Origin of the sequence: Enterococcus gallinarum (assembly GCF_021496385.1) — a bacterium.
In the GTDB taxonomy this organism is placed as follows: domain Bacteria; phylum Bacillota; class Bacilli; order Lactobacillales; family Enterococcaceae; genus Enterococcus_D; species Enterococcus_D gallinarum.
The window spans coordinates 1,067,390-1,528,762 of the sequence record NZ_CP050816.1 but is presented as its reverse complement, the minus strand read 5'-3'; the positions used below and the strand labels follow the sequence as shown (position 1 = coordinate 1,528,762).

Here is a 461,373-nt window from a genome sequence, read left to right as displayed (position 1 = left end):
CGGTCCGTAATTGCGCAAAACCTTGTGCATAGCTCATGATTTTGCTGAAATACAATGCTTCCCGAATTTTCTCAACAAATTCTTGTTTGTCTCCTGTAAATTCGAATCCTTTAGGTTTTGGTAAGACTTGGCTAGCATTCACTCGTTCTTCTTTATAAGCAGAAATATAACGCGCAAAAACAGACTCTGTGATCAACGGCAGTGGAACACCAAGATCTAATGCACTTTGACTCGTCCATTTCCCCGTTCCTTTGTTGCCGGCAGCATCTAAAATCACATCAACGATTGGTTTCCCAGTACCTAAATCGTCTTTGCGTGTTAAGATGTCTGCTGTGATTTCGATCAAGTAGCTATCTAATTCGCCTTTATTCCATTCAGAGAAGATCTCCGCCATTTCAGAAACAGATAGCCCTAGAATTTTTTGCATCAAATCATAGGATTCAGCAATTAGCTGCATATCTCCATACTCGATACCATTGTGAACCATTTTTACATAGTGTCCTGCACCATTTGGTCCAATGTAGGTAACACAAGGAGTGCCATCTTCTGCTTTTGCTGAGATTTGTTCCAAAATAGGAGCCACTAACTCATACGCTTCTTTTTGTCCGCCAGGCATGATTGACGGGCCTTTCAATGCGCCTTCTTCTCCACCAGAAACTCCGGTACCGATAAAGTTGATACCAGAATTTGCTAATTCTTCATTACGACGGATCGTATCTTTGAAGAATGTGTTTCCTCCATCGATCAAGATGTCCCCTTTTTCAAGATGAGGCAATAATTCTTGGATGGTTGCGTCTGTCGCAAAACCCGCTTTGACCATCAAAAGAATGCGTCGTGGTGTTTCGATCGATTGTACGAACTCTTCAATCGTATAGGTTGCTTTAAAGTTTTTATCTGGATGTTCTTTTACTACTTCTTCTGTTTTAGATCCTGTACGGTTGAATAGGGCAACTGAATAACCGCGGCTTTCAATGTTCAACGCTAAGTTTTTTCCCATGACTGCCATACCGACAACGCCGATTTGTTGTTTTGTCATCACTCATCCTCCTAAGATTCAGTTATCTGTTTCATTATAGCGCAAAAGATAGTTGTTTTGAACTATTCTCTTTCAAAGAGTAAGAATTATTTCAGAAAAGTTCTAGTTTTCATGAAACTAATCTGAAACAAAAAGAAAAATCCTAAGGCTCCATGGTTAGCCTTAGGATTTTGAAATCCATTTTTCTGTAAAAAAGGATTATGCTTCTTTTGTTGCTACATCTTTTCCATCGTAATGACCACAGTTTGAGCATACATGGTGGCTTTTTTTCATTTCACCACAGTTTGCACATTCGTTCAAACCGTTGATTGTCAATTTGTAATGAGTACGACGTTTTGCTTTTTTCGCTTTAGAAGTTCTTCTTGCTGGTACTGCCATTTTGCTACACCTCCTTGTAAATGAAAGCAACCTTGAGGCTGCAATTTATTCCAATCCTACGCGTTATCATCTTCTGAATCATTGAACAGTTCCGATAATTTTGCAAGACGAGGATCAATTTGTTGGGCTTGCGCTTCTTTTTGGTTTGCATAGTCTTCTTCTGATAAAACAGCCCAGTCATTTCCTGACGGCATTTCTGTGCTATTTTTCTCTTCCTCAGTAAGGACTTGCATGGGAATCGCAAGTAATAGGTTATCAGCAACTGAATCATCCAAACTGATCGTCTGACCTTCAATGATCAAGACATCTTCTTCTGGAATCATTTCATCTCGCCGCTGAAATTGCTCTGGTGTCATGAAGAGTTCATCCACTGTAAAATCCATTGGCAAAGCAACTGGAGTCAATGAGCGTGTTGAAGGTAACGTGATGGTTGTCTCCACTCGATAATGTAGGAGATATTCATGTTTTCCAACAGACATCATGCCAGTGATTTTCACAGGAGACAAATCAATGATCTGTCCATCGCGTTTTATCAATTGATTTTTTAAGTTCAACGTTTCGTCGAACATTAGCGGTGTCTCTTGGTATTTTTTTAATTCCAATAAAGACCATTTCATTTTTATCACCCCTAAGCAACAAAAGCAATTATACAGGGGTTATTTCCCTTTGTCAATGAAATTTTCTTGACACCTTTTTCATTTCTACAGCTGTAATTTTACGCACAAAAAAGTGATTGCTTTTAGAGAAAAAAACAACAGACTCGCTACTTATGCACGAGCCTGTTGCCTCCATTAATCAATCTTTCGAAAGAAGATTAGATAGCTGTTGTTTCTCCACGGTAGACGATTCCACGACGAGAATCCACAGTAATCAATTCACCATCTTTGATCGTTGTTGTGGCATCTTTTGCCCCAACGATCACTGGAAGGTCTTTCGCAATGCCGACAACTGCTGCATGAGAAGTCAAACCGCCGTCTTCAACAACAAGTGCTGCTGCTTTCTCGATTGCAGGCATATATTCTTTATCTGTTGTTGGAACAACTAAGATCATGCCATCTTTTGCTTTAGCAATTGCTTCTTCTGCACTGTTGGCTACAACGGCATTAGAAACGATTGATTTTTCACCGATTCCTTGTGCTTCAAGCAATTTAGAACCGATCATTTGAATTTTCATCACGTTCGTTGTTCCACGTTCTCCAACTGGCACACCAGCAGTGATCAAAATCAAATCGCCTTCTTTGGCAAAACCAAGATCCACAGCTTGTTTAGCTGCTAATTCGAACATTTCGTCAGTTGTTGAAGGTTTTTCAGCAACTGTTGGATAAACACCCCAGTTTAACATCAAACCACGTTTTGTACGTTCGTCGAAAGTTACTGCCAAGATATCTGCATCTGGACGATATTTTGAAATCATTTTCGCAGTATAGCCAGATTCAGTTGCAGCAACGATTGTTTTTACACCAAGATTTTTAGCTGCACGTGCCACAGAAAGACCAATTGTTTCTGTTACATCAGTTTTATCAAATTGGTTGATTTGGAAAGTACTCATTTCTGCTAAAGCATTTTCTGCTTCGATATCGATACGAGCCATCGTTGCAACAGCTTGTACAGGATAGTCTCCGTTTGCTGATTCTCCAGATAACATGGTTGCATCTGTTCCGTCAAAGACTGCATTGGCAACGTCAGAAGCTTCTGCGCGTGTTGGACGAGGATTTTGTTGCATTGATTCTAACATTTGAGTTGCAGTGATAACTGATTTACCTACCGCATTACATTTTTTGATGATTCGTTTTTGAACCATTGGTACTTCTTCTGCTGGAATCTCAACACCCATGTCTCCACGAGCAACCATGATACCGTCAGAAACTTTGATGATTTCATCAATGTTGTCGATACCTTCTTGAGATTCGATTTTAGAGAAGATTTGTACATGAGTCATGTTCTTTTCTTCAAGAATTTCACGAATTTCTAAAACGTCTTGAGCTTTACGTACGAATGAAGCTGCGATGAAGTCGATATCATTGTCTAATCCAAAACGAATATCGTCAGCATCTTTTTCAGTAATACCAGGCAAGCTGATTGATACGCCAGGTGCATTGACCCCTTTACGAGAACCTAACATTCCTGCATTTTTAACAACAACAACTAATTCACGTGCTGCTTCGTCTTTTTCGATGATCTCCATATCGATCAAACCATCATCAAATAAGATATGGCCGCCTACATATACATCATCAAATAATCCAGGATAGGTCACTGCAATCTTTTCTTTTGTTCCTTTGTGTTCTGGGTCCATTGAGATACGTGTTTGGTCACCAACGTTGAATTGGATATAGCCGGCACGACCATAATCTGCTTCAGTTGTGTCTTGAACGGTTGTACGGATTTCTGCTCCTTTAGTATCTAAAAGAATCCCTACATCTTTACCAGTTTTCTTGACCGCTTCACGCACCATTGTCATACGTCCTAATTGTTCTTCATGATCTCCATGAGAAAAATTGAAACGGAAGACATTTGCACCGGCTTCGATCAGTTCAGAAATAATTTCTACACTATTACTTGCTGGTCCTAATGTGCTGACGATTTTTGTTTTTTTCATTACTAAACGCTCCTATTCATTTATTTAAAATAGCTTAATAAGCTTTTTTTACAAAATTACTGTTGCGTTTCATACTTCCTAAACTTAAAAGGAAATTTCCTTGTTCAAGTCGTATAAAGAAATATCTGGTTTGTGACGATTGTTTTCAAGCGTTTCGATGATATCTGCAGCAACCATCTGGTTGTTTTCGATACCGATGCACAATCCGCCTTTGCCTTGTTGAAGCAACTCAACTGCGTAAGCACCAAATTTACTTGCTAGAACGCGGTCTCTTGCGCTTGGTGATCCGCCACGAACAACGTGTCCTAAAATCGATACCCGCGTGTGGAAATCGCCATATTCAGATAATTTATCAGCAAATTCGTTTCCGCCCATCACGCCTTCTGCTAAGACGATCAAGCAGTGTTTCTTACCGCGGTCCCGTCCTTCACGAATTCGGTTCGCAACAACGGCCATATCAAAGTCATGTTCTGGGATGATGATCTCATCTGCCCCACCGGCAACTCCTGACCAAAGCGCAATGTCACCTGCACCACGACCCATTACTTCGATTACGAATGTCCGGACGTGAGAAGTTGCAGTGTCACGAATTCGGTCGATTGATTCCAATACTGTATTGATTGCTGTATCAAAACCGATAGTAAAGTCCGTCCCAGGAATATCATTGTCAATCGTTCCTGGAATACCGATCGCCGGAAAACCATGGCGTGTTAGAGCCATCGCACCATGATAAGAGCCGTCGCCACCAATAACGACCAACCCTTCAATACCGAATTTTTTCAGTTGTTCAATCCCTTTCAACTGACCTTCCTGTGTCGCAAATTCAGGATAGCGCGCAGAGTACAAGAATGTACCGCCTCGTTGGATCTTGTCACCTACATCTGCCACATCAAGACGGCGAATATCTCCAGCTACCAAACCAGCATAGCCGTAATTGATTCCATATACTTCCAGCCCATCAAAGATAGCCTTTCTTACAACTGCCCGAACCGCTGCGTTCATCCCCGGCGCATCGCCGCCACTGGTTAGAATTCCAATGCGTTTCATTATCCATTCACCTCATTAGTAGATTTGTTTAGGGAATTGGAACTCCCTTATTTGATACTTTTCAAGTAATAACCACGAGTAGTATTTTACCATTATTCCAGAGAAATGTCTTGAAATAGTGGGAAAAAGTTGAAAAAAGTGTAAGTAAAATTTAACGTTTTCGGAAAATTACTTGAAAACAACATTTTCCTCTCCCAACAAGTGCCCAAGCTTTCTTTCCATTTCTTCGTCTTTTTTTAGCCAGTTCTCTTCCGTCAGCAACACTTTTTTCCCGTTGCTTTCATAGAACAACACCACAGGAACCCGTCCTCGATGCTTTCTCAGCAACTGCGACAATTCTTGCAAATGGTTCGTCTCAACATCACGTGTGATCTTCAGATAACACGTTTGATCTGTTAGCTGTGCTTGCGCTTTTTCAGCTAGCTCTATTTTATCAGCAATCAGTTGTATTTCACCATTGTAACGACTTACTTCCACTTTTCCTTCAACATACAAGACGGCGTTTTCTGCAACGTCAGATCGTATGTGACGATACAATGTGGGAAAAACAGTGATTGAGACTTCTTTACTAGCATCTGTTCCTTCAAGAAACGCCATTTGCTCTCCTTTTTTTGTACGGATTTCTCGAATTTGACGCACATAAAATAGTATCCGGACACGTTCGTTGGGAACTAAGTCAGCGATTGCTATCGTCTGCTTCAACTGTTGCAGCTTCTGATATTGTTGGACAGGATGACCTGATAAATAAACCCCTAGATATTCTTCTTCCAACGCTAACTTTTGCTCTAAGTCATAATCAGCGACTTCGGCTTCTTTGAGAGCCATTGTCTCTAACAAATCGAGACTGCCGCCACTATAGGTGATATTTTGGATTTTCCCTTCTAATTGGATAAGTGCTTGCTTCCGATTAGTGACCAATTCATCAAACGCACCAATACTTAACAACGGACGGATATAATCTTCTTTCAGCCATTTGTTATTCTTTTGATGCAGGCGCAACAGGAATTGATCTAAGGAGGAGAATGTTCCATTCTCCTTTCGTTCATCTAAAATATCTTGAATCAGGTCTCTACGTATTCCTTTAACACTGCTAAAGCCAAAACGAATCTGTTTTTCCGATTGAAGATAGAAACTATAGCCACTCTTGTTGATGGACGGCGGTAAGATTGTTACACCATACCGAGTCGCTTCATTCAAATATTCTTTTAATTTACCTGGATTATTCCTAACCGAGTGCAATAATGCAGCAAAAAATGGTCCTGGATAATGTACCTTTAAATACGCCATTTGGAAGCCGATAAATGAGTAGGCAAACGCATGAGAACGATTGAACCCGTAATTGGCAAAACGCTCAATATAATCGTAAACTTCTTCTGCTTTCTCCGCGGAAAAATGGTTGGCTACGGCTCCTTCAACAAAATGGCGCCGTTCTTCATCTAGGACGTCTTTTTTCTTTTTGCTGATGGCTCGCCGCAAGATATCTGCTTGACCAAGAGAAAAGCCTGCCATTTTAGAAGCAACTTGCATGATTTGTTCTTGATAAACAATGATTCCATAGGTATTTTGTAAAATCGGCACTAAAGCAGCATCCGGATAAACGACTTTTTCTTGTCCTTTTTTCCGTCGAATAAACGTATCGATATTTTGCATAGGCCCTGGCCGATACAACGCATTGACGGCTGCGATATCTTCGATACTTTCAGGTCCAAGTTTTCGCAAAACATTTCTGATCCCCGCTGACTCAAACTGAAAGATTCCGGCAGTATCGCCTTGCTGAAATAGTCGCAGCACAGCTGGGTCATTTAAAGGAATAGCTTTCTGGGTAACTGTTTCATTTGTAACTCGCTTGATCCCTCTTAAAGTATTGTCAATGATTGAAAGATTCCGTAATCCTAAAAAATCCATTTTTAACAATCCCACTGTTTCCACATCATTCATTGTGAACTGAGTCAAGAGGATCTCATCACTTCCTTGTTGAAGGGGGACTAGGTCCAAGAGATTCTTGTCGCTGATCACCACACCAGCTGCATGGGTGGAAACATGTCGAGGCAATCCTTCCAGTACCTTAGCCACTGCAAACATCGTTTCATTTCGTTCATTGAAGGTAGCCAGTTCTCGTAATTGATTGGATTGTTCATAAGCTAAAGCCAATGTCATTTTTAATGCGTTAGGAATGGCTTTTGACCAGCGATTGGCTTCGCTTTGTGACAAACCAAACACTCGTGAAACATCCCGCAGCACCATTTTGGCCGCCATCGTTCCAAAAGTAGCAATTTGCGCCATGTACTCCTGACCATATTTTTGACGGACATAATGCAAAATCTCATCACGTCTGTTATCAGGAATATCTAAATCGATATCGGGCATAGTATAGCGTTCGGGATTCAAGAAACGCTCAAACAGCAAGTCATATTCAATTGGATCGACATCGGTGATGGCTAATACGAAAGCTACTAATGAACCTGCTGCTGAGCCCCGCCCTGCGCCGGTAACAATTTCGTTCTTGTGAGCAAAATCCATCACATCCCAAATGATCAAAAAGTAATCGTCAAATCCCATTGTATGAATAACGGATAGTTCATAATCCAAACGCTGACGGTAAATATCTGTGACCTGCGTAATACGTTCAGACAACTTTTCAAAACACAGTTTTCTAAGAAAATCAGCCGCATTTTCCCCTTCTTCTAAAGGGAAATGCGGGAGCAAACGTTGATGGAGAGGAATCGTCAGAGTACATTCTTCTGCAATTCGCTGATTATTTACCAATGCTTCTGAATTCTCTCCAAATGCCTGAATCAGTTCCGCAGGCTGTTCTAAATAATACGTTTCGGAAGATTGTTCCTTCGCTTTACGAAAATCTTCGATCTGAGTACCGTTCTTAATATGTTCCATGACTTGAACAGCAAATAGTTCTGCTTGTTCCAATGCTGCTACGGGTTGATAAGCGCACAGCTCAAGACCGTGCTGTTGAAACCACTCTCTTTCTGGCGTTGCCGCTGCTTTTTGAACACCCAGGAAAAGACTCTTTTGATCAAAACGAGCGACAAAGTCTGTCAATGCTCGAGAAAGCTGTGCCAAGTCTTCCGATTGATCTGGAGAGAAACCTTGCCCTTGCGGCAAAATACCAAACAGATCTGGTAACGTTAAGTATTCAGATAGATCCAAATGACCGTTGATCATTTTCTCACTGGAAAGGCGCATCAATAATCGGTAGCCTGATAGATTCTTTGCAAAAAGATACAATGGAAAACGCATAGTGGACGTGCCAAACGTGCAATCGAATAATACACCAATCACAGGTTTGATTCCGGCATTTTGGCATTGCTGATAAAATTCTAAGGCTCCATATAACACATTGTGATCTGCCAGCCCCAAAACTTTATAACCAGCTTTTTTGGCAGCAGCAATATAACGAGGAATTTTGATCGTACTTTGAAGTAAGGAATACGCGCTTAAGGTTGTCAATTGATGATACATAGAAAATCCCTCCGAAAATGATAATTCCGTTTGTTTCTGCTTTATTTCTAATTTGAAAAGAATAAATGAAAATGTGAAAATCTTTACATTGAAATTTTTTGTGATAAACTAAAGTCGAAAAGCAAGATACGCAGAAAAGAGGTGTCGTCATGCGCTACTTAGCAACATTATTTTGGACATTTATCTTAGGCCAAGTTGTCGGCTATCTAGGCAGCTCACTAGCGGGAGCTACTTATGATTTCCAATTGACCTCAATCATCTCTTTGGTAGCAGGTGTACTAATTATCCTTCTTGGTTTGATTGCACCTTCGCCAAAAAAGACAAGTCATTAATAGAAGAAAAACCAGTTACCTTCATTGTAACTGGTTTTTTTTTCTTTTCAACTGAGATCGTGCTTATGAAAATTTTTACGGAAATTAAATGTAGAAAGACAAATATTCAAAAAGACAAACGCACTGGTTACCCAAAACACGGCTGGGTAGCCAAAACTATGGGCAACGGTTGAACCGACCATTGGACCAAGCACTTGTCCAAAGTTAGAAAACATTTGGTTGTAACTATAAATTCGACTAACACCTTCCATTGGGGTGATTTTACTGATCAACGTATTGATCGATGGCATTAACGCACCAGTAGAGAAGCCCAAAAGAAAGCGTAGAACGCCCAATTGGAATGGTGACGTAACAAAGCCCATTGGAATAAAGCAAAGGAATGAAAGCAGTAGTCCTCCTAATAACACTTTATGATTTCCGTAGCGGTCCCCTACTTTACCTAATATTGGCGAAGAAATAATAGCTGAAACACCGGCAATCGATACGATCAATCCGCTGACAAATAAAAGGTTACCTGTATTGCCGCTTAGATCACGGATATATAAAGTCAAAATTGGACTGATACTTGTTACACCAAGTTGCAGGATCAATGAAGTAATAAATAAGCCAATCAATAGTTGTAGGTTTTTGATTTGTCCAAAAATTTCTTTGACAGATAGAAGGTCCCCTTTTTCAACAGGTGCGAAATCTTCTTGAACCAAAAAGATCGTTAGCAGCAATGTGATCAAAAGAACGACCCCTGTGATGATAAATACATTCTTCATACCAAACCACTGTGCTAAAGCACCACCCATAGAAGGCCCGATCAAGTTTCCGGCGATAGCTCCGGTTGCTAAGGTTCCTAGTGCCCAGCCGCTCTTTTCTTTCGGGGCTTGAGAAGCAATCAATGCTGTCGCATTTGGAATATAACCCGAAAGGATCCCCGTAAAGAAGCGCATAATCAATAGCCAGTAGACATTCGGTACAAAGGCTAATGAGCCCATGGTGACTGTCATACCAGCAGCCGCCCGAATCATCATCAATCTGCGACCTTTCTGATCTGCTAAATTTCCCCAAACCGGCGCAATGATTGCAGCTGCAAACGCAGTCACTGAAATTGCCAGACCTGAAAACAGCTCGATTTGGCTTTTTGGCGCCCCCAACTCTTCAATATATAGCGGAATAAACGGCATAACTAAACTAAAACTTGCACCAGTAAAAAAACAGCCAATCCAAGAAATTAGGAGATTTCGTTTCCAATCAATTTTCATGTCAAAACCCTCTTTCTCTTAAACTATACCGCATTTTTTAAAATAGTAAAATTAAAAAAGACAGAAGATTGTGTGATCTGTCTACAAAATAAAACTATCCCCACTACAACCGATTTCGCCTTCTTTGTTCTTTACAGCCCACATAAAGCAGCTCATCGACCAAAGAAAGAATCCGTTATAGTTTGGATAGTTCATTGTCAAAAGCACGACCAGAAATCAGTGCTCTTTATTGATTGGTACTAGCTGATCACAGCTAAAATAATGAAGTTCAAAATAAAGAGAATATTTACGACCCACAAAATTGGAGATACTTCGCGGAATTTTCCTTTTACGACTTTAACGATTGCGTAAAAGATAAAACCAGCTGCGATTCCATAAGAAATGCTGTAACAAAGTCCCATAAAGATCGAAGCAAAGAATGCTGGAACTGCTTCTTCAAGATCCGACCAATTGATATCCGCAAATGAAGCGAGCATCATCACACCGACTAAAATCAATGCCGGCGCTGTTGCTTGAGCAGGGACCACGGAAATCAATGGTGAAAAGAAACTACTAATGGCAAACAAAGCTGCTACTACCACTGAAGTCAATCCTGTTCGTCCCCCAGCACCGATCCCGGCAGCTGATTCAACATAAGTAGTGGTATTAGATGTTCCAAAGATCGCACCGATCGAAGTTGCAATTGCATCGGCAAAAAGGGCTTTGTCCATCTTTGTATTGAACCCTTTACTATCTTCCAACGCTTCTTCGTCTTTTTGAGAAAAGATTCCAGTACGGCGCCCTGTTCCAATAAATGTGCCGATAGTATCAAATGTATCTGAAAGACTAAAGGCAATAATCGTCATGATCACTTGAGGAATTTTAGCAGAATCACTAAACAATGAACCCATTCCCTCTGGGCCAAGCGCAGCGCCAAAAGTTGTTCCAAGTTCATTAATTGAACTTCCCAAAGAGTTTCCTTGCCAATCAATCGTGCTTAAATCGACCACACCCATCAAAATACCAATGATCGTTGTCCCTAAGATACCGATAATAATTGCTCCTCGGACGTTTTTAACCACTAATAACGTTGTTAAAACCAAGCCAATGATTGCCAAGATAACTGGTGCATTATTAAAGTTAGCGAGTGCCGGCACGATGCCTCCATTAAATGAAGCACTAACAATCGTATCACCATCAACAGTTGATCCAGTAACTGCTGCAGTATCCGCGCTGAAACTTAATAGATTGGCATTTTTCAACCCAACGTAAGCAACGAAGATCCCAATCCCACCACCGATGGCATGTTGCATGCTCTCTGGAATGGCATGAATAATCAATTTACGAATTTTAGTGATCGTGATCAAAATATTGATCACACCACAGATAAAGACCATAGCTAATGCTTGTTGCCAAGAATAGCCTAACCCAAAGACAACTGTAAAGGTAAAGAAGGCATTCAATCCCATTCCTGGTGCTTGCGCATACGGTACGTTTGCAAAGAGACCCATGACCAGCGTTCCAATGACAGAGGCAATGATGGTTGCCAGAAAGACTGCTTGAAAAGGCATACCAGATGCGGAAAGAATCGAAGGATTAACAAAAAGAATGTAGCTCATTGCAAAGAAGGTGGTTACCCCAGCCATCACTTCTGTTGAAACAGTTGTTTTATTTTCTTTTAATTTGAAAAACTTTTCCATGTAAATCGTTCACTCCTACAAGATTAGTTAGTGTTTCTGAAAAGAAAAGAATAATTGCACTTTCCATCGAACAATTACAAATTATAGGCGAATCCCCCCTATTCCACAATAAAAAAATTAACAAAAACCAAATATTTTATCCGAACGTTCGTGTTTTATCAAGAAGCTGATTTTTTCCAGAAACTTACCATCCCCCTTTCATCTCTTGTGAAATCAGTAAAATGTGTTACACTTAAACAACTAGAAAAAGAGAATGGAGCGAGTCGAGTGAACAAAAAATTAATTGCCATCGATCTAGACGGCACTACTTTAAATACAGAGTCCCAAATTTCAAAGCGGACATTTGATGTTTTGACACGAGCAACGAAAGCTGGACATTATGTGACCATCGCAACCGGTCGTCCTTTTCGAATGAGTGATCAGTTTTATCGTCAATTAGCCCTAAAAACACCTATGATCAATTTTAATGGAGGTTTGGTACACAAACCTCGTCAAGTATGGGCAAATGAAACAGAATTCTCTGTGTCAAAAGAAATCGCTTTTGAACTAATGGCTCAAAAAGAGAACCTGAACTTAGATTTTGTTGCTGCAGAAAATCGGGAAACCTTTTTTATCGATCAACTTGAAGGCTTTGATCAGCGTTTCTTTTCTTCCGATAGTATCACTGAAGAAAACTTATTGAAGAACATGAAATCTGATCCGACTTCTTTATTGGTCAAAACACAAAATGAATTCGCTGAGTCTGTTGCTCTACGAATCAACGATCAATTCAATGACACGGTTGATGTCCGTACATGGGGCGGTCCTCATGCAATTTTGGAGATTGTTCCAAAAGGGGTCCATAAAGCATTAGGTCTATCAGTGATTTCCGATTATCTGAAGATTGATCCCAAAAATATTATTGCCTTTGGCGATGAACACAATGATCTAGAAATGTTGGAATATGCCGGCTGGGGTGTGGCTATGGCAAATGGAACCGCACAATTAAAATCTATTGCCAATGATGTAACGGATAAAACCAATGCCGAGGACGGCTTAGCTGACTACTTGGAAAATTTATTAGCCCTATAAAAAGACAAAAAGAAACACGAGGATTCGATGTCTCTCCTCTCCAAAGTCTGTATGAAAATGGACTTTAGAGGGACTACATCTGTCCTCGTGTTTTTAAATTGTTTCGTAAATGATTGTTTCTGCCTTAGGAATTTTTTCATCAATGAAGAATACTTTATACCAGGTCAAGAAAGTGTAGATCGTCCAGATTTTCCGTTGAAGTCCTTGTTTACCGGCGCGATGATCAGCCAATAATTGCAAAATCTTTTCTTGGTCAAAGAATTTTGCAGCAAAATCCGCTGTAAATAGTTCTTTGACGGTTTTGTAACCAGTCCCTTCTTTCAGCCATGCCCGAATAGGGACCGGAAAACCTAATTTTTCCCGATTGGCCCATTCTGTTGGGAGGTGACGATTTGCTGCTTGACGAAAGACATCTTTTGTATTGTACTGATTGATCAAATATTTTGTCGGAATCGTCTGTGCTACTTTCATGACTTCAATATCAAGTAATGGCACCCGTAATTCCAAAGAACTAGCCATTGACATCTTATCTGCTTTTAATAAGATGTCTTTGGGCATCCATTGATGAACATCCAAATACTGCATTTTGTTGACTTCTTCATCAAGATCTTTGACTTTTTCATAGTATGGGGCGACGATTTCCGCCACTGATGGACCACTAGTATAGTCTGGATGCAATATCTCAGTGGCTTCTTGCTCTTCAAAGACCAGTGCTTGCCCGATAAAGAAATCTTTTGCAGGTGCGGTGGCTTCATAGAGATGAATTCGTCCATGGAAGTTTCTCATATTACCAATTGTCCGGCCTAATTTGAATCGAATATTCTTAGGTAATTTTTTCAATCCTTGAGCAAATACACGAATCATCTTGGAGTTCGTATGCCAACCATAAGCAGCATAGCCGGCAAATAATTCATCTGCGCCTTCACCAGATTGTACAACACGAACATGTTGCGAGGCGAGATTAGCTAAAAAGTAGAGCGGGACACAACTCGGATTGGAGTCGGGCTCATCCAAATGATACTGGATCAGTGGAAAAGCGTTGAAGGACATCTCGCCATCAATCACCGCTGCTGTATTGTTCAATCCCAGCATCTTGGTCAATTTTCTAGCTTCAATTGCTTCATTATAGGTCTTGTCATCGAATCCAATTGAGAAAGAATGATCTGGACGCAGAACAGCGGCAACATAACTTGAGTCGACACCGCTTGATAAAAATGACCCTACTTCTACATCACTGATTTTGTGTGCAGCAATCGATTCTTGAACGGTATCATCGATTTTTTGGACCCAATCTTCTTTGCTATAGTTTTCTTTATGACTGTAGTCTGCATCCCAATATTCATGAATGTCCATGACGCCATTTTTATAAGTAAAATAGTGACCTTCTTGTAAGCGATAAACGCCTTTAAAGAAAGTCTCGCCATTTAGTGGCGAATATTGAAAAGTCAAATAGGGTTTTAAGGCATCCTTATTCAATTCTTTTTCAAAATCTGGATGTGGTAAAAAACTCTTGATTTCTGAACCAAACATGAATGTACCATTCATTTCCGCGTAATAATAAGGTTTGATTCCGAAATGATCTCTTGCCCCAAAGAGTTCTTGCTTTTCGCGATCCCAAATGGCAAAAGCAAACATGCCGCGAACTCTTTGCAATAAATCAGTTCCCCATTCTTCATACCCATGAAGAAGAACCTCAGTATCTGCATGAGTCGTAAAGACATGTCCAGCTTGGATCAATTCTTCTCTTAAAGATTGAAAGTTATATATTTCACCATTAAAAATGATTACTTTCGTTCCATCTTCATTATAAATAGGCTGCGTACCGCCTTCTAAGTCAATAATCGATAAACGCCGAAAGCCAAGAGCAACTTGGTCATCAATGAATTTTCCAGAACTATTAGGACCGCGATGAATGATTCGATCCATCATCTGTTCAATGATTTCGGCTTTTTGGTCTTTAGTATTAACGAAACCTACAATTCCGCACATATTTTCACATCCATTTTCATTTTCCTTTTTCATTTTCCCTGAAACAAATCTTATCTTACCATAAATTGAGTAAAATTAAATTTAAAAAAAATATAATAAATTAAATATTTAACCCAACAAAAAGAGTTTTTCAAGCAAAACCGCTTCATACCGCTTTTTACTCAGACACTAGAGGAGCTTCCTTACAAATTTGTTATTTGATTTTTTTAGATAACTTCTGTTCTCCTTAATAAATTTTTAGTAAACTTCCTCTACCATTCAGTTATTATTGGACAGACGCCAAGCAACGTGTTATTCTGATCATGGAATTTCGTTATCAACTTAACCGTTGCCTTTCGTTACGAATAACACTGAAAGGAGAATGACTATGACATTCTATAACACAGAACTACAATATCGAGTTACTCTAGATACAAAACTGAACCTTTTTATCGTTTTTGATAAAAAAGATGCTAACCGTTTTGCAACTGGTGTGACGATCGAACAAGCTGTACAAGAATTGACTAAAACTGCATAAGGAGTTCATCCAAATGAAGGATACCGATTCGTACTGAAAGCACCTCGCTAGGACTAATAGCAGGTGCTTTCTTGTTTTGTTATGAAATTAAACAGCTACTCCAACTGCTTTTCCTCTTCTGGCTCTTTCTTTTGTCCACTCTGCTGTTCATCCAACTGCATGATCTCATCTACTGATTCATCCTTCAAAAAAACGGATAGTCCCTTAACAGCTAATTTCGTTTGGCGCATGACATAATCTTTTTCAAACTCAGCCATTTTATCACCTTCTGCTTTCTTGTTCTCTTTCTTCTAGTTTAATCGATTTCGTTCAAAAAAAGAAGCAATGGCATGACATTATCAAAACTCGTTTCCTAAGCTCTCACTGCTTGCCTGAATCAACTAATCAACTCATTAATTAAATTTTATGAGTCGTGTACGATGCTTTTCTCATACCTCGGGCCCCTCCTCCCCATGTCTTTACTTACAAAACAAAAAAAGCCTATCACCAAGGATAGGCCAAACGCTTCAAAGCGTTACTGTAAGGAGAGTACAGGATTTGAACCTGCGCGCCGGGATGAACCGGGTCGGCGGATTTCGAGTCCGCTGCATTACCACTCTGCCAACTCTCCATAACGTTTATTTTCTACTTTTTTCAGAAAAAGTCAAGAAAAAATCTGCAATCCATCCGAAAAAATGGTTGCAGATTCGTTATTATTGAAAAATAAAAATGTCTGTTCTATCTAAAATCCCAGTGATCGTTTCCTCGATCACCTTAATGATTTGTTCCTCCGTTGGCGTAATGATTCCAGCTGACATCAATGAAGCAATGCCGGTAACAACGATCCAAGCACCATTGTGCAAGGCTGTAATCGCTTCTTCCGATAGATCCGCATACTTTGGTTCGGACTTGATCAATTTTTTGAAATAATCAGACGAAAAATCGTGCATCAATTTCCCTCCGCCATAGTCATCTACGAAAAGAGCAATATACAAGTTGTGTTTTTCTTGTGCGAAGTGAATGTAGTTTAATCCTTAATCAATGACTTTATCACCAGTCCGTTCAACAGGAAACACGTTTTCTGAAAGATCTTTGAAGACCGCTTCAACTAAAGTGTTTTTCAAATCCTGCATGTTTTCAAATTCCAAATAAATCGGTTGTGTTGAAATCCCCATTTGCTTTGCTATATTTCGGGCGGTAAAGTTGCCAAATCCTTCTTTATTGATCAACTCATACGCGGCCTTCAAAATATGTTCTCTTGTATAGACCTTTCTTCGCATCAATAAATCCCCCTTTTCCTTTATCTAATTGTAACCGAGATTTTCCAAATTGAAAAACAATATACTCATTTCGTTATCTTATAACTGTCTGAATTGTTCTACAATTATATCCACACCGCTATTTGTGAAGTTTTTTACCAATTTAAATAAAATGGTTGCTTTCAAAAAATAAGATATTTTCTTTATTATTAGTTATTTAACTCACCGGATACTTCTCTTGTTGAATTGGAATGAAAAAGGTAAACTAATAGGAGGATTACTTTTCAAGATAGAGAGGCGTTAAAATGCAAGAAACAAATGAGTTATTGTTAGAAACTTGCCTCTTGGCAGGAAAAATCATGATGGAGAATGGTTCCGAAGTTTATCGAGTCGAAGATACCATGAATCGTATCGCTGCTAACGCTGGCGAAGCCAATAGTATCAGTTATGTGACCGCTACAGGCATCTTTATGGGATTACGAAGCAGTCACTACGCTCAAGTTGAAAATGTTCATGATCGTGTGATCAATTTGGAGAAAATAGTGGCCGTCAATCGGCTTTCCCGGTCGTTCGCAGAAAAACAGATCACATTACCGCAGTTGTATGCATCTCTTAAAGAGATCAATCAAGTCACACCAAGCTTTCCTCTCTGGTTACAAGTATTGAGTGCTGGAGTGGTCAGCAGTACATTAATGATTATTTTTGGCGGCAATTGGTCTGATTTCATTGTTACTTTTTTCATTGGCAGCATCGGGTTCATTACAGGTCTCTGGGTGAAAAAAGCGATTGATATCCGCTTTTTGGATATGTTCGTCGCCTCTTTAGTGATTGGCTGCTTAGCGATCCTATCTGTTCGCGGGGGCTTGGCGGGAAATGTTGACAACCTGATCATTGGTGCCGTGATGCCGTTAGTTCCTGGAGTGGCCATCACAAATTCATTTCGTGATATTCTAGCTGGCCATCTGATCAGTGGAACTGCGCGAGGAACTGAAGCTATCTTTACTGCAGCCGCAATCGGCGTAGGAATCGCTACAGTCTTCACCTTGTTTTGGGGGTTATCATGACCATTTTGATTCATGTCTGTTTTAGTTTTTTAAGTACCGTCACCTTTGGCATATTAACAAATATACCGAAACGTGCATTGATTGCAACCGGGATCGCTGGAACTGTTGGATGGATGATTTATTGGCAGCTGCATGAAATGGGTCATGGCATTGGTAGTGCCAATTTTTATGCTGCCTTTGCAGTTGGCTGTGTCAGCATCTTTTTTTCACGACGCAAGAAAATGCCCATGATCATCTTCAATATTCCTAGTTTAGTTCCCTTGGTCCCCGGTGGTCCGGCTTATAAAGCTGTTCGTGAATTTGCCTTGGGAGATAACCTTTTGGGATTAGAGAACCTCATGATTGTTTTGATCACTGCAGGAGCAATCGCGGGCGGGTTTATGATGACGAGTGTCGTTGAAAAGACCATCGCAAGTTGGCAAAACAAACGAAGAGCACGACTTGATAAAGAGGAGACAACTAGGAAATAAATATAAAAAATGAAAGCAATAACTAGAGATGAAAACAACTTGCCTATCGATCACTCGTGATAATTTGTACATGAATTGCTAAATTTTTCTTATTTCAGACTTTAGTACAATGCCTTCTTGCTATTCTTCTTTTATAATAAGGGTATCAAATCTTACAAATTTGTTTGACGAATGTCATTTATTTTGCTGGATTTTTCTAATTACACCACGTATAGTGGAATTAGAAACGAATAAAGGAGATGAAAGTCTGTGAGTATCGCCACTTCTCGTCGTATCATTAATACGATATCAATTATAGGATTAGGGCTATCTATTGCCTTAACGATTTACTTCATTAATCTAGGTGTCTTTAAAGATATTAATGCACTGCGTGGTTTGGTAGGCAACTCTGTTATTTTGGGACCAATCATCTTCATGTTGCTACAAATTTTACAAGTTGTAATTCCGATCATTCCTGGTGGGATATCCAGTGCGGCTGGCGTCTTGATTTTTGGACCATATCTTGGATTTGTCTACAATTATGTTGGCATTAGTATTGGTTCAGTGATCATCTTCTTGCTTGGCAGAAGATATGGTAAACCATTTATCCTCAGTATGATAAGTGATAAAACATATGATAAATATATTGGCTGGTTGGATAACCAAAGTCGATTTGAAAAACTCTTTGCACTTGCTATCTTTTTACCGGTAGCACCGGATGATGCCTTGTGTTTGATGGCTGGACTAACGAATATTTCAGTCAAGAAATTCACTTTGATCATTTTATTGGCAAAACCATTATCGATTTTCTTATATAGTATGGCATTGATTTATGGCGGTACGTTTTTAACAGGGCTATTAGGCGGCTAAGTGCCGGGCTTAATAGCAAAAATAAATACAGGAAATTCCCGAACTATAGATGGTGGTCATTCCTTTCATTACAGGAATCAAACACGATAGTTCGGTTTTTTATAGTCTAGAGTTAGGATGAACAACATGAAATATCTAAAAAATAGTTTGATCAACACTTGGGATTTTCTAAAGGCAAGCGATGCTTATTTTCGAGATGTTCTGCTAATGCATGGTTTCTTGCTTTTTTTGGTTATCCCACTGCTTTCTTCTTCAACAAAATTTATCCTGCGTCGTGGGGGATTAGCCTATTTATCTTTCGACAATATAGGTAGTATTTTTACAGAGCATCCAATGGTTCTATTCTCGCTCTCTCTAATCTTGTTGTTGATTTTATTAGCAGTTTTTTTTTGAGTTTACATTCCTGCTGCTGAGCGTCTATTTCATCAAGAAAAAGCAGCCGGTCCGATTGCGACAGCTGTTGCGAATGACATTTTTACAAATTCGCAAATTACGCCCCATGACCTTTTTGTTTTTCTTGTTTTATTTCTTTTTGATTTTGCCAATTGGCGGGCTAAGTTTTAACTCAGATTTGCTCTCTAAAGTGAAAATCCCTGCTTTTATCATGGATTTCATCTTTACGAATCGTGTATTGATTATCGGAGCCGTGGTTCTTGGCTACTTACTTTTGATTTATCTAGGGATTCGTGTGATTTTTGCTTTACCAGAAATGATCTTACGTGACCTTCCTTTTCGACAGGCCATTCGAGAAAGTTTGCAGACAACGAAACGCCGTTTCTTTGCGATTGTTGGTCAATTTGTCTTTATTGGCGGCGCGATCTTATTCATTTCAACAGTAGGATTTACTTTTTTGATTATCCTGCAAGCGATCATTGAAGAACTTTTCGCTGACTATGCGCTGTATTCAGCAGTCTTCATTATGACGCTCCTTCAACTCGTTTTGTTGTTGAATATCATTTTGTCTACCGTTGCCATCTTCTATATCATTGTTGATTTTATGGACGATGAAGGTTTCTTACCTGAGATACCACAATGGTTCAGTGAAGAACCATTGCCAGCAAGAAATTTTCAACGACTAAAAGCCTCTTTGATTACTGTAGTAGCCGTCTTCTTCGGGGTAGGAGTAAGTTTATACAACATGAATTATCTGACCTCTGCCGCTAATACTCGACCATTGACGATCTCGCATCGCGGCGTCAGCAATGGTCAAGGCGTTCAAAATTCATTAGAAGCACTGCGCTTCACTAGTGAGAACTACCATCCTGATTACGTTGAAATGGATGTTCAACAAACTAGCGATGGTCATTTCATTGTTTATCACGATTTTTCATTTAAAGCGTTGACTGGCTTCAATCAGAAACCGGAGCAATCAACTTTGGCACAAGCACAAAAATTAACCGTCTCTGAAAATGGACAAACGGCTCCGATTGCTACATTTGATGACTATTTATCCTTAGCGAATTCGTTGAATCAGAAATTGCTAGTAGAAATCAAGACACAACAAAAAGATACGACAGCATTAGTCCATTCATTTCTTGAACGCTACCGTGAAAATCTAGCCGAACATGAACATATTCTACAAAGCTTGACCTATAATGTAGTGGAAGAATTGAAACAAGAGGCTCCGGAACTAACTGCTGGGTATATCATGCCCTTCAACATCGTTGGCCCTCCATTAACAAGTGCTGATTTTTTAACGATGGAATATAGTACGATCAACCGCAACTTTGTTTCATCTGCTAAAACGGATCATAAAGATGTCTTTGTCTGGACTCCAAATGATGATGCCGAGATCAGTCGGATGCAGTTCTACGGTGTGGACGGCATCATTACCGATCGGATGGATATTTTGAACCAAACCCTCAGTGAGTCCACCGATGAAATGACTTACTCAGATAAGCTACTGAACTTTGTGATCGGCGTCGGCTAATTCACGCCAGCTAAAAAGAAAGACTGGACTCTAGTCAATAAAGATGAATCAGTGCCTACAAGCTGACTTTTCAGCATGCTGACATAATACATTTTTATTAGCGAGTTCCAGTCTTGTTTTTATTAAGCCACAGCCACTGCGGTAATCTTATCAAATTTTACCAACATCCGCTGATTGCACTCCAATACAATGGATTGATCCTCCATCTCATAATCGGTCACTTTCACAAGAGCCGTATGCTCATACAGCTTCTCAATTACACCGACTAGCGATTTTTTTGCCCCAACAGGTTGACACACATAGGCATTTCCAATTTCAATATCTAGCATCTTACCACCTCAGAACTTCTTTTCTAAAAATATAATAACAAAAATACCGATTTATGCAAGCGCTTTTATGATAAATTTGGCACCTACTTATTTCCGCAGACAAGATGACAAAATCGTTCGCTTCTTATGACTGATGTGTTCGTGCATCTTCCAGAAAGTCCTAGTAACATAAAGGAAAGGAGATGAACAGAATGCCAGTAATCCAAACATGTATTTTTGGTCTCTTGACAGTCGCATTATTGATTGGTTTAAAGGAAAATCGTTGATGACTCCTTGATTGGTTAACTGTTCCTAAAGACCACAAATCAATGTCCTATTGTGACGGTCATTTTATGGTTAAATGAATAAGCGTCCTTATTCTGAACCATCCGCTTATATAAATGAAAAACCAGCCCTCAGAAGAATGATCGGAGGACTGGTTCTTTTTAGTTAGAACGATAAATTATAGACGTTCGTTCAATTCTTTTGCAAGCTCTTCAAAACCTGGCTTGCCAAGTAAGGCGAACATGTTTTTCTTATACATTCTACCCTTTTTCTAGTATTTCTCTATTTTAAAAATACCATTATATCAACGTTTCCCCTCTAATTTTTCTTTTCTATCATTTCGATATTTTCTTTTCGCTATCACCGAAACTATCACCAAAAATTCTCATCTTTTCTACTGGTTCTCACGTTACAATTTAAAGAGTTGTTCGCTTTACAAAACGAACAAACGTTCGTATAATTTCCGTGAGGAGTGATAATTATGGGAATGATTAAACCTTACGAGGACCGGAAAAAATTAAAATGGATAGGATTCTTTTTATCGGAACATACAACAAGTGTAAATAAAGTTGAAGAGGAACGAGCTTACACTTATCCGCCTAAACCAGAAATGGAAATTGAAGAGATTGGAGAATTTCTACAAGAGGCTATTTTGAAAAATAAAAAGATTGCTGTTCAGCTTAACTACACCCAGAATGACAAATTCATGCCGGACATTGTAGGCCGCCTTTCCGGGCATAATGAAATAGGAATTTACGTTGATTCTACTCTCGTTGAATATGAGGAAATTCGAAATGTAGAATTTTTCCAAGGAGAACTGAAATGGTTTGATCTCTCATGAATGTAATTAGTCAATATGAGCAAGGGTACATCTCCTACTCCGAGTTTCTAGGAGAGTTTCCAGACAGCATTTCTGAGTCGCAAGAATGTTTATTTGGTACCAGATGCGTAGAGTTTTATGTAGGCATGACTTTAGGAAAAACAAATACTAGATATTTTATACAACCATATGGAGGCGATCACCATGAAATCATTGAAAGGTGTGGTTTCGAAGATACGAGTGTTGAAGATGAGCAAGATCCCTTTGGTGCGTTTCTCGCTGGATAATGTAAACTGCTTGATTGCTGCACATAGTTTGAACTTTTTAGCAGATGTGGACGAAGGGATGCAGATAGTAGTTGCTGGCGAGTATAATGATCGGAAGCAGTTTGTTGTGAAGAAGTATTCGGTGATTGGTAAGACGAAGATTATGATTGAATATGAGTCTTTAAATAGGACGTTAAATGTGCTATAATGATTACGATGTAGAAACATAGTTTCACTTGCGCAGTGTGTGTAAATACGCTGTGCTTTTTTGTACAAAAATAAAAATTATTAAGTATAAAAAGACCTTAGCTTCCGCTAGGGTCTTTTTAAGCCATTTTAGAAAGTAATGGATTGAGAGAGATTAGAGTTGTTCCATCAATTGGTTTCTGACAAAAAGACTGATGAGAAATTTTTGATTGCACTTCAGAAAAGGTTTCATCACATATATCTCTTCTTCTAGTAGTAAGCAAGGCTTTATCTACGTGAATATCATTCAAGTAAAAGCAATAATCACAAGCAATTAAGGTATCCTTAGAAAATGGATTTTTAGTGATATCTGCTTTACAATCAACATAACTAAAAGGTGGTTTATTTTTGTGTAGTAGCGATGGCTTTTTAGTTTGGCATGACAAAAGCTTTTTATTCTTACCATCCTGAATGCACAAATACATATGTGATTGAGTTGCCAGCTTTGCTGCTATATTTGGAAAAGGCATTTTAACTCTAATTACATCTTTTATCTTAGTCAATAATTAACTCTCCTTCTGAACCAATTTCCACATAAACAGGATTAATAAGGCTCTCTTCAAGCGCAATTAATTCTAACGTGTTTTTTTGTTCTTCGCTGAGTTTTCTGAAATCATTTTTAGAAAGAAGAAAATGCCTATTCCCGATAACCAAAACTTCCGAGTTTTCAATAATACTATCGTCATACATCTCATAAAGTTCACTAGCCAATTGACAATCTGACTCGCTAAAATCCGAATCCTTCATTTCAATATGCATTACATTTTTTTGGATTTCATCCTCATGAACTTTCCAAATATCAAATTGATGTGTTAAGTCAGAAAGTTCAACATTATCCATTATTCTAGTTAGAAAGTGTGCCTTTTTAGCAAGATTTTCATCAATAGAATTTGGAGTGATTTCTGATACAACATCTACTAATTCATCAAAACGATATTTATAATCACCATATACTTCGCTAAATACTGGACCATTCTTGTAAGCTTTTAATCTAGAAAAATCCGAATCCTTACCTTTAACTTTAGAAAAAGACTCAAAGAAAAATAAAAATTTCTGCGTTTTCAAAGCAGAATAAAACTCTTTCTTACCATTATCCATTAACCAAGAAATGAGTTCTTTTCTTCTATCATTAGACCATATCATTTTTATCACTCCTTTAAAAATCATTGGCTAATAATCTACAATGTATACTAATTTTTATCAATATCACTTAGATAATAGCATTTATGATTCACAATCGTCAATTGAATTAGCTAATTTTGTTAGCTAATTATTGGTTTATTAGTAATTCATATCAACTTAAAAAATCACAAGTAAAAAACACCCACTCTCGGGGGAGAGTGGGTTCACAGAAATAAAAATGAAAGGTTCTAGGTAAATAAAGTGTAATCGATTTCGATTGATAATTCAATAGCCTATCTTGAATATATATATATTGACGAAATTTCGTCGTAAGCATCTATTCAAGCACAACTATGTTACAATAGAAAACGAAGAGTGTTAGGCATACGTTAAGATAGTCTTCCCCAATCTTCTTAATCACCTAGCACTCTTCTTAGAGTAAATGCATGTTGTAATATAAACATATTAAAAAAGATTATTTTTTGCAAATGATTTGAATTTGAATTCTTTAAAGCCTGATATAGCGGTCTCTTTATATTATTTACAGACATATGCATTAACTACTAATGATAGAATAAAAATAAATCATTTGGAGGTTATCTATGAGAAACATAACTATTCAAGACATGCAAGACTATCTATACCAAAAATATAAAGGAGTAGTTACTTCAGAAGGATTGTTTATGAAACTTGTCGAAGAAATCGGTGAAGTAGCAGAGGCCTTTAATCAATTAAACGGAAGAAAAAGCGGTTCAAGCACTTCTCTCGAAAAAGAACTTGCAGATGTCATTCACTATGTACTTGCTATTGCTAGCGTTAATAATATAGATATGACATCCATTATTTTAGAAAAAGACAAAGAAGCTGCTATAAAATATGGACATAAAAAAAACTTAGAAGAATTCATAAGTAAAAAATAAAATACCCACTCTCTTAAGAGAGTGGGAACCTGTAAAGAAGGTTTTGAAAATGAAAAAGATTGTTTGCGGACACAAGTTCATTATATGCTTAATTTTCAGATAATTCAATTATAAAGGTTCCGTTCAATTCACCTTCATAAAATATAAAATCTCATATATATTTCAGTAAAAAATAATGATCATTAATAAAGAATGATGATAAGATATAGAAATAAGAGTATTAGGCCCACTTCCCCAAGTTTTACCCCGCCTAATACTCTTCATTGACGATTTAATATCGCCTTACAAAGTCTACAATAAAATAATTTTTAATTCAAATGAAAAGAATAACGTTCAATATTTCGTTTATAAGCCCGCCGAAGCGGGCTATTTGTTTACCACGGAAGTTTATTGTTGTTCAATGCTCGCTGCAATGCCCTAACCATATCGGATTTCGGACTGATAATACCGTCCACCGTCGTTCCTAATGCTTTTTGCATCCCTTTGATCGTTGCTTCACCACATAGACCATCAATTACACCAGAATAATATCCTCTTGCTTTGAGGCCCATCTGGATTGCACGGATCACGTCGGATCCGATCAAAGTAATATCAAATTCTGCGGAATAGATATTTTGATTGTACTTTTGTTTATATTGATGACTAATCACTTTATCTCTAGTTGTGTTGTAGTATTCTTGCAAACGTAGAGTGACGAGTGGTCCCCATTGGCCATCGATTGCTAATTTAATCATTTGAGCGCTGTTGTCAGTATTTACATCAGCACTACCACTTGCAACAATTCGATAGAAATGATGTGTAAGTCGGGTGCTCATGTATGAATCATGGCTGTCTGTGTGAATTCCATTCCAATAATACGAACAGTGAATGAAACTCTTATTACTTAGGAAAATACCTGTATGCCCTTCTGATCCATGAGAAGCCCCAGGAGTTCCAGCGATAAAGATATCCCCTCTTCTCACTTCTGCACGACTAATTTTCTTGAGCACTGTTCCATTCATGGCAAATAGCGTTTCTGTATTTCCCATTGTTCCGGCCGGTAAGAATCCGCCTGCTATCATCGCAAAAAACACCGCAGATGAACAATCGTAGCTATTTGGGCCCAACCGATAGATCATAGAGTAATCGACTCGCCCTTCTTTACTTGTCATCCAAGCAATCATATTTTCGATACTCATTTTATTTTCTCCTTTTATTGCTAATTTTTGATATACTCTCCTTATCAGCAAGTGGTTTGCTGAAATAATTGATAAGGAGGTGTATAAGATGCTGTATAAAGACAATCAATATACTGAAATGTTAAGCTCGCTTCTTTCCAAGGTTGCAGTTTCACCAGAAACAACTTTTCGTCCAATGTTTCTTGTAGATGGCAACTTAATCCTTGGTACTGTAATTTCTCCAGATGATGATCGTCTGAATGAAACAGAATTGTCCAAAGATTCCTCGATTTTTTTGACATCTGCTGCTAATATCGTTGCTATTAGAGGAAAATATTTCGATTCGAATATTCCTGAAAATGAGCTAACGAGCTATGAGCCAGTATATCTTTATTTAGAAGATGTCATAATTTATTCAACTTCTGGGAATAAAACTATTCACATTCCAGAGTTTGCATTACGAATTTCTAGCATTGATGGAATATCTTTAGGAGATATTGAAAAATTTAAATCAGAATAACTTAGACTATCCAATTTTAGTTGTTGCTCCTTGTTGTTTCCTTCAACTTGGAGCAATTCTTTAACCTCAATCTCAAATTCCGTATTAGCCAATTCTTCTGCTAATGTTTTGGCTTCTTTTACTAACTTCATATACTTTTCAACTTTTTCAGTAGCTTCTTCGATACCTATTATTTTCGCTTCTAAACTGATCGTCTTTTTCATGTTTATCATCCTTTCAAATTAAAAAGAGCAGCCTTTTGGGCTACTCCTTCTTTTCTGTGAACTCCTGTCCATCGCCATAATCTTTCTCTGAATTAGTATTCTTAACACTTGGATTAGTATTTGTATCTTGTAACTTCGACAATCTTTCTTTGACCCAATTTGGAATCGGTACACCTAATTGACCTAAGTTCTCAGTAATTGAAATCCCATAGACTGCGATATAAAAAAAGACGAATGCAGTCGCAAACGTCTCAAGACTCATAATCTTTAAATACGGGTAAGCAATAATTACTAAGCAGACAACTAACATGTGTTTAACAATTCCTAACAACCCTTTTGTGCTATTTGCCTCTTTCACAAAAATCCCTTTACACAGACCTGTAACAATATCACCTACTACAACCCACAAAAAAAGTTGAATATATCCATTTGTTAACAATCCACGAAATTCGTTCAGTAACATTCCATTATTAATAATCACCATATTAACCACCTTTTCTTTTATTAAAAAAGCAACCGGCTAGAAAGCCGATCGCTCCTGTTAATTCCGATCCGATTATTTTGTTTCTTCTTCCTGTTTTGCATTGGCCACAATTTCTGCGACATTTTTACGAATGGAAGCTGGTACGCTATCAATGGTGCGTTTCCCCTCAATGACATGTGTTGCGTATAACATTTCTAATGCTGAATAATTCATTTTTATCCTCCTTATCTACTAAAATACATATCTGACAGAGTCAGCAGCGCTTCCTCTGCCATTTCCTGCCGTTGTTTCAACTCTTCGTTTTCTTGTCTCAATAAATCTAACTCTGAGGGTTGGCTCTCGGTGTTTTCAGCTACAATAGACTGAATAAATTCGCTCATTTTTTCTGAATCATCATCGAATTCTTCTAAAACAATAGAAAAGAGCTCATCCATTTCCTCTGTGGTTGAACTCTTTTCTTTAATAACATGCTTGATATACAATTCTTTATATTTTTCTTTAGCTGTCATCGTCTGCCTCCTACACGTCTGCCGCTGAAAAGACTCCAGCTATATTGAAAATATCATTTGCATTATTTGTTAAATATCCGAAGCTACTTCCCGTCCAGCCTAATCGATAGCTAATTGATATTTCACCATTCGTATCAATAGTGACCATGAATATTGTCGTTCCGGCTCCTTTTCCTAAATACTTTACTTGCACTTGAGGTCTAAATCCTACCGGAAGTACACCTACAACATAAGTATTGTTTGTATTTGGTAGTGTACTATTATTTTTAAAGGCTCCACTCACTTGGACCATACGTCCTAATCTGGTTGCGCTAGGAAAATTGCCGCTCGATGGACTTGTTGAATATTGGGACCAACCGCTTGCTGCAGGAATTCCTGTTTTTCCTATACTATATAAATCTTGAAAAGTTAGGTTCCCACCTCGACCCTGGCTATCTATCATGTTTATCCTAAATGGTGTTATCTGCAAATATCTATCAGCTGTAGTAGTTTGCGTCCCATTAAAGCTTGCCATGGTGAGTGCCTCATGAATAAACTCTGAAAATCCGTTACGTGATACGGCTCCGCTTGACTTCGTGTATTCCTTGAAATCGTTTCTAAATTTACCGTCAGACATCGATAGTGTGCCTTTGGTCCAAACAGTTGCACCACTAACATTTGCTCTATCGTAATCCGAATAAATTCCCGACCCTTTGATCGATACACCAGCAATTGAACCCGCTGTTATATCACCTAGATTTGCACTAATTGCCTCTAAAGATTCAACTGATAATGTTGCACTAGCATACTTTTTTTGTTGCCATCCGCTTTTATACGTATATACACCAATAATTTTATCACTTGTTGACGATTCAGTTTGAAACCATGTGGCTCCTTCTGTGGTATCGCTAGGCTGAGTAGGTTGCATATAGGCAACGCCCATAATGCCACGATCGCCTTTCGGTCCTGTTGGTCCCTGCGGTCCTTGAGGTCCAGTTGGCCCTGTATCACCTTTATCTCCTTTAATCAAAGACCAGGAGTAATCAGCAGCGTTGGTGCTTTCATTAGCAGTTGTTTTGTTGTAGGCTAATCCAATGTAAGTCTTGCCTGTTGGACTATCCGACATTCCTGCGCCGGTAGCTGATGTAGCATACTTAATCCACGTATAAAGCGTTTGTCCATTATCCCCTTTTGGGCCTTGCGCTCCATCTGATCCTTTTATCAATGACCAGGTATAATCAGCATAGTTTGTCGATTCGGTAGCTGTTGCTTTGTTGTATGCAAGTCCGATATAGGTCTTTCCAGTTGGGCTGTCAGACATTCCACTTGTTGGCGTATCTGCATACTTCAACCAAGTGTAATAAGTTTGACCGTTGTCCCCTTTTGGTCCTGGTACACCTTGTGGACCTTGTTCCCCATCCTTCCCATCTTCGCCTGATAAACCTAGCATTCGTTGCCAGGTATAATCAGCAGGATTTGTTGATTGGACATCGTCAAATGTTGTGTAAGTTCCTACATAGGAAGGATATGCATTGATGAAATCTTCACTAGGTGCTGGTGTCCATATAGTTCGATTGCTACCCTCTTCAATTTTTGGATAATGCCAGTAAACGTTTGGATTTGTAGGAGAATTAGTTAGTAAGTATAGATTAGTATTGCTCGTATCTTGTGGCACTGTAATTTGTAACTTTACTATACCTATTTGACCAGGCTGCAAATCTAAAGTACCTATTTGATTGGGCGTAGTTGAGTATCCTATTCTTGCGGTTGTCATAGTAGTATTAGGATTGTAAACCTCACAAGATACCGTATATTTTGTATTTGCTTTAAATGACGGTACATAATTAAATCCCCAACCATAGCCATAAGGGGCATATACCTTGCCGTCCTTAGTTATTTTACCATCTTGCTTATCAACAAATTCTGTACTTTTTATCCATAAATTTTCGTTGGGGTATTGAAGTGTAAATCGATCGGTACCTTCTTGACTCCATGAGTATGCTTGATAAATATGTGCATCTTGTCCATCTTCACCTTTGACAAGTTGCCATTTATAATCTTTAGGATCGTTCGATTCAGTTGCGGTCAGCTTATTTGTAGCTAGTCCAATATAATATTTTCCGGTTGGATCATCGGTCATATTAGTGCCTTGATAATCATCTGCATACTTTAGCCATGTGTATGTTGGCTGACCATTCTCACCCGGCGGACCAGGAACACCTTCCCCCACAAATTTTACCCAGAGCCCCCGATAATCTGCCGGATCGTCACTGGCTGTTGGGACACCTAGTACTTGCTTAATCGCAATATAGGTTTTTCCAGCTGGTAAAGCACTGATTCCATTCCCTTCCTCATCATCGGCATAACGGATCCAAACATAAGTAGTTGCTTGCTTTAATTGATCTGCTAACTCTTTGAGCGATTGACTAACTCCGCCATCTTGAATAAGGTAGTCTCCTAATGTAGCTTTGTATTCATTAGTAGAATAACATCTCGTAAGTTCAAGAACTCGAGCACTCAAGAACAGTTTTTCATTCTCGTCTACTAAATAAATCGTATCGCCCATCTTTACGTTGTCAGGTAAATTTGCGATGTCAGTTTCATAATTGATCGCTGGTTGACTCGCTTTTTCTAGTTCACGTATGACATTATCACAAAGTGTTTTTTGATCAGTCGTTTCGTAGGTTTTGGCACGTTGGATATGTCCGGCATTTGGATTTGGATTATTGTTTGATAGTAATCGACTCCAAATCTTCACTGACTCCATGTCCTGCATAACACCAGTTGTCTTGTTTAACACGAATCTTCCATTTGGATCTTTGTAGTTATACCCTTTTAGATTAATTGGTTCATTCTTACCTTCTGGCGTACCACCAGTTGCCACAATAGCTGTACATAGATCATAAATATTGGCTTTGGTCACAATATTATTGATATCTTTATCCATATACAAAGTAATTCGTTTATCTGCTCCTCTTTTTTTATGAACATCCACGAATCGCTTAACAACTTGTGTCCCTGTAATTTCAAATGAAAAACTCAGTTCTGCATTATCAAACTGTGTAGCTAACGAGAGTAAACGAGCGAGAATCGTTTGACTCTCACTCTCCCATTTCAACGTGCGACTGAGATTACTGATTTCATTGATACCAATTTCAAAACCAGTATCTCCGGCAAACAGTTTGAAATATTCTGCAAATGTCATCGCTTTGGTTGCACTATATGCATCGACCAATCCATTGATCAGATCCATTCCTGCATCTTCTGCTCGAATGAAATGTTCGCCCACTTTCGGATCATGTTCAATTTCCATGATTGTCATAAAAATTGATTGACCATTTTCATCTTTATACAAAATATAGTTCCCATAGTTGGCCATTGATTTGACTTGATCTCGTTCTTTAGCCGAAAAAATAAGCGTCCCCTCAAACGTTCGAGAGGCAGCGCTTATACTAAGAATATCTTGATCATTGAAAATTGAAATTGGTGCATCAGAACTGGTAGAGGCGATTCCCAATAAATTAAATTTTCGATCTGTAAAGTAAAAATCCATTAGATATATGCCCCCCTTAGTTCTACTTCAAAATCAAAAATGTTTGCCCAACTACTAGCAACGGGTAAAAATGTTGTTGTCCCTGGCTCCACCGCAAATCGTTCCCAGGTATTGCCCAATGCATGAAGTTTAAAGTTTTCAAATCCGTTCAAAAATACCTTGCGATTTAAAACATCAATTTCCAAAACATCCCCATCATCAAATAGATTGGGTATATTAGTAAACGTTGTTTCGTTATCCCAATAAAATTTACAATCAGTCCATGTCATATATAGGGCATGCTCATTAGTCGGATCATCGCCCCATTTCTGAAACCAAGTGCAAAGTCCATCAATACCCACACCAGAAATTTCAGGTAAAGTTGCTGAAAAAACCTCCGCTTTTGAGGCAATAATTCCTTCACCGCTAAAAGCCTTCCACTTGGAAAATTTCCATTCCACGGTTGTATCACTCGTTCTTTGAATCTGAATCTCCCAGAAGCGACCAGTCCATTCTTTTCGGTCAAGTGTCAAACGTTTCTGAACTTTATCAAAACAACTGAATTCTACGATAAGCTCTTCTCTGACTCTTGAACTATCACGTATAACACAAGAAACAATACTTCCCAATGAACTATTCTGCAGAGTAAATGTCAAACGTCCGGAAGTAGTCTTAGTAGGTTCGAAGTCAAATCGACTTCTATATGTGAAGTTCCCGGTATCTAGATTGCTTGTATTTTTGGGAATGTCAGTATATAAGGTTGGTCCTGCCCAAACACCATCATGATTCTCTGGCCAGATTGGCATCACAACATCGGCTCTTGTTGTCCAATCAACGTCCCCACCGATTTTGTTTGGCGTATCTGGATTTCCTCCATAGTTTGGGTAATCCGGTTTTGCCTTAGGACTGTTCAACTCAAATTTACTAGCATTATTCCTCATTGGAATACTGATGACTTTATCTGTTCGTTGCCCTTCAATCACATCAAGCTCTTCTGCATTACCAAATTGCAGAATACCGTCGTCTGGATTGACAACACTCACAAGACCATTTTCACCGTTCATAGTTGCCCTGAGAATTGGCCAAGCTTTATATGTTCCGTGATTTGTCACAGCAACATAATCTGCCAATTGAGCGGTTGGTTCGGCAAAATCTGCGAGCTTTTCCCCTAAGTTAAACTGCGGCTTTGAATAAGAAACTGCACTTCCTAATGCTAAACAGGTGATCAGATTTAGTGCCTTGGTATTTGGATTTGAAATAGTAAAATGAATATCTAGATTTTGGAAATTGCCCAAATTTAAAGCGGCAGGTTTCGCTTCATGAGAAGCAAGAACCTTACCGCCTGCATAATCTAATTCTTGAATCACCGCAACCGCACTTTTTGATCCGTTTGTATCTCCTTGCAATGCCTTATCTATTCTTAGTGCTACACGTCCCCAAACCTTGTCTCCTTGTTTCAGCTCAGATAAATTCCGCGCTGTACTGTTGCTATTTTGCATGATATAAAAGCCGTTGTACTTTACTTCACCTTTATCAGCAATAGTGTTTGTATCACTTAGATCAGCACCCAAGATATTATGAGCACCGTTCGTTTCATTTAATAGAGCGGTCCATTGTTTGTAATACTTATCTTTCTTTCGAAATTCCGGATCTAAAACTTGATTCTCTGCACTATCAATCGAGATATTAGAAAATATCCGAGGATTAACATCATAAGAAACGCCATCTGGTACAATCCAATTAATCTCTCCGGATCCCAGAAAATTATTCTCTGCAACACTAATATCTCCTGTAGATATTGCATACCAACATTTATCTGGCTCATCGCTAAAAATCAATGGCTTTGGATCTTTTTGAGCTAGTATCTCGGCAAGCGCTCTCCGCTTTTTTATAAGGTCATAACGTAACTTGAATCCCATTGGTATCGTTTTACGACCAATTGAGCGATCTACGTATTTCTCACCATCTGACCGCCCAACTTTTTTTGTGTTGTATTCGATTCCTGGTAGCAATCCCCGATCAAGAGAGGTTACTATCATATACTTTGTAATATCATATCCTGCATAAGTTACTGTAATCAAGTTATCCCCTCCTGACTTCTTTTTTGTCTACGCTGTATTCGCAAAATTTCTTGGTTTACTGGTTGAGCAATGGCTTTTACTATTTCTCTTTCGCCTATTTTAAAGCTTGCTTCAACGGGCCTGTTAGCAAGCTTATCAATTGCATCGGTCAAGCTAGTTAGAAAGCTAGTGCTATCAGCGAAATTACGAGCAACTTTCGCTTGATTAACTGGTTTATTTAGATTTGCTATTATAGCTGAGTTTTGCTCCGGCTTTAAACTACCACTCATTAACGCCTTCATCGCTGGTATCTCTGTTGGAATATTGCCAATTAAATCATTGAAATAATTGGAATCAAATTCAGACTCAATACCTCTTTGAAGTTCATTTGCCCATGTAGAAACATCCGACTTAACATCAGAGAACCCGTCTGTAAGACCTGTTTTCAAGCCGGCTACTAATGCCAGTCCGTTTTCAATCAAAACTTTCTTGTCATAAGGGATTGGCCCTTTCAAACTTGCGATAGTATCAGCCCAGCCAGAAACAGTTCTCTTAACCGATTCAAATCCTGATGTCAATCCACTCAGTAAACCGTTTACCAAAGCAATACCGTTATTAATCAATGCACCACCTGGCAGAGCACCAACTAACGCACTTAACAGATTTGCTCCAGCCTCTTTCATAGCTGCCTGATTATTACGAATATTATTCGCAAGTCCATTAACAAGAGTTATCCCTGCTTTGAAAAGACGATCTTGCGCTCTCAAAACACCTCTTACTGCAGCATCAACAATATCCATGCCTGCTTCAACAATGCGATTTATATTATTCGCAATTCCACGTAAGATTTGAACAATTAAATTAACACCAGCTGTCACCACTGCACTAGCTTTTGACGCCATTCCATTAATAAACTGAACAACAAGATTTAAAGCTGCCGAAACTAAAGCAGGCATTTTTGAAGCTAGTCCATTCAGTAGTTTGACAATAAGGTTTGCTCCTGCAACAACAACTTTAGGCAGTTGCGAGGAGAGCGCATTTAAAAATGTCACTATCAAAGTTCCTACAGCCGTTACTAAATCTGGAAGCTTTCGAGTTATTCCGTTAATAACAGCAATTAGTAATGACATACCTGCAACAATGATATCTGGTATATACGCTGTTAATGCAGTAATCCATGTCAGAATTAATGAAGCAGCAGATTCTATCAAAGCTGGAATCTGTTGTGTGATTCCGTCTAATAAAGCCAAAATCAATGCTCCACCTGCAACAATAATCTGAGGTAGTCCAGCGGTTAGTGATGCAAGTAACGAAACAATAATCGCTGTTGCTGATAAAGCTATTTGCGGAATCAAAAGCATCATTGAGCCAGTAAATGCAAGAATTAGTTGACTAGCTGATAAAGCGATTGAAGGTAGACCTTGAGCAATTCCAGAGACTATCGCAGCTACTATTCTTAAACCGCCTGCAATAACGCCTGGAAGTGCACTCGCTATTGCTGTTAGAATCCCCTCAATCGCTTTCCCGGCTGAACTTCCAATTCTCGGCGCATTATCTGCTAGCCCAGTAGCTAAAGAGTCAAAGCCACTAATTATTTGATCTATTCCTTTTGAAACATCCCCACCGCCAAGAGCTTTTGCTATCAATTCAAATGCCTTTATAAATAGTCCAATAGGACCTAACAATCCAAGAAATACTGCTTTCAAGACTTTAAGAGCAACTCCAAAAGGATCGATTGATTTTTTACCACTCTTAAATCCGGTTATTAAGGAACGGATTCCTGAAGCTATTTTGGTCATGCCGTTCCACAGACTCTCAGGAAAGACTTCTAAAAAATCTGCTTTTAAATCTGCTATACTTACAGATAAGTCATTAAAAGATATGGCTTTAAAAGCTTTTGCCAAAGTTAAAATGCCTTGTACTATTCCTTTAGTATTTTGAGCAAAAGTAGTCATTCCTTTCCATAATGATTCGGGAAATAGCTTCACAAATTGATTATGAAGATCTGACACACTCACACTAAAGTCGTTGAATACAATCGCTTTAAATGCTTGAGCAAGTAATTTAATACCTTTAACGACATCCCCAATAGGTGCCATAAAGGTTTTTAAAGTCTTTACAACACCGTCTACTTTAGATCTAAACGTATCGCTCGTTTTATAAAAGTACACAAAGGCAGTAACTAAAGCTCCAATTGCAGCTACAACTAGAAATGCTGGATTTGTTAAAATAGCTAATCCAGCTTTAACACCTTCGAATATTTTTCTCAAATTTTGGAATTTATTTGCTGCCAGATAAGCTGTTCCGAAAGCTGCAGCCAATGTTGTTACTGCTCCAACCACTACATAAACAAGTGCCGGGTTCTCTCGAAATACTTGAGCAAGTTTGGACATGGCTCCACTAACTTTTTGAACAATATCCAAAAATGGTTGAAGTAGAGGAGCACCAAAAGCAGCGCCTAAATCTGTAATAGCTTGCTTCATGTTTCCCATAACGTTTTCGAGTCCGCCACCTTCACGTGCTGCTTGACCTAGTGCTCCGGACAACTTATTCCCATCTTCGACCATCTTCAAAAGCGTTAACTGCTTCTGGGCTTCGGATAAATCATTAAATGACTTGCCATACAGCTTGTTGGCAGCTGCATTTCGTGTTGTTTCCGTTGAAGAAATACCTAGCGCCGCATCATTTTCATAATTACCTTTTAAGTATGACTGCAAGCTTTCGGAGACTTCATCGATTGATTTATCGTAAAAAGCTGCACTATCAGCCGCTGCTTTTGTTGCTCGACTAGTTAAATCCAATGCATCGGCTGTGTCCATTCCTGTTGTTTTGGCAAATGCAGCCATCGAAGTAAATGCCGGTTTTAAACGATTAGGTAATATATTCGTCTCTTTTGAAATTGAATCAATGCTACCTTGAGCATTTTTTTCTAAATTTCCAAAAACTTGAGAAAACTGCGCATCCATCGCTTGCATATCGGCCGCTGACTTAATCGAAAAACCAGCTACAGCTGATCCAACAGCAAGAATGCTTAAACTAGCTTTTTTCGCAAATTCTACTGATTGTTCCGAAAGTGAGTTGAAGGCTTTGGATTTCCCGATAGTATTATCTAGTTGCTGTGCCGCTTCATTACCAAACTCTTGATACTGTTTTCGAGCTTTGGCAGTATTAAATTCGACATCAATAATTACCGAACCATCATTCATCCTCCACCTCACCTCTCTCTTCTTGTTGGTTCAACATATATTCACGTTTTTGCTTGAGATCCATCATTTCAAATTCAATGTTTGAGCGATCTTCCTTTAAAGCCACCGCAAGCTTTGCTTTTCTAATTTCTTCAATCTCGCTTGGTGTAGCTTTTTCCGGATAGTCCATCATTCGAATCTTGATGACATTTTTAAATTTGGTGTTCTCTGATAGCCCAGCTAATAAATGGTTGAACTTATCCCAATGAAGTGATCCCTTTTCTCTTTCTTCCATCAGATCCATGCCATAGTCCATCAAAAAAGAGGAATAGATGTAGCCTGAATCCTGCTCGAATTCGTACCACTTCTTTTCCTCGTCTTCTAAAATATTTCCTTTTAAATCACGTTTTACTGTTGTGCTTTCCACTTGCTCGCCTGCAATCCGTTTAATAATTGCGTTAGTTAACGGTACCAAGTCATCTTGCGGAATTATTGAGACCAGTTTCTCAATACTTGCTGGCGGATCATTTGGCCAAGGTATCGATACAATTAAGATGATAGAATAAAGAACCTTATCCATTTCTGATAATTCCGGATCTTTCCACATCTCATACCATCGAAGAACACGAGAAAACTCGAGATTTAGTTCATATTTGTTGTTATTGATGATAATCGAATCATCAATTCCCCAAGCAAGAGATAATGCCATAAAGCATCACCTCTATTTCTTTTTACCGTCGATATAGGATTGTGCTTTTTGTTTCGTTTGAAGCTTTTTGTATTGATCGGCAACTTCAAGGAATGCCCCGACAACTAAATCAATTTCATCATCTGCAGCATCCATCAGCTTATCGAAAGCCCCCTCACCTAACACTAGATCAATAACGTCTTTGACAACGGACTCAACCTTCTTATTAGCTTCAACGATTGCTTCGTAATCACCTGATTCAGAAGCTGTTTTAATAACCTTTTCTTGCTCTTGAATAACTTCAAGCATTTTGGGTAATTCTGACAAATACTGATCACGATATTTCTTACCTGTTTTTATACCGAAATCTAAACCCGCAATTCTTACTGGTTGAACCTGCTTCTTAAAACCTACCTCGATTAAATTGTTTTTTGACATTTGTAATTCCTCCTATTTTTTTATGTAAAAGAAAAAGGCTAGTACAATGACTAGCCTTCTGGGGTTGTATCTGGTTTGGTATCTTCTGGAACACCATTGAAAGATACTTGCATTTCAAAGTTACCACGGTTGTTTGGTCCCCCGCCGGTATGAACGATACCTGACAAGGTAGCATTACCTTGAATTACACGACCATCTGGCTCAGTATGACGGAAGAAAACAATTCGATCTTGTCCAGCTTTGTTTAAGCGATCGCGTACAAATTCTTGCGCTGCATCAGTGGCATATTTTCGATGACCTGTAAAAGCATAAACACCAGTAACACGTGTGATATCGGTGTTTGATCCACCTTTATCACCGTAATATTCATATGTTTCAGATGATTCATCTTGGGAAGGTGTTGCTTCCTGAATACCATCTGCTAGCTCGTGAACGGTCGTAGGTGGCACAAGTTTTCCGTTTTCACCAACCGTTGCAGCTACACCGATTTCATATTTGTTCATCCAGTTAGGTGAATAGCCTTCACCAGCTGCAAAATACTGTAAATTCATTTTCATGAAATTTCCTCCTATTTACTTATATTTAATCGAACAGTTAGTACATAAAGATATGCATCATGTTCTTGAATTCCTAAATTTCTAGGTTGTGTGTAAACTTCGCTCGAATCAAACAAAAATGAGCCATCATTCGAGCGAAGTGTGACCCATTCACCATTTTCTTTTCTTGGCAATTTATCAAAGCTATCTGCAATCTTCCAAGCATCGTTAAAAGCTTGTGATTGGTTTGTGTTTTTGATAATGATTTGAACCATGAACAGAATTTGCCTGTTTCTAGCCAAGTCCTGCTGTCCTTGTCCGGATGCGATCCCTTGTATAGATAAATCTCGTTCATTGTCCTGAGGAGGTTTGTCTTCTTGAATGATTTGCTTCCCAGTGCTTGTTAATCTTGGTGTTTCAAGTTCTAATAATCGTAAGTGATCAGCAATTCGTGCAAATAAATCCATCACAGAGCCTCCTTAATTGCTTTTTCTGCCACATCCAGCACTTCATCCATATCCTGAGCTTTAGCAACCTCAGCCCATCGTATGGATGCTTGAGGATTGTGGTTTTTAGATGGAGTTCCCCTATAATATGCGTACCCAGCATACTCTGTACCCCATACCAGTTTTCCTTTTGGGAAATTACTATCAACCCAAACACTAGCTTCGGTTGCCCCAGTGTCTTTCTTAACATACTGATTAGCCGCTTTAGCAAATGCGATTGCGGTCGGATTCAGAGCGGATTCGATAGCTCTCTCAATACGATCGAAATTACCTTCAAATCTTCCGCTCATTGCAACATCACCTCAATATGATGTGGATTTAATTGGTCAGTGAACACCTCGTAGCATTCAACGATTTTTAGTTTGCGGTTTTGAAATGTGATTGTTCCGTCTTCGCTTGGATTAACAAAAGGTTTTGAATTAACAGCATCTATATATAAAACACCGTTAGTCAAAACCTCTGTATTATCCATTTTTACAATTCTTTTTCGCTTAGGAGTAAACCTTACATGTTCAATCTTTTGTGGTTTAGGCAGTTCACCACTTCCCATTGAGCCATCATCATCAGGCTTTGGATCTTGATAGATAACCTCATGGATCAACAAGTGTTTAGGTATTGGCTTAAATGACACCGATCCTCACACTCCTTTTTCTCAAAAGACCGGTTCCCTCTAAATATGAAAGACAACTCGGAGCGACCCGATTAGCTTGCTTACTCGTTGACGTTGTTGCGCCAGAATAGCTAAACCCGCCAATAGAAGCGCTCTGACCGCTCAAAGTATTTCCTGTAACATCAAGATCTATACCTTCAACTTGATAGTATTCTATTTGAGCACAACACGCTTTTTTAATCAGCAGCTGTACATGTTCGGAAAATTTATCCAAGCCGATTTTAGGCACTTGATAATCTGTCAAAGTGTCAATAATGTCCGAAGCCCTTTTGGAAAGACGAGAGAAGTTCCCAGCTTCAACAGGCGTTCCCTCGTAATCATCCTTATAAAAGACTTCATCAACATAAGGTTCAGACATGATCTTCACCTACTTTTCTTTTTTGTCTTCCTTCTGATCGTCTTTGCCGGCTTTCTTGTCATCTTTCTTTTCTTCAACACGTTCTAAGAAAGAGTCATCTAGATTTACAGCAACTTCTTCAGCACGTTTAACGGTCATATCAATGACCGTCCCTGCTTCATAAACTTCTTTAGTTTCTTTATCACGGAATTTTTTTAAAACGTTGTATTTTGCCATGTTTTTCACCGTTCCCTTTCTTATCCTTCTGGAGTAGCGTCAATACCGAAGTAAGCTAGTGCTTTAGGTTCACGAATAATGAAGTCAATATCATCAAGCATGAAGTGATATGTTGCCTGTTTTGCAACGGCACGGCTGTCTTGAGCAGCGGTTGTCAATGTAACAGTCAAACCAGAAACAACAGCGAGGTTTTCATAAGGAGTGAACAGAATTACATTGTTTTCCATAGACTCAACAACTTCGACTCCAAATCCACCAATATTGCGGAGAGCACCATCCACGAGTACTGCATCACCCAAAGCAGTATTTCGATTTTGTAATTCAACAACATAGTTTGTTGCTGTCGCTTGAGACATAAAGAACTTAAATGTTCCTTGACGCAAATATTTTGGTTCAATTCTAGCAGTTGCAGCTGTTAGCTCTTGAATCGTTGGCAATTTAGCACCTTCTACTTTTACTTCAGCAGATGCTTTGGCCATTTTGATGTAACCATCATTTAATTTCACGAATGCATCAGATGAAGATTCATCCCCATTAAATGCTAGATCTTGCAAATCCGCTGCATACTGAGCTTGCATTAGGGAAAGTAACGCTTGACGGACATCTTGCCCACGAGTACGAGCGGTATAAAATGTATTGCTGTTCTCGATCCATGTATCCAAGTAAACCGGAACAAGAGAGAATGGTACTGTGTCTTCTTCTTTGATATCCGTGCCAGTATCTTCAGTGTTAATACCTAGGTGTTTTTTCAATGTACGCTTTTTAACACCTAATTTATCCAAAGATCCTGTACCTGATTTGGCAAAATGGACAAATAATTTCCCGATAGTTCCTGCAGTTGCAACTGCATCTAAGAAGAACGCTCGAGCATTGTCTTCACGTAAGGTAACATTGTTACCAGCTTTCAAGATTGCGTTCATTTGTTTGATCAATGTCTCGTTCGATAAAACGTTTGTCATTTGTGTTTCCCCCTTTATTCAGAAATTGGGAAAGCAGCGTCCACATAAGATGGTACAACCGATTTCTCAACTGTTTCTGTGTAATTTTGTTCTGCATTGTTGCTGATTCGAGATTTTTCAAGATTCTCAATCTTCGCATTCAAAGGTGCCACGGCATCTGATACAGCCTTAGCAATAGCATCAGCATCTAATTCAACGCTAGCTTCTGAATACGCTGTTTCTGGTTTTTCATCTGATTTATCATCTTTTTCCAAAGCTGATAAACGATCGTTTACTGGTTTCAGCGCTTCGCCGAGCGCTTTTTTTAACTGTTCTTCTGTCATTTCCTCATCCTCCTCGGATTTATTTGTACTAAAAAAGGACTTAACCGTTTCGATTAGTCCTTGTTTGGTAATTGATTTAGTTGTTTTTATTGTGCCGATAAGTGTGGATAACTCGCCGATTTCTGACTGAATGCTGGCGACTTTATCCGCATCGCTGTCTGTGTAGTTGTCCAATATTGACCAAGTGGCTGATCTGAAAGCATCGATCGCCGCATTAACATCCCGGTAAGTTTTACCTCTCTCAAAGTTATCGGCAGTCTGCTTCTGAACTTCTTCGACCTGAGCTGTACCGGCCAATGAATATCCTGTAAAATCACCTTTCTGGATCGAGTCCCACATTTCATCAGTAGCTTTAGTGACAAGTACCCACGTTCCCTTTGTGATTGTGGTTTCGCCGATAGTCATATCAACAGGAGCAACATAACTCTCTACTACTTTACCGGCATACGTGGTGAAATCGTGCTGTTTATCAATTTGTTGATAATCCGCCATGAATCCATGTGCAGCCTTCTCGATTGTTTCAGCATCCATGAAATCTCCATGAACATCTTCTACATCAGGCTCATAAACAATACCATATACAAGCTTTTGTGGATCATCCGATTTAGTGACCAGCTTAACTTCGGTTTCAAAATTAGGTTTCAAATCTTCAGAGGACTTAGTAAGAAAGAATGATTTCTTATTGGCTGCCTTATCCACATATGAAACATGTGTTACAAGAACGTTCTCTAGTTTTCGCATTTTCTCACCACCTTTCAAATTATTTTTTTATTTCTGGCACCACGAAACAGTGACAATGAATCGACTCTTTAGCAGATAGCATCGGATCACGAGGATAGCGGCAACTTTCGCCATTAACGATGAAGTACTCGCCTTTAGCGATTGTCTGACCGTCCATTGCCTCGTGGCCTTTTCTCGGTTCTTTTATGCCATGAGTATGGTGCCAAGTCATACCAATAACAGCATCGTTTTGCAAGAACGCTTCATACTGGCTGCCAGAGTACATCCTTAATCCCTCAGTGATTGCAGTTGTCCTGGCACGATTGCGAGAAAATTCAGGGAGTGAAGACAGTTTACTTTCTAACCATCGGATTCCTTTGCCTTCATCGAAGGATTCTTGAATCACTCCTACAAGAGCGTTCTCTGTAGTGACATTCATTAACTTTGGCAGTTTCCTAAGCCACTTTTCGATGTCTCTGTAATGTTTGGTCTGATAATCAAAGCCTTCAGATCCATCATACTTGGCATTAAATTCATCAAACAACCCAAAGAAAGCTTTTCTCAGTTCTGGGATAACACTTTCTTCCATGTTTGATTTGAATGATCGTCCACGGAGCATAACTTTTATAGATAATTTGGTCGGTTTCTTTTTTCGATTCTCTACGAATTTCTTTACCTTTCCCCATACTTCCTCGTAATCAATCTGCAAGGTGTCATCCATCTTATCCTCTGAATTTAAGATGAACGTAAGCAATATTGGGACAAATAAAAAGCCTGCTTTATCTAAAAGCTTAGCCAGTTCATCATCTTCTTCTTTTTTTAACTGTAAAGCGGCTTTAATTAACTCTTCATCATTCATCAGACTTCACACTCCGGATCATACGCCGAATACTTGCTGCAATTTCACTTACTTCTCCTTCACCATATGCCTTAGCCACGTCCAATTTACCAAGATTAAACGCTGATGACGATGATTGTTTATTCAACGGATAATTGTACTCTTCTCCATCAAAAGCTTCTAGCGGCTCATTGAGGGCTTTTGAAAGAATATCCCTCAAATCATTTGGAGCGACTGCATTTGCTTGGATAGCTGGTGTGAGAATCGCTTTCACATCCTCCATATTTACAAGATTGGATGATTTCAGAAACACTTCTACATACTTGAATTCATATTCCCTAAAAAGCGAATTAATACGCCAAACGTAAGATTCTCGCATAGGTTGGAACACTTGCTCTTCCGTCAGTTCTTTAGCAGTCTCAGCAGTAGCTCTTGTATAGTCGTTTGATCTTGCTACATAAATTGGGGGCAAACGGAATGCTCCAAGAACTGATTCAATAACGTTCTCATCGTACTCAAGAAATAGAGCGTCTTTTTGTAAGATGTCTGCTAACTTCTCAATGTTAATTGCTGGCTTGAATTTATCTTCCCCATATCCTAGCCCTTCTTCTGCAGGACTTACTTTTTCAGCTTCTAGCAATAAAAACTTATGCTGATTTTCTTCCCCGCCAATTGCATTAGCATATGCCTGTAACGTGGCTTCGGATTGTTCAGTCAGCTGCGCATTCTCTAGCGTGATGGCAAGAGGAATATGTCTTCCCTGAGTAAAATATCGATAGTTCAATTCGTCGGCTTTGCGATTTCCAAGTATTTTAATCAATGGACCTACCCAGCGAGGCTTGCCATAAGGATCTTGAAAATCACCATTTTTAAGGTGAATGATTTCAGTAGCTGTGCCTTGTCCCTCAGAACCCACGCTTCCATTTGAATTCAACGGAGTAGGGTCCCCATAGGTTTTATACCATGTTCCAGATTCTTTAACAGAATCATCCATAGAATCACGAAAAACAAAATAGCGGACCTTAATCTCTGATCCGTCCGCATTTATAACTCTATTAAGTTTGGTCACAGTCATGTACTCAGGTTTGACAGAATCAATCCCTACAACATCACCTTTAAGATTACGAATAACTTCAATATAGCCATTTCCGCATTCTTCAACATGTCGAATGACTTCCTCAATCACTTCTTTCGGCGGTCGTTCAAAGGATAATTCTTTGAGAAGGGTATCCAATTGATTCCATTCTGCCTTCATTTCTGCTGTTTCTTCGGTGTCGTCAACCTTGTAACGTATACCAAAACCAAATCCAGCTACGTTCGTTACATAAGCTTCAATTGATTGATTCAGAATGTCAGAGATATCGGTGATCGATCGTAAAGTACCAATGTCATATGGCGGAGATAATTGGGTCAAATCTCTTCTTTGATCAAAACCACCTGCAGACTTAAACTTTAGAGTTCTTTTCTTCTCAATGCTCACGTTCTTTTTGATATATTCTTTAGGAACAGATCCCGACGATCCGCCACTAATAATTTTTGATGTCAAGAAACCACCTCCTAAAATGCTGTTTTTCTTTCTGTTCTTCTTGTTCGTATTGGTTTATGGTCCATCCGTACTAACGCTTGGGACATGCTGTCGACATCATCATCATGGTCTGCGTTAGGGAACGCCGTAAGTTCATCAAGTATTTCATCTGTATATGACTTCCAAAGAGGATGTGGAAGATACACATTCCCTGCTTCCCACAAAGGCGCTACAGCTTGAGCTCTTACTTCTTTACCACCTTGCGGATTAATTGCAACGATGCCTTTTATTTTCTTTTGCAGCATCTCAATAACCGCCGATCCATTTGCCTTGTCTTCAATCAGTTTTGCAATAGCATTTGGCCATTTAGATGTCATAACCTGAATGGCTTTCATTGTGTCAACAATCCCCATTCTCTCGTGATGACGATCTAGCAAATAGTTATCCAAACCTGACCGCCCCCAAACCTGTCCAGAAACGTAATCTGATGTGTCTTTATCTTTAAAAGTACAGTCCCATGATTGCAATTGAATGTCGAATGAACTAGGCAATATTGCAACGTCATCACCCAATCCAAGCTTAACTTTCATGTCTATTGTAGGTACATAAAATTTAGCCCATGACCTTTTAAAAATGTCCCCTCCCGCAGGTGTTGGTCTTTGTTGATATAGTGCAGCCCAACCACGAGAACCGGTTACAGCTTTTGTTTGCTCAGCCCACTCTTCATCTTTACCAATTTCAGGTGCCAATGCCTGTCCTGGCTTTCTTCCTAAAAGATCATTTTCTTCAGCAATAGCAGGAATTTTTATTTCAATCCAAGGAAGCTTCATTTCTTTAAGCAATCTACCTGCAAGGTCGTCTTCATGCCACCTAGTCATTATTACAATAACTGATCCATCAGCAGATAAACGAGAATAGAAAGTATCTTGCCATTCAGCGTAAATTTTATCTCTTATAGTTTTCGATTCCGCTTCTGCTCTGTTTTTGATTGGGTCATCTATTATGATTAAATTAGCACCACGACCTGTAGCACCACCAAGAATTGATGTGCTATATAGTTGACCTAAATGATCTTGTATCCCCCATTCTGAAACACTGGCAGTCTCCGAACTGATATTAAGATTAAATAATTCATCACTGTACAAACGGAATTTTTCTCGATTCTTTCTACCAAACTTTTTAAACAACTCTTCCGAATAAGAAACAACCATTGCTAACTTATCAGGATTTTTCATCAAATAATAAGCTGGAAATGTTTCTGTAATAAAAGTTGATTTACCATGTTGTGGTGGTAATTCAACAATAATAAATAGTCGTTCTCCCTCGGCAATTCGTTGTAAATAAGGAGCTACGTAATTTTGATGTGGCAATGGCCTGAATGTAGATCCGTGAGAATAATAAAAAAACTCGCCGTAATCTCTCCTTGCAAGTTCCTTTTGCGCTTCTTTTCTTACTGTCTCAGAATCAAGTTGTGTCTTTGCCATGAGCTAATCGCCTCAATTCCTCGGTGGTTAGCCCTGCATAAGGATTGGAAACTTTAACTTCTCCATCATGCTGCACAACTTGCTTGTCACGCCATTCATCAGGTTTTCTATTTTTCAACCAGAAAATTTGTGCAGTAGTATCAGGAATAACTTCCTTTGTTTTTTGCTTAACTAAAACTCTTTTTGTACGTGGAAAGTTCTCACGCGCTATATCGATGTCTTCGTCAGTAGCTTCTGGATTAGATTGTTTGAAAAATACGAGATAGTTTTGAAGCGCATTAAAATATTCATCTTCATCCATTTCATAAACAGCGTATTCATCTTCTGTATACGCATAACCTAAGGCCCTTTTAAGCAGTGCATTTTCAACTTGCCTATCAATAACCTCTTTCCCCTTTTTTAGGGCGTCAGAAATGTCAGAATACTTCTTTTTCCAATCGTAAAGCGTTGGACGTTGGATACCAATATTTTCCGCAATTTGTTCATCGGTAAGACCATCTCTGGCCCATCCTTCAATTTTCAGAAGGCCTTCTTTAGTCAGCCATTCCAAGTATTTTCCTTTTGCCATGATCTCACCTCGCAATCTGTGTTTGTTTTGTAATTCTATGTATAAAAAAAGACCTCAAGTGAGATCTTTAGACAATTACTTATTTAAAAAGATTAGTATTCTTAAAATTTTCAATTTTAAATGACTTTTGATTCAAGCTACTCTCAATTACAGATAATTTATCGTACACAAGTTTTAAACGTTGGATATTACCTTCGTCTGATAAATTGATATCCGAATTATTAACTAGTTTTTCTATTTTGGAAACGAAATAGTTTAAATTACCTATATCCCTTCTCAAATAAGGCGTGTAAACATCTATAACAACCATTAAATCAGCTATGGGATACGGACTTCTATTCAAATTTAAAAAGATTAAATCTAACGAAAGATGCTCGTAATCTAAAAATCCATTAGCCGATTGAGTTGCTGTTTCAATACTATTTATCAAAGGCTTCCTTATATCGTCTTTTAATGTATGTAAATCAGATAAATTAAGTATTTTCTCAATATCAGCAATTGTCTCCGCCCTTGTTTCTTCTTTGATTTGTTGAATTTGTTTATTACTTAATCTCCATTGTAATATTCCAGCAAATGTAAGTACAATCGCTAAAATAGCAAGAAATATTGCAAAAAAGTTATTTTGTTGGGACATCATCTGCTTAACAGATTCTACGTATTGTTCACTATTCACTTATGAATCACTCCTTTTCTATATAATATCAAGAAATCGAGTAATACCCAATAAAAATAAACAGCCCTAAAGGACTGCCTAGTAGGAAGTAGCAAAGATCATGTGAGTAATCTAACCGACAACTCCCAAATCCACTGGTGAGGACTTGAACCTCACTTACGAGTCGTACACATTATATGCATAGCCTCTGCATTTCCCCGGTCTGCCACAGTGACATAATAAAAAGACGGCTAGCGAATGAAGAAAAGGAGTGAATTCAACTCCATTCTATTTATAATTTTTTTGTCGCCGTCTTAGTTTAAATACAGGGCGCTGAAAATGAAATTCAGAAAGGAGAAATCTGCCAACAATCATAAAGGAGTGCGCCCTGTTATTTACAATAGTTGATACTACAATAATACTACGCAAATTCATGTAAAAACCGCAGTATTTCCACATAAAAACCACATCGATTCAGCAATATTCTATTAATTTTCCTTTTCGATAGGCTTCAGCGAATTCAATCAAGGCGGTTGCTTTGTAATCTTCGATTGTCCTAACCGAATAACCCATTTGCTGAGCAATTCCAACATTTGAGTATCGATCAACAGTGCAATACGAATAATACAAAACTTGGCGGCTATCTATTCCCAACGCCAAAAGAGCTACTACAATAGCATCCCTTTCTGCCTCCGCATCCATCATCTGGATGATCGCATCTTCTGACTTGTTGCCGTTACTTGGTGTTTTAGGCATATCAGTGATGATCGGTGAGCGGACATCAATCTTAGATCGACCAGCAATCCGCTCCAACCGACGATAATTTCTCAAAATGCTTTTTGCATTCTGCCTAGTCCTACGAAAATCTATCTCTCTTAATAGCATCATTGCTCAATCGCCCCTTTATTTGGTATAATGAAATTACCTTGGCGGGTACAAAATCATTATTTTGTAGGGCATTGGGCGGCTGCTTAATGCTTTTTTATTTTTCTTCGAAAACAGTTTTAATTAATTCAGCATACTTCGTATCTTTCAGTAAAGCTTTTAATCTATTATTTTCGCTTTTTAATCGATTCAAGTCGTTGTTCATTCCTATACAGCCTAAGAGAAGAAATAATATCACTACTCCCACAAAAATTCTCACTATCATTTTCGATCATCTCCATTGCAATTATTTCCACTATCAAAGCCATCTTGTTCCATAAAATAGCTTCCTCCATAATCTTGCTCCTTTTTATCTATAGACTTACCGAAAACTACACAGATAGCTACTAAAAAGACAAATCCTGTGAACCCTAACACTGAAACTGTCATTTTCACCCTCCACTTTCGATCGCATTTTTTACCATTGGATCACGATATAACATTTTGTATTTGAATTGCTCGTGCTGCAGCTGTTCTTGAAGTTGTTCAATCTGCTTCTGTTTATCCACAATTGTATAGGATAACCAACTTAGACCGAGTATGGTTAGCAGTATTATGATGACAGAATGGCTAGTTTTCATCGGCTTGCTCCTGTTCTACCCAACCCCAGTCAACATAATTAAAAATTGCTTGCTTTGCTTCTTTCTCAATAACTTCATTTGTAGCATCATCTTCCACTTCAATTGTTGCATAGATGTCGTTACCTCCATCTGCGTTTAACCAAACATCTATTCTTCTGCTCACTATAAGGCCTCCATTCATTAATCGCTGACGATTGCTGACTTGCACGTTTATATAAAACTACTATTCTTCTTCCTTTAATATGGTAATATAAAAGTATTATTTAGATGAGGTGATCCTGATGAACTTTTTTTACTCTGATACGTATCAAATCTTTCTTAACTCAATTACGGCTATAGGTACGATAGGATCTGTTTTTTTCGCACTCTATTTTTCATTAAAGGAGCTAAGAGAAAGAAAATTACTCTTATTAAGAGATCAAGCATCTAAAATATATGCTTCAAGTAGATCTGCTGAAGATGGTCTTCTTGTGACATTGCATAATGAATCTAACCTACCTATACACAATGTTTTTATCATTTCAGTTTTAAACCAATCAGGTCCTTCTCTTGAAGAACAACTTGGAACTTATAATGATATAAAGTTTTTGGAATTATGTTACCCGACGGAATCCAAGATTCTGATGAAAGACCGCGGTCATTCAATGGGTGGTAAACATGACGTCGTTTTAATATTTTTTACAGACGCTCGGGGTATTGAATGGTCATTAGACAACAAATTTAAACTCAGAGAAGTAAAAAACTATGAAAAAGAAATCATCAATTCTAATCTCGAATTTTATCCACCCTATTAAGGACCTACATAAACGTGGGTTCTTTTTCCATTATTTCGTCGGATAGCTGAATTACATATCATACTCACTAAGTACTCGTTCCCAGTTGATCCAATCAATTAAGCCCCAGGCTTTCGCCTGCACTTCATAACGATATTTTTTGTCATATAAATATTCCAATCTACTTTGAGCTATCTTTGTCAGCTCTGGAATGTCCAATCCCAACTCTTTTGCCTTAATTAGCTCACTAGAAATTTCGTTAATCTCGGCTTTATGTGACTGGATAATGTCCATAATGTTTTCTTTGTTAAGCACTGCTATACCCTCCTTCAGTTGGTTATTTTGGTGGATAACATATTTAGTACCGTTAATAGTTAGTGCTTTTTTTGTTTAATTTGATATAATTTTTGTGAACATAATATAATTTGTATCTAATTAATTTTATCAAGGAGACAACTATGAATTTAAAAGATATTTGGAATTCAATCATTTTCTTCTCACAACAAGTAGACTCCTTAGTTTCCTTATTCTCTTTAATAGTTTCCGTATTGACTTTGATTATGTCTTTTAGAATAAAGTCAAAAATTGAATCTGCTAAAGATGAAGAATACTTGCGCTCCAGGCGAAATCAAATTATTGGTGAAATGGATGGATTTGAAAAGTTCATCAATTCTACTTCATTTGACAAGAACATTGGTTCACAGTTACGAGAATTTTTGATTACCATAGAAGAAACTTACCCTTTTTTAAAAAAGAGAAAGCGGAAGACACTCAAAAATTTGTCTCAAGGGATTAAAGAAAATAACTGGGAACTGACAAGACGACATTTTATTAACTTAAAAACTTATATTGAGAGGTTATAAAAATGAAAAATTCACAAATCATTCAAAAACTTATTGAAGGAACACTTGACCACATCTATGTTTGGCAACCATATAAAAACAATACCTTTAAATTCAAAGCTAAAAGTCTAGAATTAACACAACATTTTAATGCAAAAACTTCATTCATATTAAGTACAAAACAAGGGGTTTTCTTGTTGGCTTCATACAGGGCCATGTCATTCCCAGATGAAATAATTGAAGAAATAGCACTTTATTTTTATCCTAATCAGAAACTAGATCAAAACGAACATATCTCATCTAACTCCTCGAGTTTATTTTCACTCAGAAAAATAATTGAATTAACTTTAGAAAATGTTACGCCAATTATCCTTAACGATGAATCCTTTCCAAACGAAGACAAAAAACATAGTGAACAACTAAATGACTTTTTTAAAGAATAGTTTAATGGCTATTCTTTTTTTTGCTATTCAACTTAATCGTTCTATTTATTTTAAATAAGTTAATTATCAATCCTATCAAGCAAAAAAATGTAATCAAATTTATATACACTTCCATCCCCCAATTCTGTCATCAATTGCGTGAATTACTGACTCCCAAATCTGACTTTTTCAAAGTGATCTAAATAATAAGAATCTCCATCTATGTCAACATAATCGGATAGTATATCCTCATCATCCACATCAACTTTACCTTCATAGCCACCGTTATTCCATTTCTCGTAAGCTTCTTCAATAGTTTCCGCTTCGATATCTATAGATACTTGCTACTTTCTCTCCCAGCTGATATTAAATGTTTTCATCTAATCCTCCATTTCCGCTATTTCTGTCACTTACCTCTTTCTCGAGCTATACCCATATCGATTATTTTTTTGAACGTATTCCATTCTTCGAAAGTCATTTCGATGTCGTGCTGCTTTATAGCATTGCTATCCCAAACTGTGAATAATATGGTTTCTGATCCCACTGTCGCATCTAGTTCATGCGTGTCATTAACATATTCACAAGTAACTTTTAACTCTTTGATTTCTGCTGATAATGACATCCTTCCACCTCATTCCGTTATCTCTTCCGATTACAAAGTCCTTATCTAGCCAAAACCATATTTTTCAGCTTAACAACAGTTTGATCACCAAGAACTTTCTGCCGCCATTCATCTCTTTCTTTATGACAGACAATAATTCTCACATGTGCGGATTTCTCATAGATTTTCAAACACTCAGCTCTCACGAGGCCCGAAAAGCCTTCGATGGCACAGTTGTAAATTTTGCCGACTTTTACTTTCGTTTTTGCTGTTTTAAACTTTGGTTGAATCTCGAAGCGTCTTCCCTCGGCGTTAATCGGGAACGAGTCTTTTAATTTCATGCTTGCACCTCCTAGAATATCCTCTCAGAAAATAGTCCTGTTTTTCGATCGTACTCAGCTAATATCAACGGAATCTGATACTTGAAACAGAATAATTTCGCCTTTATTTGAAAGCTTCTGTTTGCATGCCTTTAACATCAACCACTTTGACTAACTTGTCGTCACTCCAAAATGTGTAGTCTGGTGTGTATGTGATTGCTCGGACTGTCTTTTTGCCTAGACAGTATTTTGGTTGAAGTTCAAATTTTTCTTGCAGTCTCAGCTCTAAGTCATTCGCTTTGGCGTATTCAATAGCAAAAGAAAGGTACTTTGCCTCTGCTACACTATCGAATTTGATTCCACCAATAACTATCTTGTGGTTACTGTATTTTGGCTTTTTAGGGCGTTTGAACGGTCTCATACCGCCACGCCCTCTCTAGCCATCAAACTCTTGTACAAGCCTTTTGCTTCTTGCCACATTGATTCGGTTGTTCCAGCGGTTAAAAACTCGCCGTAATGCGTTTTTGATACTTTGCCAAGATTGATTCTGGTGTGTCGATACATCACCATAAAGATTCTTAATCGAACTTCTTCTGGCTGGTCACTATCAAGGATTCGTTTGACAGGTTTCATCAATTCCTTGTGGCTATTTGGCAGTTCAGCGAAGATTTTTTTAATCATGTCAATCGGGTTTTCGTTATGCAAATGGATCGTCCTCCTCTTCAGCCATCTTTCGAAGCTCTTCTAGCGATTTCCCTTCGGTGTGTTCAGCGTTGTAGGTTTCTGGGTCTTCCATCCATGCTGGCGTTGGTTCTGTGCGGATTGGCTTTTTGTTGTAAGGTTGTTTAAAAGATTGTTTGAAATTTTCAACCGCTATTTTCGCGTCTTCAACCGTTTTTACACCTGACCTTTTCCAACCGTTTAGAAGCTGAACAATGTAATTTGCCGATCTTTTTCTTTCACTCGACGCATATTCAATAGCGAATAATACAACATCCAGTTCGAATTCTTCCTCCACAAAACTCTCGACTCGATCAACTTGTTCTGGTCGGTCCATTGGAATAATCTTTTGTGAATATGCATCTCGAATTTTTTGTTTATCAATATCAATATTATTATTTTGTTTAGTTTCTTTTAGTTTAGTTTTGTTTATATAAGCTGAAGTATCTACTGAAGAAACTACTGAAGGTTTTACTGAAGTATCTACTGAACAATCTACTGAAGTATTTACAGGAATATTTCCAGTAGCTACTTTACTTACTGGAGTTATTCCAGTAGTTAAATCAGCAAGAATGTAAATACCTGCTTTTGTACGTCCTCTTTTTTTGTATTGAAGGAGACCGTTTTGGATTAACTGATTACGATTGTTAATCAGTGTTTTCTCAGATGACTTAGTCATTGATTGTAGCCTTGTATTGGAAATAGATAATTCATTCTGCCAACCGCTCAGGTTTGCTACTCGCATTAATTTGTACCAAAGCAACTGCGCCCCAGGCCCGAGTTCGTTATACTCATTCCAATTTTCAAAAGCATTAATCTGTCTGATGTAATCCAAGTCTGTTCCTCCTTTCTACCTGTCTAATAAATCGCCAACTTCTAGGAAGCCTGTCAAAGTCTTGTGTTGACGACAGTATTCGCATTTCCCGCACATTTTTGGTGCTTCCTCGCCGTTTTTAACTCTTAAGATATGGGGTAACTCTTGTTCCAATAAACGAAGTTCAAAATCAAACCGCCCTGGATAGATGCTGATTCCAGCAATATCAGGAGGCGCCTCTTTCGTTACAGCAAAGATATATGGTGTAATTTCTTTACTGTACTCTTGCTCAAGCAAATGCTTATAGACAGCCATTTGTAAAATGTAGCCATACTGCTCTACGAACGATACATAGCCACTATATTTATTGGACCAATATTTCTGAGAAAGACTACGAGTAGTTTTCAAATCTACAAGGTACCCTTTTTCTAAATTGAAACAATCAATTCTCGCTTTCCATTCGGTACCGAAAAGCGTTCCTGTTAAAATCAATTCTTTCTCACCTTGATACACAAAACGGAAGAAATCATCGTATTCCAAAGCTTCAATCATATTGATTGCTTGAACAAACTCTGCACGTTCTGACCCGTTCTTTTTATAAATGGCGCTCGCATTTTCCTGTATGAATTCTTGATGTGCCTCAGTAGATTCAAAATAGGAATGTACATAGTTTCCAACTAACAAAGCCGTAGGATCACTCTCTGGTGACCATTCTTCTTTTAATTTTGCCAAAGTAGCTGCTTCACACTCTTGGAACGATTTGAATTGACTGACTGACATATACTGCCAGTCAGCTTCATTGCTATAATAGTTCTTCTTGTTGAGGTCCATCTGTATCCGTCACCTTCGCTTCTTTCAAAGGATCTTTCTTTGTTTGGGAAAATTCTTTTTCTAGTTTGGAGGATTCTTTCTTTTCAGCAGTTGGAACCTCAAACCAATCCTCTACTTTACTCATGCCATCTTTGATTGAATTATAGATATTTGCTAAATCCACACCATTTTTTTCAGTAAAAGCAGTAGCCTTATAACCAAATCTTGCTTCAATCATTTCTTGTGTAACATCAAGTTTTTCCTTAAACACCCTAAACATTTGATCTAAACGTTCTTTCAAAGGCTTATCGTTTGCTCCAGCCATTGTCTTGTTACATTCGTTGACTGCCGATTCTACGATATCTCCTGGAACTATACCTAAAATACAAGCTCGTACACGCCGCGCACCATAATTGGCTACTAACTCATAAATGTCTCTTGGGTCCTTCAGGAGAGTAACGCCTTGTCTCGTATGTCGTTCGTGTTTAATAGTAAAAACTTTTTCTTGTCGCGTATTGGTCTCAAGGTCCCATGCGTAAGCCATGGCAACAGATTCTCCTGGTAATTGTTGTAATTCTTTGATGCCAAATGATAGATTACCCCAATTTTGAGCAATCACTTCTGCTAATCGAATTGATGGACCGCTAACCATTTGTTTTCCTCGGGGGAAATTATAAACCGCGCCTTGAGCCAATGAATGACGTTTACACGCATCTAAAATCCGTCGTTCCGCGTCAAATGGATTTCTAGGAAACTGTTTTGCCATGAAAATCTGCCCTTTTACCTCTTCTATCTCTCTGCTAGAACTTGATTGAGCAATAACACTATTATTTTGTTGAGAACTAAATTCGTTCGCTAAATCGTATTTCATTTTGATTTCTCCATTTCTTTGTATTGTTTTCCAAATCCAACAAACTCAATATGCTTTAAGCTTTTCGACTCATTTTCTTCGATACAGTCAGCAATATTTAATTGAGTAACGATTCGTGTGACTTCTTGAGATACAATTTCCCCTAGTTCAAAATCTGGTTCATATAATGTAAAAGTAAGTTCGAATACTGCATCCTCATCTTCTATCTGATCTCCGAAAGAGTCAGTAATTTCCGTTTCTTCAATGAAGGGAGATTCATACTCGTCGGGAATTCGAACTAAAAAGCTATCCAACTCTAATATTTCTCTTGGGTTAAGCATTGTCATTTCTCCTTTTCTGTTTTAAAATGGAGACAAAGATATTTATCAAAATATTTGGTGGACTTGCTATTGCTTTGGACGGCTAGCAAGTCTTTTTTCTTTGTCTTGGTAATCTTTAGCAGCTAAATCATATACAAGAGTTGCGTAAGACCATAAAAAAACTAATGCTAATCCTGCTGCAATGTGGATTGCTGTGAAAGCCACTACAAATAATAAAAGTACAGTAACGGTCAAAGTATCTTTAATTGATCGTTTCAAGTTTTATGCCTCCTTATAATTGTATGTTCGATTACGTTCTTCCCATTCCTTCACTTTTTGCAGATCATATTGAAGCATCCCACTAAGTTTTGAAAAAGGAATCGGATCTACTTTCCGATGTGTTAGTTTCGATAATGTTGGTCTTGAGATGCCTAGATAATCGGCGATTTCTTTGGCTTTTTTCCACTCAACTTCGGTAACTTCTTTTTTTCTCTCAAGCGGTACAACATTCTTCATTTGAGAAATTTTCACTTTAGGTCATCCCCTCATATATCTTTTTTTAATCCAGTGAGGCATACGCTCCTTAATTGCCTCTTGAATAGTGATGTTCAGAATCTTTAGGATGGAGAATACAATCGCCATTTCAACAATGATTTCATCAAGAAACTCGTCTGTGTAACTCCTAAGCTCTGTTTTTTCAACATCAGTTAGCATCCTGACTTGAGATTCAGCTACGATTCTTTGAACTATTTTCTTCCGTTCTTTTCTTTCATCTGACTCGATTTCTTGAAATATCTCAAGATCATTCGTTGATTTGACATCTGCCAGCTGGCCATCCATTGATTTGAAAAATCCTAAGTATTGATAACTGATGTCTCCTGTTAATTCATCAGTAGCTTGATACCCATTTTCTTTCATGGCTTCTAGATACTCGATAGCCTTGTCAATATTGACGTTAGCTCCATTAAAATGATCACTTACTGTTGCATTTGGTGTACTAGCATCGATCGCTAATTCTTTCTGTCTCTTTCCCGAAAGAAATAATGATAGTTTTAAGGTCCGACCGATTTTTGCTGCTTTCGGCATGCTTTCACTCCTTTTATCCGTTATTGTTTTTGACACAAACGGTCAATTGTTGTCTAAAATGAACTTAAGCAACAAGTTCTGGTGTTGAGGCGAACTGCCATTTTTCGTCTATATAGGAATAAATGTCCTGTGCTACTTCATCGGTAGCTAAAAAACGAATGATGATTTCTTCAACACCGCCAGGGTTCATGAACAGTTCGCCTTCAATACCGATTGAAATGCTAAACTTGCGTTTAATTGCAGGAATAATCATTTCTATATATTGTGGTAGAAATCCCGAATCGACATTCGCTTTAATCATTTGCGGTTTGTCTTTCATTTCGGCACCTCCTTACGTGTCATTTCGCGTAGTTTAGGTTCAAAAAAAAGAGTCCATTCAAAATCTAAAGCTTTTGCTATTTTCATAGCTTTTTCGACAGATGGTCTCCGTCTCCCTTGCTCTATAGATGAATAAGTTGTTCTCGGAATATTTGATAGCTGAGCAACTTCATCTTGTGTTAGATCTTTTTCTAAACGCAATTTAGTTAACCAGTTTTCCATAAAAATGATTCTCCTTTCAATGTGTCGTATTGCGTACTTTTATATTACTACGCATTTTGACACATGTCAACAATTAATTATTCTTTTTGACACATTTCATTTTTTTATTTTTACATACGCGCATTGCGTAGTATCATTATTACATATTGAAGCATTGGAGGTGCTCAGATGTTCGGACACAGACTCATGGATTTAAGGAAGCAAAAAAAACTAACTCAAGCTGAAATGGCAGATGTTTTAGGTGTCGCACGTACTACATATTCATCATACGAGCAAGGTAGACGTACCCCTGATGTTGATATTCAAAATAAAATAGCAGATTATTTTAAGGTTAGTCTTGATTATTTGCACGGTAGAACCGATTCTACGAATATTGAAAAAGATCCTAATCTTCTCGTTGCAACTCACGTTGATGACGATTTGACTGATAAGCAAAAACAAGAAGTGCTAGACTTCATCCAATTTATTAAGATGAGAGACCACGACAAAGAGTAGGTGATGTATTTGAATATTTCTGAACGTTTGATGGCTGAATATGATGAACTCACATATAAATTTGAGGAAAAAATGCCAGATCATCAAAACGGTTTAATCATTGGAAAAACAATCTACCTGAGACCTGGACAATCTGCAACTGAATTAGCTGCCACAATTTCAGAAGAAATTGCTCACTACCTTACCTCAGTTGGTGATATCACAGATTCAAATAATCCTGATCACCGTAAACAGGAAAGACGAGCACGTGATATTGGTGCTGTGATGCTAGTGTCACCTTATGACATCATAGATTGTTTTGAGGCGGGATGTATTTCTATTTGGGAATGTGCTGAACATTTGCAGGTGTCTGAAGTAACGTTTAAGGATGCAGTGAAGTGGTATGCAAGAAAATGGAATGGCATCAAAACAGAAAACAACTACACTCTCCTGTTTCAACCGAATGGGACTGTAGCAGTTTTAAAATCATTCAATAATTTTTAGGAGATGTATTAATGAAAAAATTTGCAAGTTTAGGGTTAGTTCTTTTTGCCACAGTATCTTTGGCAGCGTGTGGAGACACGAAAGATCATTCAAGCAGTAGTTCTTCATCAACAAAGGTTGCAGAGACAACTGTTTCGAGTTCACTAGTTGAAAGTTCTTCTGCTACTGAAAAATCTGATAGTAATTTTGTTGACACTGCAGATCAGGCATCATTTGATGGTTCTATCTTAAAAGGAAATGCATATTCAATAAAGATTACCGATCATAAAGTTATCCAACCTGGAGAAAAAGGAAATGAATATGGAGATTCCCCTGTCATTGCATTTTGGTATGATACTATGGTTGCAGAAGACTATGATAATTCAACAGCAATTGATCCGACAAGCGCATGGATCATGAATTTTAAAGCAATCCAAGATAACGATCCTAATTTGGTTAATGAACTGAACATTGCGTCATTACCTGATGAACAATATCTGGATAGCCAAACAGCAACAATAAAACCTGGTGGTACAGTTTCGAACGCAGTTGCCTATACTCTAACTGATAGTGAAACTCCTGTTACTTTGAAAGCAAGTAGTATGATGGGAGCCGATTTTGGTTCTAAAGAGTTTTCAATTAAATAAACGAGATTAGCCTTCGGGCTTTTCTTTTCAGGCTAAAAAGAACATACGTTCGGATGAATAATAATAAACTTCGAATACTTCATTAATTCAAGTGGTTATTCGATTGATATCACTCGAATAACCGAATTTATTATGCAAAATTACGAAAGGAGAATTCTAATGGCTTCTATAAAGAAATACTATTTGAAGAAAACAAAACAATATAGATATGAAGTTTTCGTTTCTAATGGAATTAATCCCGGAACAGGAAAACAAAATAAGATACACAAAAAAGGATTTAAGTCATTTGACGAAGCAAATAGTTATGCCAAAATTATTGAAGGAAAAATAGCATCCGAGGAATATTTCAAAGAAAATCCTCGGAACTTAACAATAGAAGAATTTCTTGAGGATTGGGTAACTAACTATAAGCAGGCTGTAAAAGAAGGTACTCGTGTGGTCCACAGAGCGAATATACGAATGTATATTAAACCCTATATAGGTAAATATTCTTTAAACAAATACACACGAGCCAACCATCAAAAGTTCATTAATATGCTGCTAAATAAGAAAGGACTAGGTCGAAGTGGTCAAGGGTTGTCCATCACTACTGCCAAGAGCGTAAATGCGACGCTGAGCAATGCTTTTAAAAAAGCAATTCAATTAGGATATATAAAAGAAAACCCTACTCAGTTTGTTGAGTTTCCAAGAATGATTGAGAAAAAGGAATCTGTCAGATACTACGATTTGCATCAAGCAGATAGATTTCTGAATTTCGCAAAAAAGGAATCTGAGGTCTTATGGTACCCTTTCTTCCTATTAATATTCGATCAAGGATTGAGAAAATCAGAAGTAATGGGACTACAGTGGCAAGATATTGACTTTGGCGGAAACACGATAAGCATTGAAAGAGAACGTTTGGGTGCAGTTGAAAAAGGCGAAAACGTTAATGCAATTATTACAGACGATCCGAAAACACCGGCAGGAGTCAGAAGTATGCCAATGACCAAAAGAAGTAAACAAGCCCTGCTTGCCTTTAGAAATCATATCTTAAACATCTTTGGTACCTTCCCTTCCACTGAAGATGGAGAACAATTTATCTTCTTGCAAACCAGCAAGAGATACAAAGGGAAAATTGTCCGTGATCGATCAGTGAATGGCGCATTTAATCGGATTGCTAAAAAAGCTGAATTGCCGAAAATTAGAGTCCACGATGGCCGCCATACTTTTGCTGTCCGATCTCGTCAAGCTGGATTGTCCTTAGAAGACATAAAAGACTTTCTTGGTCACAAGGATATTTCAACAACTCAAATCTATGCCCATATTTCTCCAGAGGTCAAAAAGAGGTCCATGGAACAGTTCGAAAACTACATCGAAAGCGAAAGAAAAAAGCACTCACAATGAGTGCTTTTACTCTGTCACTATCACCAAAACTATCACCAGTTACAAACTAAAGCGAACATGTTTCGTTCACCACAAATTTATAAAAGTGGTAGAAGTATTGATTTATAGACGTTCGTTCAATTCTTTTGCAAGCTCTTCGAAGCCTGGTTTGCCAAGCAATGCGAACATGTTTTTCTTATAAGCTTCCACGCCAGGTTGGTCAAATGGATTCACACCATTCAAGTAACCAGAAATACCTACAGCGATTTCGAAGAAATACATTGTATAACCTAATGTGTAGGCATCCATCGTTGGGATCTTAACCAATAAGTTTGGTACATCGCCATCTGTGTGAGCCAATAACGTTCCTTCGAAGGCTTTGGTATTTACAAAATCAACTTCTTTTCCTTGTAAGTAGCCAAGTCCATCAAGGTCAGCTTCTTGCGTAGGAATTGTGATTGATTTACGTGGTTTTTCAACTTTAACAACAGTTTCAAAGATGTTGCGGCGGCCTTCTTGGATATATTGACCCAATGAATGCAAATCAGTTGAGAAGTTAGCACTTGAAGGGTAAATTCCCTTTTGGTCTTTTCCTTCTGATTCTCCAAATAATTGTTTCCACCATTCAGAGAAGTATTGCATTCCTGGTTCATAATTGATCAGCAATTCGGTTACTTTTCCTTTGCGGTAAAGGATGTTACGCATTGCTGCATATTGATACGCTTCATTTTTTTCAAGGTCATCACTGGCATATGCTTCACTAGCGTCTGCTGCACCTTGCATCAAAGCATCGATATCCGCACCGCTAGCAGCGATTGGCAATAGACCTACAGCTGTCAAGACAGAGAAACGTCCGCCAACATCATCAGGAATTACGAATGTTTCCCAATTTTCAGCATCTGCTTCAACTTTAACGGCACCTTTTGCTTTATCTGTCGTTGCATAGATACGTTTGTTTGCTTCTTCTTTGCCATATTTTTCGATCAAGCGTTCTTTGAAGACACGGAATGCGATCGCAGGTTCTGTCGTCGTTCCTGACTTAGAAATGACATTGACAGAGAAATCACGATCACCGATGATTTCGATCAAATCAGCTAAATAAGTCGAAGAAATTGAGTTTCCGGCAAAAAAGATTTGTGGTGCTTTCCGTTCATCTGATGAAAGCAAGTTATAGAATGAATGGTTTAAGAAATCAATCGCAGCTTTTGCCCCTAAATAAGAACCACCGATACCGATAACAACTAATACTTCTGAGTCCGATTGGATTTTTTCTGCTGCTTTTTTGATTCGTGCAAATTCTTCTTTATCATAATTTTTAGGCAAGTCGATCCAGCCTAAAAAGTCGTTACCTGCACCAGTACCTTCGCGTAAGAGTTTATCTGCTGCTGTAACTTGACTTTGCATGTAGCTTAATTCGTATTCATTCACGAATGGTGCTACTTTTGAATAGTCAAATTTGATGTGTGACATGATTTGTCCTCCTTGAAAAAAATTAGTTTTTCATACAAGTACTACTTTACGTTTTTTTTGAACTTTTTTCAAGTAATTCCTTATTATATCGCCTATCTGGCAGAGTTAGACAAGTCCTTGAGAAAACATTGCTTTAGCAACTTTTTCAAATCCAGCCACATTTGCTCCTAGCATGAAATTATTTTTTTGATCAAATTCTTCTGCAGTGTCACGGCAAGCATCATAAATATTCTTCATGATCTCATCCAATTTTTGATCGACTTCTGCCTGCTCCCACTGCAAACGTTGTGAGTTTTGACTCATTTCTAAAGCAGAAACCGCTACGCCACCCGCATTAGCCGCTTTCCCAGGACAATAGTAGATTCCTTGCGCAATAAAATATTCTGCCGCTTCAAGAGAGCTTGGCATATTGGCACCTTCAGAAACAATCCGGACACCATTCGCTTTTGCCCGTTTGGCTTGTTCTAGATTGATTTCATTTTGAGTCGCACAAGGGAAGGCTAATTCCGCTTGAACATCGAAGTCCCAGACAGAAGCGCCTTCATGGTACTCTGCTGAGGGGCGTGCGTTGGCATATGCTGTCAAACGTTCCCGTTTCACTTCTTTGATTTCTTTCAATAATGCCAGATCGATACCTTCTTTGTCATAAATGAAGCCAGAAGAATCAGAGCAAGTGATGGCTTTTGCGCCCAACTCATGCAATTTTTCAATCGCATAAATGGCTACATTGCCGCTTCCAGATACAATTGCCTGTTTCCCTTGGAAGTTTTCCTTTAAATCTTTCAACAGATGCTTAACAAAATAGACTGCCCCGTAACCGGTAGCTTCCGTCCGATTTTTACTTCCCCAAAAGTCCAATGGTTTTCCTGTAAGGACACCAGCATCATATTGTTTCAGACGTTTGTAAGCCCCAAAGAGATAGCCAATTTCACGGCCACCAACACCAATGTCCCCCGCAGGCACATCTAAGTCAGGGCCGATATGTTTTGCTAATTCCGTCATGAAACTTTGACAAAAACGCATGACTTCTCCATCTGATTTCCCTTTTGGATCAAAGTCACTTCCGCCTTTGCCGCCACCAATCGGTAATCCAGTCAAACTGTTCTTGAAAATCTGCTCAAAAGCCAAAAATTTCAAGATACTTAAGTTGACGCTGGGATGAAAACGCAGGCCGCCTTTGTAAGGCCCTAATGCAGAATTAAATTGGATCCGATAACCGCGGTTGACTTGCCAATTGCCTTGGTCATCTTGCCATGGCACACGAAATTGAATAAATCGCTCTGGTTCTGTTAATAAATCAACCAAATTCGATTCAATGTATTCTGGATGTTTTTCTAAGAAAGGAATGATTGTTGGTAAAAATTCATCTATCGCTTGTAAAAATTCCGTTTGGTTCTGATCTTTTTCGTGCAGTTTCTCTTGGATCGCTTTTACATACTCTGAAGCATTTGTCATCAGGCATTACCTCCTTTAGTTAAATTCTATTTTATAGAAAATTTCAGAAATTGCATCTATTTTTTACGAAATTGTCAGAATTTTTTTTCGATTCATTGAACAAACAGCTTTCTCCCCGCTTGTTCCTGCAATATGGTACAATCCACAAAGAGGTGAAGGAAGATGAAGAAATCCTATGATGTGATCGTGATTGGTGCTGGGACCAGTGGCATGATGGCCGCTATTTCAGCAGCCGAAAACGGTGCAGACGTATTACTTATAGAAAAAAATAAAAAAGTTGGCAAAAAATTGCTTATGACCGGCGGCGGTCGTTGTAACGTGACCAATCATCGCTCTGTCGATGATTTGATCGCCCATATTCCCGGCAACGGAAAATTTTTATATAGTACATTCTCGCAATTCAATAATTTCGATGTGATGACCTTTTTTGAATCCCATGGTGTCCCTCTGAAAGAAGAAGATCACGGACGGATGTTTCCTGTCACAGACAAATCGAAAACGATCGTTGAAGGCTTATTACAGGCGCTCCATGAGAAACAAGTCACTTTATTGACCAATACAGTCGTCACTAAATTACTTCATGATGGGACTCAGATCCAAGGCGTTCGAACAGAATTCGAAGAATTTACTGCGCCCTGTGTGATCCTGACGACTGGTGGTCGAACTTACCCTTCGACTGGAGCAACTGGAGACGGCTACAAAATGGCCAAAAAAGTAGGGCATACCATCACACCGCTTTATCCTACCGAGTCTCCCCTCATATCAGAGGAGACATTTATCAAAGAACGCACACTGCAAGGCATCTCTTTACAAGATATTGCTTTATCTGTTTTGGATTCTACAGGAAAAACCATTGTCTCTCATACCATGGATCTCTTGTTCACGCATTTCGGGCTTTCGGGTCCAGCTGCACTGCGCTGCTCTTCTTTTGTCAATCAAGAATTGAAGAGTCATACACCTGTCACAGTGATGCTGGATTGTTTTCCAGAAAAAACAGCGAGTGAATTGGTGAATGAGCTAACAGTGGCAGCCCATTCGAAGAAAAAATTAGTCAATGCACTGAGCGGCATCTTGCCGGAACGTCTGCTAGAGTTCTTTATCCATCGACTGGCACTTTCTGATCTGGTGGCTGAGCAAACAACTGAAGACCAGCTACAGGCTTTAGCAGCTATCATGAAAGGCTTTTCTGTCACAATTTCTAAAACATTTCCGCTGGAAAAATCTTTTGTGACGGGTGGAGGGATTCATTTAAAAGAAGTGAATCCCAAGACAATGGAAAGTAAGTGCATCAATGGCCTTTATTTCGGCGGCGAATTACTCGATATCAACGGTTATACCGGTGGATTCAATATCACTGCTGCCTTTTGTACTGGTCATGTCGCCGGCAAGCATGCGGCAGAAATGGCGAGCTATTTCCACTATTAACAAGGATAGTCTTTATTCTCTTAACGATCTGACACAATGAAATACAAGAAATTTCGAATCTTTCGCAGACTTGCATTTGAGTATAGTTGCTGTCACATCCCATTGCTAGCGGGGTAGTGACAAAGCTTCGTTTTTTTGTTTGCATTTCTAGAAATTGCTTATTAGTTGGCGATTTTTGTGAGAAGGCGTAGACTGAAAGAGAACTTAAAGGAGGCTGGACAAATGAAACGTATTTCAAGAGGCAAATTTGAAAAAATGCAGAAACTTTCAAATGAAGATGGGGTGATTGCGGCATTGGCCATTGATCAGCGAGGATCAATGAAAAAAATGATGAAAGCTGCCACAGGGCCCGATAATTTTAAAATGGAACAAATTTATGACTTCAAACGGTTGGTTTCACAAGAATTGACAAAGTATGTCAGCAGCATTTTATTGGATGAAGAATATGGATTTCAAGGCATCGAAGCGAAAAATCCTAATGCTGGTTTGATTCTGTCTTATGAAAAAACCGGTTATGATGTCAATACTCCAGGACGATTGCCGGAGCTGTTGCCAAATGAATCTCTGCAACGTCTAGTCCAAAAAGGAGCTGACGCAGCTAAAGTGCTGGTTTATTACAATCCTGATGAACCGCAAGAGATTCTTGATACGAAACATGCTTTTCTAGAACGTTTAGGTACGGAAGCACAAGCAGCCGATATCCCAATTTTTGTCGAACCAATCGTCTACGACGATGAAATCACCGACGATAAATCACCGGCTTTCGCTAAAATCAAACCTGGCAAAGTCATTCGTACGATTCAAGAATTGACCAAAGACAAATACCATATCGATATTTTAAAAGTTGAAGTACCCGTACAATTTGATTTGGTTGAAGGGTTTCAAAAAGAAGGCTTAGAAGCTGTGTATACCCAAGAAGAAGCTGCCAACTACTTTAGAGAAGCTAGCGATGCCGCTACTCGTCCTTTCATTTACTTAAGTGCAGGGGTTCCCGCAAACATCTTCCGAGAAGAGTTACGCTTTGCCGGCGAACATGGGGCAAAGTTCTCTGGTATTCTTGGCGGACGTGCAACTTGGCGAGACAGCGTGGAAATCTATGGAAAACAAGGGGAAAAAGCATTGCTTGATTGGTTAGATACGCAAGGCCGGGAAAATGTCGAAGAACTGAATGCTATTCTAAAAGAATATGCTACCCCTTGGTATGAATTTTATGGTGGATTAGATAATATTGAAGTCTTTGATATTTCCGTTATGGAATAATTGTCTATAGAACAAACAACAGAGCCGCTGCATTGAAGTATCCTACTTCAATGCAGCGGCTCTGTTGTTTTGTCTGTTCCTGTTTAGCCAACTTCAGAAATAGCAGTCAGCGAGACAAACTGTCCGCGGACTAATTTGCTCAAATCTGTTGGAGACAGTCCGATTTGTAAACCACGCTTTCCTGCTGAGATGATGATTTCTTCCAAATGTTGCGCACTTTCATCAATATAGGTTGGAAAGAGCTTCTTCATGCCGATCGGTGAACATCCACCGCGAATATACCCTGTGGTCTCTTCTAGGTCTCTTAAGTGCAACATTTCTACTTTTTTGTTGCCGCTGGCTTTAGCAATTTTCTTCAAATCTAATTCGTGATCTCCAGGGATGACTGCGACGATGGGACCCGTTTTATTGCCAACTGCTACTAGCGTTTTATAAATAGCTTCTGGATGAGCGATTTGCTGAGCAACAGACCCTGCATCCAAATGATCTTCCGACCATTCGTACGTATATTCCTGATAGGAGAGTTTCTTTTGTTCTACCATCCGAATCGCATTTGTTTTTTTTACTTTTGCCATGACGCATTCCTCATTTATCCAAACTTCTGGTTCTTTCTTTACGACTTCAATTTTAAGAGTCTCATTTAAGACTGCTCGAAACTATAGGACTAGTCTGCCCCATTTTTTTCTGTTTATGTTCCCGATTGTTTAATTTTTCATTGTCTCGATTGAAAACTCAGCTAAATAATCTTTCATCCGCTCCACTGGAATCTGACCAGGGGCAGAAACTTGATCCAGCGCAGCAAAAGTCATGACTGAATCGATCAGACTACCACTGATGCGGCTGATTTTGCCTAGATTTCCCATTGACATGACTGCTAAAGGTAATTGATTGAATCCCCGCGCTTTATTGATAATGCCCATCAAACGCAAAACGTCCTGCACATTGTGAGGCATCATTGCTAGTTTTCCGATATCAGCGCCAAATTGATTCATAATCCCGATTTTTAAGATCAACACAGCATCTTCTGGTGTTTTGTCGAAATCGTGACTACTTAACACCAATTTCACTTGATGTTCTTTGATTTTCTGAATAAAGTTTCTGCCTAAAAACTCAGCTTTTTCCAGTTCTACATCAATCATATCGATCAATCCAGATTCTGCAACGCCTAGACATAAATGTTTATATTGTGTCAAAGTGAAAGGGATTTGTCCCCCTTCTTCGATGGTTCGAAACGTAAACAGAAAAACTTTTGATTTTAGAGTGGTCCGAACATGAGAAAGTACATCCAGAACGTCGGATAAACTATCGACTTTTTTATAATAATCAGCCCGCCACTCAATGACCTCTGCATCCGAAGTTTCTGCGGCTAGGGCTTGCTTGATAATCTCCTCATTAGTTGTTCCGGTCAGCGGCACACAAATGCGCGGGTGCTTGCCATCCAACTCGATTGACTTTACTTGAACCATCCGTCTCACTCCTTTTTGATTTGGTAAAAGAATACTTTTAAGTAATTCCCTTCTAAAAAGTTAGGATCAACTGCAAAATCACTTGGTAGTCGATATTCTTGTATACATTGATATGTGACTTGTGCCTGATCCATTGCTTCTTCGATCATTTGTTGAAACTTCTTTTGGGAAAGGTTGGCAGCATTCGTTGAAGCAATCAACAAGCCTTCCTCGTTCATAATCGCCAAACTATCCGTAACCAGTTCACCATAATTTTTTGCAACAGAAAAGACTTTTTTCTTGTTGCGGGCAAAACTAGGCGGATCTAAAATGATCATATCAAAGGTCAGCTCTTTTTTCTTAGCATACTTAAAATAGCCAAAAACATCCATCACATGAATCTTCTGTTTTTCTGGATCAAAGCCATTGATTGCAAACTGCTCTTTGGTCTTCTCCAAACTGCGCTTGGCAAGATCAACACTCGTTGTCTTTGTCGCACCGCCCATCGCAGCCGCAACAGAAAAAGCACCGGTATAACTAAACATATTGAGCACTGTCATGCCTGCTGACAGCCCTTCGGCGAGTTGTCCGCGTACTTCCTTTTGATCAAGGAAAATCCCGGTCATCAGTCCCTCATTAAGATAGGTAGCATAGTGAACGCCATTTTCTTTCACAATCAGCGGTTCGGGCGCCTCCTCTCCATAGACGGCTGCTGATTCTGGCAGATCAGAGTCAAAGCGGATTTTTTCAACCGCTCCTTTGACTTCTGGAAAAACTTGTTGGAACGCTTGGATCAATAGAGATTTATTTTGGTACAATGTTTCGTTATACCAAGAAAATACGGCAAATTCTCGATAGAGATCAATCGTTAATCCACCTAAGTGGTCACCTTCTCCATTAACGATACGAAAAGCATCTGTTTCTTCGCTGGCATAGTAAGCACTTCTTTTGGCTTTGGCTTTTGCAAAAGCTGCTTCAAAAAAGTCCTTGTTGATCGGACAATCTTCAAAAGCCAATACCCAGCCGATGCCTTTATTCTGTTTCCCTAAATAGCCGGTTCCGACAATTTTCCCTTGCGAATCGACAAAAGAGACCCAATCCTGTGTGTCTTTGACTTGCAGGAGATCATCTTCTTGGATCAATGGGTTTTTTTTATGGAATTTTTTGATTCCTTTTTTGCTTAAATTCATTTTCATCGTTTATCTGCTCCATTCATTCTATTGATAAGTATAGCAAAAACCTGTTTCTTTGTCTGTATTCTTGAAAGTAAAGAAATACTTAATTCCGCACCACGACAGGGAATTCGATTGACACTGTTTCGATGGACTAGTAGAATATAGGATGATGTAAATTCGAATCTTATTCGTTTAAGCTGGAAAGAGAGAGGAAGATTCCTTTGAAAAAAAATAGAGTATCCACTTTTGTGAATACAAGAATGGGCTTTTTTTTCATATTGGCCCTATTATTTTGGTTAAAAAATATCTTTGCTTATTTGGTGGACTTCCACCTTGGGATTGAAAGCACTGTGCAATACTTCATCTTATTTATCAATCCAATCGCAACAACTTTATTTTTACTTTCGATCGCACTGTATGTGAGACGAACAAAAGCAGCCTATATCACCATGATCGCCATCTATTTCTTGATGACACTGCTACTGTTCTCAAATGTCAGTTATTATCGAGAGTTCACGGATTTCATTACCATCAATACGATGCTTGGTGCCGGAAAAGTTGCTAGTGGTCTGGGAGAAAGTGCGATTCGTCTTTTCAGACCTTACGATTTATTGTACTTCGTGGACTTCGTCATTTTGATTGCCGCTCTCGTTATGAAGAAAATCAAAATGGATCAGCGTCCCGTTAAAGCTCGGATGGCTTTTGCCATTTCAACATTAGCAGTAATGATCTTCTCAGGAAATTTGTTCTTAGCCGAAGCAGATCGTCCAGAATTATTGACTAGAACTTTTTCTCGTGATTACTTGGTCAAATATTTAGGGATCAATGCATTTACTGTTTATGATGGTGTGCAGACGTATCAAGCTTCTCAAGTTCGAGCAGAAGCTAGTCCCAATGATATGAACGAAGTCGAAAGTTATGTCAAGCAGCATTATGCAGAACCTAATGACGACATGTTCGGGATCGCTAAAGGAAAAAATGTCATTTATGTCCATTTAGAAAGTACACAACAATTTCTGATCGATTATAAATTAAAAGATGAGAATGGCGTAGAACATGAAGTGATGCCATTCATTAATAGTTTGTATCACAGTAAAAGCACATTTAGCTTTGATAATTTCTTCCATCAAGTCAAAGCTGGAAAAACCAGTGACGCGGAAACACTTTTTGAGAATTCACTCTTTGGTTTGAATCAAGGGGCTCTCTTCACGCAACTTGGCGGGAAGAATACCTTTGAAGCAGCACCAGATATTTTAGGACAAACACAAGGCTACACATCAGCCGTTTTTCATGGAAACACTGGTACCTTCTGGAACCGAAACGAGACTTACAAACGCTTTGGCTATGATTACTTCTTCGACGCTTCTTACTATGATGTCAACGAAGATAACTCATTCCAATATGGGTTGCATGACAAACCGTTTTTTGAACAATCAGCGCAATACTTGGAACGGTTGCAACAACCATTTTACGCCAAATTTATTGCTGTCTCTAATCACTACCCATACTCTGAATTTACCAATGATGAAGGTGGCTTCCCGTTAGCAACAACTTCTGATGAAACGATCAACGGGTACTTTGCTACTGCCAACTACTTGGATCGAGCAGTTGAAGAATTCTTCAACTATTTGAAAGAATCTGGTCTGTATGATAATTCTGTGATCGTCTTATACGGTGACCACTACGGTATTTCAAATTCGCGAAACAAAAACTTAGCAGAATTGCTTGGTAAAGACAGCGCTAGCTGGTCTAATTTTGATAATGCAGCCTTACAGCGTGTCCCTTACATGATCCATATTCCTGGACAATCGAAGGGCGGAATCAATCATACGTACGGTGGTCAAGTGGATGCTTTACCAACCTTACTTCATCTGTTAGGTGTAGATACTTCGAAATATATCCAATTAGGACAAGATTTGTTCTCAAAACAAAACGAACAGCTCGTTGCATTTAGAGACGGTGACTTTATTACACCAGAGTATACTTATTACGGAGGCGTCCTTTACAGTAACAGTACTGGCATGGCGATCCCAAGTCCTTCAGCAAGCTTACAAAAGCAAGTGGATGAATGGAAAGCCAAAGTCGATAAGCAACTGTCGGTCTCTGATCAAATCAATAATGGAGATCTGTTGCGCTTCTATGCGAAAAGCGGATTGAAAGAAGTCGATCCAGATAACTATGATTACAAAAATGCCTTACAAAAACTGAGTGCCAAAGAAAAAGAACTCGGTGCCGATTCAACGAGTGTCTTCTCAAAAAATGGTGAGAAATCGACCGTCGATTTGTATCATACGAAGACCTATAAAGAATACGAAGAAATGGTCAAAGAGACCGATAAATAAGCTTCAATCAAAAGTACCGCTAGCGTTTGATCGCTCGCGGTACTTTTTTGCACAAAAAATCAAGAAGTCTCCGCTGACTTTCTTTTTTTTGTACAAGAACTTCATACTTTATTCAAACTCCCCTTTTATACTAGATAGTAGAATGAGGTGAATTGAATGAAAACTTTTCGTTTTGCTGTAGCCAGCATTCATTATCATAAAAAAGCATTGATCCTCTATGGATTGTTGACCTTTTTTGCCGTGATTGGTTTAATCATTAGTGATACTCTTCTCCACTCATTGAACCAATTATTTACACAAGCCAAAGATTATTTGATTGGCGAAGAAATGCCGGCAAAAATCGCACAAGAGATCCAACCGATTGCATCTATTTATCAGAATCTTTTTCTGTTGATCTTCATCAGTTTCCTATTGGTTTTCACAGGTTTCATTATTTTTTACCAACGAATGAAAAGAAAGGAATTTCAGGCATGGCTGATGAGCGGAGCTTCCTCGCGGCAATGGGTAGGAATGCAGCTCTTGGAAGTCCTCCTGCCACTGCTTGCAATCATCGTCCTCGTCTTTGCATTGCTGATTCTATTTCAGCCTTTCTTTCAACGAGAAATGATTACCAGTCATATCACAACTTTCGACAGAGAAGATGCCTCCTTGCAGATTTGGCAGTCGGTCAATAGCCAAACAACAGCGGATTTCGGCATTACGATTCCACAAACAAGCCAAGCATTCATTCAGAATGTTGAATTGAACAGCAATGAATGGTTGTCAATGATTCTAAAAAGTTTACGCCAAACCTTTGTCCTACTCGTTGGTTCAGTCTCAATCATTACGTTAGTCGTCGTCACCAGCCACTGTTTTTATTGGAGGAATCAGCAATGGAAAAACCAAAAAATCAACTAAACATCCCAGGTCTTTTCTATCTTGCAGCCAATGACCTTGCTGCGAAAGAGACGTTGGCACACTTTCTGCAAACTAACCAAGCGGTTACCATCGAGCCAAAATGGCAGTATGTCCCCTTTCTATCATTGAAAGATAATCTTTCCTTAGCCAATAAAAAAGAAAAACCTTTGGAAGAGCTGTTAACTGCCGTTCATTTAGAACCGACTTTTTTGAAAAGATCCTTAGATGAACTCACTTCTTTAGAAGAAGTTAAAGTACAATTGTTACTGGCACTTTTATTGGAAAAACCGGTCATAGTTTTAGAGACTCTTTCAAAAAATTTACATACCGCCGACATCCAAGCCCTTCTGCCTTTATGCAGTCAACTAGCAAAACAATTTCAGCTATCGATCTATTTAATGAATGAAGATGAACGCTTGGCTCATACCCCCTATATCACAAAACAATGAGACTTTTCTATTTTATAGGTACACAAAAAGGAAACCATCGATGACGATGGTTTCCTTTTTGTCTATCACTGCAAAAAAGCATACTGTATGTTTCTAGCTTATTCTTCTATTTCGATATCGGGAAAAGTCACTTTGAAGGTCGTTCCTTGCCCCAATTCGCTATCGACTTCGATTTTACCTTTGTGGAGGCGAACCAACTGTTCCACTATCGATAACCCTAATCCCGATTCACCAAATTGTCGATTTTTTCGAGAAGGATCAACTTTATAGTAGCGATCCCAAATATTTTTGACTTGTTCTTCGGACATACCGATTCCTGTATCAGAAATCTCAATGATCGTTTCTAGATAGCCTTTTTCGATTCGCACGCGGATCTCACCATCTTGTGTGAATTGAATCGCATTTTGGAGTATGTTAACCATAATTTGAACAAACCGGTCATAGTCGGCATAGACGTCGATCGACTCCTCTGTTTCCAGAATCAAACGATCGTTTGCGACTTCTGCTTTGCTTTCCAATTGCGTCAACAAATTGGTCATTGTCTTGGTCGCATCAAACTTCTTAATGACCATAGAAATCTGATTGGTTCTGATTTTTTCATAATCCAGATTTTCATTCACTAAACGAATCAAACGATTGGTCTCATTTTTCATCAAGCGGATCGCATTGTCTCGCTGATTCTCTGGAATTGCATGGTATTCTAATCCTTCTAGCAACCCATTGATAGTGGTTAAAGGCGTACGCATTTCATGGGAAGCATCAGCCATAAATTGCCGTCGTCGTTCTTCCTGACGCTCAATTTCTTCATGCGACTCTTTCAATGACTGGGACATTTGGTTAAAGTCTTCTGCCAATTCATCAAATTCATCGCGATTATGAACAGGTAATGAGATGTCAAAATTCCCATTCGTAATTTCTTTGGTTGCCCGCTTCATCCGATTGATCCGCCGAACTTGGAAAGTCGCGAATAGATAACTGATCAATAGCGAAACAATGATCGAAATCAAGAAGACTTTGAATAAGTTCTGATTAAAAGCACTGACTAGATTCAAAATATTGCTGGCAGATTGTGAAACCACCATCACGCCATAAAAATCCGTCCGATTAACAGAAAAAGGAATCAACACATAGGAAGTCAACTCTCGTTCGCCGAATAAATTGGTATTCGAAGTCATTTGTAATCGACCACCATTTTGCAATGACTGCCAATCTGATTCTGAAATGCTAAAGTCGACCGCTCGTCCCGCCGTATCTAATGGATAGATTTGTTCTTTCGGACTTTTAAAAAAAGCAAAAGAAATATCTTGATTGCTCAGAATATTTTCAGCAAGATGTAGTGAATACTGCAAATATTCATCTCGCGTCATGTTCTGCTGAAAAAATTCTGAGTCACTGATCTGGGAAATTTTTGCTACGGAAGAGGCATACCCCATCAATTGCTCGTAATTGCGCTCTTGCAACGTCTGTCTGGTCATTTGGGTAAACACTACTCCAATCGTCATCAAAATGACTAGAATCACAGCAAAAAACGCAATCAATTGTTGATAAAGATACCGCATTAGGCAGCACCTGCATCATCAAATTTGTAGCCAACTCCCCAAACAGTCTGAATCACTTGCGGTCCCACTTTTTCAATTTTTTGCCGCAACTTTTTGATATGCGCATCGACGGTACGCTCGTCACCAAAATATTGATAATCCCAAACCAACTCTAGTAATTGTTCCCGGGAAAAGACTTGTCGCGGTTTTTTCGCTAATGTATAAAGCAAATCAAATTCTTTGGGCGTCAGACCATCGATCAATTTGCCATTCAAATAAGCCTCCCGAGTCTTGGTATTCATTTTAAAGTGATCGGTAACGATATCAAATGTCGTGTCTGAAGTCTCAGAACTTGCCTTCTCAGCAATTTCACTCCGTCGATGCAGGGCTTTGATACGAGCAATCAATGTTAATGGACTAAATGGTTTCGTCACATAATCATCCGCGCCCATTTCCAGCCCAATCACTTGATCACTTTCTGAATCACGGGCAGTCAGCATAATAATGGGCACTGTATTAGAAATCTTGCGAATCTCTCTGGCAACGATCATTCCATCCATGGTAGGCAAATTTAAATCCAGCGTGATCATATCCCATTTTTCTGGAGTTTCGGCAAAAGCTTCCAGTCCCTCTTTGCCATCATATTTGAAAGTCGCATCCCAACCTTCATTCAAAAAAAACATTTGCATCATTTCTGAAACAGATTCATTGTCTTCAATCATTAGAATATTCATTGTCTTCACCCCTATGTTGTTCATCAAATTGTTGCAGCTTTTCTTCGATCAAACCAAAAATCGGTACAATAAACCAAGGAATTGCAATCATTTCTAAGAGAAAGAAATTGGTCCATCCCTGCCACTTCAGTAGGATTCCTATCAATGTCATGACTCCCCCAAACAGCAGAAAATACCGCGTACAGATCTTTTGTGCATACTGCCAATTTCGTTCATTCTGTTTTGCTAAATAAGAACGATAGCCGTAGATAAAATTGATTTTCTTTGAAGGGAGAATCAAAAAAACAAAACCGATCAAAAAGAAAATCGCTCCAATCACTAAAAAAATCATATTCCCACTCCATTCTTTCTCTAGTATACTCGAAAACCTCCTATCTACCAACAACTTCACGGTTTCTTCATAAAGGTTTGCGTTTTTAGCAATCTTTGTTAAGATTGATTTTGTAACTGTCAATAAGAGTAGGAGAAAACTGTATGAATTATAAAGCTTTAGCATTTTTTGATTTAGATGGCACACTACTAGATGAACACTCCCAGATCACCCCCGAAATTTCTGAGGCCATGCATCGCTTACGCCAAAATGATGTTTTACCAATCATTGCAACCGGCAGAACGGAAACAGAAGTTCTTGCTATTCGCGAGGCTGCTGGGATCACCTCAAATATTGTCATGAATGGGGCATTCATTCGTATCGATGGCAAAGAAGTGTTTTCAGACACATTAGATAAAAATCTCTGCGCACGGATGTTGGAAGCCGTGAGAGATCATGGCGACGAACTTTCATATTATAACGAGAACGGTTACTGGGCAACTGGACACAATGATGAGATGATCGAGGCTTACAATTATGTCCGCAGCCCCCTTCCAGAAATCGATCCATTCCGTTATGAAAAAGACCGGATCAATATGATGCTCGTATTAGGTATCGCCAATGAAACATTCTATAAAGAACAGTTCCCTGAATTGACTTTCTACCGCAATACACCTTTTTCAATTGATGTCGTGAAAAGCGGCACCTCTAAAGGAACGGGAATTAAGACATTGGTGAACTTACTAAATCTCAAAGATGTGCCAACATTTGGCTTTGGTGACGGTAGCAATGACTTCGCTCTTTTAGAAGCTTGCGACTATAAAATTGCCATGGGTAATGGCTTGCCAGAACTAAAAGAGATTGCTGATTTTGTTACTCTTAAAAATACTGAAGGCGGCATCGTGCATGCCTTGAATCATTTTGAATTGATCTAAATCTTTGCATATAGCGCAAATTATGTTATACTAATGGTTGGTAGCGATACCCCTTTTATCAGGGGGATGTTACGGATTCGACAGGCATAGTTGAGCCTGAATTGCGCTTCGTAGGTTACGTCTACGTTAAAACGTTACAGTTAAATATAACTGCTAAAAACGAAAACTCTTACGCTTTAGCTGCCTAAAAACAGTTAGCGTAGATCCTCTCGGCATCGCCCATGTGCTCGAGTAAGGGTCCTATTCTAAGTGGGATACGTTTTAACTTTCCGTCTGCAAGTTAAAAAAGAGAACATCAGACTAGCAATACAGACTGCCTGTCACTCGGCAAGCTGTAAAGCGAATCCTTAAATGAGCTGACTATGAGCGTAGATTTTTAGGTAGCAATATGTTTGGACGCGGGTTCGACTCCCGCCATCTCCATAGACTAAAATCGAGAAGATTTTCGTAGTTTTTCCTGAGAGGTAGAAACCCTATTACACAGAGGTTTCTACCTCTTTTTTGGTGTTCAAGCTATAGAAAAGCTTTTCGTAGTTTTTCCTTTTTAGTAGTCAAATGGTAGTCAAAATGGTAGTCAATTATCATCATCAAACCAATTTATTTTCCTCGCTTATCCTAGATTGATTTTTTTATTTCCTGTTCGCTTTACAAACAGAACAAACGTTCGTATACTTTCCTTAAGGAGTGAGCTATTATGGGGCGTTTTAGATACGAACTTGAACCCAAACGTGACATTCTTTTTGTTGATGTAAAATCATTTTATGCATCTGTCGAGTGTGTACAACGTGGATTTCATCCAATGAAAACCATGCTTGTAGTCATGTCTCAATCTGATAATACAGGAAACGGACTGGTCCTTGCTGCTTCTCCCTTGGCAAAAAAGAAATTGGGAATCTCAAATGTTACTCGTGCAGATAATTTACCGAACCATCCGCTCCTATTCAAGGTCCCTCCACGGATGAATTTATATATAAAAGAAAATCTGAAAGTAAACAATGTATTTAGAAAATATGTATCCGATGAAGATCTACTCCTCTACTCTATTGATGAATCAATGATGGACGTAACCAAATCGCTAAATTTGTTTGTACCGGACAAAAGTCTCAGTCGCAGTGAAAGACGATGGCGACTAGCTAAGATGATTCAGCGTGATGTATACGATACGACAAAACTTTATGTGACTGTTGGTATTGGAGATAATCCTCTTTTGGCAAAGCTAGCATTAGACAATGAATCAAAGCATAATAAATCTTTAATCGCTGAATGGACCTATCAAGACGTGGAAAGCAAGGTTTGGAACATCTCTCCTATCACAGAATTTTGGGGCATTGGATCACGCACACAAAAACGACTTGAGCGAATGGGTATAGAAACGATTGAGCAACTTGCGAAGGCTAATCCTGATTTGTTGCGAAGTCGAATGGGAATTATTGGTGAGCAGTTATATCATCACGCTAATGGAATTGATCGAACAATAATCTCTGAGCCAGCTCCTCAGACGAGAGACAAGAGTTATGGTAATAGCCAAGTACTAAACAGAAATTATTATCTCCAAGATGAAATCGAGATTGTTGTTAAAGAGATGGCTGAACAGGTTGCTGCACGTATTCGCAGACATCACTGCCAAACTTCTTGTGTTTCCATTTACATTGGTGTTGCTTTTGGAGAAACACAAAAAGGGTTCTCACGACAGATGACGGTCCCACCTACTGATAACACAAAGAAGCTAGTTGAACATTGCCTTTTTTTATTTCGTAAATATTATACTGGTCAAGTCGTCCGTCATGTAGGTATCACCTATTCAAAGTTAATTTACACATCAAGTATTCAGCTTGATTTATTTGCTGATGCTGAGGATCAGATAAAGCAAATGAAGCTAGACAAGATCATTGATAAGATAAGAGAAAAGTATGGATTTACTTCTATTGTTCATGCTAATAGCAAACTTGAAGGCGCTCGTGCGATTGCTCGGAGCAAATTGGTGGGCGGTCATGCCGGCGGCATAGATGGAATTTCGAATGAAGGGACTGATAAAAATAAACATCATAAGTCAGTATGAGCAGGGCTATATTTCTTATTCAGAGTTTCTAGAAGAGTTTCCGGATTCTATATCCGAATCTCAAGAGTGTGTTTTTGGAACTCGTTGCGTTGAGCATTATGTCAATCTAACGTTAGGCAAAACTGATTATAGTTACTATATACAACGATACGGAGGCGATCACTATGAAATCATTGAAAGGTGTAGTTTCGAAGATACGAGTGCTGAAAATGTCGAGGACCCCTTTGGTTCGGTTCTCGATTGATGGTGTGAATTGTCTGATTGCAGCACATAGTTTGAACTTCTTGGCAGATGTAGACGAAGGAATGCAGATCGTGGTTGCTGGTGAGTTTAATGATCGTAATCAATTTGTTGTGAGGAAGTATTCGGTGATTGGAGAAACTAAAATTATGATTGAATTCGAGTCTTTAAATAGAACGTTAAATACGCTATAATGATTACGATGTAGAAACATAGTTTCACTTGCGCAGTGTATGTAAATACGCTGTGCTTTTTTGTGCAAAAAAATAACCCACTCTCGGGGGAGAGTGGGTTCACAGAAATAAAAATGAAAGGTTCTAGGTAAATAAAGTGTAATCGATTTTGATTGATAATTCAATAGCCTATCTTGAATATATATTGACGAAATTTCGTCGCAAGCATCTATTCAATCATAACTATGTTACAATAGAAAACGAAGAGTGTTAGGCATACGTTAAGATAGTCTTCCCCAATCTTCTTAATCACCTAGCACTCTTCTTAGAGTAAATGCATGTTGTAATATAAACATATTAAAAAAGATTATTTTTTGCAAATGATTTGAATTTGAAGCAATGAAAAAAGGGCTCCCTACTCTAATTGAGTAAGGAGCTATTTTCGTTCTCTTTCTGTTCGTATGCGTAAAATATTATACTCTTATTATCAGTGTTACAGCACTGATAGAGAGGAGAAAGAAACCATGAATCCAGATGATTTGATGCAAATGGCTGAGTTTGGCAAACAAGTATATGATACCCTAACTGATGATCAAAAACAAAACCTATTAGGTCCACCAACAAAGTCTTTAGGTAGAGGGCTTGCTAGCTTGTTTGATATAGCTTTTTACAAACCAAATAGTTGGGCTATGAAGTTTAATCATAAACTCGAAGAGCAAGCAAAATTGTTAGAAAAAGAAACATCTCCAATGATTGAACAACTGATAGAAAACGATGAGTATAGCGAAGATACCTTACCGCTAGCTGTAAAAGCCCTCGAAAGCTCAAAATATCAATTAAACTCTGAAATACTCAGAAACTACTATTCCAAATTAATAACAAGCTCCCTTACAAAGGACGGCAATACTAAAGTCTCCCCTAACTTTTCAACCATATTAAGCAATTTTTCTGAGAAGGATGCTGTTTTCTTAAAGCGCATGGTTACAGAGAAGGATTTCATCAATGGTATAGGCTTTTCAGATATCAGAGTTGCAGACAGTAATGGATACGGTTATGAACCATTTACTTATCTTATTGTTTGGGAAAACAATGAAATAGAAAATTGTTCAGAGCAAATTGCTAGTCTTTTATCCTTTGGTTTGATCCGAGAATGGAATATGTTTACTTCGCAAGTCGAAACAGAAAGGTATGCCAAAGTAGAGAAATCGCCGTATTTTGTAGGATTAAAGAATACCATAGACTCCGGCAATTTCGGCAATTATACGACTATTAGTGTACTAAAGAAATCCATTTTATTAACAGAACTAGGTAGGTCATTTGTTTCCTCGGCGGTTCCAATATGATATTCTTTTGTCTATTAACTTTTCGATGTTTTTAATTGTTGGATCGATAAATTTTTCTAAATTCTTGAAAAGAATGTAAATCATAAAAATATTTACAATTATTGATACGCTTATCATGAGTAATATACTCAATAGCATTCTATTCACCTTCCAATACTTAATAATCTTTTCATGAATCCATATATAAGCCCGCCTAAGCGGGCTATTTGTTTACCACGGAAGTTTATTATTATTCAATGCTCGCTGCAATGCTCTAACCATATCAGAAACTGGACTGATAATACCATCAACCGTAGTCTTTAACGCACGTTGCATGGCTTTAATCATCTCTGTTCCGCAAAGTCCATCAATTGCCCCCTTATAAAATCCTTTAGCTTTCAATCGTTTTTGCCATGTACGAATCAAATTCGATCCAATCAACGTTTTATCAAACTTCGCCGCATACAAATTCTTGTTACACGCTTGCCGATATTGATGGCTGATCTCGTCATCCGGTGTCATTCCTTCGTATTCCATCGCCCGATTAGCTGTTCCTGGACCAAACATCCCATCTTCTGCGATTCTTGTGTAGCTTGGCTTAACCGAAGGCTTACTTGGTTTTTCTGCTGGTTTAGAACTGTTTGTTTTCCCAAACACTGCATCTTTGAATCGTTCAAGTTCACTAGGCTTCGCTACCCAAGGCGCCGGACAATTCTTGCTAGTAACATCATAATGGCGCCAAATCTTATCTCGAGTAATATTCGGATACTTAGTGATCAACTCTTTTACTGCTTTTACCGTATTTTGGAATGTCTTTTCAGTGATCTTTCCGTTTCTATCCAAACACATTTCTATTCCGATTGTTGAATAATTGGCATTGCCAATAATACTTCTTAATGGATAATACGGTTGCCCGTTAACATATTTTTGAATGTCATTTGCATGGTAAGCCACTTCATTCAATGGAATGATACAAATAGCTTCCTCATCATCCACAAACAAATGAGCAGAAGCATAAACACCGTTAAGGTTGTTGAAGTAGCTTTTATGATTTCGCGCGGTTCCTCCATTATTGGCAGTATAATGCATGATCAGTCCTTCGATCCTAGAATTTTTAATTCCTGGACGAGAAAATTTATTGATTCTGATATACTCGTATTTGATAAAACTCATATTTACCATCCTTTCAAATTAAAAAGAGCAGTCAATCGACTACTCTTTGTGATCAGTAAATTCTTGGCCATTGCCATAATCTTGTGTATTGTAGTTATTACTAGAAACTCCAAGCACCACACCTGCAAATGCAGTAACTAAGGAAATCACTCCAACAATTTTAGTTGCATCGAAATCATATAACGTTGCAATTCCAGCAATTAAAACACCCAAAGCTGGAGACCATTGTGTAATGATTTTTTTCGCTAAATCATATTGTTCGTTTGTCATTTTCATACTATTTACCTCTTTCTTTCCATAAAGATTTTATTTGTTCACCATGTTCAATTAGTCGTTCATTGTGCCTGTCAAGTCGTTCATCATGCTGCTTGAGTTCGTTATGAATCTCAACACGATCAGATTTGCTAGCTTCCAAATCTCTATTCAATAAATCCAAGCTGTGACTAAGTTTGGTTAAGTTTTCTGCTATTTTCGTAAAATTACTCATTACTGGCCGGACAACAAATGCAACTAATCCAATAATTGTCATTACCCATCCAGCCCACGTCGCTAATTCTCCCACATTTAACATGCTTCACCTTCTCACTTAAAATAAAAAGCAACCGGCTAGAAAGCCGATCGCTCCTGATACTACATAGCCGATTATTTTGTTCCTTCTGGCTTTTTTGCTTCGTCTACAATTTTTGCAACGTCTTCGCGCAAAACCTCTGGCACACTTTCGATTGTGCGTTTCCCTTCGATTACGTGTGTTGCGTACAACATTTTCAACGCTGAAAACTCCATTTGTCACTCCTCCTTTACTTCGAGAAAACATAATCTGATATTTCCATGAAAGCAGTTTGGACCACTTCAGATTCATCTTGCATGGATTTGATTACTGCCTGTAACCTTGTGTTTTCCTGTTTCAATATTTCAACATCAGATAACTCATGTTCAATGTTTTCATCTACAATTGATTGGATAAAATCACCCATATTTTCCGGATCATTATTGAACTCATTCACTAAAAGAAATTCAAACAGCTCATTAAGTTCATCATCCATTGAACCTTGTTCTATTAAGATTTTCTGGATATACTTCTGTTTAAATAGTTCTATTTTATTCATGGCAACCTCCTAAATATCCGCAGCAACAAAAGATCCAGCAATATTAAAAATTGATCCTGCGTTGCTACTTACAAACCCGTATGCTGATCCTGCCCAGCCTAATCTATAGTCAATTGCTATTTCGCCATTTGTATTTATTGTAACCATAAAGATTACGTTACCATTGCTTTTCTGAATATACTTCGTGGCTGCAGCCGGTCTAAGTCCTACGGGCAGAATACCAATAACATAGGTAGTGTTCGCATCAGTCAATGCAGTATTATTTTTGAAAGCCCCTGTTAATTGTACGTTTCTTCCATTCCTGGTAGCTGCTGGATAATTTGCATTGCTAGGACTTGTTGAGTACGCAGCCCATCCAGATGCCGGCGGAATAGCTGTAGCGGGATAAATCAACAAATCATTGTACGTTAAGAAAGAACCCGATACATTGCTAGGAACACGAGAATCCCTCAAAAGAATCCCTGAGGACCTATACGAAGCTGTTTGATTGAAATTAGATGGATCATTAATGTATACAGATGTTCCATCAGAATCATGTATAACGCCGCCTTCTTTGACTTTTACCCCCGTACTTTTATTGTAGTCTTCCCAAAGGGTAGTGACTTCCGCATTTTTTATAGTGGTTTTTCCTCTTCGCCACATCTGAGCACTAGTATTCGGTACTAAGCTCCCATCCCAAAAATCAAAAGAATTGGTAATCGTACCACTTTCTAATTCAGCCCCTACAAGTTTTTCAAACCTACCATCTTTAACCACCAGATTATCCGCTACAATATTTTCTGGAGCGATTCCCCAATTCTCCCATTTCGTACCGTTCCATTTTTGTACGTTTGGATCGCTAGGCTTTTGCCACAGCGTGCCGATTAATGGATTGGCAGGTGCGGTTTCTGAAACAACGATTGCATCTCTGCCAATCATAGTCGGAAATGTTGCCCACGAACCAAATGTACCATCAGAAAATTTATTTCGTGTTCTTGTCCATAAATATTGACCAGGTATAGGTGTAGGACGTGTATAAGACCAGCCCGAAGTGGGTTCAGTAGATGTTGTAGTTTGAGCATACTGCACCTCAACGCCTACAATGCTTATCCCATCCTCGCCATCTTTTCCCTGATTCCCCATGAATCGTTGCCACGTATAGTCAGCAGGATTTGTGGATTGGATATCATCAAATGTTGTGTAAGTTCCTACATAGGAAGGATATGCATTGATGAAATCTTCACTAGGAGATGGCGTGTAGATTGTTGCATGACCGTTTTCTTCAAGTTTAGCTTTTCGAAACTCGACAATTGTACCAACTTCTGGTGCCTGCGCTGACGAGCTATAGGCCTGATAAGAGAAATATAAAGTAACCGCGTCGCTAGGTATATCCAGCACTTTTTCAAATCTCTTAAAGTCGCCAGATACGCCCTCAATTCTATCACCCCAACCTGTTACATTTACCCAGTTTCCTGTCGCTTTTCTATACTGCGCACGCCATACTACGTAGCCACCAGAAACTAAGTTCGCTTTAAGTTCCAGACTTAATGTGTAAGACTTGCCCGGCTTTAAGTCTGTAAGTGCTAAGTTACCTTCCGTTGTATTCATAAATCGATAATAAAATTCCGTCGTACTAGTTGCTTTCTTTTCCTGTTTCAAAATTCCGTCGTACACTGTAATAGTTTCATTTGCAACTGCTGTTATGCCTTTGACTGATGGTCCGCTAGTTGAGGTAGGGGTTTGCGTGTTAATCATTAAGTTTTCATTCGGATAAACAGTCGTAAATCTATCCTCTCCGTCCGCACTCCATGAATACGCTTGATAGATATGTGCATCTTGCCCATCTTCGCCTTCTTTTCCATCCTTTACTTTTACAATACTTAACGTATCGCTTAGATTATCTAAAGTGGCAGTGATGGCAATTAAGGTCCAGTTTTTGTTCGTCCATTGTGCACTTGTTAAGGTTCTTGTATTTCCACTTCCGCCTAACGTAATAGCAGCTTGTGCTGTATTGCCGATATAGGGAATAGCAGCGAACGTCGCTGTTCCAGTAACGTTTTGGAGCTTTGCTGTTATATTGATCGTCTGTGTTGTTTTTGGTGTATCGTCAGCATTAAATACCATATTCTCCGCTGATGCAGTTATATAAAGAAGTTTGGCATCTGCGCCATTAGCCCCCATCTTCCCAACTGAATAGGCCTCTGTTTTTGAGTCATCAGTATAAACAAGAGTCGTTTTTGTCCAAAGATATTGATTTGCTGAAACAGATGGGATAGTCTCCTGCCAACCGCTAGTTGGTGGTACCGTGCCGCTTGTTCCTACAGCATACTTGACTGATTTTTCTTTTATACCTAATCCCGATTCGCCATCAGATCCCATCAACGTAGGAGTCTGAGTTTCGGAAGTAGTATAATCAGTGTAAGTAGTGACTACTCTCGTCCAGAGATATTGACCCGGAGGAACATCTGGACGAATTTCTGACCATGAAGTAGGTGGAACAGTACCACTTGTTGAATATGCATAAGTAGAAACAGGTGAGCCAAGTATTCCTCGCCCATCATCCCCGTTAGCAACTTTCACTAAACTAATTTCATCTTGTACAACTGGCATTTTCCCACCTCCTAATAATCGAATGCTCGGTCAGATCCTTGGCCAAACCGAATTAAGTCAACATGTCTAGTTTTAGTATTAAGTACAATAACATCCCATAAGTCTTCTTCCAAAACTCCAAGTGGTCTATCACCTTGATCTTTTTTGGGGCGACTCACTGAACAACCGATTGAATAATTGACTATCCCAATAGTATCTTTACTAATTTTATCAACGTGTGTATGTCCATGTGCTAAAAAAGCAAGCGTCCCTTTACGACCCTCAAAGTCGCAAGAAATGCTTGCCTTGAAATCAGCATTTTCTGTATAGCTTCGGCTATAAGCTCCACCTGTAACAAAACAGTTGATAATTCCGTCTATCATTTCATAGTTGTAAGGATAGTAACTGATCTCTCCGAAACGTTTTCCAAAGGGAAAATGTTGAAAGAAGCAGACAGTCGTATCGACAGGAGTACTTTTCAAAATCTCATATAACCATGTGATTTGTGCTTGCCGATAACCGGCAACATTGATACCAACATATCTAGCATATCCATCATCATCTAAAATATTTGGAATATCTTGCGGATTAAGAACTATAATTCTTGTGTTTTTGGATGGAACATCGTAATAAAAATATCCCATTTTATCATCTTTATTTTCAACTATATTGAAAATTGTACTTGGTCTTGTTGCGATTTCATACATCTCATCATTTTTAATCACTTGTTTCATTTTTCCATGATAGGTCTCAAGAATTTGTTTAGGCTGATAATTTTTTACTGGTTTTATAATTGAGGTTGTTACATTGTCTCCCCAAGAATTATTGCAGTGGTTTCCCCATGTCACGAAGTATGGTGCATTTGATAGCCCCAAAGTACTAACTGCTTCTTTGAAGTTTGCCATAGCTATATTCTTATTAGCGGTTGATCCATCATGAGTGTCACCATTCAGCACTACATAGTCGATATCTATAAAATTTGTTAATTCAGCAACATTTTTGATGTGGTTATTGCTTCTTCCATAATTCTCTAAGTCATCACGCCCAATTGAATCTGTTGCATAATGCGTATCTGAAATATGAATTCCAGTGATTGTATCTTTGTTTTGCAAACGAATCACTTTTCTCGCTACTTCTCGCAACCCATTCAAAAAATAGATAGCTTGGACAAAATGATTATCAAATATTGTGAGTACACATTTTATGCTTGAAACTTCGGTAAAATCAGTTGCGGAAACTTGTACGGATGTACCACCTTGGGCATAGACATTTTCCCATGCATTATCATGGTTACCATTCTTATCAACCTTGAACCAGTGTATATCCTCTGGTGAAACTGTAGAAGTAATGTCAACGCCATCTTTATAAATTGTAGCGTTTATAATTGTTGTTTTGTCTTCTCCTTCAATAAAGTTCACTCCATTGTCGGGTATTAACTTAACTAGATAAATACTATTAGGCTTGTTCATTTGTTCTTGTTGTGCAAGGAGGTCGCTACTAATCAAACTTTGTAAGAGTTGATAATTACCAATAGTCACTCTGTTCTCTGCTTGATTGCTTCGATGTATTTCTTTGTTTAGTACCCTAGCTTTAACCCTCAAAGCAGGGTTGTATTCTTCATCTACAAATGTTAACCAATCACCAATGTCAAAGTCCCCATCATTAAAAAGCATATCTACTTCCGCAGAAAAAGTAGGCTGACTACGCTCTTCTAGTATAGCTTTTAGCTCATTATAGTTATCGATTTGAGAAGTCCCTGAACTTGCATATCGTCCTACAATAAATCCATTGAAGCGTTCAACTGAAGTATTTCCTCTTCCATAAAGTGCATTTGCTTCACGGTCATAAATAACCGATTCACCCACGCGAGTAAAAAATCGACCATCTCCGATAGACAAATTGTTAAAGCCGTGATTTGTGTCTTCAATTGCTGTAATAACGTTGTCAATGTCGACAGATTTTTGCATAGAGATTACATCAACACCAGAATATAGAAATTTGTCGCTTTTATCTGTTCCTATCTTGTAATGAATATTTACTAATTTCCGAACCACTTGCATATTTTGAAAATCGACTGTGAATGTCATTTCACAATCAAACGCGTCGCAAACACGTTGTAAACGGGCTAACGGTGTTTCATCAGTACTTGTGTCAACAAGTCTTTTGATGTCATTTCCAAGTTCATTCAAACCAATAGTCCATCCTGTATCAAATAATTCACGATTTACATAATAATCAATATACTGTGGATTTTTACTAGTAAAGATAGTTGCCGACCCATTACGAAGTTCAGTACCAATATCAACACATGAAATCGGTCTCGTGGCTTCATTTTCTGTCTCTAACGCTCGGACATACAGGCAAACAGCTCTTCCTTGGTCATCTTGAAAAACTACATAATTAGCCTCTTTAATAAGGGAAGTTTCGTAAGGACTATCAGAATCATAGTCATTAATCTTTGGACCGGTGTTTTTCTTTATATCCATCGTCAAAGTATTAAGTAAAGTCCCATTAATTAAACTGATTGTGTGAACATCGTCTTCAACGACTATGCCTTCCGATGCCTCGGTGTCAATCAATGTTAGAGGATTAAACTGTCTGTCCAAAAAATGATAAATCATAAATAACGCTCCCTTATTTCAAGATTTCCGGTAAAGGTTCCATCAGAAATAGCTATAACTTCTGTTGAGCCTTTTTCGGAATTAAAAACTTGGCTACTTCCTATAACCCGATAACTGTCATCACGCATACCATTTATATAAACGCGATTGCTAGTACCGTCTACAAGCAAGTTGTCACCTTCGTAAAAAACTTTAGGGATTGGTCGGTCGCTTAAATCGCTCAACTTAGTAACAGTCGTATGCGTTAAAGCCATGTCCATAGCTCGATCATTTTTCCACTGAGAGAAAAAAGCTTGAATGGAGTTTGCCGATAACATTGCTACTGTTGCATTGGACCAGCTCTTAGTAACAGACCAAGACTCTTTCCACACTCCATTAACATCTAGTAATCTCGCTAAATGAAAAGTAAACTTATTGTTTTCTTTTGTCATTTTCAGACTGCCAAAAAAACCTCCATTTTTAGTTAATACTGTTGATGGTAATTTTCCTTCAAAGAGTCTGTAATCACCTACAAAGAAACTGTATTTGACTTCATCAGCTTTCATATTATTATCTTTTATCTCAAAACCCATGACAAAATTTCCATCAGCGTCCATATAGTTGATTTCCATCAACCCTTGACAAGATGCCCTTTGAGTACCAGATCCGGTAGGTTTAAACTGTAATCTATGAAGCACATCAAAATTATTTAGATCTTTGGTTAATAATCTAGTAAGTGTAGGGCCATGCCAATATCCTGGTTTAGAAGCATCGATATTCCCAAAACTAGAAGGGTAAACAGATGATTGACTAACGTCGAATTTCAAAGCTCCCATAATTTTGGATGTATTATCTCCACTATCAGGAAATCTCCATCTTGGTCTACCAACATTAATTGACCAACCTGAGCTACTTCCCATACCATCATTCAATATTTTTTCAGATGTTATGGGATTATCGTCATCTTCGGAAAAAGAAGTTCCCAACTGAATTACATTATCAGGCGAAACAAAACCGATAGAATTAGCATCACTGGTAAAAGTAATGTTAATGTCTATCGGTGTCTTATATGTTCCATTATTTTGAAGAGTTGCAATCGTCCCTTCACTTGTTGTAATAAAAGGGAATGACTTCGTTGTCATCGCGTGTGACAGTCCATCTTCACAAATAAACTTTAATTCGCCATATGCTTCTCCTCTATTTTCAAGTGATCGCTTCCAGCTTGATTCCCCCGTTAATTCAACTAGCCAGTATCTATCTGGTTCATCTGAAAACCAAAGTCGTAGTCGTTCTTCAGCGAATAGAACATTGGCTAAATCATCTTTTGTCTGTCTAAAGTTTCCACTCAAAGCATACAGCGGCAAAGTGATTATTCTATGAGTGATCCTTTTATTAACTGTACGAGATCCATTCACATGTGCCATCTGAACAAGCTCGTGTTGAACTTCAGGAAAGAGACCACGATCTGGCTCTTCAGTTAAATCAAAGTAGTCTGATAGACTGACATCATTCAACTTAATCTCTAAATCGCTAATCATATCGTTCTCCTTCCTGCTTTAATATCATTTAATTTTTGTTGATTCGATTGTCTTGTTTCAATTGATTTTGTAACATTTCTTCCATCGAGAATTACTTTCATATTTCTCAGATCTTCTCTAAAGTTAGACATTATATCGATTAACATCTCAAAATGTTTAGAATAATCTTGTGTGCGTATATTAATAGAGCTAGTTTCCTTAGGAGAAGCCATACTTCTTAAATTTCTTACCATCGATGAGTTTTCCGGAACACCGACGCCATCAGCATATTTCGGTATTTTCATACGACTTAGAATCGTTTTTGTAACACTAGCTTTAGCAACCTTAGTTCCTACCGGTGCATTTGGAATATAGACGTTTCTACCTTGAGGAATAAATGGTGCTTGACCAGGGAATTGAACTAACTCTTTATATAGCGGACCGACTTGGTCGTTTACGATCATATCACCGCCTGGATGGTAATTTGTTCCTTTAGCATTTGGAATTGCTTGTTGTCCAGTTCTTCTACCACGGTATTCAACATCAATTACAACATTTTTGCTGTATACTTGTGCAATTTCATTCTTTGCTTGTGTTACCTGAGAATAGTCGGCAGTTGCATGAAGATGTTTAGCTCCAACTCTAGTTTCATTGTATTGGTTTAATTTCTCACGAGCTTGATCGAAATTATTCACTGCATTGGTGTTGTTTCCCAATAATTTTTTTAGTGCAGGTGGAAGTTTATTGTATTCTTCCAGTGCCGCTTGTGTTTGCTCGATTGTCACTTTTGCCGGATCGTCTGCAATTAGTGTTTTCAATTGAGGTGAAAGGTCATTCCATTCTTTGAGCTGACCTTTTGATTCCATCAGCTTGTAAACAGCATCCGCATTTGTTACACCTAGGAGCTTCCTATCAGCATTGTATTGATTCCATATTCCTAATTCTTCTATTGTGTCATATAAGTTGATCATTGCTTCATCATTGCCCACAAGAAGCTTTTTATCAGTAAGATAAAGATTGTTCCATTTACCAGATTCTCCCATGGCAATAGCAATTTCTTCTTTTGCATTTGTGCTAATATCAGCATTTTTAGCAATAAATTTTAGCTGTTGCCATCCTTCATCTGTTGAAGCCATATCTTTCAATACATCAGCCATGTTTGTTCTGACTTCGCCGGTTTTGGGATCGAGAGCCATCTGATTCCACTGGATATCGGCTTCTTCGGTGCCTTTAGCTAACATATCAAGATTTTTAGTTGTATCATCGACACTTGAATTAACTAAATCAGCGACTTCATCAACGGTCCATCCATACTGTTGCCAAACAGATGACATTTGTTCCAAACTGTAGCCTTGTTCCAACCGTAGTTTTGCTAAACCTAATATCATAGATTCAGAACTATTTTTATGTTCCTTATCCAATTCTTCAAGCAAAGCTTTTTGTCTTTGTACATTATCCTTAGTGCCTTCGATAATCGCTTTTCTATTCTGTTCATACTTCTCTTGTTCTGTATTTAAAGCTTTTCCAACACTATTTGCTCGATCCTCAAGTTGTCTGTCAGTAAGCTTGCTTAATTTGTCTTGATACGCAGATTCAATTGCAATTCGTTGTTCAGATGTAAAGCCAGCAAGTTTTAGCTGCTTATCTGATAACTGATTATAGTTTGCTTCTATATATGCTCGTTCCTGATCAGATAGTTCTCGGCTATTTTTACTTGCATCAGATAAAATTTTGTTGATACGGTCAACTCTTTTTTTTGCTTGATCCGCTAACTGCTCACCATATTTTTTATCATTTTCAGCTTGTTGCTTTAAACTATCTTGAATGCCTTGGTTATCAACATCCTCAGCATTTTTCATTTTTCGTTCATACTCTTTGTCAATAGTTGCTTGTATAGAGTCAATAATTGCGTTATTTGCTTTAATGGCTTTATCAGCCGATCCTTTAACTCCATCTGCATATTCATCAATGTACTTGACTGCCTTTTCCCGTAATTCATAAGACTTAGTAATCACTTTATCTTGTTCTTCGGTTACTTTAGTTCCCCACTTAGCTCCAGCAAGTTGGTGTTCGTCATATGCTTTTTTACCAAGATAAACTGCTCCAGCAACTGCACCTAACGCAGCAATACCTATGGCGACTGGTCCAGCCAAGCCTGCAATTGCTGTGCCCATACCGGCAATTCCTCCAGTTGTTGCTCCAGCTGTTCCAGCCCCAACTGCAGTTGTTGCGGCTGTTCCAACACCCGAAATTGAAGTTGCTAGGCCACCCAACGCTTTCTTTTCAGCTGCATCAGCTGCAAGTTTGACAATACCCTTTGAAAGTTTTCCAACACCTTTAGTGACAGATCCAACTATAGAAATACCACTCCCAAGTAGTTTGAGAGTTGGACCAGCTGCGGCAGCTATTAGTCCCCATTTGATAATATTTCTTTGTTGTTCTTTATCTAAAGAGCTGAAAGACTTTGCTAGATTACCCAGACTTTTAATCAAAGGCTTAGAAGCTTCAAGACCATCTCTTAATGCATCAACAAGTGGCCCCCCAAATTCAATAGCTGCATCTACTACTTCATTTTTCAACATCTTCAATTTGGATTCTGTTGTTTCATACCTTTTACCTGCTTCTTCAGCAAGAGCCGTATTTTCGCCAAATGCTTTATTACCCATCTCAACTGCACCAGAGAAAACACCGCTAGCATTAGCAGCTCTTAGCAAGCTATCTCGCAATCGAACTTCTTTGATATCCATGTCATCTAAGACTTTAATAGCAGATGTTCCGTTTTCTTCAGCTTTACCAAGACCTTCAACAAATTTCATGATTGCCGTGCTTGGATCATCTTTGAACATTTTTGAAAATTGCTCGCCAGTTAGTCCAGCTACATCAGCAAACTGCTCCAATGAGGTTTTTGATTTATCAGCTTCTTTGTACATCTTCTTCAATTCAGACGAAGTGAAGCCCATTTCTTTAGAAACACCAGTTAGTTCCTTGCCACCGTTTCGAACAGCAGAAACCAATCGTTCCCATGACACACCTTGATCCTCAGCATGTCCCTTTAACTCTTCAAAGGCTCCGGTCCCTTTTTCAACAGCCAGTTGCATTTGAACCATGACTTTAGAAAAGGCAGATCCACCAGCTTCTGCTTCAACACCAACCGAACTTAACGCAGCAGCAAAACCTAAAATGTCCCCTTCACTCATTCCTACTTGGTGTCCTGCTCCAGCTAAACGTAATGCCATTTCGGATATTTCTGATTCGGTCGTTGCAAAGTTATTTCCCAAATCTACAATAGCTGAACCAAGATTGCTAAATTTATCTTGAGACATTTGTGTTATGTTAGCAAAACGAGCCAACTCAGTAGCAGCTGTTTCAGCGCTCATGTTTGTTGACTCACCTAAATCGATCATTACTTTAGTAAATGCCGAAACATTTTGTGTTTGAATGCCTAATTGTCCTGCAGCCTCTGCTACAGAGGCAATTTCTGAGTGCGTTGAAGGTAGTTGCTTAGCTAAATCTCTCAAACTGCTCTCTAAATCATCGTATGAATACACTACATTTCCGTTACTGTCCACAACTTCGTCAGAAGTTTTCTTGACACCAGCGAAAGCAGACTCCCAATCAATAGCTGCTTTTGTAACTGCTGTTGCTCCTGCAACTAATGGAAGAGTAATTCCTGTTGTTAATGTTGATCCTACACTAGATACCACACTGCCAAACTTTTGGATTTTCTCGCCTTGTTTGATGAAAGCATCGCCCTGTTTGTTAAGCCATCCAGTAACTCCATTCGTTTCAATATCAAGACGAGCTAATTGGCCAACAGTAGATTTTAATTGCTGCTCGTAGCCAGCTAGTTTAGCTTGAGCATCGTTATATTTTTGAGCTGCTTTAGCAGTTGTCGAAGTAGCATTTCCTTGAGAATCCAGAGTCTTATCATAAGCCTGTTTTAAGTATCCCAACTCATTTTTTTGTGCTTCAATAACCTTGTTTAACGCTTGCTGTTTGAAAGCTAATGTATCGATTTTCTTTCCGCCAGAATCGACTATTTTTAGCCCTGCTTGCATCTCTTTTGCTGCAGTTTTTGTTGCTCGAGTTGCTCCTGTTAGACTGCTTGAAAATGCTGTAGTATCTAACCCTAGTGTTATCAGCATTTGACCTAAAGGCTTGCCGTTTTGTACCACTTATTTACCTCCTTTCTTCACTTATTTATTTCTTTGAACCAATCTTCCATCGAAACAACTTCTCTTTGTAAATCCACTGCTTCGGGACTTTCAACATCCGAGAACATAATTTCGTCTAAGTAGCGAACGTCAGTTTCTAGAATCGTATTAATATTCCAGCCTGGGAAAGCTATGATTGTTTGCTTCATAAAATTAATAAGAGAAGAATAAAGCTCGCTTCCCTTTAGACTTCCTTTTTTTCGTCGTTCTCCTCAGAGATTTCTTCTTTTCGCAAACCTAGAACACGATATAAAATGATATCCATGATTACAGGGTCTTCCACGTCAATGCCATTTAAAATTGCATTACCAGTTACTTGTTTATCGTCAAAAAGACCTGCTACAAAATTTGCTCTAAATTCTGTCAATTCTTCAGATGTAGCAGGTAATGGCTTTCCATCTTTATCAGTTCTCTCCACCAATTCCGTTTCTTCTCGAACGTAATCAAGCCTTTTTTTGAATGGTACGAAGTCTTGAGTAAAAGTCTTGGTTTTGCCATCTTTCATACGAAGAGATAACTTAATTTCTGTCATGTTCTTTCCTCCTAAAATAAATCAAAAAAGGCTAGTCAAATGACTAACCTTCAATAACAGTAATTGTGCATGTAGCTGTTTTTGCACCATCTTTTGTAGTAAAAGTAACATCAGTAGTCGCACCCACTGTTGCATCAGCTTTAACTGTGACTGTTCCACCACTCACTGTTGCTACGGCAGTATCAGAACTGGACCATGATCCAGATTTATCACTTGCGTTCTCGGGTAATACAGTCGGTGTCAACTTAACTGACCCTCCAACAGCAACATCTGCTGTCGATTTATCTAAGCTTACACTCGAAACTGGAATAGGCAGCGTTTTAAAGGAAGGAATATCCACTTTCGCAGATTCGCTATCTCCTACAACACGTGTTGCTTTGTACTCCCCGGCAACTACACTTTTATTTGCTTCTTCTCCAGTAATTGTTAAAGGCGAAGGACCTTCTTTTACAATTGAATCACCTTTATATATTCTAAATGTCTCTACCATATTAATTTCCTTTCTTATGATAAATTGATAACTGCCCCGTCAGTTGTCGGCGATATTTCTCCAATTACAGGGACTGCTACTCCCCCGAAGTTTCTCCGAACAATTCAGTGACTAAAGCAGCAAACGACTCGTCTCCAACTGCAAAGCCTACAGTCTCATTTGTGTCATCAATTTTTTTCGGAACCGGCGCAAACGTAAACTGATCCGCTTCAGGTGTCGGAGTTGTCCCTTCTTTTGTATTCGCAGTGATAGATTCACGTCCAAATTTTCCAGCATATAATCCTGTTCCCATCTTTTCACCACGTAACGTTGATGATTCAAACAGAACTGCACAATAAGGCGGTTTTGTTTTCTCTCCAGCATGATAAACGCCATTCGTTGCTTTTGTGCGCCCTAATACTTCGTTTTCAACCTCAAAGGGCAAGTCTAGAGCGCTAAAAGTAGCGGCAACCTCACCAGTTCCCTCTTGAATGATAAAATAAGGGATATCTGATCCATATGCTTTGACTGCTTCTGGGGAGAGGCCTGTAATTTCGAAAGCACTGGTCGCACCTTCATTTGTTTTTCCTTCAATTACGTATTTTTTTGTAGGAACTGGATTTAAACTTTCATCCAAGATTTGAATTGTCGCTCTTTTAAAACCTACTAATGTCATGTTATTTCCTCCTTGTATGAGTGTACTGTCTAATCAGTACATGAATATTTTCATTTTCCGAATGCGGTCTATCTTCCCCATATATTTGAAAGAAATCCGCTTCTTCCATCCCTCGATCTAATTTGTCGTTCAGTTCTTCAATATCTGTTTTCCCTAGATCAATAAAAGCCATTACCTGAATGCGATAGCTTCTTGAATGGTATTTGTCTGATCCGTGAGATCCGTTTGTTTCTCCTACATTTTCAATCTTGAAATATGGTACTTGATCTAAGCTTTGGTATTTTTCAGGTACTGTATAGGGAAAGAAAAGATTCGAATCAATCTCCGGAAATATTCTCGGCAATATATTTACCGCTACTTCCGCAACTGGCGTCATAATCCTAATCCTCCTTTTAATTGTTCCATATACTCTTGCATTACAGCTTCTGCTTCGGTATCAGCAGTTTTTTCTATAAAATGCTGTCCACTTTGGAATTCAGAACCCATATTTACAACGTGAGCACGGAAGTAAGCACCTCGACCATATCCAACATCAACATCACCATTATCTTGAACCGCGCCTACTGTTACTGTCTCTTCAAGTAAGATCTTACCAGTTGATGCATCAATCGGAGTATTCGCTTCTAAAGCTTCTCCAAGTTTGAAGCCTGCCGATTTTCCTGCCTTGCGACGGATCTTGCCTTCAACATCGGCAATGGTTTGTGCGACGTTTCTTTCTAAGTCGCCAAGATCGATTGTTACACTCATCATTCCACCGCCTTTAGTATCAAAAGCATAAAATCCTCGTTTTCAACATCTGGATTGATGTCAACAATGTTATATTGAACTCCCTTTATACTGACTATCATATCGGGAGTGACTGTTTGTTTTTGCTTTTGCCGAATCACAATGTTAACAGTGTTTTTATATGAAGTATCTTCACTTTTAACTTCGGTTAGATATTTCTGTTTGTATCCAAACCAAGGCCTCATCACCTCAACGTAATTCGGTATTTTTGTCCCATTAGGTCCTGTTTTAAAACCATCTTGTTTTAAAAACTGCGCGCGTTTAGTGAGTTTTCCTGTACGACTAACCGCCAATAGGATCACCTTCCCTAAACACCTTATATTCCGCTTTTAATAATGAAATCAAGCTTGTATATCCCAAATCGAATTCTCGCAAGGTGCCATTCATATTACTTGATTCAATCGTTGCCGATCTAGCTTTATAATAATGGTCAGCAAGCATTATGGCAGCGGTGTTAAGCAATTCCACAATCTCGTTTTCTTGAACATAGAAAGAGGGCTTGTCTCTTCCGAGTGCCCCCTTAATCGTTCCGATTGCTGTTGTAAACGCTCTAATCACTTCTTTATCGTCATCATCCGTGTCAATTTTCATTGCAGCTTTGATTTCTTCTAAATCTTTTTTGGGATCTAACATACTATGAGCCCCCTTATTGAAGCTCTATAACAGCTCCATCAGTGGTAGGATCGACCGATAGAACTTCAGGGGCTGTTATTTTGACACTGCAGCCAGACGGAACGCAGATGCTAGTTTGATACGATGGTCAAACCATGCCGTTACAACAAACAAATTGATACCAGTCTTAACGTCTTTGTCCTGTTCGTATAACGCATTGATATCATAGTTGAAATGAGAATATGAGAAGTCACCAATGACTGGCGTCACTGCTGCATCACTGAATACAACCGGTTTACCTAAAATTTGCTCTGGTTGTGCAGTGTATAATGTAGCATTTCCATTCGCTAACGTTTCAATAATTTCAAGATAGTCAGCATAACGCATAACAATTTTTGCATTTTCTCGGTAATCTTCATGCAGATCCGCAATCGCCGATTTAATCGCTTTGTACATGTCAGCTGCTTCGATTTTTTTAATATTAACAACAGTCGTATCGTAAAAGCTCATATGTTCTTCACCAGTTTTTGGTGTTGTAGCGAATGCTACTTTTCGTTCTTTAGCTGCCACTCCAGATTGCAAATTAGCTTCTACAGTAGTAACAAGATTAGTATTTGTTCCCAAAAGAATAGTTTCAGAAATACCTGTAAATACTTTGAATTTATTGCGTGTAAACGAAACTGTGTCCCCTGTTGCTTTAAGTTCTTTAGCTGTTTCTTTGTCCGCAATAAAGTCATCGTCATCGAGCGTGAAAGTTACTTTTGGAATCTCTAAATTTGGAATGCTTGTAATAGTTGACAAACCGCGTAGCTGATTTTTAACCACAGGATCAGAGATAACATCATTTGCAACAGTTTTAGGCAAGAACTTACCTCCACCTGTACTGTCGTCACCTAATACCTGGTATACATCTGTTGGCACTGCTTCTTTTGCCATAGTTTTGCGGATTAATTCAGCTTTAGCATCAATTACTTTTTGTTTAGGATCGCTTGAGTCTGAAAAGTTGCCTTTTGCTAAGCTAGCTTTCTGCTCGGCTTCCAATTGGTCATGCTGATTTTTGATAATTTCAAATCGTTGCTGTAAATCTCCCTTTGTTTGATTCAATTGATTCAATTCATCCATAGATGTTTTCGGATCAGCAGCTTTTTGAGTAATATCGTCATTTGTTTTTTGAATTTGGTTACCAATTGTAGCCATATCTTGTTTTAATTCGAAAATTGTTTTCATTTATTAAAGTCCTCCTATAATTGCGCCAATCAAGGCGTTGTTTTGATTTGCTTCTTCGATCATTTTTTGTCTAGCTTTTTCTTCATTTAGCGATTGAGTCGTTGACTCAAACTCTTTAGGAACGTTGTTATACTTTTGAAACAATTCCTTGCTGACACAAGCAGCAATTTGCACTGTCTCTGAAACTTCGTCGCACAACCCAATTTCTAACGCTTCAACTGCTGATAGCCATGTTTCTTCATCCATGATTCGCTTGATCTTTGCTTCGCTTAGCTTGTCTCCGCCTTTAGATAAGTAAGTGATTACTGAAGACTCTGCGATTTTGTCTAAGTCATCTGCTTGTTTGCGTAACGCTTTAGCATTGCCTACGCTGTAGGTCCAAGGGTTATGAATCATTAACATGCTGTTCTCAGGCATTACTACCTTGTCAGCACTAGCGACAATCACACTTGCAATTGAGGCAGCCAAAGCATCTACATGCGCTACGACCGTCGCTTTGTGTTGTTTCAGCATGTTTCCAATTGCAATTCCTTCGAAAACAGACCCGCCAGGGGAATTCACATGTAAATTAATCTGCTCAATATCACCTAACGCCTTTAAATCTTTTTGGAAACTAGCCGCTGTCGTGTCGGTGTCATCCCATTTATATGAGACAATTTCTCCATAAATTGAGATGTCAGCCTCTTTTATATTGGCTGACTGCTTCACTTCCCAAAACTTTTTCACTTTTCCACCTCCCTTCAAGGCAAAATAAAAAGACCTAACTTTTTTCAGTTACGTCTTGAGTGCTTTTATTTGATTTTCGTAATGTAGGATCCATTTCCAATGGATACATATCGCCGGATATCCATAATTCAGAGGCTTTGCCGCCCTTCGGTGGTAACTCTTCAAGCATTCTGACCTCGTCTTGGGCCATCCAGCCGTCTCTAATTGCTCCATGATAGAATGCCTGTCGTGCAGCTGAATCACCTCTTAAAAGAGCATTGAGATTGAATTTAAAATAAATACCATTAATACGCTCTTTAGAAGTTAAAATCTTCTTGTTGAATTCTCGTTCATACTGTTTAACAATTGGAGAGAGAGTCATATTAACAAACAGTTGCATTAGTTGCTCGTTCGAAGAAAAGCTATCGCTCGATTTATTCAGAAATACCCCAGGTACGTTATAAACATTTGCTATTCTATCTCTTGTGATATTCTCAGATATCTCCATATCTCCAGCCACAAAACTTCTTGCCATTTCCTTGATTTCAACACCAGGTTCTTGAAATAGCACTCCACCATTTTCTTCATAGAACCGCTTAAAGTCATCAACTACCGCTGCCCTTTTATCAGCATCTACATTCGCCGAATAGGTCAATATGAAAGAATCTCTCAAAGACTGCATTTCTTTTAAAGAAAACTGCCTAACTGCTTTATCGAACTCATTTGAGTTCTTCAAAACTGCAATCGGGCTTATCCCCTTCCAATTTCCATTTCCAGCAATATGTCTTACATGAATAACGTCAGAATTATGCAAATAGAAGGTTTTACCATCACTATTTACTTGGTACCACAGTTCCTTTGATTGTTGTTCAATTACTGGCTCCACATAATTTGGATTGAAAGGAACTAATTTATCAAATTGTCCCCGAATATCTCTGAAAATCAATGCATACCCATTTCCGTTAGTGTTCCTGCTAACTTCTAAAACATTTATTACCATATCTAAAGTTTGATTAGGGTTTGGATAATAAACAAGTTTATCCATTTGTTCATCAAATTGCTGATCATAGTTTTTGTACTTTTTAAATGGTAGACTTGATAATGTATTAGATAGCCTTGAAACAATAGAGAAGATATTTTCATTTGTTTCAAGTGTTCCATTTTCAATTCCAAAAAAGGTTCGCCCGAACCATTTAGTAAAATCGCTCTTAGTTGAATAATCATTGATAATCGATTGTCTTACAAATCCAGGAGTCAATTTATTGACTACCTTTTGAAATATGTTCACCGTTCCACCTCCCTTCATCGCTTCAACATGTCTCTAACAGATATGAACCCAACATTCCCATTTCCTTGAGGCTTAGCAAACATCTCAACCACAGAACAATGACTGTTTAACAAAGCCGCAAATCCATCGATTTTACGAGATTTAGATTGTTTTGTCGGCATCCAATTTCCATTCCTATCTTTGATTAGTTTCACATTACTCAAATACCATCGAAACATCTTTTTTCGGTTATAAATTACTTTTCCAGATAAAAACATTTCTTTGAGGTGTTTCATTGGTCCACCCAATGTTAAGTAACCTTGTATTGCTTCTTCCATAACAAAACCGTAGTCAATTAGCATCTGATTCAAAATCAGGCTATTTCTACGGTCGTATCGTATTTTTGATATTTTATATTTCTTGGATTGCTCGACAAACCAATCGAAAACATATTGATAATCCACATATGATCCAGGAGTTATTGTAAGTGAACCTTCTTTAATCCATGCATCTAGCCTCTGTTGATTATTATCTTTATCATATCTCGCTTGACTTATCCAACTATGTTCCAAGACCGCAATTTCACCAGTTTCCAATAATGGGAATTCCAAATCCGCTGAGGTAAAATCTTCCGTTTCAGCTAAGTCATATCCGGCTACCGCTTCTCTACCAACTAAGGCTTCAAAATCTATCACCTTTTCGTTTTGATTTATTGTCTGCATATCTAAGAAGGATAATTCATCAATATCAGAGAAAAGGTTAAACTGTTTCGTTATCCAATCAGCAAGCTCTTGTGGATTTTTTTTATCTTGTTTGTAGTCAGTTATTAAATTAACAACATCCATTAAACACAGGTTAGGATTTGCTTTTATCCACATCTTAGGATTATCAGCTTCTGAAGCATTATCAAGTTGTGATAAATAGTAAAAGAACCGTTCATCTAGATCATCTTCTAAATGTTCCAAACAATCCTTTCCGTTTTCATAGAAATCCATCAAAGGTCCATCTAAAACCGTACCTGCTGTAGTAATATACATTATCAGTGGTTGCCGTCGCATTCCGCGAGATCTTTTCATGACATTTATTAAAATATAATTGACGAAATCATGAACTTCGTCAAAACATCCGAAATGTAAGTTTTCTCCGTCTTTTTTCTTCTCTGCTGACATCGCAACCATAACGCAGTTTTTAGCTGGAAACTTAATTTCTCTTGCCATTGCCTTGAACCTTTTAGTTAAATATGGAGAAGCTTCAATCATTGCTTTCGCTTCTTCAAACAAAATATTAGATTGCTTCTGAGAGTTTGCTAGGATGTATACATTAGCCCCATTCTCTCCGTCCTCCCCCAACATATAGTTGGAAAGTCCTGATACAATCGTTGTTTTACCGTTTTTACGACCTACAAATTCTAATGCTTCACGATATTTCCTAATACCTGTATCTCTATGAACCCATCCATAAGTTCCACCTATAATAAAATGTTGCCAAGGTTGTGCAACAATCTGGTTAAAATCTCCTTTAGATGGCTTACACTTCTTTTCGAGAAAACGAATTGGCCTGTGCGCTTTTTCTTCGTCGAACACCCAAGGAAAACCATCAGTCCCCTGTCTTTTCAGATCTCTAAGGTGCCTTTTTGCTGCCAAAATAACCAATTCACTTGCAGGCATTTGAGGATCCCAAGGAGACCATTCTTGTTGGTTTGGCAAATTACCGAAGTCAATAACTCTTTCCGCATACCATGTTGTAAGAAGCTCGGGATAAGGCTCTAGCAAATAGCCTCCCCAACTTGCCATCCCATTTTTAAAGTCCTCCCACCAAGCTTCTAGCTCGGTATAATTCATATCAATAATTGGTTTAGTAGTCATCGTCATCATCTTCATCTTGAGCCATTTTTATAGCCAGTTTTGCTCTTGCAGAAGGTGATAGTCCTAAGTCACTACCAAAAGAACGCATATTTTTTGAACAAGTATCAAGTTGCTTTATCAAAGGATTACCGATAGACTCAGGATTCTCAGCCTGAACTAAACTTGCTTGTGCTTGGAGTTTCATATGTTCTGAGTACCAATAGCAATACATCGCTAAGGGATAAACATCTCCATTGGTGATCAATTCAATATGAAGCAATTCTTCTGACAAAAATTTAAAGGCCCTAACTGCTGTATTATCTAACCAGTTAGGAGCCTTTATTTTGTCAGTGCGCATTTGAAGCTTCTCTTCCGCTTCAGCGCGCTTTTTTAAATCCTTGGTATTCTTTTTGTTTGGATTACCGTTTAACAATTGTAATTTTGCGCTTTTTGCTGGTTGCGGCATCTTATCACCTTCTTTATAAAAAAATATTGAAAACGATATCAATAGTATTATAATAATGATATCGACTGAGATACGTCGAAATATAACTAGGAGGCATACAAATGGGAGAATTATACAAACCTGGCGAAGACAACAAACCCAAAGGAACTTATAAAGAAGTTGGTCCTCGCGGCGGTAAAGTACCAGGCGGAAGAGAAGTAAATATCGATCCAGGCGATAGATTACCACCAACTTCTGAAAAAGGGAATAAATGGGAAAAACAATAAAACCGTCTGCAGCTGATCAATAAGCTTGGTCAGCTCTTTCTTTAAAAAAGTTGAAAAGCGGTAATTTTGTGAAGGAAAGACTGCACCGTTCTTCCCTGGCCCTCCTAAAAACTTTCGGCAGTAGGGGGGCTATTGTTGATTTATCATGATTTCTAGTCATCTTTCATTATTTGCAAAGAATTTAACCACATTGCTCTTAGTCTTTACTTTTGCCTTTCCTCCACTTCGTTCTGGGTGTTCTCGGTTATGGCAAGCATCGCACACTAACTCTAAGTTGTTCTCACACCAGAAGAGTGTAATATCTTCCCTTGCTTCTACAATGTGATGGACCACTGTACCTTTTGTGTATCTCTTACGTCTCTTACACTCTTGGCATAAACCAAAGTCACGTTGGATGATCGTCTTTCTTAGCTTCCTCCACCTAGTAGTTTTATAAAGCTTATCAATGTCGTCTCTTGGTCTTGCATAGCGATTCATTTAATATCATCACAATTTAAGATGCAGTTTAATTTCACATTCCATACCTCCTTAACCTCTCTGCAATATGCGGATCACTCTTCCAACCACGCCCAATGTATATCAACCTATGCCGATTGATATATTCATCACTAAACTGCTTATAGCATTCAAGCAACGTGCGTTTTGGCTTCAACTCCGCTTGTCGGATGTTCTTATGCCTTAGTATTCCTACTGATAGTTGGATGTAATAGTAATGCATATCAGTCACCTGAATCATAAAACGTAATAGGTTTTCTACAAGGAACTGGATTTTCCGTCCATAACGATGGTTTTAACTCTATTTTTGCATTTACACCTTCTGATAAACTTTTGACCCTTGCGGTAAAATCTTCTGCCGTAATGATTTCTTTCTCGTGTAGATATGATAATTCCTTTACGATTAAATGAAATTCGTGTTCGCTCATTCCGTTACCTCCTTTAGATGTCATACGTCACCCTCAACCTTTCACTATCATATTCAAACAACTGCAGTACTTTTTTGCCCATCGTCCAACCGTTGTCGATCTCGTAGCTGTCATTCGGCTTAATGGTCCCTAACTGACGATGGATTACACCTTGATAGTCGTTCGTCTGTTGCGTGTGGAAATGACCAGTGATTATCTCCCTTGTTGTTGCCTTACTCCATATATCGCTATACTCAGTAGCGAACAGCATCGGCAAATCCTTCCGCTTGCCATACTGCCCATGAGTAATCATAATCGCCACATTATCCAACATGAACGCTTGTCGGTATTTATTGTGTGCATGTACCTGAATATCTGGATATCTTGCTTCTAGATATAGAAGAAACATGTACTCCAAATTTCCCGAATGGTTCCCCTCTGCATGTTCAATTGTCACTTGATTCGAATGTCTAACGCACTCAGTAATCAGCACATCAAAAAAGGAGCGAGCGTCTTTAATCGCTTGCTCCATATCCACATCATCTAGTTGTGTGCCAGCCATCGTGATCGACTTTTTAATTTGGCTGCTATGGAATAAATCTCCTAGCTGACCAATAACAATCTGCTTATATCCCTTTGATATAACTTCAATCATTCTAGCTAGCTTGTCCTGTAAATCCTCTAGCTTAGTAATGCCGAAATGCCAATCAGCCAAGCCGATGAATAAGTTTCTGTCACCCGTCTTGATTGCGGTTAGCTTTACTGGCTCGATTGATTCAGTAAAAGCTGCTAAGTTAAATCCTTTAGGTTTCGGTCTAACGACAATCTTTGATTGATAAAGCTGTATAAGTCCATCCACTTGGTTGTTCTGTTCCCAAATGTTGTTAGTCGCTTGGACCAGTTCCCAATTTTCGGGATCATACCCATGTGCTTGTAATACATAATCAGGATTCTTTGACTGCTCTTCAGTCATACGCAGCTTGATAAAATTAGTCTGTGTGCCATCTGATTTTATTTCCGTAGACACAACTTTCTTCTTTGCCTTATCGGATTGCTTAACACGCATATTCTTTTCGCTCGGTGGCAACTTCAACCTGGCACGTTTACTTCTAACGCTTGGCCATGAGAACTCTTCACCGAACTCCTCTGACAGCATAGGCGCTATCTCTATATTTGTTAGTCCTTCATTTGCCCATTCCGACAATCGTTTGACCTGCTGTTCCGTCCATTTAGTAATGTCTGCCACCTCGCTTCGTTCTATGTATTTCACTATTCTATAAATTCAAAATTTTATTCCGAAAAAATATTTACATAATATCACTTTAGTTATTGATTAGAAAATTAATAGAGGTATAATCAAGTCAACGGAGGTGATAAAATGGCTTACAAAACTGGAGAAAAACCAGGGAAAGGTGTTTATTCCTGTACAAATTGCGGTCAAAAAGTGCATTTAGATGACCATACAGACACGCTACCACCGTGTCCTAGCTGCGAAAAAACTACGTACAGAAAATAACCTTTTCCAAAGCAGCCTTTATCAGGCTGCTTTTTTATGCTTAACAAACAAACATTTACCTAGGATCATTAACCAAGAGCATGTGAATCGTCCTTCAGCTGTGCGATACTTAGTTTTGAAAATTCCAGTTTTCATAAATTTCACCTCCTCAAAAATAAAAAGCCACTCGACTGAGTGACCTACAAAACTGCGACTAGGCAGTTAACATCTATTTAAGCAACCTACTCCATTCTGGAACCCACTGTTTATCCATGCCTGGCAGATAGGAATGCTCGGTTGCTTTATGTGGGCGCTTATGTCCCAATGTATCTTTGGGCACCTACGTCCCTGATTTAGTTTTCGCTGACTAGCAACGGGATAACTATAAACCCTATCGGTGACACAGGATTCGAACCTGTGACGTTGCCAGTTCTTCCGGTCCTCCGTACAACCATATCCACCAACTTGAGGGAGCGACCCTCTGCATGCATTTTAGGCTACTTGCACTTACCCCTTGCAATCAGGAGGCTTTTGCCTACGTCACTGGAGTGGTACTGCCCCACTCACGATTATCTAACATAACCAGAATTGCATAGCTCCTTAATAGGTTTCTGCTTATCCTTCACGTCTTCTACTTCCGCCACAGTGACTATCGCCCACAGAATAATTTTTACGTATCAAAAGGAGGTTGAATGCCGTTGTGCTTGTGGGCGATATCTGATAATACTATTATATCACCATTTATGTGGTATATGTGTGCAAGTTTTGTGCATGACTACCAGTCATTAATCATATCAATTCCAAAGAGCACAACAGACAAATCCTCCAACGCTTCTTTGCAATTTCTGTTCACTGTTGATCTATCAACATTCAATTGTTCTGCCAGTTTTTCTTCATTAAGCAAAGGGCGTTCAATGTACTTTTTGTTGATGATGCGCCACTTCCGCTTATCTTCTGGCTTGCCAGTGGATAAACATATTTCTTTATAAGCTTCTAAACATATGTCAACATGTTTCATCAATTTCACTGACTTGGCTTTATTTTGCATTAGTAAATCGAGGTTTAACCACTTGTGTTCCCAGAAAGTCCCTTGTATTTCTTCTACATGTTCCTCCACCGCTTCACTATGAGCTTTGATTTTGTGGTAGTTACTCATGAGCAATCTCGCGTTGTGAAATGCTCTTTTCTTAAATTGCTTTTTTTCATACTCTCTATCTTTTTGAATTCCTTTGCGGATTTTTAAAGCCAATTCATCTAACTGCTTGTCTGAAAGTTCATGTACATTAATTTCCAATCACTTGTCCTCCCACTTGTCAATAGATTTACCTAATATCACGCCGACAAATATCAGCGCCACGAATCCTATGAAAGTCCACAATGTAACGTTCATTCGCTTGCCTTCTCAATCTCTTGCTCTAACCACTGGTCTTTGACAGCTAGTAAAGCGCCATCTTTGGAATAGTATTCGTCTATTAATCTTGCTGGATTTTCTTTGGTTCCCACACCTTCGAACGAAACAACATGAATAACTTCCATCATTTTAACTTCACGAACATTATTTGATTTCTTAGGTAGTACCATTTTCATCCTCCAACTTTTTCATAATCATTGACTATTTCTTTTATTTGTTTAGCAGCATCGTGGTTCCCTTTAACATAATAAAATCGATGACTTTCAGGTTCTTGCTTTTCGAGCAGCTGTTCTGTATAACCCTCAATGTCATTTAACGTGTCACTCATGATTTCGAATCCATCTGACAATCCCTTTTTATAGGCACATAATCCGAATCGATAAACAAGATACCCGCAAACTGCTAGCAATGATAAAGTGGCTACTTCATTCATCTTCATCCCCCTGCTTCCATCGCATCCCTGACTAACGGATCATTGATAATAATCTTGTACTTCATCTGCTCATGCTGCAGTTGTTCTTGTAACTGCTCAATTTGTTTCTGTTGGTCCACTATTGTATAGGATAGCCAACTTGTTGCTGAGATCGTCAGCAGTATTATGATGATTGCTTGGCTAGTTTTCATAGGTTTGCTCCAATAGTTCAGGATTAGAATGAATATTGCCAATGACTTCATGATTAGTTGTTACATCGTAACTCTCACCTGTATTCCTATGACCCAATCTATAATCACTTTTCTTTAGTACAACTACAAAGCCAGCTTCTTGTTGAAGATACGCAACATATCCAACATTACCATATTGATTTACTACAATATCTCCCTCGAAAATCTCCACGCCGTTCTTGTCTTTCAAGCCAGTGGACTGCATGAGCTCAATTTCATCAAATTGACGTTCAATTAGTCCACTGTCCAAATCCACCAAGTCATTAAGCCAATCAACAACCAGAACATACCTTAATGATTGTGTTTCTTTATCCCACGCTCTAAATTTTGGTACCATCTTATCCCTCCTGCACTTCTTCTACGTCACAGTGCATATAAGCAAAAACAAATCTTCTATAAGCATCCTCTTCATTACTAGCTTCAATGATTACCCACTTGTCTACTCCCTTGTAGTTATATGAAAATTTAAATTTATTCATCTTATCCCTCCTGTTCGCTATCGCTGACGATTGCGTAATTAATCAACTCTCTTAATATTTCCACCTGATAAATTGGCAACCGCTTGTGCTAAATTTTTGTCTTGAAATTTTACCGCTGATTTACAAAACATCCGATGCTCAAATTCAACTTGTGGCTTCGCACACGCTTCGAATTTGTAATAAGTCAAAAATAGATCATTATTTTTCGAATCGATCACAATCCATGCCATCACTCTTCCTCCTGTCCCAAAGCCCATTGAGCGAATGCTGATAGGACTTCTGCTGCTTGCTTCCTAGTCAATCTTGCAAGAGCGTTTTTAGACTTCAATAACCCCTCCGTACAATCTTTTTCTAGCTGATTAGAAGAAATAGTTAGCAAATTAAAAAGAGAATGAATTGCTTTGATTAGTGATCCATTTGAGCCTGCGTTGATTTTCAGTTGCCCTAGAACGACCTGCTGATTCTCGTTGAGTTGCGGTTGGGCAAAGATTACAGACTTTGCCTTTTCATAGCCTGATTGGCTCAGGATAGAAGCAGTCATTCCGCCTTTAGTCATTGATCCAAATTTCAAACTTAGATAAGCTTCCAGTTCATCCTTTGTGTATCCATTAAATTCCATTAAGACTGCTAATTTATCTCTCACGTTCATTCCTCGCTTTCTGCTATTTCGTCGGATAGCTGACTAATCGTAATAGCTCTCCAAAATCTTCCCTACATCTTCTCCGTTAACAAAAACGGATAAAACACTGAAATAATAATCCCCATTTCCGTTGTCTGCTCTCAGTTGAGCTTGGGCGATAGGATTTTGATCATGAATTATTACTAACTTCGCGACCATTTGGGTTTCGCCCCAGCCTTCCTCTTCTTTTTTCACGTCAACTAACTGCACATCAGTTATAAGCCCATCGGCTTTAGCTGATTCCCAAGTACCGTCAGCAGAAGCACAACAATCTGAATCAGTACATTCAAAATTGATGGTTGTACCATCTACTAAGACTAGACTATTGTTTGACAGTTCATTGATTCTTTTCATCAAAACTTTCTCTTTTAGTTTTTCAATTGTATCTTTGTGATATTCCATTGATATCATTCCTCTCTAGTTGGTTATTTTGGTGGATTACAAACTCATTATCTCGACCGTGGCACCTGCAAAATTGCCTTTCTTCAAAGGTATCTGCAATCTGCATGCTCGATCCAAAGTCCATTTGTTCAACCCTGACATCTCTGCGGCTTCACGCTGTGTGCTGAATTCTTTGACTTCACCATCTGGAAAAGTAAATCTGACAGGCGTTGAGTTGTATCTATTCTGCTTCGGTCGATCGTAACTCTTTCCCCACAAAGCCTTTCTCAAAACTCTGATTTCGTCTTCATCAGCACCTGGCGTATTAACTAGCTTTTCCAACCGATACAAATCTTCTTTGTTAGCCATCATTCCACCCTCTTCATATTTCGCAATTTAACTACTGTCCGATCGCTACCAAACGTCACAATAGCTGAGTTCTCAAGCACTTTGATGCACACTGCTTTGAAAGGTTTTGTAAAACGTTCGGTCACGCACCAATACTCGATGCCTGCTTTTACTCTCCGTTGCTTTCTGACCACTCGTGGCGGTGGGCTATACTTACCGTCTTGAACGCCTGTTACTGTGTCTGCTAGTTTCACGCTTTACTCCTCCGTTCCATTTCCTCGGCTAGCATTCTTGCTGCTTGAGCAATCTCTCGACATGGCTGTCGATTACTTTCTTTCTCCATACTAGGTCCTTATCCGACATGTTTCTGATTTGGATTTGAGTTGGTGTCATCTGCTCACCTCTCAAAATGGAAGGTCTTGACTATCGATATCAATTGACGAGTTGCCAAACGGGTCTGAATCATCGTTGTTGCGGTTTTGTTGGTTGCGAGTGTAATTATTCTTTTGACTATTTGAAACGCCGCTACCTTGTGTATTTTGGCTAGAATCGGCATTCTTGCTTTCTAACAACTGGAAGTTGTCCGCAATCACTTCGGTGACATAGACTTTTTGTCCTTGTTGGTTATCGTAAGAACGAGTTTGAATCCGCCCTGTTACTCCGATCAATACGCCTTTTTTCGCATAGTTCGTTAATGTTTCAGCTGGCTTTCTCCAAATAACACAATTGATGAAATCCGCTTCCCGCTCTCCGCTCTGATTTGTGAAGTTGCGATTCACAGCTAATGTGAAGGTGGCTACCGCTGTTCCGTTGCCTGTGTATTTCAAATCCGGATCTTTCGTTAGTCTTCCGACCAAAGTTAAATTGTTTATCATTTTTCTTCCTCCTTACGATTTTGAGAAACTTCGATCAAAAGAATAGGTGAAGCTTCTGGACCGTCATAGCTTAATGCGGCTTCAAGAGTAGTTACATCGTATTCAGCAATATGCGGATATTTCTGTAATACCTCTTTAACTGCCAGTGTAGCTGTGTACGTTTCGCCTAGAACCTCAATATCAACCCAATCCTCTTTACTTAACACGCTTAATAATTGGTGTAGTTTCATTTTTCTTCCTCCTGTCCCAAAGTCCATTTGCTGAATGCTTGGAAAACACCATTTTGCTGCGGATTAGATAGGTTGTTTAGTGCATCGATTACATCAAGATTCATAAACCGATTTTCTGATTCATCAAACAAAACCGAAAGTGTGCCAAAATTGTTAATTCTGGATTCTTAGTCTGCTCTTCTTTCAACCACTCCAACACAATCTGCTGATTCTCGTTGAGTTGCGGTTGATCGTGATCTTCAACGATGTCAACAATATCGTCCCAATTTACCCAATAATCAAAGTTCGAGTAATTGAGTACAGCGCTACTTCCTTGAATTCGTTCTTCTTTCAAACGTTTTAATAATCTGTTCACATTGCTTCCTCCAATTCAATTTCAATCCTCGGACAATCCTTATCCACTTCAAACCGATGCTCAAAGTTGGCAATCTCGCCCCAACCATCATTTGCGATCACTCTTGCTTCAATCATTCCGTCCAAGATAAACTTGATCCCAAACGCAATGTTGTCTTTATCCTTGCGCTTATTTTTGCAGTACCAAGTGATTTTCAAGTTGATCGGCGTTGTCACTCTCAGCCCTTCCGCTTTCGCCATCAGAAAAGCATAACAACATTTTTCTGTGTTCTCCTTTTTCAACTTAGCACCTGCATAGCGGTTCGTCCGCTGGCTATTGATGAATTTATTCAGGTCCGTCAGCTCTCCTGGTATCGTAATAATCAGAACATTCCCCTCGCTTTCAAGTATCGTTGTGCGATTTGTTCTTTCGTTTCATTGCCCTGCATGATAGGATGTCCTTTTTTCTTTTCTTCTTCTGCAACTTCGATTGCTACCCATTTTGCTTCCTCGGCCTTATCTAGCATTCCGCATTGCTCAAAAGTCTTGACTTGCGATTCAATCGTTCTAACCAATTCCGATCGCACAAGGCCGTTTTCTTTGAAGATAGCCAGATATGTTTGTCCGTCCATCAACCTCTCCATTCGTCAAAGTCTACTGAGAAATCCATATATTTCTTGTCGAAGATAAACGGTGCTACACCTGTCATCCCTTCTCGATTTTTAGCCACATCACACCGTATCTTGCGTTCTTCTTTTTCATCAGCTGATAGCAGTAACACAACATTGGCATCTTGTTCAAGTGAGCCTGATTCTTTTAGGTCGCTAAGAATCGGACGTTTATTTTCTCTGTTCATTACCGCCCTACTTAACTGAGCTAGCAGTACAATTGTGATTCCATAATCAGTTGTCAGTTTCTTCAACTCTCGTGTAACCTCGTTCATTACTTGCCGTTCATTTTTGCGTGTATCATTGACAGTTATCAGCCCTGCATAGTCTACAAACACTACATACCGTTTGTCGCTTAATCGCTGTTTGATGGCATACTTGATATCGTTTAAATTGGAATATTCCGAAGTGTACACTCGCATATCAAATCTGTTCTTCATATCCTCGTATGATTTTGTGGCTCTCACTTTATTTTCATCAGATAATTTATTGTTGTCTACGAACAACATAGAGTTGATTCTTGTTTCTTTCGAGATAAGCCGCTTGATCAATTCGTTTTGACTCATTTCAAAAGTGAAGAAATCACACTGCACATTGTCATTGTCTGAAAATAGTCTATGCATAATGTTCAATGCGAAAGCTGTTTTGCCTGCACCTGGTCTACCAGCCAAGACAATTAGCTTTCCTCCTGTAATACCTCCTCCAAGAAATGCATCTAAAGGTTTGTAAGTTGTCATAACTTCACTTGGTTTATCCAAGCTATCTGTAAATTCTGCGAAAGCTTTGTCCAACTTGCCATCAGACTTAATATGGTTCACGTCACGCTTTTCTTCTAGCAATCTGGATAACTTATCCCCATCTGTCTTAGAAAGCGTCTCAGCGTATTTTATGGACGCTGAGTGCAACTTGCGATCAAGATAATCATTGTGTATGATCCTTGCTAGTTCTCTTTCGATTCCAAGCTGATTCGCAGAATTTTTTAGGATGTCTAATTCATCTGCTGTTCCTGTTTTGAAGTAGTCGATGGTTCGCATTTCCCGATGGACCTGTTCAGTGGTGTATTTCATTCCTCGTAGTCTTGTCATAGCTTCGACAATCAGTTTGCACTGAGGACTTTCAAACCATTCTGAATCGATATCAATATTGGTAATGATTGATGGATTGTTAAGCATCTCAGCAACTAATCTAAGTTCATTGTTCATATGCTTCTAACAACCTCCTTTGTGATTCAGCAATTTCATCGGAGATTGAAGAATTAACTTGTGGACGATACTCATTCAAATAATCATCAAACTTATTTCCAAAGAGTGTTGCTGGTCTTAGGTACTTATTCATTTCTTGGTTGTTCAACCATTGGTTTGTTTTCACATCAATTACTTTTTTGAAATCATCTAATCGTTGGCCTTCATTCCATCTTGCTTTGATCAGGTCTTTCCATTTTTGAGTAACTTTGAATGATTTACTTGTTGCTTCGTTCAAGTATTTGATGATGTCGCTATATGGTATTTTCTCTTTATCTATATCTCTTTCTTTATCTAATTCTTTATCTATATCTGTTGCGTTACTCTCCGTTACTTCCGCGTTACCACTAACGTTAGCGGTAACGTTACCTAACGTTAGTTGTCTTTGTTTCTCTTTGTACCTAGCCTGACGTATTCTATTCTGTTCCCTTACCTTCTCCAAACCCTCAATAGACTGGTATTCTTCCCAATTTTTGATAAACAAAATATCTTGATATCTTGTTATCATTGAGTATTTTTCAAGAGTAATTAAGGCAAATTGAACAAATTCAATATTGAAATCAAAGTCTGCAGCTAAGTCTTCCTCTTGATAAGGCATAGTATCCGTTAGGAATATCCCTCCGCTTTGGTTGCTCTCCCCTGCTCTAGCTAAGAGGAATACCCAAAACAAGATAACCTTGTCGCCTTCTGGAAGCTTTCTGATACGCTTAATCTTTTTGTTGTCTGGTAAACCAGTGCTAAGCTTAATCCAACTTATTTCAGCCAAGTTCTTAACCTCCGATCCTCAACTTTTTAATCTCGTCTTGATTCAATTTGATGCCTATAACGTGATACTTCTTCTTAAACTCCGTAATTCCCATTTGGTGCTTCTCGGTATGGTGAGTTCTACAAAGCGCTGCAAAAGTAAATTCTGTGTGATCTACTTCTTTCCGCTTTCGTCTTCCCAAAGCTTTGTCAAAGTGATCGATGTCAGCGTTCTTTTTACCACAAATGCAGCAGGTCCTGTTCGTCACACATTTATAGAAAAAGTACTGTTCATTTTGTGGCGGAACCTCGTATCCATCTTTGAAAGGGATATCTCCATCGAAGATAAAGTCGAGTACCAAATCAGCCAGCAAAGATACATCATCCACTGTATTCGTGGAAATATTTTTCAAACTAATATTTTTGCCTGTTAAAAACCGAAATTGCCAGTAAAATATATTTTTTAAGTCGTCAAATGGTTGTCCAGTGTATCTGTAAATATCATTCATGAGAGAAAACACAAACGCTCTCTGCTCGACTGTGAACCCTCGTGGATCTTTGATGAATAGTTCCGCTTGTCGCTCGCCGTCATATCCATCAAATATTGTTTTGAGACGTGCGATATTTAGTTCATCTTTGAGTTCTAGCGTCAGGCGATTGCCTTCAACTTTTATTATTTTTGCTAGATACGAAAGGTTGTTCATTCAAATCACTTCTTACTTTTTTTCTTTTCATATCCATTAACCCATCCGGTTAAGGTGTTCATCACTAACCCAAAATCATATCCGGTGAACTCTTCAGGAGCTTTCTTCGCATTTACACCGTTTGTCATTTTTGCTTGTTCTAAGAACGCAAGTTTCGGTTGCTCTGTTAATTCTTCTAGCTTTCCTAACTGAATGTGTATGGCTTCGATTTGTTCAGGGCTTGCTGGAATACGTTTTAGAATTTCTTTTTGAAACACATCAGGATCCACGTCATCCGCAGGAATATTAAACTCTTTCATAAAGAACGTTTTTTCTGCATATGTTAAAGCTTGTCCGTATGCATACGAAGAATTTTCATCATCAGCAATTGCCGAGAATGTTACCTCTTCTCTTTCAGATGGATTGTCACCATTGATCCACGTATACTTCATATCGAGCGTTACAAGATAGCTAAATATATCTTTCTTAGTTTTCTCGTTTACACCTATCTTTTGTCTTTCAATAGTTTTATTTACTACTTCTGTTTTGAGATAAATATTCAGTTCGTTCATATGAGTATTGAACTCTGTCAATACTGTTTCAGAACTTACCACTGAAAATTTGATATATTGCTTTTGTTCTTTCTTGATATAAGGAACTTTTTTTCGTAGTTGGATCAACTTCTCAACTAAGGTAGTTTCGCTCACTTAAACTCCTCCTGTCTTTGCTTCAGCCAATCTTTACCACTGATAATTTTCATCGTGTCCATCCTCAGTGATTTTGGTCCATATTCATCAACTATAAGTAAGAAATTCTCTTGCTGTACGACATATTTAGCAAGCGTGCCATTTTTGTTTTCTCGATAACCTATAAACATCCAATCCGATTCATGAACAATCGTTCCGTTATCGTCCTCATTCCAATGTGCTGACAGGTCTACTTCTTCCTCGTTGTCGTCTAAAGAATGGATATTAGGCATCACATGACTGCTTTCGTCTTGCATCAGGCTGTCGTAATTTGTTGCGATATAATCTGACATCTTCCCACTCCTCTCGATTTGTGGTAAACTTAGGTAAATATTTTTCGTAAGACTCTATGCTTGGCGGCCGGAGTCTTTTTTTGTATGCATAAGGTATTTAGTTAGATGTTGGATGAGTCTAAATATTTGTCTGTCGTCAAGATAGATAGCCACGGTTTCTTTGTCCTGTTTATTTTGTGCTATCAACACTAACTCTCCGTGTATGTCATGAAGTGAAAGCTGCGATTCGTTTCTTTGCACTTTGTCCGATACACGTAAGATTTCACTCATGCAATCCCCCTCCGTTTCTTCATCCGTTCAATATTCTGCCTTGACTGAATCAACGGCTTGTTATACTTTTACCGGCGGTCAGCAATGATTTTTCCGATACGGAGTGCTTCAGCTCTGGTCATACTATTTAACCCCCATGATCCAAATCAGAGTTAACAAAAGTACAATGTTTAACCAAATGCTCAAATATGAAATTGCTTGGAGTTGGCGTGCTTTGTAAAAGTAGTTTCTATTTAGACTGGCTAACCATTTTTTATTCATGCTGACTCCTCCTTAAAGTATCGATCGATCAAAGCGAGTGCTTCTTCTTTTGTTGAGACGGTATGCTGCATTGTTGACCCACTATCTTCCTCAACTGATATAGTGATTCTTTTAATCATTTCCCCAACTCCCCTACTTTTTGATCCGTATACTGCCGTAACTCGCTCACACGCTGTTCTAACTGCTCCTTGTCGTTTTGCACTGTGTTCAGTTGTTGGCGCAAGCTATCGGCTTCCTGTTGCTTTGTAGCGATCTCCTGTTGCTTTTGTTCGATCTCTCGCTGCTTGGCTTCAATTTCCTTCTGCTTGTCCGATTTGATTTGCTCAATTTCTGCCTTCAGCTGCTCCTGTGTGCGAGTGTTGTTGGATAGCTGTGATTCGAGTTCTGACACACGTTGTGATTTGGTTTGGCCGTATTGCAGCACTGTGTTGAAGTTTGCCTTGATTGTGTCCAAGTCCTGAAATGCGTTGCTTGCTGCGTAGCCGATAACTCCGCTGCCTAGTGCTAGTCCGATGATTGCTGTTGTTTTTGCTAGTTTATTTTTCAATGTGTTTGCTCCTTTGGTATAATTGTTTAAAAACTGGTGGTGTTATTAATGCAATTGGATTCAACTGTTACCTTCGCGCTTATTGTTGCCGTTATTTCACTGATATCTCCGATGATTACGACTTATCTAAGTAACAAACACGATCTAAAAGTCAATGAAATAAAGTTTAAACAAAAGAAATACGAGCAAAACGATCTATATGTTAAAAGAATGTTTGATAACTTTGTTCAATCTTTTGGAGAAGTTATGGAATATCCTCAAGCGAACAATCAGAAAAGATTCGGCAAGTATTATTTCAGTTGCCTGAACTATGTTCCTAAGAAAGATTATGAAACCTTTGTTGAATTCTATGATATTTATAAAAGTTCAAACGATGAAGTTACGGTTGAATTCTTCACGTTAAGAATCCTTCCTATCACGCGTTCAATTATAAAAAGCTATGAAAATAGTGAAACCAATGCAAATCCGAGAGCGTACCACTTATAAAAAGAATTTTCGGGAAATAGTTTTTTCATTAGCGCATTACAAATGAAAGCTACAGAATAGACTATCAAGCATAGTATTTGTTCCACCCTAGCCCCTCCTTCCGCGTGGGGTTATTTTTCATCCAATACTCCAGTTGCGATCGGCCACTTCATCAATACCCGACAAATCTGCAATAGCATAGATATGCTCTTTCATCAGCTCTTGAAAGTCCTCGTAAGTTGCTGGCTTTCCGTCTACTTGTAAATTCGATGATTCGGCATACTCCATTGCACTTTTTAGCGCATCTTTGACGTTCTCAAATTCCATTATTTCTCCTCCAATTCCAAAACGTTCAATACTGCAGGCGTTGCTTGCAAATCTGCCAGACTAAAGTGTTCGTAGGTTAGTACATTTAAATAAGCTAAAGCTTCGTCGTAATCAACTCGTTTAATTGATGTGTAACGGACAACGTTCATGCGTTTCTTAAGCTTAGAGTGGATGCGGCTCATGAACATCCCTTTCCAAGCTTTAAATAGATTGCCGCTGTATGTTTTACCTTGGCGCTTTTGATGTTCTTCGGTTAAGCTAATGGCAAGTTTGCTGACAATTGAACGCAATTCCTTTTGCTCTTCATAGGTGATAGTGACTTGCTCAGACATTTTTTCATATAATGAGCGGCTTTCACTGACGTGCTCTTTTACTTCGTCTTTCAGCTCAATCATTTCTTCTTTGACATTTCCCATTTCACGCAACAAACTTACCAGCGCTTCACTTTGTTTGCCTTGTGTTTCCAATGTGTGGATCAATGCGATCGTGTTGTTTTTAGTTAATTGATTACCCATGCTACTTCTCCTCCGATTTCTTGTTTGATTTGTTTTAATAGTTTTTCAACTCTGGAAATTGAATCCGTGAGTTTTTGCTTTGTCTCATCGTTCGCACCAGCGATTGCTTGCGAATCGTATACCGTTACCGCTTGTTCTTTAACAAATTGATTCATATTGATAATGAGTTTATGAACGCTGATATCAGCATCTCGTTTCAAACGTTTTAATTGCGCTTGTTCTAGTTCATCATTTTCAACCTTCGCTTTTTCTTGCAATGCTTTTTCGGAATCTGCTATACGTTGTTTCAAAGCTTCCTGTTCAGCCTTAAGCGCTTGATTTTCTCTGGTGATTTCATCAACAATCTTCGTAGATTGCTTAAGCTGCTGATAGTCGTCTGGAACCTTTTCGACAATGACTTCTTTTTCAACTACTTCCGTTTCTTGCTCATTCAGATCATCAATCATCTGTGCTTGTAGTTTAATTTGCTCATCCTTTGATTTTAGCTGTTTCTCAAGCTCTCGATATTCTTTGGTGGTTTTTATATCACCTGATAGCACCATTTCTACCGCTTCTGGTTTAGCTGACGGTTTGGATATTTCTGTTTTGAGTGTGGTTGGTAGCTCTTGGAACATTTCGATTTGTTCGACTTTTTCCATTTGATGGAAAAACTTACATTGATTGATATAGTTGTATACACTTTGCCTTTTCAAACCGATTGATTCGAACCACTTTACGAAAGTTCCTTCTCCATACTTGGCAAGCTTATCCTGCGCTTCGATAAGGGTTTCTCCTAACTGGATGGAACTGTTTAGAACGATTGACTGTAGCTCTTGTTCTTTTACTTTTAAAAATTGAGCAGTGGTATCATCTACTATTGAATAGTCAAAATTTGTTGAAACTTCATTCAATGTCATTCTCCTTTCTTTGGTATAATTTCCTTATCAGTCAGTGGTGCTTCCCGATCCCAATTTTGTGTTCTTCCATGAAAGCATCGATATCTCGAACATCATATTTGGGGTTACTCTCATCATCAAATACGATTTGTTTCAATCCTCGCTTAATCCATGCATTCATAGTCTTTGGACTTGTCCCAGCGTAGATACAAGCCTCACGCTGATTCAGGTATCGCTTAGGAACGTACTTTTTCAAAATAAGTTGAATGGTTTTTTCATCAATATCCGGCATGGTCTCCCTCCTATCTGATTCGATAATCAGCAATAATCCTAAGAATCAACTGGTTGCCTTTTACATTCTCTAATTTCCCAGTCAAGTAAGAGTGCATATCCTGTCTTTTCACTCCATATGCGACAGCTAGATCAGCCATAGAAATATTATTTTCTTCAATGTATTCCAATACTTTTTGCCTCCCGGTTGCTATACTCGGCATATCATTACCTCCTTTTCATATATTCTGTAAGATAATCGGCAAGAAATTTACATTAACCTATTGACTTTTCTATAGAAAACTATAGAATGAAAGCATAGTTAAATAAGCTTACAAAAACCTTTTTATTTCGATTACGTCGCCAAACGTTGGAATTATTAGGTTAGATTTCTGTATCTTTTTTTCTTGCCATTTATCTTACGAGGTTTATATTATAGCAAACTATAGAATATGTCAACAAATTTCTATAGAAAACTATAATTTTATTCCTCGAACAAAGGGGAACCATTGATATGACTGTATTTGACAGAATTAAATTTCTTGCTGATAAAAGAGGCGTAAGTGTTTCAAAGGTTGCTACTGACCTTGGTTTCAGTGAAAATCTTTTTTACCAGTGGAAAAAGTCTAGTCCTAAATCGGATAGACTAGAAGCGGTAGCTGATTACTTCAATGTAAGTGTAGATTACCTTCTGGGTCGTGAAGAGCAAAGTTCTCTTGCGGAAAAATATGGGGTCTTCGCATTTGATGGAGAACCAGTAACAGATGAAGAAGTGGAGTTCTTGAAATCAGTTCTAGCTGCCAAAAGAGCTGCAGAGAAAAAGTAAAGCGATGTGATGTGTATATGTGCGAGGTTAATCATCATTTGCTAAAAATAGTAAATGATATGGGTTTGGATCTGATCTTTACGGATATGGATCGAAGCGGTATTTATTTTGCGGATGAAAAAGTGATTTTTTTAAGTGATAAATTACTTGAGAATAATTCAGATTTTGAAATATCCCACGAACTAGGTCATTGCATTAAAAAGCATGAAGAACTTTCTGCTTATTACAACGCAACAGATTACAGCAGGCGTAAATTAGAATTTGAAGCAAATCGGATTGCTATAGAAATACTTTTATTTATTTGGTCAAATGAATACGACTTTGACAAAGAGCAATTGAATGCTGTTAAATTTATGGAGTATTACAACATACCATGGAATCTTGAAAGTTGCGTTCGAGAAAGCATGCTAAACTATGGATAAAAAAATTCCCCTACCGAAGTTACAGCTTCGATAAGGGAAACTCATTTCTGAGTGATTACAAAATTATTATATCAAAGAAATGAGGAAAAGAAATGAAAAAAGTAGTTTACGGGTTGCTGTTTAGTGTATTATTTCTTTCTGGGTGCAGTGGTCAAGGTGGTGACGGTGGCGGAGAGACAGATGCTAATAACAATGATTTACAAACAACCATTGATAGTTTGCGCTCTGAAAATGAAATTTTAAAAGAACAGTTGCTTACCGATTCTTCTTCATCAAGTAACCAGTCTTCAAATGAATCTAAATCATCTGTTTCTTCATATGAGGTTTACAGATTAGGCGAAGAACTTTCTTTAGGAGATGGATCTCAAGAAAACGCAAAAATAAAAATAATCGAAGCCACGACAAATCAATCCGCTTTTCCAGAGCATATGATAAATTTAGATGATTACGACACATCAAAGATGGTGGCAGTTAAAATAGAGTACACAAATGTAGCTATTGAAGAACCGTTCTTGCCGTATTCAAATTACTTCCAAGCTTATGATAAGGACGGAAAAGCATTAATTCAGGTTAACCAACAAAACGGTCAGGATGCCGTTCCAATAGGAAGAACTTCAACCACACAACTATTTTGGGAATTACCAGTTAGTGGAAATGATTTTAATAAGTTTGAAATTGATTTCGTGCCAAGTTCCCAAGTCGCTACTTTTGATTTAGAAGTAACCCATTAATATGCAAAACAGTAACCGGAGGGTGAATTCATGGATATCAAAAACAAAAGACTAAAAATAAAGTGTGAAAATTGTTCTAAAAATTTCTACCTTACGTTTAATACAACACAATGTCCTAACTGTGCTATCAATTTCAATCCAGATGATGTGCATAAAATTTTTTATGACTACGAATCACATTTGGCTAACTCTAAGTTGCACAGATTTGGTGAAAGAATGGAAAAGTCTGGAGAAAGTATCGAAAAAACAGGTAATGTCATTCAGCAAATAGGGTGTTTTATTTTTTTGATACCATTGGGTTTGTTTTGTATTTGGTTGATATTTTCAATGCTATAAAAAAACACGCTCCTCAATCTTGGCGGACAGAGAGCGTGATAACAAAATAAACAATAGGCTTATTAGGTCACGCCTATTGTAACAAATTCTAGGAGTTGAAGCAATTGGCTAGGAAAGAGCAAGATATCCGAATAAAAGAGTACATCAAAAAAAATGGCGAAAAAGCTTATATGTTTAAACTGTACCTAGGGACAGACCCAGATACAGGAAAGCCAATTCGCACAACAAGGCGTGGTTTTAAGACAACAAGAGAAGCTCGTTTAGCAATAGCTGATTTAGAAGTAAATGGTATGCAAAAACAAGAGGTTGCTGAGGAACCCGAGATTCAAACGTATGAAGAAATATATGACTTATGGTATGAGGAGTATAGATCGACAGTTAAAGCCTCAACTCTATTAAAGACCGAAAGAGTTTTTAAGAATCATATACTTCCAGCATTTGGTGAAAAAAATATTCTAGAAATAAAGCCTATGGATGTACAAACCCAAATGAATATTTGGCATAAAAAATTGGTTCGAGCAAGCATGGTCATGAATTATGCTGGTCTAGTTTTCGACTACGCCATTCGTATGCAGCTGATCAACATGAATCCAACTAAGGTAATAAAGAAACCTGTTAGAAAAAAAGAAGTAACCGAGGATAAGGATTTAAACTTCTATGATAAAGAAGAGTTAAAACAATTTATGTCTGCTTTAGAAAGTGATAGCAATTTTAGAGCATATGTTTACTTTCGTCTCTTGGCTTTCACCGGAATACGCAAAGGTGAATCACTAGCGCTAAAATGGACTGACATTGATTTCAAAAATCAAACACTCAACATTAATAAAGCTGTATCAAGGAGTGCTAGCGGCCTTTATATCCAGACTCCAAAAACTCCTTCTTCTATTCGTAGGATTTCATTAGATGACAAAACGATCGCTATATTTAAAGAGTTCAAAAAGGAATCTCCGGATGGTTTAATCTTTCAAAGTGAAGACGGCGGAATTCTTTCGCCAGCCAAACCCAGAAAATGGTACTTGGTCACAATGAAAAAATTACCCGAAGATTTCAAACAGATCTCAATACATGGTTTTCGTCACACCCACGCTTCTCTCCTATTTGAAGCCGGGGCATCTATCAAAGATGTTCAATCGAGGTTAGGTCATTCAGATATTCAAACCACGATGGATGTGTATACTCACGTTTCAAAAACTGCAAAAGAACAGTTGGCAAATAGATTCAATACTTATGTGGATTTTTAATTTTGGTAGTCAATTTGGTAGTCAAAAAGCTGAAGGCATTATAATATCAGCATTTTACCGACTCCCGCCATCTCCATAGACTAAAATCGAGAAGATTTTTGTAGTTTTTCCAAAGTGAGATGAACCTTGTTTCTATGAGGTTTATCTTGCTTCTTTTTTATTTTTAACCTGCCTTCTCTGAGATTATCAGTTAACAGTCAAGCCGACCAGCATCGCGACAGATGCATTCTTTTAGTCGCTTGTATAAGCAAAGAAGCCTCCTTACTCACAAAACAAGCAAGCGGGCTTCCCTTTGATCAAGCAAATTTATCCTTAGTGTGCTGGAAATTTATTTTAACTAAAATAAGAGAAAAAAACGAAAAGAAAACGTCTCTTCCTTACATATATTTTTCTACTTCGTCCAACTCTTTTTGTAATTCTTTCTCATCATACGTTTCGTATTTACCTGCTTCGTGTGCGATCTTCTTGATTTCATGAATCGCTTTTTTCTCAACAATCCACTTCTTCATACTATGTTTTTTAGCATCTGCTTCTAGAGAATCCAATTCTGCTAAATTAGAATCTAACTTGTCCAAAACTTCTCCGATTTTTAACAATGCTTTTGATTCTTTTTCTTCATAGTTTGCCATAGATAACACTCCTTATATATTTGATAAAACTATCTTACGATCATCCTTAAATATTTTCAAGTTAAATGATTCACTAAAGGTTAATAGTACAGATAGCGATAAAACAAACTTTTCAGAGCAAGCATTTGCTCTTACTCATCAGATTGTGAGGGAGTGATCGTATCTTTTATTAGGGGAACCCTTTTCTTATTACTATTTGCTTTTTTACTTAAAATTACTAACGGACTATTTTGGGCTCGATTTCTAACCGAGTTTTAACTGATAGAAATGATCGAAGATATGAGATCGAGCGTAAAGCAGGCAAGTTTTTCTCCATTTTATTTTTAACTATATCCCACCGATTTTTAGTGATTTCACTATTATTTTAAGGCTGACATCCCTCGTTAAATAAAATTATTTGGCTTATTTAGTGATAATTTTTTAGATTTCCCTTAGTCCGCTATTGTGGCGAATAATTGGCTTTAGCTCAGAATGATACTTGCATCGCTATAAAGGAAGAGTAATCGTGAAACAAAATATTGCTCTTGTCATAAATGATTACGATGAAGCAATTGAATTTAGACTGAAAAGCTTGACCACACACTGATCGAAGATACGTATCAGCCTGAACAAAACAACCATTGAGTTGTACGATCACGCCAGAATTCACCATGGGAGGATCCTATCAAAACATGGTGGACGAAATTTCGTCCATTTAATACAAACTAGCTGATATCATGATAAAATACAAAAACGAAGAGTATTAGGTGTCTACAAAAAGTCTTCCCCAAGCCTTTTGTCCTAATACTCTTCTATGATTAATGCATGTTGCTCCTTAAAGATATTTGAAATAAACCATTTTTGCAACTATTTCGAACAATAGATACGAGTTGCTCATTCAATTGTTTTTTGTTTTGTCCTGTCTACTTACATAGAACTTCGTTTTTATCCTACAGATCGGCACGTATGCTTTGTAAAAAACATCTTTTCTTCCAAACGTATATTAATTAACTAAAGGGTCTTTTTAAAAAAAGGCATCCCTATAAATAAAAGGAACACCTGATGTAGCGTATCAACTTAAGAAAATATATAGTGTCTTATTTTCAACAAATTTATTGATTCTGCCAATCTGCCGGGAAAGTGACATAAACAAAGCGGGCTTCTTCTGCGACTGAAAACTGTATTTTGCTATTTTTAGGAATTAAAATGAGCTCACCTGCACTGGCAGAGACTTTCCGTCCATCAATAATAATATCTAATTTGCCAGAAATAACATAGTCGATTTCATCATAATCGAGCGTCCAGTCAAATGTTGTTTCTTTCATTACCATCAATCCACAACCTAGACGAGGACTCTCTTCGAGTGAGAACAAATCCTTTGTATAAACAATATCATTGGGGTTCCCCGTATCCAGACGATCTTCTTCAGAAACAGTGATCTCTGGTAGCTTGATCGATGCAACACCGCTAGGATCCACTTGTTTTGTTGGCATCAATTGTTCAGTTACGATTTGACGAACCAAAGTTTCGATCATTTTACGATTAAACTCTGTCATATTTTCACCTCATTATTTTGTTTCTATTTCTGGTTTCCCTAACATACGATTAGCCATAAAAATCGCTACAAAAATAGCAGTTATCCCACCGACTAATTTACCGATGATCATAGGAAAAATCATTTCTTTTGCTACCCCAGCCGTAAAGCCTAGGTGATCGCCTAAAACAAAAGATGCAGAAACAGCGAAAGCAATGTTGATGATTTTTCCTCTGTTATCCATATCTTTCAACATTTGGAACATTGGGATATTATTTGCTAATGTTGCCACCATACCGGCAGCAGCCACTTCATTCATCCCTAAAACTTTCCCTAATTTCATTAATGGTTTGTTAAACACTTTCGTAATCACAGCAACCAAACAAAATGCCCCAGCTAAAGTCAATGCGATGCTCCCTACGACTTCGATTCCTTCTGTAACAGGTGCAATGTCAGGAATGACTGTAATTCCCACAAGTAACTGAATCGCTCCGACAATCAAACCGATAATCGCAACGATGACAACACCTTGACCAAAAATCTGGAATCCTTTGATCATACCGTTTGGTGCCAACCATAATCCCACGATGATCAATGCAGCAACGATAATAATAGGTAGCAAGTTAGGAAGGATCATAGACATTGGCATTCCTGCGGTTAAACCACCGGCCAATAACCCGAAAGGAATGGTAATAATTCCACTTAACACCCCTGTGGCTAAAAACTGTTGATCTTCTTTTTGAATAATCCCCAACGCAACAGGAATGGTGAAAACAATTGTTGGTCCCATCATAGCCCCAAGGATTGCTCCAGCAAATAACCCTGCTTGAGGATCATTTGCTAATTGCTGTGCCAGAGCAAATCCCCCCATATCATTTGCTAGTAGTGTTGTCGCGAACATTGCCGGATCAGCACCCAGCAATTCATAGACGGGAACAACGATAGGACTTAAAAGATTCGCCAAGACCGGGGCTAACGTGATGATCCCCACCATTGATAACGCTAAAGACCCCATCGCCATGATACCTTCTTCAAATTGTTTTCCGAGTCCTAATTTATTCCCGATGCATTTATCAATGCCTCCAATGATCATAAAAAGAACCATAATATACATAATAATTTCATTAATGCTCATAGATTCAACCTCCTTATTCTTCCTCTGCAGCATCGATGACGCCAACGATCATTGCGTCAATAGGTACTTCTGGATTTTCAGCAGAAATTCGAGCAGCATTGCCTTGACTGATCAATACTTTATCGCCAATTCCTGCGCCAGCATTATCCGCTGCAATAATAAAGCCTTGTTTTTGTTCTTCTTGATTCAAAATGTCTACCATCATAAATTTCCACCCGTTTAATTTCTCGTCTTTTCTTGTAGACCACAAACTGCCGGTAACTTTTCCTAAAAGCATGCTTTTTCCCCCTTTATAAGCAACTTTTGAGTGCGCGCATAATCTTGTGCTAATGGTGTCAATTGCGCATTCTTTATTGGAGGAATGCGGTATTCTAGCATTTTTTTCAATTGTTTTTCGGTGATGAAGGTCCGCTTAGGCAATGCCTTAGGCACTGATTTTTTCTGACAGGATTTCCAAAAATCAGCATAGTCTTGCGGGGAGCGATAGAATGTCAGACCAAACTGCTGACATTTGTCTCGATATTCTTGAATTGTCTTTTTCACTTGATATTTAAGCGGTGTTTCTTTCGGAATTGCTGGCAAAGTTTCTAAAACAAGAATCGGTTTTCCTTGTAACAAAAATGAAAGTATTCTTCGGGTCAATAGATCGTTTTCTTGCAGTAAAGCAATACTGGACATTTGAGAAATCGTTAGTTGTTTCACAATCATTCCAGCCGACTCTTGATCTTCACCGGTTCTCCACTGAACAGTGGGAAACTGGGTATATAATTCGGCAGGAATCTCTTTTTTCTCTTGCGAAAAAGCAAGAGCAAGGGTAGGCTTTGGGAGTTGCTGACAGATACGATCAGTAATTTGTTGAACCAGTTCTTCTATTTCAGAAACTTTCATTGTCCAACCTCCTCTTACTTAATGATGTAACCATGAACACCTTTTGATAAACCACAAGCGTTTGCTTCATCATAATCAATATGCATATACGTCGCGAAATGAGGACTGACACGTATCACTACATCATCAAAAATCAATGGTCGCGTGCCCAGTACTTTTACTTGGACGATTTGTCCGTTAGTCACATTGTTTGCTAGGGCATCTTCTGGTGTCATATGGATGTGTCGTTTTGCCACGATCAATCCGCGATCTAATGAAACAGTCGTTGCGCCATTCATCAATGTCACCCCTGGTGTTCCTTCAATCTTTCCACTTTCTCTAACTGGCGCGTTAATACCTAAAATTCGGGTATCTGTCATTGACACTTCGACTTGTGCTTCCTTACGTTCAGGACCTAAAATCACGACATTTTGGAACAGTCCTTTTGGTCCTGCAACAGTGATTCGTTCTTTACATACATATTGACCAGGTTGTGACAAATCTTTTACTTTCGTTAACTGATACCCTGATCCAAATAAATGATCGATTTCTCGACGAGACAAATGGACGTGACGTCCAGAAGCTTCTACTTCAAATGTGTGATTTTGCAGTTGAATTCGTTTGATAACTTCTTCAACAATTTCATTGATTGAATCCAATGTGTTCATCTCCTAGTTCAGTTTTACTACAGTCATTGTTTGGATCAACGCATCCGCCCATTCTTGGAAATACTGATAGCGCCTATCAGGCTTTTCTTCGAACAAGAATAGGATTTTGTTCAATTGAAGTTGGATTTCCTTTGAAGAATAATCCCATTGTCTTCGCTGACTGCTCTCTATCACTACTTGCTCTTGATCAATCGCTTGTTCAATCACCGAGAATTTTCCTTGAATGATATTCTCCAACCAAGCTTGTTGTTTCTCAAAGTACAGCCATAGTTCTGCAGGAAACGTGTCATCTCTCAACATAGGAAAATAAAGAAGATGCTTCAAGTGCTGGATTTCATATTCTATCTTTCGTGATAGTGACTTTGTTTTGATCGAGGAGGTCCGAATAGGACAACTATCGGCTCTTTTCTGAGTACTTGTCGTTACGCTAGTGATATGATGCTCGCGCAAATAACTTTTTGCAGCTGGTGTCAGCAAACTTCCTGAAGGAATAATGAGATCCATTCCCTCATATAACTCTTTACTAAGTACCTTTTTGCGAAGTTCATCTTCGGTAATGACTGTCATAACACCCCTCCTCACTTAATGTTTAGGACAGAAGCCATACTCACTTCTGTCCCAAACATTTAAGATGATCATTCAGTTACAGCATGTGGTAAAATAGCATCTACTTCCGTATGTGGACGAGGGATCACGTGAACAGATAACAATTCTCCTACTCGTTCAGCAGCGGCAGCGCCAGCATCTGTTGCTGCTTTGACAGCACCGACATCTCCACGAACCATGACAGTAACTAATCCGCCACCAACTTGTTCTTTCCCAATCAATGTGACGTTTGCCGCTTTAACCATTGCATCTGCTGCTTCTACCGCACCTACTAAACCACGAGTTTCGATCATTCCTAAAGCGTTTGTACTTGACATTATATTTTCCTCCTAAAATGTTTGTTTTTATTTTTAAAAATTCAAGACGATCCTCAAATGGATTTCAGTCTTAAACTTTAAATCCTAAAGTTATTTTGTTTGCAGTTTCTTTTGTAATTTCTTTTGTAGCTTCTTTGTGCTTGTTGAGATGGCTTATTTAAGCCGATCCATTACTTGAGCGATGATCGTATTGATCAGCTCCTCTTTGTTATCCGTGATAGCTGTGTTTGGTGTGATCGTTGTCTGACTAAATTCTCGACGAATATCCTCTAGATCACGAACGCCATAAGCAACTCTACGTAAGTTGAATAAATTTTCAACACCAATATTGTCTGAAGTTGAACTTCCTCCAACAGCGCCGCAGCCGAGAGTCAGTGCTGGAACTAAATTCGTTGATGCGCCAATACCACCAAGTGTTCCAGATGTATTGACAAGCAATCGCGATACTGGCTTTTTGGCACCAAATGCTCGAATGACTTCCTTATTTTCAGTGTGGATGCCCATTGTGTGGCCTGCACCTTCACCTTTGAGGATCTCAATCGATAAAGTACAAGCAGCTTCCCAATTCTCCACTGTATAAAAAGCGATGATTGGTGCCAATTTTTCTCTTGAAAATGGATACTTCAATCCAACATGGGTTTCTTCAGCCACAATCAAGCGACGATCTTGCGGTATAGCCAGACCAACTAGGGATGCGATATGTTGAACCGAGCGACCGACGATTTGCGGATTCATTGTTCCATTTGGTCGTAAGATAAATTTAGCTAACTTATCCGCTTCGTCTGTACTCAAGAAATAAGCCCCTTGCTTGATCAATTCTTCTTTGACCGCTTCACGATTGACATTTTCTACAATAATGGATTGTTCAGAAGCACAAATGGTTCCATTATCAAATGTCTTAGAGTCCATGATTTGCTTAACTGCATGAGGAATATTAGCACTCCGTTCAATATAGGCTGGACCATTCCCAGGCCCCACTCCGATTGCGGGTGTTCCAGAGGAATACGCAGCTTTGACCATTGCATTGCCGCCAGTTGCCAAGATTAAGTTCGTATCGCTATTTTTCATCAATTCACTTGTTGCTTGCATTGTAGGTGTTTGAATGACCGAGACACAGCCTTCAGGGGCACCTGCCGCTGTTGCTGCTTGTTGAATGATCTCAACAGTGGCAACAATCGATTTTAGTGCATTGGGATGGGGGGAAAACACAATGCTATTTGCTGCTTTTAAGGAAATCAGCGCTTTATAAATGACTGTTGACGTAGGATTGGTCGAAGGAATAAGTCCAGCAATCACACCTACTGGTACAGCGATTTCTGTGACCTTTTTAGCCGCATCATCATGAATCACGCCCACAGTCGCTTTATCTTTCAGCTCGTCATAAACAACCTTTGAAGCAAAGGCATTTTTGATGATCTTGTCCTCATAAATACCAAAACCAGTTTCCTCATGGGCCATTTTTGCTAGTTTTTCTCGTTGGGCAAAGGTGGCCTCAGACACAGCTTTTACGATTGCGTCGATTTGTGTTTGTGAGAATGTTGCTAGCTCTTGCTGCGCTTCCTTGGCTTTTCTGATCAAATTTCTTGTTTCTTGGATGGAACGTAAATCTTTATCTACTAATTCCACTCGTCTTCACTTCTTTCTATTTCTGCCATAATTGCTTGGATCAACGATTCTTTATTTGCTAATTTGATTTCACTTTTCTTTAATGTGCTCAAATTCATTTTGTATGCTTGCTTGCGTAAATCCACTACTCGTTTACGTTGTAGTTCTTTTAATTGAGCGGCATCGACAACAGGTACTTTGTCTGATGCTTTGGTTTCTAGCACTGATGGCACTGCGTCAGAATTATCTTTAGGCTCTGGCATCACTCTTGATTCTGATTCAGTGTTTGGCAGTGTCACTTTAGATTCTGTTTGTGTTTGTAGATCTGATATTGGGTCTGTTTGTGATTCTGTCTTTGGTTCTGTCTTTGGTTCTGTCTTTGGTTCTGTCTTTGGTTCTGTCTTTGGTTCTGTCTTTGGTTCTGTCTTTGGTTCTGTCTTTACTTCTGATTGCGATTCTTTTTTTGGCTCTAAATCAGACAAAATGATCTCTGTTTGGGCATCCACTCGAGAAATGACGTGGTGTGCTATCAAGCAATTCAGCTCCTTAGCTACTTCAACACCCACTTCTACTGCTGCATTGACGGCTGCCACATCACCAATAACTTCGACGGTTGTTAATCCACCATGAATAATTTCCGCTTTTAATAATGTGACATCAGCTGCTTTAACGGCTGCATCTGCCACACTGATGGCACCTAAGAAGCCCCGTACCTCGACCATACCTAATGCTTTCATCTGCTACACATCCTTAATAACCCAATGGATTATCGGCAATATTCTGTACTGCCTGTTCAAATGCACTACAAGCAGCTTTACAGGCAGATTGACTTCCTGTCAACAATGCCCCACCAAAATTTGTTTCAGAAGGTGGGCCATAAAAGACGCCCATTTGCACATCTGCAGCCTTCATGGCAGCATCTAAAGCAACCATCGCTTCTAATGGTGGTGCAATAAGGTAAGCAATTGCTTCGCCTTCTGGGATATTAGCTTGTTCAGAAAGAAAACTACCAGTTCTAGAAACAACGTGTGCAAAATATACGATACTATCGTCGTCATTGGCACTATAAAAGCTTGCCTCTTCTTCAATGACTTGGTTTATCACACTTAATCCACTATTGATTTCTGCTGGACTGGGTCCCGCAATGATGCCTATCACTTCACCGGCAAGCTTCGTTGATGCATTTCCGGCTCCAGCATACATACTTTTTCCGTAAACGACTTCGACATCCGCCGCTTTTGTTGCTTCATCCAGTGCAACGTATGTCACATCATCACAATCAGAAGTCACAATTCCTAGGGATCGATGTTCTGGCTTTAACGATAACTCTTTGGCCAAAGCTGGATCCACGTTGGGAATGACTTTCATGCTTAATACGTTGGCACCTAAACGATCATTTTTCATGTCCTTCCTCCTTTACTCTGCTTCTTTCAAATCAATACCCGATTTTTTCTTATCGAGCATTTTTTTGATAACTTCAGCAATATAAGCGCCTGCTTCAACCGCTGGAGTACCACCACGATGAATGTTTGAGATCACTGTTCGTCGGGCTTCCGGCATACCGACAGTTGGCTTATATGCAATATACGCACTCATCGACTCTGCCGTTACCAATCCTGGACGTTCTCCTACTAATAGACAAACAACATCTGCATCTGTGATTTCACCAATTTTATCCATTGCTGGAACGCGACAATATTTTACAAAGAGAACTTGATCAAAATCTAATCCATACATTTTCAATCCTTGTTTGATGGCAGGCAAAACTTCTTTGACATTGGCCTCGATTGCAGCTGAACTCAAGCCATCGCCAACAACCATTTGCACTTTTGCTTTCGGTGTTGTATTTTTGCGAATGATCTCACAGTTTTCTTCATCGAATTGTCGTCCGTAGTCTGGTCGCGTAAGGTATTCATCTTTGCTCGTACAAATCGTTTTTGTAGCAATAAAGCCCATTTCTTTCACTAACTCTTCACTGACATCTGAAAAGACAGCATCTTGTGCTGCTGCATGATCCGCACGAAAACGCAGTGTAGAAGGTGTCAAGTAGCGGGTGCCTGTACGCCCAACCCCTAATCTCGCTGGTGTGTAAGCTTTCATTTTCAATAATCCTTCTGGATCTTTTGCTCCTTTTAGCAATAATTGTTTCCGTAAATCAACTTCTGTGATATCAGGTATCATCCCTGTTTCTATTTCAGCAGTTTCTGTCACTTGAGTTGCTGGTTTTTCTTCTGTAAGAACAGTTGCAGGCGCTACATGGTCGTCCACCATTTCGGACAAAATGCCAACGATCATTTCTTTTAATTCTTTTTCATTCATTCGTGTACTCACCTCGTTTATTTAATAAAAACAGATGCATCTCCAGCGCAACTGGTCAGCTTGCCATTCTCCATAAAGCCCATCTTTTCCATCCACTCTTCAAATTCCTTAATTGGTCGTAGCCCTAACGTCTCACGGATCGTAGCAGTTTCATGGAAGCCTGTTGTTTGATAATTCAACATGACATCATCGCCATGAGGGATCCCCATAATATAGGTACATCCTGCTGTTGCCAGCAACATAGCCAGATTTTCCATGTCATTTTGATCCGCTTTCATGTGGTTGGTGTAACATACATCACATCCCATTGATATTCCAGTCAATTTCCCCATAAAGTGATCTTCTAACCCAGCGCGAATTACTTGTTTTGAATCATATAAATATTCAGGTCCGATGAAACCAACTACTGTATTAACGATGTAAGGGTCAAATTTTTTCGCTAGTCCATAACAACGTGCTTCCATCGTTACTTGATCAGCACCAAAGTTGGCTTCAGAAGAAAGTTCAGAACCTTGTCCAGTTTCAAAATACATTACATTCGGTCCAGCCGCTTGCCCACTGTGTAATGCCAAATCTTGTGCTTCTTCCAAGATAGCGGCATTTAAGCCAAATGCGGTATTCCCTTTTTCAGAACCAGCAATGGACTGGAAGACTAGCCCTGTAGGTGCCCCTTGCCGAATGGCTTCCATTTGTGTGGTCACATGAGCTAAAACACAGGTTTGTGTTGGGATTTCCCATTCACTCCGAAATTCTTCAAATTTATTTAGAATTCGTTTGACACTTTCTGTGGAATCATCTACCGGATTCAAGCCAATCAAAGCATCACCTGCTCCATAAGAAAGTCCTTCCATGACAGAAGCCATAATGCCATCTACATTATCTGTTGGATGATTCGGCTGTAACCGATTGGAGAATGTTCCCGGGCGGCCAATGGTCGTGTTCGCAGTTTTTTCGATGTGAATTTTTTTGGCACCGACGATTAAATCCATATTCGACATTAGCTTACATACAGCAGCAACCATTTCTGAAGTCAAGCCGCGAGAAATACGTTTGATATCGAAATCAGTCGTTTCTGAAGACAAGATAAACTCCCTTAGTTCAGCTACTGTCCAATGTTTGATACTCTCAAAAATTCGCATATTGACTTGATCGATAATAATCCGTGTCACTTCATCTTCGTCATAATCGACAACAGGATGATTGAACAAATCATTTAATGTCAGCTCAGCTAGAACAACTTTTGCCGCCACCCGCTCTTCTGCAGAATTTGCTGCAACGCCAGCTAGTTTGTCACCTGACTTTTCTTCATTTGCTTTGGCTAATACTTCTTTCACTGACGTAAATTGGTATACGTTGCCAAATAATTTGGTTTTTAAAATCATATCCGTGTCGCTCCTTTTTAATTAAATACTAATGTCTTAACAATCACAGGCAGGACTGCACCTTCTGCAACTGGTAGGCCGATATCCGCATAGTCGCCATTTTCCACCTTGACAGAATCGATACAGATGAAAGGATATTCTGGAGGTAAATTGGCACTTAGCGCATGGCCCAAAGCTTTAGCCATATCTTCGTCCACCATAACAATGATAGGAATGGCTTCTTTCACTAGACTGTCCAAACCTGCCACGATTCCTTTTCCATATCGCTGAATGTCGTCAAAAGTCGGATTTTTATCCCCTCTGATGGCCAAAGCCACTTGGGGTGTCCCTTCTGTTGTATGCCAATTGAGCTTTTCTCGAATCCGCTCACTCAATTCGGAAGCCGCCAATTCTTCATCTTCTTTGGCTAATTTCAAAATGGGGATATTTTTTATAGGTAAAATCTGTTCGCGATAAGCAATCGTACTGCCACTGATTTCAGCCGTATGGGAGCCTGCGCCAACCACAGTTGCACGAATCGTTTCATTGCTTTGAAGCACTTCTTTTTCCGAAAAAATCAGCGACTGGCGGAGATATTTTCCTAATAGCAAGCCGATGTCCCCGAATTTGAATGGCTCCTTTTCTTCGGCAACAAAGCAGTCCGCCACCCCACCGGAAAATGTGACAAGCGGGATTTCTTCATTCCTTTTGAGGGGATGGTTGGTCACTAATAAATCAAAGAAAGGACTTTTTTCTCCTAAACCCACACTGTTTTCCAAGACATGAATAAGTTCTAAAAGAATCGGCTTGAGAGTTGCTTCCGTCACCTGATCCCCAATGGTAAGAGAAAGCTCTTTTTTCCTAATTATTTCTTGGATTTTTGGTGCGAGATAAGTGACTCGCTGCTGTTTATCGACTTTGATCAACCGACCACCAATATCAAAGCAAGCCGTGTCTATGACCTCGCCATCTTTAAAAACAGCTAAATTGGTCGTTCCACCACCGATATCCAAATTAACGACTGGTTTTCGTTTGCTCTCCGAAAACGTTTGGGCTCCTGCTCCTTTTCCAGCAATAATGCTTTCTAGGTCTGGGCCTGCCGTTGCGACGACAAAATCCCCAGCATACCCGCTTAATGCGTCTAAAACTTTATTCGCATTGGCCTTTCTGGCTGTTTCACCGGTGATGATGACGGCACCCATCTGGATATCTTGCTTTTTAATCCCAGCTTTACGATACTGTTCCGCGACAAATTCATTGATCGGTTCTGCATCAATCTCTGTCTGATTCAATAAAGGTGTAAAGATGATATCACTCCGATAAATGACTTTTTTATTGGAGATGGAGATTCGGGGAACTGTAAAAGCCGAAGCAAAGTTTTCAACCGTCAATTCCGACAATACGAGTTGCGTTGTGGATGTCCCTAAATCGATCCCAACCGTCAAGAGTGTCTCCTTAGACATGTTTTCCCTCCTTTTGCATACAAAAAAGCGCCTAAAGAATTCGTAGAAAATTTCTTTCTACTTTTCTTTAAGCGCCTTTGCTTAATCACTGAACAACATCACTGGTGTTCTGTTCGAAATAAAAACAGGTTTTGGTCCCCTGATCATTTGATTCTATCATAATTTTTCCCTTTAGTTTGTCCTTAACATAGCTTTTTACAATCATTAAGCCCAAACTATTCTCATTCTTTTGATGAACATCATAGCCTTTACCGTTATCCATCACTGTGATAGTAATCATTTTGTTATCTAATGTTCCAATTACTTTCACAACGCCGCTAGCTGGTGAATCAAACGCATGATCGAAAATATTTTGCAGCAGTTCGTTGACGATCAAAGAGATCGTCACCATTTGCTCACTGGAAACCATAATTGCTGGATCCACATCCATGGTCATTTCTAACGATTGTGCCCCTTGAAAAAGATGCCGAAAATTATACATCACTGCTTCCAATGTTTGCCGTAATGCCACGTCGTCCTTGACCTGTTTGGACAGCAATTCATGGGTGGCCGCAATGGCCATGATTCGGTTCACACTTTCATGAAGGACCTTTTTTGCTTCTAAGCTCTGTGTTCTTCGTTCTTGAATACGCAATAAAGAGACAACAGATTGCAAATTATTTTTGACACGATGATGAATTTCACGAATCGCAACTGATTTGGAAATGATTTCGGCTTCTTTTTCTTTGAATTCCGTGTTATCTTGAATGATCATCACTAATTGCGCTTCGGATTCCAGCCAAACTTTGCGGATTTTAAAATAATAATTCAAGTAAGTTGTGTTGCTTTCAATTGGTTGATTGCTGACTTTATACCTCATTTGGTAAAGAACATACTCAAATGTCGTGTAGTCAATGGACAAATTATCATAGCTCATACCAATAATATTATCGCGATAGCCCAATTTTCGATACAATTCCTGTGCATTATTATTGGTAATCAATAGATGACCCGCTGCATCAAAAATCAAAACAGCTTCAGCTAATTGATCAATAAACAACGCATCTACTTGACTCGTTGATTTCGCCACTTTAGCTAATTGGCAATGATTCAGCTCTTCCTTATGCAGATCTGCTTGAATCTCTCCATCTGCTGCCATCTCAATAATAATGACACCAATTGTTCGATGCTCATTTCGAATCGGATAAATATTTTGCTTGATCAACCGATTTTCTTGCGTCACAGCTAGCAGGCCGATACTGTTCAAGCTTGTTTGCATGGTTCGCAACACACCTGGTTCATTTTCTAACAATGCTTCCATACCAACAACATCACCACTGTATAAAGAGTCTGCTTTTGTAGGTGGTTTGTGATAAACGACTAATGCTTGTTGCGACATTTCTTTATACACATCAATGAATACATCCGCACTTTGGTAGAGTGTTGTTGAAGAAAGATAGTTTGCTGTTCGTTGTAACTCTTTGATATCTGACTCAGATAGATTGGTATATTGTCTACATAATTGCGCTAATCGTTTCATCTACTCATCATCCATTACAATTAGTTCAGCAATTTCACCCATCCGCGCTCGTTTATTCATACTTAATGTCCTTAACATTTGATAGGCTTCCTCTTCAGTAATATGATTCTCCTTAACAAGGATCCCCTTGGCTTTTTCGATAATTTTTCGTTCTTCCAACTTCAAACTTAATTTATCGATTTGACTTAGTAAAGATTGCGTCTGTTTTCCTCGTTCAATGCTCATTTCAATTGTAGGTATCAACGACTTTTCATCTAATGGCTTGACTAAATAACCTAGTGCACCGAGTTTCTTTGCCTTTTCTGTATTCTGGACATCACTATAGGCGGACAAAAAGACAATACTACTGGCTAGCTGGTCTTGAACGATCTTCTTACCAGCTTTTAAACCATCTAAAATTGGCATTTGGATGTCCATAATCACTAAATCAGGACGTGTCTTTTTACAAACTTCAATCGCTTCAAATCCATCTGCCGCTTCACCGACCACTTCATATCCTGCCTCTGCCACAATATCACGAATATCCAATCTCGTAATAGGTTCATCATCGACTATTACAATTCGTCCATCCATTCTCTTCACGCCCTTGTCCGTTCGAGACTATGTTCTAGTGATTTTACAAGTTACGGAGAAATTTAAAATCTGTTGCAATCCTTCGATTACTGCTTGTAAAGCCGCCTCAACCGAACTAACATCTCCTGAAATAACGACCGAACCAGAAAACCGATCGATGAAACCGATTTGGATATCCCCGCTTTTCGTTGCAATATCCACTGCGATGATTGCTGCTTCACTCGGGGTGATCGTTAAAATTCCTAGCGCATTGCTTGTTCCTTCAGGTAACCCCAACTTTGTATAAATCTCTTTATTGGGACTTGCAATGATATGCGCCAATGTGACTTGTTTCCCAGGAACATATTCTTGAATCATTCGTTGTTTTTCTTCCAACAAGACTCGCTCCCTTAATTTAGCAAATAAAAAATCCTCAATAAAAAACGTAAAGATTCCACTTTCGCTTTCTACTAAGGAGCTTCTTTGCTCTTAAATTTTGAAGCACGCCGTTGTGCTACCCACATTATATTTTATTGGCTACATCCTGTCAATCGCTTATAAGACAGAGTTCAAAATTTCTATGACTTCTTCTTTTGTTGGCTGAATGGGATTCGTTCTCGTGCAGCCATCTATCAGAGCAGCACTCGCGATTTTCTCACTATTCTCACGTACTTCCGCTTTTGTTAACCCATATTCAGTAAAAGAAGCTGGCATTTGTAGTTTTCTCCGCAATTGCTTGATTTGTCGAATGAGTTGCTGAACGCCGATTCGAGCATTCGTTGTTTTCGTAGAGTAGATACAATCAACTAGCTGTGCGTAACGTTTTGCTGTTGCTTCATTTGTTACTTTTCCACTTGCCAAACCACTATTGAATGCAATCACATCAGGTAGCAAAATCGCATTCATACGCCCATGGGGTACATGCAATCGTGCTCCTGCCGCATGGGCGATCCCATGGTTGAGCCCTAATGAGGTTACATTGAAGGCCATGCCGGCCATACAAGAAGCTAGGTGCATATTTTCTCGAGCTTGTTTATTGTTGCCATCATGATAGGCGATTTCTAAGTTTTCAAAAACCAATCGAACCACTTTTTCACATAGAGCATCTGCAATCGGATTTGCTTCTGTCGACACGTATGCTTCTATGACGTGAGTCAACACGTCCATTCCAGTATCAGCGGTAATCTTCGGGGGAACACTCATGACTAAAGCTGTATCTAAAATGGCCACATTCGGTTGGATTTCATCCGTAACCAAAGGTATTTTTGTTCCAGTTTCAGCAATTGTGATCACAGAAAAATTGGTGACTTCTGAACCGGTCCCACTCGTTGTTGGTACAGCAATGAATTGATCCACTTTGATGTTCATCGTCTGTTCTCCAAAAAACTTCATTGCTTTTGCTGCATCAATCGCCGAACCTCCGCCTAAAGCGACAATCGTATCTCCTTTAAAATCAACCAATTGCTTGATACCTGAAACAATCTTGTCAATCGGCGGATCTGGTACGATGTCACTAAAAATAAGGTATTTGTTGTGTGACAAATGCTTCGTTAAATGATCCACAAAACCTGATTCAACCATGAATGGATCGGTAACCACAAAAACTCTTTTTTCTCGAAGCTTTTCAAGATTGGTTAATGCCCCTTCTCCTGCCCATATTTGGGTAGGAAAATGAATAGTTTCCATATGGATTCCTCCTAATCAAAAAATAGCAAAAAAACGCCTCAAACAAACGAAAAACGTCTGTTTGAAGCGTCTTTGCTTCATTATGTATACGCCATTGTACACCAAACCTTACAAATAGAGTACAACGTCATTAAATGATTGTCAATAAGAAAAGGGAATCTAGCAGTACACCGTTGTACCTGAAATCTCCTTCATCGTTGAAAGACCAGCCCAAAATTCCCTAGACGCACGCCTTCGTGCGAACATATGGATTAACACAAATATCTTGGGCTGGATTTTCAACACAAGCGTTGGAAAGAAACATCCTGTTTTGCCTCGAAACAGTATGCCCAATAATGAAAAATTGAAAAGACCTGACTTAAAAGCAACCCTGCTTTATCACAGTGGCGGGACCGTGCCAGATTTTCACTGACTTCCATTCATATTCTTCATAAAATATTCGTTTAATCTACTTGGAATTTACCACATCTTACTTAGAAAAGCAACTGTCTACAATCCCTCCTCTTTTATTTTATGGAAAACCTTTTCTCCTCTTTCATAAAAAATATCCGGTTCATTGGCTTGAACATTGAGATAGCGTGCCAATGCATAAAAGTAATCTGACAATCGATTCGTAAAAATCAGCACTTGCTCATTGATCTTGGCTGTCCAGTTTAGACGAACAATCGCGCGTTCCCCACGACGAGCGATCGTTCGCGCCACATGGACCATACTAGCTTCTGGTGTGCCACCGGGTAAAATAAACCGATCTATATCCGGAGATTCGGCAGTAAAATAGTCGATTCTTTCTTCTAACCAAGTGACACTTTCTGGTTGTAGTTTAAACGGACGCTTTGCTTCTATTGGTGTTGATAAATCCGTGCCTACATCAAAAAGAAAATTTTGCAAAAGTTTCAATTCATTTTTGACGGCTTGATTTTCTGAAGGTAGTTGACTGATGATATACCCTACCCACGAATTCAATTCATCGATCGTCCCATAACTTTCTACCCGATCGGAATCTTTAGCGACCGTAGTACTGCCCACGAGTTTGGTCATACCTTTGTCCCCTGTTTTTGTATAAATTTTCATCATACCTCATCCTCTTCTAAATAATTGATCAATTCTTGTAAACCCGTTTTTTCTACAGAAGATACTTCAAAAATCTCCTTTGCCCCCGCATTTTTCAGTTGCTGATGAATATGTGCTAATTGATCGGGGTCATTCACTAAATCCACTTTCGTTAAAATGCCAATCACTTTTTTAGGGAATATGCTACCAAATCCTGGGGAAAAAATCTGTTCTGTCTCGAGAGCACTCTGTACTAAGCCAATGACATCAGCTTCAGCTGCTGTGACGTTTAAGGCATTGTAGTACTGACGATGCAATATAAACTCTCCTGGTGTATCAATCATCGTTGTATGGAATTCGACTGCTTGTGTCTTGGCATAACGCAATTCTTTCCCTTGCAGCGCTTGGCATAAAGTTGTTTTTCCGCAACCTATCGCTCCCATAAGAATCATTCGTTTCATACTTTCCTCCATAAAAAAAGCCTAAAGCACGTGTAGTCATACACGAAAACTTTAGGCTCCGTTGCCATTTATTGAAACACGTCATTGTGTTTTCTTTTATATTACCTGTTAAAAAAATACTTGTCAAAAGTTACTGGATATTTTTCCAAGCTTCATGTTGGTGTTGAAAATAAGAGACGATATCTACATCAAAAATATGCTCAAGAAACGCTTTCGAAGCGATGTCTTGAAAATCTCCTTTCGCAGCAATAGTCCCCTCTTTCATAAAAACGATTTCTTCACTCAATGTCAGTGCTAAACGAATGTCATGAAACACACCAATAATGGTTTTTTTAGAGTGAGTGCCCCATTCATTCAACTGATGAATCAATTCTTGCTGATAGCGAATATCCAGATGATTATTAGGCTCATCTAATAAAATGATCTCGGGATCCTGCAGGAATAGTTTGGCTAAAAAAACACGTTGTTGCTGTCCTCCAGAGAGTTGATTGACAACTTTATCTTTGATATCGATCAGATGAGCAGTCTCTAGGTAATGAAGAACCCGTTCTTTTTCTTGTTTAGAGACGATAGGCAAAAAACGATGTGACTGTTGGCGATAAGCCCCCATCAAGACGGTTTCATAGACCGTGTAATCGAAGGCCACCGTTGTAAACTGACTCATCATAGCAACTTTATCAGCTAAGAATTTTCTTTTTAATCCGCCTACTTCTTGTCCATCAATCATGACAGACCCTTTATAAGGAATCAAGCCAGCAATCGTTTTTAGCAAGGTCGTTTTCCCACAGCCATTAGGTCCCAAGATACAGGTCTTGCTTCCTTGCTGAAAGGTTAAAGAAATGTCTGTTAAGATACGAGATTGCTGCAGAGTCACTGCCGCTTTTTCTAATTGAATCATGCTACAGCTCCCCTTTTTTGGAAATAAATATACAAAAAGAATGGGGCGCCAATAAGCGCCGTCACCGCACCAATTGGTATTTCTCTTGGCGATAAGATCGTCCGTGCTATCGTATCTCCTAGCACCATCAATGTCCCTCCTAATAGAGCCGATCCGGGGATTAGCCACCGGTGGGTAGCACCTAAATAACGGCGAACAATATGCGGTGCGATCAAGTCTACAAAACCAATCACACCAACAAACGACACGGCACTTCCTGCCAGTAAACTTGCAAAAAGTATGATTCTTAACTTCACAGTTTTCACTTCAACTCCTGAAAGCATGGCTTGCTCCTCACCTAAACCCAGAACATCCAAATTATTTGCGTCACCCCATAAAAATAATGTACTTAGGATAGCGATAGGGCAATAAATGACGATTTTTGTCCAATTACTGCCGGAAAAGCTCCCCATTTGCCAAAAGACGAGTTCTTTTAAATAATCTTGAAAGAGCGCCGTAATCAACGTTAAAATTGCACCAACAAATAAAGTCATGACCATTCCCACTAAAACGACTGTTTGATTGGACATCTGGCGATCCATCGTACGAGTAAATAGTAAAACAAGAAAAACAGTCGTTAACCCGAAGAGAAAGCCCGTAAAAGGTAATAATAGACTGCCAATGATCGTGGCTGATATACCTGCGACCATGATCAATGCTGCTCCGAGGGAAGCCCCCGCTGAAACGCCTAATGTATAGGAAGAAGCCAATGGGTTTCCCAAAAGAGATTGCATCACTGTTCCACTAACAGCCAACCCAGCACCTACTAAGTATGCCAGCACGACTCGCGGTAAACGAACATTCCAAATAATCCCTTCCAAAATACCATCTTCAGAAATCTTCTTTCCTGCTAGAATGTTGAACAGATCACTGCTGGAGATCGGCACACTGCCAATCTTGATGCCAAGTAAGAGCATTCCCAAACTAATGACGATCAATAGTAAGAGAAAACGTTTTTTATTCATCTTTCAAATCCTTGTACGCTTCTGGATAAATGGCTTTTGCCATTTGCTTTAAAGCTTTTGTCATGTGGTGATTTGGCAAAGAGCTCGATCGATTATCAATGGCAAATACTTCTTTGTTTTGAACCGCAGGTACTTTTTCCCAATTTTTCCGTTCCAAGATTTCTTTTGCCGGATCGTCAATATAGTCAACATTCGTTAGGATAACATCGGGTTTTGCAGCAATTGCTGCTTCTTCTCCGACAGGAAGCCAGCCTTTCTCGTTTGCTAGAACATTTTTGGCACCAATCGTTTCGATCATTTCATTTAAAAATGTCCCACTTCCAAAACTATAAATATCTGGTAATGCAGCTACTTCAAATAAAACACTCTTTTGATTCTTGATAGTTTTGCCGATTTTTGCAACATCATCAATTTCTTGAGTCATCTTATCGACTAGTTTTTGTCCTTTCTCATGCTCTGACAAACTATCAGCAATGAATTGGACGTCTTCTTTAATGGCTTGAATACTGGTACTTGTCGGTATATTGACAATCGTGATCCCGGCATCTTCTACTTGCTGCCAGACACTTTCAGAACTTGCTAAATTAATGTCATTCACATAGACGATTTGCGGTTTCAATGCAATCAATTTTTCTGCATCAATCGCCATCATATCCATTTGAGGTAATGCCTGAAGCGCTTCATTCAGTGACCCGCTTTGCATGTCAACAGCAACCAATTCATTCGTTTTTCCTATATCATCAATAACTTCTGTTACTGATGGAACCAGTGAAACGATTTTAGTTGCCTCTTTAGGCAATGAGATCTCTTTCCCACTACGGTCTTTCGTCGGCAAATTTTGTTCTGTTTTCTCAGTTGAAGCCGTAGCTTCGTTTTCTTGTTTGCCGCAACCCGCTAATCCAATCCCAGCAACTAGTCCGATGGTCATGATCGTCATTAGAATTTTTTTCATCTTTTTTTCCTCGCATTCAACTTTTTTTGAATTTTTTCTTCCAACCCTTACGGATAAATCGATTATTCTTCTTTCCTACGGTTTGTCTATCCCTCCTTTTACTTTGTATCAAAAAACAAAAAAAACCACTTTTCCTTTAATAGAAAAAGTGGTTCATTAACAGTACTAACAGTAGATCAAGCCAGTTATCGTCGAAGCCCCTTCTTTTTCCTACAAAAGAATGAATAGACTTATCAAGCCGGTATCCTGACTTAGCTTCTTCTTACTCCCAATCCTTCCAGAATAGAATCATTCTGTGGTTCTCTTGGTTTCATCCACCATACAGTAGGTAGGTCTGTAGAGGATTCACACCTCTTTCCCTGACACTTCATAAGTATACGTTTATTGTATCTTCTTTGATAGCTAGTTTTCAAAAGGATCAGCAGACGTCCTTGTCCACTAATACACCCTCATTATAGCGTTTACGAATATTTTGTCAATCCTCTTAACGTCTTACGGCAGGTTCGATAGCATAAGAGATACAAAGGTTGTGCTGGCTAGCAAATAAATCAGCTTTCTTTATGCCCTGTAAATCAAAAAAATTTTTTATTAAAAACAGGGTTTCTTTGATCAGCCAACTCATTTTATCTGCTAGATACTGGAGGGTTCCCAGTTTTTTTCTTTCGCCGCTTATACCACCAAATACAAAAAACGAGGAAGCCGCAGGCAGTAAAAATGAGGATCCACAGAAACTGCTGTTGTTGCTGTTTGACTTTCTTTATGTCATCAGTGACTTTCGGATGATAAGGAATCCGGTGTCCTCTTACCAATAATCGATGACTATTGATCATGTAGGGAGTGCAGGTCAACAATGTGACAAGATCTTTACCAGATTCAATCTGAAGGTCTTGTGTATCGGTGGGGACAACAGTTTTGATTTGATCGACTTGATAAACGAGTGTTTCGCCGTAGACTTCTAAATAAAACTCATCGCCTTCCTGCAATTCTGGCAAATCAGTAAATAGTTTTGCTTGCGGCAATCCACGATGACCCGAAATGACGGCGTGGGTATTTTTGCCTCCTGTAGGAAAAGAAGTCCCTTCCAGTAATGAGCTGCCTTTTTCCAACAATGCTGAATTAGTCTTGTCAAAAATAGGGACTCGTACATTGATTTTGGGGATCGTTAACACACCGATCGTATGGCTTTCAAAATACGATTTATCTGGTTTTTTACTGATTTTCTCTGCTTCAGAGAATGGATCCAGTCCGGGGGAGCCGCCTTCTTTGGCTAACTGTTGATTTTTACCGATCTGCGCTTGCAACTTCGCCATTGCGGCGGCATTTTCTTGATTTGCTTCTGCTTGGTAATGCGCAATGATCTGTTGGTCCAAATAATTATTCAGTGCATCGCTAATGAATGGATAGGAAAAAATCCCTACACCAATCAACAACAAAAGGATCATCAATCGATCGACTATCTGGTGTCCTCTTTTTTGTTTCATCGTTTCCTCCTCAAAAAAATTAAAGGAGCTGTGACAAAAGACTTGTCACAGCTCCGTTTTCCGAACAAGTGGTTCAACAAGCGGTTAGAATCAGCTTCTTCAAAAATAGCTTTTCAAAAAAATGGGAAAAGCTATTTTAGAAAATCCTTTCTTATTTCTTGAAGCGGACCACGTCTGTTGCAACCTCCCGTTTTTATCTGACTAGGTCGAAATAGCTGAGATCTGCTTTTGAGGCTGCCAATTTTTCTAGAAGTGAAAATCTAGCAAAACAGAAACTCAACGAGTTTCTTTTCGTTTCATGAAATACAAACCCACAATGATCAAGATCAGCGTACCGCTGCCTAAATAAAGATAGATGCCTTTTCCGCCTGTAGAAGGCAATGTTCCTTTGTGTTTGTTAGGCACTTTTTCAGGAGCAACTAATTCTTCTGTGGTTCCGTAAGAATGCTCATCCACTGTAAATTGGATTCGATTTGTTAGTAATACATAATTTTCTGGCGCTGCAGTTTCTTCCAAATAATAGGAACCATATTTTAGTCCAGTAATGACGACTAGACCATCAGCTTGCGTCGTGAATGTTGTTGCATCTGCTTTGTTTGCCACCCAAGTCACTGTTTTCGCTGCTTCATCGACCTTCAAATAGTTTGCACCCTCACTATTTTGATCACGTACAACGAAAGAGGCACCTGCTAGAGCTTGCGTGGATGAAACATCCCCATCGACTTTGATAAATCGTTTCCCACCGGTGACGACTTCTACTGTTGGTGGCGTTTGGTCATTGGTATGACCATTATCAACATTGGCTTCGTTTTTAAAGCCTTTCGTTGGATCTGCTTTTTCATTTAGATGCATGAAGTAAACAAATTTTAATGTACCTCCTGGTGTTAAAGAAGGGATGAACGCTGGATCGACAGCGACGGTGAAGCCGTTTGTCTGTTCAGTTACTTGATAGTTTTCAGATGCGATCAGTGTATCACCATCATAAAGAGCATAAGCTGTATCTCCTGAAGGTGTATTGTCAAAGGTCAATGCATCATCATGGGTATCTACTAAGTTAAATTTGTTGTATTTATTGGCATTTCCTTCTTTATCAGCAATACCTAATGGAATATTGACCGCAATCTCGTACTTGATCTTTTCACCAATCGCTACATCTTTGCCGTTTAAATTAGGCGTTGTTTTTTCAACGTTTGATGTATCATTTTTAACGGTTTTTTCTACTGGGGTTTGATTATCCGCTTCAATAGTGAAGGGTGTCTTTGTTTGATCATCAATCAATTCAGCATTGTTCGGTGCTTTGACCTCTTCAAGCGTATAGGAACCCACTTCAAGATTCTTCACCGTTAGTTCACCAGTTTTCTCTTCAGATTCTGTAAAATCATCTTCGCCGATTCCATAGCTTTTACCAGTAACAAAATGCTTTGCTTGTCCTTTGTCGGTTGTCCAAGTGTGGAGACCATCTTTTACCCCTTGAATATACTTGGTCGTACTTGGGGAACCTTCATTTTTTGAGAGTACGAATTCTGCACCATTCAACGATTCATTTTCAGCAGTACCTCTTTTTTTCACATGTAATGCCCCATCATTTGAAACGATATTTTTGGGGTAAATATGAACCGTAGATAATTCTTCTGTCCCATAGTTATACGAGCCGTCTGATTGCTTGATCATCTCATAAACCGGGAAGGCAATGACCATATTGGCAGCAGCCGCTACCCCAGATTTTGGTTCTTCTTTGATGACGTAGACAGCATCTTTGTCGTTTTGTTTTTTCGGTACATTTACGGTAACATTGCCATCTGCATCTGTTATACCTTCAGCTATTGGCGAACCTGGGGTTAGACCTTGAACTGCTTGTTTTGCAGCTTCGACAGTTGCCCCGGCTGCTCGTTGCGCATAAAATTCTGACGTCACATTATAAATGCGGAAAGTGACATCTGCAAGACCTTGATATTGATCAAAATCACTCATCTCTTTCCCACTATTTTGAATGAGCGGATCCGGAAGATCGGTCATTTTCTTTTTATGAATGACGATTTGAGCATTGCTTGCATTTTCCTCAGCATAAGCTGCTGTACCCAACCCATTGATAAAAACAGGTAATGTTAGTAATAGCGTACTTAGTAAGTACCATACTTTTTTTGCTTGTTTCATTTTCTTTCTCCTCGTTTTTGTTTTTGGTCAATCAGCCCAGCAATGACAAAACCTATCAATGCTACACCGGCTAAGATCAATCCTGTTGCTTGTTGCTCATTAGTCTTTGGTAAAAAACCAGTATGTTTCTTGTTGATGATTGCCAGTGGGGTAGCTGCTTTTCCATTTGTTGTATAGGAATTTTTTTCAACCACAAACGGAATGGCTTTTTGATTAAGCAAGTAATTTTTGGGGGCTTGAATTTCTTCCAAGAAATAGTGGCCATCTTTTAACCCTTTGACGGAAAATTCTCCGGCTTGATCAGAAGTGAATCGTTTAGCTCCCGCTTTTTCTCTTTGCCATTGATAACCATTGGCTGATTCATGCAAATAGGCTCCCATTTGATTTTTTACGACGAATACGGCATTTGCCAATGTTCGCTGCGGATCTTGACTATCTCTTTTGACGAACCGTTTCCCACCAGTCCGTATGTCAACTTTTTTGTTGATGATATGTTTATCTGTCAGCAATTGCCCTTCATTTACGATCTCTGTGTCAGGCTCTGCATTCATTACTTTCATTTGGTAAGAGACTTGCAATTTTTGATTGGCAAATTTTTCTAGCTGCTGAATAGAGAAATCCAGGACAAAGCCATGATCCGTTGTTTGAAGTGTATATCCTGTCATAACGGATGTTCCTACTTTTACTGTGATCGTTTCTGGTAAGAGAAATAAGGCAGAATCTGCTGTATCCGATAGTTGGAATTGATGGTAATCCAAGATATTTTCTGGGATATGTGTTGACAGCTGATAACCCACTCTCTCGCCATAGGTAAAATCAGAGGTTTTGGACTGCACTTCTTTTTCAAGAGGCGGCAAATCGTATGCCTTCTCTTCATTTTTTGGGTACAAATGAATCGTGGTCATTTGATTCCCTTTCTGATCAAGAACTGGCAAAACAACGACCATGTTTCCGGCTTTCTCTTTCACGACATTAGGTGCCTCAGCTTCCACGAATAAATAGACCTTATCCCGCTGCTGGCTGTCCTTGGCTGCTAATGTGAAGCTAAGTAAACCATCTTCTCCTTGGATCTTCTCGGTCTTTCCTTCGGCAATCAGGGATCCGGCTGCAGGACCTTGCTCAGCCAACTTTCTTTGCGCAGCTTCCACCGATTCACCATCTTCCCGTAATTGATAGAAAGAATCGGTGACATCGTATACGTGATAGGTGACATCATTTAAACCGCGGTAAGTTTGAAGCAATGTACCTTCTCCGGAATTGATTTGTTCCTGGGGTAACTGCCCTTCAGGAAATAGTAACTTGTGTAACGTGATGCGAACATTCGCTTGCATTTCTCCTGCTGAAACTTGTTGGGAGAAACCTAGTAACACAACTAGAAAAATGCATACACTAAACCAACGCATGCTTTTCATCCGCTACCCCCTCCTTTCTAATCGCTGGAGGTATAAGTAGATACCAGCGATGGCGATCGAACTAAAGGCGAGTAGATAAATCCCTAATCGACCACTTCCACCTGTTTCCGGCAGTGGAACTTTCGCCTGATTGGTCACATCTAGTGTAATCTGGTTGTTTTTTTCTCCAGCAACTAACACATCAGCGACTTCTTCGCCAGCAATCTGTACTGAGCCATCTTCATTGATCACAATTTCAATTGGCTCTTTCAATCCTTGATATCCTTCTGGCGTATATGTTTCCGTCAAGACATATTTTCCCGGCTGTAACTGATCAAAGACAAACGTATCCGTCTCTTCTCCTGATCGTTCAATGTCTGTATTTGGACCCGTCAAACGGAATTCCGCCCCTTTTAATGGCGTCTGATCGTCGGCCTTTTTGTGGACGGTCAAGTCAAAGGCTTTTAACTGGTTTTGATGATTCAACGTCCATTCTTTACTTTGTTTATCCACATTTTTGCCGTCGTAGTGAATCTTTCCATATTTATCCACCGTAAATTTATAGTTGCCGGCGATCGTGTCATACCCCAATGGACCTGAATCCTCGACCATTCGGTATTGACCTGGCTGATCCAATATAAAATGGGCTACCCCTGAATCCGTTGTTTTTTCCGTAGCGATCGTTTGATAACGGTCTGAAGAATTTTTCTTTTGCAACGAAAATGTTGCCCCAGATAAATTTACTTCATTCCCGTCTTGCAGCGTATACTTGCGAATGCCGATTGGCAATTCTGAAAATTGATTAACCACGGTCAGTGTGATCACTTGTTCTTCTGTAGAAACCTCATCCCCATCGATTGTCACAATTCCCTCTGAAGTGACTTCGATTTGCCAAGTTGTTTTCCCACGTTCATGTCCAGCAGGAGCTTGCACTTCTGTGAGAGTATAGGTTTCACCTTTTTGCAGTCGGACATTTTGCGGCAAGGAGTAGCTGCCATCTTGATTATCGATCAATGTCGTACGGCCATTTTTGCCAGTTAATTCAAACACAGCACCTACCAGATTTTTTTCGCCAGCAGAAGAGTTTTTGATCACTTTAAGTGCTAATGGCTGAAACTGTTTCGTGTTTTTCCACGTTGTTTCATCTACTTTTTCTTGCTCATAACCGGGGACAGTTAGCTCTCGAGTCGTTTGATAGCTGAAATCTTGTCCCCGATTATTGTATTTGGGTAGACCTAAGGTTTCGGCATAGGCATCATCTGCTGACTTTGAAAGCTGTGTTACACTAGTGCGTTCCCATAAGCTTCCGGTATCATTTGACGGTTGCGAAATCTTGATGTAGCCTGTTTGCCAATTTGTCGTATCTGAAACTTGTTTTCTGGTCACTTCATAGATAACATTTTCTGGGCGGCTGCTCGGATCATGATCATATTCTTCCCAGATTTTTTTGAAATCAAGCTTGACTCCTGGTGCTTTCCCCGATGGTACTCCAAAATCTACCACTTCATCTGCTGTTGCTACTGGTTGGAAGGTTGTTCTGCCATTCATCGGGTACCAGAAATCAGGTTTGAACGTTGCTGATTCTGTCTGGATCCTGACTTGATAATGGATCTGAATTTCTTGATCTTTCCCTAAATAAATTTCATCACTACGAACGGTGTTCCCTTCAAATGAGAGTGTGGGCATGGCTTGTACTTGAAGGGACCCGACACTTTTGACTGTTAATGTATTTGGTTCGTAACTAAACGGTTCAGCAATCGGATCGGTTACTTTGCCGTTTGCCACAGTTCCAGATATCTGAACCGCTTTTCTCGCGAGATAATCAGAAATATCCGGTGCATGATCGGCTGATTCATAGTAAAGATCACCATTCTCATCCGCAGACACCATTTGCCGCATCTTGTTTTCTACTTCTTGTTTGGATAATCCCGCATTAGTATCACTTTGCAGTTGAATGCCTAATCCATGAATTTCAATCCCTCGCTGCTTTAATGCCATTGCTTCACCAATGGTTGCGATAAACGTACTGTTGATCAATTTATTGGTATTTCTTTGGTCTGGAGCATAGTAGCTGTTAGAAATACGAGAAGTACTGCCCGGCTGGTCTTGTCTATTGGTAAATTGGGTGCCGTAATAGCTGCCATTCGTTTCTGTTTGAACTTTGCTGACTTGGTAGGAAAAAGTGGGAACACCATCTGTCAGTAGAACAATCACTTTTTTGTGTCCATTTGGTGTTGCCAACATGTTTCCGGCATCTCGCAGGGCTTTTTGCGTGAATGTTCCCCCAGTAGTACTGCTTGGAGTAATCGTCTTAATGGCATTTTTGACCGAATCAAAGGGGCCCATCGCGACCGAATCATTCTTGTATCCATCACTTGAATACCCAACATAGCCCATATGAATGTTGTCTGTGATTCCACTTTCTGCTAGCGTATCTACAAATCGATCCACCCCTTTTTGGACCTCGCCAATTCGATTGTTGTCATTCATACTACCTGACCAGTCAACTACTAAAACCAAATCTAACGGTGCGATCTCCTTTTGGACATTTCCGCGAATATTTAGGTATACATCAAATAATCCAGGTGTCGTGGTCTCTTTGGCATACTTGCGAATGGCATAGTCTGCTTGGGAACCAGTCCCACCATATTCAATATAGGAATTGGTTTTGTTCGTTGGTTCCCCGTTCCATTCCGTTTGCCCATCCCATTGTGCAGCTCCGTCTTTGTTTCCTTGATGGTTGCGCACATTCTGATTCCCAGTCGGTTGCCAGCTTGCTGTCGGATAGGTTCCTGACGCATCTGTCGTATACTGAGGCAGGATTGCTTTATGACTGCGATCGAACACTGGATCAGAAGCAACGCTAGGGAGTGAAAAAGGTTTTATCACTTCATCTGCAGCTGTTGATCTTTCAGATGCTTCAGGTCCTTCTGTTTCTCTGTTTTCTGTCAGCGTTTCGTTGGTATTTGATGGATTTATTGATTTTGACTCTTCGGATTCTGCTGAATGTGTATCTGTAGCAGCTGTTTCCTTTACAGCATCCGTTTCTGCTCTAGAAGTATTGTCCTGGGTGTCAGTCGGTTTTTCCTTTGTTGCCTGCGGTATGACAACAGAGACCTTTTGGATCTGACCTTCGTAAATTAATTCTGGTGCTTGCTCGGTCAAAAAAGAATTTTTCTCAACGGGCAGCGTCAGTTGAATGGTCTGATTTAGTTGAGGCTCTATTGTCAGATAGAGGGTATTGTGTTTAATTTGATAACCGTATCCCTCTTGTTTTTCTTCTACTTCTTTTAGCTTGGCATGATCCATTCTTATTTCTTTTTTTATGGGCTCATTTGTTTGATTCGTGAGTGCGACATCTAGTAATAGCTGTGGCTGCTCAGAATCATCTGTTATGATTTTGGCAGATAGAATAGCTGCCCCATTAATAGTTTCTGCTCTAACGATTATGGATGTGAAATAGGAGCTAACCAGCATAAATACTGCTCCTAAAACCCACAACTTCCTCAGTATATTAATTTTCATTCTCCCCTTTCATTTGCGAACCAATAGCAAATCCCAATAGCCTGCATGCTGGAAATTTGTTATTCTAATCAGATACCTAAGTATACATAGAAGGGAAGAATCAAATCACACCAGCTTTCATACCAAGCGGTTTCATTATTGAGATTGCGTTATTGTTTCGTTGATTGTTTTATTAAAGTAAAGGACTTGGGAGGAAATGAAATGATTAGGTTTTTGGAGAAAAATTATCGGAAGATGGAAGAAATCATTCGTGTGTTATCCATTTCTGATAAGTGGATGACTAAAAAAGAACTTGCAAGACACATTGGTAGTAGCGAATCAACGTTTATCCGATATATTGAAGAGATCAAGCAACGCTGGGGAAATGTTTTAACCATCAAAACATCGCATAAATTAGGGTATCGTCTAGAGAATTTCAATGCTACATTGTATCTTCAAATACTCACAGATATGGCGAGAACTTCAACAACGACACAACTCCTTCATGAATTTATTCAACAGCCAGGCAAAACGATCGATTATTATTGTGAGGCAATCAATATCAGTCGATCATCTTTTGCACGAAAACTAAAACATTGCAATAAAGTGTTGGCTGCCTATTCACTTCGGGTCATTGTGGATCGCGGGTATCAGTTAACGAGTCAGGACGATGAGCTGTCTCTGCGGATATTTACGACCTACTTTTTTTTGATGTATTATGGCCATTGTGATTTGCCTTATCACTTTGATAAACAAGAACTAAAACAAGTGATGCGGCGCAATCACTGCATTTTGAATAGTATCAGCTTGGACAACAGCTATGAACATGACTTTTTCATTATGTATTTTATCGTTGATTTGTTAAGAGAGAGTCAAGGATTCCGGCAACGCCCTATCACCAAGATAGCCGTGAAAGCAAAAATCAGTAATGAAGACTATTCATTGATTAAACGCCATTTGAGTGGTATTAGTTTAGAGTCTTGCCAAACAGTCATTGACTACTTTCAAAAAGGGGCTTTCCAGCAATTTTATTCAGAGAATAGATCTGTGATCAGTGAGAAGATACGTGACAATTTGACCTTCAATACTTTTCTGCAGTTGGAACAAATCACAGACGAGGTCGGCGACTTCGTTGTACACTTGCTGACTTGTCTTTATTCCTATGCGCAATTACTGCCTTTTGATACGACAGAGCTGACACAGCGTGCCACTTTTTTTACAAGACATATCAAATTTACACAGCGCCAATTGTATGCACGACTCAAAGCAGAACTGCATTTTTTTTCTGAATTGTTGGAAACGAATCTGATCAGTTATTTGTCTTCTTATGTATTCTGGTTATTGACTTCTTTTCCGGAGATCAATCAGACTTTGGTGTCAAAAAAGATCTTAGTGATCAGCGATATGGGGATCAATCACAGTCAATACATCAGTTACTATGTTCAAGATATTCTTGATCTGCATAAAATTCGTTCAGATATCCTGCCCATCAATGGTGAGCAATTAGGTAACTATGACTTGGAATCCTTTGATTTGATCATCACGAATCAGCCGATTTCTGAAACAAAAGTTCCCAGTGTTGTTATCAATGACGCCTTACTATTTTCAAATAAAAAAAAATTACTGGACTTATTGTATTTCAAAGATTTTTTTTAATATATGAAAGTAAAAAAATTATTTCTTGTTTTCTTCTCGTAGTTTCAATGAACGATTATCATAAGAATACGCTTTTCCTTTGAACCGTTTTTTTCAGCATCAGAATAGATAAACTCCCCAGCTACCTACTACAAAAATTTCGACGGCAAATCACACGAAAAAAAGATCTGCGGTAATGACACACCGCGGATCTTTTAATTGGAGAGATGACTCTTCGTTAAACTAAGTTATTTTCTACTTATCTATCTTTGCATCGACCGTTGCGTGGCCGATTATTACACCATCGTTTTTGTTGTGAAACTCTTGGCAACCGCAAAAATCCGGGGCTGTTTCAATTGTAACCACTCTTTCTTCAATTCCAATGAAAAAACTTCTTGGGTTTCATAAGGATTGAAATAGTAAGTACCATTTGTCACATTATAGACCACTCGATACTGAGTATACTCAGATTGACCATTATCTTCGACCATCAGTCCTTTGGGGATCGTGGCATTATTTAAGAGATGGAACATGGCATTGACTGTTTCTTCGGCAGTCTCTCCTACATTCACAAACTGTTTGTTATAAACGGTTCGAACAAATCGTTCAGGGGAAGTCAATCCGCCCGGTAAAATAGATGTTCCATTTCCAAGACCAAAGGGGAGCACCTCTACTCCATTGACTGTTGCGGGAGGAAAATTAGCAGGTCTCGCAGCTAAATAGTTGCCAATATTTTTTACATGCCACTCCAATTCTGGACTGTTAGTCATCACGCCGATTGGATTTTCTTTTATTTCGATAAAACCACGATTGGTTTCAATGACAACACATCTTCCGGTAGTATCCGTTACAATAAAATGCAATGGGACTGTGATACCTAGTAGCGCCGTTTCTATCTGTACTAGATTGATCCTGCTGATTTTTTGGTACAAATCAGGGATGTCTGCTACGTTTCCTAATACCCAATGTAACAATTCATGGGGTGCAAGGTTTATTTTCTCCGCTGTGTATTCGCAATAAACAGCTTCATTCGAAAAGTAGAGTTCAGCAATCGTTAGTCCCTTCTCATTGACCCCATCAATAAAAAGAAATTCTTCTAACTGTTTGCCCGTTCCAACAAAGCCATAGGTATTGGTGACCTGTCCCCCTAGTTGTAAAGACCATTGATACTCCCGTGGCATGACGATTGGTTCGCCGTCTAGCAAAAATGCAAAGTCCATCGTCCGAGCAAAAAAAGTCTGTCCATGAGCAGTCAGCGTGAAACTTGTACACATATGTGTGATCTCCTTTTTGTTCATCATAGCTTGGGTTGCGCAGAAGTTCAACTATTTCAGCGTGCTCCCACCAAGAAATTTGACTCCTTTTCAGATCGGAATCACTTGGTTAAAGGTCGCTGGAAAAACAGGATTATTACAATAATAGAAAGAGATTGACAACTCAAGCCACAAATGAAAACGCTTGAATTCTTACCACGTGGATGTTAAGATAATAATGCACACGTTAACATTATTGGAAAAGGAGGAATTTTATGTCCACGATCACAGAAATCCAAACTTCCTACTATCGGATTCCCTTACCAGAATTAATGGAAGATGCCAAACACGGATTACACACTCACTTTGAGGTGCCAATCGTCAAAGTGCGCACGGATGATGGTAGAGAAGGTATCGGTTATACGTATACGGGTGGTTTCGGAGGAGAGTCGATCGCTAAATTGATCGACAAAGAACTGAAACATATCCTGCTAGGAAAAGATCCTGCTTGTGTGGAAGCTCTTTGGGAACAGATGAATTGGGGCATCCATTACATTGCCCGAGGTGGTCTAGCAAGCTTTGCCATTGCCGCCTGTGATATTGCCCTTTGGGATCTGCGCGCAAAAAAAGCACGAGAACCATTATATAAACTTTTGGGAGGACACAGCAATAAAGTAAACTGCTATGGCGGTGCCATTGACTTGAATTTTCCATTAGAAAAATTATTAGCCAACAATCAAAAATATTTGGATATGGGATTACGGGCTGTCAAAATCAAGTTAGGGCAAGCAACACTGGCGGAAGATATCGCCCGCATCAAAGCCGTTCGTAAATTGATCGGTCCCGATATTACCTTTATGGTGGATGCCAATATGAGCTGGTCCGTTGAACAAGCCGTCAAAGCCGCTAAATTGATGGCGCCTTTTGATATTCTCTTTTTGGAAGAGCCAACGATTCCCGAAGACTACGAAGGATATGCTCGAATCGCTAAAGAAGGTCAAATAGCAGTTGCTGGCGGAGAAAATTTACGAACACCAATTGAATTTGCTCATATGCTATCTTATGGTCAAGTCGATTTTCCTCAACCGGATGCCTCGAATTGTGGAGGGATCACTGGCTGGCTGAAAATTGCGGCATTGACACAGTTGCATAATGTCAGTATCTCGACTCACGGCATGCAAGAGCTTCATGTCAGTCTGCTGGCTGCCATGCCTAATGCCGGATACCTAGAGATGCATAGTTTCCCGATCGATCAATACACCACTCGCCCTCTGATGATTGATCCAGAGGATGGAATGGCTATCGCGCCAGAAGAACCGGGAATTGGTGTGACCTTTGACTGGGACAAATTAGCCCCTCATCAATTGGATTTTTAAGCAATATACACAAGGAGCTGTGACAAAAGATTTGTCACAGCTTCTCTAATCTTAATGTACTTAGTTTAAAGAATAAGCGGCAATTCCTCATAGGACAAGCGACGTTCATCAATTAATTCTCGATACCAATAGGCTGATTTTTTCAAAGAACGGGTACGGGCAGCATTTCTTTCGATCCGCACCAGCCCATAGCGGTTTTTAAAGGCATTCATCGGTGAGATACAGTCGGTAAAAGCCCAGAGCATATAACCCTCGCAATTCGCCCCTTCTTCCACTGCTTTTAAAAGCCAATAAAGATGTTGGGAAATGAATTGGATCCGATAGTCATCTACTACCTGACCATTCTCATCCATGAACGCCTCTTCATTCTCCCGACCCATGCCATTTTCTGTGATCAGCCAAGGAATGTTGCCGTAATTTTCTTTGAGGTAGTTTGCCATGTCATACATGACTTTCGGATAGATTTCCCACCCTCTAGAACGATTCATTTGTTTGCCAGGAAGATCAAAGTTCTCATAGAATCGCTCCGGATGAAACGGTGTTTCAGCATTCCACTGATAATAAGGTGCCCGCACACGCTTTGGATAGTATTGATTGATTCCTAAAAAATCAACCGTATGTTGTTGGATCACTTCTAAGTCTTCTTTTGCAGGATCAAAATAAATATTATGCTCTTTACATAATGCAATCAGTTCTTCGGGATAAATGCCTTTAATCATCGGATCAAAAAAGACTCGGTTGAAGAAAAGATCGTACATTTTTTTCGCTTGCTGATCTTCTTTCGAAGAAGAACGAGCATACACCATTTCAGGATTCAATACGCAGCCGATTCTGCCTTGATAGCCTTTTTCATGATATGTTTTTATCGCTAATGCAGAAGCTAATGTTTTATGATAATTCCATTGCATCCATTTCTTCGTATTTTGTTCATGGGGCCAGCGAATCGCATCAAGATAGCAACGGGTCTGGATCACGATAGGTTCATTGAAAGTGAACCAGTGCTTGACCCGATCACCATAACGTTCAAAGGCGATTGCTGCATACTTGCTATACAATTCGACAACATACCGAGAACTCCAGCCATCATACGTGTCTAATAAGTAAGCAGGCAATTCATAGTGTTCCAGACACAACATGGGTTCTACTCCTGCAGCAATCAATGCATTGATCACCGCATCGATATGGGCTGCATATTCTTCATCGACGATCAACTTCTCATAGTCGGTAAAAAAGCGTGCCCAATTGATGGATGTGCGATAATGTGTCAGATGTATCTCTTTCATCAGCTCAATGTCTTCACCATACTGTTCCATGAAGTTCGTTGCAACGGCCGGTCCATAGCCTTCATGCCAGACAAAACGCTCTTGTTGATACCATTGATCCAAGAAAGAATCCTGACCCGCTTTTTTTCCTTGCCAGCCTTCTGTCTGCCAAGCAGAAGAAGCGGCCCCTAAGATAAATGTTTCTGGTATTTCAATTAACATAAGCCTCTCCTTTTTATGCCACTTCGTTCGTTGAACGATTCATTACGATAACGAATGGCAAATAAATAATGATCGATAATAAAATACAGATGATTTGTGTGACCACTGCACCGATGTCTCCTGCTGTAGCTAAGTAGGCATTGACGATTGGCGGCATTGGCCACGGTACCATCACAACCGCTTTTGCTGCAAAACCGATGGATGTAGCAATATAACCCACCGTGCCGGTAATAATCGGGGTCAGAATAAATGGAATCGCCAAGATCGGGTTCAGCATGATCGGCATACCGAAAATAACAGGTTCATTGATATTGAAAATGCCTGGTGCTAAGGACAGCTTCGTGATTTGACGCATATCTTCACGCTTGCCTGCAATCAAGATAGCAATCAGCAAGCCAATGGTGACACCTGATCCTCCCATACTCATATACATATCCCAGAATGGCATCGTAATGATGTTAGGCACTTCTTTTCCTGCCTCAAAGGCTTCTGTATTCACGGCGATAGCCGCTAGCAGTAATGGTTCACGAATTGGTTTGACCATCTGATTGCCGTGGATACCAATGACCCAGAAAACTTGTGCAATAAACATCAACAACAAGATACCAGGCAGACCTTGTACTATCCCTTCTAATGGTTTTTGCACAATATTATAAATGATATCGTAAGCATACATTCCTGTGATGGCTTTGATAGCAAAGCCAACTGTCGCAATGATCGTTACTGTTAATATTGTAGGGAAAAGCGCCGAGAAACTTGCTGAGACATTGGCAGGAACACTTTCCGGCATCTTGATTTGCAATCTTTTTTGGCGGCAAAGCCAGGCATAAAGTTCAATTGATAGGATTGCCACGAACATGCCCAAGAATAAACCTTTCGTATCTGTATATTGTTTCGCTAAAACATTCTCGGCAATAACAGTAGCATCTTCATGTAAGAATTCAAAAACCATCGGATTGACCGATAAGTAAGACATCACTGCAATGATCCCAGGGAAAACACCATCGATTTTGTTCAGTTTTGCCAGTTCGATCCCAATTAAAAAAACAGCATAAATCGTTAGAAAACTAAGTGTTACATAACTGACTGCCGAAGAGATCGGCTTTAGATTTTCTAAAAAGCTGAGCGCATCAATTTTTGCTAAGCCGTTCTCCGAATCAAAAACCATTGCTGAAAATAAGGTCCCAAAGGCACCTGTGATAATGACTGGTATCAAAGCGGCAAAAGCGTTCTTAATTACCATGATGTACCGCCAACTATTGATTCTCGTAGCAACTTTACCTAAGCCATTTGCCAATCGATCCATAAACCCTTCCATTTTTACTCCTCCTAGCTCCTCTATGATTAACCAAAATAAACAAACCAAATGCAACCGATTACAATCTCAATTTACTGGATTTTTTTCATTCTGTAAATCGTCGAAAGAAGCAAAAAGCTGAGTATGTAAACGTCGAGGTTTACATACTCAGCAAAATCGATTATGCTTCAAAAAAGGAGGAAATGATTTGGCTTACTATCATGATATTGCAGCAGATATTCGTACACAAATCAGTCATGGAAAGTATGAGAAGAATCAGAAGCTGCCTAAACAAACTGAATTAGCCATTACGTATAAAACTAGCCGAGTAACCATTCAAAAGGCGTTGAATTTGTTGCAAGTAGAGGGAATCATCTATGCCAAAAAAGGCACTGGCACTTTTGTCAGTGAAGCCTATTCTACCTTCGATTATAACGCCCGAGTGAACCGCGGATTAACCAAGCGCTTAGGAAAGACTGGCAAACTCACAAGCAGAATCATTTCCTTTGATACGCTTTTGGCTGATGAGCAAGAACAATCAAAATTGAGACTTGGTAAAGAAGATCGAATCTATGATATTGTTCGTTTGCGATTATTGGATGACGTCCCGGTCGCGCTGGAATATACCATTATGCCAATCGCAGTGATTCCCGGCATCACCGAAGAGGTTCTCAAAGCTTCCGTTTATGAATACATTTCCAATACATTGCACTTACCGATTGGCACATCGATTCGAAGGATCAAAGCCGACCGTCCAGATATCTATGACCAGCAGCATTTGATTTGTTCCCCCAATGACCCCATTTTAGAAGTCGAGCAAACGGTTTACTTAGAAAATGGGATACCTTTTGAATTTTCACAATCCCGGCATCGATACGATATGGGTGACTTTATTGTCGCTAATAACTGATCTCTTTTTTTGATCGGTCAAAAAGCCCGCCATTTCTTGCTGCATTCTGCAAAAATGGTGGGCTTTCCTCGGTTACTGCTATTTTTTTGTTTCTATCACTTGCGATTTCTACCTCATTCTTTCTTATTGCGGCTGTTTCTAGTCGATATACCGAGTGACAACTGCCAATTCCGGCTCATAAGCAGAACCAGTGATCTTTGTTTTCATGACTTTGGAGCCTGGGGTCTGTGAGTGGATCATCTCGTCTGCACCTAAATAAAGACCGACGTGATGGACTTTTCCTTTTCCCTCTTCATATGCGAACAACAATAGATCACCTGGCTGCGCCTGTTCATAGGATCGCTGCACACCCGCTTGCGCTTGTTCAATGGTATCCCGAGGAATCAAAATACCATTGACCCGATGCAAACTATACATAAACCCTGAGCAGTCAAAGCCACTGCTGCTGATCCCTGCCCATACATAAGGCAAATCCAGAAATTGTTCTGCCATCTCGATCAATTGTCGGGGAGTTGTTGAGTTTCCTTGATCGATTCGTTGGGCTTGTGTTTTAGAAATTTCAGCTGGTCCTTCAGGTGTCATCACATGATACCACTCAGCGTCCTCAAAAAGCCAATCCAGCAGTGTCCCGAAAGAAAGGATTCTTTGATGATCTTTGAATTGCAGGACAGCAGTTGGTTTGATTACCGCTACCTTCTGATTTTTCCCCAATCCATATTTCTCGTCTATGACAGTCAATACGTTGCTAGGAACATACCCTGGGTAGCCTCGGGGATTTTTATTACTTGCTTGGTCTAAGACAATGATTTCTGCCCATTCTTCTTTTTCTTGAACGACTTCGACAACGGTCCCATAAAGAATCTCTGAATCAACCAAGTCCTCTTCATAGAGAGTCATTGCATCTGCTGCTGATAAAAACGAATGGACTGCTTCTAAAGGTTGCGCATTGATTTTTGTTAAAACTGCATTTTGCTGCGGCTGTTTCCATAAAAAAGTCATAACTGCTTGGACTGCTTTTTTCACTAGGTTCTCCTTTGCTGATTTATTGATCATTTTTGCTTGTGCAATCTGGGGAAAGATGAAAGATCCATCTCTTCTAACTTACTGCTTGTTTCTTTACTCTAGGGAAACATTCTTGTAGTCATAGGCTGCACCGACACTATGGACCACTAAGCCTTTGATTTTTGGGGAACGTAAATGAGCCTCTGCGCTTTGAAATAATGGAATCACACCCAATTTTTCATTCAAAATCTGCTCAGCTTCCACCATATTTTGCCAACGTGCTTGAGGATCGTTGGCATATGCATCGGATGCTTCTGAAATCAAGTTATCATAGGTATCATCCAACCATTTTCCGCGATTGTATGAACTATCTTTTTTGAAAAGTTCCAAGAAATTGATCGGATCTGCATAATCACCGATCCAATTGTTCATGACCATTTCGAAATCTCCGCTGTTGGAACGATCTAATCGCACAGAAAAAGGAACATTGGTCACTTCTACAGTCAATCCTTCAAGGGTCTGTTGAAGCGTTCCTTGAATGTATTCGGCTAATTTCTTTGATTGATCGGTATCTGAGGTGAGTAATTCAAAGGTGAGGGTATCTTTTCCTAGTTCGGATTTTGCTTGCTCCCACAATTTCTTGGCTTGTTCTTCATCATAAGGCAGCGAAGTCCCTGCATCTTTAACAAAATCTGTTTTCGTTTCAGGATTAAAGGCTAGATCAGAAGGAACAAATCCAACAGCTGGAAGTGACCCATTACCTAAAATCTGATCAACGATTTGCTGACGATTAAGGCTATAGGAAATCGCTTGCCGCAACTTTTCATTCCGAAACGGTGAGTCCTCCGCTGCTTGATTCATTTCTAAATACTGGGTCGTCGCGCTCGGTTGAACAACATAATCCTTGTGATTTACATTTTGCATCGCCAGTTCCCCACTCAATGTGATGTCATCTGCTTGCCCGCTTTCATACAAATTATAGCTAGTTGAAGATTCTTTGACGACATCAAACTGAACTCCGGATAACTTCACTGACTCTGCATCCCAATACTCAGGATTTTTCTTGAGTGTCCATTGAATATCTGTACCTGGACCATCATAATCCTCCAATGTGAAAGGACCATTGTAGACTGCATTCGCACTTGTTAAGGCATATTGATCCCCATGTTCTTGAACAACCGCTTCACTCTGCGGGAAAAAAGTAGGAAAAGCGAGTAAAGATTTAAAATAAGGCGTTGCTTTTTCCAATGTAATCTTCAATTCATGACTCGTGACAGCTTCGATCCCTAGTTCACTTTTATCCTTCGTTCCATCGGAAATAGCTGCAGCATTTTTGACTGGTGCTAGCATGTAGGCATAGTTGGAGGCGGTAGCAGGATCAACCGTTCGTTGCCAGCTAAAGACATAATCCTCTGCTGTGACAGGTTCCCCATTGGACCATTTGGCATCTTCTCGTAATTTGATCGTGTACACCACCCCATCTTCACTGACCATTGCGTCTTCACTCGCACCGGCAATCACGGGTTCATTGTTTTCATCGAGGCGATAAAGTCCTTCATAGGCATTGTTCAAGGTAATAAAACTGTAAGAATCGGTTGCTAACGACAAATCGGCGCTCCCCATTTCAGCAGAAAACTGAACATTCAGCATTGGCTGATTGGCATTTGCTGACTTGCTTGAATCTGTGGTTTTCGATGACGGCTGTTGACAGGCTGCTAGAAAAAAACTACAAACGATGAGTGATCCGATAACTCTTGCTTTGGTTGTCATTCTTGACGCCTCCTATTTTTCAGATAATTCTAAAAATTCTGTTTTGTTAAGTGAAGTTTACCGTGATTCGAATCTTTCTGTCAAATTCCCTTACTTGAAAGAATCTTCAAAGATACCTAGAGAAAGGTCCTATGGAGAGTTCTTTCCTAGCTGTTCTTAGGTAGGAAAGAAACATCTTTTTTCACTAGGCAAGTATTTTCCAAGAAAAAAACCGACCTAATTGACAATCATTCTCAATTACAGCTATACTAATTGAAAAATGATGATGCAAAGTCAAATCGTGCATTTACCACAAAAAGGAGTGTTGGTCATGTATATCAAAACTGTGACATTTGAAGTTTTAGCAGAAGCAAAAGAAACATTTTCAGAAAAGATCCGCAAAGATATCGCCTCGATGAAAACGTTTGAAGGCTGTCTCCAATCTGAATGTTGGATCAACGAAAAAAAAGCATCAGTCGATTTTCAACTCGTCTCAAAATGGCAAGAAAAGAAACATTTCCAAGCCTGGCTAAAGCGGCCCGAACACTTGCAAAAACACCGTGAAGCTTATCGTGCAGAAAAAGAAGGAAACGGAAAACCTTCCGTAGTAATAAACAAGAGTGGACAAGATTATTCCTTATTCGACGACTCAATTGTATCTTCCAGCAAGAACTGAGTTGAAACTTATTTCAAGAAAGTTCAGCTAAAAAAGAAGGGCAGCGCTTGCCGATGAGAATCCATTTCATCTGACAAGCGTTGTCCTTCGACTGCGTATCGCGTATTTGTCGTGTCAGCCCACCACGGTTAGTTCGTGGAGTGTCTGCCCGGATGGGTCTTTTAACTGCAACCAACCATTGGTCCCTCCGTAGTAAAGAAACAGACCAACCTCATTGACACTTTTTAAAATAACTTCTTCTATCGTGCAATAATCCTTAATCGCTGCTTGATGATCTTGGCGGATTTTTTCTCCTAAGCGAGCAGAAAATCCCAAGGAACCGTCTTTATTATATGGAATTTCTTCGGCTAATTTTGCCCCTTTTTCGATTCGCATTTCATTGCGCTTTTGCCAATAAACAGTTGCCTGACTTCCTTGATAGTCAATATAGAAAGGTCGATCCTGCAATTCTTTTTTCCATTGATGCCTTGCTTTTGTTTTTTTCACTGGATCAAGGGAAGTGGTATTTTGGTAATAGCCAAGTTTATCTAACAATAAGTCAAAATTTTTTGCGCAAGTTGCAATGATCTCACTTTGCTCACCTGGGACCGCTTCACTTTTTTTCTTCAACAAACCATACTTCTCCTGATAATAATGTGCAAGGTAAGGTGCCTGGATTTCCCAGCTAGGAGTAATACTAATGATTCGATCATGGGGCTGAGTCAAGTCCAGCAATGTATCCGTTGTAATAGCTGTTACCGCATGATTCTTAACAAGAAAAAACACAGTATTATCAAGCTGTGTCACACGATCATGATCTGCAATTTGTAATAAACCTTGTTCATTGGGAAGCTTAAACAGTAACTCCTCTTCTTCTAAGATCACTAATTCAGCTCTCATAACATTCTCCTCCAGGCGTACGATTTTAATTTATTGTACCATCATTAAGTCTTTATTGAAATTTATTGGCCGCCTGGCAGTCTATCGCAGCATACAAAAAACGATGATAGCAGAAAATAGGAGCCGTAACTATTAGGCAAGTATTCTGCCCTTGAAAGTTACTGTCCCAGACAGCAAAGGATACTCTTTGCTGAAAAAATTTGGCTAACATCGTAAATATTATTGATTAAATTGTTATTTTTAATTGTTTAGCTCATTATTTTCCTGTTTTTAAACAATAAGCTTCTGTCTTTTTTTAACTAAAAAAACATTCGACTAAAGCTGGTCCATAGATTTCATTATACCGAGCAACGACTCTTCCACATCGTTCCTCGATTTCGTCATGATCAATGCCATCATATCTTACGACACTCATCACCACACAATTTTCCATTTTGCGGATTACCTCACCGATGATCCTCCTTTGCATACCTACCGGTTTACATTCATACGCTTTTCCTAAAACAATGTTATCACAATTCATAATTTCCACCTTCAAATTTAATTTTTCTAATTATGTTATCATAATATCATCGTTTTTTAATAATTAAAAGCAATACGCATTGATTCGCACAAAAAAACAGTACAGACAAAAAAACCAAACGAATAGAAGTTGCCTCAGAAACAAGCCGGCAATTCAGCAACTTCAGGAACTAAAGTTGCGCTTTCTATCGTTTGGGTATTTCTTTTGTACCAGCGAACACGATTCGCTGCTCGTTTTATCAATTACGCCGTGCAGCTACTAGCGAAGCGGCAAATTTTTCTAAGAAAAGTTGATCGATCTCGTCATAACTACTTGTTTTCGAACTATCGATATCTAATACTCCGATCAGTTGGTCATTGTCCAGCATTGGCACAACGATTTCTGACATTGCTGCCGAGTCACAAGATATGTAGTTCTCATGTTCTTTGACATTATCGACGATCATAGTCTTTTTCTCAGCAGCGGACTCCCCGCAGACCCCTTTTCCTAACTGGATGCGGGTACAAGACACGCGGCCTTGGAAAGGACCTAGAATCAATTCGCCTTCTTGAAACAGATAATAGCCGGCAAAGACCGTATCTGGTAACGTTTCATTCAGCAATGCGGAAGAATTAGCCAGATTCGCTAACCAGTTACTCTCCGCTTCTAACAATCCTTTTAACTGAAGGAGCATCAGCTCGTATGCTTCTTTTTTCTCCATATCCATCACCTCTGCTATTGATTATAAGCAAATCGCAGAGTTTTGTCTTGGTAGAATTCTTGAATTTCGAAAACTCTTTCTTCTAAAATGGTTTCTTTCCTGTTTTCTTGGAAGAAACATTATGAAAACATTACTGTTCTTTCCGCTCCTTTGCTCCTCAAGACCATCCCGATCGTCAAAAAAATCAGGCATCAATAACTGTAAATCTTGTTTGTTGATATTGAGGGACTTCTAACTCATCCAAAATAGCTTTTGCCAATGTTCCGCTAGATGTGACAGATTGTCCGGCATCATTTTGAAGCAAGTGATCTTTTCCTAAAATAGCCGGTTTAGCTTCCCCAGCTTGGAAAAGGTTCCCTGGAGAAATTCCTACCCAATCAACATTTTTAACAGTTAATAAGAAATTGTACTCGTCTAATTGATTTTCTGGAATCGCGATCCAGCTTTCACTATCAGGTGCTTTTTTCAAGTCATTAACATTCAAGTCGCCAGCATCATTCAGTAAACTACCCGCCCCTAAAATGAAGAACAATCTAGTTTTCTTTCCACGGAAAAGATGGATCAAACGGGCTGCTAAGTCGACATGTAGATAGGCTTGATCAGGGCTAGTAGCAAACGCATCAATGATAGCATCAAAACCTTCCAACTCGCCTCTTTTCAATTCAAACGCGTCTTTGGTTATTGTTTTGACAGAATTCCCAAACATTTCCTTTGCTTTTTCTTCATTGCGTACGATAGCTACGACTTCATGTCCTCGTGCGCTTGCTTCCCGATAAATCGCTGAACCAGCATTTCCTGTTGCACCAATAATTCCAATTTTCATTGTTCTCTTCCTTTCATCTTTAAACTTATACATGTAGAAAAACACATGTAACTTTTAAGGTTACATGTTGATTATAAAAAGAAAGCTCCTTTTCGTCAAGCATTTGCTTTTGAAACGGAGCTGTCTCTCTTCATTTTTCAGCAGCCACATTGAGTTTATCTATGATATCTGCTAGTGTGATCTGTTGCATCTCTAACTCAATTTTTTTTTGCAGACGCTCATAGGTCTCATCTAGAACTTCCTGAATGCTACCGCCAATCAAACAATTAGGATTGGTTTTTTTGTCAATATGCAACAATCGTTGGTCCTTTTCAACACTTGAATAAATGTCTAGCAAAGTGATCTCTTCGGGTTTTTTTAGTAATTTAGGTTCAGCTTTTCCCCGTTGACTCTCAATCAAGCCAGCTGTTCGCAAATCACTCATGATTCGGCGGACATAGGCTGGATTGGTCTCGACACTTTGAGCAATTCGATCACTGGATAGATCGGTTCCCTTCAACATTTCAATATAGGCCAGAATATGAATGGCATCGCTGTATTTCGTTGAGTACTTCATCCCTTTGATGTCCCTTCAAAAATATACTTTTAGTTATCATACCTTTTTTTAGGGAATTGTTCAAAGAGTTGGGGCTTTTCAGCGCTTTTTGTCGTTTGGTTAAGGCAAATAGGTGATAGCTAAGAAGTACAGCTAATGCCGGTTTTTCTTTGCTGATCAACTTCTAATGTCTTTGCCTCTGCTTAATCTTCTTCAAAATCTGCTACTGCAGTGAGAAGCGTGTTGACATGTTGGATATTCTCTTTACCAAATTGTTCATAATCCAATGGATCTCCTGTCAATGTGCGGTTGAGGAAGCCAATCACCATCGGCATATTCATTCCTGCATACAGCTCAAATGTCGCACCTTCCATGATTAACCGAGAAGCCGCATTGCATGGGGTTCCTCCTAGCAGATCAGCAAAGACCACAGGGTTTTGACTGTCAGCGATGACAGCTGCTAGTTTTTGGCGAAAATCATCGGCACCTTCTTCTGGTAATAATGGGACTGTCTGGATCTCTGACTGAGGCCCCATGATCATTTCTGTACTTTTTTTCAATTCTTCACAAAACCGGCCATGACTAATCAAGACTAATTGCTTTTCCATCAACTTCCTACCTACTTTCCATCTACTTCGAAATAACTCCTAACGCCGACAGTGCCACACTGACGATCAATACGACGAAAATTGCTTTGGTTGATGTCATGTTTTTCTTTCCTAACATCCAATAGACAATCCCGACAATAGCTGCTGGTAAGAGCCGCGGCAAAATCATATCAATATTGTTTTGCATATTCAATGTGACCTCCCCAATACTTGGTGCCCAAGCAAATTTTACATTGACCATTGTTGCCACTAATGCTCCTACCATAAAAACACCCAGTAATGTCGCTGCATCTGTTAATGCTGTTAAGCGGCTTTGCATGGTTGTCACAAGGGAAATACCTTCTTTATAAGCAAATTCCAGTTGTTTCCAACGAAAGATCATGACTACGATTTGTGCAGCGATCCAGATAAAGATGCCGATCGGATTTCCATTGATGGCCATATTCGCAGCCAATGCACCAAAAATCGTTGGCACTAGGGCTGCGAAAATCGAATCACCGATCGCTGCGAAAGGTCCCATCAACCCGGCTTTCAACCCTGAAATGGTATCTTTTGCCTGAAATCCCTCTTTTTCTTCGATCGCTAGATCAATCCCCGTGATAATGGTATTGAAGAAATTTGATGTATTAAAAAACTGTGTATGCGTTTTCATCATTTCTTTTAATTCAGGGGTGTTGTCCCCATAGATTTTACGTAGTTGCGGCAAAATGGTGTACAAGTAACCTGAGCCTTGCATCCGTTCATAGTTCCATCCTAGTTGGAAACCAAATAGGCTGCGCCGATTGATTTGTTGGAAGTCTTTTTTCGTTAATTTAACATTAGATTTCATCGTCTTCAATCTCTCCTTCCGAATGCTGCTCGTTTTGTGCGGTATTAGTTGCTGGACGTGCTTGTCCATTTTTGTAGCTGATAGCGGCAAGTGCGAAACCAATTAGTGCGATTGCCAACATTGGTAATGCGTTGAAGGTACCGCTGAAATCTTTTACAACACTTGCTACACTGCTGCCCAATAGTTGGATATTGCTAAATACCGTTGTTAATAATGCTGTCAAAACAAAGCCTAAAATAAGATAAGGAAAATGTTTTTTTACTGGTAAATAACGAAGTAAAATTGCAAAACCTACAGCTGGTAAGACTGCTCCGGCAACGGATAATCCATCGCCTAACCACTTTAAATCACCATTCAAATAACCAACAACGTTTTCGACTAATCCGCCACCGAAAGCCAACGCGAGAAATACAGGAACAAGTCGTGATAGCGCCCACGGTGCTGCGCCCAACAAAAAGTTTCGTTCGATGGCTTTGAAATTCATATTTTCCACGTGGGTATCGATTCTATGAGCAAAATACGTATTCGCAAAACGAGCTAAAATATCTAATTGAATCATCAAACTAGCTACCGGTACAGCAATTGCAGCAATTGCCTGTTCTGGATCCATTCCTAATGCAACAGAGAATGCCGTGGCCAAAACCGTTCCCGAATTGGCGTCGATCCGCGAAGCACCGCCAAAAGTCCCTACACCAAGGACTGTCAGTTGCATACTACCACCAATCAATAAACCGGTTGTGATATCTCCCATCACTACCCCTGAAAAAAGACCAGCAAAAACGGGCGCACTCATTGAAGAATAGATCTGTAATTCATCTAGAATCTGATAACCTGCATATAATGATAATAATAAAATTTGCCACCAATGAATTTCCATATTGATTCTCCTATCTTTCTAAAAGGCTCATAAAGTTTTCAGCTTTATCGCTAGGGACCATTTGTGCAAAAAGTTTCACATCTTTGCTAGCAAGTTCTTTGAAATCAGCAATATCTGCGGGAACAACATTGATTGACTTGGTAATAGACTTTGTTTCAGCTGTTTGGGACATGTTTCCAACATTTATTTCAGTGATCGGCACACCTAATTCCACTAGTTTGAGCAAACGGTCAGGTTTTTTAGCAACAATCAACAACCGTTGAGAATCATATCTTCCAGCCAAAATATTGGCAGCTGCTTTCTCAATCGGCAAGATACTTAACTTGACCCCTGCAGGCGTTGCTAATTTCAGGCCACTCTTTTCGATTGGATTTTCTGCTACATCGTCGTCCACAACCATAATTCGGCTAATATTCAGCTTGGTCGTCCATAAGTTTGCCACTTGTCCATGAATCAATCGTCCATCAATACGTACACCAATAATACTCATACTTTTTTCGCCTCCATCGTTTTATAAACCGGTTCTTTTCTCAAATGTACTTTTTTTGCAAAGCAGCCCTCCGTTTCAAAAATAATGATTGTATTTTCCCCATGATTCAAAAATCCGCTTGGTACGTACAATGATAAAATGGGGCCAACTTCCCAAAAGCGTCCAACAGTGACATTGTTGACCAGAACAACTCCTTTGCCGAATCCTGTCAAATCAATAAAAGTATCTCTTTTTTCCTCTAGCACAAAGGAATAACGATAAAACCCGGGTTGTTCTGGATGCCAGTCCCGCGTAAAATCAATTGCTGGTGACTTACTGAAGTCTAGCCAGTAATGAGTCCAGTTGGTCACAAAGTGCAGATCAGCCATCACACCTCTACGAATCCCTTTTCGCTGGGTCTCTGCTGTCAGCTTATGTCCATAGTTGACTCGTCCCATATTTTCTACTAGAATATCCAATTGATTTTCTTCTGCCGCTTGCTTAATCAATAAGTCTTCACCAATTTCTCCTTGATATTGCGTTGCAAGGAATGTTTCATTCAAGAAAATCTGGGCACGATCATTTCCATCAATGATCCGGAGCTTTTCTGTTTCGGCGTCCCGCCGTTTCTTCGTGCGGTACAACAAATAGCCATAAGGATGGTCCAATTGTTCCATCGTTTGCGGATAAACCGTCTTGACCGGCTGACTGATTTGATCGATAACAGAAAACAAACTGACTTTATCTTGTAGTTGAAGTTCCATTGATAGAGATGTTTTGCTGCGCGGTTCGTGCTGTTCATATTCTGGAAAATGTTCTTTTAGCATTTTCTGCAATGCGTAATACTTTGTTGTCGGATTCCCTTGCTCATCCAATGGTGCATCGTAGTCATAGGAAGTGACCTGCGGTAAATCGACTGCGCCTCTAGCCGAACAACCATTCATAAATCCAAAATTGGTTCCCCCGTGAAACATATATAAATTGACACTACCGATTTCCAAAGCTTCTTTGACTGATTCAGCGAGATCATCTGGGTCTCTCCGAATAATTGGTTCATTCCAGCGATTGAACCAGCCATCCCAGAATTCCATACACATCAAAGGCCATTTTTTGTTGTGCTGATCAAAAAAATCCTGCATCGCTGCAAAGTTTTCTTTTGCCCGGGAACCAAAATTCCCTGTGACCAATACATCGTCTTCAATCAAGCTGCCAGCTCGTAAAGCGGCTTGCCAAGGACCATCCGAAGTAAATAAAGGCATATCAATGCCACGGTTTGTCAGCATTTCTTTGATAGCTCTCAAATAAGCTTTTTCTTCACCATATGACCCATATTCGTTTTCCACTTGGATCATTAGAATGTTCCCTCCATGACTCAACTGGTAGGGGATGATTTTTGGAAGTAATACATCGTAGTATTCCGCCACATGCGCTAAATAGCTCGGATCACATGCTCTTAATCGTCCAGACTCCTTTAGTAGCCAAGCAGGTAACCCGCCGAATTCCCATTCGGCGCATATATATGGAGAAGGTCGCAGGATGACATACAGACCAAGCTCTTGTGCCAAGGACAAAAAACGCTCTAAATCAAGAATGCCTTCAAACTGAAATAACCCTTTATGCGGTTCGTGCAAATTCCAAGGCACATAGGTTTCGACGGTATTAAATCCAAGCGCTTTCAAATTATAAAGAGAGTGCTCCCAATCATCCGGATGGACCCGAAAATAATGAATCGCACCAGATAGTAGTTTAAAAGGAGAACCATTCATTAAAAACTCTTCTTTTATTTCAAACGTAGCCATGTTCTGCTCCCATTCATTAGTAGTCAGCTTTGCAAGGTGAATTGCTCTATTGGACTGGCTGTACTACTTTCTCATGCCACGAAACGGCAGTTTCTCTTATCACTTCATTCAATTGACGAATGTTTTGTGTCCCTTGTTCTGTCAGCCATTCTAAAGTTGCCGCTTCTCCTTTTTCAACAAAAGGAGCGACTGCATCTTTCCAAGTTGCTCTGCCACAGAGTACACCGTTGAATCGTGCCCCAGCATCTTTGGCAAAACGCAATGTTTCCATGAATAATGCCGCTGAGACCCCAGCACTTAAGAAGATATATGGCAAATCTGTTGCGTCGCTTTGTTCTTTAAAATAAGCGGCAGCTTCTTGACGTGTATAGGCGATCTCCCCTGTTGCACCCCCTTCAACAAATGACATGTTTACTGGTACTTCAACCTTTAAGACATCTACTTTATACTGGGTTTTCGAGAATTCTTTCATCATTTCGATCACTTTGCGCGGCTTTGCTTTGGCATAGGAAAGCGATTTCGTATCTACATTTTTAGCATCATATGACAATAACTCTAAATAAAATGGCAGTCCTTCAGCCATGCATTCGCTTCCAATTCGTTCAACAAAAACTTGCTTGTGAAAATTGATTTCCTCTTCTTCATCGCAATCGTAATACAGCAAAAATTTCACCGCATCAGCACCTGATTCTTTAAACCGAATAACTGAACAATCCGGAAGCAAATCAGGAAAGCGACCAGGAACGGTTTGATCGTAACCGGTTTTCTCATATGCTAGCAAAAGACCGCTCTCTGCTGCACGTTTTTGTGCAGCAGGCAACCCATATTCTGGATCCAATAAAATGGCTGAGGCATAGGGCGTCAATTCTTGTGAAATCAGGGTTTTAAACCGCTCAATCGTTTCTTTCGTCGCTTCCATCCCTAAAGCTGACATCATTTTCTTCAGTGCACCACGCTGATCAATCGCCAGGGCGGTAATAATGCCTTCCGGCGTCGATAAACGTTCCATTGCTTGTCTTTTATTTTCGGACCATTCTAACATGCTTCACACTCTTTCCTAATTTTCATATGGATAAATCGTTACACCTTTGACCACACGATTGACTGTTCCACTTGGCGATGGTGTATCTGGTGTATTACCAACCTTCACCGAACAAAGTAATGCGATCGTTTGGGCTACCATGATATCTGCTAAAGCAAGATAGCCATCCGGCAGTAACGAATCTGCAGCTAACTCAAAGGAATCACCACTAAACAATGAACCCTTTTGACCAATTCCAACAACGCGTTGGGCAATACCGTCATTTTTGATTTCGTCCAGCATATCTACATCGTATTTCTGCGTATATGAGTCATTGCTGACAAACAGGAAAACCAATGTTTGCTCATTGACAAAAGATTTGGGACCATGTCTGAATCCTAAAGATGTATCAAAAACGGTTGCGATTTTTCCAGCAGTTAACTCGAGAACTTTTAATTGCGCTTCTCTAGTCAATCCGCCTAAGCTTCCCGAACCTAAGTAAATGATGCGATGAAAGTCTGATGCCAGATACCCTTGGATCTCTGATTCTCGTTGGATGACTTCTTCTCCTAGTCGACTTAATTGATGAACATATCTTTCTTTTTGCTGATTGCTTGCTTGATCAAAAATAAGTAGCGCAGTCAGCGTCATACAGCTGAAACTGCTTGTCATAGCAAAACCAGCGTCATTGGCTTTGTTTGGCATTAGTAAAACTAGATTTTCTTTTTTTGTAGGCATTTGTGTAGCCAATAATCCGTCTGGTGCACAGGTGATCACGATATGATAGATCTTGTTGACCAGCTGATTGGCCATCTTAACTGCGGCTAGACTTTCTGGACTATTTCCACTGCGGGCAAATGAGACCAAGATCGTTGTCTCATCAGGAATCAGGTATTCTTTTGGCGTAGCAACGATATCGGTCGAACCAATACTTTGAAAAATGAACTGGTTCGTATTTCCTTGACTAGTAAGAAACGGAATTAGTGTATCCCCCACATATTGAGAGGTTCCGGCCCCTGTAAAAATGACGCGGATCGGTCGCTCTCCAGCATGTTGTTTCGCATCCGTAAACAAACGATCTAGATCTGCGACTATTTCTTGATAACGGTCAAACGTCTCATGCCACAGTTCCGGTTGTTGTCGAATTTCTCGGGTAGTATTTTCTGCTCCTAGCTTTTGCAGTTCTTCTTTTGACAACATAAACATTTTCTTTCCTCCAATTCAGTTAGTGGAACGCAGATGCCTGATCTTATAATGAAACTTATCGGCCCGTGCCACACTTAATGTAAATTCAATCACTTCGTTCTCGAGATTATAGGTTGAGCGAACTAAATGGAGCACTGGTGATCCTTCTGGAATATTTAGCAGCTCACTATCTTCTTTCTGGGCAATACTGGCATAAAATTCTTCGTCAGCCGATCGTACCATTTGATTGAAATCTTCAGAAAACAAATCGTATAACGGTTTTATCGATAGCAGTTCCCGAGATAGTGTCATAAATAGCTTCACTGGCAAATAGGATTTCTCGATCATCATTGGCAGATCGTCGGCTAAACGCAAACGGTCTAACTGAAACAAAGGTTCACCTAATTGAACATTCATATGCCCCGCTAAATACTTGGTTGCTTCAATCTTCTTGAAGGCCAATATCTTGGTTTCAGGATGTTTGCCCATTGCCCGCATTTGTTCGGTAAAACTATATGCGCCAGCTAGATCAGTCGCATTTGTCCTTAATTCCGAAACAAAGGTTCCTTTTCCATGTTGTCGATAAATGTAGCCCATTTTTTCCAGTTCTTGCAATGCTAGTCGCACCGTCGTGCGACTAACGCCATAAAAACTGGTCAACTCTCTTTCTGATGGCAGCTTATCATGAGCGACCATACTGTTTTCGATTCGTTGTTTCAATATTTCTACCAGCTGATAATAAAGTGATTTTGATTGAAATGTATTTTGCATCGATGTCTCTCCTAACTGGTTATAACCACAATACAAGTATAGTAGTGGTATTTTTTATGAGTCAATACTAAGAACAGTTTTTTTTGTATTTTCATTTTTGGTCTTGTTAATATGATTGGTATCATTGACTTTAACAGGCATAAAAGAAAATGAAAAATGATTTTCCAACTATTTTCATTCAAGAACAACTTCTATTTTTTTATTTTTCGCACTTCAACTGGTATCTTTTTTTTATTAGCTACACTCCTTCATCAGCAAGCGGTTTATCTCAGACTATCAAAAAAAGCGAATCGAGGAGATCAAATATAGGTCCTCAACTCGCTTATTAAACTGACGATAGCGTTATACGTGCTAGACGATTTCCAAGTGGCTCAAAGATAGCTCTCCACCCCTGTCATATGCGGTAATAATCATTTCTGAAGCTGATAGATCCGTTATTTGCTGATAAGTTCACCCATTGTGAGAAGTAATTGGCAACAGAGATCCCTTTTTCAGTCAATCACTTGAGATCCATCCATTCTTGCTTCATTCGACTATTGTGATATGATTGGCCATTGAATCAGCATGTTTCTGCCCCCTGCAATCCATTGAGCCGCAAGTAAAACAACCTGATTCATTTCTAAAAGATGATTATTCTTCCACAATAGCATCTTTATCCTTCCCAGTTAATCGAATATAAGCTATTTAGAAATTCTTCCCATACTTCTTTTTTTATATCACTCTCTAAGACAAACTCAAAAACTTTTTCAATCTTTAAATTATCGTCATCTAGTCCTGCATACCATTTGTAATCAGGGGCCTCATTTTTCATACGATCCTCAAATAACTTTTCTATACATTTGTCAGTAAGAAAGTTATCTGTTTCTTGACTTGTTCGTTTGTAGAATTTCCATATATTGCCATTTGTATACAAAACTTTTTTAAACCATAGTATTTGTCCTAAGAGTTGGCCTAAATCTTGATTCAGTTCATTTCCTGGTTTTTTTGCTTTCTCAAATTCTGATATTAGATCGATTGATTCTAGATCTAATAGCTTCTCATCGACATTTTTTACTTCAACGCAGCCATAAATCAAATTTTTATTCGCTATATTTACACTTCCCCCGGCAAGATTATCTGAATTATCAAACCGTTCATCCAAGATGACAAAATCAGGAAATGAAGATAAGCCATAGAATATCTGACCTTTTGGACTCCTACTTCGCAAGCTTACATCTCTTAAAGATAGCCTAGACATATTTTTGCCAGCCTTAATCATTTCCGCAACTAGATGATATAGGTCATTTTCAATCCAGTTTTGTCTTTTAATCAGGTTTAATTCTCGCATATAGTATTCAAATTTCTGATTTCTCATGAAAAATCATTCCTCTTTATTTACTCATTTCTCTAGCACCTAAATCTCGCTGGACATCGTTTCCCACTTAACACGCTATTTTCATGATCTATTTTTATTGTTTGCCTCCCTTATGAGTTGTTGACATTCAGTATTCAGGAATTAATCGTCAGACGGATTAAAGATGGATCTCCAACCCGTCATATGCGGTAATGATCATTTCTGAATCTGAGAGATCTGCCATCTCTTGATAGGTTCTCCCTCCATTGTGAGAGAAATGATTGGCGACAAAGATCGTCTTTTCAGTCGCTAACTTGCGATCCATCAGCTCCTGTTTCATTTGAATATTTTGCGACCAATTCATATGATTGGCCATCTGGTCAGCATTGGTCTGCCCCGTGCAATCCATTGATACACAATCAAAAATAAACTTATTTGCTTCTAAAAAAGCAAACATCTCTTCCGTCAAGTAGCCTGTATCGTGTCCATAGAGAAGTGTTTTGCCTGTTGGATCTTTGATGACATAGATAAAACAATCTTCGGCAAAATGACCATGTTGTGCCGGTAAAGAATACACTTCATAGCCATTGATCCATGTTTTTTGATACGCTTCCAAAAGATGATACGTCAGGCGTTGTTCATCGTAACGTCCTTCCAATTGGAACGCTCGGTCATAAAAACCTTTCACATAGGCATTGCCATAGACAGCCAATTGAGTCGTGATCCCATTGGCATATCCGGACATTCGATAAGCTAAATCTTCTCCGTAAAAATGATCTGAGTGCCAGTGGGTCAGCAATAATGCTTCGACGCGATTATAATCCACTCGACCACTCAATCGGTGCAGGTAACTGTCCCCAGGAAAATCGATCAAAAGCTTGCCATCATCCAACAACGCTTGCGTTTGGGTCCGAATCTCCCGGCCTTTTTTCTCCATCGCATGACGGCAGATCCTACAATTACAAAATATGGCTGGAACACGTTCTGCCGCAGCAGTACCCAAATAAGTGACTTTCATCCTCATCCCTCATTTCAATTTTTATCTTTGTTTAGGTATAGCATAATTTTTATCGACTTTCATGACTTTTTCGAGATTCTAATCAAACTTTTCTTCGGATTCAATCGAATCCTCAGTCAGAACAAAAGACAATTTTCGGGATACTGTTAAAAAATATGCAGCTACATGATCAGCCTTATTTACTTGCGCATAAGGTATTAAAGCAAATGATAGACCCCTCCTGACCAAAAGAAAAAAGCCCTTGAAAACAAGGGCTTTTGCTTCATCTGATAATAAATGATTAACGACGAATTTCTTTGATACGAGCTGCTTTTCCGTGTAATGCACGCAAGTAGTACAATTTTGCACGACGTACTTTACCGTAACGAACAACTTCGATTTGTGCAACACGTGGTGTGTGCAATGGGAAGGTACGTTCAACACCTACACCATTTGATACTTTACGAACGGTATAAGTTTCGCTAATACCAGCTCCGCGGCGTTTGATAACAACACCTTCAAATAACTGGATACGTTCGCGCGTTCCTTCAACAACTTTCGCATGAACGCGAACAGTGTCCCCAGGACGGAAAGCTGGGATGTCAGTACGTAATTGTTCTTGAGTTAATTCTTGAATCAATGGATTCATCTTTATCATTCTCCTTATTCCCAAACATTCTTAAAGCAATTTGCTCCAGCGGAATATCGTAATAGTTGAGTTTACACTCACTGAAATATCTTACCATAACTTTCCAGCTCATGTAAAGACAAATTTCTTGTCACCAGCTTTTTTTCCCGACATTTATTTTGTCTCTATAAAAAAGACAACGGACTAGACTGGTGCTTCTAGTATCCGTTGTGGTGGTTTCATTTGATTGCAGGTGCGATTCTAGATACTGAGATTTCTTACTTTGATTCATCCTCTGCCGAAGCTTCTTCGTCGATCTCTTGTAGCATTTTTTTCATTTCTGCTGTTAGGGGATAATCCGCCAACATATCAGGTCGCCGATGATAAGTTCGTCTCAAGGATTCTTTTAAGCGCCATTCTTCGATCAGTTTGTGGTTGCCGTTCATCAAGACTGGTGGGACCGTCATCCCTTGAAATTCTGCTGGTCGCGTGTACTGCGGGTGTTCAAGCAACCCTGTGGAGTGGGAATCAGTCTGCGCAGACGTCTCGTTTCCTAGCACTTCAGGCAGCAAACGAACGGTCGCATCGATCATCACCATCGCGCCTAATTCGCCACCAGTCAAAACATAATCCCCGAGAGAAACTTCATCCGTCACTAGCGAACGAATTCGTTCATCATACCCTTCATAATGTCCGCAGATAAATACCAGATGCTCTTCTTGCGAAAAAGATTCGGCCATTTTTTGATCGAATTTCTTACCGGCAGGGTCTAACAAGATAATACGTTTTTTGGTTTGCGGGGTGGCAGTTTCGATCGCTTTTAAATTATCATAGATCGGCTGAACTTTCAGCAGCATCCCTGCCCCTCCGCCATAAGGGTAGTCATCTACTGTTTGGTGTTTGTTGTCCGAAAATTCGCGAAAGTTTGAGACATTGATTTCTAGAAGCTCTTTTTCCCGAGCTTTTCCAATGATCGATTCCCCCATTGGGCCGTCAAACATTCTTGGGAATAAGGTTAAAACATCAATCCTCATCATCCAACAACCCTTCTGGGATCTCAATATGCACTTCGCCTTTATCCAAATCAATTTGCTTTACCACTGATTCGATGTAGGGAATCAACGCATCTTTTTTGCCTTTGCGTTGGACTACCCAAACATCATTGGCACCGGGAGATAGGATTTCTTTGATTTTTCCTAGTTCTCTGGCTTGCTCATCAATGACGGTCAAGCCGATGATTTCATGATAGTAATATTCATTTTCTGTTAGTTCGCTTAATTCGTCTTTTGAAACTTTTAAGATACCGTCTCGCAAAGGTTCCACATCATTGATCGTGGGGTATCCCTCGAATGTCAATAAATCAAAATTCTTGTGTTTACGATGACCAGCGACGGTTAATTCCAGCGGTGCTTTATTTTCTCGAAACAGTGTTAATCGTTGCCCTTTACGGTAGCGTTCTTCTGGGAAATCGGTTTGCGAGATTACTCGTACTTCTCCCCGGATTCCGTGGGTATTGACAATTTTTCCTACATTTAAAAATTCAGTCACGATTGGTCCTCATTTCCTTTATAATCCTTCTCATTTTAGCATGGGCAGTTAAGGAATTCTAGTGTTTTCCCGAGGAGGAACTGCTTGGATCATCAACAAGCATGGATTTTCCGCTCCCCAAAGGGTGGGAAAAGTTTCCACTGGCAAGAATCCCATAGATCGATAAAAGTTTCGTGTACGCTGATAATATTGGTCTGGATGCGTCTCTGCCAATGTCTTAACCTGTAAAAAGGCCATACTTTCTCGTTGGCACCAACGGATGGCTTCTTGGATCAATTGGCTGCCGATTCCTTGATGGTGATCGGCTTTCAATACGCCCATAACATAGATCTCAGCAGTCGCTGGACTTGTTTTTACAAGGGTCAAAAAACCTTTGTTTTCTACTACGATCATTTCTTGATAGGCACTTTTTTCAATATAATCGGCAGTGCTTTCAGGCAGACCGAACCATTCCGGCAAATCAGCCAGAATGGTTTGTGCGATCTGTTTCTTTTCTTGAGGATCAGATAAATACGTAATTTGCATGACTTCCTCCTACACGTTAGATTGGCTCTTTTATTGATTCATTGAGACAGCCATTTTCAATGCGGATAAAGGATCTTGATGTTGCAAGGTATAAGTGATCTTACCGTCTTGCCAAGAAACGCTGTTAGCCGTGTAATCTGATTTTCCCATATCAATGGTGATTTGACCAATTCCTGGAGCGGGCAGCATAGCTTCTTCTAAATAGGCCACGATTTTTTTTGCTACTGGCACGGGATCTTGATTTTCTTGATTGACTGCTCGTACCGTCAAGTTCCAATTGCCTTCTTGCCAACTTAGATAACTGGAACCAGCTGCACCTTGCATATGACCAGTGATGTTATGTCCTAGATCGACCGCCTGTCCGCCTTCATCAAGGTTCGCATGTACAGCCTCCGCCGCTTGGTCTTCATTTTCGTAAGCAGCATTTTTGTAGCTAGCGATTGGTGTCTCATTGTTCAATGATGGATCATTCAATTCTCGTTGATCATTTAACTGATAATAGAGGATAGAGAGTTGATCTGCCCCTTCGTCGGTTGCAGCATTCAAGGTCTTTTGCTCCGTCAGCGCCACCTCTGATGGCAAGCGATCCTGCGGAAAAGCAGCTGACAACTGATCCAGTGTTCCTGCTTGGGTAACTGTCTTACTTGAAGTTTGCGCGGCACTGCTGGAGGCTGCCTCACTACTACTGCTACTGCTTTCAGAAGAAATGGTTGTACTAGTATGAGTGCTTGAATGGGTTGACTCAGACTTATCCGTATTATTTTTCGTGTCGCATCCTGCTAATGCCCCAATGGCCAATACTGTCACTAGGAGACCTATTTCTTTTTTCATGATGATTTCCCCCTTTTTATAGAGCATACCTTTTCCAAAATAAAAAGACAAACAACTTTGCTTGTCTCCTGTTCCTAGCTAATCCTATTCGAAATCCAGCTTTGCAAGGCTTGCCAGCCGTCTTTTACCCATTGAATTCCTTGGTCCAAATAAGTTGGTAGTTGGTCCCAGCGGAAATCTCGTGTCCATTGACTAACTTGTGTAAAGATGACATCCCGATAGATCCATAGTAAAAATAGCAAAAACAATACGCCTAATGTGCGCCAGATAAATGACCCCACTTTATAAATAAAGATCAAAACAAAAATAAATAGGATCCATGCAATCACTTGTGACATACTCCCGCCTCCTTTTTTTTATTATCTCAAAAATCAGCCGATCTGTCATAGGTCTTGAGCATGAACTAACAGGATAGAAAAAAAGCATCACTCAATGAGTGATGCGATCAATTACTTTCCATCAATGATATTTAAACGGACCTTTTTGGGGCCGTTGGTGCGAACCCCGTAAACGATCGTCCGGATTGCTTTAGCCACCCGACCTTGTTTACCAATGATTCGTCCGATATCTTCCGGAGCAACTGTAAGATTATATTCAAAGAAATCTTCTGATTCAACCACATCAAGCTGGATCTCCTCAGGTTTGGTCACTAATGGTGAAACGATCGTTAAGACTAATTCTTGCAAATCATTCATCCGTCGTCACCTTATTTCTTAGTGAATTTAGCTTCGTGGTGTTTTTTCATTACGCCTTCTTTTGAAAGAATATTGCGTACTGTATCAGAAGGTTGCGCACCTTTTGATAACCAATCAAGAATCAAATCTTCTTTGATTGTCACTTCAGCTGGGTCTTGCAAAGGATTGTAAGTACCTACTGTTTCGATGAAACGTCCGTCACGAGGAGAACGTGAATCTGCTACGACAATACGGTAAAAAGGTTTCTTTTTAGAACCCATGCGTTTTAAACGAATTTTTACTGCCATTATTTACACCTCCATTGTTTTAATCACAAGAGCTAGTTTAACAGGTTTTACTGACGGTGTAAAGAGTTTTTTCTTTACAGTCTCTTTTTTTCTGTTTCTTTCTTCTATAGGTTATCTTTTGCCAGATTTTCCTGCAACGCGTATCATTAGAGAGAGACAGTCATTATAGCTGAGAGATCGCTTTATGACTGGATTTTTTAGGCAAATGCTTTTTATTTGTCAGTTTTACTTACTTTTGGTAAGATAAAACATGTAAAAGATATGAGGAGGAATTCAACATGACAAAAAAAATTGGTTTTATCGTTGGTAGTTTACGCGAAGGCTCTTATAACAAGCTGGTAGCGAAGAAATTTGCAGAATTATTGCCAGAAGGTTTCGAAGCTGTCTTTTTAGAAATCGGCAATCTCCCATTTTATAATGAAGACTTGGAAGTAGAAGGCGAAGTGCCTACTGAATGGACAACATTCCGTAATGAATTGCAAAGTGTGGACGGTGTATTCTTCTTTACACCAGAGTACAATCGTTCTGTACCAGCAGCATTGAAAAATGCCTTGGATGTCGGTTCACGTCCTTATGGAGCAAGCAGCTGGAGCGGGAAACCTGCTTTAGTCGTAAGTGTTTCACCAGGTGCGATCGCTGGTTTTGGTGCGAACCATCACCTGCGTCAATCATTGGTATTCTTAGATATGCCGACTTTGCAACAACCAGAAGCTTATATCGGTGGAATCATGAACTTGATCGATGAAAACAATACGATCAAAGAAGATACCGTCAACTTCTTCCAAACAATCGTTGACAACTACATCGACTTGTTTAACCGTTACAACTAAAAACCGGTCACGATTTTGTGACAGTCAGATAAGAAACGCACACTCACTGATCTATCCCATAAGGGAAACCAGTGAGTGTGCGTTTTTTTGCTGGATGGTTCAATGTAAACTCTGAGTGAATCATAAGGAAGTATCTGCAACACAGAAAAAGAGAAACTCAGAAAGCAAGCCATCTATTTCCGTTGATAGTGGATCTCTACGAGTTCACCCATTTGCGTCATATCCACGAATTGTAAACGAGTAGTATACTCTCCTGGCTCAAACAAGCGCTTGCCTGTTCCTAATAACACAGGAGCGATCTGTACATACCATTCATCAATCAGATCTGCTTCCAATAAAGGGTGCAATAACTTTCCACCGCCAACCAACCAAACCGTTTTCTCTTTTTTCAATTGTGATAAAAAAGCAACCGGGTCTTGATCCACAACTACTGCGTCCGTTAAATCGGTCTGCATCTGACGGGAAAACACATAATTTTCTTTTTCTGGATAGAGCTTCTCCGTCGCCAACATTTTTTTGGCTTCTTCGTACGTCTTACGGCCCATCACTGTTGCATCAATCGTTTCAAAAAATTTCTCATACGTAGTACTTGTCCCCGTATCGGTCTCCAACAACCAGTCCAATTGATCCTTTGCTCCAGCTAAATAGCCATCTAAACTGATAGCGCCATAAAAAACCAGTTTTCCCATATATGACTCCTCCTCGATTTTTCTCGTCTTCTTTCTAACGTTCCTCGTAACAGATACAGCTTGTCAGGTGATCGTTAACCATTCCTACAGCTTCCATGAATGCATAGATTGTCGTCGTTCCTACAAACTTAAAGCCACGGGCTTTCAAATCTTTCGCCAAGCGATCAGAAATTGGTGAATGGGTGGGTACTTCTGATTGTGTTTGAAAATGATTGATGACGGGTCGATGGTCGACATAACGCCATAAAAAATCAGAAAAACTGCCGATTTCTTGCTGAATCGCTAATACGAGTTGTGCATTATGAACTGCCGCTTCTATTTTTCTGCGATTACGAATAATACCGGGATCATCCATCAGTGCTAGAATTTTCTCCTCCGAGTAATTGGCTACTGTCTCAATATCAAAGTGATCATATGCTTGATCAAAATTTGCCATCTTGTTCAAAATCGTTTGCCAACTCAGCCCTGCTTGATTCATATCTAAAACCAACTTACGAAACAACTGCTGATCATCATACTCCGGTTTCCCCCAGACATGATCATGGTACTCTTGCATTGCGGGACTACTTGTTGCCCAACCACAACGAGTCATAGTCACTCCTCCTTTTTGTCTTATTTTAGCAAAAGTTCTTTACTTTTGATAGTGTACTACGTATACTAGTACACATAAATGAAAGGGGCTGAGTACATGGTCATGATCAACAAGACAAGCAGCAAACCTTATTACGAGCAGCTGATATTGAGCATCAAAGAAGACATCTTGCATGGTGTTTTGAGACCGGGTGATCAAATTCCTTCGGTTCGTGAGATGGCCAAACGCTTGTTGATGAATCCAAATACCGTCAGCAAGGCCTACAAAATATTAGAAAATGAGCAGGTCTTGATCACCATCAAAGGCAAAGGAACGTTTGTCAAAGCACTGGATAGTGTTCCACGCGACGAGCGGCGCATCCAACAATTAAAAGAACGATTGAAAGAATTAGTGATCGAGGCAGGACATTTGCAGATCAGCATCCAAGAAATCACTGCTTGGGTCACTGTTTTTGAAGAAGAACTGGGAGGGATCAATAAATGAACCTAGAAGGCGTTACAAAGAAAATTGAAGGGACTACTATTCTAGAAGATGTTACATTTTCATTGCGCAAAAATGAAATCGTTGGCTTGATTGGGCGCAACGGCTCTGGAAAAACCACGCTTTTCCGTACACTCTCAGGACAGTACGCTTTAGACGGCGGCGAAATCATGATTGATGGTCAATCATTGGCTCAGAAGCCACAACTAAAGGAAAACTTATTTTATATCGATGAAAAAGAGAACTTTTTAGCGGCGTATTCATTGAAAAAAATCAATGCCTTTTATCGTCTCGCTTATTCCCACTTTAATCAAAACCTTTATCTTGAGCTGATGCAGAGCAATGGATTGCCGCTTGGCCATTCGTATCGCCGAATGTCTAAAGGCATGCAAGGATTGTATAAAATGATCTTAGCCATTGCTTCAAATGCCGATTACTTGCTATTGGACGAACCTTTTGACGGTTTAGATATTATTGTACGCAAAAAGGTCATTGGCCTTTTGTTAGAAAACTTGAGTGAATCTAATCGCACAGCCATCATCGCTTCTCATAATCTAAATGAGCTTGAGAACATTATCGACCGAGCCCTTTTAATCAAAGGAAGAACAATCGCTAAAGATTATCGGTTAGAAACGATGCGGGAAAATGCCCGTAAAATTCAATTCGTCTTTCGTGGGAAACAGGTACCGCCAATGATCAAACAGCATTCGAAATTGATCAATCGTCAAGGGCGGGTGATTGTTGCTTTGTTCGAAGAATACGACGCGGCATTAGAAGAACAGATCCGGCAACTAGAGCCGTTGCTCTTTGAAGAACTCCCATTGACCTTGGAAGATTTATTTGAAGCCAATTTGAGTCAAGAATCCTTGTTGAAAGGTTAGAGGTGAAAGAAAATGTTAAAACAAATTTATTGCCAGCGATATGGCAAACTGTTGCTTGGCTTTTGTCTGATCTTGGTTTTGATTTATGCAGGAATGGGCTGGGATACCCAACGTTCTTGGCACAATCAAAAGAACTATTTTGATTCAGAAGAATTCAAGAAAGATTTCCAAGAGCATCCTGATTACTATATTAAGGACTATAACGGAGAAAAACCAGTCTATTACTCATCGATCGATGAATACAAGGATGAAAACTTGCTCATTTATAATAGGCCGGTACCAGAAAGTGATGGACAGGATACGTATATTGCTAATTTCAATACCTCAGGCGCTTATTTTATTCTTCCATTATTGTTTGTTTTTGGTTTTCTTAGTTTTTTCATTGATCAAAAGACAAATTTCAATCGTTTTTTATTCTCATTGCCGTTTAAAAAACGACAGATTTTCCGTCAAAAAGCGGTTTTCTTATTTGCACCGGTCAGTTTCGCTTTAATCATTGGTATTTTGAGCAATATTTGCATTCGCTACTTGATGATTCCCTCCGAATATTTCCAAATTCCGCTATCAGATCTATTCGCATCTGGTGTTGGTACGTTTGTAGGAAATTTGGCAGTGACAGCCATCGGATCCTTATTAGGGGTGCTTTTGGGCAATCTCTTTTTCGGTCCATTAACGATCGTTTTGATTTTTTTCTTGATGAGCGGTTTTTACAGTTTTTACTATAATCTGCAAGAATTTCTGAGCTTTTTCTTCTATGGAAAAGGGGGGCACTTAGTATTGAACAATCTTTGGAATGACTGGCCCAATGGCTTACCAGTCAATTGGTGGGCAGTCTTCGCCACACTACTCCTATCCTTGTTGTTGATTGCTGCTGCTCAAGAAGTGTTTGCCCGCATCTCCTTAGAAAATGACGGCGACTATCTGACGGTTCCCGCCTTTCGATTGCCCGTCTTTTTAGTGATGGCCATTGGTACTTGGTTCTACTTGATCAATATGAATTGGTTGCTGGTCCAACTCTATTATGACGACTTCTCTCAAACGAGAACTATCGTTTCGATTTGTATTTACTTAGTGGTCTGTCTTGTAGTCAGCTTCCTATTGGTTTATCCGAAAGCAATCAAAAAATGGTGGCATGCTCGTCGCTTTATGAATAACCGGACTGTCAGCTAGCACTTCTTTGACAGTCTTCCTTTTTAAAAGAAAAAAACAACCGTTAACGAAATCGTTAACGGTTGTTTCAGTTAAATTAGCGGTTAGGCTTATCTTTATCGTCATGTTTATCAAAGAAATGATTCACTTTGCGAGAAACGTCATCTGCAAAGTCTTCTACTTTATCTTTCACTTTACCGTATTCGTTTTGGGTTTTCCCTTTTAATTCTTCGGAGTCATCGCCCGTAACTTTCCCTTTTGTTTCAGTAATTTTACCTTCAACTCGATCTTTGTTTGTCATCGTCACTTGCTCCTTTCAATTACTATAAATAAATAGTAGCATCTATCCGTCTAAAGCACGAATATTTTGCCTTGCAACGCGTTCAAGTACTTAATGAATCTACTTGGATCAGCTAGTTAAACAATCTATCCTTGCTCAGCCGATACATGTTCAAAGGTCGCTATATTACGTTTCAGCTATCGATCCAACTGATAGGTATTCCCTTTTCCAAACAAGCAACTGACGAACAGAAGACCGCAAACGAAAAAAGCAACCGTTGTCGACCAAACCATCTTCTGGTATCAGAAATGATCCTGGAATCTTTTCGATACTTTTCATGGTGATCAGCATAACGGCTGCTTGCTTATTTCAGTTAATTATTTACGTTTTTTCTTTTTCTTCTTTTGTTTTTTGACCATTCGGTTCATGGCCATTTTACCTAATTTTCCTTTAACACCGCCGCCAAACATTTGATCCATACCCGGGATATTCATATTTCCTTTGGTCATTTGTTGCATCATTTTTCGGGATTCTTTGAATTGTTTGATCATCCGATTGACTTCGACCACGCTATTTCCAGACCCCGCTGCGATCCGACGACGACGACTTGGATTCAGCAAATCAGGATTCTCCCGTTCTGCAGGCGTCATTGAATAGACCATCGCTTTTTGACGCGCGATTTGTTTCGGATCGACTTTGACGTTTTCGATACCTGGCATTTGACTCATTCCTGGAATCATCTTCAAAAGATCTTCGATAGGTCCCATGCCCATCACTTGGTCGATCTGCTCAACAAAGTCATTGAAGTCGAAGGAATTTTCTTTCATTTTTTGCGCTAATTCTTCTGCTTTTTTCTCGTCGTAATCTTGTTGGGCTTTTTCGATCAGCGTCAACATGTCTCCCATACCTAAAATACGGCTGGACATCCGATCAGGGTGAAAGACTTCTAAGTCTGTCAGTTTTTCCCCAGTACCGGTAAATTTGATTGGCGCACCAGTCACTTGTCGAATGGAAAGCGCAGCACCCCCACGAGTATCCCCATCTAGTTTCGTAATAACGACCCCAGTAATACCTAATTGTTGATTGAAGCTGTCGGCGACATTCACGGCATCTTGTCCAGTCATCGCATCAACGACTAAGAGGATTTCATTCGGCTGTGCTAACTCTTTGATCTGCTTCAATTCATCCATCAATGTTTCATCGATGTGTAAACGACCGGCAGTATCGATTAGGACATAATCATTTTTCTTTTCTCTTGCCAATGCCATCCCTTGACGAACGATCTCAACAGGACTGACATCGGTTCCCATATCAAAAACTGGTACATCTAATTGTTGGCCTAAAACTTTCAGCTGATCGATCGCTGCTGGACGGTACACGTCTCCTGCGATCATCAACGGCCGCGCATTTTCTGTCTTGATCAAATGGTTGGCTAATTTCCCAGCAAATGTCGTTTTACCGGCCCCTTGCAGACCAGCCATCATAATAACAGTCGGGATTTTTGGTGATTTCTCAATACCAACTGTTTCAGAACCTAATGTTTTGGTCAGTTCCTCATCAACGATCTTGACGATTTGTTGCGCGGGAGATAAGCTGTCTAAGACTTCTGCTCCAACTGCACGTTCACGAACATTTTTGGTAAATTCCTTGACTACTTGTAAATTAACGTCGGCTTCTAATAAAGCCAAACGAATCTCCCGCATCATTTCTTTTACATCTGCTTCAGAAACTTTCCCTTTCTTACGCAGTTTGCTCATCGCCTGCTGTAGGCGTTCTGTTAAACTTTCAAATGCCATCTTTTTTTCATTCCTTTATTCTTCGATTTCTTGGATCTCTTCGATCAACGAGCGCAATGTCTCATCTTTGGGATAGTGCGTCTTGGTGTACTCAGATAATTGCTCCAACAAGTCTTCCCGCATCATATAATCCGAAAACATGTGTAGTTTTTTTTCATAATCTTCAAGAATTTTTTCCGTTCGTTTGATATTATCATACACTGCTTGCCGACTTACATGGTATTCTTCTGCAATCTCACCTAATGAGAAGTCATCTGCATAATACAATTCCATATAATTCATCTGCTTCTCAGTTAACAGTGTAGAATAAAATTCAAACAACGCGTTCATTCGATTGGTTTTTTCAATCTCCATTATTTTCCTCCTGCTCAGCAAGCCAGTCGACATCCGACAGCACGGTCATTCCTTGTTGTTGAAAATAAGCACTGGCGACACCAACACCTTCTTTTTTGACTCCTGAAAAATTGCCGTCGTAAACAATCCGACTGCCGCAAGAAGGACTTTTTTCTTTTAAGATCAGTTGCGTGATCCCAAGATCGCGTAATTTTTGATAGGCAAGCTTTGCGCCGATCATAAATTGTTCTGAGACATCTTCTCCAGTGACAGTAATGACTTTGGCTTTTTGTGACCAAACATCTCTACCGTCCCCACCAACAATTTCTGCTGGCTCACGAGGAATTGGCAACCCGCCAAGGACTTCTGGACAGACCATCACTGCTTGACCAGTTTGAACGAGTTCAACCAGTTGAGCAACCGCTTGATGCTGCCCGTCATAGCGGCACATGACCCCACCTAAACATGCACTGATTCCAATCATCGAACACCCTCAGCTTTCTTCTCAAATCGTCCTTTATTATAGCATTTATTTGTGGTAGACAATAGTACCAATTCTTTATTCATGCTAAAATATAGCTAGAACAACGTAAAATGATTGTTCCTTTGTTAAGAAAGGAGTTCATGATGAAAAAAATTCTCGTGGTAGATGATGAACCATCTATCGTTACTTTACTTACATTCAATTTAGAAAAAGAAGGATACCAAGTCGTTTCGGCTGTCGACGGTAAAATGGGGGTTGATCTGGCACTATCTGAAGATTTTGACTTCATTATCTTAGATGTGATGTTGCCGCAAATGGACGGTATCGAAATCACCAAGAAACTACGACAAGAAAAAATCGAGACCCCTATTTTAGTTTTAACCGCTAAAGATGATCCGATTGATCGGATTCTTGGGCTTGAAATCGGAGCAGATGATTATTTGACCAAGCCCTTTAGCCCTAGAGAAGTGCTTGCTCGGATGAAAGCAATCTTTAGACGGTTGGAACCGCGAGGCACTGCAGATCTTTCGGATCAGCCAGCAGAAATGTTGCAAATTGGTGACATTTTAGCAGACTTGACCAATTACCAAGTAAGCGTCAAGGGAGAAAAGATTTTTCTGACTCCAAAAGAGTTTGAACTGCTAATATACTTCATGAAACGGAAAGGCCGTGTGATCGACCGCGATACGCTGCTGAATCGCATTTGGAATTTTGACTTTGATGGCCAAAGCCGAATCGTTGATGTGCATATCAGTCATTTACGCGAAAAGCTGGAACGTGACCCGAAACATCCCGAGTATTTAGTAACAGTTCGCGGATTTGGCTATAAATTTCAGGAGCCTCATTCATGAAACGCTTTGGCTATGGCCTATGGAGTCTGCTATTAGCCGTACTGTTTATCATCTGCTGGCAGTTTCTTAGCAGCTTCTATCGCCAGCAAGTGATTGCCCAACAAGTAGACTTCTTGGAAGAAAAAGCGGCGATTTTCTTGAACCTTTCTGATAATCAACCAGCGACATTGCAACAATTTGCTGATGCCTATGTACAGGATAGTTCCAGCCGGATCACTTTATTGGACAAGGATGGGCGGATCATCTACGATACTTACGATTCGTCTTTAAAAGAAAGCAGAGCCAACCGGCCTGAAGTGCAGGCAGTCTTAAAAGGTAGTAATCTGGGCCAGTCTTTGCGAAAAAGTGATACATTGAATGAAGAATTGCTGTATGTTGCGATCCCTGTCAAAGAAGATGGCAACTTGCAGCAAATTTTGCGGATCGCTGAACCAACGGCACCTTTTTTTGCTAAAAGCCAAACCATTCAGCGTTCGATCTTTTTCGTTTATCTCCTATTTTGTTTATTTGTCAGCTTTTTGACGTTTCATGCGTTACGTCAAAGAAATCGTCCTGTGCAGACTATTTTGCCTGTTCTAAAAAAAATGATTTCTTCTCCTGATCAACAGGCGATCATTATGCAAGAAACACCTGAGCATGATGACTTATACCAGACGATTAATCAATTGAGTGAACAAATGAGTCGAACCTATCAAGCTTATGCCGCTTCTGAGCAACAATTGTATGGCCTGTTGAATGAACTGATGATCGGGGTTTTTATCATTGATCAGGATGACCGATTGTTATTGCTGAACCCTACCATGCAAGAGCAGCTAGGGATCGAAGCATTGCCTCAATTGCCACAACCATTCACTGAAGTGATTCATGATACACAGTTGATTCAATTAATTTATCACATGAACGAGCAGACCCCTTCTTTACAAGAAGAAATTGCTTTGAGTGATGATCATCCGCGAGTTCTTGATGTAACATTGCGTCTCTTTAATGAAAATGAGTTGTTAGGGATCTCTTATGATCTGACTCGGGTGCGTCAATTAGAAAAAATGCAAAAAGATTTCGTCGGTAATGTTTCTCATGAATTGAAAACGCCAGTCACTTCTTTGATTGGTTTTACGGAAACATTATTGGATGGTGCCTTAGAAGATCGAGAAACATTGGTTTCGTTCCTTAAAATCATCCAAAAAGATGCCTATCGTCTAGAAAATTTGATTCAAGAGATTATTCTCCTATCCAAAGATAGTCATTCATTTGATTACACCGCACAAGAAATCAACCTTCGAGCATTGATTGAGCAAATCATCCGCTCCTATGAACCAATTGCACGAGAAAAACAGTTGTCCTTTATCATCAATGGTCCCGAAGAGTTGATTTTCATCTCAAAAAGAGAGCTACTGCAACCAATCTTAAAAAATTTGATTGAAAATGCAGTCAATTATTCCAAATCACAAGGGACCATCCAAGTTGACTATTCGTATCGAGCAAAACAATTACAGCTTTCAGTTCGTGACCAAGGGATCGGTATAGATCGAGAAGATCAAGTTCGGATCTTTGAACGTTTTTATCGCGTAGATAAAGCTCGTACGCGTAATTCAGGAGGAACCGGCTTAGGACTAGCCATCGTTAAAGATTATACGAAACTGTTAGGCGGCACTATCACAGTTGACAGCTTCCCAGGGGCTGGCTCAACATTTACGATCACACTTCCTCTTGAGACCAAAAAAAATTCAGGACCTGCGTAATCTATACGCAAGTCCTGAATTTTTTAGTTTACTTGGCGAGTGGCCGATTCATTAATATAACCTTGCCAAATGCCTTTGTTGTCATAAATTGATAAGTAATTGCTTCCGTTAAAATGACGATATACATATCTTGCTTCATACGTCTCTTGTTTCATTGCATCTGTAACGGTACTTTTCTTTTTCCAGTTAAAGTTTTGCCACAAAGGAAAATTTTGTGTGAACTTTATTTTCTTATGATAGCTTTGTGCACTCCCAGCTGCATTATCCGCCATCTTCATTCCACCACTATTAATATATCCTTGCCAAGTACCTCGATTATCATATAAAGAATAATAGGTACTGCCATTAAAATGATTATAATAGCGTTTCACTTGCAATGTCTGTCCATAAACGTTAGCACTTTTATTTTTTTCTTTCCAAGAAAAATTTTGCCATATTGAATAATTTTTACTAGTAACCGTTCCGTATTGTCCACTGGATAACACAGCACCCGCTGCATTGTCGGCAACTTTCGTGGCATTTGCATTAATATAACCCACCCAATTGTCTTGATTGTCATATAATGAAAAATAAACGCTGCCGTTCAAATGCTCATAACGATATTTAATTTTTAGCGTCTGGTGCAAATAAGAACTACTTGACGCACGCATTTTCCAAGAAAAATTTTGCCAAATCGAGTAATTTGCACTAGTGATTGTTGTATAGCGTCCGTCGCTAATAGCTGGACCTTGATTCTCCACACTAAGCTTTGCAGAATCGATATAACCGATCCATTTACCATTGAGATCATATACTGAATCATATACGACACCATTAAAATGACGATAGGTGCCTGTTACCTTGTAAAGATTCCTCAACATTTCTTCTGATACTATTGCTGTGGAATCGAAATTAAAATTGCGATAAACCGTTCCGGTCGAACGAAACTTTACATACGTTTCTTTTGACTGCCAACTTCCTTGTGCGCCATCAGTTGTCTTAGTTCCACCAGCATTAATATAACCTATCCAAGTACCTTGATTATCGTACACAGAAAAATACGTACTACCATTGATATGCTCGTAACGATATTTTATTTGTAACGTTTGACCCAAATAATCTTTTGAATTTGCTTTTTTCTTCCAAGAAAAATTCTGCCAAATCGTGTAGTTATCTTTCGTAATCGTAGCGTAGCGGTTGTCTGGTATTGCTCCTCCTTGCCCCTGACCAGTAAAGTATTTCTTATAGTCAGAAGACATATCGAAGGTCCCACTGACTCCTGGGAAAGAAAGATTATAGGTCCACTGCCATGCACTATATTCCGTGAATTTTTGTCCTGCAGGAACATACGGATAATTCGCGATCCAGACATTACTATAGCCAAGTGCAGCAGGATCGATCGCTTTTTGAGTGACCCAAAGTACCCCAGTGTAATGATGGGTATTACTATAGCCTAATTCTTTGATACGATTGGCAAATACTTTAGAAAGTGCAGTATGATCTGCTTTTCCCATTATTTGATTGTCCTCGATATCATTAACCATCAAAGCTGAGGTTGGCAGCTTCAATTCTTTGGCATATTTGACAAAATACTCGGCTTCTGCTTTAGCTTGCGCTTCTGTCGTGAACCAACTGTAATGATAAGCATGTACTACCAGTCCTGCCGCTTGAGCATTCGCAATTTGAGATGCTGCTAATGGATTGCGATAAGAAGTAGCTTCTGTCAATTTCACAACCACGGAAGAAATACCATAACTTTTGATAATCTTGTATTGTTCCACGCTAATGATGCCATTGTGAGAAGAGACATCAATAAAATCCTGACTAGGAGTCGATGGGTCTCCGGCTTCAATAAACGCGACGTCTGCTGAACGCAGAGAACGCCGCTGAATGCCCACCTGTTCTTTCAAATCGGAACGATTTCTGCTCGACGGATCAAGTCCACCTTGAACATCATAAATTTTTTCGGGTTCTTCTTGTGTTTCTTGCTGTGATTCATCTGAAGCTTGTGTTTCTTCTTTTGTACTTTCTTGACTACTCTTTTCTGAACTACTGGTATTCGAAGCTCCCTCTGAATCTGATGTCACGGTACTTGTGCTATCCGTCGTTGAGGTGTTAGAGGCACTTGTTTCATTCATTGTTTCTGTAGTAAGTGTTTGACTGCTGCTTTCAATTTCTATAGCTAAAACAGTTCCTGTATTTCCTAAAAACAGTAGCGGCAAAAGTGCACAAATATATATAAAGTATTTTGTCTGTTTTGACATTTTTTTCCCCTTTCAATTTTACTCCTTTTCATTTTATAGGAAAAAAGCATAAAAATACAGAAAAAAAGGGCATTTATTTGCCCTTTTCGTCTCTGACTATTCATTGATAACTATAGTTTCTTAGTTTATATTCGTAACTTCCCCTTCAACACTACGTTCAACTTTCATTTCTGTGATTGGTAAGTATCCTAATTCTTTCACCACACCTTGTTGAATATCGTCACTCAACATGTAATCAAGAAATGTTTTGACGTTTGCATCTGGTTCGCCATTTGTATACATATGCTCGTAAGACCAAATTTTCCAGTCATTTGTAGCAATATTTTCTGGAGTTGCTTCAACACCGTCAATCGTTAATGCTTGTAAAGAATCATCCAGATAAGATAGAGCAAGATAGCTGATTGCTCCTGGTGTTTCTGCAACGATTTTGCGAACCGTTCCAGAAGAGTCTTGTTCTTGGGTTTGAATTGTTTCGGCCCCGTCAAGTCCCCATTTTTCAAATGTTGCCCGTGTACCACTACCAGAAGCACGGTTGATCACTGCGATCTCTTGGTCTTTTCCACCAAGTTCAGACCAATTTTTGGTTTTACCAGTGAAGATATCAATCAAGTCCTGTTTGCTGATATCTTTAACACCAACTTCTTTATTCACTACAGGAGCCATTCCAACTACGGCGACTTTATGGTCTACCAATTTGCTAGCATCTACTCCGTCTTTTTCTTCAGCAAAAACATCAGAATTACCGATTGTTACAGCACCAGCTTCTACTTGGCTCAGTCCTGTGCCGCTACCGCCGCCTTGAACAGTAATCATATAGTTTGGATTTTCAGAGGTGAAACTTTCTTGTGCAGCTTGAACTAATGGTTGTAGTGCAGTTGATCCAACAGCCAAAATTTCTACATTTCCAGACGCTGCTCCTGAAGCACTTGATTCATTTGATGCTTGACCGCTATCAGCAGCATTTGATCCGCTATTTCCACAGCCAGCTAGTAATAGTCCTGTTGCTAAAATTAAGAATCCCAGTTTTTTCATTTGTTAAATCTCCTTTCGTTATATGCTTAGTTTAGCAACCCCTTGTAAACCCATGATTGATTTAAAGTAAAGAATAGATAAACCCATGTAAATCTTTTGTAAACATTAAAACGTATCGCTCGTCATTGTTCCTCTCTTTTCATTAAAGTGAAAAGAGCTTGCCTGGTTCCTTCTTAAAAAAGCAAAAGGTGCAAGTGCCGCTGTGTGTTGTTCTTTATGACTCCATATTGGGACTATACTTACTTTGCTTCGCACTGGCTTCTAGCGCGTTTGCGCTAAGACGAACTTGCATACCACTCTTCGAGTGTCAATCGCAGTGATTCATTTGAATGTGACTACGTTCTCTTTGATCGCCTAGTACTGCTCATCATCTGCTCTGTCACTCTTCGAGTGTCAATCGCAGTGATTCATTTGAATGTGACTACGCTCTCTTTGATCGCCTAGTACTGCTCATCATCTACTCTGCCACTCTTCGAGTGTCAATCGCAGTGATTCGCAGCAAAAGAGCGTCCCATTGGGACGCTCTGATGTGTTTATTGATTTGGTTGTTTCTTCATATAATTACTTAGTCGCTTCATGGCTTCTTGCAGGTTCTCTTGGCTGGCTGCGTAGCTTAGGCGTACATATCCTTCGGCTTCTGGTCCGAATGCGATCCCTGGTATGATTGCTAATTGGTTTTTTTCTGCTAAATCAACACAGAATGCCATCGAATCTTGTTCATAACCGGTTGGGATTTTTGCAAATAAATAGAAAGCTCCTGACGGCTTGGCGATTTCAAAACCTAATGCTGTCATTTTTTCATAGAGAAAATCACGTCGCTGACGGTACTCGGCTTTCATAACTGCAGCATCATTGATTCCTTCAACTAACGCTCTTACAGCTGCTTTTTGTGAAATCGTTGAGGCTGCCGTTACTAAATATTGATGAACTTTGATAATTTGGGCAGTTAAGGCAACGGGAGCAAAGATAAAACCAATCCGCCAGCCAGTCATTGCATGTGATTTTGATAACCCATTGATCAAAATGGTCTGTTCCGGTAAATATTCTGCGATCGATACATGGGGTGCGTCGTAAGAAAGTTCACTATAAATTTCATCACTAACGACAAACACAGGATATTTTTTCAGAACTTCCGCAAGTGCTTGAACTTCTTCACGAGAATAAACCACGCCGGTTGGATTACTAGGATAATTTAAGATAACCGCCTTGACCTGATCCCCATGCTCAATCAAAGCCGCTTCCAACATCTCCGGTGACAATACAAAATCGTTCGCTGTGGTATCTAAATAAATGGGGGTAGCGTGAGCTAGTTGAATCACGGGCTCATATCCGGGATAAATAGGTGCTGGCAAAAGGACTTTATCTCCTGGTTCCAGAATTGCTAATAAAGAAGCAGAGATTGCTTCAGTTGCACCGATAGTCACTAATACTTCTGATAACGGATCATAACTCAATTGATATTTTTCTTTTAAAAAAAGGCTTGCGGCTTCTCGAACATCCGTTAACCCGGCCATTCCTGAGTAATGGCTGTAATTTTGCTCAATTGCTTGAACACCAGCATTTTTGACATGATCCGGTGTATTGAAATCCGGTTCGCCTAATGTTAATTTCAAAATATCTGGTATACCAGATACCCGCTCATCAAATTTTCGAATCAAAGAAACAGCAATTTGATAGACTTCTTTGTTAAAACGTTGACTGACATCTGTCATCGTATCACTCCTATCCACACAAAGTTACCTTTTGTTATTGCTGTTAATCCTATCACATTTTGATCCGTAATTTAATACTTTCGCTAAAACAAAAAATAAAAATTCATCTGTTTATATATTTGCAAACGATATTTATAAATGTTAGTATATAAACAAACAAAAGGAGATGATTAAAGTGAATACTATTCCCGCCACCTCTTTGTCTGACTATGAACATGGGTATCGTTCCACAAAAACACATTATCAATGCCTATTCTGCGATGTTAATTATGAAAAAGGACAGATTTATCCAGCCTCTGATCGCTTTTATACCGCCAAAAAATGCATCTTATTACATCTAAATGAGGTCCATGGTGGTTTACTGAATGCATTGCTGTCATTAAGTCGCGAGCAGACAGGTTTGTCAGAAAGCCAACAAGAGATCTTATCATTATTTGCGCAAGGACTCAGCGATGCCGTCATCGCGCAACGTCTAGGTATTTCTAATTCGACAGTACGAAATCACCGCTTTAAATTAAAAGAAAAAGAACGGCAAGCGAAAGTCTTTTTAAGTATTATGGCACATTTAGAGGAACAAGATTTTGTTCTTCCCCATACAGGAGCAACCATGTTGGATGATCGTTATGCAATCACCAGCGAAGAAAGAGAAAAAATCATTGCGACTTACTTCGATCAAGATGGGGTGATTCATCAATTTCCAAGTAAGGAAAAACGCAAAATCGTGGTATTGAGTGTTTTGGCTCAAAAATTTGATTCTCAAAAAAATTATTCCGAAAGTGCCGTCAATGATATTTTGAAACAGTTTATTGCTGACTACGTCACTGTTCGCCGCTATTTGATCGAATACGGATTCATGCAGCGAACCAAAGATGGTAAAACCTATTGGTTGACGGTTGCTTAGTGGGTCGCTGAAAAAGGCTGAGACTTAGCTGTTATCTGATGGTACTTTTTGATCCTAATCAGGAGTATCCTTTTCACACCTTTTGTCTCAGCCATTATTTCTATCGGTATCGACTAAACTCACACTATTACACTTACGCAAAAAAACAGTTATGCTGCAGCATAACTGTTAGTTTTCTTTAAGGAATATTTTTTTGATGATCAATTTATCAAAAAGCTGCGTTTGATTGTCTTGCTCGCCGATGACTTCGGCACTGACAGATTTTCCATCGGGCTTTTTGCGCAATTGATAGACAATCTTTCCGGTTTCTTTTAATTCATTGATCATGTCAACTACACCGCCAAAGCCTGTTTTGCGGGTAATAAAGCCTAATGCGACCATTCGTTCGTCCAAATTTTTTGCAGAAATCGTTGCCCCTGTGATCAATGCTTGCCGCATAATCTGTAAGAATTCTTCCAATCCCGCCACAGCTGGTTGATCCGGCTCTTCTTCCGCTAATGGCCGTTGATCCAGTTCCTGTAAGAGTGTTTCATATTGCTCTTGTGTCAGCATGACCCCCGCCACTTTTTCACGATTGAATACATATACTGCTGTTCCCGCTTCTCTCGCTTGATTAAATACATCCATCGGAGATTTTTTTACTTCAGTGATCGAAGTAGTGGGAACCTCTAACTTCTTCAGTTCCATTCTCAACGTCCTCCTTGTCTCAACGAACACATTATAGCATAAAGTCACTGGTCGATTGTAGGTTTATTTCGACGGCTTTGCCGTTAAATCACCAAAGAATCTTCGATTCTCAACTGACTAAAAAACCGAATCAGTTTGTTTCGGTCGTTCTCCTGCTTACAAGAGAATCAATGGAAACAAACGATTCGGTTTTTTGTCACTCATCAATTTTGAGTGTCATAGCATTGATTGCTACTACGATTGTGCTTAGTGACATCAAAACGGCGCCGACAGCGGGATTTAAAATGATACCAATTGGTGCTAGGATTCCTGCAGCTAAGGGAATCGTCACAATATTGTACCCTGCTCCCCACCAAAGGTTTTGAATCATTTTTCGTCTAGTTTTATGAGCCAGTTCAAGAAAATGCAGAATATCATTAGGGTTACTATTGGTCAAAACAACATCTGCGGAATCAATCGCGACATCTGTTCCAGCGCCGATAGCAATACCGATCGTTGCCCGAGCCAAGCTTGGTGCATCATTGATACCATCACCAACCATCGCTACCCGTTGTTTCTTATTCAGATAATCAGCAACGATTCGTTCTTTATCTTCTGGCAATAATTCAGCAAAATACTCATCGATGCCTAGATAAGTTGCCACTGCCTTAGCAGCTGCTTGATTGTCTCCAGTTAACATCACTGGTGTAATCCCTTGTTTCTTCAATGTTTCGATGAAATTTACCGCCTCTGGTTTGATTTTGTCTCCCAAAGCTACGAATCCTTCGACTTGATTGCCTTTCACCAAGTAGCTAATGGTGTTCCCTTGTTCTTGATATTTATTCAATTGGTCCGGATCAATGGTTGTCTGATACTTTTCGATCCCTTTTTGATTGACGATCTGCCATTTCTCCCCAGCAATCATCCCTTCGATCCCGATACCAGAATGCGCTTGGATTCCAGTCGCTTCCTTCGGCTGAATATTTTCCTTTTTTGCTTGCGCTAAGATGCCATCAGCAATAGGATGATTGGCCGATTGTTCCAGCCCTGCTAGATAGGCTAGTAGTTCATCTGCTGTATAGTCACCAAAGCTTTCAATTCCTGTGACCGAGAAAGTTCCTTGTGTTAAAGTACCGGTTTTATCAAGTAACAAATAGTCTAGATCATGGGCATTTTCCAGTGCATTACGATTTTTTAACAATAAGCCGTTTTTAGCAGCAATTGATGTCGAACGTGCGACAACCAACGGAATGGCTAATCCAAGTGCATGAGGACAGGCAATGACAAAAACAGTTACCATCCGATCCAGCGCTGTTGGCAAATCCGCTGCGAACACCCAAATTACAAATGCGGTAATTCCGACGACCAATGCAATATAGAACAACCATTTTGCCACTTTATCTGACAAAGCTTCCAATTTTGATTTATCCGCCTGCGCTTGACGAACCATTTCCATTACTTTTGAAAGATAGCTCTCATCACCGGTTCCTGTTACTTCAATAGTAATCGTTCCATTTCCATTCACGGAACCCCCGATTACCTTCGAACCGGACTCTTTCGCTACTCTACGGGACTCACCCGTAACTGCGGATTCATCAATCGTGGTTGTCCCTTCTTTGATGATACCGTCTGTAGGGATTTTGTCACCCGCTCGTACGATCAAACGATCATTTTTCTTCACTGTGTCCAGTGGTATCTTTTCTTCAGAACCATCTGCCTTTTTACGAGTTACTTCATCAGGCAATAATTCAGCTAATTTTTGCAATGCATTCCCTGCATTGGACACAGCGTTCATCTCGATCCAATGTCCTAAAAGCATGATTACGATCAATGAAGCCAGTTCCCAAAAGAAGTCCATGACATGTGCGCCATGCATGAAATGATTCGCGATAAACGCGTAAATACTATAGACATAAGAGACTGTGATCCCCATAGCAATCAACGTCATCATTGCTGGACTCTTTTGCTGCAGTTCCATCTTCGCTCCGCTCAAGAAAGGCTGACCGCCATAGAAGAACAAAATCGTGGCTAAAATCATCACTAGCCAGTCAGACCCTGGAAAAGTGAACTGAAAAGGCAATTCAAGCCCCATCATAGGGGATAAAAGAATAATCGGGATTGCTAAAACCAAGGAAAGCCAAAACTTTTGTTTGAAATTCCCCATATGCATACTATGATCCATTCCACTCATGCCATGATCCATGTGGCTATGATCCATCTTACTATGATCCATCTTACTGTGATCCATCTTACTGTGATCCATCTTACTGTGATCCATCTTACTATGATCCATCTTACTGTGATCCATCTTACTGTGATCCATCTTACTGTGATCCATCTTACTGTGATCCATCTTACTGTGATCCATCTTACTGTGATCCATCTTACTGTGATCCATCTTACTGTGATCCATCTTACTGTGATCCATCTTACTGTGATCCATCTTACTGTGATCCATCTTACTGTGATCCATCTTACTGTGATCCATCTTACTGTGATCCATTTCCGAATGTCCTCCGTCCATTTCGTTATGGCTCATCTCAAATTCCTCCTTTTTGCTGGAAAGTTTTGCGCCCTGCTGGAACGCGTTGGGGGTGACAGAAGTTGCCTATCGTCTTTCCGCAAACAATTAAATGAACTTTTTTCATTCCATATCTTTCAAGAACAGCAGCGAGAGACTTATTCAACCGTGGCTGTGTACCCCACCTCCGTTACTTTAGCGATGATGTCATCATCTGTAACAAGTTGTTCGTCATATTTGACTTTGGCATTGGCTTTCTTTAAATTTACCTTTGCTTTTTTGACACCTGGCACTTCAGACATTGCTTTTTCTACCCGAGCAACACAGTGGTCGCAGCTCATTCCTTCAATGTGATAGATTTTTTTCATGATTTATTCTCCTTCATTCATTGTACATTGACATTGTCCCGGTATACAGTTGCAAGCAATAGCGGCTACCGGTTCTTTTTGCGCCAGTGCCTCTTCCAACATTGTTAGATCTTCATTCGTTAGTTCCGATTCACGAATCATTTCTGCCAATGTTTGGCCGATTTTTTTTGCACAGATATGAGAGAATAAACTCTCTGTGGCACTTTGAATCGTAGCATCCTCGGAAACCAAAGGATAATAAACAAATTTTTTTCCTTGGGTTTCTGTCCGCAATACGCTTTTTTTCACTAGACGGCCTAATAATGTTTTAACGGTTGCTGTTTTCCAGTCTTTGGATTCGCTAAGAAGTGCCGTGACTTCTTGGGCATCGGATTTTCCTAATGTCCAAATCACTCGCATGATCTCCCATTCGGAATCACTGATTTTTATAGGAGCACTTGATGATTGCATATTTTTTCCTCCTTGCTTGTTTACGATTTAAGTTTACATCTGTAATCGAAAATTGTCAAAAAAAAACCTCTGCAGTGTTTGAGATCAACTGACAGAGGTCATATATTATCTAGGATTAATAAAAAACACGATAACGAGTCACAGAATGGAAAGGTTTTTCTGGACGTAAGAGGATCTCCCCAAACTGAGGATATTTTTCTGTTCCAGGAACGCCTTGGGTTTCAATAGCCATTCCGCCATGGTTTGCAAAAGGTCCGGTTTTCATTGGTGCTCCTTCTTCGCCATCTCGTGTGGTATAGATGACTACAGCCGGTCGATCCGTTGTAACTGTGATGGAAACTTTTTCATCAGGGCTCGTCACTTTCAAGTCCCAGTCCTGAGTATGATCCAATAAGAATGGATCATCAAGTAATGTTGTGCCCATTTTTCGTGCTACACGAAAGTCAAACTTCGTATCAGCAACAGGTTGTTTTTTTCCTGTTGTTGTGACATCAGGATTCGTTTCAGCCACATATTCTGCATTGATTTGAACCATGTGATCATCGATTGGATTTCTAGTGTCACCGGTCAAATTGAAATAGCCATGATTCGTGGGATTATATAGTGTAGGCTGATCGGTTGTGGCATCGTAAGTAATCGTAAATGAATCATCATTTTCCAATGTATAAGTCACTGTGTATGAAACATTGCCCGGAAATCCACTATCGCCGTCTTTGCGTTCTGTCCGATAAATTACGCCAGCTGCGGTTTCTGTTTCAAATGTTTCAGCTTTCCAAGTATCGGTATCCAATCCCTTAAATCCGCCATGCAATGTATTGCCATTATCATTATCTTCTGTTTGATACTCTTTCCCGTCGATAGTAAATCGGGTTCCTGCAATTCTGCCGGCAACTGGCCCAATCGTTGCGCCATAATAACGCGCTTTCTGGTGTCCTGCGATCGTATCATACCCAACAACTAAGTCTCGGCCGCCATCAATCGGCACGATCCAATCCAGTAAGCGTGCTCCTTCCGGGCTTGTTACAAGTTTGACACCGCTATCATTTTCAACTTCATAAACTGTTCCCATTTTTTCTGTTTCTCGTTGCTGTACACTTGGCATTGACCATCCTTCTTTCTTCACTGAAATAACTTCTCATTCAGTATAGACGTTTTAGCCTCAAGACGTCAATAAGCTGAAAGCAGATTACTTTTGTTCTGAGGGAAATGCTCTTAGAATGAAAATGAAGAGAAAGAAGGAGGAACACATGATGGAACTAAAAATGTCACAAGCAGTCATCAACAAACTAGAAGGATATCATAGCAATGAGGGTGCTTTACTGCTGGATCTGGATGACGGTGTCGGACCTTATTCGAAATTAGGAATCTGTTCTCTCGATACAAGTTTTCGTTTCTTGCTGGTCTCAGACAAAGAGGTTCCCGCACCTTACACCATTACTCTCTCATCTGCGGTTGGACCTATTTATATCAAAGACTATACAGCCAATTATTTTGACCAAGAACCAAAGCTTAATTTAAATGAGCGTTTCCAATCAATTATGTTAGAAACAGAATCTGGCGTTGTCGATCGTAACGTTGAAATAATCGATTTGCGCAAACAATCCTTTTAGGGATAGATACAAAAAAAACGACCCACACGTGACTTTCAGCTTCAACTGAACATGTCATGTGAGGATCGTTCTTTTACTGATGGACCGAGATTATTTTTTATGCCTAGCCCGTCGTTTTCTGCGCGAGGTCCGCTGAGGGGTTTTTGATTCTGTTGGTTCCTTTATTGGCTCCTCGGTTGTTTCTAGTGAGTCGCCTGTTCTCTTTGTCAAAACTTCCTGACGAAAGCGCCGATTACCTAGAAATTTCAAGGCGCACATCAATGGTTGGCGATTCTCTCCCACCAAACCAATCAATTCAATAAATAATTCAATCCCAAATGCGGTACTAATGATCAGTAGAATAATTGCCGTATTACTGGCATAGTTCATCAACAGTGCAATAAAAGAAAATACCATTGCTAACGCATAGATTGTCAATACTGCTCCCCGATGAGTGAATCCTAAAGAAAGCAAGCGATGATGAAGATGCATTTTATCAGCAGAAGAAATTTTTTGTTTGTTGAACTTCCGTCGAATCATCGCATAGACAGTATCGGTGATTGGTACGCCCAGAATCAGCATAGGCGTAATCACGGTTATAAACGTCGCATTCTTCAACCCTTGCAATGAGAGAACGGAAATCATAAACCCTAAGAATAAAGCACCCGTATCACCCAGAAAAATCGTTGCTGGATAAAAGTTATAGGGAAAGAATCCCACGATGGCAGCGACTAAAGTAAAGATCACCATTGAAACAGCTACTGAATCAGGTAAAAAGAAGTAACTGATAATCCCAATCGTTATCAAACTGATGATCGATACTCCACTAGCCAGTCCATCTAACCCATCAATCAAATTGACAGCATTTGTGATTGCCAATATCCATAAAATTGTCATTGGCAGGCCTAACCACCCTAAATCGAATACACCGATATAAGGAATCGACACAGTACTGATCTTGATCCCCGCCACAAAATAGATTTCCAAAGCCGCTAGCGTTAACCCACAGACCTTTTGTAATGGAGAGAGCTCAAAGATATCGTCAAGCAAACCAGTCACTACAACGATCGCGGCTCCTAAGAGCATTGGCCAGACATAGTTAAATGGGATCATCTCGCGAAACTCCCAAAGCAAGGCAAAAGAGAAGGACAGGAAAATACTAAGTCCTCCTGCTGTAGGCATTGTTTTGGTGTTGATTCGTCGTTCTCCTGGGCGATCGACTGCACCAATTTTAAAGGATATCAATTTAATGATGGGCGTCAATATCAAAGATATGATCATCGTGATGAAAAGACGTACAATAAATTTAAATGCAAATTCCATCGCTCATTCTCACTTTCATTTATTTCTCCTTATTGGAAAATGTATCTTCAAGTTTTGATGAGATACGTTCCACGGGATCTTTTCGTTCTTTGATCTCTTGTCCCGATAAATATTCTTCCACAACTGCGTTGATGATGCCGCCTAAAATAATGATCGTTGCTGCCAGATTCAGCCAAATCATCAACACAATGAAACTCCCGATGATTTGATAGCCGCTGATCCTAGCAGCAAAAAAGCGGGCATATAAGCCGAACACTTGCGACAGCAACATCCAGCCCGCAGTAGCAAATACTGCGCCAGGAAGCGTTGACCGAAGTTTTACTTTGGCATTAGGCACCAACCAGTAGATTAGCATCAAGATAAACAGCAACGCAATGATCGTCAAAGGCCATTTGACAGTTTGGAAGGTAGCAATCAAATCATCTTGAATATGGAAGATTGGTTGTAGAAAGTCCAAAATGATCTTCCCTAAACCAATAACCATCGTCACACCTACGATTGCAATCATAAACAAGAGAATAATGACAAAAGAGACCGCACGAACAACAATAAAGTTCGAACGCTGATCGACACCAAACGCTTTGTTCATGGCAATTTGTAATGCATTGATGCTTTGGCTGGCTGACCAAAGAGCTGCAAGTGCCGAAATAGACAACAAGCCGCCGGAACCAGAAGTCAGCAGATTCTCAATGGCCGGTCCGATAAATTCATACACTTGACCAGGAATCAATTCTTGGACATAGGGCAGCACGTTACTAGGAGCGATTGAAAGAAAAGGCAGCAAGTTTCCGATCGCGATCAGCAATGGAAACAAGGATAGTAATAAATAATAGGCTACGACAACTGAGGTCGTTCCCATTTCAGATTCCGTGATCCGCGTTTGTGTCGTTTCTATAAATCGCATAAGCTTTTGATTGCTTTTCGCCTTATCGATCCATTTCATTTGGGGTTCCTCCGACATCCGTCCATTCTTTTCTAGTAGGTTCCTTCTTCTCCTTGAGAAGTCAAGATCCGTGGACCATCTTTTGTGATAGCTAAGCTATGCTCATATTGACAACTCAATCCACCATCAAGTGTGTACACTGTCCAACCATTTGGATCCATCTTCATTTTCCAAGTTCCTGTGTTGATCATCGGCTCGATCGTGATGACCATCCCTTCTTTCAAGCGCAGGCCTTTCCCTGCTTCGCCATAATGAGGAATCATTGGTGCTTCGTGGATCGTTGGACCAATGCCATGACCGACAAAATCACGGACAACACCATAGCCTTCACCTTCCGCATACGTTTGGATCGCATGACCAATATCACCGATTCGATTCCCAACTTGTGCTTGTTCGATTCCCAAATACATCGCTTTTTTCGTTACTTCCATTAAACGATCGATTTCTGGGGTCGATTCACCTACGACATAACTCCAGCAAGAATCGGAGATTCCGCCTTTTAGATCAATACACATATCTACTTTGATCAGATCACCATTTTTTAATACTTTTTTTCGGGGAAACCCATGACAAATCTCATTGTTGATGCTGCAGCAAGTCGCATATTTATAATCTTCAAAGCCGATCTGTGCAGCGATTCCGCCATGGCTTTCAATATAATTTCTCACAAATACTTCGATATCCCAGCTAGTGATCCCTGGTTTAATAAACGTACGAAGTTGTTTATGAACGTCCGCAAGTAATGCGCCGGACTCAGCCATTTGATCAATCTCTCTGGCAGATTTTAATGTTATCATTTTCTCGTCTCCCTTATTTAAATTCCTCTTATTTTACCATAGAAAGCAAGAATTTTACAAAGTCTGCTGATTCACCTAAGACTTTTTTCAAGAATTGTTATTCTTGACTGGGTTTGCTATAATCAGAGAGGGTTTTTACTGTTGACCGTTAAAGGATCGGAGGACTTATTTATGACTTTAGCTAAAATCGTTTACGCAAGCATGACAGGCAACACCGAAGAAATAGCTGATATCGTTGCAGAAGCACTTGAAAATCTGGCTATTGAGGTAGATATCAATGAATGTACGCAAGTAGATGCCGATGAATTCGAAGAGGCAGATATTTGCATTGTAGCCACTTATACCTATGGTGATGGTGAACTGCCAGACGAGATCGTTGATTTCTATGAAGACTTGCAAGAATTAGACCTGAGTGGAAAAACATTTGGTGTTTGCGGTTCAGGTGACACGTTCTACGATGATTTTTGCAAATCTGTCGATGATTTTGAAGCAGCTTTTGCCAAGACCGGTGCTATCAAAGGAGCAGAAAGCGTCAAAGTTGATTTGGCTGCCGAAGAAGAAGACATTCAAAACTTAGAAGACTTTGCGAAAAAAATCGTTGCATCTCTTTGATGCGCATACATAAAAAAGCATGTATCCCACGCTGGGTACATGCTTTTTTCTCTTTACGTATGATTTAATTATTGATCGAATGACTTGTATGAAATATCAATCGGTGTTTCTCGATGAATGATATTTTCTGCGGTCTCGGTCATCAATTTTGCAATTTGGTCTTCCGTCGGATGAAGAATTCCCGAAGACATCAATGCGGCTAATCCAGTGGCAACGATCCATACACCCGTATGCAATGATTTCAGTTCGACTTCTGTTAAATCCTGATATTTCGGATCTTTTTTCACAGATTTGACGAATAAATCAAAAGAAAATTTTTGCATGGAATCGCCACCGCCATACTCTTCCAGGTAAAGCGCGCGATACAAGCGTTTTTCTTTATTCGCAAAACCAATGTAATTCAAAGTCAGATCGACGATCACGTCCCCACGTCTCTCAATGGGAAATACTTCTGTTGCTAGATAATCATAAATTTGATTGATCAAGGCACTTTTAAGGTCATCCATGTTTTTGAATTCTAAGTAAATCGGTTGGGTTGAACACTTCATTTTCGCTGCAATATTACGTGCGGTAAAACGTGTGAATCCTTCGGTTGCGACAACTTCATAGGCAGCTTTTAAAATCTGGTCTCTAGTAATTGTTTTCTTTCTTGCCATAATTTTTTAATCTCCTTAATTCTGCTATACATCGCTTTCAGAAAAACCTTTTATTCATTGTATCATGTTTTTTTAAGATTGCAAAACAACTTTTAAGATTGTCCTAGTCCCTATTTGCTTCCAATTCAGCATGAAAAAATCTGTTTTTTTGACTTCGATTTCATTTGTTTTCAAAAAAAGATAGTGCTATCATAGAGAAAGTTATAGTTAGAAAAATTAGGAGGAATTTTAATGGTTTTACCAAATTTTAATCAAAATCTTGAGAAATATGCCCAACTAATCACAGAAGTTGGCGTCAATGTTCAAAAAGGCCATACGATCGTCATCCAAATCGCTGTTGATCAAGCACCTTTGGCTCGCCTTTTGACAAAAAAAGCCTATGCATTAGGGGCAGCAGAAGTCATCGTTCAATGGACAGATGATGTCGTTCAAAAAGAATTTCTTGCCCACGCCGACAGCGATCGCTTGGAAACGATTCCTCAATACAAAATCGATCAAACAGACGATTGGGTAGCAAAAGGTGCGAGCCGTATCAGTGTGGTTTCAGCCAATCCCGATGCATTAGCAGGTGTAGATTCAGACCGCGTAGCGACTTATCAAGCCGCCTCGGGGAAAGCCATGATTAACTTGCGAAAAGCAACCCAAGCCAACAAAGTGAGCTGGACGGTTGTGGCAGCCGCTGGTCAAGATTGGGCACAAAAAGTCTTCCCTGATGCAACACCAGAAGAAGCGCAAGACTTGCTTTGGGATCAAATTTTCAAAACAACGCGCATCTATGAAGAAGACCCTGTGGCAGCTTGGAAGAATCATGATAAAACGTTGCAAGAAAAAGCCAATGAACTCAACGAAGAACAATTCACAGCGTTGCATTATACTGCCCCAGGCACAGACATTATTATCGGCTTGCCAAAGAACCATTTATGGGAAGGTGCCGGCAGCTTCAATGCCCGTGGCGAAAAGTTTATGGCAAACATGCCAACAGAAGAGGTCTTTACCGCTCCTGATAGCCGCCGCATCGATGGCTATATCTCAAGTACGAAACCATTAAGCTATGCGGGAACAATCATCTCTGGGATGAAGTTCACCTTTAAAGATGGGAAAGTGGTTGATTTCTCTGCAGAACAAGGAGAAGAAGTTTTAGCAAAATTATTAGCCATTGATGAAGGCGCAAAACATTTAGGCGAAGTGGCCCTTGTTCCTGATCCTTCACCAATCTCACAATCCGGAATCATTTTCTTCAACACCCTTTTTGATGAAAATGCTTCAAACCACTTAGCTCTTGGTTCGGCTTATGCATTCAGCTTACAAGGCGGAACAGAAATGAGCGAAGAAGAATTGGCCGCTGCTGGTCTCAACCGCAGCCAAACACACGTTGACTTTATGGTAGGATCTGCCCAAATGTCCATCGATGGAATCAAAGAAGATGGCACAACAGTCCCAGTATTCAGAAATGGCGATTGGGCTTAATACACACTAAAAAGGCTGAGAGGATGAATCATTCTCTCAGTTTTCTTCTTCTTAAAAAACTGACTGTCAGAATAAGCGAATAAAGTAAAGCGGTTTATAAAAAACCTTCTTCTTCCCACGGTTTTTTCCGTAGTAATCTGTGGCTTTTTTTGATAGAATTTAGTTTGATAGTCTTTGATAAGAGAGGATGAATACCATGACACCAAACCGCGAAGATTATTTGAAGCTCATCTTGGAATTGGGCGGTGATCAGAAGAAAATCAACAACAAACAAATCGTTTCTGGTCTGGATGTGTCTGCTGCTTCAGTAAGCGAGATGATTTCTAAGCTTTTAAAAGAAGGCTTAGTAGAACACTCTCCTTATCAAGGCGTCCAATTGACCGAAAGCGGACTAGCTTCGGCAAGTGCTCTCATTCGTAAACATCGTTTATGGGAAGTATTTTTAGTGGAGCATTTGAATTATTCTTGGAATGAAGTCCACGATGATGCGGAGGTACTTGAACATGTCACATCAGGGACATTGGCTGATCATTTAGAAGCCTATCTAGGACATCCTAAGTTTTGTCCTCACGGCGGAATGATCCCCGAACAGGGACAACCCGTCCACGAAGGAGAAAAAACGACGATGAGTGCTTACCCTGTCGGGACAAAGATCCGAATTGCTCGCGTGTTGGATGAACGGGAATTGTTGGACTATCTGGTAGCCATCGACCTGAACATTCATGAAGAGTTTGAGATCATTGATACGGCTGCCTACGAAGGACCGATCACCATTAAAAATGCGGATAAAGAAATTGCTGTCAGTTATAAAGCAGCTAGTACGATTTTTGTAGATAAATTGTAAGGAGTGAAAACGATGGAAAAAAAGGTGCTTTTTACTATTTTTGGCGGAACCGGTGACCTTGCACAACGCAAACTTTACCCTTCCCTCTTCCGTTTGTATAAAAAAGGCGATCTTAAAGAAGATTTTGCTGTAATCGGTACGGCTCGCCGTCCTTGGTCAGATGAACATTACCGTGAAGTTGTTATGGGAACGATCGAAGATTTGATCGAGTCAAAAGAACAAGCTGAGACTTTCGCTTCACATTTTTATTATCAGTCTCATGATGTGACAGATACCACTCACTATGACTCATTGAAAGAGCTGGCAGATTCTCTAGATCAGAAGTATCAGCTTGAAGGAAACCAACTGTTTTATCTGGCAATGTCTCCAAACTTCTTTGGTACCATCGTCTCACATTTAAAATCACAAGGCATGCTTGAAACCGAAGGCTACCATCGTGTGGTGATTGAAAAACCTTTCGGAAGTGACTATGCCTCTGCGAAACAATTGAACGAAGAAATCAATCAAGTTTTCAGTGAGCAAGAGATCTATCGAATCGATCACTATCTAGGAAAAGAAATGATCCAAAATATTTCTGCAATCCGTTTTGCCAATAATATTTTTGAATCGCAATGGAACAACCGCTATATCGACAATGTTCAAATCAATATCGCTGAAGATCTCGGCGTTGAAGAACGCGGCGGCTATTATGATAAGAGTGGTGCCTTAAAGGATATGGTCCAAAACCACATCTTGCAGATTCTCTCTTTGCTAGCTATGGAACCACCAGTCGCTTTCTCAGAAAAAGAACTCCGTACAGAAAAAATCAAAGCATTGAATGCGATTCGCATTTATTCAGAAGAAGAAGTCAAAACCAATTTTGTCCGCGGACAGTATGCTCACGGGCAATTAGAGGATCAGCAGTTTGCTGGGTATCGTGAAGAAATGAATGTTGCGGAAGATTCTGCCACCGAAACATTTGTCGCAGGCAAGTTTTTGATCGACAACTTCCGCTGGTCAGGAGTCCCTTTTTATGTACGCACAGGGAAACGTTTAACAGAGAAAGGCACCCGTATCAATATCGTTTTCAAGCAAGTCCCAGTGAATGTTTTCAAGAAAGATGTGACTGATTGCGAAAGCAAGAAGAAATTAGCACCTAATGTCTTGACGATTTATATTCAACCGACGGAAGGCTTTTCACTTTCTCTAAATGGCAAAGAAATCGGTCAAGGATTCGACACCCTTCCTGTTAAACTAGATTACCGCAATAGTACTGAAATCGTAGAAAATACGCCAGAAGCCTATGAAAAATTGCTCTTAGATGCTTTGAATGGGGACGGCACCAACTTTACTCATTGGGACGAAGTTGCTCAATCATGGCGCATCGTCGATGTCATCCGACATGCTTGGGATAAAGAAACACCTGATTTTCCGAACTATTCAGCAGGGACCATGGGACCAAAAGCCGCCTATGATCTATTAGCAGCTGATGGCTTTGAATGGATTTGGAAACCAGATGAATGGTATCGTGAACGGAACTTACTAAATAATCAATAAGCAGCAGCCAATTGGATGGGTAAAAAAACAGCCAATTGGCTGTTTTTATTTTTGCTCCATTCGCTATAATAAAACGAAAGACTAAAGGATGTGAATCAATGAAACAAGTATTGACCATTGCTGGCTTAGACAGCTTAGCAGGTGGTGGTGCCACTGCAGATATCAAGACCTTTGAAGAATTCAATACCTTTGGTCACATGGTGCTCACTTGTGTCGCAGCCATCAATGAGGAAATCACCATTTATGATATCCCTCCTGCAACGCTGAAGGACCAATTAGCTTCAGTTAAAGCTTTCACCCGTTTAGCAGCCATCAAAATCGGCCTATTACATACACTGGAAACGATCGAATTAGTGAAAAATTTCCTAGTGACCCAAGACTGCCCGATCATCTTAGATCCAGTCTTAGCTTTTAAAGAAGGACAGACAAAAGCCAATCAAGAGTATCAACACGCCCTGCAATCCTTATTTTCCTTAGCCACTATCGTTACTCCCAATTTGGTTGAAGCAGAATATTTCGCAAATCAAGCCATTACTACTCGGGAAGAAATGAAGATAGCTGCCAAAAAAATCAAAGCACTTGGGCCTGCTTTTGTGTTGATCAAAGGTGGCGCTCGTCTGAACGGGCTGCAAGCCTGCGACCTGCTCTATGATGGGGATGACTTTTTCTTTTTTGAGACACCAAAATCACCCAAACAGACAACGAACGGCGCCGGTTGTACGTTATCCGCTGCCATCGCTGCGCTCTTGGCTACTGACCGCTCAATGACAGATGCTGTACAGCAAGCCAAAGACTTTGTTTTTGCCGGCATTGAAAATGGGCTACAGCTGACAGAATCTTTAGGAAATGTCGATCAACTTGCTTATTTTAGGAAAGGAGTTACCTCATGTCTACCAAGAAACTAACAACGTTAGCTATGCTGACAGCACTGACTACCGCTCTTTCTTTATTATTTGTCCTGCCAGTTCCTCAGACAAAAGGTGTCGTGACCCTTTGCGAAGCCGGCATCTATACCACGGCTCTTCTATTAGGCGGTCCTTCAGGTGCGATCGTCGGCAGCTTGAGCGGCGGAATGATCGACTTTTTGTCCGGTTATCCAGAATGGGCATTGTTTTCTATTTTGATCCATGGCTGCCAAGGCTACCTTACTGGTCGTTTTCGTCACTATCCCCTGCTGGCACTTTGTTTGGGAAGCGTGACGATGATTTTAGGCTATGCCGCAGCAACGACCATCATGTTTGGCTTTGGAGCAGGCATTGCTTCGATTCTCAGCAATAGCCTTCAAAATGTTTTTGGTATATTGGTAGCATTTCCGCTTGTCAATTATTTAAAACGAACGCAAAAATTTTCTTTGAATGAGAGGTAAGATTCCAATGAATGATTTTCATCAACTTAAAAATGACTTAGTAACCATCACAACTGAAGTAATTGACGCAGCACACTTAACGCAAAATGATTTATTTGTTTTAGGCTGTTCTACTAGCGAAGTCGTTGGCGGGATGATCGGCAAAAACTCCAGCGAAGAAGTAGGATACATCATTATTAAGACCATTAAAGAGGTGTTGGATCCGCTTGGCATTCGCTTAGCGGTTCAAGGATGCGAACACTTGAACCGTGCATTAGCTGTAGAGCGTAGCACTGCTCAGTATTATCAATTAGAAGAAGTGGCAGTTGTCCCTGCACTTCATGCGGGAGGTGCTTGTTCTGTAGCGGCATTTCGCTTGTTTGATGATCCCGTTGAAGTGGAGCATATCGTTGCGAAAGCTGGCATCGATATTGGTGATACTGCCATCGGCATGCATGTCAAACACGTACAGATCCCTATTCGGCCAAGTATCAAAACGTTAGGTGCAGCTCATGTGACTGCATTAGGCTCACGCCCCAAATATATCGGCGGACCGCGGGCACAGTACAAAGTATCTGCTAGGTGACGAAAGATTCAACAAAACCGAAGGATACCTGCTAAGCTTCTTGGACGATTCGTCCTTCGCGCAAGATTGCGCATCGCTTTTCAGAGATAGCCTTCGGTTTATTTGTCGTATCTGTCGCATTTTTCCCGTTGTTTTTGCTAAATTTGTTGATAAATCAAGGCCCTCAGCGATTGATCGACTTTCTCCGCAGCGAGCCGCCCCTCTCGAATTGCCCAAATCACTAAGCTAGGACCTCTTTTTGCATCACCAGCTACCAAAACTCGTTCATTATTGGTTGTATAATCATCATAGATTTCACGGACATTGAAGGTGTCTAACAAGTGTGTTTCTGGACCTAAGAAACCCATTGCCAACAAAACTAAATCGGCTTTCATCACTTGCTCTGTACCAGAGATTGGCTGAAAATTCTCATCTACTTTGACTGTTTCGATCCCAATCACCTGTCCCCGTTCCGCTCCTACAAAAGCAGTCGTCGAAATGCTGTGATACGTATGTTCCTGTAGAACCGCAGCAACTTCTTCCTGACCATACCCGATTTTAGCTGTCATTGGGTATTCAGGCCATGGATTTTCAGCTAAACGCTGTGGTGGAAGCTGTGGCGTGATTTCCAACTGACGAACAGAAGCAGCCCCTTGGCGCATCGCAGTCCCTAAGCAATCATTTCCGGTATCTCCACCGCCGATCACGACCACGTGTTTGCCTGCCAAGGATTCATTCGCAGCTTTTCCATGGTTCAATACCTCTTTGGTTGCTGCTGTCAAATAATCAACAGCAAACTGAATACCTGTCAAAGACCTTCCTGGAATCTTTAAATCCCGCGGAACACTGGCGCCAGTAGAAATAATAACACGATCATAAGCAGCTTCTAATTCTTCAGCAGAAATATCGCGGCCGACTTCGACATTCGTTAGGAACGTCACGCCTAGTTCTGCCATCAAATCGATTCTGCGCTGAACCACTGTTTTATCTAGTTTCATATTAGGGATACCATACATCAGCAACCCCCCGCAACGATCACTGCGTTCATAAACCGTCACTTGATGACCTAACTGATGCAAGCGCCAAGCAGCGGATAGACCAGCTGGTCCACTGCCAATGATGGCGATTTTGAAACCAGTTGCTGCTTGCGGTTCTCCCGATGCTCGGACCCAATCATTATCAAATGCAGTGTCGATAATGAAACGCTCATTGTCATGAATCGTGACCCCGCTCCCATTTAGTGCCTCCGTGCAGCCTTTCTCACAAGGAGCTGGACAAACCCGTCCGGTCATTTCAGGTAATGGATTCGTTTTCGCTAACCGTTCAAAAGCCGCTTGAAACCTGCCTTGATAAACAAGATCATTCCATTCAGGAATCAAATTATCGTTGGGGCATCCAGATACTGTCCGTTGCCCACCATAGAAAGAACCGGTATGACAAAAAGGAATGCCACAATTCATACATCTTGCTGCTTGTTCTTGTCGCTCACTTGCTGGCAATGGTTCTTGCAGTTCTTGCCAATCAGTGATCCGCTCTGCTACCGGACGATACGGATTTTCTTTTCGAGGGTATTTTAAGAAACCAAAAGGATCTGCCATACTAGTCATGCTCCTTTCCTGGGATCGTCATCTGAGGACCGACAACTGACTCAAAAGCTTTAGCGATCAGTTCATCTCCTGAGAGACCTTGTTGCGCCAATTGATGAGTCGCTTCCACCATTTGATGATATTCCTTAGGATAAACTTTGATGAACAACTGCTTATGATAGAGCCAATCGCTTAGAATCTCGGCTGCTTTTAAGGAATCTGTATAGGCAAAATGGTTCTCGATCAATTCTTTCAATACCGCATCATCCCCGCTCTCATCTACCTTAAACAATTCCACCATTTCTAAATTGCATTGAGCAGCAAACGCTTGCTCCGGATCGTACACATAGGCGACACCTCCAGACATGCCAGCAGCAAAATTGCGGCCCGTCTTGCCTAGAATAACAGCGACACCTCCAGTCATATACTCGCAGCCATGATCGCCGATTCCTTCTACAACCACTTTGGCTCCGCTATTTCGAACACAGAAACGTTCTCCTGCCAGACCTCTGAAATATCCTTCTCCTCGATTTGCCCCAAAGCAAGCCACATTACCTACAATGGGCGACTGTTCAATATCATAACTAGCATCTGCTGGCGGTACAATGATCAAACGGCCACCACTCAATCCTTTGGCTACGTAATCATTGGCTTCTCCAACCAATCTCAGCTCAAGTCCTTGCGTTGCAAAGGCACCAAAACTTTGACCCGCAATTCCTTGATAATTGAATTGCAGCAATCCTGGAGGAAGTTCATAGTTCCCAAAGCGTTCTGCAATCCATCCCCCTATGCGGGCACCAACAGAACGTTGAATATTGTTGATCGGTTGACTGATAGCAACAGGATGTTGTTTTTCAATTGCTGCTTTGGCAAAACTATCCAATTCTGGCCATTGTCGTTTCTCCAAAAAAGGATCCGTCACTTTACGTGCAATCGGAAGTGTCGTACCCAAGATGCGAGCGAAATCCAATGATTTTGCTTTCCCTTTGGCAATGAAACGAGGTACCAAGACTTCTGTGTGCCCCACCATCTCATCAATGGTACGAAAACCCAGTTCTGCCATGATTTCTCTGAGGTCTTCTGCTAAGAAAAACATAGTATGAATAATATGTTCCGGTTTACCAGCAAAAAACTTTCGTAAAGCTGGATTTTGGGTGGCAATACCCACGGGACAAGTATTCAGACTGCAGACTCTCATCATCACACAGCCGATCGCAACAAGGGCCAATGAAGCAAAACTGTACTCTTCAGCACCTAAAAGGGCCGCAATCGCAATATCCCTTCCCGTCATCAATTTACCATCCGTTTCTAAGGTCATCCGCTGACGAAGATGATTGAGTGCCAATGTTTGATGAGCTTCTGCTAACCCCATTTCCCAAGGCAAGCCCGCATCTCTGATGGAATTGCGGGGAGAAGCACCGGTACCGCCATCATAGCCTGATATTACAACAACATCAGCACCTGCCTTGACAACACCGGTTGCAATCGTTCCAACACCCGTACTGGCAACCAGCTTCACATTGATTCGCGCATAAGGGTTGATGGTCTTTAAATCATGGATCAATTGTGCCAAATCTTCAATCGAATAAATATCGTGATGAGGAGGTGGTGAAATCAAGCGAACCCCAGGGGTTGATCCGCGAATCTCAGCGACCCAAGGGAAAACTTTATTTCCAGGCAGTTGACCGCCTTCACCTGGCTTCGCTCCTTGAGCCATCTTGATCTGCAACTCATCGGCACTCATTAAATACTCCGCATTAACTCCAAAACGTCCAGAAGCAACTTGCTTGATCCGACTATTGTAATTTTTGCCGTTGACCGCTTTGAAACGCTCGCGATGTTCCCCGCCTTCTCCACTATTTGATTTAGCTCCGATGGCATTCATTGCCTCAGCAATACATTTATGAGCTTCCTCACTTAGCGATCCATAAGACATTGCTCCTACTTTGAATCGTTTGACGATTTGGACAGCAGGCTCTACTTCCTCCAATGGAATTGGCTGACGCGAAGGTGTGAACTCCCATAGTGAACGAAGTGTCGTGGGTGTGCTTAAAGCCTCTTGATTCATGACAGCTGCATACTCCTTGTACAACTGATAATCTCCTGTGCGCACCGCTTTTTGAAAGTGATAGATGGTTTTGGGATTAAAAAGGTGATGCTCACCTTCTGCTTTAAACTGAAAGCTGCCTCCCGAATCTAGATAATCCTGTTGTTTTTCACCATAGGCAGCTTCGTATCGCTCAAAATACTCTTGTTCGATTTGTTTCAACGACAGGCCGCCAATCCGAGAAACAGTTCCCGTAAAATAAAACTCAGTGACTTGTGGTGAGATACCGACAGCTTCAAAGAGCTGAGCACCATGATAACCGGCAATAGTTGAAATTCCCATACGAGACATAATCTTTATGAGTCCCTTCTCACAGGCCTGTCGATAATTTTCGACATGATCACTCATGTCATAATAATGCAGCGTTTCGTAAGCCCCGTAAGGATGAATCCCACTGGCACCGTAGCCAACTAACATAGCATAGTGATGAACTTCGCAGACTTCAGCCGTGTCAACAATGAGTGAGGCAAGCGCTCGCTTTCCTTTTCGCACCAAGTAATTATGCAAACCCGAAACAGCCAACAAGACAGGAATTGCCATCTTACCTAGTTGTGGTGCAATGGGTTCGCGATCACTTAACACGAGAATCGTAGCCCCTTGATCAATTTTGGCTTCACTTTCTTTAAAAAGAGTATCCAATGCTTGGTGCAGTGTTTGCTGCTCATTGCCAGTCACAGAATAAAGAGTAGAGAGGACTGCCGCCGATTGTTGTTTCTGATTTAGATGTTTGATCTTCAGATACTCGCTTGTGGCTAAAATCGGACTAGCGATTTTTAATTTATGGCAATTTTGGCTAAGATCTTTTGTAACATCGCCATCTCGTCCCAGAAATAATTCTGTACCGATCACTAGCTTTTCGCGAATCGCGTCAATTGGTGGATTCGTTACCTGTGCAAATTGTTGCTTAAAGTACGTAAAAAGCGACTGGGGACGTTCACTTAAGATTGCTAATGGTGAATCAAATCCCATGGAGATAACCGGTTCCTCTCCTGTTTGAGCCATAGGGATCAGCAGTGTCCGGATGACTTCGTCGGTGTACCCGTGAAGTTTCCATAACCGCTGTAGTGTCTCTGTCGATAATCCATCAGAAAAAGGAGGTTCTGGTAAGTCATCCATCGTTAACAAATTTTCTGTCAACCATTCGCGATAAGGATGAGCATGCGCATATTTTTCTTTGATCTCTTTATTTCTCAAAATCAAGCCATTTTTGGTATCGACCAAAAACATATTGGCTGGACCTAAAACCCCTTTTTCAATTACCTCTGCTGCGGGTAGATCAACCACCCCTGATTCGGATGCTACGACAACTAAGCCATCCCTCGTAATTGAATAGCGGGAAGGCCGCAACCCATTGCGATCCAAAGCAGCACCCACCAGCTCACCATCCGTAAAACAAAGCGCTGCCGGTCCATCCCATGGTGCCATAAAACTAGCATTGTACTCATGAAAAGCAACTAGTTCTTCTGGCAAACCGGCTTCTTTCGACCAGGCTTCAGGTACCATCATCAAAAGCGCCTGAGGTAAATCTCTCCCTTGGCGATACAAGAATTCCATGCAATTCTCAAGTTTTGCGGAGTCCGAATTTTCCTCATCATAGACTTCGATTTGATGACTATGCATCCAATTTTCGGCTCCTCTTAACGTATTGATTTCCCCATTATGGGCTAAAAAACGAAAAGGCTGCGCGCGATTCCAGCTAGGAAAAGTATTGGTTGAAAAACGAGAATGAGTCAATGCGATACTGGAAGTCATACGCGGATCTTGTAAGTCCGTATAAAACAGTCCGACCTGATAAGCATGTAACATGCCTTTATAGACGATTGTTTGGCTAGAAAGACTGCAGATGGCTAGTTCCTTGGCTGCATAGTTTTTTTCTAATTGTCGCCGCAAATGATACAAACGGTCCTCAAAATCTCTGCCGACTGTCACATCGAGAGGTTTTTCAATAAAGAATTGACAAAAACTAGGCATCACTTTTTGTGCTCCTGGACCACATTGCGAATAGTCATAGGGAACTTCCCGCTGCCACAACACCCGAAATCCCATTTGCTGAATATCCTGAGCAACGGCCTTTCTTAATTTGACTGCGGATTCTCGTTCTTGCGGCAAAAAAAACATGCCTACTGCATAGTGACCTTTCGGCGGTAAAACAATCTCTGCCGCTAAAGCAATTGCTTGAAAAAAAGGATCAGGTAATGCCATCAACACACCAGCACCATCCCCTGTATCTGGTTCGGCTCCTGTTCCGCCACGATGATTCATTCGTTCTAACATCGTCAACGCATTTTCAATCAGTTTTCTCGAGTATAATCCATCTTTTTGTACGATAAAGCCCATGCCACAAGCATCACTTTCAAAACGAGGATCATACATTAATGTCTCTTTTTCCCTCATCCCCTCATCCTTTCTTTAAATATTCTGAATATTCCAATTTTTAACAGTTTACCTTTTCTATGTAAATCTTGCAATCTTTTTCTGCAAGTTGGTCTAGCTTCCTCTCAAAAACGCTGAACGGGTAAAACCGATTGGGACAAAGCAAGCACGATTGCCTAGCGCTGCATTTTTGTCACTTCTATGCTTCTTATCATCAGTTGCTGTCGTCTAGTTGCTATTGCTAGGAGAAAACAATGAAAAAGACACAAAAGCTGATAACTAAGTCAGCACAATGAAATGATCACAAAAAACGTGTGCCATCGGACGATCTAAGTAGATCGTCCAACGGCACACTGATAATTTTTAGCTTACCTTTATTTCTCAGCTAATTTTTATTTCTCAAAGCCTTCAGCAACGGCTTCTGGATAATATTCTTCCACCAAATGAGCACAACGCCCGCAAAGTGTTGGCAGTTTCTCATCCACTCCGACATCTGTCCGCACTTGCCGACAACGGTCGCAAACTTCACCATCGGCTTTTTCGATCAAGATTGCACCATCTTCAAATTGTAGCGCTGCTTCTGGAGCGGCACTTCCTGCCTCTTTGATTTCGAAGAAGTCTGGTGAAATGATCAATAATTGGGCCAAATCAGCATCAACAGCCGTTAATAGGTCTGCCAGCGGTTGTGATGGATAGATGGTCACTTTTGCTTCCAATGACTTACCAATCAGTTTTTCATTCCGTGCTTCTTCTAGTGCTTTCAGGACATTGTCACGGAATGAAAGAAATGCTGTCCACATATCAAGCAACTCAGCTTGATTCGCAAATGATTCATAACTTGGCAATTCAGCTAGTTGAACATAGGCTTCCTCTTCTTTTAAGTGAGACCAGATTTCTTCGGCTGTGTGAGGAATGATTGGCGTCAACAATTTTGTCAAAGCCACTGCCGTTTGGTAGAAGACAGTTTGCATTGCTCGCCGTTGTGGATCATTTTCCGCTTCGATATAAACAACATCTTTCGCAAAGTCTAAATAGAAAGCAGAAAGATCGCCAGTCAAGAAATTGATGATCGTCTTATAGATATGCAAGAAATTGTATTTCTCATACCCATCTTCACGAATGGTTTTGATCGTTTCGTTTAATCGAACCAGCATGTATTTGTCTACAGAGCGTAAGTTTTCATAAGAAACCATATCCGTTTTTGGATCGAAATCAGCCGTATTGGCTAATAAGAAACGCATTGTATTACGGATCTTACGGTAAACCTCGGAGACTTGATTCAAAATATCCATTGAAACTCGGACATCTGCTTCATAATCCACACTGCTAACCCATAGGCGAAGGATATCGGCACCCATTTGTTTAATTACTTTCTCTGGAGCAATGGTATTTCCAAGAGATTTACTCATCTTCCGGCCTTCACCATCCAAGGTAAACCCTTGAGACAAGACTGATTTGTAAGGTGCTTCCCCATTGATCGCCACACTTGTGGTGATACTTGAGTTAAACCATCCACGGTATTGATCTGAACCTTCCAAATACATGTCAGCTGGGAAAGTCAACTCTGGACGTTGACGCAAGACTGCTTCATGAGAAGAACCAGAATCAAACCAAACATCCATGATATCTGTTTCTTTAGAGAATTTGCCATTTGGTGAACCCGGATGCGTAAAGCCTGCAGGCAATAATTCTTCGGCTTCTTTTTCAAACCAGATATTTGATCCGTGTTGTTCAAATAGCGTTGCAACATGTTCGATCGTTTCTGGCGTAATGATTGCTTCGCCGTTTTCGGCGTAGAAAATTGGCAGTGGTACCCCCCAGGCACGTTGACGTGAGATGACCCAATCGCCTCGATCACGAATCATGTTGTACAAGCGTGTTTTGCCCCAAGGAATGATCCAGTCCACTTTCTCGATCTCATCAAGAATGTTTTGACGGAATTGATCGATTGAAGCAAACCATTGTGGTGTTGCCCGATAGATAACAGGTTTTTTGGTCCGCCAATCATGAGGATAACTATGGACAAAGAAATCAAGTTTCAATAATGCACCTTTTTCTGCTAACAAATCGGTGATCATTGGGTTCGCTTTATCATAGAAGATTCCTTCAAATCCTGGTGCTTCTTCCGTAAACATCCCACGACTATCGACAGGAGATAGGACATCTAATTTGTATTTTTTGCTTACGATGTAGTCGTCTTCCCCGTGCCCAGGAGCAGTATGAACCAATCCAGTACCTGCTTCCAGCGTGACATGGTCACCTAGCATCACCAATGAAGTCCGATCATAGAAAGGATGCTGGCCAGTCATGTATTCTAGTTTTTCTCCAGCAATTTCTTGCAAGATTTCAACACTTTCCCATCCAATAGCTGCTTGAACAGTCTCCAACAAATCTTTGGCGATCACAAATTTACGGCCATCTGCCATGATTTGAACATAAGTAAACGTTGGGTTTACTGAAATTCCTAAGTTTGCTGGTAATGTCCAAGGTGTCGTCGTCCAAATAACGAAAGATGTATCTTCATCAAGGATTCCTTTTCCATCTGCTACAGGAAAAGCGACATAGATCGAAGGTGATTTGACATCTTTGTATTCGATCTCTGCTTCTGCCAATGAAGACTCGCTGGATGGTGACCAGTAGATTGGCTTTAATCCTTTATAGATGTAGCCTTTTTCTGCCATCTTTCCGAATACGCGGATTTCAGCAGCTTCGTAATCAGGTGTCAAAGTGATGTAAGGATGATCCCAATCACCTGAGATTCCTAAACGTTTAAAGTCCTCACGTTGGGTATCTACTTGTGTCAAAGCATACTCTTCGCATTTTTTGCGATATTCCGCAAGTGTCATTTCTTTGCGTTTGATGCCCTTGTTTGTCAGCACTTGTTCGATCGGCAATCCATGCGTATCCCAACCTGGTACATAAGGTGAGCGGAATCCTGACATTGATTTAGAACGTACAATAATGTCTTTACTGATTTTGTTTAATGCATGACCAATGTGGATATTGCCATTCGCATAGGGAGGGCCATCATGTAAGACAAATGTTGGTTTCCCTTCGTTCAGTGCTTGTCTTTGTTGATAGATATTTTGTTCTTCCCAATCTTTTTGCCATTCGATTTCGCGATTAGGCAAATTTCCCCGCATCGGAAAAGCCGTTTTTCCCAGATGCAATGTTTCTTTCATCTTCATTGTATTCGCTCCTTTTACTGATTACTCATGATTATGGCATGTGCAAGCACATGTCGATCAAACAATTTTGTCTATCCTGCCTCAATTTCAGTGAATTCACTCATTGAATCGACCAAATCCTTCTAATAAGCCCATAGGCTATGAAGCTATAAAAAAAAACACATCCATCCCGGAAAGGGACGAACGTGTTCGTGGTACCACCCAAATTTTATTGTCAGTGACAATTCTTTGTTGATCGGTAACGAGATCAAACGTTGGACTCTACCACTGTTCAAGACCAAGACTAACAGATGATCTAATTTCTTACAGGGTTTTATCCGGCTTCCACTCTCCCAGACTCGCTTTAAAAGTATAAGAAATTTTTCTGTTCTGTATATTAGTCATTTGTTTTATTTAATTCATCTAGTAATTGACGTGCATCATCCAATGTTTTCACTTCTGGATTTTCTTCTACATCAATTTCTTTCTCACTGGATTCCACGATTTCTACTGGACTCTCCACTGCTTCTGAGTTTACTTCAGAATCATTTTCGCTGTCAAGTTCTTTTGATAAAACTTCTTTGATTACTTGATGAGAATCTTTTACATAGCTAGAAAACGGCGCCAAAATTTCTTCCCATTCTGGACTTTTTACTTGCTCTAATTGTGTTTGCAGCATAACCAAAAGATTGTTGTGGAAAACGCGCGTTTTCTTCTTCAAATCATTGGTTTCAGTTGCCAATTGACGCGCATTATTGGTTGCATCCGTCAGAATTTCTTTGGCTTTTTCTTCTGCAGCTGTTGTCAATGCATGAGCACGTTTTTCGGCATTCGTTACTAATTCATCTGCACGGTTTTGAGCAGAAGTAACGATCACTTCAGATTCTTTGCTTGCGCTCGTTTTTACTTTGTCTGCGGTATCTTGAGCCACGATAATCGATTGGTTCAATGCATCTTTCAATTCATTGAAATACTCAAGTTTTTCTTCTGCATGCTTCAATGATTTTTCTAGTTCACGGTTCTTTTGAACAGCTTCTTCATAATCACGAACGATCATATCTAAGAAGTCATCGACTTCATCCTGATTGTAACCGCGCATTTTTACTGAAAAGCTTTTGTTTTGAATATCTAATGGAGTTAATGCCATAAGTTTACACCTCTTTGTTTTATTTACGTAATACACCTAATAACAATCTAACTTTTTCTTTTTTTGTCGTGCCTTCTAACCCTTGAATCTGGATACGCCCAAATCCTCTGATTGATACGATATCCAGTAGATCCAACATAAAATCCGGACGTAATGTTTCTGTCCAATTGACTTTCACTTTGCCAGACTCGATGAGTTGTTTGGAACGCTGGCGCGAAATATTATAGACAGCAGAAATGACAGTATCCAAACGGAGAGAGCTGACCGTTTCTCGTTCTTCGCTCCAGCCGTCTTTTGGTACGATCAATTCCGTGTACTTCGTTTCTTCGAGGCGAACTGAGACATTCCCGATTTTATCGACCTGTGTTTGGACAAAATGACTGATTTCGCTTGCCACAAATACTTGCCAATTTTCCCCATCAGAAATGATGTCACCAAAGTATTCCCTTTTGACCCCTGTGCCCATTAACGTTCCTAAAACCTTCCCATGACTTAAAACCGTGAATTTTTTTGGATAGATAATGGTGAATAATACCAAATCAAATTCTTCACTTGCTGGTTGGTAATAGTCTGGGTAGATTAGGCACCGTCTTCTTTCAGCAGCTTCATATCCGCCAAAAAATTGAAAACTCAAATCGGTTGATTGCCGAATCAGACTTTCTAAAATATAGGCTTGCCGCGGATCAAGAAAATCTGTTAAATAGGGTGCGTATTGCATCTGCACTTGTTCGATCCAGCCTTGCGCAGAATCAATAAAAGGGTGCTCATCGCTTCGAAAATGCTGATAGACATTTGCGTTCACCGATATTCACCCCTTACGTTAGAATAAGATTGCTTGTAGAAGAACGAACAGACCTTGCGTTGCTAGCTGCAGAACGATAATGGCAAATGCAATCGTAAAGTCGATGCCAGCGAAACTCAGATTTAGACGATCAAACAAACCTAAATATGGTTCACAGATTTTTGCTAAGAAACGTCCAAATGCTGATTGGTATCCTCCCGGAAACCAAGAAAGCAAGGCATAGATCACTAATAATACTGTATAGAGATATACTGCATCACTGAATAGATTTAATAACCTAAAGACTAAAATATGCTTTCCTCCTTGACTCAGATATCGAAGAAATTACTATCTGCTAATGTTTGAGCAGTTCCCTCGATCTTCATTCCTTTTGGCGTACATAAGAAGATTTCATCTCCAACACGCTTGATATCGCCATCTTCAGCGTACACTGTTCCCGTCAAAAAATCAACTATTCGCCGTGCTTGGTACTCCTCAATTAAATGAAAATTAACAAGTACTGCATCGCCATTGATCACTTGTTTCGCGATTCCCATCGCTTCTGAATAAACTCTTGGTTCTACGATAGTAATCTTGCCTGCAGCCTTGGACTTTATTTCTTTTGTTTTGGGATTACTGCGTTGTTGGGCCATAGAAACGACCTTTTCCTCTGTCTTTTGGACAGGGCGTTGTTGTCTTTCAAAGGACGCACTTGATGCTGTTGAACGCTGCGCTTGCGCTTGCTGTGATGGCATATGGCTTCGTGAAAATGTATTCGTTGGATTTTCAGCACGAGTCGTGCGTGGTGCAACATAAGAACTACCTTGATTGACGGCGATATTTTGCGGGGATCGCACAGATTCTTGAGCTACCACGCTTTCTTCGTAATAATCTTCTTCATCTGTCAATCCAAAAAAATTGGTCAATTTCTCTTTTAAAGACATATGTCAACCTCCTTTACTCCTGAAATAATGCGGTGCCGATGCGAACAACTGTCGCACCCGCTTGGATCGCAACGGCAAAATCATTACTCATTCCCATACTTGTTTCTGTACATGGAGCATGTGCCAAGTGCAGCGCTGCGATTTTTTCTTGTAATTCTTTCAACTGATGAAAATAATGGAGCTGCTCTGCTTCTGAAGAAGCAAGTGGTGCCATGGTCATCAAGCCGATGACATTGATTTTATCAAAGGGCTGCAACTCTTCAATAAATGAAACAACGTCGTCTGGTGCAATTCCTTGTTTACTTGCTTCACCTGAAATATTGACTTCTACAAAACAAGCAATCGTTTTTGCTGCTCGTTTTTGAATTTCTTGCGCCAATTTCAGCGAATCTAACGCATGGAAATAATCAACTTCATTTATAATTGATTTTACCTTTCTGCGTTGCAAATTACCAATAAAATGCCAGTTTACTTCTGGAAAATCTGCTAGTTGCTGCTTTTTTTCCAGGAGTTTTTCTACTCGGTTTTCCGCACAGTCAGTGACACCGGCTTCGATGATCTTCCGTGTTTTTTCACTATCGACAGATTTTGTCACAGCAACCAGACGAACCTCACTTGCTTTTCTAGAAACAAGAGCACAAGAATCCTGGATCTCTTGCTGGATCTTGTGCAAGTTCTCAGAAATCATGTGCTCTGCCTCCTAGCGTTTGCGACGGAAGAATGGTGGTGTACTTAATTCATCGTCGTCATTTGTTTTTACTTCATCTCTATTGAATGTATCAAATTCTTTTTTTTCAACATTCTCAAATTGGCTTTCTTCTACTTTAGGACGAACGTTTTGTTCTTTACGAATATCCCAATCACCAAAGCCATGATCATCTTCTACGTGTGAAGGTTTCGCCTGATCCATATCTAACGTTGGTTTTTGTGGAATTGAATGGATTTGACTTTGTCTGCTTGTACGAGAAGAGCGTTCCTTTTTTGAAGGATCGATACCTGTTGCAATCACAGTCACACGGATTTCATCTCCTAAGTCTTCATTGATTGAAGTTCCTAGAATAATGTTTACGTCGCCTGTTGCAGCACTTGCTACGATATCAGAAGCATCTTGTGCTTCAAATAAAGTCATGTCTAATCCGCCAGTGATGTTCAGTAAGACTTGTTCTGCACCATCGATAGATGTTTCTAGCAATGGAGAAGAGATCGCCTTTTTCGTTGCTTCGATGACACGTTCTTCGCCGCTAGCAACACCAATACCCATCAATGCTGTTCCTTGATTTTCCATTACTGTTTTCACGTCAGCAAAGTCCAAGTTGACATAGCCTGGTGCAGTAATCAGATCAGAGATTCCTTGTACCCCTTGACGCAATACATTGTCTGCTTCACGGAATGCTTCCAGCATTGGTGTCTTCTTGTCAACAACTTCCAATAAACGGTTGTTGGAGATGATCAATAATGTATCGACGTTTTCTTTTAGTTTTGCAATTCCTTCAGCTGCGAAACGGCCGCGTTTTGGTCCTTCAAATGTGAATGGACGAGTTACTACGCCGACTGTCAATGCGCCGATTTCTTTGGCAAGTTTTGCAACAATCGGAGCTGCCCCAGTTCCGGTACCTCCACCCATGCCGGCAGTGATAAAGATCATATCAGCGCCTTGCAAGGAATCACGAATTGCGTCTTCACTTTCTTCTGCTGCTTTTTCTCCAACTTCAGGTTGAGAGCCAGCACCTAGACCGCGAGTATATTTAGGGCCTAATTGGATCACTGTTTCAGCTTTTGAATTTTTCAATGCTTGCACATCTGTATTGGCAGCGATAAATTCGACACCTTTAACGTTTTCTTCGATCATACGGTTGACAGCATTGCCGCCGCCGCCGCCGACACCGATAACTTTGATTACAGCGCCATCATTGATATTGTTATCAATTGAAAATTCCATAGTTTATCTTCCTCCTGAGTATCGTTTTAGATTATTCAAAGATATTTGAGAAGAAATCTTTGACACGATTCGTGATCGATTCGCCTTTCTTCTCTTCTTCTGGTTCTTCATAAGTTTCTTCTGGAGCCTCGTACTGCTCATAAGAAATCTCTTGTTGAACAGCAACAGGTTGTTGCGTCGTACGTTCACCCGTGATCGCGCTTTTAGCAAGCTGATAAACTTCACTTAAATTAGCAGAATAATCAACGATACTGATCACATTAGTGAAAACCGGATTTCTCAATCCCATATGGTTTGGCACGTATAATTTCACATTGGTTTCGAAGACTTCCTGTGCTAAATCGACAACGCCAGGTAAGCTAGCAGCTCCGCCAGTCAAAATAATTCCGCCTGGTAATTCAAACGCATCGATTTCATTCAAGACATCTTTTGATTTATTAAAGATTTGCTCCATCCGTGCTTCGATGATTTCAGCAAGATACCGTTCATCGATTTTGACAGGTTCAGATTTACCAATGACGTCCACTGGGAATTCTTCGCTTGCCGATGTACGTTCAGGATAAGCATCACCATAATTGATTTTTAGCGCTTCTGCATTATTGAAAGAAGTATTCAACACAGTAGAGATGTCTTTTGTTACAAATTCTCCACCTTCTTGATTGACATGGGTGAATTTCAACTGTTTGTCATGCATTACCGAAGTCGTTGTTTGACCGCCACCAATATCAATCACGATCGTACCAAAATCTTTTTCGCCATCTGATAAAATCGATTCAGTCAAAGCTAGTGGTGTGATTACAAGTTCGTTGACAATCAAGCCGGACTTTTCAACACATTTGCGAATATTGTGCAAAATCGTTTTAGGGCCTGTATAAACTACCCCAAACATCTCCAAGCGGACACCGATCATTCCGCGAGGATCTTTGATCCCTTCAAAGCCATCCACAGTAAACTCTTGCGGTAAAATGGCAATGATCTGTCTTTCAGGAGGTGTAGATCGAACGAGCGCTGCTGATGCTACGTTACGCACGTCGTCATCTGTGATTTCTTTTGATTCGCTGTTGACAGCAATCATCCCTTGGCAATTTTCAACCTCTAACAGATTGGCTGGCACACCCACGCTCACACTGCGAATTTGGATACCCGCTTTTTCTTCTGCTTGTCTTACTGCTCTTTGGATGGCTTGAACCGTCTTGTCAATGTCTACAATGATTCCGCGGTTGATTCCTTCTGATTTTGCATTTCCTACACCAATAATGTTCATTTGGCTATCAACGTATTCAGCTACAACAACTTTCACAGATGTCGTACCAATATCGAGGCCAACATACATTCCCGTTTTTGCCATGGATGGGGTTCCCTCCTACTTAATTTGCATATATCGCGAACCTTGAAAAGTTCGTATTTATATCTAATTAGAATAATTTGTTCACTGTTACCAATTCTACCATATAATAGCGATTTTTAGAAACAAGTTAATGAAAAAAACTCTTGAATTTTTCCTAAGAATCCCCTTCGGTCGATTGTTCTGTTGCCGAGTCACTGTCTTTTGTATTGGAAATCGGATAGGTAAAGATGCCCACTTCCATATCGATGATACTGTCTTCTTTCAAATCTTTTGCGATTTGCGGATAATACTGCATTTGACTAGCCATATTTGAAATGTTCACAATCACTTGGTTACCATCATTCATATAGATCGTTAACAACTCGTCATTACTGTCCCGAGGCGTGTACTTGATTTGAGAAATTCCTTCACGAATCTCTTGACTGAGCTTCTGATAAGCAGTCAGTACTTCTTTGATTTTTGACTGATCCGAAAAGCTCTCTAAAATAGGTAGTCCTTCCAGAGGCTGGTCACTCGGTTCATTGATCACGACACCACTTTCAAGAATAGGTGAATAATGATTATCGCTTGCTAGCAATGCCACCTCTTGGTACTCCGATACCCGAATCTTGAACTGGTTTAAAGAAGTGATTGTCACTTGAACATTTTTGACACGAGGCAACGCTTTTTTGATGGCTTGTTCCGTTTGTTCGCGGTCAAAATACTGCGGCCATATTTCTTCTCCAGTCGTTAATTCCGAATGTTCGATAATTGATTGGGCGGACACTTGATCATTGCCCACGACTTTAACATCCGCTAACTTACTCAACGGGGAGACGTAATACAGAATAAATAACAACGGGATCAGCAAAACACCAATAATCAACAGCAATCGGCGCAACAATACTCGATTACGGTATTTTTTTAAATTGGGCAATCGATCAGCAAAAGAGCGGGGAGCTTGTTCTGAATCTTCAGTCTCTGCGCCTTCTTCGTGCTTTTCTTCTGTTTGGTCTTCTGATTGTTCTTCATCTGAGTGAATCCCGGAAATGACAGAGGGTGACCATACAGGTTGATCGCCTTTTTCTTTTTGATAACGCAGATTTTCTTTCTGCCAAGGGGTCAATTCTTCTGTCGTGGGGGTGGTTTGATTATCATGAGATTTCTTATCTTTACTGATGACAATCTCTCCTTTCTATCCAACACATTGTACTATTTGATTACCTCTTGCACAAGTCGAAATAGTCGCTCAGATGCATCACTGATTCCTTGCTCTTTCGACGCCTTTGCCATTTCCATCCGTACGTTTTCATCACTCATGATCGCATCGACACACTCAATTAGATTTTGACTGTTCAACTCATTGTCCGCAATCATCTTGACTGCCCCAGCATTGACTAAGCTTTGCGCATTTTTTGTTTGATGATCATTCGTCACATAAGGACTAGGAATCAAAATCGCTGGTAATCCCAATGCAGTAAATTCAGCGATCGATGTAGCGCCAGCTCGTCCGATCAACAAGTCACTATTCGCCATGACTTCTGCCATTTGATCGATGTAGGGGCGAATGCTGATATTTGGAAAGGCATCTTTCGACATACCGATCTTCTCTTTGATTTCTTGGTAATAACGGTCACCAGAAGCATATAACAGTTGATAATCTTTCTTTGCAAAAAGCGGAATTGCTTCGATAATCGCTTGATTGATTTTCAGTGCTCCTTGACTGCCGCCAAATACTAAAACAGTTTTTTTCTTAGGGTCAAGGTCATAGGAAGCAAGGATCGCAGACTTCTGACTGTTTTTTACTTCTTGCCCGCGGGGATTCCCCACCAAGACCGTCTTCTTATCCGGAAAATAGTGCGCTGCATCCTGAAAAGCAATAGCAATCTTGTCCACATATCTGGTCAAAAATTTATTAGTGATTCCAGGAACACTATTTTGTTCATGGATGATCGTTGGGATCTTAAGTGCTGATGCCGCGTAGACCACAGCCCCAGAGACATAGCCCCCTGTCCCGATCACTACATCCGGTTGAAATTCTCTGAGTATTTTCTTTGCTTCACGATAACTTTTCAGGAAAAGTTGGACTGTTTTGACATTGTCCAATGAAAGTTTTCGTTTAAAGCCTTGTATTTCTAACGTCTTAAAAGGAATCCCGGTTGGTGGAACGATTTTGTTCTCTAATCCACGGGTAGCCCCAATATATAAAAATTCAGCTGTTGGATCAATGGAACGAACATAATCGACAAAAGACAATGCCGGATAGATATGCCCGCCGGTTCCACCGCCAGTTACTAGTATTTTCATTCACTTCGCTCATTTCTGTTAAGTTCTGCTACTGCCGCCATAAATTTATCCCCCCGTACTTCAAAGTTCGGGTATTGGTCCCAGCTTGCATTGGCCGGTGATAATAAAACGGTATCTCCCGGTTGGCTTAATTGATAAGCCAAAGGAACAGCTGTAGTTACATCTTCTGTCAATTTAATCGTTTTGATTCCTGCTTTACGTGCGGCTTCAGCAAGTTTCTCTTTTGTTTGTCCGAACAAAACAATCGCTTTGAGATCTTGCAGTGATGGAATCAGCTCATCAAAGGAGTTGCCGCGATCCAATCCTCCAGCCAACAAAATCAACTGATCCTTTTGGAAACCACCTAAAGCCATCTCTGTCGCCAAGCTATTTGTGGCTTTCGAATCATTGAAAAAGCGAACCCCTTCAATCGTATCAACATACTGAGTACGGTGAGGTACACCGCTAAATGTATGCAATGCTTGAACGATAGCCTCATTTGCTATCCCTTCTAATTTTGCCACTGCGATTGCAGCTAATGCATTTTCAACATTGTGACTGCCGGGAACGCCCAGTTCAGAAACAGGCATGATTGCCTCATCTTTGAAATATAACTGCTCTTCAAAAAGATACGCACCAGCCACTTTTTGTTGTGTCGAGAATGGAATCACTTTTGCTTTTGTTTGTTGAGAAAGTTCGACTAATTCTGGCTGGTTCCAATTGATGACTAGAAAATCTTCTGCTGTCATATTTTGCTGCAGCCGCCATTTAGCCCGCACGTATTCGGATCGATTGCCATGATAATCTAGATGAGCTTCATAAATATTCGTGATGACTGCAATCTTGGGATGTAATGTTTCGATCCCCATCAATTGGAAGCTGGAAAGTTCCATGATCAAGCGATCTTTAGCGCTAGCGGTTTGGGCGACGGTACTTGCTGGAAAGCCAATATTTCCAGACAACAATGCCCGGCCTTCACTAAATCCCGTATTTAAAACATTAGCGATCATCGTAGTGGTCGTGGTCTTTCCATTCGTTCCAGTGATTCCAATGATCGGTGCTTCCGAAATTTTGTAAGCTAACTCTACTTCCGTAATGATTGGGATTTTTTTTTCGATCGCTTTTTGGACAATAGGCTGATCATAAGGAATCCCAGGATTTTTGACCACAAGTGAAAAACCCTCATCCAGTAGTTCAATTGGGTGACTGCCGGTGATTACTTTAACGCCTAACGCCAAAAGATCCTGTGCTTCTGGATTTTCGGCAAAGGGTTTTCCGTCATTAACAGTAACAAGTGCGCCCAAATCATGTAACAATTTAGCCGCACTGAACCCACTTTTTGCTAATCCTAGCACAAGAACTTTTTTATTTTGATATTCATTTATATTTTTCATATGATTCCTCTCTCCTACCATACAATCACTAATGTGATGATCGAACATCCTAAAGCAATCAGCCAAAAAATTGTATCGATCTTCCATTCCGACCAGCCACTCATTTCAAAATGGTGATGAATAGGCGACATTTTAAAAATTCGTTTACCAGTCAATTTGAAAGAAGCGACTTGCAGCATGACACTTGCTGTCTCAATCACATAGACAAGTCCGACAAGTAATAATGTCCATTCTTGGTGAAGCAGTATTGAAACTGCTGCTAAAAGACCGCCCAATGCAAGGGAGCCCACATCACCCATGAAAATTTTTGCTGGTTTACGATTGTAAGGGAAGAAGCCGATCAATCCTCCAATGACCGCTAAGCAGACGATCAGGATATCGATTTGATCTTGACGCCAAGCAATGAGGCCATAAGTTGCAAATGAGATCGTACCGAGTCCAGCAACCAAGCCGTCAATCCCATCTGTTAAGTTGACGGCGTTTGAAAAGCCAACTAACCAAAAAATCACAAATGCGCCGTAAAAGATCGATAGCGGCAGCTCAAATCCAAAGAGATTCAAAACATTCGCATTGCCTTCTGATAAAAAGACCAGATAAAAGACAATCCCACCGATGATTTGTCCGATCAATTTTTGTAAAGAGTTTAAACCCATGTTGCGTTTCTTGAAAATTTTGATGAAATCGTCCAAGAATCCAAGCGCACCATAAACCAAGATAATAAATAACAAAATGAACAGCGATGCGGTCAACTGCTTTTGCCATGCGCCAACCCAAACTGCTGTGATCAATGCCGCAATCAAAAATACGAAGCCGCCCATTGTAGGAGTGCCAGCTTTGACATTGTGCCATTTTGGCCCTTCTCCTCGAATCTCTTGTCCGTATTTTTTCATTTGAAAATAGCCGATAAACAGCGGCATTGCAGCAGTAACGATTGCAAAACTACTGGCAAGTGGCAATATCATCTCTGTCCATTCCATAGTGTTCTCTCCCTATTCTTTTTCGCTCAATTTGAAGGTGATTGTTTGATCCGTGATTTCCTCATAAGGTGCAAGACTTTGGGAAACACAATACCCGTCGCCCTCAAATTTGACATCAACATCCAACATGTTGCCCAATTTGACTAAATCAGCTTTTGACCATGTGGTGGTGTCAGGCATATAAATTTTGTCACTATCCGTTAGCAAAAGAAGTCTTTCTCCTGGCAGTACTTTCGATCCACTGTCCACAGACTGATCGATAACTGTTTTTCCATCCCCTAATACTACAGGTGCTAGACCAATTTTTTGTACATCAGTTGCCGCGGTAGTTGTATCTAATTTACGATAATCATTGACGGTTACTTTCTGACTATTTTCTGTTGCTGTTTCTTCTAATGTTGCTTTCTTTAAATCCATCACGCGTTTCATCAACGGATTGGCGATTTTTGCCAATGCTTCGCTGTCGTGGTGTTCTGGTAATTTAATTGTTAGATAAAGAATGTATTCAGGGTCTTCTGAAGGAACCATTTCTACGATTGAGTACAAGTAATTGGAATCCCCAGATAAGTATTTCCCAGTTTTTGGATCAGCTACTTGGGCAGTCCCAGTTTTTGCTGAAATATTGTAACCAGGTACACTATAGACACCATACGCACTTCCGTAGTTTTCACTTTCTACCACATCACGCATATATTCTCGAACTTTCGTTGCTGCTTGTTCCGTGATAGGGTGTCCAACAACTTCTGGCTGTGTTACAGTCTCTTCACCTGTTTCATTGTCCACGATTTTGCTGATGTATTGCGGCTTGACCATCGTGCCGTTATTTGCGACTGCGGTAAAAGCCTGCATCATTTGAAAATTCGTCACACCGATTGCCTGACCAAATGAAGTCATTGCTTGACTGACCGGATTATTTTCCGGCATGATCCCAGTATTCTCATTTGGCAGACCCGAGTACGTACTGCGACCAAATCCAAACTGTTGCAAGTATTGTTGCCAACGGTCTGTCATTCGTTGTTCCAAAGTAACCATCCCAATATTACTTGACCAAGAAAGAGCTTGACGCATCGTCAATGTTCCTTTTTGACCAAAGTCCCAGTCATTGATTGTCGCATCATACAGTTTCAATCCATCCGGACTTGGTGTAAAAGTTTCATTTTCATCGAATATCCCTTGATCTATAGCAGCAGCTGTGGTTAAGACTTTCATGGTCGATCCTGGTTCATAGTTGTCTTCGACCAATAAATTCTGCCAGGTCTTGATGGTACTTAAATCATCAGGATCATAGGTTGGCCTTTGTGCCATCGCCTCGATTTCTCCTGTTTTTGCATTCATTAATGTGGCAGTCAGATCTTCTGGCTTGTATTCTTTGAACACTTTATCCATGAGCGTTTCTAAATAGCTTTGAATCCGGCTATCAATCGTTGTATAGATATCTTTGCCATCTACCGCTGCCACTGATTCTGCCACCGTTCCCGGTAGCGGGTTTTGATTGTTATCCTTTTGATAGACGATTTTCCCGTCTGTTCCGGATAATACATCATCATAAGCAGCTTCTAGACCAGTTTTTCCTACTAAGCCAGAAGAGTCGTTCTCCTCATTTTCTGCTAGAGCATAGCCGATAAAGTGAGAAGAGAAAATTCCATTAGGATACATTCTAGAAGGATGATCTGTAAAATAAAGGCCAGCGATTCCTTCTTTTTTCATTGCTTCTTCGATCGCTGTCTTTTTCTCCAGCGTCATTTTACTTCCTTGGCTACCGAATTCCACTTGCCAACGTTCTTCTTTTAGACCTTTTTCCAAAGTTTGCACAGCCTCATTCTGATCAATACCTAGTTGCTCATTCAGAATTTTGGCTAATTTATCAAAGTTCTTCTCTTCAGCATATAAATTCTTTTTCCCACTAACGTAGGATTTTGACAAAATAGCATAAACAGAATAAGAAGTTGCATCTTCTGCGATCGCGATCCCGTTGCGATCATAGATTGTCCCGCGTTTTGCTTTGACAACTTCGCTTCCTTGATAAAGGCTCTTGGTTTTCTCAGCCAATGAAGTACCTGCCACATTACCTACGATAACAATGTAGCTCAAACGCGTGACAAACAAAAAGAACAATCCAATACTCGTAGCAAAGAGAATAATACCTACTTTTTTGCGATTGTTCGTTGTAGTTTGATTTTTCTTTTTCAAGTATTGCTTGAATTTATCTGTTAGCTTCATTTAATCCACTTTCCTTAAATTGTCATCATCGATCGACAATCCATTATCCTCAGCAACCTTTTTGATACGCTCAGTTTTAGAAAGTTCGTTTCTTTCTTGCTCTAATTGTTCTGCTTGACTATTTTTTTCATTGATGTCTGATTGGATCAGTGAAATATCATGTTCGACTTGACTGATCGTAGTCCGAATATTGATCGTCAGGATCGCTAATGTCAAAACGGCAATGATCACAAATGCTGCAATCAGTTTTTCTAAATTAGAGATACTTTTTAACCGGCGAGCAGGAGATGCTGGTACACGGATAACCTCAGGACGCTCAGGTTCGCTTGGCAGCTGTTCAATTGTCGGTTCAGAGTGAGCATAAAACTCTTGTTCAGACGTTTCTTCAAATTCATAATCATGAACTTTTAGTTCTGCCATAATTGCTAACCTTCGCTTTCCTTCATTTTTTCCGCGATCCGCAGTTTAGCACTACGGGAACGATTGTTTTCAGATACTTCTTCTTCAGAGGGAAGAAGTGGTTTTCGAGTAATTAATTTTAGTACTGGTTGAAATTCTTCGGGGATGATCGGCAACCCTGGTGGCACATCTTTTGGGGTGCTGTAAGCTTTGAACGTAGACTTGACGATTCGATCTTCTAAAGAATGGAAAGTGATAACACTGATTCGTCCATTTTTTTCCAATAAATCGATGGCCTGTTCCAAAGATTCTTCAATGACACCTAATTCATCATTCACAGCAATCCGAATGGCTTGGAAGATCCGTTTGGCCGGGTGTCCGCCTTTGCGCCGCGCCGGAGCGGGAATCGCTGTTTTGATAATCTCGACTAATTCTCCAGTCGTTTCGATTGGTTTATTTGCTCGTGTCCGTTCAATTTCACGAGCAATTTGTTTTGAAAATTTTTCTTCTCCATAACGGAAAAAGATTTTTACAAGTTGGTGATAATCAAATTGATTCACTACCTCATAAGCAGTCAAAGCAGCCGACTGATCCATCCGCATATCTAATGGTGCATCCTGATGATAACTGAACCCACGTTCTGCTTCATCTAATTGCGGCGAAGAAACGCCTAAATCATACAACACACCACTTACTTGATCGACACCCTGTTGCTGCAAAGCTTCCTTTAAATAGCGGAAATTGCTTTTTATAAACGTGACCGTTCCTTTAGCCACATAAGACGCTAAGCGTTCTTTGGCATGATCGATCGCTTTTTGATCTTGGTCAAATGCGTAGAGGTGTCCCTCTTCTGATAATTGGGACAATAAATATTCACTATGACCCGCTCCACCTAATGTACAATCGACATAGATTCCATCCGGACGAATAGCTAAACCGTCCACTGTCTCCTTCAACATTACGGTGTAGTGTTGAAATTCTGCCATGCGCTTTCCTCTTCCTATAAGCCAAAATCAATCATTGTTTCAGCAATTTCATCAAAATTTTCTTCTGCTTCAGTGGTAAATGCTTGCCAACGCGCTTCATCCCAGATCTCAATCCGGTTGGAAACGCCGATGATCACGCAGCTTTTCATAAGTGACGCGTGTTCACGCAAGGTTGCCGGAATATTGATACGACCTTGTTTGTCGATCTCGCACTCCGTGGCAGCGGAATAAAAGAAACGTACGAATGTCCGAGCATCTTTCTTCGCCAAGGGCATTTCGTTCAGTTTTTCTTCTAGTTTTTCCCATTCAGATAAGGGGTAGCCAAATAAACAGCCATCTAATCCACGTGTCACAACAAATTTTTCTCCGAGTTTTTCTCGCAGTTTTGAAGGAACGATTAGTCGGCCTTTTGCATCTATCGAATGTTGAAATTCACCCATAAACATCGATAAATAACCCCCGATCTCCACCTGATAATCACAGTCTACCACAATCCCCCACTTTCTACCACATTTAACGTGAAATTTAAAAGTGAAGTTCTTTGACTAATTTTTACCAAACGAAAAAACAGGAGTTTCTTTCTCTTAAAAAGTTTTTAAAAAAACTTTAAGCAGAAAAATCTCGATGGGATAAGGGTTCTCCCTGTCACAAATTACAAATACTTGACGATATTTAAAATGATCAAAACAACATGGAAAATCAATGTAAACAAAAAGATACTCCGCCAGTACATTTTGATGTATCTGCCATACTGGATTTCTTCGTAATAATACGCTTGAAAGACAGCTAAGAGAATCCCCAGTAATAAGATAGAAATCAAATAATAGGGAGTGATCGATTGCTCAAAGGTATTCTTTGATAACTGATGAATCCCAATCACCAAAAAAGGCACAGCTAAGTCGGGTGCCTTCAGTCCAAACCGTTCTTTCAAAGACAACGCAGAAACTAAAAATCTGCAAGCAAAAAAAACGACTAATGGAAAGATATACCAAAATAATACAGCAGGCCCAAATCCAGACATACAAACAAATCCTTTCTAACAGCTAGTGTAACTATACTTTATTTTCTTTACATCTATGTTTCAGTTCGTTTAAAAATCCGCGGTCCAATAAGACAGTCTGCAATCTTTTACTTTCCTTACTCAAGCATCCTGCTTATTTTCTACTTATTTTTTCTCTATGTCTTTACTAATTAAAACAGAACAACCACCCTTCAACAAGAGAATCTTTGAAAAAACTTTTTGTGCTCTTGCAAAATATTCAAGATTTCTTAATTTATAAGAATAGCAGCTTGAGTTCTTTGGTAATTGGAGGTAAACTGTGACTAGAAATCAATCTAAAAGGTGGATCACGATGAACGAAAAAAAACCAAAAAGCACCTTCGCCAAAATCACTCAAGTAGTTATTTGGACAATGCTTATTTTGACAGTCGGGTCAGTTTTTCTGGCAGCCTACACAAGTATCATGAAATAATAAAAAACAGCAGTTGCATGAATCACCTTCTAACGTTGATCCAAAAAACAAACGTTAGAAGAGGTGCTTCAGCATTACTGCTGTTTTTTTGTTACCCAACTTTCACCTACGTTTACTAAATAGTTTCTATAGAAGCGGCGAAACAAGTCGTGCTAATCCCTCTTTGACCTTGATCAACAATCGGCGATTCCGGTATTTTTCCAAAGTCAATTCCTCTGAATCCTTGGAGTCAGCAAAAAATGCTTGGCGCGCTTCCTCAGCAACTTTTGCATCATAGACAACTGTATTGACCTCAAAGTCAAGTCGAAACGAACGAACATCAATATTCGCAGAACCAATCGAAACGACCCCACTGTCAACAATCATCGTTTTAGCGTGCATAAAACCTTTCTCATAAGTCTCTACCACTGCACCATAGGCTAATAACTCAGCAGCAAAGGAGTAAGTTGCCCAATAGACAAGTGGATGATCTGGTTTATTAGGGATCTGCAAATGAACAGAAACACCGGACAAAAGTGCCAGTTTCAAGGCATTGTGGATCGATTCATCAGGAATATAATAGGGAGTTTGAATCAAAATTTCTTTTTTGGCTAAATTAATCATTTTCAAATAAGTTATCTTTATCTCTTCGTGTTCTGAATCAGGACCGCTAGTCACTACCTGTGCAGCAATCGTTCCGTTTGTTTCGATCATTGGAAACAACGCTGCTTCATATTTGATTTCGATAGCATGTTGTGAATTCCAGTCCATCAAAAACCGGTTTTGCAGTGAGTAAACAGCTGGTCCTAAAATTCGCAGATGATTATCCCGCCAATAACCAAATTTTTCTACCTCACCTAAATATTCATTTCCAACATTGAAACCACCGGTATAACCAATCTTGCCGTCGATCACGACAATTTTCCGATGATTGCGATAATTGATCCGAGGATTGAGATAAGGAACGAACAACGGGAAAAAGAACGCAACTTGACCGCCATGAACCCGTAATTCATCGAAGAATTTCAGTGAAACCTGGGTGCTGCCCCAAGCATCCAAAAGCACACGGACTTTCACTCCTCGTTTGGCTGCACGGATCAAAGCATCTCGTACTTCTCCCCCCAATGTATCACTGCGATAAATATAATATTGCATATGGATATGATCTGTGGCGCCTTCAATATCTTTGAGTAATGCATCAAATTTTTTTCGGCCATCTTTATAAAGAGTCATTTCATTTGTAGTGGTATATAACGACTGACCATAGATCGTCAATAAATAAACGAGCTGTTTGACTTCTACTTGCGCAGTGGGCGGATGGGGATAAAGATTCCGCTGCAGCGCTTGCTTTTGCTCTTCCAGCTCCACGTTCAAACCAATTTTGGCTTGTGTCCTCAAATCGAAAATTTTTTCTTTGGAGATTCCGCGACCAAAGAAAAAATAGAGTACAAATCCCACGACTGGTATAAACAATAAAACAAGCAACCACGCCCATGTCTGAGCCGTTTGCCGTCTTTCTCTAAAAATAATCACGATCGACAACAAAATGTTCACGAAGAAAATGATCGTGAACAGGTTATCCATAACTAACATACCAACCCTCACCTCTCCTAAAAGAATAGCGAACTTGCAGTCTAAAGTAAAGGTGTCGGCAAATGAAAAACAGACCTGCTAGTCAGCAGATCTGTTTCAATAACACGTTCTACGCTTTTAAGAAACGGCGCATTGAGATGATCGATCCTAATGAACCAATCACGATTCCGATCAGAGCCATGACACCACAAACTTGCAGTAGAAACTGATTTGGTGCAATCAAACTATAATTGGAACGTAGCAGTGCTGGATTGACTAACAAGTAAACTTGGTGATAACCAAAATACATAATAGCGATAGGGACAATTGATCCCAGCAATCCGATCCAGCCGCCTTCTAAGAAGAAAGGCCAGCGAATGTAACCATTTTTAGCACCTACCAGACGCATGATTTGAATCTCTCTTTGACGAGACAAGATCGTGATCCGAATCGTATTTGAAATCAAGAACATTGCCACAAAGATCAATAGGATAGCAGCCCCAAGCCCCCAAGTACGAACCGCAGCCGATAGAGCAAAGATCTTGTCAGAAGAATCGCCACCATAGTCTGCTTTGAAAACATTTGGCAATTCTCCAGCTTGTTTTGCAATTTTTTTCGTGTATTCAGGATCTGTGGCACTAACAACGTATACGTTATAAAGCGGATTGCTGTCCCCTTCGAATAAGTTCCAAGAATCCCCCATCGCATCCTGAATTTTTTTCAATTCATCATCACGACTCGAAAAACGAACGTCTGAAACATTCGGTAATTCTTTAAGCGATTGTTCCAAAGTATCCATGTCTTTTTGTTCTGTTCCGATATCCACAAAGACAGAAACATCCACATTCTTACGGATGTCTTCGGCTAACTTCGTTGCATTTAAAATAACACCCAAAAAGATACCGACTAACGTCAACGTGATCGTGACTGCACTGAGTGACGCGATCGTCATCCAGCCGTTTCGTTTTAAACTTTTAATACTCTCAAGGAGATGACGGAAAAACGTTCTAATCATCGTAACCATATTCTCCTTCCGCTTGGTCGCGAATGATCCGACCATTTTCAATTGCGATTACACGGTGACGAATCGTATTGACGATCGTGCTATTGTGTGTCGCCATCACTACTGTTGTTCCTTGTGCATTGATCCGATCCAACAACTTCATGATCTCCCAAGAATTCTCAGGATCTAAATTTCCTGTTGGTTCATCTGCAATCAATACTTTCGGGGTATTCACGATTGCTCGTGCAATAGAAACCCGTTGTTGCTCTCCGCCTGAAAGCTCACTTGGGAAGACTCGTACTTTGTGTTTCAATCCTACAAGGTCCAATACTTCCATTACCCGTTTTTTGACCTCCCGAGGCTTGCGGCCAATAACTTGCATCGCATAAGCGACATTCTCATAAACCGTTTTTCGCGGAAGCAATTTATAATCTTGGAAAACAACACCGATTTCGCGGCGCATCAATGGCACTTCGCGATTCTTGATCGTCAACAGGTCATACCCTGCTACATTAAGAACACCCTTCGTTGCTTTTTCTTCACGATACATCAATTTGATAAAGGTCGATTTCCCTGCACCGGAAGGTCCGACGACATAAACAAACTCACCTTGATCAATTGAAATCGAAAGATTACGGATAGCAGTCGTACCATTAGAGTACTTTTTCATTACTTCTTTCATTTCAATCATGCAGCTATCTCTCCATCTCACTTTTTTTCATACTGGCTTATTATAGCATGAATATATTTCACAATGCTTTCAACAGATTACAATTATATTTCAATCTGTTTAATAGCCCAGTATAGTTATTTTTGATTTAATTTCAACTTGAGGTAGGCATCGATAAAGCCGTCTAAATCACCATCCATTACTGCTTGTACATTTCCTGTTTCAAAGTTAGTCCGGTGATCTTTGACCATGGAATACGGATGAAAGACATAGGAACGAATTTGTGAACCCCAACCGATCTCCATCTGTTCTCCGCGAAGCGCTGCAGCTTCCTGTTCTTTCTTTTCTACTTCTAGTTGATAAAGTTTTGCTTTCAACATTCCCATTGCTTGTTCCCGGTTTTTCAACTGCGAACGTTGTGCTTGACTGGCCACTACGGTACCAGTTGGAATGTGCGTGATTCGTACAGCAGACTCCGTCTTATTGATGTGCTGACCGCCCGCACCACTCGCTCGATAAGTATCGATTTTCAAGTCATCACTATTGATTTCGATATCAATCGCACCATCTAGCTCTGGCATGACATCTACCGAACAAAAAGAGGTATGCCGTCTTTTGGCTGAATCAAATGGTGAAATCCGAACTAAGCGATGGACCCCTTTTTCTGATTTCAAATACCCATAAGCATTATGGCCTTTGATCAGCAAAGTGACACTCTTGATTCCGGCTTCGTCTCCTGCCTGATAGTCCAATGTTTCGACTTGGTATCCATGTTGCTCGCAAAAACGTGTATACATCCGCAACAACATACTGCCCCAATCTTGGGACTCGGTGCCGCCAGCACCTGGATGCAGTTCGATGATTGCATTGTTTCGATCATATGGTTCATCTAACAGCATAGACAGTTCATAAGTTCCCATTTTTTCATTCAAAGCTTGGATACGTTCTGCTAGTTCTGCTTCCATTTCTGCATCTGGTTCTTCTTGGATCATTTCCAAAAGAACTTCCAACTCTTCAAATTCTTCTGCCAATTGATTGAACTGATCGTAGGTTTCTTTATTGGCATTGTTCTCGTTGATCACCTTCTGTGCTTGCTCAGAATCATCCCAAAACGTAGGGTCCGCCATCTGGTGTTCTGCTTCAGCGATTGCCTCTTCTAACTGATCTAAGTCAAAGAGACCCCCTAAAACTATTTATTTTTTCATTCATTTGATTCAATTGATTCCGGATATCTGCGATTTCCATTTGAATTCCTTCTTTCTTCACGCATATTGTAAATGAACGGAAAAGGCTGGACAAGAAAAGCTGCCAGCCTTTTTCCTAACGTATCAATTCTTCTATTTTTTGCCGTGACAGTTTTTGAATTTTTTGCCACTGCCGCAAGGACACGGATCATTACGGCCAACATTTTTGAAACTAGGATCTTCTTCTGGGACTGTTTCAGTTTCTTGAGCTTCTCCTTGAGCGACTTGTTCTCGTTGTACATTTTGGCGAATCTCGGCTTTCATAAACAAGCGTGTCACTTCATATTCGATCGCTCCCACCATATCTTCAAACATGTTGTATCCTTCAGTTTGGTATTCAACCAATGGATTGTTCTGCCCATATGCCCGCAGACCGACTGACTGTCTTAATTGGTCCATCGCATCGATATGGTCCGTCCATTTCGTATCCACTACTCGCAGAATAACTACTTTTTCAAATTCTAACAATTGTTCTTGACTGTTTAATTGGGCTTTTTTCTGCTCGAAAACTTCTTCTGCCCGTTGATAGAGATAGTCTTTGATTTCTTGTGGTTTTTTGCCTTTGATATCATCAACAGAGATGGAATCTTCATGCACTAAAGCATTTCCGGCAAAGTCGACGATCCCTTCATAATTCCAATTGCTTTCTTCTAATTGGGTATGGCTATCGACAACTCGTTCAATCGATCGTTTGACCATATTCATCAATGTTTGTGAAAGATCCTGCTCTTCCATGATGACTTCTTGACGTTGACCATAGATGACTTCCCGTTGCTCACGCATAACATCATCGTATTGCAAAACGTTTTTCCGGGTATCGTAGTTGTTACCTTCTACTCGTTTTTGCGCAGATTCTACTTGTTTAGACAACATCTTACTTTGAATCACGGCATCTTCTTCATCAATCTTCATCCGATCCAAGAACACTTTGATCCGCTCAGAACCAAACCGTTTCATCAAATCATCTTCCAACGAAAGATAGAATTGAGAAACCCCTGGGTCTCCTTGACGCCCAGAACGTCCTCGTAATTGGTTATCAATCCGGCGAGATTCATGACGTTCCGTACCGATGACCGCTAATCCACCTAATTCAGCAACACCTAAGCCTAATTTGATATCTGTTCCCCGACCAGCCATGTTCGTTGCGATCGTTACAGCACCTTTTTGTCCTGCGTTCAGAATGATTTCAGCTTCTTTAAAGTGATTTTTGGCATTCAGTACTTCATGAGGGACTTTCTCTCTATCCAACATGCTTGAAAGCAGCTCGGAAGTTTCTACAGCTACTGTACCAACAAGAACTGGTTGCCCTTTACGATGCCGTTCTTTGATATCTTGCACCACTGCGTGGAACTTGCTTTCCAGCGTTGGATAAAGTAAATCTGCACGGTCATCACGAACGATTGGTCGATTGGTCGGAATCTGAATGACTTGCATATTGTAGATTTCACGAAACTCTTCTTCTTCTGTTTTTGCGGTACCAGTCATACCAGAAAGTTTTTTGTACATCCGGAAATAGTTCTGGAAAGTGATTGTAGCCATCGTTTTGGTTTCATCTTCGATCTCAACATTTTCTTTTGCTTCGATCGCTTGGTGCAATCCGTCAGAATAACGACGTCCATCCATGATCCGTCCAGTAAACTGGTCGACGATCAAGACTTTACCTTCTTGTACGACATAGTCGATATCGCGGATCATGATATAATTCGCCCGCAACGCTTGGTCCATATGATGGGTCAACGCTGTATTTTCGATATCATACAAGTTTTCCAAGCCAAATGTTTCTTCGGCTTTCTCGATCCCTTTTTCAGTCAATCCAATTGTTTTTGATTGGATGTCGATTTTGTAATCTTCTTCTTCTTTTAATCGTTTCACAAAATTATCGACCCGATTGTATAGTGCAGTCGATTTTTCTGCTTGTCCAGAAATAATCAATGGTGTTCTGGCTTCATCGATCAAGATTGAGTCGACTTCATCGACGATGGCATAATTCAATGGCCGTTGAACCATTTGATGGCGGTAAACCACCATATTGTCGCGTAAATAGTCAAAGCCTAGTTCATTATTCGTACTGTAGGTGATATCACAGGCATATGCAGCCCGTTTTTCTTCTGCTGTCTTCGAATTGATGTTTAACCCAACAGTCAATCCTAAGAAATTATATAACTCACCCATTTCTGTAGAGTCACGAGTTGCCAAGTATTCATTGACCGTTACAACGTGTACACCGGCACCACTTAACGCATTCAAATAAACCGGCAATGTCGCAGTCAAGGTTTTTCCTTCACCGGTACGCATTTCAGGGATATTTCCGTCATGAAGTACGATCCCCCCCATTAATTGGACATGGTAAGGATACAGCCCTAAGACGCGTTTTGCCGCTTCGCGAACCACAGCAAAGGCTTCTGGCAATAATTGGTCTAACGTTTCACCTTGTTGAAAACGACCGCGAAATTCATCTGTTTTTTCGCGCAATTGTTCGTCAGATAAAGCGGCCATTTCGTCCGCATGAGATTCAACTTGTAAAGCAATATGGTCAAGACGTTTTAATTCTTTTTTATCATTCTCGATTAATTTTCTAAAAAAATTGGCCATGCCTATATAATTCTCCTTTTATTTCTACTTTTCCTAACTGGAAACTCTCCTAACTATTTTATCACTAGTTCATCATAAAGGAAATATTTTTCGGCGCAGTTCATGTTTCTCCATGATTTTTTTAACTCTTTTTTTCTTTTTTCAATTGCTTTAAATAGATTTCTTTTACGCCCATTGCTTCTTGTGTCCAACGCTACTTCTCTTGCTCCTTAAAACAATCTCCGAAACAGAAAGCAATCGTTTGCTTTACAATGGACGGAAAAATGATCTGCCACATTTTCATTCCCTTTTCAAATGTGAATAGAATAACTAAGTTATTTCCTGAAAATTTCGACTTTATTATTCCAATTGTAGAAAGGTTTTGTGTTAGACTGATTCTTAATTTTTCTTTTAAGCAATAGAAAACCAAAAAAGTTGTTCATTTTCTGCTTGACTATTATTGCAATCGATTGCATAATTAGGTCTGTAAACGCAAACAATTAATTTTTAGGAGGAACAAGAATGAAGGTAGATGTAAAACGATTACTTATTGGGGGAAGTATTTTAAGCTTGTCTGCAATCGTACTAGGCGCTTGTGGCAACAGCAACGACGATGCTGCTTCAAGCAATGGCAGTGCAGCGGAGTCTAGTGCAAAAGTCGAAGGTGATATTAAATTATGGGTAGATACCGAACATATTGATGCCTTACAAGGGCAAGTCGACAAATTTGAAAAAGAGTATCCTGATGTAAAAGTAACAGTTGCAGCTGGCTCTTCTGCCGATGCCAAAGCAGACGTCTCAAAAGACCCTGAACAAGCAGCCGATGTATTCATGATGCCTCATGACCAAGTAGGACAAATGGCTGAAGCTGGTCTGATTTATCCAATCGGTGATAAGCAAGCAGCAACAATCAAAGATACGAACGTGGAAGCAGCAGTTGATGCCGTGACTTGGAAAGACAAAATTTACGGCTATCCTTACGGTGTTGAATCTCAAGTGCTTTATTACAATACTTCTACATTGACAGCAGATGATGTAAAAACGTGGGAAGGATTGACTTCCGCTGGAAAAATCGGTACCAACTTTGCAGAAGACGGTGCAAACTACATTTTTGGCCCTCTATTTATGAGCAACGGAAATGTTCTTTATGGAGAAGACGGTGAAGATATTAATGGAACCAATTTCAACAACGAAGCTGGTGTTGAAGTCTTACAATGGATCGCCGATCAAAAAAATAATAGCGGTGTCCTTCAAGCCAGTGAATCCGCGTTGTCTGATTTGCAATCTGGTAAATCAGATGCCTTCCTTTCAGGTCCTTGGTCAAAAAATGACGTAGAAAAAGCGCTTGGAGACAACATGGGTGTTGCCGCCTATCCAACGATCGACTTCGGCAGTGGTGCGAAACAAATGAAAGCTTTCTTAGGTGTAAAACTTTATGCTGTCAACCAACAAACCGAAGCGCCATTAGCAGCTATGGCTTTAGCAGAATATTTAAGCAACCAAGAAACACAAGAAATCGAATTTACTGAAAACGGCGTTGTCCCTTCAAATAAAGATGCACAAGAATCTGATGCAGTAAAAGCTGATGCAGTAGCAAAAGCTGTGATGGAAATGTCTGATGCAGAACACTCTGTCGTAATGCCTAAATTGCCTGAGATGGTTTCTTTCTGGCCACCAATGGATGCGTTAATCAACGATACCTATAAAGGTCAAATCAAACCAGATCAGTTCCAAGATAAACTCGATAAGTTTGTTTCCGATATTTCAAAAGTAACCGAATAATCAACAACACATCACTATACATGACAAAGGGAAAGCCTGCTTTCCCTTTTCTAGTTAATTACGAAAGCAAGGTGAGAGGATATGTTCAGGAAAAAACATGCGTCGCATATCACTTTTAGAGAATTATTCAAAAAAGGCGATCTAGCGACAAAACTATCTTTTATTTTGATGGGAAGCGCTAATTTCGCCAATAAACAATGGCTGAAAGGAATTATTTTCATCGTATCACAAGTTGGTTTTATCGCTTGGTTCATAAGAAATGGTTTCCACGCTCTTCTGATGCTGCAAACATTAGGAACACAAAAACAAGGGTTGGTCTATAACGAAGCACTTGGTATTGAAATCTTGCAAAAAGGTGACAATTCAATGCTCTTATTGCTTTTCGGTATTGCTTCCCTGCTCGTTTGTGCACTCTTGATTATTCTCTATATCATTAATTTGAAAAGCGCCCGTCATTTGTACGAATTAAAACAACAAGGACTTAAAATCCCTACGACACGCGACGATTTACATAGTCTGGTGAACGAACGCTTTCATGCAACATTGATGACAATCCCATTGATTGGTGTCTTATTTTTTACTATCTTACCGCTCTTATATATGATTTCGATTGCCTTCACCAATTATGATCACAAAAATTTACCCCCAAAAAATCTGTTTACTTGGGTAGGATTGAAGAATTTCTCTAATGTCATCACTGGTGATATGGCGTCCACCTTTTTCCCAGTACTAGCTTGGACATTGACATGGGCTGTACTCGCAACGATCACTTGTTTCTTCTTCGGCGTGATCTTAGCCTTGTTGATCAACGCGAAAGGGATCCGTTACAAAAAATTGTGGCGCACCATTTTTGTTTTGACGATGGCAGTTCCTCAATTCGTGTCACTTTTGATCATGCGTAACTTACTAAACGGTTCTGGTCCGATTAACTCACTCTTACTGAATTGGGGATGGATCTCTTCTTCGATCCCGTTTCTGACCGATCCTTTCTTTGCGAAAGTCAGCATTATCTTTGTGAACATGTGGATCGGGATTCCAGCAACGATGCTTGTAACAACAGGAATCTTACAAAATCTTGATCAGGAACAACTAGAAGCAGCCGAAATCGATGGCGCCAATAAATTCCAAATTTTCCGCTCCATCACATTTCCTCAGATATTGTTTGTAATGATGCCCGCATTGATTCAACAGTTTATCGGCAACATCAACAACTTTAATGTTATTTTCTTATTGACTGGCGGCGGCCCATCTAACTCTAATTTCTATGGTGCTGGCTCGACCGATCTGTTAGTAACGTGGCTGTACAACTTGACAGTCAACACGATGGATTACAATTTAGCTTCCGTAATCGGTATCTTGATCTTTATCTTATCTGCTGTCTTTAGCCTGTTTGCGTACACGCGAACAAATTCTTATAAGGAGGGGTAACAATGTCTGTAAAGAAAAAGAAATCCGGCTACCAACAAGGGCAGTCAAAAACCCGTTTTCTGATTTATACGATTTTGATCATTCTTTCTGTTCTTTGGTTATTCCCGATCGTTTGGATCATTTTGACAAGTTTTAGAGGAGAAGGTGGGGCCTTCGTTCCTTATATCATTCCCAAAGAATTCACTTTTGAAAATTACCGACAACTATTAGCCAATGATAGCGGCAGCTACCCTTTTGTCCGCTGGTTCTTGAATACATTGTTTGTTGCTGTCTGCAGCTGCCTTTTGTCCACATTTATTACAATCGCAATGGCCTACTCTCTCTCACGGTTGCGCTTTAGACTTCGTAAACCTTTCTTGAAAGTTGCCTTGGTATTGAATATGTTCCCAGGCTTTATGAGCATGATCGCCGTTTATTATATTCTAAAAGCCCTCAACCTAACACAAAGCTTATTAGCGCTGATCTTGGTTTATTCGGCTGGAGCGGCACTGGGATTCTACGTTGCCAAAGGGTTCTTTGATACGATTCCAATGGCGCTAGATGAGTCTGCCATGATCGATGGTGCCAATAAATGGCATATTTTTACCAAGATCACATTGCCTTTATCAAAACCAATTATCGTCTATACCTCTTTGATGGCCTTCATGGGTCCTTGGATGGATTTCATCTTTGCTCGAATCATCATGGGTGATGACGTCAAAAACTATACCGTTGCGATCGGACTTTATTCTATGATGACAAAAACAACAGCCAATTCGTTGTTTATGTCCTTTACAGCTGGCTGTGTGCTGATCGCTATTCCAATCACCCTACTCTTTATCTATATGCAAAAATATTATGTACAAGGAATTACTTCCGGTTCAGTGAAATAACCCTCTTCCTACCTCACTTTTTTTAAGCAAAACTAGCAATCGCTGAGTGACTCTCGACTCGACGATTGCTAGTTTTTGTTTTTGATCTTCCCTACGCCTCTTGACTAGCTAACGCTACTTCAACGCCTTGTTCTTTCAATGTTGAAACATGCATTTCTCCCCAATGACAGAGAGCATCCAATACGCTGCTTAATGTCAGACCATAGTCGCTGAGAGAATAGACAACCTTTGGTGGAACTTGGTGATAAGAGGTTCGCAAAACGATGCCGTCTGTCTCCAGCTCTCTTAGTTGCTGCGTCAGCATTTTTTGACTGATATCAGGTATCCGTCGCTTCAAATCACTCGGACGCAAGGCGCCATCTCGCAGATTACACAGAATAATCGGTTTCCATTTTCCACCGATCACATCCATAGTAGCTTCCACACCAATGTTGTATTTTTTTGGAGTCATACTTCAAACACTTCCTTTAAATTCACAAAAGTTACTTTTTTGACACTATAGTACAAAAAAGTAGGTACTATTCATCTGAACTTTTTTAGTATAAGGTATATTTACCAAAAATCAAGGAGGAAATTTATATGATTCACTCATTAACCGACACAATTACATTGAACGAACAAGTCAGCATTCCTGGCTTTGGTTTGGGCGTCTTTCAAATTCCTGATGAAGAAGTAGCTACTGTTGTAAAAAACGGCATTTTAAAAGGTTATCGTTTGATTGATACCGCGCAAATATATGATAATGAAAGCGGAACAGGCCAAGGGATCAAAGAAGGACTAGCAGCAACGGGACTTACACGAGAAGAACTCTTTGTCACTTCTAAAGTTTGGAACAATTATTTGACCTACGATGAAACGATCGCGGCTTTTGAAAAGTCCCTCGCGCTTTTGCAATTGGATTATTTAGACCTTTATTTGCTCCACTGGCCTGGCAAAAATGCGTATCAAGAATCTTGGCGGGCACTTGAAGACCTCCATCAAGCTGGAAAGATCAAAGCCATCGGCGTCAGCAATTTTCAGAGCCATCATTTGAAGGAATTGCTCGCTACAGCAAAAGTCAAACCTGTGTTAAATCAAGTGGAACTACATCCAAAATTAGCTCAAAAAGAACTGCGTGATTATTGTCAGCAACAAGGAATCAAGATCCAAGCTTGGTCTCCATTGATGCAAGGTCAGATTCTCCAACATCCGATCCTCGTAAAGATGGCTCAACGCCATCACGTATCCCCTGCACAAATCGCCTTACGCTGGCATATCCAGCAAGATATTTTACTGGTAGTTAAGACAGTTAATCCCGACAGAATGGAACAAAATCAGCAACTCTTTGATTTTTCTTTGTCGGAAGAAGATATGCATGAACTTAATCGTTTGAATGAAGATCACCGGGTAGGTCCCGATCCGGATCAATTTAACTTTAACTAAGGAAATGGAGTGAAGGAAATGGAATTAGGATTAACAAAGAAAACAGCACTGGTCACTGGCTCTACGAAAGGTATTGGGAAAGCAATTGCTTTCGAGCTGGCAAAAGAAGGCGCGGATGTCATCGTCAATGGACGGCAAGAGGACAGTGTCAAAGCTGTCGTTGCTGAATTAAAAGAAAAATTTCCTAAGACGAATCCCCAAGTGGCTCCATATGATCTAGCCGATGCAGCAGCTCGCCAACAGCTTTTTGACCACTTCCCTAAAGTAGATATTCTTGTCAATAATATGGGGATCTTCGAACCAATGGATTACATGGAAATTACCGATGAAGTTTGGGAACATTTTTTCCATGTGAATGTTTTGTCGGGAAATGCTTTAGCAAAATTTTATTTGCCTCATATGCTCCAACAAAACTTCGGCCGTGTGATTTTTATTGCCAGTGAAGAAGCCGTTATGCCTTCTGGAGAAATGCCGCAGTACAGCATGACAAAAACGATGAACCTCTCTTTGGCTAAAAGTTTGTCAAAACTCACCGCTGGGACACAGGTCACTGTAAATACGATCATGCCTGGTTCAACACTGACCGAAGGCGTAGAAACGATGCTGAAAACGATGTATCAAGAAAGTGATTTGCCGGAGTCCATGTGGGAAGAAGATTTCATGAAAAAGCATCGCCCACTGTCTCAAATTCAACGGCTCATTCGTCCAGAAGAGATTGGACGCTTTGTAGCTTTCGTTGCTAGTCCTTACGCATCCTCTTTCTCTGGAGCCGCCTTGAGACTCGACGGTGGTTTAGTACCAACGATTTATTGATTTCTCAGCAAAGAACTATGTCAAAAAGACTTTAGCAAACACAGCAGCCGAAAGGCCATGAAATTGCCCCTATGATCCCGCAGATCGGATTTACACCTGCAGGATTGATAGGGCAATTTTATTTCACTCAGCGAATCATTTTGTTTAACTGCCCCTTTTATCACAGCTTTTTTATTCAAAAAAACAGAGCAGATCACTCTGCTCTGTCAAAAAAGACTTTTTTGGGGATTTCCGACAAGTCATTCTTTGATCAATCGGTTTCGATCAATCCATACTTGCCGTCTTTACGGCGATAAACAATGCTTGTGCCGTTTGTTTCGGCATCTTCAAAAATGAAGAAGTTATGTCCTAGCATATTCATTTGCAAAACGGCTTCTTCACTATCCATCGGTTTTAGAGAAAGACGTTTTGTACGTACAATGTCTAGTTCTGCTCCATTGGTTTCTTCTTCGTTTGTATCCGTTGTGAATAAGTCGCCATTGTCTGGAGCCACTAAAGCTGTTTCCCGAGATTTACGGTTGATTTTCGTTTTGAATTTACGGATTTGGCGTTCCAATTTATCAACAACCAAATCAATACTTGCATATAGATCAGGAGAAGTTTCTTCCGCACGCAAGACTAGGAATGGTAACGGAATGGTTACTTCAACTTTTGCTGTTTTTTCGGTATATACTTTCAAATTAACATGCGCTGTTGCTTCAGGCACATCATTAAAATAACGCTCTAGTTTACCTACTTTTTTCTCAACGTAATCGCGGATCGCTTCAGTTACCTCGATATTTTCGCCACGTACATTATATCTAAACATAAAAATTACCCCTTTCGTCTACCACACTAAGAAGGAAAAGGACCACTCTCTTCTTCTTCTTAACTCTATTATATCGAAGTATCTTGCATTTGGAAAGCGAATCGCTAAGATTTTTTTAAGCGTTTACAATTCCTTATCTGGCAAAAGAAAAGGACGTGATCGTTTTCGGCTGGCAAGTCAAAAGTACTTCTGCAGCATGATAAATTGTTTGTCCAGTCGTATACACATCATCCACCAGCAACACACGTTTGTCCTTGATTTCTTGACCCTTTTCGATAATAAATGGTTGCGGAGCTGCTAATCGTTCGTTTCTAGTCATTGCTGCTTGAGGAGGTAAATGGATCTTTTTCTTTAGTAAGGATCGGTAATCAATCCCGGCAGCTTGTAATACTGCTGTCACTTGATTAAAGCCACGCTGCTGATAGCGTTCATGAGAAAGGGGGATCGGGATGACCAGATCATAGAGCAATCCTTTGAAAGCTTGCTTGATCTCTGGGAGAAAGGTAGCCCGCAGACGAAAATCGCCCATTAATTTGTATTGATGGAGCCACTCCTGCATTCCTTGATTGTATGTCATCAGAGCACGATGCTGTAGCTGAAACTTTGGATAACGTTGCCCCCAATAGCGACAATCCCGACAATTTTGGCTTTCATTACAACATGTCTTGCAGCAGCTAGTCAAATCAACAAACTGCAATTTACTCCTACAGTCTGGACACTTCTCTGAAGCAGGAATTCCTAATGGCCATAAAATCTCCCGCAGCCACAGTTCTCGTGCAAACTCCTGTTGGCACCAGCTACACTTCACTTGCCAGCCACTCCTTTGCTAATCGATTCATCGCTTGGATTTCCAAGATCGCCTTACGAATCGCTGATGTTGCCTGATCATAGAAAAAGAGAACTTCTCCATGATTGAATGGACCTTTTCGATCAACTCGTCCAGCAATCTGGACCAGTGCTGATTTAGAAAAAACAGGATGATCTGCTCCCATCACCACTACAGAAACATTTTCAAAGGTAACACCTCGTTCCAAGATGGTAGTTGTGAAAAGAATCTGATACTTTGAATTGCGCGCCTTGACTACTTTTTCTATTCGAGCAGGGTCTTTTGCTGAAACACTGGTTATCGTCTCCTCTTTTAAGAATGATCGAACAGCTTTTTCTAGCCGTTCCATAAAAACAATACTTGGGCAAAAAACTAAGACAAAATTTGTTTGAGATAGGCGTTGCAGATGAAACAATAAGCGCCGTAGTCTTCTTTTTGTTTGATACACGTTACGCCAACCTTCATACCAAATCAGTTGAGGAACGATCAGCGGTCGCTGATGAAAACGCAGCGGCATTTTTTCCACTGCAAAATTTGTTGTTTCTTTTAGTAACGCATCTGAAGGTGTGGCACTTAGATAAATCAGACAGCCGGTCGCTTTCAATGCATTCATTAACCCGAACCTTAGTTGCTGGTCCCCTTCATAAGGAAAAGCATCTACTTCGTCAACGATTATCAGATCAAATGCCCGATAAAAATGCAGCAGTTGATGAATGGTCGCCACAAGCAAGTCTGTATACCGATAGTCTTCCTCTGAATCTCCGTAAAGCAGTAAACAAGATTCTTTGGGAAATGCCTGTTGGATCCGAGGGAACAGTTCGCGGCACACATCGATTCGCGGAGAGACGACAGCTACCCGATGTCCTTGCAGCCTTGCCGCTTGTATCACTTCAAAAATCATTTCCGTTTTGCCAGAGCCGGTTACCGACCAAACCAACGTTGCTTTTTTTTGTTGATAATTTCTTACCAACGCTTGTGAGATTCTTTTTTGAAAAACCGTTAGTGGACCAGGCCAATGAATTTTCGGAAAACTGACGCTGCTTTGTTCCGAAACTGTCACAAAAACTTTAGACGTATCTGCCCGTCCGTAATGGATGCAGGCAGGGCAATAGTGAATCCCTGTTGGCAGTTGTACCTCCTCTTTATTGAAGCAGCTGCCACAACGCTGACATTCAATTTGCCCCTCTTTGATTAAGACGGCTGGACGAATGTCACCTTTGAGTTGATCGGAGTTGTTGCGTTCCCTTTCGGATACTAAAATTTGACGACCGCCTTCTTCCATCGTATCCCTCCTCTCGTTATATATGACTGATCAAGCCTTCAAAAGCAGGTACATTCTCTAGTTTTTTCGAAAGCCTTGGACATTCGACACAATTAAAGTACGCCATCCACAAAAAAAGAACCTTACACGTTCTCATTTTCTGCCAAAACAGAGAAATTCGAAACCTGTAAGGTTCTACTCAATAGTCTTAAGTAATCGTTGAAAATGGATTGGGCTTATTCACCAATCAATGTCAATGCTTGATCCAACACTTTTTCACCATTCATCATACCATAGTCAGCCATGTTGATAACTTCCAATGGGATTCCCTTTGGTGCTAAACGTTTTTCAAAATCGCCTTTCATGAAACGAACTTGAGGGCCTAATAATAAAACGTTCACATCTTTGCTTTCTAAATGTTGATCTGCTTCTGAAGCGGAAACAGCAAAAATATCTGTATCAAGACCTTTTGCATCAGCAGCTTTCTGCATTTTTGTCACTAATAAGCTGGTGCTCATTCCTGCGGAACAAACTAACATAATCGTTTTTTTAGCCATATCGAACACTCCCTAAAATTTTAAATAATATAACATTACCTATTCCTAGTATAGAACAAGTTTCAAATTTGTCAACGCTTACTGTCTATTAACCAATTGGACTTGACCAATTGATTGAAAACAACATATTCCTTCTTTAAATTCACGTGAACCACTTCATATCTTGCATTCAACCACGCATAGGCCCCGTTTTCCGGATGTCGATAATCATTGGCCCACCAATCAATGCTCTTGCGGGCACTCTTTGGCAGCCCTGTCGCCGGAAATAACAGTTCATCAAATTGTGTGAAAGTCAATGTGACTTGAGAACCGCCATTAGATTTTAAGTAATGAGTGATGATATCGTATTTCTTGCGTTTACTCAATGGCAACGCCTCCTTTTTTATCCGTTCACTTATTCTTTACTGATTTCTTTCATTGAAACTTTTTTCCACATTACCTATACTGAAAATAAAAGGAGGAGCCTATGAAGAATAGTTATCGCACCATTCGTGAGGATGGACAAAGTGAACAAGAAATCAAGAAATCCCGATTCATTTGTTCCCTTAAACGTGTCACTTCCGAAGAGGAAGCCAAAGCATTCATCCTCGCTCTCAAAAAAGAGCATTGGAAGGCTAATCATAATTGCAGTGCTTTTGTTATTGGCGAGAACAATGAGATCCAACGAAGCAGCGACGATGGGGAACCAAGCGGTACCGCTGGTGTCCCCATGCTAGATGTCCTCAAAAAAAATGAATTAATCAATGTGGTTGCTGTTGTGACCCGTTACTTTGGTGGGACGAAATTAGGCGCTGGCGGTTTGATCCGCGCTTATGCAAGCACTGTTGCCGCTGCCTTAAAGGAAATCGGTATCGTTGAAGGGACACTTAACCAGACACTTTATTTGACCATCGATTATCCTCAGCTAGGAAAGCTGCAAAATCACTTAGAGCACCAAAACATTCACTTAGCATCCATTGACTATACGGATAAAATCCGAGTAACGCTGATGGTTCCCGAAATATCCTTGTCCGCGGTAGAAGCCGATCTAACAGATCTGTTACAAGGACAACTAGAGATCGCACACGGCCCTGTCAGCTATGTGGAACGACCGATTTCCTGAGAAACAGATCGAATTTGTGTTGTCATTACTTGCTGGTGAAGCAGAATGATTGTTCAGATAGCTACTGTCAAGCGATGCCTCATGAATCTGCTTGAGGCATCATTTCTGACAATTCTTGCTACTCTTTCACCTCGTTTACTAGCTTTCACTTTTGTCTTTCACTTTGGTCAATATAATTTTCTATTTCCTGTCTTATTTTTCTAAATAAAATTCAAAACGATTCCCTACGTATTGTGTACGCACGTATTCAAATGGTTGTCCGTTTTCAAAACAGGTAATTTGCCGCATTCTTAAAATTGCATCCCCGCGTTTGATCTGCAAGTAATCAGCGATTTGCTCCGAAGCAATCATTGCTGAGATCGTTTGTGAGGCAGCTCCGATCTTATGACCGCCCTTTTCTTCTAACACATGATACAAAGATGAGATGATTTCTTCTTTACTAAAATTGTGAATCAATTTCTCTGGAATACTCGCCACTTCGAAACAAATAGGTACATCATCTGCATAACGAATGCGTTCCATCCGTAAAATCGTCTCATGTCCTTCTAATTGCAACTTTTCCATTTCACTCGAACTTGGGGCTGTCAAGAAGTAGGCCACTGCTTTACTAGAAGGCACCCGTCCAAGTGAGCGCATGATCTCAGTAAAACTCGTGGTTCCGCTCATTTTCTCCTGTACTTTCTGACGAGCCACATAAGTTCCTGATCCGATTTTTCTTTCCAAAATCCCTTCGTCGGCTAGTGTCTGAATAGCTTGGCGCAATGTCATGCGACTAACACCGAATTGTTTCGCTAACTCGCGCTCAGAAGGCAAACGGTCACCGATTTTGTAGGTTTCATTCTCGATGTTTGCTTTGATTTGATCATGTATCTGTATGTATACGGGTAAGTTCTCTGCCATAGTCTATTCCTCCATTCAGTTTCTATTATAACTGGTATATACCTAAATAACCAATGAAAAAACTAAAAAGACTGTCAATTTAAGGGAAAAATCCTTTTTTTCATTCTGTTCTTCTTGCAAAAGACAAAATAAGAAAAAAAGTTCCCTCAAATTGGTACAGTCTTATTGGATAGTTAAAGCGCTGAATGTTAGTTGCTGCTTTGCAAAGCTTTATTGGCCGTTGCCAACATTAAACGAATCCGATTCAATTGATTGACCATGGAGACTCCAGGATCATAATCAATCGCAGCAATATTGGCTTTAGGATATTGGTGCCGCAGTTCTTTGATTACACCCTTACCGACCACATGATTTGGCAAACAACCAAAAGGCTGCATGCAAACGATATTAGTCACATCAGATTTCAATAGATCAATCATTTCACCAGTCAAAAACCACCCTTCACCCGTATGATTACCAATAGATAAGATTTTGCTAGCATCATCTGCTAATTGATAAATCGAGTGTAATCCTTCAAATCGCTGAGAAGCCCGCAGCGCACGGTCCATCGGTTTTTGGATCCGTTCGATCAATCCAATGGCAAATTCAGCGATCCATTTGCTTTTTTTGGCCATTCCTAGGTTTTGATAGCGCCAAATCTGATTATAAAGCGAATAATTCATAAAACCAACCATGTCTGGTACTACCGCTTCCGCCCCTTCTGCTTCCAAAAGTCTCACGATATCGTTATTCGCTGTAGGAGAGTATTTCACTAAAATCTCGCCTACCACACCGACTCTTGGTTTCACGATGTCCTGCAGATCAATCGTATCAAAATCGGCAATGATTTTTTTCATGTTGTGGTTGAACAAAGTAAAAGAACCGTTGCGTACATTTTTTTCAACTTTTTTAAGCCACGTTTCATGAAGCCGATCTACAGGGCTTCATAAGGCCGCGTTCGATAAACAACTCGTTCAAATAAATCTCCATACAAAAATGCAACAGCCACACGTTTGAGCATTGGTAATGTAAACTTAAAGCCAGGATTTGACTCCACGCCTTGATTTCCCATGGAGACCGAAACGACGGGAACTTGTGGAAAACCCGCCTCGTTCAATGCTTTACGCAGCAGCGGGATATAATTGGTTGCCCGACATCCCCCGCCCGTTTGTGTCATCAATACGCTAGTGTTTTGCAAGTCATATTTTCCGCTTTGGAGTGCTTCGATCAATTGACCGATGGAAATAATGGCTGGATAGCAAGCATCGTTATTTACGAAACACAGGCCCACATTGACTGCTTCTCGATCATCCGCCGGCAAGCAGATCACATTGTATCCCGAAGCTTGCAGTGCCACATCAACTAACCCACTTTGATGAATTGGGCTTAGCATGGGTAATAACAAAGTATGTTGTTTACGCATTTCTTTAGTAAATGTGATCTTGGCTGGTTCTTCAAAACGTTGAGTAGGAATAAAATGGTTTTTCTCCCTTTCATTGACAGCTGCCTTAAGAGAACGTAAACGGATCCGAATGGCGCCTAAATTAGCCCCTTCATCGATTTTCAATACAGTGTACAATTTGCCATATTGTTCCATGATCTCTTCTACTTGATCTGTTGTGACGGCGTCGATTCCACAACCAAATGAGTTTAGTTGGACCAATTCCAACTGCTTGCTTTTAGCGACGACCCGTGCTGCGGCATATAAACGAGAATGGTAAACCCACTGATTAACGACCCGTAAATGACCGACATTTCCCAAATGCGCAATGCTATCTTCTGTTAATACATGAAAGCCCTCTTGGGTAATCACTTCCGCGATCCCATGATTGATCTCCGGATCCAAATGATAGGGTCTGCCAGAAAGTACGATGCCTCGCTGATTGGTTTCGGTCAGCATCCGTAAGGTTTTTTCCCCTTGCTGACAAACATCTAGCTTAAATTGATCCAATTCTTCAAAACCATGCCGCAATGCGTGCGCGATCTCTGTCTCAGTGATACCCAAATCTTGAAATTCTTCTGACAACACTTTGACCATTGAAGTTTCGTCTGCCAAATTTAGAAACGGGTTACGATAATCCACACGACCAGCGCGGATATCATCCAGATTGTTGCGAATAACATCTGGGTAGCTTTGTACGATGGGACAGTTGAAATGATTCTCAGCCTGCGCTGTTTCTGGTCTTTCAAAAATAATTCCTGGATAAAAAATCAATGGGACCCCTTGGTCGATCAACGCTTGAATATGTCCATGAGCGATTTTGGCCGGATAACAAGCGGTATCACTTGGAATCGTCTCGATACCTTTCTCATACAATTCTTTGTTTGATCGTGGGGACAATTCAACGCGAAAGCCCAGTTCTGTAAAAAAAGTATGCCATAACGGATAGTTTTCATATAGATTCAATACACGAGGAATGCCGATACGCCCACGAGACGCTTCTTTTTTGCGAAGCGGGCGATACTTAAACAAGCGGCGGTATTTGTAATCGACTAAATTTATCTTGCGCTCTTCTTTTTTGATTTTGATGCGGGCACCCCGCTCGCAGCGATTTCCGGTAATAAATTTGCGTCCATCCGAGAATAAAGTGACAGTCAGCATACAATTATTTTCACATAACCCGCAATGAGTGAATTCTTTTTCAGCAGTAAATTGACTCAATTCATCACTTGAAAGCAAGGTTGTGACTTCACCAATCTCGTAATTTTCTAACGCGATCAGTGCTGCACCATAAGCCCCCATCAAGCCAGCAATTGACGGCCGCACGACTTCCCTGCCGCTGATTTTTTCAAAGGCTCGTAACACCGCCTCATTATAAAAAGTTCCTCCTTGGCAGACGATTTTTTCGCCTAGATCTTCTGGGCGACGAATTTTGATCACTTTATACAAGGCATTTTTGATCACAGAATAGGAGAGACCCGCAGAAATATCCCCGACAGATGCGCCTTCTTTTTGGACTTGTTTCACTTTTGAATTCATGAATACCGTACAGCGAGAACCAAGATCGACTGGATTCTTGGCAGTAGTGGCTGCTAACGCAAATTCTTTGACTTCGTATTTCAGCGAACGCGCAAAGGTTTCAATAAAGGACCCGCAGCCTGAGGAACAAGCTTCATTCAGCTGGATCGAAGAGAGTGCACCATCTTTGATAGTCATGGCCTTCATATCCTGCCCGCCAATGTCTAAAATAAAATCGACCCCCGGTTGGAAATGTTCGGCGGCTTTATAATGAGCCATCGTTTCAACTTCACCAATGTCAATTTTCAGTGCATTTTTGATCAACTGTTCTCCATATCCTGTGACCGCAGCTTTCCCAATGAACGCAGCTGGTGGCATCTGCTGATACATTTCCTGTAATACCCGCATGGTGGTTTCCAATGGCTGCCCTTCATTGTTGCCATAAAAAGAGTAAAGAATCCTACCCACTTCGTCGATCAATACGACTTTCGTTGTCGTTGAACCCGCATCGATACCGAGAAAGGCTGCTCCTGTATGAGAAGCAAGTTTTTTTTCTTCCACCGAAGATTGGCCATGACGCTGTCTAAAAACTGCGAGCTCTTCTTCCGTAGCAAATAGCGGCGCCAATGTGTGAGACGGTTGCAATTTCGCTGAATCATCGGTTGATAACCGGGCTAATAATGTATTGAGTTGAGCTGTTTCTTCTCCATATAAAGCGGCGCCGATCGCAACAAACAGCTGGGGATTTTCTGGAAAAATAATGTCTTCTTCAGCAATTTGCAGTGTCTCCACAAAGCGGCGCCGTAGTTCAGACATGAAATAAAGGGGGCCACCTAAAAAAGCCACTTTCCCCTTGATTTTACGACCAGCAGCTAACCCTGCAATCGTCTGATTGACCACTGCTTGAAAAATACTGGCGGCGATGTCGGCTTTATCTGCTCCTTCATTGATCAAAGGTTGCACATCTGTTTTTGCGAATACCCCGCAACGGGAAGCGATAGGATAGATCGTTTGATAATTTTTCGCTAAATCATTTACACCATTAGCATCGGTTTTCAACAATACCGCCATTTGATCGATAAACGCACCCGTCCCACCTGCACAGCTACCATTCATTCGTTGTTCCAACGCCCCTTCAAAAAAGGTGATTTTGGCATCTTCTCCCCCTAATTCAATGGCAACATTTGTTTCAGGAATCAGTGTCTCAACTGTTTTAGTACAGGCAATGACCTCTTGCACGAAAGGGATCGCTAAAACTTCGGCCAGTCCCATCCCTCCAGATCCAGTGATTGCTAGTGCGACCTGTTGATTACCGATGACTTCCTGAGCTTCCAGTAAAACTTTTTTTGTGGCAGTTTTGATATCCGAATAGTGGCGTTCATACTTGGCAAAGAGGGTCTGCTTTTTTTCATTCAAGACCACCATTTTGACAGTCGTCGATCCTACATCAATACCAGCACTTAATTTTTTCATAGGGTGCCTCCGCTTTATCCAACACTTTGTTGATTATCTTACAAACTGTTTGTTATAATACTTATGTCTATTTTAAGAACAATCTATTGACATTTCAACAAACAGATTCATGGGATGTGTGGGATAAGCAACAGGAACGGTAAAAATGTCGTTTAAATTGAGAGGAAGTTCACAAAAATGAAAAAAGTTGATTTGCGGGTTCAACGCACGAATAAACATATCATGGAGGCTTTTATCCGACTCGTAGAGCAAAAAGGCTACGATCAAGTGACTGTCCAAGATATTGCCGACGAAGCCATGATCAATCGTGCGACATTCTATGCTCATTATAAAGACAAACAAGATTTATATGAAAAAATTTTTGATATGGCAATCGACTCCTTTACTTCGATTTTGTCCCTTGAAGATTTAGTCCAGGGAAATCGAATCAAGATCAAACGAGTCGAACTTGCGATGACAAAAATCTATCAGCACATTCAGGACAATCGCTTTTTTTATCTGACCATCATGGATGGCGCGGCCATCGAATTAGTCCGGCAACGAATCGCGGAGATTCTCTATGAACAATATGACCATATTTTTTCAAAATTAAAAATTACAGAAAGCTCCATCGAAGTACCGCTGGATTTCGTTATTGAGTATATGACATCGATTTTTGTTGGTACTCTGCACTGGTGGCTTACTGCCGATAGTCAAATGACTCCTGACCAACTAGCTAAACTGGTCATTAAATTAGTCGCCAATGGACACTTAACCGTTCTCGGTATCGAAATCGAAGGGTAACATACGAGAAGGAGAGCATATCGTATAAATCAAAAAACCGAACCAGAGTTGCTTCCCCCAGTACTTCCTCTCAGAAATCAGGAAAACGTGAAACGGGTGACAACTCTTGTCCGGTTTATTTGTTATTGGGCTGTTTTACTCAATGCCTTTTCGCAATCAATGATTCTTTGAACGCCATTTGATCGTATCTTTTGTTTTACGCAATTGTGTAATTTTGATACCTTTTGGTGCAATACGAATAGCATAATCTTCACGTTTGACAACATCATACACATGCTCAGCTGCTTCGGTGACTTTTTCTTTTAGATTCAATTTAAATTTCATCTTCTCATCTCCTGAGTTATTTACCTATAGCCTATCGTAAATAAAAAAAATCTTCAACTTTTAACCCTTAGAATTTTGCTATAAATAACGAAGAAAAGTCAGCAAGACATGCTTGCTGACTTTTCTTGATTGTTCACTGACTGGGGTAGCTGGATTCGAACCAACGCATGACGGAGTCAAAGTCCGTTGCCTTACCGCTTGGCTATACCCCAATGGTGGAGGAGAGTGGATTCGAACCACTGAACCCGAAGGAACGGATTTACAGTCCGTCGCGTTTAGCCACTTCGCTACTCCTCCAAACGGCTTTTAAAAAACCTGACTCAGTTATAATACCTAAAAATATAACAAATTGCAAGAGCAAAATGTCATTTTTTTTAAGAAATTATTCATGTAAGTTCCATTGGCGCAAAATCGTTTCAATTGCTGCATCCAAAGTTCGGCTTGCACCTAAATCTTCTTCGCCCAGAAAGCTTTGGAATTCTTTCGGACCGGATGCGAGAATTTCACCAATCACTTTTTTCCCTAATACTAGTTGATGGACTTCATATTCTTTTCCTTGGATCACCTTAACGGTTTCTTCCACACGGACTTCAATATCTTTATTTTTTTTCGACATCATACTCACCTCTTTCAGATACCTTGTTTATTCTACCAGAAAACACCGCAAAGCAAAAGCAAATCTAGTCAACCATTCATCCAGAAAAAAATCATGCAATCACTGATTGTGTTTGCATGATTTTTGCTTATTTTTGATTGGTCAATACCGCACTCAATACCGTATACCCAGCATTGGCAAAAATTTTCTCGATTTCTGACACTTGTCTGGATTCAACTTGAATCTCTACGATCGTTTTCAAAGCCATTCGGTTGACCACGATCGTTAAAATACTTAATTGATGATCTGTTAATAACTGCGTGATTTCCGCTAAGACACCGCTGTGGTCATCAATAATCTCAAGAGCTACTCTTGTACCGCCCTCATAGTAACCTGTGATCTTCAAGAAAGCATCAAAGATATCATTATTCGTAATGATCCCTACTAGTTCGTCATCTGCTAAAACAGGCAACACACCGACATTTTCTTCCCGCATGACTGCAATCGCGTCTTCTAGCAGCGCCTCCGGTTTGATGGTGGTCACTTTCTTCAGCATGATATCTGCTACAGTCGTTTTGTTTAATAAATAATTCATTTCATAAACACTTAAACTTGTCGCTTTTGAAGGCATTGCTTCTGCAATCGTGCCTTCTGTAATCAGGCCAACTAACCGTTGCTGATCAACAACCGGCAATCGATGGATGTCATGTTTTTTCATTAAGTCTATCGCATCAAATATTGGCATTGCCGAATGAACAGTGATGACATTCTTGGTCATAAAATCACGTACGCTCATTTTTCATCCTCCTTGTTGTAAGCTATTAACCGCCTAGATAGGCTTTCTTGACTTCATCACTTTCCAATAACTCTTGCCCGCTTCCTCGCAAGACGATTTTGCCGGTCTCTAGAACATACCCGCGGTCAGCAATGGACAAAGCCATTTTGGCATTCTGCTCAATTAATAAAACGGTCGTTCCTTGCTGTTTGATTTCTTGGATAATCGAGAAGATCTCTTTGATGAATATTGGGGCTAGGCCCATGGATGGTTCATCGAGTAAAAGCAACCGAGGCTTGGACATCAGTGCACGTCCCATTGCCAACATCTGCTGTTCTCCTCCTGATAACGTTGAAGCATCTTGACTTAGTCGTTCTTTTAGGACAGGAAATTTCGTGAAGACCTGCTGATAGTCCTCTTTGACTTGATTGTCTTTTCGCAAAAAAGCGCCCATCTCAAGGTTTTCTTGAACGGAGAGTCCTGGAAAAACGTGACGTCCTTCAGGTACTTGTGATAATCCATTAGCAACGATTTTTTGTGGAGCTTCTTTTTGGATGGGTTTGCCTTCAAAGAGAATCGTGCCTTTAGAGGGTCGGATCAGACCGGAAATCGTCCGCAAAATCGTCGTTTTCCCTGCACCATTGGCACCGATCAACGAGACGATCTCTCCTTGATTGACTTCAAAGGAAACATCATGAACCGCTTGGATCATGCCGTAATGGACACTTAAATTTTCAATACGCAGCATTAGAGTTCCCCTCCTAAATAGGCTTCGATCACTCGCGGATCTTTTTTGATCTCTTCTGGCTTTCCATGAGCAATCACTTGCCCATATTCCAGTACATAGATGCGTTCACAAACCTCCATGACTAAACTCATGTCATGTTCGATCAATAAAATCGTCAGTTGAAAGTCTTTTTGGATACGGTAGATCAATTTAGTCAGTTCCGCTGTTTCCTGAGGGTTCATCCCGGCGGCTGGCTCATCAAGAAAAAGGATCTTTGGTTCAGTAGCCAATGCCCGAACGATCTCAAGACGTCGTTGTTCACCGTAAGGAAGATTTTTTGCTAGTGTTTGGCTTTTATTTTCTAAGTCAAAGATACGCAATAATTCCATGACTTTCTCTTTCATTGCAGCCTCTTTGTGATAAAACTTTGGCAACCGCAACACACTCGTAAAAAAGCCTTCTTTTTGTTTGCTGTTCATGGCAATCAGAACATTGTCCATCACTGTAAGATCTTTGAACAACCGAATGTTTTGGAAGGTGCGGGATAATCCCATAGCTGCGATATGATAGGGCTTCTCCCCATTCAATCGCTTGGATTGTCCTTGTTCTTCTAAAAGAACGTCGCCTTCACTTGGTTCATAGACGCCTGTCAGCAGATTGAAGAGTGTCGTTTTCCCTGCACCATTCGGACCAATCAGGCCAACTAGTTCATTAGTTTCTAAATGTAAATCGACATGTGAAACTGCCGCCAAACCACCAAAGTTCTTAGTCAGCTTCTTAACTTCCAATAGAGGCATTCGTGTCATCCCCCTTTTTTGTAAATTTATCAAAGATGCGCTTCACAGAAAATTCCCAAGTTCCCAAAAGTCCACTTGGCTTGAAAATCATAATGGCGATCAATGCCAGTGCGTAAATAATCATGCGCAAATCTGAGAAGCCTTGTAAGTACATATTCAATATACCTAATACGACAGCTGAAACCACTGCTCCTGTCGTACTACCGATCCCGCCAAACACAACGATGATCAAGACATCGATCGATTTCATAAAGCCATAATCTTTCGGAAATACCGATTGTTGATAACTTGCATATAATGTACCGGCAATACTAGCCATGACAGCACCCATCACAAAAGCAATCACTTTGTATTTCGTTGTATTGACCCCCATTGCTTCCGCAGCGATCTCATCTTCTCGTATCGCTAATGTTGCTCGTCCTGGTCCACTATGGATAAAATTAGAGACCACCAAGATGGAGCCGACAGCAAAAAGAAAGACGATTTGCCAATTACTGAATTGCGGTAACCCGAATATCCCTGCAGGTCCATTCGTCAATCCTCGTAAATTGACTAATAAGATACGGATAATCTCTGAAACACCTAACGTTGCAATCGCTAAGTAGTCTCCTTTCAAGCGCAATGTTGGAATCCCGACAACTAGTGCGATCAGCCCCGAAACGAACATCCCCACGATCAGACCAGAAAGAAATCCGCCAAATGTAGGATTGTTGGCTGTTAAAATTGCCCCTGCGTAAGCACCAATCGCCATAAAACCTGCATGACCTAAAGAAAATTGTCCCGAAAAACCAATAATTAAATTTAGCCCTACTGCTAAAATAATATTGATTCCGATATTGACGATAATCGCGTCTGAAAATAGATTGATCAATCCGCCGTTATAAGCTGCAAACAAACCGAAGTAGATAACAGCGGCGAGTGCTAACCAAGTAATGTTGTATTTCAAATTCTTTTTCATCACTGACACCTACACTTTCTCTTTCAGGTTCTTGCCCAATATTCCTGCCGGACGGACCAACAATATAATTATTAAAATGACATAGACTAAAGCATCTTTATAATCAGAAAAACCTAATGCAGTAGCAACTGTTTCAATTAGTCCGATCACGAAGCCACCTAATGCTGCCCCAGGAATGATTCCTATACCGCCTAATACAGCCGCAACAAAAGATTTTAGTCCCGGCACAACCCCCATCGTAGGATCGATCGAATTGTAATACAATCCAATTAACATCCCACCAGCAGCTGCCAACGCAGAACCAAGAGCAAATGTGAAGGAAATCGTCCGATTGACATTGATCCCCATCAACCGTGCGGCATCCGCATCCACGCTAACAGCACGCATCGCTTTTCCCATTCTGGTTTTCTTGACGATTAGCTGTAAAAGGATCATTAACGCCAATGAGACTGCTAAAATCAATAATTGTATGTTACTTACCTCCACAAAACCAATACTATAAGTTTTGCGGGCAATGGCTTGTGGAAATGGTCGGACATCTGGTGAAAAGAAAAAAATCATGACATTTTGCAATAAATAGGAAACACCGATAGCGGTGATCAAAGCCGAGATCCGGGTGGAATTCCGGAGTGGGCGATAGGCCAGAAACTCGATCGTCACGCCTAACGCTGCACTAGCGATCATTGAGATGAATAGTGCAGGAAAAAAGCCCAGATTCCATTGATTGATCAAAAAATAACCAATAAAACTGCCGATCATATACACTTCACCATGAGCAAAGTTGATCAGTTTAATGATGCCGTAAACCATCGTGTAGCCTAACGCTAATAAGGCATAGATACTACCTAGAAATAAACCGTTGATTAGTTGTTGGATCATCATTTCCATGTTTTCACTTCCAATACCTTAAATTCTTGATACTTGTCTAAGAAAAAGGAACCGCGACAGAAGTCTGCAGCAACGAGTCAAATGAGTATCTGCCATGATTGATAGGATCACAGATTTACGACTTTTTCATTTATCGTTCATCATTTTGTTCGCTTACCTTCGACTTTGTCTCAGTCCCTATTTGATCGTGTAAAGAACGGTCCTTCTATTTAAGGATTTACTGTATCAGCTGACGTTTCTTTACCTTCAGTTAGTCCTAATACAACTGCTGATTTTTCTGGATTATGATTTTTGTCCATGGTGATCTCTCCCGTCACACCTTGGAAGTTTTTCAAAGCAGATAGTCCTTCAGCAATCGCAGTTGAGTCTGCTGAATCTTGATCTTCAATGGCTTGTTTGATCATGTAGACAGCGTCGTATGCCAATGCATTAAATGCGGAAGGTTCTTTGCTATACTTTGCTTTGAATGCTTCGACAAAAGGTTCTACCTTGTCATTGGCAGGAGCTTTAGTTGAGAAGTGTCCTGTATAATAAACATCCGATACATTTTCCGCGCCTGCTGTTTGGACCATTTTTTCATCACCAAAGCCATCCGCACCAATAATTGGCTGATCGATTCCTAATTCTCGGGCTTGCTTGATAATCAAACCAGCTTCGGTGTAGTAGCCAGGAATGAACAATACATCAAAGTCAGCATTTTTGATTTTCGTCAACACCGCTTGGAAATCTTTGTCACCTTCTGTGAAATTCTCTTCGAGTACAATGTCGCCATTGTAGCTATCTTTAAAGGCTGCTGATAATCCATTCGCATAGTCGCTGGAATTATCGCCTAAAATAATTGCTTTTTTAGCATCCAAGTTGTCTGCAGCATATTTTGCTAAGATCGTTCCTTGGAAACTGTCTTGGAAACAAGAACGGAAAGCAAATCCTTGAACTTTGTCACTGCTGACAGTAATCGCATCATCTGTTCCGGAAGGTGTCACTAACGGAACTTGTGCTTTGGTGACATTTGGCAATGCCGCCTTCGTCGCACCTGAAGTTGCTGGCCCGATCATTGCTACTACTTTATCATTGGTCGTTAAATTGGCTGCGACTGTCGCTGACTCATTATTGTCAGATTTGTTATCTTTTGAAACAATTTCAATTTGTTTTCCTAAGATACCGCCACTCTCATTGATTTCTTCAACCGCCAGATCAATTCCTTCTTTTTCCGCCGTTCCATAAGCTGCAACAGCACCCGATAATTCTAAATTGACACCAATTTTGATCGTATCACCTTCTTGTTTGTTGCCACCGCTAGCAGAACCGCTACCGCTAGTGGAACCACCAGTTGGTCCCGCACTACAAGCCGATAATAAAAATAAACTAGCAAATAAAAATGCAAATTTCTTTTTCATCATTATTCCTCCCCTACTCCCATGGATATGTTATCAAATATACTTAATAATAGGGAAAATGTCAACGAATTATCAGAATATTTTCTTTATTCAGATACTTTAAATTATTTTAAAAAAAATAAAGATTGATGCGTCGCGATTGTAATCGATTTCCGAAAAAAATAGTTGTGACCACTCTTCCAAAGTGATCACAACTTGTGTATCTGTTGATTCAAGGTTTATGTTTAAAATTGAAAAAAATGGCAGCAACAATGCGCTGAATCAATTCAGCACTTGTGCGGTGAAATTAGCTGCCGCTCCAACTAGATTGGCATCGTTTCGATAATCACAAAGCTTAATCAGTGGAACAAAGTCATTTAAGTCTTGTGCTGCCAGCATTTTCTTCATTCGTTGATTGATTTCTGGCAACAATCCTGCTTTTGCACTGACTCCGCCACCAATAATCAATACTTCAGGGTCAAAAGCAAATTGGATGCTGAATAACCCTTCAGTCAAATAGCGATAAAATTTGTCTACCTCTTCTTTGGCGATAATATCACCTTCTTCTGCTCGACGAAAGACTTCCTCGCCACTGATCGTTTTGCGGTCCACACCGATTCGGTCACAATAACGCCAAGCCATTTGAACAGCCGTCCCTAACTGTGAAAAAGATTTGCCTTTATCAAGAACCATCAAACCAAACTCGCCGCCGTAAAGATGGGCGCCTTTGATCAGTTTTCCTTGTTGAAAAAGTGCTCCGCCGACCCCAGTACCAATCACGATGAATGCTGCCGTGTCAAAATCTTTCCCAGCGCCTTGATAAAATTCTGCCATTCCGGCACAATTGGCATCATTCTCAATAGTGACTGGCAATTGAAATAACGCTTCCAATTCAGCGAAAATATTAAATCCGTGAATATATGGAATGGCGCTGATCCCATTGATCTGCTGCTGTGCAACATTCACCGCTCCTGGCGCACTAATGCCAACGCCTTCAAGAGGTTTTTTAATGCTATCTCGAATTGCTTTGAGCTCTTCTTTCATTTTTTGCCAAGTATCAGGCGTCGCAAATTGTCCTTTGTCACTTAATTGTTCGTCCTGCCATAATCCATATTTCACTGCAGAACCGCCCATATCAAATACTAGTAATGTCATCTCAACATTCCTTTCTCACTCAGTTGTCTCCCTTATTTTACTGTACTTTCCTCAGTTAAGAAAGCGATTTCTGTTGATTTCGTTGAAAAGGACAATAACGCGCTCTAAATGATTTGATTCAGAGTAACATGAATGGCGGACAAAACCCATTTTTCAAATGAAGTCAAAGTGCGCGAGATGCTTTTTAGAGAATTTTCTCTAAAATCACTTGATCAGTAAGTAGAATGCCGTTCTCATAAATGGGCTCTTTGTAATGATCGACAAAATAGTTTTTGACTACTTTTTTTTCAATGAAACCCATTTTTTTATAAAGTGTTAACGCTGCGGAAGGAAGATTACCAGTTTTGATAGTTACACAAAGAGTTTCCGTAGTTTTTGTTGCAGCAATCTTACTTAACGCTGCGGTCAGTAAACGACCACCGATTCCTTGATTCTGTGCTTCCGGTGCAACAGCAACATTCATGATTTCCCATCCTGCTGTTTGCAGTTGATAAACAATCACTCCTACGATCTGCTGCTCATTTTCAAAAACAAGAATCTCACTGGCTTGTATGTATCGATCTACCGCTTCTTTTTCTGGATCAGCATCCAGTAATAGCGGCCATGGCAAAGATTCTTTTGGTGATAAAGCTCGAATCATCGTTTTGCTCCTTTACTCCGTTCATTCCTGCCTACCCCTGCAGTTTGAAGAGTTTATTTTTTGCGATAGTGATAAGTAGGCTGCTCCTGATCTTGGGTATTTCGTTTTAGTGTAAAGCGCTGAGGTACGTAGTCGATTCCCCCTTTTACAAAGGGATGACAACGTAAAATTCGCGAGATTCCCATCAAACTTCCTTTACCTGCCCCATGTACTTGGATCGCCTGAATCATATAGGACGAACACGTAGGATAATAGCGACAGCTAGGGGGAAATAAGGGAGAGATGAATCGCTGATACAGCCGAACAAATCCAATCAAAAGCTTGCTCACATCTCATACTCCTCTCTCTTCTATTTATAGAATTGAAAAAAACTAGAATAAAGCAATGTGCTCCATTCTAGTTTCAGCTTTGTTTACTTCATGAAGTCCAATATATGGTTCCATAGATGAGGCGAGAACACTTTTAACGGCATACCGTCTCCAATGATACCATAGCCGATCATAGTGCCGGCAATAAAGAGCAGGATCGCCAATAAGATAACCAACAAAATTTTTACCAAACTAGTTAAAATATATCGATTAAGCTTCAAGGTCGCATCTCCTCTTTAAACGGTTACTGGTGCTGTTTTTTCAGAAGTTGTTACCCGCTCAACAGAAGCACCTAACTGTTGCAATTTTTCGTGGAATTTATAATAGCCACGGTCAAGATACTTCAGATTACGGACACGAGTCAATCCGTTTGAACGCAAGCCTAATAAAATCAAAGCTGCTGCCGCTCGTAGATCCGTTGCATAAACCAGCGCGCCTTGTAATTCGTGGCCGCCTTCGATCACAGCGATGTTTCCGTCAATTTTAACATGACCGTTCATACGGCGCATTTCTTCTAAATGTTGGAAGCGATTTTCAAAAACCGTTTCATTCACGATGCTAGTCCCATCAGCCAACATTTGAATCGCAGTCATTTGCGCTTGCATATCTGTTGGGAAACCTGGATGAGGCATCGTTTTTACATCAGTTGCTTTGATTGTTTTAGGTCCAACTACCCGAATCCCTTCTGGAACTTCAGTGATTTTAGCACCCATTTCAGTTAATTTTGAAATCAGTGGACGATTGTGTTCAGAAATTGCATCTTTGATAATCACATCGCCTTCTGTCATTGCAGCAGCTACCATGAAAGTTCCTGCTTCAATACGGTCTTGTACGATCGCATGAGAAACCGCATGCAAATGGTCGACGCCTTCAATGCGCATGGTTTCTGTCCCAGCACCAAAGACTTTTGCGCCCATTTTATTTAAAATGTTCGCTAAATCTACGATTTCAGGCTCTCGAGCGACGTTCTCAATGATCGTCGTTCCTTTGGCTTTGACTGCTGCCATCATGATGTTTTGAGTAGCACCTACACTCGGAAAATCAAGGTAGATCGTATTTCCTTTTAACTCACTAGCAATCGCTTCTATGTAGCCATCTTTTTGAATAATTTCAGCTCCCAGAGCTTGGAATCCTTTGAGATGCAGATCAATTGGTCGTTTGCCAATAGCACAACCTCCTGGCATTGCAACTTTCGCATGACCATTTCTGGCTAATAAAGGTCCCATAACAACGATTGACGCACGCATTTGACTAACATATTCATACGGTGCTTCAATAGCTAATTCGCGGGAAGCATCCATTGTAATGGTATTTTTTGATTGATCAAAAGCAATCTCGACGTTTAAATGACGGATCACTTCATTCATTGTCAAAACATCAGATAAAATCGGTACATTCTCTAAAGTCGTTGTTCCTTCTTCTGCTAACAAACTTGCTGCTAAAATAGGTAAAACGGCATTCTTTGCACCTTCAACCTTGACAGTTCCAATTAAACGATTACCACCTTGAACGATAATCTCTTCCATTTTGTTCCCTCCAAATAATGCAGTTGAATCATACACAAAATCTTGACAATTATAGCATACAATCGCACAACCTGCATGTATTATTGAATTTCTTAAAAACCTATTAAAAATAAATTACGGCATAATGCAATCAGTTCAAGGAAAAAAGTGCTAGCAGTATAGCCTAAAGCAATTGCTAAAAAGACCATGACCATCCGTATTTGCGTCGTTTGTAAGGCTTTAAAAAAAGCATCGATCCGCAAAGACTGCAACGCCCAAAACGCTAAATAGATAAATGCTAAATGACTGACGATACGAAAAATCGCATCTACTCCGTAAACTTGCATCCTCGATTCTCCTTTTCACATCTGAACGTTACTATCATACCACAAAATTTAAAAGAGCCAAAATATTCTTTCTTGAAACTTTCATTGGAAGACTTTAAAAAGACTTTAAAACGTTTTTGAGATAAAAAAAGCAAAGACCACTGGTCTTCGCTTAGGAATGTTTTGACACATTGATTCGATTGATTGCACGATGCAAAGCAACAGTCGCACGTCGTAATTGGTCGATATCTTCCACTTGTTTTGCTTCTTCGATTTGCTTTTCGGCACGCTGTTTGGCACGTTCAGCACGAGAAACATCGATATCACGATCACGTTCAGCACTATCGGCTACAATTGAAACTACATTGTCCCGCACTTCCATGATTCCGCCATTGACAGCGATCCAATCGACGTGAGTATCGGAATCGATCCGTTTCACTCGAACTTCATCGATAGCCAAAGGCACGATGATCGGCGCGTGTTGCGGTAAGATCCCGATTTCTCCATCTGTCGTTCGTGCAACCACGATTTTGGCATGGTGTTCATACACCAAACCAGCAGGTGTCACCACATTAACCGTTAAAAATTGATCCATGAGGTTCCCCTCTTTCTCTATGGTTGCTTATTAATAACCTAGTGCTTTTGCTTTTTCAATTACATCTTCGATTCGACCTACACTTCGGAAGGCTTCTTCAGGAAGATCATCGTATTTACCTTCTAAAATCTCAGCAAATCCTTTGATGGTTTCTTCAACTGGCACATAAGAACCTGGTTGTCCTGTAAATTGTTCCGCTACGTGGAAGTTTTGTGATAAGAAGAATTGGATTCGACGCGCACGCGCTACGAGAGTCTTTTCTTCATCTGACAATTCATCCATCCCTAAGATCGCGATGATATCTTGCAATTCACGGTAACGTTGCAACGCATGCTGAACTTCGGTTGCTACTTCATAGTGTTTTTCCCCTACGATTTCAGGAGCTAATGCACTTGATGATGAAGCCAATGGATCTACCGCAGGATAAATCCCTTGTTCAGTCAATTTACGTTCCAAGTTCGTTGTCGCATCCAAATGGGCAAATGCAGTTGCTGGCGCTGGGTCAGTATAGTCATCGGCTGGCACATAGATGGCTTGAATCGATGTTACAGATCCTTTTTTCGTAGAAGTGATTCGTTCTTGTAATTGACCCATTTCAGTTGCTAGAGTTGGTTGATAACCAACGGCTGATGGCATCCGGCCTAACAAGGCAGATACTTCAGAACCCGCTTGTGTGAAACGGAAAATATTATCGATAAACAAGAGCACATCTTGACCTTCAACGTCACGGAAATACTCAGCAATGGTCAAACCAGTCAAAGCAACCCGCATCCGGGCACCTGGTGGTTCATTCATTTGACCGAAAACCATGGCTGTCTTTTCGATAACGCCTGATTCTTTCATTTCATAATACAAGTCATTACCTTCACGCGTCCGCTCGCCAACACCGGTAAATACTGAAATTCCCCCATGCTCTTGAGCGATATTGTGAATCAATTCTTGAATCAATACGGTTTTACCAACACCGGCACCACCGAACAAGCCGACTTTACCACCTTTTAAGTAAGGAGCTAATAAATCGATAACTTTGATCCCAGTTTCAAGGATTTCTGTACTTGTTGACAATTCATCGAAATCTGGGGCTTTTTTGTGGATACCACTACGTTTGGCATCTTCTGGGAATGGTGCTTCCAAGTCGATAGTATCGCCTAGTACATTAAATACTCGGCCTAGAGTATCTGTTCCTACAGGGACAGAGATTGAGGCACCTGTATCGATGACTTCCATTCCTCGTTGCAAACCGTCTGTAGATTCCATTGCGATGGTGCGGATCACACCATCCCCTAGTTCTAAAGCGGCTTCCAATACTACTTTTGTTTTTTTCTCGTCTTTTTTGTAAACGATCAACGCATTGTTGATATCTGGTAAGGATTGGTCTAGAGAGAATTCCACGTCGACAACGGGACCAATGACTTGAACAATCTTGCCTGAACTCATTCGTATTCCTCCATTCGTTCTCGAAATTATTCTAACGCGGATGCCCCCGCAACAATTTCAGTAATTTCTTGGGTGATTGCTCCTTGACGTGCCCGGTTATAAGAAATCGTCAAATCCCCAATAATATTTTTGGCATTATCTGTTGCCGTCTTCATCGCAGTCATTCCAGCAGCATGCTCTGCTGTTTTGGCATCGACAATGGCACCATAAATCAAGCTTTCAGCATATTGCGGCAACAACTGATCCAAAATTGCTTCTCTTGAAGGCTCAAACAAATACTCTTGTTCATAGCTTTCTGCTTCTTCTGGATCCAAATCTGAGATAGGCAGCATTTTTTCCACGCGAAATTGGCTCGTCAACGAATTGATGTGATGGTTATAACAAACATATAGTTCATCAAATACTTCATTTTGATACATCGTTGTAGCTAAGGTAACAATTTTACGCACTTCGTCAAAACTTGGCTGATCGGAAAGATTTCTCAACTCATAAGCTAACTTGATTCCTCGTGTTTTAAAGAAATCTGCTCCTGTCGCACCGATGGCGATCATAACATATTCTTCATCTTGAGCATGATCTTCGTCCAGCATCGTCATCATTTGTTTCAAAATCGAACTGTTGTAGCCACCGACTAAACCGCCATCTGAAGTAATGACGATATAGCCAGTGCGCTTTACAGGACGACTAACAAGCATACTGTTGTAATTGACGCCCTCTTTAGGTCCAGCAGCTGCAAGATCTGAGAGTTGTTGCGCAGTAAGGTGAGTAACGATCTCACGCACTTTCGTTGCATAGACTTGAAATTGTTTTGAGTGTGCTTCTGATTTAGTCAATTTAGCAGCCGAAACCATTTGCATGGCGTTTGTGATCTGACTGGTTTTCTTGGTTGAGGCAATTCGTTGCTTGATCTCATTTAATGAAGCAGCCATTCATTCTCACCTCTTTTATGCATTTTGCATTGTTGACATTTTGTCTTGTGCTGAAACACGTGATGTATTTGCAGCCATGAAAATATCTTTGAATGCTTTGATTGTGTCATCTAATAAGCTTTCTTCTGGCAAGTCTTTCGTTGCACGAATCGTTTCAAACACATCTGCTTGATTTGCTTCAATGTATTCAAACAATTCTGCTTCAAAGTCTAATACTTTATTTACTGGCACACTGTCAAGGAATCCGTGCGTCAATGCGTATAAGATAACCACTTGTTTTTCAACTGCTAATGGTTCATGCAGTTTTTGTTTCAAAATTTCAACAGTCCGACGTCCACGATTCAATTTTGCTTGAGTAGCGGCATCTAAATCAGAACCAAATTGCGTGAAGGCTTCTAACTCGCGGTAACTTGCCAAGTCCAAACGCAATGTTCCAGCCACTTTCTTCATCGCTTTGATTTGTGCAGAACCCCCAACCCGTGAAACGGAAAGTCCGGCAGCTACGGCAGGGCGAACACCTGAATAAAACAGGTCATTTTCTAAGAAAATTTGTCCGTCTGTAATGGAGATCACGTTGGTTGGAATATAAGCAGAGATATCTCCTGCTTGGGTTTCAACGAATGGCAAGGCAGTCATTGAGCCTCCGCCTAGTTCATCACTTAATTTTGCAGCCCGTTCCAATAAGCGAGAATGCAAGTAGAAAACGTCCCCTGGGTAAGCTTCACGACCTGGCGGACGACGAAGTAGTAAGGAAAGTTCCCGATAAGCAACGGCTTGTTTTGATAAATCATCAAAAACGATCAAAACGTGTTTACCGTTATACATGAATTCTTCACCCATTGCTGCTCCAGCATAAGGGGCGATATATAATAGTGGTGCAGGTTGAGAAGCACCGGCTGATACCACGATCGTATAGTCAAGCGCACCATAACGGCGCAATGTTTCTACTTGTGCACGAACCGTGGAATCTTTTTGACCGATCGCTACATAAATACAGATCATATTTTGACCTTTTTGGTTGATGATCGTATCGATTGCGATGGTTGTCTTCCCTGTTTTACGGTCACCAATGACCAATTCACGTTGTCCGCGTCCGATTGGAACTAAAGCATCAATGGCTTTCAATCCAGTCTGCATTGGTTCTGAAACGGATTTACGTTGCATAACACCAGGTGCAGCTGCTTCTACCGGACGAGATTTATCTGTATCGATTGGACCTAAGCCATCGATTGGTTGTCCTAACGGATTCACTACTCGTCCAATCAAGGCATCCCCAACAGGAACTTCCATGATTTTTCCAGTACGTTTTACTTTGTCACCTTCACGAATGGATTCAAATTCACCTAAGATGATGATCCCTACATCGTTGGATTCCAAGTTTTGGGCCATACCGTAAGAACCGTTTGAAAACTCAAGCAATTCTCCACTCATCGCATTTTCTAATCCGTGAGCCCGGGCGATCCCATCCCCTACGTATGTGACTGTTCCAATTTCTTCTACAGAAAGTTCATTTTGATAATTTTTGATTTGTTCTTTGATCAAGGCACTTATTTCTTCTGCTTTGATGGCCATCCGATTCACCTCTTATCTCTTGTTTATCTGCCGATCTGTTGTCGCAGATAATCCAGTTGGCTCTTAATACTACCGTCGATCACTTGATGATTGGCTTCCACGATGACCCCACCTAAAATGGCTGGATCAACTTTTTCTGAAAGCACTGCTTTCTGGTAGCCGAGCGTCTGTGCGATTTGTTTCGACAATTGTTCTTTTTGACTTGACGACAATGCAACTGCTGTGGTCACCGTACCACTGACTAAACCTTGCTGCTCGTCATAGCGGCGTTCATACTCATCAATGATCAGCAATAGGTCGTCCATACGATTATATTCATACACGATCTCAAGAAAATTTTTGACTAATCCATCAAAGTTATTAAATAACTGATCAACAAGTTTTCTTTTTTCATGAAGATCCAAACGATTATCGGTCACGATTTGGCCAAACATCGGAATCTCTTGATAAATCTGACGTAGTGTCATCAACTCATGATAAACAGCTTCAGCTCGTTGTTCTTCCATCGCCAATTCGAACAACGCCTTGCCATAGCGTTTACCTACAGTAAATTTATCGAGTTTCATTGACTGAACCTAATCCTTCGATATATTGATTAATTAAAGATTCATGATTTTCGGGAGTCAATTCACGGCCCAAGATTTTTTCTGCGATTTGAAGTGAAAGATCTGCAACATCATCTTTGACTTCTTTTAACGCAGCTTCTTTTTCAAGCGTGATATCTGAGTGAGCTTTTTCTTTCAAACGAGAAACTTCTTCTTTGGTCTCGTTCAAAATATTTTGGCGACTCAATTCTCCGCTGTCTTTGGCGCTTTTGATGATCTCCGCAGCTTCTGAATGGGAATTGGCCAATTTTTCTTGGCGTTCTTTTTCCAGTTTCGCTGCATTCAAGCGGGATTGTTCCGCTGAATCCAAATCATTGGCGATTTTTTCTTCCCGTTTTTGCATCATGCTACTAATGGCATCCCATGCAAAGTGTTTCAACAAGAATAGCAAAAGAAGAATTGAGCCGCTGACAAGAATAATATTGCCAAGCATAGCATTTTTTACTTCTGCTAGAACCAAGTGATTTAGCATAACGACTCTTCCTTTCTGAAAGTAATTCTCTCATTTAAAAAAGCAAAAACGAGTGCATTGTTCGTTTCTGCCTTTTTCACGTTTAGCCTTGGAAGACTAATAGCAACGCGATAACTACCCCCAAAATAGGCACAGCTTCGACTAGCGCTACCCCGATAAACATTGTTGAACGTAATTGACCTGACATTTCAGGTTGACGTGCCATTGATTCGATCGTTTTGGCGATTACTTGTCCGTTACCATAACCTGCACCAATTGCTGCTCCGATAATTGCTAATCCTGCTCCGATGAAATTCATATTGTTTTTCCTCCTAAAAGTGTTTGTTTTGATTAGTGTTCCGCCACGATTTTGTGGCTCATAAATACCATGGTCAATGTGACAAATACATAGGCTTGGATGGCGCCTATAAACAATGAGAAGCCAATCCAAATCATTTCAAGCGGCATCGCGATAGGCAATGACCACCAACCTAGACTTGTGAACATATTCGCTATCAACCCTAACAAGACCTCTCCAGCAAAAATATTCCCATAAAGCCGTAAGCCCAAAGTAATAACATTTGTAAATTCTTCGATAATTTTCAATGGTAATAAGAAACCAACTGGTTTTAAGTAAGAATTGATCATAAAGTTTTTGAAACCAAGCGTTTTGATACCAAAGAAATGTGTCAAACTAATAACCATAAGTGCAAGTGTCAAGGTGACAAAAGGATCCGCTGTGGGACTCTTCCATAAAGAGACATCATCAGCTGTCACGATCTTTGTGACCAGCCCAATTTCATTCGCCACAAACACAAAAAGAAACATTGTTACACCCAGCAAATGAAAGTTGTTCACTTGCGATCCTGGTATATTGTCAGCTACGATTCCGCGAACAAAATCAATGACCCATTCAATAAAGTTCTGCTTCCCTTTTGGCTTCATTTGCAAATTTCGTGTACAAATGAACACCACCAAAAAAACAATTATACAAGAAATGATTGTCATCATTGCTACAGTTCCATCAAACCAAATCGGACCGATGTGAAACATAAGCGATTTTTCATCCAATCTTTCTCACCTCTTTTCCTGTCATCTCCAGAAAATATCTGGTGTTACAATGCGTTTCCTCTCATAACAATCGGTATCATACCACCACGACAAGAAAATTTCAAAGTATTTTCAAGAAAATTAGACAAAAAAGTTTTTCTGCCAAAATTCGAAAAAAAACTTAATTGAAACACTGTCGTGAAATTTCATGAAAAGCTTGGTACATCAGTACCTTTGCCTTAAATGCTACCAAATTTTTCCCTAATCTCAAAGCAATACACTTTAAATGATTCTAAAAGAACTTCTTAGAAGATTAAAAGTTTCTAAGAGCACGATCAATTTGCCGTTCCTGATCTTTTCGTTTTAGGGTTTCTCGCTTGTCATATTCGCGTTTTCCTTTGGCTAAGCCGATCAAAACTTTGGCATAACCATCTTTGATATAAACTTTTAGCGGAACAATGGTCATTCCTGTATTTTTGCTTTCACCGATTAACCGAGCAATCTGCTTTTTATGCAGTAACAATTTTCTTGTACGCAAAGGATCATGATTAAAAATGTTCCCCTGTTCATAAGGACTTATATGAACATTATACAAATAGGCTTCTCCATTACGGATACGAACAAAGCCGTCTTTTAGATTGATCCGACTGTTGCGGATCGATTTAATCTCAGTTCCTTGCAGCACGATCCCTGCTTCGATCGTATCAAGGATCGTGTAGTCATGACGAGCTTTTTTGTTTTGGGCAATTAGTCTGCCCTCTCCCTTAGGCAACGGTCATCCCTCCTACTTTTTCTTAATTCCTTTATAGAAAGGTTTCTTTTTTGAATTTCCGTTTTTTTTCTTTTTACGAGAAGATTTTCCCCGTAAATTTTCTTTTTTCTGTCGATCTGAGGTTTGTCTTCGCTGTTTGTTTTCTTTATTTTGCTTATTTTTAGGCTGTTGGATTCGTACGACTTCTTCTGCTTCAATCAATTCAAAATCGATTTCGCGAGTCTCTGGATCCGCTTTGATTACTTTGATGCGAACTTTTTGTCCGATCTTAAACGTTTGCCCAGTACGTTCACCTACTAATGCGAGGTGGTTTTCCAAGTAATGGAAGTAATCTTGTTTCAATGCAGTAATATGGATTAACCCTTCGATGGTATTCGGCAACTCCACGAAAAGTCCGAATTTTACTACTGAGCTAATAATCCCATCAAACTCTTCTCCTACTTTATCGGCCATAAATTCAGCTTTTTTAAGAGCATCTACTTCACGTTCTGCTTCCACTGCTCTTCGTTCCATTTGTGAACTGTGTAAAGCAATATCTGGAAGGTTCTGCTCCCACTTTTCTTGATTGCTTTCTGACGGATCAGTACTGTATGAACGAATCAGCCGATGAACGATCAAATCGGGGTATCGGCGGATCGGTGATGTGAAGTGGGTATAGTAGTCTGCAGCCAGTCCATAATGCCCATAGTTATCTTCAGAATATTTTGCTTGTTGCATACTTCGCAACAGCATGGTGTTGACCACCATCGCTTCAGGTTTATCTGCAACATCTTCCACGACTTTTTGTAGATCTTTGGGCGTGATGGAGCCTTTTGTCTGCTTGACAACAATTCCTAACGCAGAAGCAAAATCAAAAAAGCGCCGCATTTTTTCTTCCTTTGGTTCTTCATGGATCCGATAAATGAACGGCAATCGACGTTTGTTGAAATGCTCTGCCACTGTTTCATTAGCAGCCAGCATAAAGGACTCAATCAATCGTTCGCCAACTCCTCGTTCGCGAAGAAGGATGTCCTGAGGATGCCCTGCTTCGTCAACCAATACTTTGGCTTCACGATCCTCAAAAGAAACTGCCCCCCGCCGAACGCGCATCGCTTCTAAGATTTGATGCAATTCAGCCATTTCCTTAAACATCGGAACAAGCGAGGCATAACGCACCATTGTCTCAGGCTCTTGGTCTTCCAAGATTTCATTTACTGCTTGATAAGTCATTCGTTCTGTTGTTTGAATGATGCTTTGAAAAATCTCATGTTTGATCACTTTACCTGAAGAATCGATTTCCATCTCACAACTCATTGTCAACCGCGGAACGTGAGGATTCAGTGAGCAGATACCATTTGACAGCCGCTGAGGGATCATAGGAATGACCCGATCGGTCAGATAGACGCTGGTGCCTCGTTCAAAAGCTTCCTTGTCTAGGGCACTGTTTTCTGTCACATAATAAGAAACATCTGCGATATGGACCCCTAAGAAAAAGTTGCCGTTGGCTAATTTACGAACGGTGACCGCATCATCAAGGTCTTTCGCATCTGCCCCATCGATCGTGACAATCAATTGTTCCCGCAGGTCACGACGTTCTGGGAATTGTGCCGGATCAATGGCATCAGGAACTGCATCAGCTTCCGCTAATGTTGCTTCTTCAAACTTTGTCGGAATACCGTTAGCTACGACGATCGACAAAATATCCATTCCAGGATCATTTTTATGACCAACTACTTTTTTGACTAGTCCTTCCAAGCTTTTAGAGTAGCCTTTCTCCGGATAGTGAGTGATCTCAACGATCACAATGCTGCCATCTACCGGACGAACGCCTTCTGCACCGATGAATACTTTTAACTCATTCATTTTTTTATCTTTTGGCTGAACGACTCCATAGAGGTCTGTTTCTTGGATCTCCGCTTCATCAAAGAGTGTAAACTCACCGACAACTTGTGTGACTGCCCGTTTGCGGATTTCAACGACTTTGCCCTCTGCCCCTTTATCGGAAAAAGGATCAGCAGCATGAAGTATGTCGATAGCAACTGTATCTCCATCCATCGCATAGCCAGTCGATTCTTTAGGAATATAGATGTCTTCTTCTTCCTCATCGATACTCACAAATCCAAAGCCTCGTTCGTTTGCTCGGAATGTTCCTTCAACTAAGACTCGCTGCATTGGCAATTTGACTTTGCCTTTCTTATTGAAGAGAATGCTCCCCTCTCGTTCCATTGCGGCTACTGTTTGAACAAGATTTTTGAAATCCTCGCTTTTTTGCAGTTGCAATGCTTCGGCAATTTCTTCCATGGAAAAGCTTTTCTTGCGGCTTTCTTCCATGAACTGAATAATTTTTGTTTTAATCGTCTCTTTCATTTTTTACCCTTCCCAAGCGAGGCTTTCCAGAAAAGCCCAAACATCTTGTTCTAATTTTTTTCGTTCTGGGCCGACAGTCACTACATGTCCACTATGTGGATACCACTGTAATGTGTAGGGCACATGAGACAATGCTGCTGCTGTGCGAAAAACCGTCTGGGGATCGATCATACGGTCTCTTCCTGCTTGTGCAAGAAAAACAGGCACATCGATCGTGTCAAGATTAGTTGCTGTTTCTTGCCCAATCGATTCAATTTTTAGCAGCTGATCTCTGACTTGTTGCGGTACGCGAGCCAAAATCATTTGCTGCTCTTCGGATGAATAAGAAGAGTATTGCAGAATCATTTCTGCATATTTTTCAAAATTTCGCGGCACATCATTCTTTGTTTCAAAGAGCGGTGAACAGAATAGCCCACCACCGATTAGCGCAGGTTCCGCTTGTGTCAAACTGTTCATGGCAAAAATGCCTCCCATTGACAATCCCAACACAGCAATTTTTTGGTAACCTTTTTCTTTCAAAAATTCAATCGCTGCTTTGGCATCTGCTCGCCATTGTTGAATCCCTTGATTCAAAATATCTTCAGGGTTTGTTGTCCCATGACCCGAAAACATCGGTGTATAAACAGTATACTCTTTTTGTTCTAAAAACCGGCAAAGCATCCGCACATCATTGGGACTACCAGAATAAGCATGGAACAAAATCACTGCCCGATCTCCGTGGGGAGCAAACACTGGTTTTGGTTGGTTAAAATTCTTCATTTCTTCGTTTCACCTCACGTCCAATTCTACCATAGTTCGATGATTTCAACGATAAATGCGTTCATAAGATTTTTGGCAAAGAAAAAACCCCTCGCAGCCGAGAGGTTCCAAATTTCATCCAATTATTTTGATGACAAATAGGCCAAAAGAAATAGCAAGACCATCCATACAAAGCCTAAAATGGCAGTTGAACGTTGCATTACCGCTTCAAATCCACGCGCTTTTTGTTTACCGAACAATTGGTCTGCTCCACCCGTAAACGCGCTGGCAGCACTATTTTGTTTGCTTGGTTGCATCATAATCGTAATAACCATGATCACAGAAATCACAATCACTGCTGCTAATAATATATTGTACACGATAGCTCCTCCTTGCTTGCTAGAATCGTCCTTCTAACTCTACCACATTCGGGACCTTTTTTCCAGTATATTTTATTGATGCTATGGCGATGTTCCCTGCATCCAAACAAGACAACTACTAAATCCCAGAACAAAAAAAGACACTAGCCGTACAGCAACATAAAGATCGTTGTTGCACGACTGTTGTCTCAATCATTTTCTACCGAAATTCAGCGAGCCAATACATCATCATATTCTGATTTTTCTTTGAACTCTTTGACAGCGAATGAACAAACTGGCATGATTTTTCGATCTTCGCGGCGCGCTTTTTCTACCACCGCATTCAGTAATTTTTGTGCTAAATTCTGACCGCGATACGCAGAATCAACAAATGTATGATCAACCACCAACACATCGTCTGGCGCCTCTTGCCAGGTGATTTCTCCTATTTCTTTGCCGTCATCGTATAAGGCAAAACGTTTGTTTTCTTCTTTGATTTCCATTTTTTCACATTCCTTTCTAGTTAAAAAAATTCAAATGCACTATTACTCTGTTGCCTGGATAAATTGTAGAATAGTCGGCCAATATTCTGGACTTTCTGTGACCGCTTGAAGATGGCCCATCTTTGGAAAAATGACTCGTTTTTTTTCCCCAGCAGTTGCTTCCATCAATGTGTCTGTTTCTTCTGCTGAGACAAATGGATCTTCAGAACCATGTAAAAATAAAACAGGTAAATGGTTACTGCCTAGTTGGCGTGTGACAGAGATCTGTAGAAATGGGTACCCTACTAATTGTTTACTGTAACGATTTGCCATACGCAGGAACCGTTTGACGGGTAATCCAGAAAGACGCGGTAAATTGGCTCGTATCAAACTATAGATCGAGGTATAGCTGCTGTCTGCAATCAATCCTCGAACTTGAATAGGCAATACTTCTCCACTCGCTAAGAGGACTGTTGCGGCCCCCATCCCTTGACCATACAAGAAAATCTGGCATTGCGCATCTTTTTCAACTAATTTCTCGATCCAGAGAATCAGATCTAAGCGATCCAACCAGCCTAACCCGATTTGAAGCCCTTCACTTTGCCCGTGTCCGCGAAGATCTGGCACTAAGACATTGTGTCCGGCTTGCCACAAGCGTTCCGCGGCATCTTGACAATCGACTTGTCCAGAACTGCGATAGCCATGAAGACAAATCACCCATGTTTTGGCACACTGATCAAAGACCCGTGCATGTAACAGAACATCATCCGTTGCAGTAAGGGTACATTCGGACCCTTCTTGCCAGAAAGTTGAAGGTGCTTCCTGTGATCGCTGTCCCGAAGGAACAAGTTGTTTTCTGCCTTCTTTTTCATACCAATGGTTATTGCGCATGATCAGAGCAGATACAAAATAACGTACACCTTTTTTTAGGACTGCAGTTCGGTAAATATAGTATAACCCAGCAATCAGTCCAATAAGTACAATTATCAGCCAAAGCATAGGATCCCTCCCTTGACTCTAGTGTACCATCTGCACAGCAAATGAGCCAAAAATTTAAACAGATTTTAGGTGTCCTTATAAAATAACCAGTAATCAAAAAACTTTGAGAAAAAACATTTCTGAACCAGATAAATTGATTTTCCCCAAAGATTTTTTTACGGTGACGGTAGCTGAAGATACCAGCAATCAGAAGGAGCAAACCTCCGAAGAAGATTAAAGCACAGAATGATTCTTCATTCATCTGCGACAGTTTGGCTGACAGATGATTGCCGATGACCAATTCTTGCCCTATTCGAGTATCGGATTTAAGCAAAAAAACCCAATCACGAGAAAAAGAGAATCTTGATCGTTTATCGATCAAAATTCTCTTTTTCATTGCTAAATGGAAGGCTCCTTGTCATCATTGATCAAGAATTTAAGCAATTCTGACTGTTCTGCAAAAATTGCTTCCACAGATGAGCTTCGATAATGACTCTTTTGCTCGGTAACTTCTGATAGCTCGGAATCAATTTGGTTAGTTGATTCGACGTACTCTTCGATTGGTGCAGATTCTGCACGCACTTCCGGTTCTGAAAAACCATGATTCATAGCTGATGGACGGCTATCCTCAAAGCGATCAGCCGAAGCCTTCGGTTGGTCTTGCCAGAACAATTCCCCAAATAAATACATTCCCAGCGCATTTTTATTATTAAACACTTTACAAGATAGCCCCATTTTAGCTAATACCTGATTCACTGTGTTTTCATTGATCGTTCCTGCAGAAATATCCCGGATCAGTATTGTATCCGCATATTGAACATCCTGATCACTATTGACATAATCAATGAATTGATCCGTCAAAGCCGTCAGCTCTTTTTTAACGATTTCGGTTAAATCGACGGTCTGACGTCCATTGATCGTCACAATAAATGGATTGTTCTTCTTCGTTGTGACCAGCATATCGTAGATTACCCCAGCATCCAAATCAAAAGTTGGCGTGGGATGATTTCCCTCATTTTCTTGGTAAGCTTGTACCACGTTGCCGGCTAATTCATACAAGCCGTCTGTAACTTTTGTACTTTTGATCAGTTCGCCATTTTCATAACTGTCACAAGTTAGATAATGATCATTAATCTCAAACACATAAGTCAATCCCGCCAGAATTTCTTCAACGCCTAACATTAAATGAATATCGTTTCGTCTACTTTCAAAAATCACAGCCAACGATTTGGGAATCAGTTTTACTCGTTCGATTCGTATCCGATAGTGGGTACCATTAACGACTGTCTCGAATTCTTCTGCCAGTTGCCTCTCGATTTCTGCCAGTTGGTCAAAACTTTCTGTTGCTACGCCAATGCACAATGAGCAGCTAAAGCAATCCTTTGCAATTTCAGTGAAAAGCGAGGTTCTCTTCTCTACTAAATAAGAAAGTATCGTTTTGATATATGTCTTAAAATTTTGGTCTCCAATGGCTGCCAATGGATTTCCAAAGGTTTGGTAAGCCTTCGAACGTCGACTATATAACTTGTCGAAGCCCCAAGTAATTTCTTGCTCGCTTCCCCCGAGAAGAATTCGTTCCCCAACTTTGTTTTTGGAGTGGGTCGGTTCATTATTCTTTCCTAAAAGATACTGCAGATTATTTTTTTTGACTTCTGAATAAACAGAACTTCTGACATCTTGATAACCATAGCCAACGACGCCTACTCGAAATTCATCAATGTCTAATGCAATGATTTTGTCCACACTAATCCTCCTAACTTCCCTATTTGTCATGATTTCTTGCTCCCCAAACATTCTGTTGTTGTTTCAGCCGCTACTCTTTTGTCTCCGCTTGAATAAAGAATGCATTTGACAGTTCTTGTATTTTCTTCGCCTGTTCGTTGACTTCTGTTTCTAAAAAAAACAAATCGTTGAAAATCGCTTTTGTATTGCGTACATGTTCCAAAAGGTCATTGACTTTGACCCGCTGCAAGTCAATTTTTTGGCAGAGATCTCTCAGCTCATCTTGACTGTTCTTCAGAATAAAAAAATCGCGATACCCAATGGTGGACTGTTTTTTTTCTGAGATCATTTGCTTTAATCGCTCAATTTTACTATCCCGTTGTTCGATCGTTTGATTCATCTCTGCTAGCATCTGGTCTAGCTCGCTGATCTGGACGATTGCGGATAATTTCTTTGTGATCATCGATTGTGTCATTCTTGATTTGCCCCTTTGTTTAGGAGTATTTTTACTTCTGAATCCACTAGTGCAGTCCTAGTAAATATTCCCGATCGCAGTAAGCAACTAAATGAAAGAACATTGTTCTTCATTCGCAGCATTTCTTCATCTGTTAACTCACCTAATTTATGGTCAATTTCTTCAATCCCAGCGATAATAATCCCAAGTCCTAGTTTCTGTACCATCTCTGCTATGGCTGCTTGTTGCCATACAATGACAGGGATGCCTAATGAGAGATACAATGAAATTTTGTGAGGCGCATTATACTTCGTGTACTGTTGATAATCACCACCAGCTGGCAATTTATCATCCCACGCAAGACCAAAGCCATTCTTCTCCATCTTGCGAATCAATTCTTCTTGCTCAAATACACCACAATAATGGACATTTGCGCCAAAAGGACGATCATTCTTTTCACCATATACGAGAATTTCAGTGCGATTGGGCCATTGCTGTAAAAAAAGGGTTTTTGCTAAATTCCCTGCAAAGACAACTCGTTTTTCTGGCCGCTCATGACTGACACTTACTTCCTTGTGTCGATAGTCAAAAAACGGTTTTTGGACCATTTTTCGGGTCACTCCTCGTTCGACTAAGGCTGTCTGCATAGCTTGACTATGAACGATTAATAATGTGGCTTCGTTGAAAAGAGCAGCTTCATCAAAGTCGACTTTTCCTCGCAACATCTCAGCATCATGGATGAATAAGATCGTATAGATCCCTCTTTGCTTCATTCTTTGTAAAAACATCCGATCGAAATGGGCACCGTTATAGCTTGGATATTGGTAGACCACCATATCTTGATTGGCAACACCAGCTGTAATGCCATCGATCCTCGAGGTAAGTGCGTAATCATCTTCATTCTCATCGATATAACGATAAATATATAAAGGCTGATAATCCATCCCCTTGGCAATGTCACAAACATCTGCTTTCGCCTTTTTGACTGAATCTGCTGCATTCGATTCAATGATCGTCGTCACCCACCGATTCACGCTTGCCCCATCTCCTTTTCCATCATTGCTCGCACAAACATCACTTCATCTTTTGGTAAGCACCATTCTGCACCTTTCAAATTTTTGGAAAACAGTTGCACAGCTGGATCTTCTTGCGAAGTATTCCTTGTAAGGATCAGATATTTGACTAGCTTTAGAACCGTTTGATTGTAGACATCAATATGCCAATGTTCTTCCATTAAACGACTCGCATGTTGAAGCAATTGAATGGCATCTTCACAGCGTTGCATATCCACCAAACATTCCGACAAATCCAATACGGCTCCTACTAAAACTGGTCGCAGTTCAGTAAAGTCAGTTGCATTTATTTTCTTTAATAGACAGCTTTCTAACAGAAAAATTTGTTTTTCTAAAGAAGAGGATTGCAATCCATAGCGATGTTTGATGCGCAACGTAGCCAAATATAAGAGACTATCAAACAATGTATAAAAATCAGTTCCGAGAAAAAATGTTTCAAGCATCTCTAAACTTGCTTGTGGGACTTTCTGGTTCATACAGCCGAACACGAGGTCAGAATAGGCCAGCATAAGTTTAAACATCACATTATCCTCTGTAGCAGGACGAAATTTTTCTAACTCTTTTCTGACTTTGAGAAAGGTGACGAACATGTCCTCTTTCGTTGATAAAGAGCTATAAATCAGTACACTTAATAGATGAAGTTGTTCATCTGTTGACATAGCAAACATGTCTAACAATTCGGTATCTGATATGCTCAACATTTTCTTGATTCCAACAACCATTTCGAAAGGCAGGTCGATTTCATATTGTACCCACCTATAGTATCGTGAGCGAGATAACCCAATCTTTCTTTCAAAAGACTTCACAGATAGACCTTTACATTTGCGGATTTCTTCTAATTTCTCGCGATCAATATTGACAGCAACTACTGATGTATCAGGTATCTTTAAGTCTGGGTTGATCGTACTGATTAATCGACAAACGCTTAGTAATCTAGTTTCCATATTTTTCAAATCCTTTTTTCTAAAATGCAGGACCTATTTCCAATTTTTACTTCTGTAATGCTTCCAACAAAGAATAGACCAACGATCCAAGGATCACGATCGACATAACCAAGGAAAGCACGATGGTGACAGCTTTCCCTTTTTTTTTCTCTTCCGAGTGATCTCTTACGTTTTCTCGTTCTTCTTGAAATCCTGCTTGAATCGTTTTATCTAACTGATTATTTGCCAACGAAATCACCTCTCCCCAGTTTATTTCCAGCTAACAACTATGAAGAATACAGTGTTTAACTATTGGATTTGATCAGTTGCCAGCTATAGCGACTCACTCATTTCTGCAACGTTTTCTGTTGGTTCGTTTTCCTCTGCACCTGTATTAGCTTCTACTTCTGTTTCTTCTAATGAACGCAATTCATGAATCAGCTCTTGACTCAATTGACTCACTTCGCTATCCTGTCTTTCTACGGTTGAGGTCAACATATCAATGATCTGATCGGTTTCATTCAAGAAATACGTCCGAAGCATTTGCTTTTCAACCTCGTAAGCAGAAAAGAGTTTTTCATAAATCATTTGCAATCTGTTTTGCTCTTCCTGTTGCTGCTCAAAAGACGCATTGAATTGTTTTTTTAACGCTTGGATCTCATTTAGATCGATGTCATTTTCTGACTTATTGATCATTGCTTTCATCTCTTGATTGATCTGAATCAATTGATCAATCAATTCTTTTTGTTGATGCAGGATGCGCTTTGCTTCCTCCTGCTCATTCTCAAAAGAGAGCATGGATCCGCTGTTTTCTTTGATTAATGACATGATTTGCTCATACAATTCATTGACCTTCATTTTCTTCATTTCGTCTTCATCCTTTCAAGACAACTTTGTCCATGCAAACATTCTTATTTGCCAATAGTTGATAATTCTTCTGATCCACTTCCACCCTATGGATGTAAGGGATGTGATCATCTAAAATACTCATTAAATTTCCTTTGATATTCCCTTTTCCATCAAGAGGCGACTCTTCTAGATACAGGGTATTTCTTGAATTAGATGTTGCTAAAGCGAACAATTCTAATCCCATGTATGAAATTCCCACGGTATCATTTTCTGTTAACCGCAAAGCTAACTGTTCCCGAATGAAATCAAGTGTTGTATTAAATTTCTGGGTTACCTTCAATGTTGCAGTATCACGAATCGTGACCAAGTTGATTGCTCCCTGATAAAAGTAATAATTCAAGATGCTTTGCTGCTGATCATTGAAAAAAGCAATCTCTTGAACCTGATCGTTACAATAATAAATAGTTGAGAACAATTTCCCGTCAGCGGCATATTCTTCAATGAAGTCTATCGTGCCATCCGGATAGAAGTACCGTACCTCTTTGACATGTCTTCTAGTCATAGGGTATAAGCTCACTTTGCCTATTTCATCCCCGTCTGTAATCAACGAAATGGTACGATCTTCGTTCATATAGACTTCTGTACAATAAGCCGTTGGGACTTGGTTAAAAAATAAAAAGGTTTCTGGATCGTGGCTCCGTTGTGTGACTTGATCTAAAATATTTATTCCCTGCACCGCTTCTTTTTGAAGCATCGCTTGAAAATTTGGACTTGGTGAGATAGACAACACTTGGTTTCCTTCTTTGATTCGTAATTTTTGTGTCATCCATATCCGGTCATTGGGTCGGATTACAGTGACTAATTCATAATGCATCGATCAACTCACTCCATTTCTCTGCAATTATCGAGTCTTGAAACATCCGGACAGACTTGCGGGTGTTGGCTTTAAGTTGGTTTAAATCAGTAGCGACTAACTGACGAATTCCTTCTGTTAGTTGCTGGACATTGTAGGTATCATCATTTCTGGAAAAGTCTTTCAAATACCCGTTGACCCCTTCTTTGATCAACTCCATCGCCCCAAAACGTGCCTTGTATGTCACAATTGGTAATCCCGCATTCAATGCTTCGATATAGGTCAATCCAAATCCTTCTGAAAAAGAGCCAGAAATAAAGGCATCATAATTGGGATATACCTCATTGATCGCATGGGAGTGGCCTTTTAATTGAATATATTCTTCTGCATTTAGCTCTTTGATTATTGCATTCAACTTGCTTTCTTCTCCGCCTTGACCATAGATATCTAAAGAGAGCGTTGGATGTTCTTTTTTTGCTGCAGCAATTGCACGTATCACAAGATCAATGTGCTTTTCTGATGCCAAGCGAGAGACCGTCACAAACTTCTCCGCCTGTTGTTTGCCTTTTTCAAATGATTCTTCTGTCATATCGCGAATCCCCCCCACAGGGATCGTCACAATTTTTTCGGATTCGTTTGGAAAATCGATCAGTAGATCTTGTCTCTGCAATTCTGTCGCAACAACGATGTGAGTAACTTGCTCTAAATGCGTCAATGCATATTCATAATAATTGTTCCAAAGAGGCGCACGAGGTACATCACGATCAGATAAATGATCAGCATGTACTATTTCGATCAATTTGATTTCTGGAGGACAATGATCATATAAGGCGGCCTCACTTTCTTCTCCTCGATCAATGATGATAGTTTTGGTTTCTGGGAACTCTTCCATCAATTGTTTAAAGAAAAAGCGTTGCAGCAAGACTTCATTTCTAAAAAAGCGATGTTTGCCCTTAAAAGCAAACAAGTGAATATTCGTCATCACTCTTCCTCGATGAGGATCATTGCGATAGCTGTACATGATTTTTCTTTGATTCGTTCGATAGTCAAAAATCTCTACCCGATAATCTGAAACTAGCAATAACCCTTCTTTTTTTCGGCTAGGGGATTTTTCCATGTGCTCAACGATTTTCAATCCTGATGATGTGATGGTTTCTTTAATCCTATGCGTGTTCGTGGCGTCTACCAAGAGATCCTGTTTCGCGGTAAAATTCGCTTTAGCTCCTTGTCTTAAATAGTCACCTTCTAGGGCAAAATATTCCCACATGGAGATGACTTTATTGTCTGGTATCTTCCAAGCTGCCATCGCTTCATGAAGATTCTTTACTAATTCCATAAAAATATATTTATACGGAATATTTTTTCTATCAAAACAAGCAGCACGGTAGAACTGTGCATGTTCCACACCAGAATTGCCGATTCCCATTGCTTTATTTACAAAAAAATTCATGATGTCCCCCTTTTATTTAGGTTGATTTTTTTCTATTTTCTTTTAAATTTTCTAATACATTCAGTGCCCTTCGATTAAGTACGATTTTTTTCTGCAAACGATGCATAAGCTCAGTTGACTCAGTTTCTTTGTTTGGTTTTGCAAATAATAAAGCCAGTATAGAAAAATCATCGTGATAACAGGATTCCAGTAAAGAAAAATTTTGTCCCATTTTAAGGGTGATTTGATCAGGATTATCGATTCGCTGATAGATTTGTTCAAGCAAAACTTCCAAAAACGATGAAGCAGCCGTAACACCGGGTTCAATAAATAATCCCGCTTCACAATCAGGAAGTGAATATTCTTTGACATAACTATTCTGTTTTTCGAATACGACCGATAATGCAGCACTTTCCCCCACCAACGGAGTAACTGCAACAATGTTTGCTCCTGAGTTTGAGCCTGAGTTTGCTCCTATAGGAACCACCGCCAAAGCTTGGTTCTCCTTAGTGGATAAAACCAATTCCTTAAAAAGAATCTGTTGGTGCTTTTTGTTTACCATATGAATTTGGTAATCAGTGGCGTTTTGTGGAAAACGGAAGCTCTCCTGGGTTGTTTCGAAGACCAGTTTTTCAAGAAAAAAGCCGTCTTTATCAAAAAATTCCACCAGCAGCTGGACTGCTTCTTTACGATCGAATTCAGCATGAAGTGTTAACTCGTACTCGTGTCCAGGCAGCAACATCGGCAACATAGGTGATTTTCGACTACTGTGAAATTCTGTTTTCGAATACCAGGACTTAATACTGACGCCAGGAGGCATCAGAGGTGAAGAATAAGCGACGTCACCAGAGGATGTGTAGGCTATTTTTGCGCCATAATTGTAATTATCATTAAAGTCGATCCCCCACTTGATACGGTACATGCTATTCATCGACTCCCCCATTTCTTATAAAATTTTCTTGATATTCCGATGAAATGTATGCACAAGAATATTCTTGTATTGTTTCAAAAACCAATTGTTGATGGCGGGACTATTGTCGTTATGACGGCCTATCATGCCTTTATATAGAACACGAGTCATGGGAAAATTGTTTTTTAGAAATTCAAATAACATTGGAAATGCCTCCATGTCATAATCGTCCTGTTTCATGTAGGCGATAGCAAATGTCGTTTGCCTGTAGTCTCCACTTTTAAACTTTTCCCAGAAACGTCCATTCAATTGACTACTTGCTTCTTCTGAAACAAAGCCAATATTGTAAAGCAGCATATCCAATGAGGTTGGAAATCCTGTTGGCCGATTGATGCGTTCATTGAGTGCAATAGATCCAAGATTCGTCAACGGTTTCCCCACGATGACACTGTTTGGACTCAAATCACTCGCATAATAAAGAGCGCCAAAAGTGCCCATCGACAATCCAGATAAAATGAGATCCGATTTTTGAAATCCCAACAATGCTAGTTTTTCTAATATGATTGTTACGATTTCTTGTTCAAATTTCTGGCTGCCTAGATAGAAATTTCCTCCTTCTAGACGGGGGTCACCAATCAGCAAAAAAGGACATCCCATGCTCCCCATCATTCCACGTCCTTCGAATCCTTCAGCAGAGCGATATCCGGAAAAATAAACCGCTAATGGAGGTTTTAGGTCTCCTGGATTAAAGTAATAGATCACTTCTCCGCCCAGATGCTCATCATCCCGGATCCGGCCGCCCCCTGGAATCATGACACTTTCATCTGCCATTGCTCGTCGCAAGTGCATTTGTCCGATCGTAAATTGTCCTTGATTTCCTTTGGCATACAATGAGACGTTGATGTATGCCTGTTGATCCAATTTGAAGTAAATCGGATCCCCATTTAGGATGCGATCGTGGGCGATCTCAATCACTTGAATGACCTGATTTGTGTTTTCTTTGATGAAAAAAAGTTTGATCTTCAGTATCGCCTCTCCTTGGATATTTGCGATCTCGGGATAAAAACATGTCCGTTCCTCTTTAGGGATCAGGTTCGTCATTTTCCAAGTAGTGATTTGCTGATAATCTGGTGTCAATTGTGCCTTTACCTGACAAGCTGCATGTCCTTCTTTAGTGATTTGCAACGATACATCTTTATTAAATTTCATGTGATCCATCGATAACTTATATCCTTGCTGCTTCGCTGAAAATTGTTCATTGATGCTACTAAAAACATTTTCCAACTGTTGTTCATCAAACAGTTTTGCTGCTTTTAATGTGAAGAGCGCTTGAACTTCGGGAGACAGCTGACAGTTTTTTTCGTAAAAGATTTGATAGGCTGGCAGTTGTTCCAATAGCTCCTTGTCTTCAAAAATCAACGCATCTTTCTCTAGTAGAAAAAGGGCTCGATGGTACTTGCTGTTATATTTGTCTTTCTCGAACAGCTGCAGTTCCTGCTCATCTTTTCTGAAATCATAGGCTAACGGAAGCCATTGATAAACAAACAAAGAAGAAAGCTGTTTTTGCCACTTTGAAGAAACAGCTGCAGCCGCAATATGGAATATCTTTATTTGTTTAGACGACGCCATAGAGCAGATCCCTCCATTGTTTGATGACATTTTCTTCGCTAAATCGTTCAATATAACTGATATTTTCTACTAGTGCTTGGTTCCAATTGTTTAAATCATCCATATAAAAAGCGATTGCTGGATCTAGGTCTCTGATTTGACCAATGATTTGCCCATTCTTTTGGTCATCAACATAATCGGTTTTCTTCCGAACGAGCTGAGGAATTCCTGCGCTTACTGCCAATGCTTGTTTCTGCACATCAACTTCAGCAGACAAATCAATATACAAACGTGTCTCATTAAAATCCTGTCGAATCGTCGTGAGGTGAGAATCCAATCGAAAGTGAATCCTGAAGTTGACATCAACTGCTTCTGCCAGATTTCTCCAGTTTTCGCTTTCTCGAATCTCTTCAATCGCCTCTTCATCTGTTTTAAATAACTTCTTGGCTTTTTTTGCTTCAAAATACTTCAGTACCTTCTGATACTCCTCAGATTCACTATCGACACCAAAGTGAGTATCAACCATTTCTTTTTGTGCTTCACGTAAAACGACTTCGCTTTGGAATGTCGTCGTTTCGATAATTAAGTCATAACGATCATTTTGAATGACTTTTTGCAGCAATAAGTGATGGATTCTCAGAACGTCTTCGTTAAGCTCACCGGCGTTCCAATAAAGAACCAGCTGCGGAATGGAGTTGCTATTGCCTAGATGGAAAGAAGTTGTGTAAATAGGTATGCGCTGTATACGAGATGGGTCATTGACACCGGAATGTCTCATTAAAGATAAGAGCGCTGTTTGATTACTAGTGGAATCAGTAATAATTTTATTTTCGGCTGCCCACAATTCTGCTTTTTCCTCTGGTGCACACTTTGAAAGTTGGTGAGCATCAGAAACGATCTGAATCACTCGCTTTCGTTGCTCATTCGTTTTGACCAATCGCAGATTCCGCTCATTTGTCAAACAGATCAGTTGATCTTCGGATTCACTATTCCATTGAAATTGATTCATCATTTCTAAGAGAAGATCCTCCATACTTCGATACTGACTTTTCTTTAGTCCAATTCTTTGAGAATCAATCAGCTCAACATGCGGATTTTCTCCAAAGTATTCCACACATTTTTCCATTCCCGATTCGTTATAGTAAATCCTCTTTACTTGTTCCCCATTGTCTGTCTGCAATGATTTTGCAGAAATAAATCCTCGATCATCGAAGAAGAGAATTTGTCGGTAAGGGTCCGTCATTAAATACATTTGTTCCGCAAAGCCAAAAGCATTGAAACGAATTTCACCAAATGGTTGATCTTCCTTGATCAACGTGATACCAAAAGGCGTATAGACTTTCTCCACATTGTGAGAAAGAGGCAAGTCATCTACATCTAAAGGAAACCCATTGATCTTGTGAATATCTTGCAAGCGATCGTAAAGCGAAGTCATCTGAGCTGCTTCTAACCCATACGCATGCATTTTATAGCGCAAAAACGGGATATGTTCCAATAACAATAAGTGGTACGGTTCTCGATTGTTCTTGAAAAGCTGAATGACATTCATCATGTAGTCACTTTCTAAATTGCCGCTGCTGGTCGTCCAATCGGGAATAAAATAATTCAAAGAATTGCCTCCTAACATCCTCTAAAAAATCCGGTAAGTGCGTCTGGAAAAGAGGAAGCGTATTTCATTTGTGATAGTTTCTAAAATAATGATCAACATAAAAATACTTCCAAAATAAAAAGCTAAGTTGGAAATGATCTGATTTTGCAACCCAATCAATAACGGAATCATTGAAATGATCACAAGATAACTGTTGCCAAGCAATGCAACCGTAGATAATCGCTTCAATATATATATCTCCGTCTGTTTACCAGGTGCAATATTTAAAATATAGTCTCCTGTCTCTTTAAGATTTTTGGCTATATCGTAAGGTCGAACGTTAATAAAACTAAATCCATAACCTAAAACATAGAGAATCAGACCATAAGTGAAAACACCTCGCACATTATTAAATGAAAAGTAAGTCGTAATAAAATTCGAAAAGCCTGTGTCTCCCCACTTTTCATTCAAGAGTAAAAGCTGCGGCATTGAAAAGACGGTTACCGCAAACATAAACGGCATCGCTCCTGCAGGCAAAAGACGAATGGGAATATACGAATTGTTGAAGCGACTATCAATACCTGTCCGTTCAATATTGATGCGGTATTCTGCACTGTAAAGGAAAAGCGTTAGATAAATAAAGATTAAAGTCACTATAACCAAACCAATCATAAAATTTTGACTCAAGTGGACGGATTCTGTTTGTCCCGAAATTAACATAGCTGGGATGTTCATCAATAGACCTGGAACGATAAACAAGCTTTGACCACCGATTCCTTTGTCGATATTGATATCGGCTAGCCACGCAACGAACAATCCTCCAGCAGTCAAAATAAGGACTGCTCCTAAAAACAACAAGACAACGGATCCCCCAACAGCTTTTTGATCGATCATTGATGAACGAAATTTTAACACTAATGCGCAACTTTGAAGGACAGCAAATAAAAGAGTCAAACAACGTTGAATATAGCCGATTCTTTTTGTGGAAAGATTTCCGATACTTTCTGTATCAATCATGCTGATCGTTGTCCAGATGATCAGAGCAGTCATATACGGTCCCATTCCTAAAGAAAAAAGCGTTGGAACAGTGAAATTTCCACCGGTTGATGTTGCTAAGAATTTCAGAATCAAGCTAGTTGATTCCTCTGGTATCTTTTCTGAAATAAAAAAAGGAATCGGAATATGCTTTCCTATCTCAACGAGGAACAACAGGAAGAAACTCGCGATGATCCTACGAATGAGTTCTTTTTGATTCTTCATTTTCATCTCCAATTTTTCTTACTTTTTTTTCATCTGTAAGGATTAACAAAATAATAGCAAGTTTAAATCCCCCTTTTTTATTTGTTTTTTTGTTGAAACGAAAAAAAAAATGAAAAGGTGGTGTTAGTCATTGTGGTATCATCGTTTTAAATTCAAATAAGAAAACAACGCTTCATTTTTAGATGATCATCTGAGAATGACGAGGATTGGAAAAAAAAGGGGAGAAAATTCCGTAGAAACATCCCCAAAAAGAAGGATTTCATATGAAGAAACTAATTGAACTCATCATACCTCTTGTTTTGCTGTTAGGAGGTATCTTTTTTTTGAAAGATACTTTGACGAATAATGAAACACAGACTGCAGAATCAAGGACTCCTGACAATGAACCTAGTCCTAGATTAGACTTGAAAGCTGTCGTTTTACGGACTGAAGATACTTTGGAGGTAGCTGATCAAGAGTCCATCTATCATGGGGAATTTCCCTACTATAATATGGACACCACCAAAACCTATACGTTTTCCCTTCACTTCGTAACAAGTTCTGGTGAAGCGTTGCTTGATCAAAACAAGGAACCACTTATTGCGTCCAAAAAAATGAAACTAGCTGCTCCGAAGGGAAAAATCGTCTTTTTTTTAGAAGCCAATGATTTGATGCGGGATTATCTTTTTGAACTAGAGGACGTAATGATTCGTGCTAAATTAGCCAGTAACACAAATTAATCTGCTAACACTATCAATTTTTTGGGGAAGGATCAGCAAAAATGAAAGATAAAAAATTTCGCAAATATATGCGGTTAGCGAGAAAGGTTCAAAATCTCGCAGACAAGTATCGGCAATTGTCGGATCAAGAATTACAAATGCAAACTATTCTTTTTCGTCAACAACTCGAACTAGGAAAAAAGTTAGAGAGTATACTCCCACAAGCCTATGCTGTAGTTGTCGAAGCAGACCGTCGTGTCTTAGGAATGGAACCTTATTTTGTCCAAATTCTTGGCGCGATTGCTCTTTTTTATGGCAATGTTGCTGAGATGAAAACCGGTGAAGGAAAAACATTGACAGCCACCATGCCGATGTACTTACACGGTCTGGGAGGCAAAGGAAATTTTTTGATTACTTCCAATACTTATTTAGCATTGCGGGATATTGAGGAAACCGGGAAAGTCTATCGTTTTCTAGGACTAACCGTGGCTGCTGGAGTCCCCGAACATGAAGATGAAGGAGAAGAAGTCGACAAAGAGGTCGTCTATGCAGCAGACATTGTCTATACTACCCATAGCGCATTGGGATTTGACTACTTGTTTGACAACTTGGCCGTTTCTCCAGATGAACAATACGTTACCCACTTCAATTATGTACTGATTGATGAAATCGATGCAATATTACTCGATATGGCTCAAACACCATTGATCATTTCAGGAGCTCCCAAAGTCCAGTCCAACTTTTTTACGCTATCTGATTGGTTTGTAAAGAGCCTGATTGAAGGGAAAGACTACCTAAGGAGCGAAAATAAGCGCCACGCCTGGTTTACAGAAACAGGTATTCAAAAAGCAGAAGACTATTTAGGTATCGAAAACATTCTTTCAGAAAAATGGAAAAATCTTTACCGCCATTTAGTCATTGCCTTGCGGGCCAATTATCTCTTGCACTTAAACAAAGACTATGTTGTGGAAGACAATGAAATTCTTTTACTTGACGAAGCAAATGGGCGCAAGTTGATCGGAACAAAACTACAAGCTGGGCTTCATCAAGCAATCGAAGCCAAAGAAGGTGTAGAGATCACCACGGAAAGCCGATCCATGGGCTCCATTACCTATCAGAATCTCTTCCGAAAATTCAAGATTTTATCCGGAATGACCGGGACAGCCAAAACAGACGCTGACGAATTTCGTGAAACTTATAATATTGACGTAATCGAAATTCCAACGAATAAACCCATTCGCCGAAAAGATCATCAGGACCTCGTATATGTTACCAATCAGTCAAAGATCATGGCTTCTTTAGAAGCAGTAAAAAATGCTTTGATCCAAGAACGTCCCGTTCTGATTGAAACAGGATCGGTCTCAATGTCGACTTTATACTCTCTGATTCTCTTAAAGCATCGAATTCCTCATAACCTTTTAAATGCTACAACAGCGACCAAAGAATCCTGGATCATCTCAGAAGCGGGCAAAAAAGGGGCCGTAACAGTAGCCACTTCAATGGCTGGACGCGGTACAGACATTAAACTTGAACAAGACGCGCGGGAAAACGGCGGTCTGTTAGTAGTTGGAACCGAACGAATGACCAGTGACCGAATCGATAATCAGCTGCGGGGGCGCTCCGGACGTCAAGGAGACCCTGGTGATAGCATTTTTTATGTATCCATGGAGGATAAAATCGTTGTTGAAAGTGCACCTAAATGGGCAGCTCAGGAACGAGAACTATTAACTGAACAAGAAAAATCAGCCAATGGTTTCAATCCATTAAAAAAGAAAAAATACAATAAATTGATCAATCAGTCTCAAAGCAATCGCAAAAATCAAGAAATTACTGGACGTCAAACAACGCTAGAATTTGACTCAATCATCACCATTCAAAGAGACAAAATGTACAGCATGAGGAACAGTATCATGACAGGCACGCCAGTTGAGTTAGAAAAAATCTTCAACAAATGCATGGAAGAAGCAATCAATCAATTCATCACTAAGAAAGAGAATCTAAATAAACAAGCGATCCTTGATTTCATCTTTAATAATTTGGACTATAATTTTGATATTTTTGAAATCGAGAAACTGGATAAATTTAATAAACGAACCGTCAAAAAATTCTTATTAGCTCTGATTTCAGATCGTTTGACTCACATTCAGCAATTCATGCCAGACAGTTTCCAGCAGCTGTTCTTCAAGCGAATTGTTCTTTTAAAAGCGTTGGATACTCTTTGGATCGAACAATCAGACAACTTGCAGCAATTGAAAACAGTCATCAATGGAAGAAACTGGGGACAACACCGTCCCATCTATGAGTTTCAAGTAGAGGCACACCGTTCTTTCACTCAAATGCGTGAAGCAATTTATCTAGAAGCAATCAGAAATTTATTATTATCCGAGTTGGTAAAAACAGAAGATGGTTCATTCGATGTTGAATTTCCATAATCGGCTATAGCGAATAAAAAAGCGTCACAGTTAGGCAAATCTAACTGTGACGCTTTTTTATTGAGTAGTAACACTTCTATCATTTTAGAAGAGCTAGGAAATTTATCCCAGCCCTTCATAAACTGAAAGGAACTGATTAATCCGTTTCACGCTTTGCTGCATCTTTTTTCTTTTTCATTAAAGCAATCGCAGCTAACAGCGCGGCAATTCCAGCAAGAGACATTTGACTACCGCTTGCATCAGATTCACCAGTCTTAGGAAGAGTGGCTCCAGTCGCATGTCCCCTCACTCCTATGTTGCCTTGTGACGTTCCTGTATTTCCATTCGTTGCATTATTCTGCTCGGAATTTGTAGGAGTTGAAGTAGATCCGCTGATTGATGCACTTTCTGAAAGTGAATGATCTTGACTAGTTGATTGTGATTGTAGTTCTGAAAGACTTTCAGACAAACTATTACTATGATAGTCACTGACGATTTCAGAGTTGACATCAATTGTACTTGTACTTAACGAAGCAGATTCACTAACGCTTATACTTTCGCTGATTGATTCGCTTGCGCTCATAGAGACGGAGTCCCGATCAGAAGCACTAAAGCTTTCACTCAGACTAGCAGAGTTGCTAGCACTTGTACTATCGCTTGTAGAGCCAGATTCACTTGTCTCAGCACTGCTTGACATTGAGTCACGTTCACTATCACTGATGCTTGTGCTTTCGCTAGCTGATTCACTCACACTTAGACTTTCACTTGTTGAGTTCGAATCACTTACACTTGCACTATTCGACATTGAATCACGTTCACTATCACTGATACTTGTGCTCTCGCTAGCTGATTCACTCACATCCAGGCTTTCACTTGTTGAGTTCGAATCACTCACACTTGCACTATTCGACATTGAATCACGTTCACTGTCACTAATGCTTGTGCTTTCACTGACGGATTCACTCGTACTTGTACTTTCACTCGTTGAATTCGAATCACTTACACTCGCACTATTCGACATTGAATCACGCTCACTATCACTAATGCTTGTGCTTTCGCTAACGGATTCACTCGTACTTGTACTTTCACTCATTGAATTCGAATCACTTACACTTGCACTATTCGACATTGAGTCACGTTCACTGTCACTCGTACTTGTACTTTCACTGGCTGGTTCACTCATACTTGCACTTTCGCTTTGACTAATCGATGTGCTTTCACTTGCAGAAATTGACTCACTTGTACTGAAACTGCGGCTTTCTTCCGTAGAAATACTTGCGCTTTCAGACTCAGAATCACGAGTGCTGGAGCTGTCGCTTATACTCTCAGAAGCAGAGACTTGGTCGCTAGTGCTCATTGATTGACTCAAACTTGTACTGTCACTTGCACTAACCGATTCAGAATCTCGGAAACTTTCACTCGTACTAATACTTTCACTAATCGAAGTTGATTCGCTAGGTGAAACCACCGTACTATTCCGCTCGCTTTCGCTAGTACTGATGCTGACGCTAACTGATTCACTTATACTCGAACTTTGTGAATCACTTGTTGAAGCACTCACACTTTGAGACTCAATCACTTCTTGTTTTTCGCTAAGCGACGTACTGATTGATGCCGATTCGCTTAGACTCGTACTAATTGATTGTGAGGTGCTAGTGCTTTCACTAGCACTTGCTGAGACAGAATCATTGGTACTTGTACTGTCACTTGTTGAAAGGCTAGAACTATTCGATCTTGAATATAGATCACTTAAGCTGTCACTTGCACTAGCGCTATTGCTGATCGATGTGCTTGCACTATCACTCGTGCTGAAACTACGTGATTCGCTTGCACTTTCAGATCTAGATACTAAATCACTTTGGCTCGTGCTTAAACTTAAGCTGTTACTAATCGATGTGCTGCCGCTATAGCTCAGGCTGTCACTTCGCGATTCACTCGCACTCTCTGATCTAGATTGGATTTGAGTCAATACCTCGGACACGATTTGTGAGAATTTTTTCGAGATTCCAGCGGGTGAGTATCTCATCGTTTCGACCAGCGGTCAAACCAAAACCGTTTGACCGCTGATCGAAGCGATGAAGTTGAAGCCCTGTGGAAATCTCGCAAAAAAAATGTAGGTGGTAGCTAGGAACTAAGCTTGCAATGCCAACTCCTCCATCTGATTTGGTGTTAAATAGTTGATACTACTATGGATTCGCTTGCGATTGTAAAATCCTTCAATGTATTGAAATAACGCTAAATGAGCAGCTTCAAAGTTTTCATACGCTTTTGATGGATAGACTTCTTCTTTTTTGAGTGAGGCGTGAAACGATTCGATGCCGGCATTATCGTAGGGACAGCCCTTACGACTGAAGGAGTGCCGAATGTTCAATTCATTCAGCTTTGCCTCATAGGCTTCGCTAGTGTACTGAGAACCCAAATCTGAGTGGATGATTAAGTTCTCGGAGGGTGTTTGGTGTAAGAGCGCATGGTCAAGGGTTTCGATAACCAATTCTTTCGTCATCTGCTTGCCAAACTTCCAACCGATGACTTTCTTTGTGTGGAGGTCTTGGATAGTGGAGAGGTAGGTCCAGCCATCTTTTAGGGTATGAATATAGGTAATATCTGTCACCCATTTTTGATTGATCGACGTAGTGGTAAAATCTTGGTTTAACAAGTTTTTACGTCCTTCACTTTTAACTTTCACTTGTTTGCCAGGCTTGTACTTCTTGAGGGTGACTGAACGCAAGCCTAATTTTCTCATCAGTATTTGTACTTTCTTTAGGGACAAGCTCTCGCCACGGCCAACAAGAATCTTATGAATTTTGGGCGCACCATAGATCCCCTTGTTTTCAAAGTAGATTCCTGAAATCAAGCGGTTTAAGCGTTTGTTTTCTGATTGGCGCTTGGAAGGCTTCTTTTTCTTCCAGTCATAGTAGCTGGATTTCGGTGCTTCCAAAACGGTACACATTTGTTTTACGTCATGATCATGAACATTTGATTGAATAAATTCGAAGACATCACTCATTTTTACTTTTGAGCGAATATGGTTAAAGCCTTTTTTAGGATGGTGTTTTCCTCCTGCATGCGGGCCATTTCCTTTTTCATTGCTAGGATTTCTGCCTCAGTCATGCCGGTTGCTTCATTCTTTGTATGAAGCTTCTTCCAACGATAAATCGTTTGTGTAGCGATACCATATTGCTCTGCCAGTTCCTCGACCGATTGGCCAGACTGGTTTAAATCTAAGATCGTCTTCTTAAAGTCTTCATCAAATTTTTTATTGGCTTTTGCCATCGTGGACACGTCCTTTTCTTAGTAGTTAGATTCTACCAAATCGTGTCCATGAAATCATCCTAACATCAGATAGTAAATCACTTAAGCTAGTACTTGCACTCAAGCTATCACTGATTGAAGTGCTCATGCTGTTGCTTACACTATCACTCCGTGACTCACTAGCACTTGTTGATTGAGAGTTCATTTCACTTAAACTTAAGCTAGTACTGCTGCTTCCGCTAAAGGAAGTACTTGTGCTTTGACTTAAGCTATTGCTCCGCGACTCACTGGCACTGGCTGAACGAGATAGTAATTCGCTCAAGCTAGTACTGCTGCTTTCACTCGTACTAATTGACGTGCTGCTGCTATAGCTGACGCTATCACTCCGTGACTCGCTGGCACTTACTGATTGAGATAGTTGTTCACTTAGACTTGTACTAGAGCTCAAACTCGTACTAGCTGAAGTACTATTACTGAAACTATTACTTAGACTATTACTTAAGCTAATCCCTTCGGAAAGCGAGTCGCTTGTCAATTGGCTCAAGCTAGTACTCAAGCTGGTACTGTTGCTCATGCTAGTTGACGATGAATCACTCAATGAAATACTAGTACTTGTGCTGAGACTCAGACTTGCAGAAGTACTACTGCTGTAGCTTTGACTTTCACTTGCAAATGATCTACTTTCTGAAAGACTATCGCTATTGCTCAAGCTTGCACTGATTGACAACGAGTCACTTATTGATGTGCTGATACTCAAACTTTCGCTCATACTTACAGAAGCACTATTACTAATACTTGTACTATCACTAGTGCTTGCACTAATGCTTGCTGAGGTACTACTGCTGTAGCTAGAACTGTCACTAGTACTTTGACTAATACTTGCCGAAGTACTGCTGCTATAGCTTTCACTCATACTAGAACGTGAATCACTGATTGACGTACTCATACTATTCGATTCACTGTTGCTGATACTTGAACTAATTGAAGCAGAATCACTGACTGAAGTGCTGACACTTGTGCTCAGGCTCAAGCTGGCTGAAGTACTACTGCTATAACTTTGACTTTCACTAGCCCGCGAATCGCTAACTGACGTACTTGTACTTGTTGATTCACTAATACTTGCACTAGTACTACCGCTGTAGCTTGCAGAGTCGCTCGCACTTTGTGAAACCAAACCACTAGTACTCAATGAGGATGAATCACTGATTGATGTGCTCACACTTGCTGATTCGCTGTTACTGATACTTGTACTTAGTGACGATGAGTCACTTAATGACGTGCTTACACTCGTGGAATCACTGTTACTGATACTTGTACTTACAGATAATGAATCACTGATCGACGTACTTGTACTTGTCGAGTCACTGTTACTTACGCTCGTGCTGCCGCTGTAGCTTGCAGAATCGCTCGCACTTTGTGATACAGAAATACTTGTACTCAATGAGGATGAATCACTGATTGATGTGCTTACACTTGATGATTCGCTGTTACTGATACTTGTGCTTACAGATAAAGAATCACTTAGCGATGTGCTTGTACTTATCGAGTCACTGTTACTTACACTTGTGCTGCCGCTATAGCTTGTAGAATCACTCGCACTTAACGATGCGGAAATACTTGTGCTCAATGACATGGAGTCACTGATTGATGTGCTCACACTTGCTGATTCGCTGTTACTGATACTTGTACTTAGTGACGATGAGTCACTTAATGACGTGCTTACACTCGTGGAATCACTATTACTGATACTTGTGCTTACAGATAATGAATCACTGATCGACGTACTTGCACTTGTCGAATCACTATTACTTACGCTCGTGCTGCCGCTGTAGCTTACAGAATCGCTCGCGCTTTGTGATGTCGAAATACTTGTTCTCAATGAGGATGAATCGCTGACTGACGTACTTTCGCTTGTTGAATCGCTACTGCTTACGCTTGTGCTGCCGCTGTAACTTGCAGAATCACTCGCACTTTGTGATACGGAAATACTTGTACTCAATGACATAGAGTCACTGATTGACGTGCTCACACTTGCTGATTCACTGTTACTAATACTTGTACTTACAGATAATGAATCACTGATCGACGTACTTGTACTTGTTGATTCACTGTTGCTTACGCTTGTACTTAGCGACGAAGAATCACTTAGTGACGTGCTTTCGCTTGTTGAATCGCTATTACTTACACTTGTGCTACCGCTGTAGCTTGCAGAATCACTCGCACTTAGTGATGCGGAAATACTTGTGCTTACTGACAATGAATCACTGACTGACGTACTTGCGCTTGTCGACTCACTGTTACTTACGCTCGTACTACCGCTGTAACTTGCAGAATCACTCGCGCTTAATGATGCCGAAATACTTGTACTCAATGAGGATGAATCACTGATTGACGTACTTACGCTTGTTGAATCACTATTACTTACGCTCGTGCTTAGTGATGATGAATCACTCATTGACGTACTTGTACTTGTCGAATCACTGTTACTTACGCTCGTACTACCACTGAAACTTGCAGAATCGCTCGCACTTAGTGATGCAGAAATACTTGTGCTCAATGAGGATGAATCACTGATTGACGTACTTACGCTTGTTGAATCGCTATTACTTACGCTCGTGCTACCGCTATAGCTTGCAGAATCACTCGCACTTAACGATGCGGAAATACTTGTGCTTAGAGACAACGAATCGCTGATTGATGTACTTGTACTTGTCGAGTCACTGTTACTTACGCTTGTGCTGCCACTGTAACTTGCAGAATCACTCGCACTCAGTGATGTTGAAATACTTGTACTCAATGACATAGAGTCACTGATTGACGTGCTTACACTTGCGGATTCACTATTACTAATACTTGTACTTACAGATAATGAATCACTGATCGACGTACTTGTACTTGTTGATTCACTGTTGCTTACGCTTGTACTTAGCGACGAAGAATCACTTAGTGACGTGCTTTCGCTTGTTGAATCACTATTACTGATACTTGTGCTTACTGATAATGAATCACTGATCGAAGTGCTTGTACTTGTTGACTCACTGTTACTTACACTTGTGCTCAATGATGATGAATCACTGATCGACGTACTCGTACTTGTCGATTCGCTATTACTTACACTTGTGCTACCACTGAAGCTTGCGGAATCGCTCGCACTTAGTGATGCAGAAATGCTTGTGCTCAGAGACAACGAATCGCTGATTGATGTACTTGTACTTGTCGAATCACTGTTACTTACGCTCGTACTACCGCTGTAACTTGCAGAATCACTCGCGCTTAGTGATGCCGAAATACTTGTACTCAATGAGGATGAATCACTGATTGACGTACTCAAGCTTGTTGACTCACTGATACTTGCAGATGTTGATTCACTTGCTGACGTACTTGTACTTGTCGAATCACTGTTACTTACGCTCGTACTACCGCTGTAACTTGCAGAATCGCTCGCACTTAGTGATGCAGAAATACTTGTGCTCAATGAGGATGAATCACTGATTGACGTGCTCAAGCTTGTTGACTCACTGATACTTGCAGATGTTGATTCACTTGCTGACGTACTTGTACTTGTCGAATCACTGTTGCTTACGCTCGTACTACCGCTGTAACTTGCAGAGTCGCTCGCGCTTAATGATGCAGAAATACTTGTGCTCAATGATGATGAATCACTGATTGATGTGCTCAAGCTTGCTGACTCGCTGATACTTACGCTAGTGCTTAGTGATGATGAGTCACTGATTGATGTGCTTACGCTTGCGGATTCACTATTACTGATACTTGTGCTTACAGATAATGAATTACTGATCGACGTACTTGCGCTTGTTGAATCGCTATTACTTACGCTCGTGCTACCGCTGTAGCTTGCAGAATCACTCGCACTTAGTGATGCGGAAATACTTGTGCTTACTGACAATGAATCACTGACTGACGTACTTGCGCTTGTCGACTCACTGTTACTTACGCTCGTACTACCGCTGTAACTTGCAGAATCACTCGCGCTTAATGATGCCGAAATACTTGTACTCAATGAGGATGATTCACTGATCGACGTACTTGCACTTGCGGATTCACTGTTACTGATACTTGTGCTTACAGATAACGAATCACTGATGTTAGGATGATTTCATGGACACGATTTGGTAGAATCTAACTACTAAGAAAAGGACGTGTCCACGATGGCAAAAGCCAATAAAAAATTTGATGAAGACTTTAAGAAGACGATCTTAGATTTAAACCAGTCTGGCCAATCGGTCGAGGAACTGGCAGAGCAATATGGTATCGCTACACAAACGATTTATCGTTGGAAGAAGCTTCATACAAAGAATGAAGCAACCGGCATGACTGAGGCAGAAATCCTAGCAATGAAAAAGGAAATGGCCCGCATGCAGGAGGAAAACACCATCCTAAAAAAGGCTTTAACCATATTCGCTCAAAAGTAAAAATGAGTGATGTCTTCGAATTTATTCAATCAAATGTTCATGATCATGACGTAAAACAAATGTGTACCGTTTTGGAAGCACCGAAATCCAGCTACTATGACTGGAAGAAAAAGCCTTCAAGCGCCAATCAGAAAACAAACGCTTAAACCGCTTGATTTCAGGAATCTACTTTGAAAACAAGGGGATCTATGGTGCGCCCAAAATTCATAAGATTCTTGTTGGCCGTGGCGAGAGCTTGTCCCTAAAGAAAGTACAAATACTGATGAGAAAATTAGGCTTGCGTTCAGTCACCCTCAAGAAGTACAAGCCTGGCAAACAAGTGAAAGTTAAAAGTGAAGGACGTAAAACTTGTTAAACCAAGATTTTACCACTACGTCGATCAATCAAAAATGGGTGACAGATATTACCTATATTCATACCCTAAAAGATGGCTGGACCTACCTCTCCACTATCCAAGACCTCCACACAAAGAAAGTCATCGGTTGGAAGTTTGGCAAGCAGATGACGAAAGAATTGGTTATCGAAACCCTTGACCATGCGCTCTTACACCAAACACCCTCCGAGAACTTAATCATCCACTCAGATTTGGGTTCTCAGTACACTAGCGAAGCCTATGAGGCAAAGCTGAATGAATTGAACATTCGGCACTCCTTCAGTCGTAAGGGCTGTCCCTACGATAATGCCGGCATCGAATCGTTTCACGCCTCACTCAAAAAAGAAGAAGTCTATCCATCAAAAGCGTATGAAAACTTTGAAGCTGCTCATTTAGCGTTATTTCAATACATTGAAGGATTTTACAATCGCAAGCGAATCCATAGTAGTATCAACTATTTAACACCAAATCAGATGGAGGAGTTGGCATTGCAAGCTTAGTTCCTAGCTACCACCTACATTTTTTTTGCGAGATTTCCACAGGGCTTCAACTTCATCGCTTCGATCAGCGGTCAAACGGTTTTGGTTTGACCGCTGGTCGAAACGATGAGATACTCACCCGCTGGAATCTCGAAAAAATTCTCACAAATCGTGTCCGAGGTATTGACTCAAATCCATCACTGATCGACGTACTTGCGCTTGTTGACTCACTAATACTTGCAGATGTTGACTCGCTAGCTGACGTACTCGTACTTGTCGAATCACTGTTGCTTACGCTTGTGCTGCCACTGTAACTTGCGGAATCACTCGCGCTTAATGATGCAGAAATACTTGTACTCAATGAGGATGATTCACTGATTGATGTACTTACGCTTGTTGAGTCACTAATACTTGCAGATGTTGATTCGCTAGCTGACGTACTTGCACTTGTCGAATCACTGTTGCTTACGCTCGTACTACCGCTGTAACTTGCAGAGTCGCTCGCGCTTAATGATGTCGAAATACTTGTACTCAATGAGGATGATTCACTGATTGATGTACTTACGCTTGTTGAGTCACTGTTACTTGCAGATGTTGATTCACTAGCTGACGTACTTGCACTTGTCGAATCACTGTTGCTTACGCTCGTACTACCGCTGTAACTTGCAGAATCGCTCACACTTAGTGATGCAGAAATACTTGTACTCAATGAGGATGAATCACTGATTGACGTGCTCAAGCTTGCTGACTCGCTGATACTTACGCTAGTGCTTAGTGATGATGAGTCACTGATTGATGTGCTTACGCTTGCGGATTCACTATTACTGATACTTGTGCTTACAGATAATGAATTACTGATCGACGTACTTGCGCTTGTTGAATCGCTATTACTTACGCTCGTGCTACCGCTGTAGCTTGCAGAATCACTCGCACTTAGTGATGCGGAAATACTTGTACTCAATGACATAGAGTCACTGATCGACGTACTTATGCTTGTTGACTCACTAATACTTGCAGATGTTGACTCGCTAGCTGACGTACTCGTACTTGTCGAATCACTGTTGCTTACGCTTGTGCTGCCACTGTAACTTGCGGAATCACTCGCGCTTAATGATGTCGAAATACTTGTACTCAATGAGGATGATTCACTGATTGATGTACTTACGCTTGCGGATTCACTATTACTGATACTTGTGCTTACAGATAACGAATCACTGATCGACGTACTTGCGCTTGTTGACTCACTAATACTTGCAGATGTTGATTCGCTAGTCGACGTACTTGTGCTTGTCGAGTCACTGTTGCTTACACTTGTGCTGCCGCTGTAACTTGCAGAATCGCTCGCGCTTAATGATGTCGAAATACTTGTACTCAATGAGGATGATTCACTGATTGATGTACTTACGCTTGTTGAGTCACTGTTACTTGCAGATGTTGATTCACTAGCTGACGTACTTGCACTTGTCGAATCACTGTTACTTACGCTTGTGCTGCCGCTATAGCTTGCAGAATCACTCGCACTTAGTGATGCAGAAATACTTGTACTCAATGAGGATGAATCACTGATTGATGTACTTACGCTTGCGGATTCACTATTACTGATACTTGTGCTTACAGATAACGAATCACTGATCGACGTACTTGCGCTTGTCGAATCACTGTTACTTACGCTCGTACTACCACTATAGCTCGCAGATTCGCTCGCACTTAATGATGCCGAAATACTTGTACTCAATGAGGATGAATCACTGATTGATGTACTTACGCTTGTTGAGTCACTGATACTTGCAGATGTTGACTCACTAGCTGACGTACTTGCACTTGTCGAATCACTGTTACTTACGCTTGTGCTGCCGCTATAGCTTGCAGAATCACTCGCACTTAATGATGCAGAAATACTTGTGCTCAATGATGATGAATCACTGATTGACGTGCTCAAGCTTGTTGACTCACTGATACTTGCAGATGTTGATTCACTTGCTGACGTACTTGTACTTGTCGAATCACTGTTACTTACGCTTGTGCTGCCACTGTAACTTGCAGAATCACTCGCACTTAGTGAGGCGGAAATACTTGTACTCAATGACAATGAATCACTAAGTGAGGTGCTCAAGCTGGTTGACTCACTGATACTTACTGATAGTGAATTGCTTGCAGAAATACTTTCACTTGTTGAATCGCTATTACTTACACTCGTACTGCCGCTGTAACTTGTTGATTCACTTGCACTTAGTGATGTCGAAACGCTGACACTCACTGAGGATGAATCACTAAGTGAGGTACTCAAGCTCGTTGAATCACTAATACTTACCGATAAAGAATCACTAGCTGATATGCTGGCACTGATTGAGTCACTGATACTTGTAGATGTTGATTCGCTAACTGACGTACTCACACTTGTCGAATCACTGTTACTTACGCTCGTACTACCACTATAGCTCGCAGATTCGCTCGCACTTAATGATGCCGAAATACTTGTACTCAATGAGGATGAATCACTGATTGATGTGCTCAAACTGGTTGACTCACTGATACTTACTGATAGTGAATTACTTGCAGAAATACTTTCACTTGTTGAATCGCTATTACTTACACTCGTACTGCCGCTATAGCTGGCTGATTCACTACTAGACTCACTATTACTATCGCTAATGCTCAATGACATCGACGTACTAATTGAATTTGAGAGCGATTCTGACTCCGATAAACTTTCGGATAAACTCATGCTTGCACTCAACGAATCAGAAATAGATTCACTTAAACTAATGCTTTCACTGAGGGAAGAAGAATCCGATTCACTGATAGCGACAGATAATGATTCTGATGCTGAAATACTTTCTGATACTGAGTCACTTTCTGACAGAGATAGTGACGTGGATTCACTTAGTGATTCCGAGAGTGAAACTGATACTGACTCTGATAAAGATAAACTTTCAGAATCACTTGTACTGTTGCTCAATGATCCAGAAACAGACGCACTTAAGCTGGAACTATCACTTTCCGAATCAGACTCTGATACACTAGCTGATATAGATAACGATTCTGATGCCGAAAGGCTTTCTGACATTGAATCACTATCCGATAATGAAATAGATGTTGAAATACTTTCAGATAGGGATTCTGACAACGATTCTGAATCACTAATAGAAATTGATAGAGACATTGATTCGCTTTCTGAAATAGATGTAGATAACGAACCACTTTCTGAGTCTGATACCGAAACAGATTCACTGATAGAAAGAGACGTTGACTCTGAGTCACTCAATGAAATCGAAACCGATTCTGAATCACTTAAAGAAGTTGAAGTAGAGATTGATGTTGACAATGATTCAGAAGTCGAGTCATTCATGTCAGATTCACTTTCTGAAATAGACAATGACACTGAGTTGCTCTCTGAATCTGATACTGAAACAGACGCACTAATTGATGTAGAAATTGATTCTGAATCACTAACAGAGATCGATTCTGATAATGAGTCACTTTCTGAAATTGATTGAGAAAGAGAAACACTTTCTGACTCAGAAGTAGAAGTAACAATGGATTCTGATAATGATTCGCTTCCCGAAATAGACTCGGACGTAGACAATGATACCGGGTCTTGTTCATAATTGACCGTAAACATCTGTGGCGAAGAATCCGTTTGAGATGCTCCATTGCTGGTAGTATCAAAAGTTTGATTGGCAGCCATAGCTTCCGCTAATGTATTGTAGACTACTCCATCTGGTCCTGTAACCGTATAGATATACCCGTTTCTCTCTAAATCTGCATCAGTCACCCCAAGAGTGAAACTTTCATTTGAAACACCGGAAGTACCATATTTTCCAACAGTGACAGTTCCTGGGATTTGCTCAAATGCTTCCCCTGTAGCAGGATCTGATTCAGGTTGATTATTACCAACGACACCGACTTCTTGATAGGATGGATAAAGAGTGATCGTAATAAATTGTTGATCACTGTCTGTTGTACTGCCATTATTACTAGTACTATCAAAAACAAATGTTCCAGTTTGATCTGCATAATAACCAGCTTGAGTTAGGTAATCCGCGATTAAGTCAGAATAGCTTAGTTCTTGACCAGTCGTCCCATTGATAGCAACTGTGCCAACTTGGTTTTGTAATGGACGGCCATCTGAATTAACAAAAGTTACATTGACAGTTTGTGTGTCTGCTGCAACGTAAATGGTTGTCAGACTCGCTTCAGTTCCGACTGTAGTAGATCCAGGCTGTACATTGCTATTCAATACGGCACCTGTTGCATAATAGTAACCCGGAGGCAAATTAGTCGAAGTATAGTAACTATTTGTCCAATCGATAACATTCCCATAGTTTGCAGGAATTCTATCTGTTCCGGAAGCTTCGGTACCAGCATTCATATACTCAGAAGAGATTACTTGACCAGTCTTAACGTCGACATATTGGTACTGAACCGAATGATTGGCAACACCATATACATAAATATTATAAGTATAATTTGTGTTCTCCATTGGAACAATCGCAACCGTCGCTTGCCCATAGCTGTCCCCATTATCGGCATTAGTCGTACTATCTCCGCCGCTTTGACCATCATTTTTAGCTGAACTAGCAACTTGGGTACCGATTGCCCACATATAATTTTCAGGCATTAACTCATTGGCATACTCCAATGTTTGCAAATCAAGATACTCACCAATGTAATTAACGTCTGGATCAATTGGCATATCAACAGTTTTAATAATATTGCCGTACTGATCAACATAATTTACGGTTACGGTTCCTGGCGCAATCGCAACAGTCGCTAATTCACGGGTAGAAGTGTCTACAATGTTAGATGTAGTAACATTTCCAGCCGTATCTTTAATAGTTGTTGTCGAACCTGAAATAGTCATTTCCACGAATTTTAAGTTACGGTTGCCTTCTGGAGCAGCGGTTTGGCTACTGCTGCCTTGCCATGTACTGATCTGAGAATTATTCATGACAAATGTTCCCGAACCGGTAATCAATCGACCTGCCGAAACAGCTCCTGAAGAAGTTAGACGGGCTAAGTGCAATGCCCGCGGTGAAATAAAGCGAACTGTTGCACCGGAAGCCACGTTCACAACAGTGTTGGCATTCCATTGTTGCAGATCAAGTACCGTTCCTGCATTAAATGTAACAACCGCTCTATTCGTGACGTTTAGCGAGTTGGAACCTACTGTACGAGTTGCCGTCATTTGAAGATTTTGACCAAAAGTTGCGGTTCGGTCATTTGATTGACTTCCCGAGTAACGAGAAAAATCGAGTAGCATTTGGAAACCGTCTTGTTTCCAAGTTACGTCATCTCCGACAGTAATTGAGTTAAATCCATAATAGACAAGGGGATAGTTGTTGCTGTTATAGGTACTAAGCTCGTTTCCAATAATTGTCGCGCCATCGCCCACTTTAAAGGTGTGATTGAATCCTGTATCACTCGCATTATTGCCACGGATTGCCATATAGTAAAACATGGAGTAGCCGGTAGTACCAGCTGTCCGATTCAACTCTACATGGGCTCCGTTAGCGATTGCTACTTCACCAATTTGCATCAATTCTTGTTTGACATTTGCGATGACTTTACCTGATAAAGTAACGTGACTGTCCTCTGCATCCAGCAATCGTCGTGGTTGGTAAGCGGTATCTGTCCCGCTAACACCATCTCGGCCTTCGAGAGTCACATTATTGATATTGAAGTACCAGTACCCATAACCTCCGGTTGCTGATCGTGAATCGATCACTCCATCTGCATTACCTGTGCCACTGTCTCCTGAGTTGGTACCTGATTGCCAATGAATCAAATTCACATCTGTGATCGTAAAGATAGAACCGCGAACTGTAGAACTTGTCCCTACATTAAATGCTGCTCCTGCCATATTGACTGTAAACCCATTACCGTCAATAATCACACTCGTTGCCCGCCATCCTAAATCACGGGTAGCCACATTGGTAGCTGCCGTAATATTAGCGGTTACCTCAATATAGGTAATCGAAGCATTTCCATATGCTGCTTTCAGCGTAGCCCAGTCATTCACTGCTGCATAAGTGCCATTAGCAATAGCTGTTTGCTTGTATAATTCCTTATTTTTCACTTGGTCCGGAACATCAACCGTCACCCCAGAAGGTGAATTGGTTTTGTTACCATCGTTGATTGCCTGCTCAAATTCTTCTCGGCCCATATCTGGATCCGCAGAAACATTGATTTTAACAATCTGCCCTGATTGGGTGGTGATGGCAAAACTAGCAATCAAATTATTGGCACTAGCATATTGTTGTGCTGCCCGAATCAAAGATGTGCTTGGTGATTTGCCATCTTTGACAACAATTTCTAATGCATTCGTCGTGGTGTCAACCGACGCTTGTACTTTCTTGGGTACTAATTGATCGAAGAGATCTTGTGCTTTTTGTGACTCCACTTTATTTTTTTCGGAAACAGTTTGTTTTGGTTGGTTCTTTTGACTTACTGAAGTTGAATGAGAGCCACTTGTCGATTGTGACAACGATAGACTTGTCGATTCTGAGGCACTTGACGACAATGAGCCACTTTCAGAAATCGAGGCACTTTCAGAGATACTCAAACTTTCTGATTCAGATCCGCTCTTCTCTTCCGAAAGACTCATTGATTCAGAAACACTTTGAGATGCCTCGATACTGGTAGCATTGTTTTCAGTTTCTGAATCACTCCTACTCTGTGATTCTGTTACACTCGTTGACTCTGTCGCACTTTGTGACTGGGTGTTGCTTTCGGATTCAGAAAAACTTTCCGATGGACGCATGCTTTCAGATTGTGAAGTAGCCTCACTTTCTTGCGTCGATGAAGCAGGAATTTTGGCATTCGTTTTATTTGCCAAGACGTTCTCGGCATTTGCTTCTTTACTTGCATCTAAAGGCGGTGTGATTTCTGAAGCATGCGCCACGATTGGTGTGATACTCAATCCAGCAATGCCAGTAAAAGAAGTGATCGTTGCATAGACCCAATGTTTTCCGCTTTTATACATCTTGTAGCGTTCACTCTTATTGGAGCGTAGCAACTTTCGATAATTATTCTTTTTACTCATTACGTTTATTTTTCTCCCCTTTCATAAAACTATTTTTATAAGCTTCCCCTAGTCCTATTTTTAAAAGATAGGACAATTCATTATTTCATAACTAGTAAAAAAGTTACGTTTTGTCCCAGAATCGGGACAAAAAAAGAGCAACCTCTTCCATAAAAGAAGTTACTCTGCTTGAAATTCATGTTTGACTAGTTTTAAAGCGGCTGCAATCGTATCATCCATATCATAATAACGATAGTTTGCTAGACGCCCACCAAATAAACATTTTTTTTGCTGATGCGCTAATTTTTCATACTTGCGATACAGTGCATGGTTGATTTGATCGTTAATTGGGTAGTAAGGAATGTCTCCCTTCCGCCAAGTTTTTGGAAATTCTTTCGTGACAACTGTTTTTTTTGTCACAACTGGACAAAAATGTTTATGCTCAATGATTCGCGTATAGGGCGTTTGACTGTCTGTAAAGTTCATGACTGCTGTTCCTTGATAATTATCTGTATCATATGTTTCAGTTTCAAAATTTAAAGAACGATAGGCCAACTCCCCGTAACAATAATCAAAATATTGGTCAATCATTCCAGTATAAACAATCTTCTTGGTTGATGCTTCATGACGCGTACGGTCTGCAAAAAAATCAGTTTCTAAAGAAACTTCAATCAGTGGATTTGAAAGCATTTTTTGAATCATTTCTGTATAGCCCAATTTTGGAATGCCTTGAAAAGTATCCGTAAAATAATTGTTGTTAAATGTATACCGGACCGGCAGTCTTTTAATAATAAAAGAAGGTAGCTGAGCACATCCTCGTCCCCACTGTTTTTCCGTATAGCCTTTGATCAGCTTATGATAAATATCTGTCCCCACCAAAGAAAGAGCTTGTTCTTCTAAATTTCGGGGTCTTTTTATTCCTGTCTTTTCAATTTGAGCCATTAGTTTGATGCGAGCTTCATCTGGTCTTTTGGTTCCCCATAATTGGTAAAACGTGTTCATATTGAAGGGGAGATTATATAGCTCACCTTTATAGTTTGCAATAGGTTCATGAATATAGGGATAAAAATCAGCAAACTGATTGACGTAGTCCCAAATTTTTTTGCTCGATGTGTGAAAGATATGCGCACCATATTTATGTATGTCAATTCCGACTTGTTTTTCTGTATAACAGTTGCCACCAATATGTGCTCGTTTTTCCAACATTTTCACCGAGTGTCCCCGTTTAGCTGCTTCATAAGCAAAAACCGAGCCAAATAGTCCTGTACCAACGATTAGATAATCATACACCATGTATTTCTCCTAAATTTATTTTTTCTTTTATTATAGAGTTTCGCTAAACCAAAACTATAATTTCTTTTTTTAGAAAAAGAAAATAAAGAAGAAAAGACTGCTCTCTGTTCCATGAGAAAAATAAGTCTTGATTCAAATCACTTAATCCAGACAGCAAAAAAGCTCTGAAATCACAGCGGTTGTTAAATCAACCGCTGCTCTTTCAGAGCAATGTAATCATCGAAAGATTATTTGTTTTTCAAGTTGTAAAAAGCTTGCAAGCCTTTGTATTCAGCAACTTCACCAAGTTGGTCTTCGATACGTAGTAATTGGTTGTATTTAGCAATACGGTCAGTACGTGAAAGAGAACCAGTTTTGATTTGGCCAGCATTTGTTGCAACTGCGATATCAGAGATTGTTGAATCTTCTGTTTCACCTGAACGGTGAGAAACAACGGCAGTATAACCAGCTTCTTTAGCCATTTCGATCGCATTGAATGTTTCAGTCAATGTACCGATTTGGTTTACTTTGATTAGGATTGAGTTACCGATACCGTTTTTGATTCCTTTTTCAAGGATTTCAGTGTTTGTAACAAACAAGTCGTCACCAACTAATTGAACTTTGTCGCCTAGGCGTTCAGTCAATAGTTTCCAACCATCCCAGTCGTTTTCATCCATACCATCTTCGATTGTGATGATTGGGTATTTGTTAACTAACTCTTCCAAGTAGTCAACTTGTTCTGCAGCTGTACGTTTCACACCGTTTTCGCCTTCAAATTTCGTGTAGTCGTACACGCCATTTTCGTAGAATTCAGAAGAAGCACAGTCAAATCCTAGGTAAACGTCTTTACCTGGTTCTAAACCAGCAGCTTTGATAGCTTCTAAGATTGTTTCAACACCATCTTCAGTTCCTTCAAAACGAGGAGCGAAACCACCTTCGTCACCTACTGATGTTTCTAAACCACGTTTAGATAAGATTGATTTCAATGCATGGAATACTTCAGCACCCCAACGTAGACCTTCTTTGAATGTAGGTGCGCCTACAGGCAAGATCATGAATTCTTGGAAAGCGATCGGAGCATCTGAGTGAGATCCGCCGTTGATGATGTTCATCATAGGTGTTGGCAATACTTTTGTATTGAATCCGCCTAAGTAGTGGTATAAAGGTACTTCTAAATAATCAGCAGCTGCACGAGCAACGGCAATAGAAACACCAAGAATTGCGTTAGCACCTAATTTGCCTTTGTTAGGAGTTCCATCTAAAGCGATCATTGCTTTATCGATAGCCATTTGGTCACGTACATCGTAGCCGATGATTGCTTCAGCAATGACGTTATTTACATTGTCAACTGCTTTCGTTACACCTTTACCACCATAACGAGCTTTGTCGCCATCACGTAATTCAACTGCTTCGTGTTCACCTGTTGAAGCTCCTGAAGGAACCATTCCACGGCCGAAAGCACCTGATTCTGTGTAGACTTCTACTTCGATAGTTGGGTTACCACGTGAGTCTAGGACTTCGCGTGCGTAAACATCAGTAATAATTGACATGTTTTGTCTCTCCTTTGAGTTTGTTTTATCTTAAGGGAATCTCCCTTGCGAACATCTTAATTGTAGTGAAAAAAGCTGTTTTCTGCAAACAATATTTTCATGAGAATGAAATTATTTTACTGCATCCAACAATGCTAGGAATGAATCAGCTTGCAAGCTTGCGCCGCCAACTAATGCTCCATCTACATTTTCTTTTGCCATGTATTCTGCAATATTTTCAGGTTTTACAGAACCACCGTATTGGATACGTACAGCATCAGAAACTTCTTTACCGTATAATTTTTCAACTGTTTGGCGTACAACACCACAGATTTCATCAGCAATTTGTGCATCTGCTGATTTACCTGTACCGATCGCCCAAATTGGTTCGTAAGCAATGACTAGATTGCTGACTTGGCCATCTGTCAATCCTTCTAAACCGGCAGTGATTTGTCCTTCGATCCATTCAGCTGTTTTTCCAGCTTCATAAGTTTCTAAAGATTCACCACAACATAGGATTGGGATCATACCATTTGCGAAAATTGCTTTCGCTTTTTTGTTGATGTCTTCGTCAGTTTCATGGAAATATTCACGGCGTTCTGAGTGACCGATGATTACATAGTCAACACCTAAGTCAGCTAAAGCAGCTGGTGAAGTTTCTCCTGTAAAGGCACCTTCATTTTCCCAGTAGCTGTTTTGAGCAGCAATTTTTAATTCTGTACCTTCTGCAGCTGTTACTAATGTTTCCAAGAACAACGCTGGTGCTCCGATAACAGAATCTACTTTATCGTTGCTAGGAATTTTTGTTTTGACTGCTTCAGCAAATTCTTTTGCTTCTTTCGCAGTTTTATTCATTTTCCAGTTTCCGGCAATAATTGGTTTGCGCATTTTTCTGGCACTCCTTTGTTATTTAAGGGTCACGGCTGCTTATTGCAACGCAGCCGCGTCATTGCTTGATTATTTGTCGTTGATTGCTGCTAATCCAGGAAGAGTTTTACCTTCTAGAAGTTCTAAACTAGCACCGCCACCTGTTGAGATGTGAGTGAATTTATCAGCAAAACCTAATTGTTCTGCAGCTGCAGCTGAATCTCCACCACCGATGATTGTTGTTGCATCTTCAAGGTTTGCGATTGCTTCACAAACACCGATGGTACCATTAGCAAAGTTTGACATTTCGAACACACCCATTGGTCCGTTCCAAACAACTGTTTTTGCACCTTTTAATGTTTCAGCGAACAATGCAATTGTTTCAGGTCCGATGTCTAAGCCCATTTGACCTTCAGGAACATCACCAGTATGTTCTTCTGTTGGAACATCATTTGAAAATTCAGCAGCTGTGATTGAGTCAACTGGTAAAACAAGTTTATCGCCAGCTTTTTCGATCAATTCTTTTGCCAACTCAACTTTATCCGCTTCAACAAGAGAGTTACCAATTTCCATTCCTTTTGCTTTGTAGAATGTATAAGTCATTCCGCCACCGATCAAGATCTTGTCTGCTTTAGGAATCAAGTTTTCAATGACACCGATTTTGTCAGATACTTTCGCACCACCAAGAATCGCTACCATTGGACGTTTTGGTTCTTCGACTGCTTCACCAATAAATTTGATTTCTTTTTCCATTAAGAATCCAGCAACTGTTGGGATTCCTGTAGAAGCGATTCCGACGTTTGAAGCATGGGCACGGTGAGCTGTACCAAATGCATCATTGACAAAAACATCCCCTAATGAAGCCCAATATTTACCAAGCTCTGGATCGTTTTTGCTTTCTTTTTTGCCGTCCACATCTTCAAAACGAGTGTTTTCGAAAACAACAACATCGCCGTCTTTCATGTTGTTGATTGCTGCTTCCAATTTTTCCCCACGTGTTTCAGGAACGAAAGTCACTTCTTTGCCTAACAATTCGCCTAGACGTTTTGCTACTGGTGCTAAAGATTTGCCTTCTTTATCTGCTTCTTCTTTGACACGACCTAAGTGAGAGAAAAGAATTGCTTTTCCGCCATTTTCGATCACGTAATTAATTGTTGGAAGTGCTGCTTTGATACGAGTGTCGTCACCGATCACACCGTCTTTCAATGGAACATTGAAATCCACACGCACAAGAACTTTTTTATCTTTTAAATCGATATCTTGAACTGTCATTTTAGCCATGAACAGATTCCTCCTAATGTAATTGTTAAAAAAAGCGGAGAAGCGCGCTGCTTCCCCGCTTTCTCTTGCGATGGTTTAAATGAATGTACGACGCAAATCTTATAATTTAGCGAAGTATTCTAAAGTACGTACTAATTGTGCAGTGTATGACATTTCGTTATCATACCAAGCAACAGTTTTAACTAATTGTTTGTCGCCAACAGTCATAACTTTTGTTTGAGTTGCATCAAATAGTGAACCGTAAGTCATACCAACGATATCAGAAGAAACGATTTCGTCTGTGTTGTAACCGTAAGATTCGTTTGAAGCTTCTTTCATTGCTGCGTTTACTTCGTCAACAGTTACTTCTTTGTCAAGAACTGTAACTAATTCAGTTAATGAACCAGTTGCAACAGGAACACGTTGAGCAGCTCCGTCTAATTTACCGTTCAATTCAGGAATTACCAAGCCAATAGCTTTAGCAGCACCAGTTGAGTTAGGAACGATGTTTGCTGCAGCAGCACGCGCACGGCGGAAGTCACCTTTAGGGTGTGGTCCGTCTAGAGTCATTTGGTCACCTGTGTAAGCATGGATCGTAGTCATCAAGCCTTCGATCACACCAAATTTGTCATTCAATGTTTTAGCCATAGGAGCTAAACAGTTAGTTGTACATGAAGCACCAGAAATTACTGTTTCATCACCTGTTAAAGTTTCGTGGTTTGTGTTGTAAACGATTGTTGGTACATCGTTTCCGCCAGGAGCTGAGATAACTACACGTTTTGCACCAGCTGTTAAATGTTTTTCAGCAGCTGATTTAGAAGTGAAGAATCCAGTACATTCTAGCACGATTTCAACACCTAATTCGCCCCAAGGCAATTCTTCAGGGTTGCGGTTTGCTAGAACTTTGATTTCGTTTCCGTTCACGTTGAATGATCCTTCATGAACTTCAACTGTACCGTTGAAACGTCCTTGTGTTGTATCATATTTTAACAAGTGTGCTAACATTTTAGCGTCTGTTAAGTCGTTGATAGCCACAACTTCGATTCCTTCTACTTCTTGGATACGACGAAATGCTAAGCGTCCGATACGTCCAAATCCATTAATACCTACTTTAACTGTCATTTAAGATTTCCTCCTTATGAAAATCATAAAAATATTTATTTTAAAGGGTTGCCCCTTTTAAAATCTCATTGGCACAGGCTTCATCTGTGATGAGCCATGTTTGTTTTGGTGCATTTTTCATGTATGCATTGATCGCTTTGGCTTTTGATTTACCGCCTGCGATTGCGAAAATGATCGGCACGTTCTGCAAGTCCTTCAACTGCAGTCCGATACGAGGAATCTTATAAACGACCTCGCCTGCTTCATTAAAGAAATAACCGAAGGATTCCGCTACTGCATTCTTTTGTTTCAGCATCAGGATCTCTTTTTCTGACATCTTTCTTCGAGCTGCCATATGCAGTGCTCGTCCAATACTATGAATAACACAATTTGCTTGACTTATCAAGTTTAAGACATCAAGGATCGCTGGTTCTTTCAACAAAAATTCATAGGTGTTAGTGCTTAATTGTTCCGGTACAAATAGGGAACGATAATTACCATTGGTACGCATCGCCATCACTGATCCGACTGAATTTGCCTGAACATTGACTGCTTCTCCGATGCCCCCTCTGGCTGGGACAAACAAGTTATGGCGTTTGCCAGTTTCAAGATTGCCTAGTTCTTCGGCAACTTTTGCCATTGTCGTACCGCCCATCACAGCGATCGTATTCTCACCATCTGGCAGCAATAAGTCTAACGACTCATTAAGCAGCTGACCGAATTCAGCAATCACTTTCGGTTGACGGTCCCCATCACCGCTGGCAATCAAGCAACGATCAATCCCGAAGTACTCGGATAACCGCTTCTCTGTTTGATGCATGCCAAACAATTGATCCATCAAACTGCCGATTTTTGTATAGATTTCTTCGCCATAGGCCGTTAATTGCATACCGCTTTTAGACGAATCAATCAATTTAAGTTTTTTGAGGATATCCGTTTCAGACCTCAACACACGTTCCGTCATTGCTAAGCTTTCAGACAATGTCCGCCGCCCTACTGGTTGCATCCAATAGATAGTCCGTAAAATACGGTAACGTTCTTGAAGCACCGCGAGGATATCCGGGGTGATTGCCTCAATCAATTTCAATTCATCGAGCATTTTGCATCCTCCCGTTGGACTTTTTTTGTCCTACAATGACTTAAAATGACCCATCTATTCCAAAAAAAATTTAATTCATCTCTTACACCAATAATAGTAGCACTTCTGGACGCCTCATGCAACTATTTCAATTATAAAAAATGATTCTCCAAACTTTTTTAATCGTAAAGCGGATTCTTATCACAGCCAAAAATAGCTTTCAAACTAGTAAAAGAAATCAACAAAGAAAAACTCGAGCAAAAGGATCAGCGACCGCCTATGAAAAGCGGGCAGAGCTATTTATCACAAGTAGCCCTGCCTTTGCTACGATTATATGAAACCCAAATTGCTTACCTGTCTTCTTATGTAAAAGAGGTGGGGTCATTGGACTTTTTGCCGTCATTCTTGTTGAATCTTTCTTCAATAGCTGGGCCAGAACAAGAACTGTATCGAAAAATCAATCAAACCGCTTTCGTTTAGAAGATCCAGGAATATTAAGAGCCTCACGATACTTGGCAACAGTCCGGCGAGAAATTTCCACTTCTTCCGCTTTTAACAAATCAGCCAATTTTTGATCAGAAAGCGGCTTCTGCTTATTCTCTTCGTTGATCAAAGCTGCCAAACGCCGCTTGATTGCCTCCGTGGTGACATCCTCTCCACTTTGGGTGGACACTTTTTGACCAAAGAAGGACTTCAGTTCAAAAACACCAAATTCTGTCTCCAAATATTTCCCATTGACGGCACGACTGACTGTCGATTCGTGAATACCTAATTCGTCAGCGATTTCTTTGAGGATCAATGGCTTCAATGGTCGGTCAGCTTGTAAAAAAAAGGCTTGCTGATGATGAACGATCGCTTCTCCCACTCGATAGATGGTATCTCCTCGCTGCTGGAGAGTCTTTTTTAGCCATTCAAATTCTTGGGCTTTGTTGTCTAAATATTTCTTTACCTCAGCATCGCCACTTTGTTTTAATTGATCAAAATAGTGTTGTTGGAAACGGACTTCCGGCATTGCTCGTCGATTAGAGGTAACCACTGGCTGGCCTTCAGTAATCGTAACTCGCAAATCCGGGATGATATACAAACCATCTGTAGACCCAAAGGCCGCCCCTGGTGTTGGGGTCAACGTTTGGATATAGTCAAACACCTTCTGAATTTCTGAAAGCGAAACTGCTAGATTTTTCGCTATTTTGTCCCACTTGCGCTCTGCTAATTCCGTGAACCATTCTTCAAGAACGATATAGGCGAGTTCTGGCGCAGCATCGTCCCGTTCAGTTTGAAGCATGAGGCATTCTCGTAGATCTCGTGCGCCGACACCCGCTGGATCCAACTGCTGAATCAGTGTCAAGGCATCGAGCATCTGAATCTCTGAAGCTCCGATCATTTGACCAGCCTTCACCAAATCAATGGTCAAAAATCCATTCAAATCAATATATTCCACTAGAAATAACACGACGGTGCGTAGAAAGGTATCTCGGTAATTTAAATGGATTTGATCGATCAAATACTCAAAGAGCGAACTTCCTCTATTTGGGATCTGATTCAAATATTCATTGAATTGCTCAGATGTCCCACTGCCTTGAGTATAACTCGTCGGATATTCATGGTCCGTTAAATCGATCAGGGGATTCTCTAATGCCTGATTATCTACGAAAGCAAGCAGTTCATCTGATGAAAATTGCAGCACTTGGATCGACTGCTGTAATTTCTGCGTCATCGCCAACTTTTGTGTCTGTTTTTGTTGTTGCGAAAATTGTTGTTGAAATTTCATCATTTTACCTCTTGTTTTTTCTGAGAAAATTGGTTAAACTGTTATTTGTGCTTCGCGCCTTTAGTGTAGTGGATATCACGTAAGATTCCGGTTCTTGAGACGGGGGTTCGATTCCCTCAAGGCGCGTTTTTCATTTCATTTATAGTATACTTTATCTCAAGGGATAATTCAAAAAACCACGGAAGTGCTGACAGCACTTCCGTTTTTTTTATTTTGATTGAGCTCTTGCCATCTTCCATACACTGTTGCCTTTGCTAAACACAAAAAAGAAGAGGCCTATTCCTCTTCTTCCTCGTCATCAAATTCGTCTTCTTCATCATCATCGATGATCGTTAGATCTTCTTCAATGTTCCCCGGTAGTTCCTCTTCGTCATCATCGTTATTGTCTGCACCAATTTCTTGCAGATCTGAGTTATATGCGGAGATTTCTTCATCCTCATCGTCATCATCGTCAAAAAGATCCTCTTCATCGTCATCAGACAAATCAGTATCCTCTGGGTCATCATCGTTATAATCGATCGCGTCTTCATCGTCACTAATAAAGGCATTCACTTTCTTACGTTTGCGACGACGCGGTGTATCTTCATCTTCATCATCGATTCCGTGGTTGACTTCTTCATCGATTGAGTCGATCGCATACCATGAACGCAATCCCCAGCGATTGTCTCCCAAAGAAATAAAACTGCCATCGATATTCAAGTCTGTATAAAACTGCGCCAAAGAATCACGAATCTCGCTGTCCGAAGTTTCTAGATAGTTTTGGATTTGGTTGACCAAATCAGAAAAATCCATCACGTCACCGCGTTGCTCTAAAATCGCATGGGCAACTTCGATCATTGACAATTCGTTTTTATTTACACCTTCAAATACATTAATTTCCAAACGGGACACGTCCTTTCACAGTCTACTCCTAATCATACAAAAATGTGAGGCAAATTGCAATTTATTCTTTCAAAATTTGCATTTATTTAAGCAGTAAACTCCAAAGAAAGTTTGTATTCTCCCACTTTGTCTTCCATCATAAATAAATCATAATGGACATCGACTTTACCTGAATAAGGACGATCTTTCAGACTCACATGTAAGTGACTTGTATATGTATGGAAATGCATCGTGCCGTAAGGCGTTTGATAACTTGTTTCTAAACGCTCTTTGTAAGCGAATTTCAAGCGTGTTCGCATTTCTCCCGAGCGAATCAGTTGGATCACGCCATCTGGCATAATTTTCATCGTCACTGGTACTTCGGCTCCTTCTGGCTGAATCTCTTTGTATCTCAGATACAGCGTATCGCCGATTTTGACCGCCTGTCCTTGTAAATCAAACAAAAAATCTTGTGTTTCTCCCGCTTGTTCGACCTTTGTCGTTAAATGGATCGAAATCGGAATTCCTTGTGACAATTCCCTCATGATAGTGTGCCTCCTTAGCAGATTTCAGTTCCATTTTTCCTTTTTTCCCCTCTTTTGTCAATCATTTCAGCTAAAACATCCACTATAGAACGTTTTCTTAGCTTTTTGATTAAGTTTTTTCATGATCTTCATATATAATAGTAGGAGATCTTATTATTGAAGGAGAATCTAAGCCTACCGTGACCATTGAAATGATTGATCAAATGTTGCCATTTGATCCCCAAACTACCGAGAATCGTTTTTTACCGTTTGCATTGACCGATGTATTGAGTGAATATGCAGGCGTTCATCATCAGGAATTTTTACACTTTTGGCAGTTGCCTGATACTATGATTTTAGGAATGAAAGATACCCGAGTGCCTTATTTCACCGAAGGAATATCCGCTTTGACGACTGCTGGCTTTCAACCAATCATCCGCAACTCAGGCGGGCTTGGGGTCATCAACGATGCCGGTGTTCTGAATGTATCGTGGATTTTCCCAAAAACGTTAGCTGCTACTACAGATGCGGCTTATCAGCGAATGGTCGACTTGATGCGAGAAGCATTTCCCGAAAAAGAAATTGCTGCCTATGAAATCCCAAACTCTTATTGTCCCGGTACCTTTGACTTGAGTATGGACGGAAAGAAAATCGCAGGGACTGCCCAGCGCAGGATCAAAGCAGGAATTGCAGTCATGATGTACCTTAGTGTCAACGGCGACCAACACTATCGAGGAGAAGTAGTAAGAACGTTTTATCAAAGAAGCTTGAAAGAGCAGTTTGGTACTAATGGCTATCCCGCCGTTGAACCTACCAGTATGACAACACTCCAAGATGTGCTTCAGCGCTCTTTCTCTGTATCAGAAGCTGCCTCACGACTGCAAGAGGCCTTGATGCGGCTAACTAAGTCCTCTCTCAGCCCTGTGACTGCATCCGAATGGGTTGAAAAAAATGATCAAGCGGCATTACTAGAGGCTCGTATGACCAGTATGTATCAACGAAATCAACCGATAAAGGAGAGTTCACAATGAGCATCCCATATAAATATCAAACACTTGCTATTGAAAAAGTATTCCGTGATCCTGTACACAACTATGTGCATGTGCAGCATCAAGTGATCTTGGACTTGATCAATTCGAAAGAAGTACAGCGCCTGCGAAGAATCAAACAACTAGGAACTTCTTCGTTTACTTTTCATGGTGCTGAACATAGTCGCTTCTCACATTCGTTAGGGGTTTACGAAATTAGCCGCCGCATCTGTGATTTGTTTCAACGAAATTTCCCAGTTGAAAAAGTTGGGTCTGATGGCTGGGATGACCGGGAACGATTGGTCACGCTTTGTGCTGCTTTGTTGCATGATGTTGGCCATGGCCCTTATTCCCACACTTTTGAACATATTTTTCATACAGATCACGAAGCCATCACTGTAGCGATCATTACTTCCCCAGAAACAGAAGTCTATCAAATCCTCAATCGTGTGGAAGAAGGTTTTCCTGAAAAAGTGGCCAGTGTTATTACTAAGACATACCCAAACCCACAAGTGGTGCAAATGATTTCCAGTCAGATCGATGCGGATCGCATGGATTATTTACTGCGGGATGCATACTTCACGGGAACGGAATACGGCACATTTGATTTGACACGTATTCTGCGAGTCATTCGTCCCTATGCTGGCGGGATCGCATTTTCTATGAGTGGCATGCATGCGGTAGAAGATTATATTGTCAGCCGCTATCAAATGTATGTCCAAGTCTATTTCCATGCCAGTTCTCGGGGAATGGAAGTTATCTTGGCACATTTACTAAATCGCGCTGCCGAATTGTATCAAGAGCATGAAGAACTTTTCCAATCGCATTCCCAGCTTTTGCTGCCCTTTCTTAAACAGCACTTTACTTTGGAAGAATACCTAAAACTAGACGATGGCGTCTTGAATACGTACTTCACTCAGTGGACGGAAGAAAATGATCCGATTCTTAGTGACTTAGCCAAACGATTCTTGAACCGCAAACCGCTGAAGTCTGCACGTTTTGAAGAAGACACTCAATTGCCATTGATTCATGAACTGCAATCTCTTGTCGAAAAAGTCGGTTTTAACCCCGACTATTACACAGCAATCAATTCTAGTTTCGATTTACCTTATGACTTTTATCGCCCAACTTCTGGCATGCATCGGACACAAATCGAACTGCAAGAAAAAGACGGCTCCCTAGTGGAATTATCCAAGGCTAGTCAACTAGTAGCTGCACTTGCTGGGCAAACACAAGGAGACCAGCGCTTTTATTTCCCAAAAGAAATGATTGACCCCGCACTACAAAATCACTATGATTTATTTTGGGATACGTATCAAGAGTTTGCGAAACATATTCGCAATGGTGCCTTGATCAATACGAACAACTAGGAGGAAGTTATGAGCATCAAACTGATTGCTATCGATATCGATGGCACGTTACTGAACAATGATCGAAAAATCACACCTGGAGTGTACCAAGCACTAAAAGCTGCGGAGGCACAGGGTGTTCGAATCGTCTTATGTACTGGACGCCCCTTAACAGGTGTCCAAGATTTATTAAGTGAACTAGACTTGTTTTCAGAAACGGACTACGTAATCACATATAATGGTTCTCTCGTACAGAAGACTAAAACAAAAGAAATCGTTTCTGAATTCGGATTGACGCATGAAGAATACTTAGAAGTAGAAATGACTGCCCGTAAATTAGGGGTTCATTTGCATGTGGAAACCCAAGATACGATGTACACAGCGAATCGAGACATCAGTCCTTATACCGTCTATGAAGCCTTTTTGGTCAATATGCCTTTGAAATATCGTACACCGGAAGAAATGACTGCGGATCTGAATATCATCAAAATGATGATGATCGATGAGCCTGAATTGATCGATGCTATTATTCCACAATTGCCAACTTCATTGACTGAGCGTTTCAATATCGTCAAAAGTGCGCCATTTTTCTTAGAAGTCTTGAATAAGAAAGCTCATAAAGGGGCTGCGGTTCAGAAGCTAGCTGAGGAACTAGGTATCTCACAAGCAGAAGTCATGGCGATTGGTGATAACGAAAATGATCTAACGATGGTCGAATATGCGGGTCTTGGCGTTGCAATGGCTAATGCAACAGAAAACGTCAAACAAGCGGCCGACGTCATCACTGCTTCCAATGAAGAAGATGGTGTAGCTAAAGTTATCAATGACTATGTGTTAAATGAACTAAAATAAAAGAGTAAAAAAGACAACGATCACTGCCTTTATGCATGATCGTTGTCTTTTTGATTTACCCATTGTTTCACTGCCCAGGCATGACTGCCGCGTTTCAATAAATGAATGGCTTCTTCTGGTGTATGCCACGAAAGTTGGTTGTGTTGTTCTGTTGGCTCACCTATTTTTTGCCAATCGGTCATTAAATAAAAATAAGCCGGATGATGGTAATACGTTTCTCGATGTCGCGAGTAAAAATAATCAACCGCCTCCCCTAAATAACTGGCGATCTTTCCTGCAAATCCTACTTCTTCGACCAATTCCCGTTTGATCGTTTCTTCCTTCGATTCACCGGGTTCAATCTCCCCTCCTGGTAAAAAAAAGGCGCCATTTGGCGCTTGGACCAAAATCACTTGTTGGTGTTCATTCGGAATCACGACATAGGCACCGAATCGTGAAATATAGTCAGCCCCCGGCTCTTTTTGCCCAAACACTTTCTCCTTGTTCCCCATGTTTCCCTCCATCATCTCTTTCTTTCCATTCTACCTTAGGAAGCCACTGGCGACAAGCTGCAACTTGACGGGGTGCACTTTTCTTACCACAAAAAATCGGGTTATGTTATTATAGGCTTACCACAATTGAAAGGATGAATGACAAATGAAAATGGCACATACTTGTGTGCGAGTGAAAGATCTTGAAGCATCACTTGCATTTTATCAAGAAGCATTCGGTTTTGAAGAATCGCGCCGTCGTGATTTTCCAGAAAACAAATTTACGTTGGTTTACTTGACATTACCAGGAGATGATTATGAATTAGAATTAACTTATAACTATGATCATCCCGGCTATGATCTAGGTGACGGCTATGGTCATATCGCGATCAGTACCGATGATTTAGAGAAACTTCACGAGCAGCATAAAGCAGCTGGTTTTGATGTTACTGACTTAAAAGGCTTGCCTGGTACTTCTCCTTCTTACTATTTCGTGAAAGACCCAGATGGCTACAAAATAGAAGTGATTCGCGAAAAATAAAAAAGTACTGTGACTTAAGTGCAGCAACAAATGGAACATCCGAACGATAACGAAATTGCATCTACTCTCTAGTAGGTCCTCGCAATTTCGTGGAAAAAGTCAGTTCGGATAGCTTCCTTTGTTTTCCTTTTGTCACAGTTTTTTATTCATTACTGCTGTCAAAACAGCTGGAAGGAGAATGCTTATGAAACCAGTGATTGGAATTGCTGGCAACGAACGAACGATGATTGATGGGGAAGCCCATTGGATTACATATACCCCGAGAAATTTTGTGACACAGATTCAACAAGCCTCTGGCCTTCCCCTTATTTTACCCATGGGAGCTCCCGAAAATGCCGCCCAATATATTGCCCAGATTGATAAATTACTTTTGGCAGGGGGGCATGATGTGACTCCTCGCTATTATGGCGAAGAGATGCATCCACTGATCCAAGGTACACATCCTGAACGAGACGCATTTGAATTGGCGTTGATCAAAGAAGCTGTCGCACAAGAAAAACCAATTTTTGGTGTCTGTCGTGGCATGCAGCTATTGAATGTTGCTTTCGGCGGCAACCTCTATCAAGACTTGTCATTGGTCGAGCAACCAACCATCAAGCATGTGCAAGCACCGACACCCTTTCGCTTTCCTACTCATGCCGTTGAGATCGTTGCTGACAGTCGTTTAGGAAAATTATTAGGAACCACCTATCAAGTGAATTCGTTTCACCATCAAGCCATTAAAGATGTTGCAAAAGATTTCCAAGTGATCGCAACGGCCCCTGACGGTATCGTAGAAGCCATTGAAACTTCTGCCTTTGCGGCGCCGATTTTAGGGATCCAATGGCATCCTGAATTAACCGCACAAGAGATTGCTTCAGAACAGCAAATTTTCGACTACTTTGTTCATCAGTTTTGACATTATGCCAACAAAGATTTCGCTAGCAGAGGCAATGCCTGATTGAAAAAAGACTTGGTTATATTTGAAACTAGTAGTTTAAATGACTCGTTTAGCTTTAATAGTTAGTAATTAAAGGCTGATTGGATACTAGCTTGATCAATTGGCGGTCTTGACTCATTAAAGCTACTTTACCTAATTCTACGTAGAAAAAAACCGATGAAAAGCAGAGGGTTTTCTGGATACCATTTGGTAATCAGAAAGCACAAGCTTTTCATCGGTTTCTTTATTGAAGCCTAACTAATCGGAGAATTTGTTGGCTGGTCATTTTTCATTCTTCATCAAAACGAAAGATTGTTTCAATGAAGCCAAAATGCCGTTATCGTTATAAATCAGTACGTTTGACTTATACATTCTTGCTGAGATCAGCATCAATGCCAATGTACTTACTGCTAAGATGGCTACAGAGACTGCCGCGCCTCCGATACCTACTGTATCGTTAGCCAATCGGACTGGCATGATAAATGAAGATAAAAACGGGATATAAGAAGTGACCCGCAAAATGATATTGTTAGGATCTGTACCGCCTAGAATCAAACCTAACATATAACCGGCTAAAGAAAGGTAAGTGACAGGAATGATCGCCTTGGCAGTGTCCTCTGCTTTATTGACTAATGAACCGCACAAAGCAGACAGGACAGAGTAAATCAAAATTCCTAATAGGACAAAGATGACCGAGTAAATCAAGAATGGACCGAATAATCCATCAATTGAGAAATTGGCTAATACATCTTTGACCATTGAAATGTCTTTGATCCAATAATAACTGATAGCAAAGATACCGGCGTAAGCCAATAACTGAGCTAATGCGACCATAATTACACCGGTTAATTTGGCATAAAAGTGAACCTGTGCTCTCGTACTGGACAAAATAACTTCCATGATCCGGGTCCCTTTTTCGGAAGCAATCTCTTGGGCAATGATTTGAGCGTAAGTCAAAATAAACATGAATAAAATAATTGTTCCGACATAACTCACAATGTATTGGATCGAACTATTGTCTTCCCCAAGCTCCATTTTGCCATCTTCGGTGAAAGAAACTTTTTGTTTACTGAAGTTTGCTGGCTCACTTAAACTAGCCACTTGCTCCTGATTTAATCCGAGTGCTGCGGCACGTCCCGAGGCTTGCAACCCAGACAATAATTGCTGAACCGTCAACTCTGTGGTTTGTCCCATAGAAGATTCACTCAATAATTCACCTTTGATACTGTCGGCCTCTGAAGTAACGATCAAGAATGCATCGACCTTTTCATCCGCTAATTGTTTTCTTCCAGCTTCTTCAGAATCCACCACTTCAAATTGATAGTCTTCATTTTTCTGAGCTGCGATTGTTTGTGCAATAGCTGGTTCATTCGCATAAACAGCAATTTTATCGGCACTGTTCATTCCATCGGTAAAAATTCCTACCACATAAATAATGCCCAATGCAATAAATGGAATCAATATCATGATCAAAAACGAGATCGATTTCACGTTTTTCTTAAACACATCGAGCGCGATCACCCAAAATTTACTCATTGTCTTTTCCCGCCTTTCTCTTAAAGATTTCTTCTAATGTCGGCGGTTGTTGGTTAAACATCGGGATATAGCCATCAGCTGTGGCCAAATCAAACAATGTGCGACCGACTTCAGGATGCGATAATGTAATGTCATAACTCCCATCTTCTTTATGAAGAACTTTTTCGACACCTTCAACTGCTAGGATGGTTTCTTTTGACAATGAAGATTCCAAGAAGACTTTTGTCCGCCCAAACGATTCACGGATCTCATGAACTTTTCCGTTGAGAACCGTTTGACCATCTCTTAGCATGATCAAATGATCGCAGATTTTCTCAACATTATCCATGTTATGACTAGAAAAAATGACACAAGACCCTTTTTCTTTTAGTTCAATAATGCCATCTTTCAGCAACTCAGCATTGACAGGGTCCAATCCGCTAAATGGTTCATCCAAAATGACTAATTTAGGTTCATGAATCAATGTTGCGATCAATTGGACTTTTTGCTGATTCCCCTTCGATAATGATTTAACTTTATCTGTCTTTTTCCCTTTTACTTGGAATTTTTCCATCCATTCGTCGATCTTAGGTTCAATTTCTTCTTTCTTTTTTCCACGCAAGCGTGCAAAATAAATCAGTTGATCTTGGATGGTTACTTTAGGGTAAAGTCCCCGTTCTTCTGGCAAATAACCAATCAAATTGTATTCCTTTTCTGTGATTTGATGGCCATTCCATAGTACTTCTCCTTGTTCAGCCCGTAAGAAATCTAGAATCAATCGGAATGTCGTGGTTTTACCAGCACCATTTTGACCGATCAACCCCATGATCTCGCCATCGTTGATTTGAAAGGACAATTGATCCACTGCCCGATAGTCCCCAAATGTTTTCACTAAATTCTTTGCTTCTAACACAATTTCACCTTCCTTGTCTTTTAAGTTAGTATAAATAACCGGCTAAAAAGCCGATAATTCCTCCAATTAATGCGCCGACTCCCATAAAGAGCAGCGTATCCCGTAACACGTGTTGCCGCTTAGCTAGTTTCTCTGGTTCTTTGTAAAAAGAGGCGCGGTTCTTGTACAAGCGACGCATGAGAAATGACACCACACCGATGATAAGAGGCGCACAAATCAGCCCAACTGCAACACCATATGAGAAACCTAGTATCTCATTATAGGTAAGTACTAGCCAGCGAGCGAGGAGATAAATCAAAAGCAGAATAACCAAGCCAACACCTGTTATGCCAAAAGAACGTTTCATAAGATAGCGTGCCTCACTATCGATTCGTTCTTGATAGCTTTGCTGATCACTAAAAATAGCTGGTGTCTCTAAAGGAGCCTGAAAATAGTAGTAACGGTTTTTGTAGGAACTAATATACTCCCATCCGCCGGCTTCATACATTGCCAAGTATTCATCAACATCAGATTTGTCTCCTTGAAAAAAATCGACAGCAAACTTCTTCTCTTGTGGTTGGCTTTGAATAAACTTCAAAAAACCGAACTGATTCATATGCACAAACTGCCAACCTTTTGCTGCTTGCTCTTGCAGCCGCATCATTTCTTTTTCTGGATAATAGGCAACACCTAATGAATACAAATATTTTGTCTTACGTTTGCTCATCTGCCAGTCCCCCCAACTCACCCATAATCTGTTCACCAATCTCAAAGAAATGTTTTCGTCGCTGAATGTCCTTTTCTAAAGCCGTTTTTCCTTTGGCTGTGATCTGATAGATTTTTTTACGATCTGTCGTCTCTTCTAAACTGATCATTTCATTTTTGGTCAATTTTTTCAATATAGTATACATTGTTGCCGGACCGATTTCATAGGTACCTTGGCTTAATTCATTGATTTGCTTCATGATCACATAGCCATGTTTTGGCTTTAATAAAGCTAACAAAATCAAATAAGTTGAATCGGTCAATGGTTCATCCATGTGTTTTCCCCCATCCTAGGAAACTATATCACTTATTGATATATTATCGAATGATATAATAAGTGTCAATCTCTTTTTGTAAGCAATTTTCTCCCGGATTTGGGTAGTTTTCTGATTATCTATCGGCGTATTTCAGAACTATTTACACTTAGTTGACCGCTTTATACTTACCTTAGTTAGCAACTAGGGATTCGAGATTGATGCTCCCTATCAAGCTTCGAACGGACATGTCAGTCATTCAAAAGAGAAATCCTTTTCCCAAACGGGCGACACAGCTTTCAAAGGGCAGTTTTTAGTCAATTGCCCCACTTTACAAATCTAACTTCTATCAAAATATCAAAAAGTAAAATATCAAAAAGGCCTTGATCTCTATTCAGAAGATAAAAACTTTCAACTCTAATTACAGTGAAGTGCAAATCAACAACTCTTTTCGCTACAAAAAAACTGCTGCATCCTTATTCAAAGGATGCAGCAGCTAGAATCAGTTAACGATTTTTACGGGAGTGTTGTAAGGTATGTTGTAATAGAACCATTTAGCATCAGGGACTGCTAATCGAATACAGCCATGAGAAGCTCGCTGTCCTAGTTTTTTGCCTTCCACCGAACTAAATGAATTGGTTGACCAAGCAATGCTTGTTGGAACGGTATGGAATAGATAGACACCATGATCTTTGAAAGAACGGTAATAAGCCGCTCCTGAAAAGGCGGAGCCTTTCTCCTGCTGAATTCTAAAATTACCTAACGGTGTCGGCGTAAAAACTGTCCCCGTGGAACAAAGCATGGTATAAATGACTTTGTCGCCTGACTTAATGTAAACTCGCTGCTTACTGATGGACACATGAATGTTTAAATTTTTGACATTTAGCGAGGGGTACTTGCCACCAGTAGTGTACATCCAGAATTTATCATTCACGCTATACGTCTGATTCTCTTTGATCCACCCGATTTTCCCTGCTGGTGAAACCAGATACAGATAATTGCCATCACTCGTTTTGGCTAATTTGGTTGCTTTCGCCATATACCCTTTATAATTACTCTTTTTTCCTAATTTGCTGCTGTTAGGATCAGCAGCATTCAGAAAATTCCCGCTGGCATTGTTGACGATCACATAACGGCTAATATTGCTCTGCGAATGGATTACATGAGCATTTGTGACACCTGTAGCATTGATATAGCCGATCCATGTATTGTTTAAATACAATGAGTAATAGGTCGCACCGTTATAATGCTGATATTTTCCGGTGACTTTGATATTTTTGTTCATATAATTGCCACTCGAAGCTTTCTTCTTAGAAAAATTCAAATCTTGCCACAATGTATAGTTCTTACTTTTCATCCGGATCGTCTTGTTTTCACTCTGCCATATGCCACCTTGATTATTAGCCACAGTAGCGGCTTCAGCATTCAAATAACCGATCCATTTGCCAGTAGAATCAGACAATGAGTAGTAAGTTGATCCGTTCCAATGTTCATATTTTCCTTTAGCCTGGTAAGTTTTTCCATACAATGAAGAGGTAGTGTTCTTTTTGCTCGACCAGTTAAAATTACCCCAAATTGTATAATTTTTCTTTGTTAGAGTAACATATTTACCGTAAGCCTGGTAAGCTCCCTGTGCATTTGTGGTCGTTTTGACACCGGCAGCGTTGATATAACCTAACCACTTGTTCTTATTGTCATACAACGAATAATACGTTGCACCATTAACATGGCGGTATTTTCCTGTGGCTTTGACAGTCTTTCCATTCAAAGCAGCTGTCGTTCCTTTTTTGGCTGACCAATCAAAATTTTGCCATAATGTGTAGTTGCCACTGATGATCGTGGCGTATTTTGATTCAGATTGCCATATGCCTCCAGGTGATTTGGCATCCGCGGCTCCTTTGGCATTAATCCAACCAATAAATTGGTTCTTATCCGTGTACAGAGCATAATAGGTCGAGCCGTTTCCGTGTTTGAAACTTTCTTTTACTTGAAACGTTTGTTGATTGATTGTTTTTGTCGTGCCTAACTGTTTATCAAAAAAAATTGACTCCCATAAAGGATAATTGCCACTTTGAACAGTAGCATATTTTTTTTCTGACTGAAACACCCCATCTGCTGTCGTGACAGACTCTGCTTCAACAATACCAATCACGTGATTCTGTTCATCAAGTAGTTCACTATACTTCTTTTTCGTCGCTGTATCTTGGTACTGTTTGACACTTTTATAAACGTGACCCGCAAGTTCAGTAATTGATCCTGTGGCTGTTAGTTGCGATTGATTGAGGGTATATAAAACCTGACGACTATCCATTGCTTGCGACTCCGTTGTAGTCGCTGTGAAAGTGTTGATTTTAACATAGCGATTTGAATTGGCTAATTCCTTAACAGTGATGACTGGATTCGCTTCTGAAGTATCCGTTTCTTCTGTGGAAGAAACAGTTATTTCTGAACTACTTGTAGTTGTTTCCCCAAAGCTATCAGTCGAACTGTTGCTACTCGCTTCGGAAGTTGACGTGTCTATTGTAGACGATGTCGCAGTTGTTGAGTCAGTCGTTTCGGTTGTCGTCCTACTGGTATTGGTGGTTGATTCGGTGACTTGATTGGCTGAAGAAGTTCCTGTATCAATTGTTTCCGCGTAGGTCGCACCTGCAGATACAAGCGGTGCACTGACCAAGGAAATGATACAGAGCAGCCGGTACCCCCATCCTCTATTCTTTTTCATTTTTCATCCCCCTTTTCAAATAAAAGCACTCCATAGAAAGTAAACGCTCCCCATATTCACACTTTCATTATACCATTGCAAGAATAAATCCTCGCTTAAAACTACTCAAAAAAAAGCAGCGATCGTTTAAGATCGCTGCTTACTATAAAATTTTCTTACATGTGGCTTGCTACCATTTCTTTCAATTGATCTTTGGTATGAACACCAACGGCTTTATCTACCACTTGACCATCTTTTTTCAACAATAGCGTAGGGATCGACATGATACCAAATGAAGCTGGCGTTTCAGGATTTTCATCCACATCCATTTTGACGATTTTTAATTCGTCTTCTTCATATTCATTTGCTAATTGTTCCAAGATTGGTGCTTGCATCCGACATGGACCGCACCATGTTGCCCAAAAATCAATAAGGACTAAGCCTTTATCGGTTTCTTCTGAAAAAGTTTTATCTGTAATTTCTTTTGCCATATTGTTCGCCTCCATTTGATTGCTAAAAAAAGTATAGCATGTTCACGTGCTTTTTTGAAATCCTCTGCTTACAAAAGGTAAGAAGCCTTAACGATTATTTAAATTTTACGATGGTCGCCCCATTGCCACCTTGATTTGCCGGTGCAAACTCAAAACTTTTGACACTACGATGATTTTTCAAATATTCCGTAATTCCTTGCCGTAATGCCCCCGTCCCTTTTCCGTGAACGATCGTCACTTGTGGGTAACCAGCAAGAATCGCCGCATCGAGATACTGATCAACTTCATTCAATGCCTCTTCATAGCGTTTGCCACGAAGATCCAGCTGATTAGGAACATGCGAAGACTCCGCTGAACGGACGGTATGAACGACGCGCTGCACAGGTTCTTTGACAGGTGCTGCCGGCTGTAGATCTGATTCAGGCAGCGTCATTTTTAAGATTCCCAATTGCACTTGCCATTGTGATTGTCCCATCTTTTTGATCAAAGTTCCTCGCTGACCATAGGAAGTAACTAACACTTCATCGCCGACCTTCAATGTTTTCGCAGCTTTGGCTTTTTGCAAGACCTTGTTCTTTTGCAAATGTTCTTCTTGATGAAGATCAGACAATTTTGTGCGGGCTGCGATCAACTCATGTTCTTTGACATGGCTCTGTCCGCTGCTCAATTGCATGTTGCGGATATCCGAAATGATTTTTTCCGATTCCTCTTTTGCTTCTTCAACGATTTGATTTGCTTTCTTGCGGGCTTTTGCTAGTTCTGCTTCGCGTTCTTCAAAGAAAAAGTTATATGCTTGTTTCAATTCTTTTTGCAGCCGTTCCGCTTCTTCTACATAATGCCGCATTTCCAAATACTCTGTTTCGGTCATCTTGCGCCGGTTTTCTAAGTCGGCGATCATCTCATTCAAGTCCTGACTTTCGCCATCCATGATTTGCTTGGCTTGCTCAATGATCTGGGTGTCCAAGCCCAGACGTTTGGAGATTTCAAAAGCATTACTGCGACCAGGCACACCGATCAGCAAACGATATGTTGGGCTTAGGGTATCGACATCAAACTCCATTGAAGCATTGATGGTATTGGCACGATTGTAACCGTACACTTTCAATTCCGGATAATGAGTCGTCGCCATCACATAGGCAGAGCGTGCACCAAGTTCATCAAGAATAGCAATCGCTAACGCCGCGCCTTCTTGCGGATCGGTCCCAGCTCCCAGTTCATCGAATAAAACTAAACTTGTATGGTCCACTTTTTTGAGAACATCGACGATCGTCGTCATGTGAGAAGAGAAGGTAGATAAACTTTGTTCGATGGATTGCTCATCCCCAATATCAGCAAAAATTTCTTGAAAAATGCCCATTTGGCTCTCTTCATCGACTAAAATCGGCAATCCAGATTGGCCCATGATTTGAAGCAATCCCAGCGTCTTCAAGGTGATTGTTTTCCCACCAGTATTCGGACCGGTAATTACCACCGCTTGATAGTCTTCACCAATAGCAATATCATTCGGTACGACTTTTTCTTGATCGATCAGCGGATGACGTGCTTGTTTGAAAACGACATGATTATCTGTATTGATAGCCGGCACGATTGCCTGCAATTCTTTCCCAAAACGTGCTTTGGCATTCATGAAGTCCATCATCCCGATCACATAGGCGTTGTGCAGAATTTCGCGTTGATAAGGAGCTAGCTCTGCAGAAAGTTCCGCTAAGATTCGTTCAATCTCCGTACGCTCAGCGATTTGATGTTGGCGCAGTCGATTATTCTGATCCACCACTTGTTTTGGTTCAATAAATAATGTCTGCCCAGAAGAACTCTGATCATGCACGACCCCGCCAAACACGCCACGATATTCTTGCTTCACCGGAATCACATAACGCTCATTTCGCATCGTGACAATGGTATCGCTCAAATACTTGGCATTTCCGCCACGTACGAGACTATCTAACGTTTCTCTGATCGTTCGTTCAGAACGACGAATATTTTGTCGAATGACACGTAGCTCTGGAGATGCTTCGTCAGTCAACCGACCGTCTTCATCCACTGCTTCTTTCAGGCGACGGCTAAGCGTGGGCAGCGTTACTAACTGCTTTTCCCATTCATACAGTCGCTCGAACTCGATTTCGCTGTCTGATAGATCTTCAAAGAAACGCTTCAATTCATTGGCTGTCACCAACACTCGACCTACTTGCGCTAATTCTAAACCATTCAGGTCCGCTCCGATTTCGATTCGCTTCATTTGCGGACGAATATTTTCAATTTTTGGTACAGGAATACCGCCCCGCAATCGCTGTACTTTTAACGCATCTTCTGTTTCAGCCAGCCAAGTGGAAATTTGCTGAGCATCTGCTGATGGCGCTAATTGAGCTAATTCTTCTTTCCCTTGGGCGGTCACTAGATACTGCCCAACCAATTGTTTTACTTGATCGAAAGCTAAAACATCAAGAATTTTTTTATTCATAGTCTCACCTACTTTTTCATTTTTTTACTTAAGAAAAAAAGCAGCATGGGTCTAATGACCAGCTGCCTTATACTAACCAATCACATTAGTGATCCACAAACGGTAAAAGTAATCAGAAATGATTGGCGAACTTTCAACGATAAAGTGTGCCGTGCTGCTCTTATCAAACAAATTTTGGATAGTCGCTAAAGGAATCATCGAGAGGATCATAAAAAAGAAATAGATATTCAGATAAACTAATAGCGTATTCAAGATCCCTGCTACGACCCAATCATAGCCTTTCAAAAAACGCAGACGTTTGAAACGCAGTCCATTTGCAAAAATGCAAATCAATTTTGTCACTAACCAGCCAGCAAAAAGGATCATAATAAAAGCGACAGCTGCATAGTACGCTTTGTCTAGGTCTAGAGCAAGATCTAGGTTATAAAAGACCAACTTTGAGTCTGCGGTCACAGACATATAAGGAACATATAATTCAATTTTTTTTGCCAAAGCTTGGTAATTTGCCACTGCAACTAAAAAAGAAAAAAGGTATCCTAAAACGGAGACCAGCTGCAATGAAGTCCCTCGCCGCGCGCCACCATAAAATGCCGCTAACAAAAGAATCAGAACCAAAAATCCTATCATTTCAGAGTCCTTTCCGCGCCTACTTAACCATGAGCTGCTTTTTCTTGGATTTTGCGCTTACGTTGTTCATTTAGTATTTGTTGAGCCTCCACATGATTATGGATCTCCACATCTCCGCGACCTGTCTCATCCAATACTTGGCGCGCTTCAGACTCAATCGCTTCGATTCGCTTAATCCGATTCTCTAGTTCGGTCGCCTTAATCGCTTGACTGCGTAACTCTTCTACCTTATTTTGCAAACTTAATACTTGCTCTTGTTTTTTCAACTGATCAGAAATCGCATTGATTGCTAATAGAATTGCTGCTTGCTCTTTATCGACTTGAGAAGACAGCCCCATGATTTCTGTCAATTGGTCATTGACTAATTTCGTTACCATATCCATATGTTGTTTACTTTCACGCCCAATAATCGTGTAGCTTTGATTGGCGATTACTGCTTTATAACGTTTCTTTTGCTCCGTCATAGGAAAGATTCCTCCCATTGCTGTTCTGTACTATTTTATCACTTTCTGCACGCGTATCGCAAACTCCTACCTATTATACGTGATTTCTAGTGTAATTTCCATGCCAATCGTTTTTTTAGAAAGAGGCTTCGTAAAATTTTTACCTATGGTAGAATCTAAGAAGATGTTCTATTCAAATAACCAGTATGTATATCGGAGGAAGACAATGAGTAATATCGTCATTAAAGTATCTCAAAAAACTATCGCAGAAATGATGAACTTCTATCAGCAAGCGCTGTTGAATAAAAAAGTTCCTTATACCGTGTTTGTTGCCAAAAAAGAACAAACGACCATCACCGCTTATACTTCTGGTAAAGTGATGTTTCAAGGCAGTGGTGCAGAAGCTGAAGCAGCTCGTTGGAGCAATTCCGCCGACTTGTCCAAAACAGCAAATACGAACAACAAGGCTCCTTCATCCTCCTTGCCTGCTGACTTTTCACAGTGGAGTGTCGTTGGTAGTGATGAAGTTGGCAATGGCAGTTATTTTGGTCCTTTAGTCGTTTGCGCTGTCTATGCCAGTAAAGATCAGCTACCCGCATTGAAAGCATTAGGTGTCAAAGACTCCAAAATGTTGACTGATCCACAAATTCGGGCAATGGCCCCAAAAATAAAAAAACTTGTGCCTTATCAATTACTGACAGTTGAACCAACTAAATACAATGAGATCCAACCTAAATACAACACCGTTCGAATGAAAGTTGCGCTACACAATCAAGCCATTCGGCTACTGTTGCAAAAAATCGCACCAAAAACACCGGATGCCATCTTGATTGATCAATTCACTAGCGAAAAAAATTACCGTACCTATCTAAAATCAGAAAAAAATCAAATCACAGAAAAATTGTTTTTTGCAACAAAAGGGGAGCAATATCATTTAGCAGTGGCTGCGGCCTCCATTCTATGCCGCACTGTTTTTCTGGAGGAACTAGAGAAGGCCTCACAAGAAGTTGGATTACAGCTTCCTTCGGGTGCCGGCAGCAAATCCGATCAGGTCGCTGCTCAGCTTTTGCAAAAAGGCGGAATGCCTTTATTAGCGAAGTATACCAAACTGCATTTCGCCAATACTGAAAAAGCACAAAAAATTGCTGGCTACTATCAGTAGACAGTCAGTAGACAGTCAGTAGACAGTGAAAAAAACGAAAGTCTCACACCTGAACTCGGCCACCGAGTCTAGATGCGAAACTTTCTTTTTTTGTTTATTTATCTGATCCTTTCATGCTTCATTGACTTACTTCGTCCAAGCTGCCACTTCTTCTGGGTGATTGGTTACCCAATCTTTTGCAGCATCTTCAGCAGAAGTTCCATCGTTGATTGCCAGCATGACTTCTTCCATATCTTCTTGTGTCCAATTGAATTTATCCAGTACTTCATAAACTTCTGGCAGATCATCAGCTAATCCTTGGCGTACCATCGTATTGATACTCTCCGCTTCTCCCATCGTTCCTTCAGGATCATCTAGATATTTCAAATCATATTTTGCAAACATCCAGTGAGGCGACCAGCCAGTGATCACAATGTCTTCTTTATTCTTGATGGCTTGTCCTAACGCCACAGTCATTGCCCCGGAAGAAGATGTCGCCACATTCCAATCAGAAAGATTATCATATGTTGCAACTGTATTTTCAGCAGCAGCGACCACACCTGCACCTGGTTCAATTCCCGTGATCGTTTTTCCTGCCTCATCCGATAGATCTGCGATAGAGTCAACTGCCATGTAGCTAGGAACTGCAATTCCCAGTTTAGCTCCCTCTAAGTTTGGTCCTAGATTTTCTACTTGGTCTTTATATTGTTCATATTGAGCTTGATGAGTTGAAGGCAACCAGGCAGCTACCATCCCGTCAACTTCGCCTTTAGCCACAGATTCCCACATGATCGCATTGTCTAATGGTGTCGTCTTGACTTCATAGCCCATTTCTTTTAACACTTCAGCTACCACATGAGTGGAAGCCACTTCTGTATCCCATTCGACATATGCTAAGTTGACTGTTCCTTTATTGTCTGAAACACGACCAAAAGCTACAGAAGCACCAATCAGCGCAACAACAGCTGCGGCAGCGATCCCGCCAAAGAGACGTTTTTGCTTGCGGCTTTTCGCGGACACGGCTTTTTTCTTATGAGCGGGTTTATTCAAGTTTTGGGTAAACCGATCCATAATGATCGCTAAGATCACTAATGAAACCCCACTAACAAATCCATTTCCGACTTGTGCCCGCTGCAGTGCAGATAGGACACCTCGTCCAAGACCAGGGGCACCGATCATCGAAGCAATCACTACCATTGAAAGAGCAAGCATCGTGGTTTGATTGACACCTGCTAAAATCGTACTTTTCGCTAATGGCAATTCTAACTTGACCAATTTCTGCCAGCCAGTTCCCCCAAAGGAATCCGAAGCTTCGACTAATTCACGAGAAATTTGACGGATTCCTAAATTAGTCATCCGTACAGTCGGCGGCAATGCAAAAATCACTGAGGCAAAAACCCCTGGTACCATGCCGATCCCAAAGAAAGCGACTGCTGGGATCAGATAGACGAAGCCAGGCATCGTTTGCATGAAATCTAAGATTGGCGTAACGATGCTTTGCGCCTTTTCGCTTTTTGCCATTAAGATTCCGAGGGGAATACCGATAATGATCGATACCAGACTAGAGAGCAGAACCAATGTGACAGTATTCATCAAATCAGTCCACAAACCTTGATTGTAGATAAACAGTAGCCCGACAAATGTAAATGCCGTCAGCCCCCATTTTTTACTTGAAACAAAAAATGCAGCGATTGTCAGCAGCAAGATCATGACTAGTGGTGGCACAAAAAGCAAAGTATTGGTCATTCCATCCATCACGAACTGACCAAAAGACTGCAATGCGGAAAAGAGCCCACTAAAAGTTCCTGTTAGCCAATCTGTAAAGGACTCTACCCAATCAGCAACTGGAATCGTTTGTTGAAGAAAATTACCCATTGACGACCACTCCTTCCTCTGTCACTGATGAATCCGTTTCTGCCAGTGCTTCGATCACACTGCCTCGAATAACTACACCGATCAGACGATCATTTTCAACCACCGCTAACGGTGTCGGGGAATCATAAATTAAATTGAAAATATCCGTCACTAGCATATCTTTGTCGATTTTTTGTACATTTTTATCGATGACTTCTTTTAGGGTCAAATTGTTTTTGCGTGCTTCGCGAGCCGACTCAGCTGTCAAACTACCTTTTAGATGACGTTTTTTGTCTACCGCCAGCAACATACTAACTTCCTCTTTACGCATTCGATTTAGCGCAACGCTTGGCCCATCGATTTCGATATTTGTCGTTAGTGCTGGTACCATGATGTTTTGAGCCGTCAAAACTTTCGAGCGATCGACATCTTCGACGAAATCTCTCACATATTGGTTCGCAGGATTGGTCAGAATCTCTTCTCCTGTCCCAATTTGCATGATTTGTCCATCTTTCATCAAAGCAATGCGATCACCAATTCGCAAGGCTTCATTCAAATCATGAGTGATAAAAATAATTGTCTTTTGGACATTGGCTTGTAATTCTAACAACTCATCTTGCATTTCACGACGAATCAACGGATCTAACGCTGAGAATGCTTCGTCCATCAATAAGATCTCTGGATCATTTGCTAATGCTCGCGCCAGACCAACCCGTTGTTGCATCCCACCAGACAGTTGATCAGGATATTGATCCTTGAAAGATAATAGCCCAGAATTAGCTAAAGCTTTTTCGGCTTTGGCTACTCGCTCTTCTTTGGGAACCCCTCGCACCTCTAAGCCATATTCTGTATTCTCAAGAATCGTTCGGTGAGGGAACAAACCAAAGCTTTGGAAAACCATGTTGATCTTATGGCGTCGGACTTCACGTAATTCTTCTTTACTCATCTTCGCAATGTCTTCCCCATCAATATAAATGTCCCCACCGGATGGTTCGATCAACCGATTCAATAAACGGATCAAGGTTGACTTCCCACTACCAGAAAGTCCCATAATCACAAAGATTTCTCCTTCATTGACTTCAAAATTCACATCATAGACGCCAACAGTGGCCCCAGTTTTTTCTAGAATTTCATTCTTGCTGCGTTGTTCTTGAATCATGGCAAACGCTTGTTGCTTCTTCTTGCCAAAGATTTTCGTTAAATGTGCAACTTTAACTTTACTCACTTATACTGACTCCTTTTTCTGAAAAATTTCACGAAAGTGACCATACTATACTAACAGCATGTGGTCACTTTGTCAAAAAAAGATTCCATCTCTTCTTAGAAATGGAATCTTTCGCTCTTCAATTAGCGGAGTCTTGTGGATAAAAAAAGTTCGTCATACGTTGTAGTGCCAACTCATTTCCGACAAAATAAATCGTATTGCCGGCACTAAACTTGGCGTAAGGGCCTGGTGAGAGCAATAACTCCTGTTCCGTTTGGATTGCCACGATGGTTGCTCCCGTTACTTGCCAAATATTCAGCTCGTGGACACTTTTCTCTAAGTGCTGGGCATCTTCTTTCAATAACAATTCAAATGGCAGAAAAGGGCTCATATTATGCACTTTTTTCGTTTGCCGAACCAAAACATTCAATAGTTCCGAAAAATTATCCAGCTCTTGTTGTTGCCGTTCAACGCTTTCTAAAATGTCTTTACGAATCTCTTGGATCGATTGAACATCTTTGTACTGATCCAAAAAAGATTGCGCCTTTTCTTTTGAGGCAATATACGCGCCGCTCCCATGACGGACATCCATGATCCCCAAATCGACCAAGACATTGATTGCTTTACGGGCTGTTTCTGGCGACACATTGAAGTTACTGGCTAATGTCGAACGGGCATGAACCTTTTGTCCAACTTCGTAGCGATTTTCCACGATTCTTTCCGCGATCTCCACAGCGATCTGCTGGTATCGAGGAAGCGAAACATGTTTTTTATTTTGTATCTTTTTGGCCATCGGGATCTTCCTTTGTCTTTTTTTTCATGATAGCAATAAAAAGACATACTGACAACTATCGTCCTGCTGATGTTCGCAATAGAATCTTTTGTTCTAACTATCCTCGGTTGCCCTTGTGCCAATCAAAACATACCAATCGAGTATCACTAATCAAACTTGATTGTCTCAAAATAGCCCTACCCGGCTTGTAAGTCAGTTGATTTAAGACGTTATGTGAAAAAAATCCCAAAGTAACTATTCTTAAAAAAAACGCTATGTTAAAATGAACCATAGTTTGAGAAAGGTGACTTTATTAACCATCGAAGTTAACAAAACACCGTCATCAATTTAAAGGAGTGTGTTATTTTGTCTATTTTAGCGTATCAACCATTGAATCTTTATACCAATTACCGCGATGCGGCGGAGGCTTATCCAGACGTCCCAATCATTCATGATGAGATCTTGCCAGCTTTTCCTGAATTGGGTTACCGCAGCACATATCATTCAAGTCATGAAATAATCTTAAAGCGGGCGTATCAACTTGCCCACCTTGGCGTCCAAGCCGGAGATAAAATCATTATCTATAAATCATCAAAATTTGATACGTATCTTTTAGCTACAGCTGCTGCTTATTTAGGCGCTGTCCCAGCAATGATTTCTTATCATTTTCCAGCTTCAACGATCGAAGTCTTTGTTGACCGCTTAGAAGATCCTTATATCCTTTTTGATGAAGAGACAGAAAACCGAGTGGCAGCTGTCAAAAACAGCAGCCCGAACAAGCAGATTGCTGTCCGCAATCTATTGTTGCAACCAGCTGAACCTGTTGGCCAAACCGAATTGCCTCACGATCAAATTTCTTATATGACCCACACCTCAGGCACAACAGGAATACCAAAATTGATTTGTCACTCGGCCAATTCTATGGGGTGGCGGACAAAGTGGCAGCGAACTGTCTTCACAAAAATCGCAGAAACAAAATTAGTGGCGTTCCATATTTCACCGGTTCATTCTCGCTTCAATATTGGGATCTCTTCTTTGATGTCTATGGGCTTTCCAATGATGCCTCTTGCTAGTGCGAATGGTCCTCACGTCGTTCGGATGTTGAAAGAGAATCCACCGATTGCCTTAGAGACACACCCAAATAACTTCGTGCAATGGCGATTCGTTGCAGAAGAACACCCTGAAGCTTTTGCTGGAATACGGTATTATCACTCCACATTCGATGCCATCAATAATCAAACAATGGCAGCTTTCTTACAAACTTCTGCCAATCAAGATGCCATCTTCTTGCAAGTATACGGCCAAAGCGAGTGCGGCCCAATGATCCTAAAAGCACATACGCTAGAAAGTATACAATCAAATGATGCTCGCGATATGGGGATTGGTTTAGGCGATTTGACCAAAGCACGAATCGCAGATGCTGACGGCAATGAGTTGCCTGCAAATACAGACGGACATATCCACTTCCTATCCAAAGGACGGGCATTGACTTATTATAAAGAAGATCAGCGTTTTACTGAGAATGTTTATGGAGATTGGTGGGATAGCGGCGATTATGGCAGCATGAATGAAGAAGGCCATTTATTCTTGAAAGACCGCCAAGTGGATCTGATTGAATCCATCGATAGTAATTTAGCTTTAGAAGATCTGCTTTTAGATACATTGGATTTTCTAGCTGAAGTGGTCATCGTTCGTGACAAAGAAAATTCACCGCAACCGATCATTGCCTTAGCACCAAACCGTGAAATGGATTGGACAGCTTGGTGGCAAGCAGTAGAAGATCTTCCTCGTTTGAATCAGCCAATTCTCTGGGACTTTGAAAAGATCCCTCGTACAGCAACAATGAAAGTTCGCCGTTTGCAAATTGAGAAAGAATTTAAAGAACAGGCTTAGCAACAGGCGCTTGCACGCCCTTTTATCCAAATAACAGCAAAAAGCACCCTCACTAAAAGCGAGAAGGTGCTTTTTGCTGCTTGATAATTGATCTGCTGATCAAAAACTATTTCTAAAGTTCAACCTAACAAACGATTACGGGAAACACAATAGTCAGCTATTTTCTTTTCATCTAGTGTGAAGCCCGCTCCCACACCAACAGGCACCTGAAGACAGCCATTTTTGATCTTCGCAGGTTCAGTGACGATGTCATCGTAAAAATAACGATCAGAAGCAGATAGATCACCAGGGAAGTGGAAGGGAGCTTGGCTGGCAAACTGCAGATTCAACGCTCGTCCCACTCCTGATTCGAACATTCCACCTAGCCAGACATCCAATCCATAATGTTGGCAGGCTGAAACAATTCGCATCGCTTCGGTGATTCCTCCCACTCGCGGAATTTTTAGATTGATTGCTCGGCAACTATCTAATGAGGCAACAACAGCGACATCTTCTGCAGTACGTATATCTTCATCTAAACATAGCGGCGTCTTTAACTGCTTCTGCAGACGGCGATGCCCCACTAGATCCCGGATCTTCAACGGTTGCTCGATCATTGCCAGCCCCAATTCATCTAATGCGAGAATCTTTTCCGGTTGATCTTCATAAGCGCCGTTCGCATCAGCCATCAGCACTAGCTCGGGAAAGGTTTCCCGAACGGCTGTCAACGGCTCTAAGTCGACTCCCGGCTTGATTTTGATTTTTACTCGCTGATATCCTTGCGCTACATAATCAGCGACTTGTGCGACTAGCTGTTCTGTGGATGCTTGAATCCCCACACTGACCCCTACAGCAAGCTTGTCTCTTGTTGTAGGATAAAAAGAGGTCAGACTGCAATGTTTTTGGCGGCCATATAAATCCCAAATCGCCGTTTCAACTGCTGATTTGGCCATAAAATTTCCTTGAACTGTTTGAAATAACGTCCAAACATCTCGCGGATGATCGATGTTTCCTGTCAGCAATGGGATTAAGAACTTGCTAATGACTTCTCGAGCTGAAGCCAACGTTTCTTCAATATAATCTGGTTGCTGAAAAGCCACCAATTCTCCAACACCTACGGTTCCGTCTTGGTCGGTCAGTACAAGCAGGTCAAATGCTTTTTCCGTCAAGCGACCATAACTCGTCTCAAAAGGCTGCCTCAATGGGAGTCGACAAGCAATCCGTTCTGCTTTGACGATTTTCATACGCGCTCTCCTTTTCCAATATCAGTGTGCGGTCAACCAAGCATGCACTTCATTTGCCACTACATCTGGACGTTCCAAATGCACGCAATGACCGGCTTTTGACACCGAGAGGATAGTCAACGCTGGTTGTTGCTGCTGCATTTTTTTAGCGATCAGGAAAAATTTTTCATCCCATTCTCCAGTGAGAACCAGAAATGGGCACTGAATGTCTGCCAAATTTTGCCAGAAGCTAGGTTGTGTTCCTGTTCCGCTATAGTACAAACTCATCGCCAAACCAAACGCCTGTTGGCTCAAACGCGTCGCTCGTACTTGCTGCTGTATTTCCTTTGGTAATCGTTTTTGACTAGCAAACAATGGCAGTTCTTGCCAATAATCAACAAAGTCAACCAGCGGTTGCTGAATCAATCGTATCGCCAAACGTTGATCATTGCGTCGGCGAAGACTGCGGGCAGATTCTGATTCCAGTCCCGGAGAGCCGCTCTCCATGATCAAGCCAGCGATCTTGTCTGGGAAAGCAACCGTCCATGCCAATGCCGTACGAGCACCCATTGAATAGCCATAAAGATAATAACGGTCAACCGTTAAACGATCCACCAATTCTGCCAGATCCGTTACCATCTGAATCATCTCATAGCGTAACGGGTGCACATGACTGGCGGAACCACCATGACCCAACAAATCGATTGCTAAGACATTGAAGGACGTTTCTTGAGCAAACACTGGGCGAAAAGAATCTGAAGTGCCAGTAAATCCGTGCAGAACTACGAGGGTCGGCAGATCAGCCAGATAAGGTCGATACCACTGATACAAATAGTTCACACCGTTAACGTTTATTTTCATTGGAGATCCTTTCCTGAAACTCCTGTTGCAACACTTGCCAAGCGATCACAGGATCTTTTTGCAGGCCAACTACTTCAATGATCTGAAAACAAGGCGTCGTTAATGATTGCTCGATTTGGGAGGCAAAATCAGTCAAAGTTGCTGGAGCGTGCCATTTCGCGCCATAAAGTTTTGCAGCTTGCTGAAAGTCAAGATCCAACGGGGTGCCAAATAGCGGCACAAAGTCACTTTCTGACAAGGTATTTTGCGATAAGAAGGAAAAAATCCCCCCACCGTTATTATTCAGTAAAATGATCGTGACTGGCAGCTGATATTGTTTGAGCAATTGCAGCCCATTCATATCATGAAAGAAAGCTAGATCGCCAATCAATAAATAGGTCGGTTTTTGGCTGGCAGCTGCGATCCCAGCAACGGTCGATATCAACCCATCGATACCATTCACACCGCGATTGCCAAATACTTGGTAAGCACTACCTGTAACCGTTCCGTATCGATCAACAAAGCGGATCGCATTACTATTTGCTAAGAGCAATTGGGCATCATGTCCCAATGTTTGTTGCAAGATCCGTACAGCAGCAGTTTCATTCCACTCCGTTAAAGAATGAGTCGTTGCCAATGCTTCCTCAGCGACGGCTTGCAGCTTTTGCCATGGCTGAAACCATTCTGGTTGTGGTCTGCTAGGCAACTTGCTTACTTGCTCCACAAAATCCTCTATCGTAAGCTGTAGCAAAAAGGCTGAGCGATGCAATTGATCTTGCCACTGTCCAGATTCATCCACGAAAAGCCAGTCGATGCCTTCCGGCAGACCGCTTAACCAAAGCAAGACATTTTTGGTCACTGGCAAGCGACCAAAACGAATAACGACTTCGGGAATAAAGTCCGCATCTAGTTGTGGAAAAATCAAATCAGCCTGTGGGAGAAAATGAGCCGACGTTTCCCCGCAAGTGGCCAAATTTGTCAGTGGATCCCCCACTAGCGGCCAGCCAAGATGATTGGCAAGCGCATGCAGCGTTTCTGCTTCAGAAGGTGTCAAACTTTCACCCACCACTAGGAGCCCTTTTTTCATAAACAATGGTGCCAGTTCTGTCAATACAGCTGCAGGTAGCGATTGCTGTGTAGGGAGGTAAGCGATATTTTGTTGGATCGAACAAGTCCGCGTGAAGTCAGGCAGTAATGGTTCCCGCAAAGGAAAATTCAGGTGTACGGGACCACGTGGCTGCTTTAATGCTTCGATCGTTGTCGTGGCAGCCTGCCAAAAGCTGTACTTCAGCATGTTGGGTGTATTCTCCGGCACAGTCATTTCTACCATTTTTTTTACATGAGAAGCATACAGACTTTGCTGATCCATGGCTTGCGGTGCACCAACACCACGTAGTTCCGGTGGCCGATCAGCAGTTAAGACGATCAATGGCAAATTTGTGGCTTCCGCCTCACAAATTGCTGGATAGTAATTGGCTGCAGCAGTACCTGATGTACATAGTAAAAGTGTCGGCTGCAAATCGACTTTGGTCATTCCCAACGCAAAAAAAGCTGCTGAACGTTCATCGACATCGATCCAACAAGTGATTTCTGGATCCCGATGCAAAAGCAATGCCAACGGTGTCGACCGCGATCCGGGACTGATCACCGCTCGCTTTATTCCAGCGGCTTTAAACCCATGGATTGCTGCCAACAAGTAGTCAGTCATGACTTGCTGATTCATTCTCTATCACTCCTCTTAGCATAGGTTGGAATTTCAAGGCTGTCTCTTGGCGCTCTTCTTCTGCAACAGAATCGGCGACGATCCCGCATCCTGCGTAAAGGATGCCTTCTGTCCCATGAAAAACACCAGAACGAATCGCTACTGCAAATTCTCCGATATCTTCTTGGATACCTAGCCACCCGATTGGTCCACCATATAATCCCCGACGCGCAGGTTCGTGTTTACGAATCCATGCCAGCGCATCAGCTTTTGGCTCCCCACCTAGGGCTGGTGTTGGATGCAGCTTAGCCACTGCTTCTAAAAAAGAAACAGCGGGCTTCCGCTTGCCAGACAAAGGCACAAATAAGTGCTGAATGTCGCGATTCTTGATGATCGATCGCACCTCTGAATGGAACCCTTCCACCAATAAGGAAGACAACGCCTGCTCCAGGCGATTGACAACTACTTGATGCTCATGGGTATTTTTAGGATCAGTTAATAATGCATCAGCTATTTGCTGATCTTCTGCTGGTGTGCTGCCTCGAGGCGCAGACCCTGCAATGCTGACTGTCTCGAAATGACTGGCAGTCGCCTTTAACAAGCGCTCCGGTGTGGCACCAATAAACGAAACCTCGTCTTCAAAAGCAAAGAGATAGGTATTGGTTTGTTGCTCTGCAAGACGGGCCAACACCGCAAAGGAATCAATCTCCTTCTTAGTAGTGATTTTCATTCGCCGAGCTAAAACAACCTTCTCCAAAGGCGTTTTTGCAGAGCGGATCGCAGCGACTGTCTCATCGACCGCTTTTACCCATTGTGGTACGTCTAATTCTGTTTGCTGCAACAAACAAGCCCCTACAGGCTGTTGCGCTTGTTTTCCCCATTGCTCAACGAGTTGTTGTAAATCAGCAAACTGTCCGAACAGCGTTTCCACGTCATTCGTATCCTTCGTTTCGACGGTCAAGATCACACCATACACATCATTTATTTTTCTAAAAAGAATTTTCGGCAACACAAAAAGACCATTGCCGATTGTGCCCCATTCTGCTGCTCCTTGGCTTTGTTCATCAAAAGCAAAAGCCCCTAATAATGTAGCAGCCATTTGGTCCGTATTTGGTTGAAAATGCTGCTTTTTAAGGTTTCGACGCTGCCGCTCAAAATCAATCAATGATGGGTTCGCGTACCGTTTCACACTGCCGATACCCAAAAAACAGGTTGCTTGATCTGATGATCGCCAAAAATAACGTTCACCAATAAATTGACTGGCAGCAGCATATAACTGAACAAAATCACAAAGTGCAAGTGGGTAATAATGACTAAACACCTTTTTGCCAGCAGCTAATGCTTGTTGATACTCATTCTTTGATTTGCTGTTCAATGTAGTTCACTCTTTCTTCTGTCAGCAATACACGCTTTACTATTTTCCCGCTAGCGGTACGCGGCATTTCTTTTACTTGATAATAGCGACGGGGGTGTTTGTACCGAGCAAGCTGTGGGGTTAGATAGGCGATCAATTCTGGTAATGTAATCGGCTCTTTGAGTGTAAGATAAGCAACTGGCTCTTGTCCCCACACTCCACTTGGCTCGCCCACCACTGCCGCTTCTTCAATTGCAGGGTGGCTAACTAATGCCTGTTCAACTTCAGCTGGATAAATATTTTCGCCACCGGAAATAATCAATTCGCTCAAACGAGATACCACATACAAATACCCTTCAGAATCCAAATAGCCAAGATCACCGGTGGCAAACCAGCCATCCTGCGTCCACTGCTCCAACCCGCGATCATTCAAATAGCACGTAACGATCGCAGGTCCTTGCAACTGGATTTCCCCCAGTTTTCCTTCTTTTTCGATAACAGATTCTTTCAAAGACTGCGACTGAATCCGCAAATTGACTTGGGCTAATGGTAATCCAGCAGAACCAATTTTTTCCTCGGCTTTATCTGGAGGCAAAGCAACGACTTGCGAACAAGTTTCAGTCATCCCATAGGATTGAATAACTGATAAGCACTTGTCTTGGCATTGCATCAAGACTGATCTGGCAATCGGACCACCACCTAAAAGAATATAGCGCAATGAAGGGTAACCATTGTCTCCAGTCAAAGGCAAAAGATCGATCAGCATTTTGGTCACTAACGAGAGCACCGTTCCTTTACCAGCAGCTAGGTCTGATGCGATTTGCTGCGCATCGAATCGATCATATAATCGAACACTGATCCCTAAAATCAAGGAACGCAACAAAATTGATAAACCGCTAATATGATACAACGGAACGACACAACACCAGCAGTCGTCAGCAGTCACCGACAAGTTGATCTGCGTGGCTTGTGCACTGGCAAAATGATTGCCAAATGTTTGAGGCACTCCTTTGGGATTACCCGTCGTGCCAGAAGTGTACATGATCGATGCAACTTGTGTTTTTTGGTAAATCGAAATCGGCGCAGAAAAAAAACGTTCTTGCAATTTGCCAAAAGGCAGGAACTTGATTCTCGGCAAGGAAAGCGATCGATTGGTGACTACCCACTGACAGGCAGCATCGGTTAATTGATAGTACAGCTCTTTTTCAGTCAATCGAGTGTTTAAGAACTGAATTTGTTTTCCTAATTCCCAAAGTGCCAAAATCGTGAAATACATCTCAGGAGAGTTATTGCTTAAAATCGCTACTCGCTCGATTGTTTGAGGAATCCGATGTTCATAATAGCAAGCATAAGCCGTGACTTCTTTTTGCAAGGCAGCAAACGACCAGCTTTTATCTTGCCAATAAAAAGCTGGTCGTTCTGGATGAAGTTGTGCTTGCCGTTGCAGCCAACTACCATTCATTAAGGGAATTTAGGGAATTGGTCGAAATTAGGCTGACGTTTTTCTTTAAACGCATCGCGGCCTTCTTTTGCTTCATCCATTGTGTAATACAATAAGGTCGCATCGCCAGCAAGTTGTTGGATTCCGGCTAGCCCATCTGTATCGGCATTCATTGAGGCTTTGATCATGCGCAAAGCCAATGGGCTTTTTTGCAGCATCGTTTCTGCCCATTCCATCGTCACATCTTCCACTTGATCAAGAGGAACGACTGTATTGATCCAGTTCATTGCTAAAGCTTCTTCTGCTGTATACTGTTTCGTCATAAACCAAACTTCTTTGGCTTTCTTGTGGCCAATCGTTCGAGCAAGATAGCCTGAACCGTAACCGCCATCGAAACTGCCGACATTCGGTCCTGTTTGACCAAATTTCGCATTATCTGCCGCGATCGTTAGATCACAAACCAGCTGCAGCACGTTTCCGCCTCCAATAGACCAACCTTTGACCATAGCGATTACCGGTTTTGGTAATGTCCGGATCAAACGTTGCAAGTCCAGCACATTGAGACGAGGAACTTGATCTTCACCAACATAGCCGCCATGTCCGCGAACTTTTTGGTCGCCGCCAGAACAAAAAGCTTTGTCGCCAGCCCCTGTTAGAATGATCACACCAATGCCAGGTTCATCGCGACTGATTGAAAAAGCATCGATCATTTCAAACACCGTTTTCGGTGTAAAGGCATTGTGGACTTCTGGACGATTGATCGTGATCTTCGCCACTTTACCATGCTGTTCAAATAAAATTTCATCGTATTCTTTTAAGGTTTTCCATTCTCTCATTACAGGTTCCTCCTTATGTCACATGTTTACATTATACACATTTCTGAGCGAATTTCGTTAGAAATTGCTTTCTGTCAAACGTTTGTTATAATCAAATCATCAAATTCTCAGAAAACGAGGAACTCTATGAACTTACTTGACTATTTAGGCATCCAGATCGAAGAAACAACTGCTACTCAGGTTCGGTTATCTTTAGTGGTCACCGATCAGCATAAACAACCTTTTGGTCTTTTGCACGGTGGTATCAATGCCGTCTTGATTGAAACAGCTTGTAGTCTGGGGGCAAATCAAGCCGTAGCTGAAGACCAATTTGCCGCCGCGATTGATCTACAAGTCAATCATTTAAAAGCGGTCAAACAAGGAACTGTTACTGTGGAAGCTGTCCCTGATCGAATCGGTGGAAAGATCCAAACTTGGCAAGCTACGATCAGACAATCCGATGGCACGAAAACGGCTGTCGGACGTTGTACATTAACTGCCGTCACCAAATAAAGGGACTGTGCCATAAGTCTCCTACAAGTAACACTAGCCGAACATTAATGATTATTGCTCCTGCGGTGCAGGGACTCCTCGTCGCAAAAGTCAGAGGAATCTATGCTAGCAACAGACTATTATTCGGTTTAACTTGTTGGATACTGACTTATGGCACAGTCCCTTTTGATTGTCGAGCATTTCTTGATGAACGTTCTACTTCAACTTATTTCAAAACAATGGCGTCTCAATCGTCTCTACGATTTTGGCGCCAGACAGCTCATTGTAATAACGGACACCATCTGATTCAAAGATACCGATTTTTGTAATATTCTCCATTGCTGTTCGTGCTGCTTCTGCCGTTATCTCTTCATCAAAAACTTTTGGCTGCAATGTGTGTTTTTTGCCCTCGCTAGTCAAAAATAATGCATGAAGCTTTTTCATCGCTTTCTCTCCTTTCGTTATTTTACGTACTCATTCTGGATCGTTTCTACCACGCCAGCCAAAGACGCATTCTTAGAAAATCCTGCCATGGCTTCACCAAACGCTAACATCTTAGCCTCCTCTGGAGCATTCATGACTTGATTGACGGTCTGACTGACAGTTTTTTCTGCATCTGGTGCTTGGATTCGAATCGTCAGCCTTGTGGTGGTTTTGGTCTTCATCGCTTCTTTTCCTCCTCTATTGTATTTTGATTGCTTCGTAAGTGGCGCCCTTACATATCTATAAACGAATCAAATACGCAAAAGTAAAAAATAAAATTGGTTTGACTCGCTCTTTTTTTACAGAAAGTGCTGCTTTCGTTATAATGAGGCTAAGAAAGTGAGGCTCTTCTATGAAAAAAAACCGTTTAATCCAATTTTTAGGAGGAAAAACCAGCTATTATGTACTGGGATTGATCATTCTCTGTGCGATCGCTGCTTTTTTACTTAAACAAATCTCGTTTCTTTTTGATCCTTTTTTTGTCATTATTTCTACTCTTATTCCACCATTTTTATTCGGCCTGATCTTGTATTATTTGTTCAATCCGTTGGTTGATCGCTTAGAAACAAAAAAGATTCCCCGCATTGTTTCCATTGGCGGGATCTATCTTCTGATTCTTTTAGTGATCGTTTTAGCTGGGTTTCAGCTTTATCCAATCATCCAAAAACAAACAACCGATTTGATTAATCAATTCCCAGATTTGATTGCTGATTTCGAGCGAAACGCTGACTCATTCCTAGCGAATACGCCATTTGGTGCTCAGATCGATCAGATCACGGATACTCTTCAAAAAGTTGCCAACAATATCATGGATTTCATTGGTGACTATTGGCAAACCGGTGCTGCAGGGCTTAGCAGTATCTTTTCGACGATCTCAACGTTGTTTATCGCATTGTTTACAGGACCGATCATTGCTTTTTTCTTACTAAGAAATCCAAACAAGTTTTATTATTCTCTCCTGTCAATCGTACCACCGCGATTTCGTAAAGATTTCAACACGATCGTAAAGATCGCTGACCTACAAGTTGGTGCCTTTCTGAAAGGACAGATTATTTCTTCCTTTATTTTAGGCGGAATTTATTGGGTGATTTTTTTGCTGATTGGTTTAGAATATGCAAGTATCTTGGCGATCGCTGCCGGAATTTTATGTATCATTCCATATATCGGTCCATTTATCGTCTTCTTCCCGGCCCTTTTCATCGCAGCACAAGATTCAACAGGAATGCTGATCAAATTCCTGATTGCTTGGTTCGCCGTACAGCTGCTTCATGGTGACTTGGTCGTTCCTCGTGTAATGGGAGATCGTCTGCAGATCCATCCGATCACGATTCTCGTTGTTTTATTAGTTATGGGGGATTTGATGGGGATCGTAGGTGTCATTTTCGGAATACCGATCTACTGTCTCTTAAAAGTATTAGTGGTGTATGGATTCCGCAAATTCAAGCAACGGTACAATACCTATTACGGCGACGAAGGCAAGTATTTTCACAGTGAATTCACTAGTGAAGACTACTTAAAAGATGAGTAGTAAAAGAGAGAGAATCGCTTAAGCGCGGTTCTCTCTCTTTTCATTACGTGTTTTCATTAAGTACACCAACGGTTAAATGGATCAAGCGGATTCTTTGTTTGTTTTGGCTACCCGCCAGCGTAAGACTGTTTTTGCTTTTTCTGGTGCTGTCTTTCGCGGATCTGACAGATAGATCTCCCGATGCTGATAATTGCCCATCGTGGGAACAATTGATAGATCGTGGGCTTCGCAATAGTCTTGCATTTTCGCAAACGTTTCTGTTTCTGTGTCAAAAGGACCGATGTGACAAGCTTGCACGGACCAGCCTTCTTGGTATTCTTCGAAACGAATTCGTTCCAAAAAACGATTTTCTTTTTTCTTCATGATTTGTGTCAACTGTTCGGCGGCTAAATCAGCAGTTACTTGTTCCGGTTGCCGAATCATGATTTTATAGATCAACTCTTCTTTAGCAATCGGTCCTTGTGGTTTTTCAGGTAAAGTCCATACGCCTTCTAGCGGGTATACCGTATACTCAAAAGGCGTATTGCCGAAGGAGCCTTTTTTCAATCCCATGCGCAATCCATAGGCCATCATATAAAGTGCACTGATTTGCTCGGAAAATTCAGGACGGTTAGGATTTCCTTCGCCAGTCAACGTAATGAATTGATAAGCAGGCACTTCGATCAGCTGTGGTTCTTTTGGTAAATAGTAAGCTTTTTCTTGTTTTCGCCATTCATATTTCATTGTCCAAACTCCTTTTTTGTAAAGTGTACCACAAACAAAGAGATTGATTCATAAATAATCCAACCAGCGAATTTTTTTAGCTACTTTTTTGACGATCAGCTTTTTTGACGATCAGCCTTTTTGACTTTCAAAGCGGTCAGCAAATCGTTTTTCTAAGCGATGTTGGAGCGCTTCGATCCCGATACACAGCAACCAGTAAATGATCGCCACTAACACGTACATCGACATATAATCAAACGTCCGGCCGCCAACAATTTTGGCTTTTTGAAAAATGTCCGGGATCGTGATCATTGCCGCTAACGAGGTTCCTTTCAACAGGTCCATCGCGACATTGCTCAATGCTGGGACCGATATGCGAAATGCCTGAGGCAGAATGATCAACCGTAATGTTTTAGAAAAACTCAATCCCAGAGCATACGCTGCATCCCATTGCCCGCGATCCACTCCGGCGATCGATCCTCGATAAATTTCTCCAATAAAAGCACTGCTAGTCAAACTAAAACAAATAATGGCAGCTGTCATTGCGGGTAATTGATACGGCAATCCGAAATAGAGCAAAAACAACAGCACCAATGCGGGTACTCCTCGCAGAAAGGAGATATAGCCTCGAACGATCCTTCTTACCCAAGGGTTTTGAAGCATCCCCAGAAAAGTCAGCAATAAACCTAACGCATTTCCTGCGAGAAAAGAAGCAATGGCAATCCCTAACGTATAGGATAACCCTGTCAGTAAAAAAGGAAGCGACTCCCACATCAGTGGAAGATCAAGAGTTGGGATATACATTACTTTTCAACCTTTTGGATCTCTTTGTCAGATGGTACAGATACATCTGTTTGGAAGTATTTTTCGGAAATTTCTTTTAACGTCCCGTCTGCTTTCATCTCTTTTAAAACACGATCGACTTCGTCATGCAATGCTTGGTTGTCTTTCGCAAAAAGAAAGCCTGTTTCGTTCGGATTGAAGTAGACATCTTCCAAGATTTTAACTGGAATATCTGGCAAAGCTGCCACCGACATCTTTTGCAGATAATAATCATTAAGGATCACATCGGTCCGTCCGTTTGCCACATCTGTCAGATACTGATCATTCGTGGCGTTATCATAGGTTACAAGTTTCGCACCATATTCTTCGGCTAACTTCATGTAGCTTGTATTGGGTTCTCCCGCTGCTTTTTTGCCTGCTAAATCATCTAGAGAGGCAATGCCAGAGTCATCGCTTTTTCGCACGATCATACTATCAAATGAATACTTGATTGGTTCAGACAGACGAAACTTATCTCCACGGTCTCCGCTGAGACCGAAATCATTTGCGGCAAAGTCCGCTTCACCTCTAGTCAAGGACGCCACTTGTCCGTCTACGTTGTATTCTTTGAACTGGATCGAAACACCCATCCGCTTGGCTACTTCTTTTGCAACGTCTACGTCATAGCCAACTAATTGATTGTCATCATTGTAATAAGAGGAAGGAAATAACGTACCTGACGTAGCAACAGTCAATTCTTTTGACTCTTGAACACGACTTAAACTATTGTCCTCTTTAGCCTTACTTCCGCAAGCACCTAACAACATCACAAAGGCACCTAGTACAACGATATTTTTCCACTTGTTTATTTTGATTGTTTCCATCTTTATCCCCCTAGAAAATCATTCTTGAACCGTCATTCATCGACAGTTATTTTTTGGGTAAATGAAATTGCTCCCATCGTTCAAACAATTCACCCACTTGAAAAAGTAAATCTTCACGGCCTTTTGATGCCATAAACTGAATTCCCAATGGCAAACCTTCCTCACTAACAGCTGTTGGAAGGCTGATTGCAGGTTGGCCCGTTAGATTGGCCAATTGCGTATAGGGCGTCAGTGCCAAACTTTTGTCGAACATCTGATAAATCAAGTCTCCGGCAGCAGCAGCTGTTCGTCTTTCTATCTCTTGCAGTTCGCGTCGAATCGTATCACTTTGCAAATCCTCTTCGATCAATGGCGCCGTTTGTGCTGTTGCAGGGGTCAAAAACAACTCATAATCTGCAAACAAAGCTTCCATCGTTACTGCCAGCTGATCCCAATATTGCAATGCCTGGATATAATCGGCAGCCGCTAATTTTTTGCCATATTGGTACAGCCCCCAAGTCATCAGCTCCATATCTTTCTGTTCCACTGGTCGTTGCAGCATTGCCTCGATCTCGGCAAACATTGCTGCTGTCTCTCCACCATTCATACGATAATAGCTTGCCATCATCGTTTGACCGTCAACAGGATAACGGATTTCTGTAACCTGATGTCCTTGATCTTCCAAAAATGCGACAGCTTTCTTGACAGCTAAGACAGCAGTTTTTGAAACTGGACTCCCGACTGGAGACTCGGTTGTGTACGCAACTCTCAGTGTTCGATTCTGACTGGGTCCATGATGTTTCCATTCGATTCTAGGTGCCTGATAGGGAGCCGCCGGTTGAGACGTACGTAATCCATAAAACAAACGTTCCGTATCTCTCATAGAAAGCGTCAATGCAAAATTGATCGAAGCACCTTGCCAACTACGCCATTCTTGAGGTCCCACTGGCATAGTTCCTCGCGTCGGTTTTAACCCAATTAGTCCGTTGAAAGAAGCTGGGATACGAATGGAACCGCCTCCATCACTAGCAGCAGCTAATGGAAATAGTCCAGCCGCTACGACGGCCGCCGCTCCACCGCTGGATCCCCCTGCCGAATAGGCGGACTGCCACGGATTGCGTGTTGGACCGTACAATACTGGATCGGTAACATTTTTGAAACCAAATTCCGGGGCATTGGTTTGTCCCAAAGGAATCAATCCTAGCTGTTCCAGCCCGTTGACAAATGCACTCGTCTGCTCTGCTTTTGCATTTGCAAACAATGCAGCCGCCGATGTGGCCGGCCACCCCGCTTTACTTTGACCCAATATTTTAAGTGGTATTGGCAGCCCGCCGAATAAAGCCGCTTTTTTTTGCGGATTCTGTTCATACTGCTTAATTGCTGCTTGCCGATCAAAAGAAACAAGCGCATTTAACGTTGGTTCAACTTGCTGAATTTTTTCTTCGATCCTAGCTGTCAATTCCGAAAAACTGATTTTCTTCTGCGTTAATTGCTCTGCCCAATAGGTCGCATCTTCCATAAATCTCCCGCCTTTCATCGTAACAATTATAGCTTCTGTACTAAAAACAAAAAAAGCTTTTAATTAACAACCAATATACCAAACAGAGTGAAAAAGTTCAATACAAATATAACAGAATAACACTCTGTATTATTAAAAAGAAGCAATTTGTTTGATAGCGGTTCCCTTATTTTTCGCTACTCTTGTGTACATCACACAGGGGGGTCTACAGCATGGAAATCGTTCCCAAAAAAACTGTGCCATCTGTCAGACATATGTAACCCCGAATAAAAGAGAGGCCGTTTCATGGCCTCTCTGGTTCTTTCGGGTATCCTGTCTTTAAGTAACGGATGTCACAGCATTCAAGTGTGTTAAACTAAATGATTTTTTTCAAGGATTTCGCCGATATAGGTATCTTTCGTCTTCTTAACAAATCCTTCTACTAATTTGCGTTCGATAAATGGCAGCTCCATCTCAGTCAATTTTTTCTTGTCCGATAAATAGTAAATCGCATTGGCCAATGTACGCAGATCATAGGCGGAAGCAAAGACTTCTGGAACGCCTCGTTCAATAGCTAACAATTGGTAGACAGCTTCCATCGCCGTTCGTACAGAATATTCAGTCGTAAAGACGGTATCACGTTGCGTTTCGGCAAAGTTGCCGATGAAGGCTAAGTTTCGTGAACCATTCGGTATCACAAGCGGACGATCTCCAGGTTCCCGCAACATGAAGTAAGAAGTGATAAAAGGCATATACACAGGGATCGCTGAACATGATTCATTAGAGATCCGTAGAATTTCATCTTCTGGAACACCTAAGTGATACAATAGTTCTTGAACGATTTCTTGTCCGGAACAGTGTTCAATCGGTTTTTTGATATAATTTCCTGGTGTATTAGACAATAGACCATAAACCCAAGTCACCGTTTGTTGATCGCCTTGCTCTTTGAAATGAGGTTGACGATGGGTCGCAAAACTCATCAGCCAATTTGAATCTTTGATGGTAACGATCCCACCGGTCACTACTCTTCCTGTCCGTAATTTCCGTTTTGTCAAACGAGAAATATAAGGTTCAATATCAAAGTTTTGCCATGTGACTGTCGCTGATACAAACCAGCTTTCTGCTGGCAGATTGTCATAAAAGACTTCTGGGCGACCAAATTCAGGAGATTGAGCAGCCAAGTTCTTCCAAAGATTCCAACTGCCGCCTAATTCATGAGTAATAGGGGCAGGCGTATGGTGATCCCCTTCAGTCGAACTCTCCGTGATTGAGCCGTTTGTTACAAACACCAAATCATCTGCTGTCAAAGTGATTTCTTGGGCTTTGCCATTTCTCATCAGTGTGATACTTTGGGCGATTTTCTCTCCTTCAGTGATCTTCACGTCAATATTCATGACTTTGGTTTCATATTGGAAATCGACACCTTGTGCATCAAGGTAAGCTAATAATGGTTTAACTAACGATTCATATTGATTGTAACGAGTAAATTTCAAAGCCGTGAAATCAGGCAATCCATCGATATGGTGAATGAATCTTAAAACATATCTACGCATTTCGATGGCAGAATGCCATTTTTCAAAAGCAAACATCGTACACCAATAAAGCCAAAAGTTTGATTCAAAGAACTCGTCTCCAAAAACATCCTCGATCCGTTTGCCAACAAGCTGATCTTCTGAAGTCATAAATAGTTGGACCAACTCTTTTTGGGCTGCTGCTGATAAAGTGAATTCTCCGTCATCTGCTGCTCGTTGGCCACGATCATGAATGATCCGACAATTGGATGAGTTTGGATCGTCATGATCCAACCAATAAAATTCATCTAAGACGGAGGCATCTTCTACCTCCAATGATGGAATCGAACGGAATAAATCCCATAAACATTCAAAATGATTTTCCATTTCACGGCCGCCTCGAGTGACAAAGCCATCATGAGGAATAAATTTGCCGTCGAGTGAGCCGCCTGAAAGAGACAGCTCCTCCAGCACATGGATTTTCTTTCCCTCCATGTGTCCGTCACGAATCAAAAAGACTGCTGCTGCTAATCCAGCTAATCCGCCACCAACAATATAGGCCTGTTTCTTTTCGACATCTTTCGGTTTTCTGCTTCTTGCAAAAGCTTCATAATTTCCGTTTGTATATCTCATATGATCCCCTCCTAATATTGGTACGAATCCATGGTAGCAGTATCTTCTATTTGTGACAAAAATAACAACCGCTATTTTTCACAGATTTAGACAAATAAAGTCGTTTGTCCAAAAGTGCAAAGAATAGCAGCACTTCGTTGCCTTGTTCTAATTAAAAAAGACGGTCCCATAAACAGTCAACAAACAGACGGAACGACCGGATCTAAACAAAACCCGATAAATTCTAACGATCGCAACTGCTGCTATAGTACCTAGGCACTCTCACAGTTTCCAAGACGCGGCAGCCACTTTCTCTCATTTACAATGTCCGTTTATTTTCACTCATGGCACAGTTCTCTGTAGCGGAACAACAATCGATTACTTTTTTGCTTATTCATCTGATATAAGCCATCTATTTATGCCCGTTAAGCCAAACCAAATAGACTTCTAGCAATGATGCCCTAATTTGAGCACCTGACTTTAGCGGCTTTGCTCGTTTCTACAAATCAGCTGCGCCCAATCTGCATGCGTTCAGAAGTATCGATTTTTAATAAACTGCAAATCAGTGGTGCCAACTCTAATTGATTCATTTTTTCGATCCCACAGTCTGGCGGAAAAATATCTGAAAAAATATAGAGGGGGACTTCGCGATGAGCAGCCATGCTTCCGCCATGCAACCCATATTCATCCATCCCGTGGTCCGCAGTAACAATCACTTGATAACCTGCAGCCAACCAATCGTGCAAATACAGGCCAATCAATTGGTCTGCTTGGTTGACGGCTTTTCGGTATTCTTTTGAAACAGCCGTATAACGATGTCCCGCGGCATCGATATTCATGGAATGTATCAGTAACAAATTCGGCTGATACGTGTGCAGTAAATAATGTCCATCTGCAAACACATGTGAATCGGGATACTGGTTTTCACTATAAAAGATTCCATGTTGGATACTTTTTTTGTGGTCGTGTTGAATACGATCTCGTTTGATTTCATAAGGTGCTTGATTGAATAATTCACTTTGCCAATAATGTGCTGCAGCTGCAGTACTTCCGCCGGCAGCTTTGACAAGATCAAAAATCGAGAGTTCTTTGGAATGTTGACCATCAGCATTGGTCAGAATCCCATTCCGGTAGCTTGGTACACCAGTAGCCAACACTTCATACAATGGCCGAGAACTGCTAGGCATTTCAGCATGGACTTTGATCAGTTGTGCTTGTTTATAATCCACATGATGATTCAAGATCCCCATCTGTTCAACCGCGGTATCGTATCGGCAGCCATCCAAAACCAGTAAAAGCAGCTTTTCGGTTATTTGCGATTTAATGGACATAGCTTGTCACCCCCATCTGTCGGTCTTTGCTGATTCTCAAAAGCCATTTCCTAATTACTATTATAGCTAGCCCATTTAGCATCTTTTTCTTAGCAAGTCCACGTTGGAACCGGATACTTTTTTGAGGATCCAAAATCCGTTTGCTTTTGGAGGTGTTTCGTTTACAATCCCTTGCAGGGATATGGGGCAGTCTCTTTTCAATAAGTACCTTTAGCCTATCATGATTCATCTTTTCACCTCATTACTCATTTACTCCATCCTATCAAGCAATCGTTAACATCCAGTAAGCGTTATGAAAAGTTCATGTTAAGTTGGTAAACTTTTGCCTAACACAATAAAGGGCTCGTAAGTGTCCCCCCTTAAAAAAGCGACAAAAAAGAGCCAAATCATCACTTTGATGGCTTGGCTCTCACAGGAAAAAATTTATTTTTTCAGTCTTTCTCATATCAATAAATAAATATTGACTTTTATTGACAAATCTCACAGAATTCTGTTATCTTTTCACGTTTTTCTAATAAAACACTTGCATTTTTTCATTAAATATGGAAACGTTCCCTTGATTTATACCCTCGCTTTCTATAAAATAAAAGCGAATAGAAACCAAAAAAGGCACCCCATCCCTTAGCGGCAACTAAGGAATAGGGCCTTGATTTGTCAGCAGCAACTGACCATCAAGTTTGCCATAGTCAATGCAGTACATCAACGTGTTTATTGTACCCAATTTTCTGGGTGATTTCTACCTCTTTTTAGGTAAATCAACACGCTTTGGTCTGCTTATTTCACTATGACAAAGGTATTGGGCAGGATCGTCCGATACCTCTTTTTTATATATATCCTTTTTTAAATTTGGGCGCTTAGCGATCAGATGTAAGTTGTCCCGTTCGATCCTGTCCCCTTTTTCCAGCGACGTTTCATGATTATCTTCCAAGGGGGAGTGAGGATAGTACGTGTGAACGTCGCTATTCAGACAAAGGTTGCCTCGGTTTCTATTCCATAAAAAAACAATCGATCATCTGACCGATTGTTTTTTTGTCCACGCAGTGGTTATTTATATTTTTCTTCTAATTTACTCATCCAAGCTCCTAACCAGTACCCTAAAACAAACAGTATCACACCGCTGACCGCAGTCAGCCAAGTAAATCCGCTATAATCAGCCACTGGTGGCAAGACGATTAATACTGTTGATGCAATCACAATTCCCAAAATAAAGTGATAGACTTTCGAATGATAATGCTCCAAGAGCCACTCCATCAATTTTGAGAACAGCAGCATCACGAGTAGACCACCAATTGCGATCGGCAAGAAGACGCCTAAAATGTCGAACCCCTTGAAGCCTTTCAACATCGGATCATACAAACCTAATACGAGCAATAAGTTAGATGGGCTTAATCCAGGCACCAACACACCTAATGCAATCAATCCGCCGGCCAAAACAAATCCTAAAAAGTTTGCTGGGATCGTTCCTAGAATATCACCCATGAAATAAAGAAATAAGAAACCGATGATCATTGTACCAAAGAACCAAAACAGATCCCCCATAGTTCGTTTGCTTTTAAGAGTCGATTCTTTTGCAAGTGCAGGCAATGTACCAATAATGGCTCCGGCAAATCCCCATAAGACGACAATCTGATAATTTTGCAGCAGCCATTCTAACGGTTTCGATAAAAGCCCGATCCCAACGATCCCGCCGATCCCTACTGGCAAGAAAAAGAGCAGATTTTCTTTGAAGTTTTTCGTTAAATGTGCCATAAAACGCAGCATTCGTTCATAGATCCCTAAAATTGCTGCTAGAACTCCACCGGAGACCCCCGGCAAAATAAATCCTAAAGCAATAACGACTCCTTTTAAAAATCGTGATAATACACTTTCAGTTTTTTGTTGTCCCATTCTTGTCTCCTTCATCTGTCACCATAATTTTCATTTTTTAGTTAGTCATTTACTACTATACTGGAAGCTCTATTAATTGAAAAGGAATTTTCATCCTCCTCTTGCTCCCTCTTTCGAAGTCACTAATGGCATCTCTCATCAACAGGTTTTCGACTTTGATTTTTCAACAACAACGAATCGAAGAAGAGTGACTCTCTTCATATTTGTTTTTCCATTAAATAATCGGTCTGTTCATCATCCCCCATGAAGAAAGAATGACTGCCTACTCGTCGAAAGCCCATCTTGTTATAAAAAGCCAATGCATTGGCATTGTGTTCCCATACGCCTAACCACAAAGACGTCTTTTGTTTTGCCTTGGCAAACTCTTCCGCAAAAGACAACAATTGCTGACCATAGCCGCGGCGTTTGTAGTCACTTCGGATGTAGATCCGCTCAACTTCAAGTCCCTCTGGTGCAATCGGCTCAGTTTGAGCTGTTCCCCAATTAAGCTTTAGATAACCAGCAATTGCTTCTTCTTGCAAAAAGAAAAAAGCAGACTGCGGATTTTTCAGTTCTTTGTGCAACTTTTCTGAATGATAAGCAGCCTCTAAATAAGCTTGCATATTTTCTTCCGTATTATATGGCGCAAATGTGTCCTGATACGTCTCAATACTGATGGCTTTCAACTCAACAAGGTCAGCCGGTGTACATTGGATAATTCCCATGATAAACTCTCACTCCGATCCATTTCATTTCGTTCTATTGTGGCATAATTCATTGCCAAAGACAATAAAAAATAGTTCGTCAGCAGGCGCCCATTCAACTGTTGCTGGGATTCTGCTTGACGAACTATCGGATCAGTAAAAAACTGTTTATAGCCAAGATCCGGAAAATTGGTGGATCACCATAGTAGTTGGATCTTCCTCAACTTCGCCGGTAATATAACTTTTTGGCGAGAAAGTCATTTGCGGGAAAATTTCTACCCCTTTAACCGTTTGACGCTGATTGTTTAGTTGCAGACCATATTCCTGCAACAATTCAGTGACTCGAATGACGTTGGTTACCACATCTTCCGTTTTTTCTGCTCGCACAAATTCACGATCATCATAGTCATGATACCATTCTTCCATGAAAGGATGATGGGGCACTGCACCGATGATACCGGTGGAAATTTTGGTTTCGATCTCAAATCCCATAAATGCCTCATAGTTTAATAGATCATCTAATGGTTTCACCACTTCGACATCGGTATCCATATAAATACCGCCTTCTGTCACTAATGCATACAAACGAACAACGTCAGAAACAAAGGCCCATTCTTCTTGTTCATAGGCTTCTTGTAAGTAAGAACCAAATTTTGAAAGATCGATCGTTGATTCATCCCAGCGTTTGATTTCATAGTCTGGGCAAAATTTGCGCCAGGTTTCGATATATTTCTGTTCGCTTTCCCCTAATTCATTGCCCCCAAACCAGCAATAATGAATGATTTTTGGAATCATTTTACCCTCTCCTTTTTGATTTCGTTAATTTAAGTGTACAGGGTTTTCTCTCCTTTTCAAAATCATATACACTGTTCCTATCAAATAAATCGTAGCAGTTCGTTCTTGATACCGGTGATTTCCTATAATCAACCCAGATACAAAAAAGCCCTAAAAAAAGCCCCGCTGCCGTGGCTTTCAAAGGTTTCAGTTCTTTGAATTTCTGGCTGCGTGCGGCAGAGGAAGGCTCTTTTTATTACTATTTTTTATTACATATAATGATTGTCCCGTAGTTTCGCTTGGCGAATATCTGCAATCGTTTGAGTCCCTGCTAATTGCATTACCATCTCTAATTCTTTTTTGAAGAAATCGAACACTTGCTGAACGCCTGTTGAACCGCCTAACGCTAATCCGTAAATCACTGGACGTCCAATCGCCACTAGATCAGCACCAGAGGCGATTGCTTTAAAGACGTGCTGCCCACGGCGAACACCGCTGTCAAAGACGATCGGAACTCTGCCAGCGACGGCATCTGCTACGATCTGTAAAGAATCAAAAGCAGCTGGTCCACCATCTAACTGACGGCCACCATGATTTGAGACCCAAATCCCTTGTGCTCCAGCATCTAACGCACGTGCTACATCTTCTTCTGATTGAACCCCTTTGACATAAACAGGTAAGTCAGATTCCTTCGCAATGAACGCCACATCTTGAGGACTCAGTTTTTGTTTGGAGGAGCCATATACCGCATCCATTGTTTGTCCGATTCCAGACTGATAAGCTTGCACAATTGGCATAGCCAATGGAAAGGTAAAGCCGTTACGGCGATCCGTTTCTCGGTTGCCACCAACTGTGGCATCCGCCGTTAAAACAATCGCTTTGGCACCATTGCGTTTCGCCATCGACAAAATATCCCGATTGATGCCATCATCTTTGCTCATATAGAATTGAAACCACTGAGGTGCTTGTTCTCCGCCGGCTGCCCGAATTTCTTCTAGCGTACAGGAAGCATAAGAACTAGCTGTGTAAATTGTACCGAAGCGCGCAACTCCTTTTGCCGAGGCTTTCTCCGCATTGACATTGGCCAAGCCATGAGCGGCCACCGGAGCCATGATGATCGGTGCATTTAATGTATCACCGGAAAAAGTAGTCCTGGTGTCTGGTAATTCAATGTCTTTGAGGACATGAGGAATAATCAGCTTATGATTGAATGCGCGTTCATTTTCTCGATAAGTGAAGGTATCTCCCGCACCGCTAGAGATGTAGCCATAGCCTCCTTTGGGAATCACTTCTTTTGCTGCCTCTTCTAAATCACGCATGTTGATAAAATCGACTGCGCCTTCTGCCGTACTTGCTTGATAAATTTTTTCCATCCCTATCCCTGCTCTCCAATAAGATAACGTTTACAATATTATGTTACGCTTGTTTGGTCAGCCAAGCAACTGATTCGCTCCAACGCTGGTAGTCACTCTTTTTTGATCACTCTCAAGCTGATTGACGTATTCTCCAGGAGAGCCACGAAGGTTTTTCACAAAGAAAAGCCTTTGCAGCAACCTTTCGGACTTTTTTTCACTAGCAAATACAGCTTATGGTATGATATGATTCGTTTGAAAGGGTTAAGATGATTTCTTATGAAAGGATGGCATTATTGAATCTATTCGGATTAAAATTTGGTTTGCGAAATCTAAAAACGGGGATCAGCGTCTTCATTTGTATTCTTCTAAGTTTTCTTCTACAGCGTGAGACATACGTTGTTTCAACGATCACAGCTGTCTTTACCTTAAGAGAAGATCATGGGACTACTGTCAAATACGGCCGGCATCGGATTGCTGGAAATACCTTTGGCGCATTAGCATCGATCATCTGTATCGGAATTTTTAAATTTTTTGGCTACACACACCTTGTTCAGCTGCTATCGATTCCTTTCGTTATCATGCTGATGATCGCATTATTAGTAAAATTCGACTATCACGAAGGAACGGTCGGTGCCTGTGCTACCCTATTGACGATTTTATTTATGGTTCCCCAAACTGAATCCTATCTTTATGCCTTTAACCGGGTGATCGATAGTTTCATTGGGATGGCTGTTGCGATTGCCGTCAACCGCTGCTTGCCTGCATCAGCTAAAATAGTGGAAGAATAAGGTAAAAAAACGTGCTGAGCTAAATTGCTCGGCACGTTTTTGCTTTAGTCATAAAGGATTTCCTCGGATTCCCTTTTCAAACAAGAAGCACTCGAAAAATAAACCATTTTCGAGTGCTTCTATTTTTTTGAGAGTGTAACGAACCTATGTCCCAACAATTTGTTCATTCTTATTTCATCATGCACAACGTCTTAATTACTTACGTAAATCGCAAAAAACATCAATGCTGCACCTAACATGACAAACAAATGCCAGATTACATGGGTGAATCGTCTATTTTTCATACTATAAAAGAGCGAGCCTACAGAATAAGCGATTCCTCCAGCAACTAACAGTAGTAATCCGGTCAAATCGATATTCTGATAGAGCTTAGGTAAGACAACAATGATTGCCCACCCCATCACATTGTAGATGATCGTTGAAACTTTCGATACTTTGTTCGTTTTTGTCAACGTCAAAGATTTGTAAATAATCCCTATTACTGCGGTGGTCCAAATGACACTAAGCAAGATCAACCCAGCCATTCCTTGTACGACTAAGAGGCAAAATGGGGTATACGTACCAGCGATCAAGAGATAGATCGAGCAATGATCGAATACTTGGAAAACTTTCTTTGCCTTCGTAAAAATCAGGCTATGAAATAACGTAGAGGAAAAGAAAAGCAGAAAAAGCGAACTTCCATAAATCGCAAAAGCGACATAATCTAAGGTGGTATGGGCGCGATCCATCAGCAAATTAAAGCAAAACAAACTTAACAACGCTGCGATCCCATGCGTCACTGCATTTAATACTTCATTGATGATTTGATACTTTCGACTAAATTCTATCTCCATCTTGATCCACTCCGTTTCATTTCTTCGACTCCATTATACTCGAAAAACTATCTGATTACCAAAACTTTTGCATCTAGTTTTTAAAACTACATGTATTTTTAACTTCTGTAAAATGTTTTATCACCAACACCAAAGACAGCATCAAAAGGACAACGATCAAACCAGTCACGAGTAAAAAGGTCGTTCGTTTTGCTTGCTGCACTTTTGACAATGACGCGCTTATTTCCTCTTGCTCAACTGCGACCCTGTGTCCGCGAACCAGCAAACGGTGACTATTGATCATATAAGGGGTGCAAGTAACTAGTGTGACCAGGTCTTGGTTATCTTGGATCTGAAGTGTTTCTGTTTTTGTCGGCGCGACAGTTTGTATTTGATCGATTTGATACGCAAGATATTGACCATTGATTTCGATATAAAAGCGATCCTCTATCTGTAACCGAGGTAGATCTGTAAAGAGTTTTGCTTGTGGTAATCCTCGGTGACTAGAAAGTACCGCATGTGTCGATACTCCTCCGACTGGATATGAAGTTCCCTCGAGCAGACAGGCCCCTTTCTCCAATAGTTTTGTTGTCGTCTGATCAAAGATTGGTAAATTGACATTGATTTTCGGGATCGTCAAAACACCTATCGTGTGTGCTTCTATATAAGATTTCAGCGAGTTCTGCTTTTCCTTTTTTTCCTTGGAAAATGGGTCTGCTTCTGTCTTAGGTTCATTTGATGCCATTTTTTCATTTGCTTCACGCATCTGCTTGTTCAACTCAGCAATCACTGACGCATGTTCAGATTTTGCTTTTTTCTGATAGTTTTTGATGATTTGTTGATCGAGATAGTCATTCAATGTATCGCTAACAAAGGGATACGCCAAGCTGAGGATACCGATAAAAAATACCAATAGCATGATTAGATCTAAAGGATGCCTTTTTTTTTGCTTCATTTCATTCTCCTCAGCTATCCATTCGTTCTTCGTTTGACACTAAGCCTTATATCTTTTTATCCAGTAGACACCTACTATCGTCAATAAAACGACGCCTAAACCAATATACAAAGTAACTCCCTCGCCGCCAGTTGCTGGTAATGTTCCTTTCTGTTTGTTTGGTACTTTTTCTGGAGTAACCAATTCATTCGCCACCGCATAAGATTGTGAATCTACTTTGAAAGCAATTCGTTCATTTAATTTGATATAGCTATTCGGTGCTTTGGTTTCTTCCAAATAGTAGGTTCCATAAGCTAATCCTGTAATGTCTACTAATCCATCGTTCGTTGTATTGAAAGTTGTTGCTTTCTCCGGAGAATTCGTCCACGCCACTGCTTTTGTGACTGGATCAATGATCAAATAGTTCGCGGTCGCCGAATTTTCGTCGCGTACGACAAACGATGCACCTGCCAATGGCCGTAGCTCAATCACTGCCCCATCTACTTTTATGAATCTTTTTCCCCCTGTCAGAACCTCAACAGTCGGTGGTGTTTGATCTGTCGTGTGACCATTATCGACATTTGCTTCGTTTTTATAACCTTTCGTCGGATCTGCTAGTTGATTCAAATACATGTAATAAACGAATCGCAACGTTCCACCTGGAGTCAGGGAAGGGATATATGTGGGCGCAATTGCTACTGTAAAACCATTGGCATGTTCAGTGATCTGATAATTATTAGTATCAATGAGACGTTCACCATCATAGAGTGCATAGCTTGTTTCTCCCTTGGACTGATTCATAAATGTCAATGCAGGATCGTGGCTATCGATCAATTTGAATGAGGTATACTTGTTGCTCTCCTCCTCTTTATCGGCAATCCCATCAGGTATATTGACGGTGATCTCATAGTTGATTGCTTCACCGATGGCTACATCTTGTCCTTCTAATTGGGGCGTGTCTTTTTCTACTTTAGTCGTATCATTTTTTACCGTCTTTGCTACAGGCGTTTGACTTCCTGAAATGATGGTAAATAGCGTAGTTGTTTGGTCGGCAATCATCTCAGCATTTTCAGGCGCTTTGACTTCCTCCAATACATACTCTCCGACCTCTAAACCAGCGACGATCATTTGTCCTTTAGCCGCAGCACTCTCGACAAAGTCCTCTTCTCCTATTTCATAACGATTGCCGCTGACAAAGTGTTTCGCCTTTGATTTGTCTGACGTCCATGTATACATACCTTGTGCAACGCCTTGTATATATTTTGTTACCTCTGATTCTTGTTTGACAATGACGAATTCCGCACCGTTCAGTGCTTCACCCTCAGCGGAACCAATTTTCGTGACTTGCAGTGTGCCATCATTTTCAACAATGTTTTTAGGATACAAATGAATCATCGATAGTTCTTCTGCTCCATATTGATACGTACCGTCTGCTTGTTTGATCAATTCATACACAGGAAACGCCACGACCATATTTGCAGCAGCAGTCACCCCTGGTTTTGCCGCTTCTTTGATCACATAGACGGCATCTTTTCCTGCTTGTTTTTTGGGCAATGATAAAGAAAGATCCCCATGGGTATCCGTACTGCCTGAAAAAAGAGCTGTGCTAAAAGTTTGTGATTGCACCTGTGCTTTCGCTTCTTCAATCGTTGCGCCGTTTTCTCTTGCTTTAGTAAATGCTGCGGTCGCATCGTAGACATGGAAGGTGACGTCAGCTAGTCCTTGATAGTCATCAAACTCTGCCATTTCCTTCCCTGTGTTTTGGATCCCTTGACTTGGAAAATCCAACATTTTCTTCTTGTGGATCACCAGTTGCACCTCAGTTCCATCAGCATACACGTGCTGGATAGAAATCAATGCTGCCAATGTTACTAGTGAAATAAAACATAGTACCAATCGTTTGATATGCTTTCTCTTCTTCATTTTCTTTACTCCTATTCTTTTAATAAACAATGAATTTTCCTACGAACAATTTGCCATCAAGAAAACCATTTTTTCACTCCATTTCAGAACCAACAATGAACAAAAAAGGAATCCTCTAATCAATAGTGCTTACTCATTGATTTCCCTTTTTCTTCGCAAAAACGAATAGATGGCAAATGAAACAATGCCGCTGAGACTAGCAATGATGCCAAGTCCTCCCATGCCGCCGGTCTCCGGCAGAGAGAGCAACGCCTGATTGGTAACCACTAATTGCAATTGGTTGTTTTTGTTCCCACTTTGTAAGTGCACTTCTGTTGGTTCTCCAGCTATTGTCACTTCGCCATCCTCTTGGATAACAATTTGCACTGGTTCTTTTAGCCCGACATGGCCTTCTGGTGTTTTGATCTCCTCCAGCGTGTAATTCCCGGGTTTGAGATCTTCAAAAACAAAGGTGTCGATTGCTGTTTCATCACTTGGTAATTCGATTTGTTCAGCTGAACCAGATAGTCGGAATGCCGCGCCTTTTAACGATTGACCTGTGTCTGTTTGCTTTAAGACAGTTAAATCAAATGGTTTGATTTGATTGCTATGTGTCAGCGTCCAAACTGCTGCATGTTCTACATTTTTCCCGTCATATTCAATCGTTCCATAAGGATCAACTTCAAACTCATAATTTCCTGGAATCGTATCATAGCCAAGCGGTCCTGCGGTTTCCACTATTCGGTATTTGCCAGATTTTTGGATGGTAAATTGCGCCAATCCTGATGCCGCTGTGGTGGCTTCTTTCAGTGTTTGATAGCTTCCTTTATCCGCTTTTATTTGTAATGCAAAGGTCGCGTCTGCCAAATTTACTTTTTCTTTGCCTTTTTCTGTATACTTTCTTATAGCGATCGGAAGGTCTAAAAAAGTGTTCTCGATTGTCAACTGGATGACTTGGTCGTCAACTGCTGTTTTTTGACCGTCCACTGTTACTGCGCCATTATTAGAAATCGCGATATCCCACATGTGCTTTTCTGAGCGTTCGTGTCCAGTGGGTGGACTGATTTCTGTCAATGTATAGTTTTTTCCTTTTTCAAGACGTGTCCCTTCTGGCAACGAATACGTACCATCTTGATGATCGATCAGCTGAATCTCCCGCTCCTCAATCGTTAGTTGGAATACCGCGCCTTTTAGGAGATGATCATTTGCAGAAGATTTCTTGGTTACTTTTAAGTCTAAAGGGACAAATTGTTTTGTATTTTTCCAAGTCGTTGCATTGACTTTTTCTGATTGATAGCCGGGAACCGCTTCTTCATTGACCGCCTCATAGTGGAAATCTTGCCCTAGATTGTTGTATTTCGGTAGCCCAAGGGTTTCTCTGATTTCTTCACTAGATTCTGAAACTTTGGTGACTTTTGTTCGCTCCCAACGATTTGTTTCGTCCTTTGCCGGCTTATTTAATTGTATATAGCCATTTTCCCAACTTGATGATTGAGTGATCCCCCTTCGCTTGATTTCGTAGATCACTTTTTCTGGTCGCGTTGTCAGATCTTCATCAAATTCTTCCCATTCTTTGAAGAAATCAAGAGAAACACTGGGCGCTTTCGCTGATGGAATACCAAATTTAGCAACTACATCTGGGTTGGACGTTGGCTGAAAGGTGGTCGAACCATTCATCTGATACCACCTATCTGGTTCGAATGTTTTACTTTCTGTTTGGATTCTAACTTGATAATGCAGTTGGATCTCTTGGCCTTTTTCTAAATAGATTTGCTCGACTCGAATGATAGAATCCTCAATGGCTAGAATCGGTTCAACAGATAAAGGACTCGTTCCGACACTTTTAACAGAAACACTTTCTGTTTCATAAACGAATGGCTCAATGATCGGATCAGTGATTTTCCCATCAACGACGGTCCCAGACAATTGCACAGCTTTTCTGGCTAAATAATCAGCAATATCTGAGGAATCATTTGCAGACTCGTAATACAGTGTCCCATCCTCCCCATTCGAGACCATTTTCCGCATTCGACTCTCGACTTCTTCTTTCGTGAGTCCTGCGGTTTCATCCCCCTGTAGTTGGATTCCTAACCCATGGATTTCGATTCCTCGTTGCTTCAATGCCATTGCTTCACCGATCGTAGCAATAAATGTCGAATTGATCCAACGCCGTTGCGAAGATTGGTTGCTTACTGAAGCAAGATAAGGGGGGGAGATTTTCGAAGTATAGTCTGGATGATCAATACGTCCGCTAAAGGCCGTACCATAATAACTACCATCTTCATCGTCCATTACACTAGATACTTGATACGAGCAAGTCGGAACGCCATCGGTTAAGAGAACGATCACTTTTTTGTGTCCATTTTGTTCTGATAATAATTCTCCTGCCTGTCGTAACCCATTTTGAGTAAATGTTCCGCCACTTGTTGAAAGAGGGGTTGCTGCTTTGATTTCTTCTTTTACACTATCAAAGGCTTTTAGCGGAATCGTACGGTTGCTATATCCTTCACTTGAGAATCCGACATACCCTAAGTTGATTTTTTCCGTCACGCCACTATCTGATAATGTATCAATAAATCGGTCAATGCCATTTTTCACCTCAATGATCCGATTTTCTTCATTCATACTCCCAGACCAGTCTGCAACGAATACGATATCAAGTGGAAGAATGTCCTTTTGCGTGTTACCTCGGACATTTACATACAGATCAAACAAACCTGGAGTTGCTGTCTCTTTAGCAAATTTTCGGATCGCATAATCGGCTGCTTCTTTCTCCCCACCATATTCAATATAAGAATTATTTTGATTGGTTGGATCACCATCCCAATTAGTCACTCCATCCCATTGTTGTTTTCCCTGACGATTGCCTTGGTGATTTCGTACATACTGATTATTATTTGGTTGCCACATCGCTTTCGGATAAGTACCTTGCCCATCCGTTACATACTCTGGTTCGATCGTAGTTAATCCATCGGAACTCACCTGTCCGTTGAACAATTGCGGCTGATCAAACGGGTGATACTCGTCCGAGATGACCGAGGAATCCTCTGATGTATCATATACTTCAGAGGATGCTGTTGTTTCCGCTATTTCTTCACTTGTGGTTGACGGCTCTTTCTTCTCATTAGCGATAGAGAATGGATAAGAAGCGGCTTCTGATAAAAGTAACTTTCCTGCTTTTTCTTCAATCTGAATATTGAGTTGAAACTCTTTATTAGTATTTGGCAATGCGACATTCCATTCTTTTTCGACACCTCCCTGCGAAAAATCACTGCCTATCCATTTCTGTTGCTTCTCATCTGTATATTCTTGGTATTCCTGAGAAGTGTAAGAAGTAAGCAAATTGTTTTCAGCTGCATCCTTGGGATGCAGCTGAAATAAAAATCGTCTTTCTTGTGTTGACTCATTTAAGCGATAAAAGAGGATCAAATGATCATCTGTTTGCTTGATAGTCACTTCTCCATAATCATTTTTCAGCACCTCTACTACATCAACAACATCTTCATCATTTGCTACTACCTTGTTTATGTGTTGAGAATATAAGTAAGCGATGAAAAAGATGGCCAACAAACTAAGAAGGACAAGATGCTTTCCCTTTTTCATTTTTAGTGCCTCCTTCGAAATTTTTTTAAAATTCAAATAGATAATAAAAAAAAAGAAAAGATTCACTAATATTTCTAATTCTTTCCCCTTCAGCTTCTAAATATTCAATTATAGTTATTTATATCCATTCAACACACTAACAAGGAAGCAAAAACAAAAATAGATATCGTTATTTAAAATCATGGATTATTTCTTTTCTCTCAAAAAGCATACTCGCTGAACGCTATTTTTGAGACAAGTGAAATAGAAATATTTCTAAACCTTGTATAGACTTGTTAGAAATCTGAGACACGTATTTACAAGAGAAGTTAAATACGCTAATAATAATAATTACAAAAAAAGGAAGGTGATCAATTGATTGAAAAAATTTTGTTAGATGATCATGCCAGAACGAAATTGAGTGTCTACGGCAAGTTGATGACACTCTCACCCGGGGAATACAGCATAGATCAGGTGCGGGAAAACTTGGATTTTTATTACGGCCCTGCACGCTTCAAAAAAATCTTGAGTGCAATCCAAGATGATTTAGAAAAATTTACTACCATCGAGCTATTACATAGTAAAAATAAGTTAACCGTCAATGAACAACTTGTTCAATACACCCAATACCAACATTACCTTTCAACTGAAAGTGTTCCTTATAAATTGTTGCTCAGTATGCTAATAGAAGAGGACGACGATCTCGCTGCTTTTTGTAACCGGCACTATATCAGTCGCTCGACCTGTTTTCGTCAAACAAAAAAGCTGGTTGAATATTTGAAGGAATACAATATCAACTTGAATTTATCGAATCTGACCTTGTCAGGTTCCGAAATGTTGATTCGTATCCTCTTTTTTAATTTCTTTTGGTTTGTATCATTAGGTGAAAGTTTGGACATAGTTCCTTATAGCCAAGAAGTGAGAGCATTGATTTATAAACATGAAGAAGCACAGCATAAGAACAAGTTTGACTTAGGAAAAAAACAAGCCAGTCTCCATTGTCTGATTTGTTTGCTGAGGATCAAAAACAGCCACTTTACTGATATCTATCACTTATCAAGGGATTCTTTCATTCCAAGTGGTACAGACCTCAACTTCTTTTACGATTTCTTCAAGATCGCCAATCTGCGTTTAGACCTCTTGGAGGTAAACTCTTTGTTCTATTTGTTTTATTATTGGCCGTTTCTGACTTCCAACCAAGACATTCGTCTGCCGATCATCCAACATTCTTATCAGCAACCAAGTAATGACCCCAAGGAGATTTTGGACGAATTCCAAGACCATTGTCAGACGTTTATCGGTACGTTTCATTTTGAAAATGAGCCAGCTCTATATTTGAACATCTACCTATCGATTGGTAACTTTAGCTTGTTCAAACAAAAAATCCCTTTGACCACATTGTTTATTTCTTCGTATATCCAAGAAAAGTACCCACTCTTACATATCTTGACAATCAAAATCGAAGGCTTCTGGAAAAAAATTTCCCAACGGAAAAATTATACGTGGCTGAAATCTTGTGTAAGTGAATTAGCTTTCATCCAAGCTTGTTTGCTTTATCCGTATTATTCAGAAATCGACGAAAGCTATAAGTTGAAAGTTGGTTTTGTCAATGTTTCTGAGCATCTGATTTCCGCTGAGATCTTAAACCTAGGCAAAAAGATCCCATTTGTTGCTATCGAACAGCTGACACTTCCAATCACTGAAGAATATGACTTTATCATCTTAGGGTCACCTTTGCTGATTCCGAAGGGCCTAGATCCTTTTAAATATACGGTCCTTGATTATTGCCATTACAGTGATTTCGAAACTGATTTATATCAACGCCTTCTAGAAGTCCATCATCAAAAACTACAAACTTTGTTTTCTAGTTAACTGATTTATGTAAAACTGGCTGTGGTAAAATTCAAAAAAAAACCGTCAGAAATGAGCTATTTCATTTCTGACGGTTTTTTAGATAAAAAAGCTGAACCCTCATCTATCAAGGGTTCAGCCATCATTTCTTTATTCAGATTCTTCTTCAGCCATGAAGTTAAGTTCATTGACGATAATTGAAGATAGTTGATAATTAAATGATTTCTGAATAGAGCTAATCACTTTATTGATGATAATTCATCTTGACTGGTTTTCTAATCGTATTCAAAAACGTATTCAAGTTGCGTGGTGTGCTTTTGATAGAAAAGACTGAAGAATCTGTCAAAATAAAATATGTTACCAACTGATCCTTCCAATGAATCTTTTGGGAATCAAAGGAAAGAAATAGGCTTTTATATAAAGATTTCATTTAACAAATTGCCATAGACTCACAGTGTACATTATCAGATACTATCATCGAGAACGTAGCCAATATCGTAACCAAAACAGCAGGTAGAGAGGTTATTTGGAGATTCAAATTAATTCCATTGTTCTCATGAATTTAATCTCATGTCTGATTAATAAAGATAGTCAATACCTTAATGTTTTAATGTACATTCTATAATAGCTAACATGGATCATTTTTCTGATCTTATTCAAATTGCTAGCATACTTTTAATAGAATACTACAAAAATATTTTAACTTCTTTTTTCTTCAAACTATAAATTACTTTTCCAATCAAAGTTAAGTCCCATTAATATCTTAATTTCATCAATGGTAATTACAGATAGTTTAGCTTCTAAAAGAGAAAATTGAGTTTCAATCTCATTTTTAAATTTACTAATCTCACGCTTGTTTAAAAAATTAGAGATTAAAAAAAACAACACAAAAATCTTCTTTCTAGAATTTCTACGAATAACCAATTTCGATTGACTCATTTGTTGTGGCGATTTTGCTTCATAATAAAATGGAAGCTTTTCCCCAAAATCCATAAAAGAATCATCTAGAGGAATCGAAACCGAGTTATTATATACACGTTCATTATGGGCACAAATATTTCTATATATCGTCAAAATTTCTAAACTTCTAGAAAAATTTAAACTAATTATTTCAAAATCAACTTCACTAGTGGTTTCTTCAATAAATTTCAACCTTTTAAGTATATTTCTTTTTACTTCTTTTGTTTGAAATAGATAAAACTTACTGATATTTCCAAAAGTTAAAAAGTTCATTAGTATCCACATTGGAACATAGCCATGCTTACTTGAGTATCTTTCAAGAGATTCGCTTTTACTTTTTTGTTTAGCTAGCGTTGAATACACTATTGATTTAAAAGAATCGTAATATTGTTCTTTATCAACCTTACGAAATTTTGCTCCTTGTGGTGTCTTTCTGCCATTAGAATTATAAAAGAGCGGTTCTACATCTCCACCAAAGTAAAAATTTCTGGGAACAGTGTCATGTACTATAGTATTCCTTATTGCATTCCTATTTTGATAAGATTGCTCATAGTGTACATCCAAATCAAAATAACATCTTCTCAAATATTCATTATCTAAATGAAGATTTTTGCGATTAGCGTATGGAATATTCATATTTTTAGATTGAACTTCATAAAAAGCTTGAGTAAAAGCATTTTTAAGTTGTTCTTCTATTTTTAACAAGTATTCTAGTAGTTTTTTTCTGAGTGCATCATCAAACTTATATAGAGCTTCAAGTTGATTAGGTGTTGTCTTGATAGAAGTTCCATCAGGCAATTTCTTTATTTTGTACTTTTCGGGATTATTCGTAAACAAAAACGGATCTTTATAACCATTTATCAAATTATAATAATTATACTGATTTAAAACGCGCCTATGTGAACTAGTACTAATTTCCATATCTCTGTATCTCAGTGTGTTAAACCGTTGGCTTGGCGTCTTATAGATTTTTTCACTCATCTAATACATATCTCCCAAAAAAATGGGAACAACCCGCAGGTTATTCCCTCGATCATTATTTATACCTTCATTATACCGAGCTTTTCAAAAAAGTCAACTATTGCTATTTATACTAAATAAAATAGTTTCCAAACTAAGCAAATGATAAAGTAAGACAATAAAGAAGTAAATTTTTGGATACTTTTTTATTAGTTGTAGTCCGTTATTCAAAATAATCATTTTCCATATTGTGAAATAAATAACTCTAACTCTTTAGCTGGAGTAGTTAAGCTTAAATTGGAGATATAAGCTTCATCAATTATTTCACTTTCATCAAATTCATCTATTAACCAATCAGAATTCCACAATGAAAATCTTTTAGGATCAGAAATTTTTTTGCACAGTTTTGCGCTATAGAGTTTCTCTCGTGAATGAATTAAAGAAAGCCTTTGTAGCCAAATCTCAACCATATCAGTATTGGGAGTATTAACAAACTTTCTTAAGATTTTATCCAAATATAAGTTAATCTTTTCTACAGCAATAAACTCAAAAAGCTTTCCTAAAATCACAATACAGGCTTCCAATGTTCTAGGATTATTTTGCATTATATTAACTATCATACTAATTAATTGATTGATATCATCTGGTCTTTTACTTAAAGTAGAAATTCTGTGTCTATAAACCTCACTTAGCGCTTTGCTTAAACTTCCACAATTTGGGTATTTATCTCCTAAAAGTTTTATCTGCAACAAATGTTTTTGAAGACTAAGCTTAAATTCCCATGTACTATTATTTTTTTCTATAAAACTTGAGTGTGTAAGATCCCAATAAATTTTATCCGGCTTAATTGCTTCTATGATTATGTTATCTGATAAGAATGTTTTATTTGGATTTAATTTTAAGTTTAAATCTGATAATACCTCAGACAATAATCTGATAATCATTTCAGCATGATCTTTTCGAAGTGAGAAGATTCTGTAGTCATCTCTGTAGCGAAGTATTTTAAATTCTTCAATACCGCTCTCTTCTATTCTATTCAATAACAATTTATCAGCATACCCTAGTACTATTTCAGCTATAAAATCCATCAATACACTACCTTGAGGTATGCCATTTGTTTGACCATGTTGTAAATATTGTATTTTAGAATCTATTAAGTTTCCTACGCCTTGAGAAGGTTTTCTATGGGTTTTAGCCCATTCTTTTGAGTGAATTGCCCAAGGGATGGTATGAGTATATATTGAGCCATAGCAATCCGTAATATCTGTATGAATACAGTAGTCATATTCCAAAGCGTAATTGATTTGTGCTTGCTCAAGATTCTCCCACCAATTTAAAATAGTTTCCGCAGTATCACTCTTCGAAGAAATCGATTCCACTGGAAGCGATATACATTCAATTCGCTTATCAGCTTGGAATTCTTCAAACTTATTTTTGATGTGCCTCCAATTGTTTTGTTGTGTAATTACGTTTACCAAGTCTACATATACTACTGGATGTAATATTTGAAGAGGTCTCCAAGCGTAATTTCCATCTTTGTTAGCTAATATTCGATGATTAACGTCAACTGCTTCAGATAGCGATCTCTTATGTTTGACTAGTTCAGAAAATGGTTTGTCTTTTAATAAATCCACCGCTTTTCCTATACCTACTGATAAATTGATATAATTAGGCAAAGACGTATTAAAAAAGCTTGCTGGCTTTAATAAAAATTGTTTTGCTTCTTGATTATCCATTTCTAATATGCTTTTTCTAGTACTATTCAAATTCAAAATCTCCTAGATAAATAAAGTTGTAATACAAAAGTATACTCTATTGTTACATACCTTATTTCTTATTATATCAGTATTTCTCTGTGACACATAAGGGTGTAACATAATTATTTTAAACGAAATGACTACAAGTAGTCATTGAAGCAAATCTCCATAAGACATTTGTAAAATCTTTTAAAAAGAAGCGTCGAAAGAAGGAACTTTTCTTCAACGCTTCTTTTATTGACTCAATTTTCAATATTACTTGAACGAATAATCTGATTTCTAAACTCTCGAAAAACTTCTTGTGGTTGATAATAGTCTGGATCTATTTCAAATGTTTCTGAGAATAATTCATTGAATTTTTCTACTGAAATAATGATTTTACCATTCTTCTCTCGACTGTTTTCTATTATTTCTGCTTCTAATTCAAATAAATCTAGTGACGAGCTAAAATCATAAATCCTGTCATATTGAATAAAAAAATTAAGAAAAAGTTGCTCAAACTCTTCCTTATTTATCACTAATGTTTCAAACGGAACAACTTTATTCTCCTCAGCCATTCTCCCAGTTCCCCCACTTCCATTTTCAAAAATCACAAAACTGATATTACCTTAAAAGCTACTGACAAAATAAAACTTATAAAGTAAATGGCAACCCAACTAGGTAACCATTTGCTCTACGTAATACGATTTGGTAATCCTGCATTTCATTCGGTAATTCATAATAGTAATTTATTGTTTCTGCTTTGTCACTTTCAATATACTCTGGATTATCTAATATCATAGCATACTCATAAAGCTCTTCACCATCCTTATTTTCAATCGACCATTGTTGTGGACGTATTGGTTTTTCTGTATCATTTTTAAGTGTATAGGTCACTTGTAATACACGATCATGTTGTGCAAATTCATTTCTTTTTTCGGTCACTTCAATATTTTTAAATGTTAGTTCAACCCCATCTGCCTGATAAGTTTCACCTATTTTTAAATCTATTGTTACAATTTTTATTGGCTTTTCTTCTGGAAAATGTCTGGCTTTAATTGTTAGATAACTTCCAAAAAGAATCAATCCTAGTAGCACTAAAAGAATTCCTTTAACGAGCCACTGAAACGGGAAGTAAACTTTAAACATCTTTTTTCTCCTCCGTTTTGTATTTGTTTTTTAGAGAATACGATAACTTTTGATCAATGTCATCAAGCTTTTCAATTACTTCATTACTTATCATTGATTCTAGTTCTGAAATTTTTTGTTCAAATTTAATGCTTTCAGAATCATTAAATTTATTATTTGATGGACTAGCTAACACTGGTAAATTTGAAACCATAACACGAAACATATTTGCCTTGGAACCAAAAACTCCTTTGTTTTGGTTGTAAAAATTGTTGAATATTTCTTTAGTTTCTTCTGAAGCCGAGACTTTAAAATATGGATAGTTCATTTTTTCTCTCTCCCTGTTTACTCAAAAATCCATATCATATTGATTTTGTCGTTTTTGATAATCAATTTCTCTTGCTGTTTCTTCATACTCTCTCCGAGCTTTTTCAATCGTACCATCATCAATTGCACGATTAAATAAATAAAGAACACGTTTTGTTTCTTGAATATAACGCTTCTTAAAATTACGTTCTAAAGCGGGTTTAGTATCATGAACGTTAAATTGGTCATAATCAGTTGATAAACTCTCTGAGATATCATAAACAACTTTTTTATACACCAAATCTACACATTTCTTCTTATACTTTAAAGGCTCCTCTTCCACTGCAAATCCAAAGAATTGGTCTTTATTCTCACCAAAAACATCTAATACAATTTCTATTCTGTCCTCTATTTCAAATTTATATTTGTCATAAAATTCTTCATAATCTTTTGATGATCTAAGAAATGGTATATTCTCATTATCTAATTCAAAGCGTTGCGCTCGTTCTTGCCAATTAATTCTACTATCCGCTCTACCATTTAACGATTTACCAAGATGTCGAATAGCAATTTCAGTGAGTACCTCTTCAGATTGATTTTGCTCCGCTTTTTTATTTTCTGTGAACAAATCATCAAGATGATTCATATCATAGTTTTGCCCTAAACGCTTTCCGCCAATCTTTAAGATTAACTCACCTTCAGAATCTAAGAGTTTGTACCCAATACGCTGGTTTTTGGCAAACCGATAGGTCTCAATAGAATGATTTTTCTTCAATTCCGCATGAAAGTCATCATAATTTTTCGCATATTGAGCAACTTTAGAAACAGCTAGTTTTATTTTTTCTCGATTTGAAATCTTATTTTCAGTTCTAAATTCACGTTCTTTCCAATTTTCACGATCTGCAACTAAATGATTATACTTATACATATCAAGTGGGCTAATTCCATTATCAATAAGTATATTATCATTCCAAGCCTGCAAAACTCGAATATCATTCTTTCGAATATCCATTTTCTTTCCTGTTCGCTGATCGTTTGGCGAAATACCAAAGTGATTGTGAACATGCCCCTTGTCTGTGTGTGTGACGACCAAAATTGACTGGTTAGGAAACATTTTTTCTGCCCACTTAACACCCAACTCATGTGCTTTTTCAGCGGAAATATCTTCTAGTGGATCAAAGCTTTGTGTAAAATGCCAAAGCTTTATTTTCCCTTTATCACCAAAAATTTCATTGGTTCGTTTAAAATCCTCAATAGCATTTAAATCATTCGATACGCCAATTCCTGTCACGAGTCCAGAATCTTCTTGTTTATTTAACATATATGAAATTGTATTATGAATACTCCTACTTTTTGAAGCAATTTTTATAATCGAGCCCATAACTTATTCAACTCTTTTTCCAAGCGATTCAATGGATCACTTATTGATTTTATTTGTATCATTAAGTCATTTTTTTCAGCATATAGCCGCTTTAATCGCTCTTGCTTAGTTGTAAAAGATAAGTAAACACTCTGATGTTCTTCTTTTTGTATCTCGGTATCTTTTTTATTTAACTGAACACGCAAATAATTTGCTGTTTTCACTAATTGATTCAAATTTCTGCCTATTGCTAGTAAATGAAAATTAATTTCTTTATATTGTCGATCGGTATATTTTAGACTTTTCCCTGCGTTGTCTACTGCGATTTTCTTCACGTACATTGGAACAGATAAACCAAAAATGTCTGCTGTTTTTTCTAGCTCTTGGTACTGATAATCGTCTACTCGAAACTTTATCGGCCTATTTTGTCGTCGACTATCTTCATTACGTTTATATCGCTTTCGCCTTTCTTCTAATGGTAGTTTACTGACATCAATTGCCATGCGCACTTCTCCTTTCCAATATTATTTTTAAGTTCAAAAGAAGCAAGCGAGGGGAAAGGGAACCCTTCCCCGCTTGTCGAGGGAGTAAACTCCCTACGAGCACCCTCATGCTCCGCATTTTATCGTGACTAGATAGCCGATAAATCAGCTACCTAACACTTTCTTCTTGCGCCTCTTCTCGATAGAAAATTCGATACGCTGTCTCTCCTTTTCTTCTCAAAAATTGTTGGAACTTCGTTTCCATCAATTGATCGCTTGCAAGAAATTCATGCACTAGGGTAAATTCGCTATTCGCGAAATTTACCGCCTTCTGCCATTTTTCTCGAGTACCTTTTTGATTAATTTCAAAAGTTTCTTCAAACTCTTTTACTGATGAAATTCCTGTTTTTTCATAGACAAACTTTCCCAATTCAGGATAAAGCTTTCTCTCCAACTCGGCGAGTTCTTTTTTCAAATCTGCAATTGATTTTTGTTTTTTCCTTGCCATTTTTTATGCTCCTTTTTGTATGTGTCTAAGTTCATTCATAAGCTCATTTTTCATCTTTAATTCTTCTTGAATCATCAGTTCAATATAATTTGTGACCGTGATTTTTTCATTTGTTGCTTTCTTTACTGATTCACATAATTCGTCAAGTTCTAAGAAATCATGTGTACTAATCTGTAGAATTAATTGCAAGAAAATCACCTCTTTATTTTTTAAATAGATTATCGAAAAGTGGATTCGGTTTATCAGAAATATCCTGAAACAGTGGATTATTTTCATAAGTAAATCGTTGACGTTTCTTCTCCTTCACTTCTTGTTCTACAATCACTTTTTCGTTAGGTCTTTCTTTTCGTTCCTCGACAATATTTATTTTTTGCGTCTTATCTCCCTGACTTGCTTCAGCTCTTGTTTCACGTACTTCTACCGTTTTTGGTTGATTTGGCGCACTACTTTGTACATTTTCTCGTACGTCTACTGTTCGATTTCCACTTTGACTACTTGTAGTATTTTGCAAGTTTTCTCGAACATCTACTGTTCGATTTCCACTTTGACTACTTGTAGTATTCTGTAAGTTTTCTCGAACATCTACTGAGCGCCTAGCTTGACTATTTGTAGAATTTTGTAGATTTTCTTTGACCGATTTTTCTAATCCGGTATTTGAATTTTTAGCTTCTTGGATTCTTTCTTTGGTTAACGCTTCTTTTTCGTCCATATTAGCGCCTGTACGCCCTTCTACACGTTTCCTTAACATTTCCTCACGATTCATTGCTTCAGGCGTGTATTTTGCTTCCTGTCGCTTCTGATTAATTAATTCTTCAGCAGACTTAGCTTGACCGTGCATAGCATTTTTACGTTCTTCAATATCTTGTTGAACTTTTTGCTGAATTGCACTTGCATGATTATTATTTGATTCAGCGTTATTTTTCATTGCTTCACGCATACGTTCAGAACTAGACATAATTCTATCGACATTCTCAATCTTAGCCCCATCTTTTCTATCCGAAAGACGTGTTGGCATGCTATCAGCATATTTTCCAGTTTCATCTTCTTTGTTTTTAGCTACTATAGGTTTGCTATTTTTATTAATAGCGGACATGGTACCATCATCTAAACCTTCTTTAAATTTATTCTTGGTATCATTAGCCATATCACGCATACTCTTAAATGGTTTTGTTGCTCTTTCACTAGCCATTGTAGCTCCATCCGAAGCTAAGCCTGATAATCCACGTTCACGAGCATACCCAAGCGTTTTCCCCGTTTTATTAGCTTTTTGAGAAAGTGATTGACCAAAGTTGCGTTCAGGTTTTCGTTCTTCTCCTTCCGCTTGATCGTTTCCACCACTATTTTTCCCACCTTTAGATCGGTTCATACCACCTGTTCCTTTACGAAACAGCATTGCACCCATGCCAAAAGCAGAAGCAAGTTGCCCATAGCCTTCTTTGAGTCCAATATCCACACCAAAGTAACGCATGACTGTTCCACTGCCTTTGATTAAAACAAACACAGCACAGATATAAGCAATTGTTTTTATAAAGATATTTGTTGAGATACCTTCACCAGCATTTAGATAATTGACAAACATTGCAAACATAGACAATCCGAACCCTTGAAATCCGACTGTCAAATAACACTGTAAAATATCTGACAAAACTTGTTTTGATCGTTGACCTGTCTCTAAGTCAGTAGCAAATACCAAAACTCCAAGTACACGTTTAAATGCTAACTCGAGTATTGCTGTAATTATAATGAAAGCACTAAAAACATACGCTACTGCTAAAGCAATCAATCCAAATGAAATTCCCCACAAATTCGCTTGATAGCGATAATATCCTGATTTGATACCATCAACAAAGGTTGACAAAAAATTATCTGAAAATTTAGTAGCAACAAATTCATTATCAGAATTTTCAACTAATTCATAACGCAGGTTATCAGCTGTTGGGTTCTCTTTTTCCATTTTATCAATTACATTATCTGTCAATACTTGCGTAAGATCCGTTTTCCAAAAATTTTCTTTTGTTAGATTATTCCGGTCATTCGTTTTGTTAATCATTGAATACTGATCTGTTTTATTGATATAAGCTAAATCAGTGACCCCTTGTTCAATCAGCGACCACGCCACGCCTTCGTCCGAATTTGTAATCGTAGTCGTATCATTATAAAATGTTTTAGAAAACTCTATTCCACTGTGAATCAAAGTCGGCATTAAAAGAATCAATGCTACTGACATTACAACATTCATTCCAACTGATTTTAGATCAACCGTTCCTTTACCTGTAATCATTTTATAACCAATAATCATTAGTGAGAGTACCATCAATCCAATAACAATTGTATTTAAAACTGACTGATAGACTTTGTTCAATCCGGTACTTTCTACAAAGCTAAACAAATCTAAAACCTCGGGAATCATATTTTGAATGCCATCGACAACAGCGAACATTGATTTTATAACAGACCAGCCTATCCACATACCGAACTGGCTGTAAAAATTTCCGTTATATTTTTTCAAATAATTCTGATAAAGTGGATTAGTTAAAAACTCAGTTTGACTCTCAGTATCATCAAACCAGTTGAAAATACTGCCTTCTGCAACGTTACTCGTAAAAATAATCATAGCTGTTAGAATAAGAAAACTAATCGACAACCAATTAATTTTACTCTTAATTACCTTCATTGTTACCTCCCTCAGCCCATTTTTTTAGGCTCTCAGAAAGCTTCTGAGCTGTTTTTCTGTCAATTATGATGTGAGTTACACATTTGTCATTTTCAGATCTTAAATCGAGAACTACAGTATTGAAGCAGATACTCTCGATTAGTTCGAGAGTATCTGTGTTTTGATCAAGACACCATATTTGATCTATTAGACGATTTTTAATCATGTTTTTTCTCCTTCTAACCAATTATGCATAGGGATTTTAGGTAACTCTTTAATTCCGAAGGCTTTATTGAATTGATCTGTAGTTTCTATATTTTCTAGAAGCTGATTTTTATATCTAATTTGAAGTCCCTTTAGAAAAAACTTTGTGTAATCGAATAGTCCTTGATCTGTTTTTGCTTGAAAAACGCATGCTTTATGTTGTGTTATAATGCATTGAGCGTTAAGATACTGAGTATTTTCATATAAAAATTCAATGATTTTTCTGATATCTTTTATGTCTACATTAGCGTTTTTCAAATAGTGATACACTTGAAATAATTTTCGACCATCTTCGTTATTTGCTTCATAAAGAACACTAATCTTACTGTAAATCCTCTTTATATTAATATCCTCTTCTTCCATAACGGGAGTAGTCTTTGATGTGTTCTGTGAAGTAGTCTTTGTATACGTATATACGAATTTGTACATACCTCTACCTTTTTTTAAAGAGACATATCTCTTTTTTTCGATAACCCTCTGACGGATTTTCGACACATACTCCTTTTTTTCACGATCTAAAGCAGGAAAAGTAATTTCTATCAATTTATGTACATTTAAAACAATGTACATAACATTTGATAATGTAACTGCTCTTTGCTCATAATAAATATTTCTAAAAACTCTTTTGATAATTCCCTTTTTCTCTAAGTACACAATTGCATCTTTTATAGCTCTTTCTGATAGTCCTGTTTTTTTGCTTAATTGCTTATATGATTTTTGCAAAATATCTTCAATAAATTTCTTTTTATATCCAATTAACTGGCCCTCATCGTTAAAAATTTTTTGGGGTCTGTACCAGTAAGTAATTTCTGCTAAGATAACTATTGCATTCAAATAGGGCTTCTCAACGCCTTTTTTCGTTTTTTTTCTTAATTGACCGTACCACGAATGTGGAATTACATTTCCGTCAAAATTTATTTCTCTAAGTTTGTCAACTACAACATTTCCAGAAGAAAACACCTTTTCACCTTCTTTTTGATATAATAGCTATAAATAAAGTTTTCTCAGAACTTTATTGTCGAGTGCTTCCTGTGGTCGCCAAACTATCGGGAGCACTCTTTTATATATTTTTTTCAATTCTTTTCAATACTAAATTTGCTATTTCATCTTCTCTCAAAACTTTCACCTCTCTTCATTCGAGCAAACATAAACTCATTAACTGCCTTTTTCGAATAAAATTTTCTTGCCCCTAATTCAACGACGGGCAATCCCTCATTTCTCACAGCATTTTTTAAAAAGTTTTCGCTCACATTTAAGTATTCTGCCATTTCCTTTTGATTTAGATATTCTCTTGTCATACCCGCATTTTCTTGAGCCTTCTCAATCGCTTTTGTAGCAATCTGATAAAACTGCTTTAGAAACATTTCCTCCTGCTCTTCTGAGATCATTAATTTTATTGCTTCCACAAAAACCTCTCCTTTTTGATTGTTCTATAACTTCTCTACCTAACAAATTATTACTTTTTGTTACAAAATATCGCGAAGTAACAAAAAGTAACAATTTACACCATTAATATACTATCGTCTCCTATTAATGTCAATTGTTTTTTTGTCTTTTTTTGTTACTTGATATATAATGAAACCAAATTCCATAAGAGAGGTGATTGTATGAAACCAAATCCTGTTGAAACAGGTAAAAGAATTAAATCAATTCGTTCTAATTTTGGAATGACTATGGAACAATTTGCAGATTTAATTGGAAATGCTCAAAAAGGAAATATTAACAATTGGGAACGAGGATTCTCCCTTCCCAACAAAGAAAGATTAATTAAAATTGCTGAATTAAGTAACAAAACTATCGACTGGATTAAATGGGGAACTTTGGAAGAATACATAGCTTCATACCTTAAAGATTCAGGGTATGAACTATATATTAAAGACTTCCCAGAGATACCTCACAAAGTCTTTAATGACATTCAAGAAAGATATAGTAATACGTTTTCGCTAAATAAAGACTATGAGTTATTGAATCCTATAATAAAAAATATATTTACAAAATATTACTCAAAAGATTTTGAAATTTATCTAAATGAGATACTTGCTAATAATATCAATCCTCTTATCGAAGAGTACGCTAGTCAGAAACACTCTATCTCTAAAGAGTTATTTTTCAAAAGAGCCAACAGTAAACTTCAAGACAAAATAAGAAATGGTGATTTCAAATACGGTGAAAAAGAAACACTGATTGATTCTTTAAAACAGCTATTAGACGAAATGGACTTAGCCTATCAAGATATTTCAGAGTATTCATCTGTCGAGGATTTCTTTTATAAAATTACTAAAAACCAATTTGAAACAGAAAAATTCATTTCTGATCTTAGCAAAAAATACAATTTTCCATATGAGAAAAATAGTATAATCGCAACATTTCTAACTAATAATCACGATAAATTTAAAAACAATTGATTCTTCAAATAACTTCTCTACCTGCAATCATGAAGTAAGGAGAGAATCAAATGGCAACATTTTTTTGTTATAAATTACAAAATGGCGAAAAATATTGGGGATTTGAAACTTATTTAGGAAAAGATCCCAAGACTGGAAAAGATATACGTACAAAGCGTAGAAGATTCAAGTCAAAAGCTGAGGCGCAAACAGCACTTAATAGACTACTTGTAGACTTTAAAGAAAAACAAGAGTTTAAAATAAATGTTACAACTTTTCAAGAGTTGTATGAATTATGGATTGATAACTACAGAACAAGAGTAAAACCGTCTTCTGTTGCCGTTGCTCAACGTTTTTGCAAGAACCATATATTACCTGCTTTTGGGGAATTACGATTGGATAAAATAAGTGTTAGTTATTGTCAAAAACAGGTGAATGAGTGGCACAAAACATTAAAACAATATGGTTTCTTGAGAAAAACAACTGCTCAAATATTTAAATTTGGAGTAGCAATGGAAGTCTGTAAGGATAATCCTATGTCTAAAACATTGCTTCCAAGAAAAATTGAAGAAGAACAACCCTTGAAGTTTTACACGAAAGATCAATTACAACTGTTTTTACAGAATACTAAAGAAAATAATTCAGTTAAACTGTACACTTTTTTCCGTTTATTAGCTTATACAGGAATGCGTAAAAGCGAAGCATTGGCGCTTCAATGGGAAGATATAGACTATTTCAATAAAACAATAACAATTGGTAAAACTATCGCTCAAGACGAGTTTAATCAAGTAGTTCTACAAGTACCTAAAACTAAAAATTCATCAAGAACGATTCAGCTTGATGATTTTACACTTAAACAACTGCGTATTTGGCAACAAGAACAAATGAAAATAATGATCTTATATGGCTATAACACGAATTCACCAAAACAGTTTCTTTTTACTACAAACACAAACAAGTTGTACTACCCCCAAGTAGTAAACGATTGGTTAGACTGGATTTACAAAAAGACACCGATGGAGCCTCAAATTACTCCACATGGATTTAGGCATACCCACTGTAGCTTATTGTTTGAAAGTGGTGCGTCGATAAAAGAAGTACAGGAACGATTAGGTCATAAAGATATTAAAACTACCATGAATATCTATGCTCATGTCACACCACAATCTGTTAAGAAAACTGGTGACCGATTTGCAAAATTTATGGGCGAATAATTCCAAACGTAGCCAAAAACGTAGCCAACCATTAAAATACAAATAAAAAAACGCTCGAAACGCTTTAATATCAACGTTTCGAGCAATGAAATAGTTATTAACCCACAGACCCTTCCATCTCATAACTTATCAATCGGTTTAGCTCGACGGCGTATTCCATTGGTAGTTCTTTGGTGAATGGTTCGACGAAGCCCATGACGATCATTTCGGTGGCTTCGCTTTCGGATAGGCCGCGGCTCATGAGGTAGTAGAGTTGTTCTTCTGAGATTTTTGAGACTTTTGCTTCGTGTTCTAATGATACTTGGCTGTTGTGGATTTCATTGAATGGAATGGTATCGGATTTCGATAGATCATCCATGATGATAGTGTCACATTCGATGTGAGAGATAGAGCCAGCGCTCTTCTTGCCGAAGGTGACTTGTCCACGATAGTTTACGGCGCCGCCGTCTTTTGAAATAGATTTCGAGACGATGGAGCTGGAAGTGTTTGGTGCGTTGTGGATCATTTTAGCACCTGTATCTTGGATTTGGTTCGCACCGGCAAATGCAATGGAGAGCATCGTACCGCGGGCGCCTTTGCCATCGAGATAGACACTTGGATATTTCATGGTTGTTTTGGCACCTAAGTTGCCGTCGATCCATTCGACTGTGGCGCCTTCCAATGCTTTTGCTCGTTTGGTTACGAGGTTATAGACATTGTCGGACCAGTTTTGGATGGTTGTATAACGGCAGTAGGCATCTTTCAAGGTGAAAATTTCGACGATAGCTGCATGCAAACTATTACTGGAATAGGTTGGTGCGGTACAGCCTTCCACATAGTGGACGCTGGCACCTTCATCAACGATAATCAATGTTCGTTCGAACTGACCGGTGTTTTCGGCATTGATCCGGAAATAGGTTTGCAGCGGTACGTCAACGCGGACGCCTTTTGGTACATAGATAAAGGTTCCACCGGACCAAACAGCTGAGTTCAGTGCAGCCAATTTGTTATCGGTTGGCGGTACTAATTTTGAAAAGTATTGCTTGAAGATCTCTGGGTATTCTTTCAAGGCTGAATCGGTATCGGTAAAGATGATGCCTAACTTTTCAAACTCTTCTTTCATGTTATGGTAAACGACTTCTGATTCATACTGTGCCGAAGCCCCGGCTAAATAGGCACGTTCTGCTTCGGGAATTCCGATTCGTTCAAAGGTTTCTTTGATTTTTTCTGGTACATCATCCCAGTCTCGAGCTGGGCTGTCGCTAGGTTTTTGATAATATTTGATGGCATCGAAATCGATGTCGGACAGATCCGGTCCCCAGTTTTGCATGGGCATTTTGTTGAAGGCTTCTAATGACTTCAATCGGAATTCCAACATCCATTCTGGTTCTTGTTTGACCCGTGAGATTTCACGGACGATGTCTTCGGTCAAGCCTTCACCGGTACTAAATACGGGCTGCACGTCATCGTGAAAGCCAAATTTATATTCTTCTAATTCGGGTACACCCATGGTTCTCACTCCTTTGTTTTGCTGCAATCTACTCTACTTGATGCTCATCGGTTTCCGAGTGTCTGTGTTCCACATCTGATTGTTGGGTATCGTCGGCGATCGCTTTTTCCAATGCTTTCCATGCAAGGGTGGCACATTTGATCCGCGCGGGGAACTTAGCCACTCCTCCTAGCATTGAAGCATCACCTAGACGGTCACTGTCAGAAACAGTATGACCTTGGACCAATTCAGAAAATAAACCTGACAATTCTCCAGCTTCGGTCAATGTTTTGCCGATCACTGCATCTCCCATCATTGAAGCACTGGCAGTGCTGATAGAACAGCCTTCACCGGTAAATGCCACGTCTTTGATGGTCTCCCCTTCAACGGCGAGTTCTAAATGAATCACATCGCCACAAGTGGGATTATTCAATTCGACTTTATAGGTAGAATCTCCCAGTGTTCCGCGATGATGGGGGTGACTGGAATGATCTAATATGACTTGTCGGTATAAATTATCTAATTTCGTTAATGCCATGTTGGAAAAACTCCTTTGTTAACTTGATGGCGTCAACCAATCGATCGGCGTCCTCTCTTGTATTATACAGGTAAAAGCTGGCACGTGCAGTCGCCGGTACGTGCAAATAGTTTAAGAGGGGTTGTGCACAATGATGACCGGCACGGACAGCGACACCTTCCATGTCTAATGCAGTCGCTACATCATGGGGATGAATCCCGTCGATGTTAAAAGCGATGACACCTGTTCGTTTGGCTGCTTCTTGTGGACCATAAATCGTCAGTCCATCAATGGCTTGCAATTTTGGCAAAACATAAGCGACCAGTTCAGCCTCGTGTTGATGGATGGCCGCTAACCCAAGTTCACTCAAGTAATCTACCGCTGCCCCTAGCCCGATGGCGCCAGCTATGTTTGGGGTACCTGCTTCAAACTTCCATGGCAATTCTTTCCACGTGCTTTCTTGAAGATGAACGAAATCAATCATTTCGCCGCCAAATTCCACTGGCTCCATCTGATCTAACCAATAACGTTTGCCATATAAGACACCAATGCCGGTCGGGCCGCACATTTTATGACCAGAAAAAGCATAGAAGTCACAATCTAATGCTTGGACATCAACTGACATATGGGGAACTGCTTGGGCGCCATCTACTACTATCACGGCTTGGTGTTGATGGGCTAGTTGCGTTAACTCAGCAATTGGATTGATCACACCAAGAACATTTGAGACATGAGCAATGGCAACCACCGCTGTTTTATCCGTGATCTGTTGACGTGCATCATCCATGTCAAGGATACCTTCTGGCGTCAATTGGATATATTTCAGAATCGCTTTCTTGCGTTTTGCCAGTTGTTGCCATGGGATGATATTGGAATGGTGCTCCATGTAAGAGATCACGATCTCATCACCTTCATTGACAAATTGATCCCCAAAACTGCGGGCTACCCAATTCAGGCTTGTCGTCGTACCACGAGTGAACAACACTTCGGCGGTTTCTTTGGCCTGAATAAAATGGCGAACTTTTTCCCGCGCGGCTTCATAAGAATGGGTCGCCCGTTCCGCCAATGTATGAACGCCGCGGTGAACGTTGGCATTGTCTTGATGATAATAGGCAGCGATCGTCTTCAAAACGGCTTCCGGCTTTTGGGTGGTGGCAGCATTATCAAGATAGACTAATGGCTCATCATTGACGATTTGATCCAAGATAGGAAACGCTTGTTTCACTTTTTGGGCATCGATCATGCAAGTAACTTCCCTTCAATAACAGCCACCAGTTCTTGTTGCACTTCTTTCACAGGAATGGCCGTTAAGACAGATCCCAGAAATCCGCGAATCACTAAGCGTTCTGCTTCTTCCTTGCGCAAGCCGCGACTCATCAAGTAGTACATTTCTTCTGGATCGACACGACCCACACTGGCAGCATGTCCTGCCGTAACTTCATGTTCGTCAATCAATAGAATCGGATTGGCATCGCCACGAGCTTGGTCAGACAACATCAAGACCCGACTTTCTTGTTGGGCATCGGCACCTTTGGCTCCTTTTAAAATATGTCCGATACCGTTGAAGGTCAAGACGCCGCGTTCTCTAATGACACCATGTTGCAAAATGTGGCCGATCGAATGTGGTGCTTTATTTGTCACTCGCGTATCGATCCCTTGTGTTTGCCGACCAGCACTGATAGCAACAGCTTTTACTTCAGAATGGGCCCCTTCGCCAACGAGGTCTGAATCAAAGTCAGCAATCACATCGCCGTCATTCATGACACCAATCGCCCAATCAACCATAGCGTCTCGTAAGACATAGCCTCGTCGATTCATATAGGTAGTGATATTGACCCCCAATTGATCAATAGCTGAGAATTTGACTTTAGCCCCTGCTTTGGCGATCACTTCTACAACGATATTTCCAGATAGCTTTTTGGCTTGATCCCCTTTGGTTTGGAAACGTTCCAAGTAGCTGAATTCACTGTGCTCATCTGCTACGATCAAGACATGCTTGAAGAAATGCGCTTGGCTATTGCCATTATGATAGAAGATTGCTTCTAGTGGTTCTTCAATGATGACATTCTTGGGTACATATAAAAATAAACCACTATTCATAAATGCCGCATGGGCCGCAGTCATTTTGTCTTCATCCATTGGGACTGCTTTAGTCATATAGTATTGATTGACGAGTTCTGGTACTTCTCTCATTGCGGTAAACAAGTCCGTAAAAATGACACCTTGATCCACTAGATGTTGCGGTAATTGTTCAAAGACCGTTGTTTCATCAAACTGAACAACCGTTGGATGGCTATCCATTGCATCAAAGGATGGAACTGCCCCCAATCCTGCTGCCGCTGGATCAATCACGCCAGAGAATTCTTGTTCACCGACAAGTGCTGCTTCATTGATATTAAACAAAGGCCAGCGTTCATAACGGACCCGTTCAATTTTTGGAAACGGGAGTTCATCCACTTTTGCAAGGGCTGCTTGGCGGAGTTCCAACATCCATTCAGGTTCTTCTTTCAACGCTGAAAACACGTTGACTTGGTCAAGATAATCCTGTAATTTTGCCATTTGCCTTGCCTCCTTATGCTTCTTCTTCTTTGTAGTCGATCCCTAATTCTTTACTGATTCCAGCATAGCCTTCAGCTTCCAGGCGTTTCGCTAAATCAGCAGATCCCGTCATTACCACGCGACCTTCCATCATGATATGTACCACGTCAGGAGTGATATAATTCAACAACCGTTGATAGTGTGTAATGATGAGCGCGCCAAAGCCTTCCCCGCGCATTTCATTGACCCCTTTAGCGACGACTTTCAAGGCATCAATGTCTAATCCAGAGTCGATTTCATCTAAAATCGCAAATGTTGGTTCTAGCATCAATAATTGCAAGATTTCGTTCCGTTTCTTTTCCCCGCCAGAGAAACCTTCATTCAAATAGCGTTCTGCCATTTCTTCTGGCATGTTCAATAGATCCATTTTTTGATCTAATTTCTTTAGAAAATCCATGACAGAGATTTTGTCCTCTTCATCCCGTTTAGCGTTGATAGCAGCTCGCATGAATTCAGCATTTGTGATTCCTGGAATTTCACTAGGGTATTGCATCGCCAAGAACAAACCTAAACGTGCTCGCTCATCCACTTCCATTTCCAGCACATTTTCCCCATCGAACAAGATTTCTCCTTCAGTGACTTCATAATTCGGGTTTCCCATAATTGCCGCAGATAAGGTAGATTTTCCTGTCCCATTAGGTCCCATGATGGCATGGATCTCACCGGTTTTTAAAACAAGATCAACACCTTTTAAGATCTTTTTATCTTCAATTTGGACATGCAGGTTTTTGATTTCTAAAACTGACATTCTGTTCCCTCCAGTATCTTTTCTTTCTCACTATTTTAGACTAATTGAGAATGAAGTTCAAACGCAATTGCCTACTTTTTTAAAATTCTTCTAATCTAGCCCCTAGAGATACATTGGAATCATTACAAACTGCTGTGAGGATCCCCTTTGAAAGAAACTAAAAAAAGACACCCTCAGCCCCGACGAAAGCATGTGCTTTTGTCTTTAGGAACAGAGGGTGTCCTACTTGAAAACTCTAAGCTTGCACGAGCAAAATGACGCAATCAAAAAGAAGCATCAACATTTGCAAGCGGATGATAGAGTTGATTCATTAATTCTGTGTCGCTTTTACGTCCACGATTGGATAGTAGGATCACGCTGGTTTTGTTGTCTTTAGAAAACAACCCAAACGATTCGAATCCTCCTTTACCACCATGAGCCCGAAAATAAGTCCCTTTGTCATAAAAACCTGCGGCATAGGACCCGCCAGCGGCTGGTTGCCACATTTGCTTCAGTGAAGCTTTATCCAGCAGTTTCCCATTCAATAATAAATCATAATAGCGATACAAGTCGCCAACTGACATATAGAGATTTCCAGTTCCTACCTCAGCTGCCAAGTTGGCTGAGGAAATATTGTTAGGGTTCCCGTAAGGATCTGCTTCGCCATCCGTTTTGTAATTGACCGTAGGATGATCCTGCTGTAAAAAGGCTTTATACAAGAAAGATTGTTTCAACCCATTCTTATTGATAAAAAAATCCGTTAACAACGCATCATAACTTTTTCCTGATACTTTTGTCAAAATACCTGCCAGTAAATTGTAGTTGATGGGACTATATTTGAATGTTCCTTGGGTTCCGGATAAGACAGCATGGGTGGCATCCCAGTCGAGGATCTGTTGCACGTCTTCCAGTCCTTGCGGATTTTCTGAAAGTTTGAGTCCGGAAGCCATCTGCAGCATTTGCTGAATCGTAATCTTGGCAGCGCCTGGAATATACGGATAAAAGCGCGCTAATGTATCCGTCAAGGATAGTTTCCCTTCCTTAATTGCCCGCATGATCAAGACCGCCGTCAATCCTTTTTGCATCGAGCCAATATTGAATAATGTTGTCGGGGTGTTTTTGACATCAGCTGCTTTGTCAGCATATCCGTACCCTTTGTGCAGCAGGACTTTCCCGTTTTTTACAACCAATGCACTTCCAATAAAACCACTGGAAAGAATTTTCTGATCGTAGCTGGCTCCTTCGGCTGTGACGACTTCTTGGTCACTAATGAGATTGTCATAGTTTCCCGCATCCAACAAGTCCTGTTTCTTGTTTGCGGGTTGCTCCTTTTTGGAGGAGGAGCTGCTGGCAGTACTGGAATGTGCGACTTGCTCACTGGAATGATCAGAAGCAGCCGTTGGTTCCGTTGGCAAAAACAAGTAGTAGATGCCAATGAGACCACAAATGATTACCAGGATATCAATCCCAAGCAATAGTTTTTGAACGTTTCTTTTTGAGCGTCTTTTTGCATGTCTTTTCGTATGTCTACTCATTGAATGAAGCCTCCAGCATTCCTATTCTCCAACAGTCCTCCTTTTTCATTTCCCCTGAATATCTTTTGGTGCTTCTTGCTGCCAATTTTTGGAGAGAAAATAATGGTTGATTTCATACAACGGTTTTTCTTTGACCTTGGAATCCAAGAATGGCTGAATGTATTCATCTGCTGCCAACCAGCCACGCCAGCCTAAGTGAATCGTATCTTCCATGAAATAGGGTTGATTGCCCTTCGTTGATAAATCAGCGATATTCATGAAGCCCTGGCTTCTTAACTGGTAGCGAATCTTTTGGTCAAAACCGGACAACACCTCTTGCGGCAAGCCGGTATAATCCATCCACTTCTGATTGATGGGCGGAATCACAAATAAGACATCCACATTGTTGCGAGCAAATTCTGTCAGTACTAGTTGAAAGTCGCTATATTCTGGTCCAAAACGATAATCCCATTTCTTTTGAGAGCCTTTCATTTTATCTATGCGGCTTTGCAGATTATGTTGGTAAAAAGAATTCTTGATCCCTAAAGAATTATTAGTCGTTTCTGCTTTTCCTTCATTATCGGCTACTTGTTCTATTTGAGCGAGATTATAGGTAGAAGGTAATTTCTTTGCAGCAGCAGTGATTTTGTCAGTCAAGTTGTGCCCCAACCCAAGACCACTAAAAAGCTCATCTTCCCGTTTCAAAATAGATCGTTGCAGATCAATCTGTTTTTTCTGCCAATCAGTCGGTATCTTACCGGATTTCACTTCATTCAAGACTTGTTCCGTCAAGCTATTTTCTTTCACTTTCGAATAGTCTAAGAGACGTTCGGCATAGTATTGATCGGTGTCAGAGACTTTCTTTAACGAAGAGAGCCAATCGTACACATGCTGTTCGGAATAATGATGGTTGAAATAGTCTCCTTTCAACCCTTTAGGAACGAACCATTGAGGGGAAACGATGAAGACTGCTTTTTTCCCTGCTAATTCTTTCGCCATTGATTGAATGATGGCGTACTGGGTCAGCGACTGGGTGCCAGGTGCACCAATCAAAAATGGCGTATAAGAACGTTGATATTTCTGCGCCAATACGGAAGGATGGGTGGCACTCACACGGTTTAGTTCGGATGAGCCAAAAAATGGGACATATTTTCCTGTTGCTATTGCCTCATTTTTGATACGATCCCCGCGAAACACCGCATCATTCATTGCCGTCGCCGCTTGAGCGATGACTTTCGGATCGTGGCTATTGATCTTCCAAGGGCCAAGGAAGAGTACCCCGACAAGAATCCCCGCACAAAGAAGCGGTCCAAAAGCCGTGAGTAGTCGTTTTTTCATCATCGGCTTTGCAGCGTGTCGACTTTCTCAATGATTTTTGCTGGTGTATTCCACTCTGCCCGGTCAAATTCCGATACGGGAAATTCAATTCCTAACTGCCCTTCTAGTTCAACCAGCAATTGAACAGATCCTAATGAATCTAATAATCCTTCATCAAAAAGATCGATTGTTTCGTTTTCTTTTACTTCATCACTTCCTGTAACTGATTCTAAAATGTCTAATACTGCTTCTTTGGTTGTCATATTCTTTTCTCCTTTTATTTAACGAATAATTTGTCCAAGATTCCTGAGAAAATCAGAAAACTAAAGCAAACTGCTTGGAAGGTCAATACAGTGGACACCGCTTTGGTTAGGTTGTTCGATGGCAGATTTCCTTGTTTTTTCTTCCAACGGATCCACGCATCATTTCCGCAAATCAATGTCGCATGATATACCCCGTATAAAATGTAATACCAGGTAAGTCCATGCCAAATGCCCATTAACAAAAAGAGGGCAAAATAGCCGACATTGGATGCGACGATACGGCTTTTGAAAACTTTCTTCTTGATCAGTGTGAACATTAAACGCATGTACACATAGTCTCGGAACCAAAAAGACAGACTCATGTGCCAACGATTCCAGAATTCTTTGATATTAGGCGCCAGAAAAGGTTTATTGAAGTTAGCTGGTGTATCATAACCCATGAAGTTGCTGACACCAATCGCAAACAAACTATAGCCAGCAAAATCAAAGAACAGATACATACTATAAACATACATATAACCCAGCATTCCCCAAGAGAACAAGCCATTTTGCAGGGCTTCTTTGGTTACGATCGGCAGTAATACTTGACCGAGATAATAACCAAGAATGAACTTATACAGGAGCCCTAGCATGATTTTGGCGACTCCTTTGTTTAAATAATCGAGATACACTTCTTTTGTCGGCGGATTCAGCAGATCCTTCTCAAAGCGGCGATACCGATCGATCGGCCCCGAAGAAATCGTTGGAAAGTATAGTAGAAACTGGATATAACGCCAAGGATGGTATTCTTTGATCAGTCCATCCCGTATCTCCATGATCATTTGCACCGATTTAAAGGTCAGATAAGAGATACCCAAGAAATAAATCAATGAGGCATGTCCAACAAAGAAAGGGGTGACTTTGCTCAATGCCAATGGTAAAATCGCTGCTACCACTGCACCATAAAAGACGCCTGAAGTATTTGCTCGTTGGCGATGCTGATAATAGCCATAGACGAGTAATGTCTGATACACGACGTATCCGATCAGCGCCAGCCCCTGTTGCCAATATTCACCACCAAAACTTACGTACAATACCGCTAGTGTGAGTAACGTTTGATACCATTGCCAACGCTTTTGTTTGAACAGCAGCACAAGCATCATCGGAAGCAATCCTACCATTAGCCAAATGAAATAGGTGGGATTTGCATAAGGAATCATATGCTGCAGGTTCATGAAGGATTCACCTCATTTGTCAGCCATTTGCGGTCGATTTTGCCATTTGCCGTATGAGGCAACTGCTCAACATAGATAAATCGCTGCGGGATCATATACTCCATCACCGTTTCACTCAGCGAAGATTTGATGGCTTTTGTCAGTTGGAACTCTTTCTCGAAGGGGTGCGTTTCGGGAACGACATAAGCAATCAGCTGTTCCACTTTCTTTTCTTGATATTTAGGGACTACGACGGCTTGTTTGACCCACGAACTATTGCTTAAATGATGGTCGATCTCTTCTAATTCCATTCGATACCCATGGAACTTCACTTGAAAATCAAGACGCCCTTCATAATGCAACAAACCATCTTCCGTCATTCTGCCACTATCGCCGGTTCGATACGCTGGTTGCCCTTCATGGACAAAAAATGCCTCTTTTGTTTTCTCGGGATTGTTCAGATACCCTTTTGACACGCTAGGACCACTAATGATGATTTCACCTACTTGCCCTTTAGGAACTAGTTGATCTTCTTCCATAAAGAAAACCGTTGAATCTTCTTTCACATACCCAATTGGCACTCGATCATATTGCTCCAGTAATTCTTCAGTGATTTGCACTCCGGATACGGCAACAGTCGCTTCAGTAGGTCCATAGGTATTGTAGATTTTTGCATTTGGAAAACGTTCCAGCAGTGCGTGAGCGGTTTTTTTTGGTAGTTCTTCCCCACAGAATAAGAAACGTTCCAACTGAGGAACGTGCATCCCGTCAAAGGTCTCTTCCATCAAACATAGTTTCATAAATGAAGGTGTCGAGATCCAAACATTGATAGCCAATTGCGGCAAGGTTCCAAACAATGTTTTGAAGTCATTAATGACCGCCTTTTTTAAAGGCACCAAACAGCCGCCAGAAGTCAATGCTGGATATAACCCCATGACAGAGAGATCAAAGGAATACGGTGCCTGTGCCAAATAATGCATCCCTTCGCGTAAAGAAAAATCCTTCAATGTCCATTGCACGAAACTCAATAAATTTCCATGACTAATCTGAACTCCTTTAGGGATGCCGGTCGTTCCTGATGTGAAGATGATGTAGTAAATATCATCCTTCCCTAGCGCTTTTGTGTTGCCTAAATTACGCCCGCTTTGATAGATTTCTTCCAATTGATTTATTTCTAGCATTGGAATCATTGTTTCCGGACCTTGCCAGTCAGCTACGCTAATGATCAAATCTGGCGTAGCCACAGAGAGGATCAATTCAATACGCTCTTTTGGCGTGGTACTTTCAATCGGAATATATGCCCGACCTGTTTTGGAAGCTGCCAAAAAGGCTGTTAGCATGTCAAATTCTAACTCGCCATAAACCACGATCGGTCCGCGAGTTTCCAGAGTTTCCTCGAGATAGGCAGCTAATTGGTCGGATCGAGCTGCTAATTGTCCATAAGTATATGTTAGGTCATCTTCTCGGTAGGCAATCCTCTCTGGATCCTTTTGTGCCCATTCTTCAATGGCTTGCACAATATTTACCACGTTCATGAACATTCCTCCTAAAATTCATTATAGATAAAGGTGCCACCTTGCACGTTTTTATAATGATAAAGATAAATCAGCATCAAAATGATACAGAAATAAAAAAGGGTTTTGCCTGCAAAGAAGAGTGCTTGACGCACATGTTCATTTTTGATTCGTTGTTTCACCAAATCCCTCCTTTTCTTGCTATATTGATTCTAGAATGAAGGAGTAAATAATTGACCTTGAAATGTTAAACAATTTATAAACTGGCGATAAACTTTTTATTTCATTTATTAGTTTTTTTTTAATCTGCTTACATTTTTGTAATACAAAATGGCTTTCACGAACAAAATTGTCATCTCTTCATAAAAAAAAGCAAGAATCTCTTTAAACAGCACCTATGCTGAAAAAAGATTCTTGCTGCTATATTTTTTGGCAGCAACTAACCACTTTGCTGCAATGTTACGCCTTAAAGCGATACCCTGCTCCCCAGACGGTTTGAATATATTGTGGATTGGTGGGATCTTCCTCGACTTTTTCTCTTAAACGATTGATATGGACGGCGACGGTTCGGATGTTGCCTAGTGCTTCCATCCCCCAGATTTTTTCATAGAGTTGTTCTTTGCTGAAGACGATCTCTGGATTTTCCATCAAAAAGAGCAATAACTCATACTCTCGATGCTTGCAGTCAACTTCGATTCCATCCACGTAAACCCGATGCGTTTGTGAATTGATTCGGATACCGCCTAATTCGATTTCACTAGATACAGTTTCTGTCTGTTGTCCGCGCTTGATCCGATTGTATTGTGCAATGTTCGCTTTGACCCGAGCGACAAGTTCGGTTGGCGAAAAAGGTTTCGAAATATAATCATCCGCACCTATACCTAAACCTCGCAGCTTTTCTAATTCTTCTGACTTGGCCGTGACCATAATGATTGGAATATCGACTTTATCGCGAATGTTTCGACAAATCTCATGTCCATCCATTCCTGGCAGCATCACATCTAATAAGATCAATTGGTATTTCTCCGTCAATGCTTCATGATAGCCCACACAACCGTCGTTAACGATATGGACTTCATACCCTTCCATTTCTAAAAAATCTTTTTCGATCATTGAAATATCTTCATCGTCTTCAATAATTAATACTCGTACACTCAACTTCGATCACTTCCTTTTTGATTTAACTGGGAGGGTGATAACGATCGCTAATCCCCCTGCTGGATGGTTATACGCTTGAATCGTTCCATTGAATCCTTCAATGATTTTCTTCGAAATCGCTAAGCCTAAGCCATTGCCTTTGCTCGGGTTGGTTCTTGAGCGGTCATCGCGATAGAAAAGTTCAAACAAGTCTTCCAAATTCTCTTCCGAAACACCGCTGCCGTTATCAATGATCGACAAGATAAACTGTTCCTCAACTACTTCATAAGAGACGACCACTTGTTTATCGTTGCGATCCACATACTTGCGGGCATTTTCAAATAGATTTGTTAAGACTGTACGAAACTGAACTGGATCCACTTCTAGCGAAACGTTTTGATCCGTCGGTTCCAATAGAATCGTCAATCCGTTCAATTCGTATTCCTGCTGGATAAAGCCGATGTATTCATCGATCAGTTTTTTACTAGTAGTTGTCACTAGATTGAAAGGAAATTCACCGGTATCCAACTTAGAAAACAAGAAAAGCTGTGCAATCACTTGGTCCAAATCATCGATCTTCTTTTTTACAATCGTAAAATATTTGGTCCGCATGGCAGGTGTATTAGCGATCCCCTTCTCTAGTCCTTCGACATAGGCTTTGATCGAAGTCAGTGGGGTTCGCAGATCATGGGAAATACCCGCGATCAATTCTCGACGATTGGTTTCCAGTTTGTTTTGATTATCCATCATTTCTTTCAGCTGACGTGCCATACCGTTGAAGTCTTTTGAGACCGGTAAAAATTCATCTTGCTTCGTATACTGGATCTGATATTGCAGATCTCCTTCTCTGATTTTATAGAAACCTACAGTCAATAATTCCAAAGGATCGGTAATACTTCTTGTGAGATATCGCGTCAGAACACGGCTAGTAATAAAAATAATCGACAAAATCAAAATCACGACTAACACGATGATCCGAGACAACATCGCTTTGTAATCGCGATCCCATAATGGATCTTGATAATATAAATCATTGTAATAATTTGAATTGATCAAGATAATCTTGTAGTTGCTGGTATCAAATGTCGTAAGAAAGGTTTGATCTTTTAAGTAACTATGTTCTCCCTCTTCTTTAAGAGCAGTTTCTTTCATTTTTTGATCTGTTACTTCCCCTACAGACGAAATTAGCTTATCGCCGCGATAAACCAGCAATGCAATATTTTTGCTATGATTGGTCTTTTTGAAATGTTGCATGTCGGCGACTACTTCTGCATCTGTCGTCTTCTCCGTATCCCATTTGATCACCAGACTTTCAACCGTCGCATACTGGGCACGAAATTCGGTATTCTTGATCATGGCTCCTTCATCTAGCCCCCAGAAATAACGCCAGACCATTAAAAAAGCAATCACTGAAGCTAATAAGCTCAATAAAACTGGGACAATAATCATCAATATATGCGATATAAATAAACGCTGCTTGATAGTCATTCTTTTCCTCTTCTCTTTGATAGCGATGATTCAACATAGTTATGCAGCCATCATTTAAAGTGTTCTCTTTGAAAAAATTGGGATCGCCTGTTTTCACGACGTAGTCCGCCTCTTATTGAAAGGAGGTGCTGTCTATTTTTTTCGATTTTAGCCCATACTTATAGGTACTTCAACCGATGCCTTCTGTCAGTTGTGAAAGAGTGAATTCTTTCTTCCTTGCACACGCAATGATCCGATTTCTTACCTTTTTAAATAAAGAAAATAAAATTTGATTATCAGAATAATAAAAACTGAGCCAATACTATAGTAACAAGAAATAGTAAACAAAAAGTAAACTATTGCTAAAAAGTAAATTAAATACGAAAAGTACAGCCCGGCTTCTCCCCCTAACGCAAGACTAGCTGCTAATTGCGGCAACTGTATTTGTTCTTTGAGACAGCTTTCGTTATACTAAAAAAAAATGGAAGAAAGGACATACACTATGACAGTCAGAATTGAAGAAGTGTCCCAGTTTACTTGGCGTACAATTGCTGCCTTAAAAGTATCAGAATCCCAACATACTTTTATTGAAGACAACACCACCTCCTTGCTGGAAGCTGCATATGATACTTCTTTGCATTGGGTCCCGCTTGCTTTGTACAAAGAAGAAACCATTGTCGGCTTTGCAATGGTCGGTGCCTATAACGAACAAGAACAAAGTATTTGGTTGGATCGCTTGATGATCGATCAGCATTGGCAAAAATTAGGCTTAGGCAAGAAATTTATGCCGTTGCTCCTAGACTATCTTTTCTGCCATTGGACAGTGGAAAAAATCTATTTAAGTGCCCACAAAGAGAACAAAACGATCTTTTCGTTTTATACCGCTTTTGGCTTTAGGCATACCCACCACATAGATCCAGAAAATGGTGAACTGATTATGGTATACAAGAAAACGACTGCGACAGAACCTTTCTAAAGGTTCTTCGCAGTCTTTTTGCTTGTTTCAATGAAAATGCGATAGTCGGGTTTCACCTGACACTTGGACTAATTTGAATCTGTCTCTATTCTATTCGATCAGTCACTAAAGGAATATCGATTCTATTACTTTTGATTTCGTCAGGGATCCTATCTGAATCATTGCAATTTAGTAAAGGAGTTAAGCGATCGTCTATCCTTTTTTCAATTGCTGCAAAAGCTGGATGATTCCACAGCAGCAAAAATGGTTTCAAAGAATTGATAGCAAATTTTAGCGGGTTCGGATTTATCTTGCTTTTCAAATCTAAAAATAAGAAATGGTACCCATTAGTCGCAGCTCCTAATCTTCTTATCTCTAAATAAAGATATTCCAAGTCTGCTCTTCTTATGTGAAATAGTTCCTGTTCCTGCTTTTTCATAAACAAACAATGGTTTTCCCCCAACTTGATTATGTCAATCGTATCTTCTCCAATGATACATTTGCAATTAGGCGTTCCAGCTGAACATTTGACAAACCCTTGAGGATATTCCTTGGCGTCAATTTCAATCAGTGCTGCTACCCGCTTTCCATCGAGTAACATTTTTTGGATGTCATTTGAAAATGTACTATAAAACCATGATTGATTACTCGTTTGCTTGTCCATTTACCCAGCTCCTCCCTGGCATACTTGTTCAAAAACGTTTGTCTATAAAAGGCGCCATTCTATCATTAAGAGTAGTCTACTATTAAGAATAGTCTACTTCTTACTTCTCAAACATACAATAACATTTTTTATTTTGAATATATTTTTTTAGCTTACTTATTTTGAGCAATGGGCTTCGCCCAAAGTTTCTTGCACCATCACTCGTCTTATTCTCACAAATTCCACATCATGGATTCTTCTCAAACTCCTATTCAATGAATATACAAAAGAAGCACAGAAGTAACTTTCTGTGCTTCTTTTGGCTTGTTTTGATTCCTCACTTTGCACGTTCTTTCGTGACGTTTGATTCGTCAATCATCAGCTTTTACTGACTGGAATCCATAGCTCGCTTTTGCAGTCGGGTTTAGACAAATCGGGACTTTCATGCCACAAAAGTTCGGGTCCTCCAGTTAATTGATAATCAGACATTGCCAGCCATTCGCTGTAAATACGCGCCCAAGTTTCTTGAACTGCTTCTGGAAATGGTCCTACTACTGTAAAGACTGCCCAATCAGATTCTTCCACTTGTAACACATCATAAGGTTCTGATGCTTTTTGGGTAGTTGCTACACCGACATACTGATCAAGCGCTGTTCCTTCCACTTCTCGTTCGACAAAATTTGCCGACACACTGATAATTCCTCGCGGCTGGATATTTGCCAGATTTTTGAGTTCCATAATGCGCTCTGGCGTCAGCTTTTCATACAGTGATGTCATTTGCGGATTCTCTCCCTGATACTGCAGCGTGATCCTTTTTTTGAAACCGACGATTTGAAAAGGTTCATTGTGCACGATCCGATAGTCCATTTTGTTACCTCCTTTGATTGTCAGCTGGAAAGTCATTGGTGGAAATGCTTTTAGAATAACATCCAGCTGTTTTGCTTGTGAGGGAGAAATGCCATGCATCCCACGAAAGGCTTTGCTAAAAGCATCCGACGAATCATAGCCAAGTAACGTTGCAGTGTCGATTACTTTCGCTCCTTGTTTCAACAAGTCTCCTGCCAAAACCAATTTCCTGCATCGCAAATATTCGCTTAAAGACATACCCGCCAAATAGGAAAATACCCGCCGAAAATGATATTCCGAACAACCAGCTAATTTAGCCATGTGTGTAAAATCAATTTCTTCTAACAAGTTTTCTTCTAGATAGGCCATTGCCTGATTCATATTCTCTAAAGGATTCATTCGTCTTCTCTCCCATCTCCTACACAATAACAAAGTTCAAAGAACGTCACCCGGTATTATCGTTGCATGTTTTATCGGTTTTAGTCAAAAGTATTTTTTGATGCCCCAAGTATAGCATAGAACAAGAAATTCCTTTAAATGCATGAACGTTCTCTATGTTTTAAAAAGTGTATTTGTAAATAGATCTATTTTTTTGAGCTGTCGATGTACTGATTCCTAAAGACTACCGCACACAAAAATACCAAAACAAGAAGATAGGCTCCTTGTTTTGGTATTTAGTCGTTTACTCATCGATCGTTCTTAATGAACAATCCTTGTCTCCACTTAAGAATCGACATCTCGTAATCAAAAAGAACTGCTACCTTTTATTTTCGTCTTTTTATTAAATAGAATCCAATAAAGCTGACTAATCCAATTCCTATAAGGTTTAAATAACTTTTTGATACGTCATTGGTTTGTGGTAATTTTGCTTTTGATTCTGAATCTTTTTGATAATTTGTATTTTCTTTCTTAGATGTTGATGTCTTGTTTTTTTGCTCTGAAGTGGATGTTTTTGCTGGAGAAGCATCTTTTGTATATACATATGTGATGGTTTGCGGCTCTTTCCCTAGCTTTCCGATCCGATTTTCTGGTAATTGGCTCTCATCTAGATGATAACCATTGATCGACAACTGATATTCTTTCGTAGTAGCATCATAGTGATCACCGATATTTCCTTGAATGGTTTTCGCTGCATGAATTTCTTTGCCGTCTTTGTCAACATAGACAACTGTCACAGCTGCCGCTCTTTCTGAATCTTTGCCTTTATCCGAATTCTTCGTATACACATATGTCACGGTTTGCGCTTGATCACTCATTACTCCAGTGCCATTCTTTGGCAACTGTTTCGTGTCTAATGTATAACCATTGATCGTTAGTTTGTATACATCCGTCGTAGCGTCGTAGTCATCTCCAACATTTCCTGTAATGACTTGTGGTGCGTGGATCTCATTTCCATCTGTGTCCACATATTCTACTGTGACATCTGCGGCTGCTTCTTGATGATTGATCGCAAATTGATGCAAATAGGTACCTGAAGAAATCGCGTAGAAGCTAAACCCATCTGGTTGTGCATATGTCCCGGCTGGATTATTCAGACGTGAATTGTATTTCATCGTATGAATACCTTCAAATTCTTCTGGGGTTATATCAGACACAGTGACGTCTTGATCTGTAATAGATAGCTGAGAAGAAGGGAGTTGAACCCCGTTTAAGTCAAAATACGTTTGGCTTTGACTATTGGATGTTGAAAAAGGTGGAACATAGCCATCAAAATTTGTTAGTCGATTGGGCATGATCGAAAACGGGACAAAAAATGACTGCGTTGCAGCATCATAATTCAGCTCCTTAGCAGATATCGTAGTCACTCCATCACTTCTTCCTGTATTCTGCCCATAAGCCGCCAGATTTTCTAAGACAGGAAAATTGTTGATAACGGTGAAATCGCTGACCGCACAAAATTGAATCCGTAATTCCTTTAAATTCGGCAATGTAGCCAATGGCGCAATCGTAGTAATATTCATATTCGACTCAAAAGTAAGTGATTCTAAATTCTTCATTTCAAGTATCTTCGGATAGACAGCATCTGTGACATTAGCAGAAGAAAGGTTCAATCGAGTAAAATTGTCCCCAAAATCAGGAACATTGTCATCTGTAACATTCGCTCCCATTAAATAAGCATAGACTAAACTATCTATCTTAGTTAATACCGAAAAATCAGAAATCTGATTGGTTCCATTCATGTAAAAGGAAGACAGGCTTGTGGCATACTCCAAACCGGACAAATCAGCAAGAGCTGAATCAGTCGAATAAATATAGATTGTCTGCATTTTACTGATTTTTTCTTTAGTGATTTCTGATACTTCGATTCCTAATGCCTTCGCCACTATTGACTGTAATGTAGGATCTGGTAACCAACTAGAAACATCCTCAGTATTGGCTTGATTATCAGGCAACGAATTTGCGAACTGTTGAGCATTTGATGGCAACAAACTTCTAGCTGATTTTTCCTTTGATTTGGCAGAACTTGTATCTGGAATCGATGATTCTTCTGTACCTACTGTTGATGCTGTTGATGTTGTTGATGCTTCACTCTCAGAACTTGATTCCTTTGAATCAGAAGTAACACTTTCAGAGGTAGAAGATTCAGTAACAGTCTCAACTGAATCGTTGCTAGTTTCTTGGGTGGTGTCAGACTGTACAGAGTCGTTTCCCTCCGCTGCTAGTACTGTCACTACGGGGGTAGCCAGTGGTGAATTTAATAAGACAAATAAAGATACATAGCTAAATATTTTTCGTTTATTTTTGATCTCCTTTTTTGCTAATCATTACCTTTTCTTTTTTTAACCATATTCTCATTTTAATAATAATAATCCTAAAATGGAAAATAGTAAAGTTATAACTTAACTAGTGAAATATAGCACGAACGTTACGCACTTTTCACACCCCAATCACGCCATTTCATTTGCTAAAAATTAATAACTACTGTATCTGTAGACCAAAGTATTTCTAGGAATAATGGTAGCAAAAAAAATAGCTGTACCTGCTTTGACTTTGCTTCAAACAAAAATCAGTGTATCTACGCTTACTCTCCCATGACTTTCAAAAAAGGATTGCATCTAAAATTGTAAATTGATCAGCTGAAATAAAGCTGCTTCTTAGCTTCCTCGTCTTTCGATATTGTGGAGCAAGACAATCAATAACAGTTGGCGACAAAAAAAGACCAGCAAGGAATATCCCCAGCTGGATCCACAAATAGATATTTTTTACGTTTTAGCAGTTAGATCTGTTATCGATGCCAACAGACGGAACAAAAAATCCCGTTTATTGGTACAGTGCAGTTTTTTTCTTACCTGCCCATTCTTTGGTTCCATTCTTCTCGCAGCACACCGTATTTTACTGAGTCATAATAGTGGCCTTCCCAATAACGAACTCTACGGATTTGTGCTTCTTTCGTCATGCCCAGTTTTTCCCCAACCTTCATCATCCGGTGATTGCCTGACCAAGTCGTATATCCGATCCGTTGGATGAGTGGTTCTTGTTCAAATAAGAATGTGATCCACAAACGCATCGCATGACTACCGACCCCATGATTCCATATAGTGGCATCATAGATTGCTACACCAAATTCAAGCCATTGATGCAGATTGCCATCTTCCCAATATGCAGTGGCGATTCCTACAAGCCTTCCTTGATAATAAATAGCCTTCCGTAATGGATTATTTAAACAATTTTTGCCAAATCCATTTTTGAATTCTTCCCAGGTTAGGATAGGGTCCTGAAAATAAGGTCCATCCCACTTTTTCCACTCTAAGTCAGCTTTAGGACCATAACTGATCGACCAAAGAGCAGAAAGGTTTTCTTCGGTGATTGATTTCAATTGTATATGATTTTTCATCTTTCTCCTTTTCAAACATCAAACTGCTGAAAAATAAAACTGAAGCTACTTGTTTTTACCAAACAAACGTTGAAAAAAGCCATTTTTTTCGGACGCTGTTTCTTTGACTACCACTGTACCATCGGTGTCCTTCCACTTTCTCTGAAACGTAAGATTATCTTGTAAAAGTAATCCATTTAACTCGAGGATACCTTTTAACCCAGCAATCGTTCGGCGCAACTCACCGTCTTGTTGACCATAGAAATCCTTCTTCCCAGCATCTTCAAGTTCTTCTAGTTGCCGGATTAACTCTCGAAGTGTTTGAGCCTGATCTCCCAGAATAGCCGACATCTCTTCCACTTGACGTTCTTCTATCGTTGGTGCCGTTTCGTAAATAGTCACTAAAGATAAACTATCGACATAATCCTTTAAGTCAAAAAGAAACGTTTGGCTTGCTTCATCTTCAACCATTGATGTTTTCATTAAATAGTTTTGTAACGCTTCCATTTGTTTTTGCTGAACGAGTAAATCTAACACTAAGGCCTCTGTGTCCATCGGTACCACCTCCTACTCTATTGTTGCGTTTTTCTTTTGCTTCGTCAAGAAAAGCTTCGAGAATAATGTTGAAAAACAGACGGGCTGAATAGTAATTGTTTTCTCTACTGTATATTACATATCACATACCACTTCTTTTATAGTCAAATTTACTAGTTTCTGCACCACCCTACAGTTAACTCAATTCATTGTATCTCTCAACTACAAAAAATATCCCCTCGGCAGCTAAGATACCGAGGGGATTGGTGCATTCATTGCTTAGCCGTTATAAGCATCCACAATGATTTGTTTCAATTCAGAAATCAATGGTTCTTTAGGGTTCGCAGTTGTACATTGGTCTTCGTAAGCCAATTCAGCCATACGATCTACAGTTGCATCCAATACTTCTTGAGTCACGCCTTGTGCTTTCAAGTTCATATCGATACCAACGGATTTACCTAATTCGTAAACCGCAGTTGCTAATGCTTCAACTAGTTCCGCAGTTGTTTCTCCTTTAAGACCTAAGAATTTCGCAATGTCTGCGTAATCTGTGTCAGCACGGAAGAAATCATATTTAGGGAACATCGCATGTTTTTGAGGATCTTTGGCATTGTAACGGATAATATGCGGTAAAAGAATCGCATTGGTACGTCCGTGAGGAATACCATATTCTCCCCCAATTTTGTGAGCAACTGAGTGACAAATACCTAGGAATGCATTGGCGAAGGCCATACCTGCCATTGTTGATGCGTTATGCATTTTTTCGCGAGATTCCATATCCGGTGTTTTCACTGATTTTTCTAAGTAGTCAAAGACTAACTTGATTGCTTGTAAGCTCAACCCACGAGTGTAATCAGATGCCATTACCGACACATAAGATTCAATCGCATGGGTCAATACATCCATACCTGTATCTGCTGTTACAGAAGCAGGAACTGACATGACGAATTGAGGGTCAACGATCGCTACATCTGGTGTTAATGCGTAGTCTGCTAATGGGTATTTCACATGCGTATCGCTATCTGTGATAACCGCAAATGGGGTTACTTCAGAACCTGTACCGGAAGTTGTTGGGATACATACAAATTGAGTTTTTTCTGGTTTGTCGATCTTGTATGTCCGTTTACGGATATCCAAGAATTTTTGTTTTGCGCCAAAGAAAGATGTATCTGGGTGTTCATAGAACATCCACATGCCTTTCGCAGCATCCATTGCTGATCCACCACCAAGAGCGATTACTGTATCTGGTTTGAAATCAACCATCATCTTCGTTCCAGCATAAACGGTATTTGTTGATGGGTTTGGTTCTACATCTGAGAAGACTTCGATCTTCACATCGTTTTTGCGGCGAGCAAGAACTTCGCGAACGGTATCGCAGTAGCCGAATTGAACCATTCCTGGGTCACAAACGATCATGACACGTTCAACATTTTCCATTTTCTCTAAGTATAATAGAGAGTTCTTTTCAAAGAAGATTTTTGGCGGTAATTTAAACCATTGCATATTATTTCTCCGTTTCGCTACAGTTTTAACGTTGATCAAGTTCACAGCAGAAACATTACGAGAAACAGAGTTCTTTCCGTATGAACCACAACCAAGTGTCAATGAAGGGATCATTTCATTGTAGATATTACCGATACCACCTTCAGCAGATGGAGTATTCACCAAGATACGGCAAGCTTTCATGCGTAAGCCAAATGCCAATTGCAAATCTTCATTTTCTGTGTGGATAACCGCTGTATGTCCTAATCCACCTAAATCAAGCATAGCTTCACATTTTTGGAAAGCATCTTCTGTGTTGTTTGCTTTGATCATTGCTAGAACTGGAGAAAGTTTTTCGCGAGATAATGGGTAATCTGCACCCACGCCATCTAGTTCTGCAATCAATAGTTTCGTACCTTCAGGCACCTTGATGCCTGCTAATTTTGCGATCTCCATTGCTGAATGTCCAACAATTGCTGGATTTACAGCATATTTGCCTTCATTCATCACTGCATCTTCAAGTTTTTGCAATTCTTTTGGTTTTACCACGTATACTTGATGAGCTTCAAACTCTGCTTTAACAGCTGCATAGACTTCTTTATCAACGATCACTGCTTGTTCAGAAGCACAGATCATTCCGTTATCAAATGTTTTAGAAACGATCAAATCGTTGACCGCGCGTTTGATTTTTGCTGTTTTTTCGATGTAAGAAGGGACGTTACCTGGACCTACACCTAGGGCTGGTTTTCCTGTTGAGTATGCAGCTTTGACCATGCCTGCACCACCAGTTGCCAATACGATGGCGATTCCTGGGTGATTCATCAATAAGCCTGTTGCTTCGATTGATGGATGTTCGATCCATTGCACACAGTTTTCTGGTGCACCGGCTGCGATTGCTGCATCACGAACGATCCGCGCTGCTTCTGCTGAACATTTTTGAGCAGATGGATGGAAAGCAAACACGATTGGGTTCCGAGTCTTCAATGCGATCATTGCTTTAAAGATCGTTGTTGACGTTGGGTTCGTTGTTGGAGTTACCCCACAGACAACCCCGACTGGTTCAGCAATTTCGATCAACCCTTTTTGTTTGTCTTCATTGATCACGCCAACTGTTTTGTCATGTTTGATGCTATTCCAAATATATTCTGAAGCATACATATTTTTGATTGCTTTATCTTCATAGATTCCGCGACCCGTTTCTTCAACTGCCATTTTTGCAAGCGGCATATGTTTGTCTAAGGCTGCCATAGCCATTTCGTGTACGATATGGTCTACTTTCTCTTGATCAAAGTTTTCCATTTCTTTTAAGGCCACGTTTGCTTTTTTTGCAAGATCATCGATCATTGCTTGTACATCGATCGTCACTTCTTTTTCCAATGTCTTAGCCATTGTAATCCTCCTAGTTCGTTAACAATTTATTTGTTAATTACTTCACATACACATCATACAATAACTCTTTTCGTTTGTAAACAATTTCTGTGATTTTTTTCACAGTTTTTTAAAAATAAGTTAAATCAAGCGTTTTCAACATATCGAGTTATTTTAATCTGATGTTTAAGTGACTCGAGTATCCATGTGCTTTATTGAACAATCGTTGCTTTTATCAAGCTTTTTCCAAGAAAAAGAACCGATATATTTGATTGATTCTCAAATATATCGGTTCTTAGTATGATGGATACTGATTTTGGTTTTGCATTTACATAGATGAACAATAACACTCTATTGTCCAATTTTGAAGGAGCGTGTTTCTTCAGAGGTGATTTTTTTCAAAAATTCACTCAATAGAATGATTGTTTGCAAATAATCTTCTTTGTGGATGATTAATCTTGAGGAATGCATATACCTTGTCGGAATCGATACTGTCATTGCAACAACTCCTGTCATTGCTTTATGGATGTTGCAAGCATCTGTCCCTCCAACAGTCATGAAGTCATGCCGATAAGGTAGTTTTTGTCTTACTGCAATCTCTTCCATTTTTGCAAGCAGTTCACTATTACCGATCGTTAGCGAATCCAAAACAGAGAGTACAGGACCTTTTCCCAGTTGCAATCCCCCTTGATCAAAGGGAGTGTCTACAGCGGTAGTGACATCTAACGCAATCGCCAAATCGGGCTTAATGCTGTGGGCAGCTGTACGGGCACCTCGTATACCGACTTCTTCTTGAGTCGTTGCCGCAAAGTAGACATCAACAGCTAGCTCTTCTTTGGCTAAAGCGTTCATGACCTCAATACAGACACCCACACAAACTCGATCATCCCACGCTTTCCCTAGCAAGTAATTCGGATCATTCATTTCACGAAAGACCGTCTTAGGTGTAACCATGTCGCCTACCATTATTCCTAACTGGCGAATATATTCAGCTGACGGAACCCCCATATCTAAATAAAATTCATTAGCTGGGATCACTTTATTCTTTTCTTCTGGCGGCATCCCGTGGGGCGCGCGACTTCCAATGACCCCTGTGTATTTCTTGCCTTCCATCGTTGTGACACGCATTTCCTGTGCGGGCATGACGTGTCCCCACCAGCCGCCTACCGGTAAGAGTTTCAAATAACCTTCCTTGGTGATTTTTCGAACTACGAAACCGACTTCGTCCATGTGGGCTGACAACATCACTTTGGGCGCATTCGCTTTAGAACTCTTTTTTACTAAGATCAATGAACCAAGGTTGTCATAAAAACAGAAATCAACTGCTCCTTCTGCATATTTCTTCACGATTCTGGATATTTCTTTTTCCCGGCCGCCGATACCATCGGCTTCACTTAATTCTTTTAGGATTTCTAAGTCTACAGCTCTCATAGGGATCGTCTCCTAGCGGTTTTCTTCTTTGAATGAAACAATCGCTGCTTCGTCTAAGTCTTTCAGAAAAAGATAGATGGCTTGACCGACTGTTTCATAATCTTCTTGCGAAACAACTTGAGCTGCTGTGTTCATATTTCTTACAGGCATGTTCATAAATAAGACTGGACATCCCGTCCGTAATTTGTTGAACCAAGCACCGTCTGAGTCTTCTAATGAGAAATAATATTGATATGGCAATGCTGCCTCTTCACAGATTTTTCTCAATTCTTCCATCGGCAACCGATTTGGCAAAACGGAAGGATCATAATATGTCAATAGAACTCCTTTTGAGAGTTCTCCTTGTACATCGCCAGCATCTTCCTGATAATCCCAGGCTCGATTTGTATCTAGGATGATCGTTAGGTCTGGTGCAACCAGATTCGCTGCTGTTTGAGCACCTCTGGCACCGACTTGCTCCTGAACCGTACATCCAACATATAGATCAAAAGGGAAGCTGAGTTGATTTTCATAAATTTGACGTAACAAATCAATCGTTTGATTGACAGAAATCCGTCCATTCCAATTTGGAGCGATCCATTCTTTTCCATTTTTGCTGACAGTAAATTTGGGCGCAAATGTCACCATATCTCCCAAAGAAACTTCTTCTGACAATGCTTCCTCTTTTGAAGAAAAACCAAAATCTAGTAAAACGTCCTCTTTTCCCTGAACCTGGTTTGCTTTGTTTCGTCCTAAAATGACGCCTGGGAAGGCTTTCCCTTGTCGATTGTACAGGTGGACTTCCTGTCCCAATAAGCTATTCGGCTCGATTTTCCCCATTATCAGTCCGCGAATCAAGCCGGTTTCTTCGATTTTTTTGACAATAAACCCAAGTTCATCCATATGGGCAGTCACTAAAACAGTGGTTGGATTCTCCTTTTCAGATTTGATGACCCCATAGATCGAACCTAGGTTGTCATAGATGATTTCATCGCAGTAAGGTGCATAATACTCTTTCAATAATTTAGAGATTGTTTTTTCTCTTCCGGAAATTCCGGGAGTTTTGACCACTTTTTCGAGCTGATCCATTTGTCCCATCTGCTTTACCACTCCTTAGTAACAATGTTCCTTCACGTAATCCGTTGTATCTTTTTTCTCTGCTTTCAACTGACAAAGAGTCAACATTTCGTTCATTGCTTCTGTTAATCCAGTACCACCCTTTTTTGGCATTTTTACAATATCTACTTGATCTTTAAATCTTGTGATTGCCTCTTGGCATTCAATGGACATCGCCGCAACAGCAGGGATCTGAACCTTCTCTTCGACAACTTTCGCAACTTCAGCAGCCATTTCCCCGTATGTTTCATAATTAAAACATGGACCGCAAAGCAACACATCTGCGCCTAATTTCTGTACCATTGCGGCAATCTTTAAAGAAGATTCCTTCGCATGCTTTCGGTAATAGTCATCACCACAATAAATCGTGGCAAGAACCTCCATATTCTTTTCCTTTAATAACTTTTCGAACATTTTGACAGAACCAATCGCTGTCTTTTGCCCTCCTAATGGCTGATCCCCATGTTCTTTCCCACCAAGTCCGGCTTGAATTTGATCCAGCAAAAAGATTATTTTCATTGTGATCCCCCTTCTATAACAAGTGATCGATGGAAATATCATCAAACGACAATTCCAGTTCTTCACTTTTGGCTTGTTCTGCTTCCCGTTCATCCTTCAGGTATTGCTTGTCTAATGCCATAATGAATGGATAGTAGATCAAACAACCAATGGCTAATAGAATCAATTGCCAGACAGAGGCAACCAGACTTCCTGTACTCAAATACCCTGAGAAGCCGATCGGGGTCGTCCATGGCAATGAAACGCCGGTTGTATAAGGAATGATTCCTAGGTTGGTTACCAATGTTGATAAAAGCAGATTAACCATTGGAACAGCGATAAAAGGAATAATAATGATTGGATTCAATACGACTGGCAAACCAAAGATGATTGGCTCATTGATCCCGAAAATTCCAGGAACGAGCGAAAGTTTCCCTAGTTCTTTGATCCGTTTTGATTTACAGAAGAGGACCATGATGATTACAAGGGAAAGTGTAGAACCACCGCCGCCAAAGTTGGTAAAGAAGTTCGAAAATGGATCCGTGAAGATGTTTGGCAAATCTTTACCAGCTTGAAAGGCATCTAGGTTTTCCATGGTTAGAATTCTTAAGATCGGCGCAAATACAGAATTGGCTACCGCCGGACCATTAATCCCAAAGAACCAAAAAATCGTACAGGCTAAACTATAGAAAATCTGTGCGGTTAATGTATTACCGGCTCCTTTTAATGGCATTTGCAAGACATTAAAGATAAAATCATGGACGGTACCAAAAGGGGTCATACCAAATAATATATTGATGACAAAAAATAAGAGCATGACTAGTGCACTTGGAATCAGCGCAGCAAAGGATTTCGTTACAGCAGGTGGAACCCCATCAGGCATCTTGATGGTCCAGCCTCGTTTTGTTGTATAAGCATAAATTTCTACAGAAATAAGTGCGACGAGCAAACCGACAAAAATCCCATTTGTTCCTAAGTGATCAAAAGAAAGCCCGCTAATTGGATCTGCCACTCCTTCAACGATCAGCTTATTTGGTGTTAAAATCAAAAACGCAATCACGGCTACCGCTGCCGCTTGGATGGGATCGGTTTTCTTTTCCCGTCCATAAGCATACGCCGTTCCTAGACATGAAAAGAAGCCAACTGTATTAAAGACAGAACCAGAAACCCGAGTGACCCACGACTCCCAACCTGTACCAAACATTCCTGCCCAAAACTCTGACCACCCTGGTATTGGAAAATTTGCGAACAGTAAGAAAATCGATCCTACAATCACTAATGGTGTCGTGATCAAAAAGCCATCACGCACTGCGATCAAAATTTTGTTCTGCCCTAACTTTACCGCAAGCGGCATCAACACATTTTCTAATTTATCGAACATTCCACTCTTCCTTTCGAGATCTTGCTCTTTGCAATCCTCTTTTTTTGAAATCATACCGGTGCTTTGATGCGTGCTTCATATGCATCAAGCCACTCTTGCGTGATCGGTGTGATCACCGTGGTTTGATCTGGACCAGGATTGGCCATATAAATAGCCGCTTCTTGGTCAGCTGTCGCAACGCTAAATGTGAATTCTACATTTGTTGCCACCCCCCATACCCCATTTTTATCCAATGCTATCAACGAAAAGGCACCTGCTTTGCCATAACGTTTGCGTAATCGTTCTTCAAACCCATAAACAGCCCGGTCACAAGCGGCTTGTGGTGAAAGACCTTCTCCCATCAAGCGGACGATTTCATAAGAAAGACAGCCTTTCATCAAATCTTCACCCAAACCTGTAGCGGCAGCTCCGCCAATCGTACTGTCTACATAAAATCCTGAGCCGGATAATGGCGAATCTCCCACTCGACCCTGTTTTTTCATGAACAAACCAGAGCTAGAGGTTCCGACTGCCATTTGCTGTTGCGTATCGAGAGCAACAACGCCAACCGTGTCATGGCCATCGTAAGGATCGAGGTTGGAAGCAGCGATTTCTGCTAATCGTTTTTCCCAGATTTTTTTTGCCCGATCGGTCAACATATTCTTACGTTCAAATCCAGCCAACATCGCGTATTCGGTGGCTCCTTGCCCTACTCGAAAGCTATTGAATTTCTCATCACTCAATTGGCGTGCAACTGAGATGGGATTGGCAACATCGGTAATCCCTGCAACGGCACCAATCTTAAATGTTTCACCATCCATAAAAGCGGCATCCATTTCGACGATTCCGCGTTCATTTGGCAATCCGCCATAACCAACTGATTTATAAAATGGATAATCTTCCACTGCTTTGATGGCAGTTTCTACTGCATCTTTGCATGACGCTTGTCCTTCTAAAAGTTCTTTGGCTGCCAGTACACCATCGTGTGCCATTCGCCAAGTTGCAATCATTCCCCACATATCTTTCCCTCCATCATTTGTAGCGCTTACAAGTATATTCTATATGGTATATACTAGTATGTCTATACTAAAAAACGAGTTTCTTTCAACTCTCATTGATTTATAAGAAACTCGTTTCGGATTTTTTTTATTGTTGAGGATTCATCCAGGGCATTCTTATTCTGTTAATGCTTTGATGCTGCGCATGTAGATCTCTAAATTCATCCGTAAGTCAGCACTGTCCATGTACTCATTCTTATTGTGTGCAATCCCTTTTTGACCAGGAAAAGACGGACCAAATGCCAAGATATTCGGCATTTTGCGTGCATAGGTTGCCCCTGTTGTGGTTACTGGTTTAGGGTCATTGCCTGTGACTGTGTGATAAATCGTCGACAGTTTAGCTATTTCGGTTGATTCTTTGTCTCGGCAAAACCCGGGAATACTGCGAATGACTTCTAATTCGACACCGATAGGCAGTTGCCTTTTCAAACGGGACAATACGTCTGTTTCTGTAACAGTCACTGGGTAGCGAAAGGCAACTTCCATCACTAATCCTGTGAGAGACTTTTGTATCACGACAGGCGTCAAAATCAATTTACCAGAATCTTCATCAGCCAGCGCCAAGTCAATCCCTTCTCCAAAATGCTGCTGATGAAAGCTTTGACAGATCCAACGAAAATAAGATTGTATGGTTGGAGGAATAGTTTGTTTCTCAGCCAGTTGGGCTGCCAGGATCGAAATTGCATTTTCTCCCAATTCAGGAGCATTGCTTGGAGAACGTTTCCCTGTGACTTCAAACTTCTGATCGGCAATGCTTACACTCAAGTCGTCAGGAACATGGTCTCGGAATTGATCCCCCTGAAACGAAGTGAGTTGCTGTAGTTCATCGTCTGGCAGCGGAAAATGGAGCGCTACATTGACGACCCCTCGTTCGCCATAGACTACCGGATACTTACAATCTGGCGTAAATCCGAACACAGGTGGTTGTTCTGCGGCCAAATAATGAGGAACATCCGACATACCACTTTCTTCATCCGTACCGAAAATGATCCGCAGATTTTTTTTCGGTTGGTGTCCTAATTCTTTCAATAATTTCATCCCATAAAGGCAACTAATGATTGGTCCTTTGTTGTCTAGAATTCCCCGACCATAAAGGCGGCCGTCTTTTTCGCTTAAATCAAACGGCGGAAAATCCCAGTCTGAACCCGCAGGCACCACATCGAGATGTCCCAGGATACCGATGTAGTCTGACCCTTCTGGTCCCCACTGTGCATAGCCGATCGCATCATCGATCACCTTTGTTCCAAATCCAAAAGCGGCACTTTTTTCCATTACCAAAGACAAAACTCGCCGAGTTTCCGTACCATAGGGCGCCTGTGGCATAGGTTCAGATTTGACACTAGGAACTTGCATGACTTGTTTGAGTAAGTTTAGAAAATCCAGCCAGTTTTCCTCAATGGCTGTGCTGATTTGGTCCATTTTTGCCACCCCTTATTTTTGACGTACCAATGTATTTTTAAAGGTATATTTATCTGCACGATAAAAAGATGTATCGAACAAGATCGGTTTCGCAGAAGGGGAATAAGTCATCGAATGGACGAGAAGCATTGGTTCCTCTTCGGATACATGCAATAGCTTGGCAATGTCTGGCGGACTTTTGACCGCTTCCACTTCTTGATGGGAATAACCAATCTCAATGTTGGCTTCGATCACTTCATATAAAGAAGACTCTAACTGATCTTTGGTGATTTCGCCGGACTCTTTTTCTAAATAACGCTTCAATACATAGAGGTTCTCCACCGTCATCGGTTCATCATCAAAATAACGCAAACGAGTCAGATACACCATTGGTTCTTTCCCATAGTTGCCGAACATCTGTCGGATCTTAGTCGGTAATTCTTTCACTGTCTCTACTTGTAATACTTCGGTTCGGGTCTTTTTCCCTTGGGCTTTGGCCGTTTCGGTGAAGCTTTGCAATCCGCCAGATCCACTCTGGATCTTTGGCTGCTTCATCACATACGTTCCTTTGCCTTTTTCTTTGACTAGGATATTTTGGGTGATCAGAAGATCGATGGCTTTGCGGACAGTTAGCCGACTGCATTGAAATTCTTCCGCTAAATCATAATCAGAAGGCAGCTTCTGACTCGTTACATAAGTGCCATCATTGACACGTTGGGCGATTTTATCTGCTACTTCCTGAAAAACGGCTTGTTTTTTCACTTGATTCCCTACTTTCTACTCTACCATTCATAAAATGGACGATTCGCACTCACACCAGAAGCCACACTAACAAAGGCCTGGTTGTCGACGGATTGAATCATTCCTTCAACTGTCTTTAATTCTTTTTGGGAGATGACTAAAAGCAACAATTTCTTCTGTTGATGATCAAAGCCCCCCTCAACATCATTGATCACTGTGATCCCTCGCTGAAGTGCACATTGTAATGTTGCAATGACACCTTCTGCTTTTTCGGTTACTACTAGTAATTGCACACGCCTTTGCTTGAGATTCACGTAGTCTACCATTCGACCACTGATAAAGAAAGAGATTGCACTATAAAAAGCGTACGGCCAGCCAAAAATCATTCCAGCAACGAGTTGGAGACTGACATTGAAAAAGATAAAGAAACTGCCAATACTTTTGCCGGTCATTCTCTTCACTAAGATCCCTAAAATATCTAATCCTCCTGTGGAAAAATCATCGTTTAAAGTCAGACCAACGGAAAACCCATGGAGCACACCGCCAAAAACAGCGCAGATGACTGGATCTGTAGTCAATGTGACAACTGGGACCACCTTCATCATAACAGATGAGAGGAAGACAGTACAAACCGTCATAAGCGCGAAATCACGATCGATTTTGCACCATGCAATCGCTAACAATGGCGCGTTAAAAAATAAGACCAACACAGGGATTGACCACTCGTTACCAAAGTATACTTCCAAGAGCTGCGACAATAATTGTGAAAGTCCAGTAATTCCACTGGCAAATATATTTCCTGGCAGCCAGAACATATTCAATGCGATGGATGATAACAGTGCATAAATGAGTGCAACAGCTAATTGTTTTATTCTTTTTGGCATAAGCATCTCCTTTCGCTTCGATTATAGTATATATCATTAAGTATATACTGTCATCAAAAAACTTATTTTCTTTAAAGAAACCGCCTTTGCTGATCCATAGTCTTTCTCAGGATCGAGGGGTAAAATTTATCCTGACATGCGGGCTAGAAAAAGAGAGTAAAATACTTGAAAACTGACTAATTTTGACTAAAATAATAATTGGAAAGAAAAATAAAGAAAGGATTGATTATTATGTCACATGAGATTGAACCTCGTCGCTCAGATTCCTATAGTATGACACCTTTTAATTTCTTCGAAGATTTTGGTCGCAGTTTTTTTGATGGTTTTAAAGCGAACATGATCAAAACAGATATTCACGAAAATGATTCGGAATATCTCGTTGAAGCAGAGCTGCCTGGTATTCCTAAAGAAAATATTCAAGTCACTTATGAGAATGGTATTTTGACGATTGCTGGTCAACATCAATCGGATACTACGACTGAAGATAAAAAAGGAAAACTAGTACGCAGCGAGCGTAGTTTAACAAGTGTTCGTCGCCAATATTTGCTAGAAAATGTCAAAGAAGACGACATCAAAGCTTCTTATTCTGAAGGTATTCTTAAATTGACTTTGCCAAAAGATGATCACGGCAAAGAACCTAAGAAAACCATTCCGATCGAGTAGCAGCATCACTTTTACCAAACAAACAGCCCCCTTAACAGAAATGCTTGTTAAGGGGGCTATTAATGTAGAAAAAGACCTGTTCTCCATGCTTTGCTTGCTGATTTTTTTGCTCTTGCTAAAGAACAAGCGAAAATCTGGACAAACGCCACTCTATAAAAAAAGAGGCTGGGACAGAGGTGCTAAACTCCTAGAAATAAGAAGGAATACGCGGAAATTGCTTCTCAAATTTTGGGGTATTTCGACTTGTTTCCGAAGGAGTTGCTTCTGCTCCCACCATCTAGACGTGTTTAGAGCGTGGGACAAAAGTTTTTTTTACTTTTGTCCCACGCTCTAGTCCTAGCTGTCTTTGTCAGACGGATCGAAAAAAATTATTCTTTTGTATCGTCTGCTTTTGTTTCATCAACAACATCAGCTGGTTCGATTTCAGTTGCAACAGATGCACCAGTACCAGGTGTCACGGTACGAATCGCTGCCCGATCGAACTCTAAGAAAATACCTTCACAGTCGATGACAACTGTACTCTTGTCTGTATTTACTTCAGAAAGAACGCCATGAAGTCCGCCAATTGTTACTACGCGATCTCCAGCCTTCATATTTTCCAATAAGTTTTTTCGTTCTTGCTGTTGTTTCTTTTGTGAACGGCTCATGAAGAACCACATTGCCACCAAAGCAACAAGCATAAAGAGCATTGGTAAAGATTGTGCCATTTTTTTCACCTCGATTTTTTTACTTTTCTATAGATACTTTATCAGAATCTGACGTGTATTCCTACCGTTTTACCAGAATAAATTAGAAATTTTTGGCATTTTCTTTATTGAAGCCATATTCTTCGAAGAAATGTTGCCGGAATTCCAGCAAGTTGTCATCCATGATCGCTTGACGGACTTGTTTCATCAAATTCAACAAGAAATAAACATTGTGATAAGAAGTTAATCGGATCCCGAATGTTTCATCACATTTGATCAAATGACGAATATACGCCCGTGAGTAATTCTTACAAGTATAACAATCACAGTTTTCATCAATTGGTCGGAAATCTCGGGCAAACTGGGCATTCTTCACGACTAAACGACCTTTAGACGTCATACATGTTCCGTTACGGGCGATTCGAGTCGGTAATACGCAGTCAAACATATCGACCCCGCGAATAACGCCGTCGATCAGAGAATCTGCGGCTCCTACCCCCATCAGATAGCGAGGTTTGTGGTCAGGGATCCATGGTGTGGTAAATTCCAAGACGCGATTCATTTCAGCTTTTGGCTCGCCTACTGACAAACCGCCAATCGAATAACCAGGAAAGTCCATGCTGATCAAATCTTGCGCACTTTGTTTCCGTAAATCTTCAAAACCGGCCCCTTGAATGATCCCGAACAGGCCTTGAGAATCTGGATTGGCATGAGCTTTCAATCCGCGTTCTGCCCAGCGAGAAGTCCGCTCTACTGATTTTTTGACATACTCATAGCTTTCATCGAATGGCGGACATTCATCAAAACTCATCATGATATCCGAACCTAGTTTGTTTTGGATATCGATAGCTTTTTCTGGTGAAAGGAACATTTTTGAACCGTTTAGATGGTTCTTGAAATGGACACCTTCTTCAACAATATTTCGCATATCTGCTAGTGAGAAAACTTGGAAGCCACCAGAATCGGTTAGAATCGGCTGATCCCAATTCATAAACTTATGCAGCCCACCTGCTTCGGCCACTAGATCTTCTCCTGGTCGCAGCCATAAGTGATATGTATTACTTAAAATGACACCAGCGCCCATGGCTTTCAGTTCTTCCGGTGCAAGGGTCTTAACAGTAGCTAAAGTTCCTACAGGCATAAACATTGGCGTTGGAAAAGTGCCATGTGGTGTGATCAATTCACCTAAACGGGCACCTGTATGTTTCTCTTTCTTGATCAGACGATAACGAATGGCAGGTTGCGACATTCATTTCCCTACTTTCTTTATAGACTCGATTAACTGTGCAACGCTATTAATGATAAGGGTTGCGTTAGGAATTTGCAAGAAGGTTTCAGCTTCTCTTCCTCTTTTTCAAAAAAACTTTCCTTTCTTTGCTTTATTTTTTGTACAATCCATGCTCATTTGCTATCATGTTAAACAGATAGAAAGGAGGTTTTTTTATGAAAACTAGAGGACAACTAAAAAGTGAAGCCAAATCCGTTCTGAATGGACGCTGGAAAGATAGCGTATTGATGTGCTTGGTCCCTACGTTGATCTCTATTGCTTTTGCTGTTGTGATCGTAGTGATTGTTGTGTTGCCTTTGATGGCATTAAGTCAAAATGGTGCCTTTGATAGTCAATCCATCAATGAAGCGTCGAACTCAACTGGCGGTAGTGGCGGTGGCTTGATCAGCGGATTATTCTCAGCATTGTTTGGTGCCGGGATTTCTTGGACATTCCTTGATTTGTTACGCGGCAATAAACAAGAGATTCGTCCATTTTCTGATGTCTTTCGTGGATTTAGCGGTGTATTCGCACTTGGTATCATTGTCATCTATATTTTATCAACGATTTTCGTTAGTTTATGGGCATTATTATTTGTGATTCCAGGAATCATCAAATCCTATTCCTACTCACAAGCATACTTCATCTACTATGATACCTATGAGCAAACAGGTACACGGCCAGATTTTCTTGCTTGCATCACGGCTAGCCGCCGATTGATGAAAGGGTATAAAGGAAAACTGTTCTTACTTGATTTGAGTTTTATTGGCTGGCACATTCTAGCCATTATCACAGCTGGTATCGGGTATCTTTGGTTGACACCTTATATCAGTGCTACCAAAGCAGCCTTTTATGAAAACTTGCCAAAACAGACATTAGCTTAAAAAAAGGACCTTACTTTGACATATCAAAGTAAGGTCCTTTTTGATTGAATGAAAAATTGTTCTCAACGTAATGTTTCTTCCGTTAATTGACACGTTTTGCTTCCACAGCATCTTTGACTGAATTCGCAACGATTTTGGCTACTCCTTCTTGGAAAGCATCCGGAATAATGTTTGTTGGTGACAGCTCCTCGTCTGGAATCAAGCTAGCAATTCCTTTTGCTGCGGCAATCTGCATCTCAACCGTGATTTTGCGGGCTTGAGCATCTAAAGCTCCACGGAAAATACCAGGAAAAGCCAACACATTGTTGATTTGATTAGGAAAATCACTGCGTCCAGTACCAATGATATAGGCACCTCCTGCTAAGGCTTCGTCTGGGAAGATTTCCGGTACTGGATTAGCCATAGCAAAAATCACAGGCTTATCTCCCATCTCAGCGATCCATTCCTTCTTCAGTGCTCCTGGAGCAGAAACACCAATGAAGATATCAGCACCTTTCAACGCTGTCTGCAAATCACCAGAAAGATGGTCACGGTTTGTCACTTTAGCAATCTCTGCGTGATGAGGTGGTAACTGATCATTTTCTTCATTCAAGATCCCCACCTTGTCTACGACAATGACATTTTTTGCACCAGCTGCCAAAAACTTACGAGTAATAGAAAGTCCAGCAGAACCACCGCCATTGACAACGATTTTGGCTTCTGCTAGTGATTTGCCAATCAATTTCAGGCTGTTGAAAGCAGCCGCTAAGACAACTATTGCCGTCCCATGCTGGTCATCGTGGAAAATCGGGATCGCACACTCTTCGATCAGCCGCTGTTCGATTTCGAAGCAACGCGGCGCACTGATATCTTCTAAGTTGATTCCACCAAAGGTCGGTGCAATTGCTTTGACGATCGCAATAATCTCTTCTGTCTCTTGAGTATCTAAAACGATAGGAATAGCATCTACATCTGCAAATCGCTTGAACAAAGCGGCTTTCCCTTCCATGACCGGCATTGCTGCTTCTGCTCCAATATTACCAAGACCTAACACAGCAGAACCATCGCTTACAACAGCGACTGTGTTTTTCTTTGTTGTCAATGAATAGGCCAGCTGTTTATCTTCTGCAATCGCAGAAGATACGGCAGCGACACCCGGAGTGTAGGCAATGCTTAAGTCTCTTCGATTTTCAATCGCCGCTTTTGATACTACTTCCAATTTACCGCCATGTTCTTTGGCTTGTCGCAAAGCGATTTCTTTTACATCTTCTGACATGATTCGTTCCTCCAATAGTTGATCGTTTTTTCTATTTTTTATTAAAAAATCATTCGCAAGATTGCGGTCATGGCAATCACTGTGATGGCGCCGCCTAAACGGGTAGCTACTTGGGCAAAAGGCATCAAGTTCATACGGTCAGCGGTACTTAAGATCGCTACGTCTCCTGTGCCTCCCATACCGCTTTGACAAGCAGAAATAATTGCGGCTTCGATGGGATACATGTTCATGAAACGTGATACGACGAACCCGGTGGCAATTACCGTGAACACTACACTGATGACGACTAAGAAATAAGAGACACTCAGTGTTCCCACAACGTCTTTCAATGGAATATACAACAATCCTAAACCAGCCATCAATGGGAAAGTAAAGTTGCCGGAAATAAATTTATACAATTGTTTGGAGCCATGTTGTGTTTCTGCCGGCACCACATTCAAGTATTTCAAAAAAGCGGCTAAGACAATCATCAATACAGGACCAGGAAACCCAGTCAAATGCTGCAGTAAACTACCAGCAATGAACAGTGTACAAGCGGTCAGCACACCAGCGCCCATTTTCTTGATATCAAAAGCGCCGGAATCATCTTTTAACGCATCTGCCATGTCATCATCATTTTTCATTTTGACCAATTGTCCACCCCCAGAAAGATCTGGTCGTTTTTCTCCCCAGCGAGAGAGCAATGCGGTACACATGATCGCGAAGAAATTACCAATGATCGTTGCTGGAATCAGTTGTGCGACCAGCTGTTCACTCCCCATACCAGTAATGGCACTGTAGCCTAGTGATAAAGGCAAGATTCCTTCACCGATCCCGCCAGCTAACACTGGAGTAACGATGAAAAACAACGTATGTTGCCATTCTAAACCTAATAATACACCAACTAGCGTACCAACACCCATGGCGCAGATCATCCCAATCATCATGGGAATAATCATCCGCATCAAACCTTGGACTAAGATTTTGCGATTCATCCCTAAAATACTGCCGCAAACTAAACAAGCAATATAAAAATATAAGAAGTTGGCTTGCTTCATCAAAATATCGGCAGACTCAAGAATATTCGGATTGACTAAGTTGAAGAAAACCAAAATAGATGGAACCAATAAAGATAAAATTGCCGGACCACCGAAATTCTTGATAAAAGGAATAGTGGCACCAATCGTTCCTAATAACCACCCTAAAGTCAAAATGACCGCAAAACCACCTAGCATATTTACGGGTAATTGTTGTAACAGACCCGTGACTACGATGACTGTTGATAAAACAATGTATACTGGCAGCGGAACTGATCCAATTTTGATTTTCATCCACCGATCAATTAGCTTCTCTTCTTTTGCTTTAGATTCAACCTGTTCTCTCGCCACATGGGGTTCGATATGCTTTTCCATTTTGCTTTCCTCCTAAATTGATCTACTAGTTCTACGAGTACCTCGTTACACACAGATTAAAGCAAGCGTTTTCTTTTTCGTAGTTTATTTAATTATTTTAAGTATTTAAATTAATTAAAGCGTCTTTAGGGATTCCGCCGCTATGTTATAATTTACGAATAAAGGGGGAAATGTAGTGAAAAAAGGGTTACGGTTATGGGGGGTATTGACTTTAGTCTTTACAATCGTCTTACTCATTGTCACTTCCATTCTTTATGGTTTAGTCCTTATTCAAAATTCCACATTTATTCGCTCCAACGAAGAACACCTGCTCTTGTCCGTCGGTAAACAGCTGGCGATCGATCCACAAGTGACTACCGCTTTGGAAGAAGGACGTTCCAACGATCAATTGGAAGCTTACACAAATGAAGTGACACACATACACGGGTTGGATTTCGTGGTAGTTATGGATATGCAAGCCATTCGTTTGACTCATCCAGATGAGACCCAAATCGGCAAACACTTCGAAGGCGGTGATGAAGTCACTGCATTGGAAGGAAAAGAACATGTTTCTGTCAGTGAAGGAACATTGGGTCGCTCGTTGCGGGGATTCGTTCCCGTCTATTCCCTCACTGAATCGCAAAAACAAATCGGTGTAGTAGCTTTAGGGATCCGTATGCAGTCCTTGAGTGCTTTAGTAAAGAGTTCTCGGGAAGGGTATCTACTTGCCTTAGCATTAAGTATCACAATCGCCGCCTTTGCAGCAACTGGACTTGCCTATTATTTGAAACGGCAACTTCATAATTTAGAACCAAAAGAAATCTCACGTCTCTTTGAAGAACGCAATGCCATGTTGGAAGAAACTAAAGATGCGGTCATTGTATTGGATTTGAACCAACAAATCAATTTGGCAAATATCGCCGCCAACGAGCTTTACCAAAAGAACAGTGGACACAATGACTCCTTGGTCGGCAAACATTTGCAGGATTTGATCTTGCAGACCGATGCTGTAGACTTGGAGCGAAATGTTGAACAGCTCTATCGGCAAAATGGACAGGATTTTCTTTTTTCCTCTGCACCGATCAATGTGGATCAGAAACGGATCGGTTGGATCGTGTTTTTGCGCAATGCGACAGAATCGTTATTCGTCATGGATCAGTTAGCCAATACTACTGCTTACGCCAGTGCGCTGCAGTCTCAGTCCCATGAGTTTATGAATAAACTGCATGTGATCTATGGGCTCGCTGATTTAAAAGCCTATGATGAATTGAAAATTTATCTGGATGATATTTTGACTCCAGAAAAAGAGTTCTCTCATCGCTTGTCTTTTTTAGTTCAGAATCCGCAAGTTGCTGGATTTTTGATTGGCGAACGTCAAAAGTTCTTTGAGCGTAAAATCCACTTGATGATCGAGATTTCACCAGAAATTCCCGCCAATTCGCAAGAAGTTGAAACAAAATCGTTGATCGATCTTTACCGGTATATTCATCATGTTTTGTTGCAACTAAACACCATAGAAGATTTGCGGATCGAGATCCATCATGAAACAGGCCTGCTGACAACGACCTATACCATTCAGCTGACCACAACGGATCAGCAGCAATTGCAGGATAGTTTTCACAGCAACTATTTCCAACAAATGTTAAAAGATTACCAGGCAGAGTTTTTGATAGAAGAACAACCTAACTTTGTCGTTCTCCAATTACAAACGCATTATCATGGGGTGATAAAATGAAACCATTACATGGATTAATTGTCGAAGATGACCCAATGGTGGAATTTATCCATCGGAATTATTTAGAAAAAATCGGCAGATTTCAAGAAATCTATTCGGCAGATGCTGTGACAGATGCTGAATACTTACTACAAAACAAACAAGTTGATTTAGTGCTGCTAGATGTCCATTTGAAAAATGGCAACGGCTTAGACTTGCTCAAAGAGATCCGGAACTCTCAGCAAGCCATCGAAGTGATCTTGATCACAGCAGCCAATGAGACACAAACTATTCAGCATGGACTACATTTAGGTGTTCTGGACTATCTCGTCAAGCCCTTTACCTATGAACGTTTCCGGCAAAGCATCGAACTATTTCTAAAACGGCAAGAAGCTTTGGAACAAGACAGTCTTGCCCAAGAAACCATTGATCAAATAATGGTTGCAAAGAAGAGTCCCGAGTCATCCCTTACAGAACTGGATAAAGGACTCTCTCCTGATACCATGGATCGCATCAAAGCGGCTATCCAAACATTTCCAGACACTTTCACGATCCCAGACTTGGTAGAGATCAGCGGATTTTCTCATGTCTCAGTCCGTAAATACATGCTTTACTTAGAAAAAAATAACTATGTTACCAGTCAGATTATCTATACCAAAATCGGACGCCCTTATAAAGTTTACCAACGATCCTAACAATTAGTGGACTCTCTCTAGGAACGTCAACGAGTGATTGCTGATTTGCTGATTATTGAATAAACGATGTTTTAGTAAGTCAGCTTTTTAGATTTTAAATTGTGAATTGATCGTTGTACTTTGTATACCCTACCTATTTGCAAACGCTTCCTAAATATGCTATAGTATAGGTGTAAGGAAGGTAGCAACTCTGTTGGTGGTCTTGTAAATATCGCAAACTCAATCTACTAAAAGTTGTTGAACATACAAGTTTCACCTAGTATCAAGCGTGTAAAGTAACAGAAAAGCGTAACACAAAATCGAGAATCTTTTCGAAAAAAGGATACGTCTATTACGTTGTATCAGAACACACGAAACATGTGTAAGTTTGTAAAAGAAAACAAATTTTGAGAAACAATTGCTTTGCATGAACCAACCATCAGCGACCACCACTTATACCTTCCCTTAGTTATAAGCTGGACGACAAAAAAGCAGTTCAAAAAGTTGAGAAGTATCCCAACTTAACGAGCCGCTCTTGTCGTTCAGTTTTTTATTTTAAGAACATGGCATCGCCAAAACTAAAGAAGCGATAACGTTCATCGATGGCATGCTGATAAGCTTCTAATGTTAGATCGCGTCCGGCAAAGGCACTGACCAACATTACCAATGTCGATTTCGGTAAATGGAAATTCGTTGAGAAGGCTTGGACAACTTTGAACTGATAGCCGGGGGTAATGAAAATACTCGTCCAGCCGCTGTCGGCTTTGATATCGCCATCAAATTTGGTACCAATCGTCTCTAATGTACGGATCGAAGTCGTTCCGACCGCAACGATTTTCCCACCATTTGCCCGCACATCGTTTAATTGAGCCGCCGCTTCTTCCGTCAATCGATAAAATTCACTGTGCATTTCGTGATCCGCAATATTATCGACGCTAACTGGGCGGAAAGTTCCTAGACCCACGTGTAAGGTCAAATAAACTAATTTGACCCCTTTATCAGCGATTTTCTTCAATAATTCTGGCGTAAAGTGCAAACCGGCCGTTGGTGCCGCTGCAGATCCATTCTCTTTAGCATAAACGGTTTGGTAACGATCTGGATCTTCCAATCGTTCCTTGATGTATGGCGGCAATGGCATTTCACCCAAAGATTCTAAAATCTCTAAGAAAATCCCATCATAGCTGAATCGAATAATTCGGCCACCATGTTCGAGTTCTTTTTCAACGACCGCTTCTAAGCGACCGTCGCCAAAGGTGATCTTCGTACCGACTTTTGCTCGCTTGGCAGGTTTGATTAATGTTTCCCAACTGTCCCCTTCGATATTGTTTAACAATAAAATCTCTAGATGAGCGCCGGTCTCGATTTTCTCGCCATAGATACGAGCGGGCAAAACGCGAGTATCATTCATCACAAGGGCATCGCCAGGAGCTAATTCATCAATAATGTCATAAAAACGTTTGTCTTCCATTGCACCGCTTTCTCGGTCCACGACCAATAGGCGGGAACTGGAGCGATCGCTAAGCGGCGTTTGAGCGATCAATTCTTCCGGTAACTCAAAGTCAAAATCTTCTGTTGTAAGCATGTCGTCACTCTCTTTCTTTCATATGCCCGTCTATTCTATCATGTTTAGAGATTACTCGCCAATTAGGAAACTAGGCATAGCTTTAAATAAAAAGAGCGCTAGAGAGACTAGAACCTTTTCACGGTGCTCCTAATCTATTAGAGAATTTTAACCGATAACACGGAATCTTCTGCCTTTTTTATCTGCTTTATCGTTTTGTGAATAAAACAAAATTTTTTCACGTGGGATTTTTTCTTGCTGAGCACATTTTTTCAATGTGTCATAAACATAACTGCTGTTGTTTTTATAAAAAACCATGACTTTTTTCGAGTCAATTTCTTTGCGATAGTCTTCATATTTCTTTCTTAATCGTTCAACTTCTGTAACAATCTCTGAATCTTTATTCCAATCGGGAATTGCAGTAAGCAAGCAAATTCGTTTCCAGTATTCTTTTTCCATTATTCAAACTAACCACGAAAGACATTTAGGTTGAACTGCTAACCTATGCTTTACGAATCACTTCGTCTCTATCGATTCACTTCTATCGAAAATTCATAAAGCCATCCTTTCATTCCTTTCTTAATCGCTCCAAGGAGAACTATATTCAAAAAATGCTACTTGTTCCATTACTTGTCCTATTCAACACTGGGATAATTAAGAATAATACGATAATTATCAATAACCGCTTTGATGTTTTGGCCGTCAGCAAAAGATACTTCAAATAGTGGACTATCTTTTTTTATTGAGGAAATTTCAATGTTTAGATACTTAAAATATGCCCCTAAAATTTTCTCAGGATCTATCTCTTGAAATGATTGCTCTGGGTAATATTTAAATTGGACGATTTTATTAGTCGATTCCTCAATCAGGGCTTCCCCATAACCTTCGATTGAAGAATAATTGATTTGCCAATAAACAGTTTCCGAATCAATCTTTAGATTCTGGGATAACGTAACCAAGTATTCTGAAGAGATTCCCATTTCTTTTAGCAGCTTCTCTATTTCCACCGCATATGTATTGACATACTGGCTTCCTTCTCCCGTATTATTATATTGCGTTACTTTCCCGGCGTTCGTGAGCACTTCTTCTAATGTACTTTTATTTGAAGGCAGCTCCAAGGATTCTTCAAATACGACTGGCTTTGACAATGAATCTGTAAACAGCATATTTGGTAAAAATAGTAGAAATACGTTGAAACCGACCCATAGGAGGATCAGACTTATCTTTATTCTTTTCCTCATCTTCAGTCCTCATCTAAAGGAAAGTCGATCGTAATAAACGTTCCTTCACCTTTCTCACTAGTGATCGTCACTTGCCCTTCATGAAGTGAGATAATATTCTTCACTAATGAAAGCCCTAAGCCTAAATGCCCAGAATTTCTAGTGACATCCCCCGTAAAAAATTCATCAGTGACTTGATCAATAATCTCTTCGGGAATTCCCTGACCAGTATCTTTCAGTATAAAATAATATCGTCCTTCATTACTGTAGCCAGTGATGCACATCTCTTTCCTATCCTTCATCGCATCTAATGCGTTAGAAAATATATTTGCAATGACTAATTTAAATAGGTTAAAGTCCATTCGTATGGTGGCCTTTTGAAGAGTCATCTGCAAAAGGATCCGCTCATCTAATCCAGAGACAAATTGAGTAATATAAGAGTCAATCTGGTCTGTCGATATTGCTTCGAGATTCATTTCATTTTTCTTCGAGTACAATAAACGCAAAACATCTTCTGATAGGCTTTTCAAGCGAAAACTTTCTTCTAAAATATAATCGACAAATTCCGAAGAAGGTTCCTTTAGATCCTCCCACTGCAACATTTGCGCATAGCCGATGATCGACGTTAGCGGGGTAGAAATTTCATGGGATAAACTTGAGACAAATAATTCTTGCTTTTCTTTTTCCTGACTGATTTGTTCTATGTCTTGATTTAATTTATTGGCCATGTCGTTTAGGCTGTTGGCAAGCTTTTCAACTTCATCTCCACGTTTTTCAACAACGAAAGGCTTTGTTGTTTGCCCTTTTGCAATCTCTGTTGCGCGATCAATCAATTTTTGAATCGGTTTAGTGATGAGGGTTGATAAAAACCACGACATTGGAATCAAAACGATCTGCAAAAGAAATAAAATCATTCGAAAATAATGACTTGCTTTCTTCAGAATACTTTGATAAGTGATTAGATTCTGCTTAGACACCAAATAATAGTCTGTCGTTCCAATTGTCGAGCTTGTAAATAAAAACTTCTCTTGTTTGATTGTGATGATTGGGCTAATGTTGATTGTGTTCTTCTTAATTGAATCGTAATCAACAACCTCTGTTATGCTTGGAAAGTCAGTTGTACTGGCATACACACTCTTTCCTTCTTTATCCAAAATTTCAAAATCATTCTTTACCGTGCTCTTGACTATATCATTTAGATTCCGTAACTGCTCTTTCGTAGGTTCTTGATCTTCAATTTTGGCTGCAAATAGTATCGCAGCACTTTTTTGGGTAGCTAGTGCTTGATCATATTCCTGATTGATTGCATGTTGAGCGATGATCCGCAAACTGATGGTGCTGATCCCTAAATACAAAAGTAAAAAAAAGAATAGCAGCCAATAGAATGCTTTTGTCGCATATTTCATCTTATTCCTCCAATAAGTACCCTACACCATAAATCGTTCGCAGCTCGTTTTCCAAATGCAGTTTCTTTCTGATCCGCTGAATGTGTAAATCAAGAGTTCTGCTATCTGGCTCAGTTGGCGATTCCCAAATTCGTTGATAAATCGTTTCTCGCTCTAAAATAATTCCGCGATTTTGAACGAGATAAATGAACAATTGATATTCTTTAGGCGTCAATGCAATCAACTCATTGTTAAAAAATACACTTCTCTTCTCGTCTTCAATACGGATGTTGTGCCAATTTATCTCAGAAACAGAACTCTTTTTCCTTCTGCGAAGTACTGTTTCAACTCGAGCAAATAATTCTTCTAGTTCAAAAGGTTTCGTAATGTAATCTTCTGCACCTAACTTTAATCCTCGCACTTTATCATGCAAGGTATTCTTGGCAGTTAAAAAGATAACTGGGATATCAAATTCGACAAAATAGTCTATTAATTCATCCCCACTTATTTCTGGTAACATGATATCTAAAAGAATCAGATCCACCTCATGATTTTCAATGTAATCTGCGGCACTTTTGCCATCAAAAATCGGGATCGTTCGATAGCCTTTTTTTGCGAGGCTTTTTACTAGCAGGTTATTTATGGCTTGATTGTCTTCTACTATGAGTACATCCATTTGATTTCACACTTTCTTCCCAATTTTTGTAAAGAAGCTGTTTTATAAGCTGATAGCCGATCATGATACCGCACAAAAAAAGATAGAGCAAAAGTAAAAGTACGATCGATCGATTGTCAATATCTTCAAAATCAGCGAAAATTTTTTGAAGCGCTTGATTGTGACGCACAAAAATATCTGTACTATTAAGACGGGTAAATCGCCCAATATAAATCCCAATAGAATCCATAAATAAAAGACACGCAATCAAAAGCGCTGGGTAGACACCAATGGTTAATTTCTCTACTAATATTCTTGCAATCTTGTCAATGCTCCAGCAGCCCAAAATTGTTGAAGGCATCACTGCCAACAAAATCAGAAAAAGTTTGATCCAATTCATTAAATCCTTACTTATCAACAATGTTACTTCATCATAAGGTGTCAATAAAGAAAGATGAAATAGATCTGTCATGAGATAAAAATTATTTGGTAAAAAAACAAGCCAGAGACACACAACTACCACTATAATGTACTTTTTTTTACAATACATTGCAAGAAAGGTTAATTCTATTGGAATATATGCCAAAATAGTATTAGTAAAGAAAAGAAAATAGACACTTGATTGATAAAATGAAAGATATAAGATTCCCAGTAAAATCAAATAATATAACCGAATCCCATTCATTGTTTTATTTAGTAAATACATGGTTCCTCCTGTCTTAACGCGCTCTCCTAGCCATTGTCCCACTATTTAGAAAGAACAGACTTCATTAATTGGGCATAAACACTGCGTCCTTCCCCATTCAAATGAGTTTCATCATCATAAAAGTATTCTGGGTGGTCTTTGCTGTGGCTAAACCAGTCGATGATATTGACATTCTTGTAGCGACTAGGAAGCTCTGCTAATTTTTGATTCACAGATTCTTGACAGCCTTCCGGACATTTGATAGTTATCCAGTATATCTGTTTATCCTTTAATTGAGTAAGGATTTCATCGATTGACTCATCCGAAATAATACCATTTGTACCCAGTCCGATTACTACCGTCGAATAATCAGCTAAATTGGGATACCCTTGAAGAATCGTTGCCAAACTAGATATTTGCCGTGATTCTTTCGCATCAACGGTTGCTTGCCCACTAAACGTATCTTCCAATTCTTGATATGCTCCAAGCATCACAGAATCCCCTAGAAATAAGATATTTCCTTTTTGATTGGGTTGATTCTCTATCTTTTTCAGATTACTGCTTAACTCTTGTTTCAATTCGTTTTGATCCGCAGTCAGACGGTTAGTCGGTGCAAAAATGATCATTCCGATTGCAACAGCAACAAGACCTGCTCCAAGGTAACGTCCTGCTTTTCTTTTTAAATGCATGAAAGAATGAAAGCCAGCAATCATCAGAACCGTCATGATCAGAACCACTACCAATTCAATTAGAGGATTCATCTTAGGTGCTATATTCACTAGGAGAATAAACACCGAATAGTGAACCAAATATAATTCATAACTAATTTTGCCTATATATTGAAGACGGAATTTGGCGATTTTGGTTCTTTTTTCCACTTCTTTGTCATTTATCAAAACGAGTAATAGCATTGTTAATACACTGACAAGCAATGAGCTACCTGTAAACGAAGGCAGCGGAATAAAGACAGCCAGAGTCAAACAACTCATGATGAGCCAAAACTTCGTTACTTTTTTTGAAGAAATGACATCATTAATGTTCTTTCTATTGAAAAAACCAAACATGCCAACTATAAACGGATAAAGTCGAGCAAAGGTATTGTAATAAGCGATAGAAAACGGCGATAACAGACTGGTGAGAATCGAAATAATGGTAAGAAGATACATAAGCTGATAGCCTCTTTTTCTAGACAAACGCATGACTGTTAGAAAGAAGAGTGGAAAAACTAGATAAAATTGTAATTCCACCGCCAAAGACCAGTAATGTTTAAATAGGGACGAATTTGCGAAGCGATCAAAATAAGAGACTTTTTCGTGGATCTGCCACCAGTTGTTATATCCAAAGAGTAAACTTGGAAGTTCACTTTTGATGTTTCCTAGCATTCGGATTTGAATACTCCCAGCTATCAGAATAAAGATAAGTAAGGAGAATAAAAGAAACGGATAAATCCGTTTGATCCGTTTCTTATAAAAGCCAATCCAGGAGAACTGTTTTTTTTGATACGCATAGGAAGCATTCTTTGCCATCAAGTAACCCGAAATAACAAAGAAAATCGTTACGCCTTGATTTCCTCCTTGAAAAGAATATTGAGGCAAATGGTAGAGAATAACAGCAATAACCGCAAATGCCCTAAGAAAATCGATGCCTGCTGAATAGTGTTTATCCATGTTTAACCTCCGGCTGGCCGATGATCATTTTCTCCGTAATAAGTCTCATTGCTGGAAGGATTATTCAAAAGAGTATCTAAAGACACAAATTGATAATCTTCTTTTTTTAAATCACGAATAATCTCAGGGACTGCAGCAATGGTTTCCGGATGAATGTCATGCAACAAAATAATCGAACCATCATAGACAGAACTCGTTACTTTATCAATGATCATTTGGGCATCTTTAGATTTCCAATCTTCTGAATCAACAGACCATTGGATGATGGGACGATTGATCAATTCTGCAGCTTTTGCATTGACAGAACCATATGGCGGCGAAAATAGGCTGGTTTTTTGCCTGTGAGTTTCTTGATAGATTGATCGGTCTTCGTGATCTCATTAGTCATTCCAGATTCGTCCAATGTGCTGAGGTCTTGATGATCATAGGTATGGCTACCGATAGTTTGGCCATCCTTTGCGATGGCTTTCACCACCTCGGGATACATCTCTACGTTCTGTCCTACTAAAAAGAAAGTAGCTGGCACTTTTTCTTTTTTCAATAGTTCCAATAATTTAGGTGTATTGCTGGGATCTGGCCCATCGTCAAATGTCAAAGCGACCTTTTTTTATTTGAAGGAATCTCCTCTGTCTCTGTAGTGCTTTCTAGTATATTTTCCAAACTAGTCTCTGTAGTAGCCTTATTGTTACTTGTCACTGTTCTTGAAGAACTACTGTTGCTTGTTAACTCGGAGGACTGGGACAGATTGTTCTCTGTTTTTCCTCTAGCAAATTCCTCACTGATTCGTGCACAGCCGCAAAGTACTAACAAAAAGATAAAGCCAGTTATGAGTAAACGGATCTTTTTCATTGCTTTTCCTCCTTATTTGTTGTCAATACATCATGAACTCTTGCTATCTCTTCTGTCGAAACTGTTTGATAAGAGATTCCATTCTGAATCAATTCCTCTCCAATCACTTGGTCATGAATAATTGTTGGCTCTTTCATCAGTTTCTTCGCATGAAGAACAAGATTGGTAATGGGTAGATTGGTTTTGATGTTATCTGTCAAGATATCGATAAATGCATTCCATTTTGTGACTTGGTTCAATTGCGCCATATTTTCCAAAACACCTTTCAGTAACAACTGTTGCCGCATTTGTCTGCCATAGTCCCCTCGTGGATCCTCATACCTCATTCTCGCCCAAGAAAGTGCTTCTTCTGGAGATAACGTTAGTTTACCTTTAGGAAAATCGAATCCATCAGAACTAAACTCAAATTCATTTTCTACTTGAACAGCTCCTACTTCTTTGAGAATCTTTTGAAAATCTCCCATATCAATAGAAACAAAATAAGGAACTTGAATATCCAACATTTTTTCTACTGTTTTAACGGAACAGCTTGCACCTCCATAAGCATACGCCGCATTTAATTTATCCTGCATTCCTTGGTCTGCGATATCAACTAAAAGATCGCGTTCAACTCCCATTAATGTGTATTCTTTCTTTTTTAAATTGATATGAGCGACTATCATACTGTCACTTCGACCAGAATCCGTTCGCCCAAACTCTCCAGTATCAACGCCAAGTAGCAAAACATTAAAAGGTTCTTGTTTCAATTGGTCGTAATCTAAGTCATACTGCTCATCTGAAGGATTCAATTTTTCGTACACTTTTGTATTTATTTTATTTGCAGAATAGACTGCCCAGCCAGTAATACCACCAACAAGGACTACTGAAACAAAAAGCAAAATAAGAATTATTTTCCGCATCGGAACACCTCCTGCTGCTAAATTAAAGGAAAAATGTATCTGAAATGTATCGATTTAGTATTTGGTGACTCGATACATGCTCGCTTGTAGCAGCAATGTTCGCTTTTAATTTAATATTAAAATGTTGTATATCACTTTTAGTGAAGAAGAAAGTCTACTCATCCCCATTTAAAAATAACAATCAAAATGAAGAATAATGCATATATTCCCTATTGGATTTTCATTTCGATTGGATTTGTTTCAAACATTTTGCTTATAATATGCAAATATGAATAAAAAAGGCAGAATATTTGAATAACAGCAAACTTTTGGGCATACTAATTACAGACCCTAGGCGTAAATAAGCTGCGCCTAAATAAAACTAGAGGTGAAATCATGATTGAATTTCAGCATGTATCCAAAATCTATAAAGGCGGCAAAGTGGCTGTCGAAGATGTCAATCTATCCTTTGAAAAGGGAGAATTTATTTGTTTCATTGGTACCAGTGGTAGTGGTAAAACTACTTGTATGCGAATGATCAACCGTATGACAGACCCCTCCAAAGGAAAAATTCTGATTGATGGCAAAAGTGTGACCGATATCAATCCAGTAGAATTACGACGCCAAATCGGTTACGTGATCCAAAGCATCGGCTTGATGCCTCATATGACGATTCGAGAAAATATTACATTAGTACAAAAACTTTTGAAGGTCAGTCAAGAAGAACGAAATAAGACAGCAGAGAAAATGATCGATCTGGTGGAACTTCCTCGTGAAATGCTGGATCGTTACCCTCACGAATTATCTGGTGGACAGCAACAGCGGATCGGTGTTGTTCGGGCTCTGGCAGCCGACCAAGATATCATTTTGATGGATGAACCTTTCGGTGCTTTGGACCCCATCACTCGCGATTCACTGCAAGATTTGATCAAAGATTTGCAGGAACGTTTAGGTAAAACCGTCGTCTTCGTTACCCATGATATGGATGAAGCATTAAAGTTAGCTAGCCGCATCGTGATCATGAGCGAAGGACGCGTTATCCAATTCGATACACCACAAAATATTCTGCGAAATCCTGCTACTACCTTTGTTGAAGAATTGATCGGTGAAGACCGCCTTCTGCAAGCAAAACCAGACACCACACCAGTTAAAGAAGTCATGCTCAAAACACCAATCGCCATCACTCCTGAAAAATCTTTACAAGAAGCGATTCGCCTGATGAGAGAAAAACGGGTAGATACATTATTAGTGACGGATAATAGCAATGTCTTAAAAGGGTATATCGATGTAGAATCGATCGACCGCAATCGAGGCAAAGTAACCAGTGTCGGGGATATTCTTAATAAAGATGTTTTCTATGTAAAAGAAACCGCCTTACTGCGAGATACGTTGCAACGAATCCTTAAACGCGGTTTGAAATATGTGCCAGTCGTGGATGCTGAGAATCATTTGGTAGGAATTTTGACGCGTGCTTCATTAGTCGATATTGTTTATGACGTTATTTGGGGCGAGGAATCCTCCCTTCTTGAAGCGATCGAATCCGCAAAACCAGAGGAGGTCTAGCCATGCAAAGCTTCTTTAATGAATATGGCGGCCAATTGGTCACGAAAAGCATTGAGCATTTATACATCTCCTTTGCCGCACTATTTCTAGGCATTGTCGTTGCAGTCCCTTTGGGCGTTCTATTGACACGCTTTCCCAAAGCCGCTTCTATCGTGATCGGTGTGACTAGTGCCTTGCAAACTGTTCCCTCATTGGCACTGTTGGCATTGATGATCCCGATTTTAGGGGTCGGTAAGGTCCCAGCTATTGTTGCACTCTTTATCTATTCTTTGCTGCCTATTTTGCGAAACACCTATATTGGCATGAAGAAAGTCGATTGGAATTATCGAGATGTCGCTAAAGGAATGGGAATGACTAACTTCCAATCGATCATTAGTGTGGAACTGCCGTTAGCGATCCCAACGATCATGGCAGGTATCCGCTTGTCAGCAGTCTATGTCTTAGCTTGGGCAACCTTGGCTTCGTACATTGGTGCAGGGGGGCTTGGAGACTTGATCTTTAGTGGATTGAATAACTATCAACCGGCATTGATTTTTGCCGGCACAATCCCAGTGACGATTTTTGCACTTTTAGCAGACTGGTTACTCGGATTACTTGAGAATAAACTAACACCAGCTGCATTAAAGGGGGATGCCTAAATGAAAATCAAAGCGAAATTTGGTCTTTTGTTATCCATGATCATTATTTTACTCTCAGGCTGCTCCTTTCCAGGACTTGCTTCTACATCTAATGAAGACACCGTAGCTATCACAGGAGGAATCACTTCTGAAGCTCAGATTCTTGGCGCTATTGTAGCAGGAATGGTAGAACATTATACGGACAAAAATACCACTGTCATTAATAACTTAGCAACAACGACAATCAATCATCAAGCAATGATGAATGGCGATGCGTCTATCTCTGCCGCTCGTTATACCGGAACAGATTTGACAACAACACTTGGCTTAGAGCCAGAATCTGATCCAACTGCTGCCTTCAATACCGTAAAAAAAGAATTTGAGAAACGTTACCATCAGACCTGGTTTCCTTCCTACGGCTTTGATAACACATATGTTTTTCTAGTCAGAAAAGACACTGCAGAAAAATATAATCTGAAAAAAGTCAGTGATTTAAAAGGCGTTGCCGATCAGTTGGTTGCTGGTGTCGATACAGCTTGGATCACCCGTGAAGGTGACGGGTATGATGGCTTTCAAGAAGCATATGGCTTTTCTTTCAAAAACATTTTGCCTATGCAGATCGGTCTCGTTTACGATGCTGTTGACAACGGAAAAATGGATATCGTACTCGGGTATTCAACGGATGGACGGATCGCTAGTTATGACCTCGTAATGTTGGAAGATGATTTGAATTTCTTTCCACCTTATGATGCAGCTCCAGTAGTCGATGACAAATTAATCAAAGACACACCAGAAGTAGCGGACGCCTTGAACAAACTTGCTGATACAATCTCCACTGAAAAAATGCAGCAACTAAATTATCAAGTTGATAATGACCTGTTGGAACCGACAGTGGTCGCAGAACGTTTCTTACAAGAAAATAATTATTTTGAAGGAGAGTGACGAAATGAATGACATGAATCTATTTCAACAATTTATTGCCTATTTTCAGGAAAATGGCGGTTATGTCTTTGCACAGTTTGTTCGTCACTTCCTGATCTCTATCTATGGCGTTTTATTCGCTGCAATCGTTGGTATTCCACTAGGAATCTGGATTTCTAAAAAGATGCGTATGGCCGATTGGGTGATCCGCATCGCCAATATCATCCAAACGATCCCTTCGCTAGCAATGATCTCGATTTTGATGATTGGAATGGGATTAGGTGTCAATGTCGTTATTCTGACGATTTTTCTCTACTCGCTCTTACCGATCATCAAAAACACCTATACCGGCATGCGCCAGGTAGACCGTAATACACTAGATGTTGGTAAAGGAATGGGCATGACAAGTTGGCAACGACTGTATATGATCGAATTGCCTTTATCCGTCTCCGTGATCATGGCAGGTATTCGTAATGCATTAGTCGTTGCAATTGGAATCACTGCCATTGGCGCCTTCGTAGGTGCTGGTGGCCTAGGTGATATCATCATCCGTGGGACAAATGCAACCAATGGCGCTTCAATCATTCTTGCCGGAGCTTTACCCACTGCATTGATGGCAATCATCACCGACTTAGGCTTAGGCTTTATTGAACGTCGGTTAGATCCAGCAAGCCGCTCGTCGAAATAAAGGCCATTTCTTAGCGCTTTTATAAATATAGAAAACAAGCATCCTTACATACAAGAAGGATGCTTGTTTTTCTATATTTATTAACTAATTCACTCAAAGCAGGTGAATGCGCTTCTCGATTTTCCCTGAGATGATCGGGAATCACGCATCATATCCTAGAGGTGGTTGTTTCAAGGCTCGATCCATACAAATGGATTGGCGCCCATCGTTTTGCTTGAGGGGCGACTGGTATGCCATCATTCCATACTTGATACTGATATGGGGTCGTTTTTTCTCGAACACTGCTCTGATCGCTACTCCAAAGATCATTCTGAAGTTTGGTCGCTTTTAAGTTGTACGCTTCGTCTTCCCCCTACTTTCTTTTGGGACTTTTTTTCCGATGAACCCCATGCCGTTCGGGTCCATTCCTGATAAACACAAGACACATTCTTCAGAATCTGTCTCATAATAAGCTGTAAATTCATGCCCCTGCCAAAAATAGCTCTTCTCCATTTGCTGAATGTCTGTAAGCATGACAAATTCTGAAGAAATGAGACTGGACTCTGCTGTAAACTGAATAATCTCCCACGTTCCTATGAGGTCCTCTTTCATAGGGATTTCAGGAATTGATTTCGCATAACTAATTGCTGATATGACCGGCCAACCACTATCTAACCAATAAATTTTTCTGACATCTAAAAAGAAATCATCACTAAAAGGTTGTCTCCGTGCATGATGAATAATAAATAATTCATTATCTGAACGTTTGAATATAGAATTGTGGCCAGGTGCATAGACTGCAGACTGTTCTTCGAATTGATAACTCCCTAGTAATTTAACACCAATTTTCTCCGGTACCGCCTCTTGTTCCGACAGAGACAGGCCGTTCCAATCCGTATAGGGACCGGTAATCTCTTTCGCTCTTGCAACCCGGATATTATAGGTTTCATTCAAAGAATCAAAAGAGACAAATAAGTAATACATATCCGTTTCTGGATGATAATAAACAAAAGGACCCTCAATCGCAGTATCAACAGAAGCAGGTCGTTGCGCTATTTTTTTTCCGTATCCCTTCTCAGCTAACTTTCCAGTGCTTTGATCTATAGGTGCAATATAAATCCCGCCAAAAAATGATCCGTAGATCAGCCAATGGTGTCCCATACGATCTAGAGCAAGATTTGCGTCAATGGCATTATGATCGGCGATGCCTCGATGCGTTTTCACAACTTCTCCTTGATCTACCCAAGGTCCCAAAGGATGCGGTGCTGTTCCAAGACCAATAAATGAAGTGGTACTGCCAAATGTAGAAGCGGAATAGTACATTCGATATTCCCCTTGGTACTCTATCACTTCAGGTGCCCACAACCCTTCTGCTTGACTCCATTCTCTTGCAGATTGTGGCAATTGAGGAAAGGCCTGCTTTTCAAACTGCCAGTGTATGAGATCCAATGATGTCCGGATCGGTATTCCTGCCGTTTTAGGTTGTTGCGTATCTGTTGAAAATAAGTAATAAACGCTGTCTCGTTCAATGATCGTTGGATCATGAACACCATTTTTCCAGTTCATAGATTCTTCCTCTCAGTAATCGATTCACTTTAGTTTGACTTCAGTGAACGAAAGCAGAATCGATTCTTTTCTATATTTATTTAGTTCTTTCTTACTTATTACGCCACTTTCATTAAAAACAATCTATCTGCTCTTGATCTTTGCTACCTCTAAGATTACCCCAGGCTAGAGTTTCTATAACTGCTTATGGCGTAACAAACAGGACAGTCATTGAATGCTCTGCCCTGTTTGTGCCCACATTCCTGCAGGACAGTATTTTTTTGATAGGTTTGCCCGAAATTTATAAAAGCAGCCACACTTAGTACAGGTGTGATTGGACCGAAATGGGCAGGCTTCACAAATTTTTATACGGGACTGAACGACTTCAAGTGCAGCAAGGTCGTTCTCGATGGCTAGCTGTTCTTCAATCAACGCTTCTACATCTACCGTTGCTGCTGTTTCCTTGACATCGCAACCTTTACACGTCATTGAATTACACCGCCAAAGATATTGTCAATACACTCATAGCGGGTATATTGATCGTTAATTGGCTATTATTTGTTGTGTAGTCTTCAAATGATTGGATCACTACGTCTTCCGGATGATCAAAATCATTGTGTGCATTCATTTTATCCCCCACAATATAGCAAGCTTCTTTGATTCCTTGAATGGCAGTTTCAAAGTCAAAACTAATTGCTTCCGAGCCAGATACTGCGAAATTGCAGATCGACAGGTGGAGGGTATCTGCTTGTTTCGAGACCGTGTAGGTGATCGTTTCACTTGCTGCTCCATGACTCTCGATGCGTTCGGCATCTTGATGGACTTTGTACAAATCAAATACATGATAGCTTGGTGTTTTGACCATCTTTTCGCCATCAGTCAAAATCATTGCCTGCAAAACATTCACTGTCTGGGCAATGTTTGCCATGTGCACTCGTTCTGCATGCTTATGAAAAATGTTTAAGGTGATAGCAGCTACCATTGCATCACGAATCGTGTTTTGCTGATATAAGAATCCTGGATTCGTTCCGGGTTCAGCAGAAAACCAAGTTCCCCACTCATCAACAATGATGCCCACCCGTTTTTCAGGATCATATTGATCCATGATCGCACTGTGACGCGTAATCAATTCATCCATATGCGCAGCTTTTTGACAGGTAATAATCCATTCTGCTTCATCGAATGCTAACGCACTACCTTTTTTCTCCCACCCTTGGGGATGGACATAATAATGTAAGCTCAATCCATCCATCAGCCAATGGGCATTCTTCATCAACGTTTCTGTCCAGTGGTAGTCATCAACATTTGCTCCGCCAGCCACTTTGTATATTTTTTGATCACCGTATTGACGAACGTAAGTCTGATACCGACGATAAAGATCAGCATAATATTCTGGACGCATATTTCCACCGCAGCCCCAATTTTCATTTCCTACACCGAAAAATTTCATGCTCCAAGCTTCTTCATGACCATTTTCTCGACGCCAATCTGCCATTGGAGAAATTCCGTTCATTGTAATGTACTCGACCCATTCAGACATTTCTTGGACTGTCCCACTGCCGACATTTCCATTGACATATGCTTCACATTCCAGTTGTTTGACCAATTCAAAGAATTCATGTGTCCCAAAATGATTATTTTCAGTCACACCCCCCCAGTGAGTATTGACGATCGTTTTTCGATTTTCTTTTGGTCCAATACCGTCTTTCCAATGGTATTCATCGGCAAAACAGCCACCTGGCCAGCGTAAAACTGGAATCTTGATATTCTTCAAAGCTTCCACAACATCCGTACGCATCCCATTCTTGTTTGGAATAGGAGAATCTTCTCCTACGTATAATCCTTCATAGATACAACGGCCGAGATGTTCTGAAAAGTGTCCGTAAATATATTTGCTGATCGTTGTTCCTGATTTTGTATTTAGAATTTTGATTGTCATTGTTATACTCCTATTCTTTGATTCCCCAAATGGACTCATTATTATCGCCAATCGTTGAGAACGTTAATTTTTGCTGTTCGAATTCTGTTATATCCTGAGTTAATAAGGTCCCTTTGAAGGTAGTATCTGCGAAGGTCATTGTGATGTGTCCGGCATCGTATGTCCAAGTCCCGGTCAGCTCTCCAGTGATGTTTCCATCTTTTTGAAGCTCGATCATTTGTGTTTTTAGCATGGTCGTTCCATTATCGGTGCCATGGTTAATAATTTCATAGCGTCCGATAATTTCATCTGCTGTCAAAGCATCTGCTACTTGTTCATTGCCTCGATACTCATAGGGTGCTGGAACTGGCCAGCCCTCCTCATTCATATACATTCTGTTGACTCGCACTTCATGGGCTTCGGTTCCATTGTTAAAGCGCGTATGATACACCAAGGACCACTGACCATTCTCATCGATGATCGCCGAATTGTGTCCTGCCGCTCGATACCCCATTTGTTGAAACGAGAATTGGTAGTTGCCAATCAATTTGATACCATAGTTTGAATTTTGCTCTCCTTGTTCCAAAATTGGACTATTTCCTTGAGCATCGAGGTAAGGTCCTTCAGGTTTTTCCGCGCGAAAGAGTCGCATATTGTAACCACCTTTTGCTGCTAAACCACCGTAAGTGACGAATAAGTAATAATAATCGGTTTTCTCATCATAAACAATATAAGGACCTTCTCCTGATTGGTGATAGCCGCCAAAAAGCTTGATTCCGAAATAACGATCAATGATACGACCGTCTTCCGTCGTGCTATCTTTCCCAGGATACATTGGTTTTCCAGTGGCTGGATCAACTTCTAATAAGAAGATACCGCCAGACCAAGAACCATAGGTCATCCATAGTTTTCCCTCTTCATCATAAAACAAAGCTGGATCAATGGCGTTTGGCGCATAATCGGTGTTATATGTCAGACCATCTTCGATCGCCCAGTTTTCGCTGAAACCGCTGATTTTTCTCTCTTTGATCAATTTCGCCAAACGGGTATTTTGATAGTTAGTATTGCGCTCACTACCATCTGTCGAATCTTTTTCTGTAAAGCCAGAATAGATTACAGTATCCGCATAACTATAGGGACCTTCAATCGTTTTAGCTACAGCTAATCCAATCGCTGAACGGCGCCAAGTAGAACTTGCGGAATAGTACAACATATAGGCCCCTTTATCACCATTTGACCATTCATAATCAGCATTCCAAATGACATCTGGTGCCCAAAGGCTGTAACCACCTTGTGAATTGGCATCATCGTAGCCTGCCCATTCAAAAGTTTCAGCTAGATTTTCTTTTGTGTTACCATAGATCGTATTGTCTTCCATTGATTCATATTCGTAAGTGAAAGGTACTTCCCAAGTTTGTAAATCTGCGGTTTTCGCCTGAGCGAGATGCGAACCAAATACGTAAAACAGCTCTTGGTCACCAACATGAATAGAAGTAATCGATGGGTCATGAATCGACACTCGATTTTTTGTCGTTGTTTCCCACTCCTTTTGTGAAAGTTGCTCAGCGGCGTCTCCTGTTTGACAGCCAGCAAGAAAAAAACTAGTAAAAAAAACGGACATGGTTAAACAGAGCATTTTTCTTTTTGTATTCATTTTTTTCCTCTCTTTTATCCTTTGACTGCACCGGGTTCACCAAAATCTGGTAGTCCACTTTTATCCCAAGTAAACGGTTGGACATACGCATGTCGATTGGGATTTTCTAAAGGATTACTATAATCATTTATTTCTGGTCTTGCATGATACACTAAGATCTCTTGTTTCCCTTCCTCATCGACTGTAAAGGAGTTATGTCCTGGTCCGTAGAGGGAATTTTGTTCCGAACTCGAAAAAACCGGTTCCTTCAACTTATGCCAAGAATATCCATTCAATAGATCACTATCCTCATCTGCCCACAACAGTCCCATCACATAGTTTTCATCCGTCGCACTTGCTGAATAAGTAATGATCACTTTTCCATTCCTAATCAAGGCAGCAGGTGCTTCGTTTACTTTGAAGCCGATTTTTTCCCATTCATAATAAGGAATACTCAGAAGAATCTGCTTTCCTTTCAAAGTCCAAGGATTTTCCATCTCTGATAAGTAAAGATTAGAATTGCCTGGAATATTTGGATCCGCTTGTGCCCAGACATAATACAATCGGTTCCTGTGTTCAAATACCGTAGCATCTAAGCTGAAACTTTCAAATTGCGTCTTGATCTGCCCTTTTTCTACCCACTCACCTTCAAAGGGATCTTCATTCGCATTTTCGATCGCAAACATCCGATGATGATGCTGATCATTTCTGACTTCTCCATGATCTGCAGCAGCAAAATAGATGTACCATTTTCCCTGAATAAAATGGATCTCTGGCGCCCAAATCAGCTCACTCATGGGGCCTTCGGCATGAGCCGTCCAGATGACTTTTACTTCACCGTCAGCCAGTCCTTTTAAGGTTTTCGCACGTCTTAATTCGATTTCCTGATATCCTGGTTTTGATCCAGTGAAATAATAATATCCATCGGTATGCTTGTATATCCATGGATCTGCTCGTTCTAATACAATTGGTTCCAAATAATTTTCTGCCATAAATTCTACACCTTCTTAAAAATATCCATCTTCAGTTTTTAACGTTCTTAAGGCTTTATTTTTTGATATATACAAAATAGTTGCGAGTAAATAGAATACAATACCGATGACATCATAGATGACTAAATGAATGATGACACAGGCAATCATCCATCTCATAGTTCCTTTATTGATTTGTTTATCTCTCATATTTTTAGCGTTGATCCAACTGATCACACCCATTAAGATAGTCGCTAAAGCAACGATCATGACTACTTTTGAGATCATACCTACAAGGCTTGATTGCAAATATTCATACTGATTTTTATTTTGAAAAGCAGCGATGCCTTGTTCTTCAAACCAAGGATAATAGCCAAACATCGTAACTAACCCAATCAACACATCCCAGACAGCACTGACCCGTAATAAATTTCTTTCTATTTTTCTGTTCATAAGTTTCACTATCCCTTTATTCCCGCATTTAAGTTCATAGATTCAATGAAATATTTTTGGGCAAATAAAAACAGCAGTACTGTTGGAATAATGGCGATCAATGCTGATCCCATTAACTGTCCAATCATTCGATAATTGCCATAAATGTCTTGTAGTAATAGCAAACCGGCTGTGATCGGCATTTTACTGACATCCGTATACACGATCACCGGCCATAAGAAATCATTCCAAGAACCAGTGAAAGAAAAGAGTCCAGCAACGATCAGAACAGGTTTGATCAACGGAACGATGATCTCAGAAAAAATCGTAAATTCATCTGCACCATCCATTCTTGCCGACTCGTCAAATTCCAGCGGGATGCCTTTCATAAACTGTCGCACAAGAAAAATATTCCCCATCCCTGCTAATCCCGGAATGATCATAGCAAGTGATGAATTGACCCAACCAAATGTTTCGATAATTTTGTAGGAAGGAATCAAATTAACTACTCCAGGGAACATAGAAATCCCCATTAGAATATAAAAGATACGGTCTCGGTATTTGAAACGCATTCTGCCATAGCCATAAGCTGTTACAGAAACAACAATTACCACTAAGATAGTATGAGTAACGGCAATAAAAAGAGAATTCCACAGCCATTGCATGATTGGTGCAGTAGAAGTATTAGCCAAGATTGCTACATAATTATCTAAAATCCAGTTAACTGGCAATAGTCGAAATCCAGTAGACACGATTTCAGTTTGGGAACGAAAAGAAGTTGCAAAACTAAAAATCAATGGAATTACCCAGATAATACATAAAGTGATTAAAAATAAATATGCGACTAGCATACTAGGTATATGTTTCTTTTGTGTATTCATCTTTTTGCCCCCTTAAGTATTGTTTTTATCTAATAGAAAATATTGAAATACAGATACACACATAATAATTAGTCCTAATATGACAGCCATTGCTGAAGCCATCCCTGCAATTGATTCCCCTTGACTAAATGCTAATGAACGAATGTACATCATTAATACAGTAGTACTTCGATTTGGTCCACCGCCAGTCATCATCAGCGGTTGCGCAAAAACATTGAATGCACCGGCAGTTGTCATAACAATTGTATATAGAAGAGGAAAACGAATAGATGGCAATGTTACATTAAAGAATTTTTGAACTGGTCCGGCACCATCGATTTCAGCAGCCTCATATAAATCTTCATTTACTCCTGCCAGAGCCGAGCGATAAATGATCATATTCCCACCAATCGCTCCCCATATACTGACAACAAATATCAAGATCCAAGCATATGGCTGTTTAGAAGCCCATGAAAAATCATATCCAAAAATATTATTTACAGCGCCTAATCTCGAGTGAAAAATTAGTGACCATATCAGAGATCCCGCTGATACTGAAATAAGACCTGGAATATATAGAATTGCTTGAAAAAGACCTTTCATTTTCACTTTTTTATGTTGTAGAGCCGCTGCAATCATCAAAGGAATAATGATCTGTAAGGGAACCATGATCAAAACGAAAATAAAAGTATTTTTCAAACCATTCCAAAATTGAGTGTAAAACGTGGAAGAACTATCAAATAATAATGTCTTATAGTTGTTTAGACCTATCCAAACAGGATCAGAAATCAAATTCCACTGAGTAAATGAAGCATAAACACCATAGAGCGTTGGAATACATACAAAAATAATAAAGAGAACCATATGCGGTCCAATAAATGCAATTGAAGCCCAATTAATGTTCTTTTTTTTCATTCCTTTCATTCCCTTCAAAAAATCCGAAAGGGGATAATTTTATCCCCTTTAATTTATTTCGCCACTTCCGCAATTTTGTCTTCTACATACTGCTGCATCGTAGCTAAACCTTCATCTAAATCTAGTTCACCATAAGCAATATCTGTACAATAGACATCTAGTGCTTCTAAAACATAAGAGAAATAAACATAGTCAAAGATATATAGTGTGTCTTCTTCTTCTGGTGTTGATGTAAAGAAAGATTGTGGATATTTTTTATAATCATCGCTTTCTAAAACATCTTTACTGGCAACGATTTGTCCAGCTTTAGCCCATTCAATCGAGTTAGTACGAACAAACTCCAAGAATTTTGCGATAACTTCCTTTTTTTCTTCTGTTCTAGACTCACTCTTCAGCATGCCAAACATATGAGAAGCTGCTCGGTTGGTTGCGATGTCATCTGAAGTCGAATAAATATTTGTTACACCCCAATTTAGCCCATCAACGGCATCGTGAGCGGTGGAAGTCCAAGTACCATCTGTTGATAAGAGTACGTTTCCGCCTTGGAACATCAAATAGCCATCTTCTCCATAAGGAGTCATTAAACCTGCATCTGTTAACGCTTTTATTTTTTCCAATGCTTCTTTCATTTCCGGCGTATTCACCGTCGGGTTCCCAGCATCGTCAGAAATCGCGCCGCCTAAGTTACGGATTTGTGCTAAGATAACCCAAGAAAGCAAAGCATTATTAACAACATAATCGCCTTCATCCATTTTTCCTGCTAAAGACATCATTTCATCAAACGTCACGATGTTGTCGTCTAACCAAGAAGTGACATTGTATTTTTCTAAAAGATCTTGATTGTAATACATTGCACTGGCATGGATATCTAATGGGATCGTATATTGAGTATCGCCGATTTTTCCTGCATCCCAAGCAGTATCTAAATAATTGCTCTCTTCTAACTCTGGTTGATACGAAATCAAAGGCTCAACTGTATCAAGAATGCCTGAATTAACAAACTCCTCAACTTTATAAGAATGCATTAGTGTCAAATCAGGGATACCATTTTTAGAGCTAACAACTGTACTTAATTTTGTATACATATCCGAAGTAATCACATGATTTATTTTGTAATCTGAATCAGATTGTTCATTAAATTCATCTACAATCTTATCCATATAGGCACCGTCATCACCAGTGAGTGGGGACCAAAAATTGATTGTATATTTTTCTTTTTCTAAAGCGCGGTACCTGTTAAACCCAACGAGAGCAACTGCAACTACTGCAACCAATGCGCCAATAATAATAAGTTTCTTTTTCATGATTTACCCTCTTTCATTGAAATTGAATTGTAATCTTTGAAGCCAATAGCCCTATCCTCCTCGTCAACACTAGTTAAACAATCATGTATAATTTAATTACTTATATTCAGCGTTTGCAAACACTTTCAATTTACAACTAAATAATAACTTTATTTGTAATCGCTGTCAACAATATTTTAATTAAACAACTCTAAATAATATATCTATTAATTAATATATATATTAATAGTAACTACTATAAATAATACTATTTACACAAATTAACAAATATGTTAACATTCAAGTAAATCATTTATAACTATAATGGGGGTGAAATAATGCAATTAGAAATCAATCAAGAAGCATTGCCCGTCTATGAGGCGTTAGCTAGTAATGTACGGATCAAAATCATTCAACTACTTGCAAGAAACAAAATGAATGTGAAAGAAATCGCACAAGAATTAGGATTAAGCAGTGCTATCGTCACGATGCATATCAAAAAACTAGAAGAAGCAAAAATTATCAAGACAGAACGTGTCGGTCAGCGAAAGATATCTAGTCTGAGAGTCGATCATATCGATATCAATTTTCCAGAAAAAATCTTTAATGCATTCGATACGAGAGAAACGTCAATTCCAATTGGTCATTATACAAATTATTCGGTTGAACCCACTTGTGGATTAGCCACGCTTGCTGGTTTTATCGGTCCAGTAGATGAACCTAAATTTTTTATGGACCCCAATCGAATGGATGCTCGCATCCTCTGGTTTACGAAAGGGTTTGTTGAGTACCAGTCACCTAATTTTCTTTCTCTAGATGAGAAACTAGAGATGATGGAGATTTCCATGGAGATTTCTTCTGAATTCCCTTTTTCTAATAATAATTGGCCGTCTGACATTACCTTTAGCTTAAATGGCATCGAGCTTGGAACTTGGACAAGTCCCGGTGACTTCGCCGATATTCGCGGCAAGTATACGCCAGATTGGTATCCTGATAACTTAAATCAATATGGGTTATTGAAGACGATTCGAATCATGGATCATGGGACTTATATGGAAGGAGAACCTTTATCAGACGTCACGATCAAGGATATTCCTGCTTATGAAGATACTTGGCATTTAAGAGTCGAGGTAAAAGAAGAGGCTGAAAATATGGGCGGTTGTACATTGTTTGGCAAAGGGTTTGGAAATTACGATCAAGACATCAAAATCAAAATGTTTTACAGCTAAACGTTTTTAGGAATCACAGGCACACTCTCTCATCATTTTTGATGTGCGGTAAAAGATTCCTTCGCTGAAAATAAGACAAAAAAGACCATCTCGCTCGATATTAGAGTTAGATAGTCTTTTTTGATTATAAAACTTAATCTATTTCTTCAAATGATAACTGTAAGTTCCTACGACAATGTTTTCACGCCATGATAAACGGAATCTTAGACGCAGACTTGTTTGGTTGTGTAAAATATTTTGCCAGCGACGACGTGGCACGAACTGTGGAATGATAACTGTCGTCGTATAATTGTGTTTCGTTGCGTTTTTGCTGACTAGATCTACATAACGAATGATTGGATTTTCAATTGAACGATAAGAAGAATGCACTACAGAAAAACGGACATCCGGGAAATTTTGTTTGAACTCTTGTTCGATTTCTTTTTCCTTCTTGACATCTTCATCTAAAGATACGTGCATTGCAACTACATAATCTCCGATGGATTGTGCATAATTCAAAGCCCCGATATTTACACGGGTCACATTTCCTACTAATACAATAACGGTATTGCCATCATATTTGTGGAGTGCCACTTCTTTTTCCAAACGTAGCTGCTCAGCGACTTTCTTATAATGATCATGGATCTTATAAAAGACAAACAGTAGGATTGGCATGATGATAAAGAATGGCCAGATGTCACCTAGACGAAAAACAAACAAGATCGCAATGATCGCAAAAGAAATCAACGCTCCGACGATGTTGGCCAATGATTTCAAGAACCATCCTTTACCAGCTTTCTTCCATCGAACTACCATTCCTGTTTGTGAGAGCGCAAAGGGAATGAACACGCCAATCGAATAAAGTGGAATCAACCGTTCCGTCGATCCTTGGAAAATGAACAATAGAACGATCGAACCTGCTGCCAGCGTAATGATCCCATTAGAATAACCCAAGCGGTCTCCCCGATCTTGATACATATGAGGCATATACTTATCTTTCGCTAAGTTATAGGCTAACACTGGGAATGCGGAGAATCCAGTATTCGCTGCAACTGCTAAAATCAAAGCCGTTGCGAACTGCAGAACGTAATACATGAATCCGTGACCGAAGATCGCAGCTCCGATTTGCGAAAGGACCGTTACTTCTGCTTCTGGAACGATTCCATACCAATAGTTGATGAATGTAATCCCCACAAAGAAGAAACCTAGGATCGCAGCCATGATCGTCAATGTTGCAGCTGCATTTTTTGCTCGCGGCTTTTTGAAAAACGGCACGGCATTACTGATTGCTTCTACCCCTGTCAATGAAGAAGAACCAGAAGAAAAAGCGCGTAAGATCAATGCGACAGAAACCCCTGGCACAACAGCACCTGGTAAGGCTGTGGCATTTAATGGCTGTACCCCAGTGATAATATTAAATAATCCTACAAGAATCAAGATCGTGATCACAGCGATAAAGGTGTATACAGGAACCATCAAGAAACTCGCAGATTCTCGTAGCCCCCGTAAGTTCATCATCATGATCAGTAAAACAATAGTGATCGAGATACCCACCTGATGCCCATATAGAGCGGGTACGGCAGAAGTAATCGCTTCTGCCCCAGCCGATACCGAAACGGCAACAGTCAGCATGTAGTCGATCAATAAAGAGCCGCCAGCAATCAAACCTGCATTCTTGCCCAAATTCTCACTACTAACGACATACGCCCCACCACCATGAGGGTACGCATGAATGATTTGACGATAGGATAAGGTCAATGAAATCAACAAGATAATAACGAATGCGGCGATCGGTAGTGAATACCAGATAGCAGCAGCTGACAAAGCAACTAAGACAACAACGATTTGTTCGGTCCCATAAGCAATCGATGACAATGCATCCGAAGATAACAAAGCCAACGCGGCTTTCCTTGTCAATTTTTGTTCATCATTCTCCGCGGATTTCAATGGACGTCCGACCAACAAACGTTTCAAATATTCCACTTTCTTACACTCCTTTTTTCATGAAAAAGATCATAATTGCACATACAAAATTTCTTTGATAATTACTGAATTAACAAGACTGTATGCTACTCCTGAAACCGACAAAAGTCAATGAAAATGGCATGAAAAATTTGAACAAACTCCCTCTTCTTTTTATCAGAATTCGCAAGAAGATTCAAGAAAAGCAGATAGAACATCGTGCCCTATCTGCTCTTGATTTTTTAATGGAAAAAATGACTCTTTTTCGAGACATTATTTAGTTTCTTAGTTACATCTGTTAGATAAGGATAAGCCCATGTTCCTATGATGCCAAATACAATAAACAACAGTGACAAAATAATCAACTGAGGAATGGCGTTTGGCCAATAGATCCCGCCGGCTGATTCCCTTAACAGATTGACTGCATGGGTGAATGGTAACAGCGGATTAATAAATTGGAAAAATTTACCAGAGACTTGGATCGGATAATTTCCGCCCCCACCAGAAATCGATAGAACAAGGATAATGATCGCGATCCCTTTCCCGACATTGCCAAACAGTCCGGCTAAGACGTAGACGATCATCATAAATGCTAGTCCAACGAGTAATGCGAACAAGACGCTGTATACCGGATTATGAACATCTACTCCTAATAAGAATATATTTCCTAGTGTAACGATCAAGCTTTGCGCAATGGCCATAGTTAGGAAAGTCAGCATTCGAGCAACGAATGTTTCTCGTTGCGTAAAGCGTTCTTTATCTTTCTTCTCTAAATGATACTCTGTTGTAGCCACACTTGACAACAATAACGCCCCGACCCATAAACACAACGCTGTATAGAATGGAGTGCTGGCAGAACCATTGTTGGCAATCGGATAGATGTCATTTGTTTGCAATTCAACTGGTTGTTTGAAGAAATCCGCTTCTTTAGTTGCATCAAGCTTCAACAACTTGATGATCTCGCCTAGATCAACTTCACTTTCACCTTTGCGAATCGCATTGGCTGCCTTATGAATGCCTGTTTTGATATTTGGCCAATCATTATTGATCAAATCAACTGCCGCATTCAATGCTTTTTCTACATCTGGCAGTTTCTCATCAACCATGTTCATGGTCGAAGTGATTTCAGCTTTGATGGTTGGCCAGTCATTTTGTAAGAAACCAGCCGCAATCCCTAACTTATCTTCAACGATTGGCAGTTCATTGTTGTAAAGATCGGCCCCTTTGTTGATGGCTGCGACGATCTCATCCATGTGACCATTGAGCATCGTATTGGCATCATGCAACTCTTGCTTAATAGCAGGTAATTCTTTTTGATACTTTTCTAAGATACTGATAGCATTGCTGACCACATTTTTGGTTGATGCCAATAAAGACTTGAAGTCAATGGCTTGCGCTTTTTTCAATACATCTTGAGCTGTGGTGATGGTGGTGATCAATTTAGTCAACACATTGTCGATGGTATCGGTAATATTCGTCACATTAATGCCTTTTAAAAGATCCGTAACATTTTGTGCAGCAGTGTTGACTTCAGTTAAATAGTCGGTAATAGCCTCTGTATTCCCATTTTTGACCAATTCGCTTAAATGATCTAGCCGCGAAGAAAGATCCCCCAAGAGACTTTTTGCATTCGTCAATTGATTAATGATCCCTGATAAATCGGATGTGTTGCCTGAGTTTTGAAGATTCGTTAAGAAAGTAATCAAGCCATCCAGCGCTGCTTGTTGCCGTTGAATATTTTGTTGGAAATCACTGATGACCTTTTGGATGTTTTCCCGTTCTTGGTCGGTCAATTGATTGTCAGCAATTGCTTGTTTGATTGTATTCGTTAAGCTAACTGTCGTGGTAGCGACTTGACTGATGGAATCAATCGTTACTTGAACACTATTAGAAATACTTGGTAGCGCATCTTGTAACTGTTGGGCACCTTCTTTCGTCGCTGAGGCAAAGTCTGTTGCTTGGTCCCCTAATTGTTGGATTTCTGGCAATGCGGTTTGTACTTGATCAATGATTTGCAGTCCTTGTTTAGCTGTATCAATACCATCTGTCATTGTACTAGCAATAGAATCAAAATCATCATCGATCATTTTTAATTGCTTGCCGGCATTTTGGATCTCAGGGATCTTTTTCTGCAATGTCAGAATGACACTAGCTTGTTTTTTTAATTCTGGCAGCTTGTCATTCAATGCGATCAGTTTATCCCCCATTTCATCGACCTGAGGAATATAATCCGTAAATTCTTCGGCTTTGGCGATTTTGTCTTTGATTTCCGGGAACTTGTCATGCAAATCAACAATTTGCTTCGTGTAACTATCAATGGTGTCAAGATTGCCATCGGTCTCTAAAATCATATTTTTGACTTTATTGATACTAACTAGATTTGAATCAATATCATACCCGATTTCGTTGAACACTTTGACTAATGTAGAACTAGCAGTTTCAATAAAGTTCTTTGAGATCTGTTCTTGGAGACTGCTTGCTCCCTTGTCAGTAATCTTAGGTGCGATAGCATTGATTTTTTGGTTACTGTAGTATTCAATTTTCGGTTTAACGATCGTACCGCTGGTAAAACTGACCAGATCTTTTGAAAAATCAGCAGGCAAGTAAATTCCCGCGTAATATTTACCTGATTTGACCCCTTCCACTAATTCTTTTTTAGAATCTAGAAAATGCCAACCTAACTGTTTATTTTCATGTAAAGAGTCGATCACTTCATTCCCAATCGATAGCTCTTTCCCTTGGAATTCTGCGCCTTTATCCGCGCTGTAAACCGCAATGGGCAGTTCACTAGTGTTTCCATATGGATCCCATAATGCTTTGATATTGAACCACGCATAAAGCGAGGGCAAAATCATCAAAGCAATGATCAAAAAAGCGGAAATCGGATTACTAAAAATTCGTTTCCAGTCTAATTTGTATAAATAAAACACGTTTTTGATTTTGTTCATTTTCTTTCCCCCACTTTTCTTCGTCGAAGGATAATTTACCACGTTTTTTGTACGCCGCCAATGGGAATGATTCCCTTGATATCAGCCTTTTGACAAAAAGTACCATTTGTCAAAATGAAACCCCTTTACTTTTCGCGTAATTTCCCTTATTGTTAATCTTTTCTTTAACTTTAACACGACTGCTTTTGGCAGACGAACAATTTGTTTGCTAAAAGCAATCATAAAAAAAGCACCATTGACCGTTTCCCTTGATACGATCAATGGTGCCTGTTCTAGTTTGTTAACTGCTCAGTGGCCAATAGTTGATAAACGTACTCAAGAGAAGTCGTTTCGGCATAAAGGTTCAAACCTGCTTTTTCATCAGCTGAAAAATGATGAGTGAAACTTTGATCCGGTATCAACACCACTTGAATTCCTGCCCGAGTTGCCGCGGTAGCTCCTGGCAATGAGTCTTCCATAACTAAAGCTGATTCAGAGGTTCGTGCTGCTTTTTTCAATGTCAGCAAATAGGGAGCCGGATCTGGTTTGTGTGCTGGGACATCGTCACCAAATGTCTTGAAATCAAATGCATTCTGCAATTCAAAATGATCCAGTAGTTTTTCACCTCGAAAAGCCATCGAAGAAGTGGCTAATGCTGTCTTTAACCCTTTTTCTCGTGCCAGAGCCAATGTCTCACGAGCAAATGGTTTTGGCTGCAAGTTTCCATTGAGCAATTGGTCTTCAATGTACCCTTCTCGTTCTTGCCGAAATTCCTCCACACGTTGAAGACCACCAACTTTTTTCGCTAGTAAGGTTGCTGTCTGTTGCCAACTTTGCCCACGCCAAGCAACGATATCTGCTGATGTGATCGGTAGATGGTACTTTTCAAAAAGTGCCAACCAGCCTTCATGATAGATTCTTTCCGTATCTAGCAGCAATCCGTCCAAATCAAAAATCAATAATTCTTTCATAGACTCTTTACTCCTTCTCTCCTTCATACTCAAGCAGTTTCAATATAAGTATTTTAATCAAGACATTTGACGATTCTTTTCGGCAGCTGCATGAACAGCCTTCATCACCGCAGCACGAAAGCCATTTTCTTCCAGTGTTTTTACGGCTTGAATGGTCGTACCACCAGGAGAACTGACATTGTCTTTCAATACACCAGGATGTTCTTTGGTCTCCAGCACCATCTTCGCAGCGCCTAAAACTGCCTGAGCAGCAAATTCATAGGCCATTTGGCGGGTCATTCCTTCGGCGACTGCGCCATCGGCCAATGCTTCAATGAA

Annotated in this window: 462 protein-coding genes, 4 tRNA genes, 1 other RNA gene, 6 pseudogenes and 2 riboswitches (2 of these 475 only partly in view); of the genes and pseudogenes, 93 read left to right on the top strand and 380 right to left on the bottom strand. The window is 40.1% G+C overall.

The features are described 5' to 3' along the window. The 6 genes from gndA to dnaE form a co-directional block, all read right to left on the bottom strand. Positions 1-1,036: the 5' portion of an NADP-dependent phosphogluconate dehydrogenase gene (gene gndA, locus HED61_RS07530; protein WP_005472106.1), read on the bottom strand. 386 nt of this gene lie to the left of the window's left edge; only the first 1,036 of its 1,422 coding nucleotides appear in the window; it begins with the start codon at positions 1,034-1,036; the stop codon falls past the left edge of the window. Positions 1,037-1,234: 198 nt separating this feature from the next. Beyond that, positions 1,235-1,414 carry a 50S ribosomal protein L32 gene (rpmF, locus tag HED61_RS07525; protein ID WP_003127860.1) on the bottom strand — a complete coding sequence of 60 codons (180 nt, stop codon included), beginning with the start codon at positions 1,412-1,414 and terminating at the stop codon, positions 1,235-1,237. A gap of 56 nt (positions 1,415-1,470) precedes the next feature. Continuing rightward, on the bottom strand, positions 1,471-2,031 hold the full coding sequence (locus HED61_RS07520) for a YceD family protein (protein ID WP_005472104.1): 561 nt from the start codon (positions 2,029-2,031) through the stop codon (positions 1,471-1,473). Between the two features lie 197 nt (positions 2,032-2,228). After that, on the bottom strand, positions 2,229-4,013 hold the full coding sequence (pyk, locus tag HED61_RS07515; protein ID WP_005472102.1) for a pyruvate kinase: 1,785 nt from the start codon (positions 4,011-4,013) through the stop codon (positions 2,229-2,231). Positions 4,014-4,097: 84 nt separating this feature from the next. After that, positions 4,098-5,060 (bottom strand): 6-phosphofructokinase, encoded by a 963-nt coding sequence (gene pfkA, locus HED61_RS07510; RefSeq protein WP_003127857.1) that lies wholly within the window; start codon positions 5,058-5,060, stop codon positions 4,098-4,100. A gap of 168 nt (positions 5,061-5,228) precedes the next feature. Further along, the gene (dnaE, locus tag HED61_RS07505) at positions 5,229-8,537 is read right to left on the bottom strand and encodes a DNA polymerase III subunit alpha (protein WP_171918034.1); all 3,309 of its coding nucleotides are present in this window, start codon (positions 8,535-8,537) and stop codon (positions 5,229-5,231) included. Positions 8,538-8,686: 149 nt separating this feature from the next. On the opposite strand from dnaE, the gene HED61_RS07500 reads away from it, so the two are divergent. Further along, entirely contained in the window at positions 8,687-8,869 is a 183-nt protein-coding gene (locus HED61_RS07500; protein ID WP_003127855.1) for a YjzD family protein, read from the top strand. A gap of 47 nt (positions 8,870-8,916) precedes the next feature. On the opposite strand, the gene HED61_RS07495 is transcribed toward HED61_RS07500, so the two are convergent. Together HED61_RS07495 and HED61_RS07490 are read right to left on the bottom strand one after the other, a co-directional pair. Further along, positions 8,917-10,119 (bottom strand): multidrug efflux MFS transporter, encoded by a 1,203-nt coding sequence (locus tag HED61_RS07495; RefSeq protein ID WP_005472097.1) that lies wholly within the window; start codon positions 10,117-10,119, stop codon positions 8,917-8,919. Positions 10,120-10,358: 239 nt separating this feature from the next. Beyond that, positions 10,359-11,798, bottom strand: a complete 1,440-nt coding sequence (locus tag HED61_RS07490; RefSeq protein ID WP_219645573.1) for an NCS2 family permease — start codon at positions 11,796-11,798, stop codon at positions 10,359-10,361. Between the two features lie 267 nt (positions 11,799-12,065). Between HED61_RS07490 and HED61_RS07485 the strand changes: the two genes are divergently transcribed. Then, on the top strand, positions 12,066-12,869 hold the full coding sequence (locus HED61_RS07485) for a Cof-type HAD-IIB family hydrolase (RefSeq protein ID WP_003127852.1): 804 nt from the start codon (positions 12,066-12,068) through the stop codon (positions 12,867-12,869). A 93-nt stretch (positions 12,870-12,962) separates the two neighbouring features. Here the strand turns inward: HED61_RS07485 and asnB are convergent, their stop codons facing one another. Next, positions 12,963-14,858 carry an asparagine synthase (glutamine-hydrolyzing) gene (gene asnB / locus HED61_RS07480; protein WP_208775203.1) on the bottom strand — a complete coding sequence of 632 codons (1,896 nt, stop codon included), beginning with the start codon at positions 14,856-14,858 and terminating at the stop codon, positions 12,963-12,965. A gap of 367 nt (positions 14,859-15,225) precedes the next feature. On the opposite strand from asnB, the gene HED61_RS07475 reads away from it, so the two are divergent. Beyond that, positions 15,226-15,375: a hypothetical protein gene (locus tag HED61_RS07475; RefSeq protein WP_003127849.1), complete on the top strand. Its 150-nt coding sequence runs from the start codon at positions 15,226-15,228 to the stop codon at positions 15,373-15,375. A gap of 95 nt (positions 15,376-15,470) precedes the next feature. Here the strand turns inward: HED61_RS07475 and HED61_RS07470 are convergent, their stop codons facing one another. From HED61_RS07470 to HED61_RS07460, 3 genes and pseudogenes are all read right to left on the bottom strand, one after another. Next, a complete protein-coding gene (locus HED61_RS07470; RefSeq protein ID WP_003127848.1) occupies positions 15,471-15,632 on the bottom strand; it encodes a hypothetical protein in 162 nt (53 codons plus the stop codon). Positions 15,633-15,897: 265 nt separating this feature from the next. Further along, positions 15,898-15,985, bottom strand: a tRNA-Ser gene (locus tag HED61_RS07465). An 82-nt stretch (positions 15,986-16,067) separates the two neighbouring features. Beyond that, positions 16,068-16,634: pseudogene (locus HED61_RS07460) on the bottom strand (TetR/AcrR family transcriptional regulator). Between the two features lie 284 nt (positions 16,635-16,918). Here HED61_RS07460 and HED61_RS07455 point away from each other — a divergent pair. From HED61_RS07455 to HED61_RS07440, 4 genes and pseudogenes are all read left to right on the top strand, one after another. Beyond that, positions 16,919-17,677, top strand: coding sequence for a threonine/serine exporter family protein (locus HED61_RS07455; protein WP_171918038.1), 759 nt, complete (start codon positions 16,919-16,921; stop codon positions 17,675-17,677). Beyond that, complete coding sequence (locus HED61_RS07450; protein WP_003127845.1) at positions 17,674-18,147, top strand: threonine/serine exporter family protein; 474 nt, start codon at positions 17,674-17,676, stop codon at positions 18,145-18,147. The genes HED61_RS07455 and HED61_RS07450 overlap by 4 nt, the downstream gene beginning before the upstream one ends. Positions 18,148-18,396: 249 nt before the next feature. Further along, positions 18,397-18,996 carry a TVP38/TMEM64 family protein gene (locus HED61_RS07445; protein WP_003127844.1) on the top strand — a complete coding sequence of 200 codons (600 nt, stop codon included), beginning with the start codon at positions 18,397-18,399 and terminating at the stop codon, positions 18,994-18,996. Positions 18,997-19,122: 126 nt separating this feature from the next. Further along, a pseudogene (locus HED61_RS07440) lies at positions 19,123-20,926 on the top strand (glycerophosphoryl diester phosphodiesterase membrane domain-containing protein). Positions 20,927-21,048: 122 nt separating this feature from the next. Here the strand turns inward: HED61_RS07440 and HED61_RS07435 are convergent. After that, positions 21,049-21,255 carry a hypothetical protein gene (locus HED61_RS07435; RefSeq protein ID WP_113849956.1) on the bottom strand — a complete coding sequence of 69 codons (207 nt, stop codon included), beginning with the start codon at positions 21,253-21,255 and terminating at the stop codon, positions 21,049-21,051. A 745-nt stretch (positions 21,256-22,000) separates the two neighbouring features. On the opposite strand from HED61_RS07435, the gene HED61_RS07430 reads away from it, so the two are divergent. Together HED61_RS07430 and HED61_RS07425 are read left to right on the top strand one after the other, a co-directional pair. Next, positions 22,001-22,360 carry a hypothetical protein gene (locus tag HED61_RS07430; RefSeq protein ID WP_131732135.1) on the top strand — a complete coding sequence of 120 codons (360 nt, stop codon included), beginning with the start codon at positions 22,001-22,003 and terminating at the stop codon, positions 22,358-22,360. 183 nt (positions 22,361-22,543) lie between these two features. Continuing rightward, positions 22,544-22,813 carry a hypothetical protein gene (locus HED61_RS07425; protein ID WP_219645572.1) on the top strand — a complete coding sequence of 90 codons (270 nt, stop codon included), beginning with the start codon at positions 22,544-22,546 and terminating at the stop codon, positions 22,811-22,813. Between the two features lie 118 nt (positions 22,814-22,931). Here the strand turns inward: HED61_RS07425 and HED61_RS07420 are convergent, their stop codons facing one another. Further along, complete coding sequence (locus tag HED61_RS07420; protein WP_219645571.1) at positions 22,932-23,354, bottom strand: hypothetical protein; 423 nt, start codon at positions 23,352-23,354, stop codon at positions 22,932-22,934. Continuing rightward, positions 23,347-23,994, bottom strand: coding sequence for a hypothetical protein (locus tag HED61_RS07415; protein ID WP_208787982.1), 648 nt, complete (start codon positions 23,992-23,994; stop codon positions 23,347-23,349). The genes HED61_RS07420 and HED61_RS07415 overlap by 8 nt, the downstream gene beginning before the upstream one ends. Positions 23,995-24,575: 581 nt before the next feature. Here HED61_RS07415 and HED61_RS07410 point away from each other — a divergent pair. Beyond that, the gene (locus tag HED61_RS07410; protein ID WP_219645570.1) at positions 24,576-24,893 is read left to right on the top strand and encodes a MazG nucleotide pyrophosphohydrolase domain-containing protein; all 318 of its coding nucleotides are present in this window, start codon (positions 24,576-24,578) and stop codon (positions 24,891-24,893) included. A 374-nt stretch (positions 24,894-25,267) separates the two neighbouring features. Here the strand turns inward: HED61_RS07410 and HED61_RS07405 are convergent, their stop codons facing one another. Then, positions 25,268-26,071 (bottom strand): C40 family peptidase, encoded by an 804-nt coding sequence (locus HED61_RS07405; RefSeq protein ID WP_219645569.1) that lies wholly within the window; start codon positions 26,069-26,071, stop codon positions 25,268-25,270. Between the two features lie 88 nt (positions 26,072-26,159). Between HED61_RS07405 and HED61_RS07400 the strand changes: the two genes are divergently transcribed. Beyond that, on the top strand, positions 26,160-26,570 hold the full coding sequence (locus HED61_RS07400; protein WP_219645568.1) for a hypothetical protein: 411 nt from the start codon (positions 26,160-26,162) through the stop codon (positions 26,568-26,570). Here HED61_RS07400 and HED61_RS07395 read toward each other — a convergent pair. From HED61_RS07395 to HED61_RS07270, 26 genes are all read right to left on the bottom strand, one after another. Continuing rightward, positions 26,489-26,773: a hypothetical protein gene (locus tag HED61_RS07395; RefSeq protein ID WP_219645577.1), complete on the bottom strand. Its 285-nt coding sequence runs from the start codon at positions 26,771-26,773 to the stop codon at positions 26,489-26,491. The genes HED61_RS07400 and HED61_RS07395 overlap by 82 nt on opposite strands. Before the next feature lie 40 nt (positions 26,774-26,813). Further along, positions 26,814-27,257 (bottom strand): phage holin family protein, encoded by a 444-nt coding sequence (locus HED61_RS07390; RefSeq protein WP_219645567.1) that lies wholly within the window; start codon positions 27,255-27,257, stop codon positions 26,814-26,816. A 72-nt stretch (positions 27,258-27,329) separates the two neighbouring features. Beyond that, positions 27,330-27,470 (bottom strand): CD1375 family protein, encoded by a 141-nt coding sequence (locus HED61_RS07385; protein ID WP_219645566.1) that lies wholly within the window; start codon positions 27,468-27,470, stop codon positions 27,330-27,332. An 11-nt stretch (positions 27,471-27,481) separates the two neighbouring features. After that, on the bottom strand, positions 27,482-27,766 hold the full coding sequence (locus tag HED61_RS07380; protein WP_005472074.1) for a hypothetical protein: 285 nt from the start codon (positions 27,764-27,766) through the stop codon (positions 27,482-27,484). A gap of 10 nt (positions 27,767-27,776) precedes the next feature. Continuing rightward, entirely contained in the window at positions 27,777-31,298 is a 3,522-nt protein-coding gene (locus tag HED61_RS07375) for a phage tail spike protein (RefSeq protein WP_219645565.1), read from the bottom strand. Continuing rightward, positions 31,298-33,358: a distal tail protein Dit gene (locus tag HED61_RS07370; protein ID WP_219645564.1), complete on the bottom strand. Its 2,061-nt coding sequence runs from the start codon at positions 33,356-33,358 to the stop codon at positions 31,298-31,300. The genes HED61_RS07375 and HED61_RS07370 overlap by 1 nt, the downstream gene beginning before the upstream one ends. Beyond that, positions 33,355-36,543, bottom strand: coding sequence for a phage tail protein (locus tag HED61_RS07365; RefSeq protein ID WP_005472071.1), 3,189 nt, complete (start codon positions 36,541-36,543; stop codon positions 33,355-33,357). Before HED61_RS07365 ends, HED61_RS07370 begins: the two co-directional genes overlap by 4 nt. Beyond that, on the bottom strand, positions 36,536-37,231 hold the full coding sequence (locus HED61_RS07360; protein ID WP_219645563.1) for a Gp15 family bacteriophage protein: 696 nt from the start codon (positions 37,229-37,231) through the stop codon (positions 36,536-36,538). The genes HED61_RS07365 and HED61_RS07360 overlap by 8 nt, the downstream gene beginning before the upstream one ends. Before the next feature lie 12 nt (positions 37,232-37,243). After that, the gene (locus HED61_RS07355) at positions 37,244-37,648 is read right to left on the bottom strand and encodes a hypothetical protein (RefSeq protein ID WP_118215310.1); all 405 of its coding nucleotides are present in this window, start codon (positions 37,646-37,648) and stop codon (positions 37,244-37,246) included. 50 nt (positions 37,649-37,698) lie between these two features. Next, positions 37,699-38,205: a phage tail tube protein gene (locus tag HED61_RS07350; RefSeq protein WP_118215311.1), complete on the bottom strand. Its 507-nt coding sequence runs from the start codon at positions 38,203-38,205 to the stop codon at positions 37,699-37,701. A gap of 11 nt (positions 38,206-38,216) precedes the next feature. After that, positions 38,217-38,651: a minor capsid protein gene (locus HED61_RS07345; protein WP_219645562.1), complete on the bottom strand. Its 435-nt coding sequence runs from the start codon at positions 38,649-38,651 to the stop codon at positions 38,217-38,219. Next, on the bottom strand, positions 38,651-38,980 hold the full coding sequence (locus tag HED61_RS07340) for a minor capsid protein (protein ID WP_219645561.1): 330 nt from the start codon (positions 38,978-38,980) through the stop codon (positions 38,651-38,653). The genes HED61_RS07345 and HED61_RS07340 overlap by 1 nt, the downstream gene beginning before the upstream one ends. Beyond that, complete coding sequence (locus HED61_RS07335) at positions 38,977-39,321, bottom strand: putative minor capsid protein (protein ID WP_219645560.1); 345 nt, start codon at positions 39,319-39,321, stop codon at positions 38,977-38,979. The genes HED61_RS07340 and HED61_RS07335 overlap by 4 nt, the downstream gene beginning before the upstream one ends. Next, the gene (locus HED61_RS07330; RefSeq protein ID WP_219645559.1) at positions 39,311-39,718 is read right to left on the bottom strand and encodes a head-tail connector protein; all 408 of its coding nucleotides are present in this window, start codon (positions 39,716-39,718) and stop codon (positions 39,311-39,313) included. The genes HED61_RS07335 and HED61_RS07330 overlap by 11 nt, the downstream gene beginning before the upstream one ends. Positions 39,719-39,727: 9 nt before the next feature. After that, positions 39,728-39,934 (bottom strand): hypothetical protein, encoded by a 207-nt coding sequence (locus HED61_RS07325; protein ID WP_195960946.1) that lies wholly within the window; start codon positions 39,932-39,934, stop codon positions 39,728-39,730. Positions 39,935-39,954: 20 nt separating this feature from the next. Next, positions 39,955-40,893, bottom strand: coding sequence for a hypothetical protein (locus tag HED61_RS07320; RefSeq protein ID WP_010748247.1), 939 nt, complete (start codon positions 40,891-40,893; stop codon positions 39,955-39,957). 14 nt (positions 40,894-40,907) lie between these two features. Continuing rightward, positions 40,908-41,957 (bottom strand): XkdF-like putative serine protease domain-containing protein, encoded by a 1,050-nt coding sequence (locus tag HED61_RS07315; RefSeq protein ID WP_219645558.1) that lies wholly within the window; start codon positions 41,955-41,957, stop codon positions 40,908-40,910. A 19-nt stretch (positions 41,958-41,976) separates the two neighbouring features. Then, positions 41,977-42,795, bottom strand: a complete 819-nt coding sequence (locus HED61_RS07310; protein ID WP_219645557.1) for a phage minor head protein — start codon at positions 42,793-42,795, stop codon at positions 41,977-41,979. Then, the gene (locus HED61_RS07305) at positions 42,788-44,320 is read right to left on the bottom strand and encodes a phage portal protein (RefSeq protein WP_219645556.1); all 1,533 of its coding nucleotides are present in this window, start codon (positions 44,318-44,320) and stop codon (positions 42,788-42,790) included. The genes HED61_RS07310 and HED61_RS07305 overlap by 8 nt, the downstream gene beginning before the upstream one ends. Positions 44,321-44,331: 11 nt before the next feature. Continuing rightward, a complete protein-coding gene (gene terL, locus HED61_RS07300; protein ID WP_219645555.1) occupies positions 44,332-45,783 on the bottom strand; it encodes a phage terminase large subunit in 1,452 nt (483 codons plus the stop codon). Then, positions 45,764-46,351, bottom strand: a complete 588-nt coding sequence (locus HED61_RS07295) for a helix-turn-helix domain-containing protein (protein WP_086332156.1) — start codon at positions 46,349-46,351, stop codon at positions 45,764-45,766. Before HED61_RS07295 ends, terL begins: the two co-directional genes overlap by 20 nt. A gap of 79 nt (positions 46,352-46,430) precedes the next feature. Then, positions 46,431-47,024: a hypothetical protein gene (locus HED61_RS07290; protein ID WP_219645554.1), complete on the bottom strand. Its 594-nt coding sequence runs from the start codon at positions 47,022-47,024 to the stop codon at positions 46,431-46,433. 453 nt (positions 47,025-47,477) lie between these two features. Further along, the gene (locus HED61_RS07285) at positions 47,478-47,891 is read right to left on the bottom strand and encodes an ArpU family phage packaging/lysis transcriptional regulator (protein WP_040013712.1); all 414 of its coding nucleotides are present in this window, start codon (positions 47,889-47,891) and stop codon (positions 47,478-47,480) included. A gap of 258 nt (positions 47,892-48,149) precedes the next feature. Then, complete coding sequence (locus HED61_RS07280; protein ID WP_219645553.1) at positions 48,150-48,317, bottom strand: hypothetical protein; 168 nt, start codon at positions 48,315-48,317, stop codon at positions 48,150-48,152. Between the two features lie 2 nt (positions 48,318-48,319). Continuing rightward, the gene (locus HED61_RS07275; RefSeq protein ID WP_086269412.1) at positions 48,320-48,508 is read right to left on the bottom strand and encodes a hypothetical protein; all 189 of its coding nucleotides are present in this window, start codon (positions 48,506-48,508) and stop codon (positions 48,320-48,322) included. Beyond that, positions 48,498-48,671 (bottom strand): hypothetical protein, encoded by a 174-nt coding sequence (locus HED61_RS07270; protein ID WP_155853339.1) that lies wholly within the window; start codon positions 48,669-48,671, stop codon positions 48,498-48,500. The genes HED61_RS07275 and HED61_RS07270 overlap by 11 nt, the downstream gene beginning before the upstream one ends. Before the next feature lie 118 nt (positions 48,672-48,789). On the opposite strand from HED61_RS07270, the gene HED61_RS07265 reads away from it, so the two are divergent. Then, positions 48,790-49,302 (top strand): hypothetical protein, encoded by a 513-nt coding sequence (locus tag HED61_RS07265; protein WP_137264778.1) that lies wholly within the window; start codon positions 48,790-48,792, stop codon positions 49,300-49,302. 51 nt (positions 49,303-49,353) lie between these two features. Here HED61_RS07265 and HED61_RS07260 read toward each other — a convergent pair whose 3' ends face one another. After that, entirely contained in the window at positions 49,354-49,596 is a 243-nt protein-coding gene (locus HED61_RS07260) for a hypothetical protein (protein WP_081131761.1), read from the bottom strand. A 143-nt stretch (positions 49,597-49,739) separates the two neighbouring features. On the opposite strand from HED61_RS07260, the gene HED61_RS07255 reads away from it, so the two are divergent. Further along, a complete protein-coding gene (locus tag HED61_RS07255; protein WP_134874622.1) occupies positions 49,740-50,144 on the top strand; it encodes a hypothetical protein in 405 nt (134 codons plus the stop codon). 2 nt (positions 50,145-50,146) lie between these two features. Beyond that, the gene (locus HED61_RS07250) at positions 50,147-50,566 is read left to right on the top strand and encodes a hypothetical protein (RefSeq protein WP_021149562.1); all 420 of its coding nucleotides are present in this window, start codon (positions 50,147-50,149) and stop codon (positions 50,564-50,566) included. Between the two features lie 385 nt (positions 50,567-50,951). Here HED61_RS07250 and HED61_RS07245 read toward each other — a convergent pair whose 3' ends face one another. The 13 genes and pseudogenes from HED61_RS07245 to HED61_RS07185 all read right to left on the bottom strand — a co-directional run bounded on the left by HED61_RS07245 (position 50,952) and on the right by HED61_RS07185 (position 56,606). Then, entirely contained in the window at positions 50,952-51,167 is a 216-nt protein-coding gene (locus tag HED61_RS07245) for a hypothetical protein (RefSeq protein ID WP_021149561.1), read from the bottom strand. Between the two features lie 41 nt (positions 51,168-51,208). Then, positions 51,209-51,487, bottom strand: coding sequence for a hypothetical protein (locus tag HED61_RS07240; protein WP_219645552.1), 279 nt, complete (start codon positions 51,485-51,487; stop codon positions 51,209-51,211). Between the two features lie 11 nt (positions 51,488-51,498). Continuing rightward, positions 51,499-51,887, bottom strand: a pseudogene (locus HED61_RS07235) (DUF1064 domain-containing protein). Continuing rightward, positions 51,884-52,171: a hypothetical protein gene (locus tag HED61_RS07230; RefSeq protein ID WP_234981428.1), complete on the bottom strand. Its 288-nt coding sequence runs from the start codon at positions 52,169-52,171 to the stop codon at positions 51,884-51,886. Before HED61_RS07230 ends, HED61_RS07235 begins: the two are co-directional and overlap by 4 nt. After that, positions 52,164-53,021, bottom strand: coding sequence for a DnaD domain protein (locus HED61_RS07225; protein WP_219645551.1), 858 nt, complete (start codon positions 53,019-53,021; stop codon positions 52,164-52,166). Before HED61_RS07225 ends, HED61_RS07230 begins: the two co-directional genes overlap by 8 nt. Before the next feature lie 15 nt (positions 53,022-53,036). Next, positions 53,037-53,831: a PD-(D/E)XK nuclease-like domain-containing protein gene (locus HED61_RS07220; protein WP_219645550.1), complete on the bottom strand. Its 795-nt coding sequence runs from the start codon at positions 53,829-53,831 to the stop codon at positions 53,037-53,039. Continuing rightward, the gene (locus tag HED61_RS07215) at positions 53,803-54,681 is read right to left on the bottom strand and encodes a hypothetical protein (protein WP_219645549.1); all 879 of its coding nucleotides are present in this window, start codon (positions 54,679-54,681) and stop codon (positions 53,803-53,805) included. Before HED61_RS07215 ends, HED61_RS07220 begins: the two co-directional genes overlap by 29 nt. Further along, positions 54,678-55,001, bottom strand: a complete 324-nt coding sequence (locus HED61_RS07210) for a hypothetical protein (protein WP_219645548.1) — start codon at positions 54,999-55,001, stop codon at positions 54,678-54,680. The genes HED61_RS07215 and HED61_RS07210 overlap by 4 nt, the downstream gene beginning before the upstream one ends. Positions 55,002-55,067: 66 nt before the next feature. Continuing rightward, positions 55,068-55,259: a hypothetical protein gene (locus HED61_RS07205; protein WP_219645547.1), complete on the bottom strand. Its 192-nt coding sequence runs from the start codon at positions 55,257-55,259 to the stop codon at positions 55,068-55,070. A gap of 3 nt (positions 55,260-55,262) precedes the next feature. Next, positions 55,263-55,511, bottom strand: a complete 249-nt coding sequence (locus tag HED61_RS07200; RefSeq protein ID WP_124018984.1) for a helix-turn-helix domain-containing protein — start codon at positions 55,509-55,511, stop codon at positions 55,263-55,265. A gap of 6 nt (positions 55,512-55,517) precedes the next feature. Further along, the gene (locus HED61_RS07195) at positions 55,518-56,066 is read right to left on the bottom strand and encodes a hypothetical protein (protein ID WP_219645546.1); all 549 of its coding nucleotides are present in this window, start codon (positions 56,064-56,066) and stop codon (positions 55,518-55,520) included. A 64-nt stretch (positions 56,067-56,130) separates the two neighbouring features. After that, on the bottom strand, positions 56,131-56,385 hold the full coding sequence (locus HED61_RS07190; protein WP_219645545.1) for a hypothetical protein: 255 nt from the start codon (positions 56,383-56,385) through the stop codon (positions 56,131-56,133). Next, entirely contained in the window at positions 56,382-56,606 is a 225-nt protein-coding gene (locus HED61_RS07185) for a helix-turn-helix transcriptional regulator (protein ID WP_144316716.1), read from the bottom strand. The genes HED61_RS07190 and HED61_RS07185 overlap by 4 nt, the downstream gene beginning before the upstream one ends. Before the next feature lie 168 nt (positions 56,607-56,774). On the opposite strand from HED61_RS07185, the gene HED61_RS07180 reads away from it, so the two are divergent. The 4 genes from HED61_RS07180 to HED61_RS07165 all read left to right on the top strand — a co-directional run bounded on the left by HED61_RS07180 (position 56,775) and on the right by HED61_RS07165 (position 59,593). Then, entirely contained in the window at positions 56,775-57,101 is a 327-nt protein-coding gene (locus HED61_RS07180; RefSeq protein WP_142968735.1) for a helix-turn-helix domain-containing protein, read from the top strand. 3 nt (positions 57,102-57,104) lie between these two features. Further along, positions 57,105-57,584 (top strand): ImmA/IrrE family metallo-endopeptidase, encoded by a 480-nt coding sequence (locus HED61_RS07175; RefSeq protein WP_373368163.1) that lies wholly within the window; start codon positions 57,105-57,107, stop codon positions 57,582-57,584. An 11-nt stretch (positions 57,585-57,595) separates the two neighbouring features. Further along, positions 57,596-58,210: a DUF5067 domain-containing protein gene (locus HED61_RS07170; RefSeq protein ID WP_219645544.1), complete on the top strand. Its 615-nt coding sequence runs from the start codon at positions 57,596-57,598 to the stop codon at positions 58,208-58,210. Positions 58,211-58,369: 159 nt separating this feature from the next. Beyond that, a complete protein-coding gene (locus HED61_RS07165; RefSeq protein WP_219645543.1) occupies positions 58,370-59,593 on the top strand; it encodes a tyrosine-type recombinase/integrase in 1,224 nt (407 codons plus the stop codon). 102 nt (positions 59,594-59,695) lie between these two features. Here the strand turns inward: HED61_RS07165 and HED61_RS07160 are convergent, their stop codons facing one another. Both HED61_RS07160 and gdhA read right to left on the bottom strand, forming a co-directional pair. Continuing rightward, positions 59,696-61,042 carry a glucose-6-phosphate isomerase gene (locus HED61_RS07160; RefSeq protein ID WP_005472008.1) on the bottom strand — a complete coding sequence of 449 codons (1,347 nt, stop codon included), beginning with the start codon at positions 61,040-61,042 and terminating at the stop codon, positions 59,696-59,698. A 105-nt stretch (positions 61,043-61,147) separates the two neighbouring features. Further along, complete coding sequence (gene gdhA / locus HED61_RS07155) at positions 61,148-62,497, bottom strand: NADP-specific glutamate dehydrogenase (RefSeq protein ID WP_005472006.1); 1,350 nt, start codon at positions 62,495-62,497, stop codon at positions 61,148-61,150. 162 nt (positions 62,498-62,659) lie between these two features. Here gdhA and HED61_RS07150 point away from each other — a divergent pair, with 162 nt between their 5' ends. Next, positions 62,660-63,922 (top strand): BaiN/RdsA family NAD(P)/FAD-dependent oxidoreductase, encoded by a 1,263-nt coding sequence (locus HED61_RS07150; protein ID WP_219645542.1) that lies wholly within the window; start codon positions 62,660-62,662, stop codon positions 63,920-63,922. 222 nt (positions 63,923-64,144) lie between these two features. After that, positions 64,145-65,182 carry a tagatose 1,6-diphosphate aldolase gene (locus HED61_RS07145; protein WP_003127836.1) on the top strand — a complete coding sequence of 346 codons (1,038 nt, stop codon included), beginning with the start codon at positions 64,145-64,147 and terminating at the stop codon, positions 65,180-65,182. A gap of 83 nt (positions 65,183-65,265) precedes the next feature. On the opposite strand, the gene ybaK is transcribed toward HED61_RS07145, so the two are convergent. From ybaK to HED61_RS07130, 3 genes are all read right to left on the bottom strand, one after another. Further along, positions 65,266-65,757 (bottom strand): Cys-tRNA(Pro) deacylase, encoded by a 492-nt coding sequence (gene ybaK, locus HED61_RS07140; RefSeq protein WP_219645541.1) that lies wholly within the window; start codon positions 65,755-65,757, stop codon positions 65,266-65,268. 129 nt (positions 65,758-65,886) lie between these two features. Next, positions 65,887-66,648 (bottom strand): type I 3-dehydroquinate dehydratase, encoded by a 762-nt coding sequence (gene aroD, locus HED61_RS07135; protein ID WP_219645540.1) that lies wholly within the window; start codon positions 66,646-66,648, stop codon positions 65,887-65,889. Between the two features lie 5 nt (positions 66,649-66,653). Next, the gene (locus HED61_RS07130; protein ID WP_171918041.1) at positions 66,654-67,823 is read right to left on the bottom strand and encodes a class I SAM-dependent rRNA methyltransferase; all 1,170 of its coding nucleotides are present in this window, start codon (positions 67,821-67,823) and stop codon (positions 66,654-66,656) included. A 239-nt stretch (positions 67,824-68,062) separates the two neighbouring features. Between HED61_RS07130 and HED61_RS07125 the strand changes: the two genes are divergently transcribed. From HED61_RS07125 to HED61_RS07115, 3 genes are all read left to right on the top strand, one after another. Continuing rightward, a complete protein-coding gene (locus HED61_RS07125) occupies positions 68,063-70,144 on the top strand; it encodes an LTA synthase family protein (RefSeq protein WP_219645575.1) in 2,082 nt (693 codons plus the stop codon). 156 nt (positions 70,145-70,300) lie between these two features. Then, positions 70,301-71,041, top strand: a complete 741-nt coding sequence (locus tag HED61_RS07120; RefSeq protein WP_029487121.1) for a hypothetical protein — start codon at positions 70,301-70,303, stop codon at positions 71,039-71,041. Beyond that, the gene (locus HED61_RS07115; protein ID WP_021149538.1) at positions 71,017-71,490 is read left to right on the top strand and encodes a hypothetical protein; all 474 of its coding nucleotides are present in this window, start codon (positions 71,017-71,019) and stop codon (positions 71,488-71,490) included. Before HED61_RS07120 ends, HED61_RS07115 begins: the two co-directional genes overlap by 25 nt. 98 nt (positions 71,491-71,588) lie before the next feature. On the opposite strand, the gene HED61_RS07110 is transcribed toward HED61_RS07115, so the two are convergent. From HED61_RS07110 to HED61_RS07100, 3 genes are read right to left on the bottom strand one after another with little or no spacing between them, the layout of a single operon-like run. Continuing rightward, positions 71,589-73,049: a sensor histidine kinase gene (locus HED61_RS07110; RefSeq protein WP_219645539.1), complete on the bottom strand. Its 1,461-nt coding sequence runs from the start codon at positions 73,047-73,049 to the stop codon at positions 71,589-71,591. Continuing rightward, the gene (locus HED61_RS07105; RefSeq protein ID WP_003127824.1) at positions 73,049-73,762 is read right to left on the bottom strand and encodes a response regulator transcription factor; all 714 of its coding nucleotides are present in this window, start codon (positions 73,760-73,762) and stop codon (positions 73,049-73,051) included. Before HED61_RS07105 ends, HED61_RS07110 begins: the two co-directional genes overlap by 1 nt. After that, positions 73,743-74,093 carry an SdpI family protein gene (locus HED61_RS07100; protein ID WP_003127822.1) on the bottom strand — a complete coding sequence of 117 codons (351 nt, stop codon included), beginning with the start codon at positions 74,091-74,093 and terminating at the stop codon, positions 73,743-73,745. The genes HED61_RS07105 and HED61_RS07100 overlap by 20 nt, the downstream gene beginning before the upstream one ends. Positions 74,094-74,236: 143 nt before the next feature. Between HED61_RS07100 and HED61_RS07095 the strand changes: the two genes are divergently transcribed. From HED61_RS07095 to HED61_RS07070, 5 genes are all read left to right on the top strand, one after another. Further along, the gene (locus HED61_RS07095) at positions 74,237-75,007 is read left to right on the top strand and encodes a Cof-type HAD-IIB family hydrolase (protein ID WP_219645538.1); all 771 of its coding nucleotides are present in this window, start codon (positions 74,237-74,239) and stop codon (positions 75,005-75,007) included. 62 nt (positions 75,008-75,069) lie between these two features. Continuing rightward, positions 75,070-75,433: a transfer-messenger RNA gene (gene ssrA, locus HED61_RS07090) on the top strand. Between the two features lie 268 nt (positions 75,434-75,701). Further along, positions 75,702-77,066 (top strand): Y-family DNA polymerase, encoded by a 1,365-nt coding sequence (locus tag HED61_RS07085; RefSeq protein ID WP_219645537.1) that lies wholly within the window; start codon positions 75,702-75,704, stop codon positions 77,064-77,066. Positions 77,067-77,230: 164 nt separating this feature from the next. Next, entirely contained in the window at positions 77,231-77,500 is a 270-nt protein-coding gene (locus HED61_RS07075; protein WP_219645536.1) for a hypothetical protein, read from the top strand. Positions 77,501-78,003: 503 nt separating this feature from the next. After that, positions 78,004-78,822 carry an Abi-alpha family protein gene (locus tag HED61_RS07070; RefSeq protein ID WP_219645535.1) on the top strand — a complete coding sequence of 273 codons (819 nt, stop codon included), beginning with the start codon at positions 78,004-78,006 and terminating at the stop codon, positions 78,820-78,822. A gap of 210 nt (positions 78,823-79,032) precedes the next feature. Here HED61_RS07070 and HED61_RS07065 read toward each other — a convergent pair whose 3' ends face one another. From HED61_RS07065 to HED61_RS06965, 21 genes are all read right to left on the bottom strand, one after another. After that, on the bottom strand, positions 79,033-79,974 hold the full coding sequence (locus HED61_RS07065) for a peptidoglycan recognition protein family protein (protein WP_234981426.1): 942 nt from the start codon (positions 79,972-79,974) through the stop codon (positions 79,033-79,035). A 39-nt stretch (positions 79,975-80,013) separates the two neighbouring features. After that, on the bottom strand, positions 80,014-80,250 hold the full coding sequence (locus HED61_RS07060) for a phage holin (protein ID WP_219645533.1): 237 nt from the start codon (positions 80,248-80,250) through the stop codon (positions 80,014-80,016). A 1-nt stretch (position 80,251) separates the two neighbouring features. Continuing rightward, the gene (locus HED61_RS07055) at positions 80,252-80,545 is read right to left on the bottom strand and encodes a hypothetical protein (protein WP_003127813.1); all 294 of its coding nucleotides are present in this window, start codon (positions 80,543-80,545) and stop codon (positions 80,252-80,254) included. A 71-nt stretch (positions 80,546-80,616) separates the two neighbouring features. Continuing rightward, positions 80,617-80,757 (bottom strand): CD1375 family protein, encoded by a 141-nt coding sequence (locus HED61_RS07050; protein ID WP_179135076.1) that lies wholly within the window; start codon positions 80,755-80,757, stop codon positions 80,617-80,619. Between the two features lie 14 nt (positions 80,758-80,771). Continuing rightward, complete coding sequence (locus tag HED61_RS07045; RefSeq protein WP_219645532.1) at positions 80,772-81,080, bottom strand: hypothetical protein; 309 nt, start codon at positions 81,078-81,080, stop codon at positions 80,772-80,774. A gap of 9 nt (positions 81,081-81,089) precedes the next feature. After that, positions 81,090-83,669 carry a hypothetical protein gene (locus tag HED61_RS07040; RefSeq protein WP_219645531.1) on the bottom strand — a complete coding sequence of 860 codons (2,580 nt, stop codon included), beginning with the start codon at positions 83,667-83,669 and terminating at the stop codon, positions 81,090-81,092. Positions 83,670-83,680: 11 nt separating this feature from the next. Next, the gene (locus HED61_RS07035) at positions 83,681-86,269 is read right to left on the bottom strand and encodes a metallophosphoesterase (RefSeq protein ID WP_219645530.1); all 2,589 of its coding nucleotides are present in this window, start codon (positions 86,267-86,269) and stop codon (positions 83,681-83,683) included. Then, a complete protein-coding gene (locus HED61_RS07030; protein ID WP_219645529.1) occupies positions 86,266-87,786 on the bottom strand; it encodes a distal tail protein Dit in 1,521 nt (506 codons plus the stop codon). The genes HED61_RS07035 and HED61_RS07030 overlap by 4 nt, the downstream gene beginning before the upstream one ends. Then, the gene (locus HED61_RS07025) at positions 87,783-91,910 is read right to left on the bottom strand and encodes a phage tail tape measure protein (RefSeq protein WP_219645574.1); all 4,128 of its coding nucleotides are present in this window, start codon (positions 91,908-91,910) and stop codon (positions 87,783-87,785) included. Before HED61_RS07025 ends, HED61_RS07030 begins: the two co-directional genes overlap by 4 nt. A 253-nt stretch (positions 91,911-92,163) precedes the next feature. Further along, entirely contained in the window at positions 92,164-92,511 is a 348-nt protein-coding gene (gene gpG, locus HED61_RS07020; protein ID WP_081131736.1) for a phage tail assembly chaperone G, read from the bottom strand. A gap of 43 nt (positions 92,512-92,554) precedes the next feature. Further along, positions 92,555-93,001 (bottom strand): Ig-like domain-containing protein, encoded by a 447-nt coding sequence (locus tag HED61_RS07015; protein WP_081131737.1) that lies wholly within the window; start codon positions 92,999-93,001, stop codon positions 92,555-92,557. Between the two features lie 76 nt (positions 93,002-93,077). Further along, positions 93,078-93,656, bottom strand: a complete 579-nt coding sequence (locus HED61_RS07010; protein ID WP_081131738.1) for a major tail protein — start codon at positions 93,654-93,656, stop codon at positions 93,078-93,080. A gap of 1 nt (position 93,657) precedes the next feature. Next, complete coding sequence (locus HED61_RS07005) at positions 93,658-94,032, bottom strand: hypothetical protein (RefSeq protein ID WP_171917980.1); 375 nt, start codon at positions 94,030-94,032, stop codon at positions 93,658-93,660. Next, the gene (locus tag HED61_RS07000) at positions 94,029-94,403 is read right to left on the bottom strand and encodes an HK97-gp10 family putative phage morphogenesis protein (RefSeq protein WP_219645528.1); all 375 of its coding nucleotides are present in this window, start codon (positions 94,401-94,403) and stop codon (positions 94,029-94,031) included. The genes HED61_RS07005 and HED61_RS07000 overlap by 4 nt, the downstream gene beginning before the upstream one ends. Further along, positions 94,403-94,735 carry a phage head closure protein gene (locus HED61_RS06995; RefSeq protein WP_171917982.1) on the bottom strand — a complete coding sequence of 111 codons (333 nt, stop codon included), beginning with the start codon at positions 94,733-94,735 and terminating at the stop codon, positions 94,403-94,405. Before HED61_RS06995 ends, HED61_RS07000 begins: the two co-directional genes overlap by 1 nt. Continuing rightward, positions 94,725-95,075, bottom strand: coding sequence for a head-tail connector protein (locus HED61_RS06990; protein ID WP_219645527.1), 351 nt, complete (start codon positions 95,073-95,075; stop codon positions 94,725-94,727). Before HED61_RS06990 ends, HED61_RS06995 begins: the two co-directional genes overlap by 11 nt. 75 nt (positions 95,076-95,150) lie before the next feature. Next, positions 95,151-96,281, bottom strand: a complete 1,131-nt coding sequence (locus HED61_RS06985; protein ID WP_219645526.1) for a phage major capsid protein — start codon at positions 96,279-96,281, stop codon at positions 95,151-95,153. A 3-nt stretch (positions 96,282-96,284) separates the two neighbouring features. Next, positions 96,285-97,007 carry a head maturation protease, ClpP-related gene (locus HED61_RS06980; RefSeq protein ID WP_219645525.1) on the bottom strand — a complete coding sequence of 241 codons (723 nt, stop codon included), beginning with the start codon at positions 97,005-97,007 and terminating at the stop codon, positions 96,285-96,287. A 34-nt stretch (positions 97,008-97,041) separates the two neighbouring features. Next, positions 97,042-98,274, bottom strand: a complete 1,233-nt coding sequence (locus HED61_RS06975; RefSeq protein ID WP_219645524.1) for a phage portal protein — start codon at positions 98,272-98,274, stop codon at positions 97,042-97,044. A gap of 14 nt (positions 98,275-98,288) precedes the next feature. Beyond that, positions 98,289-100,118, bottom strand: a complete 1,830-nt coding sequence (locus tag HED61_RS06970) for a terminase large subunit (RefSeq protein WP_219645523.1) — start codon at positions 100,116-100,118, stop codon at positions 98,289-98,291. After that, the gene (locus HED61_RS06965; protein WP_081131747.1) at positions 100,108-100,563 is read right to left on the bottom strand and encodes a phage terminase small subunit P27 family; all 456 of its coding nucleotides are present in this window, start codon (positions 100,561-100,563) and stop codon (positions 100,108-100,110) included. The genes HED61_RS06970 and HED61_RS06965 overlap by 11 nt, the downstream gene beginning before the upstream one ends. 101 nt (positions 100,564-100,664) lie before the next feature. On the opposite strand from HED61_RS06965, the gene HED61_RS06960 reads away from it, so the two are divergent. Next, positions 100,665-100,829 (top strand): YjzC family protein, encoded by a 165-nt coding sequence (locus tag HED61_RS06960; protein ID WP_171917987.1) that lies wholly within the window; start codon positions 100,665-100,667, stop codon positions 100,827-100,829. 156 nt (positions 100,830-100,985) lie between these two features. Here HED61_RS06960 and HED61_RS06955 read toward each other — a convergent pair whose 3' ends face one another. The 3 genes from HED61_RS06955 to HED61_RS06945 form a co-directional block, all read right to left on the bottom strand. Then, positions 100,986-101,306 carry an HNH endonuclease gene (locus HED61_RS06955; RefSeq protein WP_195493390.1) on the bottom strand — a complete coding sequence of 107 codons (321 nt, stop codon included), beginning with the start codon at positions 101,304-101,306 and terminating at the stop codon, positions 100,986-100,988. 242 nt (positions 101,307-101,548) lie between these two features. After that, positions 101,549-101,752 carry a hypothetical protein gene (locus tag HED61_RS06950; RefSeq protein ID WP_219645522.1) on the bottom strand — a complete coding sequence of 68 codons (204 nt, stop codon included), beginning with the start codon at positions 101,750-101,752 and terminating at the stop codon, positions 101,549-101,551. 13 nt (positions 101,753-101,765) lie between these two features. Next, complete coding sequence (locus tag HED61_RS06945; protein ID WP_219645521.1) at positions 101,766-102,977, bottom strand: helix-turn-helix domain-containing protein; 1,212 nt, start codon at positions 102,975-102,977, stop codon at positions 101,766-101,768. 132 nt (positions 102,978-103,109) lie between these two features. Here HED61_RS06945 and HED61_RS17010 point away from each other — a divergent pair, with 132 nt between their 5' ends. Beyond that, positions 103,110-103,247, top strand: coding sequence for a zinc ribbon-containing protein (locus HED61_RS17010; protein ID WP_159151131.1), 138 nt, complete (start codon positions 103,110-103,112; stop codon positions 103,245-103,247). Positions 103,248-104,001: 754 nt separating this feature from the next. Here the strand turns inward: HED61_RS17010 and HED61_RS06935 are convergent. The 24 genes from HED61_RS06935 to HED61_RS06825 all read right to left on the bottom strand — a co-directional run bounded on the left by HED61_RS06935 (position 104,002) and on the right by HED61_RS06825 (position 114,078). Then, on the bottom strand, positions 104,002-104,520 hold the full coding sequence (locus HED61_RS06935; RefSeq protein WP_219645520.1) for a hypothetical protein: 519 nt from the start codon (positions 104,518-104,520) through the stop codon (positions 104,002-104,004). A gap of 92 nt (positions 104,521-104,612) precedes the next feature. Further along, a complete protein-coding gene (locus HED61_RS06930; RefSeq protein WP_219645519.1) occupies positions 104,613-104,807 on the bottom strand; it encodes a hypothetical protein in 195 nt (64 codons plus the stop codon). A 2-nt stretch (positions 104,808-104,809) separates the two neighbouring features. Beyond that, positions 104,810-105,070, bottom strand: a complete 261-nt coding sequence (locus tag HED61_RS06925) for a hypothetical protein (protein ID WP_113849812.1) — start codon at positions 105,068-105,070, stop codon at positions 104,810-104,812. 2 nt (positions 105,071-105,072) lie between these two features. Further along, positions 105,073-105,261, bottom strand: coding sequence for a hypothetical protein (locus HED61_RS06920; RefSeq protein WP_219645518.1), 189 nt, complete (start codon positions 105,259-105,261; stop codon positions 105,073-105,075). Further along, positions 105,251-105,637, bottom strand: a complete 387-nt coding sequence (locus tag HED61_RS06915) for a YopX family protein (RefSeq protein ID WP_219645517.1) — start codon at positions 105,635-105,637, stop codon at positions 105,251-105,253. Before HED61_RS06915 ends, HED61_RS06920 begins: the two co-directional genes overlap by 11 nt. Position 105,638: 1 nt before the next feature. After that, positions 105,639-105,779, bottom strand: a complete 141-nt coding sequence (locus HED61_RS06910; protein ID WP_219645516.1) for a hypothetical protein — start codon at positions 105,777-105,779, stop codon at positions 105,639-105,641. A 38-nt stretch (positions 105,780-105,817) separates the two neighbouring features. Continuing rightward, positions 105,818-106,009 carry a hypothetical protein gene (locus HED61_RS06905; RefSeq protein ID WP_219645515.1) on the bottom strand — a complete coding sequence of 64 codons (192 nt, stop codon included), beginning with the start codon at positions 106,007-106,009 and terminating at the stop codon, positions 105,818-105,820. Next, the gene (locus tag HED61_RS06900) at positions 106,009-106,422 is read right to left on the bottom strand and encodes a hypothetical protein (protein WP_234981424.1); all 414 of its coding nucleotides are present in this window, start codon (positions 106,420-106,422) and stop codon (positions 106,009-106,011) included. The genes HED61_RS06905 and HED61_RS06900 overlap by 1 nt, the downstream gene beginning before the upstream one ends. 39 nt (positions 106,423-106,461) lie before the next feature. After that, on the bottom strand, positions 106,462-106,860 hold the full coding sequence (locus HED61_RS06895; RefSeq protein ID WP_219645514.1) for a DUF7448 domain-containing protein: 399 nt from the start codon (positions 106,858-106,860) through the stop codon (positions 106,462-106,464). A 36-nt stretch (positions 106,861-106,896) separates the two neighbouring features. Then, positions 106,897-107,208, bottom strand: a complete 312-nt coding sequence (locus tag HED61_RS06890) for a hypothetical protein (protein WP_234981423.1) — start codon at positions 107,206-107,208, stop codon at positions 106,897-106,899. Between the two features lie 383 nt (positions 107,209-107,591). Continuing rightward, a complete protein-coding gene (ssb, locus tag HED61_RS06885; protein WP_219645638.1) occupies positions 107,592-108,062 on the bottom strand; it encodes a single-stranded DNA-binding protein in 471 nt (156 codons plus the stop codon). Further along, the gene (locus HED61_RS06880) at positions 108,059-108,292 is read right to left on the bottom strand and encodes a hypothetical protein (RefSeq protein ID WP_219645639.1); all 234 of its coding nucleotides are present in this window, start codon (positions 108,290-108,292) and stop codon (positions 108,059-108,061) included. The genes ssb and HED61_RS06880 overlap by 4 nt, the downstream gene beginning before the upstream one ends. 100 nt (positions 108,293-108,392) lie before the next feature. Then, positions 108,393-108,647: a hypothetical protein gene (locus tag HED61_RS06875; protein WP_234981422.1), complete on the bottom strand. Its 255-nt coding sequence runs from the start codon at positions 108,645-108,647 to the stop codon at positions 108,393-108,395. Then, on the bottom strand, positions 108,644-108,928 hold the full coding sequence (locus HED61_RS06870; RefSeq protein WP_219645641.1) for a RusA family crossover junction endodeoxyribonuclease: 285 nt from the start codon (positions 108,926-108,928) through the stop codon (positions 108,644-108,646). The genes HED61_RS06875 and HED61_RS06870 overlap by 4 nt, the downstream gene beginning before the upstream one ends. Positions 108,929-109,008: 80 nt before the next feature. Beyond that, positions 109,009-109,257: a hypothetical protein gene (locus HED61_RS06865; protein ID WP_041119154.1), complete on the bottom strand. Its 249-nt coding sequence runs from the start codon at positions 109,255-109,257 to the stop codon at positions 109,009-109,011. Next, positions 109,257-110,495: a DnaB-like helicase C-terminal domain-containing protein gene (locus tag HED61_RS06860; RefSeq protein ID WP_219645642.1), complete on the bottom strand. Its 1,239-nt coding sequence runs from the start codon at positions 110,493-110,495 to the stop codon at positions 109,257-109,259. The genes HED61_RS06865 and HED61_RS06860 overlap by 1 nt, the downstream gene beginning before the upstream one ends. Next, positions 110,485-111,300 carry a phage replisome organizer N-terminal domain-containing protein gene (locus tag HED61_RS06855; RefSeq protein ID WP_219645643.1) on the bottom strand — a complete coding sequence of 272 codons (816 nt, stop codon included), beginning with the start codon at positions 111,298-111,300 and terminating at the stop codon, positions 110,485-110,487. The genes HED61_RS06860 and HED61_RS06855 overlap by 11 nt, the downstream gene beginning before the upstream one ends. 4 nt (positions 111,301-111,304) lie before the next feature. Further along, positions 111,305-111,982, bottom strand: coding sequence for a putative HNHc nuclease (locus HED61_RS06850; protein WP_219645644.1), 678 nt, complete (start codon positions 111,980-111,982; stop codon positions 111,305-111,307). A gap of 5 nt (positions 111,983-111,987) precedes the next feature. After that, a complete protein-coding gene (locus HED61_RS06845; RefSeq protein ID WP_074934672.1) occupies positions 111,988-112,668 on the bottom strand; it encodes an ERF family protein in 681 nt (226 codons plus the stop codon). Beyond that, complete coding sequence (locus tag HED61_RS06840) at positions 112,665-113,000, bottom strand: hypothetical protein (protein WP_219645645.1); 336 nt, start codon at positions 112,998-113,000, stop codon at positions 112,665-112,667. Before HED61_RS06840 ends, HED61_RS06845 begins: the two co-directional genes overlap by 4 nt. A gap of 54 nt (positions 113,001-113,054) precedes the next feature. Further along, positions 113,055-113,270, bottom strand: a complete 216-nt coding sequence (locus HED61_RS06835; protein WP_219645646.1) for a hypothetical protein — start codon at positions 113,268-113,270, stop codon at positions 113,055-113,057. A gap of 123 nt (positions 113,271-113,393) precedes the next feature. After that, entirely contained in the window at positions 113,394-113,531 is a 138-nt protein-coding gene (locus tag HED61_RS06830; protein WP_219645647.1) for a hypothetical protein, read from the bottom strand. Then, positions 113,528-113,650, bottom strand: a complete 123-nt coding sequence (locus tag HED61_RS16910; RefSeq protein ID WP_258015211.1) for a hypothetical protein — start codon at positions 113,648-113,650, stop codon at positions 113,528-113,530. Before HED61_RS16910 ends, HED61_RS06830 begins: the two co-directional genes overlap by 4 nt. Further along, complete coding sequence (locus tag HED61_RS06825) at positions 113,647-114,078, bottom strand: hypothetical protein (RefSeq protein ID WP_156233179.1); 432 nt, start codon at positions 114,076-114,078, stop codon at positions 113,647-113,649. The genes HED61_RS16910 and HED61_RS06825 overlap by 4 nt, the downstream gene beginning before the upstream one ends. Positions 114,079-114,126: 48 nt before the next feature. On the opposite strand from HED61_RS06825, the gene HED61_RS06820 reads away from it, so the two are divergent. Beyond that, positions 114,127-114,564, top strand: a complete 438-nt coding sequence (locus HED61_RS06820; protein WP_234981421.1) for a hypothetical protein — start codon at positions 114,127-114,129, stop codon at positions 114,562-114,564. Between the two features lie 117 nt (positions 114,565-114,681). On the opposite strand, the gene HED61_RS06815 is transcribed toward HED61_RS06820, so the two are convergent. The 5 genes from HED61_RS06815 to HED61_RS06795 are packed head-to-tail and all read right to left on the bottom strand — an operon-like array spanning position 114,682 to position 116,754. Beyond that, on the bottom strand, positions 114,682-114,870 hold the full coding sequence (locus HED61_RS06815) for a hypothetical protein (RefSeq protein ID WP_219645649.1): 189 nt from the start codon (positions 114,868-114,870) through the stop codon (positions 114,682-114,684). After that, positions 114,870-115,385 carry an ORF6C domain-containing protein gene (locus tag HED61_RS06810; RefSeq protein WP_219645650.1) on the bottom strand — a complete coding sequence of 172 codons (516 nt, stop codon included), beginning with the start codon at positions 115,383-115,385 and terminating at the stop codon, positions 114,870-114,872. Before HED61_RS06810 ends, HED61_RS06815 begins: the two co-directional genes overlap by 1 nt. Beyond that, on the bottom strand, positions 115,370-116,275 hold the full coding sequence (locus HED61_RS06805) for a hypothetical protein (RefSeq protein ID WP_234981420.1): 906 nt from the start codon (positions 116,273-116,275) through the stop codon (positions 115,370-115,372). The genes HED61_RS06810 and HED61_RS06805 overlap by 16 nt, the downstream gene beginning before the upstream one ends. A 37-nt stretch (positions 116,276-116,312) precedes the next feature. After that, positions 116,313-116,552, bottom strand: a complete 240-nt coding sequence (locus HED61_RS06800) for a DNA-binding protein (protein ID WP_219645605.1) — start codon at positions 116,550-116,552, stop codon at positions 116,313-116,315. A gap of 10 nt (positions 116,553-116,562) precedes the next feature. Further along, positions 116,563-116,754 carry a hypothetical protein gene (locus HED61_RS06795; RefSeq protein WP_003127762.1) on the bottom strand — a complete coding sequence of 64 codons (192 nt, stop codon included), beginning with the start codon at positions 116,752-116,754 and terminating at the stop codon, positions 116,563-116,565. Positions 116,755-117,044: 290 nt separating this feature from the next. Here HED61_RS06795 and HED61_RS06790 point away from each other — a divergent pair, with 290 nt between their 5' ends. The 5 genes from HED61_RS06790 (at position 117,045) to HED61_RS06770 (ending at position 120,086) form a co-directional block, all read left to right on the top strand. After that, complete coding sequence (locus HED61_RS06790) at positions 117,045-117,356, top strand: helix-turn-helix domain-containing protein (protein WP_003127760.1); 312 nt, start codon at positions 117,045-117,047, stop codon at positions 117,354-117,356. Positions 117,357-117,373: 17 nt separating this feature from the next. Further along, positions 117,374-117,778 carry an ImmA/IrrE family metallo-endopeptidase gene (locus HED61_RS06785; protein ID WP_034704933.1) on the top strand — a complete coding sequence of 135 codons (405 nt, stop codon included), beginning with the start codon at positions 117,374-117,376 and terminating at the stop codon, positions 117,776-117,778. Positions 117,779-117,870: 92 nt separating this feature from the next. After that, the gene (locus HED61_RS06780) at positions 117,871-118,509 is read left to right on the top strand and encodes a hypothetical protein (protein WP_219645606.1); all 639 of its coding nucleotides are present in this window, start codon (positions 117,871-117,873) and stop codon (positions 118,507-118,509) included. Between the two features lie 30 nt (positions 118,510-118,539). Continuing rightward, positions 118,540-118,845, top strand: a complete 306-nt coding sequence (locus tag HED61_RS06775; protein ID WP_219645607.1) for a hypothetical protein — start codon at positions 118,540-118,542, stop codon at positions 118,843-118,845. 104 nt (positions 118,846-118,949) lie between these two features. Continuing rightward, positions 118,950-120,086 (top strand): tyrosine-type recombinase/integrase, encoded by a 1,137-nt coding sequence (locus HED61_RS06770; protein ID WP_234981419.1) that lies wholly within the window; start codon positions 118,950-118,952, stop codon positions 120,084-120,086. A 377-nt stretch (positions 120,087-120,463) separates the two neighbouring features. Here the strand turns inward: HED61_RS06770 and HED61_RS06765 are convergent, their stop codons facing one another. The 27 genes and pseudogenes from HED61_RS06765 to HED61_RS06635 all read right to left on the bottom strand — a co-directional run bounded on the left by HED61_RS06765 (position 120,464) and on the right by HED61_RS06635 (position 149,194). Then, positions 120,464-120,715, bottom strand: coding sequence for a hypothetical protein (locus HED61_RS06765; protein ID WP_005471992.1), 252 nt, complete (start codon positions 120,713-120,715; stop codon positions 120,464-120,466). 1,091 nt (positions 120,716-121,806) lie between these two features. Further along, positions 121,807-122,250, bottom strand: a complete 444-nt coding sequence (locus HED61_RS06760; RefSeq protein ID WP_003127755.1) for a cupin domain-containing protein — start codon at positions 122,248-122,250, stop codon at positions 121,807-121,809. A gap of 12 nt (positions 122,251-122,262) precedes the next feature. Then, complete coding sequence (gene eutH, locus HED61_RS06755) at positions 122,263-123,363, bottom strand: ethanolamine utilization protein EutH (protein ID WP_021149532.1); 1,101 nt, start codon at positions 123,361-123,363, stop codon at positions 122,263-122,265. A gap of 13 nt (positions 123,364-123,376) precedes the next feature. Further along, positions 123,377-123,640 (bottom strand): EutN/CcmL family microcompartment protein, encoded by a 264-nt coding sequence (locus tag HED61_RS06750; protein WP_002345851.1) that lies wholly within the window; start codon positions 123,638-123,640, stop codon positions 123,377-123,379. Then, positions 123,631-124,251, bottom strand: a complete 621-nt coding sequence (locus HED61_RS06745) for an ethanolamine utilization protein (protein ID WP_103301292.1) — start codon at positions 124,249-124,251, stop codon at positions 123,631-123,633. The genes HED61_RS06750 and HED61_RS06745 overlap by 10 nt, the downstream gene beginning before the upstream one ends. A 14-nt stretch (positions 124,252-124,265) precedes the next feature. After that, entirely contained in the window at positions 124,266-124,898 is a 633-nt protein-coding gene (eutD, locus tag HED61_RS06740) for an ethanolamine utilization phosphate acetyltransferase EutD (protein ID WP_025478888.1), read from the bottom strand. A gap of 3 nt (positions 124,899-124,901) precedes the next feature. Continuing rightward, complete coding sequence (locus HED61_RS06735; RefSeq protein WP_002345854.1) at positions 124,902-125,465, bottom strand: hypothetical protein; 564 nt, start codon at positions 125,463-125,465, stop codon at positions 124,902-124,904. A gap of 68 nt (positions 125,466-125,533) precedes the next feature. Then, the gene (gene eutM / locus HED61_RS06730) at positions 125,534-125,821 is read right to left on the bottom strand and encodes an ethanolamine utilization microcompartment protein EutM (RefSeq protein ID WP_002345855.1); all 288 of its coding nucleotides are present in this window, start codon (positions 125,819-125,821) and stop codon (positions 125,534-125,536) included. Positions 125,822-125,974: 153 nt separating this feature from the next. After that, positions 125,975-127,447: an acetaldehyde dehydrogenase (acetylating) gene (locus tag HED61_RS06725; protein WP_081131279.1), complete on the bottom strand. Its 1,473-nt coding sequence runs from the start codon at positions 127,445-127,447 to the stop codon at positions 125,975-125,977. A gap of 410 nt (positions 127,448-127,857) precedes the next feature. After that, positions 127,858-128,163: pseudogene (locus tag HED61_RS06720) on the bottom strand (BMC domain-containing protein); the annotation flags it as partial. Positions 128,164-128,176: 13 nt separating this feature from the next. Then, positions 128,177-128,830: an ethanolamine utilization microcompartment protein EutL gene (eutL, locus tag HED61_RS06715; protein WP_002345858.1), complete on the bottom strand. Its 654-nt coding sequence runs from the start codon at positions 128,828-128,830 to the stop codon at positions 128,177-128,179. 12 nt (positions 128,831-128,842) lie between these two features. Then, entirely contained in the window at positions 128,843-129,745 is a 903-nt protein-coding gene (eutC, locus tag HED61_RS06710) for an ethanolamine ammonia-lyase subunit EutC (protein WP_077454595.1), read from the bottom strand. A gap of 17 nt (positions 129,746-129,762) precedes the next feature. Continuing rightward, positions 129,763-131,127, bottom strand: a complete 1,365-nt coding sequence (locus tag HED61_RS06705) for an ethanolamine ammonia-lyase subunit EutB (RefSeq protein WP_002345860.1) — start codon at positions 131,125-131,127, stop codon at positions 129,763-129,765. A gap of 17 nt (positions 131,128-131,144) precedes the next feature. Then, complete coding sequence (gene eutA, locus HED61_RS06700; RefSeq protein ID WP_002345861.1) at positions 131,145-132,569, bottom strand: ethanolamine ammonia-lyase reactivating factor EutA; 1,425 nt, start codon at positions 132,567-132,569, stop codon at positions 131,145-131,147. Positions 132,570-132,654: 85 nt separating this feature from the next. After that, positions 132,655-134,088, bottom strand: a complete 1,434-nt coding sequence (locus tag HED61_RS06695) for a sensor histidine kinase (protein WP_081131275.1) — start codon at positions 134,086-134,088, stop codon at positions 132,655-132,657. Then, positions 134,089-134,661, bottom strand: coding sequence for an ANTAR domain-containing response regulator (locus tag HED61_RS06690; protein ID WP_041119376.1), 573 nt, complete (start codon positions 134,659-134,661; stop codon positions 134,089-134,091). It abuts the gene before it with no gap. A 27-nt stretch (positions 134,662-134,688) separates the two neighbouring features. Beyond that, positions 134,689-135,036, bottom strand: coding sequence for an ethanolamine utilization microcompartment protein EutS (gene eutS, locus HED61_RS06685; RefSeq protein WP_002345864.1), 348 nt, complete (start codon positions 135,034-135,036; stop codon positions 134,689-134,691). A gap of 159 nt (positions 135,037-135,195) precedes the next feature. Next, positions 135,196-136,326 (bottom strand): 1-propanol dehydrogenase PduQ, encoded by a 1,131-nt coding sequence (locus HED61_RS06680; protein WP_219645609.1) that lies wholly within the window; start codon positions 136,324-136,326, stop codon positions 135,196-135,198. Between the two features lie 295 nt (positions 136,327-136,621). Beyond that, a riboswitch (adenosylcobalamin (AdoCbl) riboswitch) is annotated at positions 136,622-136,771 on the bottom strand. A 44-nt stretch (positions 136,772-136,815) separates the two neighbouring features. Beyond that, complete coding sequence (locus tag HED61_RS06675) at positions 136,816-137,397, bottom strand: cob(I)yrinic acid a,c-diamide adenosyltransferase (RefSeq protein ID WP_041119595.1); 582 nt, start codon at positions 137,395-137,397, stop codon at positions 136,816-136,818. After that, positions 137,397-137,837, bottom strand: coding sequence for a EutP/PduV family microcompartment system protein (locus tag HED61_RS06670; protein ID WP_041119378.1), 441 nt, complete (start codon positions 137,835-137,837; stop codon positions 137,397-137,399). The genes HED61_RS06675 and HED61_RS06670 overlap by 1 nt, the downstream gene beginning before the upstream one ends. Before the next feature lie 130 nt (positions 137,838-137,967). Beyond that, on the bottom strand, positions 137,968-138,735 hold the full coding sequence (locus HED61_RS06665) for an ABC transporter ATP-binding protein (protein ID WP_041119380.1): 768 nt from the start codon (positions 138,733-138,735) through the stop codon (positions 137,968-137,970). Then, the gene (locus HED61_RS06660) at positions 138,732-139,739 is read right to left on the bottom strand and encodes a FecCD family ABC transporter permease (RefSeq protein ID WP_002345869.1); all 1,008 of its coding nucleotides are present in this window, start codon (positions 139,737-139,739) and stop codon (positions 138,732-138,734) included. Before HED61_RS06660 ends, HED61_RS06665 begins: the two co-directional genes overlap by 4 nt. Beyond that, the gene (locus tag HED61_RS06655) at positions 139,732-140,691 is read right to left on the bottom strand and encodes an ABC transporter substrate-binding protein (protein ID WP_002345870.1); all 960 of its coding nucleotides are present in this window, start codon (positions 140,689-140,691) and stop codon (positions 139,732-139,734) included. Before HED61_RS06655 ends, HED61_RS06660 begins: the two co-directional genes overlap by 8 nt. 219 nt (positions 140,692-140,910) lie before the next feature. Continuing rightward, positions 140,911-141,076: riboswitch (cobalamin riboswitch) on the bottom strand. Between the two features lie 238 nt (positions 141,077-141,314). Further along, positions 141,315-142,172 (bottom strand): class C sortase, encoded by an 858-nt coding sequence (locus HED61_RS06650; RefSeq protein ID WP_081131273.1) that lies wholly within the window; start codon positions 142,170-142,172, stop codon positions 141,315-141,317. Positions 142,173-142,448: 276 nt separating this feature from the next. Further along, positions 142,449-144,326 (bottom strand): SpaH/EbpB family LPXTG-anchored major pilin, encoded by a 1,878-nt coding sequence (locus HED61_RS06645; RefSeq protein ID WP_195957902.1) that lies wholly within the window; start codon positions 144,324-144,326, stop codon positions 142,449-142,451. Continuing rightward, entirely contained in the window at positions 144,323-145,738 is a 1,416-nt protein-coding gene (locus tag HED61_RS06640; RefSeq protein ID WP_219645610.1) for a SpaH/EbpB family LPXTG-anchored major pilin, read from the bottom strand. The genes HED61_RS06645 and HED61_RS06640 overlap by 4 nt, the downstream gene beginning before the upstream one ends. A 3-nt stretch (positions 145,739-145,741) precedes the next feature. Continuing rightward, the gene (locus tag HED61_RS06635) at positions 145,742-149,194 is read right to left on the bottom strand and encodes a vWA domain-containing protein (protein WP_270049398.1); all 3,453 of its coding nucleotides are present in this window, start codon (positions 149,192-149,194) and stop codon (positions 145,742-145,744) included. A 249-nt stretch (positions 149,195-149,443) separates the two neighbouring features. Here HED61_RS06635 and HED61_RS06630 point away from each other — a divergent pair, with 249 nt between their 5' ends. Then, entirely contained in the window at positions 149,444-150,877 is a 1,434-nt protein-coding gene (locus HED61_RS06630; RefSeq protein ID WP_081131270.1) for a helix-turn-helix domain-containing protein, read from the top strand. Positions 150,878-151,152: 275 nt separating this feature from the next. On the opposite strand, the gene HED61_RS06625 is transcribed toward HED61_RS06630, so the two are convergent. Next, positions 151,153-152,130, bottom strand: a complete 978-nt coding sequence (locus HED61_RS06625; RefSeq protein ID WP_219645612.1) for a choloylglycine hydrolase family protein — start codon at positions 152,128-152,130, stop codon at positions 151,153-151,155. A gap of 254 nt (positions 152,131-152,384) precedes the next feature. Between HED61_RS06625 and HED61_RS06620 the strand changes: the two genes are divergently transcribed. Beyond that, the gene (locus HED61_RS06620) at positions 152,385-153,485 is read left to right on the top strand and encodes a mandelate racemase/muconate lactonizing enzyme family protein (RefSeq protein WP_003127741.1); all 1,101 of its coding nucleotides are present in this window, start codon (positions 152,385-152,387) and stop codon (positions 153,483-153,485) included. A 65-nt stretch (positions 153,486-153,550) separates the two neighbouring features. On the opposite strand, the gene HED61_RS06615 is transcribed toward HED61_RS06620, so the two are convergent. Both HED61_RS06615 and HED61_RS06610 read right to left on the bottom strand, forming a co-directional pair. Then, a complete protein-coding gene (locus HED61_RS06615) occupies positions 153,551-154,969 on the bottom strand; it encodes a glycoside hydrolase family 1 protein (RefSeq protein ID WP_081131268.1) in 1,419 nt (472 codons plus the stop codon). 13 nt (positions 154,970-154,982) lie between these two features. After that, positions 154,983-156,287: a PTS sugar transporter subunit IIC gene (locus HED61_RS06610; RefSeq protein WP_003127739.1), complete on the bottom strand. Its 1,305-nt coding sequence runs from the start codon at positions 156,285-156,287 to the stop codon at positions 154,983-154,985. Positions 156,288-156,474: 187 nt separating this feature from the next. Between HED61_RS06610 and HED61_RS06605 the strand changes: the two genes are divergently transcribed. Continuing rightward, entirely contained in the window at positions 156,475-157,176 is a 702-nt protein-coding gene (locus HED61_RS06605) for a GntR family transcriptional regulator (protein WP_219645613.1), read from the top strand. A 138-nt stretch (positions 157,177-157,314) separates the two neighbouring features. Here the strand turns inward: HED61_RS06605 and HED61_RS06600 are convergent, their stop codons facing one another. Both HED61_RS06600 and HED61_RS06595 read right to left on the bottom strand, forming a co-directional pair. Beyond that, on the bottom strand, positions 157,315-158,199 hold the full coding sequence (locus HED61_RS06600) for a C40 family peptidase (RefSeq protein ID WP_219645614.1): 885 nt from the start codon (positions 158,197-158,199) through the stop codon (positions 157,315-157,317). Between the two features lie 93 nt (positions 158,200-158,292). Further along, on the bottom strand, positions 158,293-159,948 hold the full coding sequence (locus HED61_RS06595; protein WP_208775172.1) for a peptide ABC transporter substrate-binding protein: 1,656 nt from the start codon (positions 159,946-159,948) through the stop codon (positions 158,293-158,295). 310 nt (positions 159,949-160,258) lie between these two features. Here HED61_RS06595 and HED61_RS06590 point away from each other — a divergent pair, with 310 nt between their 5' ends. Continuing rightward, positions 160,259-160,603, top strand: a complete 345-nt coding sequence (locus HED61_RS06590) for an antibiotic biosynthesis monooxygenase family protein (protein ID WP_005471964.1) — start codon at positions 160,259-160,261, stop codon at positions 160,601-160,603. Positions 160,604-160,717: 114 nt separating this feature from the next. Here HED61_RS06590 and HED61_RS06585 read toward each other — a convergent pair whose 3' ends face one another. The 23 genes from HED61_RS06585 to rpsP all read right to left on the bottom strand — a co-directional run bounded on the left by HED61_RS06585 (position 160,718) and on the right by rpsP (position 178,466). Beyond that, positions 160,718-161,482, bottom strand: coding sequence for a hypothetical protein (locus HED61_RS06585; protein WP_219645615.1), 765 nt, complete (start codon positions 161,480-161,482; stop codon positions 160,718-160,720). A gap of 295 nt (positions 161,483-161,777) precedes the next feature. Continuing rightward, a complete protein-coding gene (locus HED61_RS06580; protein ID WP_021149510.1) occupies positions 161,778-162,005 on the bottom strand; it encodes a hypothetical protein in 228 nt (75 codons plus the stop codon). 238 nt (positions 162,006-162,243) lie between these two features. Continuing rightward, entirely contained in the window at positions 162,244-162,705 is a 462-nt protein-coding gene (locus tag HED61_RS06575) for a GAF domain-containing protein (protein WP_005471961.1), read from the bottom strand. Between the two features lie 184 nt (positions 162,706-162,889). Then, positions 162,890-163,528 carry an NAD(P)H-binding protein gene (locus HED61_RS06570; protein WP_003127726.1) on the bottom strand — a complete coding sequence of 213 codons (639 nt, stop codon included), beginning with the start codon at positions 163,526-163,528 and terminating at the stop codon, positions 162,890-162,892. A 130-nt stretch (positions 163,529-163,658) separates the two neighbouring features. Further along, a complete protein-coding gene (locus HED61_RS06565; RefSeq protein WP_003127725.1) occupies positions 163,659-164,084 on the bottom strand; it encodes an Rrf2 family transcriptional regulator in 426 nt (141 codons plus the stop codon). Positions 164,085-164,266: 182 nt separating this feature from the next. Continuing rightward, entirely contained in the window at positions 164,267-164,671 is a 405-nt protein-coding gene (locus HED61_RS06560) for a PTS sugar transporter subunit IIA (protein ID WP_003127723.1), read from the bottom strand. Between the two features lie 22 nt (positions 164,672-164,693). Then, a complete protein-coding gene (locus tag HED61_RS06555) occupies positions 164,694-165,500 on the bottom strand; it encodes a PTS system mannose/fructose/sorbose family transporter subunit IID (protein ID WP_003127721.1) in 807 nt (268 codons plus the stop codon). Then, a complete protein-coding gene (locus HED61_RS06550; protein ID WP_219645616.1) occupies positions 165,490-166,377 on the bottom strand; it encodes a PTS mannose/fructose/sorbose/N-acetylgalactosamine transporter subunit IIC in 888 nt (295 codons plus the stop codon). Before HED61_RS06550 ends, HED61_RS06555 begins: the two co-directional genes overlap by 11 nt. 10 nt (positions 166,378-166,387) lie before the next feature. Continuing rightward, the gene (locus HED61_RS06545; protein WP_156248137.1) at positions 166,388-166,867 is read right to left on the bottom strand and encodes a PTS system mannose/fructose/N-acetylgalactosamine-transporter subunit IIB; all 480 of its coding nucleotides are present in this window, start codon (positions 166,865-166,867) and stop codon (positions 166,388-166,390) included. Continuing rightward, positions 166,864-168,645 carry a glycoside hydrolase family 35 protein gene (locus tag HED61_RS06540; RefSeq protein ID WP_219645617.1) on the bottom strand — a complete coding sequence of 594 codons (1,782 nt, stop codon included), beginning with the start codon at positions 168,643-168,645 and terminating at the stop codon, positions 166,864-166,866. Before HED61_RS06540 ends, HED61_RS06545 begins: the two co-directional genes overlap by 4 nt. A gap of 46 nt (positions 168,646-168,691) precedes the next feature. Then, the gene (lacD, locus tag HED61_RS06535; protein WP_005471951.1) at positions 168,692-169,687 is read right to left on the bottom strand and encodes a tagatose-bisphosphate aldolase; all 996 of its coding nucleotides are present in this window, start codon (positions 169,685-169,687) and stop codon (positions 168,692-168,694) included. Positions 169,688-169,702: 15 nt separating this feature from the next. Next, on the bottom strand, positions 169,703-170,872 hold the full coding sequence (locus HED61_RS06530) for an SIS domain-containing protein (RefSeq protein ID WP_138371671.1): 1,170 nt from the start codon (positions 170,870-170,872) through the stop codon (positions 169,703-169,705). Between the two features lie 15 nt (positions 170,873-170,887). After that, positions 170,888-171,622: a GntR family transcriptional regulator gene (locus HED61_RS06525; protein ID WP_060814969.1), complete on the bottom strand. Its 735-nt coding sequence runs from the start codon at positions 171,620-171,622 to the stop codon at positions 170,888-170,890. A gap of 652 nt (positions 171,623-172,274) precedes the next feature. After that, complete coding sequence (locus tag HED61_RS06520; RefSeq protein WP_081131259.1) at positions 172,275-172,976, bottom strand: hypothetical protein; 702 nt, start codon at positions 172,974-172,976, stop codon at positions 172,275-172,277. A gap of 157 nt (positions 172,977-173,133) precedes the next feature. Next, entirely contained in the window at positions 173,134-173,973 is an 840-nt protein-coding gene (locus tag HED61_RS06515) for an MBL fold metallo-hydrolase (protein ID WP_138371670.1), read from the bottom strand. A 280-nt stretch (positions 173,974-174,253) separates the two neighbouring features. Then, entirely contained in the window at positions 174,254-174,601 is a 348-nt protein-coding gene (rplS, locus tag HED61_RS06510; RefSeq protein WP_002357176.1) for a 50S ribosomal protein L19, read from the bottom strand. A 257-nt stretch (positions 174,602-174,858) separates the two neighbouring features. Then, entirely contained in the window at positions 174,859-175,614 is a 756-nt protein-coding gene (gene trmD / locus HED61_RS06505; protein WP_003127691.1) for a tRNA (guanosine(37)-N1)-methyltransferase TrmD, read from the bottom strand. Further along, positions 175,604-176,128 (bottom strand): ribosome maturation factor RimM, encoded by a 525-nt coding sequence (rimM, locus tag HED61_RS06500; protein WP_003127690.1) that lies wholly within the window; start codon positions 176,126-176,128, stop codon positions 175,604-175,606. The genes trmD and rimM overlap by 11 nt, the downstream gene beginning before the upstream one ends. 48 nt (positions 176,129-176,176) lie before the next feature. Beyond that, on the bottom strand, positions 176,177-176,653 hold the full coding sequence (locus HED61_RS06495) for a GNAT family N-acetyltransferase (protein ID WP_081131251.1): 477 nt from the start codon (positions 176,651-176,653) through the stop codon (positions 176,177-176,179). Positions 176,654-176,683: 30 nt separating this feature from the next. Next, the gene (locus HED61_RS06490) at positions 176,684-177,484 is read right to left on the bottom strand and encodes a hypothetical protein (protein WP_219645618.1); all 801 of its coding nucleotides are present in this window, start codon (positions 177,482-177,484) and stop codon (positions 176,684-176,686) included. A gap of 74 nt (positions 177,485-177,558) precedes the next feature. Then, entirely contained in the window at positions 177,559-177,822 is a 264-nt protein-coding gene (locus HED61_RS06485; protein ID WP_081131250.1) for a hypothetical protein, read from the bottom strand. A 111-nt stretch (positions 177,823-177,933) separates the two neighbouring features. Continuing rightward, the gene (locus HED61_RS06480) at positions 177,934-178,179 is read right to left on the bottom strand and encodes a KH domain-containing protein (protein ID WP_003127686.1); all 246 of its coding nucleotides are present in this window, start codon (positions 178,177-178,179) and stop codon (positions 177,934-177,936) included. 11 nt (positions 178,180-178,190) lie between these two features. Then, positions 178,191-178,466 (bottom strand): 30S ribosomal protein S16, encoded by a 276-nt coding sequence (rpsP, locus tag HED61_RS06475; RefSeq protein ID WP_003127685.1) that lies wholly within the window; start codon positions 178,464-178,466, stop codon positions 178,191-178,193. A gap of 278 nt (positions 178,467-178,744) precedes the next feature. On the opposite strand from rpsP, the gene HED61_RS06470 reads away from it, so the two are divergent. Further along, on the top strand, positions 178,745-179,296 hold the full coding sequence (locus tag HED61_RS06470) for an NADPH-dependent FMN reductase (RefSeq protein WP_219645619.1): 552 nt from the start codon (positions 178,745-178,747) through the stop codon (positions 179,294-179,296). 173 nt (positions 179,297-179,469) lie between these two features. Here the strand turns inward: HED61_RS06470 and HED61_RS06465 are convergent, their stop codons facing one another. Together HED61_RS06465 and HED61_RS06460 are read right to left on the bottom strand one after the other, a co-directional pair. Further along, on the bottom strand, positions 179,470-179,985 hold the full coding sequence (locus tag HED61_RS06465; protein WP_219645620.1) for a dihydrofolate reductase family protein: 516 nt from the start codon (positions 179,983-179,985) through the stop codon (positions 179,470-179,472). A gap of 34 nt (positions 179,986-180,019) precedes the next feature. Continuing rightward, positions 180,020-180,577, bottom strand: a complete 558-nt coding sequence (locus tag HED61_RS06460) for a DNA-3-methyladenine glycosylase I (RefSeq protein ID WP_156248143.1) — start codon at positions 180,575-180,577, stop codon at positions 180,020-180,022. A 96-nt stretch (positions 180,578-180,673) separates the two neighbouring features. Between HED61_RS06460 and HED61_RS06455 the strand changes: the two genes are divergently transcribed. From HED61_RS06455 to HED61_RS06445, 3 genes are read left to right on the top strand one after another with little or no spacing between them, the layout of a single operon-like run. Then, entirely contained in the window at positions 180,674-181,060 is a 387-nt protein-coding gene (locus HED61_RS06455) for a GntR family transcriptional regulator (protein ID WP_003127681.1), read from the top strand. Beyond that, a complete protein-coding gene (locus tag HED61_RS06450; RefSeq protein ID WP_005471930.1) occupies positions 181,057-181,938 on the top strand; it encodes an ABC transporter ATP-binding protein in 882 nt (293 codons plus the stop codon). The genes HED61_RS06455 and HED61_RS06450 overlap by 4 nt, the downstream gene beginning before the upstream one ends. A 12-nt stretch (positions 181,939-181,950) precedes the next feature. Next, positions 181,951-183,108, top strand: a complete 1,158-nt coding sequence (locus tag HED61_RS06445; protein WP_219645621.1) for an ABC-2 transporter permease — start codon at positions 181,951-181,953, stop codon at positions 183,106-183,108. Positions 183,109-183,184: 76 nt separating this feature from the next. Here the strand turns inward: HED61_RS06445 and HED61_RS06440 are convergent, their stop codons facing one another. The 4 genes from HED61_RS06440 to HED61_RS06425 form a co-directional block, all read right to left on the bottom strand. Beyond that, positions 183,185-183,388: a CsbD family protein gene (locus HED61_RS06440; protein ID WP_096710927.1), complete on the bottom strand. Its 204-nt coding sequence runs from the start codon at positions 183,386-183,388 to the stop codon at positions 183,185-183,187. A gap of 356 nt (positions 183,389-183,744) precedes the next feature. Further along, a complete protein-coding gene (gene ffh, locus HED61_RS06435) occupies positions 183,745-185,163 on the bottom strand; it encodes a signal recognition particle protein (RefSeq protein WP_003127677.1) in 1,419 nt (472 codons plus the stop codon). Positions 185,164-185,178: 15 nt separating this feature from the next. Then, a complete protein-coding gene (locus tag HED61_RS06430; protein ID WP_003127676.1) occupies positions 185,179-185,517 on the bottom strand; it encodes a putative DNA-binding protein in 339 nt (112 codons plus the stop codon). After that, positions 185,507-185,980 (bottom strand): DUF523 domain-containing protein, encoded by a 474-nt coding sequence (locus HED61_RS06425; RefSeq protein ID WP_103300919.1) that lies wholly within the window; start codon positions 185,978-185,980, stop codon positions 185,507-185,509. The genes HED61_RS06430 and HED61_RS06425 overlap by 11 nt, the downstream gene beginning before the upstream one ends. A 143-nt stretch (positions 185,981-186,123) precedes the next feature. Between HED61_RS06425 and HED61_RS06420 the strand changes: the two genes are divergently transcribed. Both HED61_RS06420 and pnpS read left to right on the top strand, forming a co-directional pair. Beyond that, positions 186,124-186,831, top strand: coding sequence for a response regulator transcription factor (locus tag HED61_RS06420; protein WP_003127674.1), 708 nt, complete (start codon positions 186,124-186,126; stop codon positions 186,829-186,831). Continuing rightward, a complete protein-coding gene (gene pnpS, locus HED61_RS06415; protein ID WP_003127673.1) occupies positions 186,828-188,570 on the top strand; it encodes a two-component system histidine kinase PnpS in 1,743 nt (580 codons plus the stop codon). The genes HED61_RS06420 and pnpS overlap by 4 nt, the downstream gene beginning before the upstream one ends. A gap of 23 nt (positions 188,571-188,593) precedes the next feature. Here pnpS and HED61_RS06410 read toward each other — a convergent pair whose 3' ends face one another. From HED61_RS06410 to HED61_RS06400, 3 genes are all read right to left on the bottom strand, one after another. Then, positions 188,594-190,813, bottom strand: coding sequence for a GH25 family lysozyme (locus HED61_RS06410; protein WP_219645622.1), 2,220 nt, complete (start codon positions 190,811-190,813; stop codon positions 188,594-188,596). A gap of 120 nt (positions 190,814-190,933) precedes the next feature. Beyond that, positions 190,934-191,845: a phosphate ABC transporter substrate-binding protein PstS family protein gene (locus tag HED61_RS06405; protein ID WP_005471921.1), complete on the bottom strand. Its 912-nt coding sequence runs from the start codon at positions 191,843-191,845 to the stop codon at positions 190,934-190,936. A 533-nt stretch (positions 191,846-192,378) separates the two neighbouring features. Beyond that, the gene (locus HED61_RS06400) at positions 192,379-193,557 is read right to left on the bottom strand and encodes a pyridoxal phosphate-dependent aminotransferase (RefSeq protein WP_029487166.1); all 1,179 of its coding nucleotides are present in this window, start codon (positions 193,555-193,557) and stop codon (positions 192,379-192,381) included. Between the two features lie 166 nt (positions 193,558-193,723). Here HED61_RS06400 and HED61_RS06395 point away from each other — a divergent pair, with 166 nt between their 5' ends. Further along, positions 193,724-194,458, top strand: coding sequence for a DUF2087 domain-containing protein (locus tag HED61_RS06395; protein WP_219645623.1), 735 nt, complete (start codon positions 193,724-193,726; stop codon positions 194,456-194,458). Between the two features lie 168 nt (positions 194,459-194,626). On the opposite strand, the gene HED61_RS06390 is transcribed toward HED61_RS06395, so the two are convergent. The 5 genes from HED61_RS06390 to HED61_RS06370 all read right to left on the bottom strand — a co-directional run bounded on the left by HED61_RS06390 (position 194,627) and on the right by HED61_RS06370 (position 199,565). Then, positions 194,627-195,145 (bottom strand): prevent-host-death protein, encoded by a 519-nt coding sequence (locus tag HED61_RS06390; protein ID WP_005471914.1) that lies wholly within the window; start codon positions 195,143-195,145, stop codon positions 194,627-194,629. Between the two features lie 196 nt (positions 195,146-195,341). Beyond that, on the bottom strand, positions 195,342-197,492 hold the full coding sequence (locus tag HED61_RS06385; RefSeq protein WP_270049399.1) for a heavy metal translocating P-type ATPase: 2,151 nt from the start codon (positions 197,490-197,492) through the stop codon (positions 195,342-195,344). 311 nt (positions 197,493-197,803) lie between these two features. After that, positions 197,804-198,013: a copper chaperone CopZ gene (gene copZ / locus HED61_RS06380; protein WP_081131246.1), complete on the bottom strand. Its 210-nt coding sequence runs from the start codon at positions 198,011-198,013 to the stop codon at positions 197,804-197,806. A 3-nt stretch (positions 198,014-198,016) separates the two neighbouring features. Continuing rightward, complete coding sequence (locus tag HED61_RS06375) at positions 198,017-198,463, bottom strand: CopY/TcrY family copper transport repressor (protein WP_147736034.1); 447 nt, start codon at positions 198,461-198,463, stop codon at positions 198,017-198,019. 115 nt (positions 198,464-198,578) lie between these two features. Beyond that, a complete protein-coding gene (locus HED61_RS06370) occupies positions 198,579-199,565 on the bottom strand; it encodes an aldose epimerase family protein (RefSeq protein WP_005471910.1) in 987 nt (328 codons plus the stop codon). 148 nt (positions 199,566-199,713) lie between these two features. Between HED61_RS06370 and HED61_RS06365 the strand changes: the two genes are divergently transcribed. Further along, positions 199,714-200,073, top strand: coding sequence for an iron-sulfur cluster biosynthesis family protein (locus HED61_RS06365; protein ID WP_021149466.1), 360 nt, complete (start codon positions 199,714-199,716; stop codon positions 200,071-200,073). A 90-nt stretch (positions 200,074-200,163) separates the two neighbouring features. Here HED61_RS06365 and HED61_RS06360 read toward each other — a convergent pair whose 3' ends face one another. Genes HED61_RS06360 through map form a run of 3 tightly spaced genes read right to left on the bottom strand, consistent with a single transcriptional unit; the run spans position 200,164 to position 203,115 of the window. Beyond that, the gene (locus HED61_RS06360; RefSeq protein WP_003127662.1) at positions 200,164-201,375 is read right to left on the bottom strand and encodes a glycosyltransferase family 4 protein; all 1,212 of its coding nucleotides are present in this window, start codon (positions 201,373-201,375) and stop codon (positions 200,164-200,166) included. A gap of 19 nt (positions 201,376-201,394) precedes the next feature. Further along, positions 201,395-202,318, bottom strand: coding sequence for a YihY/virulence factor BrkB family protein (locus HED61_RS06355; RefSeq protein WP_003127661.1), 924 nt, complete (start codon positions 202,316-202,318; stop codon positions 201,395-201,397). Positions 202,319-202,350: 32 nt separating this feature from the next. Next, complete coding sequence (gene map / locus HED61_RS06350; RefSeq protein ID WP_219645578.1) at positions 202,351-203,115, bottom strand: type I methionyl aminopeptidase; 765 nt, start codon at positions 203,113-203,115, stop codon at positions 202,351-202,353. A 171-nt stretch (positions 203,116-203,286) separates the two neighbouring features. On the opposite strand from map, the gene HED61_RS06345 reads away from it, so the two are divergent. After that, the gene (locus HED61_RS06345; RefSeq protein ID WP_003127659.1) at positions 203,287-203,727 is read left to right on the top strand and encodes a flavodoxin; all 441 of its coding nucleotides are present in this window, start codon (positions 203,287-203,289) and stop codon (positions 203,725-203,727) included. A gap of 68 nt (positions 203,728-203,795) precedes the next feature. Here HED61_RS06345 and HED61_RS06340 read toward each other — a convergent pair whose 3' ends face one another. Further along, positions 203,796-204,383: a TetR/AcrR family transcriptional regulator gene (locus HED61_RS06340; protein ID WP_003127658.1), complete on the bottom strand. Its 588-nt coding sequence runs from the start codon at positions 204,381-204,383 to the stop codon at positions 203,796-203,798. Positions 204,384-204,614: 231 nt separating this feature from the next. On the opposite strand from HED61_RS06340, the gene HED61_RS06335 reads away from it, so the two are divergent. From HED61_RS06335 to HED61_RS06310, 6 genes are all read left to right on the top strand, one after another. Next, positions 204,615-205,850 (top strand): aminopeptidase, encoded by a 1,236-nt coding sequence (locus tag HED61_RS06335; RefSeq protein WP_003127656.1) that lies wholly within the window; start codon positions 204,615-204,617, stop codon positions 205,848-205,850. 196 nt (positions 205,851-206,046) lie between these two features. Next, positions 206,047-206,694 carry a metal-dependent transcriptional regulator gene (locus HED61_RS06330; protein ID WP_005471905.1) on the top strand — a complete coding sequence of 216 codons (648 nt, stop codon included), beginning with the start codon at positions 206,047-206,049 and terminating at the stop codon, positions 206,692-206,694. Between the two features lie 12 nt (positions 206,695-206,706). Then, entirely contained in the window at positions 206,707-208,230 is a 1,524-nt protein-coding gene (gene zwf, locus HED61_RS06325; protein ID WP_060815194.1) for a glucose-6-phosphate dehydrogenase, read from the top strand. A 98-nt stretch (positions 208,231-208,328) separates the two neighbouring features. Then, a complete protein-coding gene (locus HED61_RS06320) occupies positions 208,329-209,135 on the top strand; it encodes a hydroxymethylpyrimidine/phosphomethylpyrimidine kinase (protein WP_138371650.1) in 807 nt (268 codons plus the stop codon). Continuing rightward, on the top strand, positions 209,117-209,596 hold the full coding sequence (locus HED61_RS06315; RefSeq protein WP_029487174.1) for an ECF transporter S component: 480 nt from the start codon (positions 209,117-209,119) through the stop codon (positions 209,594-209,596). The genes HED61_RS06320 and HED61_RS06315 overlap by 19 nt, the downstream gene beginning before the upstream one ends. Positions 209,597-209,603: 7 nt before the next feature. Beyond that, the gene (locus HED61_RS06310; protein ID WP_081131242.1) at positions 209,604-210,161 is read left to right on the top strand and encodes a TIGR01440 family protein; all 558 of its coding nucleotides are present in this window, start codon (positions 209,604-209,606) and stop codon (positions 210,159-210,161) included. Positions 210,162-210,298: 137 nt separating this feature from the next. On the opposite strand, the gene HED61_RS06305 is transcribed toward HED61_RS06310, so the two are convergent. From HED61_RS06305 to HED61_RS06215, 19 genes are all read right to left on the bottom strand, one after another. Continuing rightward, positions 210,299-211,738 carry a glutamate synthase subunit beta gene (locus tag HED61_RS06305; RefSeq protein WP_219645579.1) on the bottom strand — a complete coding sequence of 480 codons (1,440 nt, stop codon included), beginning with the start codon at positions 211,736-211,738 and terminating at the stop codon, positions 210,299-210,301. A 1-nt stretch (position 211,739) separates the two neighbouring features. Continuing rightward, a complete protein-coding gene (gltB, locus tag HED61_RS06300) occupies positions 211,740-216,227 on the bottom strand; it encodes a glutamate synthase large subunit (RefSeq protein ID WP_219645580.1) in 4,488 nt (1,495 codons plus the stop codon). Positions 216,228-216,598: 371 nt separating this feature from the next. Then, positions 216,599-219,394 carry an isoleucine--tRNA ligase gene (gene ileS, locus HED61_RS06295; RefSeq protein WP_156248151.1) on the bottom strand — a complete coding sequence of 932 codons (2,796 nt, stop codon included), beginning with the start codon at positions 219,392-219,394 and terminating at the stop codon, positions 216,599-216,601. Between the two features lie 376 nt (positions 219,395-219,770). After that, positions 219,771-220,520, bottom strand: a complete 750-nt coding sequence (locus HED61_RS06290; protein WP_003127647.1) for a DivIVA domain-containing protein — start codon at positions 220,518-220,520, stop codon at positions 219,771-219,773. Positions 220,521-220,539: 19 nt separating this feature from the next. After that, positions 220,540-221,322: a YlmH family RNA-binding protein gene (locus HED61_RS06285; protein ID WP_003127645.1), complete on the bottom strand. Its 783-nt coding sequence runs from the start codon at positions 221,320-221,322 to the stop codon at positions 220,540-220,542. Between the two features lie 18 nt (positions 221,323-221,340). Next, positions 221,341-221,613, bottom strand: a complete 273-nt coding sequence (locus HED61_RS06280; RefSeq protein ID WP_029487179.1) for a YggT family protein — start codon at positions 221,611-221,613, stop codon at positions 221,341-221,343. A gap of 17 nt (positions 221,614-221,630) precedes the next feature. Continuing rightward, on the bottom strand, positions 221,631-222,245 hold the full coding sequence (locus HED61_RS06275) for a cell division protein SepF (RefSeq protein ID WP_219645581.1): 615 nt from the start codon (positions 222,243-222,245) through the stop codon (positions 221,631-221,633). A gap of 13 nt (positions 222,246-222,258) precedes the next feature. Continuing rightward, positions 222,259-222,933, bottom strand: coding sequence for a YggS family pyridoxal phosphate-dependent enzyme (locus HED61_RS06270; RefSeq protein WP_138371645.1), 675 nt, complete (start codon positions 222,931-222,933; stop codon positions 222,259-222,261). A gap of 12 nt (positions 222,934-222,945) precedes the next feature. Next, positions 222,946-224,184, bottom strand: coding sequence for a cell division protein FtsZ (ftsZ, locus tag HED61_RS06265; RefSeq protein ID WP_003127641.1), 1,239 nt, complete (start codon positions 224,182-224,184; stop codon positions 222,946-222,948). 31 nt (positions 224,185-224,215) lie between these two features. Beyond that, on the bottom strand, positions 224,216-225,532 hold the full coding sequence (gene ftsA / locus HED61_RS06260) for a cell division protein FtsA (protein ID WP_003127640.1): 1,317 nt from the start codon (positions 225,530-225,532) through the stop codon (positions 224,216-224,218). Between the two features lie 154 nt (positions 225,533-225,686). Continuing rightward, positions 225,687-226,637 carry a cell division protein FtsQ/DivIB gene (locus HED61_RS06255; RefSeq protein ID WP_138371644.1) on the bottom strand — a complete coding sequence of 317 codons (951 nt, stop codon included), beginning with the start codon at positions 226,635-226,637 and terminating at the stop codon, positions 225,687-225,689. 86 nt (positions 226,638-226,723) lie between these two features. Next, positions 226,724-227,818 (bottom strand): undecaprenyldiphospho-muramoylpentapeptide beta-N-acetylglucosaminyltransferase, encoded by a 1,095-nt coding sequence (gene murG, locus HED61_RS06250; protein ID WP_219645582.1) that lies wholly within the window; start codon positions 227,816-227,818, stop codon positions 226,724-226,726. Next, positions 227,815-229,191: a UDP-N-acetylmuramoyl-L-alanine--D-glutamate ligase gene (murD, locus tag HED61_RS06245; RefSeq protein ID WP_219645583.1), complete on the bottom strand. Its 1,377-nt coding sequence runs from the start codon at positions 229,189-229,191 to the stop codon at positions 227,815-227,817. The genes murG and murD overlap by 4 nt, the downstream gene beginning before the upstream one ends. A gap of 14 nt (positions 229,192-229,205) precedes the next feature. Continuing rightward, entirely contained in the window at positions 229,206-230,168 is a 963-nt protein-coding gene (mraY, locus tag HED61_RS06240; protein ID WP_005471888.1) for a phospho-N-acetylmuramoyl-pentapeptide-transferase, read from the bottom strand. A 12-nt stretch (positions 230,169-230,180) separates the two neighbouring features. After that, a complete protein-coding gene (locus tag HED61_RS06235; RefSeq protein WP_041119492.1) occupies positions 230,181-232,388 on the bottom strand; it encodes a penicillin-binding transpeptidase domain-containing protein in 2,208 nt (735 codons plus the stop codon). Then, positions 232,389-232,808: a cell division protein FtsL gene (ftsL, locus tag HED61_RS06230; protein WP_003127633.1), complete on the bottom strand. Its 420-nt coding sequence runs from the start codon at positions 232,806-232,808 to the stop codon at positions 232,389-232,391. A gap of 5 nt (positions 232,809-232,813) precedes the next feature. Then, positions 232,814-233,773 carry a 16S rRNA (cytosine(1402)-N(4))-methyltransferase RsmH gene (gene rsmH, locus HED61_RS06225; RefSeq protein WP_219645584.1) on the bottom strand — a complete coding sequence of 320 codons (960 nt, stop codon included), beginning with the start codon at positions 233,771-233,773 and terminating at the stop codon, positions 232,814-232,816. Between the two features lie 14 nt (positions 233,774-233,787). Beyond that, the gene (gene mraZ, locus HED61_RS06220; protein ID WP_003127631.1) at positions 233,788-234,219 is read right to left on the bottom strand and encodes a division/cell wall cluster transcriptional repressor MraZ; all 432 of its coding nucleotides are present in this window, start codon (positions 234,217-234,219) and stop codon (positions 233,788-233,790) included. Between the two features lie 206 nt (positions 234,220-234,425). After that, complete coding sequence (locus HED61_RS06215) at positions 234,426-234,794, bottom strand: DUF3397 domain-containing protein (protein WP_003127630.1); 369 nt, start codon at positions 234,792-234,794, stop codon at positions 234,426-234,428. A gap of 331 nt (positions 234,795-235,125) precedes the next feature. On the opposite strand from HED61_RS06215, the gene HED61_RS06210 reads away from it, so the two are divergent. Next, a complete protein-coding gene (locus HED61_RS06210) occupies positions 235,126-235,245 on the top strand; it encodes a DUF4044 domain-containing protein (RefSeq protein WP_005471881.1) in 120 nt (39 codons plus the stop codon). 126 nt (positions 235,246-235,371) lie between these two features. Here the strand turns inward: HED61_RS06210 and cls are convergent, their stop codons facing one another. From cls to secA, 5 genes are all read right to left on the bottom strand, one after another. Further along, positions 235,372-236,817, bottom strand: coding sequence for a cardiolipin synthase (cls, locus tag HED61_RS06205; RefSeq protein WP_003127628.1), 1,446 nt, complete (start codon positions 236,815-236,817; stop codon positions 235,372-235,374). Between the two features lie 109 nt (positions 236,818-236,926). After that, positions 236,927-237,811, bottom strand: coding sequence for a permease-like cell division protein FtsX (gene ftsX, locus HED61_RS06200; protein WP_003127626.1), 885 nt, complete (start codon positions 237,809-237,811; stop codon positions 236,927-236,929). Next, positions 237,804-238,490 (bottom strand): cell division ATP-binding protein FtsE, encoded by a 687-nt coding sequence (gene ftsE / locus HED61_RS06195; protein ID WP_005471877.1) that lies wholly within the window; start codon positions 238,488-238,490, stop codon positions 237,804-237,806. Before ftsE ends, ftsX begins: the two co-directional genes overlap by 8 nt. A 116-nt stretch (positions 238,491-238,606) precedes the next feature. Continuing rightward, positions 238,607-239,714, bottom strand: a protein-coding gene (prfB, locus tag HED61_RS06190; protein WP_103300934.1) for a peptide chain release factor 2 whose coding sequence is annotated in 2 segments (ribosomal slippage) — positions 238,607-239,641 and positions 239,643-239,714 — 1,107 coding nt in all. Because the reading frame shifts where the segments join, the coding sequence is not laid out codon by codon here. A 92-nt stretch (positions 239,715-239,806) separates the two neighbouring features. Further along, entirely contained in the window at positions 239,807-242,305 is a 2,499-nt protein-coding gene (gene secA, locus HED61_RS06185; RefSeq protein WP_219645585.1) for a preprotein translocase subunit SecA, read from the bottom strand. Between the two features lie 501 nt (positions 242,306-242,806). Here secA and HED61_RS06180 point away from each other — a divergent pair. From HED61_RS06180 to HED61_RS06170, 3 genes are all read left to right on the top strand, one after another. Continuing rightward, on the top strand, positions 242,807-244,066 hold the full coding sequence (locus HED61_RS06180) for an extracellular solute-binding protein (RefSeq protein WP_060813454.1): 1,260 nt from the start codon (positions 242,807-242,809) through the stop codon (positions 244,064-244,066). A gap of 81 nt (positions 244,067-244,147) precedes the next feature. Next, positions 244,148-245,494: a carbohydrate ABC transporter permease gene (locus HED61_RS06175; RefSeq protein WP_003127621.1), complete on the top strand. Its 1,347-nt coding sequence runs from the start codon at positions 244,148-244,150 to the stop codon at positions 245,492-245,494. A 2-nt stretch (positions 245,495-245,496) separates the two neighbouring features. After that, a complete protein-coding gene (locus tag HED61_RS06170; protein ID WP_003127620.1) occupies positions 245,497-246,366 on the top strand; it encodes a sugar ABC transporter permease in 870 nt (289 codons plus the stop codon). A gap of 91 nt (positions 246,367-246,457) precedes the next feature. Here HED61_RS06170 and HED61_RS06165 read toward each other — a convergent pair whose 3' ends face one another. Continuing rightward, a complete protein-coding gene (locus HED61_RS06165) occupies positions 246,458-246,817 on the bottom strand; it encodes a winged helix-turn-helix transcriptional regulator (protein WP_003127619.1) in 360 nt (119 codons plus the stop codon). A gap of 128 nt (positions 246,818-246,945) precedes the next feature. On the opposite strand from HED61_RS06165, the gene HED61_RS06160 reads away from it, so the two are divergent. Both HED61_RS06160 and HED61_RS06155 read left to right on the top strand, forming a co-directional pair. Beyond that, on the top strand, positions 246,946-247,788 hold the full coding sequence (locus HED61_RS06160) for an aldo/keto reductase (RefSeq protein ID WP_138371639.1): 843 nt from the start codon (positions 246,946-246,948) through the stop codon (positions 247,786-247,788). Positions 247,789-247,806: 18 nt separating this feature from the next. After that, positions 247,807-248,601, top strand: coding sequence for an SDR family NAD(P)-dependent oxidoreductase (locus tag HED61_RS06155; RefSeq protein ID WP_060813460.1), 795 nt, complete (start codon positions 247,807-247,809; stop codon positions 248,599-248,601). Between the two features lie 250 nt (positions 248,602-248,851). Here the strand turns inward: HED61_RS06155 and hpf are convergent, their stop codons facing one another. From hpf to HED61_RS06130, 5 genes are all read right to left on the bottom strand, one after another. After that, on the bottom strand, positions 248,852-249,409 hold the full coding sequence (gene hpf / locus HED61_RS06150) for a ribosome hibernation-promoting factor, HPF/YfiA family (protein ID WP_003127615.1): 558 nt from the start codon (positions 249,407-249,409) through the stop codon (positions 248,852-248,854). 133 nt (positions 249,410-249,542) lie between these two features. Further along, positions 249,543-250,217 (bottom strand): ComF family protein, encoded by a 675-nt coding sequence (locus tag HED61_RS06145; RefSeq protein WP_005471862.1) that lies wholly within the window; start codon positions 250,215-250,217, stop codon positions 249,543-249,545. Next, positions 250,207-251,517 carry a DEAD/DEAH box helicase family protein gene (locus HED61_RS06140; protein ID WP_005471861.1) on the bottom strand — a complete coding sequence of 437 codons (1,311 nt, stop codon included), beginning with the start codon at positions 251,515-251,517 and terminating at the stop codon, positions 250,207-250,209. The genes HED61_RS06145 and HED61_RS06140 overlap by 11 nt, the downstream gene beginning before the upstream one ends. 215 nt (positions 251,518-251,732) lie before the next feature. Next, entirely contained in the window at positions 251,733-252,053 is a 321-nt protein-coding gene (locus tag HED61_RS06135) for a PTS sugar transporter subunit IIB (RefSeq protein ID WP_003127611.1), read from the bottom strand. A 71-nt stretch (positions 252,054-252,124) separates the two neighbouring features. After that, positions 252,125-252,418 (bottom strand): DUF7662 domain-containing protein, encoded by a 294-nt coding sequence (locus tag HED61_RS06130; protein WP_003127610.1) that lies wholly within the window; start codon positions 252,416-252,418, stop codon positions 252,125-252,127. 101 nt (positions 252,419-252,519) lie between these two features. On the opposite strand from HED61_RS06130, the gene HED61_RS06125 reads away from it, so the two are divergent. Then, on the top strand, positions 252,520-253,155 hold the full coding sequence (locus tag HED61_RS06125; RefSeq protein WP_003127609.1) for a YigZ family protein: 636 nt from the start codon (positions 252,520-252,522) through the stop codon (positions 253,153-253,155). 192 nt (positions 253,156-253,347) lie between these two features. Here HED61_RS06125 and HED61_RS06120 read toward each other — a convergent pair whose 3' ends face one another. Next, entirely contained in the window at positions 253,348-254,055 is a 708-nt protein-coding gene (locus HED61_RS06120; protein WP_003127608.1) for a GntR family transcriptional regulator, read from the bottom strand. Between the two features lie 188 nt (positions 254,056-254,243). Further along, positions 254,244-258,466: pseudogene (locus HED61_RS06115) on the bottom strand (acyl-CoA dehydratase activase-related protein). Between the two features lie 177 nt (positions 258,467-258,643). Between HED61_RS06115 and HED61_RS06110 the strand changes: the two are divergent. Beyond that, positions 258,644-259,249 carry a TetR/AcrR family transcriptional regulator gene (locus HED61_RS06110; protein WP_060813470.1) on the top strand — a complete coding sequence of 202 codons (606 nt, stop codon included), beginning with the start codon at positions 258,644-258,646 and terminating at the stop codon, positions 259,247-259,249. Between the two features lie 156 nt (positions 259,250-259,405). Here the strand turns inward: HED61_RS06110 and HED61_RS06105 are convergent, their stop codons facing one another. The 42 genes from HED61_RS06105 to HED61_RS05900 all read right to left on the bottom strand — a co-directional run bounded on the left by HED61_RS06105 (position 259,406) and on the right by HED61_RS05900 (position 294,666). Next, positions 259,406-259,573 carry a hypothetical protein gene (locus tag HED61_RS06105; protein ID WP_219645586.1) on the bottom strand — a complete coding sequence of 56 codons (168 nt, stop codon included), beginning with the start codon at positions 259,571-259,573 and terminating at the stop codon, positions 259,406-259,408. A gap of 140 nt (positions 259,574-259,713) precedes the next feature. Next, positions 259,714-259,785, bottom strand: a tRNA-Gln gene (locus tag HED61_RS06100). Between the two features lies 1 nt (position 259,786). After that, positions 259,787-259,870 (bottom strand) — tRNA-Tyr (locus tag HED61_RS06095). 85 nt (positions 259,871-259,955) lie between these two features. Then, positions 259,956-260,192, bottom strand: a complete 237-nt coding sequence (locus HED61_RS06090) for a DUF2969 domain-containing protein (protein WP_005471857.1) — start codon at positions 260,190-260,192, stop codon at positions 259,956-259,958. 124 nt (positions 260,193-260,316) lie between these two features. Beyond that, the gene (locus HED61_RS06085) at positions 260,317-260,964 is read right to left on the bottom strand and encodes a CBS and ACT domain-containing protein (protein ID WP_003127602.1); all 648 of its coding nucleotides are present in this window, start codon (positions 260,962-260,964) and stop codon (positions 260,317-260,319) included. A 25-nt stretch (positions 260,965-260,989) separates the two neighbouring features. Further along, positions 260,990-261,691 (bottom strand): ABC transporter ATP-binding protein, encoded by a 702-nt coding sequence (locus tag HED61_RS06080; RefSeq protein WP_103300939.1) that lies wholly within the window; start codon positions 261,689-261,691, stop codon positions 260,990-260,992. Further along, positions 261,691-262,467: an ABC transporter ATP-binding protein gene (locus HED61_RS06075; protein ID WP_219645587.1), complete on the bottom strand. Its 777-nt coding sequence runs from the start codon at positions 262,465-262,467 to the stop codon at positions 261,691-261,693. Before HED61_RS06075 ends, HED61_RS06080 begins: the two co-directional genes overlap by 1 nt. Continuing rightward, entirely contained in the window at positions 262,448-263,425 is a 978-nt protein-coding gene (locus HED61_RS06070) for a branched-chain amino acid ABC transporter permease (RefSeq protein WP_005471852.1), read from the bottom strand. Before HED61_RS06070 ends, HED61_RS06075 begins: the two co-directional genes overlap by 20 nt. Positions 263,426-263,434: 9 nt before the next feature. Continuing rightward, the gene (locus HED61_RS06065; RefSeq protein ID WP_003127599.1) at positions 263,435-264,313 is read right to left on the bottom strand and encodes a branched-chain amino acid ABC transporter permease; all 879 of its coding nucleotides are present in this window, start codon (positions 264,311-264,313) and stop codon (positions 263,435-263,437) included. A gap of 209 nt (positions 264,314-264,522) precedes the next feature. Next, a complete protein-coding gene (locus HED61_RS06060) occupies positions 264,523-265,710 on the bottom strand; it encodes an ABC transporter substrate-binding protein (RefSeq protein ID WP_003127598.1) in 1,188 nt (395 codons plus the stop codon). A 261-nt stretch (positions 265,711-265,971) separates the two neighbouring features. Beyond that, on the bottom strand, positions 265,972-266,844 hold the full coding sequence (locus HED61_RS06055; RefSeq protein WP_003127596.1) for an ROK family protein: 873 nt from the start codon (positions 266,842-266,844) through the stop codon (positions 265,972-265,974). Positions 266,845-267,028: 184 nt separating this feature from the next. After that, on the bottom strand, positions 267,029-267,484 hold the full coding sequence (locus HED61_RS06050; protein WP_003127595.1) for a GNAT family N-acetyltransferase: 456 nt from the start codon (positions 267,482-267,484) through the stop codon (positions 267,029-267,031). Positions 267,485-267,537: 53 nt separating this feature from the next. Beyond that, positions 267,538-267,813 carry a membrane protein insertion efficiency factor YidD gene (gene yidD, locus HED61_RS06045; protein ID WP_003127593.1) on the bottom strand — a complete coding sequence of 92 codons (276 nt, stop codon included), beginning with the start codon at positions 267,811-267,813 and terminating at the stop codon, positions 267,538-267,540. Between the two features lie 83 nt (positions 267,814-267,896). After that, positions 267,897-268,073: a DNA-directed RNA polymerase subunit beta gene (locus HED61_RS06040; RefSeq protein WP_005471848.1), complete on the bottom strand. Its 177-nt coding sequence runs from the start codon at positions 268,071-268,073 to the stop codon at positions 267,897-267,899. Between the two features lie 15 nt (positions 268,074-268,088). Continuing rightward, entirely contained in the window at positions 268,089-269,378 is a 1,290-nt protein-coding gene (murA, locus tag HED61_RS06035) for a UDP-N-acetylglucosamine 1-carboxyvinyltransferase (RefSeq protein ID WP_003127592.1), read from the bottom strand. 92 nt (positions 269,379-269,470) lie between these two features. Continuing rightward, positions 269,471-269,704, bottom strand: coding sequence for a DUF1146 family protein (locus HED61_RS06030; protein WP_219645588.1), 234 nt, complete (start codon positions 269,702-269,704; stop codon positions 269,471-269,473). 151 nt (positions 269,705-269,855) lie between these two features. Further along, complete coding sequence (locus tag HED61_RS06025; protein ID WP_003127590.1) at positions 269,856-270,278, bottom strand: F0F1 ATP synthase subunit epsilon; 423 nt, start codon at positions 270,276-270,278, stop codon at positions 269,856-269,858. 30 nt (positions 270,279-270,308) lie between these two features. Further along, on the bottom strand, positions 270,309-271,715 hold the full coding sequence (gene atpD, locus HED61_RS06020; protein ID WP_003127589.1) for a F0F1 ATP synthase subunit beta: 1,407 nt from the start codon (positions 271,713-271,715) through the stop codon (positions 270,309-270,311). Positions 271,716-271,741: 26 nt separating this feature from the next. Continuing rightward, a complete protein-coding gene (locus HED61_RS06015) occupies positions 271,742-272,644 on the bottom strand; it encodes a F0F1 ATP synthase subunit gamma (RefSeq protein ID WP_003127588.1) in 903 nt (300 codons plus the stop codon). Between the two features lie 15 nt (positions 272,645-272,659). Continuing rightward, entirely contained in the window at positions 272,660-274,216 is a 1,557-nt protein-coding gene (gene atpA / locus HED61_RS06010) for a F0F1 ATP synthase subunit alpha (protein ID WP_003127587.1), read from the bottom strand. Positions 274,217-274,239: 23 nt separating this feature from the next. After that, on the bottom strand, positions 274,240-274,782 hold the full coding sequence (atpH, locus tag HED61_RS06005; RefSeq protein ID WP_005471844.1) for an ATP synthase F1 subunit delta: 543 nt from the start codon (positions 274,780-274,782) through the stop codon (positions 274,240-274,242). Then, complete coding sequence (gene atpF, locus HED61_RS06000) at positions 274,769-275,293, bottom strand: F0F1 ATP synthase subunit B (protein ID WP_003127585.1); 525 nt, start codon at positions 275,291-275,293, stop codon at positions 274,769-274,771. Before atpF ends, atpH begins: the two co-directional genes overlap by 14 nt. An 82-nt stretch (positions 275,294-275,375) precedes the next feature. Then, positions 275,376-275,591, bottom strand: a complete 216-nt coding sequence (gene atpE, locus HED61_RS05995) for an ATP synthase F0 subunit C (protein WP_003127584.1) — start codon at positions 275,589-275,591, stop codon at positions 275,376-275,378. Positions 275,592-275,623: 32 nt separating this feature from the next. Continuing rightward, complete coding sequence (gene atpB, locus HED61_RS05990; RefSeq protein ID WP_003127582.1) at positions 275,624-276,343, bottom strand: F0F1 ATP synthase subunit A; 720 nt, start codon at positions 276,341-276,343, stop codon at positions 275,624-275,626. Positions 276,344-276,635: 292 nt separating this feature from the next. Next, positions 276,636-277,094 carry an SsrA-binding protein SmpB gene (gene smpB, locus HED61_RS05985; RefSeq protein ID WP_003127581.1) on the bottom strand — a complete coding sequence of 153 codons (459 nt, stop codon included), beginning with the start codon at positions 277,092-277,094 and terminating at the stop codon, positions 276,636-276,638. Positions 277,095-277,106: 12 nt separating this feature from the next. After that, entirely contained in the window at positions 277,107-279,440 is a 2,334-nt protein-coding gene (gene rnr, locus HED61_RS05980) for a ribonuclease R (RefSeq protein WP_176333177.1), read from the bottom strand. 3 nt (positions 279,441-279,443) lie between these two features. Further along, the gene (locus HED61_RS05975; RefSeq protein WP_219645589.1) at positions 279,444-280,199 is read right to left on the bottom strand and encodes an alpha/beta hydrolase; all 756 of its coding nucleotides are present in this window, start codon (positions 280,197-280,199) and stop codon (positions 279,444-279,446) included. A 122-nt stretch (positions 280,200-280,321) separates the two neighbouring features. Further along, a complete protein-coding gene (gene secG, locus HED61_RS05970; RefSeq protein ID WP_003127578.1) occupies positions 280,322-280,558 on the bottom strand; it encodes a preprotein translocase subunit SecG in 237 nt (78 codons plus the stop codon). A 209-nt stretch (positions 280,559-280,767) separates the two neighbouring features. Next, entirely contained in the window at positions 280,768-281,070 is a 303-nt protein-coding gene (locus HED61_RS05965) for a GNAT family N-acetyltransferase (RefSeq protein ID WP_257602534.1), read from the bottom strand. Between the two features lie 12 nt (positions 281,071-281,082). Next, complete coding sequence (locus tag HED61_RS05960; RefSeq protein ID WP_103300947.1) at positions 281,083-282,018, bottom strand: alpha/beta hydrolase; 936 nt, start codon at positions 282,016-282,018, stop codon at positions 281,083-281,085. A 378-nt stretch (positions 282,019-282,396) separates the two neighbouring features. Further along, a complete protein-coding gene (locus HED61_RS05955; RefSeq protein ID WP_234981418.1) occupies positions 282,397-283,740 on the bottom strand; it encodes a hypothetical protein in 1,344 nt (447 codons plus the stop codon). A gap of 70 nt (positions 283,741-283,810) precedes the next feature. Then, positions 283,811-284,194: a hypothetical protein gene (locus HED61_RS05950; protein ID WP_003127574.1), complete on the bottom strand. Its 384-nt coding sequence runs from the start codon at positions 284,192-284,194 to the stop codon at positions 283,811-283,813. Then, positions 284,191-285,207, bottom strand: a complete 1,017-nt coding sequence (locus tag HED61_RS05945) for a hypothetical protein (protein WP_219645592.1) — start codon at positions 285,205-285,207, stop codon at positions 284,191-284,193. The genes HED61_RS05950 and HED61_RS05945 overlap by 4 nt, the downstream gene beginning before the upstream one ends. Further along, positions 285,204-286,190: a helix-turn-helix domain-containing protein gene (locus HED61_RS05940; protein ID WP_081131225.1), complete on the bottom strand. Its 987-nt coding sequence runs from the start codon at positions 286,188-286,190 to the stop codon at positions 285,204-285,206. The genes HED61_RS05945 and HED61_RS05940 overlap by 4 nt, the downstream gene beginning before the upstream one ends. A gap of 46 nt (positions 286,191-286,236) precedes the next feature. Next, positions 286,237-286,428 (bottom strand): hypothetical protein, encoded by a 192-nt coding sequence (locus HED61_RS05935; RefSeq protein WP_003127570.1) that lies wholly within the window; start codon positions 286,426-286,428, stop codon positions 286,237-286,239. A 74-nt stretch (positions 286,429-286,502) separates the two neighbouring features. Next, positions 286,503-287,036: a hypothetical protein gene (locus HED61_RS05930; RefSeq protein ID WP_003127569.1), complete on the bottom strand. Its 534-nt coding sequence runs from the start codon at positions 287,034-287,036 to the stop codon at positions 286,503-286,505. Between the two features lie 7 nt (positions 287,037-287,043). Beyond that, entirely contained in the window at positions 287,044-287,892 is an 849-nt protein-coding gene (locus HED61_RS05925; RefSeq protein WP_219645593.1) for a DUF2963 domain-containing protein, read from the bottom strand. Next, a complete protein-coding gene (locus HED61_RS05920; RefSeq protein ID WP_003127567.1) occupies positions 287,882-289,321 on the bottom strand; it encodes a glycosyltransferase in 1,440 nt (479 codons plus the stop codon). The genes HED61_RS05925 and HED61_RS05920 overlap by 11 nt, the downstream gene beginning before the upstream one ends. Before the next feature lie 16 nt (positions 289,322-289,337). Continuing rightward, positions 289,338-290,231, bottom strand: coding sequence for an accessory Sec system protein Asp3 (asp3, locus tag HED61_RS05915; protein WP_138371633.1), 894 nt, complete (start codon positions 290,229-290,231; stop codon positions 289,338-289,340). Positions 290,232-290,246: 15 nt separating this feature from the next. Next, a complete protein-coding gene (asp2, locus tag HED61_RS05910; RefSeq protein WP_219645594.1) occupies positions 290,247-291,839 on the bottom strand; it encodes an accessory Sec system protein Asp2 in 1,593 nt (530 codons plus the stop codon). Then, entirely contained in the window at positions 291,826-293,427 is a 1,602-nt protein-coding gene (gene asp1, locus HED61_RS05905) for an accessory Sec system protein Asp1 (protein WP_234981417.1), read from the bottom strand. The genes asp2 and asp1 overlap by 14 nt, the downstream gene beginning before the upstream one ends. A 21-nt stretch (positions 293,428-293,448) precedes the next feature. Continuing rightward, positions 293,449-294,666: an accessory Sec system protein translocase subunit SecY2 gene (locus tag HED61_RS05900; RefSeq protein WP_219645596.1), complete on the bottom strand. Its 1,218-nt coding sequence runs from the start codon at positions 294,664-294,666 to the stop codon at positions 293,449-293,451. Positions 294,667-294,929: 263 nt separating this feature from the next. On the opposite strand from HED61_RS05900, the gene HED61_RS05895 reads away from it, so the two are divergent. Together HED61_RS05895 and secA2 are read left to right on the top strand one after the other, a co-directional pair. After that, entirely contained in the window at positions 294,930-295,385 is a 456-nt protein-coding gene (locus HED61_RS05895; protein ID WP_005471818.1) for a hypothetical protein, read from the top strand. 41 nt (positions 295,386-295,426) lie between these two features. Next, entirely contained in the window at positions 295,427-297,796 is a 2,370-nt protein-coding gene (gene secA2, locus HED61_RS05890) for an accessory Sec system translocase SecA2 (protein WP_219645597.1), read from the top strand. Between the two features lie 136 nt (positions 297,797-297,932). On the opposite strand, the gene HED61_RS05885 is transcribed toward secA2, so the two are convergent. The 3 genes and pseudogenes from HED61_RS05885 to HED61_RS05875 all read right to left on the bottom strand — a co-directional run. Beyond that, positions 297,933-299,801, bottom strand: a complete 1,869-nt coding sequence (locus HED61_RS05885) for an LPXTG cell wall anchor domain-containing protein (RefSeq protein ID WP_234981416.1) — start codon at positions 299,799-299,801, stop codon at positions 297,933-297,935. Between the two features lie 105 nt (positions 299,802-299,906). Then, positions 299,907-301,048 (bottom strand): IS3 family transposase gene (locus HED61_RS05880; protein WP_142429341.1). Its coding sequence is split into 2 segments (ribosomal slippage): positions 299,907-300,820 and positions 300,820-301,048, totalling 1,143 coding nucleotides; the frame shifts between segments, so codons are not numbered across the junction. Between the two features lie 25 nt (positions 301,049-301,073). Then, positions 301,074-305,135: pseudogene (locus HED61_RS05875) on the bottom strand (hypothetical protein); the annotation flags it as partial. Positions 305,136-305,196: 61 nt separating this feature from the next. Between HED61_RS05875 and HED61_RS16980 the strand changes: the two are divergent. From HED61_RS16980 to HED61_RS16970, 3 genes are all read left to right on the top strand, one after another. Next, positions 305,197-305,460, top strand: a complete 264-nt coding sequence (locus HED61_RS16980; protein WP_081117400.1) for a transposase — start codon at positions 305,197-305,199, stop codon at positions 305,458-305,460. Between the two features lie 151 nt (positions 305,461-305,611). Beyond that, positions 305,612-305,815, top strand: coding sequence for an IS3 family transposase (locus HED61_RS16975; RefSeq protein ID WP_333473819.1), 204 nt, complete (start codon positions 305,612-305,614; stop codon positions 305,813-305,815). Further along, the gene (locus HED61_RS16970) at positions 305,809-306,333 is read left to right on the top strand and encodes an IS3 family transposase (protein ID WP_333473818.1); all 525 of its coding nucleotides are present in this window, start codon (positions 305,809-305,811) and stop codon (positions 306,331-306,333) included. Before HED61_RS16975 ends, HED61_RS16970 begins: the two co-directional genes overlap by 7 nt. 64 nt (positions 306,334-306,397) lie before the next feature. Here the strand turns inward: HED61_RS16970 and HED61_RS05865 are convergent, their stop codons facing one another. The 7 genes from HED61_RS05865 to HED61_RS05835 all read right to left on the bottom strand — a co-directional run bounded on the left by HED61_RS05865 (position 306,398) and on the right by HED61_RS05835 (position 320,464). Then, the gene (locus HED61_RS05865; protein WP_234981415.1) at positions 306,398-313,357 is read right to left on the bottom strand and encodes a KxYKxGKxW signal peptide domain-containing protein; all 6,960 of its coding nucleotides are present in this window, start codon (positions 313,355-313,357) and stop codon (positions 306,398-306,400) included. A gap of 159 nt (positions 313,358-313,516) precedes the next feature. Next, positions 313,517-314,629, bottom strand: coding sequence for a UDP-galactopyranose mutase (gene glf / locus HED61_RS05860; protein ID WP_176333182.1), 1,113 nt, complete (start codon positions 314,627-314,629; stop codon positions 313,517-313,519). A 227-nt stretch (positions 314,630-314,856) separates the two neighbouring features. Further along, positions 314,857-316,158, bottom strand: a complete 1,302-nt coding sequence (eno, locus tag HED61_RS05855) for a surface-displayed alpha-enolase (protein ID WP_003127565.1) — start codon at positions 316,156-316,158, stop codon at positions 314,857-314,859. Between the two features lie 111 nt (positions 316,159-316,269). Beyond that, positions 316,270-317,025 (bottom strand): triose-phosphate isomerase, encoded by a 756-nt coding sequence (gene tpiA / locus HED61_RS05850; RefSeq protein ID WP_003127564.1) that lies wholly within the window; start codon positions 317,023-317,025, stop codon positions 316,270-316,272. A gap of 69 nt (positions 317,026-317,094) precedes the next feature. Next, complete coding sequence (locus tag HED61_RS05845; protein WP_003127563.1) at positions 317,095-318,285, bottom strand: phosphoglycerate kinase; 1,191 nt, start codon at positions 318,283-318,285, stop codon at positions 317,095-317,097. A gap of 99 nt (positions 318,286-318,384) precedes the next feature. Then, on the bottom strand, positions 318,385-319,386 hold the full coding sequence (gene gap / locus HED61_RS05840) for a type I glyceraldehyde-3-phosphate dehydrogenase (protein ID WP_003127561.1): 1,002 nt from the start codon (positions 319,384-319,386) through the stop codon (positions 318,385-318,387). A gap of 40 nt (positions 319,387-319,426) precedes the next feature. Continuing rightward, positions 319,427-320,464, bottom strand: coding sequence for a sugar-binding transcriptional regulator (locus HED61_RS05835; RefSeq protein WP_003127560.1), 1,038 nt, complete (start codon positions 320,462-320,464; stop codon positions 319,427-319,429). A gap of 258 nt (positions 320,465-320,722) precedes the next feature. Here HED61_RS05835 and HED61_RS05830 point away from each other — a divergent pair, with 258 nt between their 5' ends. Beyond that, positions 320,723-320,923, top strand: coding sequence for a hypothetical protein (locus HED61_RS05830; RefSeq protein WP_176333183.1), 201 nt, complete (start codon positions 320,723-320,725; stop codon positions 320,921-320,923). Here the strand turns inward: HED61_RS05830 and rpoN are convergent. Then, entirely contained in the window at positions 320,901-322,214 is a 1,314-nt protein-coding gene (gene rpoN / locus HED61_RS05825; RefSeq protein WP_135172101.1) for an RNA polymerase factor sigma-54, read from the bottom strand. The genes HED61_RS05830 and rpoN overlap by 23 nt on opposite strands. A 54-nt stretch (positions 322,215-322,268) precedes the next feature. On the opposite strand from rpoN, the gene HED61_RS05820 reads away from it, so the two are divergent. Continuing rightward, positions 322,269-322,340 (top strand) — tRNA-Arg (locus tag HED61_RS05820). A 150-nt stretch (positions 322,341-322,490) separates the two neighbouring features. Here HED61_RS05820 and rpoE read toward each other — a convergent pair. Together rpoE and HED61_RS05810 are read right to left on the bottom strand one after the other, a co-directional pair. Continuing rightward, a complete protein-coding gene (gene rpoE, locus HED61_RS05815; RefSeq protein ID WP_005471809.1) occupies positions 322,491-323,096 on the bottom strand; it encodes a DNA-directed RNA polymerase subunit delta in 606 nt (201 codons plus the stop codon). 86 nt (positions 323,097-323,182) lie between these two features. Beyond that, complete coding sequence (locus tag HED61_RS05810) at positions 323,183-323,620, bottom strand: DUF1934 domain-containing protein (protein WP_005471808.1); 438 nt, start codon at positions 323,618-323,620, stop codon at positions 323,183-323,185. A 179-nt stretch (positions 323,621-323,799) separates the two neighbouring features. On the opposite strand from HED61_RS05810, the gene HED61_RS05805 reads away from it, so the two are divergent. From HED61_RS05805 to yidA, 3 genes are read left to right on the top strand one after another with little or no spacing between them, the layout of a single operon-like run. Then, positions 323,800-324,630, top strand: coding sequence for a lipoate--protein ligase family protein (locus HED61_RS05805; protein ID WP_176333185.1), 831 nt, complete (start codon positions 323,800-323,802; stop codon positions 324,628-324,630). Further along, the gene (locus HED61_RS05800) at positions 324,627-325,997 is read left to right on the top strand and encodes an HD domain-containing protein (RefSeq protein ID WP_060813523.1); all 1,371 of its coding nucleotides are present in this window, start codon (positions 324,627-324,629) and stop codon (positions 325,995-325,997) included. Before HED61_RS05805 ends, HED61_RS05800 begins: the two co-directional genes overlap by 4 nt. A gap of 9 nt (positions 325,998-326,006) precedes the next feature. Continuing rightward, on the top strand, positions 326,007-326,828 hold the full coding sequence (yidA, locus tag HED61_RS05795; protein ID WP_003127553.1) for a sugar-phosphatase: 822 nt from the start codon (positions 326,007-326,009) through the stop codon (positions 326,826-326,828). Between the two features lie 29 nt (positions 326,829-326,857). Here the strand turns inward: yidA and HED61_RS05790 are convergent, their stop codons facing one another. Continuing rightward, complete coding sequence (locus tag HED61_RS05790; RefSeq protein WP_005471806.1) at positions 326,858-327,319, bottom strand: NUDIX hydrolase; 462 nt, start codon at positions 327,317-327,319, stop codon at positions 326,858-326,860. Between the two features lie 145 nt (positions 327,320-327,464). Here HED61_RS05790 and gloA point away from each other — a divergent pair, with 145 nt between their 5' ends. Together gloA and HED61_RS05780 are read left to right on the top strand one after the other, a co-directional pair. Continuing rightward, positions 327,465-327,839, top strand: a complete 375-nt coding sequence (gloA, locus tag HED61_RS05785) for a lactoylglutathione lyase (RefSeq protein WP_003127551.1) — start codon at positions 327,465-327,467, stop codon at positions 327,837-327,839. Positions 327,840-328,023: 184 nt separating this feature from the next. Beyond that, a complete protein-coding gene (locus tag HED61_RS05780; protein WP_176333187.1) occupies positions 328,024-328,737 on the top strand; it encodes a gamma-glutamyl-gamma-aminobutyrate hydrolase family protein in 714 nt (237 codons plus the stop codon). 303 nt (positions 328,738-329,040) lie between these two features. Here the strand turns inward: HED61_RS05780 and HED61_RS05775 are convergent, their stop codons facing one another. The 9 genes from HED61_RS05775 to zapA form a co-directional block, all read right to left on the bottom strand. Continuing rightward, the gene (locus HED61_RS05775) at positions 329,041-330,294 is read right to left on the bottom strand and encodes an ABC transporter permease (RefSeq protein WP_219645180.1); all 1,254 of its coding nucleotides are present in this window, start codon (positions 330,292-330,294) and stop codon (positions 329,041-329,043) included. After that, complete coding sequence (locus HED61_RS05770) at positions 330,287-331,186, bottom strand: ABC transporter ATP-binding protein (RefSeq protein WP_003127547.1); 900 nt, start codon at positions 331,184-331,186, stop codon at positions 330,287-330,289. Before HED61_RS05770 ends, HED61_RS05775 begins: the two co-directional genes overlap by 8 nt. 25 nt (positions 331,187-331,211) lie before the next feature. Then, the gene (locus HED61_RS05765) at positions 331,212-331,892 is read right to left on the bottom strand and encodes a DUF2812 domain-containing protein (RefSeq protein WP_103300638.1); all 681 of its coding nucleotides are present in this window, start codon (positions 331,890-331,892) and stop codon (positions 331,212-331,214) included. Continuing rightward, a complete protein-coding gene (locus HED61_RS05760) occupies positions 331,879-332,205 on the bottom strand; it encodes a PadR family transcriptional regulator (RefSeq protein ID WP_003127545.1) in 327 nt (108 codons plus the stop codon). Before HED61_RS05760 ends, HED61_RS05765 begins: the two co-directional genes overlap by 14 nt. Positions 332,206-332,686: 481 nt before the next feature. Next, positions 332,687-334,906, bottom strand: a complete 2,220-nt coding sequence (locus tag HED61_RS05755; protein ID WP_219645181.1) for a L,D-transpeptidase family protein — start codon at positions 334,904-334,906, stop codon at positions 332,687-332,689. Between the two features lie 155 nt (positions 334,907-335,061). Next, positions 335,062-335,376 carry a thioredoxin gene (trxA, locus tag HED61_RS05750; RefSeq protein ID WP_021149372.1) on the bottom strand — a complete coding sequence of 105 codons (315 nt, stop codon included), beginning with the start codon at positions 335,374-335,376 and terminating at the stop codon, positions 335,062-335,064. A gap of 94 nt (positions 335,377-335,470) precedes the next feature. Further along, complete coding sequence (locus HED61_RS05745) at positions 335,471-337,834, bottom strand: endonuclease MutS2 (RefSeq protein WP_005471799.1); 2,364 nt, start codon at positions 337,832-337,834, stop codon at positions 335,471-335,473. Positions 337,835-337,906: 72 nt separating this feature from the next. Further along, a complete protein-coding gene (locus HED61_RS05740) occupies positions 337,907-338,461 on the bottom strand; it encodes a CvpA family protein (RefSeq protein WP_219645182.1) in 555 nt (184 codons plus the stop codon). Positions 338,462-338,484: 23 nt separating this feature from the next. Beyond that, complete coding sequence (gene zapA, locus HED61_RS05735) at positions 338,485-338,925, bottom strand: cell division protein ZapA (protein ID WP_003127539.1); 441 nt, start codon at positions 338,923-338,925, stop codon at positions 338,485-338,487. Between the two features lie 205 nt (positions 338,926-339,130). Here zapA and rnhC point away from each other — a divergent pair, with 205 nt between their 5' ends. Continuing rightward, positions 339,131-340,066 (top strand): ribonuclease HIII, encoded by a 936-nt coding sequence (gene rnhC, locus HED61_RS05730; protein WP_138371618.1) that lies wholly within the window; start codon positions 339,131-339,133, stop codon positions 340,064-340,066. A gap of 126 nt (positions 340,067-340,192) precedes the next feature. Here the strand turns inward: rnhC and HED61_RS05725 are convergent, their stop codons facing one another. The 3 genes from HED61_RS05725 to HED61_RS05715 form a co-directional block, all read right to left on the bottom strand. Then, positions 340,193-341,920 (bottom strand): ABC transporter permease/substrate binding protein, encoded by a 1,728-nt coding sequence (locus HED61_RS05725; RefSeq protein ID WP_005471796.1) that lies wholly within the window; start codon positions 341,918-341,920, stop codon positions 340,193-340,195. Then, a complete protein-coding gene (locus HED61_RS05720; RefSeq protein WP_003127535.1) occupies positions 341,913-343,124 on the bottom strand; it encodes a quaternary amine ABC transporter ATP-binding protein in 1,212 nt (403 codons plus the stop codon). Before HED61_RS05720 ends, HED61_RS05725 begins: the two co-directional genes overlap by 8 nt. 118 nt (positions 343,125-343,242) lie before the next feature. Further along, positions 343,243-343,896 carry a GntR family transcriptional regulator gene (locus HED61_RS05715; protein ID WP_003127534.1) on the bottom strand — a complete coding sequence of 218 codons (654 nt, stop codon included), beginning with the start codon at positions 343,894-343,896 and terminating at the stop codon, positions 343,243-343,245. A 345-nt stretch (positions 343,897-344,241) separates the two neighbouring features. Between HED61_RS05715 and HED61_RS05710 the strand changes: the two genes are divergently transcribed. Further along, positions 344,242-345,768, top strand: a complete 1,527-nt coding sequence (locus HED61_RS05710; protein WP_003127533.1) for an AMP-binding protein — start codon at positions 344,242-344,244, stop codon at positions 345,766-345,768. Between the two features lie 119 nt (positions 345,769-345,887). Here the strand turns inward: HED61_RS05710 and menC are convergent, their stop codons facing one another. Genes menC through menB form a run of 6 tightly spaced genes read right to left on the bottom strand, consistent with a single transcriptional unit; the run spans position 345,888 to position 353,143 of the window. Beyond that, positions 345,888-346,991 (bottom strand): o-succinylbenzoate synthase, encoded by a 1,104-nt coding sequence (gene menC / locus HED61_RS05705; RefSeq protein ID WP_219645183.1) that lies wholly within the window; start codon positions 346,989-346,991, stop codon positions 345,888-345,890. 21 nt (positions 346,992-347,012) lie between these two features. Continuing rightward, positions 347,013-347,831, bottom strand: coding sequence for a 2-succinyl-6-hydroxy-2,4-cyclohexadiene-1-carboxylate synthase (gene menH, locus HED61_RS05700; protein WP_103300634.1), 819 nt, complete (start codon positions 347,829-347,831; stop codon positions 347,013-347,015). Then, a complete protein-coding gene (gene menD, locus HED61_RS05695) occupies positions 347,815-349,533 on the bottom strand; it encodes a 2-succinyl-5-enolpyruvyl-6-hydroxy-3-cyclohexene-1-carboxylic-acid synthase (protein WP_219645184.1) in 1,719 nt (572 codons plus the stop codon). The genes menH and menD overlap by 17 nt, the downstream gene beginning before the upstream one ends. Beyond that, on the bottom strand, positions 349,511-350,887 hold the full coding sequence (locus tag HED61_RS05690; protein WP_219645185.1) for an isochorismate synthase: 1,377 nt from the start codon (positions 350,885-350,887) through the stop codon (positions 349,511-349,513). The genes menD and HED61_RS05690 overlap by 23 nt, the downstream gene beginning before the upstream one ends. After that, positions 350,865-352,328 (bottom strand): o-succinylbenzoate--CoA ligase, encoded by a 1,464-nt coding sequence (gene menE / locus HED61_RS05685; protein ID WP_003127528.1) that lies wholly within the window; start codon positions 352,326-352,328, stop codon positions 350,865-350,867. Before menE ends, HED61_RS05690 begins: the two co-directional genes overlap by 23 nt. After that, positions 352,328-353,143, bottom strand: a complete 816-nt coding sequence (menB, locus tag HED61_RS05680) for a 1,4-dihydroxy-2-naphthoyl-CoA synthase (protein ID WP_003127527.1) — start codon at positions 353,141-353,143, stop codon at positions 352,328-352,330. Before menB ends, menE begins: the two co-directional genes overlap by 1 nt. Before the next feature lie 126 nt (positions 353,144-353,269). Here menB and HED61_RS05675 point away from each other — a divergent pair, with 126 nt between their 5' ends. After that, on the top strand, positions 353,270-353,635 hold the full coding sequence (locus tag HED61_RS05675; RefSeq protein WP_003127525.1) for a PaaI family thioesterase: 366 nt from the start codon (positions 353,270-353,272) through the stop codon (positions 353,633-353,635). 210 nt (positions 353,636-353,845) lie between these two features. On the opposite strand, the gene HED61_RS05670 is transcribed toward HED61_RS05675, so the two are convergent. Both HED61_RS05670 and HED61_RS05665 read right to left on the bottom strand, forming a co-directional pair. Next, entirely contained in the window at positions 353,846-354,058 is a 213-nt protein-coding gene (locus tag HED61_RS05670; protein WP_003127524.1) for a DUF2922 domain-containing protein, read from the bottom strand. A 17-nt stretch (positions 354,059-354,075) separates the two neighbouring features. Continuing rightward, entirely contained in the window at positions 354,076-354,279 is a 204-nt protein-coding gene (locus HED61_RS05665) for a hypothetical protein (protein ID WP_003127523.1), read from the bottom strand. A 170-nt stretch (positions 354,280-354,449) separates the two neighbouring features. Between HED61_RS05665 and HED61_RS05660 the strand changes: the two genes are divergently transcribed. Then, positions 354,450-355,625 (top strand): AI-2E family transporter, encoded by a 1,176-nt coding sequence (locus HED61_RS05660; protein ID WP_005471785.1) that lies wholly within the window; start codon positions 354,450-354,452, stop codon positions 355,623-355,625. An 81-nt stretch (positions 355,626-355,706) separates the two neighbouring features. Here the strand turns inward: HED61_RS05660 and HED61_RS05655 are convergent, their stop codons facing one another. The 10 genes from HED61_RS05655 to HED61_RS05610 all read right to left on the bottom strand — a co-directional run bounded on the left by HED61_RS05655 (position 355,707) and on the right by HED61_RS05610 (position 367,621). Further along, positions 355,707-356,348 (bottom strand): GyrI-like domain-containing protein, encoded by a 642-nt coding sequence (locus HED61_RS05655; protein ID WP_005471783.1) that lies wholly within the window; start codon positions 356,346-356,348, stop codon positions 355,707-355,709. A 111-nt stretch (positions 356,349-356,459) separates the two neighbouring features. Further along, the gene (locus HED61_RS05650; RefSeq protein ID WP_219645186.1) at positions 356,460-357,131 is read right to left on the bottom strand and encodes an amino acid ABC transporter permease; all 672 of its coding nucleotides are present in this window, start codon (positions 357,129-357,131) and stop codon (positions 356,460-356,462) included. Further along, complete coding sequence (locus HED61_RS05645; RefSeq protein ID WP_003127519.1) at positions 357,131-357,973, bottom strand: transporter substrate-binding domain-containing protein; 843 nt, start codon at positions 357,971-357,973, stop codon at positions 357,131-357,133. Before HED61_RS05645 ends, HED61_RS05650 begins: the two co-directional genes overlap by 1 nt. Before the next feature lie 46 nt (positions 357,974-358,019). Beyond that, positions 358,020-359,471: an amidase gene (locus HED61_RS05640; protein ID WP_219645187.1), complete on the bottom strand. Its 1,452-nt coding sequence runs from the start codon at positions 359,469-359,471 to the stop codon at positions 358,020-358,022. A gap of 350 nt (positions 359,472-359,821) precedes the next feature. Then, positions 359,822-361,594 carry an oleate hydratase gene (locus HED61_RS05635; RefSeq protein ID WP_138371611.1) on the bottom strand — a complete coding sequence of 591 codons (1,773 nt, stop codon included), beginning with the start codon at positions 361,592-361,594 and terminating at the stop codon, positions 359,822-359,824. Positions 361,595-362,079: 485 nt separating this feature from the next. After that, positions 362,080-362,898, bottom strand: a complete 819-nt coding sequence (locus HED61_RS05630; RefSeq protein WP_029487204.1) for an alkaline phosphatase family protein — start codon at positions 362,896-362,898, stop codon at positions 362,080-362,082. Positions 362,899-363,948: 1,050 nt separating this feature from the next. Next, positions 363,949-364,791: a DUF368 domain-containing protein gene (locus HED61_RS05625; RefSeq protein WP_003127514.1), complete on the bottom strand. Its 843-nt coding sequence runs from the start codon at positions 364,789-364,791 to the stop codon at positions 363,949-363,951. A 197-nt stretch (positions 364,792-364,988) separates the two neighbouring features. Continuing rightward, complete coding sequence (locus tag HED61_RS05620; RefSeq protein WP_005471780.1) at positions 364,989-365,495, bottom strand: GNAT family N-acetyltransferase; 507 nt, start codon at positions 365,493-365,495, stop codon at positions 364,989-364,991. 147 nt (positions 365,496-365,642) lie between these two features. After that, entirely contained in the window at positions 365,643-366,269 is a 627-nt protein-coding gene (locus HED61_RS05615; protein WP_219645188.1) for a glycosyltransferase family 32 protein, read from the bottom strand. A 248-nt stretch (positions 366,270-366,517) separates the two neighbouring features. Continuing rightward, a complete protein-coding gene (locus HED61_RS05610) occupies positions 366,518-367,621 on the bottom strand; it encodes an alpha-hydroxy-acid oxidizing protein (protein ID WP_171917666.1) in 1,104 nt (367 codons plus the stop codon). Positions 367,622-367,869: 248 nt separating this feature from the next. Here HED61_RS05610 and HED61_RS05605 point away from each other — a divergent pair, with 248 nt between their 5' ends. After that, positions 367,870-368,391, top strand: coding sequence for an FUSC family protein (locus HED61_RS05605; protein WP_003127505.1), 522 nt, complete (start codon positions 367,870-367,872; stop codon positions 368,389-368,391). Positions 368,392-368,582: 191 nt separating this feature from the next. Here the strand turns inward: HED61_RS05605 and trhA are convergent, their stop codons facing one another. The 4 genes from trhA to HED61_RS05585 form a co-directional block, all read right to left on the bottom strand. Next, on the bottom strand, positions 368,583-369,224 hold the full coding sequence (gene trhA, locus HED61_RS05600) for a PAQR family membrane homeostasis protein TrhA (protein WP_021149355.1): 642 nt from the start codon (positions 369,222-369,224) through the stop codon (positions 368,583-368,585). Positions 369,225-369,297: 73 nt separating this feature from the next. Further along, complete coding sequence (locus HED61_RS05595) at positions 369,298-370,158, bottom strand: class C sortase (protein WP_219645189.1); 861 nt, start codon at positions 370,156-370,158, stop codon at positions 369,298-369,300. 39 nt (positions 370,159-370,197) lie between these two features. Continuing rightward, positions 370,198-372,060, bottom strand: a complete 1,863-nt coding sequence (locus HED61_RS05590; protein WP_219645190.1) for a SpaA isopeptide-forming pilin-related protein — start codon at positions 372,058-372,060, stop codon at positions 370,198-370,200. Between the two features lie 129 nt (positions 372,061-372,189). Next, on the bottom strand, positions 372,190-375,642 hold the full coding sequence (locus HED61_RS05585; RefSeq protein ID WP_219645191.1) for a vWA domain-containing protein: 3,453 nt from the start codon (positions 375,640-375,642) through the stop codon (positions 372,190-372,192). A gap of 354 nt (positions 375,643-375,996) precedes the next feature. Between HED61_RS05585 and HED61_RS05580 the strand changes: the two genes are divergently transcribed. Then, entirely contained in the window at positions 375,997-377,493 is a 1,497-nt protein-coding gene (locus tag HED61_RS05580) for a helix-turn-helix domain-containing protein (RefSeq protein WP_135172096.1), read from the top strand. 699 nt (positions 377,494-378,192) lie between these two features. Here the strand turns inward: HED61_RS05580 and HED61_RS05575 are convergent. The 13 genes from HED61_RS05575 to HED61_RS05515 all read right to left on the bottom strand — a co-directional run bounded on the left by HED61_RS05575 (position 378,193) and on the right by HED61_RS05515 (position 389,235). Then, the gene (locus HED61_RS05575; RefSeq protein WP_002320988.1) at positions 378,193-379,413 is read right to left on the bottom strand and encodes an Abi family protein; all 1,221 of its coding nucleotides are present in this window, start codon (positions 379,411-379,413) and stop codon (positions 378,193-378,195) included. Between the two features lie 215 nt (positions 379,414-379,628). Then, positions 379,629-381,128: an RNA-directed DNA polymerase gene (locus HED61_RS05570; RefSeq protein WP_002320989.1), complete on the bottom strand. Its 1,500-nt coding sequence runs from the start codon at positions 381,126-381,128 to the stop codon at positions 379,629-379,631. 263 nt (positions 381,129-381,391) lie between these two features. Further along, the gene (locus HED61_RS05565; protein WP_002340437.1) at positions 381,392-381,706 is read right to left on the bottom strand and encodes a hypothetical protein; all 315 of its coding nucleotides are present in this window, start codon (positions 381,704-381,706) and stop codon (positions 381,392-381,394) included. 76 nt (positions 381,707-381,782) lie between these two features. Then, positions 381,783-382,277: a hypothetical protein gene (locus tag HED61_RS05560; RefSeq protein ID WP_002340436.1), complete on the bottom strand. Its 495-nt coding sequence runs from the start codon at positions 382,275-382,277 to the stop codon at positions 381,783-381,785. After that, positions 382,270-382,584 (bottom strand): hypothetical protein, encoded by a 315-nt coding sequence (locus HED61_RS05555; protein WP_002340435.1) that lies wholly within the window; start codon positions 382,582-382,584, stop codon positions 382,270-382,272. The genes HED61_RS05560 and HED61_RS05555 overlap by 8 nt, the downstream gene beginning before the upstream one ends. 21 nt (positions 382,585-382,605) lie before the next feature. Continuing rightward, the gene (locus HED61_RS05550; protein ID WP_408626118.1) at positions 382,606-383,883 is read right to left on the bottom strand and encodes a relaxase/mobilization nuclease domain-containing protein; all 1,278 of its coding nucleotides are present in this window, start codon (positions 383,881-383,883) and stop codon (positions 382,606-382,608) included. Positions 383,884-383,927: 44 nt separating this feature from the next. Next, on the bottom strand, positions 383,928-384,425 hold the full coding sequence (locus tag HED61_RS05545) for a plasmid mobilization protein (protein ID WP_047632222.1): 498 nt from the start codon (positions 384,423-384,425) through the stop codon (positions 383,928-383,930). Positions 384,426-384,573: 148 nt separating this feature from the next. After that, positions 384,574-384,912, bottom strand: a complete 339-nt coding sequence (locus HED61_RS05540) for a hypothetical protein (protein ID WP_047632220.1) — start codon at positions 384,910-384,912, stop codon at positions 384,574-384,576. A 3-nt stretch (positions 384,913-384,915) separates the two neighbouring features. Continuing rightward, positions 384,916-385,101, bottom strand: a complete 186-nt coding sequence (locus HED61_RS05535) for a hypothetical protein (protein WP_100970558.1) — start codon at positions 385,099-385,101, stop codon at positions 384,916-384,918. A gap of 13 nt (positions 385,102-385,114) precedes the next feature. After that, positions 385,115-387,586 (bottom strand): pLS20_p028 family conjugation system transmembrane protein, encoded by a 2,472-nt coding sequence (locus HED61_RS05530; protein WP_100970559.1) that lies wholly within the window; start codon positions 387,584-387,586, stop codon positions 385,115-385,117. Then, positions 387,573-387,791: a BRCT domain-containing protein gene (locus HED61_RS05525; protein WP_002337871.1), complete on the bottom strand. Its 219-nt coding sequence runs from the start codon at positions 387,789-387,791 to the stop codon at positions 387,573-387,575. Before HED61_RS05525 ends, HED61_RS05530 begins: the two co-directional genes overlap by 14 nt. Continuing rightward, positions 387,788-388,663, bottom strand: coding sequence for a hypothetical protein (locus tag HED61_RS05520; protein WP_025480856.1), 876 nt, complete (start codon positions 388,661-388,663; stop codon positions 387,788-387,790). The genes HED61_RS05525 and HED61_RS05520 overlap by 4 nt, the downstream gene beginning before the upstream one ends. Before the next feature lie 269 nt (positions 388,664-388,932). Further along, positions 388,933-389,235, bottom strand: coding sequence for a helix-turn-helix domain-containing protein (locus HED61_RS05515; RefSeq protein WP_002313373.1), 303 nt, complete (start codon positions 389,233-389,235; stop codon positions 388,933-388,935). Positions 389,236-389,436: 201 nt separating this feature from the next. Here HED61_RS05515 and HED61_RS05510 point away from each other — a divergent pair, with 201 nt between their 5' ends. Both HED61_RS05510 and HED61_RS05505 read left to right on the top strand, forming a co-directional pair. After that, entirely contained in the window at positions 389,437-390,234 is a 798-nt protein-coding gene (locus HED61_RS05510; RefSeq protein WP_010778236.1) for a helix-turn-helix domain-containing protein, read from the top strand. A 50-nt stretch (positions 390,235-390,284) separates the two neighbouring features. Further along, positions 390,285-391,427 carry a tyrosine-type recombinase/integrase gene (locus tag HED61_RS05505; protein ID WP_002337874.1) on the top strand — a complete coding sequence of 381 codons (1,143 nt, stop codon included), beginning with the start codon at positions 390,285-390,287 and terminating at the stop codon, positions 391,425-391,427. Between the two features lie 97 nt (positions 391,428-391,524). Here the strand turns inward: HED61_RS05505 and sufB are convergent, their stop codons facing one another. From sufB to HED61_RS05440, 13 genes are all read right to left on the bottom strand, one after another. After that, entirely contained in the window at positions 391,525-392,916 is a 1,392-nt protein-coding gene (sufB, locus tag HED61_RS05500; RefSeq protein ID WP_005470231.1) for a Fe-S cluster assembly protein SufB, read from the bottom strand. A 28-nt stretch (positions 392,917-392,944) separates the two neighbouring features. Beyond that, the gene (sufU, locus tag HED61_RS05495; RefSeq protein ID WP_003128306.1) at positions 392,945-393,433 is read right to left on the bottom strand and encodes a Fe-S cluster assembly sulfur transfer protein SufU; all 489 of its coding nucleotides are present in this window, start codon (positions 393,431-393,433) and stop codon (positions 392,945-392,947) included. Further along, on the bottom strand, positions 393,411-394,655 hold the full coding sequence (locus HED61_RS05490) for a cysteine desulfurase (protein WP_103300112.1): 1,245 nt from the start codon (positions 394,653-394,655) through the stop codon (positions 393,411-393,413). Before HED61_RS05490 ends, sufU begins: the two co-directional genes overlap by 23 nt. Next, complete coding sequence (gene sufD, locus HED61_RS05485; RefSeq protein WP_003128304.1) at positions 394,652-395,971, bottom strand: Fe-S cluster assembly protein SufD; 1,320 nt, start codon at positions 395,969-395,971, stop codon at positions 394,652-394,654. Before sufD ends, HED61_RS05490 begins: the two co-directional genes overlap by 4 nt. Before the next feature lie 13 nt (positions 395,972-395,984). Continuing rightward, positions 395,985-396,758, bottom strand: a complete 774-nt coding sequence (gene sufC, locus HED61_RS05480) for a Fe-S cluster assembly ATPase SufC (RefSeq protein WP_003128303.1) — start codon at positions 396,756-396,758, stop codon at positions 395,985-395,987. 263 nt (positions 396,759-397,021) lie between these two features. Continuing rightward, positions 397,022-398,272 carry a serine hydrolase domain-containing protein gene (locus HED61_RS05475; protein WP_081131895.1) on the bottom strand — a complete coding sequence of 417 codons (1,251 nt, stop codon included), beginning with the start codon at positions 398,270-398,272 and terminating at the stop codon, positions 397,022-397,024. A 45-nt stretch (positions 398,273-398,317) separates the two neighbouring features. After that, positions 398,318-399,592, bottom strand: a complete 1,275-nt coding sequence (dltD, locus tag HED61_RS05470; RefSeq protein WP_113849208.1) for a D-alanyl-lipoteichoic acid biosynthesis protein DltD — start codon at positions 399,590-399,592, stop codon at positions 398,318-398,320. Further along, positions 399,589-399,831 (bottom strand): D-alanine--poly(phosphoribitol) ligase subunit DltC, encoded by a 243-nt coding sequence (gene dltC / locus HED61_RS05465; RefSeq protein WP_081131893.1) that lies wholly within the window; start codon positions 399,829-399,831, stop codon positions 399,589-399,591. Before dltC ends, dltD begins: the two co-directional genes overlap by 4 nt. A 14-nt stretch (positions 399,832-399,845) precedes the next feature. Next, positions 399,846-401,045, bottom strand: a complete 1,200-nt coding sequence (dltB, locus tag HED61_RS05460) for a D-alanyl-lipoteichoic acid biosynthesis protein DltB (RefSeq protein ID WP_081131892.1) — start codon at positions 401,043-401,045, stop codon at positions 399,846-399,848. Next, positions 401,042-402,559, bottom strand: a complete 1,518-nt coding sequence (gene dltA, locus HED61_RS05455; protein ID WP_219645193.1) for a D-alanine--poly(phosphoribitol) ligase subunit DltA — start codon at positions 402,557-402,559, stop codon at positions 401,042-401,044. Before dltA ends, dltB begins: the two co-directional genes overlap by 4 nt. Positions 402,560-402,570: 11 nt before the next feature. Next, positions 402,571-402,708, bottom strand: a complete 138-nt coding sequence (locus HED61_RS05450) for a teichoic acid D-Ala incorporation-associated protein DltX (RefSeq protein ID WP_029486349.1) — start codon at positions 402,706-402,708, stop codon at positions 402,571-402,573. A gap of 289 nt (positions 402,709-402,997) precedes the next feature. Next, the gene (locus HED61_RS05445; RefSeq protein WP_003128294.1) at positions 402,998-403,696 is read right to left on the bottom strand and encodes a response regulator transcription factor; all 699 of its coding nucleotides are present in this window, start codon (positions 403,694-403,696) and stop codon (positions 402,998-403,000) included. A gap of 6 nt (positions 403,697-403,702) precedes the next feature. Beyond that, positions 403,703-405,163, bottom strand: coding sequence for a HAMP domain-containing sensor histidine kinase (locus HED61_RS05440; protein WP_003128293.1), 1,461 nt, complete (start codon positions 405,161-405,163; stop codon positions 403,703-403,705). A 481-nt stretch (positions 405,164-405,644) separates the two neighbouring features. Between HED61_RS05440 and HED61_RS05435 the strand changes: the two genes are divergently transcribed. Then, a complete protein-coding gene (locus HED61_RS05435; RefSeq protein WP_021150510.1) occupies positions 405,645-406,118 on the top strand; it encodes a GNAT family N-acetyltransferase in 474 nt (157 codons plus the stop codon). Between the two features lie 85 nt (positions 406,119-406,203). Here HED61_RS05435 and HED61_RS05430 read toward each other — a convergent pair whose 3' ends face one another. The 14 genes from HED61_RS05430 to HED61_RS05365 form a co-directional block, all read right to left on the bottom strand. After that, positions 406,204-406,761, bottom strand: coding sequence for a hypothetical protein (locus tag HED61_RS05430; protein WP_003128291.1), 558 nt, complete (start codon positions 406,759-406,761; stop codon positions 406,204-406,206). Between the two features lie 357 nt (positions 406,762-407,118). Beyond that, positions 407,119-407,985 (bottom strand): AraC family transcriptional regulator, encoded by an 867-nt coding sequence (locus tag HED61_RS05425; RefSeq protein ID WP_005470224.1) that lies wholly within the window; start codon positions 407,983-407,985, stop codon positions 407,119-407,121. Between the two features lie 365 nt (positions 407,986-408,350). Beyond that, entirely contained in the window at positions 408,351-410,258 is a 1,908-nt protein-coding gene (locus HED61_RS05420) for a MucBP domain-containing protein (protein WP_051661442.1), read from the bottom strand. A 614-nt stretch (positions 410,259-410,872) separates the two neighbouring features. Beyond that, a complete protein-coding gene (locus HED61_RS05415; RefSeq protein WP_003128287.1) occupies positions 410,873-411,421 on the bottom strand; it encodes a GNAT family N-acetyltransferase in 549 nt (182 codons plus the stop codon). A gap of 45 nt (positions 411,422-411,466) precedes the next feature. Further along, positions 411,467-411,955: a hypothetical protein gene (locus HED61_RS05410; RefSeq protein ID WP_005470222.1), complete on the bottom strand. Its 489-nt coding sequence runs from the start codon at positions 411,953-411,955 to the stop codon at positions 411,467-411,469. A 258-nt stretch (positions 411,956-412,213) separates the two neighbouring features. Next, positions 412,214-414,805, bottom strand: a complete 2,592-nt coding sequence (gene adhE / locus HED61_RS05405; RefSeq protein ID WP_005470221.1) for a bifunctional acetaldehyde-CoA/alcohol dehydrogenase — start codon at positions 414,803-414,805, stop codon at positions 412,214-412,216. Between the two features lie 330 nt (positions 414,806-415,135). Then, positions 415,136-416,215 (bottom strand): M42 family metallopeptidase, encoded by a 1,080-nt coding sequence (locus tag HED61_RS05400; RefSeq protein ID WP_003128283.1) that lies wholly within the window; start codon positions 416,213-416,215, stop codon positions 415,136-415,138. Positions 416,216-416,227: 12 nt separating this feature from the next. Continuing rightward, positions 416,228-417,292, bottom strand: a complete 1,065-nt coding sequence (locus HED61_RS05395; protein WP_005470220.1) for a M42 family metallopeptidase — start codon at positions 417,290-417,292, stop codon at positions 416,228-416,230. Between the two features lie 15 nt (positions 417,293-417,307). Then, positions 417,308-417,829 carry a GrdB-related putative oxidoreductase gene (locus tag HED61_RS05390; RefSeq protein WP_003128281.1) on the bottom strand — a complete coding sequence of 174 codons (522 nt, stop codon included), beginning with the start codon at positions 417,827-417,829 and terminating at the stop codon, positions 417,308-417,310. 13 nt (positions 417,830-417,842) lie between these two features. Continuing rightward, positions 417,843-419,189, bottom strand: a complete 1,347-nt coding sequence (locus HED61_RS05385) for a PTS sugar transporter subunit IIC (protein WP_005470219.1) — start codon at positions 419,187-419,189, stop codon at positions 417,843-417,845. 50 nt (positions 419,190-419,239) lie between these two features. Next, a complete protein-coding gene (locus HED61_RS05380; RefSeq protein WP_005470218.1) occupies positions 419,240-420,187 on the bottom strand; it encodes a N(4)-(beta-N-acetylglucosaminyl)-L-asparaginase in 948 nt (315 codons plus the stop codon). 156 nt (positions 420,188-420,343) lie between these two features. Continuing rightward, positions 420,344-421,645, bottom strand: coding sequence for a Sapep family Mn(2+)-dependent dipeptidase (locus HED61_RS05375; RefSeq protein ID WP_005470217.1), 1,302 nt, complete (start codon positions 421,643-421,645; stop codon positions 420,344-420,346). 12 nt (positions 421,646-421,657) lie between these two features. Next, a complete protein-coding gene (locus tag HED61_RS05370; RefSeq protein ID WP_003128274.1) occupies positions 421,658-422,386 on the bottom strand; it encodes a GntR family transcriptional regulator, LSA1692 subfamily in 729 nt (242 codons plus the stop codon). Between the two features lie 20 nt (positions 422,387-422,406). After that, positions 422,407-423,249, bottom strand: a complete 843-nt coding sequence (locus tag HED61_RS05365) for a YitT family protein (protein ID WP_219645194.1) — start codon at positions 423,247-423,249, stop codon at positions 422,407-422,409. Between the two features lie 231 nt (positions 423,250-423,480). Between HED61_RS05365 and HED61_RS05360 the strand changes: the two genes are divergently transcribed. Further along, positions 423,481-423,912, top strand: a complete 432-nt coding sequence (locus HED61_RS05360) for an Hsp20/alpha crystallin family protein (RefSeq protein ID WP_219645195.1) — start codon at positions 423,481-423,483, stop codon at positions 423,910-423,912. Positions 423,913-424,280: 368 nt separating this feature from the next. Here the strand turns inward: HED61_RS05360 and yajC are convergent, their stop codons facing one another. Beyond that, a complete protein-coding gene (yajC, locus tag HED61_RS05355; protein WP_005470213.1) occupies positions 424,281-424,619 on the bottom strand; it encodes a preprotein translocase subunit YajC in 339 nt (112 codons plus the stop codon). Positions 424,620-424,701: 82 nt separating this feature from the next. Continuing rightward, entirely contained in the window at positions 424,702-425,847 is a 1,146-nt protein-coding gene (tgt, locus tag HED61_RS05350; protein ID WP_005470211.1) for a tRNA guanosine(34) transglycosylase Tgt, read from the bottom strand. Between the two features lie 194 nt (positions 425,848-426,041). Here tgt and HED61_RS05345 point away from each other — a divergent pair, with 194 nt between their 5' ends. Beyond that, positions 426,042-426,749: a DUF975 family protein gene (locus tag HED61_RS05345; RefSeq protein WP_003128265.1), complete on the top strand. Its 708-nt coding sequence runs from the start codon at positions 426,042-426,044 to the stop codon at positions 426,747-426,749. Between the two features lie 82 nt (positions 426,750-426,831). Here HED61_RS05345 and HED61_RS05340 read toward each other — a convergent pair whose 3' ends face one another. Both HED61_RS05340 and HED61_RS05335 read right to left on the bottom strand, forming a co-directional pair. Next, a complete protein-coding gene (locus tag HED61_RS05340; RefSeq protein ID WP_029486340.1) occupies positions 426,832-428,007 on the bottom strand; it encodes an NAD(P)-dependent malic enzyme in 1,176 nt (391 codons plus the stop codon). A gap of 38 nt (positions 428,008-428,045) precedes the next feature. Continuing rightward, complete coding sequence (locus HED61_RS05335; protein ID WP_225585976.1) at positions 428,046-429,314, bottom strand: 2-hydroxycarboxylate transporter family protein; 1,269 nt, start codon at positions 429,312-429,314, stop codon at positions 428,046-428,048. Between the two features lie 256 nt (positions 429,315-429,570). On the opposite strand from HED61_RS05335, the gene HED61_RS05330 reads away from it, so the two are divergent. Both HED61_RS05330 and HED61_RS05325 read left to right on the top strand, forming a co-directional pair. Continuing rightward, complete coding sequence (locus tag HED61_RS05330; RefSeq protein WP_003128260.1) at positions 429,571-431,109, top strand: Spo0B domain-containing protein; 1,539 nt, start codon at positions 429,571-429,573, stop codon at positions 431,107-431,109. Next, on the top strand, positions 431,106-431,783 hold the full coding sequence (locus HED61_RS05325) for a response regulator (RefSeq protein WP_005470204.1): 678 nt from the start codon (positions 431,106-431,108) through the stop codon (positions 431,781-431,783). The genes HED61_RS05330 and HED61_RS05325 overlap by 4 nt, the downstream gene beginning before the upstream one ends. 529 nt (positions 431,784-432,312) lie before the next feature. On the opposite strand, the gene queA is transcribed toward HED61_RS05325, so the two are convergent. The 11 genes from queA to HED61_RS05270 form a co-directional block, all read right to left on the bottom strand. Continuing rightward, the gene (gene queA, locus HED61_RS05320; protein ID WP_003128257.1) at positions 432,313-433,344 is read right to left on the bottom strand and encodes a tRNA preQ1(34) S-adenosylmethionine ribosyltransferase-isomerase QueA; all 1,032 of its coding nucleotides are present in this window, start codon (positions 433,342-433,344) and stop codon (positions 432,313-432,315) included. A 147-nt stretch (positions 433,345-433,491) separates the two neighbouring features. Next, positions 433,492-433,782 (bottom strand): hypothetical protein, encoded by a 291-nt coding sequence (locus HED61_RS05315; protein WP_003128255.1) that lies wholly within the window; start codon positions 433,780-433,782, stop codon positions 433,492-433,494. A gap of 176 nt (positions 433,783-433,958) precedes the next feature. Continuing rightward, the gene (locus HED61_RS05310; protein ID WP_003128253.1) at positions 433,959-434,564 is read right to left on the bottom strand and encodes a hypothetical protein; all 606 of its coding nucleotides are present in this window, start codon (positions 434,562-434,564) and stop codon (positions 433,959-433,961) included. Positions 434,565-434,566: 2 nt separating this feature from the next. Next, a complete protein-coding gene (locus HED61_RS05305; RefSeq protein WP_041120284.1) occupies positions 434,567-435,949 on the bottom strand; it encodes a HAMP domain-containing sensor histidine kinase in 1,383 nt (460 codons plus the stop codon). A gap of 1 nt (position 435,950) precedes the next feature. Then, a complete protein-coding gene (locus HED61_RS05300; protein WP_005470196.1) occupies positions 435,951-436,604 on the bottom strand; it encodes a response regulator transcription factor in 654 nt (217 codons plus the stop codon). Beyond that, positions 436,564-437,289, bottom strand: a complete 726-nt coding sequence (locus HED61_RS05295) for a DUF1361 domain-containing protein (protein ID WP_117474742.1) — start codon at positions 437,287-437,289, stop codon at positions 436,564-436,566. The genes HED61_RS05300 and HED61_RS05295 overlap by 41 nt, the downstream gene beginning before the upstream one ends. Positions 437,290-437,330: 41 nt before the next feature. Beyond that, a complete protein-coding gene (locus HED61_RS05290) occupies positions 437,331-438,935 on the bottom strand; it encodes an acyltransferase family protein (RefSeq protein WP_041120288.1) in 1,605 nt (534 codons plus the stop codon). A 2-nt stretch (positions 438,936-438,937) separates the two neighbouring features. Then, on the bottom strand, positions 438,938-439,216 hold the full coding sequence (locus HED61_RS05285) for a polysaccharide deacetylase family protein (protein WP_103301070.1): 279 nt from the start codon (positions 439,214-439,216) through the stop codon (positions 438,938-438,940). Beyond that, positions 439,213-439,530, bottom strand: coding sequence for a polysaccharide deacetylase family protein (locus tag HED61_RS05280; RefSeq protein WP_021150522.1), 318 nt, complete (start codon positions 439,528-439,530; stop codon positions 439,213-439,215). The genes HED61_RS05285 and HED61_RS05280 overlap by 4 nt, the downstream gene beginning before the upstream one ends. Next, positions 439,527-439,784 carry a hypothetical protein gene (locus HED61_RS05275; protein WP_225585882.1) on the bottom strand — a complete coding sequence of 86 codons (258 nt, stop codon included), beginning with the start codon at positions 439,782-439,784 and terminating at the stop codon, positions 439,527-439,529. Before HED61_RS05275 ends, HED61_RS05280 begins: the two co-directional genes overlap by 4 nt. Further along, positions 439,781-440,683, bottom strand: coding sequence for an LCP family protein (locus HED61_RS05270; RefSeq protein ID WP_219645196.1), 903 nt, complete (start codon positions 440,681-440,683; stop codon positions 439,781-439,783). The genes HED61_RS05275 and HED61_RS05270 overlap by 4 nt, the downstream gene beginning before the upstream one ends. Before the next feature lie 375 nt (positions 440,684-441,058). Between HED61_RS05270 and HED61_RS05265 the strand changes: the two genes are divergently transcribed. From HED61_RS05265 to HED61_RS05250, 4 genes are read left to right on the top strand one after another with little or no spacing between them, the layout of a single operon-like run. Further along, positions 441,059-442,225 (top strand): betaine/proline/choline family ABC transporter ATP-binding protein, encoded by a 1,167-nt coding sequence (locus tag HED61_RS05265; RefSeq protein ID WP_005470181.1) that lies wholly within the window; start codon positions 441,059-441,061, stop codon positions 442,223-442,225. A gap of 2 nt (positions 442,226-442,227) precedes the next feature. Next, the gene (locus HED61_RS05260) at positions 442,228-442,863 is read left to right on the top strand and encodes an ABC transporter permease (protein WP_003128241.1); all 636 of its coding nucleotides are present in this window, start codon (positions 442,228-442,230) and stop codon (positions 442,861-442,863) included. Beyond that, positions 442,864-443,784, top strand: a complete 921-nt coding sequence (locus tag HED61_RS05255; RefSeq protein ID WP_003128240.1) for an osmoprotectant ABC transporter substrate-binding protein — start codon at positions 442,864-442,866, stop codon at positions 443,782-443,784. It abuts the gene before it with no gap. Between the two features lie 4 nt (positions 443,785-443,788). Next, positions 443,789-444,451 carry an ABC transporter permease gene (locus HED61_RS05250; protein WP_003128239.1) on the top strand — a complete coding sequence of 221 codons (663 nt, stop codon included), beginning with the start codon at positions 443,789-443,791 and terminating at the stop codon, positions 444,449-444,451. 327 nt (positions 444,452-444,778) lie between these two features. Here the strand turns inward: HED61_RS05250 and HED61_RS05245 are convergent, their stop codons facing one another. The 9 genes from HED61_RS05245 to HED61_RS05205 form a co-directional block, all read right to left on the bottom strand. Then, positions 444,779-445,996: an arabinan endo-1,5-alpha-L-arabinosidase gene (locus HED61_RS05245; RefSeq protein ID WP_003128238.1), complete on the bottom strand. Its 1,218-nt coding sequence runs from the start codon at positions 445,994-445,996 to the stop codon at positions 444,779-444,781. Positions 445,997-446,203: 207 nt separating this feature from the next. Beyond that, the gene (locus tag HED61_RS05240; protein WP_003128237.1) at positions 446,204-446,464 is read right to left on the bottom strand and encodes a DUF6171 family protein; all 261 of its coding nucleotides are present in this window, start codon (positions 446,462-446,464) and stop codon (positions 446,204-446,206) included. Positions 446,465-446,468: 4 nt separating this feature from the next. Then, entirely contained in the window at positions 446,469-447,914 is a 1,446-nt protein-coding gene (locus HED61_RS05235; RefSeq protein WP_021150527.1) for an alpha-N-arabinofuranosidase, read from the bottom strand. Between the two features lie 10 nt (positions 447,915-447,924). Further along, positions 447,925-449,547 carry a glycoside hydrolase family 43 protein gene (locus HED61_RS05230; RefSeq protein ID WP_003128233.1) on the bottom strand — a complete coding sequence of 541 codons (1,623 nt, stop codon included), beginning with the start codon at positions 449,545-449,547 and terminating at the stop codon, positions 447,925-447,927. 14 nt (positions 449,548-449,561) lie between these two features. After that, positions 449,562-450,518 carry a glycoside hydrolase family 43 protein gene (locus tag HED61_RS05225; RefSeq protein WP_021150528.1) on the bottom strand — a complete coding sequence of 319 codons (957 nt, stop codon included), beginning with the start codon at positions 450,516-450,518 and terminating at the stop codon, positions 449,562-449,564. Between the two features lie 15 nt (positions 450,519-450,533). Beyond that, entirely contained in the window at positions 450,534-450,950 is a 417-nt protein-coding gene (locus HED61_RS05220) for a hypothetical protein (RefSeq protein WP_021150529.1), read from the bottom strand. A gap of 8 nt (positions 450,951-450,958) precedes the next feature. Beyond that, entirely contained in the window at positions 450,959-451,810 is an 852-nt protein-coding gene (locus tag HED61_RS05215; protein WP_003128230.1) for a carbohydrate ABC transporter permease, read from the bottom strand. A 12-nt stretch (positions 451,811-451,822) separates the two neighbouring features. After that, positions 451,823-452,713 carry a carbohydrate ABC transporter permease gene (locus tag HED61_RS05210; protein WP_171917874.1) on the bottom strand — a complete coding sequence of 297 codons (891 nt, stop codon included), beginning with the start codon at positions 452,711-452,713 and terminating at the stop codon, positions 451,823-451,825. A gap of 44 nt (positions 452,714-452,757) precedes the next feature. Further along, a complete protein-coding gene (locus tag HED61_RS05205; RefSeq protein WP_003128228.1) occupies positions 452,758-454,008 on the bottom strand; it encodes an extracellular solute-binding protein in 1,251 nt (416 codons plus the stop codon). Between the two features lie 317 nt (positions 454,009-454,325). Here HED61_RS05205 and HED61_RS05200 point away from each other — a divergent pair, with 317 nt between their 5' ends. Then, positions 454,326-455,216, top strand: coding sequence for an ArsR/SmtB family transcription factor (locus tag HED61_RS05200; RefSeq protein ID WP_003128227.1), 891 nt, complete (start codon positions 454,326-454,328; stop codon positions 455,214-455,216). A 138-nt stretch (positions 455,217-455,354) separates the two neighbouring features. On the opposite strand, the gene HED61_RS05195 is transcribed toward HED61_RS05200, so the two are convergent. The 4 genes from HED61_RS05195 to proC form a co-directional block, all read right to left on the bottom strand. Then, positions 455,355-457,178, bottom strand: a complete 1,824-nt coding sequence (locus HED61_RS05195) for an APC family permease (protein ID WP_003128226.1) — start codon at positions 457,176-457,178, stop codon at positions 455,355-455,357. 221 nt (positions 457,179-457,399) lie between these two features. Next, on the bottom strand, positions 457,400-460,105 hold the full coding sequence (locus HED61_RS05190; RefSeq protein ID WP_003128224.1) for a YhgE/Pip domain-containing protein: 2,706 nt from the start codon (positions 460,103-460,105) through the stop codon (positions 457,400-457,402). A 272-nt stretch (positions 460,106-460,377) separates the two neighbouring features. After that, on the bottom strand, positions 460,378-461,055 hold the full coding sequence (locus tag HED61_RS05185) for an HAD family hydrolase (RefSeq protein ID WP_219645197.1): 678 nt from the start codon (positions 461,053-461,055) through the stop codon (positions 460,378-460,380). A gap of 57 nt (positions 461,056-461,112) precedes the next feature. After that, positions 461,113-461,373: the final stretch of a pyrroline-5-carboxylate reductase gene (gene proC / locus HED61_RS05180; RefSeq protein WP_021150536.1), read on the bottom strand. 537 nt of this gene lie beyond the right edge of the window; 261 of the gene's 798 nt are visible here — the last part of the coding sequence; its start codon lies beyond the right edge, outside the window; it ends in the stop codon at positions 461,113-461,115.

Bases quoted from the DNA above. Each gene is read 5' to 3' on its own strand.
- HED61_RS05440 (WP_003128293.1), bottom strand. From the start codon at position 405,163: ATGACTATCAAGCAGCGTTTATTTATATCGCATATATTGATGATTATT.
- HED61_RS06920 (WP_219645518.1), bottom strand. From the start codon at position 105,261: ATGAAAACTAGCCAAGCAATCATCATAATACTGCTGACGATCTCAGCA.
- HED61_RS06175 (WP_003127621.1), top strand. From the start codon at position 244,148: ATGTTCAGGAAAAAACATGCGTCGCATATCACTTTTAGAGAATTATTC.
- HED61_RS06585 (WP_219645615.1), bottom strand. From the start codon at position 161,482: ATGAGAGCTGAATTAGTGATCTTAGAAGAAGAGGAGTTACTGTTTAAG.
- HED61_RS07010 (WP_081131738.1), bottom strand. From the start codon at position 93,656: ATGACATTAGTAGGTTTTAAAAGAGCGACAATTCAAATCTTGGATGAA.
- HED61_RS06160 (WP_138371639.1), top strand. From the start codon at position 246,946: ATGATTCACTCATTAACCGACACAATTACATTGAACGAACAAGTCAGC.
- HED61_RS07490 (WP_219645573.1), bottom strand. From the start codon at position 11,798: ATGGAAAAGTTTTTCAAATTAAAAGAAAATAAAACAACTGTTTCAACA.
- trxA (WP_021149372.1), bottom strand. From the start codon at position 335,376: ATGGCAAAAGAAATTACAGATAAAACTTTTTCAGAAGAAACCGATAAA.
- HED61_RS06320 (WP_138371650.1), top strand. From the start codon at position 208,329: ATGAAACAAGTATTGACCATTGCTGGCTTAGACAGCTTAGCAGGTGGT.
- HED61_RS06785 (WP_034704933.1), top strand. From the start codon at position 117,374: ATGTGCGAGGTTAATCATCATTTGCTAAAAATAGTAAATGATATGGGT.
- HED61_RS07340 (WP_219645561.1), bottom strand. From the start codon at position 38,980: ATGAGCGGAAGATTTGAAGGTAATTTCGATCGTATTGAGAGAGCTATC.
- HED61_RS07190 (WP_219645545.1), bottom strand. From the start codon at position 56,385: ATGAAAGACAAACCGCAAATGATTAAAGCGAATGTCGATTCGGGATTT.
- HED61_RS06345 (WP_003127659.1), top strand. From the start codon at position 203,287: ATGACTTTAGCTAAAATCGTTTACGCAAGCATGACAGGCAACACCGAA.
- HED61_RS07285 (WP_040013712.1), bottom strand. From the start codon at position 47,891: ATGATGCTATTAAGAGAGATAGATTTTCGTAGGACTAGGCAGAATGCA.
- HED61_RS07160 (WP_005472008.1), bottom strand. From the start codon at position 61,042: ATGTCACACATCAAATTTGACTATTCAAAAGTAGCACCATTCGTGAAT.
- HED61_RS06430 (WP_003127676.1), bottom strand. From the start codon at position 185,517: ATGGAGATTGAAAAAACCAATCGAATGAACGCGTTGTTTGAATTTTAT.
- murD (WP_219645583.1), bottom strand. From the start codon at position 229,191: ATGAAAAATATAAATGAATATCAAAATAAAAAAGTTCTTGTGCTAGGA.
- yajC (WP_005470213.1), bottom strand. From the start codon at position 424,619: ATGGCACAATCTTTACCAATGCTCTTTATGCTTGTTGCTTTGGTGGCA.
- dltD (WP_113849208.1), bottom strand. From the start codon at position 399,592: ATGATGAAAAAACGACTACTCACGGCTTTTGGACCGCTTCTTTGTGCG.
- HED61_RS07130 (WP_171918041.1), bottom strand. From the start codon at position 67,823: ATGAAAATGAATTTAAGCAAAAAAGGAATCAAAAAATTCCATAAAAAA.
- HED61_RS06970 (WP_219645523.1), bottom strand. From the start codon at position 100,118: ATGACTACTAAACCAATTATTGATATGAATTATACCGAGCTAGAAGCT.
- sufB (WP_005470231.1), bottom strand. From the start codon at position 392,916: ATGGGTGTACCCGAATTAGAAGAATATAAATTTGGCTTTCACGATGAC.
- HED61_RS16910 (WP_258015211.1), bottom strand. From the start codon at position 113,650: ATGATTAAAAGAATCACTATATCAGTTGAGGAAGATAGTGGGTCAACA.
- HED61_RS05300 (WP_005470196.1), bottom strand. From the start codon at position 436,604: ATGGATGTACTCATAGTAGAAGACAATCAAGCCATAAATAACCTGCTA.
- HED61_RS07070 (WP_219645535.1), top strand. From the start codon at position 78,004: ATGAATCCAGATGATTTGATGCAAATGGCTGAGTTTGGCAAACAAGTA.
- terL (WP_219645555.1), bottom strand. From the start codon at position 45,783: ATGGCAAAGACACAACTTGATTCTGAGACAGTAAGAAAAGAAGCGCAA.
- zwf (WP_060815194.1), top strand. From the start codon at position 206,707: ATGGAAAAAAAGGTGCTTTTTACTATTTTTGGCGGAACCGGTGACCTT.
- HED61_RS06690 (WP_041119376.1), bottom strand. From the start codon at position 134,661: ATGGATGGACGAATTGTAATAGTCGATGATGAACCTATTACGAGATTG.
- HED61_RS06135 (WP_003127611.1), bottom strand. From the start codon at position 252,053: ATGGCTAAAAAAACGATTATGTTAGTTTGTTCCGCAGGAATGAGCACC.
- HED61_RS07415 (WP_208787982.1), bottom strand. From the start codon at position 23,994: ATGATATGGTCTAATGATAGAAGAAAAGAACTCATTTCTTGGTTAATG.
- ftsX (WP_003127626.1), bottom strand. From the start codon at position 237,811: ATGATTAGAACGTTTTTCCGTCATCTCCTTGAGAGTATTAAAAGTTTA.
- HED61_RS06665 (WP_041119380.1), bottom strand. From the start codon at position 138,735: ATGATTCAATTAGAAAAAGCGGCAGTGACTCTGCAGCAATCTCGTATC.
- HED61_RS07025 (WP_219645574.1), bottom strand. From the start codon at position 91,910: ATGCTGATAACACTAGGGTTAGATACTACAGCATTTTCAAGCAGTCTA.
- HED61_RS06520 (WP_081131259.1), bottom strand. From the start codon at position 172,976: ATGAGAAATCAGAAATTTGAATACTATATGCGAGAATTAAACCTGATT.
- HED61_RS05885 (WP_234981416.1), bottom strand. From the start codon at position 299,801: ATGAGATACTCACCCGCTGGAATCTCGAAAAAATTCTCACAAATCGTG.
- HED61_RS06910 (WP_219645516.1), bottom strand. From the start codon at position 105,779: ATGAATAAATTTAAATTTTCATATAACTACAAGGGAGTAGACAAGTGG.
- HED61_RS07100 (WP_003127822.1), bottom strand. From the start codon at position 74,093: ATGATTTTTTTAGTGATTGGAGCGATTTTCTTTTTGATCGGTTTTGTT.
- HED61_RS06545 (WP_156248137.1), bottom strand. From the start codon at position 166,867: ATGAGTATTATTGGTGTACGTATTGATGGACGATTGATTCATGGACAA.
- HED61_RS06745 (WP_103301292.1), bottom strand. From the start codon at position 124,251: ATGAAAGTTTCTGAAATAGAAGAACTGGTTCAACAAATTACTGATCGT.
- HED61_RS07170 (WP_219645544.1), top strand. From the start codon at position 57,596: ATGAAAAAATTTGCAAGTTTAGGGTTAGTTCTTTTTGCCACAGTATCT.
- HED61_RS06865 (WP_041119154.1), bottom strand. From the start codon at position 109,257: ATGGACGGACAAACATATCTGGCTATCTTCAAAGAAAACGGCCTTGTG.
- rpoN (WP_135172101.1), bottom strand. From the start codon at position 322,214: ATGAAATTTCAACAACAATTTTCGCAACAACAAAAACAGACACAAAAG.
- HED61_RS06235 (WP_041119492.1), bottom strand. From the start codon at position 232,388: ATGAAGCTAACAGATAAATTCAAGCAATACTTGAAAAAGAAAAATCAA.
- HED61_RS06835 (WP_219645646.1), bottom strand. From the start codon at position 113,270: ATGAGTGAAATCTTACGTGTATCGGACAAAGTGCAAAGAAACGAATCG.
- HED61_RS05225 (WP_021150528.1), bottom strand. From the start codon at position 450,518: ATGGCAGAAAATTATTTGGAACCAATTGTATTAGAACGAGCAGATCCA.
- HED61_RS07425 (WP_219645572.1), top strand. From the start codon at position 22,544: ATGAAATCATTGAAAGGTGTGGTTTCGAAGATACGAGTGTTGAAGATG.
- eutC (WP_077454595.1), bottom strand. From the start codon at position 129,745: ATGAATGAAAAAGAATTAAAAGAAATGATCGTTGGCATTTTGTCCGAA.
- trhA (WP_021149355.1), bottom strand. From the start codon at position 369,224: ATGGAGATAGAATTTAGTCGAAAGTATCAAATCATCAATGAAGTATTA.
- HED61_RS05200 (WP_003128227.1), top strand. From the start codon at position 454,326: ATGCAATTAGAAATCAATCAAGAAGCATTGCCCGTCTATGAGGCGTTA.
- HED61_RS06850 (WP_219645644.1), bottom strand. From the start codon at position 111,982: ATGAACAACCTTTCGTATCTAGCAAAAATAATAAAAGTTGAAGGCAAT.
- menC (WP_219645183.1), bottom strand. From the start codon at position 346,991: ATGAAAATCGTCAAAGCAGAACGGATTGCTTGTCGACTCCCATTGAGG.
- HED61_RS07345 (WP_219645562.1), bottom strand. From the start codon at position 38,651: ATGGATTTATTTGCACGAATTGCTGATCACTTACGATTATTAGAACTT.
- HED61_RS06540 (WP_219645617.1), bottom strand. From the start codon at position 168,645: ATGGCTACGTTTGAAATAAAAGAAGAGTTTTTAATGAATGGTTCTCCT.
- HED61_RS06470 (WP_219645619.1), top strand. From the start codon at position 178,745: ATGACAAAAAAAATTGGTTTTATCGTTGGTAGTTTACGCGAAGGCTCT.
- glf (WP_176333182.1), bottom strand. From the start codon at position 314,629: ATGGTGTATGATTATCTAATCGTTGGTACAGGACTATTTGGCTCGGTT.
- rnhC (WP_138371618.1), top strand. From the start codon at position 339,131: ATGAGTAATATCGTCATTAAAGTATCTCAAAAAACTATCGCAGAAATG.
- aroD (WP_219645540.1), bottom strand. From the start codon at position 66,648: ATGGTTCAAGTAAAGTCAATCGAGTTGGATGGCAAGCACCCGCGCATT.
- HED61_RS05530 (WP_100970559.1), bottom strand. From the start codon at position 387,586: ATGAAGGTAATTAAGAGTAAAATTAATTGGTTGTCGATTAGTTTTCTT.
- HED61_RS07000 (WP_219645528.1), bottom strand. From the start codon at position 94,403: ATGAGTGTAACAATCGATCTTGGCGACTTAGAAAGAAACGTCGCACAA.
- HED61_RS05545 (WP_047632222.1), bottom strand. From the start codon at position 384,425: ATGGCAATTGATGTCAGTAAACTACCATTAGAAGAAAGGCGAAAGCGA.
- HED61_RS05235 (WP_021150527.1), bottom strand. From the start codon at position 447,914: ATGACAATCAAAATTCTAAATACAAAATCAGGAACAACGATCAGCAAA.
- HED61_RS05835 (WP_003127560.1), bottom strand. From the start codon at position 320,464: ATGCTCGATGAATTGAAATTGATTGAGGCAATCACCCCGGATATCCTC.
- HED61_RS05185 (WP_219645197.1), bottom strand. From the start codon at position 461,055: ATGAAAGAATTATTGATTTTTGATTTGGACGGATTGCTGCTAGATACG.
- HED61_RS05575 (WP_002320988.1), bottom strand. From the start codon at position 379,413: ATGAGTGAAAAAATCTATAAGACGCCAAGCCAACGGTTTAACACACTG.
- HED61_RS06915 (WP_219645517.1), bottom strand. From the start codon at position 105,637: ATGGTACCAAAATTTAGAGCGTGGGATAAAGAAACACAATCATTAAGG.
- HED61_RS06705 (WP_002345860.1), bottom strand. From the start codon at position 131,127: ATGATTTTAAAAACCAAATTATTTGGCAACGTATACCAATTTACGTCA.
- HED61_RS06815 (WP_219645649.1), bottom strand. From the start codon at position 114,870: ATGGAATTTGAGAACGTCAAAGATGCGCTAAAAAGTGCAATGGAGTAT.
- secA2 (WP_219645597.1), top strand. From the start codon at position 295,427: ATGAAAGATAAAAAATTTCGCAAATATATGCGGTTAGCGAGAAAGGTT.
- HED61_RS05655 (WP_005471783.1), bottom strand. From the start codon at position 356,348: ATGAAATATGAATGGCGAAAACAAGAAAAAGCTTACTATTTACCAAAA.
- HED61_RS05925 (WP_219645593.1), bottom strand. From the start codon at position 287,892: ATGCATTATGAATTAGTCACTGTAATCCGACCCAATGACCGGATATGG.
- HED61_RS06110 (WP_060813470.1), top strand. From the start codon at position 258,644: ATGAAAAAAGTTGATTTGCGGGTTCAACGCACGAATAAACATATCATG.
- HED61_RS06790 (WP_003127760.1), top strand. From the start codon at position 117,045: ATGACTGTATTTGACAGAATTAAATTTCTTGCTGATAAAAGAGGCGTA.
- HED61_RS06860 (WP_219645642.1), bottom strand. From the start codon at position 110,495: ATGAACAATGAACTTAGATTAGTTGCTGAGATGCTTAACAATCCATCA.
- HED61_RS06580 (WP_021149510.1), bottom strand. From the start codon at position 162,005: ATGAATTGTGATAACATTGTTTTAGGAAAAGCGTATGAATGTAAACCG.
- HED61_RS06465 (WP_219645620.1), bottom strand. From the start codon at position 179,985: ATGGGAAAACTGGTTTTTTATGGCGCTATCAGTTTAGATGGCTATTTA.
- HED61_RS07085 (WP_219645537.1), top strand. From the start codon at position 75,702: ATGGGGCGTTTTAGATACGAACTTGAACCCAAACGTGACATTCTTTTT.
- HED61_RS06765 (WP_005471992.1), bottom strand. From the start codon at position 120,715: ATGGCAAACTATGAAGAAAAAGAATCAAAAGCATTGTTAAAAATCGGA.
- HED61_RS07450 (WP_003127845.1), top strand. From the start codon at position 17,674: ATGACCATTTTGATTCATGTCTGTTTTAGTTTTTTAAGTACCGTCACC.
- HED61_RS05295 (WP_117474742.1), bottom strand. From the start codon at position 437,289: ATGTATTTACTAAATAAAACAATGAATGGGATTCGGTTATATTATTTG.
- HED61_RS07220 (WP_219645550.1), bottom strand. From the start codon at position 53,831: ATGGACCTCAACAAGAAGAACTATTATAGCAATGAAGCTGACTGGCAG.
- HED61_RS05975 (WP_219645589.1), bottom strand. From the start codon at position 280,199: ATGAAGAATTTTAACCAACCAAAACCAGTGTTTGCTCCCCACGGAGAT.
- HED61_RS05360 (WP_219645195.1), top strand. From the start codon at position 423,481: ATGTCACATGAGATTGAACCTCGTCGCTCAGATTCCTATAGTATGACA.
- HED61_RS05940 (WP_081131225.1), bottom strand. From the start codon at position 286,190: ATGGAAACTAGATTACTAAGCGTTTGTCGATTAATCAGTACGATCAAC.
- HED61_RS06310 (WP_081131242.1), top strand. From the start codon at position 209,604: ATGAATGATTTTCATCAACTTAAAAATGACTTAGTAACCATCACAACT.
- HED61_RS05425 (WP_005470224.1), bottom strand. From the start codon at position 407,985: ATGAATCCTTTAGAGAATATGAATCAGGCAATGGCCTATCTAGAAGAA.
- HED61_RS06880 (WP_219645639.1), bottom strand. From the start codon at position 108,292: ATGAAACTACACCAATTATTAAGCGTGTTAAGTAAAGAGGATTGGGTT.
- HED61_RS06055 (WP_003127596.1), bottom strand. From the start codon at position 266,844: ATGACATTACTAGTATTTGATATGGGCGGTTCTGCAGTGAAATATGGA.
- gdhA (WP_005472006.1), bottom strand. From the start codon at position 62,497: ATGACAAATGCTTCAGAGTATGTAAAAGCGATCCAAGAGAAACTGCAC.
- HED61_RS06215 (WP_003127630.1), bottom strand. From the start codon at position 234,794: ATGTCTGGATTTGGGCCTGCTGTATTATTTTGGTATATCTTTCCATTA.
- HED61_RS05830 (WP_176333183.1), top strand. From the start codon at position 320,723: ATGAAAAGCGGGCAGAGCTATTTATCACAAGTAGCCCTGCCTTTGCTA.
- HED61_RS07295 (WP_086332156.1), bottom strand. From the start codon at position 46,351: ATGGCAAAAGGAAAATACTTGGAATGGCTGACTAAAGAAGGCCTTCTG.
- ftsL (WP_003127633.1), bottom strand. From the start codon at position 232,808: ATGGCAGAACTAAAAGTTCATGATTATGAATTTGAAGAAACGTCTGAA.
- HED61_RS06890 (WP_234981423.1), bottom strand. From the start codon at position 107,208: ATGGCTAACAAAGAAGATTTGTATCGGTTGGAAAAGCTAGTTAATACG.
- HED61_RS06335 (WP_003127656.1), top strand. From the start codon at position 204,615: ATGGTTTTACCAAATTTTAATCAAAATCTTGAGAAATATGCCCAACTA.
- HED61_RS06385 (WP_270049399.1), bottom strand. From the start codon at position 197,492: ATGGATCACAGTAAGATGGATCACAGTAAGATGGATCACAGTAAGATG.
- HED61_RS06075 (WP_219645587.1), bottom strand. From the start codon at position 262,467: ATGCCTCTATTGGAAGTTAAGAAGCTGACTAAGAACTTTGGTGGTTTG.
- HED61_RS06645 (WP_195957902.1), bottom strand. From the start codon at position 144,326: ATGAAACAAGCAAAAAAAGTATGGTACTTACTAAGTACGCTATTACTA.
- HED61_RS07150 (WP_219645542.1), top strand. From the start codon at position 62,660: ATGAAGAAATCCTATGATGTGATCGTGATTGGTGCTGGGACCAGTGGC.
- HED61_RS07035 (WP_219645530.1), bottom strand. From the start codon at position 86,269: ATGATTTATCATTTTTTGGACAGACAGTTTAATCCTCTAACATTGATT.
- HED61_RS05555 (WP_002340435.1), bottom strand. From the start codon at position 382,584: ATGAACTATCCATATTTTAAAGTCTCGGCTTCAGAAGAAACTAAAGAA.
- HED61_RS06760 (WP_003127755.1), bottom strand. From the start codon at position 122,250: ATGACAGAGTTTAATCGTAAAATGATCGAAACTTTGGTTCGTCAAATC.
- HED61_RS07280 (WP_219645553.1), bottom strand. From the start codon at position 48,317: ATGACAGTTTCAGTGTTAGGGTTCACAGGATTTGTCTTTTTAGTAGCT.
- HED61_RS07110 (WP_219645539.1), bottom strand. From the start codon at position 73,049: ATGCGGTATCTTTATCAACAATTGATTGCGTTTTTTGCTGTGATTCTA.
- HED61_RS06340 (WP_003127658.1), bottom strand. From the start codon at position 204,383: ATGGCAAGAAAGAAAACAATTACTAGAGACCAGATTTTAAAAGCTGCC.
- menE (WP_003127528.1), bottom strand. From the start codon at position 352,328: ATGAATGGTAGTTGGCTGCAACGGCAAGCACAACTTCATCCAGAACGA.
- HED61_RS07015 (WP_081131737.1), bottom strand. From the start codon at position 93,001: ATGGTAGAGACATTTAGAATATATAAAGGTGATTCAATTGTAAAAGAA.
- HED61_RS07175 (WP_373368163.1), top strand. From the start codon at position 57,105: ATGTATTTGAATATTTCTGAACGTTTGATGGCTGAATATGATGAACTC.
- tgt (WP_005470211.1), bottom strand. From the start codon at position 425,847: ATGTCGCAACCTGCCATTCGTTATCGTCTGATCAAGAAAGAGAAACAT.
- HED61_RS06370 (WP_005471910.1), bottom strand. From the start codon at position 199,565: ATGCCAAGTGTACAGCAACGAGAAACAGAAAAAATGGGAACAGTTTAT.
- HED61_RS06390 (WP_005471914.1), bottom strand. From the start codon at position 195,145: ATGGAACTGAAGAAGTTAGAGGTTCCCACTACTTCGATCACTGAAGTA.
- eutM (WP_002345855.1), bottom strand. From the start codon at position 125,821: ATGTCAAGTACAAACGCTTTAGGAATGATCGAAACTCGTGGTTTAGTA.
- queA (WP_003128257.1), bottom strand. From the start codon at position 433,344: ATGCTTACAACAGAAGATTTTGACTTTGAGTTACCGGAAGAATTGATC.
- lacD (WP_005471951.1), bottom strand. From the start codon at position 169,687: ATGTTAGAATGGTCCGAAAATAAAAGACAAGCAATGGAACGTTTATCG.
- HED61_RS07210 (WP_219645548.1), bottom strand. From the start codon at position 55,001: ATGCTTAACCCAAGAGAAATATTAGAGTTGGATAGCTTTTTAGTTCGA.
- map (WP_219645578.1), bottom strand. From the start codon at position 203,115: ATGATAACATTAAAATCTGCCAGAGAGATTGATCAAATGGCTGAGTCC.
- HED61_RS07045 (WP_219645532.1), bottom strand. From the start codon at position 81,080: ATGAATAAAATAGAACTATTTAAACAGAAGTATATCCAGAAAATCTTA.
- HED61_RS06410 (WP_219645622.1), bottom strand. From the start codon at position 190,813: ATGTCAAAACAGACAAAATACTTTATATATATTTGTGCACTTTTGCCG.
- HED61_RS05755 (WP_219645181.1), bottom strand. From the start codon at position 334,906: ATGAAAAAGAATAGAGGATGGGGGTACCGGCTGCTCTGTATCATTTCC.
- HED61_RS05665 (WP_003127523.1), bottom strand. From the start codon at position 354,279: ATGAAGACCAAAACCACCACAAGGCTGACGATTCGAATCCAAGCACCA.
- HED61_RS06355 (WP_003127661.1), bottom strand. From the start codon at position 202,318: ATGAAATGGATCGATAAGGCGAAAAGCAATCAAAAGCTTATGCGATTT.
- HED61_RS07030 (WP_219645529.1), bottom strand. From the start codon at position 87,786: ATGATTAGCGATTTAGAGATTAAGTTGAATGATGTCAGTCTATCAGAC.
- gltB (WP_219645580.1), bottom strand. From the start codon at position 216,227: ATGAGGGAAAAAGAGACATTAATGTATGATCCTCGTTTTGAAAGTGAT.
- murG (WP_219645582.1), bottom strand. From the start codon at position 227,818: ATGAAAATACTAGTAACTGGCGGTGGAACCGGCGGGCATATCTATCCG.
- sufU (WP_003128306.1), bottom strand. From the start codon at position 393,433: ATGGCATTAACGAAATTAGATAATTTATACCGACAAGTCATATTAGAT.
- pyk (WP_005472102.1), bottom strand. From the start codon at position 4,013: ATGAAAAAAACAAAAATCGTCAGCACATTAGGACCAGCAAGTAATAGT.
- HED61_RS07365 (WP_005472071.1), bottom strand. From the start codon at position 36,543: ATGAATGATGGTTCGGTAATTATTGATGTCGAATTTAATACTGCCAAA.
- menH (WP_103300634.1), bottom strand. From the start codon at position 347,831: ATGAAAATAAACGTTAACGGTGTGAACTATTTGTATCAGTGGTATCGA.
- HED61_RS05790 (WP_005471806.1), bottom strand. From the start codon at position 327,319: ATGGGGAACAAGGAGAAAGTGTTTGGGCAAAAAGAGCCGGGGGCTGAC.
- HED61_RS06985 (WP_219645526.1), bottom strand. From the start codon at position 96,281: ATGAAAACAATTTTCGAATTAAAACAAGATATGGCTACAATTGGTAAC.
- HED61_RS07360 (WP_219645563.1), bottom strand. From the start codon at position 37,231: ATGGCATTATCTCTTGCTTGGGGAATTGATGATTCGATTATCATCAAT.
- HED61_RS06830 (WP_219645647.1), bottom strand. From the start codon at position 113,531: ATGAATAAAAAATGGTTAGCCAGTCTAAATAGAAACTACTTTTACAAA.
- HED61_RS07395 (WP_219645577.1), bottom strand. From the start codon at position 26,773: ATGAAAAAGACGATCAGTTTAGAAGCGAAAATAATAGGTATCGAAGAA.
- HED61_RS07040 (WP_219645531.1), bottom strand. From the start codon at position 83,669: ATGCCAGTTGTACAAGATGAAATTAGTTTAGTGAAAGTTGCTAACGGG.
- HED61_RS06050 (WP_003127595.1), bottom strand. From the start codon at position 267,484: ATGATTCGAGCTTTATCACCAAAAGAATCTTTGCCATGGCCGCTATTA.
- HED61_RS06950 (WP_219645522.1), bottom strand. From the start codon at position 101,752: ATGAGCGAACACGAATTTCATTTAATCGTAAAGGAATTATCATATCTA.
- HED61_RS07520 (WP_005472104.1), bottom strand. From the start codon at position 2,031: ATGAAATGGTCTTTATTGGAATTAAAAAAATACCAAGAGACACCGCTA.
- HED61_RS05310 (WP_003128253.1), bottom strand. From the start codon at position 434,564: ATGAGGAAAAGAATAAAGATAAGTCTGATCCTCCTATGGGTCGGTTTC.
- HED61_RS05265 (WP_005470181.1), top strand. From the start codon at position 441,059: ATGATTGAATTTCAGCATGTATCCAAAATCTATAAAGGCGGCAAAGTG.
- gap (WP_003127561.1), bottom strand. From the start codon at position 319,386: ATGACAGTTAAAGTAGGTATTAATGGATTTGGACGTATCGGACGCTTA.
- HED61_RS07330 (WP_219645559.1), bottom strand. From the start codon at position 39,718: ATGTCTGAACCTTATGTTGATGAAGTCTTTTATAAGGATGATTACGAG.
- HED61_RS07470 (WP_003127848.1), bottom strand. From the start codon at position 15,632: ATGGCTGAGTTTGAAAAAGATTATGTCATGCGCCAAACGAAATTAGCT.
- HED61_RS06305 (WP_219645579.1), bottom strand. From the start codon at position 211,738: ATGGCAGATCCTTTTGGTTTCTTAAAATACCCTCGAAAAGAAAATCCG.
- HED61_RS05565 (WP_002340437.1), bottom strand. From the start codon at position 381,706: ATGGCTGAGGAGAATAAAGTTGTTCCGTTTGAAACATTAGTGATAAAT.
- HED61_RS06155 (WP_060813460.1), top strand. From the start codon at position 247,807: ATGGAATTAGGATTAACAAAGAAAACAGCACTGGTCACTGGCTCTACG.
- HED61_RS05760 (WP_003127545.1), bottom strand. From the start codon at position 332,205: ATGGATGAACCATTGACCGATTCAACTTATTTGATTTTGTTAGCTTTA.
- mraY (WP_005471888.1), bottom strand. From the start codon at position 230,168: ATGGAATGGACAGAGATGATATTGCCACTTGCCAGTAGTTTTGCAATC.
- HED61_RS06270 (WP_138371645.1), bottom strand. From the start codon at position 222,933: ATGATTTCTGAGAACTTGCACAAGATCCAGCAAGAGATCCAGGATTCT.
- HED61_RS06615 (WP_081131268.1), bottom strand. From the start codon at position 154,969: ATGTTAATTGAAATACCAGAAACATTTATCTTAGGGGCCGCTTCTTCT.
- HED61_RS05670 (WP_003127524.1), bottom strand. From the start codon at position 354,058: ATGAAAAAGCTTCATGCATTATTTTTGACTAGCGAGGGCAAAAAACAC.
- HED61_RS05390 (WP_003128281.1), bottom strand. From the start codon at position 417,829: ATGAAAATAATCTTTTTGCTGGATCAAATTCAAGCCGGACTTGGTGGG.
- asp3 (WP_138371633.1), bottom strand. From the start codon at position 290,231: ATGAATAGCATGTACCGTATCAAGTGGGGGATCGACTTTAATGATAAT.
- HED61_RS05725 (WP_005471796.1), bottom strand. From the start codon at position 341,920: ATGGGTAATTTTCTTCAACAAACGATTCCAGTTGCTGATTGGGTAGAG.
- HED61_RS07215 (WP_219645549.1), bottom strand. From the start codon at position 54,681: ATGAAATACGATTTAGCGAACGAATTTAGTTCTCAACAAAATAATAGT.
- HED61_RS06080 (WP_103300939.1), bottom strand. From the start codon at position 261,691: ATGCTGCGTATTGAAAATTTAAGTGTCCATTACGGCATGATCCAAGCG.
- HED61_RS06775 (WP_219645607.1), top strand. From the start codon at position 118,540: ATGGATATCAAAAACAAAAGACTAAAAATAAAGTGTGAAAATTGTTCT.
- HED61_RS07065 (WP_234981426.1), bottom strand. From the start codon at position 79,974: ATGAGTTTTATCAAATACGAGTATATCAGAATCAATAAATTTTCTCGT.
- dltB (WP_081131892.1), bottom strand. From the start codon at position 401,045: ATGAACCTGCAGCATATGATTCCTTATGCAAATCCCACCTATTTCATT.
- HED61_RS05250 (WP_003128239.1), top strand. From the start codon at position 443,789: ATGAATGACATGAATCTATTTCAACAATTTATTGCCTATTTTCAGGAA.
- HED61_RS06060 (WP_003127598.1), bottom strand. From the start codon at position 265,710: ATGAAAAAGAAATTTGCATTTTTATTTGCTAGTTTATTTTTATTATCG.
- HED61_RS06275 (WP_219645581.1), bottom strand. From the start codon at position 222,245: ATGTCTTTAAAAGAGAAATTGACCAATTTTTTTGGATTGACAGATGAA.
- HED61_RS06480 (WP_003127686.1), bottom strand. From the start codon at position 178,179: ATGAATGATTTGCAAGAATTAGTCTTAACGATCGTTTCACCATTAGTG.
- HED61_RS06550 (WP_219645616.1), bottom strand. From the start codon at position 166,377: ATGGAAATTCATTGGTGGCAAATTTTATTATTATCATTATATGCAGGT.
- HED61_RS06960 (WP_171917987.1), top strand. From the start codon at position 100,665: ATGGGAGAATTATACAAACCTGGCGAAGACAACAAACCCAAAGGAACT.
- trmD (WP_003127691.1), bottom strand. From the start codon at position 175,614: ATGAGGATTGATGTTTTAACCTTATTCCCAAGAATGTTTGACGGCCCA.
- HED61_RS06180 (WP_060813454.1), top strand. From the start codon at position 242,807: ATGAAGGTAGATGTAAAACGATTACTTATTGGGGGAAGTATTTTAAGC.
- HED61_RS05765 (WP_103300638.1), bottom strand. From the start codon at position 331,892: ATGAGCAAACGTAAGACAAAATATTTGTATTCATTAGGTGTTGCCTAT.
- HED61_RS05220 (WP_021150529.1), bottom strand. From the start codon at position 450,950: ATGAACAGAAAAATAGAAAGAAATTTATTACGGGTCAGTGCTGTCTGG.
- HED61_RS06125 (WP_003127609.1), top strand. From the start codon at position 252,520: ATGAAGAATAGTTATCGCACCATTCGTGAGGATGGACAAAGTGAACAA.
- HED61_RS07390 (WP_219645567.1), bottom strand. From the start codon at position 27,257: ATGGTGATTATTAATAATGGAATGTTACTGAACGAATTTCGTGGATTG.
- HED61_RS07375 (WP_219645565.1), bottom strand. From the start codon at position 31,298: ATGGATTTTTACTTTACAGATCGAAAATTTAATTTATTGGGAATCGCC.
- hpf (WP_003127615.1), bottom strand. From the start codon at position 249,409: ATGTTTAGATATAATGTACGTGGCGAAAATATCGAGGTAACTGAAGCG.
- HED61_RS05290 (WP_041120288.1), bottom strand. From the start codon at position 438,935: ATGGATAAACACTATTCAGCAGGCATCGATTTTCTTAGGGCATTTGCG.
- HED61_RS05315 (WP_003128255.1), bottom strand. From the start codon at position 433,782: ATGGAAAAAGAATACTGGAAACGAATTTGCTTGCTTACTGCAATTCCC.
- ftsE (WP_005471877.1), bottom strand. From the start codon at position 238,490: ATGATTGAAATGAAAGAAGTAATGAAAAAGTACTCTAATGGTACGACT.
- HED61_RS06365 (WP_021149466.1), top strand. From the start codon at position 199,714: ATGGAACTAAAAATGTCACAAGCAGTCATCAACAAACTAGAAGGATAT.
- yidA (WP_003127553.1), top strand. From the start codon at position 326,007: ATGAGCATCAAACTGATTGCTATCGATATCGATGGCACGTTACTGAAC.
- HED61_RS07180 (WP_142968735.1), top strand. From the start codon at position 56,775: ATGTTCGGACACAGACTCATGGATTTAAGGAAGCAAAAAAAACTAACT.
- ftsA (WP_003127640.1), bottom strand. From the start codon at position 225,532: ATGGCAAAAACGGGAATGTATGTTGGCCTCGATATTGGTACGACATCT.
- HED61_RS06695 (WP_081131275.1), bottom strand. From the start codon at position 134,088: ATGAAACGATTAGCGCAATTATGTAGACAATATACCAATCTATCTGAG.
- HED61_RS06650 (WP_081131273.1), bottom strand. From the start codon at position 142,172: ATGAAACAAAAAAGAGGACACCAGATAGTCGATCGATTGATGATCCTT.
- HED61_RS06530 (WP_138371671.1), bottom strand. From the start codon at position 170,872: ATGTTTATGTTGTCAAAAGAAGAACTGCAAAAGCTAGGAGCAGAAAAT.
- HED61_RS07380 (WP_005472074.1), bottom strand. From the start codon at position 27,766: ATGACAGCTAAAGAAAAATATAAAGAATTGTATATCAAGCATGTTATT.
- HED61_RS06455 (WP_003127681.1), top strand. From the start codon at position 180,674: ATGGTCATGATCAACAAGACAAGCAGCAAACCTTATTACGAGCAGCTG.
- HED61_RS05605 (WP_003127505.1), top strand. From the start codon at position 367,870: ATGATTTCTTATGAAAGGATGGCATTATTGAATCTATTCGGATTAAAA.
- HED61_RS06485 (WP_081131250.1), bottom strand. From the start codon at position 177,822: ATGTCACAAGTGATTGCATGGATCCTATTTATTTTTGTTTTGATCTTT.
- HED61_RS06420 (WP_003127674.1), top strand. From the start codon at position 186,124: ATGAAAAAAATTCTCGTGGTAGATGATGAACCATCTATCGTTACTTTA.
- HED61_RS06620 (WP_003127741.1), top strand. From the start codon at position 152,385: ATGTCCACGATCACAGAAATCCAAACTTCCTACTATCGGATTCCCTTA.
- HED61_RS05275 (WP_225585882.1), bottom strand. From the start codon at position 439,784: ATGAAAAAGATCCGTTTACTCATAACTGGCTTTATCTTTTTGTTAGTA.
- eutL (WP_002345858.1), bottom strand. From the start codon at position 128,830: ATGAAAAATGATCGTTTAGGTGCCAACGTATTAAGCATGAAAGTCATT.
- HED61_RS07245 (WP_021149561.1), bottom strand. From the start codon at position 51,167: ATGTCATTATCAGCAGAAATCAAAGAGTTAAAAGTTACTTGTGAATAT.
- HED61_RS05380 (WP_005470218.1), bottom strand. From the start codon at position 420,187: ATGTGGGGAATGATTGCAACTTGGCGAATGGCACACGATGGTGTACTG.
- HED61_RS06625 (WP_219645612.1), bottom strand. From the start codon at position 152,130: ATGTGTACAAGTTTCACGCTGACTGCTCATGGACAGACTTTTTTTGCT.
- menD (WP_219645184.1), bottom strand. From the start codon at position 349,533: ATGAATCAGCAAGTCATGACTGACTACTTGTTGGCAGCAATCCATGGG.
- HED61_RS05240 (WP_003128237.1), bottom strand. From the start codon at position 446,464: ATGACGTGTAAAGGTTGCGATGTCAAGGAAACAGCAGCAACGGTAGAT.
- HED61_RS06640 (WP_219645610.1), bottom strand. From the start codon at position 145,738: ATGAAAAGCATGCGTTGGTTTAGTGTATGCATTTTTCTAGTTGTGTTA.
- HED61_RS05190 (WP_003128224.1), bottom strand. From the start codon at position 460,105: ATGAACAAAATCAAAAACGTGTTTTATTTATACAAATTAGACTGGAAA.
- HED61_RS05615 (WP_219645188.1), bottom strand. From the start codon at position 366,269: ATGATTCCAAAAATCATTCATTATTGCTGGTTTGGGGGCAATGAATTA.
- HED61_RS05590 (WP_219645190.1), bottom strand. From the start codon at position 372,060: ATGAAGAAGAGAAAGCATATCAAACGATTGGTACTATGTTTTATTTCA.
- HED61_RS05410 (WP_005470222.1), bottom strand. From the start codon at position 411,955: ATGGACACAGAGGCCTTAGTGTTAGATTTACTCGTTCAGCAAAAACAA.
- HED61_RS05305 (WP_041120284.1), bottom strand. From the start codon at position 435,949: ATGAAATATGCGACAAAAGCATTCTATTGGCTGCTATTCTTTTTTTTA.
- ybaK (WP_219645541.1), bottom strand. From the start codon at position 65,757: ATGGCAAAAGTAAAAAAAACAAATGCGATTCGGATGGTAGAACAAAAG.
- ftsZ (WP_003127641.1), bottom strand. From the start codon at position 224,184: ATGGAATTTTCAATTGATAACAATATCAATGATGGCGCTGTAATCAAA.
- HED61_RS06610 (WP_003127739.1), bottom strand. From the start codon at position 156,287: ATGGAAGGGTTTATGGATCGATTGGCAAATGGCTTAGGTAAAGTTGCT.
- HED61_RS06675 (WP_041119595.1), bottom strand. From the start codon at position 137,397: ATGAAAATTTATACAAAAACAGGGGACAAAGGTATGACCAAACTCGTG.
- zapA (WP_003127539.1), bottom strand. From the start codon at position 338,925: ATGACGGAGCAAAAGAAACGTTATAAAGCAGTAATCGCCAATCAAAGC.
- HED61_RS05400 (WP_003128283.1), bottom strand. From the start codon at position 416,215: ATGAGAGCTGTAGACTTAGAAATCCTAAAAGAATTAAGTGAAGCCGAT.
- HED61_RS05595 (WP_219645189.1), bottom strand. From the start codon at position 370,158: ATGAAGCAAAAAAAAAGGCATCCTTTAGATCTAATCATGCTATTGGTA.
- HED61_RS05475 (WP_081131895.1), bottom strand. From the start codon at position 398,272: ATGAGTAGACATACGAAAAGACATGCAAAAAGACGCTCAAAAAGAAAC.
- HED61_RS05245 (WP_003128238.1), bottom strand. From the start codon at position 445,996: ATGAACTGGAAAAATGGTGTTCATGATCCAACGATCATTGAACGAGAC.
- HED61_RS06440 (WP_096710927.1), bottom strand. From the start codon at position 183,388: ATGACAAACAAAGATCGAGTTGAAGGTAAAATTACTGAAACAAAAGGG.
- HED61_RS05255 (WP_003128240.1), top strand. From the start codon at position 442,864: ATGAAAATCAAAGCGAAATTTGGTCTTTTGTTATCCATGATCATTATT.
- HED61_RS07185 (WP_144316716.1), bottom strand. From the start codon at position 56,606: ATGGAAAACTGGTTAACTAAATTGCGTTTAGAAAAAGATCTAACACAA.
- ffh (WP_003127677.1), bottom strand. From the start codon at position 185,163: ATGGCATTTGAAAGTTTAACAGAACGCCTACAGCAGGCGATGAGCAAA.
- eno (WP_003127565.1), bottom strand. From the start codon at position 316,158: ATGTCAATTATTACTGATGTTTACGCACGCGAAGTCCTAGACTCACGT.
- ssb (WP_219645638.1), bottom strand. From the start codon at position 108,062: ATGATAAACAATTTAACTTTGGTCGGAAGACTAACGAAAGATCCGGAT.
- HED61_RS06795 (WP_003127762.1), bottom strand. From the start codon at position 116,754: ATGCCGAGTATAGCAACCGGGAGGCAAAAAGTATTGGAATACATTGAA.
- HED61_RS07310 (WP_219645557.1), bottom strand. From the start codon at position 42,795: ATGAATGATGAAGAGTTAATTAAAGCCGCTTTACAGTTAAAAAAAGAA.
- HED61_RS07385 (WP_219645566.1), bottom strand. From the start codon at position 27,470: ATGAATTATTCAGCATTAGAAATGTTATACGCAACACATGTCATTGAG.
- HED61_RS05230 (WP_003128233.1), bottom strand. From the start codon at position 449,547: ATGAATACAAAAAGAAAAATGCTCTGTTTAACCATGTCCGTTTTTTTT.
- HED61_RS06565 (WP_003127725.1), bottom strand. From the start codon at position 164,084: ATGAAGTACTCAACGAAATACAGCGATGCCATTCATATTCTGGCCTAT.
- HED61_RS06290 (WP_003127647.1), bottom strand. From the start codon at position 220,520: ATGGCATTAACTCCATTAGATATTCAAAACAAAAGCTTTTCAGTAAAA.
- HED61_RS06360 (WP_003127662.1), bottom strand. From the start codon at position 201,375: ATGGAATTTGCATTTAAATTTATTGTACGTCTTTTCATCACGATGATC.
- HED61_RS07115 (WP_021149538.1), top strand. From the start codon at position 71,017: ATGGAAAAACCAAAAAATCAACTAAACATCCCAGGTCTTTTCTATCTT.
- mraZ (WP_003127631.1), bottom strand. From the start codon at position 234,219: ATGTTTATGGGTGAATTTCAACATTCGATAGATGCAAAAGGCCGACTA.
- HED61_RS06400 (WP_029487166.1), bottom strand. From the start codon at position 193,557: ATGACAGATGTCAGTCAACGTTTTAACAAAGAAGTCTATCAAATTGCT.
- HED61_RS06090 (WP_005471857.1), bottom strand. From the start codon at position 260,192: ATGATGTCGAAAAAAAATAAAGATATTGAAGTCCGTGTGGAAGAAACC.
- HED61_RS06840 (WP_219645645.1), bottom strand. From the start codon at position 113,000: ATGTCAGATTATATCGCAACAAATTACGACAGCCTGATGCAAGACGAA.
- HED61_RS06595 (WP_208775172.1), bottom strand. From the start codon at position 159,948: ATGACAACCAAAGCAAGAGTTATCGGATCACTCATCGTTTGTAGTTTT.
- atpE (WP_003127584.1), bottom strand. From the start codon at position 275,591: ATGAATTTCATCGGAGCAGGATTAGCAATTATCGGAGCAGCAATTGGT.
- HED61_RS07500 (WP_003127855.1), top strand. From the start codon at position 8,687: ATGCGCTACTTAGCAACATTATTTTGGACATTTATCTTAGGCCAAGTT.
- HED61_RS16980 (WP_081117400.1), top strand. From the start codon at position 305,197: ATGGCAAAAGCCAATAAAAAATTTGATGAAGACTTTAAGAAGACGATC.
- HED61_RS06425 (WP_103300919.1), bottom strand. From the start codon at position 185,980: ATGATTGGAATCAGTGCATGTTTAGGTGGGGTCATGTGCCGCTATGAC.
- HED61_RS05645 (WP_003127519.1), bottom strand. From the start codon at position 357,973: ATGGAAACAATCAAAATAAACAAGTGGAAAAATATCGTTGTACTAGGT.
- HED61_RS05570 (WP_002320989.1), bottom strand. From the start codon at position 381,128: ATGGATAATCAAGAAGCAAAACAATTTTTATTAAAGCCAGCAAGCTTT.
- HED61_RS06635 (WP_270049398.1), bottom strand. From the start codon at position 149,194: ATGCTGGTTAGCTCCTATTTCACATCCATAATCGTTAGAGCAGAAACT.
- ileS (WP_156248151.1), bottom strand. From the start codon at position 219,394: ATGAAGATGAAAGAAACATTGCATCTGGGAAAAACGGCTTTTCCGATG.
- HED61_RS05215 (WP_003128230.1), bottom strand. From the start codon at position 451,810: ATGAATACACAAAAGAAACATATACCTAGTATGCTAGTCGCATATTTA.
- HED61_RS06780 (WP_219645606.1), top strand. From the start codon at position 117,871: ATGAAAAAAGTAGTTTACGGGTTGCTGTTTAGTGTATTATTTCTTTCT.
- HED61_RS07250 (WP_021149562.1), top strand. From the start codon at position 50,147: ATGAAAAATTCACAAATCATTCAAAAACTTATTGAAGGAACACTTGAC.
- HED61_RS06085 (WP_003127602.1), bottom strand. From the start codon at position 260,964: ATGAGCGTACGTGATTTTATGACCAAGAATGTCATCACTGTTCATTCG.
- HED61_RS05505 (WP_002337874.1), top strand. From the start codon at position 390,285: ATGGCAACATTTTTTTGTTATAAATTACAAAATGGCGAAAAATATTGG.
- HED61_RS06895 (WP_219645514.1), bottom strand. From the start codon at position 106,860: ATGGAATATCACAAAGATACAATTGAAAAACTAAAAGAGAAAGTTTTG.
- HED61_RS06015 (WP_003127588.1), bottom strand. From the start codon at position 272,644: ATGGCTGCTTCATTAAATGAGATCAAGCAACGAATTGCCTCAACCAAG.
- HED61_RS05800 (WP_060813523.1), top strand. From the start codon at position 324,627: ATGAGCATCCCATATAAATATCAAACACTTGCTATTGAAAAAGTATTC.
- HED61_RS06495 (WP_081131251.1), bottom strand. From the start codon at position 176,653: ATGCAAATTACGTATTTATCTGATCCTCAAGAAAAGAAACAGATCGCA.
- HED61_RS05430 (WP_003128291.1), bottom strand. From the start codon at position 406,761: ATGGACAAGCAAACGAGTAATCAATCATGGTTTTATAGTACATTTTCA.
- rpmF (WP_003127860.1), bottom strand. From the start codon at position 1,414: ATGGCAGTACCAGCAAGAAGAACTTCTAAAGCGAAAAAAGCAAAACGT.
- HED61_RS06525 (WP_060814969.1), bottom strand. From the start codon at position 171,622: ATGCAAAATACATTTCAATCAAAATCACTTTATTATCAGCTGGTAGAA.
- HED61_RS05780 (WP_176333187.1), top strand. From the start codon at position 328,024: ATGAAACCAGTGATTGGAATTGCTGGCAACGAACGAACGATGATTGAT.
- HED61_RS05650 (WP_219645186.1), bottom strand. From the start codon at position 357,131: ATGTATATCCCAACTCTTGATCTTCCACTGATGTGGGAGTCGCTTCCT.
- HED61_RS05920 (WP_003127567.1), bottom strand. From the start codon at position 289,321: ATGAATTTTTTTGTAAATAAAGCAATGGGAATCGGCAATTCTGGTGTG.
- HED61_RS07050 (WP_179135076.1), bottom strand. From the start codon at position 80,757: ATGGAGTTTTCAGCGTTGAAAATGTTGTACGCAACACACGTAATCGAA.
- HED61_RS06905 (WP_219645515.1), bottom strand. From the start codon at position 106,009: ATGGCATGGATTGTGATCGATTCGAAAAATAATGATCTATTTTTGACT.
- HED61_RS05950 (WP_003127574.1), bottom strand. From the start codon at position 284,194: ATGACACAATCGATGATCACAAAGAAATTATCCGCAATCGTCCAGATC.
- HED61_RS07240 (WP_219645552.1), bottom strand. From the start codon at position 51,487: ATGAAATTAAAAGACTCGTTCCCGATTAACGCCGAGGGAAGACGCTTC.
- HED61_RS07060 (WP_219645533.1), bottom strand. From the start codon at position 80,250: ATGAAAATGACAAACGAACAATATGATTTAGCGAAAAAAATCATTACA.
- eutD (WP_025478888.1), bottom strand. From the start codon at position 124,898: ATGAACACATTGGATTCAATCAATGAAATTGTTGAAGAAGTTATCAAA.
- HED61_RS05325 (WP_005470204.1), top strand. From the start codon at position 431,106: ATGAAACCATTACATGGATTAATTGTCGAAGATGACCCAATGGTGGAA.
- copZ (WP_081131246.1), bottom strand. From the start codon at position 198,013: ATGAAAAAAATCTATCACATTGAAGGAATGAGCTGCGACCACTGTGTT.
- HED61_RS05865 (WP_234981415.1), bottom strand. From the start codon at position 313,357: ATGAGTAAAAAGAATAATTATCGAAAGTTGCTACGCTCCAATAAGAGT.
- HED61_RS05660 (WP_005471785.1), top strand. From the start codon at position 354,450: ATGAAAAAAAACCGTTTAATCCAATTTTTAGGAGGAAAAACCAGCTAT.
- HED61_RS05625 (WP_003127514.1), bottom strand. From the start codon at position 364,791: ATGGGACAACAAAAAACTGAAAGTGTATTATCACGATTTTTAAAAGGA.
- HED61_RS05270 (WP_219645196.1), bottom strand. From the start codon at position 440,683: ATGCGGAAAATAATTCTTATTTTGCTTTTTGTTTCAGTAGTCCTTGTT.
- HED61_RS05610 (WP_171917666.1), bottom strand. From the start codon at position 367,621: ATGGAAAAAATTTATCAAGCAAGTACGGCAGAAGGCGCAGTCGATTTT.
- HED61_RS07320 (WP_010748247.1), bottom strand. From the start codon at position 40,893: ATGACAAACGTTTTATCGAACGAGACATTGATCAAACAAATGAACGCA.
- HED61_RS05810 (WP_005471808.1), bottom strand. From the start codon at position 323,620: ATGAGGGAATTGTCACAAGGAATTCCGATTTCGATCCATTTAACGACA.
- HED61_RS06575 (WP_005471961.1), bottom strand. From the start codon at position 162,705: ATGGAGAAAAAAGAAGCATACGAGCTGATGCTCCTTCAGTTAAAAGGA.
- HED61_RS05260 (WP_003128241.1), top strand. From the start codon at position 442,228: ATGCAAAGCTTCTTTAATGAATATGGCGGCCAATTGGTCACGAAAAGC.
- HED61_RS05525 (WP_002337871.1), bottom strand. From the start codon at position 387,791: ATGATTAAAAATCGTCTAATAGATCAAATATGGTGTCTTGATCAAAAC.
- HED61_RS06750 (WP_002345851.1), bottom strand. From the start codon at position 123,640: ATGCTTTTAGGAAAAGTTACCGGCAGTTTGTGGTCTACAAGAAAAGAC.
- HED61_RS05930 (WP_003127569.1), bottom strand. From the start codon at position 287,036: ATGAAGAAAATGAAGGTCAATGAATTGTATGAGCAAATCATGTCATTA.
- HED61_RS05845 (WP_003127563.1), bottom strand. From the start codon at position 318,285: ATGGCTAAAATGACAGTTCAAGATATCGATTTAAAAGATAAAAAAGTT.
- dltC (WP_081131893.1), bottom strand. From the start codon at position 399,831: ATGACAACCAAAGAAGCAGTATTAGACATTTTAGAATCAGTTACAGGA.
- HED61_RS05490 (WP_103300112.1), bottom strand. From the start codon at position 394,655: ATGATCGATGCCCAAAAAGTGAAACAAGCGTTTCCTATCTTGGATCAA.
- pnpS (WP_003127673.1), top strand. From the start codon at position 186,828: ATGAAACGCTTTGGCTATGGCCTATGGAGTCTGCTATTAGCCGTACTG.
- HED61_RS06445 (WP_219645621.1), top strand. From the start codon at position 181,951: ATGTTAAAACAAATTTATTGCCAGCGATATGGCAAACTGTTGCTTGGC.
- HED61_RS06810 (WP_219645650.1), bottom strand. From the start codon at position 115,385: ATGGGTAATCAATTAACTAAAAACAACACGATCGCATTGATCCACACA.
- HED61_RS05550 (WP_408626118.1), bottom strand. From the start codon at position 383,883: ATGTTAAATAAACAAGAAGATTCTGGACTCGTGACAGGAATTGGCGTA.
- secA (WP_219645585.1), bottom strand. From the start codon at position 242,305: ATGGCCAATTTTTTTAGAAAATTAATCGAGAATGATAAAAAAGAATTA.
- HED61_RS06030 (WP_219645588.1), bottom strand. From the start codon at position 269,704: ATGCAAGTTTACGGAGTAGATGCGATTTTTCGTATCGTCAGTCATTTA.
- HED61_RS06800 (WP_219645605.1), bottom strand. From the start codon at position 116,552: ATGCCGGATATTGATGAAAAAACCATTCAACTTATTTTGAAAAAGTAC.
- HED61_RS05895 (WP_005471818.1), top strand. From the start codon at position 294,930: ATGAAGAAACTAATTGAACTCATCATACCTCTTGTTTTGCTGTTAGGA.
- HED61_RS07355 (WP_118215310.1), bottom strand. From the start codon at position 37,648: ATGTCAAAAAACAATTTAATCGAGGTAGGTTTTAAGAAGCAGGTTCAA.
- HED61_RS06405 (WP_005471921.1), bottom strand. From the start codon at position 191,845: ATGAAAAAACTGGGATTCTTAATTTTAGCAACAGGACTATTACTAGCT.
- HED61_RS05620 (WP_005471780.1), bottom strand. From the start codon at position 365,495: ATGGGAATTATCCAATGTACACCGGCTGACCTTGTTGAGTTGAAAGCC.
- HED61_RS06170 (WP_003127620.1), top strand. From the start codon at position 245,497: ATGTCTGTAAAGAAAAAGAAATCCGGCTACCAACAAGGGCAGTCAAAA.
- HED61_RS05560 (WP_002340436.1), bottom strand. From the start codon at position 382,277: ATGTTTAAAGTTTACTTCCCGTTTCAGTGGCTCGTTAAAGGAATTCTT.
- dnaE (WP_171918034.1), bottom strand. From the start codon at position 8,537: ATGTATCATCAATTGACAACCTTAAGCGCGTATTCCTTACTTCAAAGT.
- HED61_RS05585 (WP_219645191.1), bottom strand. From the start codon at position 375,642: ATGAAAAAGGGAAAGCATCTTGTCCTTCTTAGTTTGTTGGCCATCTTT.
- HED61_RS05205 (WP_003128228.1), bottom strand. From the start codon at position 454,008: ATGAAAAAGAAACTTATTATTATTGGCGCATTGGTTGCAGTAGTTGCA.
- rpsP (WP_003127685.1), bottom strand. From the start codon at position 178,466: ATGGCAGTAAAAATTCGTTTAAAACGCATGGGTTCTAAAAAGAAACCT.
- HED61_RS06590 (WP_005471964.1), top strand. From the start codon at position 160,259: ATGTATATCAAAACTGTGACATTTGAAGTTTTAGCAGAAGCAAAAGAA.
- rsmH (WP_219645584.1), bottom strand. From the start codon at position 233,773: ATGGCAGAATTTCAACACTACACCGTAATGTTGAAGGAGACAGTGGAC.
- HED61_RS06070 (WP_005471852.1), bottom strand. From the start codon at position 263,425: ATGAAAAAGAATTTGAAATACAACATTACTTGGTTAGCACTCGCCGCT.
- HED61_RS07005 (WP_171917980.1), bottom strand. From the start codon at position 94,032: ATGACGCCAGTTGCGGAAGTAGCGGTAAATATATTGCCGAGAATATTT.
- pfkA (WP_003127857.1), bottom strand. From the start codon at position 5,060: ATGAAACGCATTGGAATTCTAACCAGTGGCGGCGATGCGCCGGGGATG.
- eutH (WP_021149532.1), bottom strand. From the start codon at position 123,363: ATGAGCATTAATGAAATTATTATGTATATTATGGTTCTTTTTATGATC.
- HED61_RS07435 (WP_113849956.1), bottom strand. From the start codon at position 21,255: ATGCTAGATATTGAAATTGGAAATGCCTATGTGTGTCAACCTGTTGGG.
- HED61_RS06140 (WP_005471861.1), bottom strand. From the start codon at position 251,517: ATGGAAGAAGGCGGTCGTCAAATTTTAGTATCCGAAAGGGAACGCAAC.
- HED61_RS05540 (WP_047632220.1), bottom strand. From the start codon at position 384,912: ATGGCAAGGAAAAAACAAAAATCAATTGCAGATTTGAAAAAAGAACTC.
- HED61_RS07195 (WP_219645546.1), bottom strand. From the start codon at position 56,066: ATGCCGAAAGCAGCAAAAATCGGTCGGACCTTAAAACTATCATTATTT.
- HED61_RS06820 (WP_234981421.1), top strand. From the start codon at position 114,127: ATGCAATTGGATTCAACTGTTACCTTCGCGCTTATTGTTGCCGTTATT.
- HED61_RS06925 (WP_113849812.1), bottom strand. From the start codon at position 105,070: ATGAATGAAGTAGCCACTTTATCATTGCTAGCAGTTTGCGGGTATCTT.
- HED61_RS06490 (WP_219645618.1), bottom strand. From the start codon at position 177,484: ATGAAAAAAGAAATAGGTCTCCTAGTGACAGTATTGGCCATTGGGGCA.
- HED61_RS05640 (WP_219645187.1), bottom strand. From the start codon at position 359,471: ATGGAAGATGCGACCTATTGGGCAGAGCAATTAACGCAGAAGAAAATC.
- HED61_RS06655 (WP_002345870.1), bottom strand. From the start codon at position 140,691: ATGAAAAAAATTCTAATGACGATCATGACCATCGGACTAGTTGCTGGG.
- adhE (WP_005470221.1), bottom strand. From the start codon at position 414,805: ATGGCTAAGACATTGGAAAAAGAAGTGACGATCGATGTACAAGCAATG.
- HED61_RS06630 (WP_081131270.1), top strand. From the start codon at position 149,444: ATGATTAGGTTTTTGGAGAAAAATTATCGGAAGATGGAAGAAATCATT.
- HED61_RS06965 (WP_081131747.1), bottom strand. From the start codon at position 100,563: ATGCCGCAACCAGCAAAAAGCGCAAAATTACAATTGTTAAACGGTAAT.
- HED61_RS06105 (WP_219645586.1), bottom strand. From the start codon at position 259,573: ATGAAATTTAAATTGAATCTAAAAGAAAAAGTCACCGAAGCAGCTGAG.
- HED61_RS06560 (WP_003127723.1), bottom strand. From the start codon at position 164,671: ATGGAAAAGCAATTAGTCTTGATTAGTCATGGCCGGTTTTGTGAAGAA.
- HED61_RS05415 (WP_003128287.1), bottom strand. From the start codon at position 411,421: ATGAAAAATCATATACAATTGAAATCAATCACCGAAGAAAACCTTTCT.
- sufC (WP_003128303.1), bottom strand. From the start codon at position 396,758: ATGTCAGTTTTAGAAATCAAAAACCTGCATGTCCAAATTGAAGATAAA.
- HED61_RS07405 (WP_219645569.1), bottom strand. From the start codon at position 26,071: ATGAGTATCGAAAATATGATTGCTTGGATGACAAGTAAAGAAGGGCGA.
- HED61_RS06955 (WP_195493390.1), bottom strand. From the start codon at position 101,306: ATGAATCGCTATGCAAGACCAAGAGACGACATTGATAAGCTTTATAAA.
- HED61_RS05960 (WP_103300947.1), bottom strand. From the start codon at position 282,018: ATGCTTTGGCTGATAATTGTACTTATTGGACTGATTGCTGGGTTATAC.
- rplS (WP_002357176.1), bottom strand. From the start codon at position 174,601: ATGAATCCATTGATTCAAGAATTAACTCAAGAACAATTACGTACTGAC.
- HED61_RS05510 (WP_010778236.1), top strand. From the start codon at position 389,437: ATGAAACCAAATCCTGTTGAAACAGGTAAAAGAATTAAATCAATTCGT.
- HED61_RS07275 (WP_086269412.1), bottom strand. From the start codon at position 48,508: ATGAAAACTAGCCATTCTGTCATCATAATACTGCTAACCATACTCGGT.
- eutA (WP_002345861.1), bottom strand. From the start codon at position 132,569: ATGTCTAAGGAGACACTCTTGACGGTTGGGATCGATTTAGGGACATCC.
- atpD (WP_003127589.1), bottom strand. From the start codon at position 271,715: ATGAGTTCAGGCAAGATTGTTCAAGTCATTGGTCCCGTTGTCGACGTG.
- HED61_RS07165 (WP_219645543.1), top strand. From the start codon at position 58,370: ATGGCTTCTATAAAGAAATACTATTTGAAGAAAACAAAACAATATAGA.
- HED61_RS05335 (WP_225585976.1), bottom strand. From the start codon at position 429,314: ATGAAAATCAAAATTGGATCAGTTCCGCTGCCAGTATACATTGTTTTA.
- HED61_RS06120 (WP_003127608.1), bottom strand. From the start codon at position 254,055: ATGGCAGAGAACTTACCCGTATACATACAGATACATGATCAAATCAAA.
- HED61_RS07265 (WP_137264778.1), top strand. From the start codon at position 48,790: ATGAACTTTTTTTACTCTGATACGTATCAAATCTTTCTTAACTCAATT.
- gloA (WP_003127551.1), top strand. From the start codon at position 327,465: ATGAAAATGGCACATACTTGTGTGCGAGTGAAAGATCTTGAAGCATCA.
- HED61_RS05775 (WP_219645180.1), bottom strand. From the start codon at position 330,294: ATGAGTAAATTTTGGGTGATCGCGCTCGATGTGTTTAAGAAAAACGTG.
- HED61_RS07495 (WP_005472097.1), bottom strand. From the start codon at position 10,119: ATGAAAATTGATTGGAAACGAAATCTCCTAATTTCTTGGATTGGCTGT.
- dltA (WP_219645193.1), bottom strand. From the start codon at position 402,559: ATGAACGTGGTAAATATTGTGCAAGCCATTGAAGAATGGGCACAAAAG.
- HED61_RS07120 (WP_029487121.1), top strand. From the start codon at position 70,301: ATGAAAACTTTTCGTTTTGCTGTAGCCAGCATTCATTATCATAAAAAA.
- HED61_RS07350 (WP_118215311.1), bottom strand. From the start codon at position 38,205: ATGAAAATGAATTTACAGTATTTTGCAGCTGGTGAAGGCTATTCACCT.
- menB (WP_003127527.1), bottom strand. From the start codon at position 353,143: ATGAGAGAATGGAAAACCTTAAAAGAATACGATGAAATTTTATTTGAA.
- HED61_RS06555 (WP_003127721.1), bottom strand. From the start codon at position 165,500: ATGAAATCTAATGTTAAATTAACGAAAAAAGACTTCCAACAAATCAAT.
- HED61_RS07145 (WP_003127836.1), top strand. From the start codon at position 64,145: ATGAAACGTATTTCAAGAGGCAAATTTGAAAAAATGCAGAAACTTTCA.
- HED61_RS07095 (WP_219645538.1), top strand. From the start codon at position 74,237: ATGAATTATAAAGCTTTAGCATTTTTTGATTTAGATGGCACACTACTA.
- HED61_RS07315 (WP_219645558.1), bottom strand. From the start codon at position 41,957: ATGCGAAAACTAGAGAACGTTCTTGTAACACATGTTTCATATGTGGAT.
- HED61_RS06515 (WP_138371670.1), bottom strand. From the start codon at position 173,973: ATGAAAGTCACTTATTTGGGTACTGCTGCGGCAGAACGTGTTCCAGCC.
- HED61_RS07255 (WP_134874622.1), top strand. From the start codon at position 49,740: ATGAATTTAAAAGATATTTGGAATTCAATCATTTTCTTCTCACAACAA.
- HED61_RS05435 (WP_021150510.1), top strand. From the start codon at position 405,645: ATGACAGTCAGAATTGAAGAAGTGTCCCAGTTTACTTGGCGTACAATT.
- HED61_RS05210 (WP_171917874.1), bottom strand. From the start codon at position 452,713: ATGAAAGGAATGAAAAAAAAGAACATTAATTGGGCTTCAATTGCATTT.
- HED61_RS05385 (WP_005470219.1), bottom strand. From the start codon at position 419,189: ATGTTCGATAAATTAGAAAATGTGTTGATGCCGCTTGCGGTAAAGTTA.
- HED61_RS07400 (WP_219645568.1), top strand. From the start codon at position 26,160: ATGCTGTATAAAGACAATCAATATACTGAAATGTTAAGCTCGCTTCTT.
- tpiA (WP_003127564.1), bottom strand. From the start codon at position 317,025: ATGCGCAAACCAATTATTGCCGGAAACTGGAAAATGAATAAAACTGCG.
- atpA (WP_003127587.1), bottom strand. From the start codon at position 274,216: ATGGCCATCAAAGCAGAAGAAATAAGTGCCTTGATCAAAGAACAAATC.
- atpH (WP_005471844.1), bottom strand. From the start codon at position 274,782: ATGAAACTCGATAAATTTACTGTAGGTAAACGCTATGGCAAGGCGTTG.
- HED61_RS05745 (WP_005471799.1), bottom strand. From the start codon at position 337,834: ATGAATAAAAAAATTCTTGATGTTTTAGCTTTCGATCAAGTAAAACAA.
- cls (WP_003127628.1), bottom strand. From the start codon at position 236,817: ATGTTAGTTATGGATAACCTGTTCACGATCATTTTCTTCGTGAACATT.
- HED61_RS06660 (WP_002345869.1), bottom strand. From the start codon at position 139,739: ATGAATAAAAAACGTTTTCTCTTACTATTGATCGTCATTAGTTTGGGA.
- HED61_RS06375 (WP_147736034.1), bottom strand. From the start codon at position 198,463: ATGCAATCATCAAGTGCTCCTATAAAAATCAGTGATTCCGAATGGGAG.
- atpF (WP_003127585.1), bottom strand. From the start codon at position 275,293: ATGCTAAATCACTTGGTTCTAGCAGAAGTAAAAAATGCTATGCTTGGC.
- HED61_RS07430 (WP_131732135.1), top strand. From the start codon at position 22,001: ATGGGAATGATTAAACCTTACGAGGACCGGAAAAAATTAAAATGGATA.
- HED61_RS06680 (WP_219645609.1), bottom strand. From the start codon at position 136,326: ATGGAAACTATTCATTTTCCTACCCAAATATGGGCAGGAGAAGGGGCA.
- HED61_RS07455 (WP_171918038.1), top strand. From the start codon at position 16,919: ATGCAAGAAACAAATGAGTTATTGTTAGAAACTTGCCTCTTGGCAGGA.
- HED61_RS05635 (WP_138371611.1), bottom strand. From the start codon at position 361,594: ATGAGATATACAAACGGAAATTATGAAGCTTTTGCAAGAAGCAGAAAA.
- HED61_RS07055 (WP_003127813.1), bottom strand. From the start codon at position 80,545: ATGTTAAATGTGGGAGAATTAGCGACGTGGGCTGGATGGGTAATGACA.
- HED61_RS06450 (WP_005471930.1), top strand. From the start codon at position 181,057: ATGAACCTAGAAGGCGTTACAAAGAAAATTGAAGGGACTACTATTCTA.
- HED61_RS07475 (WP_003127849.1), top strand. From the start codon at position 15,226: ATGACATTCTATAACACAGAACTACAATATCGAGTTACTCTAGATACA.
- HED61_RS06165 (WP_003127619.1), bottom strand. From the start codon at position 246,817: ATGACTCCAAAAAAATACAACATTGGTGTGGAAGCTACTATGGATGTG.
- HED61_RS06990 (WP_219645527.1), bottom strand. From the start codon at position 95,075: ATGTTAGATCCCAAAAAAGATTTAGAAGAAATCAAAGCTGCAATGAAA.
- asnB (WP_208775203.1), bottom strand. From the start codon at position 14,858: ATGTGCGGAATTGTAGGTTTCGTTAATACTAAAGACCAAAAAGCCGAA.
- sufD (WP_003128304.1), bottom strand. From the start codon at position 395,971: ATGGCAAAATTACAGGATTATCTTGACCAAGTCAACGTGTTTTCAGCG.
- HED61_RS06330 (WP_005471905.1), top strand. From the start codon at position 206,047: ATGACACCAAACCGCGAAGATTATTTGAAGCTCATCTTGGAATTGGGC.
- HED61_RS05740 (WP_219645182.1), bottom strand. From the start codon at position 338,461: ATGATAGGATTTTTGGTTCTGATTCTTTTGTTAGCGGCATTTTATGGT.
- HED61_RS06025 (WP_003127590.1), bottom strand. From the start codon at position 270,278: ATGGATCAATTTTTAACGGTTAATGTGGTGACACCTGCTGGTTTGGTG.
- HED61_RS06930 (WP_219645519.1), bottom strand. From the start codon at position 104,807: ATGGTACTACCTAAGAAATCAAATAATGTTCGTGAAGTTAAAATGATG.
- HED61_RS07075 (WP_219645536.1), top strand. From the start codon at position 77,231: ATGAAATCATTGAAAGGTGTAGTTTCGAAGATACGAGTGCTGAAAATG.
- HED61_RS05365 (WP_219645194.1), bottom strand. From the start codon at position 423,249: ATGCCAAAAAGAATAAAACAATTAGCTGTTGCACTCATTTATGCACTG.
- HED61_RS05900 (WP_219645596.1), bottom strand. From the start codon at position 294,666: ATGAAGAATCAAAAAGAACTCATTCGTAGGATCATCGCGAGTTTCTTC.
- HED61_RS07105 (WP_003127824.1), bottom strand. From the start codon at position 73,762: ATGAATATTCTAATGATTGAAGACAATGAATCTGTTTCAGAAATGATG.
- HED61_RS06735 (WP_002345854.1), bottom strand. From the start codon at position 125,465: ATGACAGTCATTACCGAAGATGAACTTCGCAAAAAGGTACTTAGTAAA.
- HED61_RS05375 (WP_005470217.1), bottom strand. From the start codon at position 421,645: ATGGACCAAATCAGCACAGCCATTGAGGAAAACTGGCTGGATTTTCTA.
- gpG (WP_081131736.1), bottom strand. From the start codon at position 92,511: ATGACAGAAATTAAGTTATCTCTTCGTATGAAAGATGGCAAAACCAAG.
- HED61_RS07125 (WP_219645575.1), top strand. From the start codon at position 68,063: ATGGGCTTTTTTTTCATATTGGCCCTATTATTTTGGTTAAAAAATATC.
- HED61_RS05345 (WP_003128265.1), top strand. From the start codon at position 426,042: ATGAAAACTAGAGGACAACTAAAAAGTGAAGCCAAATCCGTTCTGAAT.
- HED61_RS06570 (WP_003127726.1), bottom strand. From the start codon at position 163,528: ATGAAAATTGGAATTATTGGTGCAACAGGAAATGCTGGTTCAGCGATT.
- HED61_RS07410 (WP_219645570.1), top strand. From the start codon at position 24,576: ATGAGAAACATAACTATTCAAGACATGCAAGACTATCTATACCAAAAA.
- HED61_RS06315 (WP_029487174.1), top strand. From the start codon at position 209,117: ATGTCTACCAAGAAACTAACAACGTTAGCTATGCTGACAGCACTGACT.
- HED61_RS05395 (WP_005470220.1), bottom strand. From the start codon at position 417,292: ATGGGACAAATGGATCAGCTCGAAAAAGTGGTCAAAACTCCCGGAATT.
- HED61_RS06395 (WP_219645623.1), top strand. From the start codon at position 193,724: ATGATTAAAGTGAATACTATTCCCGCCACCTCTTTGTCTGACTATGAA.
- HED61_RS07325 (WP_195960946.1), bottom strand. From the start codon at position 39,934: ATGGCAAAATACAACGTTTTAAAAAAATTCCGTGATAAAGAAACTAAA.
- HED61_RS05715 (WP_003127534.1), bottom strand. From the start codon at position 343,896: ATGGCCAAAAAGATACAAAATAAAAAACATGTTTCGCTTCCTCGATAC.
- HED61_RS06210 (WP_005471881.1), top strand. From the start codon at position 235,126: ATGAACGAAAAAAAACCAAAAAGCACCTTCGCCAAAATCACTCAAGTA.
- HED61_RS06460 (WP_156248143.1), bottom strand. From the start codon at position 180,577: ATGACTCGTTGTGGTTGGGCAACAAGTAGTCCCGCAATGCAAGAGTAC.
- HED61_RS06670 (WP_041119378.1), bottom strand. From the start codon at position 137,837: ATGAAACGAATGATTCTTATGGGAGCGATAGGTTGCGGAAAAACAACT.
- HED61_RS05675 (WP_003127525.1), top strand. From the start codon at position 353,270: ATGAACTTACTTGACTATTTAGGCATCCAGATCGAAGAAACAACTGCT.
- HED61_RS17010 (WP_159151131.1), top strand. From the start codon at position 103,110: ATGGCTTACAAAACTGGAGAAAAACCAGGGAAAGGTGTTTATTCCTGT.
- HED61_RS06065 (WP_003127599.1), bottom strand. From the start codon at position 264,313: ATGGAAATGATGATCCAACAACTAATCAACGGTTTATTTCTAGGTAGT.
- rnr (WP_176333177.1), bottom strand. From the start codon at position 279,440: ATGAAAGAGACGATTAAAACAAAAATTATTCAGTTCATGGAAGAAAGC.
- asp2 (WP_219645594.1), bottom strand. From the start codon at position 291,839: ATGGCGTCGTCTAAACAAATAAAGATATTCCATATTGCGGCTGCAGCT.
- murA (WP_003127592.1), bottom strand. From the start codon at position 269,378: ATGGAAGAGATTATCGTTCAAGGTGGTAATCGTTTAATTGGAACTGTC.